The sequence below is a fragment of the Arthrobacter sp. CDRTa11 genome, assembly GCF_026427775.1.
Lineage (GTDB): Bacteria > Actinomycetota > Actinomycetes > Actinomycetales > Micrococcaceae > Arthrobacter.
This window is the reverse complement of record NZ_CP044532.1, coordinates 3,493,706-3,953,915: the sequence shown is the minus strand read 5'-3', so window position 1 is coordinate 3,953,915 and position 460,210 is coordinate 3,493,706. Positions and strand designations below refer to the sequence as shown.

Annotated in this window: 427 protein-coding genes, 7 tRNA genes, 1 pseudogene and 1 riboswitch (2 of these 436 cut by a window edge); of the genes and pseudogenes, 258 read left to right on the top strand and 177 right to left on the bottom strand. The window is 63.7% G+C overall.

The window, feature by feature from the left end; translation table 11 throughout:
• The 3 genes from F8G81_RS17925 to F8G81_RS17915 all read right to left on the bottom strand — a co-directional run.
• Positions 1–161, bottom strand: the beginning of a protein-coding gene (locus tag F8G81_RS17925; protein WP_267276000.1) for an AI-2E family transporter. 1,033 nt of this gene lie to the left of the window's left edge; the window shows 161 of its 1,194 coding nt (coding positions 1–161); its start codon is at positions 159–161; its stop codon lies off the left edge, out of view.
• A gap of 299 nt (positions 162–460) precedes the next feature.
• A complete protein-coding gene (locus F8G81_RS17920) occupies positions 461–1,156 on the bottom strand; it encodes a FadR/GntR family transcriptional regulator (RefSeq protein WP_267275999.1) in 696 nt (231 codons plus the stop codon).
• A 7-nt stretch (positions 1,157–1,163) separates the two neighbouring features.
• Positions 1,164–2,396: a CynX/NimT family MFS transporter gene (locus tag F8G81_RS17915; RefSeq protein WP_267275998.1), complete on the bottom strand. Its 1,233-nt coding sequence runs from the start codon at positions 2,394–2,396 to the stop codon at positions 1,164–1,166.
• A 151-nt stretch (positions 2,397–2,547) separates the two neighbouring features.
• On the opposite strand from F8G81_RS17915, the gene F8G81_RS17910 reads away from it, so the two are divergent.
• The gene (locus F8G81_RS17910) at positions 2,548–4,242 is read left to right on the top strand and encodes a CYTH and CHAD domain-containing protein (RefSeq protein ID WP_267275997.1); all 1,695 of its coding nucleotides are present in this window, start codon (positions 2,548–2,550) and stop codon (positions 4,240–4,242) included.
• 21 nt (positions 4,243–4,263) lie between these two features.
• Here the strand turns inward: F8G81_RS17910 and F8G81_RS17905 are convergent, their stop codons facing one another.
• Positions 4,264–5,700 (bottom strand): PucR family transcriptional regulator, encoded by a 1,437-nt coding sequence (locus F8G81_RS17905; protein WP_267275996.1) that lies wholly within the window; start codon positions 5,698–5,700, stop codon positions 4,264–4,266.
• A 156-nt stretch (positions 5,701–5,856) separates the two neighbouring features.
• Here F8G81_RS17905 and F8G81_RS17900 point away from each other — a divergent pair, with 156 nt between their 5' ends.
• The 8 genes from F8G81_RS17900 (at position 5,857) to F8G81_RS17865 (ending at position 15,521) form a co-directional block, all read left to right on the top strand.
• Positions 5,857–7,287, top strand: a complete 1,431-nt coding sequence (locus tag F8G81_RS17900; RefSeq protein ID WP_267275995.1) for a gamma-aminobutyraldehyde dehydrogenase — start codon at positions 5,857–5,859, stop codon at positions 7,285–7,287.
• A 78-nt stretch (positions 7,288–7,365) separates the two neighbouring features.
• On the top strand, positions 7,366–8,736 hold the full coding sequence (gene gabT / locus F8G81_RS17895; protein ID WP_267275994.1) for a 4-aminobutyrate--2-oxoglutarate transaminase: 1,371 nt from the start codon (positions 7,366–7,368) through the stop codon (positions 8,734–8,736).
• A 488-nt stretch (positions 8,737–9,224) separates the two neighbouring features.
• Positions 9,225–9,812 carry a hypothetical protein gene (locus tag F8G81_RS17890; protein ID WP_267275993.1) on the top strand — a complete coding sequence of 196 codons (588 nt, stop codon included), beginning with the start codon at positions 9,225–9,227 and terminating at the stop codon, positions 9,810–9,812.
• Positions 9,809–11,257: a GT4 family glycosyltransferase PelF gene (gene pelF / locus F8G81_RS17885; protein WP_267275992.1), complete on the top strand. Its 1,449-nt coding sequence runs from the start codon at positions 9,809–9,811 to the stop codon at positions 11,255–11,257. Before F8G81_RS17890 ends, pelF begins: the two co-directional genes overlap by 4 nt.
• Positions 11,241–12,899 carry a hypothetical protein gene (locus F8G81_RS17880; RefSeq protein WP_267275991.1) on the top strand — a complete coding sequence of 553 codons (1,659 nt, stop codon included), beginning with the start codon at positions 11,241–11,243 and terminating at the stop codon, positions 12,897–12,899. Before pelF ends, F8G81_RS17880 begins: the two co-directional genes overlap by 17 nt.
• Positions 12,899–13,912 (top strand): hypothetical protein, encoded by a 1,014-nt coding sequence (locus F8G81_RS17875; RefSeq protein WP_267275990.1) that lies wholly within the window; start codon positions 12,899–12,901, stop codon positions 13,910–13,912. Before F8G81_RS17880 ends, F8G81_RS17875 begins: the two co-directional genes overlap by 1 nt.
• On the top strand, positions 13,909–14,727 hold the full coding sequence (locus F8G81_RS17870; RefSeq protein ID WP_267275989.1) for a hypothetical protein: 819 nt from the start codon (positions 13,909–13,911) through the stop codon (positions 14,725–14,727). Before F8G81_RS17875 ends, F8G81_RS17870 begins: the two co-directional genes overlap by 4 nt.
• On the top strand, positions 14,724–15,521 hold the full coding sequence (locus tag F8G81_RS17865) for a spherulation-specific family 4 protein (RefSeq protein ID WP_267275988.1): 798 nt from the start codon (positions 14,724–14,726) through the stop codon (positions 15,519–15,521). The genes F8G81_RS17870 and F8G81_RS17865 overlap by 4 nt, the downstream gene beginning before the upstream one ends.
• Before the next feature lie 49 nt (positions 15,522–15,570).
• Here F8G81_RS17865 and rarD read toward each other — a convergent pair whose 3' ends face one another.
• Entirely contained in the window at positions 15,571–16,641 is a 1,071-nt protein-coding gene (rarD, locus tag F8G81_RS17860; RefSeq protein WP_267275987.1) for an EamA family transporter RarD, read from the bottom strand.
• 118 nt (positions 16,642–16,759) lie between these two features.
• Here rarD and F8G81_RS17855 point away from each other — a divergent pair, with 118 nt between their 5' ends.
• Positions 16,760–17,758: a DNA topoisomerase IB gene (locus F8G81_RS17855; RefSeq protein WP_267275986.1), complete on the top strand. Its 999-nt coding sequence runs from the start codon at positions 16,760–16,762 to the stop codon at positions 17,756–17,758.
• A 102-nt stretch (positions 17,759–17,860) separates the two neighbouring features.
• A complete protein-coding gene (locus tag F8G81_RS17850) occupies positions 17,861–19,312 on the top strand; it encodes an FAD-dependent oxidoreductase (RefSeq protein WP_267275985.1) in 1,452 nt (483 codons plus the stop codon).
• Between the two features lie 45 nt (positions 19,313–19,357).
• Here the strand turns inward: F8G81_RS17850 and F8G81_RS17845 are convergent, their stop codons facing one another.
• Positions 19,358–21,364, bottom strand: coding sequence for a S8 family serine peptidase (locus F8G81_RS17845; protein WP_267275984.1), 2,007 nt, complete (start codon positions 21,362–21,364; stop codon positions 19,358–19,360).
• Positions 21,365–21,587: 223 nt separating this feature from the next.
• On the opposite strand from F8G81_RS17845, the gene F8G81_RS17840 reads away from it, so the two are divergent.
• The 5 genes from F8G81_RS17840 (at position 21,588) to F8G81_RS17820 (ending at position 27,843) form a co-directional block, all read left to right on the top strand.
• Complete coding sequence (locus F8G81_RS17840) at positions 21,588–22,934, top strand: helix-turn-helix domain-containing protein (protein WP_267275983.1); 1,347 nt, start codon at positions 21,588–21,590, stop codon at positions 22,932–22,934.
• A 147-nt stretch (positions 22,935–23,081) separates the two neighbouring features.
• Entirely contained in the window at positions 23,082–24,605 is a 1,524-nt protein-coding gene (locus F8G81_RS17835; RefSeq protein WP_267275982.1) for an aldehyde dehydrogenase family protein, read from the top strand.
• Between the two features lie 60 nt (positions 24,606–24,665).
• The gene (adhP, locus tag F8G81_RS17830; protein ID WP_267275981.1) at positions 24,666–25,688 is read left to right on the top strand and encodes an alcohol dehydrogenase AdhP; all 1,023 of its coding nucleotides are present in this window, start codon (positions 24,666–24,668) and stop codon (positions 25,686–25,688) included.
• Positions 25,688–26,137 carry a DUF779 domain-containing protein gene (locus tag F8G81_RS17825; RefSeq protein ID WP_267275980.1) on the top strand — a complete coding sequence of 150 codons (450 nt, stop codon included), beginning with the start codon at positions 25,688–25,690 and terminating at the stop codon, positions 26,135–26,137. Before adhP ends, F8G81_RS17825 begins: the two co-directional genes overlap by 1 nt.
• Before the next feature lie 173 nt (positions 26,138–26,310).
• Positions 26,311–27,843: an amino acid permease gene (locus F8G81_RS17820; protein ID WP_267275979.1), complete on the top strand. Its 1,533-nt coding sequence runs from the start codon at positions 26,311–26,313 to the stop codon at positions 27,841–27,843.
• Between the two features lie 14 nt (positions 27,844–27,857).
• Here F8G81_RS17820 and F8G81_RS17815 read toward each other — a convergent pair whose 3' ends face one another.
• Both F8G81_RS17815 and F8G81_RS17810 read right to left on the bottom strand, forming a co-directional pair.
• Positions 27,858–28,481, bottom strand: coding sequence for an FMN-binding negative transcriptional regulator (locus tag F8G81_RS17815; RefSeq protein WP_267275978.1), 624 nt, complete (start codon positions 28,479–28,481; stop codon positions 27,858–27,860).
• Positions 28,447–29,463, bottom strand: a complete 1,017-nt coding sequence (locus F8G81_RS17810) for a DMT family transporter (protein WP_267275977.1) — start codon at positions 29,461–29,463, stop codon at positions 28,447–28,449. Before F8G81_RS17810 ends, F8G81_RS17815 begins: the two co-directional genes overlap by 35 nt.
• Between F8G81_RS17810 and F8G81_RS17805 the strand changes: the two genes are divergently transcribed.
• Complete coding sequence (locus tag F8G81_RS17805) at positions 29,462–30,874, top strand: PLP-dependent aminotransferase family protein (RefSeq protein WP_267275976.1); 1,413 nt, start codon at positions 29,462–29,464, stop codon at positions 30,872–30,874. The genes F8G81_RS17810 and F8G81_RS17805 overlap by 2 nt on opposite strands.
• A 704-nt stretch (positions 30,875–31,578) precedes the next feature.
• On the opposite strand, the gene F8G81_RS17800 is transcribed toward F8G81_RS17805, so the two are convergent.
• The 4 genes from F8G81_RS17800 to F8G81_RS17785 all read right to left on the bottom strand — a co-directional run bounded on the left by F8G81_RS17800 (position 31,579) and on the right by F8G81_RS17785 (position 35,180).
• Positions 31,579–32,214 carry a DUF2461 domain-containing protein gene (locus F8G81_RS17800; RefSeq protein ID WP_267275975.1) on the bottom strand — a complete coding sequence of 212 codons (636 nt, stop codon included), beginning with the start codon at positions 32,212–32,214 and terminating at the stop codon, positions 31,579–31,581.
• Between the two features lie 151 nt (positions 32,215–32,365).
• On the bottom strand, positions 32,366–33,853 hold the full coding sequence (locus F8G81_RS17795) for a catalase (protein ID WP_267275974.1): 1,488 nt from the start codon (positions 33,851–33,853) through the stop codon (positions 32,366–32,368).
• A 7-nt stretch (positions 33,854–33,860) separates the two neighbouring features.
• On the bottom strand, positions 33,861–34,346 hold the full coding sequence (locus F8G81_RS17790; RefSeq protein ID WP_267275973.1) for a Fur family transcriptional regulator: 486 nt from the start codon (positions 34,344–34,346) through the stop codon (positions 33,861–33,863).
• A gap of 30 nt (positions 34,347–34,376) precedes the next feature.
• Positions 34,377–35,180, bottom strand: coding sequence for a hypothetical protein (locus F8G81_RS17785; RefSeq protein WP_267275972.1), 804 nt, complete (start codon positions 35,178–35,180; stop codon positions 34,377–34,379).
• Positions 35,181–35,307: 127 nt separating this feature from the next.
• On the opposite strand from F8G81_RS17785, the gene htpX reads away from it, so the two are divergent.
• Positions 35,308–36,174, top strand: coding sequence for a zinc metalloprotease HtpX (gene htpX / locus F8G81_RS17780; RefSeq protein WP_267275971.1), 867 nt, complete (start codon positions 35,308–35,310; stop codon positions 36,172–36,174).
• Between the two features lie 135 nt (positions 36,175–36,309).
• Here the strand turns inward: htpX and F8G81_RS17775 are convergent, their stop codons facing one another.
• Complete coding sequence (locus F8G81_RS17775; protein WP_267275970.1) at positions 36,310–36,801, bottom strand: YajQ family cyclic di-GMP-binding protein; 492 nt, start codon at positions 36,799–36,801, stop codon at positions 36,310–36,312.
• A gap of 214 nt (positions 36,802–37,015) precedes the next feature.
• On the opposite strand from F8G81_RS17775, the gene F8G81_RS17770 reads away from it, so the two are divergent.
• The 3 genes from F8G81_RS17770 (at position 37,016) to F8G81_RS17760 (ending at position 38,215) form a co-directional block, all read left to right on the top strand.
• Positions 37,016–37,270: a hypothetical protein gene (locus F8G81_RS17770; RefSeq protein WP_267275969.1), complete on the top strand. Its 255-nt coding sequence runs from the start codon at positions 37,016–37,018 to the stop codon at positions 37,268–37,270.
• Positions 37,271–37,451: 181 nt separating this feature from the next.
• Positions 37,452–37,533: transfer RNA gene (locus F8G81_RS17765), tRNA-Tyr, on the top strand.
• 241 nt (positions 37,534–37,774) lie between these two features.
• Positions 37,775–38,215, top strand: a complete 441-nt coding sequence (locus F8G81_RS17760) for a CBS domain-containing protein (RefSeq protein ID WP_267275968.1) — start codon at positions 37,775–37,777, stop codon at positions 38,213–38,215.
• A 143-nt stretch (positions 38,216–38,358) separates the two neighbouring features.
• Here F8G81_RS17760 and F8G81_RS17755 read toward each other — a convergent pair whose 3' ends face one another.
• Together F8G81_RS17755 and F8G81_RS17750 are read right to left on the bottom strand one after the other, a co-directional pair.
• A complete protein-coding gene (locus F8G81_RS17755) occupies positions 38,359–39,327 on the bottom strand; it encodes a LysM peptidoglycan-binding domain-containing protein (protein ID WP_267275967.1) in 969 nt (322 codons plus the stop codon).
• A gap of 438 nt (positions 39,328–39,765) precedes the next feature.
• A complete protein-coding gene (locus F8G81_RS17750; protein ID WP_267275966.1) occupies positions 39,766–39,948 on the bottom strand; it encodes a hypothetical protein in 183 nt (60 codons plus the stop codon).
• Between the two features lie 34 nt (positions 39,949–39,982).
• Here F8G81_RS17750 and F8G81_RS17745 point away from each other — a divergent pair, with 34 nt between their 5' ends.
• Together F8G81_RS17745 and F8G81_RS17740 are read left to right on the top strand one after the other, a co-directional pair.
• The gene (locus tag F8G81_RS17745) at positions 39,983–41,836 is read left to right on the top strand and encodes a beta-N-acetylhexosaminidase family protein (RefSeq protein WP_267275965.1); all 1,854 of its coding nucleotides are present in this window, start codon (positions 39,983–39,985) and stop codon (positions 41,834–41,836) included.
• Between the two features lie 44 nt (positions 41,837–41,880).
• Positions 41,881–42,435: an acyl-CoA thioesterase gene (locus F8G81_RS17740; protein ID WP_267275964.1), complete on the top strand. Its 555-nt coding sequence runs from the start codon at positions 41,881–41,883 to the stop codon at positions 42,433–42,435.
• A 42-nt stretch (positions 42,436–42,477) separates the two neighbouring features.
• Here the strand turns inward: F8G81_RS17740 and F8G81_RS17735 are convergent, their stop codons facing one another.
• Both F8G81_RS17735 and F8G81_RS17730 read right to left on the bottom strand, forming a co-directional pair.
• Entirely contained in the window at positions 42,478–43,278 is an 801-nt protein-coding gene (locus F8G81_RS17735; protein WP_267275963.1) for an ABC transporter permease subunit, read from the bottom strand.
• Entirely contained in the window at positions 43,275–44,198 is a 924-nt protein-coding gene (locus F8G81_RS17730; protein ID WP_267275962.1) for an ABC transporter ATP-binding protein, read from the bottom strand. Before F8G81_RS17730 ends, F8G81_RS17735 begins: the two co-directional genes overlap by 4 nt.
• 159 nt (positions 44,199–44,357) lie before the next feature.
• On the opposite strand from F8G81_RS17730, the gene F8G81_RS17725 reads away from it, so the two are divergent.
• A complete protein-coding gene (locus F8G81_RS17725; RefSeq protein ID WP_267275961.1) occupies positions 44,358–44,807 on the top strand; it encodes a thioredoxin family protein in 450 nt (149 codons plus the stop codon).
• A gap of 65 nt (positions 44,808–44,872) precedes the next feature.
• Here F8G81_RS17725 and F8G81_RS17720 read toward each other — a convergent pair whose 3' ends face one another.
• Positions 44,873–45,151, bottom strand: a complete 279-nt coding sequence (locus F8G81_RS17720) for a putative quinol monooxygenase (RefSeq protein ID WP_267275960.1) — start codon at positions 45,149–45,151, stop codon at positions 44,873–44,875.
• A 114-nt stretch (positions 45,152–45,265) separates the two neighbouring features.
• Between F8G81_RS17720 and F8G81_RS17715 the strand changes: the two genes are divergently transcribed.
• Positions 45,266–46,942 carry an AMP-binding protein gene (locus F8G81_RS17715; protein ID WP_267275959.1) on the top strand — a complete coding sequence of 559 codons (1,677 nt, stop codon included), beginning with the start codon at positions 45,266–45,268 and terminating at the stop codon, positions 46,940–46,942.
• 88 nt (positions 46,943–47,030) lie between these two features.
• Here the strand turns inward: F8G81_RS17715 and F8G81_RS17710 are convergent, their stop codons facing one another.
• Together F8G81_RS17710 and F8G81_RS17705 are read right to left on the bottom strand one after the other, a co-directional pair.
• Positions 47,031–48,548: a multicopper oxidase family protein gene (locus tag F8G81_RS17710; RefSeq protein WP_267275958.1), complete on the bottom strand. Its 1,518-nt coding sequence runs from the start codon at positions 48,546–48,548 to the stop codon at positions 47,031–47,033.
• Positions 48,532–48,999: a hypothetical protein gene (locus F8G81_RS17705; RefSeq protein ID WP_267275957.1), complete on the bottom strand. Its 468-nt coding sequence runs from the start codon at positions 48,997–48,999 to the stop codon at positions 48,532–48,534. The genes F8G81_RS17710 and F8G81_RS17705 overlap by 17 nt, the downstream gene beginning before the upstream one ends.
• A gap of 172 nt (positions 49,000–49,171) precedes the next feature.
• On the opposite strand from F8G81_RS17705, the gene F8G81_RS17700 reads away from it, so the two are divergent.
• Both F8G81_RS17700 and F8G81_RS17695 read left to right on the top strand, forming a co-directional pair.
• Entirely contained in the window at positions 49,172–51,217 is a 2,046-nt protein-coding gene (locus tag F8G81_RS17700) for a sensor histidine kinase (RefSeq protein WP_267275956.1), read from the top strand.
• Complete coding sequence (locus F8G81_RS17695) at positions 51,210–51,902, top strand: response regulator transcription factor (RefSeq protein WP_267275955.1); 693 nt, start codon at positions 51,210–51,212, stop codon at positions 51,900–51,902. The genes F8G81_RS17700 and F8G81_RS17695 overlap by 8 nt, the downstream gene beginning before the upstream one ends.
• 29 nt (positions 51,903–51,931) lie before the next feature.
• On the opposite strand, the gene F8G81_RS17690 is transcribed toward F8G81_RS17695, so the two are convergent.
• The 3 genes from F8G81_RS17690 to F8G81_RS17680 all read right to left on the bottom strand — a co-directional run bounded on the left by F8G81_RS17690 (position 51,932) and on the right by F8G81_RS17680 (position 54,841).
• Positions 51,932–52,738, bottom strand: coding sequence for an ABC transporter permease (locus F8G81_RS17690; protein WP_267275954.1), 807 nt, complete (start codon positions 52,736–52,738; stop codon positions 51,932–51,934).
• Positions 52,738–53,706: an ATP-binding cassette domain-containing protein gene (locus F8G81_RS17685; RefSeq protein ID WP_267275953.1), complete on the bottom strand. Its 969-nt coding sequence runs from the start codon at positions 53,704–53,706 to the stop codon at positions 52,738–52,740. Before F8G81_RS17685 ends, F8G81_RS17690 begins: the two co-directional genes overlap by 1 nt.
• A 118-nt stretch (positions 53,707–53,824) precedes the next feature.
• Positions 53,825–54,841, bottom strand: a complete 1,017-nt coding sequence (locus F8G81_RS17680; protein ID WP_267275952.1) for a DNA-3-methyladenine glycosylase family protein — start codon at positions 54,839–54,841, stop codon at positions 53,825–53,827.
• A gap of 163 nt (positions 54,842–55,004) precedes the next feature.
• Between F8G81_RS17680 and F8G81_RS17675 the strand changes: the two genes are divergently transcribed.
• From F8G81_RS17675 to galE (F8G81_RS17645), 7 genes are all read left to right on the top strand, one after another.
• Entirely contained in the window at positions 55,005–55,439 is a 435-nt protein-coding gene (locus tag F8G81_RS17675; protein ID WP_267275951.1) for a VOC family protein, read from the top strand.
• 21 nt (positions 55,440–55,460) lie between these two features.
• Entirely contained in the window at positions 55,461–56,846 is a 1,386-nt protein-coding gene (locus tag F8G81_RS17670; RefSeq protein WP_267275950.1) for a cystathionine beta-synthase, read from the top strand.
• Positions 56,847–56,857: 11 nt separating this feature from the next.
• The gene (locus F8G81_RS17665) at positions 56,858–58,021 is read left to right on the top strand and encodes a cystathionine gamma-synthase (protein ID WP_267275949.1); all 1,164 of its coding nucleotides are present in this window, start codon (positions 56,858–56,860) and stop codon (positions 58,019–58,021) included.
• Positions 58,018–59,310 (top strand): glycosyltransferase 87 family protein, encoded by a 1,293-nt coding sequence (locus tag F8G81_RS17660; protein WP_267275948.1) that lies wholly within the window; start codon positions 58,018–58,020, stop codon positions 59,308–59,310. The genes F8G81_RS17665 and F8G81_RS17660 overlap by 4 nt, the downstream gene beginning before the upstream one ends.
• Positions 59,311–59,421: 111 nt before the next feature.
• The gene (locus F8G81_RS17655; protein WP_267275947.1) at positions 59,422–60,858 is read left to right on the top strand and encodes a glycosyltransferase 87 family protein; all 1,437 of its coding nucleotides are present in this window, start codon (positions 59,422–59,424) and stop codon (positions 60,856–60,858) included.
• Positions 60,859–60,862: 4 nt separating this feature from the next.
• Complete coding sequence (locus tag F8G81_RS17650; RefSeq protein ID WP_267275946.1) at positions 60,863–61,636, top strand: SDR family oxidoreductase; 774 nt, start codon at positions 60,863–60,865, stop codon at positions 61,634–61,636.
• Positions 61,637–61,676: 40 nt separating this feature from the next.
• Positions 61,677–62,714 carry a UDP-glucose 4-epimerase GalE gene (gene galE, locus F8G81_RS17645; protein WP_267275945.1) on the top strand — a complete coding sequence of 346 codons (1,038 nt, stop codon included), beginning with the start codon at positions 61,677–61,679 and terminating at the stop codon, positions 62,712–62,714.
• Between the two features lie 22 nt (positions 62,715–62,736).
• Here galE (F8G81_RS17645) and F8G81_RS17640 read toward each other — a convergent pair whose 3' ends face one another.
• The 4 genes from F8G81_RS17640 to F8G81_RS17625 are packed head-to-tail and all read right to left on the bottom strand — an operon-like array spanning position 62,737 to position 67,442.
• Positions 62,737–63,978 (bottom strand): acyl-CoA dehydrogenase family protein, encoded by a 1,242-nt coding sequence (locus tag F8G81_RS17640; protein WP_267275944.1) that lies wholly within the window; start codon positions 63,976–63,978, stop codon positions 62,737–62,739.
• Positions 63,975–65,510 carry an APC family permease gene (locus F8G81_RS17635; RefSeq protein ID WP_267275943.1) on the bottom strand — a complete coding sequence of 512 codons (1,536 nt, stop codon included), beginning with the start codon at positions 65,508–65,510 and terminating at the stop codon, positions 63,975–63,977. The genes F8G81_RS17640 and F8G81_RS17635 overlap by 4 nt, the downstream gene beginning before the upstream one ends.
• Positions 65,511–65,541: 31 nt before the next feature.
• Entirely contained in the window at positions 65,542–66,795 is a 1,254-nt protein-coding gene (locus F8G81_RS17630; protein ID WP_267275942.1) for a glutathionylspermidine synthase family protein, read from the bottom strand.
• 2 nt (positions 66,796–66,797) lie between these two features.
• Positions 66,798–67,442: a Tat pathway signal protein gene (locus F8G81_RS17625; protein WP_267275941.1), complete on the bottom strand. Its 645-nt coding sequence runs from the start codon at positions 67,440–67,442 to the stop codon at positions 66,798–66,800.
• A 227-nt stretch (positions 67,443–67,669) separates the two neighbouring features.
• Between F8G81_RS17625 and F8G81_RS17620 the strand changes: the two genes are divergently transcribed.
• The 5 genes from F8G81_RS17620 to F8G81_RS17600 all read left to right on the top strand — a co-directional run bounded on the left by F8G81_RS17620 (position 67,670) and on the right by F8G81_RS17600 (position 72,115).
• A complete protein-coding gene (locus F8G81_RS17620) occupies positions 67,670–68,326 on the top strand; it encodes an MOSC domain-containing protein (RefSeq protein ID WP_267275940.1) in 657 nt (218 codons plus the stop codon).
• A 416-nt stretch (positions 68,327–68,742) separates the two neighbouring features.
• Positions 68,743–70,902, top strand: coding sequence for a DEAD/DEAH box helicase (locus tag F8G81_RS17615; protein ID WP_267275939.1), 2,160 nt, complete (start codon positions 68,743–68,745; stop codon positions 70,900–70,902).
• A 295-nt stretch (positions 70,903–71,197) separates the two neighbouring features.
• Positions 71,198–71,788 (top strand): LysM peptidoglycan-binding domain-containing protein, encoded by a 591-nt coding sequence (locus F8G81_RS17610; RefSeq protein ID WP_267275938.1) that lies wholly within the window; start codon positions 71,198–71,200, stop codon positions 71,786–71,788.
• 119 nt (positions 71,789–71,907) lie between these two features.
• Positions 71,908–71,979: transfer RNA gene (locus tag F8G81_RS17605), tRNA-Thr, on the top strand.
• Between the two features lie 62 nt (positions 71,980–72,041).
• Positions 72,042–72,115 (top strand) — tRNA-Met (locus F8G81_RS17600).
• Positions 72,116–72,239: 124 nt separating this feature from the next.
• On the opposite strand, the gene F8G81_RS17595 is transcribed toward F8G81_RS17600, so the two are convergent.
• The 3 genes from F8G81_RS17595 to F8G81_RS17585 form a co-directional block, all read right to left on the bottom strand.
• Complete coding sequence (locus F8G81_RS17595; RefSeq protein ID WP_267275937.1) at positions 72,240–73,451, bottom strand: acyltransferase family protein; 1,212 nt, start codon at positions 73,449–73,451, stop codon at positions 72,240–72,242.
• Between the two features lie 159 nt (positions 73,452–73,610).
• On the bottom strand, positions 73,611–74,123 hold the full coding sequence (locus tag F8G81_RS17590; RefSeq protein WP_267275936.1) for a GNAT family N-acetyltransferase: 513 nt from the start codon (positions 74,121–74,123) through the stop codon (positions 73,611–73,613).
• 75 nt (positions 74,124–74,198) lie between these two features.
• Positions 74,199–74,537 carry a DUF1801 domain-containing protein gene (locus F8G81_RS17585; protein ID WP_267275935.1) on the bottom strand — a complete coding sequence of 113 codons (339 nt, stop codon included), beginning with the start codon at positions 74,535–74,537 and terminating at the stop codon, positions 74,199–74,201.
• A gap of 287 nt (positions 74,538–74,824) precedes the next feature.
• Between F8G81_RS17585 and F8G81_RS17580 the strand changes: the two genes are divergently transcribed.
• The 4 genes and pseudogenes from F8G81_RS17580 (at position 74,825) to F8G81_RS17565 (ending at position 77,879) form a co-directional block, all read left to right on the top strand.
• Entirely contained in the window at positions 74,825–75,256 is a 432-nt protein-coding gene (locus tag F8G81_RS17580) for a DUF309 domain-containing protein (RefSeq protein WP_267275934.1), read from the top strand.
• A 377-nt stretch (positions 75,257–75,633) separates the two neighbouring features.
• A pseudogene (gene yidC, locus F8G81_RS17575) lies at positions 75,634–76,437 on the top strand (membrane protein insertase YidC); the annotation flags it as partial.
• A gap of 151 nt (positions 76,438–76,588) precedes the next feature.
• Positions 76,589–77,149, top strand: a complete 561-nt coding sequence (locus F8G81_RS17570) for a dihydrofolate reductase family protein (protein WP_267275932.1) — start codon at positions 76,589–76,591, stop codon at positions 77,147–77,149.
• Between the two features lie 76 nt (positions 77,150–77,225).
• A complete protein-coding gene (locus F8G81_RS17565; protein WP_267275931.1) occupies positions 77,226–77,879 on the top strand; it encodes an SDR family oxidoreductase in 654 nt (217 codons plus the stop codon).
• Positions 77,880–77,962: 83 nt separating this feature from the next.
• On the opposite strand, the gene F8G81_RS17560 is transcribed toward F8G81_RS17565, so the two are convergent.
• On the bottom strand, positions 77,963–79,126 hold the full coding sequence (locus F8G81_RS17560; protein WP_267275930.1) for an ROK family protein: 1,164 nt from the start codon (positions 79,124–79,126) through the stop codon (positions 77,963–77,965).
• A 184-nt stretch (positions 79,127–79,310) separates the two neighbouring features.
• Here F8G81_RS17560 and F8G81_RS17555 point away from each other — a divergent pair, with 184 nt between their 5' ends.
• The 5 genes from F8G81_RS17555 to F8G81_RS17535 all read left to right on the top strand — a co-directional run bounded on the left by F8G81_RS17555 (position 79,311) and on the right by F8G81_RS17535 (position 84,364).
• The gene (locus F8G81_RS17555; protein ID WP_267275929.1) at positions 79,311–81,035 is read left to right on the top strand and encodes a glycoside hydrolase family 13 protein; all 1,725 of its coding nucleotides are present in this window, start codon (positions 79,311–79,313) and stop codon (positions 81,033–81,035) included.
• Between the two features lie 52 nt (positions 81,036–81,087).
• On the top strand, positions 81,088–82,029 hold the full coding sequence (locus tag F8G81_RS17550; protein ID WP_267275928.1) for an aldo/keto reductase: 942 nt from the start codon (positions 81,088–81,090) through the stop codon (positions 82,027–82,029).
• Between the two features lie 239 nt (positions 82,030–82,268).
• The gene (locus tag F8G81_RS17545) at positions 82,269–83,132 is read left to right on the top strand and encodes an HpcH/HpaI aldolase/citrate lyase family protein (RefSeq protein ID WP_267275927.1); all 864 of its coding nucleotides are present in this window, start codon (positions 82,269–82,271) and stop codon (positions 83,130–83,132) included.
• Positions 83,133–83,176: 44 nt separating this feature from the next.
• The gene (locus F8G81_RS17540) at positions 83,177–84,118 is read left to right on the top strand and encodes a DUF2797 domain-containing protein (protein ID WP_267275926.1); all 942 of its coding nucleotides are present in this window, start codon (positions 83,177–83,179) and stop codon (positions 84,116–84,118) included.
• Between the two features lie 21 nt (positions 84,119–84,139).
• On the top strand, positions 84,140–84,364 hold the full coding sequence (locus tag F8G81_RS17535) for a DUF3188 domain-containing protein (protein WP_267275925.1): 225 nt from the start codon (positions 84,140–84,142) through the stop codon (positions 84,362–84,364).
• On the opposite strand, the gene F8G81_RS17530 is transcribed toward F8G81_RS17535, so the two are convergent.
• Both F8G81_RS17530 and F8G81_RS17525 read right to left on the bottom strand, forming a co-directional pair.
• The gene (locus F8G81_RS17530; protein ID WP_267275924.1) at positions 84,352–86,025 is read right to left on the bottom strand and encodes a SulP family inorganic anion transporter; all 1,674 of its coding nucleotides are present in this window, start codon (positions 86,023–86,025) and stop codon (positions 84,352–84,354) included. The genes F8G81_RS17535 and F8G81_RS17530 overlap by 13 nt on opposite strands.
• Positions 86,022–86,402 carry an ArsR/SmtB family transcription factor gene (locus F8G81_RS17525; protein WP_267275923.1) on the bottom strand — a complete coding sequence of 127 codons (381 nt, stop codon included), beginning with the start codon at positions 86,400–86,402 and terminating at the stop codon, positions 86,022–86,024. The genes F8G81_RS17530 and F8G81_RS17525 overlap by 4 nt, the downstream gene beginning before the upstream one ends.
• A 146-nt stretch (positions 86,403–86,548) precedes the next feature.
• Here F8G81_RS17525 and F8G81_RS17520 point away from each other — a divergent pair, with 146 nt between their 5' ends.
• From F8G81_RS17520 to F8G81_RS17510, 3 genes are read left to right on the top strand one after another with little or no spacing between them, the layout of a single operon-like run.
• Positions 86,549–87,016 carry an FAS1-like dehydratase domain-containing protein gene (locus F8G81_RS17520; protein ID WP_267275922.1) on the top strand — a complete coding sequence of 156 codons (468 nt, stop codon included), beginning with the start codon at positions 86,549–86,551 and terminating at the stop codon, positions 87,014–87,016.
• A gap of 2 nt (positions 87,017–87,018) precedes the next feature.
• The gene (locus tag F8G81_RS17515) at positions 87,019–87,456 is read left to right on the top strand and encodes a MaoC family dehydratase (RefSeq protein ID WP_267275921.1); all 438 of its coding nucleotides are present in this window, start codon (positions 87,019–87,021) and stop codon (positions 87,454–87,456) included.
• Positions 87,457–87,500: 44 nt separating this feature from the next.
• The gene (locus tag F8G81_RS17510) at positions 87,501–88,568 is read left to right on the top strand and encodes a UDP-N-acetylmuramate dehydrogenase (RefSeq protein WP_267275920.1); all 1,068 of its coding nucleotides are present in this window, start codon (positions 87,501–87,503) and stop codon (positions 88,566–88,568) included.
• Here F8G81_RS17510 and F8G81_RS17505 read toward each other — a convergent pair.
• Positions 88,549–89,049 (bottom strand): hypothetical protein, encoded by a 501-nt coding sequence (locus F8G81_RS17505; protein WP_267275919.1) that lies wholly within the window; start codon positions 89,047–89,049, stop codon positions 88,549–88,551. The two genes, F8G81_RS17510 and F8G81_RS17505, sit on opposite strands and share 20 nt — an antisense overlap.
• A gap of 132 nt (positions 89,050–89,181) precedes the next feature.
• On the opposite strand from F8G81_RS17505, the gene F8G81_RS17500 reads away from it, so the two are divergent.
• The gene (locus F8G81_RS17500; protein WP_267279275.1) at positions 89,182–90,279 is read left to right on the top strand and encodes a winged helix DNA-binding domain-containing protein; all 1,098 of its coding nucleotides are present in this window, start codon (positions 89,182–89,184) and stop codon (positions 90,277–90,279) included.
• A gap of 274 nt (positions 90,280–90,553) precedes the next feature.
• Positions 90,554–91,315: a hypothetical protein gene (locus tag F8G81_RS17495; RefSeq protein WP_267275918.1), complete on the top strand. Its 762-nt coding sequence runs from the start codon at positions 90,554–90,556 to the stop codon at positions 91,313–91,315.
• 95 nt (positions 91,316–91,410) lie between these two features.
• On the opposite strand, the gene asd is transcribed toward F8G81_RS17495, so the two are convergent.
• The 15 genes from asd to F8G81_RS17420 all read right to left on the bottom strand — a co-directional run bounded on the left by asd (position 91,411) and on the right by F8G81_RS17420 (position 104,815).
• Positions 91,411–92,541, bottom strand: a complete 1,131-nt coding sequence (gene asd / locus F8G81_RS17490) for an aspartate-semialdehyde dehydrogenase (RefSeq protein ID WP_267275917.1) — start codon at positions 92,539–92,541, stop codon at positions 91,411–91,413.
• An 89-nt stretch (positions 92,542–92,630) separates the two neighbouring features.
• Entirely contained in the window at positions 92,631–93,035 is a 405-nt protein-coding gene (locus F8G81_RS17485) for a hypothetical protein (RefSeq protein ID WP_267275916.1), read from the bottom strand.
• Between the two features lie 12 nt (positions 93,036–93,047).
• Positions 93,048–93,413 carry a hypothetical protein gene (locus F8G81_RS17480; protein WP_267275915.1) on the bottom strand — a complete coding sequence of 122 codons (366 nt, stop codon included), beginning with the start codon at positions 93,411–93,413 and terminating at the stop codon, positions 93,048–93,050.
• 28 nt (positions 93,414–93,441) lie between these two features.
• Positions 93,442–93,933 (bottom strand): hypothetical protein, encoded by a 492-nt coding sequence (locus tag F8G81_RS17475; RefSeq protein ID WP_267275914.1) that lies wholly within the window; start codon positions 93,931–93,933, stop codon positions 93,442–93,444.
• Positions 93,923–94,573, bottom strand: coding sequence for a hypothetical protein (locus F8G81_RS17470; protein WP_267275913.1), 651 nt, complete (start codon positions 94,571–94,573; stop codon positions 93,923–93,925). The genes F8G81_RS17475 and F8G81_RS17470 overlap by 11 nt, the downstream gene beginning before the upstream one ends.
• Before the next feature lie 29 nt (positions 94,574–94,602).
• On the bottom strand, positions 94,603–95,619 hold the full coding sequence (locus F8G81_RS17465) for a WXG100 family type VII secretion target (RefSeq protein WP_267275912.1): 1,017 nt from the start codon (positions 95,617–95,619) through the stop codon (positions 94,603–94,605).
• Positions 95,620–95,774: 155 nt separating this feature from the next.
• The gene (locus tag F8G81_RS17460) at positions 95,775–95,993 is read right to left on the bottom strand and encodes an NF038396 family protein (RefSeq protein WP_267275911.1); all 219 of its coding nucleotides are present in this window, start codon (positions 95,991–95,993) and stop codon (positions 95,775–95,777) included.
• A gap of 1 nt (position 95,994) precedes the next feature.
• The gene (locus tag F8G81_RS17455; RefSeq protein WP_323809201.1) at positions 95,995–96,579 is read right to left on the bottom strand and encodes a dihydrofolate reductase; all 585 of its coding nucleotides are present in this window, start codon (positions 96,577–96,579) and stop codon (positions 95,995–95,997) included.
• The gene (locus F8G81_RS17450) at positions 96,576–97,379 is read right to left on the bottom strand and encodes a thymidylate synthase (protein WP_323809200.1); all 804 of its coding nucleotides are present in this window, start codon (positions 97,377–97,379) and stop codon (positions 96,576–96,578) included. The genes F8G81_RS17455 and F8G81_RS17450 overlap by 4 nt, the downstream gene beginning before the upstream one ends.
• A 2-nt stretch (positions 97,380–97,381) precedes the next feature.
• Positions 97,382–97,807, bottom strand: coding sequence for a GntR family transcriptional regulator (locus F8G81_RS17445; protein ID WP_267275910.1), 426 nt, complete (start codon positions 97,805–97,807; stop codon positions 97,382–97,384).
• Positions 97,804–99,465: a hypothetical protein gene (locus F8G81_RS17440; protein ID WP_267275909.1), complete on the bottom strand. Its 1,662-nt coding sequence runs from the start codon at positions 99,463–99,465 to the stop codon at positions 97,804–97,806. Before F8G81_RS17440 ends, F8G81_RS17445 begins: the two co-directional genes overlap by 4 nt.
• A 74-nt stretch (positions 99,466–99,539) precedes the next feature.
• Positions 99,540–100,508, bottom strand: coding sequence for an NUDIX hydrolase (locus F8G81_RS17435; RefSeq protein WP_267275908.1), 969 nt, complete (start codon positions 100,506–100,508; stop codon positions 99,540–99,542).
• 10 nt (positions 100,509–100,518) lie between these two features.
• Positions 100,519–102,768, bottom strand: coding sequence for an RNA degradosome polyphosphate kinase (locus F8G81_RS17430; RefSeq protein WP_267275907.1), 2,250 nt, complete (start codon positions 102,766–102,768; stop codon positions 100,519–100,521).
• A 141-nt stretch (positions 102,769–102,909) separates the two neighbouring features.
• Positions 102,910–103,881 carry a mycothiol synthase gene (gene mshD / locus F8G81_RS17425; protein ID WP_267275906.1) on the bottom strand — a complete coding sequence of 324 codons (972 nt, stop codon included), beginning with the start codon at positions 103,879–103,881 and terminating at the stop codon, positions 102,910–102,912.
• 235 nt (positions 103,882–104,116) lie between these two features.
• Positions 104,117–104,815, bottom strand: a complete 699-nt coding sequence (locus F8G81_RS17420; RefSeq protein ID WP_214960787.1) for a winged helix-turn-helix transcriptional regulator — start codon at positions 104,813–104,815, stop codon at positions 104,117–104,119.
• Between the two features lie 349 nt (positions 104,816–105,164).
• On the opposite strand from F8G81_RS17420, the gene F8G81_RS17415 reads away from it, so the two are divergent.
• The 4 genes from F8G81_RS17415 (at position 105,165) to F8G81_RS17400 (ending at position 108,417) form a co-directional block, all read left to right on the top strand.
• Positions 105,165–105,932, top strand: coding sequence for a permease (locus F8G81_RS17415; protein ID WP_267279272.1), 768 nt, complete (start codon positions 105,165–105,167; stop codon positions 105,930–105,932).
• 168 nt (positions 105,933–106,100) lie between these two features.
• Entirely contained in the window at positions 106,101–106,715 is a 615-nt protein-coding gene (locus F8G81_RS17410) for an FABP family protein (RefSeq protein ID WP_267275905.1), read from the top strand.
• 119 nt (positions 106,716–106,834) lie between these two features.
• Positions 106,835–107,917, top strand: a complete 1,083-nt coding sequence (locus F8G81_RS17405) for a YgfZ/GcvT domain-containing protein (RefSeq protein ID WP_267275904.1) — start codon at positions 106,835–106,837, stop codon at positions 107,915–107,917.
• Positions 107,918–108,054: 137 nt separating this feature from the next.
• Positions 108,055–108,417: an ankyrin repeat domain-containing protein gene (locus tag F8G81_RS17400; protein WP_267279271.1), complete on the top strand. Its 363-nt coding sequence runs from the start codon at positions 108,055–108,057 to the stop codon at positions 108,415–108,417.
• Between the two features lie 17 nt (positions 108,418–108,434).
• Here the strand turns inward: F8G81_RS17400 and F8G81_RS17395 are convergent, their stop codons facing one another.
• The 9 genes from F8G81_RS17395 to F8G81_RS17355 all read right to left on the bottom strand — a co-directional run bounded on the left by F8G81_RS17395 (position 108,435) and on the right by F8G81_RS17355 (position 116,561).
• A complete protein-coding gene (locus tag F8G81_RS17395) occupies positions 108,435–109,151 on the bottom strand; it encodes a GNAT family N-acetyltransferase (RefSeq protein ID WP_267275903.1) in 717 nt (238 codons plus the stop codon).
• Positions 109,152–109,206: 55 nt separating this feature from the next.
• The gene (locus F8G81_RS17390; RefSeq protein ID WP_267275902.1) at positions 109,207–110,232 is read right to left on the bottom strand and encodes an ATP-dependent 6-phosphofructokinase; all 1,026 of its coding nucleotides are present in this window, start codon (positions 110,230–110,232) and stop codon (positions 109,207–109,209) included.
• Between the two features lie 98 nt (positions 110,233–110,330).
• A complete protein-coding gene (locus tag F8G81_RS17385; protein ID WP_267275901.1) occupies positions 110,331–110,963 on the bottom strand; it encodes a response regulator in 633 nt (210 codons plus the stop codon).
• A complete protein-coding gene (locus F8G81_RS17380) occupies positions 110,960–112,243 on the bottom strand; it encodes a sensor histidine kinase (protein WP_267275900.1) in 1,284 nt (427 codons plus the stop codon). The genes F8G81_RS17385 and F8G81_RS17380 overlap by 4 nt, the downstream gene beginning before the upstream one ends.
• Positions 112,244–112,334: 91 nt before the next feature.
• Positions 112,335–113,198 (bottom strand): ABC transporter permease, encoded by an 864-nt coding sequence (locus tag F8G81_RS17375; protein WP_267275899.1) that lies wholly within the window; start codon positions 113,196–113,198, stop codon positions 112,335–112,337.
• Positions 113,195–114,160, bottom strand: a complete 966-nt coding sequence (locus F8G81_RS17370; protein ID WP_267275898.1) for an ABC transporter ATP-binding protein — start codon at positions 114,158–114,160, stop codon at positions 113,195–113,197. Before F8G81_RS17370 ends, F8G81_RS17375 begins: the two co-directional genes overlap by 4 nt.
• Positions 114,161–114,313: 153 nt before the next feature.
• On the bottom strand, positions 114,314–114,571 hold the full coding sequence (locus tag F8G81_RS17365; protein WP_267275897.1) for a PspC domain-containing protein: 258 nt from the start codon (positions 114,569–114,571) through the stop codon (positions 114,314–114,316).
• A 3-nt stretch (positions 114,572–114,574) separates the two neighbouring features.
• Positions 114,575–114,868 (bottom strand): hypothetical protein, encoded by a 294-nt coding sequence (locus F8G81_RS17360; RefSeq protein WP_267275896.1) that lies wholly within the window; start codon positions 114,866–114,868, stop codon positions 114,575–114,577.
• Position 114,869: 1 nt separating this feature from the next.
• Positions 114,870–116,561 (bottom strand): PspC domain-containing protein, encoded by a 1,692-nt coding sequence (locus F8G81_RS17355; RefSeq protein WP_267275895.1) that lies wholly within the window; start codon positions 116,559–116,561, stop codon positions 114,870–114,872.
• Between the two features lie 124 nt (positions 116,562–116,685).
• Here F8G81_RS17355 and F8G81_RS17350 point away from each other — a divergent pair, with 124 nt between their 5' ends.
• Positions 116,686–118,197 (top strand): PspC domain-containing protein, encoded by a 1,512-nt coding sequence (locus tag F8G81_RS17350; RefSeq protein ID WP_267275894.1) that lies wholly within the window; start codon positions 116,686–116,688, stop codon positions 118,195–118,197.
• Positions 118,194–118,877 (top strand): LuxR C-terminal-related transcriptional regulator, encoded by a 684-nt coding sequence (locus F8G81_RS17345; RefSeq protein ID WP_267275893.1) that lies wholly within the window; start codon positions 118,194–118,196, stop codon positions 118,875–118,877. Before F8G81_RS17350 ends, F8G81_RS17345 begins: the two co-directional genes overlap by 4 nt.
• Before the next feature lie 137 nt (positions 118,878–119,014).
• Here the strand turns inward: F8G81_RS17345 and F8G81_RS17340 are convergent, their stop codons facing one another.
• The 3 genes from F8G81_RS17340 to F8G81_RS17330 all read right to left on the bottom strand — a co-directional run bounded on the left by F8G81_RS17340 (position 119,015) and on the right by F8G81_RS17330 (position 121,680).
• Positions 119,015–119,818 (bottom strand): IS3 family transposase, encoded by an 804-nt coding sequence (locus tag F8G81_RS17340; protein ID WP_267279270.1) that lies wholly within the window; start codon positions 119,816–119,818, stop codon positions 119,015–119,017.
• Positions 119,819–119,865: 47 nt separating this feature from the next.
• Complete coding sequence (locus tag F8G81_RS17335) at positions 119,866–120,189, bottom strand: helix-turn-helix domain-containing protein (RefSeq protein WP_267275892.1); 324 nt, start codon at positions 120,187–120,189, stop codon at positions 119,866–119,868.
• A gap of 273 nt (positions 120,190–120,462) precedes the next feature.
• On the bottom strand, positions 120,463–121,680 hold the full coding sequence (locus F8G81_RS17330) for a pyridoxal phosphate-dependent aminotransferase (protein WP_267275891.1): 1,218 nt from the start codon (positions 121,678–121,680) through the stop codon (positions 120,463–120,465).
• Between the two features lie 273 nt (positions 121,681–121,953).
• Here F8G81_RS17330 and F8G81_RS17325 point away from each other — a divergent pair.
• The 9 genes from F8G81_RS17325 to rplL all read left to right on the top strand — a co-directional run bounded on the left by F8G81_RS17325 (position 121,954) and on the right by rplL (position 128,661).
• Positions 121,954–122,026, top strand: a tRNA-Trp gene (locus F8G81_RS17325).
• 96 nt (positions 122,027–122,122) lie between these two features.
• On the top strand, positions 122,123–122,392 hold the full coding sequence (gene secE, locus F8G81_RS17320) for a preprotein translocase subunit SecE (protein WP_267275890.1): 270 nt from the start codon (positions 122,123–122,125) through the stop codon (positions 122,390–122,392).
• Positions 122,393–122,508: 116 nt separating this feature from the next.
• Complete coding sequence (gene nusG, locus F8G81_RS17315) at positions 122,509–123,351, top strand: transcription termination/antitermination protein NusG (protein WP_267275889.1); 843 nt, start codon at positions 122,509–122,511, stop codon at positions 123,349–123,351.
• Between the two features lie 127 nt (positions 123,352–123,478).
• The gene (gene rplK, locus F8G81_RS17310; RefSeq protein WP_267275888.1) at positions 123,479–123,907 is read left to right on the top strand and encodes a 50S ribosomal protein L11; all 429 of its coding nucleotides are present in this window, start codon (positions 123,479–123,481) and stop codon (positions 123,905–123,907) included.
• 282 nt (positions 123,908–124,189) lie between these two features.
• The gene (gene rplA / locus F8G81_RS17305; RefSeq protein ID WP_267275887.1) at positions 124,190–124,897 is read left to right on the top strand and encodes a 50S ribosomal protein L1; all 708 of its coding nucleotides are present in this window, start codon (positions 124,190–124,192) and stop codon (positions 124,895–124,897) included.
• Positions 124,898–125,018: 121 nt separating this feature from the next.
• Complete coding sequence (locus tag F8G81_RS17300) at positions 125,019–126,155, top strand: GNAT family N-acetyltransferase (RefSeq protein WP_267275886.1); 1,137 nt, start codon at positions 125,019–125,021, stop codon at positions 126,153–126,155.
• A gap of 8 nt (positions 126,156–126,163) precedes the next feature.
• Entirely contained in the window at positions 126,164–127,282 is a 1,119-nt protein-coding gene (locus F8G81_RS17295; protein WP_267275885.1) for a GNAT family N-acetyltransferase, read from the top strand.
• A 305-nt stretch (positions 127,283–127,587) separates the two neighbouring features.
• A complete protein-coding gene (gene rplJ, locus F8G81_RS17290; RefSeq protein WP_267275884.1) occupies positions 127,588–128,208 on the top strand; it encodes a 50S ribosomal protein L10 in 621 nt (206 codons plus the stop codon).
• A gap of 75 nt (positions 128,209–128,283) precedes the next feature.
• Positions 128,284–128,661 carry a 50S ribosomal protein L7/L12 gene (rplL, locus tag F8G81_RS17285; RefSeq protein ID WP_267275883.1) on the top strand — a complete coding sequence of 126 codons (378 nt, stop codon included), beginning with the start codon at positions 128,284–128,286 and terminating at the stop codon, positions 128,659–128,661.
• A gap of 174 nt (positions 128,662–128,835) precedes the next feature.
• On the opposite strand, the gene F8G81_RS17280 is transcribed toward rplL, so the two are convergent.
• Positions 128,836–129,330 carry an aminoacyl-tRNA deacylase gene (locus F8G81_RS17280; protein ID WP_267275882.1) on the bottom strand — a complete coding sequence of 165 codons (495 nt, stop codon included), beginning with the start codon at positions 129,328–129,330 and terminating at the stop codon, positions 128,836–128,838.
• Between the two features lie 2 nt (positions 129,331–129,332).
• Positions 129,333–130,532, bottom strand: a complete 1,200-nt coding sequence (locus F8G81_RS17275) for an acetyl-CoA C-acetyltransferase (protein WP_267275881.1) — start codon at positions 130,530–130,532, stop codon at positions 129,333–129,335.
• 446 nt (positions 130,533–130,978) lie between these two features.
• Here F8G81_RS17275 and rpoB point away from each other — a divergent pair, with 446 nt between their 5' ends.
• The 8 genes from rpoB to F8G81_RS17235 all read left to right on the top strand — a co-directional run bounded on the left by rpoB (position 130,979) and on the right by F8G81_RS17235 (position 148,078).
• Complete coding sequence (gene rpoB / locus F8G81_RS17270; protein ID WP_267275880.1) at positions 130,979–134,488, top strand: DNA-directed RNA polymerase subunit beta; 3,510 nt, start codon at positions 130,979–130,981, stop codon at positions 134,486–134,488.
• Between the two features lie 109 nt (positions 134,489–134,597).
• Positions 134,598–138,497, top strand: coding sequence for a DNA-directed RNA polymerase subunit beta' (locus F8G81_RS17265; protein WP_267275879.1), 3,900 nt, complete (start codon positions 134,598–134,600; stop codon positions 138,495–138,497).
• A gap of 470 nt (positions 138,498–138,967) precedes the next feature.
• On the top strand, positions 138,968–139,342 hold the full coding sequence (rpsL, locus tag F8G81_RS17260; RefSeq protein ID WP_011692814.1) for a 30S ribosomal protein S12: 375 nt from the start codon (positions 138,968–138,970) through the stop codon (positions 139,340–139,342).
• A 1-nt stretch (position 139,343) separates the two neighbouring features.
• Positions 139,344–139,814 carry a 30S ribosomal protein S7 gene (gene rpsG, locus F8G81_RS17255; RefSeq protein WP_011692813.1) on the top strand — a complete coding sequence of 157 codons (471 nt, stop codon included), beginning with the start codon at positions 139,344–139,346 and terminating at the stop codon, positions 139,812–139,814.
• A 69-nt stretch (positions 139,815–139,883) separates the two neighbouring features.
• On the top strand, positions 139,884–141,998 hold the full coding sequence (fusA, locus tag F8G81_RS17250) for an elongation factor G (RefSeq protein ID WP_267275878.1): 2,115 nt from the start codon (positions 139,884–139,886) through the stop codon (positions 141,996–141,998).
• 264 nt (positions 141,999–142,262) lie between these two features.
• On the top strand, positions 142,263–143,453 hold the full coding sequence (gene tuf / locus F8G81_RS17245) for an elongation factor Tu (RefSeq protein ID WP_267275877.1): 1,191 nt from the start codon (positions 142,263–142,265) through the stop codon (positions 143,451–143,453).
• A 162-nt stretch (positions 143,454–143,615) separates the two neighbouring features.
• Positions 143,616–147,923, top strand: a complete 4,308-nt coding sequence (locus F8G81_RS17240) for a hypothetical protein (RefSeq protein WP_267275876.1) — start codon at positions 143,616–143,618, stop codon at positions 147,921–147,923.
• 29 nt (positions 147,924–147,952) lie between these two features.
• Positions 147,953–148,078 carry a hypothetical protein gene (locus F8G81_RS17235; protein WP_267275875.1) on the top strand — a complete coding sequence of 42 codons (126 nt, stop codon included), beginning with the start codon at positions 147,953–147,955 and terminating at the stop codon, positions 148,076–148,078.
• 15 nt (positions 148,079–148,093) lie between these two features.
• On the opposite strand, the gene F8G81_RS17230 is transcribed toward F8G81_RS17235, so the two are convergent.
• Positions 148,094–149,530 carry a GH1 family beta-glucosidase gene (locus F8G81_RS17230; RefSeq protein WP_267275874.1) on the bottom strand — a complete coding sequence of 479 codons (1,437 nt, stop codon included), beginning with the start codon at positions 149,528–149,530 and terminating at the stop codon, positions 148,094–148,096.
• A 443-nt stretch (positions 149,531–149,973) separates the two neighbouring features.
• Between F8G81_RS17230 and rpsJ the strand changes: the two genes are divergently transcribed.
• The 36 genes from rpsJ (at position 149,974) to F8G81_RS17050 (ending at position 174,292) form a co-directional block, all read left to right on the top strand.
• A complete protein-coding gene (gene rpsJ, locus F8G81_RS17225) occupies positions 149,974–150,282 on the top strand; it encodes a 30S ribosomal protein S10 (protein ID WP_003803825.1) in 309 nt (102 codons plus the stop codon).
• Between the two features lie 17 nt (positions 150,283–150,299).
• Positions 150,300–150,950, top strand: a complete 651-nt coding sequence (rplC, locus tag F8G81_RS17220; protein ID WP_104136690.1) for a 50S ribosomal protein L3 — start codon at positions 150,300–150,302, stop codon at positions 150,948–150,950.
• Between the two features lie 4 nt (positions 150,951–150,954).
• Positions 150,955–151,578, top strand: a complete 624-nt coding sequence (gene rplD, locus F8G81_RS17215; RefSeq protein WP_108599009.1) for a 50S ribosomal protein L4 — start codon at positions 150,955–150,957, stop codon at positions 151,576–151,578.
• Entirely contained in the window at positions 151,575–151,880 is a 306-nt protein-coding gene (gene rplW / locus F8G81_RS17210) for a 50S ribosomal protein L23 (protein WP_011692807.1), read from the top strand. The genes rplD and rplW overlap by 4 nt, the downstream gene beginning before the upstream one ends.
• A 29-nt stretch (positions 151,881–151,909) precedes the next feature.
• A complete protein-coding gene (rplB, locus tag F8G81_RS17205) occupies positions 151,910–152,749 on the top strand; it encodes a 50S ribosomal protein L2 (protein WP_011692806.1) in 840 nt (279 codons plus the stop codon).
• 12 nt (positions 152,750–152,761) lie between these two features.
• Positions 152,762–153,043 carry a 30S ribosomal protein S19 gene (gene rpsS, locus F8G81_RS17200; protein WP_003803803.1) on the top strand — a complete coding sequence of 94 codons (282 nt, stop codon included), beginning with the start codon at positions 152,762–152,764 and terminating at the stop codon, positions 153,041–153,043.
• Between the two features lie 37 nt (positions 153,044–153,080).
• Positions 153,081–153,446, top strand: a complete 366-nt coding sequence (gene rplV, locus F8G81_RS17195) for a 50S ribosomal protein L22 (RefSeq protein ID WP_003803798.1) — start codon at positions 153,081–153,083, stop codon at positions 153,444–153,446.
• Complete coding sequence (rpsC, locus tag F8G81_RS17190; protein ID WP_267275873.1) at positions 153,447–154,280, top strand: 30S ribosomal protein S3; 834 nt, start codon at positions 153,447–153,449, stop codon at positions 154,278–154,280.
• Entirely contained in the window at positions 154,281–154,697 is a 417-nt protein-coding gene (gene rplP, locus F8G81_RS17185; RefSeq protein ID WP_013601829.1) for a 50S ribosomal protein L16, read from the top strand. It begins immediately after the preceding gene.
• Between the two features lie 2 nt (positions 154,698–154,699).
• Positions 154,700–155,029, top strand: a complete 330-nt coding sequence (gene rpmC, locus F8G81_RS17180; protein ID WP_267275872.1) for a 50S ribosomal protein L29 — start codon at positions 154,700–154,702, stop codon at positions 155,027–155,029.
• Positions 155,026–155,331: a 30S ribosomal protein S17 gene (gene rpsQ / locus F8G81_RS17175; protein WP_104042537.1), complete on the top strand. Its 306-nt coding sequence runs from the start codon at positions 155,026–155,028 to the stop codon at positions 155,329–155,331. Before rpmC ends, rpsQ begins: the two co-directional genes overlap by 4 nt.
• Positions 155,332–155,877: 546 nt before the next feature.
• Positions 155,878–156,246 (top strand): 50S ribosomal protein L14, encoded by a 369-nt coding sequence (gene rplN / locus F8G81_RS17170; protein ID WP_024366126.1) that lies wholly within the window; start codon positions 155,878–155,880, stop codon positions 156,244–156,246.
• Positions 156,247–156,249: 3 nt separating this feature from the next.
• Positions 156,250–156,609: a 50S ribosomal protein L24 gene (gene rplX / locus F8G81_RS17165; protein WP_056626626.1), complete on the top strand. Its 360-nt coding sequence runs from the start codon at positions 156,250–156,252 to the stop codon at positions 156,607–156,609.
• Positions 156,609–157,190 (top strand): 50S ribosomal protein L5, encoded by a 582-nt coding sequence (gene rplE / locus F8G81_RS17160; protein ID WP_267275871.1) that lies wholly within the window; start codon positions 156,609–156,611, stop codon positions 157,188–157,190. Before rplX ends, rplE begins: the two co-directional genes overlap by 1 nt.
• Before the next feature lie 79 nt (positions 157,191–157,269).
• Positions 157,270–157,668: a 30S ribosomal protein S8 gene (gene rpsH / locus F8G81_RS17155; protein WP_018773673.1), complete on the top strand. Its 399-nt coding sequence runs from the start codon at positions 157,270–157,272 to the stop codon at positions 157,666–157,668.
• Between the two features lie 18 nt (positions 157,669–157,686).
• Positions 157,687–158,223: a 50S ribosomal protein L6 gene (gene rplF, locus F8G81_RS17150; RefSeq protein WP_267275870.1), complete on the top strand. Its 537-nt coding sequence runs from the start codon at positions 157,687–157,689 to the stop codon at positions 158,221–158,223.
• A 2-nt stretch (positions 158,224–158,225) separates the two neighbouring features.
• Positions 158,226–158,609, top strand: a complete 384-nt coding sequence (rplR, locus tag F8G81_RS17145; protein ID WP_066293270.1) for a 50S ribosomal protein L18 — start codon at positions 158,226–158,228, stop codon at positions 158,607–158,609.
• Positions 158,606–159,334 (top strand): 30S ribosomal protein S5, encoded by a 729-nt coding sequence (rpsE, locus tag F8G81_RS17140; RefSeq protein ID WP_267275869.1) that lies wholly within the window; start codon positions 158,606–158,608, stop codon positions 159,332–159,334. The genes rplR and rpsE overlap by 4 nt, the downstream gene beginning before the upstream one ends.
• 3 nt (positions 159,335–159,337) lie before the next feature.
• Positions 159,338–159,544, top strand: coding sequence for a 50S ribosomal protein L30 (gene rpmD, locus F8G81_RS17135; protein WP_267275868.1), 207 nt, complete (start codon positions 159,338–159,340; stop codon positions 159,542–159,544).
• Complete coding sequence (gene rplO / locus F8G81_RS17130; protein WP_190987315.1) at positions 159,545–160,039, top strand: 50S ribosomal protein L15; 495 nt, start codon at positions 159,545–159,547, stop codon at positions 160,037–160,039.
• Between the two features lie 185 nt (positions 160,040–160,224).
• Entirely contained in the window at positions 160,225–161,535 is a 1,311-nt protein-coding gene (secY, locus tag F8G81_RS17125; protein WP_267275867.1) for a preprotein translocase subunit SecY, read from the top strand.
• A 5-nt stretch (positions 161,536–161,540) separates the two neighbouring features.
• Positions 161,541–162,110, top strand: a complete 570-nt coding sequence (locus F8G81_RS17120; RefSeq protein ID WP_267279269.1) for an adenylate kinase — start codon at positions 161,541–161,543, stop codon at positions 162,108–162,110.
• 254 nt (positions 162,111–162,364) lie between these two features.
• Positions 162,365–163,399, top strand: a complete 1,035-nt coding sequence (locus tag F8G81_RS17115; RefSeq protein WP_267275866.1) for a 3-oxoacyl-ACP synthase III family protein — start codon at positions 162,365–162,367, stop codon at positions 163,397–163,399.
• Between the two features lie 50 nt (positions 163,400–163,449).
• Complete coding sequence (locus F8G81_RS17110; RefSeq protein ID WP_267275865.1) at positions 163,450–164,181, top strand: glycosyltransferase family A protein; 732 nt, start codon at positions 163,450–163,452, stop codon at positions 164,179–164,181.
• Positions 164,178–165,380, top strand: a complete 1,203-nt coding sequence (locus F8G81_RS17105) for a cytochrome P450 (protein ID WP_267275864.1) — start codon at positions 164,178–164,180, stop codon at positions 165,378–165,380. Before F8G81_RS17110 ends, F8G81_RS17105 begins: the two co-directional genes overlap by 4 nt.
• Positions 165,370–167,166: a class I adenylate-forming enzyme family protein gene (locus F8G81_RS17100; protein ID WP_267275863.1), complete on the top strand. Its 1,797-nt coding sequence runs from the start codon at positions 165,370–165,372 to the stop codon at positions 167,164–167,166. The genes F8G81_RS17105 and F8G81_RS17100 overlap by 11 nt, the downstream gene beginning before the upstream one ends.
• On the top strand, positions 167,163–168,104 hold the full coding sequence (locus tag F8G81_RS17095; protein WP_267275862.1) for an NAD-dependent epimerase/dehydratase family protein: 942 nt from the start codon (positions 167,163–167,165) through the stop codon (positions 168,102–168,104). Before F8G81_RS17100 ends, F8G81_RS17095 begins: the two co-directional genes overlap by 4 nt.
• A 7-nt stretch (positions 168,105–168,111) precedes the next feature.
• Positions 168,112–168,939, top strand: a complete 828-nt coding sequence (gene map / locus F8G81_RS17090) for a type I methionyl aminopeptidase (protein ID WP_267275861.1) — start codon at positions 168,112–168,114, stop codon at positions 168,937–168,939.
• A gap of 88 nt (positions 168,940–169,027) precedes the next feature.
• Positions 169,028–169,972, top strand: coding sequence for a P1 family peptidase (locus F8G81_RS17085; protein WP_267275860.1), 945 nt, complete (start codon positions 169,028–169,030; stop codon positions 169,970–169,972).
• A 167-nt stretch (positions 169,973–170,139) separates the two neighbouring features.
• Positions 170,140–170,361 (top strand): translation initiation factor IF-1, encoded by a 222-nt coding sequence (infA, locus tag F8G81_RS17080; protein WP_009358723.1) that lies wholly within the window; start codon positions 170,140–170,142, stop codon positions 170,359–170,361.
• Positions 170,362–170,429: 68 nt separating this feature from the next.
• Positions 170,430–170,543 (top strand): 50S ribosomal protein L36, encoded by a 114-nt coding sequence (rpmJ, locus tag F8G81_RS17075; RefSeq protein WP_009358722.1) that lies wholly within the window; start codon positions 170,430–170,432, stop codon positions 170,541–170,543.
• A 186-nt stretch (positions 170,544–170,729) separates the two neighbouring features.
• The gene (gene rpsM / locus F8G81_RS17070) at positions 170,730–171,104 is read left to right on the top strand and encodes a 30S ribosomal protein S13 (protein WP_267275859.1); all 375 of its coding nucleotides are present in this window, start codon (positions 170,730–170,732) and stop codon (positions 171,102–171,104) included.
• 54 nt (positions 171,105–171,158) lie between these two features.
• The gene (rpsK, locus tag F8G81_RS17065; protein WP_018769149.1) at positions 171,159–171,560 is read left to right on the top strand and encodes a 30S ribosomal protein S11; all 402 of its coding nucleotides are present in this window, start codon (positions 171,159–171,161) and stop codon (positions 171,558–171,560) included.
• A 133-nt stretch (positions 171,561–171,693) separates the two neighbouring features.
• Entirely contained in the window at positions 171,694–172,704 is a 1,011-nt protein-coding gene (locus F8G81_RS17060; protein WP_131131310.1) for a DNA-directed RNA polymerase subunit alpha, read from the top strand.
• A 66-nt stretch (positions 172,705–172,770) separates the two neighbouring features.
• Complete coding sequence (gene rplQ, locus F8G81_RS17055) at positions 172,771–173,367, top strand: 50S ribosomal protein L17 (RefSeq protein WP_267275858.1); 597 nt, start codon at positions 172,771–172,773, stop codon at positions 173,365–173,367.
• A gap of 31 nt (positions 173,368–173,398) precedes the next feature.
• On the top strand, positions 173,399–174,292 hold the full coding sequence (locus F8G81_RS17050; protein WP_267275857.1) for a tRNA pseudouridine synthase A: 894 nt from the start codon (positions 173,399–173,401) through the stop codon (positions 174,290–174,292).
• Between the two features lie 46 nt (positions 174,293–174,338).
• On the opposite strand, the gene F8G81_RS17045 is transcribed toward F8G81_RS17050, so the two are convergent.
• Positions 174,339–176,009 (bottom strand): sensor histidine kinase, encoded by a 1,671-nt coding sequence (locus F8G81_RS17045; protein ID WP_267275856.1) that lies wholly within the window; start codon positions 176,007–176,009, stop codon positions 174,339–174,341.
• A gap of 251 nt (positions 176,010–176,260) precedes the next feature.
• On the opposite strand from F8G81_RS17045, the gene F8G81_RS17040 reads away from it, so the two are divergent.
• Entirely contained in the window at positions 176,261–177,076 is an 816-nt protein-coding gene (locus tag F8G81_RS17040) for a response regulator transcription factor (protein ID WP_267275855.1), read from the top strand.
• Positions 177,077–177,101: 25 nt separating this feature from the next.
• On the opposite strand, the gene F8G81_RS17035 is transcribed toward F8G81_RS17040, so the two are convergent.
• The 19 genes from F8G81_RS17035 to F8G81_RS16945 form a co-directional block, all read right to left on the bottom strand.
• Positions 177,102–177,563, bottom strand: coding sequence for an Hpt domain-containing protein (locus F8G81_RS17035; RefSeq protein ID WP_267275854.1), 462 nt, complete (start codon positions 177,561–177,563; stop codon positions 177,102–177,104).
• Between the two features lie 91 nt (positions 177,564–177,654).
• A complete protein-coding gene (locus F8G81_RS17030; protein ID WP_267275853.1) occupies positions 177,655–178,539 on the bottom strand; it encodes a type II secretion system F family protein in 885 nt (294 codons plus the stop codon).
• A 6-nt stretch (positions 178,540–178,545) separates the two neighbouring features.
• Entirely contained in the window at positions 178,546–179,478 is a 933-nt protein-coding gene (locus F8G81_RS17025; RefSeq protein ID WP_267275852.1) for a type II secretion system F family protein, read from the bottom strand.
• A gap of 10 nt (positions 179,479–179,488) precedes the next feature.
• Positions 179,489–180,979 carry a CpaF family protein gene (locus tag F8G81_RS17020; protein WP_267275851.1) on the bottom strand — a complete coding sequence of 497 codons (1,491 nt, stop codon included), beginning with the start codon at positions 180,977–180,979 and terminating at the stop codon, positions 179,489–179,491.
• A complete protein-coding gene (locus tag F8G81_RS17015; protein WP_267275850.1) occupies positions 180,979–182,175 on the bottom strand; it encodes an AAA family ATPase in 1,197 nt (398 codons plus the stop codon). The genes F8G81_RS17020 and F8G81_RS17015 overlap by 1 nt, the downstream gene beginning before the upstream one ends.
• A complete protein-coding gene (gene cpaB, locus F8G81_RS17010; protein WP_267275849.1) occupies positions 182,172–182,930 on the bottom strand; it encodes a Flp pilus assembly protein CpaB in 759 nt (252 codons plus the stop codon). The genes F8G81_RS17015 and cpaB (F8G81_RS17010) overlap by 4 nt, the downstream gene beginning before the upstream one ends.
• Before the next feature lie 27 nt (positions 182,931–182,957).
• Positions 182,958–184,001, bottom strand: coding sequence for a pilus assembly protein TadG-related protein (locus tag F8G81_RS17005; RefSeq protein WP_267275848.1), 1,044 nt, complete (start codon positions 183,999–184,001; stop codon positions 182,958–182,960).
• Positions 183,989–184,363, bottom strand: coding sequence for a TadE/TadG family type IV pilus assembly protein (locus F8G81_RS17000; protein WP_267275847.1), 375 nt, complete (start codon positions 184,361–184,363; stop codon positions 183,989–183,991). Before F8G81_RS17000 ends, F8G81_RS17005 begins: the two co-directional genes overlap by 13 nt.
• A gap of 155 nt (positions 184,364–184,518) precedes the next feature.
• Positions 184,519–184,710, bottom strand: a complete 192-nt coding sequence (locus tag F8G81_RS16995) for a Flp family type IVb pilin (protein ID WP_267275846.1) — start codon at positions 184,708–184,710, stop codon at positions 184,519–184,521.
• 260 nt (positions 184,711–184,970) lie between these two features.
• Positions 184,971–185,663, bottom strand: a complete 693-nt coding sequence (locus tag F8G81_RS16990; RefSeq protein WP_323809199.1) for a type II secretion system F family protein — start codon at positions 185,661–185,663, stop codon at positions 184,971–184,973.
• A 198-nt stretch (positions 185,664–185,861) separates the two neighbouring features.
• Positions 185,862–186,650, bottom strand: a complete 789-nt coding sequence (locus F8G81_RS16985; RefSeq protein ID WP_267275844.1) for a type II secretion system F family protein — start codon at positions 186,648–186,650, stop codon at positions 185,862–185,864.
• A 155-nt stretch (positions 186,651–186,805) separates the two neighbouring features.
• Complete coding sequence (locus F8G81_RS16980; protein WP_267275843.1) at positions 186,806–188,134, bottom strand: CpaF family protein; 1,329 nt, start codon at positions 188,132–188,134, stop codon at positions 186,806–186,808.
• 137 nt (positions 188,135–188,271) lie between these two features.
• Positions 188,272–189,471, bottom strand: coding sequence for an AAA family ATPase (locus F8G81_RS16975; RefSeq protein WP_267275842.1), 1,200 nt, complete (start codon positions 189,469–189,471; stop codon positions 188,272–188,274).
• Positions 189,471–190,244, bottom strand: coding sequence for a Flp pilus assembly protein CpaB (gene cpaB / locus F8G81_RS16970; RefSeq protein ID WP_267275841.1), 774 nt, complete (start codon positions 190,242–190,244; stop codon positions 189,471–189,473). The genes F8G81_RS16975 and cpaB (F8G81_RS16970) overlap by 1 nt, the downstream gene beginning before the upstream one ends.
• 49 nt (positions 190,245–190,293) lie before the next feature.
• The gene (locus F8G81_RS16965; RefSeq protein WP_267279268.1) at positions 190,294–191,265 is read right to left on the bottom strand and encodes a pilus assembly protein TadG-related protein; all 972 of its coding nucleotides are present in this window, start codon (positions 191,263–191,265) and stop codon (positions 190,294–190,296) included.
• Between the two features lie 71 nt (positions 191,266–191,336).
• Positions 191,337–191,744 (bottom strand): TadE/TadG family type IV pilus assembly protein, encoded by a 408-nt coding sequence (locus F8G81_RS16960; protein WP_267275840.1) that lies wholly within the window; start codon positions 191,742–191,744, stop codon positions 191,337–191,339.
• Between the two features lie 92 nt (positions 191,745–191,836).
• On the bottom strand, positions 191,837–192,031 hold the full coding sequence (locus tag F8G81_RS16955) for a Flp family type IVb pilin (RefSeq protein WP_267275839.1): 195 nt from the start codon (positions 192,029–192,031) through the stop codon (positions 191,837–191,839).
• 119 nt (positions 192,032–192,150) lie between these two features.
• Entirely contained in the window at positions 192,151–192,333 is a 183-nt protein-coding gene (locus F8G81_RS16950) for a Flp family type IVb pilin (RefSeq protein ID WP_416377148.1), read from the bottom strand.
• A 288-nt stretch (positions 192,334–192,621) separates the two neighbouring features.
• Entirely contained in the window at positions 192,622–193,287 is a 666-nt protein-coding gene (locus F8G81_RS16945; RefSeq protein ID WP_267275837.1) for a prepilin peptidase, read from the bottom strand.
• 297 nt (positions 193,288–193,584) lie between these two features.
• Between F8G81_RS16945 and rplM the strand changes: the two genes are divergently transcribed.
• The gene (rplM, locus tag F8G81_RS16940; protein WP_015937805.1) at positions 193,585–194,028 is read left to right on the top strand and encodes a 50S ribosomal protein L13; all 444 of its coding nucleotides are present in this window, start codon (positions 193,585–193,587) and stop codon (positions 194,026–194,028) included.
• Between the two features lie 38 nt (positions 194,029–194,066).
• Positions 194,067–194,573: a 30S ribosomal protein S9 gene (gene rpsI, locus F8G81_RS16935; RefSeq protein ID WP_104136643.1), complete on the top strand. Its 507-nt coding sequence runs from the start codon at positions 194,067–194,069 to the stop codon at positions 194,571–194,573.
• Between the two features lie 63 nt (positions 194,574–194,636).
• Here the strand turns inward: rpsI and F8G81_RS16930 are convergent, their stop codons facing one another.
• Positions 194,637–196,265 carry an ArnT family glycosyltransferase gene (locus tag F8G81_RS16930; RefSeq protein ID WP_267279267.1) on the bottom strand — a complete coding sequence of 543 codons (1,629 nt, stop codon included), beginning with the start codon at positions 196,263–196,265 and terminating at the stop codon, positions 194,637–194,639.
• A gap of 370 nt (positions 196,266–196,635) precedes the next feature.
• On the opposite strand from F8G81_RS16930, the gene glmM reads away from it, so the two are divergent.
• Positions 196,636–197,997, top strand: a complete 1,362-nt coding sequence (gene glmM / locus F8G81_RS16925; RefSeq protein WP_267275836.1) for a phosphoglucosamine mutase — start codon at positions 196,636–196,638, stop codon at positions 197,995–197,997.
• Positions 197,998–198,069: 72 nt separating this feature from the next.
• On the opposite strand, the gene mscL is transcribed toward glmM, so the two are convergent.
• From mscL to coaA, 3 genes are all read right to left on the bottom strand, one after another.
• Complete coding sequence (gene mscL / locus F8G81_RS16920) at positions 198,070–198,462, bottom strand: large conductance mechanosensitive channel protein MscL (RefSeq protein ID WP_267275835.1); 393 nt, start codon at positions 198,460–198,462, stop codon at positions 198,070–198,072.
• Positions 198,463–198,547: 85 nt separating this feature from the next.
• Positions 198,548–199,468 (bottom strand): M15 family metallopeptidase, encoded by a 921-nt coding sequence (locus F8G81_RS16915; RefSeq protein ID WP_267275834.1) that lies wholly within the window; start codon positions 199,466–199,468, stop codon positions 198,548–198,550.
• A 6-nt stretch (positions 199,469–199,474) separates the two neighbouring features.
• Positions 199,475–200,440 carry a type I pantothenate kinase gene (gene coaA / locus F8G81_RS16910; protein WP_267275833.1) on the bottom strand — a complete coding sequence of 322 codons (966 nt, stop codon included), beginning with the start codon at positions 200,438–200,440 and terminating at the stop codon, positions 199,475–199,477.
• Between the two features lie 146 nt (positions 200,441–200,586).
• On the opposite strand from coaA, the gene glmS reads away from it, so the two are divergent.
• The 8 genes from glmS (at position 200,587) to F8G81_RS16870 (ending at position 213,260) form a co-directional block, all read left to right on the top strand.
• A complete protein-coding gene (gene glmS / locus F8G81_RS16905) occupies positions 200,587–202,479 on the top strand; it encodes a glutamine--fructose-6-phosphate transaminase (isomerizing) (protein WP_267275832.1) in 1,893 nt (630 codons plus the stop codon).
• A 4-nt stretch (positions 202,480–202,483) separates the two neighbouring features.
• Positions 202,484–202,831 carry a holo-ACP synthase gene (locus F8G81_RS16900; protein ID WP_267275831.1) on the top strand — a complete coding sequence of 116 codons (348 nt, stop codon included), beginning with the start codon at positions 202,484–202,486 and terminating at the stop codon, positions 202,829–202,831.
• Positions 202,832–202,865: 34 nt separating this feature from the next.
• Complete coding sequence (locus F8G81_RS16895; protein ID WP_267275830.1) at positions 202,866–204,449, top strand: NAD(P)H-hydrate epimerase; 1,584 nt, start codon at positions 202,866–202,868, stop codon at positions 204,447–204,449.
• A gap of 94 nt (positions 204,450–204,543) precedes the next feature.
• Positions 204,544–206,799, top strand: coding sequence for a glycogen debranching protein GlgX (gene glgX, locus F8G81_RS16890; RefSeq protein ID WP_267275829.1), 2,256 nt, complete (start codon positions 204,544–204,546; stop codon positions 206,797–206,799).
• The gene (treY, locus tag F8G81_RS16885) at positions 206,796–209,117 is read left to right on the top strand and encodes a malto-oligosyltrehalose synthase (protein WP_267275828.1); all 2,322 of its coding nucleotides are present in this window, start codon (positions 206,796–206,798) and stop codon (positions 209,115–209,117) included. Before glgX ends, treY begins: the two co-directional genes overlap by 4 nt.
• Positions 209,114–210,883, top strand: a complete 1,770-nt coding sequence (treZ, locus tag F8G81_RS16880; RefSeq protein WP_267275827.1) for a malto-oligosyltrehalose trehalohydrolase — start codon at positions 209,114–209,116, stop codon at positions 210,881–210,883. Before treY ends, treZ begins: the two co-directional genes overlap by 4 nt.
• A gap of 88 nt (positions 210,884–210,971) precedes the next feature.
• A complete protein-coding gene (mgrA, locus tag F8G81_RS16875; RefSeq protein WP_267275826.1) occupies positions 210,972–212,012 on the top strand; it encodes an L-glyceraldehyde 3-phosphate reductase in 1,041 nt (346 codons plus the stop codon).
• 162 nt (positions 212,013–212,174) lie between these two features.
• On the top strand, positions 212,175–213,260 hold the full coding sequence (locus F8G81_RS16870) for an inositol-3-phosphate synthase (protein ID WP_267275825.1): 1,086 nt from the start codon (positions 212,175–212,177) through the stop codon (positions 213,258–213,260).
• Positions 213,261–213,418: 158 nt separating this feature from the next.
• Here F8G81_RS16870 and F8G81_RS16865 read toward each other — a convergent pair whose 3' ends face one another.
• From F8G81_RS16865 to mshA, 3 genes are all read right to left on the bottom strand, one after another.
• Positions 213,419–214,378 carry a DUF559 domain-containing protein gene (locus tag F8G81_RS16865; protein WP_267275824.1) on the bottom strand — a complete coding sequence of 320 codons (960 nt, stop codon included), beginning with the start codon at positions 214,376–214,378 and terminating at the stop codon, positions 213,419–213,421.
• 181 nt (positions 214,379–214,559) lie between these two features.
• A complete protein-coding gene (locus F8G81_RS16860) occupies positions 214,560–216,242 on the bottom strand; it encodes a formate--tetrahydrofolate ligase (protein ID WP_267275823.1) in 1,683 nt (560 codons plus the stop codon).
• A gap of 48 nt (positions 216,243–216,290) precedes the next feature.
• Positions 216,291–217,556: a D-inositol-3-phosphate glycosyltransferase gene (gene mshA / locus F8G81_RS16855; protein WP_267275822.1), complete on the bottom strand. Its 1,266-nt coding sequence runs from the start codon at positions 217,554–217,556 to the stop codon at positions 216,291–216,293.
• Between the two features lie 241 nt (positions 217,557–217,797).
• On the opposite strand from mshA, the gene F8G81_RS16850 reads away from it, so the two are divergent.
• The gene (locus tag F8G81_RS16850) at positions 217,798–218,247 is read left to right on the top strand and encodes a GNAT family N-acetyltransferase (RefSeq protein ID WP_267279266.1); all 450 of its coding nucleotides are present in this window, start codon (positions 217,798–217,800) and stop codon (positions 218,245–218,247) included.
• On the opposite strand, the gene F8G81_RS16845 is transcribed toward F8G81_RS16850, so the two are convergent.
• Complete coding sequence (locus F8G81_RS16845) at positions 218,244–219,674, bottom strand: 6-phospho-beta-glucosidase (protein ID WP_267275821.1); 1,431 nt, start codon at positions 219,672–219,674, stop codon at positions 218,244–218,246. The two genes, F8G81_RS16850 and F8G81_RS16845, sit on opposite strands and share 4 nt — an antisense overlap.
• A gap of 71 nt (positions 219,675–219,745) precedes the next feature.
• On the opposite strand from F8G81_RS16845, the gene F8G81_RS16840 reads away from it, so the two are divergent.
• The 6 genes from F8G81_RS16840 to tsaD all read left to right on the top strand — a co-directional run bounded on the left by F8G81_RS16840 (position 219,746) and on the right by tsaD (position 225,081).
• Complete coding sequence (locus F8G81_RS16840; RefSeq protein WP_267275820.1) at positions 219,746–220,837, top strand: carbohydrate kinase family protein; 1,092 nt, start codon at positions 219,746–219,748, stop codon at positions 220,835–220,837.
• An 87-nt stretch (positions 220,838–220,924) separates the two neighbouring features.
• Positions 220,925–222,193, top strand: coding sequence for an alanine racemase (gene alr, locus F8G81_RS16835; RefSeq protein ID WP_267275819.1), 1,269 nt, complete (start codon positions 220,925–220,927; stop codon positions 222,191–222,193).
• Positions 222,190–222,801 carry a tRNA (adenosine(37)-N6)-threonylcarbamoyltransferase complex ATPase subunit type 1 TsaE gene (gene tsaE, locus F8G81_RS16830; protein ID WP_267275818.1) on the top strand — a complete coding sequence of 204 codons (612 nt, stop codon included), beginning with the start codon at positions 222,190–222,192 and terminating at the stop codon, positions 222,799–222,801. Before alr ends, tsaE begins: the two co-directional genes overlap by 4 nt.
• Positions 222,801–223,472 carry a tRNA (adenosine(37)-N6)-threonylcarbamoyltransferase complex dimerization subunit type 1 TsaB gene (tsaB, locus tag F8G81_RS16825; RefSeq protein ID WP_267275817.1) on the top strand — a complete coding sequence of 224 codons (672 nt, stop codon included), beginning with the start codon at positions 222,801–222,803 and terminating at the stop codon, positions 223,470–223,472. Before tsaE ends, tsaB begins: the two co-directional genes overlap by 1 nt.
• Before the next feature lie 44 nt (positions 223,473–223,516).
• Positions 223,517–223,981: a ribosomal protein S18-alanine N-acetyltransferase gene (rimI, locus tag F8G81_RS16820; protein ID WP_267275816.1), complete on the top strand. Its 465-nt coding sequence runs from the start codon at positions 223,517–223,519 to the stop codon at positions 223,979–223,981.
• The gene (tsaD, locus tag F8G81_RS16815) at positions 223,978–225,081 is read left to right on the top strand and encodes a tRNA (adenosine(37)-N6)-threonylcarbamoyltransferase complex transferase subunit TsaD (protein ID WP_267275815.1); all 1,104 of its coding nucleotides are present in this window, start codon (positions 223,978–223,980) and stop codon (positions 225,079–225,081) included. The genes rimI and tsaD overlap by 4 nt, the downstream gene beginning before the upstream one ends.
• A gap of 42 nt (positions 225,082–225,123) precedes the next feature.
• On the opposite strand, the gene F8G81_RS16810 is transcribed toward tsaD, so the two are convergent.
• Entirely contained in the window at positions 225,124–226,275 is a 1,152-nt protein-coding gene (locus F8G81_RS16810; RefSeq protein ID WP_267275814.1) for a glutamate--cysteine ligase, read from the bottom strand.
• A 402-nt stretch (positions 226,276–226,677) separates the two neighbouring features.
• On the opposite strand from F8G81_RS16810, the gene F8G81_RS16805 reads away from it, so the two are divergent.
• Together F8G81_RS16805 and F8G81_RS16800 are read left to right on the top strand one after the other, a co-directional pair.
• Positions 226,678–228,111 (top strand): glycoside hydrolase family 3 protein, encoded by a 1,434-nt coding sequence (locus F8G81_RS16805; protein ID WP_267279265.1) that lies wholly within the window; start codon positions 226,678–226,680, stop codon positions 228,109–228,111.
• Positions 228,112–228,239: 128 nt separating this feature from the next.
• Positions 228,240–229,037, top strand: coding sequence for a shikimate 5-dehydrogenase (locus F8G81_RS16800; RefSeq protein ID WP_267275813.1), 798 nt, complete (start codon positions 228,240–228,242; stop codon positions 229,035–229,037).
• A 57-nt stretch (positions 229,038–229,094) separates the two neighbouring features.
• Here F8G81_RS16800 and F8G81_RS16795 read toward each other — a convergent pair whose 3' ends face one another.
• Positions 229,095–230,336 carry a class I SAM-dependent methyltransferase gene (locus F8G81_RS16795; protein WP_267275812.1) on the bottom strand — a complete coding sequence of 414 codons (1,242 nt, stop codon included), beginning with the start codon at positions 230,334–230,336 and terminating at the stop codon, positions 229,095–229,097.
• Positions 230,337–230,390: 54 nt separating this feature from the next.
• Here F8G81_RS16795 and F8G81_RS16790 point away from each other — a divergent pair, with 54 nt between their 5' ends.
• The 3 genes from F8G81_RS16790 (at position 230,391) to groL (ending at position 232,987) form a co-directional block, all read left to right on the top strand.
• Positions 230,391–230,771, top strand: coding sequence for a hypothetical protein (locus F8G81_RS16790; RefSeq protein WP_267275811.1), 381 nt, complete (start codon positions 230,391–230,393; stop codon positions 230,769–230,771).
• A 231-nt stretch (positions 230,772–231,002) separates the two neighbouring features.
• Positions 231,003–231,299, top strand: a complete 297-nt coding sequence (gene groES / locus F8G81_RS16785) for a co-chaperone GroES (protein ID WP_211876593.1) — start codon at positions 231,003–231,005, stop codon at positions 231,297–231,299.
• Between the two features lie 77 nt (positions 231,300–231,376).
• Positions 231,377–232,987, top strand: a complete 1,611-nt coding sequence (groL, locus tag F8G81_RS16780; RefSeq protein WP_267275810.1) for a chaperonin GroEL — start codon at positions 231,377–231,379, stop codon at positions 232,985–232,987.
• Between the two features lie 74 nt (positions 232,988–233,061).
• On the opposite strand, the gene F8G81_RS16775 is transcribed toward groL, so the two are convergent.
• Complete coding sequence (locus F8G81_RS16775; RefSeq protein WP_267275809.1) at positions 233,062–233,664, bottom strand: dihydrofolate reductase family protein; 603 nt, start codon at positions 233,662–233,664, stop codon at positions 233,062–233,064.
• 63 nt (positions 233,665–233,727) lie between these two features.
• Here F8G81_RS16775 and F8G81_RS16770 point away from each other — a divergent pair, with 63 nt between their 5' ends.
• The 6 genes from F8G81_RS16770 to F8G81_RS16745 all read left to right on the top strand — a co-directional run bounded on the left by F8G81_RS16770 (position 233,728) and on the right by F8G81_RS16745 (position 244,278).
• Positions 233,728–235,251: an ATP-dependent DNA ligase gene (locus tag F8G81_RS16770; RefSeq protein ID WP_267275808.1), complete on the top strand. Its 1,524-nt coding sequence runs from the start codon at positions 233,728–233,730 to the stop codon at positions 235,249–235,251.
• Between the two features lie 135 nt (positions 235,252–235,386).
• Entirely contained in the window at positions 235,387–237,021 is a 1,635-nt protein-coding gene (locus tag F8G81_RS16765) for a helix-turn-helix transcriptional regulator (RefSeq protein ID WP_267275807.1), read from the top strand.
• Positions 237,022–237,261: 240 nt separating this feature from the next.
• A complete protein-coding gene (locus F8G81_RS16760) occupies positions 237,262–238,371 on the top strand; it encodes a flavin-containing monooxygenase (protein ID WP_267275806.1) in 1,110 nt (369 codons plus the stop codon).
• A 132-nt stretch (positions 238,372–238,503) separates the two neighbouring features.
• A complete protein-coding gene (locus F8G81_RS16755) occupies positions 238,504–240,585 on the top strand; it encodes an acyltransferase family protein (RefSeq protein ID WP_267275805.1) in 2,082 nt (693 codons plus the stop codon).
• Between the two features lie 213 nt (positions 240,586–240,798).
• Positions 240,799–242,310, top strand: coding sequence for an IMP dehydrogenase (gene guaB / locus F8G81_RS16750; RefSeq protein WP_267275804.1), 1,512 nt, complete (start codon positions 240,799–240,801; stop codon positions 242,308–242,310).
• Positions 242,311–242,418: 108 nt separating this feature from the next.
• Positions 242,419–244,278 carry an ABC transporter ATP-binding protein gene (locus F8G81_RS16745; protein WP_267275803.1) on the top strand — a complete coding sequence of 620 codons (1,860 nt, stop codon included), beginning with the start codon at positions 242,419–242,421 and terminating at the stop codon, positions 244,276–244,278.
• Here the strand turns inward: F8G81_RS16745 and F8G81_RS16740 are convergent.
• The 4 genes from F8G81_RS16740 to F8G81_RS16725 all read right to left on the bottom strand — a co-directional run bounded on the left by F8G81_RS16740 (position 244,263) and on the right by F8G81_RS16725 (position 247,131).
• Positions 244,263–244,910: a hypothetical protein gene (locus F8G81_RS16740; RefSeq protein ID WP_267275802.1), complete on the bottom strand. Its 648-nt coding sequence runs from the start codon at positions 244,908–244,910 to the stop codon at positions 244,263–244,265. The genes F8G81_RS16745 and F8G81_RS16740 overlap by 16 nt on opposite strands.
• A gap of 63 nt (positions 244,911–244,973) precedes the next feature.
• Complete coding sequence (locus F8G81_RS16735) at positions 244,974–245,486, bottom strand: hypothetical protein (protein ID WP_267275801.1); 513 nt, start codon at positions 245,484–245,486, stop codon at positions 244,974–244,976.
• Positions 245,483–246,169, bottom strand: coding sequence for a hypothetical protein (locus F8G81_RS16730; RefSeq protein WP_267275800.1), 687 nt, complete (start codon positions 246,167–246,169; stop codon positions 245,483–245,485). Before F8G81_RS16730 ends, F8G81_RS16735 begins: the two co-directional genes overlap by 4 nt.
• Before the next feature lie 50 nt (positions 246,170–246,219).
• Positions 246,220–247,131 carry a WXG100 family type VII secretion target gene (locus F8G81_RS16725; protein WP_267275799.1) on the bottom strand — a complete coding sequence of 304 codons (912 nt, stop codon included), beginning with the start codon at positions 247,129–247,131 and terminating at the stop codon, positions 246,220–246,222.
• 124 nt (positions 247,132–247,255) lie between these two features.
• Here F8G81_RS16725 and F8G81_RS16720 point away from each other — a divergent pair, with 124 nt between their 5' ends.
• The 7 genes from F8G81_RS16720 to F8G81_RS16690 all read left to right on the top strand — a co-directional run bounded on the left by F8G81_RS16720 (position 247,256) and on the right by F8G81_RS16690 (position 258,258).
• Entirely contained in the window at positions 247,256–248,392 is a 1,137-nt protein-coding gene (locus F8G81_RS16720; RefSeq protein ID WP_267275798.1) for a GuaB3 family IMP dehydrogenase-related protein, read from the top strand.
• Between the two features lie 120 nt (positions 248,393–248,512).
• Complete coding sequence (locus F8G81_RS16715; protein WP_267275797.1) at positions 248,513–250,249, top strand: glycerol-3-phosphate dehydrogenase/oxidase; 1,737 nt, start codon at positions 248,513–248,515, stop codon at positions 250,247–250,249.
• A gap of 48 nt (positions 250,250–250,297) precedes the next feature.
• On the top strand, positions 250,298–250,786 hold the full coding sequence (locus tag F8G81_RS16710) for a PTS sugar transporter subunit IIA (protein WP_267275796.1): 489 nt from the start codon (positions 250,298–250,300) through the stop codon (positions 250,784–250,786).
• An 83-nt stretch (positions 250,787–250,869) separates the two neighbouring features.
• Positions 250,870–251,709 (top strand): SURF1 family protein, encoded by an 840-nt coding sequence (locus tag F8G81_RS16705; RefSeq protein ID WP_267275795.1) that lies wholly within the window; start codon positions 250,870–250,872, stop codon positions 251,707–251,709.
• Complete coding sequence (locus F8G81_RS16700; protein WP_267275794.1) at positions 251,706–252,257, top strand: DUF3817 domain-containing protein; 552 nt, start codon at positions 251,706–251,708, stop codon at positions 252,255–252,257. Before F8G81_RS16705 ends, F8G81_RS16700 begins: the two co-directional genes overlap by 4 nt.
• A gap of 144 nt (positions 252,258–252,401) precedes the next feature.
• Positions 252,402–253,991 (top strand): glutamine-hydrolyzing GMP synthase, encoded by a 1,590-nt coding sequence (gene guaA, locus F8G81_RS16695; RefSeq protein WP_267275793.1) that lies wholly within the window; start codon positions 252,402–252,404, stop codon positions 253,989–253,991.
• Positions 253,992–254,118: 127 nt separating this feature from the next.
• The gene (locus tag F8G81_RS16690) at positions 254,119–258,258 is read left to right on the top strand and encodes a DUF4011 domain-containing protein (protein WP_267275792.1); all 4,140 of its coding nucleotides are present in this window, start codon (positions 254,119–254,121) and stop codon (positions 258,256–258,258) included.
• Positions 258,259–258,312: 54 nt separating this feature from the next.
• On the opposite strand, the gene F8G81_RS16685 is transcribed toward F8G81_RS16690, so the two are convergent.
• The 3 genes from F8G81_RS16685 to F8G81_RS16675 form a co-directional block, all read right to left on the bottom strand.
• Positions 258,313–259,038 carry an RcpC/CpaB family pilus assembly protein gene (locus tag F8G81_RS16685; RefSeq protein ID WP_416377064.1) on the bottom strand — a complete coding sequence of 242 codons (726 nt, stop codon included), beginning with the start codon at positions 259,036–259,038 and terminating at the stop codon, positions 258,313–258,315.
• 149 nt (positions 259,039–259,187) lie between these two features.
• Complete coding sequence (locus F8G81_RS16680; RefSeq protein ID WP_267275791.1) at positions 259,188–259,448, bottom strand: FmdB family zinc ribbon protein; 261 nt, start codon at positions 259,446–259,448, stop codon at positions 259,188–259,190.
• A 116-nt stretch (positions 259,449–259,564) separates the two neighbouring features.
• Positions 259,565–260,188 carry a 5-formyltetrahydrofolate cyclo-ligase gene (locus F8G81_RS16675; protein ID WP_323809198.1) on the bottom strand — a complete coding sequence of 208 codons (624 nt, stop codon included), beginning with the start codon at positions 260,186–260,188 and terminating at the stop codon, positions 259,565–259,567.
• Positions 260,189–260,311: 123 nt separating this feature from the next.
• Between F8G81_RS16675 and galU the strand changes: the two genes are divergently transcribed.
• The 4 genes from galU (at position 260,312) to F8G81_RS16655 (ending at position 263,045) form a co-directional block, all read left to right on the top strand.
• The gene (galU, locus tag F8G81_RS16670; RefSeq protein ID WP_267275790.1) at positions 260,312–261,217 is read left to right on the top strand and encodes a UTP--glucose-1-phosphate uridylyltransferase GalU; all 906 of its coding nucleotides are present in this window, start codon (positions 260,312–260,314) and stop codon (positions 261,215–261,217) included.
• A 5-nt stretch (positions 261,218–261,222) separates the two neighbouring features.
• The gene (locus F8G81_RS16665) at positions 261,223–261,843 is read left to right on the top strand and encodes a GNAT family N-acetyltransferase (protein WP_267275789.1); all 621 of its coding nucleotides are present in this window, start codon (positions 261,223–261,225) and stop codon (positions 261,841–261,843) included.
• An 81-nt stretch (positions 261,844–261,924) separates the two neighbouring features.
• Entirely contained in the window at positions 261,925–262,848 is a 924-nt protein-coding gene (locus F8G81_RS16660; protein WP_267275788.1) for a hypothetical protein, read from the top strand.
• Positions 262,849–262,972: 124 nt separating this feature from the next.
• Positions 262,973–263,045, top strand: a tRNA-Ala gene (locus F8G81_RS16655).
• A 73-nt stretch (positions 263,046–263,118) separates the two neighbouring features.
• On the opposite strand, the gene F8G81_RS16650 is transcribed toward F8G81_RS16655, so the two are convergent.
• From F8G81_RS16650 to F8G81_RS16625, 6 genes are all read right to left on the bottom strand, one after another.
• The gene (locus F8G81_RS16650) at positions 263,119–264,078 is read right to left on the bottom strand and encodes a 2-hydroxyacid dehydrogenase (RefSeq protein ID WP_267275787.1); all 960 of its coding nucleotides are present in this window, start codon (positions 264,076–264,078) and stop codon (positions 263,119–263,121) included.
• A complete protein-coding gene (locus tag F8G81_RS16645; RefSeq protein ID WP_267275786.1) occupies positions 264,075–265,274 on the bottom strand; it encodes a pyridoxal phosphate-dependent aminotransferase in 1,200 nt (399 codons plus the stop codon). The genes F8G81_RS16650 and F8G81_RS16645 overlap by 4 nt, the downstream gene beginning before the upstream one ends.
• 161 nt (positions 265,275–265,435) lie before the next feature.
• Positions 265,436–265,924 (bottom strand): AFG1/ZapE family ATPase, encoded by a 489-nt coding sequence (gene zapE / locus F8G81_RS16640; protein WP_267275785.1) that lies wholly within the window; start codon positions 265,922–265,924, stop codon positions 265,436–265,438.
• Positions 265,925–265,927: 3 nt separating this feature from the next.
• Positions 265,928–266,923: a magnesium/cobalt transporter CorA gene (corA, locus tag F8G81_RS16635; RefSeq protein ID WP_267275784.1), complete on the bottom strand. Its 996-nt coding sequence runs from the start codon at positions 266,921–266,923 to the stop codon at positions 265,928–265,930.
• Between the two features lie 40 nt (positions 266,924–266,963).
• Entirely contained in the window at positions 266,964–267,389 is a 426-nt protein-coding gene (locus tag F8G81_RS16630) for a DUF1761 domain-containing protein (protein WP_267275783.1), read from the bottom strand.
• A 47-nt stretch (positions 267,390–267,436) separates the two neighbouring features.
• Positions 267,437–267,934 carry an Lrp/AsnC family transcriptional regulator gene (locus F8G81_RS16625; protein ID WP_267275782.1) on the bottom strand — a complete coding sequence of 166 codons (498 nt, stop codon included), beginning with the start codon at positions 267,932–267,934 and terminating at the stop codon, positions 267,437–267,439.
• 167 nt (positions 267,935–268,101) lie between these two features.
• On the opposite strand from F8G81_RS16625, the gene F8G81_RS16620 reads away from it, so the two are divergent.
• Complete coding sequence (locus F8G81_RS16620) at positions 268,102–269,397, top strand: MFS transporter (RefSeq protein ID WP_267275781.1); 1,296 nt, start codon at positions 268,102–268,104, stop codon at positions 269,395–269,397.
• On the opposite strand, the gene F8G81_RS16615 is transcribed toward F8G81_RS16620, so the two are convergent.
• Positions 269,394–269,897: an Lrp/AsnC family transcriptional regulator gene (locus tag F8G81_RS16615; RefSeq protein WP_267275780.1), complete on the bottom strand. Its 504-nt coding sequence runs from the start codon at positions 269,895–269,897 to the stop codon at positions 269,394–269,396. The genes F8G81_RS16620 and F8G81_RS16615 overlap by 4 nt on opposite strands.
• 89 nt (positions 269,898–269,986) lie before the next feature.
• Entirely contained in the window at positions 269,987–271,303 is a 1,317-nt protein-coding gene (locus tag F8G81_RS16610) for an MFS transporter (protein ID WP_267275779.1), read from the bottom strand.
• 97 nt (positions 271,304–271,400) lie between these two features.
• On the opposite strand from F8G81_RS16610, the gene F8G81_RS16605 reads away from it, so the two are divergent.
• Positions 271,401–272,387, top strand: a complete 987-nt coding sequence (locus F8G81_RS16605) for a LysR family transcriptional regulator (protein ID WP_267275778.1) — start codon at positions 271,401–271,403, stop codon at positions 272,385–272,387.
• A 52-nt stretch (positions 272,388–272,439) separates the two neighbouring features.
• Entirely contained in the window at positions 272,440–273,408 is a 969-nt protein-coding gene (locus F8G81_RS16600; protein WP_416377063.1) for an N-acetylglucosamine kinase, read from the top strand.
• Between the two features lie 37 nt (positions 273,409–273,445).
• Here the strand turns inward: F8G81_RS16600 and F8G81_RS16595 are convergent, their stop codons facing one another.
• Positions 273,446–274,468 carry a pirin family protein gene (locus F8G81_RS16595; RefSeq protein ID WP_267275777.1) on the bottom strand — a complete coding sequence of 341 codons (1,023 nt, stop codon included), beginning with the start codon at positions 274,466–274,468 and terminating at the stop codon, positions 273,446–273,448.
• A 225-nt stretch (positions 274,469–274,693) separates the two neighbouring features.
• Between F8G81_RS16595 and F8G81_RS16590 the strand changes: the two genes are divergently transcribed.
• The 3 genes from F8G81_RS16590 (at position 274,694) to F8G81_RS16580 (ending at position 277,904) form a co-directional block, all read left to right on the top strand.
• Positions 274,694–275,626, top strand: a complete 933-nt coding sequence (locus F8G81_RS16590; protein ID WP_267275776.1) for an ABC transporter substrate-binding protein — start codon at positions 274,694–274,696, stop codon at positions 275,624–275,626.
• A gap of 152 nt (positions 275,627–275,778) precedes the next feature.
• On the top strand, positions 275,779–276,999 hold the full coding sequence (locus tag F8G81_RS16585) for a pyridoxal phosphate-dependent aminotransferase (RefSeq protein ID WP_267275775.1): 1,221 nt from the start codon (positions 275,779–275,781) through the stop codon (positions 276,997–276,999).
• A 50-nt stretch (positions 277,000–277,049) separates the two neighbouring features.
• Positions 277,050–277,904 (top strand): polyphosphate kinase 2 family protein, encoded by an 855-nt coding sequence (locus F8G81_RS16580; protein WP_267275774.1) that lies wholly within the window; start codon positions 277,050–277,052, stop codon positions 277,902–277,904.
• 27 nt (positions 277,905–277,931) lie between these two features.
• On the opposite strand, the gene F8G81_RS16575 is transcribed toward F8G81_RS16580, so the two are convergent.
• Entirely contained in the window at positions 277,932–278,150 is a 219-nt protein-coding gene (locus tag F8G81_RS16575) for an exodeoxyribonuclease VII small subunit (RefSeq protein WP_267275773.1), read from the bottom strand.
• The gene (gene xseA, locus F8G81_RS16570) at positions 278,143–279,468 is read right to left on the bottom strand and encodes an exodeoxyribonuclease VII large subunit (RefSeq protein ID WP_267275772.1); all 1,326 of its coding nucleotides are present in this window, start codon (positions 279,466–279,468) and stop codon (positions 278,143–278,145) included. Before xseA ends, F8G81_RS16575 begins: the two co-directional genes overlap by 8 nt.
• A 190-nt stretch (positions 279,469–279,658) precedes the next feature.
• Here xseA and F8G81_RS16565 point away from each other — a divergent pair, with 190 nt between their 5' ends.
• Positions 279,659–280,510 carry a hypothetical protein gene (locus tag F8G81_RS16565; protein WP_267275771.1) on the top strand — a complete coding sequence of 284 codons (852 nt, stop codon included), beginning with the start codon at positions 279,659–279,661 and terminating at the stop codon, positions 280,508–280,510.
• Between the two features lie 9 nt (positions 280,511–280,519).
• On the top strand, positions 280,520–281,605 hold the full coding sequence (locus F8G81_RS16560) for a 4-hydroxy-3-methylbut-2-enyl diphosphate reductase (protein ID WP_267275770.1): 1,086 nt from the start codon (positions 280,520–280,522) through the stop codon (positions 281,603–281,605).
• Between the two features lie 61 nt (positions 281,606–281,666).
• On the opposite strand, the gene F8G81_RS16555 is transcribed toward F8G81_RS16560, so the two are convergent.
• Entirely contained in the window at positions 281,667–282,881 is a 1,215-nt protein-coding gene (locus F8G81_RS16555) for a DNA recombination protein RmuC (RefSeq protein WP_267275769.1), read from the bottom strand.
• Positions 282,882–283,001: 120 nt separating this feature from the next.
• Here F8G81_RS16555 and ychF point away from each other — a divergent pair, with 120 nt between their 5' ends.
• Positions 283,002–284,087 carry a redox-regulated ATPase YchF gene (gene ychF / locus F8G81_RS16550; RefSeq protein WP_267275768.1) on the top strand — a complete coding sequence of 362 codons (1,086 nt, stop codon included), beginning with the start codon at positions 283,002–283,004 and terminating at the stop codon, positions 284,085–284,087.
• Positions 284,088–284,118: 31 nt separating this feature from the next.
• On the opposite strand, the gene F8G81_RS16545 is transcribed toward ychF, so the two are convergent.
• Positions 284,119–285,225 (bottom strand): tyrosine-type recombinase/integrase, encoded by a 1,107-nt coding sequence (locus F8G81_RS16545; protein WP_267275767.1) that lies wholly within the window; start codon positions 285,223–285,225, stop codon positions 284,119–284,121.
• The gene (locus F8G81_RS16540; protein ID WP_267275766.1) at positions 285,203–285,736 is read right to left on the bottom strand and encodes a helix-turn-helix domain-containing protein; all 534 of its coding nucleotides are present in this window, start codon (positions 285,734–285,736) and stop codon (positions 285,203–285,205) included. Before F8G81_RS16540 ends, F8G81_RS16545 begins: the two co-directional genes overlap by 23 nt.
• Positions 285,737–285,842: 106 nt before the next feature.
• Between F8G81_RS16540 and F8G81_RS16535 the strand changes: the two genes are divergently transcribed.
• The 11 genes from F8G81_RS16535 (at position 285,843) to F8G81_RS16485 (ending at position 290,224) form a co-directional block, all read left to right on the top strand.
• Positions 285,843–286,031 carry a helix-turn-helix transcriptional regulator gene (locus F8G81_RS16535; protein WP_267275765.1) on the top strand — a complete coding sequence of 63 codons (189 nt, stop codon included), beginning with the start codon at positions 285,843–285,845 and terminating at the stop codon, positions 286,029–286,031.
• Positions 286,031–286,192, top strand: coding sequence for a hypothetical protein (locus tag F8G81_RS16530; RefSeq protein WP_267275764.1), 162 nt, complete (start codon positions 286,031–286,033; stop codon positions 286,190–286,192). Before F8G81_RS16535 ends, F8G81_RS16530 begins: the two co-directional genes overlap by 1 nt.
• Before the next feature lie 105 nt (positions 286,193–286,297).
• The gene (locus F8G81_RS16525; RefSeq protein ID WP_267275763.1) at positions 286,298–286,570 is read left to right on the top strand and encodes a hypothetical protein; all 273 of its coding nucleotides are present in this window, start codon (positions 286,298–286,300) and stop codon (positions 286,568–286,570) included.
• Positions 286,571–286,658: 88 nt separating this feature from the next.
• Entirely contained in the window at positions 286,659–286,943 is a 285-nt protein-coding gene (locus F8G81_RS16520) for a hypothetical protein (RefSeq protein ID WP_267275762.1), read from the top strand.
• The gene (locus F8G81_RS16515; protein ID WP_267275761.1) at positions 286,940–288,043 is read left to right on the top strand and encodes an AAA family ATPase; all 1,104 of its coding nucleotides are present in this window, start codon (positions 286,940–286,942) and stop codon (positions 288,041–288,043) included. The genes F8G81_RS16520 and F8G81_RS16515 overlap by 4 nt, the downstream gene beginning before the upstream one ends.
• The gene (locus F8G81_RS16510) at positions 288,040–288,246 is read left to right on the top strand and encodes a hypothetical protein (protein ID WP_267275760.1); all 207 of its coding nucleotides are present in this window, start codon (positions 288,040–288,042) and stop codon (positions 288,244–288,246) included. The genes F8G81_RS16515 and F8G81_RS16510 overlap by 4 nt, the downstream gene beginning before the upstream one ends.
• Before the next feature lie 166 nt (positions 288,247–288,412).
• Positions 288,413–288,721, top strand: coding sequence for a hypothetical protein (locus F8G81_RS16505; RefSeq protein WP_267275759.1), 309 nt, complete (start codon positions 288,413–288,415; stop codon positions 288,719–288,721).
• Positions 288,718–288,948, top strand: coding sequence for a hypothetical protein (locus tag F8G81_RS16500; protein WP_267275758.1), 231 nt, complete (start codon positions 288,718–288,720; stop codon positions 288,946–288,948). The genes F8G81_RS16505 and F8G81_RS16500 overlap by 4 nt, the downstream gene beginning before the upstream one ends.
• A complete protein-coding gene (locus F8G81_RS16495) occupies positions 288,945–289,178 on the top strand; it encodes a hypothetical protein (RefSeq protein WP_267275757.1) in 234 nt (77 codons plus the stop codon). Before F8G81_RS16500 ends, F8G81_RS16495 begins: the two co-directional genes overlap by 4 nt.
• Positions 289,175–289,597, top strand: coding sequence for a helix-turn-helix domain-containing protein (locus F8G81_RS16490; RefSeq protein WP_267275756.1), 423 nt, complete (start codon positions 289,175–289,177; stop codon positions 289,595–289,597). The genes F8G81_RS16495 and F8G81_RS16490 overlap by 4 nt, the downstream gene beginning before the upstream one ends.
• A gap of 9 nt (positions 289,598–289,606) precedes the next feature.
• The gene (locus F8G81_RS16485) at positions 289,607–290,224 is read left to right on the top strand and encodes a hypothetical protein (protein WP_267275755.1); all 618 of its coding nucleotides are present in this window, start codon (positions 289,607–289,609) and stop codon (positions 290,222–290,224) included.
• A 63-nt stretch (positions 290,225–290,287) separates the two neighbouring features.
• On the opposite strand, the gene F8G81_RS16480 is transcribed toward F8G81_RS16485, so the two are convergent.
• Positions 290,288–291,130, bottom strand: coding sequence for a pentapeptide repeat-containing protein (locus tag F8G81_RS16480; protein ID WP_267275754.1), 843 nt, complete (start codon positions 291,128–291,130; stop codon positions 290,288–290,290).
• 24 nt (positions 291,131–291,154) lie between these two features.
• Between F8G81_RS16480 and F8G81_RS16475 the strand changes: the two genes are divergently transcribed.
• Complete coding sequence (locus F8G81_RS16475) at positions 291,155–292,786, top strand: hypothetical protein (RefSeq protein WP_267275753.1); 1,632 nt, start codon at positions 291,155–291,157, stop codon at positions 292,784–292,786.
• A gap of 105 nt (positions 292,787–292,891) precedes the next feature.
• On the opposite strand, the gene F8G81_RS16470 is transcribed toward F8G81_RS16475, so the two are convergent.
• Both F8G81_RS16470 and F8G81_RS16465 read right to left on the bottom strand, forming a co-directional pair.
• A complete protein-coding gene (locus F8G81_RS16470) occupies positions 292,892–293,551 on the bottom strand; it encodes a trypsin-like peptidase domain-containing protein (RefSeq protein WP_267275752.1) in 660 nt (219 codons plus the stop codon).
• Positions 293,552–293,697: 146 nt separating this feature from the next.
• Entirely contained in the window at positions 293,698–293,955 is a 258-nt protein-coding gene (locus F8G81_RS16465; protein WP_267275751.1) for a helix-turn-helix domain-containing protein, read from the bottom strand.
• Positions 293,956–294,709: 754 nt separating this feature from the next.
• Here F8G81_RS16465 and F8G81_RS16460 point away from each other — a divergent pair.
• A complete protein-coding gene (locus F8G81_RS16460; protein ID WP_267275750.1) occupies positions 294,710–296,977 on the top strand; it encodes a phage tail protein in 2,268 nt (755 codons plus the stop codon).
• A gap of 52 nt (positions 296,978–297,029) precedes the next feature.
• On the opposite strand, the gene F8G81_RS16455 is transcribed toward F8G81_RS16460, so the two are convergent.
• On the bottom strand, positions 297,030–297,494 hold the full coding sequence (locus F8G81_RS16455) for a hypothetical protein (RefSeq protein WP_267275749.1): 465 nt from the start codon (positions 297,492–297,494) through the stop codon (positions 297,030–297,032).
• An 877-nt stretch (positions 297,495–298,371) separates the two neighbouring features.
• Between F8G81_RS16455 and F8G81_RS16450 the strand changes: the two genes are divergently transcribed.
• Positions 298,372–298,509, top strand: a complete 138-nt coding sequence (locus F8G81_RS16450; protein ID WP_267275748.1) for a hypothetical protein — start codon at positions 298,372–298,374, stop codon at positions 298,507–298,509.
• Positions 298,510–298,527: 18 nt separating this feature from the next.
• Complete coding sequence (locus tag F8G81_RS23605; protein ID WP_416377062.1) at positions 298,528–298,794, top strand: helix-turn-helix domain-containing protein; 267 nt, start codon at positions 298,528–298,530, stop codon at positions 298,792–298,794.
• A gap of 275 nt (positions 298,795–299,069) precedes the next feature.
• Here the strand turns inward: F8G81_RS23605 and F8G81_RS16445 are convergent, their stop codons facing one another.
• Genes F8G81_RS16445 through F8G81_RS16420 form a run of 6 tightly spaced genes read right to left on the bottom strand, consistent with a single transcriptional unit; the run spans position 299,070 to position 305,629 of the window.
• Positions 299,070–300,101, bottom strand: a complete 1,032-nt coding sequence (locus F8G81_RS16445; RefSeq protein ID WP_267275747.1) for an aldo/keto reductase — start codon at positions 300,099–300,101, stop codon at positions 299,070–299,072.
• A complete protein-coding gene (locus F8G81_RS16440; protein ID WP_267275746.1) occupies positions 300,098–301,450 on the bottom strand; it encodes an LLM class flavin-dependent oxidoreductase in 1,353 nt (450 codons plus the stop codon). The genes F8G81_RS16445 and F8G81_RS16440 overlap by 4 nt, the downstream gene beginning before the upstream one ends.
• Entirely contained in the window at positions 301,450–302,832 is a 1,383-nt protein-coding gene (locus tag F8G81_RS16435) for an LLM class flavin-dependent oxidoreductase (RefSeq protein ID WP_267275745.1), read from the bottom strand. The genes F8G81_RS16440 and F8G81_RS16435 overlap by 1 nt, the downstream gene beginning before the upstream one ends.
• A gap of 42 nt (positions 302,833–302,874) precedes the next feature.
• Entirely contained in the window at positions 302,875–303,681 is an 807-nt protein-coding gene (locus tag F8G81_RS16430; RefSeq protein ID WP_267275744.1) for an ABC transporter ATP-binding protein, read from the bottom strand.
• The gene (locus F8G81_RS16425; RefSeq protein ID WP_267275743.1) at positions 303,657–304,520 is read right to left on the bottom strand and encodes an ABC transporter permease; all 864 of its coding nucleotides are present in this window, start codon (positions 304,518–304,520) and stop codon (positions 303,657–303,659) included. The genes F8G81_RS16430 and F8G81_RS16425 overlap by 25 nt, the downstream gene beginning before the upstream one ends.
• Positions 304,517–305,629 (bottom strand): ABC transporter substrate-binding protein, encoded by a 1,113-nt coding sequence (locus F8G81_RS16420; protein ID WP_267275742.1) that lies wholly within the window; start codon positions 305,627–305,629, stop codon positions 304,517–304,519. The genes F8G81_RS16425 and F8G81_RS16420 overlap by 4 nt, the downstream gene beginning before the upstream one ends.
• Positions 305,630–306,169: 540 nt before the next feature.
• Between F8G81_RS16420 and F8G81_RS16415 the strand changes: the two genes are divergently transcribed.
• From F8G81_RS16415 to F8G81_RS16395, 5 genes are all read left to right on the top strand, one after another.
• The gene (locus F8G81_RS16415) at positions 306,170–307,933 is read left to right on the top strand and encodes an ABC transporter family substrate-binding protein (protein WP_267275741.1); all 1,764 of its coding nucleotides are present in this window, start codon (positions 306,170–306,172) and stop codon (positions 307,931–307,933) included.
• 319 nt (positions 307,934–308,252) lie between these two features.
• Entirely contained in the window at positions 308,253–309,938 is a 1,686-nt protein-coding gene (locus tag F8G81_RS16410; protein ID WP_267275740.1) for a peptide ABC transporter substrate-binding protein, read from the top strand.
• Positions 309,939–310,064: 126 nt separating this feature from the next.
• Complete coding sequence (locus F8G81_RS16405; RefSeq protein ID WP_267275739.1) at positions 310,065–310,994, top strand: ABC transporter permease; 930 nt, start codon at positions 310,065–310,067, stop codon at positions 310,992–310,994.
• Positions 310,984–311,928: an ABC transporter permease gene (locus F8G81_RS16400; protein ID WP_267275738.1), complete on the top strand. Its 945-nt coding sequence runs from the start codon at positions 310,984–310,986 to the stop codon at positions 311,926–311,928. Before F8G81_RS16405 ends, F8G81_RS16400 begins: the two co-directional genes overlap by 11 nt.
• 11 nt (positions 311,929–311,939) lie before the next feature.
• Complete coding sequence (locus F8G81_RS16395) at positions 311,940–313,646, top strand: dipeptide ABC transporter ATP-binding protein (RefSeq protein WP_267275737.1); 1,707 nt, start codon at positions 311,940–311,942, stop codon at positions 313,644–313,646.
• A gap of 88 nt (positions 313,647–313,734) precedes the next feature.
• On the opposite strand, the gene F8G81_RS16390 is transcribed toward F8G81_RS16395, so the two are convergent.
• Positions 313,735–314,640 carry an SGNH/GDSL hydrolase family protein gene (locus F8G81_RS16390; RefSeq protein WP_267275736.1) on the bottom strand — a complete coding sequence of 302 codons (906 nt, stop codon included), beginning with the start codon at positions 314,638–314,640 and terminating at the stop codon, positions 313,735–313,737.
• A 269-nt stretch (positions 314,641–314,909) separates the two neighbouring features.
• Here F8G81_RS16390 and typA point away from each other — a divergent pair, with 269 nt between their 5' ends.
• Together typA and F8G81_RS16380 are read left to right on the top strand one after the other, a co-directional pair.
• Positions 314,910–316,838, top strand: coding sequence for a translational GTPase TypA (gene typA, locus F8G81_RS16385; protein ID WP_267275735.1), 1,929 nt, complete (start codon positions 314,910–314,912; stop codon positions 316,836–316,838).
• 457 nt (positions 316,839–317,295) lie between these two features.
• On the top strand, positions 317,296–317,625 hold the full coding sequence (locus F8G81_RS16380; protein WP_267275734.1) for a hypothetical protein: 330 nt from the start codon (positions 317,296–317,298) through the stop codon (positions 317,623–317,625).
• A 93-nt stretch (positions 317,626–317,718) separates the two neighbouring features.
• Here the strand turns inward: F8G81_RS16380 and F8G81_RS16375 are convergent, their stop codons facing one another.
• The gene (locus F8G81_RS16375) at positions 317,719–317,958 is read right to left on the bottom strand and encodes a hypothetical protein (RefSeq protein ID WP_267275733.1); all 240 of its coding nucleotides are present in this window, start codon (positions 317,956–317,958) and stop codon (positions 317,719–317,721) included.
• A gap of 135 nt (positions 317,959–318,093) precedes the next feature.
• Here F8G81_RS16375 and fdxA point away from each other — a divergent pair, with 135 nt between their 5' ends.
• From fdxA to F8G81_RS16360, 3 genes are all read left to right on the top strand, one after another.
• Positions 318,094–318,420, top strand: a complete 327-nt coding sequence (gene fdxA, locus F8G81_RS16370) for a ferredoxin (RefSeq protein WP_050685972.1) — start codon at positions 318,094–318,096, stop codon at positions 318,418–318,420.
• A 13-nt stretch (positions 318,421–318,433) separates the two neighbouring features.
• On the top strand, positions 318,434–319,582 hold the full coding sequence (gene dapC / locus F8G81_RS16365; protein ID WP_267279261.1) for a succinyldiaminopimelate transaminase: 1,149 nt from the start codon (positions 318,434–318,436) through the stop codon (positions 319,580–319,582).
• 229 nt (positions 319,583–319,811) lie between these two features.
• Positions 319,812–321,095, top strand: coding sequence for a citrate synthase (locus F8G81_RS16360; RefSeq protein ID WP_267275732.1), 1,284 nt, complete (start codon positions 319,812–319,814; stop codon positions 321,093–321,095).
• 98 nt (positions 321,096–321,193) lie between these two features.
• Here the strand turns inward: F8G81_RS16360 and galE (F8G81_RS16355) are convergent, their stop codons facing one another.
• Positions 321,194–322,207, bottom strand: a complete 1,014-nt coding sequence (gene galE, locus F8G81_RS16355) for a UDP-glucose 4-epimerase GalE (protein ID WP_267275731.1) — start codon at positions 322,205–322,207, stop codon at positions 321,194–321,196.
• A 145-nt stretch (positions 322,208–322,352) separates the two neighbouring features.
• Between galE (F8G81_RS16355) and F8G81_RS16350 the strand changes: the two genes are divergently transcribed.
• Together F8G81_RS16350 and F8G81_RS16345 are read left to right on the top strand one after the other, a co-directional pair.
• Complete coding sequence (locus tag F8G81_RS16350; RefSeq protein WP_267275730.1) at positions 322,353–322,997, top strand: TetR/AcrR family transcriptional regulator; 645 nt, start codon at positions 322,353–322,355, stop codon at positions 322,995–322,997.
• Between the two features lie 67 nt (positions 322,998–323,064).
• A complete protein-coding gene (locus F8G81_RS16345; protein ID WP_267275729.1) occupies positions 323,065–323,676 on the top strand; it encodes a hypothetical protein in 612 nt (203 codons plus the stop codon).
• A gap of 18 nt (positions 323,677–323,694) precedes the next feature.
• Here the strand turns inward: F8G81_RS16345 and F8G81_RS16340 are convergent, their stop codons facing one another.
• Together F8G81_RS16340 and dapD are read right to left on the bottom strand one after the other, a co-directional pair.
• The gene (locus tag F8G81_RS16340) at positions 323,695–324,552 is read right to left on the bottom strand and encodes a hypothetical protein (protein WP_267275728.1); all 858 of its coding nucleotides are present in this window, start codon (positions 324,550–324,552) and stop codon (positions 323,695–323,697) included.
• 7 nt (positions 324,553–324,559) lie between these two features.
• Positions 324,560–325,600 (bottom strand): 2,3,4,5-tetrahydropyridine-2,6-dicarboxylate N-succinyltransferase, encoded by a 1,041-nt coding sequence (gene dapD / locus F8G81_RS16335; protein WP_267275727.1) that lies wholly within the window; start codon positions 325,598–325,600, stop codon positions 324,560–324,562.
• A gap of 47 nt (positions 325,601–325,647) precedes the next feature.
• Here dapD and dapE point away from each other — a divergent pair, with 47 nt between their 5' ends.
• On the top strand, positions 325,648–326,787 hold the full coding sequence (gene dapE / locus F8G81_RS16330; RefSeq protein ID WP_267275726.1) for a succinyl-diaminopimelate desuccinylase: 1,140 nt from the start codon (positions 325,648–325,650) through the stop codon (positions 326,785–326,787).
• Positions 326,788–326,861: 74 nt separating this feature from the next.
• Here the strand turns inward: dapE and F8G81_RS16325 are convergent, their stop codons facing one another.
• The 4 genes from F8G81_RS16325 to F8G81_RS16310 all read right to left on the bottom strand — a co-directional run bounded on the left by F8G81_RS16325 (position 326,862) and on the right by F8G81_RS16310 (position 330,140).
• On the bottom strand, positions 326,862–327,701 hold the full coding sequence (locus F8G81_RS16325; RefSeq protein WP_267275725.1) for an amino acid ABC transporter permease: 840 nt from the start codon (positions 327,699–327,701) through the stop codon (positions 326,862–326,864).
• Positions 327,698–328,348 (bottom strand): amino acid ABC transporter permease, encoded by a 651-nt coding sequence (locus tag F8G81_RS16320; RefSeq protein WP_267275724.1) that lies wholly within the window; start codon positions 328,346–328,348, stop codon positions 327,698–327,700. The genes F8G81_RS16325 and F8G81_RS16320 overlap by 4 nt, the downstream gene beginning before the upstream one ends.
• Before the next feature lie 94 nt (positions 328,349–328,442).
• The gene (locus tag F8G81_RS16315) at positions 328,443–329,327 is read right to left on the bottom strand and encodes a glutamate ABC transporter substrate-binding protein (protein WP_267275723.1); all 885 of its coding nucleotides are present in this window, start codon (positions 329,325–329,327) and stop codon (positions 328,443–328,445) included.
• Between the two features lie 57 nt (positions 329,328–329,384).
• Complete coding sequence (locus F8G81_RS16310) at positions 329,385–330,140, bottom strand: amino acid ABC transporter ATP-binding protein (protein WP_267275722.1); 756 nt, start codon at positions 330,138–330,140, stop codon at positions 329,385–329,387.
• Between the two features lie 115 nt (positions 330,141–330,255).
• Between F8G81_RS16310 and F8G81_RS16305 the strand changes: the two genes are divergently transcribed.
• From F8G81_RS16305 to F8G81_RS16290, 4 genes are all read left to right on the top strand, one after another.
• Positions 330,256–331,041, top strand: coding sequence for a TIGR00730 family Rossman fold protein (locus tag F8G81_RS16305; RefSeq protein ID WP_267275721.1), 786 nt, complete (start codon positions 330,256–330,258; stop codon positions 331,039–331,041).
• Positions 331,042–331,085: 44 nt separating this feature from the next.
• Positions 331,086–331,580, top strand: a complete 495-nt coding sequence (locus tag F8G81_RS16300; RefSeq protein ID WP_323809197.1) for a DivIVA domain-containing protein — start codon at positions 331,086–331,088, stop codon at positions 331,578–331,580.
• Positions 331,577–332,839: a hypothetical protein gene (locus F8G81_RS16295; protein ID WP_416377061.1), complete on the top strand. Its 1,263-nt coding sequence runs from the start codon at positions 331,577–331,579 to the stop codon at positions 332,837–332,839. Before F8G81_RS16300 ends, F8G81_RS16295 begins: the two co-directional genes overlap by 4 nt.
• Before the next feature lie 233 nt (positions 332,840–333,072).
• Positions 333,073–333,240 carry a DUF3117 domain-containing protein gene (locus F8G81_RS16290; protein WP_009357720.1) on the top strand — a complete coding sequence of 56 codons (168 nt, stop codon included), beginning with the start codon at positions 333,073–333,075 and terminating at the stop codon, positions 333,238–333,240.
• A 63-nt stretch (positions 333,241–333,303) separates the two neighbouring features.
• On the opposite strand, the gene F8G81_RS16285 is transcribed toward F8G81_RS16290, so the two are convergent.
• Positions 333,304–333,936, bottom strand: coding sequence for an O-methyltransferase (locus tag F8G81_RS16285; protein ID WP_267275719.1), 633 nt, complete (start codon positions 333,934–333,936; stop codon positions 333,304–333,306).
• 229 nt (positions 333,937–334,165) lie between these two features.
• Here F8G81_RS16285 and sigE point away from each other — a divergent pair, with 229 nt between their 5' ends.
• The 3 genes from sigE (at position 334,166) to F8G81_RS16270 (ending at position 336,156) form a co-directional block, all read left to right on the top strand.
• The gene (gene sigE / locus F8G81_RS16280) at positions 334,166–334,783 is read left to right on the top strand and encodes an RNA polymerase sigma factor SigE (protein ID WP_267275718.1); all 618 of its coding nucleotides are present in this window, start codon (positions 334,166–334,168) and stop codon (positions 334,781–334,783) included.
• Positions 334,784–334,791: 8 nt separating this feature from the next.
• Entirely contained in the window at positions 334,792–335,673 is an 882-nt protein-coding gene (locus tag F8G81_RS16275; protein WP_267275717.1) for an anti-sigma factor, read from the top strand.
• A 69-nt stretch (positions 335,674–335,742) separates the two neighbouring features.
• Complete coding sequence (locus F8G81_RS16270) at positions 335,743–336,156, top strand: Sec-independent protein translocase TatB (RefSeq protein WP_267275716.1); 414 nt, start codon at positions 335,743–335,745, stop codon at positions 336,154–336,156.
• A 28-nt stretch (positions 336,157–336,184) separates the two neighbouring features.
• Here the strand turns inward: F8G81_RS16270 and F8G81_RS16265 are convergent, their stop codons facing one another.
• Genes F8G81_RS16265 through F8G81_RS16255 form a run of 3 tightly spaced genes read right to left on the bottom strand, consistent with a single transcriptional unit; the run spans position 336,185 to position 339,322 of the window.
• Entirely contained in the window at positions 336,185–337,312 is a 1,128-nt protein-coding gene (locus F8G81_RS16265) for an Mrp/NBP35 family ATP-binding protein (protein WP_267275715.1), read from the bottom strand.
• An 11-nt stretch (positions 337,313–337,323) separates the two neighbouring features.
• Complete coding sequence (locus F8G81_RS16260; RefSeq protein ID WP_267275714.1) at positions 337,324–338,046, bottom strand: DUF1003 domain-containing protein; 723 nt, start codon at positions 338,044–338,046, stop codon at positions 337,324–337,326.
• On the bottom strand, positions 338,039–339,322 hold the full coding sequence (locus tag F8G81_RS16255; protein ID WP_267275713.1) for a magnesium transporter MgtE N-terminal domain-containing protein: 1,284 nt from the start codon (positions 339,320–339,322) through the stop codon (positions 338,039–338,041). The genes F8G81_RS16260 and F8G81_RS16255 overlap by 8 nt, the downstream gene beginning before the upstream one ends.
• 77 nt (positions 339,323–339,399) lie before the next feature.
• Here F8G81_RS16255 and F8G81_RS16250 point away from each other — a divergent pair, with 77 nt between their 5' ends.
• Positions 339,400–340,335 (top strand): general stress protein, encoded by a 936-nt coding sequence (locus tag F8G81_RS16250; RefSeq protein WP_267275712.1) that lies wholly within the window; start codon positions 339,400–339,402, stop codon positions 340,333–340,335.
• 118 nt (positions 340,336–340,453) lie between these two features.
• Here F8G81_RS16250 and F8G81_RS16245 read toward each other — a convergent pair whose 3' ends face one another.
• Complete coding sequence (locus F8G81_RS16245; RefSeq protein WP_267275711.1) at positions 340,454–342,046, bottom strand: aminopeptidase P family protein; 1,593 nt, start codon at positions 342,044–342,046, stop codon at positions 340,454–340,456.
• A gap of 114 nt (positions 342,047–342,160) precedes the next feature.
• Here F8G81_RS16245 and F8G81_RS16240 point away from each other — a divergent pair, with 114 nt between their 5' ends.
• Positions 342,161–343,009, top strand: a complete 849-nt coding sequence (locus F8G81_RS16240; RefSeq protein WP_267275710.1) for a PHP domain-containing protein — start codon at positions 342,161–342,163, stop codon at positions 343,007–343,009.
• A 69-nt stretch (positions 343,010–343,078) separates the two neighbouring features.
• Here F8G81_RS16240 and F8G81_RS16235 read toward each other — a convergent pair whose 3' ends face one another.
• From F8G81_RS16235 to F8G81_RS16220, 4 genes are all read right to left on the bottom strand, one after another.
• Entirely contained in the window at positions 343,079–343,951 is an 873-nt protein-coding gene (locus F8G81_RS16235) for a DNA-methyltransferase (RefSeq protein WP_267275709.1), read from the bottom strand.
• Positions 343,952–343,959: 8 nt separating this feature from the next.
• Entirely contained in the window at positions 343,960–345,666 is a 1,707-nt protein-coding gene (locus tag F8G81_RS16230; RefSeq protein WP_267275708.1) for a DEAD/DEAH box helicase, read from the bottom strand.
• 331 nt (positions 345,667–345,997) lie between these two features.
• Positions 345,998–347,515 carry an RNB domain-containing ribonuclease gene (locus F8G81_RS16225; protein WP_267275707.1) on the bottom strand — a complete coding sequence of 506 codons (1,518 nt, stop codon included), beginning with the start codon at positions 347,513–347,515 and terminating at the stop codon, positions 345,998–346,000.
• A 111-nt stretch (positions 347,516–347,626) separates the two neighbouring features.
• Positions 347,627–348,442 (bottom strand): thiamine phosphate synthase, encoded by an 816-nt coding sequence (locus F8G81_RS16220; RefSeq protein ID WP_267275706.1) that lies wholly within the window; start codon positions 348,440–348,442, stop codon positions 347,627–347,629.
• A gap of 27 nt (positions 348,443–348,469) precedes the next feature.
• Positions 348,470–348,588: riboswitch (TPP riboswitch) on the top strand.
• On the opposite strand from F8G81_RS16220, the gene thiO reads away from it, so the two are divergent.
• The 4 genes from thiO (at position 348,580) to F8G81_RS16200 (ending at position 351,715) form a co-directional block, all read left to right on the top strand.
• Positions 348,580–349,914, top strand: a complete 1,335-nt coding sequence (gene thiO / locus F8G81_RS16215) for a glycine oxidase ThiO (RefSeq protein WP_267275705.1) — start codon at positions 348,580–348,582, stop codon at positions 349,912–349,914. (Overlaps the previous riboswitch by 9 nt.)
• On the top strand, positions 349,911–350,147 hold the full coding sequence (gene thiS / locus F8G81_RS16210) for a sulfur carrier protein ThiS (RefSeq protein ID WP_267275704.1): 237 nt from the start codon (positions 349,911–349,913) through the stop codon (positions 350,145–350,147). Before thiO ends, thiS begins: the two co-directional genes overlap by 4 nt.
• Before the next feature lie 4 nt (positions 350,148–350,151).
• A complete protein-coding gene (locus tag F8G81_RS16205) occupies positions 350,152–350,970 on the top strand; it encodes a thiazole synthase (RefSeq protein ID WP_267275703.1) in 819 nt (272 codons plus the stop codon).
• Between the two features lie 67 nt (positions 350,971–351,037).
• Positions 351,038–351,715 carry a 4a-hydroxytetrahydrobiopterin dehydratase gene (locus F8G81_RS16200; protein WP_267275702.1) on the top strand — a complete coding sequence of 226 codons (678 nt, stop codon included), beginning with the start codon at positions 351,038–351,040 and terminating at the stop codon, positions 351,713–351,715.
• A 77-nt stretch (positions 351,716–351,792) separates the two neighbouring features.
• Here F8G81_RS16200 and F8G81_RS16195 read toward each other — a convergent pair whose 3' ends face one another.
• The 3 genes from F8G81_RS16195 to F8G81_RS16185 are packed head-to-tail and all read right to left on the bottom strand — an operon-like array spanning position 351,793 to position 353,097.
• Positions 351,793–352,095, bottom strand: coding sequence for a hypothetical protein (locus F8G81_RS16195; RefSeq protein WP_267275701.1), 303 nt, complete (start codon positions 352,093–352,095; stop codon positions 351,793–351,795).
• Positions 352,096–352,155: 60 nt separating this feature from the next.
• On the bottom strand, positions 352,156–352,380 hold the full coding sequence (locus F8G81_RS16190) for a DUF3107 domain-containing protein (RefSeq protein ID WP_267275700.1): 225 nt from the start codon (positions 352,378–352,380) through the stop codon (positions 352,156–352,158).
• 51 nt (positions 352,381–352,431) lie between these two features.
• Positions 352,432–353,097, bottom strand: a complete 666-nt coding sequence (locus F8G81_RS16185) for a TetR/AcrR family transcriptional regulator (protein WP_267279259.1) — start codon at positions 353,095–353,097, stop codon at positions 352,432–352,434.
• Between the two features lie 83 nt (positions 353,098–353,180).
• Between F8G81_RS16185 and moeB the strand changes: the two genes are divergently transcribed.
• Positions 353,181–354,380: a molybdopterin-synthase adenylyltransferase MoeB gene (gene moeB, locus F8G81_RS16180; protein ID WP_267275699.1), complete on the top strand. Its 1,200-nt coding sequence runs from the start codon at positions 353,181–353,183 to the stop codon at positions 354,378–354,380.
• Positions 354,381–354,451: 71 nt separating this feature from the next.
• On the opposite strand, the gene F8G81_RS16175 is transcribed toward moeB, so the two are convergent.
• On the bottom strand, positions 354,452–355,765 hold the full coding sequence (locus tag F8G81_RS16175) for a glutamyl-tRNA reductase (protein ID WP_267275698.1): 1,314 nt from the start codon (positions 355,763–355,765) through the stop codon (positions 354,452–354,454).
• A 158-nt stretch (positions 355,766–355,923) separates the two neighbouring features.
• Between F8G81_RS16175 and hemE the strand changes: the two genes are divergently transcribed.
• The 10 genes from hemE to hemL all read left to right on the top strand — a co-directional run bounded on the left by hemE (position 355,924) and on the right by hemL (position 366,905).
• A complete protein-coding gene (gene hemE, locus F8G81_RS16170; RefSeq protein ID WP_267275697.1) occupies positions 355,924–357,030 on the top strand; it encodes a uroporphyrinogen decarboxylase in 1,107 nt (368 codons plus the stop codon).
• A 4-nt stretch (positions 357,031–357,034) separates the two neighbouring features.
• Positions 357,035–358,492, top strand: coding sequence for a protoporphyrinogen oxidase (gene hemG, locus F8G81_RS16165; protein ID WP_267275696.1), 1,458 nt, complete (start codon positions 357,035–357,037; stop codon positions 358,490–358,492).
• A gap of 95 nt (positions 358,493–358,587) precedes the next feature.
• Positions 358,588–359,328, top strand: a complete 741-nt coding sequence (locus F8G81_RS16160; protein ID WP_267275695.1) for a hypothetical protein — start codon at positions 358,588–358,590, stop codon at positions 359,326–359,328.
• Between the two features lie 122 nt (positions 359,329–359,450).
• Positions 359,451–360,152 carry a hydrogen peroxide-dependent heme synthase gene (gene hemQ / locus F8G81_RS16155; protein WP_267275694.1) on the top strand — a complete coding sequence of 234 codons (702 nt, stop codon included), beginning with the start codon at positions 359,451–359,453 and terminating at the stop codon, positions 360,150–360,152.
• A complete protein-coding gene (locus F8G81_RS16150) occupies positions 360,149–361,414 on the top strand; it encodes a ferrochelatase (protein WP_267275693.1) in 1,266 nt (421 codons plus the stop codon). The genes hemQ and F8G81_RS16150 overlap by 4 nt, the downstream gene beginning before the upstream one ends.
• Positions 361,411–362,409, top strand: a complete 999-nt coding sequence (gene hemC, locus F8G81_RS16145) for a hydroxymethylbilane synthase (protein WP_267275692.1) — start codon at positions 361,411–361,413, stop codon at positions 362,407–362,409. Before F8G81_RS16150 ends, hemC begins: the two co-directional genes overlap by 4 nt.
• Positions 362,410–362,475: 66 nt before the next feature.
• Complete coding sequence (locus F8G81_RS16140; RefSeq protein WP_267275691.1) at positions 362,476–363,357, top strand: uroporphyrinogen-III synthase; 882 nt, start codon at positions 362,476–362,478, stop codon at positions 363,355–363,357.
• A gap of 71 nt (positions 363,358–363,428) precedes the next feature.
• A complete protein-coding gene (hemB, locus tag F8G81_RS16135; protein WP_267275690.1) occupies positions 363,429–364,412 on the top strand; it encodes a porphobilinogen synthase in 984 nt (327 codons plus the stop codon).
• Positions 364,409–365,527 (top strand): LLM class flavin-dependent oxidoreductase, encoded by a 1,119-nt coding sequence (locus tag F8G81_RS16130; RefSeq protein ID WP_267275689.1) that lies wholly within the window; start codon positions 364,409–364,411, stop codon positions 365,525–365,527. The genes hemB and F8G81_RS16130 overlap by 4 nt, the downstream gene beginning before the upstream one ends.
• Positions 365,528–365,540: 13 nt before the next feature.
• On the top strand, positions 365,541–366,905 hold the full coding sequence (gene hemL, locus F8G81_RS16125; RefSeq protein WP_267275688.1) for a glutamate-1-semialdehyde 2,1-aminomutase: 1,365 nt from the start codon (positions 365,541–365,543) through the stop codon (positions 366,903–366,905).
• Positions 366,906–367,021: 116 nt separating this feature from the next.
• Here hemL and F8G81_RS16120 read toward each other — a convergent pair whose 3' ends face one another.
• The 4 genes from F8G81_RS16120 to F8G81_RS16105 form a co-directional block, all read right to left on the bottom strand.
• Positions 367,022–367,759: an amino acid ABC transporter ATP-binding protein gene (locus tag F8G81_RS16120; RefSeq protein ID WP_267275687.1), complete on the bottom strand. Its 738-nt coding sequence runs from the start codon at positions 367,757–367,759 to the stop codon at positions 367,022–367,024.
• On the bottom strand, positions 367,756–368,520 hold the full coding sequence (locus F8G81_RS16115; RefSeq protein ID WP_267275686.1) for an amino acid ABC transporter permease: 765 nt from the start codon (positions 368,518–368,520) through the stop codon (positions 367,756–367,758). Before F8G81_RS16115 ends, F8G81_RS16120 begins: the two co-directional genes overlap by 4 nt.
• A 16-nt stretch (positions 368,521–368,536) precedes the next feature.
• Complete coding sequence (locus F8G81_RS16110; protein WP_267275685.1) at positions 368,537–369,472, bottom strand: ABC transporter substrate-binding protein; 936 nt, start codon at positions 369,470–369,472, stop codon at positions 368,537–368,539.
• Positions 369,473–369,777: 305 nt separating this feature from the next.
• Complete coding sequence (locus tag F8G81_RS16105) at positions 369,778–370,488, bottom strand: 3'-5' exonuclease (protein ID WP_267275684.1); 711 nt, start codon at positions 370,486–370,488, stop codon at positions 369,778–369,780.
• Positions 370,489–370,551: 63 nt separating this feature from the next.
• Between F8G81_RS16105 and F8G81_RS16100 the strand changes: the two genes are divergently transcribed.
• The 3 genes from F8G81_RS16100 (at position 370,552) to F8G81_RS16090 (ending at position 377,977) form a co-directional block, all read left to right on the top strand.
• Entirely contained in the window at positions 370,552–370,968 is a 417-nt protein-coding gene (locus F8G81_RS16100; RefSeq protein WP_267275683.1) for an MGMT family protein, read from the top strand.
• A 185-nt stretch (positions 370,969–371,153) separates the two neighbouring features.
• Entirely contained in the window at positions 371,154–374,456 is a 3,303-nt protein-coding gene (locus tag F8G81_RS16095; RefSeq protein ID WP_267279258.1) for an ATP-dependent helicase, read from the top strand.
• Positions 374,453–377,977, top strand: coding sequence for an ATP-dependent helicase (locus F8G81_RS16090; protein WP_267275682.1), 3,525 nt, complete (start codon positions 374,453–374,455; stop codon positions 377,975–377,977). Before F8G81_RS16095 ends, F8G81_RS16090 begins: the two co-directional genes overlap by 4 nt.
• Here F8G81_RS16090 and F8G81_RS16085 read toward each other — a convergent pair.
• Positions 377,955–379,307, bottom strand: coding sequence for a macrolide 2'-phosphotransferase (locus tag F8G81_RS16085; RefSeq protein WP_267275681.1), 1,353 nt, complete (start codon positions 379,305–379,307; stop codon positions 377,955–377,957). The genes F8G81_RS16090 and F8G81_RS16085 overlap by 23 nt on opposite strands.
• Before the next feature lie 148 nt (positions 379,308–379,455).
• On the opposite strand from F8G81_RS16085, the gene nudC reads away from it, so the two are divergent.
• The 3 genes from nudC (at position 379,456) to F8G81_RS23515 (ending at position 383,293) form a co-directional block, all read left to right on the top strand.
• Positions 379,456–380,478, top strand: coding sequence for an NAD(+) diphosphatase (nudC, locus tag F8G81_RS16080; RefSeq protein ID WP_267275680.1), 1,023 nt, complete (start codon positions 379,456–379,458; stop codon positions 380,476–380,478).
• Between the two features lie 77 nt (positions 380,479–380,555).
• Positions 380,556–382,691: an ATP-dependent DNA helicase UvrD2 gene (locus F8G81_RS16075; RefSeq protein WP_267275679.1), complete on the top strand. Its 2,136-nt coding sequence runs from the start codon at positions 380,556–380,558 to the stop codon at positions 382,689–382,691.
• A complete protein-coding gene (locus F8G81_RS23515) occupies positions 382,688–383,293 on the top strand; it encodes a M48 family metallopeptidase (protein WP_323809196.1) in 606 nt (201 codons plus the stop codon). The genes F8G81_RS16075 and F8G81_RS23515 overlap by 4 nt, the downstream gene beginning before the upstream one ends.
• 69 nt (positions 383,294–383,362) lie before the next feature.
• On the opposite strand, the gene F8G81_RS16060 is transcribed toward F8G81_RS23515, so the two are convergent.
• Positions 383,363–384,826, bottom strand: coding sequence for a zinc-dependent metalloprotease (locus tag F8G81_RS16060; RefSeq protein ID WP_267275678.1), 1,464 nt, complete (start codon positions 384,824–384,826; stop codon positions 383,363–383,365).
• Between the two features lie 132 nt (positions 384,827–384,958).
• On the opposite strand from F8G81_RS16060, the gene F8G81_RS16055 reads away from it, so the two are divergent.
• From F8G81_RS16055 to F8G81_RS16035, 5 genes are all read left to right on the top strand, one after another.
• Positions 384,959–386,164 carry a PDZ domain-containing protein gene (locus F8G81_RS16055; RefSeq protein ID WP_416377060.1) on the top strand — a complete coding sequence of 402 codons (1,206 nt, stop codon included), beginning with the start codon at positions 384,959–384,961 and terminating at the stop codon, positions 386,162–386,164.
• Between the two features lie 136 nt (positions 386,165–386,300).
• On the top strand, positions 386,301–389,324 hold the full coding sequence (locus F8G81_RS16050) for a UPF0182 family protein (protein WP_267275677.1): 3,024 nt from the start codon (positions 386,301–386,303) through the stop codon (positions 389,322–389,324).
• Between the two features lie 190 nt (positions 389,325–389,514).
• Positions 389,515–389,588: transfer RNA gene (locus F8G81_RS16045), tRNA-Met, on the top strand.
• Positions 389,589–389,732: 144 nt separating this feature from the next.
• Positions 389,733–389,809 (top strand) — tRNA-Met (locus tag F8G81_RS16040).
• A 137-nt stretch (positions 389,810–389,946) separates the two neighbouring features.
• Positions 389,947–390,879, top strand: coding sequence for a cytochrome b/b6 domain-containing protein (locus tag F8G81_RS16035; RefSeq protein ID WP_267275676.1), 933 nt, complete (start codon positions 389,947–389,949; stop codon positions 390,877–390,879).
• Between the two features lie 142 nt (positions 390,880–391,021).
• Here the strand turns inward: F8G81_RS16035 and F8G81_RS16030 are convergent, their stop codons facing one another.
• Together F8G81_RS16030 and F8G81_RS16025 are read right to left on the bottom strand one after the other, a co-directional pair.
• The gene (locus F8G81_RS16030) at positions 391,022–391,816 is read right to left on the bottom strand and encodes a PspA/IM30 family protein (RefSeq protein ID WP_267275675.1); all 795 of its coding nucleotides are present in this window, start codon (positions 391,814–391,816) and stop codon (positions 391,022–391,024) included.
• Positions 391,817–391,925: 109 nt separating this feature from the next.
• The gene (locus F8G81_RS16025; RefSeq protein WP_267275674.1) at positions 391,926–393,977 is read right to left on the bottom strand and encodes a TPM domain-containing protein; all 2,052 of its coding nucleotides are present in this window, start codon (positions 393,975–393,977) and stop codon (positions 391,926–391,928) included.
• Between the two features lie 309 nt (positions 393,978–394,286).
• Here F8G81_RS16025 and F8G81_RS16020 point away from each other — a divergent pair, with 309 nt between their 5' ends.
• From F8G81_RS16020 to F8G81_RS16005, 4 genes are all read left to right on the top strand, one after another.
• Entirely contained in the window at positions 394,287–396,152 is a 1,866-nt protein-coding gene (locus F8G81_RS16020) for a S1C family serine protease (RefSeq protein WP_267275673.1), read from the top strand.
• A 259-nt stretch (positions 396,153–396,411) separates the two neighbouring features.
• Positions 396,412–397,212, top strand: coding sequence for an electron transfer flavoprotein subunit beta/FixA family protein (locus F8G81_RS16015; RefSeq protein ID WP_267279256.1), 801 nt, complete (start codon positions 396,412–396,414; stop codon positions 397,210–397,212).
• 14 nt (positions 397,213–397,226) lie between these two features.
• Complete coding sequence (locus F8G81_RS16010; protein WP_267275672.1) at positions 397,227–398,180, top strand: electron transfer flavoprotein subunit alpha/FixB family protein; 954 nt, start codon at positions 397,227–397,229, stop codon at positions 398,178–398,180.
• Positions 398,181–398,182: 2 nt separating this feature from the next.
• Positions 398,183–398,959, top strand: a complete 777-nt coding sequence (locus tag F8G81_RS16005) for a PIG-L deacetylase family protein (RefSeq protein WP_267275671.1) — start codon at positions 398,183–398,185, stop codon at positions 398,957–398,959.
• 66 nt (positions 398,960–399,025) lie between these two features.
• Here F8G81_RS16005 and F8G81_RS16000 read toward each other — a convergent pair whose 3' ends face one another.
• From F8G81_RS16000 to F8G81_RS15985, 4 genes are all read right to left on the bottom strand, one after another.
• Entirely contained in the window at positions 399,026–399,895 is an 870-nt protein-coding gene (locus F8G81_RS16000; RefSeq protein ID WP_267275670.1) for an anti-sigma factor, read from the bottom strand.
• Position 399,896: 1 nt separating this feature from the next.
• Positions 399,897–400,505 (bottom strand): ECF RNA polymerase sigma factor SigK, encoded by a 609-nt coding sequence (gene sigK / locus F8G81_RS15995; RefSeq protein WP_267275669.1) that lies wholly within the window; start codon positions 400,503–400,505, stop codon positions 399,897–399,899.
• A 236-nt stretch (positions 400,506–400,741) separates the two neighbouring features.
• Positions 400,742–401,209: a tRNA (cytidine(34)-2'-O)-methyltransferase gene (locus tag F8G81_RS15990; RefSeq protein ID WP_267275668.1), complete on the bottom strand. Its 468-nt coding sequence runs from the start codon at positions 401,207–401,209 to the stop codon at positions 400,742–400,744.
• 29 nt (positions 401,210–401,238) lie between these two features.
• Entirely contained in the window at positions 401,239–402,204 is a 966-nt protein-coding gene (locus F8G81_RS15985; RefSeq protein ID WP_267275667.1) for a J domain-containing protein, read from the bottom strand.
• Between the two features lie 229 nt (positions 402,205–402,433).
• Between F8G81_RS15985 and F8G81_RS15980 the strand changes: the two genes are divergently transcribed.
• The gene (locus F8G81_RS15980; protein ID WP_267275666.1) at positions 402,434–403,798 is read left to right on the top strand and encodes an MFS transporter; all 1,365 of its coding nucleotides are present in this window, start codon (positions 402,434–402,436) and stop codon (positions 403,796–403,798) included.
• 120 nt (positions 403,799–403,918) lie between these two features.
• Positions 403,919–404,593, top strand: coding sequence for a hypothetical protein (locus tag F8G81_RS15975; protein ID WP_267275665.1), 675 nt, complete (start codon positions 403,919–403,921; stop codon positions 404,591–404,593).
• Positions 404,594–404,646: 53 nt separating this feature from the next.
• Here F8G81_RS15975 and F8G81_RS15970 read toward each other — a convergent pair whose 3' ends face one another.
• Positions 404,647–405,087 (bottom strand): hypothetical protein, encoded by a 441-nt coding sequence (locus F8G81_RS15970; RefSeq protein WP_267275664.1) that lies wholly within the window; start codon positions 405,085–405,087, stop codon positions 404,647–404,649.
• 114 nt (positions 405,088–405,201) lie between these two features.
• Here F8G81_RS15970 and F8G81_RS15965 point away from each other — a divergent pair, with 114 nt between their 5' ends.
• Together F8G81_RS15965 and F8G81_RS15960 are read left to right on the top strand one after the other, a co-directional pair.
• Positions 405,202–405,837, top strand: a complete 636-nt coding sequence (locus F8G81_RS15965; RefSeq protein ID WP_267275663.1) for a helix-turn-helix transcriptional regulator — start codon at positions 405,202–405,204, stop codon at positions 405,835–405,837.
• 127 nt (positions 405,838–405,964) lie between these two features.
• Complete coding sequence (locus F8G81_RS15960; RefSeq protein ID WP_267275662.1) at positions 405,965–407,197, top strand: cysteine desulfurase family protein; 1,233 nt, start codon at positions 405,965–405,967, stop codon at positions 407,195–407,197.
• Here the strand turns inward: F8G81_RS15960 and F8G81_RS15955 are convergent.
• Positions 407,173–408,423: an NAD(P)/FAD-dependent oxidoreductase gene (locus F8G81_RS15955; RefSeq protein ID WP_267275661.1), complete on the bottom strand. Its 1,251-nt coding sequence runs from the start codon at positions 408,421–408,423 to the stop codon at positions 407,173–407,175. The two genes, F8G81_RS15960 and F8G81_RS15955, sit on opposite strands and share 25 nt — an antisense overlap.
• 228 nt (positions 408,424–408,651) lie before the next feature.
• Between F8G81_RS15955 and mnmA the strand changes: the two genes are divergently transcribed.
• The 3 genes from mnmA (at position 408,652) to F8G81_RS15940 (ending at position 411,438) form a co-directional block, all read left to right on the top strand.
• Positions 408,652–409,782, top strand: a complete 1,131-nt coding sequence (mnmA, locus tag F8G81_RS15950; protein WP_267279255.1) for a tRNA 2-thiouridine(34) synthase MnmA — start codon at positions 408,652–408,654, stop codon at positions 409,780–409,782.
• Between the two features lie 124 nt (positions 409,783–409,906).
• Positions 409,907–410,368: a chorismate mutase gene (locus F8G81_RS15945; protein WP_267275660.1), complete on the top strand. Its 462-nt coding sequence runs from the start codon at positions 409,907–409,909 to the stop codon at positions 410,366–410,368.
• A 44-nt stretch (positions 410,369–410,412) separates the two neighbouring features.
• Positions 410,413–411,438, top strand: a complete 1,026-nt coding sequence (locus F8G81_RS15940) for a hypothetical protein (protein ID WP_267279254.1) — start codon at positions 410,413–410,415, stop codon at positions 411,436–411,438.
• A gap of 36 nt (positions 411,439–411,474) precedes the next feature.
• On the opposite strand, the gene F8G81_RS15935 is transcribed toward F8G81_RS15940, so the two are convergent.
• Genes F8G81_RS15935 through F8G81_RS15910 form a run of 6 tightly spaced genes read right to left on the bottom strand, consistent with a single transcriptional unit; the run spans position 411,475 to position 417,722 of the window.
• Positions 411,475–412,188: a DUF4166 domain-containing protein gene (locus F8G81_RS15935; RefSeq protein WP_267275659.1), complete on the bottom strand. Its 714-nt coding sequence runs from the start codon at positions 412,186–412,188 to the stop codon at positions 411,475–411,477.
• A gap of 46 nt (positions 412,189–412,234) precedes the next feature.
• Positions 412,235–413,527, bottom strand: a complete 1,293-nt coding sequence (locus F8G81_RS15930; protein ID WP_267275658.1) for a DUF58 domain-containing protein — start codon at positions 413,525–413,527, stop codon at positions 412,235–412,237.
• Between the two features lie 5 nt (positions 413,528–413,532).
• Positions 413,533–414,528: an AAA family ATPase gene (locus F8G81_RS15925; RefSeq protein ID WP_267275657.1), complete on the bottom strand. Its 996-nt coding sequence runs from the start codon at positions 414,526–414,528 to the stop codon at positions 413,533–413,535.
• Entirely contained in the window at positions 414,525–415,736 is a 1,212-nt protein-coding gene (locus F8G81_RS15920; RefSeq protein WP_267275656.1) for a DUF4350 domain-containing protein, read from the bottom strand. Before F8G81_RS15920 ends, F8G81_RS15925 begins: the two co-directional genes overlap by 4 nt.
• A complete protein-coding gene (locus F8G81_RS15915) occupies positions 415,733–416,392 on the bottom strand; it encodes a DUF4129 domain-containing protein (protein ID WP_267275655.1) in 660 nt (219 codons plus the stop codon). Before F8G81_RS15915 ends, F8G81_RS15920 begins: the two co-directional genes overlap by 4 nt.
• On the bottom strand, positions 416,382–417,722 hold the full coding sequence (locus tag F8G81_RS15910) for a glycerophosphoryl diester phosphodiesterase membrane domain-containing protein (protein WP_267275654.1): 1,341 nt from the start codon (positions 417,720–417,722) through the stop codon (positions 416,382–416,384). The genes F8G81_RS15915 and F8G81_RS15910 overlap by 11 nt, the downstream gene beginning before the upstream one ends.
• 197 nt (positions 417,723–417,919) lie before the next feature.
• Here F8G81_RS15910 and mtrA point away from each other — a divergent pair, with 197 nt between their 5' ends.
• The 7 genes from mtrA (at position 417,920) to secA (ending at position 428,322) form a co-directional block, all read left to right on the top strand.
• Entirely contained in the window at positions 417,920–418,594 is a 675-nt protein-coding gene (gene mtrA, locus F8G81_RS15905; RefSeq protein ID WP_267275653.1) for an MtrAB system response regulator MtrA, read from the top strand.
• 124 nt (positions 418,595–418,718) lie between these two features.
• Entirely contained in the window at positions 418,719–420,608 is a 1,890-nt protein-coding gene (gene mtrB / locus F8G81_RS15900; RefSeq protein WP_416377147.1) for an MtrAB system histidine kinase MtrB, read from the top strand.
• Entirely contained in the window at positions 420,605–422,341 is a 1,737-nt protein-coding gene (locus tag F8G81_RS15895; RefSeq protein WP_267275652.1) for an LpqB family beta-propeller domain-containing protein, read from the top strand. Before mtrB ends, F8G81_RS15895 begins: the two co-directional genes overlap by 4 nt.
• An 88-nt stretch (positions 422,342–422,429) precedes the next feature.
• Complete coding sequence (locus F8G81_RS15890) at positions 422,430–423,329, top strand: ComF family protein (protein ID WP_267275651.1); 900 nt, start codon at positions 422,430–422,432, stop codon at positions 423,327–423,329.
• Between the two features lie 180 nt (positions 423,330–423,509).
• Entirely contained in the window at positions 423,510–424,235 is a 726-nt protein-coding gene (gene hpf / locus F8G81_RS15885) for a ribosome hibernation-promoting factor, HPF/YfiA family (protein WP_267275650.1), read from the top strand.
• 32 nt (positions 424,236–424,267) lie between these two features.
• Positions 424,268–425,536, top strand: a complete 1,269-nt coding sequence (locus tag F8G81_RS15880; RefSeq protein ID WP_267275649.1) for a winged helix-turn-helix domain-containing protein — start codon at positions 424,268–424,270, stop codon at positions 425,534–425,536.
• A 47-nt stretch (positions 425,537–425,583) separates the two neighbouring features.
• Positions 425,584–428,322 carry a preprotein translocase subunit SecA gene (gene secA / locus F8G81_RS15875; RefSeq protein WP_267275648.1) on the top strand — a complete coding sequence of 913 codons (2,739 nt, stop codon included), beginning with the start codon at positions 425,584–425,586 and terminating at the stop codon, positions 428,320–428,322.
• A 131-nt stretch (positions 428,323–428,453) separates the two neighbouring features.
• Here the strand turns inward: secA and F8G81_RS15870 are convergent, their stop codons facing one another.
• Both F8G81_RS15870 and F8G81_RS15865 read right to left on the bottom strand, forming a co-directional pair.
• Positions 428,454–428,918 carry an Rv3235 family protein gene (locus F8G81_RS15870; protein WP_267275647.1) on the bottom strand — a complete coding sequence of 155 codons (465 nt, stop codon included), beginning with the start codon at positions 428,916–428,918 and terminating at the stop codon, positions 428,454–428,456.
• Between the two features lie 44 nt (positions 428,919–428,962).
• Positions 428,963–429,694: a LysM peptidoglycan-binding domain-containing protein gene (locus F8G81_RS15865; RefSeq protein ID WP_267275646.1), complete on the bottom strand. Its 732-nt coding sequence runs from the start codon at positions 429,692–429,694 to the stop codon at positions 428,963–428,965.
• Between the two features lie 191 nt (positions 429,695–429,885).
• Between F8G81_RS15865 and F8G81_RS15860 the strand changes: the two genes are divergently transcribed.
• Positions 429,886–430,458, top strand: a complete 573-nt coding sequence (locus F8G81_RS15860) for a hypothetical protein (protein ID WP_267275645.1) — start codon at positions 429,886–429,888, stop codon at positions 430,456–430,458.
• 26 nt (positions 430,459–430,484) lie between these two features.
• On the opposite strand, the gene F8G81_RS15855 is transcribed toward F8G81_RS15860, so the two are convergent.
• Complete coding sequence (locus tag F8G81_RS15855; protein ID WP_267275644.1) at positions 430,485–430,700, bottom strand: helix-turn-helix domain-containing protein; 216 nt, start codon at positions 430,698–430,700, stop codon at positions 430,485–430,487.
• A 150-nt stretch (positions 430,701–430,850) separates the two neighbouring features.
• Between F8G81_RS15855 and F8G81_RS15850 the strand changes: the two genes are divergently transcribed.
• The 4 genes from F8G81_RS15850 to F8G81_RS15835 are packed head-to-tail and all read left to right on the top strand — an operon-like array spanning position 430,851 to position 439,207.
• Positions 430,851–431,495, top strand: coding sequence for a hypothetical protein (locus F8G81_RS15850; protein WP_267275643.1), 645 nt, complete (start codon positions 430,851–430,853; stop codon positions 431,493–431,495).
• On the top strand, positions 431,492–432,799 hold the full coding sequence (locus tag F8G81_RS15845; protein ID WP_267275642.1) for an AAA family ATPase: 1,308 nt from the start codon (positions 431,492–431,494) through the stop codon (positions 432,797–432,799). Before F8G81_RS15850 ends, F8G81_RS15845 begins: the two co-directional genes overlap by 4 nt.
• A 57-nt stretch (positions 432,800–432,856) precedes the next feature.
• Positions 432,857–437,710 (top strand): NAD-glutamate dehydrogenase, encoded by a 4,854-nt coding sequence (locus F8G81_RS15840; RefSeq protein WP_267275641.1) that lies wholly within the window; start codon positions 432,857–432,859, stop codon positions 437,708–437,710.
• Between the two features lie 27 nt (positions 437,711–437,737).
• Positions 437,738–439,207, top strand: coding sequence for a sensor histidine kinase (locus tag F8G81_RS15835; RefSeq protein WP_267275640.1), 1,470 nt, complete (start codon positions 437,738–437,740; stop codon positions 439,205–439,207).
• Between the two features lie 109 nt (positions 439,208–439,316).
• Here the strand turns inward: F8G81_RS15835 and F8G81_RS15830 are convergent, their stop codons facing one another.
• Complete coding sequence (locus F8G81_RS15830; RefSeq protein ID WP_003804966.1) at positions 439,317–439,565, bottom strand: WhiB family transcriptional regulator; 249 nt, start codon at positions 439,563–439,565, stop codon at positions 439,317–439,319.
• A gap of 322 nt (positions 439,566–439,887) precedes the next feature.
• Here F8G81_RS15830 and F8G81_RS15825 point away from each other — a divergent pair, with 322 nt between their 5' ends.
• Positions 439,888–440,292: a hypothetical protein gene (locus F8G81_RS15825; RefSeq protein WP_267275639.1), complete on the top strand. Its 405-nt coding sequence runs from the start codon at positions 439,888–439,890 to the stop codon at positions 440,290–440,292.
• Positions 440,293–440,337: 45 nt separating this feature from the next.
• Here the strand turns inward: F8G81_RS15825 and F8G81_RS15820 are convergent, their stop codons facing one another.
• The gene (locus F8G81_RS15820; RefSeq protein WP_267275638.1) at positions 440,338–444,417 is read right to left on the bottom strand and encodes an FtsK/SpoIIIE domain-containing protein; all 4,080 of its coding nucleotides are present in this window, start codon (positions 444,415–444,417) and stop codon (positions 440,338–440,340) included.
• Positions 444,418–444,577: 160 nt separating this feature from the next.
• Here F8G81_RS15820 and F8G81_RS15815 point away from each other — a divergent pair, with 160 nt between their 5' ends.
• The 8 genes from F8G81_RS15815 to F8G81_RS15780 all read left to right on the top strand — a co-directional run bounded on the left by F8G81_RS15815 (position 444,578) and on the right by F8G81_RS15780 (position 454,517).
• Positions 444,578–445,204, top strand: a complete 627-nt coding sequence (locus F8G81_RS15815; protein ID WP_267275637.1) for an acyltransferase — start codon at positions 444,578–444,580, stop codon at positions 445,202–445,204.
• Entirely contained in the window at positions 445,204–446,295 is a 1,092-nt protein-coding gene (locus F8G81_RS15810) for a DegT/DnrJ/EryC1/StrS family aminotransferase (protein ID WP_267275636.1), read from the top strand. Before F8G81_RS15815 ends, F8G81_RS15810 begins: the two co-directional genes overlap by 1 nt.
• A complete protein-coding gene (locus tag F8G81_RS15805; protein ID WP_267275635.1) occupies positions 446,295–447,281 on the top strand; it encodes a Gfo/Idh/MocA family protein in 987 nt (328 codons plus the stop codon). The genes F8G81_RS15810 and F8G81_RS15805 overlap by 1 nt, the downstream gene beginning before the upstream one ends.
• Positions 447,282–447,465: 184 nt before the next feature.
• A complete protein-coding gene (glf, locus tag F8G81_RS15800; RefSeq protein WP_267279252.1) occupies positions 447,466–448,653 on the top strand; it encodes a UDP-galactopyranose mutase in 1,188 nt (395 codons plus the stop codon).
• Positions 448,650–450,641 (top strand): glycosyltransferase, encoded by a 1,992-nt coding sequence (locus F8G81_RS15795; RefSeq protein WP_267275634.1) that lies wholly within the window; start codon positions 448,650–448,652, stop codon positions 450,639–450,641. The genes glf and F8G81_RS15795 overlap by 4 nt, the downstream gene beginning before the upstream one ends.
• A complete protein-coding gene (locus F8G81_RS15790) occupies positions 450,642–451,511 on the top strand; it encodes an ABC transporter permease (RefSeq protein ID WP_267275633.1) in 870 nt (289 codons plus the stop codon). It abuts the gene before it with no gap.
• 1 nt (position 451,512) lies between these two features.
• Positions 451,513–452,283, top strand: a complete 771-nt coding sequence (locus tag F8G81_RS15785) for an ABC transporter ATP-binding protein (protein ID WP_267275632.1) — start codon at positions 451,513–451,515, stop codon at positions 452,281–452,283.
• A complete protein-coding gene (locus F8G81_RS15780) occupies positions 452,280–454,517 on the top strand; it encodes a hypothetical protein (RefSeq protein ID WP_267275631.1) in 2,238 nt (745 codons plus the stop codon). The genes F8G81_RS15785 and F8G81_RS15780 overlap by 4 nt, the downstream gene beginning before the upstream one ends.
• 111 nt (positions 454,518–454,628) lie before the next feature.
• Here the strand turns inward: F8G81_RS15780 and F8G81_RS15775 are convergent, their stop codons facing one another.
• The 4 genes from F8G81_RS15775 to F8G81_RS15760 all read right to left on the bottom strand — a co-directional run bounded on the left by F8G81_RS15775 (position 454,629) and on the right by F8G81_RS15760 (position 458,111).
• Positions 454,629–455,489, bottom strand: coding sequence for a glycosyltransferase family 2 protein (locus F8G81_RS15775; protein WP_267275630.1), 861 nt, complete (start codon positions 455,487–455,489; stop codon positions 454,629–454,631).
• Positions 455,486–455,992: a GtrA family protein gene (locus F8G81_RS15770; RefSeq protein ID WP_267275629.1), complete on the bottom strand. Its 507-nt coding sequence runs from the start codon at positions 455,990–455,992 to the stop codon at positions 455,486–455,488. Before F8G81_RS15770 ends, F8G81_RS15775 begins: the two co-directional genes overlap by 4 nt.
• 117 nt (positions 455,993–456,109) lie before the next feature.
• A complete protein-coding gene (locus F8G81_RS15765) occupies positions 456,110–457,066 on the bottom strand; it encodes an NAD-dependent epimerase/dehydratase family protein (protein WP_267275628.1) in 957 nt (318 codons plus the stop codon).
• Positions 457,056–458,111, bottom strand: a complete 1,056-nt coding sequence (locus F8G81_RS15760; protein ID WP_267275627.1) for a glycosyltransferase — start codon at positions 458,109–458,111, stop codon at positions 457,056–457,058. Before F8G81_RS15760 ends, F8G81_RS15765 begins: the two co-directional genes overlap by 11 nt.
• Before the next feature lie 176 nt (positions 458,112–458,287).
• Between F8G81_RS15760 and F8G81_RS15755 the strand changes: the two genes are divergently transcribed.
• Positions 458,288–460,210, top strand: partial view of a hypothetical protein gene (locus F8G81_RS15755; protein WP_267275626.1) — the 5' portion only. The gene runs 384 nt beyond the window's last position; 1,923 of the gene's 2,307 nt are visible here — the first part of the coding sequence; it begins with the start codon at positions 458,288–458,290; its stop codon lies beyond the right edge, outside the window.

Here is a 460,210-nt window from a genome sequence, read left to right as displayed (position 1 = left end):
ATCTGGGCGGACCGGATAGCCACCCGCCCCAAGCCGTCGGACCACAGGGCTCGGGGCGGCTTTCGTTGGGCCCGCCGTTTTTCTGCTGCCGTGTTGGGGTTTCGGGCGGGTTCAGGTTCAGGGGCGCGTTCATGCTCGGACAGGTTTGTTGCTCGGGCCATGGGGGCTCCTCGTCATCAGCGGGCACCATATTCGGCCCCCGGGGAATAACTGCCTATGTCAGATAGTAAGCCTACTTACTGGCGAGAGCACTGCTGACCCTCATCGCCGGAGGATTTCTGCCGTGAAACCGAGCAAGGCGTGTACTGCCGTGCACACTGCGCCCGCGGATCCGGCCAGCACGGCGTCACCGACCGTACGTAAGCGGCGCAGCCTGCCTTACTCAGCTGAGCCGCTTGCCTTACTGACCCGACAAGACAGTGGCAAAAGGCATTGGCAAGAGACAGTCGCTAAAGCCCGGTCAGAGGGGCAGGAGCTCGGCCCGGATCCATTCCGCGCACGAGTTCAGGTTCCGGTTGACACTGGCCACGGCGGCGTCGGGATCGTGTGCCTCGATGGCGTCCACCAGTTCACCGTGGCCCTGGTGCGGAATCCCGTCGAACCCCTCCTTGGCCGGCTGCTTGAGCAGGTCCTGGTGGAAGACGCCGCCGAAACTGACATACAGCTCGTGGAGCAGGGGATTCCCCGATGCCTGGGCCACCCGCTCGTGGAAGGCCCAGTCGGCCCGGGCCCAGGCGGCATAGTCGGCCGCATGCCAGCCCTGGTCGCGTTCGGTGAGCAGCGCGCGCAAGGCGGTGACGTCGTCGGGCGTGGCGTTCTTCGCGGCGAGCTTCGCCGCCTGGGTATCCAGCCCCGCCCTGACTTCCAGGATGTGCTCACCGGTGTGGTCCTGGTACATCCGGCGGGCGGCGCCGGACATCTCACTGGTGGCACGGACATATGTGCCGTCGCCCCGGCGCACCTCCAGCATTCCGCTGTGGGCCAGGGCCTTGACGGCCTCCCGGAGCGTCCCGCGGGAGACGCCAAGCCGTGCCATCAGCTCGGGCTCCGGCGGGATCCGCTGCTGCAATGGCCACTCGCCTGTTTGGATCATGGTCCGCAGCTTGGCGGTGACCTCTTCCGCGAGGGGCTGCCGGTGCGAGGTGCTGAGGGTCATTCTGGGCCTACTTCTTCTTTGAGGTGTTGCCGGCGGAAGGGCTGCCCGTGAGCAGGTGGGCCACCACGATCTGGACCAGGGCGAGGACCAGCAGAAGGGAAAGCGGCAGCGTCCAGCTGCCGGTGGCACTGTGGAGCAGCCCTGCGCCAAAGGGCCCCACCGTGGCCAGCAGGTAGCCGGTGGACTGAGCCAGCGTGGAAAGCGCCGTGGTTTCAGCCGTGTTGGTGCCGCTGCGGCTGATCATGACCATCACCAGGGGGAAGATGCCCAGGCCGAACCCCAGCAGGACGGCGGGGATCACGGCCAGGCCCACCGGGAGGAACAGCAGCGCGGCAACCCCCAGTGCCATGGTTACGGAGACGAGGTAAAAAGCGGGCCGCAGCATCCGGCGGCGGGACCCAATGGCGATCAGCAGCATGCCGGCCGGCACGGAAACCAGCTGCATCAGCCCGTACATCAGGCCGCTGTCCGAGGCACTGAGCCCCATGGTGGTCAGCATGTACGGGAACCAGCTCAGCAGGGCGTACGCCAGCAGGGCCTGGACGGTAAAGATGGCGGTCAGCAGCAGGCCTTTGCGCGTCCTCAGTAATGGCCAGGGCGAGATCCTGCCGGTGCGGGTGCGGACACTGTTGCGGTGCGCGTGCAGGGCAACGGGCAGGAAACCCAGGAAGGCGGCGATGGCCATAATTCCGATGGCGCCCACTGCCGCCGAAGGCGAACCGAGGGCCTGCGCCAGCGGGACCACCACCACGGCTGTGGCTGTTGCGCCGGTGGTCATGGTGACCGTATACAGCCCGGTCATCAGGGACGTGCGTCCGGCGAAGTGCTCGCGGATGAATGACGGCATGGCCACGTTGCAGACGGCCAGCCCCGACATTCCCAGGACCGTGCCAATCACCAGCATGCCCGTGGCCGGGATGCCCCGCAGCAGCAGCCCCGCCGCCAGCATCCCCAGCGACAGCAGGATTGACTTTTCGACGCCGAGCCGCCCCGTGAGCCACGACGTCGCCGCGCCGGCCACCGCAAAACAGAGGGTAGGGATGGACGGAATGATCGCCGCCACCAGCGGCCCATAGCCCAGGACCAGCTGCAGATCGTGCAGCAGCGCCGATGCTCCCGTGATTCCGGCCCGCAGGTTAAGGCCGATCAGCACCAGCGCTATGACGGACAGCACGACGGCGGTACGCGGCTTGGGCAGGGCGGTATCCACTGCGGGGGGAGCTGGAGAGATGGGGGCCATCCTTCAAGGTTAGACGTTAGACGTTTGATGTCTAGGGTTTTGTGTCCAACCTCTCCCATCGCTCACCCAGCGGCATAGACTCGGGGTCAGACCATGTTGGGCCAACCGGGCTTCTCCGGCCCGACGTACGCTGACCGGAAGGATGTCCTTGATGGCCCTGCAGGGTGTGGAAATCGAGAAGAAGTACGAGGTGGGCGAGGAGGCCGTGGTGCCGCCGCTGGCTGGTCTCCCCGGCGTGGCCCGCGTGGGCGACCCGCACGTGGCCGCCCTGGAAGCTGTTTATTTCGACACGGAAAGCTACGTCCTGGCGTCCCGGCGCATCACCCTGCGGCGGCGGACAGGAGGGGCCGACGCCGGCTGGCACCTTAAGCTTCCACCGGAGTCTCCCGGCGGGGACAGGGGCGCCGCCGGTTCGGATTCTGGGGGTTCGGCGGCCGGGCCCGGGTCTGATGCCGGTTCGGAACCCCAGCAGCGCCGGGAGCTGCACGCCCCGCTGGGCCAGCCCGGCGTCGTTCCTGACGCGCTCCTCGCCCACCTTCAGGCTTACCTTCGTGGCGCTGAGCTGGTGCCGGTGGCCAGGCTGGAAACGCAGCGGACCACGCACGCCCTTTACGACGCGGACGGCGTGCACCTGGCCGACCTGGCCGACGACAAGGTGCATGCCCAGCCCCTGCTCAGGCCCAAACCCGCAGGAGTGGAGCCGGCACGAGAAGAGCCCGAAGCAGAGGATCCCGACGGAGAAGAGCCCAAGGGGGACGGGCAGGCAGGGGACCGGAGCCAGCACTGGCGCGAATGGGAACTGGAGCTTGTGCATGGCAGCTCGGACATCTTCGCCGCCGCCGAGGAAGTCCTGGCCGCGGCGGGAGCGCGGCCGGCAGGCCACGGGTCCAAGCTGGCCCGGGCACTTCAGGACACAATCCGTGAAACGCGCGGCCGGGAACCACAGGCTTCAGAGCCGGATAAGAAGAGCCCGGCGTCCGCCGTCGTAACTGCCTACCTGGGCGCGCAGATCCGCGAAATCCTGGCCCACGATTCCGGTGTCAGGCTGGAGGAGCCGGAGGCGGTACACAACCTGCGGGCGGCAACGCGCAGGGCACGCTCCGCGCTGGCTGCGTACCGCCGGCACTACAGCGCGGTGGCCGTGCGGCGGCTGCAGGAAGAGCTCAAGTGGCTCGGCCGGACTCTGGGCGTGCCGCGGGACGCCGAAGTGATGCTGGAGCGGCTGCGGGGTCATCTTGCGGAACTGCCGGAGGGCCCGGCTGCAACGGCGGTCAAGGACCGGGTGGAGCAGGAGCTCGGCGGGACGTTCGACGACGGATACCGGAAAGTGATGGACGTGCTGGCCTCGGAGCGCTATTTCCGGCTGCTCGATGACCTTGAAGCCTTCCGCGACAGTCCACCCCTGCGGCCGGAGGGAGCGGTTTCAGGGCGCAAGGTGGGCGGCAAGCTGGTGGCCAAGGCGGTCAAACGGCTCCGGCGCTCGCAGAAGGCGGCCAAGGGTGCCCGGCGGGGAGCGCAGCATGAAAGCGCCCTGCATCAGGTGCGCAAGGACGCCAAACGGCTTCGGCACGTGGCAGAGTCGTTGGGCCCGGTCAGCGGGAAGCGGGCGGCCAAGGTAGCCAAGGCCGCGCACCGGCAGCAGAAGATCCTGGGCGAGTTCCGCGACAGCATCCTGGCCCGGGACCTGCTGGGCAAGCTGGGCGGAGTCCCGGATCTTCCCGAACCCGTCGCTTCGCTCTTCGTCGAGCTCCGCACGCGGCAGGTGGAGCTCGCCGCCGACGCCGAATCAAAGTACCGGAAGGCCCGGAAGAAGTCGCAGAAGCGGCTCAAGGCCGGGGTGCACTAAGCGCGGCCCACGAACTGGGGGCTATTTCCCTTGGCGTGCGCCCAGTTTGGCGACCGCCAGGGCAAGCCACAACTGCACGCGGTCGGCGGTGACGGAAGGGTCGTAGCCGGTGAGCTCGGTGATCTGGGCAAGGCGGTAGCGGACGGTGTTGCGGTGCAGGGTCAGGGCTTCGGCGACGGCGGCAACCGAGCCGTTGTTGTTCAGGTAGCTTTCCAGCGTGGTCATCAGCTCCGCACCGTGGGCGGAATCGAACGTCCGGAGCGGGTTCAGGGATTCGTTGGCCATGTCGGCCAGCGGAACGTCCTCGCTCGCCAGCAGGAGCGACGTGAGGCTCAGCCGTTCCGGTTCGTTGACGGGCAGCCCATGGCTCGCCGCGTCCCTGGCCTCGAAGTAGCTCCAGCGCAGGCCGTTCGGCTTGGTGTATGCCCCGCCGATGCCCGTGGTTGCGTGGATTCCGGCCTCGGCCAGGTGGTCGCTGAGCTTCCGGGCGAGGGCAGGCGCTCCGCTGCCGTCGTCGTTGATAACAAGCACCAGGTCCTTCCCGACGACGGCCGTCACCACATTCTCCAGCTGCTGCGGCACTGAGGTGCTCACCAAGGCCTTGTGGTGGGCGGCGGAGACAGCCAGCAGCACCACGTTCTTACGCGTGCTGTTGACGCCGATGCCAGCCAGCCGGCGCTGGGCCTCGCTGGTTTCCAGGGCACCGTGGATAACGTCCTCCAGCACCTGCCCGCATAAGGCCCGCTGCGCCTGGCGCTGCTTGACCATGTTGTTCAGCTCAACGCTGATGAGGTTCTGCGCGTAGCCGATGATGCCCGAGTCCTCGAAGGGCTGCCTGACCCAGAGCGTGCAGGCGTCCCGCCGCCCGGTGGGGATGGGGAAGGACCCCCATGTATCGGCGGAGGGGTGGCTCTTGCTGCTGTTGTACAGCTGTGCCGTGAACTGGGTGAGGGCAATATCGGTCCGCAGCATTCCGCCCAGGTGCTTCAGCAGTTCGGTGAGGCCGCCGCCGGTGAGGAGCGCGCGGGCCAGGACCTGGTGCCCGGCAATCAGGCGCTCCAGCTTGGCATAGTGGTCCGCGGACTGGGCATCGGCCACCAGCTTGCCGATGGCTATGAACGGTGTCTCATAGGGAACCTCCACCATGGGCAGCCCCCACCGGTTGGCCTCGGCAACCATGGCCGGCGGGACGACGTCGTGCGAGAGGCCAATGCCGAATCCGATGCCCACAGCCCCGGCACGCTGGACCTGGCGGACAAACCGCCGCTGCTCCGGCGCTGACCGCAGCCGCAGCCCCGTGGTGAGCACCAGTTCGCCGCCATTGATGAAGCGCTGGGGGTCTTCCAGTTCGGTGACTGCCACCCAGTTGATGTCCTGGTGCCAGGTGGTTTCGGCGACGCCGGCTTTGGTCAGGTTCAGGGAGTTCACACCCAGGAGGGCAGCAAGGGAAATGGCCATCTCCCAAGGATAGTCCGGCGCTGGGCAACCGCACTAAACTATCGGACCAAAGGTGTGCAGGTGGCTATTCCATGGCAATAGGCGCTGGCATAGGCTCGAGGCAGTCGCATCCATTGGCTTCGCGGCCGATGGTCCCTAAGAAAGAGGTTGCACACCGTGGTTCAAACCTTGCAGAACTTCATTAACGGTGAGTTCGTCACCCCGGCCGGCAGCGGCCTGCTGGACATCGTCAATCCCACCAACGGTGAGGTAGTGGCGCAGTCGCCCATCTCCGGGCAGGCCGATGTTGATGCCGCCATGTCCGCCGCCAAGGATGCCTTCCTGACCTGGAAGCACGTCACTCCGGGCCAGCGCCAGCTGATGCTGCTCAAGCTCGCCGACGCCGTTGAGGCCAACAGCGACGAACTGGTGGAGGCGCAGCACCGCAACACCGGCCAGGTGCGCTCACTCATCGCGTCCGAGGAAGTGGCAGCCGGCGCCGACCAGCTCCGCTTCTTCGCCGGCGCCGCCCGCATTCTGGAAGGCAAGTCCGCCGGGGAATACTTCGAGGGCCACACCTCCTACGTCCGCCGCGAACCCATCGGTGTGGTAGCCCAGGTGGCCCCGTGGAACTACCCCTTCCTGATGGCTATCTGGAAGATCGGCCCCGCCCTGGCCGCGGGCAACACTGTTGTCCTCAAGCCGTCGGACACCACCCCCGAATCCACCCTGGTGCTGGCTCGCCTGGCAGGGGAAATCCTCCCGGCCGGCGTGCTGAACGTTGTGCTGGGCACAGGCGAAACCGGCGCCATGATGGTGGAGCACAAGGTTCCCGGCCTGGTATCCATCACCGGTTCTGTCCGCGCCGGCATCGCCGTCGCTTCCGGTGCTGCCAAGGGCCTCAAGCGCGCGCACCTGGAACTCGGCGGCAAGGCGCCCGCCATTGTGTTCAAGGACGCGGATATCAAGAAGAGCGCAGCGGCCATCGCCGAGTTCGCCTTCTTCAACGCCGGGCAGGACTGCACGGCCATCACGCGCGTGCTGGTGGAGGATTCAGTCCACGACGACGTTGTGGCGGCCATGGTGGAACACACCAAAACCCTCCACACCGGTTCGCAGAATGACGAGGACAACTACTTCGGCCCGCTGAACAATGTGAACCACTTCAACCAGGTGAGTTCCGTCGTCGAGCACCTGCCGGACAACTGCAGGATTGAAATTGGCGGCCACCGTGCGGGGGAGAAGGGCTTCTTCTTTGAGCCCACCATTGTCACCGGCGCGAAGCAGACGGATGACATCGTCCAGAAGGAAACGTTCGGCCCGGTCATCACGGTGCAGAGGTTCAGCACCGAGGAAGAGGCAGTGGAGCTGGCGAATGACGTCGACTACGCCCTGGCCTCCAGCGTCTGGACGTCCAACCACGGCACGGCCATGCGCCTCAGCCGCGACCTGGACTTCGGTGCCGTCTGGATCAACACGCACATTCTCCTCACCGCCGAAATGCCCCACGGCGGCTTCAAGCAGTCCGGCTACGGCAAGGACCTGTCCATGTACGGGGTTGAGGACTACACGCGCATCAAGCATGTGATGTCTGCGCTCGACGCATAGAACAGATGCATAACGCAGGCGCCTGACCAGCTTCCTTCCCCTTACGCCTCACCCCCAGCTTTAAAGAAAGGCTTCTCCATGACCACCACCGCAAGCGAAATCACCTTCCGCCTTGAGCAGAAGCGCCGCGTCCAGGCGGACTTCCCGGGGCCCAAGTCCGTGGCCCTGACCGAACGCCGCAAGGCAGTGGTTGCTGCCGGCGTCGCCTCCGCAGTCCCCGTTTATGTTTCGGACGCCGACGGCGGCATCATCCACGACGTCGACGGCAACTCCTTCATCGACCTCGGCTCGGGCATCGCGGTGACCAGCGTCGGGGCGTCCGATCCCGCCGTCGTGGGGGCCGTGAAGGAGGCCGTTGAGCACTTCACCCACACCTGTTTTATGGTCACGCCGTACGAAAGCTACGTAGCGCTCGCGGAGCAGCTCAACCGCCTGACGCCGGGTGACCACGAGAAGCGCACGGTACTGTTCAACTCCGGCGCGGAGGCAGTGGAGAACGCCGTTAAGGTGGCCCGCCTGGCCACCGGCAGGGACGCCGTCGTCGCCTTTGACCACGCCTACCACGGCCGCACCAACCTGACCATGGCACTGACCGCCAAGGCCATGCCGTACAAAACCAACTTCGGCCCGTTCGCGCCCGAGGTCTACCGCATGCCGATGAGCTACCCGTACCGCGAGGAGAACCCCTCCATCACGGGTGCCGAGGCCGCCAAGCGCGCCATCACCATGATCGAGAAGCAGATCGGCGGCGACCAGGTTGCTGCGATCATCATCGAGCCGATCCAGGGCGAGGGCGGCTTCATTGTTCCGGCCGAGGGCTTCCTGCCGGCGTTGGCCGCGTGGGCCAAGGAGAACGGTGTCGTCTTCATCGCCGACGAGGTCCAGTCCGGCTTCTGCCGCACCGGCGAATGGTTCGCCGTCAACCACGAAGGTGTTGTGCCTGACATCATCACCATGGCCAAGGGCATCGCCGGCGGCATGCCGCTGTCCGCCATCACCGGCCGCGCCGACCTGCTCGACGCCGTCCACCCGGGCGGCCTGGGCGGCACCTACGGCGGCAACCCGGTTGCCTGCGCGGCAGCACTCGCCGCGATCGGTTCCATGGAGGAGTACAACCTGGCCGGCCGGGCGCGCCACATCGAAGCCCTTGCCACGGCACGGCTGCGCGGACTGCAGGATGAGCTTGCCGGTTCCGGCGCTGCCGTCATCGGCGACATCCGCGGCCGCGGTGCCATGCTGGCCATTGAGCTGGTCCAGGCCGGATCGACGGAACCCAACCCCGAGCTGACCAAAGCCGTGGCCGCAGCCTGCCTCAAGGAGGGTGTCATCATCCTCACCTGCGGGACCTACGGCAACGTCATCCGCCTGCTGCCCCCGCTGGTCATCACGGACGAACTCCTGAACGACGGCCTGGACGTCCTGGCCGCCGCCATCAAGGCCAACGCGTAACCACCAGGTTCGGCATCCGCCGGACCTCGGCGTCAGCCGATCAGAGCACAAGCAGCACCTCCGCCCGGCGGAGGTGCTGCTTTGTTTTGGACGGCTTATGGAAGTTCTGCCCGTTGGCCGAGAGCCTCGCCGCGGCAAACTACCTAACCCCCTACTGCGGCGACAGTCCCAATGACCCAAGTAGCCCAAAAATGCTTTTAGAGTACCCCATACTCGTGCTTCTTCTGGGAGTCAACACGTACTTTGGAGATCTGGGAACCGTCAGAAACTGCATTCTTTTGGAAGCCCCGCTCGCAGGAGACCCTAAGTGAAACCCCTCGACGATGGACCGGCAAGGAAGCCAGCCGCAGCGCCAGTCGACATCCTCACAGTGTGCTCCTGGAGGTGGCAGATCGCAGCGGACAACGCCGGCGGCGGCTTGGCGACGCTGGAGCGGATGCGACGCCCCCATGCCCATGAAATATGTTGCTCCAGACAGGGGAAATCAAATGACTCAGCTGTCAACGGGAACCGATGGCCGGACGGCCCACGCTGCCGCTTTGAGGCCGACGACGGTGGAGAAACCCCGGCACCCCGGCAGGGGCCTGTTCGGCAAGGGCAATGGCTCCGCTGCTGCGCTTCCCGGTCTCATCGATGAGCAGAGCGGTCCTGCTGTCAGCCCCGAAATTCCCGGGATCAGCCCTGACGCGGATATGTGGGAAGAGGGCCGTGCCGCGGCCCGGTCGGGTACCCACGAGAGGGCCATGGCCTGCTTCGTCCGCGAGGCGGAGGCACGGACCCTGCAGGGCAGCCATGGACGGGCCGCCATCGCGTTCCGCACGGCCGCCGAACAGGCCCGGCTGCAGGGCCTGGCGGAGCAGTGCGAGGACTTGCTCTACCGGGCCGCGGCAGCCTACAACCATGCGGCGGAGCGCGACGAGCTCAGTCCGGGTGCGGCCCACCAGGCATTGATCTCGGCGGCCAAATGCTTCCTCCAGCTGCAGGAGCTGGACCAGGCTGCCCGGTGCATCGAGGCGGCCCGGCACGTCGCGGACCAGACCCACGTTAAAGTCGAGAGCGCCCAGACGGCATCATGAGGATCCTGCTGACGACGGAAGGCACGTATCCCTACTTCCAGGGCGGCGTGTCAACCTGGGCTCATGAGTTGGTCAATGGCCTGCCCGAGCACGAGTTCGTGGTGGGTGCGGTCATCGGCAGCCCTGATGTCGCTCCCGCCTTCAGCGTCCCGGCCAACACACGGGTGGTGCCCATTCCACTGTGGGGAACGGAGAAGGTGGACGAGTACGTCCGGCGGCCGACGCGAATCCGATGGGGGCCCAGGAAAGTAAGGTCACCGGAGCGGGCCTTTGTGGAGCTGCTGCTGCCGGCCTACGAGGAGGTTGTCCGGAACCTGCTGGAAACTCGCGAACCGCGGGAACTCGGTGCTGCCATCGCCGACATTGCGGAGTACTGCGAGACCAACGATCTGCATGAGGGCTTGCGTGACCCCAGATGCTGGCGGCTGGTGCGCACCAGGCTCAGTGAGCATGAACAACTCCGAGGGATCTCGATGGCCGACGCCATCGACTTCGCGCGCTCCCTGTACCGTTACCTGACGCCCCTGGCGGTTCCCCTCCCCGACGTTGATGTGGCGCATTCCAGCGGTGCAGCCCTCTGCGCGCTGCCTGCTCTCGCCGCCAAACTGCACAAGGGCGTCCCGCTGCTCCTCACCGAGCACGGGGTTTACGTCCGTGAACGTGTTCTCCATCTGGTCCGGAACGACACCCCCCTCCTGCGGAAGGTGCTGCTCGGCAATCTGTACCGGGCCATAGCGCGTTGCGCCTACGCGCACGCCGACATCGTCCTGCCGGTGTGCGAGTACAACACCAGTTGGGAGTACCAGCTGGGTGCTGAACCCGCCCGCATGCAGGTGGTTTATAACGGCGTCAACCCGGATGAATTTGCCCCGAGGGCAGTTCAGCTGGACAGGCCCACCATCGCCTACGTCGGACGCATCGAACCGCTCAAGGACGTGCTGGGGCTCATTACTGCGCTCAATATGGTCCGCCGGGAGGTTCCTGACATTCTCCTGCGCATCCACGGCCCTGACGATGACCGCCGCTATGCGGAGCGTTGCAGGTTGGCAGTGGCAACCATGCGGCTTGAGGACAATGTCGTGTTCGAGGGGTCGACGAAGGACCCGGTCCGGGCCTATCAGGAGTCCGACGTCGTGGTGCTCTGCTCGGTGTCCGAGGGCTTTCCCTACACCGTTGTTGAGGCCATGGCCACTGGCCGTCCGGTCGTCGCGACGGCGGTCGGCGGCGTTCCTGAGGCATTGAACCGGCCAGAATTGCTCGTTGAGCCGCAGAATCCGCAGGCGCTGGCGGACGCACTGGTGGCGCTCTTCCGGCAGACCCATGAAGAACGTGAGGCCATCGGCAGGGAGTTCCGCGAGCGCGCCGTCAGCCTGTTCTCCCAGGAGCGCTTCCTCGAGGCCTACCGCGCGCTCTATGAAGGAGTTGTCAGTGACTATGTTGCCTGAGGACTCCGTCCTCGCCGACTTCACCATGGACCTGGAGGAGCTGGGCCCGGACCTGCACACCGAGGCACGGTCCGTTGCGGGCCGCACCCGCCAGGCACAAGACGCCTTCGAAGTGGCCGTGATACTGGCGACCCTGGGCTATGGCGACCAGCGGGCGCGTGAGCTGGGCTGCCGAAATGTCTTTGAGCTCGCGGAGAAAGTGACGTCACTTCTGCCTCTCTTCGGCGGGCCGGCGGATGAGCCCCCGGTGGGAACAGTTGACCAGCCCCCCGAGCCGTCGCCCGGGCCCGACCGGATGAGCCTGGGACTGCTCGCCAAGTCGCTGCTCTACTCGGCGCCGTGGATTGTCGCTGTGCTTGCGCTGGTCATAGGCCGGGTGTCCTTTTGGTCCACGATCACGCCGCAGATGTTTTCCACCACCGTTAGCCTGGCCTTGTTCGCTGCGCTGATACTGACCGGCGGATTTATGCAGGCATTTGCGCGGAGGGGGCTGTTCTATTCCCTGCAGCACAGCGAACCCCTGCTGCGCTGGGCGTTGCGTTGGACGTTAGGCGGTGGGTTGGCGGTCCTGCTGCTGGTCATGGGTGGCAGCTACCTGATCCTGGAGTACGTGGTGCAGGCCTACACACCTGCCGCGAACCGGTCGTTCCTGCTCTTCGGAATCTCGATTGGCATCCTGCTGCTGGCGTTCTCGCCGTTGTATCTGGCCAAAGCCTTGCTTGAGGTGGTGATCGCAGCCTCTGCCGGCGGCCTGATTGCCGTGCTCGGTGGTTTGTGGATCACCTCAGGGGACTACATCAACCTCTACACGGCCCAATATGTTCAGTTCGCCGCCTTGTGGACCTCGGTGCTTGTGGCCGTGCTGTTTGACATCCGGGTTGTGCGACGGCTGGCCGCACCGCCGGCCGGTATCGAAGCCCCGTCAACGGACAACCGGCACGTCCTTCCACCGCGGTTTGGCCCCGTGGCGCGTTCCGTCCGTGCCTACTGGGCCTATGGGACAGGCTTCTTTGTGCTCCTCGTGGTCGACCAGCTGGTCGCAGGAGGTTTATGGATGGGGACGTTCCACTACAACGGGCTCTACCAGGTCGGTGTAGGAACGGGCCTTCTCGTCCTTATTCCGACCCTCACCTACGCGATTGCTGCCGGGTACCTTCTGCCCGCCACTGTTCGTCGCGAGATGAGGGGGCATCTGGTCTCCGGGAGCGCGGAAATCAATCGCGTGCTGCTGAAGTTTTACCGCCGGCACCTGGTGATTACCCTCCTTGTTGGGCTGGTGAGTGGTGCCCTGCTGTTTGCTGCTGCTGAATGGCTCTCCACGGCGAGCCTGCTCACCGTTCACCTTCAGCTTGCCAGCGGCGTGTACACCGGCTCCCTGGTTGGTTACCTGTTGTTGGGCATTGGGGCCTTCAACGCCGGTCAGCTGTTCAGTCTGGGCAGGGCCACGCTGCCGGCAGTTGTCGTGTGGCTTGCGGCGGCGGTATCGCTGGCCACCGGAATGGCACTCTCCTATCAGTACGAACCCTTGTTTGGCTCCATCACCGGGCTGGTGACCGGCGCCGCGGTGTTCGCCGTCGCCACTACGGTGGCCGCCTTCCGCATGTTCCGTCAATTCGACCTTAGCTATTTCAGGGCGTTCTGATGAAGTTCTCCAAGACCATTCTTGCCGTTGCCGCAGCCCTTGCGCTGACAGGCGGAGCTATCACTGTCGCGAGGACAATGCAGGAGGGCCCTGCACCCATCGCAGCGTCCGGCCAGTGGCAGTTGCTGCGGACAGCAGACGGCACCCTCATCCACGATCCCTTCACCAAGGCCATCCCCGCCCGGGAGGTGCAGGACAGGTACGAGTTCAATGGGGACACCGACCCTGCCCTCGCATTCGTACGCGCCACCGACAGCGGCCTTCAAGTAGGAGTGGACCCGCCCCCGGAGACCGAGGCCCACAGCGGCTACTTTGCGGTGACCCATGACGCCTATCCGGAGACCAGCATCTTCCACGTGCGGATGTCGAAACAGCCAGGACAGGTTCAGTCGCCCGCGGAGGTCGGCCAGGCCGTCTTCGCCGTCCAGACGGCCTCCACCAAGGTCACCGGGCTGATTAACTTCATCGTGGTGTCGGCTGACAGTACAGCCGGGATGACGTCCTGGAGGGTGGGGTACATGGAAGGGCACCTGAGGAACGCGGCATTCATCTACTACTGGGGCACCGAGCCGGCGCCGGAAGAGCCTGACACCCGGGACGTCACCCTCCGAACGGACGGCCGGCGCACGCTGACACTATGGTTCGGCAACGAACAGGTGTTCCATTCCGATCAGCTCCAGATGAACATCCAGGCCCCGTACCAGCCGTACCTCGAGGTACAGGCCGTACAGACACCCTTTTACTCCTCCTTCCAGGACTTCTGGGTGGTGGAGGATGACCACCTGCAACTGACCGGTGTACCCGCGGGTGCCGACGTGAAACTCGTCAACAACGACGGCGTTGTCCTGGGAGCGGCCGTCGCCAGCGATGGAGGCAGCGCCACCGTTGAACTGCCCCCGTACGCCGCCAAGGGCAGCGGCACGTTGGAGATCACGGAGGCGGGCCGCGAGCCCGTCCGGCTGGGGGCCTTCGACTACGCCGGCGGCGACGACTATAAGCTGGCATCAAAATGAGGGCCTGGAAGTTCGGTGTGCGGAATTCCGCAGTCCCGACGCCTGGACCAGGCACCACGGGCCATCCGGAGCAGGCAGCGGCCATCCGTCCGTTCGCGATCTATTACGGCTGGCCTAGCTATGTCAACGGTGCCCGCGGTGACGTGGCACGGGCTGTCGCCGCCTTCGATGGCTACGGTGTGGTGGTTTTTGGTGACGACACCGCCACCCAGGAAGGCGATCCCCTGGCAGCGCCCATCATGGCGGGAGTGGCTGCCCGCGGCGGAGCACCGTACGGCTACGTCACACTGGGCGTCAGCGACGGCGAACCCCACCACTCCCTGGCCGATCTGCGCGAGCGCATCGATGCCTGGCGCGGGCTTGGTGCCCGTGGAATGCTCCTGGACTGTGCCGGCGCGGACTACGGGGTGACCCGCGCCCGGTTCGACGCGGTGGTGCAGTACGTGCACTCCCTGGGGCTGCATGTGCTGGCGAACGCCTGGGATCCCGACGACGTCCTGGCCCGCTCCGCAACAATGGGCCCTGGCGACAGCTACCTCGGTGAGAATGACGTGCTCTCGGACGGCCGGTTCCTGGCACCGGCCATATACCGGCCGAAGCTGGCAAAGATGGCGGCGTACAAAGCGAGGCTGGGGATCACCCTCTGCGAGACGGCCACCAGCAGGGACCTGCAGTATGCCGGCACGCTTGCGGAACAGGTGTTGGCAGTGTTGCAGCGCTACAGTATCGATTCCTTCCACCTCACCGACCCCGTCTACAGCTCTGCGGACAACGTCCTGATCAGGCCGCCGGGAGTGTTGGCGAGCCGGCGGTGACAGCTGCGGGGCTTCGTCTCAGGCGCACGGCTGCTGCCGCCCTGGCGTCCGCCCTGCTTTGCCTGGCCGCCGGATGCGGGATCAACGACCCTTTTCCGGACCCCCCGCCAGTGGAGGCCGGGGAGCTCTACATTGCGGTCCCCGGCTACGTCGCTCCGCCCAACTCGGCTTACTGGCAAGCGGTGATCGACGCGGCTCCCCGGGTCCGGGAGGTCATCGTTAACCCGAGGAACGGACCCGGGTCCGAGAAGTCCGAAGCGTATGTCCGGCTGATCGGGTCATTACGCGACGTGGACATCAGGGTGCTTGGCTACGTGGAGACCGGCTACGGCGACAGGGATCCGGACGTGGTGACCGAGGACATCGAGCATTGGCGGGACTGGTACGACGTTGACAACGTTTTCCTTGACGAAGTGACGACGCGTGCGGCAGATATGGACACCTATGCCGACTACGCCGCGACCGTGCACGACGCCGGGGGCATCGTGGTGCTTAACCCAGGCTTGCCCCCTGACCCTGGCTACTTTGAGTTTGCCGATGCCATTGTCACGTTCGAGGATCCGGTGGACGCCTACTTCAACGGCCGCGACCCCCCGGACTGGCTCAGCACGGAGACGCGCGGCGAACTGTGGCACATCGTCATCGGTGCTCCCCAGGACAGGCTCGCTGACATAGTGGACCGCGCCCGGCAGCTCGGCGTGGACCAGATTTACGTGACCGACGACGCGGAACCGAATCCGTACGACACCCTCCCCGGGTTTTGGTCGGCCAAGCTGGATGCAATCCAGGAGTAGCTAAAGGCAGCCGCCAACCAAACGCCCACCAAACATCCGCAGAACCGCCCTATGCGTGTGCCAGTTTCCTGGCCACTGAGTTCTTCCGCGCTGCGCCCAGCATGTCCACCGTGAGGACCAGCAGCGCGAGCCACACCACGCCAAAACCGATCCACCGGTCCACCGTCATGGCTTCCTGGAACACCGCGACGGCGACGACGAACTGGAGGACCGGGGCGAAGTACTGAAGCAGCCCGATGGTGGTCATGGGCAGCCGGCGGGCCGACGCACCAAAGAACAGCAGCGGTACGGCGGTAATAACACCGGAGGCAACCAGGAGCCAGAAGTGCCCGGTGCCCTCGCTGGTCAGAGTGGCCGAGCCGCTGACGGCCAGGAAAACCATGGTGGCGGCCGCGAGCGGAGCGAGGACCATGGTCTCAATGCTGAGGCTCGTCACCGCATCCACGCGGGGACCTACCCGCTTCTTCACAAAGCCATAGAGGCCAAAGCTCACGGCCAGCGTGAGCGCGATCCAGGGGAGCTTGCCGTAGGACACGGTCAGCACCACAACCGCCACAAAACCGATCCCGACGGCGGCCCACTGGAGCGGGCGCAGCTTTTCCTTAAGGACGAACACACCGAGCAGGACGGACACCAAAGGGTTGATGAAGTATCCCAGGGAGGCTTCAACCGCCTGCCCCGTGGTCACCCCGTAGGTATAGGTCAGCCAGTTCACCGCAATGAGCGCGGCCGCGATGGCAAGCGTGCCGAAGACGGACCGGTCCCTGAAGGCTCCCCTGAGCGCCGCCCAGGAGCGCGTAGCGGTAATCAGGAGCACACAGAACAGCAACGACCACACGACGCGGTTGGCCACGATCTCGACGGCGTTGGCGGGCATCAGCGCAAGGAAGTACAGCGGGAGCAGCCCCCATGCTCCATAAGCGGCGATGCCGTACAGGACTCCCGCCGTCGTCTCCTTGTCCACCGCCTTGAGGCCGGGTGTTACGGATGTGGCAGGCTTTCCCGGGCCAGTTCCTGGATTTTGGACGGGTGCGCTGGCCGCGGGGGAAGAAGCTGATCCATGGGGAGTAGGCACGCTCCCATTAACACCAGTCGCAGGACATATATTCCACTCCGGCATCGGGTTGTGGCTGCGCTTGCGGTTCGGCAGCCATTTTTTGGGGGACGTGGTGCAAATCCCGGCAAAATAGTCAGTAGGCTTCCTTTATGACTGGGACCACCCCGCAGAACCACACGCTATGAGGCTCCGCCGCAGCAACGCCACCGGCCGCGGCTACCGCCGGGTGCGCGTCGGCAAGGGTTTCAGCTACCGCGACCTTGACGGCTCAACCTTGCCTCCGGGGCCCGTCCGGGAGCGGCTGGAAGGCCTCGGGATTCCGCCGGCCTGGACGGACGTCTGGATTGCGCCCTTCGAAAACGGGCACATCCAGGCGACGGGCGTTGACGCCGTGGGCCGGCGCCAGTACATCTACCACCCCGAATGGCGCGAGCGGAAGGACCGCCTGAAGTTCGACCGTGCCCTCCAGCTGGCCGAGTCGCTGCCCAGCGCCCGCCGGCTGGTCACCCTGGACCTGCGCAGCGAAGGCCTCTCCCGGGAGCGTGTGCTGGCCGCGGCTTTCAGGATGCTCGACAACGCGTCCCTGCGGGTTGGCTCCGAACGCTACACCAACGAGAACGGCAGCCGCGGGCTGGCCACCCTGCTGTGCGCGCACGTCCAGGTGCGGAAGGACTACCTGTTCCTGAGTTTTCCGGCCAAGAGCGGAAAGGACTGGGAATCAGTGATCCGCGACGCCGATCTCGCCCCGCTGGTGCGTGTGCTCAAACGCCGTGGAGGCAACGCCCGGCTCCTGGCCTACAAGGACGGCCGGCGATGGAAGCCGGTCACCAGCGCTGACATCAACGCCTACGTCAAGGAGCGGACAGGCTCGGACTTCACGGCGAAGGATTTTCGGACCCTGCGCGGCACAGTGGCGGCCGCCGTCAGCCTGGCCCGGACTGGCCCGCAGAAAACCGTGGCCGCGCGGAAAAGCGCCATCAGCCTGGCCATGCAGGAGGCCGCAGCTGTCCTGGGGAACACGCCGTCGATCGCCCGCAAGAGCTACGTGGATCCGAGGCTGCTGGATCATTTTGCCAACGGCGCCACCATTGATCCGAAACGCCTGGACTCGGCCGAGGCTGAGCTCCGGGCGCTGCTGTACCGCGAAGGGGACGTTGTTCCGCTGCGAAAAAGCGGCTAAGGCCTGCGTCACGCCTCACCCCGTCCGTCCCCTCAGACAATTAGAATGGAACACTGTGTGCTGGGTTTTCAGCACTCACTCCTCGTTCCAGAAGGGCTTCCGGTGTCCAACCCAGGCGAAACCACCACCAAACGTCCACTCCGCGTTGCCATCGTGGGCGCGGGACCGGCGGGTGTCTACGCCGCGGATATCCTCACCAAGTCCAACGAGGTCAAGGGCGGTGACGTGGAGGTCAGCATTGACCTTTTCGAGGCCTACCCCGCGCCGTACGGCCTGATCCGTTACGGCGTGGCCCCGGACCACCCCCGCATCAAGGGCATCGTGAACGCCCTGCACAAGGTCCTGGACCGCGGCGACATCCGGTTCCTGGGGAACGTGACCTATGGCCGCGACCTGACCCTGCACGACTTCCGCGCCTTCTATGACGCCGTGATCTTTTCCACCGGCGCCATCAAGGACGCGGACCTGAACATTCCCGGCGTGGACCTGGACGGCTCCTTTGGCGGGGCGGACTTCGTCTCGTGGTACGACGGGCACCCGGACGTCCCGCGGGACTGGCCGCTGGACGCCAAGGAAATTGCCGTCATCGGCAACGGCAACGTTGCCCTGGACGTGGCCCGGATGCTGGTCAAGCATGCGGACGAACTGCTCACCACGGAAATCCCCGACAACGTCTACCAGGGCCTGAAGAACTCCCCGGTGACGGACGTGCACGTGTTCGGCCGCCGTGGCCCGGCCCAGGTGAAGTTCACCCCACTGGAACTGCGCGAACTGAGCCACATGAGGGACGTGGACATTGTGCTGTACCCGGAGGACTTCGAATTCGACGAAGCCTCCGACGAAGCCATCCGCAGCAACAACCAGATCAAGACCATGGTGAACACGCTGACCAACTGGCTGGTGGAAGAACATGCGGAATCGGACCAGCCGTCGTCGCGGCGGCTGCACCTGCACTTCCTGCACAGCCCTGTCGAAATCTACGAAGACCACAACCCCGGCAACGGGTCCGGCTCCGGCAAGGTGGCCGGAATCAAGTTTGAGCGGATGCAGCTTGACGGCACCGGCAACGTCAAGGGCACCGGCGAGATTGTTGACTACCCCGTGCAGGCTGTCTACCGCGCCATCGGCTACCACGGCTCGCCCCTGGATGAGCTGGAATACGATGCCAAACGCGGAGTGGTCCCCAACGAGGGCGGCCGGGTCCTGGACGCCGACGGCAAGCCTGTCCCGGGCATCTACGCTACGGGCTGGATCAAGCGCGGTCCGGTAGGCCTGATTGGCCACACCAAGGGCGACGCACTCGAGACCATCGGGATGCTGCTGGAGGACCGTCCTGGCCTGCCTCCTGCCCAAAACCCGGACCCGCAGGCCATCATCCGGCTCTTGGAGGAGCGCGGCATTGAGTACACCACGTGGGAAGGCTGGATCAAACTGGACGCCCACGAGGCAGCACTCGGCGCGGAGTGGACCGGGCAGGAAGAGGCCGACGACGTGGTGCGTGAACGCATCAAGGTGGTACCGCGCGAGGAAATGATCAAAATTTCCCGGGCGTAGCGCGCGGCTCAGCCCCTGGCGTTCGCTTGGGGCCTGGCCGGGGGCCTAGCGGAAGATCGAGAAGCCGTTCCAGCCGGACCCAACGATGGTGGGCGGGCCCCAGCTCCCGTTGTTGATGGGGTAGTAGGCCAGTCGGCCGTCGGTCATCCGGGCGGTCAGCCCGTAGCTTCCCTGGCCCTGGTAGCCTTCCACCTCGGTGATGGTGTCGATGACGTTCCAGCCGGTGCCTATGAGGAGCGGATCTCCCAGCTGCAGGCTGCCCCGGTAGAGGATCAGGGACCCGTCGCTTCGTTTTGAGAGCAGGTCCTGCTTGGCGTCCCGGTCAAAGTCGGCCATGGTGATGTAGAGGCCGCCCCACCCGGAACCGATCATGCTGCGGCCGGTGAGGGTGCCGGAGGCGTTGTTGGGGTAGTGCCACAACGCGCCGGCGGGGTCGTAGGCGACGATGCCGGGGTAAGGGTTCGTGCTGCTCCAGTGGCCGATGGTGACCTCGTAGCCGCCCCAGCCGCTGCCGATGGTTTTGGGAGAACTGAAGCCGCCGGTTTGGAGCCCTGGGTAGTAGGTCAGGCGACCGTCCGCCCACTGGGCCACCAGGTCGAACACACCGTCCCGGTTCCAGTCAGTGACGAAGCCGGTGTCCAGGCCCTGCCAGCCGGCACCGATTGCCTCCCGTGGCCGAAACCCGCCGTTTCCATTGGCCGGGTAGTTCCAAAGGACACCGTCAGGACCGGCCGCTACGGTGTCCGCGGCGCTGTGGAGTGCCGCCCGTGTCAGGTCTGGGGTGGGGGCAGGGCTGGGTTCTGAGTCCGCGTTCCCCGTGGCAGGGTTCACGTACAGCAGGCGGTTGGGTGTGCCCGGGGTGGCGGACACCACCACCCCTGTGGTGGCGTTGTCGATGATTTTTGCATTGACCTCTGCCGGGCTAAGCCCAGGGTTGGCCGCGAGCAGCACGGCGGCCGCACCTGCAGCGTGCGGGACTGACATTGAGGTACCCGACAGGGATTTGATTGCGGTCGTGGAAGTATGTCCCGCGGAGATAATGCTGACGCCCGGGGCGTAGAGGTCCACGCAGTTGCCGTAGTTGGAGAACGATGCCTGCCGGTCTGACATGTCGGTCGCGGCAATGGTCAGCGCCGCCGGCACGCGGGCCGGGGAGCGCTCGCAGGCGTTAGTGGCGGTGTTGCCAGCGGCGGTGACAACGGTGATTCCGTCATTGATGACGCCCATGACGGCAGCGTCCATCGTGTAGTTGGAAAAGCCGCCGATGCTGAGGTTGACTACTGCGGGCCATCCGGGCTGGTGGTGTGCAGCAACCCAGTCAAGTCCCGCGATGATGTCCGACGAGAGGCCGGAACCGTCGCAGTAGAGGGCGCGCACCGGGATGATGGTGGCGGCCTTGGCCACACCGTAGGTGTTGCCTGCGGCAGTGCCGGCGACGTGCGTGCCGTGCCCGTTGCAGTCACCGGAGTTCAGTCCGTCGTTGAGGGCAGTCCAGCCCGCAGCGACCCGGCCGCCAAAGTCCGCATGGGCCGCCTGGACACCGGTATCCACCACGTACACAGCCACCCCGCTTCCCGCGGAGCTGTAGCTGTAGGAGTTGGACAGCGGGAGGGTGCGCTGGTCAATCCTGTCCAGGCCCCACGTTGCCGGCTGCTGGACCTCGTCGATGGAAACCGGGGTGTCTGCCTCTACTGACAAAACCCGGGGAGAGCGGGCCAGCGCCGCCGCTTGCGCCGGATTGGCCTTCACCACGGCGCCGCGCAAGGCATGGGAAAACGTCCGTTCGACGCCGATGCTCCGGGCCCGCAGGGATTTCGCCTCTGCCGCAACATCAGTTCCTGGAGCATACGTGACCAGGTACTGGCCGCTGGCAGCAGCTTCGGAACCAGCTTCAGGGTCATCGGCACCAGCTTGGGAACCAACTTCTGAGCTGGCTTCGGCCGATGGCGGCGCCGGGTCCGGGGCAGGTGAAACGGCCAGGGCTGGGAGCCCGGTGGCCATCATCACGGCCGAGGACATCAGCAGTGCGGCCAGGATAGCGGGGGGACGCATGGGGAAACGGATGGCTCTTCCTTAGTCTCATTGCGGCCGCAGCTAAAGCGGCTGGGACTAACGTTAGCTGCAGGTTTTCCCTCCGTACGGCCAATCCCGGGGTTTCAGCGCGAGTCCTTGGTGGAAACTGCGGTGCTGGTGCGCCAATTTTGAGCCTGGCAGCAAGCTTCCTTAGAAAATCAGTGCAGGCAAAGCCCCCGGGCGGGACTAGACTTGCCGCACTATGCGAGCGCTCGGCAAGGATGCACTGGAACTGCTGCACAAGCATGCCTCGGCAGCGCACGAACACATCGGCGCCCAGGGACTCGTTCTCCCCGAGACAGGTGAAGTCCCTGGCCTGCGTCAACTTATCCGGGAATCCTGGCAACGCTCCGCCGGCTTCAGGGCCAACCCCGATAACCCCGAGGCCCCGCTGGTCATGGACACGGACGAGCTGGAGGAATATCGCAGCCAGCACCCGCTGGCCAGCATCATGCCGGTGATCCACAAGCTCCTGGTTCAGCCCAGCCATGACGCCGGCCTGCTGGTAGCCGTGGGTGACGACGTCGGGCGCCTGTTGTGGGTGGAAGGCGATGCCGCCTTGCTGAGCCGTGCTGAAGGCATGATGTTCGTTCCCGGCGCCGACTGGTCCGAAGCCACGGTGGGTACCAGCGCCCCCGGTACGGCCCTGGCCCTGGGCCGGGGGATCCAGATTTCCGGGGCCGAGCACTACCAGCGTTCAGTCCATCCCTGGAGCTGTACGGCCGTACCGTTCCATGATCCTGATTCCGGTGCCCTGCTGGGCGTTGTGGATATCACCGGCGGTGCCACGGCGGTGGCGCCGCACACCCTGTCCCTCGTTGAAGCCACCGTGGCCGCCGCGCAGGCACAGTTGCGCATTGAGCGGCTTCAGTTGGCGGCATCCGTTGCGGACCGGCCCGTCCGACGGCGGAACACCGGCAGTGCCGCAGGGGCCGTGAAGGAGGGCAGCCTTTACCGGAACAGCCTGCAGCTCCTGGGCCGTGACCAGGCGCTGCTGAGCATCGAAGGGAAAACGGTGGCGCTCTCCGCCCGGCACAGTGAGATCCTGGCCCTGCTGAGCGCCCATCCCGACGGACTGAGCGCGGAGGAGCTCTGTGTCCTGCTCTACCCGGGTGATGCCTCCACCATGACTCTCCGCGCGGAAATGGTCCGGCTGCGAAAAATCCTCCAACAGCTCAACCCTGCCGCTGTTCCCGGGTCGCGCCCGTACAAGCTCACCATGGACCTGGTGCCCGACTCCGGCCAGGTGCTGAGCTGCCTGCAACGCGGAGCGCACCGCATCGCCCTGGAAATTTACCGGGGAGCGGTGCTGCCGAAGTCTGAGGCGCCGGGTGTCGCAGTCCTCCGGGACAGGGTTTCCTCGCTGATGCGCGAGGCTGTCCTGACGGACGGCAGTGCCGAGACCCTGCTCAAGTATGCGGAGCTTCCTGAAGCAAGAGACGACGTCGGCGTGCGGATTGCCGCCCTCAAACTGCTGGCGCCGCGCTCGCCGAAGCGGGCAGCCGTCGTCGCCGATCTCGAGCGGCTGGAAGCCGAACTCAGCGCCTAACCTCCAGCTTCAGCCGGTCGCGCAACCTTTGCTGTTAGCTGGCTCACAATAGTGCAACCTGGCTGCAACCCTCCCGCTCCTACGCTGAAGGCAACGGTGAACGCCGCCATCAGGCCGCCACCTTCATGCGGAGCAAAGGAGCTAGCAATGACTGTTTATGCACAGCCCGGTACCGAGGGCTCAAAGGTCACTTTCAAGGACCGGTACGAGAACTGGATCGGCGGCGAATGGGTTGCCCCGGTCAAGGGCCAGTACTTCGAGAACATCACCCCTGTCACGGGCAAGGCCTTTTGCGAGGTGGCCCGCGGTACGGCAGAGGACATCGAGCTGGCCCTGGATGCCGCCCACAAGATCGCGCCGTCCTGGGGAAAGACATCGGTGGCAGAGCGCGCCGCCATCCTGAACAAGATTGCCGATCGGATCGATGAGAACCTCGAGATGCTGGCTGTGGCCGAATCCTGGGACAACGGCAAGCCCATCCGCGAGACCCTGAACGCGGACATCCCGCTTGCGGCTGACCACTTCCGCTACTTCGCCTCGGCCGTCCGCGCCCAGGAAGGCCGGCTGTCCCAGCTGGACGAGGACACAACGGCCTACCACTACCACGAGCCCCTCGGCGTCGTTGGCCAAATTATCCCCTGGAACTTCCCCATCCTGATGGCCGTCTGGAAGCTCGCCCCGGCCCTCGCGGCGGGCAACGCCGTGGTCCTCAAGCCGGCCGAGCAGACGCCGTCGTCCATTCTGGTCCTGATGGAGCTCATCGGCGACCTTCTTCCGGCCGGTGTCCTGAACGTCGTGAACGGCTTTGGTGTGGAGGCCGGCAAACCGCTGGCGTCCAGCCCCCGGATCCGCAAGATCGCCTTCACCGGCGAGACCACCACCGGGCGGCTGATCAGCCAGTACGCCAGCCAGAACCTGATTCCGGTCACCCTGGAGCTTGGCGGCAAGAGCCCCAACATCTTCTTCAACGACGTGGCCGAGTCCAACGACGCGTTCTACGACAAGGCCCAGGAGGGCTTCGCGCTGTTTGCCTTCAACCAGGGCGAGGTCTGCACCTGCCCGTCCCGCGCCCTGGTCCAGGAGGACATTTACGAGTCCTTTATGGCGGACGCTGTTGCCCGGGTGGAGAAGATGATCCAGGGGAACCCGCTGGACACCGAAACCCAGGTGGGTGCCCAGGCCTCGAACGACCAGCTGGAAAAGATCCTCTCCTACATCGATATCGGCAAGCAGGAAGGCGCCAAGCTGCTGACCGGCGGCGGCCGCGCCGAACTGCCCGGGGACCTCGCCGGCGGCTTCTACGTCCAGCCCACTGTGTTCGAAGGCCACAACAAGATGCGGATCTTCCAGGAGGAAATCTTCGGGCCCGTTGTCTCCGTGGCGAAGTTCAGCGACTACAACGACGCCATGGGCATCGCCAACGACACCCTCTACGGCCTCGGCGCCGGGGTCTGGTCCCGCAACGGCAACGTGGCCTACCGCGCCGGGCGTGAAATCCAGGCCGGCCGCGTCTGGGTCAACAACTACCACGCCTACCCGGCCGGCGCCGCGTTTGGCGGCTACAAGTCCTCAGGCATCGGGCGTGAGAACCACTCCATGATGCTGGACCACTACCAGCAGACCAAGAACCTGCTGGTCAGCTACAACGAAAACAAGCTGGGTTTCTTCTAGGCCAGCTGACGTTCGACAGTTTTCAACGAGACCCATCCAAAAACAACGCAAGGATCGCCAATGACGACGACAATGCACGCAGCAGTAGTAACCGAATTCGGCAAGGACCTGCAGATTCTTGACCTCCCAATCCCCACCCCGGGGCCAGGGGAAGCACTGGTCAAGGTGCTCACCACAGGTGTCTGCCACACTGACCTGCACGCGGCCGAGGGAGACTGGCCCGTCAAGCCCTCCCCGCCGTTCGTTCCGGGCCATGAAGGAGTGGGCGAAGTAGTTGCCCTCGGAGCAGGCGTTACAGACCTGGCTGTGGGGGACCTTGTGGGTAACGCCTGGCTCTGGTCCGCCTGCGGGGACTGCCAGTACTGCCGTACGGGCTGGGAGACGCTCTGTGAGGCGCAGAAAAATGCGGGCTACAGCGTGGACGGCTCCTTCGGCGAGTACATGCTGGTCGATACCCGTTTTGCGGCCAGGATCCCTGCCGGCTCGGACCCCGTGGAAGTGGCACCCGTGCTCTGTGCCGGCGTCACGGTTTACAAGGGCCTGAAGATGACGGAAACCAGGCCGGGGCAGTGGGTCACCATCTCCGGCATCGGCGGATTGGGGCACATTGCGGTCCAGTATGCCGTGGCCATGGGCCTGCGCGTTGCGGCAGTGGACATCGCCGACGACAAGCTGGCCCTGGCGAAGGCCCACGGAGCGGAGCTTACCGTCAATGCCCTGCACGAGGATCCCGTCGAAGTCATCCAGCGCGAAACCGGAGGTTGCCATGGAGTCCTGGTCACTGCAGTGCACCCGTCAGCTTTCGGACAGGCGATCGGCATGGCCCGGCGCGGCGGGACGATTGTGTTCAATGGGCTGCCGCCGGGCGACTTTCCGGCGCCCATCTTCGAGATCGTGCTCAAGGGCCTGACGGTCCGCGGTTCCATCGTGGGGACACGGCAGGACCTGGAGGAGGCTTTGGAATTCTATGCCCAGGGCAAGATCCACCCCACGGTTTCCGTCCGGGAGCTCTCCGAAGTCAATGCGGTCCTGGACGAAATGAAGCACGCCAAGATCGACGGCCGCGTGGTTCTGAGGTTCTGATGCCCAGGGAGAGGCTTGACGCCGCAGTGACGCTGCCCGGGGAGGACTTCTCCCGGGTGGCGCTCACCGCCGTGGCCGTGGAGTTGCTGAGGAAACTGTGGATTCAGCACGGGCCTCTGATGTTCCACCAGTCAGGCGGATGCTGCGACGGCTCCTCGCCCATGTGTTACCCGGCCGGCGAGTTCATCACCGGCGACTCCGACGTCCTGCTGGGTCTGTTCGACTTGTCTGGAGCCGGGACCGGCGGTGGCGTCACGTCCGACCCGCCGGGCGGCCCCGGGCAAGGACAGCCGCTGGAGTTCTGGATGTCGCGGGAACAGTTCGGCTACTGGAGCCACACCCATCTGACAGTGGATGTGGTTCCGGGCCGGGGCAGCGGATTCTCGGTGGAATCACCGGAAGGCAAACGCTTCCTGATCCGGTCCACCCTGATGGACTGGCCTGCCTAGGCAGTTCGATGCTTTAGCCTTGAGGCCCTCCAAAAGGAGGGCCTCAAGGTGTTTTCCGCAATTAACTTCGGCGTTAGGGGCGTCTCACCATACGGGACAGTTGGAACCGTCCAGCAGGTGGACATTATCGTGGATAGGTCTGTTTCCTTCATAAACCAGGATTGTGATCCCCTATGAACCTTCTCCGGACCAAATCAATCGAGCAGTCAATGGCCGACGCCGATGAACCCGGACGCAAGCTCAAGCGCTCGCTCAGCACCTGGGACCTCATGATTATGGGCGTTGCCGTTGCTGTCGGCGCCGGCATCTTTTCCGTAGGTGCCAAGGCTGCCGCCAACTTCTCCGGCCCCGCGGTGACATTGTCCTTCGCCATCGCCGCCGTCACGTGCGCGCTGGCCATCATGTGCTACGCCGAATTCGCCACCGCCATCCCCGTTGCAGGTTCGGCATACGTCTTCACGTACGCCACCATGGGTGAGCTGCTGGCGTGGATCATCGGCTGGAACCTGATCCTGGAGCTTTTCACCGCCGCCGCCGTGATTGCCAAGTACTGGGGCATCTACCTCAGCAAGGTGTTCGCCCTGATGGGCGCAGATGTTCCGCCGGCCCTCTCCCTTGGCGGCGTTGACCTCTACTGGGGCGCGTTCCTGATCGTGGCCGTGTTCACCGTGCTCCTGGTCCTGGGCACCAAGCTTTCTGCCCGCGTTGGCAACATCTTCACACTCATCAAGATCGCCGTGGTCCTCTTTGTGATCGTGGTGGGCTTCACCTACGTGAAGTTCGAAAACTACACCCCCTTCATCCCCGCTGCAGAACCAACGGCCGGGAGCGGTGCCGCCGACGTGCTCAAGCAGTCGTTCTTCGGCTTCCTCACCGGCGCCGCACCTGCCCAGTACGGAACCCTGGGCATCTTCGCCGGTGCAGCCTTGGTATTCTTCGCCTTTATCGGTTTCGACGTGGTGGCCACCTCGGCCGAGGAAGTCAAGAACCCCCAGAAGACCCTGCCGCGCGGCATTTTCGGTGGCCTCGCCGTCGTGACCCTGCTTTATATCCTGGTGTCCCTGGCCCTGACCGGCATGGTGTCCTACACGGAGCTGGCCGAGGCCGAGAGCCCCACGCTCACCACCGCCTTTGAAGCGGTGGGTGATACCTCCGCCGCCAAGGTCATCGCCTTCGGATCCCTGGTGGGCCTGACCACCGTGATTATGGTCCTTCTGATGGGCCTGTCCCGAGTGGTCCTGGCCATGAGCCGCGACGGCCTGCTGCCGCGCTCACTGTCCAAGACCAGTGAAAAGCGTTCGACGCCGGTGCGCCTCCAGGTGATCTGCGGCGCCGCCGTCGCACTCGTCGCCGGCCTGACCAACGTGGACCTGCTGGAAGAAATGATCAACATCGGCACATTGTCGGCGTTTGTCATGGTGAGCCTGGGCATCCTGGTGCTGCGGAAGAAGCGCCCGGACCTCAAGCCCTCCTTCCGCGTGCCGTTCGGCAAGGTCCTGCCAGTGGTTTCGGCCCTGCTGTGCCTTTACCTGATGACAAACCTGGCCGTGGAAACCTGGATTTTCTTCGCCATCTGGCTGGTCATCGGCATCATCATCTACTTCTCCTACGGCCAGCGCCACTCACGCCTCAACGAGCGCTTCATCGAGGCGAAGGAAGCTGTCAACGGCCCGGCCGCCAGCGAGGACGAGTTCTCCCGCGCCTGACGTGTCGGTGGAGGCTAGCGCCCCTGGGCCCGCTCGACGTCGGCAGCGCTCTCTGCCTGCCCGCTCGCCTGAAGGCCGGAGACCACGCCGTTGATGTCCGCGTCGGGCCGGTTCTGGCTGAGTTTGGTTTTGGCTTCGATCCTGGTGATGAGCAGTTCGACGCCGACAATCGCCCGCAGTTGGCCGGCGATGTACCGCGCCGGTGCATCATCCACAGACCAGGGCCGCTCGGAAGCGGCTTCGTGACGGTCTGTGAGCCGCCTGACCAGGCTGTCCAGCCAGGCGGGGTCATCGTGGATGACGAGCTTTCCGTAGACATGCGCGGTGGAGTAGTTCCAGGTGGGCACCACGCGTCCATGCTCGGCCTTTGACGCATACCAAGAGGGCGAAATGTAGGCGTCGGCACCCTGGATGAGCACGAGGGACTCGCCGATTGCAGGTTCGGACCACTGGGTGTTGTTTCGGGCCACGTGCGCCTGCAGGGCACCGTGTTCGCCCACGGACGGATCGTAGACAAACGGCAGCAAGGTGGCGAGCATGCCGTGCGCGGTCATGGTGACCAGGTTGGCGGCGGCCGGGCGGTTGAGGAGCGCGTGGAGTGCCTCAGGGCCTGCTGTGAAGTGGGCTGGGATGTACATCGTGGATTTCCTTTGCTGTTTCTAGTGCTTCTGTGGTGGGCGGAGCGGTGCCGGCAGCGGGTGCCGGACGGAGCCTGACGCGGACGGCGGCGCCGGCGCAGAGGATAACGGCGATGCCGCCGATGAGGGTTGTCGGGGTGAGGGACTCGCCCAGCAGAAGAGCGGCCCAGCAAATGCTGAGCACGGGCTGGATGAGCTGGATCTGGCTGACGTGGGAGATGGGGCCAATGGCCAGGCCGCGGTACCACGCAAAGAAGCCGAGGAACATGCTGACCACGCCAAGGTAGGCAAAAGCGGCCCATTGCCAGAACGTGCCGGCCGGTGGCTGCTGCGAGATGGACAGCGCTGTCAGGGCGGCCATCAGCGGCGAGGCGAGGACCAGCGCCCAGGATATGGTCTGCCATGAACCCAGCTCGCGGGCTAGAAGCCCGCCTTCGGCATAGCCGACTGCCGCCGCCACCACCGCCCCGAGGATGAGCAGGTCCGCCCAGTGCAGCTGGCCGAAGCTGCCTGATTGGGTGAAGGCAAACACGATGGCAGCCAGCGCCCCGGCCAGGGTGATTGCCCAGAAGGCTGGCGGGGGCCGTTCACGTCCGCGGAGGACCGCTGCTGTCGCCGTGGCGGCGGGCAGCAGTCCGACGACGACGGCGCCGTGGCTGGCGGGCACGGCAGTCAGCGCGAAGGTGGTCAGCAGCGGGAAACCCACCACGACGCCGGCGGACACTACCATCAGGCGCAACCACTGCGTACCCTGGGGAAGGCGCTGCCGGGTGAGGGCAAGGGCGGCAGCCGCCAGGAACGCGGCCAGGACAGCACGGCCAGACCCGATAAAAAGCGGAGCCAGGCCTGCGACGGCAACCCGCGTCAACGGTATCGTCAGCGAGAAAGCCGCTACTCCCAGCAGACCCCACCACAGTCCGGTGGGGCGGCTGGCGGGTAGCACTGGTTCTTTTTGCGCAGTAGCGCTACTCTTATCTCTCATGAACAACGATAGCAGTTCGCGGATAGCCACGCGACTCAGGGACTGGATCGCCGGCGCCGGACCAGGGGCCAAGCTGCCGTCCACCCGTTCACTGGTTGCCGAGTACCAGGCCAGCCCGGTGACCGTGCAAAAGGCGCTCCAGACCCTGACGGGTCAAGGCCTGATAGAGAGCAGGCCCGGTGTCGGCACCTTTGTGCGGGCGGTGCGCACCGCCCGCCCGTCGGACTACAGCTGGCAGACTGCTGCCCTGCGGTCGCCCCAGGCGCCGCTTCCTCCGGCGTCGGCCACCATGCGCGGAGCGTCCAACGACGCCATCGCCTTCCACTCCGGCTACCCGGACCGGGAGCTCCTGCCCGAGCGCCTGGTCCGGGCGGCGCTCATCCGCGCGGCCCGGGGCGACGCGGCCCTCTCCCGTCCGCCCGCTGCCGGGCTCCCTGAACTGCAGTCCTGGTTCGCGCAGGAACTCAGGGCATCCACGCCGGTTGGCATCACCCCACCCAACCCCAGCGATGTCATTGTCCTGCCGGGAAGCCAGAGCGGACTGAGCTCCATTTTCAGCGCCCTCGCTGGCAGCGGGCAGCCGCTGGTGATGGAGTCGCCCACCTATTGGGGTGCCATCCTGGCAGCGGCCCAGGCAGGTGTCCGGGTGGTCCCGCTGCCCAGCGGACCGGACGGTCCCGATCCGGAGGACTTGGCCCGCGCGTTTGAGGAGACAGGCGCGCGCCTGTTTTATGCCCAACCCAACTACGCCAATCCCACCGGTGCGCAGTGGGCGGCGGGGCGGGGCGAACAGATCCTTGATGTGGTGCGGAAGTACGGCGCTTTCCTGGTGGAGGATGACTGGGCGCATGACTTTGGCATCAGCACCACTCCAGTGCCGGTTGCCGCCCAGGATGATTCAGGGCACGTCATCTACCTCCGCTCCCTGACCAAGAGCGTCTCCTCGGCCATCCGCATCGCCGGGGTCATCGCCCGGGGGCCGGCGAGGGAACGCATCCTTGCCGACAGGGCAGCCGAATCGATGTACGTCAGCGGCCTGCTCCAGGCGGCAGCGCTCGATGTGGTGACCCAACCGGGCTGGCAGACGCACCTGCGAAGCCTCCGCCATCAGCTCCAGTCCCGCCGGGACCTGCTGGTCACCAGCGTGCGCGGGCATATCCCGCAGGCCCACCTGGAGCACGTGCCCAAGGGAGGGCTGAACCTCTGGCTGCGCCTGCCTGACGGGACCGACCTTGAGCGGCTGACGCTCGACTGTGAAAGGGCCGGGGTGATGATCGCGGCGGGCACGGACTGGTTCCCGGCTGAACCTGCCGGCGCGTTCATTCGGCTCAACTACTCCGGACCGAACCCGGGTGCCTTTCCCGAGGGTGCACGGATCATCGGCCAATGCATGGAGCAAAACATGTCATAGGGCTGATCTCCGCGGACAGCCGGAAGTGCAACGGGCAGGCGCCGTGACCGGCGCTACGGACCGCGGCTCCCTAAGATGGACGCATGGCCCGCCCCGCAAGACCGGAACGCAAAGCAGAGCTGCTGTGCCAGATCCTTGACTACCTGATGGACAAAACCCTGGCTGAACTGACCTTCCGCAGCCTGGCCGAAGGCCTGGGCATCAGCGCCTACGTGTTGGTGTACCACTTCGGCAGCCGGGAACAGCTGGTTAGCGAGATCATCCGCTCCATTGAATCCAGGCTGGACAGCATGCGCAGCACCGACGTCCAGGACATCGACCGCGACGCCTGGCGGAGCTACCTGTTGGAGTCCTGGCAATGGACCATGGCGCAGCGCAACCGGCACCTGGCCAGGCTGGAGTTCGAGGCCACCGCACAGGACATCGTGGCGGCCGAGCCCCGTGGAACGTCCCAGGAGCATTTCCGGATGCTCCACCACAAGACCAGGGACTGGCTGGTGGTGCAGGGGATTCCCGAGGAGTTTGCCGACACCGACGCACGCCTGTTCACCTCCACTTTTTACGGCCTGCAGTTCGACTTTGTGGTGATGAACCAGCCTGAGGCGGCAACCAAGGCTTTTGAACTGATGCTCACCGTATTCTTCAACAACCTGGAGAGCCGGCTGGCCGCCGCAGCCCACGAGGCCGGAGAGGAAATCTGCTTCTCAGGGGGCGGCGTGGCGTCCCACCCAGTCCACCAAGGGCCGCAGGCGTTCCCACAGCCGGGCGACTTCCTGCACGGCGCCCGGCGTGGCGAACCAGTCCGGCTGGCCGAGGTTCACGGCGGCGGAGAGTGACTTGTGCTTGAGGAGCTCGCCCCGGGGATGATCGCGGGCGTAACCGCGGGGAACGGTTTTGAGTTTCTCGCCCTCCACCGCGAAGCCGTCTGCGGCTACGGCGTCAACGATCCGCCGGAGGGACTCGCCTGTCCCGGAAGCGTCAACAGAGTTCCGGAAGCGGACCAGCTGGGCCGGGGAGTGGGAATGGTAGCCGCCACCCACCAGCAGGCCGTCGGCACTGAGCTGCAGGTAGTAGCCCACACCTTCCTGGGCGGAGGCGAAGGCGCCCTGGGCGGTTTTGTAGGGCGACTTGTCCTGGGAGAACCTGATGTCCCTGTTGGGCCGGAAGATCTTGCCTGGGCCAAAGGTGGGTTCCAGTTCCGAGAGAAGCGCCGTGAGCGGTTCGCGGACCAGGCTGTTGTAGCTGTCCTTGTGCTCGAGCCACCACTCGCGGTTGTTGTTGTTTTCAAGCTCCGCGTAGAACGCGAAGGCCTCCGCCGGAATGCCCTGGAATGTGCTCATGAAGCGATCCTAGGGACACCACTGGGTCCCGGGCCATAGCCCCCTGCTCCTATGTGGAAAAGCAGTCCGCCCCGCCACGGAAACCGTGACGGGGCGGACTGTTGCGGCCAAGCCATCCAGCAATCAGCAGGACGGAACTGGCCAAGTGAGACTAGCCGATCTTGTTGGCGGCCTCAGCGTCGGAACTTGCGGCGGAAGCGGCGCCCAGGTTGGCCCGCAGCTTGGCGCCGAGCTCGGCGTCAACGTTGGTCCAGTACTGGATGGCGCGTTCCTTGATGTCGGAGCGCTTGACGCCGCCAACAGCACCGGTGATGGTGTCCAGGAAGCGGGCCTTGGCGGCATCATCGTATACCTCGCGGTACAGTGTGCCGGCCTGGCCGAAGTCGCCGTCCTCAGGGTGCAGGGTGTGCGCGGCGAGGGTGAGCTCGCCGTCGTTCTCCCAGCCACCGGCCGGGTTCTGCGGCTCAAGCGCGGCCGGACCGCCGAACGTGTTCGGCGCGTAAACCGGCACGGACGGGGCGTTGAACAGGTAACGCCCGGAACCGTCCTGGCTGTAGTTGTTCACCTGGTTCTTGGGCTGGTTGACCGGGATCTGGGCGTGGTTGGTGCCCACGCGGTAGCGGTGTGCGTCAGCGTAGGAGAAGATGCGTGCCTGCAGCATCTTGTCCGGGGAAGCGGCAATGCCTGGCACGAAGTTCGACGGCGCGAAGGTGGCCTGCTCGATCTGCGCGAAGTAGTTCTCCGGGTTCTTGTTCAGCTCCATGGTGCCCACCTTGATCAGCGGGTAATCAGCGTGCGGCCAGACCTTGGTCAGGTCGAACGGGTTGAAGCGGTAGGTCTTGGCGTCCTCGTACGGCATGACCTGCACGTGCAGGTCCCAGGACGGGAAGTTGCCGGCTTCGATGTTCTCGGACAGGTCGCGGATGTAGAAGTCCGCGTCCGAGCCGGCAAGCTCTTCGGCCTGGTCGCCGGTGATGGTCTTGACGCCCTGGTTGGACTTGAAGTGGTACTTGACCCAGAAACGCTCGCCCGCGGCGTTGATCCACTGGTAGGTGTGCGAGCCGTAGCCCTGCATTTCACGCCAGGAGGCCGGCAGGCCACGGTCGCCCATGAGCCAGGTGACCTGGTGCGCGGACTCGGGGGACAGGGTCCAGAAGTCCCACTGCATGTCGGCGTCGCGCAGGTGGGTGCCCGGGAGGCGCTTCTGCGAGTGGATGAAGTCCGGGAACTTGATGCCGTCGCGGATGAAGAAGACGGGGGTGTTGTTGCCGACGAGGTCGTAGTTGCCCTCGGAGGTGTAGAACTTCACGGCGAACCCGCGGGGGTCGCGCCAGGTGTCGGGGGAGCCGTTCTCGCCGGCGACGGAGGAGAAACGGATGAGCATTTCAGTCTCAACACCCGGCTGCAGGAACGCGGCCTTGGTGTAGGCCGAGATGTCCTCGGTGGCCTTGAACGTACCGAACGCTCCGCCGCCCTTGGCGTGCACTACGCGCTCCGGCACCCGCTCGCGGTTGAACTGGGCGAGCTTTTCCACCAGGTAGTGGTCAGTCAGGATGATGGCACCGTCGGCACCAACTGACTTCGAATGCGCGTCGGACGTGACCGGCGCACCTGACTGTGTGGTTGAAATGGCAGTCATTGTTCTCCTATTTCTCGATTACTTGTGAGGGACGTTCAGAAGGAAGTTTTTGGGACCGCTGGCAGTCTTCGCAGATGCCCTGGTAGAGGACGTCGGCGATCTGGATGGTCATTGGCCGGGAGTTTTCGTCCCAGTGCGGCGTGAGGCAGGGTGCGTGGCCTACGGCGCATTCCACATCCTCCACGCGGCCGCAGCTGACGCAGATGGCGTGGTGGTGGTTGTCGCCAACCCGGGTTTCATACAGTGCGGGGGAGTGCGGCGGCTCGAAGCGGCGCAGCATCTGCAGATCCGTCAGGTCTCCCAGGACCACGTAGACGGACTGGGCGGTGAGCTCCGGCAGCTCGGCGCGCGCGGCGGCCAGGATGCTTTCCGCGGGCGAATGGGGGTGGTGTTCGACGGCGGCCAACACGGCGAGCCGCTGCTTCGTCACCCGGCGGCCGTGGGCGCGCAGGGCGGCAGCCCAGGCTTCATGGCCTCCAAAGTCTTCCGTCATGCCTCTATTGAAGCACTTATTATGAATATCTCACAATAAGGCTTGGCTAACCTTGGGCAGCTCCAGCAGCCGCTCCATCGGGTTGACGGGTTCACCTGCTGCCCGGCCCAGGGCATGGACTTCCAGGGGGCCGCTGCCGCTGTCCGGAACCACACAGCTGAGCCCGCTGACACCGCGGCGGCCGGTGAGCACCTGGAGTTCTGCGGCCATGGCCAGCAGTGCAGGTGCCGAAACGCTGAAGGTTCCGGGGCTGTGGCCGGATGGCGGGCTCTCCGGCTCAAGGGCTTCGGGGGAGAGGACGGTGTGATGGATCCCGGCCTTCACCCGGGGGGACCACGACCGGATGGCGGGAAGAGGGGCGCCTTCCCGGCCCCAGTCTTCCGCGGCAGGGGCTGTCTTGCCGAGCTCCTTTGCCGAGCGCCGCAGGGCAGCCCGGAAGCCGTCGTCGTACCTGGCCAGTTCCTCAGCGGGGACCGGGATTCGGCGATGGGCAGGAAGCCTGAATTGCTCGCCGGGGCTGGCAGTCTCGCCGTCCCAGCGTCCGAACAAATGGAAAGTGGGCGTGGAAGATTCCACCTCAGGCTCTCCGATGGCTGCCCCGATGGGATGCCACTGATGGGCGAACACCACGGTGCAGGTCCGCGCGTCCAGCACCTCGCCGAGGGCCTCACGGGCAGCGCGATGGCATACGAGCCAGTCGGAAGCGGAGCGGAGATCGAATGCAACAGCGGGGTTGCTCAGCCGGATGAGGAGGTGGCCGGCCGTCAGCGCGGTCCGCGGGCGTGCCACTTCCCAGACTGCAGATGCAAAAAGAAGCCGCCTGGACAGACTCATGAGCCAACTCCTTCCCCCGCCCGAGGATACCAAGCCCACAGCACCCCTGCTGACCTGCGGCGGGATTAAAATTTTGTCGGGACTAGGATTTTGGGTAAGGCCCGTTCCTGATGATGGAGGAGCTGACGTGCACAAGCATTACAACGGCCTGAAGACTGCGGCGCTTTTCGGTGTGCTCTGGGCGGTGCTGCTGGGACTGGGCGCCCTGATCGGCTTGAACACCCGGAGTTCCGCACCCATCTGGATCATGGCCGTCATTGGTGTGGCCACCACGTTCTACGGCTACTGGAACAGCGACAAGATCGCCATCCGCTCCATGGCGGCCTACCCCGTCACCGAAGCGCAGGCACCTTACCTCTATCAGATAGTCCGTGAGCTGTCGGTGCGGGCCAACCAGCCCATGCCGCGCATCTATCTCTCGCCCACCATGAATCCGAATGCCTTTGCCACCGGCCGGAATCCCAAAAACGCGGCGGTCTGCTGCACGGAAGGGATCCTGCAATTGCTGGATGCGCGCGAACTCCGCGGTGTCCTGGGACACGAACTCATGCACGTCTATAACCGGGACATTCTCACGTCTTCAGTGGCGGCCGCCGTCGCGGGTGTAATCACCTCGGTGGGCCAGATGCTGCTGTTCTTCGGCGGCGACCGCCGGAACGCCAACCCCCTCGCCATGCTGGCCATGGCGCTGCTCGCGCCCTTTGCAGCGTCGCTGATCCAGCTGGCCATCTCCCGCACCCGGGAGTACGACGCCGACGAGGACGGTTCGGAGCTCACCGGCGATCCGCTGGCACTAGCCTCAGCCCTGCGCAAGATTGAGCAGGGGGTCAAGATGGTGCCGCTGCCGCAGGACCAGAAGCTGGTGAACACTTCGCACCTGATGATCGCCAACCCCTTCCGCGGAGGCGCCATGACCAAGCTCTTCGCCACCCATCCGCCCATGAGTGACCGGATTTCCCGGCTGGAGCGGATGGCCGGCCGGCCGCTGCGCTAGTCAGGACGCGCGAATTACCCGTCGACGCGCAAATTACCTGGCGACGCGCAAAGAGGCTGGCGCTGCCCATAAACGGGTAGCGCCAGCCTCTTTGCGTGGCGGCAACACTTTTGCGCGTCGAAAAGGACGGCTGCGCTAGCTGCGGAAGTTGACGAACTGGAGGTCGGCTTCGTCAAAGTCCTTCAGGAGTGCCATGACGGCCTGCAGGTCGTCGCGGGACTTGGACGAGACACGGAGTTCGTCGCCCTGGATCTGGGACTTGACCCCCTTGGGACCCTCGTCCCTGATCAGTTTGTTGATCTTCTTGGCCAGGTCCTGCTCGATGCCTTCCTTGATGGAAGCCTCAAGACGGAATTCCTTGCCCGAGGCGTAGGGCTCGCCCGTATCCAGCGACTTGAGCGAGATGCCGCGGCGGATGAGCTTGGACTGAAGGACGTCCAGTACCGCCATCACGCGTTCCTCGGAGTTTGCCTTCATCAGGATCTTTTCGCCGCTGAAGTCAACCTCGGCGCCGATGCCTTTGAAGTCGTAGCGCTGCGCGATTTCCTTCTGCGCCTGGTTCAGCGCGTTGGCCACTTCCTGCTTGTCTACTTTGCTTACGACGTCGAACGTTGACTCGCCTGCCATGATTCTCCTTGTACGGGTGGGTGCGGTGGGATTGCACGGTGGTTCATGCCGCGGAGGGCTTGGATATCTGCATTCAAGCGTAGTACGGATGCCCCTTGTGTGTTGTTGGTGCGGTTGGTGTTGCGGATTCACAGGCAGCTCTGGGCAGACTTCCGGCGGGAACGAAGCTCCGTCCCCAAGAGTTGAGGTGTTGGAAGCCTCGAAGGGAAAGACCATGCACCGCACAGCCGTCCGTTACGTCACCAAGACCACTTCCGCAGCCGGTGGGGCACTTGCCACCGCGGGCACGGCCGTCGCGGCCGCCGCCGTCGCAGCGTCCATTATTTTCAGTCCCGTCGCAGATGCTTCAGCCCGGATGGACGGAGTCAGCGAGGACTTGCTCCGGGCGGTGCAGCTCAACCAGATCACCGAGGAGCAGGCCGTGAAATTTGAGGCCCGGCTGGCAGGCAGGATCCTGGGCGGGGCCTGACAGTGCCATCCCACCCCCGTGTTTCCGGGCTTTTTGACCGCTTTTGGATGCCTTGAGGGCTCGATTCGATTCTTCGGCGGAAGTTCTGTAAAGTTGTCTTGCCCGCGGTTACTGGAAGCGGAACGGACCGGAAACGGACGTTCTGCAGACTGCAGCCGGGGGTGATCTTCTTTTGAAGTTCGGCAGATTACCCGAGCGGCCAAAGGGGGCTGACTGTAAATCAGCTGGCAACGCCTACGGGGGTTCGAATCCCTCATCTGCCACCCAAGGAAAGCCTCCGGAACCTGATGGTTCCGGAGGTTTTTTCGTGCCCGGGCTGATCCTGTCATGGGCTTGTCCGCAGATCCGCGCGTTCAAGCTTCGGATCTGTGAACAAGGTTCGGAAAGCCAAAAATTGGGGAGGGTCCGTCGTCGACATGGCCGCAGGCCCCGGCGTAGGCTGGCAGCATCGGCGCATGAGCCCGGTGCCCTCGCGTCGATACATCAATCGATGAAGGAGGATCAATGAGTGCTGTACGTGAATTCATGACGACGGATGCGCGCTGTATCCCGGAGAATCAGTCCCTTGCAGACGCCGCCCGGATGATGATGGATCTGGACTGCGGATCGCTGCCGATCTGTGGCGACGACGGCAAATTGAAGGGCATGATCACCGACCGCGACATCGTGATTAAGTGCATTGCCATGGGCCGTGATCCGCGCGAGATGATGGCCCGCGACCTCGCCACGGGAACGCCCCACTGGGTCGACGCCGACGCCAACGTTGACGAAGCCATCGAAATGATGGAGAGGTTCCAGATCAGGCGGCTCCCGGTCATCGCCGATCATAAGCTGGTTGGCATCATCAGCCAGGGTGACATTGCACGCAATTACGACGAGGAGCGTGTGGGCGAACTCGTGGAGCACATCTCCGAACGCAAGAGGATGCAGTCGAGCAGCTCATAGGTCAAGGAATTCATCGGCAAACCGGCGCCACGGAGTCTTCTCCGTGGCGCTACGTTTGGCCTTTTTTGGCCTTGTCCGCGGCTCCCGTCCATCAAGGTTCCGAACCGCGGACAAGCTTATGAAATGTTCACTCCACGCCCCGGTCAGTTCAGGGCGATCAGCAACATCTGGCTGGTGCCTGGAATGCATGTCTGCAGGATGGCCCGGGGGAATCCTCCGAAGACGTTGATGACGTCGTTGGTGGTGCCGGGATTGGGCACCTGCCCCCGTGCTGTGGCCGTATACGTACCGTAGCCGGGAATGCTGACTGTTTCGCCCACGCTGATGCCCGAGAAGCGCGCCCAGCCGCCGCAGAAATCGTGTTCGGTGATAAAGAGCGAATACCCGTCATTCGGGGTGTAGTGGATAGGGCCGATGCAGGCATCCAGCATCGATTGGCCGCCTGAGCCCGCAACGTAAATGGTCCGGACCGCCGGCGCCGCCGGAACAAGGGCCGTGACCTGGGCCGGCGGAGCGGGAGCAGAGGCGGGGGCCGGCGGAGCTGCGACGGCGGGACCGCTCAGTTTCAGTGTCTGCCCGGGAAGGATGATGCTGTAGGTGCCCAGACCATTGGCGGCCAGCATTCCGTTTAGGTCCACGCCGAACCGTGCGGCAATGGCGCCGACGGTGTCGCCAGGGACCACTGTGTAGAGATTCGAATCGCCCGATGGCGCGGCAGGCCCGGGGGGCGGCGGTGCTGGCGGAGCCGCTGCGGGCGGCGCCTCCGCGGGAGCGGCAGCAGCCGGGGCTGCGTGCGCCGGAACCGTGCCTGCCGGAAGTACGCCTGCTAAGCCGGTGTCCGAGGAGCCGCCCGCATCTGTAGCCGGGTCCACCGGCAAAGCTGTATCCGCCCGCACCACTGGTGCGGCCGCCGTCGAGGTTTCTGCTGCCGGCGGACGGACGGAAGCTGACAGCGCGCCCACGCTGACTGCAGCCACCACAGCGGCTGCCGCCATACCTGCCCACAGCCTGCCGCTGACAGGATGACGGCCGGGATCGAGATCGACCCGGGGTACGTCTGTGGCGAAGCTCCTGCGGAGGGGTGCTGGGGTCTTGAAGTGCAACTGGTACATGGGTGGCCCATCCAGATTCGGTCTATGCGTCCCCCAACGGGGCAGCTCAAGACGGGATCGAGGTGTGATGCGCGTGCGGTTCCGGCAATGGACCGGAACCGCACAGCGCATGATGGGAGGCGTCCGCATACCCAGAGATACGGAAACTCCGCTATGAAGCGGCATCATCCACCCCAGCTCGGAGGATGCGCCGACAAGTGTTTCAGCCCTACGAATTCCGAGTCTAGGAAGCGCGGGAGGGCGCGGCACGAGTAGGGATTACCCGAATATTTCCGCCCGATACTTGGGCTGGCGGGGAGTGGGTACCTGCACTTCGCGCTGCTGGTACCTGTCCATTGGCCAGGGAGACTGCAGAGAGCGGATGGCGGCTCCAGGAAGCCGGGGGACTGCATCGCCTGGCCGGTTATGCTTGCTCCCAGAAGCAATGTCGTGGACCGGTCAACCCAGGAAGATCAGGGAGACAGGATGGTCAGGCCCTGCATGCAACGGGGAGAGGGTGCCATTGATGGCGTCAGGGTGGAAGCCTCTGAAGGGGCGCATCAGGACGGATGGCCCCAGGCTCCTGACGTCATTGCTCGTTGGTGCCTTGGTCCTGCTGGGCTTCACCGCAGACCAAGCCACGGATCTCCCTTTCCCTCCGCCCAGCGCCGAAACCGTGCGTATATTTCCAACGCCCCAGAGCGCTGACACCGCCAGGACCTCCGTGCCGCTGCGGGGGCGTGTCGTGATCGACCAGGGGCCAGGGACCGACGCCGCCGCGCTGGAGATCGTGACGCAGACAGTTGCGGCTGCCGGCGGCACAGTTGAGGCGCCAGGTGCCGCCGTTTCCACCACGAGACAAACCGTGGTCTACATCGGCACCCCCGCTGACAACCCGAACATCGGCCCGGCTTTGGCCGCTTTGGATGTTGACGGTTCGGAAGCTTTGGATAAGGCGGAGGGTTACGTTCTGGCCGCCGGTTTGCTCGGCCGGCAACGGGCTCTCGTCCTGGCCGGGCACGACCAGGACGGCGTTTACAATGCGGCCCAGACCCTGCGGCAGGTCGCAGAGGGCTCAGGCGCGGTGGCCGTCGTCATCAGGGACTGGCCCCTGATGGCCATCCGCGGGGTGGTGGAGGGTTTTTACGGCTTTCCGTGGACGCACCAGGCCCGGCTGGATCAGCTGGAATTCTACGGCCGGCAGAAGCTGAACACCTACATGTACTCACCGAAGAACGATCCCCTGCTTCGCCATGAGTGGCGGCAGCAATACAGCGGGCCCGAATTGGCGGAGTTGAGGGAACTTATAGAACACGCCACCCGGAACCACGTCCGCTTTGTTTACGCCCTGTCACCCGGCCTGGACATCTGCTATTCGGACAGATCGGACCTGGAGTCGGCGGTGGCGAAGTTGCAGTCCCTGCACCAACTGGGGGTCAGGACGTTCAACATTGCCTTGGATGACATTGACATGACCCTGAAATGCCCGGAGGACGTGGCGGTAAACCCGGAGGGCGAACGTGGCCTCGCTGCAGCCCAAGCTGACTTCCTGAACAGCCTTAACCGTGAATTCGTCCAGGCAAATCCAGATGTCAACCCGCTGGAGATGGTTCCTACAAAATTCAATGGGGTGGAGGCTGATCCCTACAAACAGGAACTTGGCGCCAGGCTGGACTCCGGCATCCTGGTGCAATGGACCGGACTGAACATCGTGTCCCCCGCCATCACATCCGACTCTGCGGCAGTGGCCCAGACGACATATGGCACTCCGGAACAACCTCGGACAATTTTTCTGTGGGACAACTACCCGGTCAATGACTTTGCCCCTGACCGGCTGTTCCTGGGACCCATGGTGGGGCGAAGCCGGGATTTGCACACAGTGGTCCAGGGAATCACTGCCAATCCCATGGTCCAGCCCTACGCCTCCATGCCGGCGATTGCCAGTTTTGCCGACTACATGTGGAATGGCCCCAGATCCGACGCCGACTCTTCGCTTGTCGCGGCCCTCGAGGTGATTGCCGGGCCGGACAAGGACGTGCAGGCCGCGCTTAAGACGTTCGCAGATCTGAGCAGGCACTGGCCCATCGATGAGCAGACGGCGAAGTCCCCGCTGCTCGCGGCAGACATGGAGGAGTTCTGGCGGTCCTACGAGGAGGGCACGTTTGATGACTCGCCACTGGAACGGCGGGTGGCAATTCTCAGCAGCCTGCCCGAGGTCCTGCAGGGCCTGTCCGTGAAGGGTTTTCATGACGATGCAACTCACTGGATTGACTCTGCAGCCAGCTATGGTGACGCCGTACAGGGCGCCATCGCCATGCTGGCAGCCGCAGGCGAAGGCGATGAAGCGGCAGTGGAAGATGCCCGATCGGTGGTGAGCGCCGCCGTCGACCGGGCCAACCAGGCCACCCAATCCGCGATCGATCATCCAGACGTCAAGGCCAGGGTGGGTGACGGCTTATTCGAGGCGTTCCTTGACCGCGCAATGCAGGAATCCGACCGCCGTCTGGAGGAGAAAAAGTCCGAAGGTTGAAAACCAACGCAGCAAGCTAAGTTACCTGCGGGTAACATTGGTGCATGCACCTGCTTTTGCGAACCCTCCTGTTGCTGTTCACTTCCGCACGCCGTTCCAGGCTGAGCGTCTGGGATGCGTCTTCCCTGCCCCTGAAGGTCCTGCCAACGGACATCGACATTGCCATGCATGTCAACAACGGAATGTATTTTTCGCTGATGGACCTTGGCCGGTTCGATTTGATGGTGCGAAGCGGCGTGTGGAAGAAAATGCGGCAGCGTGGGTGGACACCGGTGGCGGCAGGGGAAACCATTGCATTCCGAAAGTCCCTCCAGCTGTGGCAGCGGTACACCATCGAGTCCAGGATCATCGGACTGGACGCCAAGGCGATCTACTTTGAGCAGCGCATGGTGGCCGACGGCGAGATTTACGCCCGCGCCCACATCGCCACCCGCCTCGTGAGCAGGGGAAAGCCTGTCAGCCAGCAGGAGATTTTTCGGGAGTTCGGTCAGCCGCCGGCGGACCTCGTACTCCCCGAGTGGATCCACGACTGGCGTGAAAACAACGCCCTGCCCGGCAGTCGCGCCGCAGCGCCGCACCTGTGGGAAACAACCGCCTGACCCCCGGCTGCGCGAACAGCAACAGCCGACGTCGGCGCCCGGCTACGCCCCGACGTCGCGCCTGTTCAGCGCGACTGCTGCGAGGGCCACCAGCGCTGCCGAGATGCCCCACAGCCAGGCAGCCGCTGTCCAGTCTGCCCCGTTGGCTACAGGGGAATTCCCGTACGCCCAGTGGTAGGGGCTCAGGTTGAGCAGCCACTCGACGTCCGGGCTCTGCCGGCCGACGGCGTTGAAAACGTAGCCCAGGACACCCACGGCGGCGCCGACGGCGAGCCCGTAGGTCCTGCGGCCGGACACGGCTCCTGCGCAGAGCGCCGCGGTTCCGCTCAGGAGCGCCAGGCCGGCGAAAAGCACCGCCGCACCAAACAGGTTCTCCGGCCGGATGTTCAGCTGGGCAGAATCGTTCAGCAGCCGGACCAGCACGAACACCAGCGCCGCGAGCAGCACTACCCTCAGCAGCAGGGCGAGCGCCCGTTCCAGCACCACCTGGGCGCGCGTCACGCCGTGGGCGAGGGTCAGCTCAAGCTGGCCCGATTCCTCGTCTCCGCCAACGGCGGCCGCACCCCATCCCACGGAGGCGATGGTCATCAGCAGGAACCCGAGCAGCCCGTAGAGCGTGGCCTGGGTGTAGCCGGGACCGGTGGCTATCTGGTCGTAGTTCAGGGCCTTGGTCATTTCGGCGGGCAGGGCATCGATCATCTCCTGCATTTGGGCGCTCCCGCCGATGGACGGATACAGCGGCAGGTACAGGAACGTCGCGCCGGCCAGACCGGCGGCCCAGCCCAGGGTGGAGCGCCAGGTGTCAAGAAAGGCCCGGCGGAACAGCGGCAGGGTGGCACTCACGTGGCGGCCTCCTGAGGGGCCGAATACATCTTCAGCACCGATTCCTCCAGATTGGGCTCCTCCAGCACGAGGTCCCTGAGCTGCAGCGACGCGAGCGCCTGGACCAGCGGCTGGATGTCGCCTTCCATCGTCGCGGACAACGTCACCGAGCCGTCGGACTCCAGCACCTCCACCTGTCCGACGCCGGGCACCGCACGCAGCAGCGCAACGGCGTCGTGCGCGGTAACGCCGCCCGCGGAAAGCCGAAGGTGCCGCACGGCACCTTCCCGAAGGCCGCTGACTGATTCCACCGCAATGATCCGGCCGTCGCGAAGAATGGCCACGGTGTCCGCGGTCTGCTGGACCTCGCTGAGAACGTGAGAGCTGAGGAAGATGGTCTGGCCCTTGTGCCGCGCTTCGCGAACCATGGCGTGGAACTCCTGCTGGACCAGCGGATCCAGTCCACTGGTGGGCTCGTCGAGGACCAGGAGCTCCGGATCGTGCATAAACGCCTGCACCAGGCCGAGTTTCTGCTTGTTGCCCCTGGACAGCTTGCGCGTATGCCGGTCCAGGTCAAGTCCCAGCCGTTCGGCCAGCCCATCGATCCTTCCCGGAGCCACGGGACCGCTGATGGCCTGGTAGTGGGCCAGAAGCTTCCGGCCCGTGACACGCCCCTCCAGGAACAGCTCACCGGGAAGGTAACCGATGCGGCGGCGGAGCTCCGGACCGCCCCGCCGGGGATCCAGGCCCAGGACCCGCACCTCTCCGGACGTGGGACGGATGATGTCCAGCAGGCAGCGCATGGTGGTGGTCTTGCCTGCACCATTTGGCCCGATGACGCCGAATACCGAGCCTGCCTCGACGGTGAAGTCCACACCGTGGAGCACCTCCCGCCGGCCGAATTTCTTGGTCAGGGACCTGGTGGAGATTGCGTGGGCCATGCGCCCTCCTCTGTTCGGCGTTCACCCGCTGCTGACCCCACAGTAGGCTTGGCGCCGGGCGCTGTATACGGCCGCGGCGCGGTTATTCCCGATGACGCGGGAAGCGAACAAGGCCCTCCCGGCCGCGACATCCCTGGCGGCCTCGCGTACCGTGGAACCATGGCTACCGTTAACATCACAGGTGAAGAGTTCGCATCAACCATTGAAGGCAACGACATTGTCCTGGTTGACTTCTGGGCCGAATGGTGTGGACCCTGCAAGCAGTTTGGGCCTACCTACAGTGCTGTTTCCGAGAAGCACTCGGACGTCCTGTTCACGAAGGTGGACACCGAAGCCGAGCAGCAGCTCGCCGCCGAGGCCGGCATTACCTCCATCCCCACCCTGATGGCTTTCCGTGAAAAGGTGCTGGTATTTTCCCAGCCCGGTGCCCTGAACGCCCAGCAGCTGGAACAGGTGGTTGACGCCGTGAAGGCACTGGACATGGAGGAAGTGCATGCCCACGTGGCGCGCTCCCGGGCGGAAGCCGAGGCCGCGGCAAAAACGGGCGCAGACGCAGGGAACGCCGGCACCCCCGGTCCGCAGGACGGCTCGCAAATCCCCGGCGCCTGACCTCTCCTTAAACTTCGAAGCAGGGTCCTCTCAGTGAGAGGGCCCTGCTTTCGACTTAAAGTGGACTACAGGCGTTCGAGCTTGACGGGTTCGGCAAGAAGGGCGCTCAAAGACTCGTTCAGGTCCTGGACGGCAGTGCCCTTGGAATGCTTTTCCAGATCCTCCTCGGACGCCCAGCGCTCCGTGATGACCAGCTTGTCCTCACTGGCCTCCGTCAGTTCGTACCGGATGCAGCCGGGCTCATTCACCACGTCGTCGATGGCGATTTCAAGCGCGAGCTTCACACGGAAAAACTCGCCTTCGTTAGGGATGAACGTTGCCTGCAGGTCAATGGGTGCACTCATGGTTTTCACAATACCGGCCGTGCCGCCCGCGGCCGGACCAGCCGACAAAAGGACACCGTCCGTTGCGCCTCCCGCTTGCTTTCATTGCCGGGGGCCACTTGGTAGCGTGCCATCATGCGCGCATACACAGCCGGGGACACTGACGTCCCGCTGCTCGGGGAGACCATCGGCCAGAACTTTGAAAGCGTGGTGGCCCGGTTTCCGTTCCACGATGCGCTGATTGAGGCTGCACCGGTGCCGGGAGCTGACGCCCGCCGCTGGAGTTATACAAAAATGAACGACGACGTCGACAGGCTCGCGCGCGCGCTCCTCGCCCTGGGCGTTGCCCGTGGGGACCGGGTGGGCATCTGGAGCCCGAACTGCGCCGAATGGACGCTCCTGCAGTACGCCACAGCCAAGGCAGGGGCAATCCTGGTCAACGTCAATCCGGCATACCGCAGCCACGAGCTGGAATTTGTGCTCAGGCAGAACGGCATGCGGATGCTGGTGACGGCGCCCTCTGACCGCAGCAGTGATTACGTGGGGATGGCTCGCGGGGCGCTCGCGGCCTGTCCCGAGCTGCGGGAGCTGGTATTCCTTCCGGATGTGGGTATGGAGGGGCTCGACGCCGGCGTCCCCGAAAGCGATGCGGAGCTGACGTACGCCGAGCTGCTCAAGCGGGCTGACGACGTCGGGCATTCCGGACTGAAGGCGCGCATGGCAGAACTGGATCCGCACGATCCCGTCAATCTGCAGTACACCTCCGGGACCACAGGTTTTCCCAAGGGTGCCACGCTGACGCACCACAACATCCTTAACAACGGCTACTCCATCGGGGAGCTGCTGGGCTACACCGAGCACAGCCGGGTGGTGATCCCGGTGCCGTTCTATCACTGCTTCGGGATGGTGATCGGCAACCTGAACGCGCTCAGCCATGGTGCCGCGACCATCATCCCGGGCAGGGGCTTCAACCCGGCCGCCGCCCTGGAAGCAGTCCAGGACTTCGGCGGGACATCCCTGTACGGCGTGCCCACGATGTTCATCGCCGAGCTGGCCCTGCCTGACTTCGCGTCCTATGACCTGTCCACGCTCCGCACCGGAGTGATGGCAGGCTCGCCTTGTCCCGTCGAGGTGATGAACCGGGTCATCACGGAGATGAACATGGTGGATGTGGCCATCTGCTACGGCATGACCGAAACCTCGCCGGTGTCCACCATGACCCGCAGGGGAGACACCCTGGAGCACCGGACCCAGACTGTCGGCCGGACCATGCCCGGGCTGGAAAGCAAGATTGTGGACCCGGCAACAGGGGAGGTGCTGGAGCGTGGACAGATCGGCGAATTGTGCACGCGTGGCTACGCCGTGATGAAGGGCTATTGGAACCAGCCGGACAAAACGGCCGAAGCCATCGACGCTGACGGCTGGATGCACACCGGCGATCTCGCCGCGATGGACGACGACGGCTATGTGGTGATCGAAGGCCGGATCAAGGACATGGTGATCCGCGGCGGAGAGAACATCTACCCGCGCGAAATCGAGGAGTTCCTGTACACGCACCCGTCCATCCAGGACGTGCAGGTCATCGGCGTCCCGGACCCCAAATACGGCGAGGAGCTGATGGCCTGCATTATCCTCAAACCCGGCAGTGATTCGCTGGACGCCCCGGCTGTTGCGGAGTTCTGCCGGGGACGCCTGGCCCATTACAAGATCCCGCGCTACGTGGACGTGCGCGAGAGCTTCCCCATGACGGTGTCCGGGAAGATCCGCAAGGTGGAGATGCGTGAGGAAGCGGTGGCCCGGCTGGGCCTCTAGGTTCTGGGCCCCAAGTGTCCGTTCGCGCTCCGTGGGGCCGGCCCTTGGCGCGAACGGACAGTTGTGGCCCTGTTTCACTGGCCGTGTTTCACTCGGGATGGTTGCCTGCGGCGCCGTTGATGGTGAACGGCGTCGAGACTCCGTTGTACATGATGTGGGCCACGAGGCCGTCCACGGCGTGCGGGAGCGTATGGCAATGGCCGCTCCAGATGCCAGGGTTGTCGGCGACGAAAGCGATCTCATAGGACTCTCCCGGGTGGACGTCAAGTGAGTCGACCCGCCATGGGCTGCCCGACGCCGCCTTCCCGTCGCGGGAAAGCACCACGACGTGGTGGCCGTGCAGGTGCATCGGATGCACTTCGCCTGTCTCGTTCACGATGCGCATCACGACGACGTCATCCTTGCCCACGTGGAACATCGGTACGTCCGGGAAGAGGCGGCCGTTGATGGTCCAGAAGTTGCCGGGGCGCCCGTCGATGAGGCCCGGCCGGCGTCCGATCACGTAGTCGAACGTTTGATCCGGCGACCGCGGGTTGAATTCGAGCGCGGCAGGTTCCCCGTATGCCAGCAGGTCCAGTGCGTCGGCGGGCTGCCGTGCTGAGGGTGCGGCCGCCGCGGGATCGCCGATGGTCAGACTGCGGGCTCCGCCCACGTGGAGGCGCACCGAGCCGTGCGTCGGCGCCTGCATGGTGAGATCCAGCCGGCCTCCCGCTGGAATCAATACCGATTTGCCGTCCACAGCACCGGGAGCATTCACCTCCTGCCCGTCCGTGGCAATCACCCGGAAAGGAGTGGCTGACCAGACGGCGGCAGTGCCCTGGTCTGTGTTGATGATGCGGATCCGTGTTGTGGCGCCGGGTGCTGCCGCCACATGTTCGTCCTGCACCCGCCCGTTCAGTGTGTGCTGGCCCGCGTAGACATGCAGCAGCGCGACGACGTCTGTTGTGACGCCGGCCAGTGCCGGCCCGGCCGCTGGCGGATCAGCCGCTGGTACAGCAGGGTCAATGACCACCGCACCCAGCAGCCCGCGCTCCACCTGCTCATGCGAGACCTGATGCGAGTGATACCAGTACGTGCCGGCGTCGGCCGCAATGAACCGGTAGACATAACGGCCGCCGGGCGGAACCGCATCCTGGGTGATGCCCGCAACCCCGTCAGCCTCGTTCGGCACGTCGATGCCATGCCAGTGCAGGGTGGCTCCAGCGGCGACTGACTCATTCAGGAACACCACCTCAACGAGGTCGCCCTGTCTCGCGCGAATGGTCGGCCCCGGAGACGTGCCGTTCACGGTGTACCCCTCGACGGCGCGGCCTCCTGGCAGGTCAACCGTTTGCCGGCGCGCGACAAGTTCGAACCGCACATCAGGGGTCCGAAGCGGGTCTGCGATCAGCTCGCTCACGCTGATATCGCCGTCGGCGGGCCCAGTGCCCGCGGCGGAGCCATGGACATGGCCGGCTTGCCCGCCCGCCATGTCCTTGCCTCCCATGTCCATGACCGAGTACTCGCCAAGCAGCGTCGAACTCCAGCCGAGCGCGCCGAGGCCAAGCGCGAGGGTCAAACCAAGGCCGACGGCCACCCGCCGGTAGCGGTCACGTCGCGACGGCATTGGACGCCGGTGCCTCGGCACCGATGACGTTGCTCCTCCTGATCCGCAATGCCGCGTAGGTGGCGGTGAGCAGCACGGCCAACGCGTTGGCACCGTGGATCAGGCCGAGGTAGGGCATATCGGTGATGGAGTACCCCAGGGTGATCTGCAGCGCCACCGCGGCGAGCACAATGGCTGCCCACATGCGGGCACCCCGCGCCTTGACGAAAAACGCGACGATCAGCAGCAGGAGCGCGGCAACCGGGATGACCATCCCGCCGACGATGCCATGGATCGGGAATCCAAGGTCACCCGTGAACGTCGCCTGACGGCTCTCAACCAGGGCCTTGTCGATGACGCCGCCTTCCTGGATGAAGTGGGCCATCCCTCCCATGGCAAAGGCGATCGAAGCGGCTTGCACAACGACTGCCCCGGCGATGATCCAGGCGATGATCGAATAGATCCTGCGCATGTTGTCCTCCAATGAGTCTGGTTACTGTTCCGCGGTCCCCACCTGACCCCACGTTAGGAGCCCGCGGACGTGAGCAGAACGCGGATGGCCACAGCGTGCATGGGGGCTAGCCTCCATCACGCGTAAGGAGGGCCCCCTCCCAAGAACCGCGGCGGAGGCGGATCATAGGACTGTGCTCCGGAGATGGGGATTGCTCGCAGCGCTGGCTCCGATCGGAGTGGCGTCGCTGCTCTACGTCGTCATAGTCCGCGGCTTCGTCGACTCCGCCGGGGATCATCACCTTGGCTGGCCTTTGCTCGGCGTGCTGCCGACGCTCGTGTTCGGCTTGTGGCTGCTCACCGTTTCGTCCGCCCGGTCCGCTGTTTTTATCGCGGTGGCAGCCACGTCCATGGCTGTCGGCTCGGCGTGCGAAACCATAGTCCTGACCAACGTCGGGTTAATCCAGGAGCCGTGGTTCCCGCTCTTCAGCATGATCGGCCTGACCGCGGATGCTGTATCCACCGCGGCCTTCCTGGCCATGTTTGCCACTTACCCCACCGGAACCCTGGAGCGGAGATGGCAACGGATCGCCGTCGCCCTGATCTGGGTGCCTGTGGCAGTGGGCCCGCTGACCCTGCTGACCACCCCCCACGTCGTTATGCAGCCATACATCGGCATCAGCGGCGACGCCCTTCCGAATCAGTTTGCGCTGCCCTGGCTCGAATGGGCTGCCCCGGCGGTGCACTACCTTATCCACCAGCCGTGGCCGAGCGTTGTGCTGGGGCTCGGCGTGCTCTACTCCCGAGCGATCTTCGGCGATCCGGAGGTACGTGCACGCATGCGGGTCATGACCTGGGTGGTCACCGTGTCACTGGTGGGCTTCGTCCTGTGGACCGTCACGCCGCCGGTGTGGATCACCTCCGTCGTCGTCTTCGCCTCGCTCATCGCGATGCCTCTGGCGGCTATCCACGGCATCTTCCGCTATGGCGCCTTCGACATTGCACCAGGTGACCGGGCGCGGTTTGTTGCCCGCTCATCCAGCCTGCTGATCACCGTTCTCTACGGGATCGGAGTGGCTACGCCAGCCGTGCTCCTTGCGGACAGGCTCCCGGTCGTTGGGGCAGTCCTCCTGACCACGTTGCTTGCCGTCTGCCTGCTGCCGGTGCGGGGGTGGCTGCAGCGGTGGATCCACCGCACTGTCTTCGGAGACCGGGACCGCCAGCTGTCGCTGCTCAGCGAGCTCGGCTCCCGATTGGAGCAGTCTGTCGAGCCGGGCGATCTGCTCACCCGGCTGGCAACAGCCGTTCGGGATGGCCTCGATGCCTCCTGGGTCCGGATCTTCCTGGCCGGACCCGACGGCAAGCTTGCCCCTGCACCCGTCGGTGTAGCAGGGGACGTCAAGGGAGAGGCCGCGGCGTCCTGCGACCTGGACCGGGCGGATGAGAAGCTCGGCCGTATTGAGGTGGGCCCGCGCCGGCGGGGGGACTACAGCGAAGCCGAAAATGCGCTGCTCCGGACTGTAGCCGCCCAGGCCGCGGCCGCCGTCGCGAACGTGCGACTCAGCGCCCAGCTGGCCCAGCAGCTGGAGGATCTCACCGAGTCCCGGGAGCGTCTTGTCGCCGCGCAGGATGATGAACGAAAACGCCTGGAGCGGGATCTGCACGATGGGATCCAACAGAACGTGGTGGCCCAAATCGCCGGCCTGCGGCTTGCACGCAACCGGCTGCACCGCGGTGAGCTCACCGCGGACGAACTCGCCGGGTTGCAGGAGCAGGCCCGCGAAACACTGACGGACCTTCGGGAGCTCGCACACGGCATCCACCCGCCCGTGCTGAGCGACAACGGCCTGGTAGCGGCCATCGAGTCGAGCGTGTCAAGGTTCCCGATCCCGCTGAGAATGGAAGCTGAAGGGGCAATCCGCGCCGAGCGGTTCCCTGAGGACGTGGAGACAACGGCGTATTACGTGGTGCGGGAGGCGCTGGCAAACACCGCGAAGCATGCCGGTGCAGCGCACGCCTCAGTCGAACTGGCACGCAACAACGGCAGCCTGCGCATCGTCATCAGCGACGATGGCTGCGGCATCGGCACGCTCGTTCCCCGCCCGCGTGGCGGCCTGGCGAACATCCGGGACCGTGTGGCGGCACTGCGGGGTACCGTGGACGTTTTCGGCAACGAGCCTTCCGGGACCACCGTGCTGGTCCAGCTCCCGGTTGAACGGAAGGGAACGGGCCATGAATGAGCCGGGCGTGCTCAGGGTTGTGATCGCGGAAGACAACTACCTTGTACGCGAGGGGCTTCGCCGTTTGCTGGAGGACTCAGGTGAAATTGACGTCGTCGCCTCCACCGGCAATGCCACCGAGTTGCTTGATGCCGTACGGCGTTTCTCTCCGGATGCGGTACTCACCGACATCCGGATGCCCCCCGGCCACCATATGGAGGGAATCGAGGCTGCCCGCGCCATCCGTGCTTCACATCCGGACACCGGGGTGGTGGTGCTGTCACAGCACGCCGATCAAAGCTATGCTCTCGCGCTCTTCGCGGACGGCTCGGCGGGCCTCGGCTACCTGCTGAAGGACCGCATCGGCGACCTTGAGGACCTCGTGCATGCGATCCGTGAAGTGCACGTGGGCGGTTCAGTCATCGACCCCGAGATCGTGGACACCTTGGTGCGCCGGCGCAGCACAGGCCCGGCCAGCCCGCTCTCCGACTTGTCGCCCCGTGAGCTGGACGTGCTGCGGGAGATGGCCCGGGGAAGGACGAACGCCGGCATCGAGCAGGCGCTCTACCTGTCGTCCTCCACCGTGGAGAAACACGTCAACGCGATCTTCACCAAGCTGCACATCCCCGCCACGGGGGTGCACCGGCGGGTTGCGGCTGTGCTCGCGTTCCTGCAGAACGACGGAACGGCGGCCCCGCACTCTTAGCTGACGTCCCGGCTCAGTAACGGTCCAGGTCAGTTGATGTTCCGGCCGATGGTCCGGACACCCACCACCAGCCCGACGGCGGCCGTCACCGATGCGGCAAGCAGGCCCAGGAGCGTGTCGGTCCCGACTCCGCCGGCGAAGAGTTCCCGCTCGGCGTTAACCAGGTAGGTCAGCGGGTTGAACAGGCTGGCCGTTTTCATCCACTCCGGGCCCGCTTCGATGGGCAGCATGATGCCGGACAGGATCATCAGCGGGAAAAGCAACGTCTGCTGCACAGCCCAGAAGATCCACTCCTTGCTCTGCGAGACGAGCGCCAGGGCATACGAGAGAGCCCCAAGGCCAATCCCGAAGATGCCGAGGATGACCAGGCCCAACAGCACGTGCACCGGGTAGAAAACAAAACCGAACGGGATGCAGACCAGGGCGATCAGTAAACCCTGCACCACCAGGGGAGCCCACTCCTTCAGGGCCCGCCCAATCATCAGCGACGAACGGGACAGCGGCGTGGCCAGGATCCGCTCGTAGGAACCGGTCATAAGCTCGTACTGCAGGTTGGAGCCCGTCATGGAGGTTCCGAACAGGGCGATCATCACCACCACGCCTGGCAGGAACCACTGAAGGGTGGACTGGCCGCCAAACGCCGGCGCACCCACGGCGGCGCCGAGCAGCGGGCCGAAGAGCCCCAGGAACACCAGCGGCTGGATCAGGGAAAAGATCAGCGAGAACGGGTCGCGCAGCGGCAGCAGCATCTCGCGCCAGAACACATACTTCGTGTCGCGCAGGACCTGGAGGAGGCCCGGCTTTTCCACGAAGTCCTGGTTTGCCTGGGCAGTCATTACCGGTTCGCTCCTTCCCGCAGGTTGCGGCCGGTCAACTCCAGGAATACGTCGTCCAGGGTGGGGGGCTTCAGCTCCAAGGACTGGGCGGGAGCGCCGGCGTCGTTCATCTCCTGAAGCAGCACCGGCGCCAGCCGGGCACCTTCGGTGAGCCGGAGACGGAAGCGGACCACGCCGTCGTACGTGTTTTCCTTAACCTCACCGCCCGCGGCGGCGCGCCCCAGCAGCCCGCGCACGCCGGGGGCCGCGTCCGCCGCCACCTCCACCGCCAGCAGGTCACCGGCCAGGTTGGCCTTGAGCCGGGCCGGGGTATCGTCGGCGATGATCTGGCCGTGGTCGATCACGATCACACGTTCTGACATCAGATCCGCCTCGTCCATGTAATGCGTGGTCAGGACGATGGTGGTCCCGTGCTCCGCGCGCATCCGCATGATGTGCTCCCACAGGTTGGCCCGGTTCTGCGGGTCCATGCCAGTGGAGGGTTCGTCCAGGAACAGCAGCCGCGGCGAATGCATCAGACCCAGCGCCACATCCATCCTCCGCCGCTGGCCGCCAGACAGCTTGATAACGGTGCGTTTCGCGAGGTCGGTGAGGTCCAGGGACTTCAGGAGTTCCTGTGCCCGGTTGGTGGCGTCCGTGGTGTTCATGCCGTAAAAGCGGCCCTGCATCACCAGTTCGTCAATGACCCGGAAGCTGTGGCCGCCACCGTTGCCCTGGCCGATATAGCCGATCCGGGCCCGGACGCCGGCCGGGTCGGCCAAAACGTCCACGCCCGCAACTGTTGCCGTGCCCGACGTGGGCCTCAGCAAGGTTGTCAGCATCCTGAGCGTGGTGGACTTGCCGGCGCCGTTCGGGCCGAGGAAAGCCACCAGTTCACCCGGGCGGACCTCAATGTCCACGCCTTTGACGGCTTCCACCGTTTCCTTCTTGGCGGTGAAGGTCTTGGTCAGTTTGTCAGTGTGGATCATGGCTGACTCCAGAGAATTCGGCATTCCGGGGCTCTGGTGCGGGCTCCATGGCGCCACGCTATACCCATCCGCCGCGGGCCGTCCACCGGTTTGCACCGTCTGCGACCGGCAGTCCAGGTCAGTGCCGGCGGTGATCCTGGATGGTCATGCGGGGGCCGAACGTGGGTTTGCGGAAGCCGCTCAGCCCCAGCATGCGCACCACGCGCTGCCGGTGCCCTTTCCACGGTTCCAGCAGCGCCAGCATGCCGGCGTCATCGGTGCGCCGCCCGGTCAGTGCCGCGCCCACGTACGCCGCCAGATGGTAGTCGCCCACGGCGATGGAATCGGGGCAGCCGTGCGTCCGCTGCACCACTTCCGCCGCGGTCCACACGCCAATGCCGGGGATGGTCTGCATTTTGGCCGCAGCCTCCGCCGCAGGCAGCGCCGCAAGACGTTCAAGCGCGACGGCGGAACGCAGCGCCCGCATGACAGTCGCCGAACGCTGCGGGCCAACGCCGGCCTGGTGCCACTCCCAGGACGGGATTCGCAGCCACTCGGCCGGGGTGGGCTGGACCAGGAGCCCGGCCGGAGAAGCCGCGCCCGCTACCGGCGCGGGTGAGCCGAAGCGGTACATGAGGTAGCGGTAGCCCCGCCGGGCCTCGATGACGGTGACCTTCTGCTCAAGGATGGTGGGTACCAGGGAGTCGATCATGCGGCCGGTGGAGGGCAGGCGGACCAGGGGGTTCCGGCGCCGGGCGTCCTGGACCATCCGGGGGAGCGTGGCATGGAAAACCGGCTCGTCGAACGCGGACCAGTCATCTGTCCCGCCCAGCAGGCGCGGCACTGCCTCCAGCGCCGCAGCGGAACCAGGGCCCCAGGCCTGGACATCAACATGGCATTCTGCAGCGGAAGCGGGAGACGAAGCGGGAGTCAGGCCGTCCTGGCCACCGGCAGCGGTGAGGCGCAGGGTGACCGGCCCGTCCGGCGTCGTAAATGCCGTCCACAGCCCGTCCGGCCGGGAAGAGTAGGACGGGTCCCCGTAGCCCCTGGGCAGGATGCCGAGCGTCTGGTCCAGGCTGTAGGGCCTGCCGGGATGCCACCGCAGCGAGGCGTCCGCCGCAGCGGCCAGCCGGGCAGGTGCGTCAGCGATGGTCATGCGAACATCGTCCCATGCCGGGCCGACAACAGCTCCGGGGCTTCCCACGATCAGCTGTCAGCAGGCCTTCAATTTCCCCTTAACGCCCACCCCGCAGAGGACTAGAATCCCCAGTGTGGCGCGGGTGGGCCGCGCCTTCCCTTCGAACAGTCAGGTGATCGCAATGGGTGGAGTAGTACATTTCGAAATCCCCGCGGACGACCAGGAGCGGGCCAGGAACTTCTACACACAGGCCTTCGGCTGGAAGATCGACCCCATGCCCGAACTGAACTACAACATCGTCTCCACCACGCCCACCGATGAAACCGGCCGGCCCAATGAGCCCGGAGCCATCAACGGCGGGCTGATGGCCAGGGAAGGCGACCTGAAAACCCCTGTCATCACCGTGGACGTGGAGGACATCAACGCCACACTGAAGACGGTCGAGCAGCTCGGCGGATCGGTGGTTACGCCCAAGGACACCGTTCCGGGCATGGGCTACTTTGCCTACTTCAAGGACAGCGAGGGCAACATCATGGGGCTCTGGGAGAACCTCCCCGCAGATCAGGGCGATGGCCAGGGCGCGGCCCAGGGGGACGTGGAGGGCGCCGCCGGCTGAGGAGACGGTAACTTTGTACCTATGAAGTACGCCCAGTCCATTCTGGACCTCATCGGCAATACCCCGCTCATCAAGCTCAACCATGTGACAGGCGGCATCAAAGCCACCGTCCTGGTCAAGCTGGAGTACCTGAACCCCGGCGGATCCATCAAGGACCGGATCGCCGCCAAGATGATCGAGGAAGCCGAACGGGACGGAAAGCTCCTGCCGGGCGGAACCATCGTGGAACCGACGTCGGGCAACACCGGCGTCGGGCTTGCCCTCGTTGCCCAGCAAAAGGGGTACAAGTGCATCTTTGTGGTGCCGGACAAAGTGGGTGAGGACAAGCGCGCCGTCCTCCAGGCGTATGGTGCGGAGGTGGTGGTCACGCCCACCGCCGTCGCGCCTGACAGCCCGCAGAGCTACTACAGCGTGTCGGACCGGATCGTCGAAGAGACCCCCGGCGCCTACAAGCCGGACCAGTTCTCCAACCCTGCCGCCCCCGGCAGCCATTACGAATCCACCGGGCCCGAGATCTGGCGCGATACTGACGGCCGGGTCACGCACTGCGTGATCGGCGCGGGCACCGGCGGAACCATCACCGGCACCGGCCGCTACCTCAAGGAAGTTTCCGCGAACCGTCCGGACGCCGACGGCGGCCGGGTCCGGATCATTGGGGCGGATCCCGCGGGCTCTGTCTACTCGGGCGGCACCGGGCGGCCGTACTTCGTCGAAGGCGTGGGGGAGGACATGTGGCCGGCGAACTACGACAAGTCCGTGCCGGACACCGTCATCGCCGTCAGTGACGGGGATTCCTTCGCCATGACCCGCCGGCTGGCCCGGGAGGAAGGACTGCTGGTGGGCGGTTCCTCCGGCATGGCCGTGGTGGCCGCGCTGCAGACCGCCCGCGACCTCCCCGAAAGCGCGGTGGTGGTGGTCATCCTGCCCGACTCCGGGCGCGGGTACCTGGCCAAGATCTTCAACGACCAGTGGATGCGCTCCTACGGATTCCTCTCCGGCGGCGAGGAATCCTCCGTGGGCGAGGTGATCAAGTTCAAGACCGGCGAACTCCCCGACCTGGTGCACATCCACCCGAACGAGACTGTCCGTGATGTCATCACCATCATGAACGAATTCGGCGTCAGCCACATCCCGGTTCTCTCCCAGGAGCCTCCCGTGGTGATGGGCGAGGTCCTGGGCGCGGTGGACGAACGGACACTGACGGCCAAGCTGTTCCGCGGCGAGGCGAAACTGACGGACAAGATCTCCGAGCACATGGGGCCGAAGCTGCCGGTGATCGGCTCGCTGGAAACCATTTCCGCAGCCCGGGAACTGCTTTCCGATGTGGACACCGTGATGGTGACGTTCGTCGGCGCCCCGGTAGGCATCCTCACCCGCCACGACCTCCTCGCGTACCTCAGCAACTGAAAAGGAGCACCATGTCCCTCCCCGAAAACCAAGGCTTCAACACCCGCGCCGTCCATGCCGGCCAGGCTTTCGAGCCCCGCACCGGCGCCGTTGTCCCGCCCTTGCACTTCAGCTCCACCTACGCCCAGGACGGCATCGGCGGGCTCCGCGATGGCTACGAGTACGGCCGCGGCACCAACCCCACGCGCGATTCCCTGCAGGAGCAGCTCGCCGCGCTGGAAGGCGGCAGCCATGCGTTCTCGTTCAGCTCCGGCCTGGCCGCGGAGGATTCCCTGATCCGGGCGCTCACCCGTCCCGGGGACCACATCGTGCTCGGCAACGATGCCTATGGGGGCACGTACCGGCTGATCAACGGGATCCTGGGCGAATGGGGCATCGGGAACACACCGGTGGACATGTCGGACCTGGACGCCGTGCGTCAAACAGTGGCAGATAACAAAACCCGTTTCGTGTGGGTGGAGACTCCTTCGAACCCGCTGATGAAAATCACCGACATGGCGGCCCTGGCCGCCATAGCGCACGACGCCGGTGCCCTCCTGGTGGTCGACAACACCTTCGCTTCCCCCTACCTCCAGACCCCCCTCGCCTTCGGTGCAGATGTTGTGGTCCACTCCACCACCAAGTACATCGGCGGCCACTCTGATGTTGTTGGCGGTGCGCTGGTGGTCAACGATGCCGGGCTCGCAGAAAAGATCGGGTTTGTGCAGTTCGCCGTGGGCGCGGTGTCCGGGCCGATGGATGCTTTCCTGACCACCCGTGGCCTGAAGACCCTGGGCGTGCGCATGGACAGGCACAGCGAGAACGCGCAGGCCGTGGCGGAGTGGCTGCTGGAGCGCCCCGAGGTGGAGGCTGTCCTCTATCCGGGCCTGCCGGACCACCCCGGCCACGAGCTGGCCAGGAAGCAGATGAAGAAATTCGGCGGCATGGTTTCCGTTCAGTTCAAGGGCGGCGAGGCGGCGGCCCGCAAGGTGGCCGAGTCCACCTCTGTGTTTACTCTCGCTGAATCCCTGGGCGGCATTGAATCACTGATGAACTACCCCTCGGAGATGACCCATGCCTCGGTCAAGGGCACGGAACTGGCGGTGCCCGTGAACCTGATCCGGCTTTCCTGCGGCATCGAGGACGTGGAGGATCTCATCGCCGATCTCGAGCAAGCCTTCACCTTCATCCCGTGACGGCATCTTCCACAGCCGTGGCGGCCAGAGCCACGCAGGGCTGGATCACGACGGCGGCCGGGGCGGCCGCCGTCGTCATTGCCCTTGTGGTGCTGTACTCCTCCTACATCCCGCTGATGAACGACTTCGAGGTGTACTACTACGGCGGCAGCCGGGTCCTCCAGACAGGGGAGTCAGGCGTCAACGAGCTCTACGCGCCGCGCGACGGCCTGCCGTTCACCTACCCGCCGTTCGCGGCACTGCTGTTCGCCGGGCTGGCGCTCCTGCCCATCGGCACCAGCAGCCTGATCTTTATCACGACGGCGCTGGTGGGCGCCGCCGTAGTGGCCGCCTGGCTGGCGCGGCACTACTTCGGTATCCGCAGTTGGCGGCAGTCCTTCGCCGACTGGCGGTTCCGGGCCATTGCGCTCGCCGGGACAGCGGCGATCCTGCTGCTGGGGCCGTGGCGGGACACCTTCGATTTCGGCCAGATCAACATCATCCTGATGGGCCTGATCCTTGCCGATTTCGCACTGTACGGGAAGGACCGGGCGGGGGAGACCCGCTGGCCGGCGGGTCTCTTGATCGGCATCGCGGCCGGCATCAAGCTCACGCCGCTGGCGTTTGGGCTGTATTTCCTGGTGCGGCGGGACTTCAAGGCGCTGGGCTGGATGGCGGCGGGGTTCTTTGGCTCCATCGCGCTGGCCTGGGCGGTGCTCCCGAACGCCTCGCTGACCTTCTGGACCAAGATTCTTCCCGATACCGGGCGGATCGGCGGTCCCGCGTACCTGGACAATCTGTCCGTCAAGGGGCTTCTCCTCCACGTCGGGCTGCCGGATTCGGCCCTCACCAGCGTGCTCTGGCTGGTCTTGTCCCTGGCACTGGCGGCGGTGGCGGCGCTGGTGATCAAGTGGACGGTGGCTGCCGAGGAAAATTTCGTAGCCGTCTCAGCCACCGCGGTGCTGATGCTCCTGATCAGCCCCGTCTCCTGGTCGCACCACTGGGTGTGGATGGCGGTGGCGCTGCCCTCCATGGCCTTCGCCATGCACAGGGTGCCCTCCCGCCGCGGGAAAATGAGGCTGGCAGGATGGATCATTGTTGCTGTCACGGCCGTGGCCTTCTACCTCACACCCAAGTATCTGGCCATGATGGCGGGCGCGCAGGAATGGGGCAAGGATCCCCAGACCCAGTGGCAGCTGATGGTCACCAGCCTCGGAGTCCTGTGCGGCGTGGCACTGCTGGTGTACTGGGCCGTGGCTTACCGGCCGTCCCGGACGGCGCTGCGGCAGGTGCCCGCTCCCTCGAAGTGACGCGTCACAGCCAGGTGCCTGCCAACACTCTTCCTGACGTGTCTTGGCCGGAACCCAGCTTCTTGCATATGTAGTATGTACTGAGTCGGCGCGAACTTGGGGGACAACTGGATGGCACAGCGTGACGCGGATTTATCAGCCACCAGCAGCAGGGCGGCGCCGGGCCCGGGCGCTCTGTCCGCCCTTCGCCTGTGGAAGAAACTTGCCCTGTGGCTCCCCGCCCTGGCCGTGGCAGTCCCGGTATGGTTCCTGCTGAACGGCTGGAACAAGGAAGGACTGGACTTCAGCGTCTACTGGCACGGCGGAAAAATCCTGAACGACGCCGGCTGGAACGTCTCGGACCTGTACAGTCCCACCGTGGAATGGGCGGGCGGGCCAGGCCTGCCGTTTACCTATCCGCCCTTCGCGGCACTGCTTTTCGGCCTCCTGGCGCTGCTGCCGGAAGCGTTCGCCCTCCAATTGTTTAACGCCGCAGGTGTGGCCGTGGCCGTCTGGCTGTCAGCCCTGGCCGTCCGCTACTGGAACTCCCAGTCCAGCTGGCGGACTGCGTTCGAAACGCCGCGGAGCCGCTGGATCGCTGCCGCTTCGCTCTTTGCCATGCTCACCCTGGGTCCCTGGCGGGAAACCCTCGCCTTCGGGCAGATCAACATTTTGCTGATGGGACTGATGGCGGCGGATCTGCTGTCCCGGAACCAGCGCTGGCGGCGGGGAATGCCGGGCACGGGTTTCCTGGTGGGCGTCGCCGCCGGTATCAAGCTCACGCCCCTGGTGTTTGGCCTGTACTTCCTGGTGCGGAAGGACTGGCGCGGGCTGATGAATATGTCTGCCGGGTTTGCCTCCACTGTGCTGCTCGGGTTTCTGCTGAGGCCAACTGAGTCCCTGCAGTTCTGGCTGGAAATCCTTCCGGACACCTCCCGCATAGGCGGCGCCGGCTATGTGGACAACCTCTCCATCAAGGGTGCGCTCCTGCACTTCGGCGTCCCTGCCTCCGTGGTGACCGTGCCGTGGATCCTGCTGAGCCTGCTGGCGGTGGCTTTGGCGTCAGCTGTGGTGAAGCTGGCCAGCGACCAGGGCGCCCGGGTTGTGGCGATGTCCGCCACGGCACTGGCCATGCTCCTGATCAGCCCCGTGTCCTGGTCCCACCATTGGGTCTGGGTGGCGGCTGTGCTGCCTGCTTTTGCCTGGACATTGCGCGACATCCCGGACCGGCACCGGCTGCTGCGTGGGGTGATGACTACCGTGTTTGCGCTTTCGGTCCTGGCCTTCTGCTTCTCGCCGAAGTCCATCGGGCTGGCGTTTGGCGCCGAAAACCTGGACATCCAAACGCCAGGGTTATGGATCATGGCCTCCAGCGCCGGGGTGTTCTGTGCGGCGGCCATCCTGCTGTGCTGGCTCGCGGCATTGCGCCGGGGAGCGCTGGCAAGGAACGAGCCTGTCATTGCCGGGCCCTACTCAGCCACACCAAGCGCAGCTCCCATTCCAACCGCCACACCAAGCGCCACGTCAACCTCCGCTGAGGGAGCCCGCCCCCAGCCGCTACTAGGCTGAGTCCATGGGATCCACACCTGCCGAAGTCCCCGCCCGCAAGACTGCCCTGATCACCGGCGTCGGCAGGCTCGCCGGCATCGGGGCCGGAATTGCCCGCCAGCTGGCCGCCGAAGGCTGGGACCTCGTCCTGAACTACTGGCAGGAATACGATGCCCGGATGCCGTGGGGAATCCAGCCCGACGACGTCGGGCGCCTGACGGCAGAACTGGAAGCCATCGGTGCCCGCGTACTGGCGCTGCCGGCTGACCTCGAGGATCCTGCGGCCGCTGACCGGCTCATCGCGGCCGCCAACGAGCAGGCGGGGCCGTTGCATGCCATGGTGCTCAGCCACGCCGAATCAGTCGATTCCGGCATCCTTGACACCACGCTGGAGGCCTTTGACCGCCATTTTGCCGTTAACACGAGGGCAAGCTGGCAGCTCATTGCCGCGTTCGCCCGGCAGGCAACGGCCGACGGCGGCGCGATCGTTGCGCTGACCAGTGACCACACAGCCTTCAACCTTCCGTACGGTGCATCAAAAGGCGCGCTGGACCGGATAGTCATCGCAGCTGCCCGGGAGCTGGGACCCTTGGGGATCTCTGCCAATGTCCTCAACCCGGGACCGATCGACACCGGCTGGATGGATCAGCAGACCCGGGAAATGGGGACGCGCCAGCAGCCGGGCGGACGCCTCGGAACGCCCGCCGATGTCGCCGGCACGGTGGCTTTCCTGCTGTCGCCGGCAGGCCGCTGGGTGTCTGGCCAGCTGATCAAGGCCGACGGCGGCTTCTCGGCCTAGGTCCTGTGCGGCGTTTCCCCGAGACCCTAGACTGATCCCCATGAAGGTTCTGGTTACCGGCGGCGCCGGGTACATCGGGTCGCACACCACCCTGTCCCTTGTGGAGAAGGGGCACGAGGTGGTTGTCCTGGACAATCTGAGCAACTCAAATCCGGAGGCCCTGCGGCGGGTCCAGGAGATTTCAGGCAAGCCGGTCCAGTTTCGAAGAGCCGACTTGCTGGACAGCGACGCACTGGACGCCGTGCTGGCAGAGTCCACCTTCGACGCCGTGATCCACTTTGCCGGTCTTAAGGCAGTGGGGGAGTCGGTAGAGAAACCGCTGATGTACTACCAGAACAACGTGGCCGGCACGTTGAATCTGTTGCACAGCATGGGCAGGGCGGGGGTATACACGCTCGTGTTCAGTTCCTCCGCCACGGTCTACGGAGAATCCGAAGATGTCCCGTTGCGGGAAACAGTGCCTTTGAATGCCGGGAATCCCTATGGCAGGACCAAGGAACAGATTGAGGACATCCTCTCTGACGTGGCTGCGGCCGACCCGCGCTGGCGGTTCGCCTTGCTGCGGTACTTCAACCCGGCCGGGGCGCACGAATCCGGGCTGATCGGTGAGGATCCCCAAGGGACGCCGAATAACCTGGTGCCCTTTGTTGCCCAGGTGGCGGTGGGTCGCCGCGAGAAGGTCTCGGTTTACGGGAACGATTATCCGACCCCTGACGGCACGGGTATCCGGGACTACATTCACGTGATGGATCTCGCCGAAGGCCACCTGGCTGCACTGGAATTCCTGCAGGAGAAGGCGGGGGTTTTCCGGTGGAACCTGGGAACAGGCAAGGGTTCGTCGGTGCTTGAGGTGATCAGGGCGTTTGGCGAGGCCGCAGGCTTTCCCATTCCCCACGAGTTTGTCTCACGGAGGCCAGGGGACGCGGCTGTCAGCTATGCCGATCCTTCGGCTGCGCGGGCAGACCTGGGTTGGTCCGCCACACGTGACCTGGCGAAAATGTGCGAGGACCACTGGCGGTGGCAGCGGAGCAATCCCCAGGGATATGCGAACGCCGGAAGTGCCGCAGGCCAGGGTTAGAGGGCAGGGTTAGCGGCCACGGTCAGCGGAACGCGCCGAGGCCCGTGATGTGCTGGCCCAGTACCAGCGTGTGAACCTCGTCGGTGCCCTCATATGTGCGCACCGACTCCAGGTTGGCGGCGTGCCGCAGCGGCGAATAGTCCAGGGTGATGCCGTTTCCGCCCAGGATGGTGCGGGCTTCCCGTGCGATGGCGATCGCCTCACGGACGTTGTTCAGCTTGCCCAGTGAGATCTGCTCCGGACGCAGCCTCCCGGCGTCCTTGAGGCGGCCCAGGTGGATGGCCAGCATGGTGCCTTTCTGGATCTCCAGCAGCATGTTCACCAGCTTTTCTTGCGTCAGTTGGTAGCCGGCCAGCGGCTTTCCGAACTGGAGCCGGTCCTGTGCGTACTTCAGGGCTGCCTCATATGAATCCCGGGCAGCGCCCATGGCGCCCCAGGCGATGCCGTACCGCGCTTCATTCAGGCAGGTAAAAGGTCCGCGCAGGCCGCGGGCCCCCGGAAGCAGGGCCTCCGGGCCCAGCCGGACGCCGTCGAACAGCACATCGGACTGGATGGAGGCACGCATCGACAACTTCCGCCCGATGGGCGTGGCCGTGACTCCCGCTGTTCCCGCCGGCACCAGGAAGCCGCGGATGCCGTCGTCGGTCATGGCCCAGACCACCATCACGCCGGCCACGGACGCGAGCCCGATCCAGCGCTTGGCGCCGTCCAGGACCCAGCCGGCACCGTCTCCGCTTCCGTCCCTGCGGGCCACCGTGGTCATGGAGGAGGGATCGGAACCGGCAGAGGGCTCGGTCAGGGCGAAGCACCCAATCAGTTCGCCGGCGGCCATCCGGGGTAGCCACTCCTGCCGCTGTTCCTCGGAACCCCATTTGTGGATGGCGGTCATGGCCAGCGAACCCTGTACCGAGACGAAGGTGCGGATGCCGGAATCGCCGGCCTCCAGTTCCATTGCGGCCAGGCCGTATTCGACGGCGGACCGGCCGGGGCAGCCGTACCCCTCAAGGTGCATTCCCAGAACCCCGAGCTCGCCAAGTTCCGGGGCCAGCTCCAGCGGAAAGACGGCGTCGTCATACCAGCGCGCGATGTCCGGTTTGATCCGCTGCTCCGTGAAATCCCTGATTCTTTCCCGCAGGGCCAGCTCGTCAGGGCTAAGGAGGGAGTCGAGGGCAAGGATGTCAGAGGGATCCGGAGCCGGCGGTGTACCGGGAACCTCGGATGGGCCGGGAATCTCTGTTGGGCCGGGAACGGCAGCGTTGCTCATCGGCGCGTTGTTGGGCTGGCGGCGCTGTTGGCCCGGCTGGGTCCGGGCGCCGTGAAGTATGCACGGGTTGAGGGCAGGAAGCGGCAGACCACGGCAAGCACCACCCCGAGGGACAGGAGGATTACGCCGCTGACAAAGGCCCCGCCGATGCCGAAGATCTGGGTGTCACCATAGGCCGGATCCCACATCTCCACGGCGGAAATGAAGAACGCGGCCGTCAGCATCAGGGCACCGAGCAGCGGGAGGATTCCGCGGAACCACAGATTGCGGGCCGATTCACGCAGCGTCCGGCGGAAGTACCAGACGCAGGCGTAGCCGGTCAGGGAGAAGTAGAACGCGATGAACAGGCTGATGGAGCTGATGGAGTCCGAGAGCAGGTTCTCGCTCAGGAAACTCATGGCCACGTAATAGCCGATCGCCGCGGCGCCCATTACCTGGGTGGAAAATCCCGGTGTCTGGTTGCGGGGGTGCACCTTGCCGAACCTGGCGGGAAGCGCGCCGTGGACGCCCATGGACAACGTGCCCCGGGCGGTGGGAAGGATGGTGGTTTGGGTGGAGGAGAGGACCGAGGCCAGCACCGCCACCACGATCAGCCAGCCCCAGGGGCCCAAAACAACGTCCTTCATGGCCACGAAGACGTCGGCTTGGTTCTCGCTGTTGCCCAGGCCGATCCCTTCGGTGCCCACGGTGGCGTACATCATGACCAGGAGTGCCACGGAGACATAGATGGCCAGCAGGACGAACGCGGAGATCACGGCGCCCCGGCCGGGAGTGTTGGCGGGATTTTCGGTTTCCTCGTTGACTGCCAGGCAGGTGTCCCAGCCCCAGTAGATGAACAGGGCCAGCAAGGCGCCGTGCACCACCGCGCTCGGGTCGGCAAAAGCGCCCACGGGGTTGAACCATTCAAGATCAAAGGCCTGGCCCTCAGGGGCCCCGCCGGCAATCCTCATAATCAGCGCCAGGGCAAAAATCCCCAGCGAGATGTACTGGATGTACGTCAGGACCCGCTGGACGTGCTCGCCCAGCCTGATGCCGCGGTAGTTCACCAGCGTCATCAGCGCGATGAACACCACGCCGGTGGCGGTGACCAGGAGGGGGTTCTCCGCCAAAGAGCCGTCGCCCACCAGGAGCCATAGGTACTGTCCTGCCACCTGGGCAAGGTTGGCAAGGACCACAATGCCGGCCAGTGCCACACCCCATCCGCCCAGCCAGCCGGCCCACGGACCAAACGCGCGCCGGGCCCAGATGAACGTGGTGCCGCAGTCCGGCATGGCACTGTTCAGCTCCCGGAATGCATACGCGATGAACAGCACGGGGATGAATCCCAGCACCAAAATCAGCGGCGTGTAATTGCCATTCACCGCCACGATCAGGCCAAGGGTCGCGGCCAGCGAATACACCGGTGCGGTGGAAGCCAGGCCCAGCATGACGGAATCGCCGAGGTCCAGGATCCCGGCGCGAAGGCCCTTGGCCGGAACAGCACCGCCGGACGGTCCTCCGGGACTTCCCGCCGTCGTTGTCTCTGTGCTCATGGGGATGTCACGCGGAGGATGGTCAGGGGGCTCATAGGGCAATACCTGCCTTGTTGAATGTGGATGTGCTGGCTGTGCTGTAGGTGCTGGATGTGCTGGACTGGGCCTGGGCTGAAAGCGGAGCGGGCGCGTCAATGGTGTTGGGTACGAAACGGCAGAAGTAGTCGGTGATGGGGCCGTCCGATTCCCGGATGCCGCAGCCCACGGACTCGCCGTCCACCACCCAGAGTCCCAGCACCGGATGGTTGCCGTCGAAATCGGGCAGCGGATGGAATTGCTGGTAGCACCAGCCTTCGCGGCCGTAGCCGCCGGGCTGTTCCAGGTTGATGCCCTGCGCATTGATCCTGATGTTGTCGCCTTCGCGGCCATGCAGCGGCTTGGCCACCCATTCCTTCAGCGGACCCGGCTCGTTCAGGTAGGCGGGCAGCAGGTTGGGATGGTTGGGGTACAGGTGCCACAGTGCGGCGAGGAGGGCCTTGTTGGAAAGCAGCATCTTCCAGGCCGGCTCCACCCAGCGGGGGTTGTGCGCGCGCTCCAGGAGCCGGGGCCCGAAAGGTTCCTTCATCATCAGCTCCCACGGGTACAGCTTGAAGATGGTGCTGATCATAAAATTGTCCAGGTCCACAAACCGGTTCAGGTTGGGGTCCCAGCCGATATCCGACATATTGATGCCGATGGTGGTCCAGCCGGCCTGGCTGGCAACGTCCCGCATGTACGCCGCGGTCATCCAGTCTTCGCCGGACTCCTCGGCCTCGGAGTGGGCGATGTGCAGCGTGCTCATCCCGGTGCGGTACTGGAACTTCTTCCACTGCCTGATCAGGGCCTCATGGATGCCGTTCCACTGGTCCTTGCCGGGAAAGACGTCCTGCAGCCAGAACCACTGTGCCACCGCGGCCTCGATCAGGCCGGTGGGGGTGTCCGCGTTGTACTCCAGCATCTTGGCAGGGCCGCCCTGCCCGTCGTAGATGAAGTCGAACCGGCCGTAGACGTCCAGGTCGGCGGCCTGCAGGGAGTCTGCAGCCAGTTCCAGGGCCTGCGCTCCGATGCCGATGGTTCCCATGGCCCCCGTGGCCAGGAATTTTGCCGCCTCCAGGCACATCTTGTGCATGTCCTCGGCGGTGACCTCAAGGGCCTCCACCTCATCCATGGTGAACTCGTAGTAGGCGGCCTCATGCCAGTATTCGATCTTCCGGCCATCGGGCATGGTGGTGGTGGAGAAAACCAGGCCCTGCTCTTCGATCTTCTGCTTCCACTCAGGCCTGGGCTCCGATAACAACCGCTTCACGTCTAGCCTCCGGAGACCTTGCCGCCGCCACCGCTGGTCCCGCTTTTTGCGCTGGTGCCGAAACCGCCGCGGCTGACGGTGCCGCCCTGGGTGCTGTAGCCGGTGGATGCTTTGGCATCGCTGGGTATGGTCCGGGTGAAGTTCGGGGCAGTGGACCGGTTCTGCCCCAGTGGCGGGACATAGGCGCCGCGGGAGAAGAAGTACCAGGCATAGAGCCCGCCGCCCCTCCCCGCCGAACTGTTGCAGTTGGCGTCTTCCACGCGCTCGCCGGTTTCGTCGTTGAAACAGACCTGCGCGTAGTCGGGCTCGTCCTGGTTGCTGGCCACCACAGCGGTGAGGGTGCCGGCGAGGAGTGCGGTGACGCCCAGGCCCACCACCACGGTGCGCCGCTGGGAACGCTTCCTGCGTGCGGCCGCCTCCTGGAGCTGGCGCTCGCGGTCCATCGCGAACGGGTCCACCACCGCCGGCGGTTCATTCAGGAGTTCAGGGCGCAGTTCCGGCTTGGGTACCTGCCAAGGCGGCGGCTTGGGCGAAGCCGGTGGGGGAGCAGAGGCATCTCCCTCTGCTGCAGCGGGGTGCCGGCCTTCTCCGGCGGCGTCCTGGCTGCTGCCGGTCCGGTCCTTTTTCGGATCGTGTTCCCGATCCATTTCGGAATCCTTGCCCGGGTCCACGGCGTCCCCCCTCGGTAGTCCATGTTTGGTGTTGAAAAGTCGATACTGCTGCGGGTTCGATCTGCCGGCGCGGCTCCGCACCGGAATCTCAGTCCTCAAATCAGCGTAGCCGTTGCCCGGGCCTGCTGCGAGCAGAAACGGGTGGAGAGGTACCCATCCCGGCATCCCGTTGTACATGCACCGGGGGAACTTACACTGGAGCCATGGAAACCGCCTCTGTGCTTGCCGTCTGCTGTGTCCACCAGCTGCTTCCGGATACGTCCAGTGTGGGGGTGACCGCCATCGACAAGCGTCCTGTTGAGGGGCCGGTCAGGGTGCACAAACTGGGCCTCCAGGGTGACATCCAGGCCAACCGGGTGCATCACGGCGGTGTGGATCAGGCAATCTACGCCTACTCCCAGACAGATGCGGACTACTGGGAGGGCGAGCTTCAACGCGACTTCCCGCCTGGATCCTTTGGCGAAAACCTCCGGGTCGCCGGCATTGATGCCACCGGCGCCGTGATCGGCGAACGCTGGAAAATAGGCCTTGACGTGGAGGTTGAGGTGACGTCCCCCCGCACACCCTGCGCAACCTTCCAACGGCGAATGGGGGAGCCCGCTTTTACCAAGCGTTTCACGGAGGAAGGGCGAGTGGGCGCCTACCTCCGGGTGATCCACACCGGCATTATCCAGGCCGGTGACCACATCCATCGCCTGTACGTGCCCAAGCACGGCATCACGGTTGGCAAATGGTTCAGCGAACCCGACCTCGAGTCCATGGAAGCCCTCCGGGATGCCGACGCCGACGGGGAGATCCGCCTCCAGCAGCCCGAGTTCAATCAGAAGTTTGAGGCGCTGCTGCGCCGAATCGGCAGTTAACTGCGCTGAATCGGAGTTAACTGCACCGAAAGCCGCCGCCTATGTGCGCAAGGTCACTGCCGGCGTCGGGCGCTCAATTACGCGCAGGACAATCCGTGCCTTACACTTGAAACATCCCCCACTCCGGAAATCCCTTATTCTTGCCCAATTTTTGAGGCAGGACTGGTAAGTGTTGGGGCCCGACAATGTGATTGCGGGCATTTTCATAGGGAGAGCCGGCTAAAGAAAACGCTGTACAGACTGCTGGGATAGCAGCCAAGAGATGCAGCGGGAAGCCCTGCCACGGGATTGCGAAAGCGCCGGGCTTCTAAGTGACCGGCCGGTCAACGTATGCCCGGCATCCACGGCACACGTACTGCGGCTCCGCTCACCTCGGGTAGTGCCGCCTGGCCCCCTATGGATGAGGAAATTTCCCTATGCCCGAAAATCAGAACGACCCTTTCAACACCGAGAACGTCGTAATCGACGCCGAGACGGCAGCTCCCGCCGCTGAAGAAGCACCCGCCGAAGAAGCCCCCGAGGCTCCCGCCGCTGAAGAAGCCCCCAAGGCTGAAGAGGCTCCCAAGGCTGATAACAGCCGCGGCGAGGCAGACACCGAAGCTGAAGGCATCCGCTTTGTGGATCTCGGCATCGACCCCCGCGTCCTCGCCGCCCTGCAGGACGTCGGCTATGAGAAGCCGTCCCCCATCCAGGCAGCAACCATCCCGCTGCTGCTCGAAGGCCGCGACGTCGTGGGCCTCGCCCAGACCGGCACCGGTAAGACTGCAGCATTCGCAGTACCGGCATTGTCCCGCCTGGCCGAGCTCCACGACCTCAACGGCCCGTCCCGCAAGACGCAGGCGCTGGTCCTCGCCCCCACCCGTGAGCTTGCCCTCCAGGTCGCCGAGGCCTTCACGTCCTACGCCAAGCACATCGATGACTTCACCGTCCTCCCGGTTTACGGCGGCTCCGCCTACGGCCCCCAGCTGGCCGGCCTGCGCCGCGGCGCCCAGGTTGTTGTGGGCACCCCCGGCCGTGTGATCGACCACATCGCCAAGGGTTCCCTGGACCTCTCCGAGCTCCAGTACCTGGTGCTGGATGAGGCCGACGAAATGTTGCGCATGGGCTTCGCGGAAGACGTTGAGCAGATCTTCCAGCAGACCCCCTCGGACCGCCAGGTTGCCCTGTTCTCGGCCACCATGCCGAGCCAGATCCGCCGTATGTCCAAGCAGTACCTGAACAACCCGGCCGAGATCTCCGTCAAGTCCAAGACCACCACCGGCGCCAACACCCGCCAGCGGTACCTGCAGGTTATGGGCCCGCACAAGCTCGACGCGCTGACCCGCATCCTTGAGGTTGAAGAGTTCGACGGCGTTATCGCCTTTGTGCGCACCAAAATGGCTACCGAGGACCTCGCCGACAAGCTGAAGTCACGCGGCTTCCAGGCTGCCGCCATCAACGGCGACATCCCGCAGCAGCAGCGCGAACGCACCGTCGAAGCCCTCAAGGAAGGCCGCATCGATATCCTGGTGGCCACCGACGTCGCGGCCCGTGGCCTTGACGTTGAGCGCATCAGCCACGTGATCAACTACGACATCCCGCATGACACCGAGTCCTACGTCCACCGCATCGGCCGCACCGGCCGTGCAGGCCGCAGCGGCGACGCCGTCCTGTTCATGACCCCGCGGGAAAAGTACCTGCTGCGTTCGATCGAAAAGGCCACCCGCCAGCCGGTGGAGCAGATGCACCTGCCCACAGCCGAGACGGTGAACACGCTGCGCCTGGGCAAGTTCGCAGAGAAGATCACGGAGACCCTGGCGTCTGAAGACGTCTCGGCCTTCCGCGACCTCATCGCCTCCTACGAGGAAGAGCACAACGTTCCGGCCGCCGAGATCGCCGCAGCACTTGCCGTGATGGCCCAGGGCGGACAGCCGCTCCTGGTCAAGGAACTGCCTGCTGCTCCCGAGTTCCAGAAGCGCGAACGCGCCAAGGACGGCTTCGGCTCACGCGGCCCCACCCGCACGCTCACCGAGGGCAACGCCACCTACCGGATCGCCGTCGGACGCCGTCAGCGCGTTATGCCGGGTTCCATCGTTGGCGCCATTGCCAACGAAGGCGGCATTTCCTCGGCCCAGATCGGCGGCATCGACATCCGCTCGGACCACTCCCTGGTGGAGCTTCCGGCAGACCTGAGCCCCGAGCAGCTGCGCGCCCTCTCCCGCACCCGGATCGGCGGCGAGCTGATCCACCTTGAGCTGGACAACGGCCGCAAGCCCTCCGGCGGCGGCGAGCGTGGCGGCTACCAGGGCAACCGTGGCGGCGACCGCGGCGGTTACTCAGGCGGCGGCGACCGCGGCGGCAACTTCAAGGGCAGCGGAGGATTCAAAAAGGAATTCCGCAAGTCCGAAGGCGGTGCTGCTGACCGCGGCGGCCGTTCCTACAGCGAGCGTTCGGAGCGCAGCGTTGGCGCCGACAGCGGAGCCACCCGCGGCCAGGCCAGCGATTCCCGCTTCGGCGGCCACGGTGACGGTTCACGCAAGCCCCGCCATGGCAATGAAGGCGGACAGCGCGACTTCAACCGCAAGGGCAAGTGGTAACCGTCAGCTAGTCTGATACCCGATGGGCCGGCTTTCGAGCCGGCCCATCGGCGTTTAAGCACAACGGCGTTAGGCGCGGGCATAAGCACGACGGCGGCCTGCCGCCTCCCCTGCCCGCTGCAGCGGCGGGTGCCTCGCCTCCAGCCGGCGGGTCCCGCCGTCGGGCCTTACAGCCTGCCGGGGGAGCGAGGTGCTAGGAGGAGCCGGATTTCCGCCTTACGATCGAAGGGCTACCAACGGCCAGTTGCGGCTTGTCGCTTCCGACGGGCTGCAGACCACACGGAAGGCGCCACCTATGGGATTTCTTGACGATCTGAAGAAGAACCTCGGCCTCGGGGAGAAGGAAGCGGAGAGCCAGCCTCAGGCCGTTCCAGCGGCTGAGGCCAATGTCACAAGCAGCGCCAACAGCGATGAAGGGACGGGGGCTGGTCCAGTTGACGCAGCTGCCGTCGCGCCAGCAGAGACGTCGGCGACTGAAACTATGCCGCAGCAGGACGCTGCCGCCCGTGCAGAGGCCCAGCGCCAGGCTGCCGACGACTCGGCTGCCGCCCAGCAGGCTGCCGCCGCCCAGGCCGCTGCTGACGCCGTGGTGAACCGGCAGCCCGACTCCCAGCCCTTGGATGTGCCTCCGGTTGCCGAAGCCGTCGTAGAGCCGGTGGCCGAACCTGTGTTGGCGGAGCCGGTTCTGGCCGAACCCGTGCTGACTGAGCCTGTTGGCCTGGACGGGGCAACAACCGTTTCCGAGGTGGTGGTTGAGCCGGGAGACACCCTGCACGGCATCGCCATTCAGTACGGCGTGGACCTGGACGAGCTGATCGCCGCCAACACGGACACGGTCCCGAATCCGGACCATATCTACCCCGGGCAGGTGCTCCGGCTGCCCTAGATTCCACCCGTAGGTTCAGGCCACAAATGAGGCGCCGACGCAAGTGTTTCGGCGCCCCCTGACCGGCCACAATGCCGATTTGTTGGTGGTGAAATCTTCCGGTAGAGTATTTACTCGTTGCCCCCCTAGCTCAGTGGTAGAGCGCGTTCTTGGTAAGAACGAGGTCACCGGATCGATTCCGGTGGGGGGCTCTGGATGAGGGCCTGTGTCAAGGCGGTTTTTGACCGGCTTGGTGCAGGTTTTTCTCATTCGTGGCGGTGTAGCTCAGTTGGTTAGAGCGCACGACTCATAATCGTGAGGTCGGGAGATCGAGCCTCCCCACCGCTACAGGCTAAGCCCCTGGGATCTTGAAGATTCCGGGGGCTTTTCTGTGTCGGAAGACACGGCGCTTGGATTCTCTCAAAAGGCACCTTCTTCCCGAAGGGTGGCTCTTGCATGTCTTCAGCGGGCGCTATTTGTCCGGCCAGAGCCGCGGAGCCCGCCTGGCGGCCACGTCCTCGACCCAGCCGATAGTGAGGAACACGACGGCAAGGAGCAGCCAGATGCCGGCGAACAGGGTCCACTCGCTTTCCAGCAGCCAAGGTATGGCGTCGCCAATCTGGTTGTTGGCCCAGAGCGTGTCGACGATGATGTACATGGCCGAAAGCAGCAGGGTATGCCAGAGATAGACGGTGACTGCCCTGTTGTTGATAAGCGTGACTGGCCTGTCGAGGAGCCTAATCGGCCGGGGCATCGACTTCCAGGATGGCGAGATCCGCAGGAGCATCGCGCAGAAGCCGAGGGCATACAGGCCATTTGCCCCCCAGATGTTGTTCATGTCCCAGGCCTCCTCCTCAAGGTGGGGTCCGGCCCAGAGGAGGCCGAGGGCCATCATCGCCGGCCCGGCTGAGAAAACCACCCATCGCGGGATCCTGCGCAGCATGCCGGAGTAGTGGGCGAAGCCGAGAACCCAGCAGGAGCCGTAGGTGGCGAAGTCGCTGACGCCAGTCTCGGCCCAGGCCGGAAGCGTCACCCAACCGAAGACGATGGGCACCAGGATTCCGAGGGGCGCCGCCAGCGTAACCCATGGCAGCCGGCGGAACGCCGCGAGCAGCAGGGGAGACAAAAGCATGAACCAGAAGTAGGCACGAATGTACCAGAGGATGACTCCAGCCTCGTGAGCCCAGAAGATGTCCTCCAGGCCTTCCTCGGAACCACTGCTGCCTGGGTACGGCGCGCCCCCGAGCGGGATGAACCAGAAAACGATCTCGGGCCAGGAGCGGCCCTCCTCCTGGTCCGGACTCCAGCCCTGCCCGAGCAGAAGCAGCAGAACTGTGCCGCTGTAAATCCACAGGGGCAGTAACAGCCGACGAGTCCGGTTCTTCAGAACACCGAAGGCTGGCCGCTCGAGGGAGCGCGCCATGAGGGAACCTGCGAGGGCGAACATAACGCCCATGGAAGGGAAGATCAGCGTCAGCCACGCTACACCGCTGAAGGTATGGTAGGCCATGATCCGGACCAGGGCGATCGCCCGCAGCAGGTCCAAGTACCGGTCTCGTCCGGAAGCCTCGGGCCGGGGATGGTCTGGGCTGACATGGTCTGAGGTGACATGGCTCGGTCCGGCAACGCGTCCAGGCACGGCAGCCCGCGGTGCGGGATTTGTGCTGACTCTGGGTTTCTCCATCACCTGGTCCCTTAGCTGTTGCCTGCAGCCCTTCACGGCGGAAGCTGCCGTCAACCCCTACCCGACGCTATCAGCGGCTGCGGCCGGAGGCACCGGTTCCGGGTACTCGAATTTTCAGAAGGGGACTACCTGATTTTGCTCTTGCCACGGCAGCTGACCTTAGCGGTCGATTGTGGCTTGAGCTCTTCGGACCATTCGAAAAGACCGCACATCGTCTTCGGTTTTCACCGCCCCGTCAGCGACAAAGCCGTTCTTTTGATAGAAGGCCTGGGCACGGGGGTTGGGATCGGCCACCCAGAGGGCAGCAGGCGCGGTGCTGTCGAGGACTGCATTGAGGAGCGCCGCGCCTACCCCGGAACCGTGGAACGCCGCGTAGGTGTAGAGGAGATACAACTGCCGCGGCTCTTCGGCGTCATCAAGGGAGGGGCCAGACATTGCAATGCCGATCAGCGTGCCTTCATGCGAAGCGACGGCCACGCTGTTCTGGCTGTACCTTGGATCGGTCAGCGCAGCGGTCCAGAATTTCTCGCGCCAGCTTAGGAGCGTGGGATCGTCCAGCACAGCATCGCTCATCAGTCCGCGGTAGGTCTCGCGCCACGTGTCCACGTGAACTCTCGCCATGCTTGGCGCGTCCATCGGCTCAGCGCGGCGCACGTCAAAGTTGATCGTCATTGTTCAACGGTACGTGCGGGTGGCTTTGGAGGGGACACACCGCCGTCGTATGGCGTACGCACGTGTCCGGGCGTGTCAGGCAGCCGCCTTCTCGACGAGCACGCGAATCTTGGCCTCCGTGGCAGCATCCAACGACGTGATAGTCCATGCGACCGGGTGCATGTGGGCGCCCTCCTCGCGGGCAGGGTTCACAACTTCGCCAAAGCCGAACGCGATGAAGTCCTTATCCGGTTTGATGTAGCAGATGTCCTTGCCGTCCTTGACGTAGAACGGGAGTCCCCATCGGACGATCGGCTCCAGCGAGGGCGCGCTCTCCCGGATGATTCGATGCAGGGCTTCCCCAATCTCCCGGTATTGTGCGGGCGCTTCGCTGAGCTTGGAGAGAACAGCCGCGTCACCCTTCTTCGTGAACATCGTGTTCAAGCCTCCTTCAAAGTGTCGTCAGGCAATTGTTGTAGCCGGTTTGTGCGCCTACGGACCACCCAAGGCGCATGCGACCGGTGACGGCGCCAAGCCTACGCCCGCCCGGTCGGAAGTAGTCGAGGCACACGACCCATCGAGGCAATCCACGACTGAACGCACTTAAAGGATTCAAAGCACGAGGCCCGGGCGAAGTGCATGGCTCGGTTCGAAGGGCCGGGCCGTAGCATTGGGCGGATGAAGGTTAGTAAGGTTCACGGACGCTCAGTGCGGAAACTGCAATGACCGGCGACAGGGACCGGGATGCTTCAAGGCGCCCGCGGCAGGCCCGGCCACGTGACGCTCTTGGACGGCCGCTGCCCTGCGGAAGCTCTGGCGTGGAGCCGGTCTCCGAGGAGCCGCTGCCACCGGCGGAGACGTTGGTCTCGGCCCGGAGCCTCGTGGAGGCGGGCCGGCCCTTCGCCGCGCATGAGGTACTGGAGGCCCGATGGAAAGCTGGGCCTGCCCAAGAACGCAACCTTTGGCAAGGTCTCGCCCAGATCTGTGTCGGGCTCACCCACGCCGCGCGGGGGAACAGTGTTGGTGCCCTCCGGCTCTTCGAGCGGGGTGCGGCCCGGCTCGAGGAGTACGGTTCAGGCGAAGGGCCGACCTATGGGCTCGATTTGTCCGCCGTTGTGAGTTGCGCGCGTGATCGGATGGGCATCGGCCGCTGAGCTCGCGACCGGCATGCTCGCGGCAGGCGGCGGAGCCACTCGCCATGTATCCCGTCAGGGTGTTTCCGGTGAATCGCAGCTATATGCGGCGGCATCTTCGCAGCGCAAATTACGCCCTAGTGCCCAATAGCCGGTCGTTTACCGGCACTCAGGACAGCGAACCGTCTCGTCGGAGTGCGCCGGGCTATCCAGACGCCGCATGAGCGACGGCGGCTCGAGAGTATTTGCGCGGTGTCGGCCTCACGACCAAGTCCCTCACGCGATTGTCAACCAGGGGAGAATTCCCGGTGGCCACCTTGCTTTCCGCTGGAATACAAAAGCGTGACAAGTTCCTGGTTTCGCCGTAGCTTTGCGGCATCTGACAAATGGGGATTTCGGTGGACTTATTTGAAGCAATCATGTTGCCGTTCAAGTGGCTTGTGTCTGTCATTATGGTCGGTTTCCATGAGGGCCTGAGCTCCATCGGCATGCCCCCGGCCTCTGGCTGGACCTGGACGTTCTCCATCATCGGGCTGGTGCTGGTGATACGGGCCGCACTGATCCCGGTTTTCGTGAAGCAGGTCAAAGCCCAGCGCCGGATGCAGTTGCTGCAACCGGACCTGCAGAAGCTCCAGGAAAAGTACAAAGGCAAAACCGATCAGCTCTCCCGCCAGGCCATGGTGCAGGAGCAGATGGCGCTCTATAAGAAACATGGCACCAACCCGTTCTCGGCCTGCCTTCCGGTCCTGATCCAGACGCCGTTCTTCTTTGCGCTGTTCCAGGTCCTGGCCGGCATCGGCACCAGTGCCGGCGAGGGGCAGGGCATCGGCGCAATGAGTCACGAACAGGTAGTGCAGTTCGATCAGTCCAGCATCTTCGGCGCCCCACTCACCGCGTCCTTCCTTCACCTCGGCGGCGATCCCATGGCGGTCGCGGTGCTGACCATCCTGATGATCCTTGCCATGTCGGTGGCGCAGTTCATCACCCAGAAGCAGATCATGGCCAGGAGCAAGTCTGCGGAGGCGCCGGAAAACCCGTTTGTGCGCCAGCAGAGGATCATGCTGTACGCGCTCCCGGTGGTGTTCGGCGTCGGCGGCATCATCTTCCCCATCGGTGTGCTGATCTACTGGACCACCACCAACCTCTGGACCATGGTGCAGCAGTTCTTCGTCATCAGGCGGCGGGAATCGGGCGGCGGCCCCATCGAGGCGTGAGATCTCGGCGCATAGGCCAGGCCTTAGCGCCGGGATCTCACCCCTCACCGCTGCCCACGACTACCATGGGGCGCCTACCCAACGGACAGCGGCGGGGGCAGAATGGCCTCACCCATTCGAACAGACGAGAGGCCCATCCATGGCACTGCTGACCTACACAGGCATCACCTCGCTGGACGGATACACCGCGGACCGGGAGGGCAACTTCAGTTGGAGCCAGCCGGACGAAGAGGTCCACACGTTCGTCAACGAATTGGAGCGGAAGGTGGGCACCTACCTTCTTGGACGCCGCATGTATGAAGTCATGTCCGTGTGGGACACCCTCGGCAGCAACGCGGACGAGCCGGATGTTATCCAGGACTATGCCAGCATCTGGCGGGCGGCGGACAAGATCGTCTATTCCACCACCCTCACCGCCCCCTCCACAGCCCGCACCAGGATCGAGCCCGCCTTCAACCCAGAGGAAATCCGCCGGCTCAAGGAGACCAGCAGCCGCGAGATCGGCGTGGGCGGCGCCAACCTTGCGGCCTCCGCATTGTCCGCCGGACTGGTTGACGAATGCCGCCTCCTTGTCAGTCCCGTGGTGGTGGGCGGCGGCAAGCAGTACCTGCCGGACGGCCTGGCCCTCAGGCTTGAGCTCCTCGAAGAGCGCAGGTTCGGCAACGGCGTGGTCTACCTCCGCTACCGCACCCTCGCCTGACGCCTGGGAACCCGCGTCCGTCCCGACCCGCCGCGGCGATGCCCGCACCGCTGGACACGAGGGGCAGAATGGGTCCATGACCCGGATCGCAATCATCGGCGGCCACGGAAAAGTGGCCCTCCTTCTGTCAACCCTCCTCACGGACGAAGGCCACAGCGTGACGTCCTTCATCCGCAACCCGGACCATGCCGGCGATGTGGCGGCAACGGGCGCAACGCCGTCGGTACTGGATGTTGAAAACGCCACGACGGCGGAAATCGCCGAGGCGCTCCGGAACCACGACGCCGTGGTCTGGTCCGCCGGTGCGGGAGGAGGGAATCCTGAACGCACCTATGCCGTGGACCGGGACGCCGCGATCCGCTCGATGGATGCGGCGGCGGAGGCCGGCGTCGGGCGGTACATCATGGTGTCCTATCTGGGGGCAGGCCCGAACCACGGCGTCCCGGCCGAAAACAGCTTCCACGCCTACGCCGAGGCCAAGGCGGCGGCCGATGAGTACCTGCGCGGCACGCAGCTGGCGTGGACCATCCTGGGCCCCGGCTCACTGACGGATAAGCCGGGGACCGGCCGGATCGACGTCGACCCATCAGGGCAGGGGAGCAGGGAGACCTCGCGCGGCAATACGGCAATTGTGGCGGCGGCAGTGCTGGACCTGCCGGACACCGCGGGCCGGACCATCGAGTTCCGGGACGGGACCCTGCCGGTGGCCGCCGCCCTGCAGCCGAGCTAGCCTGCGCGAGCGGACACTTGAGGCCCCGGGCGGAGGGGCCTCAAGTGTCCGTTCGCGCTGTTGGGTTGTTGGCTAAGCCATCCTCAGGCCGGCGCCGCAAGTTCCAGGTCCAGGGCGTTGGCCTCCACGTAGTCGAGGGCGCAACGCACGGCGCCCATGGTCACGATCGAGTCCCCCAGGGGTGACGCCGTGACCCGCGGAACCGTGGCCGTGAAGCGGGGCAGCAAGGCTTCGACCCGGGGCAGCAGCGCCCCGGCCGATTCTGCGACGGCGCCCCCAATCACCACCTGTTCCGGGTTGACCAGGATGGCAACCGTGGCGATGATCCGGGCCAGCCGTTCCGAAAGCCTGTCCAGGACCGCCACTGCGGCAGCTTCGCCCGCCGCGGCGGCGGCGAAGACCTCCCGCGCCTCCAGCGGGGGAGTGCCGTGCTCCGCGAACCATTCCCGCGCCAGCAGTGCAATACCTGCTGAGCTTCCCACGCCCTCAACCATGTCCAGGTAGCCCATCTCGCCGGCGGCTCCGCAATTCCCATGCAGCAGCCGGCCCGATTCGATGATTCCCGCGCCCATCCGTTCGCTGGCGAGCAGGACCACCAGGTCATCAACTCCCATGCCGGAGCCGCGCCAGCGCTCGCCGAGGGCCGCCAGGTTGGCGTCGTTCTCCAGGAGCACCGTCCACCCGTGCAGTTCCTTGAGCGCAGACCGGAGGCCGACGTCGAACAGCCGCCAGAAATGCTGGGTCACCAGGACATTGCCTTCCCGGTCCACCGGGGCGGCAAGTCCCGCTGTCACGGCCAGCACTGTTTCCGGCGTGGTGCCGGCAACTTGCAGCGCGGCACGGCAGGCCTGGTCAACAACGTTGATCCGCTCGTCGGCCGGAATAGCGGCGCTGCGGAAGCTCCGGCTCGCTTTCCCCACAATGGTTCCGCGAAGGTCGGCTACAGCAGCAGTGGTGGTGGCGGCGCCGATATCGATGCCCAGGACAAAGCCGGCCCGCGGGTTTAGCTCGAACCGCCGGGCAGGACGGCCCTTCTGGGAAGAGACCTCGCGGGAGAGGCCGGTCTCGCTGATCCAGCCGCGCCGGAGCAGGTCCTCACACACCGCTATGACAGTGGCCCGGGTCAGTCCGGTCGATGCCATCAGGTCAGTTCCGGTGGCAACCTCTGTGCTTCGGAGGAAGGCCAGGACGGCGTTGGCATTAACCCGCCGCAGCAGTTGCGGGGTGGCTGCGCCAGCTTCCTTCATGCGTCCTTGACCTCCAGATTGTCCGGTCCCATAATTATTTGGTGAGTATATTTAGATTCTATCTAAATTCTCTCAACTTAGGAGTGCCGGCCACCGGCATTCCCTTGGTCCCCGCGGTGCAGCATGCAACAGACCAGCCACTCGGACCGTCCAACTGACCAGCCCAAGACTTAAGGATCACCCCTTGTCCACCACTGCCACCCTGGCAACCGTGACCGATTCTGACCGCCTCGCCGACCCGAACTGGTGGCGCCAGGCCTCTGTCTACCAGATCTATCCGCGCAGCTTCGCCGATTCCAACGGCGACGGCCTGGGGGATATCAAGGGCATCACAGCTAAGGTCCCGTATCTGAAATCGCTGGGAATCGACGCCGTCTGGCTGAGTCCGTTCTACCCGTCCGCCCTGGCCGACGGCGGCTACGACGTGGACGATTACCGCGACGTTGACCCCAAGCTGGGCACCCTCGCCGACTTCGACGAGATGGCTGCTGCACTCCACGCCGCCGGCATCAAGCTGATTGCCGACATCGTCCCTAACCACTCCTCCAACCGGCACGAGTGGTTCAAGGAAGCCCTGGCTGCGCCGAAGGGTTCCGCAGCCCGTGACCGCTACATCTTCCGCGACGGCAAGGGCCCGGACGGCGAGTTCCCGCCGTCGGACTGGGACTCCGTCTTCGGCGGCCCTGCCTGGGAGCGCATCACCGAGCCGGACGGCACACCCGGCCAGTGGTACATGCACATCTTCGCCAAGGAGCAGCCTGACCTGAACTGGGCCAACCGGGAGATCCGGGACGACTTCCTGAAGACCCTGCGCTTTTGGTCGGACCGCGGTGTGGACGGCTTCCGCGTGGACGTTGCCCATGCTCTCACGAAGGACCTCACCGAGCCGCTGCTGTCCAAGGTGGAGCTGACCGCGGCAAACACCGGTACCGACGGGTTCGCCGACGGCTCACACCCGTTCTGGGACCGCGACGACGTCCACGAGATCTACACGGAGTGGCGCGAAGTCTTCAACGAGTACAACCCGCCGCGCACTGCCGTGGCGGAGGCCTGGGTGCACGCAACCCGTCGTCCCCGCTACGCCAGCCCCGCCGGCCTGGGCCAGGCCTTCAACTTCGACCTGCTGCAGGCCGACTTTGACGCAGAGGATTTCCGCGAAATCATCACCCGGAACCTGGCCGAGGCTGCCGCCACCGGAGCATCCTCCACGTGGGTTTTCTCCAACCACGACGTCGTCCGGCACGCCACCCGCTACGGCCTGCCCCGGTTCTCCGCAGACAAGGGAGCCAAGGGAAAGCACGCCAAGGGCCAGGACGGGAAGTCATGGCTCCTGGCCGGCGGTCCCCGGGAGGACCTGGACATGGAGCTTGGCGAGCGCCGTGCCCGGGCGGCCACGCTGCTGATGCTCGCCGTCCCAGGCTCTGCCTACCTGTACCAGGGCGAGGAATTGGGCCTGCACGAGGTTGCCGAAATTCCGGAGACCCAGCGTCAGGACCCCACCTTCTTCCGGAACAAGGGCGTGGACATAGGGCGCGACGGCTGCCGTGTGCCGCTGCCGTGGAAGGCTGACGGAAGCTCCTTCGGTTTCGGCGACGGCGTTGCCCACCTGCCGCAGCCCGCATGGTTCAGCCAGTACGCTGTCGAGGCGCAGGACGGCACCGCAGGCTCCACCCTTGAGCTGTACCGTTCCGCCCTGAAGCTGCGCCGCGAACTCCAGGGGGAGGAGCAGCTGGAATGGATCGAGACCGGCAACCCCGAGGTCCTGCACTTCCGCCGCCCCGGCGGCTGGCAGTCCGTTACCAACTTCGGGGACACCGCCGTCGAGCTTCCGGCCGGTACCGTGCTGGTGACCAGCGCGCCGCTGGAAGAGGGCAAGCTGGGGGCGAACAGCACCGCATGGCTTCGCTGATGACCGGCTCTGGGCTCGGACCAAAGCGCCGCCTATCAGGGGTTCCGGCCTGATGCAGGAGCTCATCTACGGCTGCATGGGCCTGGGCGGCAGCTGGTCCGACGAGCCGCACGCTACCGGCCATGTGGAGGAGGCGGCTGCCGCCGTCGACGCCGCGCTGGATGCAGGGATCACGCTGTTTGATCACGCCGACATCTACCGCAGCGGGAAGTCGGAGGCCGTGTTCGGCGAGGTGCTGGCGGCAACGCCGGGCCTGCGCGAACGCATCCGGCTACAGACCAAGTGCGGGATCCGGCTGAATGAACGGGGGCTTGACACCCACTATGACCTCAGCCGGGAGTCCATCATCGAGCGGGTGGACGGCAGCCTGAAGCGGTTGCGCACCGACTATGTTGACGTGCTCCTGCTGCACCGCCCGGACCCGCTGACCGACCCGGCGGAGGTGGCGTCCGCCGTCGGGCAATTGCTGGCCGACGGCAAGGTGCGTGCGCTGGGCGTGTCCAACATGTCCGGATCCCAGATCGAGGCGCTGCAGGACCGGCTGGAGGTACCAGTGGTGGCCAACCAGCTGGAAATGAGCCTGCTGAAGCGGGCCTGGCTGGAGAGCCAGGTGCTGGTGAACCATCCGGAGTCGCTGGATCACGGCTTTCCCGAGGGAACACTGGAGTACTGCAGCCGGAACGGTGTGACCCTGCAGGCGTACGGCGCGCTGGCCCGCGGGCTCTACACCGGCGGCGGACCGGAGAGCCCGACGGCGGCTGAGACTGCCGCCGCTGGGCTGGTGGCGGAGCTGGCCGGGCAGTACAGCACGTCGGGGGAGTCGGTCCTGCTGGGCTGGCTGATGAAGCATCCTGCCGGGATCGCGCCGGTCATCGGGTCGGTCAATCCCGCCAGGATCAGGGCCTGTGCCGATGCCGGCCGGGTGGCTTCGGCCATGACCCGCGCGGAGTGGTACGGGCTGTGGATCGCTGCGCGGGGCAGCAAGCTTCCCTGACCCAGCCCTCTCCCACCCGGCCTCTCCCAACTGGGTAGCAGCAAGTGTCGTATTCACATCTGAGAACGGCACTTGCTGCTACTTACTTCAGGGAGCCCGGCAGGGAGGCCCGAAGAACAAGGAATCCTACGGTGCTGGCCGGGCCGCCGGACACGCTTAAGCCGGTTTTGTTCGTATTGGTCTTTGTGCAAGCCCATATTGCTTCGCGCTGGTAGGCTCCGGCCAGATACGGTAGATACATGACGTCTACCACCGCCACCGAGATCTTACGGCCTGAGCGCCACATCCCCGCAGAGATAGCCCGCTCATGGCTTCTGGTTAACGCGATGAAAACCGAGCTTTTTGACCAGTCTGCCGTTTCCCGGGCAGACTCGATCATCCTCGACATCGAAGACGCCGTGGACCCGTCGCAGAAGGACCACGCGCGCGGCAATGTTGTTGATTGGCTTTCTGCCGGCGGCAAGGCCTGGGTCCGGATCAACGACGCCACCAGCCGGTTCTGGGCTGATGACCTCGCCGGACTGCGCGGAACTCCCGGTCTTCTCGGCGTGATGCTCGCCAAGACCGAGTCCGCTGACCAGGTGACCGAGAGCTACCACCGCATGGACGGCAAGACCCCCGTGATTGCGCTGGTGGAATCAGCCGTGGGCATCGAGGAAGCCAACAACATCGCCAAGGCCCAGGGTGCATTCCGCCTCGCCTTCGGCTCCGGGGACTTCCGCCGCGACACCGGCATGGCCGCCACGGCCGAAGCCATGGCTTACCCGCGCGCCAAACTGGTGGTGGCCAGCCGGGTCGGCAACCTGCCGGGACCCATCGACGGCCCCACCGTCGGCACCAACCACCCCATCCTGCGTGAGCAGACCGCCATCACAGTCATGATGGGCATGACCGGCAAGCTGTGCCTGGCGATTGACCAGACGGCAATCATCAACGAGGTCATCAGCCCCACGCCGTCCGACGTTGCCTGGGCCACGGACTTCATGGCCGACTTCGAAGCCAACGGCCGGGTCATCCGCGACGGCTCCGACCTTCCCCGCCTGGGCCGCGCGGAGAAGATCATGAAGCTCGCCGTGGCGTTCGGCGTGCAGCCCGCCCTGTAGCAGCCGCCCGGACGCACTTTTCGTTGAGACGTACAGAGGACCCCGTGACAGATCCCCGCTATCTGGTCCACGGGGTCTTTTGGGATGGTCCCCCCGCTGCTGCCCCCGGGCACGACGGCGGCGGCCCGGTTTTGCGCCTGCAGTCACCTTCCGGGACCATGCAGGCAGTCAGCCTCCAGCCTGGTACGCCCCTTGGGTTCCGGCTGGCGGCCGGCAGCAGGTTCTGCCTCGGCCACCATAAGGTTTATTCGGCGTCGGAACGGCAGCACGTCCTATGCCCGGCCCAGGCTCCGGCATCCAAAGGCAAGCAGTGTGAGCGCTGTTTTGTGCTGGATGATTCCCGGCTTATCCACGATTTCCACCGGGGCGGACGAGTCCCTGAGGGGCTGCGGACCTACCTGATGCAGCAACACTGGCTATATGTGGCCACGTTCGCCGGCGGCGCGAGCAAGGTGGGCACTGCGTCCAACCTCCGGAAATGGAACCGGCTGGCCGAACAGGGAGCCGTGGTGGCCCGGTATGTGGCCAGGGCCCAGGACGGCAGCCTGGTGCGGATCCTGGAGGACATGGTCACCAGGGAAACAGGGCTGGCCCAGCAGGTCCGGTCGGCCGCCAAGGCCGAAGCCCTGGCCGAGCCCCTCCCGGCAGCCAGGGTGGACTCCATCAACCAGGGCGCCGCCGCCAGCGTACGTGCGGTGCTGTCGCAGGCCGCCGTCGACGGTTTTGACGTGGTGGATGAGCTGTGGGTCCGGCCTGCCCAGGCCGCAGCGCTATGCGGCCCGGCAGCCCGGCACGCGTACCCCCACCCGTTGGACTCCGGGCAGCACGGGTTCCGCGTGGCAGCGCTCTGCGGTCCCCACGCGCTGGCCTCGCTGCAGGGTACAGACGCCCAGTTTGTGGTCAACCTTGCCCAGCTCACCGCGCGGGCCATTGTCCTGGGTGACTTTGCCTCTGAAGTGCCTGCAGTGCAGGAAGCCCTGTTCTAAGCAGGTCGGTAGACTGGCACGGTGCTGAAAGAATTCTGGGCCACGTCGCCCACATCCTACAAAGTCCTGGTGATGACGGCCATCGGCTTCCTCGCCGTCGGACTTATCCTCAATATCGCAGGCAACACCTCCGAGAACCCGGGCATGGTGACGGCATCGCTTCCGGTGATTGGCCTGGGTCTGGTCCTGCACCTGGTGGGCGTCGGTTACCGCTCGCGCGAAATCCGGAAAGGCTACAAGCGGTAGGCGGCATTCCTGCGGACGTGGCCGCGCGCATGCTCGACGGCCGCAGGCAGATCCACGAACAGATGCTTATGGTGACGTAACGAGCGGATCACTCCAACATTTGTCACCAGGGCAAGGTGGTCGGGCCGGACTCCCTTGATCAGGACAGTGACGCCGCGCAACTCCAAGGCGGAAATGACCTCCACCAAGGCATGGGCGCCGGTAGCATCGAGCATCCGCAACTGGGAGAGCCTGATGATGGCAACCTGGACGTCCTTCACTTGGCTGATTTCCTGGAGGATGCGCTCCGCGGCGCCAAAGAACATGGCCCCGTCCAGCCGAAATACGGCTATGTGCTCATCGCCGCTGGCGCGGGGCCCGGAAATCTCCTCGCGCTGCACACTGCTGAGCGAAGCGAATTTGCGCAGGGTGAAGAGCGCGGCCGCGGCCACTCCAATCTGGATTGCGACGATCAGGTCGAAGGCCACGGTAATGATTGCCGTCAGGACAAAGACCGCTGCGTCCGACCGGGTTGACCGGAGGATGGCGGCAACAGTCCGCCGTGACACCATCCGGAAGGCGGTGACCATCAGGACACCGCCCAGGGCGGCCAGCGGAATGCGGCTGACCATTCCCGACGCCAGATAGACGATGCCCAAAAGAACGACGGCGTGGACTGCGGCTGCCATCCGGGTTTTGGCACCTGAGCGAACATTAACGGCAGTACGTGCGATGGCGCCGGTGGCCGGCATGCCACCAAACAAGCCTGCAGCGATCGACGCCAGGCCCTGGCCGGTCAGTTCCCGGTCCGGGCTGTACGCCCCGCTGGGTGCACCGTCCGGACCGGTCATGCCGGCGGCCACCCGGGCCGAGAGCAGGGACTCGATTGCCGCGAGGAAAGCGATGGCCACGGCCGGCATGGCCAGGCTGCCCAGTGCGGTTGGATCGATGACGGGGACCAAAGGGGTGGGAAGGGAATCAGGCAGCGGGCCGATCCGCGGGATGTCCAGTTGCAGGAGTTCGGCGGACACCGTTGCCAGGAGCACCGCGAGCAGGCTCGCCGGAAGGGCGCGGAACAGCTTCTGCACCAGGACCATCACCGCGGCGACCCCCGCCACGAGAGCGAGCGTAAGCATGACCGTGGGTGCCACAGCGCCCGATGCAGCCTCGATGGCTGCGAGGAGAGTGTTATGGCCCGGGACTCCGGCGGTGCCGGTGGCGAGCGGAACCTGCTGGAGGAAAATGATTGCCGCGATGCCCAGCGTGAATCCTTCAACGACGGGCCATGGGATGAATGCCACCGCCCGGCCCAGTCCGCTGATTCCCAGAAGGCAGACCAACACGCCCGCCATTAGGGAAAGCAGGGCCACACTGCCCACGCCATGGACTGCCACCACGGGGGCAAGGACCACCACCATGGCGCCCGTCGGACCGGAAACCTGGACGGGCGAGCCGCCCATGACCGCCGCGACCAGTCCGGCCACGATCGCGGTGATGAGCCCGGCTTCGGCGCCCACGCCCGAACTGACGCCGAAGGCCAAGGCCAGGGGCAGCGCGACGATGCCCACGGTGATCCCCGCCAGCAGATCGGACCGCCAGGTTCGGCGGAGGTTCGTGTAGTCGGCCCGCGACGGCAGGAACCGGCTGAACCTTCCGGTACCTGTCCGTACGTCCTGGCTCACGAGGCGGACATCTCGGGCAAGTGCCCCGCCGGCAGCTCCTGCGCCAGCCGGAGCTGCTCGTTTGACTCAGCGAGACTGTCCAGCAGGAAGGTGCGCGCGATGGCCAGCAGTTTCGCAATTCCGGGGTGCGCCAGGCGGTACGTTACGGCGTTGGCCCTCCGCACCGACGTCACCACTTTGTGCTTGCGGAGGGTGGCGAGGTGCTGGGAGAGATGGGAGGCCTCCAAGCCCGTTTCAGCAAGAAGGTAGCTGACCGCCGCAGTGTTCCCAGGCGCGGCAGCCAGGAGCTCCAGGATCCGGATCCGGGCCGGGTGCGCCAAGGCCTTAAAGAGGTTGGCCTTGATCTCGTATAGCGGAGCCTGGGCTGCGGACAACATGGAGAAACTCCCTATGGGATAGGCCGGCGGCTGCAGCGCCACTTCCGAGTCGCTGTGCGTGAATTGATGAATTGATGATTCCATCATATCAGTGGCCGCAAGTAGCTTTGCCGGGGGCCGCCCAACGGAACGATAGGCTTGAAGCCATGACTATCAATCCGGACCTGCAGGGCCGCAGCTACCCTGCCGCAGAGGTATACGACGTCGGCCGCGAGAAAATCCGCGAGTTCGCCCGAGCGGTCAAGGCTACCCACCCCGCCCACTTTGATGTCGAGGCCGCCAAGGCCCTGGGGCACAGCGACCTGGTGGCTCCGCCGACGTTCGCGATCATCATCGCGCAGCGCGCCGACGCACAGCTGATCGAGGATCCGGAGTCCGGCATCGATTTTTCCCGCGTGGTCCATGCGGACCAGCGCTTCACCCATCACCGGCCCATCATCGCCGGCGACCGGCTGGTGGCCGAGCTGCACGTGGACGGCGTCCGCGCCATGGGAGGCGGGGCCATGATTACCACCCGCTCGGAGATTTTCGCCCTTACAGCCTCAAACGATGACGCCCGAGAGAGCGTCGCTACTGCCACATCATCCATCCTGGTCCGCGGAGAGGGACAGTAACCATGAGCCCCAGTTTCCACGAACTCAGTGCCGGCCAGGAGATCGGCAGCCGCACCATCGAAGTCACCCGGACGGACCTGGTCAAATACGCGGGCGCCTCCGGGGACTTCAATCCCATCCACTGGAACGAGGCCTTCGCCACCAGTGTGGGGCTGCCCGGCGTCATCGCCCACGGGATGTTCACCATGGGGGCGGCCGTGCAGTTGGTGACGGATTGGGCCGGGGACCCTGCCGCCGTCGTCGATTTCCAGACGCGTTTCACCAAACCCGTCCCGGTGGCGGACACTACCGGCACAGCGGAGCCGGGGGCCACCATCGAGGTCAGCGGCGCCATTGGAAAGCTCGACGCCGATGCCGGCACCGCCCGCGTGGACCTCACCGTGGTCTCTGCCGGCCAGAAAGTGCTGATGAAGGCCCAGGCTATCGTGAGGCTGAGCTGAGCCGGGCAAAGTTCGGCAGCGTTCCGCTGAGCTAGGGTGGACAGGTGACCCAGACATTGCTTTCAGACTTGACCACGGCTGCCGTCGGAGGCCCGGCGGGCAAGTTCATCGAGGCCCGGACCGAGGCTGAGATCATCGAGGCCGTCCGCTCGGCGGATGCCCAGGGGGAGCAACTGCTGCTCATTGGTGGCGGCTCCAACCTCCTGATTTCCGACGACGGATTCCCCGGGACCGTCCTCAAGATCGCTTCCGAGGGGTTCATCGTCACCGCAGAGGATTCCTGCGGCGGGGTTTCCGTGGTGGTGCAGGCCGGACACAACTGGGACGCACTGGTGGAGCATGCGGTGCTGCATGCCTGGTCTGGCATTGAGGCACTTGCCGGGATTCCTGGTGCCACCGGCGCCACGCCCGTCCAGAACGTGGGCGCCTATGGCTCTGACGTTTCCCAGACCATCGCCACGGTGCGGACCTGGGACCGGACGAAGAATGCCGTCCGGACGTTCACCAACTCGGAACTGAAATTCGGCTACCGGGATTCCATCCTGAAGCAGACCACCGTGAACGGTTCGCCCCGCTACGTGGTGCTGACCGTGGAGTTCCAACTGCCCCTCGGGCGGATGAGCGCTCCCATCCGGTATGCCGAGCTGGCCCGCTGCCTGGGTGTGGAGCCCGGAAAACGGGCCTACTCGAACGACGTCCGCCGCGAGGTGCTGCGGCTCCGGGCGTCCAAGGGAATGGTGCTGGACCCCGCGGACAGGGACACCTACTCCACGGGTTCGTTTTTCACCAACCCCATCGTTGCCGCGGACAGGACTGGCGTCCTCCCGGATTCCGCCCCTCAGTACCCTGCGGGCGGCGACGGCCTGGTGAAGCTCTCCGCCGCCTGGCTGATTGATCAGGCAGGCTTCGGCAAGGGCTATGGCCTGGAGGAAGGAAGCGTCTCCGGCGGCCGGGCGTCGCTCTCCACCAAGCACACACTGGCCATCACCAACCGTGGCTCAGCGCAAGCCAAAGATATGGTGGCCATCGCGCGCGAGGTGCGTGCCGGCGTCGTCGAACGTTTTGGCATTGAACTGCATCCGGAACCGCTGCTTATTGGGCTGGACCTCTAGCCGGAGTTGGATCCCTTGCGTCCACGATGCCTGTCATGAGCCGGACGTTCGCCGCCATTCCGAGCAAGGCCGAGGCCCAGCCGGAGAGTGCGAGGTACGGACCCATAAAGACCCACACCAGGAGCCCGGGCAGGGACGGACTGATCCCGCCTGCCAGGATGCAGGTCACCAGGCCGATGATGCCCACGGCGTAGGAAAGAATCCAGAGGGCTTTGGCGCTGCCTGGGTGCTGCCGCCAGCCTCGGTAGATGCTGACCTTGGTGCGGGCTACCCTGAGGCCGGGAAACACCACGGCGTAGCCTCCGCCGAGGCTCAGCACCAGGGAGGGGAGCTGCAGACCGAGCTCCGGTGTTCCCGCCGCCAGGAAGGCAGGAACGGCGAGGAGTCCCAGCACAACACCGGCCAGGACCGACACCGATCCGCCAGCCATCCACAGTTTTGTTTCGCGCGCGAACAAGTGCCACAAACTCCCCAAAGTCATGGTCTTAGCCTATAGGCAGCCGTGGGGGGTGCCTGACCAGCGCCGCCGCACCCAGCCCTATGCAGCCTCATCCAGCCTCATTCTTGGGTGCGGTGCCTGCTTTGGCAGCCCTAGGATGAGGGCATGGGGATGATGGCGGGAAACAGGGTTACGCCCAAGACCATGGGAAGGCTGCGGCTGGCCTCGCAGGGATTGCTGGGTGAAGGATTCGGATCGGTTGCCGACGCGGTTCGCTGGATGACGGCGAGCCAGGCACAGGACCTGCTGGCGGCCATGTGGGCGGCCGGTGCCAGGGTTCCCGGCGCCGGGCTGAGCGACGTGCGGGCGGCGATTGACGACGGCAGCGTGGTCCGGTCCTGGCCCATGCGCGGAACCCTGCATTTTGTAGCGCCCGAGGATCTGCGGTGGATGCTGGAAGTCACTGCCGACCGCCTGAACAAGAGCATCTCAGCGCGGCACCGGGAACTGGACATCACAAGGGCGGATATCGAGAAATGCCGCGACATAGCCTTGGAGCGTATTTCCGGCGGCGGACCCGTCAGCCGGAACGAGCTGTTCTCAGTGTTTGATGCGGCCGGGCAGCCCACTACGGGGCAGCGGGGAGTCCACATTTTGGGAACCCTCTGCCGCCACGCATGGCTGGTGCAGGGGCCTCTCGCCGGGAATCAGCAGTTGCTGGTGGCCTTCGATGATTGGATCCCGGTTTCGAGGAAGCTGGAGCGGCAGGAGGCCATCGCTGAATTCATGGTGAGATACTTCACCAGCCACGGCCCGGCCACATTGCGCGATTTTTCCTGGTGGACGCAGATTCCCCTGACGGAGGTCCGGGCGGTGTTTAAGGCCGTCCGTGGGAGCCTGCAGGAGCTGGAATACGGCGGCACCAGCTTTTGGCTCTCCCCGGAGACCGCATCATTGCTCGACGCCGGTGTTCCTGGCCCGCGCTCGATGCTGCTCCTTCCTGGCTTTGATGAGTTCCTGCTTGGCTACCAGGACAGGAGCCTTGTACTGGCTCCTGAGCATGCTGGCAAGATCGTCCCGGGAGGGAACGGCGTCTTCAAAAAGACCGTCGTCGCAGGAGGAGAGGTGATTGGCACGTGGGCGCTCCAAGGCAAAGGGGCAGCCGCCGCCGTCGTGCCCGAACTCTTCGACGAGACCAAACCACTCGGCCCCGGGGCGCAGGCGGCCTTGCGCAAGGCAGCGGAGCGGTACCTGGCGTTCCTGGCGAGCTGAGCCTCCCTGCTGCCCTGCCCGGCCCTTCCCCGCACGAGCGGCCCGGCCCCGCAAAAGCGCTGCGGGCCAACACCGTTTGAGCGGGGCCGGACCGCTCCTACCCGACACGAGCCGCCCGGAGAAGGGGAGTTGTTCACATAGGTCAGCGGTTTGTAGCCAGGGTTGCCGCCTCGCGCTCAGGCTTTGAGCATGAACTCCGACAAAATACGTGACCTCGTGGATGCCCGCTGGCCCGCTTTTCCCGTTGCCTCGACACAGGCCGTGGACACGGGACGTGCTGCGCATCCAGGCGCACTACGAATCCACAGGCGGCCTCTCGCGCTACAGCCATGTCAGCGCCGCCAGGCTGCACGGGTGCCAGGTATGGGACGTGGGTCCGCTTATCCACGTCACTACAGGGCACGCGAACTCGTCCAAAAGCGCCGGGACCGACGTCAGGACGCACAGGATGGGGTTCGACGTCGGGGATCTTGCGTCGTTGCGGACCGGGGACGGCCGCCTGTTCAAGGTGACCAGTCTTGAGCGGACTGTCCTGGACTGCGCCCGCATCCTCACGTTGGAACAGTCAGCCGTGATCGGAGACCACGCACTGAGAAAGGGCGCCGGCCTGGACAGGATGGAACAGCTCCTGGCCCAAAGCCCGGTGAAGCGCGGAGGACGGCGTGCGCTCAACCTGCTTGCTGCCTTGGATGGACGGTCCGAATCAGCGGGCGAAACCAGGACCCGGCTGCTGCTTCACTCCCTGGGGTTGCACAGCTTCGTCCCGCAGATGGAGATTGCGACAAAGAGCGGCCTCTTCCGGGCTGACTTTGCGGACGAAGTGACCAGAATTGTGATCGAGTTTGATGGCAGGTCCAAGTACTTCGACTACAAACCCACGGACGAGGTGATTCTGGCAGAACGCCAGCGCGAGATTGCTCTGGTGGAGGAGGGCTGGCTGGTCCTCCGGCTTAAATGGAAGGATCTGGACCGTCCGGCTGAGCTGAGGCGGAGGCTGCTTGCCATGGCTCAGCGCTCACGGAGGCTGTCCGCGTGACGCAAAAACGGTCCTGGCCCGCTTGAACGATGCTGGGGAGCACCGTTCCTGCGGGCCAGGACCGTTCTTGCCGGCCCGGTCGGCCGAAAGTGTGGCTAGAGCGTGCCCGTGGCGATGTTGAGCATGCGGCGCAGCGGCTCGGCGGCGCCCCACAGGAGCTGGTCGCCTACGGTGAAGGCGCTGATGTACTCCGGGCCCATTTCGAGCTTGCGGATACGGCCCACCGGGATGTCCAGCGTGCCGGAGGCGGCAACCGGAGTCAGGCCGGTCATCGAGGCTTCCTTGGAGTTCGGAATGACCTTGGCCCATTCGTTGTCCTCGGCCACGATCTTCTCGATCTCGGCCACGGAAAGGTCCTCGCGGAGCTTGAGGGTGAGAGCCTGGGAGTGGGAACGCATGGCGCCGATCCGAATGCAGAGCCCGTCCATGATCACGTGGTTTTCCTCGGAGGTGCCCAGGATCTTGTTGGTCTCCACCCCGGCCTTCCACTCTTCCTTGGACTGCCCGTTGCCCAGGTCTGCGTCGATCCAGGGGATGAGGGACCCGGCCAGGGGCACACCGAACTGGCTGGCGTCGATGCCCGTGCGCTGGTGGGCCAGGACCTTGCGGTCGATGTCCAGGATGGCCGACGCCGGATCGTCCAGCTCGCTGCTGACCTCTGCGTTCAGGGTCCCGAACTGGCTGAGCAGCTCGCGCATGTGCCGGGCGCCGCCGCCGGAGGCAGCCTGGTAGGTCATGGACGTGCCCCACTCGACGAGGTTGTTCTTGAACAGCCCGCCCAGGCCCATCAGCATGCAGGACACGGTGCAGTTGCCGCCGATGAAGTCCTTGGTGCCGTTGACCAGGCCCTTGTCGATGACGTCCCGGTTGATGGGGTCCAGCACAATGATGGAGTCATCGCTCATGCGCAGGGTGGAGGCGGCGTCGATCCAGAGGCCGTCCCAGCCCCGGCTCCGGAGTTCGGTGTGGACACGCTTGGTGTAGTCCCCGCCCTGGGCGGTCACAATAATGGGCAGCTTCGCCAGCGTCTCGACGTCGAACGCGTCCTCGAGCTTGCCTGCCCCGTCAGCAAAAACGGGGGCGGCACCTCCCGCGTTTGAGGTGGAGAAAAATACCGGGTTGATGTTGGCGAAGTCGCCTTCGTCCTGCATACGCTGCATCAGGACGGAACCGACCATGCCACGCCAACCGACCAGTCCAACGGACGGAGTAGCTGCTGTAGTCATTCGTCCAGTTTAGACTCCCGGACCGGCAGCCCGCAGTTGGTTACGTCACCTGCACGGCACGACGCCGGCCGGCACCGCCGCCGGGTCCGTCACCTGGAACCGGGCTCGGGAACGCCCCGGGCCCGCCGCAGCTGCCGTGCTCTGTACTCTGCCACCGCGTAGTGGAGAAAAAGCCAACATCCGCCCGCAGACAAAAGAACAAGGAACAGCCCGCCCCAATGGGGCTCTCCTCCGAGAACGGCGGGCAGGATCAGCACACCCCAGATGACGATCAGACCGATGCCCAGCATCATGGAGGCGCCTATCAGCATGCCCCACCACGTGGTGAACTGCACGCCGGATCCCCTTGCAAATCCGATTTCGTCGGCGGCGTAGCTGTAAAGCTCACCCTTCCTGGTGCGCATCAGGATGCGCTTGTCCCCGGCCGCAACGGAGGCCCGGTGCCACGCCGTCATCTCATCATCCCGCTGGAAGCGGGCAGCGTCGTAAACCAATTTTGTTCCTTACTACGGTGATCGGGAATCCAACGAAGCCTGCTTTTGCTCCTGCAACCAGCGCTGGCGGCGGGACGCCATGATGAAAGCCCAGACGGCCCCGGCCAGGGTCAGTGCCGCCATGATGGCAGCATAGATGGACAATCCGGGCTCGCCGACGGCTGCGAAGGCCCCATAGATCATCATGCCGGCCATGGCTGTCAGGAAGATGCCGATACCCGTGATCAGTCTGGGGCTCTGCACGGGTGTTATGGCGTCCATGGAGTACCCTTCCGGGACTCCGCCCGGACCGTACTGCTTCTCGTACTGGCGCACGTTGAAGGGGTTTGGGTCATAGGGGGTGCCGTCGGGTCGGCGGAAAACATGATCGCGTTTCACAAAAATTCCGGTCCAACGATGCCCTGGATCAGCCTGGGTATGCTTCGCCGGGGAACGGACGGGTGCTGTCCGGGAAGTTTTCGCGGGTGATGGGAATCCCGGACGGGTTGGCTTCGAACCAGCTGCGGGCCTTGTCGTCGTCGAGGGCGAATCGGGGCTTCGGCAGCCCTTTGAGGCGGCGCAGCTTGGACGCTTGCCGCTCCCTGCGGAGGTTATGGATGCCGAACAGCCAGCCACCAGTGAAGAGCGCGGTGCAAACCAGCGCGAGCAGGCCAACAATGAGGTTGAGGCTGGCTACGGCGACGATCAAAAGCAGGGGCGCAAATATGGCGGGAATGGTCATCAGGATCGTGACGATGAACAGGCCTGTTGCGCTGTGAACCGAGTAATTGCCGGACGGCTGCGATCCACCAATGCCCCATTCGTCCCGGGTATAGGCGTAGACGGTTCTTTCCATCCCGGTGGCGTAGTAGTAGGGGCGGCCGGCAATGAGGCTTTCCACCGATGGCTCAGATGCCATCAGCAGCTCCACCTTCGGACCTGAACGTACTCAGCGCCGCTGTCAGGGCGTCGTCGGAATCCGCCAACGTTTCGGCTCCCACCACGTCATTCACGGCTACGGCGTGGACCCACCCTTGTTTGTCTCTGCGGATGAGCAGCTGCCGGGAACCGGGGCGCAATCCGGACCTTATCCTGACGCCGCCTTCCGGGTTCTGGGCCAAATGCTCACGGACGATGAAGGCCTCGGCAGCTGCTGCTGAGATATTTGGATCCTGGGGAAGGGCGAACCAGCTCATCATGGTTCTCGGCTGGAAGATGAGTGTTGTCCGGTCCGACTCGGCGTGCAGTACCGAATCGCCTCCTTCGGCATCCAGAAGCAGATCCAATTGCGTCCATCTGAGGGCGTTGGCAAGTGTGTAGGCGACAACGTCCACACGCATATCGAAGCCCACCTCGGAACCATTGACGGTGGCGAGGCCCCGGGCGATGAGTGAAGAAAGGCCGGCGCCGATCAGTTCCTGATTTTCGGATTCTTCGGTAAGCCGTAGCCACGAGGCACTGGCCCGGGATCCCGGCGTCGGCTGCAGATGCACAAGGTAGGCCATTTCGGCCAGGCCAAATCCGACAGACGTGTCTTCAGGGGTCTTTGTCGCAATCATGTTCATCATCCTATGAGTGGGGAAGCAGGCTAGAAACCGAAGAAGTCCTTGACGCCTTCGCCGATATTTTCTGCGGCATCTTCGGTGAAGTCACCGACGGCGTCAAAGGCATTATCAATGGAATCCTTGGCTCCCGGGATCAGTTCGACGGCCGCCCATGCGCCGCCGATCACCATGCACGTGACACCAACGGGCGGCGGGAAGAAGGATCCGACACCCAGTGCAGTCTTGAGGCCCGACTTCAGGGCATCCCCGGTTTCGCCCTCACGGATGGCGTTGACGGTGTCCAGGCCATCCAAGCCAACACTTATTCCGCCAAGGGCATGCCCGGCAGAGTTCAGGCCAAATTTTGCCCACGGACCGAGGTCAGCTGCCCCGGCACCACGGGCCATCTCGGCGAAGTCACCGAATTTGCCGCTCAGCAGGTCCGCTGTCCCGGAAAATGCGCCGCGCAAACCGTCAGAACGTGCCGCAGCTTCCCACAGGTCCTTGTTGAAAATCCGCTTCCATGCGGCGAGGTCGTGTCCCGCTCCGAACAATGCGTTGACTTCGTCGCCGTGGCGGGCAGCGAACTGTGAGAAGTCCCTGAGTCCGAGGGGAACAGTCTTCAGGCCGAGGACGCCGTTATAGGCGTCCCAGCCACTGCGGAAAGGAGAGTCTCCATCCGAGATCCAGTCCGGACCCCAGGGATCGAACGGTGTGGAGGAACCCCCAGGGCCGTTGGGGGAACTGCTGCCGCCGCCGCCAGGGCCGCCGCCTGAGCCGGGCGCGGCATTGCTCTCCTTCTCCTGGTCATCGGCGTTGGCCAGCAGTCTCTTGGATTCCTGCTTCAGTGCATCGGCGGTCTGCTGGATCAGGGCCCGGTGGCTACCGTTCCACTCCGACCTGAAGCGTGCGCTGTCGGCGCCCTTCCAGGACCCGCTGCCGTTGTTAATGGCGCCGGTGAGTGAGGACGACTGCTGCATCAGGCTCTCGGAGGCCGTTCCGAACTGCTGTGCCAGCATGCGCAGCTGGGCGACGTCCGCGCCCCACAAATTACCTGCCACAAGGCATCATCCCCCACATGTCTGAGCAGCTGGTTCTCGGCAGCTGGTTCCCGGTCAGGCCGCTCCCTGAAGTTTATCCACGCCCCGCGGGCTACTGCGATGGGGTGTCCTACCCATCCCGGCCAAGGGCCGGCAGCAAGCGATCCCGCAGGCGATTAAGGCCTGTTGCTTTCCTCCAGCACGGCATTCTTGCGGGCCCGCAGCGCAAAGAAAGCGCCGAAGGCGAAGACCTGGGTGACCACCACCAGCACGATAATCCCGGGGATCTTGTTGCCGCCCAGGATCATGGTCAATCCCACGATCGCGGACAGCAGGGCCAGGAGCGGCAGCAGCATGTAGCCCAGTACAAACAGGGTTTCGGGTTTCTTCAGCACGTCAGCCCTCGGTCCGTACCCATTTGGTGAATCTGTAGCGCGTCCCGTTGGCCGCCGTCAGCCAGCCATCCGGCGGGACGGCCGCGGCCGCCTCCCAGGTTGCGCCGAGCTCGGGAGCGAAGGTGTCGCCGTCGGCTTCCACATCGATGGTGGTGACCACTGCAACGTTGGCGAGGTCGGTGGACTGCCGGAAGACCTCACCGCCGCCCAGGATCCACACCGTCTCGCCGCCGTCGACGAACTGGGATTCCAGCAGCGCGTCATCCAGGGACGGAACCACGGCGGCGCCCTCCGCCTCGGGCGTTTCCGCCCAGCTTTTCTGCCGGGTGATGACGATGTTGGTCCGGCCGGGCAGGGGACGGTACTTGTCCGGAAAGGACAGCCAGGTCTTGCGCCCCATGATCACCGGATGGCCCATGGTCAGCCGGTTGAAGTGTTTGAGGTCTTCGGGCAGGTGCCACGGCATGTCGCCGCCCTTGCCAATGACGCCGTCGGCAGTTTGCGCCCATACCAGGCCCACGCCGGTGACGGAGTCAGCGATTTCCTGGGTGAAGTCCTGGGGGTCTGCGGAGTTTTCGGTGCTCATACGGCGATCGGAGCCTTAATAGTGGGGTGGTGCTGGTAGCCCACCACGTCGAAGTCCTCGAGGGTGTAATCGAAGATGGAAGCCGGCTTGCGGGTGATCACCAGCTGCGGGTACTCGTACGGCTCCCGGTCCAGCTGCTTGAGGACCTGGTCCATGTGGTTCTCGTAGATGTGCACATCGCCGCCGGTCCAGACAAACTCACCCGGCTCCAGCCCCACCTGCTGGGCGATCATGCACGTGAGCAGGGCGTACGAGGCGATGTTGAACGGCACGCCCAGGAACATGTCCGCGGAGCGCTGGTAGAGCTGGCAGGAGAGCTTGCCGTTGGCGACGTAGAACTGGAAGAACGCGTGGCACGGCGGCAGGGCCATGTCCTTGAGCTCCGAGACATTCCAGGCCGACACAATATGCCGGCGCGAGTCCGGGTTGGACCTGAGGTTCTCCACCAGCTCGGCGATTTGGTCGATGTGGCCGCCGTCCGGGGTGGGCCAGCTCCGCCACTGCACCCCGTAAACCGGCCCCAGCTCGCCGTCGGCATCCGCCCATTCATTCCAAATGGTGACGCCCTGGTCCTGCATCCATTTCACGTTCGATTCGCCGCGCAGGAACCACAGAAGTTCCACCGCCACGGACTTGAAATGGACACGCTTGGTGGTGATCAGCGGGAAGCTTTTGGACAGGTCAAACCGGATCTGCCGGCCAAAAACGCTGGTGGTGCCGGTTCCGGTGCGGTCGGATTTATGCGTGCCATGGGCCATGACATCTCGCAGGAGGTCTTCATAAGGCGTTGGGATGCTCACGGCTAAAGTCTACTTTGCCCCGGCGCTGGTTCCGTGGAAGGTTGGCCGTTCCTGAGTTTCCCACGCACCAGGTCAAGCAGGAGTTCATCGCTCAACCCTGCATCGCGGGCTGTGCTGATCAGGAGTCCGACGGCGGCAGTCACCGTTTCGGGAACGGCTTCCGCGCCGCCGGCCCCGCCCCGGGTGCCGTGCGCAACCACGGTACCCAACCGTCGTCGGGATTCAATAAGGCCTGACGCCTCCAGCTCCTTATAGGCCCGCGCCACCGTGCCGGCGGCGATGCCCAGATCGGCCGCGAGGCTGCGGACGGTGGGCAGGCGGCTGCCGGGGCTGAGGGAGCCGATGGCGATCAAAGAGGCGATCTGCGAACGGATTTGCTCGTACGGCGGCGTCGCAGACCTTAAATCTATGGAGATTCCGGCGTTCATTTCAGCGCTTCAGCTTGGTTTGTCGGATCTGCTTGGGGCTGTCGCGGGGAGGCCGGAGTGCGCGCGAAGCCCCTGACCGGAATCACCGCGATGGCCACGCCGGCCGCCACCGCCAGCGCACCCACGGTAACCGGGGGCTGCCAGAAGGCCGGCCACGCAGCCTCCGGCAGTCCAAGGACAGGTGGCCACGCCCGGCTGGCCGTGATGAGCAGCACCCCGGCCTGGACCGCGAAGCAGGCTGCCAGGGTGCGGACCACCCGGTGCACCGTGATCGCGCGGAGCGCCGCGTCCAGGCCGGGAACAACCGCCGGGATGCCGCGCCGCTTCCGGGCGGCGGCAAGGGGCAGGGCCGAAAGGATCACGACGGCGGCCGTGCCCAGTGCCGTGGTGGTCCAGCTTGGCTGAACCGCCAGCATCGCCTCACCGGTGGCGGTGACTGCGGCCACTGCGGCGAAAACGAAGAGGGTCACGATGGCGGTGGTCAGAAGCGCCGGGCTCACCGGCTGCCGGGGCCACGTCCTAGGCGCGGAGGGGGATCCGTGGTTGCGGTGCATCAGAAGCTCCCCGGCGGCGATGACGGCCAGTACTGCCGCCGCCGCCAGGGCTGTGAACACAGTCGGTTGTCCCCAGAGAGGCGTTCCGGGAATGAAGAGGCCTGCAAGGGCAGGTATTACCGGGGCGAGCCCAAGGGCAGCGCCCAGCGAGACCGAGAGCCTGGTGGCGGGCTGTGTTCCGGCTGCCGGGATGGGGTGGCCGGGACCCTTGTGGCCAACGTGTGCACTGACGAGCTTGGGCGGGGCCCACCACCACATGGCCAGCAGCACTGCGAGCGAAACCAGGCCCATGGGATTGAACCAGCCGTTCGCGGGGACCGAAGGATCCGGCCGTGCAGCGAAATTCCCGGCGATGGCGGCCAGCCCTGCGGCAATGGTGGCCACCGTGCGGAGCAGCCTGTTCATCGCGATGGTCCGCAAAACGTCATTCTCGTCTGCGTCCAGGGCCTCCAGCTGCCGTCGCTTGGCAATGAGCATCAGGACAAGGCCCGTACCGATTGTCAGCACCACCAGACCGGCACCGAGATACCCAGCCAGTTCAGCACCCGGAATACGCCCGTCGCCGCCGGCCCGGATCCCGTCCTGTGGGTGCACGTCCAACGTGGCGTAGGGTACCGGAGCGTATCCCGGAAGGGTAGCCGTCCAGGCGATCTGGACAGCCGCTGCCACGAAGATGGCGGCAACAGTCCACGCAAGGGGGTGCGGGAGGAAATCCCGGACCCGCCGGACGCCAAGGGTGGCCCGCCTGCGGGGGCGCCGGGGCCCGGGATAGCTCAGCTGTCCGATTGCATGGATCCCGAGGCATCCCAGGATGGGCCAGGCGAGAGCGGTGAGGATGGCCCCGGGGGAGGCCAGTGCTGCCGTACCCGCGTTCACGGGCAGAATCCCGGCATTCGACGCTGGCTGCAGGGAGCTGCCCAGCCAGCCGATGACACCCACCCAGAGGGCATGTTGGGCCACCGTGACCCGGGATGTTCCGCCGTCCGGTGCCGAGATCACCCAGCGGAGGAGGACGTAAAGCCCCGCGGCCAGGAGGAAGGGCCACAGCAGGACCATGGGCGCCAGATTCTGGAACGCGAGTTCAAAACCGTTGGCGTCAGGCACGTCATCCCCCAAAACTTTGTATCAATGTACTAAGTATTTGATACAAAGTTCCGCGGGTCAACAGGGCTCAGGTGCTAGTCGTCAAACGGTTTGAACTGTTCCACCGCGACAATCCGGTTCTTGCTGCCGGGGGCCACATGGCAGACCACCACTTCCCCCGGCGAGAGGTACGGCTCGGAGGACGGCAGCAGGGCGCTCAATGCCGGGGGCATGTGCTTGGCCAACTGATCCATCACAGTGGGGAGGGCCGGGCGATGCGTGCAGACAACAACCGCGCGCTGTTTGTCGAACAGTGCCTCGATGACAGCGGCTGTCTTCTTGGGATTGCGGGCGTGCCTGTGTTCCGTCAGGGCCTCCGCCAGCTTGACCTTCGCTCCGGCGGCATTGGCATAAGGCATGACGGTGGCGACGCAGCGCAGCCATGGACTGGTGACCACCCGCAGGGGCTTCCATGTGTGCAGGAGCCGCCCCACGGCTTGGGCCTGCCTCAGCCCGGTAGCGGCCAGGGGGCGCTCACCCTCCGCTTTCGTCCAGGAGGAACGGGGCTTGGCCTTGGCATGGCGAAGCACCACCAAGGGCCACGTGTTCAGTTCCCCACGATCATGGGCGGCCTGGATGAATTCCAGGGGGACGACGTCGGAAGGGTTCGACAGCAGCGTGGCCGCCTTCGCAGGGGAACACCACATCACACTGTCCACCTCCTTGCCGTCCGGCAGGAGCCGGGCCCCGTTGACGCGGACTGCCCAGTAATGAACCACCTTCAGCCCCGAGGCTACGTGGTAGTGGATGGGGGGAAGGGGGATGCCCAGCTGTGCCGTCAGGCCGATTTCTTCCTGTATCTCGCGGACGGCACACTCGGGAATGGTTTCACCGGCGTCGATTTTGCCTTTGGGCCAGGACCAGTCGTCGTAGCGCGGCCGGTGGATCAGCAGTACCTCCAGCTGGTCCTTGTTGATGCGCCACGGCAGGGCTCCGGCGGCTGTGACCGCTACCGGTTCGCCTGGATGGTCTGTCTGATCAGCTACGAGTGCGTCGCTCGACAATGGACCAGCCCTAGCGCCGGCTCAGGCTGCGCTGGCGCGGCCTCGATGCGAGCAGCCACGACTGGACGTCGTCAAGGCGCGTGCCGTCGTCGGCGATATGGTATCGCGTCCAGTCACCCTGGTTGTCCAGGTGCCAGCTGGCCGTTTCCGGATCCATATAGCGGCGCAGCAGGTCAAGGACGTACGTGATGTCATCCGGGCTGGCCAGCTGGACCAGGGCCTCCACCCGGCGGTCCAGGTTGCGGTGCATCATGTCAGCCGAGCCGATGTACACCACGGGATCGCCGCCGTTGGCGAACGCGAACACCCGGGAGTGTTCAAGGAAGCGGCCCAGCACGGAGCGGACAGTGATGTTTTCGCTGAGGCCGGGGACGCCGGGGCGCAGTGAACAGATACCGCGGACGATGACGTCCACCTTGACGCCTGACTGCGATGCCCGGTAAAGCGAGTCGATGATGGCCTCGTCCACAATCGAGTTCACCTTGATCTGCACCCTGGCCGAAAGTCCTGCCCGGGCGTTGCGGATCTCGGTTTCGATCCTGTCGATCAGCCCGGACCGGACGGACCTGGGTGCCACAAGGAGGCGCTTGAACGTTGATTTGGGCGCATAGCCGGAGAGCTGGTTGAAGAGCTTGGAAAGGTCTTCGCCCACCTGCTCGTTGGCGGTGAGCAGGCCCAGGTCCTCGTAGTAGCGCGCCGTCCGTGGATGGTAGTTGCCGGTACCGATGTGGCAGTAGCGACGCAGCCCGTCCACTTCCTGCCGGACCACCAGGGACAGCTTGCAGTGCGTCTTCAGGCCCACGATGCCGTAGACCACGTGAACGCCGGCCTGTTCCAGTTTGCGGGCCCAGGAAATGTTGGCCTGCTCGTCAAAGCGGGCCTTGATCTCCACCAGGGCCAGGACCTGCTTGCCGGCCTCGGCTGCATCGATCAGGGCATCCACGATGGGGGAGTCACCCGAGGTGCGGTACAGGGTCTGCTTGATGGCCTGGACCTTGGGGTCAGCGGCGGCCTGTTCCAGGAATGCCTGCACCGACGTCGAGAAGGAGTCGTACGGGTGGTGGAGCAGGATGTCGCGGCGGCGCATGGCGGCGAAGACGTTGGCGGCCTTGGACGTCTCGGATTCGTTGAGATACCGGGAGGTGTGCGGAACATGCTTGGGATAGTGGAGATCCGCACGGTCGATCCCCGCGATAACGGACAATCCGCGGAGGTCCAGCGGTGCCGGGACTGAATAGACCTCGGACTCCTCAACGCCCAGTTCGCGGATCAGCAGCGCACGGATGTTGGGGTTGATGTCGTGGGTGACCTCCAGCCGGACGGGAGGGCCGAACCGCCGTCGCAGCAGTTCCTTTTCGAGGGCCTGCAGCAGGTTCTCGGCGTCGTCCTCTTCCACTTCCACGTCCTCGTTGCGGGTAACGCGGAAGATGTGGTGCTCAAGGACTTCCATCCCGGCGAAAAGCTTGTCCAGGTGGACGGCGATGACTTCTTCGAGCGCGATAAAGCGGGCAACCCGCCCTGCCACGGCACCGGCCCTGGGCCCATCAATGGAAATGAGGCGGGGCAGCTGGTCGGGCACCTTGAGGCGGGCGAAGAGTTCCTTGTCGCTTACCGGATTCCGGACCACCACGGCAAGGTTCAGGGACAGGCCGGAGATGTACGGGAACGGGTGTGCTGGGTCCACGGCCAGGGGCGTCAGGATGGGGAAGACCTTTTCGGCGAACATGGCGCTGAGCTGCTGCTTGGCAGCGTCGTCGAGTTCATCCCAATGCATCAGGTGGATGTGTTCGTACGCCAAAGCCGGGCGAATCTGTTCGGAGAAGACCTGGGCGTGGCGCTGCTGGAGCCGGTGCGCTTCGTCACCAATTTTTTCCAGGACTTCAACGGGGCTAAGGCCGGCGGGGGAGGGCACGGCCAGCCCGGTGGCAATGCGGCGCTTCAGGCCGGCAACGCGGACCATAAAGAATTCGTCCAGGTTGGACGCGAAGATGGACAGGAAGCTGACCCGCTCCAGCAGGTGGAGGGTGGGGTCCTCAGCGAGTTCCAGGACGCGGGAGTTGAATGCCAGCCAGCTCAGTTCGCGGTCCAGGAACCGGTCCGGACGGATGTCCCCTTCGGGCTCAAGATTGGGCGCGAACTCAGGAATGTCGATCCGGTCCTGTGTCGCACGGGAGGCTGGCACCTCCGACGAGCCGAACCGTGCGCGGACTGGCACTGCAGCACCTTCGGACGTGACTGTTCCGGCGGGTTCCGGTTTCATGGTCTCTCCTTATACGTGCGCTGTTGCTGGCGCTAATTGCTGGCGCACACGGCCGGCGCGGTTCTGTTTCAACCTTACAATCATTCAGCGCCCACGAGTCCTTGGGCTTTCGGCCCGCAACCCGTGCGTCCGCCGGTCGGATTAACCCGCTGCAACCGGCCCGTACATCACGTCCATGTCCCAGCGCGTGAACCCCAGGCCCCGGTACAGGGAAACGGCCGGGGCATTGTCGGCATCGGTGTACAGCATGACGGCGGAAAGCCCCAGCTGCTGCAGATACCTGATGCCGGCCACGGTGAGGGCCTTTCCCAGCCCCATACCGCGCGCGGCCGGTGTAACCCCGACGGCGTATACCTCACCGATCGCGGGGTGGCCACCGCGCCGCGGATGGACCTTTGTCCACAGGAATCCCAGCAGCCCGCCGTCGCTGTTAACAGCCAGCAGGAAGCCGGCGGGATCAAACCAGTCTTCGGCCATCCGGGCCTCAAGGTCCGCCCGGGTCATCGCGCCTTGCTCAGGGTGGTCGGCAAAGGCGGCGCGGTTGGCGGCCAGCCACAGCTCTTCGTCCCGGCCAGGGACAAAGGCGCGCAGCGTCACGCCGTCCGGAAGGCCGGCGTCGGGAAGCTCTGCCGTCCCGGTGGCCAGCCTCATCTTCCACAGTTCGCGGACGGGGCCGTATCCGTACTTGGCCGCAAGGTCCGCTGCTGCCTCATGGTTGCCGTGGGACCACGCCTTCAGTCCGTCGAACCCGCGGTTTGACTCCAGGGCGCCCACAAGGCGGTCAGCCACCCCCTGGTTGCGGTAAGTCGGATGGACGGCGATTTCCAGCACTCCGCTGCCGTCAGCTTCCTCCACCACCACTGCGACGCCGGCGAGGTCCTGGCCGGACGCGGGATCGTCATCCTCGTCCGGGGCGTAGAGGGCCAGCGTCAGGAGACCGTGTTCGGCCAGGTCCCCGGCCCTCAGCGTCACCACCGTCTGCTCGGACAGGGAGGGGTTCCCGTCCGATTCCTCCGCCGCAGCGAGAAGGGCCCTGCAATCCTTGAGCAGTTGGTCATCGAGCCCGCCCTTGACAACAAGGACAGGCCATTTCTCGGGGTGCGCAGGACTCATGAAGCTAGGCTATACGTCCCGGCACCCTGTGTGCCGATTTTGATGGCCGCGGACCGGCACGTATAGTCGTTATCTCATCCCGCGGCAGCACCATTGCCCGGATGCGAGGGGGATCCACCACTGGGGTGGCCTCGATACGTTCGACCCGTATGTCCTCCACCACACGAAATATGCCCCGGACCACTGGTCCGGGGCATTTTCGCGTTCAATGGGGAATTTGACGGCCGGGGCAGTGTCAGGCCTCGGTCAGTTCGTCTTCCTGCTGGCGGACCAGGGTCAGGCGGTAGCCCACGTTGCGGACAGTGCTGATCAGGTTTTCGTGGTCCGCGCCAAGCTTCGCCCGCAGGCGCCGCACGTGGACGTCCACGGTACGTGTGCCGCCGTAGTAGTCATAGCCCCAGACTTCGGTCAGCAGCTGCTGGCGGGTGAAGACACGCCCGGGATGCTGCGCCAGGTACTTGAGGAGTTCAAACTCCTTAAAGGTCAGGTTCAGCGCCGCACCGTTGACCCGCGCTGTATAGCTTGCTTCATCGATCACGACGCCGGCAGCCCGGATTTCGGTGGGGACGTCTTCTTTATCGGGTACTGCCCTGGCCACGGAGAGCCGGATTCGGGCTTCCACTTCGGCGGGCCCGGCGGAATCCAGCACGATGTCATCCACGGCCCAGGCTGACGAAACGGCAGCCATTCCGCCTTCGGTGAGGATGAGGACCAGCGGTGCGCTCAGGCCGGTTGCCTTCAGCAGCTGCGTCAGGGAGCGGGCGCCAACGAGGTCCTTGCGGGCGTCCAAAAGCACGATGTCGCAAGGGTCCGTTTCGAGCAGGGCAGTTGGCTCGGCGGCGAGGATGTGGACACGGTGGTTCAGCAATTCCAGGGCAGGCAGGATGTCCACCGATGAGCCGGTGCTGTTCGTCAGTAACAGGATGTGCGACATTATTCCTCCAAGGGCCGTCCGCGCATCTTTGAGCGACTGAACCGGGTTTTCACCGGCCGATACTGTCTCACTGCTGCGGTCTGGGCCGACGATGGAGCTATCCGGCTGGCCACCGTAGCAGGAAGCGTAGCTGAGCTTTGAGTATACCCAACGGCCACCCGGCAGGGATGGATGAGGCCCATTTGGAGGTTCGTTTTGCGACATATGCCGTTCATATAGGGCAGGATTGAGCACAGGGGCACACCGTCCTGCCACGGAGGCGCCAGCTGCCTCCCGGACCACGGCCAGAATGGGAACACAGCGAATTGAGTGCAGAATCGACGCCGGGCATGCCAGGGCCAGGTTCTTTATGACGGCGGAGCTGCAGGCCCCGGTACGTTCCCTGGGATCCTGGACTATCGGCGTTGTTGGCGTGGCCGGACTGGCTGCTGTCATCGCCGGTGTGTACAGCTCCCGTGAGGCATTGGTAGCAGTTGCAGCCCTTATTGCCCTTGCCGTAGGCATCGGCTGGCCACACTTCCTGCGCATCCCGGCGAAGAAAACCCTCGCGGCCGTTATTGGACTGCCTGGAGCGGGATCTGCCATTGCCGCCGGCTACGCCCCGGCTCCGGGGTTCCTGGACTGGACCCCCGCCTTCATCGCCCTGGGAATGATGGCCGTGTTCGTGGTGCAGCTGATCCGTGGAACGGGCCAGGCGCAGCGGCTGGAGTCCACCCTCGGCTGTTGTGTCGGCGTGCTCCTGTCCTGCCTCGGCGCGGGCTGGATCGCCGGTGCCCGTTTCAACGGGGTGCGGGAAATGCTCCTGGTGGCGGCCATCAGCGCGGCGGTTGCGTTGCTTGCCGGACTGATCCGCTGGCCCGACAGTATTGTGGCGCCCCTCGGGATCGTGCTGGCGGGCCTGGCCGGTCCGTTGGCGGGCCTTATTTTCTCCGACATCGCGGTGTTGCCGGCCGCCATCTTCGGTGTGGTGGTGGGGGCAGTGCTGGTCAGTTTCCGGCGGCTCGTCACACTTCGCGGGGCTCCGCTTAATTTTCCGGCGGCCCTTAGCATGGGTCTTGCACCGGTTTCGGCGGTTGGTTCCCTGGCCTACTTCATAGACAAACTACTCATCTACTAAGCGTTAGGATGGCATCATGTCCGTACTTGCATTCGAAATTTTCTTCCTTGTCCTGCTCGGTATCGCCAGCCTGGCCATGGCCTGGTTCGCAGGCTTTGTGGTTTACCGGCTCTTCAAAGGCCAGAAGTAGACCCTTTCCGAAGCTAGCCGTTTCCAGAGGTAATTGCTGTGCCGATTGAGATACCAACTGATCTGACCCCGGAACTTGTTCCGCTTTCCTGGCTCATTGGAGAGTGGGAAGGCCGCGGCCGGCTTGGCACGGGCGACGAGGACTCCGAGCACTTCCTCCAGCACGTATCCTTCACGCATAACGGGCTGCCGTACCTGCAGTACCGTGCCGAAAGCTGGCTGACCGACGACGACGGCACCCGCCTGCGGCCCCTCACCGTGGAAACCGGCTTTTGGGCGCTGGAGCGCAAACAGCTGGATGCCGATGGCGGCCCCGGCCTGGTCCCTGCCGATATTGTCCCAGCCCTGAAAAGCGCCGACGAAGTCGAGGCCCTGCGTAACAAGGACGGCGGGTTCGACATCTCGGTGTCCATCTCGCACCCGGGGGGAATCTCCGAGCTGTACTACGGCCAGATCAAGGGCCCGCAGATACAGCTCACCACCGACATGGTGATGCGGGGCAGCCACTCCAAGGACTACAGCGCGGCCACACGGATCTTTGGCCTGGTGGACGGCAACCTGCTCTGGCGGTGGGACGTCGCCACCGGCGGAACCACAGAGCCGGGCAAGGGGCTGGAGGCACATGCTTCCGCTTTCCTTAAAAGGGTTTCCTGAGCCGCAAAGGGCTTCCCGAGCGTGCAGGTGGCAGTGGCGCTTGCATCCGTCTGGCGGATGCCCCTGGATTCGACGTCGAAAACCGGAATACCGCTGACCATCAAGGACTTCTACTACATATGACTACTCAAAGCCCCCTGTTGTCGCGCCCTGGCGCGGTTGAAGCCGCCGGTCCGGACGCCGGCGTCGCCGCGCATTACGGTGAGCCGCTCCGGGAGCAGCGCGCCCTCGCGGCAGGTACGGCCGTCGTCGATCTTTCCCACCGCGGTGTAGTCACCGTCACCGGGCCGGACCGGCTGAGCTGGCTGAACACGTTGTCCTCACAACAGCTCACGGCCCTGCAGCCGGGCGAATCGAGCGAACTGCTCCTGCTGACGGTCCAAGGCCGGATTGAATTTGACGCGCGCGTTGTAGACGACGGCGGGACCACCTGGCTGATTGTGGAGGCTGCCGAAGCGGCGCCGCTGGCTGAGTGGCTGAACAGGATGAAGTTCATGCTGCGGGTTGAAATCCAGGATGTCTCGGAGGAGTGGGCCGCTCTTGGCTCCACCAAACCCGTGGAGGAATGGGCGGGCCTGCTGTCATGGCGGGATCCCTGGCCCCACGTTGGCGCCGGAGGGTATTCGTATTCTGTGGTGGCGGAGGCCGACCACCCTGGACTGGACCGGCCGTGGATCGAGTATCTGGTCCCTGCTGCCGAGCTTGCTGAAACCGTTGGCGACCGCCCGCTGGCCGGGATCCACGCTGCTGAGGCCCTCCGCATCGCTGCCTGGCGGCCGCGGCTGGGCGCTGAAACCGATGACAAGACCATTCCGCACGAGCTCGATCTCCTGCGGACGGCTGTGCACCTGAGCAAGGGCTGCTACAAGGGCCAGGAGACTGTTGCCCGCGTGCACAACCTGGGCCATCCGCCGCGGCGGCTGGTGTTCCTTCAACTGGACGGGTCCCAGCACACCATGCCGGCTCCGGGCAGCCAGGTGCTGCTGGGGGAGCGCAAAGTTGGCGTCGTGACGTCCGTTGCCCAGCATTACGAGATGGGACCGGTTGCCCTGGCCGTAATCAAGCGTTCCGTGGGCCCGGATGAAATACTGACAGTCATGGACGGCGAGGAACCATACGTCGCCGCCCAGGAAGTGATCGTTGCGCCAGACGCCGGCCAGGTGGTGGGGCGCCCAACCGGATTCCTCAGGGGGACCCACTGATGACTGAACCTGCCGCCTCCGGACCACCACGTTCCGGCGCGTCGCCGCAGCCAGGCAATGAGGGCGCCGGCCCTGCCGGCTACGGCGCCGGACCTGCCGCCCCAGGCGGGGCCGCGGCGGAGCCGGATGAGGCGGCAGTGGCTCTTGCCCATACGCTGTTCCAGGCGGCCAGGGACGGCGATTCCGCACTCCTGGGCAGTTACCTGGACGCCGGGGCGCCTGCCACCATGACCAACGCCGCAGGAGATTCCCTGCTGATGCTGGCTGCGTACCATGGCCACGCCGAAACGGTGCAGCTTCTGCTCCAGCATGGGGGAGAGGCCAACACTGCCAACGACCGCGGGCAGACGCCGTTGGCCGGGGCCGCCTTCAAGGGGTACGCGGAGGTGGCCAAGGTGCTGCTGCATGCCGGCGCTGATCCTGATGCGGGTTCCCCGTCAGCCCGCGCAGCCGCCCAGATGTTCGCGCGCACGGAGATCCTGGACCTGTTCGGTCAATAGGCCCGGAGGCTTGCCACTCAGCCCAGGTGCACGCTCGTCTGGATCCCGCCCGTGGACAGCCCGAGCTTCCGCGCCAGGGCCAGTGAACCGGTATTGCTGACTTCCGCCCGCCACTGCACCGTGAGGCCGGCAGCCAGCGCCTCATGGGCGGCGATGGACGCTGCCAGGGATCCCATTCCCTGCCGCCGCCATTCCGGATCCACCAGGACACCCATTTGGGCGAGCAGCCCTTCCCATTCCGTGTAGGCTCCGCAGGCTATGGGAACCCTTCGGCCTTCCACCTCACGGATAATGGTGTAGCGGTTTTCCAGGTCTGACAGGCCCACCTCATTGACGTCGTCGGGCGGGCAGAGCCCCTCCAGTTCGATCGCCTCCGGATTCCCATGGGAGACCGTCAGCTCCTCGGAGGGTTGCCGCAGCGGCAGATCGTCGGCAAAGAACAGCGCAGCGGACCCCAGTCCGTGTCCGCCGTGCGTGCGTGTCAGGGTCAAAAGCGTGACGTGATGGGCCATTTCCTCGTCCGGAATCCCGGCCGCGGCGTCGACGATCCACTCGGGACCCACCAGGGCGGAACTTCCGAACAGCCGCACGAACTCAACTGTCCGCGCCGCATCATCGACCCGGACGATGCGTTCACCTGACCTGAGCGATTCAGCAAAAGCGTCATCAGCCAGCCCCAGCCGCCTTGCCCATGCGAGCTGGATGATGGCGGCGGTTCCCGGGTCAAGAGTCATGTCCCCAGCCTATGACGAAGGAGCCCTGTGGTTCGGAGCGGCGCTGTGGTTCGGATCAGCCGAACAGGACGGCCGCTTCGTCGTAACGCCGCTGCGGCACGGTTTTCAGCTTGCCCAGGGCCTCCTGGAAGCCCACATGTTCGATGTCAGTGCCCTTGAGCGCAACCATGGTGCCCCAGTAACCCTCCACCACGGAGTCGATGGCGGCCATGCCAAGACGGGTCGCCAGGACCCGGTCGAAGGCCGACGGCACGCCGCCACGCTGAATGTGTCCCAGGATGGTGGCACGGGTTTCGATGCCGGTGCGGGCTTCAAGCTCGGGAGCAAGCTGGTCGGCGATGCCGCCAAGCCTGGGCCTGCCGAAGGTGTCCAGGCCGCGTTCGGAATGAGGGGATTCCATGTGGTCCGGGACAAAGCCTTCCGCAACCACCACCAGCGGCGCACGGCCACGGTCGTGGGCCTCCTGCACCCATTCGGTGATCTGCTCGATGCTGACCTTCTGCTCAGGAATGAGGATTGCGTGCGCTCCGGCGGCCATGCCGGCGTGCAGGGCGATCCAGCCCACGTGCCTGCCCATAACCTCCGCGATCATGCACCGGTGGTGGGATTCCCCGGTGGTGCGCAGCCGGTCGATCGCCTCGGTGGCGATCTGGACTGCGGTGTCAAAACCGAAGGTGTAGTCCGTGGCGTCCAGGTCGTTGTCAACGGTTTTCGGAACGCCCACGATCTTCAGGCCGGCGTCGGTGAGGCGCTTGGCTGCAGCGAGCGTGCCCTCGCCGCCGATGGCGATGATGGCGTCGATTCCCAGCCGCTCCATGTGGGCCTTGATGACCTCGGGGCCGCCGCCGTTCTCGAATGGGTTGGTCCGGGAGGTGCCCAGGATGGTGCCGCCCTGCTTGGCGATGCCCCGGACCATGGTTCGGGGGATGTCGATGATGTCGCCTTCGACGACGCCGCGCCAGCCGTCTAGGAACCCCACAAATTCGTGGCCGTGGATTGCGATGCCTTTGAGGACCGCTCCGCGGATGACTGCATTCAGTCCGGGGCAGTCGCCACCGCTGGTGAGAATTCCAATTTTCATGTCTCGGCTCAAATCCTGGTGTTGAGGTATACAGGCAGAGCGCCACGCTGAGCTCAACCTAGATTGTAGTGCTGAGTGTGGGTTACGACACAAACCGGTTACAAAAGGCCCCGTTCCATTGCGATGACCACAGCCCTGGTCCTGTCATCCACATCCAGCTTGTTGAATACCCGCAGAAGGTGGGTTTTGACGGTGGCTTCGGCGATGTGCAGCCGGGCCGCGACCTCCGGATTGCTTAAGCCGCGGGACACCCAGCGCAGCACTTCCACCTCACGGGCAGTGAGCTGGGGCCTTTCCGGAGCGCGCAGGCGTGAGACGAGCCGCGCCGCTACCGGTGGCGCAAGGACGGTCTCACCCCGGGCGGCGGCGAAAACAGCATCGATGATGGTGTCGCCGGGAGAATCCTTGAGCAAATATCCGACTGCACCGGACTCCACCGCCCTGACGATGTCCGCGTCGCCGTCGTAGGTGGTCAGCACCAGCACTTTGGTGGCCGGGAAGCGGTCACGGATCTGCGCTGTTGCCCCGGCACCGTCGAGCACGGGCATACGCAGGTCCATCAGCACCACGTCGGGCCTGTGCAGTTCAACGGCTGCCACCGCCTCCTGGCCGTTTCCAGCATCGGCCACCACGTCGATCCCCGCGGCGGTGCCCAGCAGCGCAGCGAGGCCGCCCCGGACTACAGGGTGGTCATCGGCAAGAATGACCCTGACCTGGGTTGGGCCGATCATGGGGCATTTCCCGTTTCTGTGGTTGTGGCGTGGGCAGTAGTTCTGACGGGTGCAACGGGAACGACGGCGGTCAGGGTGGTTCCGGCGCCGGTGGACGTGACCTTCAGCTCGCCGTGGATCTCCTGGAGCCGGGCCGCCATGGATTTCAGGCCAAAGCCGCTGTGCACGGCGGAGGGGTCGAAGCCGCATCCGTTGTCGGTGACTGTCAGCCGGAGCCGCTGTTGGGAAGCGCTGCTCCTGACATCCACCAGGACCCTGGCGGCCGTTGCGCCCGAGTGCTTCCGGACATTGTTCAGGGCTTCCTGGGCAGTCCGGAGCAGTGCCACCTGCTGGGTCGACGAAAGCGGCTGGACGGTGTCCGGCACCTCCACTGTCAGCCGGATTCCGTCCAGGTGCATGCTGTCGGGCAGCCGCCTGAGGGCCGCGATAAGGTCGCCGCCCTGAACATCGGACGGCACGCCGGAGGCAACCAGCGAACGGGCTTCAGCAAGATTGTCCCGGGCCGTCTGGGAGATCGCGGTGAGGCTGTGCATCAATCCCAGGTCCCTGTCATCCGGCGCTCCCATGGCTGGCAGGGTCCTCAGTTGTGCCTGCGCCGCTTCGGAGAGCATGGCAATGGACGTGAACCCCTGGGCCAGGGTGTCATGGATTTCCCTGGCCATCCGTTCACGCTCTGCGAGGGCTCCCCGTGCCTGCTCCGCTTCATTGAGTTCCTTGCGGGTCGCCTCCAGCTCTGCCAGCAGCTCTGCCCGCTGCTCACTTTGTTCGATGACCTTGGAGATCCACAGCCCGATCATGCAGCTGGCCACAAAGGAGGTCACGAGCTGCGCAGAAATGCCGTAAACCTCCGTGCCCTCCAATCCCCAGCGGCTGATCTGCCCTGCGGCCACGCCCACGCAGAGCAACGCTGTGGCCACCACGCCCTGGCGCTGGGAGGCGGTGAACATCCACACCTGCGGGAAGGCGACAAATAGCAGGACGCCGGCTCCGTCATAGACGAAGGACAGGAACACCACCACCGCCACCAACAGCACTACATACAGCGTCGGCTTTGCTGTCCTGAGGTCCTGGGTGCGTGTGAGGAAAGGGTAGGCGGCCGCCAGCAGCAGCAGCGCGGCGACCGCCAGGGGTGTATTGGGGTCCGGCTCCTGGCTGAAGAGGGCGAAGTAGGACACACTGGCCAGCGCCACGTAGAAACCTGTGTGCCACCAGACCATCGAGGTGGTCCAGACGGAACGGGCCGGAAGCAGCCGCTCCGTCCGCCCGCCGATATTGCTCATTCCTGCACCCTATCCACGTCCTGCGTGAGGTCCAAGAACCGGAGGGCTGCGGCAGGGGCGGCTACAACTGCCGCGGCTGTTTCCGGACGGGCTACTTCTGCGGCGGCCACGTGAAGACCAGCTTCGCCAGTATGGCGCCGGCGACGGCCCAGACGGCGAGCACCAGGAACGTCAGCGGCAGGTCATAACTCCCGCCCGGCTCCACGGCTTCAAATCCGGCCGGGAGGAAAACAGACCTCAGCGCGCTGGCCGTCCAGCGGAGGGGAAACAGGTTGGCCACGGACTGCAACCAGGCCGGGAGCTGGGAAAAGGGGAAGTAGACGCCGGACGTAAAGGACAGGAGGAGCACCGGCAGCACCGCCAGCGTGGAAGCGCTTTGCGCCGACTTGGGCAGGGCGGTAAAGGCAATGGCCACAGTTGCCCAGGCGGCAGTGGACAGGATCATCAGCACAGAGATGAGGAGCCATTGCCCCGCCTCCGTCGGAAGCGGCACATCAAAGAGGAACTTCGCGGCGAGGAGCAGCAGGACCGTCTGGGCCACGATCAGGTAAAGCGTCTGGCCCGTTTTGCCGATGAAGTATGACGCCGCGGGCAGGGGGGTCCCGGCCAGGCGTTTGACTGTGCCGTTGAACCGTTCCGTGGCCACATAGCTGCTGAGGTTCTGGAATCCACTGAGAATGGTGCTCAAAGCCAGCATGCCGGGGAGGTAGTAGTGAGCCGGGGTGATGCCGCCGTTGCCGTTGGGATCCGTCCCGAAGTTGGGCTCGTCGCCAAAGACGGTTCCGAACAGGGACATCATCAGGATGGGAAAGAACAGGACAAGGACCAACGAGAGCACATCCCGGTTAAAGAGTTTGACCTCAAGGAGCACCCTGCCCAGCCCGAGCCGGAGGGCGGATGGCTTCCAGGCGGATCCAGCGGCCGGTTGATTGGGTGCGGGGAGGGTGATGCTCATGAGAGGACTCCTGATGTTGATGATGCTGCCGCACCGGAACCGGCTACGGCCGGTTCGGCCTTCAAAGCAGCGGTGTTGGCGGAACCGATCAGCTGGAGGTAGATGTCCTCCAGGCTTGGACGGACGACGGCGAGCTCCGCCGGCTCGGTAGCGCCGCCGTCGGACAGTGAATGGACCAGGGCTGCCGGATGCTCCGTCACCACTTCGCGCGGACCGGTGGCGTCCCGCCATCTGACCCGGGGAACCCGGAGGCCCGGCCCTCCGATTTCCCGGGGCCTTCCTTCTGCAATCAGGCGCCCGTGGTTGATCACACCGATCCTGTCCGCGAGCTGTTCGGCCTCATCCAGGTAGTGCGTGGTGAGCACGATGGTGGTGCCACCGCTGCTCAGTTGCCGGATGAGCTCCCAGAACTGGCGCCTGGCTTCCGGGTCAAAGCCCGTGGTGGGTTCGTCCAGGAACAGGACTTCGGGGCGCCCGATGATCCCCAGCGCAACGTCAAGCCGCCGTCGCTGGCCTCCGGAGAGGGTGGAGATCCGGACGCCAGCCTTGCCGCCGAGTCCGACCGCCTCGATCACCTCGTCGACGCCGTGTGGCTTTGGAAAGCAGGAGGCAAGGGACTTCAGGGCCTCAGATACCCTGAGTTCGCCTGAATCGGTGGCCTCCTGCAGGACGATCCCGATCCTTGCGCGGAAGGACGGAGCTGCCTTCCATGGGGTGGTGCCAAGGACCCGGACATCACCGCTGTCCGGTTTCCGGTGCCCTTCGAGGATTTCGATGGTGGTGGATTTCCCGGCCCCGTTGGGTCCCAGCAGTGCGTAGGTTTCACCTGCCCTGATGCTCAGTTCGAGCTGGTCCACCGCCGTGAGCGTCTGGCCTTTGGGCAGTTGGTACGTCTTGCTGAGGCCGCGGACCGTGATGGCCGCGTCTGTGGGTCCGGGTCCGGGCCTGGCTGAAGGGTTCATGCTTCAAGCGTGTCACCGCCATGCCTGCAACCAACAGGTCCGGCCGGTTGAACCTGGAGTCCACCGGTTGGTGGACGGCAGGGGGTGTGGGCAGCCCCAGGGCCAAGCAAAAGGGCCCCTGCTCTATGAGCAGGGGCCCCAAGGCGCCGGGTGTCAGGATCCGTTAATGGACCGCTTATCCAAAAATGACTGCAGCGGGATGACGTTCCGCTGGTCCGGAAGGATCAGCCATGCCGCGATGTAGAACACCACTGCCGGCCCGGGCAGAAGGCAGAAGATCAGGAAAGCGATCCGGACGAACGCCACATCCACATTGAGCTTGGCAGCGATCCCTCCGCACACACCGCCCAGCCAGCGCTGCGGTCCCCGTTGCAGGCCGAAGCCCCTGACGATGCTGAAAAACTTGTCCATGGCTCAAGACTTCCCTGTTGAGGGCCCGTTGTCACGTTTCCGTGCCGACAGGAGCCCGCCTACCACCAGGGCTGCCCCGGCTCCGATCATCAGGCCGATCAGCACATAGGTGCCGTTCAGGGTCACGATGCCAAGCTGGGCGATGATGATCAGGGCGGCGAGGGCCAGGACCACGAGGCCCCAGACCACGGTTCCCACCCGGGTGGGTGCCGGGCCGGTGGATTCTGTCCACACGGAGGATCCCGCCGTCGGCGTTTCTTTGGTGTCTGAATCCGGTGCCGGATCAACGTTGCTCATGTCAGTTCCCTTCCTGGATGGTGACGTTGCTGAAGGTGCCGTCTATCTCGACCACCAGGCGGGCGCCCGGCAGTTCGGTGTTGTAGCTGCTTTCCCGGGTGGAGATGCCGCTGCGGTGGTTGGCGCCTTCGTGGATGTTGCCCATGGTCATGTCGGCCTTGATGTCCACGGGGACGTTGTCCGGGATGACCACCTTGACGTTGCTGGCCGTGATGTCCAGGGGAATGACGACGTCGGACGTCAGCGGGGCGGCCACCCCGAGTTCCGTGAGGTCTACGGTCCCGCGGCCGGCCGTAACGTCGAAGCCGTCCCGGGCCTGTTCAATGCCGGCCGGCGTCCAGTCCACTTGCGTGAAGCGGACCCTGTCGCCGTCGCCCACTACGTTGAAGATTCCGCCGATAATGAGGGCCACCACGGCGAAGAAGCCCAGGATTCCCGAGGTCCTGCCGCGCAGGCCGGAGAGGAGGATGCCGAGGCCCAGCACTGCTGCTGCGCTGGCCCAGACGATGGCGTTTGCTGAGTCGCCGAGGTTGATCACGTTTCCGGCGTCCAGGGCCTTGAGGCCGCCGCCCACAAGCAGGGCCGTTCCGGCCGTGATTGCCACTGCGGGTGCCCCGGGACCGGCGGGGCGGACCTTGGGCGGGCGCGGCGGGCCCTGTGGCGGCTGGTAGCCGCCGCCGTAGTTGGTTCCACCGTAGTTGCCGCCACCGTAGTTGCCGCCGCCCGGGAAGCCGCCGCCGCCGTAGGGCGGGGTGGGACCCGCGGGCGGGGTCGGCGTGTAGGGAGGGGTCCCTGCAGAGCCAGAACCGGAGCCGGTGTCGGTGTCGGTGCCGGTGTAGGTCGCTGAGTACGGCGAAGTGTAGGGGGATGCGGGGTAGGCGGCCGCGAAGGCGGCGTTGCCGCCGGCGCCGGCCGGCTGCGGGGTGGCGTTCATGGGAGCTCCATTCCGGGCCTTGCTGCGTTGGGCCAGGTAGTAGATGAGGTAGATGGCGGCGCCCACCCAGAAGACGGTCCAGAGGAATCCGCCGAAGCCGTTGCGGCTCCAGCCCCAGAAACCGCCGCCGAGCCCGGTGAGGCCCACCACGGTGGTGATCAGGGCACCCGTCATGCCCGTGGACCACCGGCCCGCGCCGGCTTCCTGGACGTGGATGCGGCCGTCCGGCTCGGGCAGGAACGCCCAGGCCAGGCCGTAGAGAAGCACGCCGATTCCGGCGAAGAGGGTGAGGACAATGAAGATGCCGCGGACAATCAGCGGATCGATGCCCATCCGCTGGGCGACTCCGCTGGAGACGCCGCCAATCCAGCGGTCGCGTCCGCGCTGGATGCCGTGGCTCCGGATCCAGGTGAAGAAGTCAGTGGACTGGCCGGGTGCTTTCGCGGCGCCGTACTGGCCGGACGGCGGACCTGTGTAGGGGCCCGCGTAGGGTCCCGGGTACGGTCCGGCGTTCTGCCCGAGGGGCGTCTGCCCGGACGGCTCGTTCTGTCCGGTGGGCTCGTCCTGTGAGGATGGCGTGTTCTGCAGGGATGGCTCGCCGGAAGCGGGCTGCTCCGCAGCATTCTGCGGCTGGGACGGGGGAGCGTCCTCCGATGATGCCGGGCGGGCAGTCAGCGGTTCGGTGGGCTGCTCGGTCCCACGGGGCGGGAGCGGTTCGGTGGGGTGTTCGTCATCTGGGGTGGGGGTGTGCGAGTTCATACTTCGATCCTGCCGCCCCGCGCGGTCCCGCTCTACTGGGGAACACCCTGAGCCGTCCCTGAGATACCCCCGGTTCACGCCGGAATCGGGTCCGGGGAACCCTGATCCGTGTTTGGATTGACACATGAGCACAGCCTTTGCCCGCCCACCGCTGGTCCGCAGCAGCGACCGCGTCATTGCGGGCGTGTGCTCCGGGCTCGCGGCGCATCTGGGCTGGCCGGTGAAGAATGTCCGGATTGGTATGGCGCTCGCAACGCTCGCCGGCGGTGCCGGCCTGGCCTTCTATGCGTGGCTGTGGATCATGGTTCCCACCGCCGACGAAGCCGCCCGGCGCAACGCCAGGCGCCCGGCGTCGCCCATTGCCCCTGCCGTCAGCCTTGATCCGGCATTCGGCCCTGCCCCGCCCGCGGGGGCATCGAACCCTGCGGGGACTGCCGGCACGCCGCCGTGGGGAACGCCCGACGCCGGAACGTCCGCCGCCGCTTACGGCAGCACCGCCTATGGCGCCGGTCCGGTGCCCCCTGCGGCACTTCCGACGATGCCCACCGGGGAAAACGGCCCAGGAGCCGAAGGTTACGCTGCTGCCGCAACCGGTTATGGTCAAGCGTCGGCCGGCTACGAGGCTGCTGTCCGGCCGCCATGGTTCCGGGTCCGCAGCATGCGGTACGGCAAGGAAATCCTGCTGGGCGCCGGCCTCCTCCTGGTGGCGGGAATCCTGATCGCCCAGCTCCTGGGCGTCGACGTGCCGCTGGGTACCCTGATCCCGGCGGCCGCCGTACTGGGCGGTGCCTCCATTGCCTGGATGCAGCTGGATGAAACCCGCCGCGCCGGACTGCTGGATAAGACCAAGGCAGACCAGGCGGGCGGCTGGGCTCGCCTCGCGGCAGGCTTGGCCCTGGTGGTGGCGGGTGTGCTGGTGATGGTGTCCGGCTCGGGTTCCTGGGAACAGACGTGGCTTGCCCTGCTGGCGTCGGTTGCGGTTCTCGGAGGAGTGATCCTGGTGCTGCTCCCGTGGGCCCTGAAGTTTTGGCGTGACCTTGAATCCGAGCGGGCCGGCAGGATCCGGGAGACCGAACGGGCGGAGATCGCGGCCCATCTTCACGATTCCGTGTTGCAGACCCTTGCCCTGATCCAGCGCCGCGCAGGCAACGAGCACGACGTCGTCCGGCTGGCACGGGCCCAGGAGCGTGAGCTCCGGAACTGGCTGTTCCAGGACCCGGGGAAGGACGCCGGCCAGCTCTCGGACCGGATCAAGGCGACGGCCGCGGAGGTGGAGGACCTGCTGGGCAACGCCGTGGAAGTGGTGAGCGTGGGCGACACCGCCATGACCGAAGCTCACGAGGCTCTGTTGCAGGCAAGCCGTGAGGCGATGCTGAACGCCTCCAGGCACGGCGGCGGGTCCGTCTCCGTGTATTTGGAAGTCTCCAACGGCCGTGCGGAGGTCTTCGTCAAGGACCGCGGGCCGGGCTTCGAACTCAATGATGTGCCCGAGGACAGGCTTGGCGTCCGGGAATCGATCATCGGACGCATGAAGCGCCATGGCGGGACAGCGTCCATTACCAGCACCGCCGATGGCACTGAAGTACGGCTGGGCCTGCCGGCCCTCCCAACGGACAATGCGGAAGGGAAAACATGAACAACCTGCAGGGGACAGGACCTGTCCGTCCAGCCCAGCCTGTTCGGGTGGTGATCGTGGATGACCACGCGATTTTCCGCTCCGGCCTTAAGGCAGACCTGGACGCGGGCATCCACGTGGTTGGCGAAGCAGCCACCGTGGAGCAGGCCATCGCCGTGATCGCCCGCGAACGTCCCGAGGTGGTCCTGCTGGACGTGCACCTGCCCGGCGGCCTCGGCGGCGGCGGGCGCGAAGTCATCGCCGGCTCTGCAGCACTCCTGGGCACCACCAAATTCCTGGCGCTGAGCGTCTCCGACGCCGCCGAGGACGTGGTTGCGGTCATCCGCGCCGGAGCACGGGGGTATGTCACCAAAACGATCTCCGGAGCCGAGATCACAGACGCCGTGTTCCGCGTAGCCGGCGGGGACGCAGTATTCTCGCCCCGGCTGGCAGGTTTTGTGCTGGATGCCTTCGGCACTGCCCCAGCGGACATAGCGGACGACGAACTGGACAGGCTCTCCGCACGCGAACTTGAGGTGATGCGCCTGATCGCCCGGGGCTACAGCTACAAGGAAGTAGCCAAGGAACTCTTTATCAGCATCAAGACCGTGGAAACACACGTGTCCGCAGTGCTGCGCAAACTCCAGCTCTCCAGCAGGCACGAGCTCACAAAATGGGCCGCCGAGCGGCGCCTCCTCTAACCCCAGAAACGCTCTCTCACTTAATGTCGCTTAAACCCGATCGCTCTCTCACTTAACGTCGCTTAGACGCCAACGCTCTCTCACTCTCCTGAAGAGGGTGAACTGGTCCCCGATTGTTGGACTGGCTAAATGGGATTCTAGGCCGCAAGGGCCTGGGCACGGTATTGCACCGGGCTCAGGCCCTTTAGCTTTGTTGAGATTCGGTTGGTGTTGTACCAGTGGATGTAGTCATTTAGTTGGGCAGCCAGGGCATCGGTACTGATGAACCGGACACGGTGGAAGAGTTCTTCCTTGAGGTGCCCGAAAAAGTTCTCCATCACGGCATTGTCGTAGCAGTTGCCCTTGCGTGACATTGACTGGACTGCGCCGGCGCCTTCGAGGAGAGTCCGCCAGGTTACGTGCTGATACTGGAAGCCCTGGTCTGAATGTACAAGCGGATGCTGGCCGGGCTGGAGGCAGGCGAGAGCCTGCTGCAGTGAACTGTTGGTGAGAGCCAGGTTCGGGGACGTGCTGATCGAATGGGAAATGATCTGCCGGTCAAAAAGGTCCATGATCGGTGAGAGGTAGAGCTTCCGGTCGCCGACGCTGAATTCGGTCACGTCGGTGACCCACTTCCGGTTCGGAGCATCGGCCTCGAACTGTCGGTTCAATAGGTTCGGGGCGATCCTGCCCTGTTCGCCCTGGTGGGAGTTGTAGCGCTTCTTCCTCCGGACTTTGCACGCCAGCCCGAGCGCACGCATCAGTTTCAGGACGGTCTTCTTGGCGGTCACCCAGCCTTGTTTGGATAATTCCGTATGGATGCGCCGGTGCCCGTATCGGCCGTGATTCGTTGTGAATATCTCCGTGACCGCGGCTTTGAGCTTCTCTTTCGGGTCCGGGGCCTGGAGCCGGAGCTGATGATAGAAGAACGTGGACCTGGCCAGGCCGGCAACGTCCAACAGGACAGCAAGCGGATAGTCAGCCTTGAGGGAAACGACGGCTTGAACCTTTAGCGTCGTCCTTGTTCCCTCAAGGCCCGCAGTTTTCCCAGGTACGCCACCTCCGCGCGCAGCCGCTCGTTCTCCCGCCGCAACCGTTCAAGCTCGGGCAGCCCCGCAGGCGGCGGGGAATCGGGTTTCCGCGGTCTGCCTTTGGGCTTTGGCCGCAACCCGTCCTCACCGTCCAGACGATACGCCCGGACCCACTTTTGCAGCAGCTCACGGGAGGCCAAACCGGCCTCCACTGCCAGATCCGGCCCGGACTCGCCCGCAAGGAACCGCTGCACCAAGGCCAGCTTGAACTCGAAAGAGTATGACTTCGCCGGCCTGCTCACCAGCACTCCTTGCCCATGAATCCTCCACCGCCCAAACAGTGCCCTGACCGGCACAAGAGGCGCATCCACCAACCGGGCCGCCGCCCGATACCCGATGCCCCTCTCAAACAACGCTACAGCCGCCTCGCGCTGAGCCTCAGACCATGAACTACGTGCACGCATAAAACTGCTCCCCGGAAGTCGGAACTGAATTTCTCAGTCCAACTTCCGGGGAGCAGTTCAAGGGAGTGAGAGAGCGTTTGGAAATTTTGTGCAGGAACTGAGAGAGCGTTGTTACTGCGCTTTGCCCAGGAAATCCTGGAGCCGGGCAACGCCGGTGGCGAGGTCGTCGTCGCCCAGGGCGTAGGAGAGCCGCAGGTAGCCGGACGGGCCAAAAGCCTCACCGGGGACCACTGCCACTTCAACCTCGTCCAGGATCAGCGCGGCCAGTTCGGCGGAAGTCGACGGCGTGGCGGTGCCGGTCGACGTCGGGAACTCCTTACCCAGCAGGGCGCGGACATCCGCGTACACGTAGAAGGCGCCCTTCGGCGTCGGGCATTCCACTCCCTCGATGGCGTTCAGGCCCGCAACGATCGCCTTCCGGCGGCGGTCAAAGCTGACTTTCATCTCATCGACGGCGGTCAGCGGGCCGGAGACGGCCGCGAGGGCAGCGATCTGCATGATGTTGGAGACGTTGGAGGTGGCGTGGGACTGCAGGTTGGTGGCGGCCTTGATGACGTCGGCCGGGCCGATCATCCAGCCCACGCGCCAGCCGGTCATCGCGTAGGTCTTGGCCACGCCGTTAAGGATGACCACTTTGTCGCCCAGTTCAGGGGCAGCGGTGGCGATCGAGGTGAAAGGCACGCCGTCGTAGGTCAGGTGCTCGTAGATTTCGTCAGTGACCACCCAGAGGCCTTTGGCCGCGGCCCACTTGCCGATCTCCGCCACCTGTTCCGGAGAGTACACGGAACCTGTGGGATTGGACGGCGAGACAAACAGCAGGATTTTGGTCTTGTCGGTGAAGGCTGCTTCAAGCTGCTCGACCGTCACCAGGTAGTCCTGGTCCGGCCCAGCGAAAACTTCTACCGGGACGCCGCCGGCGAGCCGGATTGCTTCGGGGTACGTAGTCCAGAACGGGGTGGGGACAATCACTTCGTCACCCGGGTCCACCAGCGTGGCGAACGTGTTGTAGACCGCCTGCTTGCCGCCATTGGTCACCAGGACCTGGGATGCGTCCACGGCATAGCCGGAATCGCGCAGGGTCTTCTCCGCGATGGCTTTCTTCAGCTCGGGAAGGCCGGCAGCAGGGGAGTAGCGGTGGTACTTGGGCTGGCCGGCGGCGTCGATGGCAGCCTGGACAATGTAGTCCGGCGTGGGGAAGTCCGGTTCGCCGGCACCGAAACCAATGACCGGCCGGCCTGCTGCCTTAAGCGCCTTGGCCTTGGCATCAACGGCCAGGGTTGCGGATTCGGCAATAGCGGAAATGCGCTGGGAAACGCGGGCGGCAGACATGGCGGGTCCGTTCTTCGCTTGCAGCCCGAAGGCTGAATGGTGGAATTCGACGTGACCTACTCTATGCTGTTCACCGGATCGTTCGGGTTGCCGGCATGGATATGACTGGATGTCAGTTCAGCATGCAGGCACCGCGAAGGGCCCGGAACGAGGCTGGTTCGACGAACGCGAAGTTGTTGCGTAGACTGGTTCTCCGGTGTTGAAAACACGGATGATGGCGTGCGCCCCAGTGGAAACTGGCAAGTTCGTACAGGATGCGGTTTTTCGATCCATAGGGTAGTGGCGCAATTGGTAGCGCAGCGGTCTCCAAAACCGCAGGTTGCAGGTTCGAGTCCTGTCTGCCCTGCGCAAGCGGTTCCGGCGAAAAGCCGGAACACGCGCAGCAACCATGGTTCTGATCAGGACCTGGTAATCCAACATTGCATAGACGAGTGAGGACCAGGTGACCGAAACAGCTGCCAGCAGCTCCAAAGGCCGCCCGGCTAAGAAGGCCGCCAAGGTGAACTTCTTCGCTCGCATTGCACTCTTTGTCCGCCAGGTCATCGGCGAACTGAAGAAAGTTGTTGCACCCACCCGCAAGGAACTGATCAACTACACGGCCGTTGTGCTGGTGTTCGTGGCCATCATGATGGTCATCGTCAGCCTGCTGGATCTCGGTTTTGGATCGGCGGTCGGCTGGGTCTTTGGCGGGATCGCTCCCTGGGACCGCTAAGGCGAATTGTCCGCAGGCTGCGTGGTGCGTCCGGTAACCCGGAGGGAATCCACGTCAGTGTGCGGAATTGAGCCATTTAAATAGGCATGTTAGGCAATGAGGAAGCAGGAGACCAAGTGTCTGAGCAGGAGCTCGAGGTAACCGAGACTGAGCTGGAAGAGTCCACGGACGTCACGGCAGAAGCCGGTGAAGAGTCTGAGGTTGAGTCCGCTGCGTCCGAATCCGACTTCGCCGATTCTGACGACGCTGACGATTCCGACGACGACTCTGACGCTTCAGAGACAGACGTAGAAGGCGAAGACTCCGACGACGAGTCTGACGAGGCAGATGCCCTCGCCGCCGCGGCCGCGAAGGCAGAGGTGGACCCCGCCGAGGAATTCAAGGCCAAGCTGCGCCGCCAGGAGGGTGACTGGTACGTCATCCACTCCTACGCCGGTTACGAGAACCGCGTGAAGGCGAACCTTGAGACCCGCATCCAGACCCTGGACATGGAAGATTACATCTTCGAAATCCAGGTGCCCATGGAAGAAGTCGTTGAGATCAAGAACGCCCAGCGCAAGGTCATCAACCGCGTCCGCATCCCCGGCTACGTCCTGGTCCGGATGGACCTGACGGATGCCTCCTGGGGCGCCGTCCGCCACACGCCCGGCGTCACCGGCTTCGTGGGCAACGCCCACAACCCGGTACCACTGCGCCTGGACGAGGTCTTCTCCATGCTCGCCCCGGTCTTCGAAGAAGAGCAGGCCGAGAAGGGCAAGCCCGTCAAGCACGCTGCAGCGCCTGTTGACGTTGACTTCGAAGTTGGCGAGTCCGTCATCGTCAAGGAAGGTCCGTTCGAGACCCTCCCGGCCACGATCTCCGAAATCAAGGTGGAATCCCAGACCCTCGTGGTGCTGGTCTCCATCTTTGAGCGCGAAACGCCGGTCACGCTGGCGTTCAACCAGGTCACCAAGATCTAGCACCCAAGAATTCGTTCCGGCACTGCCCGCTTAGCAGCACCGGAACGGCCGGCCGCCTCGCCATGGCGGCCAAAAACCTGAGGCACGCTCCTGTGTCCCAGGACGCATTTGAGAGAAGGACCCTACATTGGCTCCCAAGAAGAAGGTCACCGGCCTCATCAAGCTGCAGATCCAGGCAGGTGCCGCTAACCCGGCTCCGCCGATTGGTCCTGCGCTTGGCCAGCACGGTGTCAACATCATGGAATTCTGCAAGGCGTACAACGCTGCCACAGAAGCCCAGCGCGGAAACGTCATCCCCGTGGAGATCACGGTTTACGAAGACCGTTCATTCACGTTCATTACCAAGACCCCGCCGGCTGCAGAGCTCATCAAAAAGGCTGCAGGCGTCGCCAAGGGTTCACCCACGCCGCACACCGTCAAGGTTGCCAAGCTGACCCAGGCCCAGGTTAACGAGATCGCCACCACCAAGATGGAAGACCTCAACGCCACCAGCCTCGAAGGCGCAGCGAAGATCATCGCCGGCACCGCCCGCTCCATGGGCATCACCGTCGAATAGTCGAGGAATGAACGGACGGTGAGGGCTGAGGAACGAAGCACTCGCCGGAAGTGAGTACCGCAGGCTTTCGACAAAAAGATACCGCCGAAGGGTAATCCCTTCCGCTGCCAGGACGTTGGGTTCGGGAAACCGATCACGACGGCGGGCGGCACCCGCCGGGAATCCGGCACCACTGAAAATTGAAATGTCGGGCATCCGGGCCGGTAATCGAACCGGAACACCGACTGTGGCAGGGCCCAGCGCGGTCCGCAGACCACAACTGCACAAGGAGAAATAAGCAGCATGGCAAAGCGCAGCAAAGCATATGAGGCAGCAGCCGCCAAGATCGACGCGGAGAAGTTCTACGCGCCGTTCGAGGCAGTAACGCTCGCCAAGGACACCAACCCGTCCAAGTTCGATGCAACCGTTGAGGTGGCTTTCCGCCTGGGCGTTGACCCCCGTAAGGCCGACCAGATGGTCCGCGGCACGGTCAACCTGCCCCACGGCACCGGCAAGGTCTCCCGCGTTCTCGTTTTCGCAACCGGTGACAAGGCTGAAGCAGCAATTGCTGCAGGCGCCGACTTCGTTGGTTCCGATGACCTGATCGAAAAGATCGCCGGCGGCTGGACCGACTTCGACGCAGCCGTAGCCACCCCTGACCTCATGGGCAAGGTTGGCCGTCTGGGTAAGGTACTGGGTCCCCGTAACCTGATGCCGAACCCGAAGACCGGCACCGTTACGGCAGATGTCGCCAAGGCTGTCAACGACATCAAGGGTGGCAAGATCGACTTCCGCGTCGACAAGCACTCCAACCTGCACTTCATCATTGGCAAGGTTTCCTTCGACGCCGTCAAGCTGGCCGAGAACTACGCCGCAGCTCTGGAAGAGGTCCTTCGCCTGAAGCCGTCCGCTTCCAAGGGTCGCTACATCCAGAAGGCCACTGTGGCCACCACGTTCGGTCCCGGCATTTCCGTTGACCCCAACGTCACCAAGGTTCTGACCGAGGTCTAATCCTTCGGTTGAAACTTCGCAGCGGATTCGTCCGCCGCGTAAGAAACCGCCCGGCGCCTGCGCCGGGCGGTTTCCTGTTTTAAGCGCCTGCTCCTGGCGGTTTCCTGCTTAAGCTGGAGGAATGGCTGAACCGGACCCGGATGCATCTGCACGAGGACATGCTGAGCTGGAGATCTCCGCTGTTGACGTCCCTCCGCCGGACGGCAGTGGAGCCGCATCCGACGTAAAAGAACTACCGCAGGAGCTCCTGGTCTGCCATGCCCTGCGTCAGCAGCACGAACTCTCCCTCTGGGGCAACCTGGACCGGTGCCCCACCCTCCCGGAGGCGGTTGAGTATTGGCGCGGCAACCGTTACGAGGAGCGGCATGTCTACCTCGCCAGGCTGGACGGGGAGGTCATCGGGATGTGCACCATGGAGCTTTCATTGCATGAGAACACCCATACCGCCGGCATCGATGTCCTCATTGCTCCCGCCCAACGACGCCAGGGCCTGGGCAGGGCACTGCTGGAGCATGCCGAAGGGCTTGCCAGGGAACGGGGCAGAACGTCCCTTTATGGTTACCACGAGGTTCCACCCATGGCCGTGGGCGGAGCCGCGGTCCCGGCCAAGTCCGGGGCGGGCGCCCTGCCGCTTGATGAACCTGCCGTAGCGTTTGCCGTTGCTGCCGGATATGAGCTGGAGCAGGTGGAGCGGTCCAGCCGCCTTACACTTCCCGTGCCGCCGCATCTGCTCGCCCGGCTGGAGACCGAAGCCGGTGCCCTGGCGGGGCAATACGACATTATCGGGTGGGATGACAGTTGCCCTGAGGAACTGGTGAACGGCCATGCCCTCCTCAAAGCCACGATGAGTACAGATGTTCCCATCGCCGGGCTCGACTGGGAGGGCGAGAATTGGGACTCGGCGCGGGTCAGGGAGGATGAGCGGGCCCTGATCGGCACCGGTGTGCAGTCAGCAGTCACCGCGGCCCTGCACCGCCCCACCGGAGAATTGGTTGCCTACACGGTACTGAACTGGCGTCCCGGTGTCCCTGCCACCATTTCCCAGCAGGACACGCTGGTATCCGGGGCACACCGGGGGCACCGCCTGGGAATGATGATCAAGATCGCCAATCTCCGCAGGGCCCAGCGCCGGTGGCCTGCGGCGAAGTCGGTTCTTACATGGAACGCCAGCGAAAACCAGCATATGCTGGCGATAAATATTTCGCTTGGATTCAAGCCTGACGGCTATGAAGGTGAGTGGCAGAAACGGCTGGGATGATGCCCCTTATGGCAAAAAACGTACAGATCGAGCAGCTTTGGATCCCGGAATCACTGGACGCACCGGACGCCGCGGACTTCCTCGCCGCCGTCGAAGTGGGGCGCAAGGTACGGATGCAGACCTGGGGGAGTGATGACCTGGCCTATGCGCCGCTTGAGAAGCTTCTCGAACTGGCTGACCCGTACGAACGGCAGATCATCCTGGTGGCAAAGGTGGGCAGTGACATCGTGGGGACGGTGGATATTGCCCTTCCGATGACAGACAACCTGGAACTCGCGGAATTCACACTGGACATCCTGCCCGAATTCCAGCGTCAGGGCGTGGGCCGGAAATTGCTTCTGGCGGCGGAACAGATGGCACGCGGCGAGGGCCGCACCATGATTTTGGTTGACACCAACCACCCCGGGGCATCACTTCATGAGTTCGAGGAAGCGCAGCTGGTTCCTGGCTCCGGCCAAGGCTTTGTGCCGCTGGACAGCCGGGAGGTCGAATTTGCCCGCAAGACGGGATATACGCTCCAGCACATCGAGCAGTTCAGTTCATGCGCCCTTCCGCTGGATACAAAACTTGTCGCGGATCTACAGGCGGAAGCCGATGAAGCGAACCACGGCCGCTACCGGCTGCACCATTGGACTGACCGCTGCCCGGACCAGTGGCTGGAAGCGGTGGCCACCCTGGAGAACCAGGCGGGCGCCGACGTCGACCCGTCGTTGGAGACGCCTGTAGAGCAGGACATGGTGTTCGACGGCGATATCCTCCGTGAAGCGGAGGAGGCCACCATCGCGCAGGGGCGCCGGACGGTGGTGACGGCCGTTGAGCATCTGGCCAGCGGAGCGCTGGTAGGCCTTACCACCATCAGCGTCCTCGCACACCGGGCCGACGTGGTGTTCCAGGACGACACCCTGGTGCTGCAGGAGCACCGCGGGAACAAGCTGGGGTTGCTGATCAAGGTGGCCAATATGGAACGGCTTACCGAGCAGTTCCCTGACGCACGCGTCATCTACACCTGGAACGCGCCGGAGAACAGGTACCTCCTGACCGTGAATAAGCAGTTGGGCTTCACCACCGCGGGCGTGACGGGGATCTGGCAGAAGGAGTTGCCCCACGTCGGGGCCAGTAACAGCTGAGGCCCGGGTTGGCCGATTTGGTAGAGGGACGGCCGGTCCCGTAAGCTTGAACTACCAAAGACCGTCGGTTGTTGGAAATCCACTCTCCTGAACGCAGCTCAACTCTGCAGTTGTGCGCGGGAGGTCAAGTGGCTTTCTGGACGAAGGACCCTGAACATAGGGCGGCCAACGCAGGTGAACGAAGCAAAGCTCCGCAGTAATACTGTGTTGAGCCAAGCCCCGTGCATCTGCGCGGGGCGCTTTTAGTTTTAGCTCACCTTGAGCGGGGACCGTCGAATACCGGCACTATCCCCGGAAGGAGGGTTATGGCAACGCCTACCAAGGTTTCAGCAGTAGCTGAGATCACTAACGATTTCAAGGAATCGAACGCCGCTGTCCTGACCGAATACCGCGGGCTCACTGTTGCACAGCTCAAGCAGCTGCGTGTTTCTCTCGGCCAGGAGACCAAGTTCTCGGTCGTCAAGAACACCCTGACCGCCATTGCAGCCAAGGAAGCCGGCGTTGAAGCATTCAACGACCAGCTCTCCGGCCCCACTGCAATCGCGTTCATCAAGGGTGACGCGGTTGCGGCTGCCAAGAGCCTGACGGATTTTGCCAAGGCCAACAAGCAGCTGGTCATCAAGACCGGTTACTTCGAAGGCAAGGCATTGAACGCCAGCGAAGTCATCGCACTGGCAGCGCTCGAGTCCCGTGAGCTGCAGCTCGCACGGGTTGCAGGTGTCCTCAAGGCTCCTGCTGCCGCCGCTGCACGCACCATTGACGCACTGCGCCTCAAGCTTGAAGAAGAGGGTGGCGCTCCGGCAGTTGCTGAAGCTCCCGCCGCTGACGAAGCCCCCGCCGCTGAAGCAGAAGCTCCGGCTGAAGCTCCCGCAGCAGATGCAGCAGCAGAGGCAGAAGCCCCCGCCGCAGCAGCCGAAGAGAACTAACTCTCTTTACCCACCAGACTCGGTGTGAGGCACGGCCATGTGCCGCTGAACACCACTATAGGAAGGACGCCAACCATGGCGAAGCTCACCAACGAAGAGCTCATTGAAGCTTTCAAGGAACTGACCATCATCGAGCTCTCCGAGTTCGTCAAGCTCTTCGAAGAGACCTTCGAAGTTACCGCAGCTGCTGTTGCTGTTGCTGGCCCCGCCGGTGGCGGCGCCGCTGAGGAAGCTGAAGAGAAGACCGAATTCGACGTCATCCTCGAAGCTGCCGGCGACAAGAAGATCGCAGTGATCAAGGAAGTTCGTGCCATCACTTCCCTGGGCCTGAAGGAAGCAAAGGACCTGGTCGACAGCGCTCCCAAGGCTGTCCTCGAGGGTGTCACCAAGGAAGCTGCCGAGAAGGCTATCGCACAGCTCGAAGAAGCCGGCGCACGCGTTACCCTCAAGTAACACACGCCTTCTTCACGAAAGCCCCGTCCACTCCGGTGGGCGGGGCTTTCTGCGTTCCCGGCCCAACTGGGTCCCCGGCCCAACTCGGTCGCATTTAACGTCGCGAAATGGCGTTTTCACGACTGGCGTTTCCACGACGTCAAATATGAGCTACTTCGGGGTTCGCAGGGTTGATCAGGAGGGCTCGCTGATGTCGGCGACGGTTGCGCCCAAGGCCGCGGTCAGTTCGTCGGCATCAACAAAGGCACTGTAGCCGTGTTCACCGGCGCCCATTGAGATCCGCCGGCCTGTGATCGCGGCGTCCGCATAGACCGGCCAGGCGGTGGTGCTGCCCAGCGGGGTGATGGTGCCGCGTTCATACCCGGTAGCATCAAGTGCCACGTCCGCGGGCGGCAATGACAGGTTGTTAACGCCCACCAGGTTCCTCAGCTTGGGCCAGGAGATCTGCCGGTCGCCGGGAATGAGGGCGAACAGGAAGCTGCCGTCCTTGTGCTTGACCACCAGGGACTTCACGATGTCCGCAGGCGTGATGCCCAGAATCCGCGCCGCTTCCTCAAGGCTGTTGGCCGCCAGGCGCTCCACCAGCCGGACCTCCAGCCCGCGGGCGCGGGCGTCTGCGAGGAAACGCCCGCGTCCGACGCCGTCAGCCGGGATTGCTGCTTCGCCCACCATTAATCCCGGTACAGCAGGAGCGCTTCGCCCTGCCCGCCGCCGCCGCAGAGCGACACCGCGGCTTTGCCGCTGCCGCGCCGTTTCAGTTCATGGGCCGCATGCAGGGCCAGCCGCGCACCGGACGCCCCGATCGGGTGGCCGAGGGCGATTGCTCCGCCATGGATGTTGCACTGCTCCAGCGGGTAGTCCAGGTCTTTGAGGGACTGTACAGCTACAGAACCGAACGCTTCGTTGATTTCGATGAAGTCAAGGTCTGCCATACTCCAGCCGGCCCGTGCCAGCGCGTTTTTGATGGCGTTCGATGGCTGGGAATGAAGCGAGTTGTCCGGGCCCGCGACCTGCCCGGGCTTGCCGACCACCGCGAGGTATTCGAGGCCATTGTCCTCCGCGAAGGCGCGGCTGGTCAGCACCAGGGCGGAGGCGCCGTCGGACAGGGGAGAGGAGTTCCCCGCGGTGATGGTTCCGTCACTGACAAAGGCCGCACGCAGTCCGGCGAGGGATTCCACAGTGGTATCAGGCCGCACGCCCTCGTCGGTGGAAACCAGCATGGGGTCGCCTTTGCGCTGCTTGACACTGATGGGCGAGATCTCGTCGTCGAAAACGCCGTTCTTTGACGCGATGGCAGCGCGCTGGTGGGAGTGGGCTGCCACGTTGTCCTGGGCTGTGCGGTCAATGCCGAGCGTCAGGTTCTTCGTCTCGGTGGACAGGCCCATGGACTGTCCGTCGAAGGCGTCGGTGAGGCCGTCATGGGCGGCCACATCGAGGGCCTGAATCGCACCATACGTCCAGCCCTGCCGGGATCCGGGGAGCAGGTGCGGTGCCCTGGTCATGGATTCCTGGCCACCCGCCACCACCACCGTGGCGTCGCCGCTGCGAATCATCCTGGCGGCGTCGATCACGGCTGTCAGGCCGGAGAGACAGACCTTGTTGATGGTGACTGTGGGGACATTCCAGCCGATGCCGGCACCGATGGCGCTCTGCCGGGCCGGATTCTGGCCAGCCCCAGCCTGGAGCACCTGGCCCATGATGACGGCATCAACGCGGCCGGCGTCCACACCGCTTGCTGCCAGGGCCGCCTTGATGGCGTGCGCACCGAGTTCGACGGCGGTGAAACTCGCCAGTTGCCCGTTGAGGCGGCCCTGCGGGGTCCGCGCCGCTGCGAGGATGACAACGTCAGTGTTGTCTGCGAAGTTGCCCATTGGTATCTCTTCCGGTCCGAAAAACGATGTATTGCCTAGGCTACCGTGAGCCGTATCACCTCTTTATCAGAACGCCGCAGCTCCACCCTGAATTCCCGCATCGGTCCCCAGGCGGACATAGTTTGAGGCGGACACTGAAGTTTGTGGCGACACTGAAATCACGCGCGGGAAATAGGTGCTTGCAATCACGGCGGATGTGGGGTAGACACGTACACGGTTTTGCCGTATCGTAGATATTTGCGTCTTCCCTGTTTACCTTCAGCCTTCATATAGCGGTGGGCTTTGCCTGGCAGCTGACCATCAACGTGCCGTCAACAACGTCACACTATGGCAGCGCGGGCCCCGGGTCATATAGCGGAACCGGATGGTAGCACTGCGGAGTCATTCTGCAGGGTGCACAGCGGGGGAGATCTGAAAACGCCTGAAGGTCTGTGGAAGGATCCCTCTTGGTCGCCTCGAGCACCTCTAATAACCAAACCGCTAACACCGCCGACAGCACTGATGGTGCCACTCGCCGGCTCTCATTCGCAAAGATTCACGAACCTCTTGACGTTCCGAATCTTCTTGCCCTGCAGACGGACAGCTTCGACTGGCTCGTCGGAAACGAACGCTGGCAGGCACGCGTAGCGAAGGCCGTCGAAGAAAACGATCTCAGCGTCGCCACCACGTCCGGACTGTCGGACATCTTCGAAGAGATCTCCCCGATCGAGGACTTCCAGGGCACCATGTCCCTGAGCTTCTCCGATCCGGAGTTCGCTGACCCGAAGTACACCATGGCCGAGTGCAAGGACCGGGACGCAACGTACTCGGCTCCGCTGTACGTCAAGGCCGAGTTCATGAACAACAACACGGGCGAAATCAAGCAGCAGACCGTGTTCATGGGCGACTTCCCGCTGATGACCGAGAAGGGCACCTTCGTCGTCAACGGCACCGAGCGTGTTGTCGTCTCCCAGCTGGTCCGTTCACCGGGCGCCTATTTCGAGCGCACCGCTGACAAGACCAGCGACAAGGACATCTTCACCGCCAAGATCATCCCGTCCCGCGGTGCATGGTTTGAACTTGAAATCGACAAGCGCGACCAGGTCGGCGTTCGCCTCGACCGCAAGCGCAAGCAGTCCGTCACGGTACTGCTGAAGGCCCTCGGCTGGACCGAAGGCCAGATCCTGGAAGAGTTCGGCCAGTACGACTCCATGCGCGCAACGCTGGAGAAGGACGCTACCGAGACCCGCGAAGACGCCTTGCTGGACATCTACCGGAAGCTGCGACCGGGCGAGCCGCCCACAGTCGAGGCTGCCCAGTCCCTGCTGGACAACCTGTACTTCAACTCCAAGCGCTACGATCTGGCCAAGGTTGGCCGTTACAAGATCAACCGCAAGCTTGGCATCGACCGCTCCCTTGGTGACAAGGAAGCCTCGGTCCTGCACGTTGAAGACATCGTCGCCATGATCAAGTTCCTGGTTGCCCTGCACGCCGGCGAGAAGACCCTCACGGGTAAGCGCGACGGCCAGGACCACGAGCTGCGTGTCGAGATCGATGACATCGACCACTTCGGCAACCGCCGCATCCGCGCCGTCGGCGAGCTCATCGAGAACCAGGTCCGCACCGGCCTGTCCCGTATGGAGCGCGTTGTCCGCGAGCGTATGACCACCCAGGACGTCGAGGCCATCACGCCGCAGACCCTGATCAACATCCGCCCCGTGGTTGCAGCGATCAAGGAGTTCTTCGGAACGTCCCAGCTGTCACAGTTCATGGACCAGAACAACCCGCTGTCGGGTCTGACCCACAAGCGCCGTCTGTCCGCGCTTGGCCCGGGTGGTCTGTCCCGTGACCGCGCAGGCATGGAAGTTCGAGACGTTCACCCGTCCCACTACGGACGTATGTGCCCCATCGAAACCCCTGAAGGCCCCAACATTGGTCTGATTGGTTCGCTGGCATCCTACGGACGCATCAACCCCTTCGGCTTCATCGAGACGCCGTACCGCCTCGTCTCCGAGGGTGTTGTCTCTGACGAGGTCCAGTACCTCACGGCCGACGACGAAGCAGAGGTCCTGATCGCACAGGCCAACGCTCCGCTGGACGAGAACAAGAAGTTCGCCGAAGAGACCGTCCTGGTTCGTGCCCGTGGTGGTGGAGGCGAGCCCGTTCTGGTTCCCGCCGCCGACGTCGAGTTCATGGACGTTTCCCCGCGCCAGATGGTGTCCGTGGCTACCGCCCTGATCCCGTTCCTTGAGCATGACGATGCAAACCGCGCACTCATGGGTGCCAACATGCAGCGCCAGGCCGTGCCGCTGGTCCGTTCCGAGGCTCCGTTCGTGGGCACCGGCATGGAGCGCGCAGCCGCCGTCGACGCCGGTGACGTTGTCATCGCGAAGAAGCCGGGTGTGGTTACCGAGGTCTCCGCTGAGCTGGTCATCATGCTCAACGATGACGGCACGGAAACCAACTACCGCATCAACAAGTTCGCCCGTTCCAACCAGGGCAACTGCTACAACCACCGCGTACTGGTGAGCGAAGGCCAGCGCCTTGAGGTCGGCGGCATCATCGCTGACGGCCCGGCAACGGACCAGGGTGAACTCGCCCTCGGTAAGAACCTGCTCGTGGCATTCATGTCATGGGAAGGCCACAACTTCGAGGACGCCATCATCCTCTCGCAGCGCATCGTTGCCGAGGACGTCCTTTCCTCCATCCACATCGAGGAGCACGAGATCGATGCCCGCGACACCAAGCTTGGTGCCGAGGAAATCACCCGTGACATCCCCAACGTGTCCGAGGAAGTCCTTGCAGGCCTGGACGAGCGCGGCATCATCCACATCGGTGCTGAGGTTGAAGCCGGCGACATCCTGGTCGGAAAGGTCACCCCTAAGGGTGAAACCGAGCTGACCCCGGAAGAGCGCCTGCTGCGCGCCATCTTCGGTGAGAAGTCCCGCGAAGTGCGTGACACCTCGCTGAAGGTTCCGCACGGCGAGTCCGGCACTGTCATCGGCGTCCGGGTCTTTGACCGCGACAACGACGACGAACTGCCCCCGGGCGTCAACCAGCTGGTCCGCGTGTACGTGGCCGCCAAGCGCAAGATCACCGACGGCGACAAGCTCGCCGGCCGCCACGGCAACAAGGGTGTTATCTCCAAGATCCTGCCGATCGAGGACATGCCCTTCCTTGCCGACGGTACCCCCGTTGACATTGTCCTGAACCCGCTGGGTGTTCCGGGCCGTATGAACGTCGGCCAGGTGCTGGAAACGCACCTCGGCTGGGTTGCCAAGACCGGTTGGAAGATCGAAGGCGAGCCCGAGTGGGTCAAGCAGCTGCCGAACCTGCCGCGCGAGAGTGGCCAGACCACTGTTGCAACGCCGGTGTTCGACGGCGCCCGTGAAGAAGAAATCACTGGCCTGCTGGACTCCACCAACGTGACCCGCGACGGTGACCGCCTGATCAACTCCTCAGGCAAGACCCGCCTGTTCGACGGCCGCTCCGGCGAGCCGTTCCCGGATCCGATCTCGGTCGGCTACATGTACATCCTGAAGCTCCACCACCTGGTGGACGACAAGATCCACGCCCGCTCCACCGGCCCGTACTCCATGATTACCCAGCAGCCGCTGGGTGGTAAGGCACAGTTCGGTGGCCAGCGCTTCGGTGAAATGGAAGTGTGGGCGCTCGAAGCTTACGGCGCCGCCTACACGCTCCAGGAGCTCCTCACGATCAAGTCCGATGACATCCATGGTCGTGTGAAGGTCTACGAAGCAATCGTCAAGGGCGAGAACATCCCCGAGCCGGGCGTTCCTGAGTCCTTCAAGGTCTTGATCAAGGAAATGCAGTCGCTGTGCCTGAACGTGGAAGTACTTTCCACGGACGGAACCACAATTGAAATGCGTGACTCTGATGACGCAGTCTTCACGGCTGCGGAAGAACTGGGCATCGATCTGTCTCGTGCAGAGCCCAGTTCCGTAGAAGAGGTTTAGAGTCCTCCGGAGCAAGGCAGCCGGCCCGCCGCGCTGCCTTGCTCCGGGGCTCCCTCCTCCCCGCACCCAAGACTTCAGAATTTAGAGAACAAGAGAGAACAGGGACCATATGTCCAGCGAATCCTCCTTCGGCCTCATGCAGATCGGCCTCGCCACCGCGGAAGACATCCGTGGCTGGTCTTACGGCGAGGTTAAGAAGCCGGAAACCATCAACTACCGCACGCTCAAGCCCGAGAAGGACGGCCTCTTCTGCGAGAAGATCTTCGGCCCGTCCCGTGACTGGGAATGCTACTGCGGCAAGTACAAGCGCGTGCGCTTCAAGGGCATCATTTGCGAGCGGTGTGGCGTTGAGGTCACCCGTGCAAAGGTCCGCCGTGAGCGCATGGGCCACATCGAGCTGGCCGCCCCGGTCACTCACATCTGGTACTTCAAGGGTGTTCCTTCCCGTTTGGGCTACCTCCTTGACCTGGCGCCGAAGGACCTCGAAAAGGTCATCTACTTCGCTGCCTACATGATCACCAGCGTCGACGCCGACAGCCGCCACGAGGAACTGCCCAACCTGCAGGTTGAGCACGACATCGAGAAGAAGCAGCTGATCGACAACCGCGACTCCGACATCGCCACGATCGCCCGTGACCTCGAAAACGAGATCGCGCGCCTCGAAGGTGAAGGTGCCAAGGCTGCGGACAAGAAGAAGGCCCGCGACTCCGCTGACCGCCAGATGGCCAACGTGCGCAAGCGTGCCGACGCCGAGATCGAGCGCCTGGAGCAGGTCTGGGACCGCTTCAAGAACCTCAAGGTCGCTGACCTTGAAGGCGACGAAGGCCTGTACCGCGAGCTGCGTGACCGTTACGGCATGTACTTCGAAGGCTCCATGGGTGCCGAGGCCATCAAGAAGCGTCTTGAGAGCTTCGACATGCAGGCCGAGTCTGACCTGCTGCGCGACATCATCGCCAACGGCAAGGGCCAGCGCAAGACCCGCGCCCTGAAGCGCCTGAAGGTGGTCAACGCGTTCCTGACCACCAACAACAGCCCGCTGGGCATGGTACTTGACGCTGTCCCGGTGATCCCGCCGGAACTGCGTCCGATGGTCCAGCTGGACGGTGGCCGCTTCGCGACCTCCGACCTCAACGACCTCTACCGCCGTGTGATCAACCGCAACAACCGCCTCAAGCGCCTGCTTGACCTCGGTGCTCCGGAGATCATCGTCAACAACGAGAAGCGCATGCTTCAGGAAGCTGTTGACAGCCTCTTCGACAACGGCCGCCGCGGCCGTCCGGTCACCGGGCCGGGCAACCGTCCGCTGAAGTCCCTGAGCGACATGCTCAAGGGCAAGCAGGGCCGTTTCCGCCAGAACCTCCTTGGCAAGCGTGTTGACTACTCCGGCCGTTCGGTCATCGTCGTCGGCCCGCAGCTGAAGCTGCACCAGTGCGGCCTGCCCAAGCAGATGGCGCTGGAGCTCTTCAAGCCGTTCGTGATGAAGCGCCTGGTTGACCTCAACCACGCGCAGAACATCAAGTCGGCCAAGCGTATGGTGGAGCGTTACCGTCCGCAGGTTTGGGACGTGCTCGAGGAAATCATCACCGAACACCCGGTGCTGCTGAACCGTGCACCTACCCTGCACCGCCTCGGCATCCAGGCGTTCGAACCCCAGCTTGTTGAAGGTAAGGCAATCCAGCTTCACCCGCTGGTTTGTGGCGCGTTCAACGCTGACTTCGACGGTGACCAGATGGCAGTGCACCTGCCCCTGAGCCCCGAAGCCCAGGCTGAGGCACGCATCCTGATGCTGTCCTCGAACAACATCCTGAAGCCGTCCGATGGCCGCCCGGTCACCCTGCCTTCGCAGGATATGATCATCGGCCTCTACCACCTGACCACCAAGCGTGTCGGTTCAGCTGGCGAAGGCCGTATCTTCGGTTCTGTTGCGGAAGCCATCATGGCCTACGACCTGCACGAACTGCACCTGAACTCCAAGGTCAAGATCCGGCTTGAGGGCTTTGTCCCTTACCCGGGTTGGGAAGCTCCGGAGGACTGGGAGCAGGGTCAGCCTGCCCTCGTAGAAACCTCCCTGGGCCAGGTCCTCTTCAACGAGACCCTGCCTGAGGACTACCCCTGGGTTGAGGACGTTGCCGACAAGGGCGAACTGTCCCGGATCGTCAACGACCTGGCCGAGCGCTACCCGAAGGTTGTGACGGCGGCAACGCTGGACAACCTGAAGGATGCCGGTTTCTACTGGGCCACCCGCTCGGGTGTGACCGTTGCCATCTCGGACATCGAGGTACCCAAGGACAAGCCGGCCATCCTCGCCGGTTACGAAACCATGGCTGCCAAGATCCAGGGCCAGTACGACAAGGGCCTGATCGACGACGACGAGCGTCGCCAGGAATTGATCGAGATCTGGAACAAGGCAACCAACGAGATCGCCCAGGCAATGCGCGACAGCCTGTCGCCGATGAACACCATCAACCGCATGGTGTCCTCCGGTGCACGTGGTAACTGGATGCAGGTCCGTCAGATCGCGGGTATCCGTGGCCTGGTGGCCAACCCTAAGGGTGAAATCATCCCGCGTCCCATCAAGTCCTCCTACCGTGAGGGCCTGTCGGTGCTGGAATACTTCATCGCCACGCACGGTGCCCGTAAGGGTCTGGCTGACACCGCACTGCGTACCGCCAACTCGGGTTACCTGACCCGTCGTCTGGTGGACGTGTCCCAGGACGTTATCGTCCGTGAAGAGGACTGCGGTACTGAGCGCGGGCTGGTGACGGCCATCGCCGTCGCTGACTCCAACGGGGAACTCGTCCTGGACGAGAACGTCGAGAACAGCGCTTATGCCCGCACGCTCGCCGTTGATGTTGTTGACTCCAAGGGCAATGTCCTTGCAGCCGGCGGCACCGACTGCGGCGACGTCGTGATCGCTGAACTGTTCGCAGCCGGCGTCACCGAGGTCAAGGTCCGCTCCGTACTCACCTGTGAGTCCAGCGTCGGCACCTGCGCCCTCTGCTACGGCCGGTCGCTGGCAACAGGCAAGACCGTGGACATCGGTGAGGCCGTGGGCATTATTGCCGCACAGTCCATCGGTGAGCCGGGTACCCAGCTGACCATGCGTACGTTCCACACCGGTGGTGCTGTTTCCGCCAGCGGTGGCGACGACATCACCCAGGGTCTGCCCCGTATCCAGGAGCTCTTCGAAGCCCGTACTCCGAAGGGTGTTGCACCGATTGCTGAAGCAGCCGGCCGCATCGCCATCGAAGAGTCCGAGCGCCAGATGCGCCTGGTCATCACCCCTGACGACGGATCCGAAGAGATCGCCTACCCGGTGCTGCGGCGTTCACGCCTCCTCATCGAGGATGGCGACCACGTCACGGTGGGCCAGAAGCTCATCAACGGTCCGGTGGATCCCAAGCAGGTTCTGCGCATCATGGGCCCCCGTGCCGCGCAGAAGTTCCTGGTGGACGAGGTCCAGGGCGTGTACCGCAGCCAGGGCATCGGTATCCACGACAAGCACGTCGAGGTTATCGTCCGCCAGATGCTGCGCCGCGTCACGGTCATCGAGTCCGGCGAATCGGATCTGCTGCCCGGCGAGCTCGCCGAGCGCAGCCGCTTCGAGGATGCCAACCGCCGCGTTGTGTCTGAGGGCAAGACTCCGGCTTCCGGACGTCCTGAGCTCATGGGCATCACCAAGGCCTCCCTGGCCACCGAGTCCTGGCTGTCGGCAGCTTCCTTCCAGGAGACCACCCGCGTCCTGACGCAGGCGGCCATGGAAGGCAAGAGCGATCCGCTGCTCGGCCTCAAGGAGAACGTCATCATCGGTAAGCTGATCCCGGCCGGCACGGGTCTCCCGCGCTACACCGAGGTCACCGTGGAGCCCACTGAAGAAGCAAAGGCCAACCTGTTCACCGGCCCCAGCGCATTCAGTGACTTCTCGTACGACACCCTCGGAGGTGACGGAGCTCCTGAGTTCCACGCCATCCCGCTGGATGACTACGACCTGGGCAGCGACTTCCGCTAAGGAAGCCCTGCTGAATTGCTGAAAGGCCCCGCCTCCCCACGCTCGAGTAAGAGCCGGGAGGCGGGGCCTTCCGCTTACCCCAAGTGACTCGCAGTTGATGTCCTCATTCGCCCGTTTCACGACGTCAACTGCCAGTTACTTGGGGAGTGGGACGCCGATTAAGGCATGGAGAGGGTCCATGCTAGACTTGTTACCAATTGTTATTGTGGCAGTGGATGAGTGCGCCGGTTGCAGCTGAAAGGCTGAACCAGAGCGACGTTTCCGGTTTGCAGGGTTCTTGTGCAACGTATGCCACATTTTTGCATGCCTAGGGAACTTTGAGACGCGAGTCCGGTCGCCCTGGGGATGGATCCGACTATTAAGGCTTCGCCTCAGCTGCTCTGGAGAATTCTTCAAAGCCAGGGCGGCGGGGCAACGCAACAGGAGAGTGGCCGGAAGCGGTCACTCCGGATAAAACGGAGAACACGAGAGTGCCTACGATTAACCAGCTGGTCCGCAAGGGCCGCACGCCTAAGGTCAAGAAGACCAAGGCTCCCGCGCTTAACGGCAGCCCGATGCGCCGCGGTGTCTGCACCCGCGTTTACACCACCACCCCGAAGAAGCCGAACTCGGCTCTCCGTAAGGTGGCCCGTGTGCGCCTCAACGGTGGCGTTGAAGTCACCGCTTACATCCCCGGTGTAGGCCACAACCTGCAGGAGCACTCCATTGTGCTCGTTCGCGGTGGCCGCGTGAAGGACCTTCCGGGTGTCCGCTACAAGATCGTCCGTGGCGCCCTTGATACCCAGGGTGTAAAGAACCGTAAGCAGGCCCGCAGCCGCTACGGCGCAAAGATGGAGAAGAAGTAATATGCCTCGCAAGGGTCCGGCCCCCAAGCGGCCGCTCGTACTAGATCCCGTTTACGGCTCCCCGCTGGTCACCCAGCTCATCAACAAGGTGCTGGTTGACGGCAAGAAGTCCACCGCCGAGCGTATCGTTTACGGTGCACTCGAAGGCGCCCGCGCCAAGTCCGGCGGCGATCCCGTTGCAGCCCTCAAGAAGGCCATGGAGAACGTCAAGCCTTCCCTCGAGGTCCGCTCCCGCCGTGTCGGTGGCGCAACCTACCAGGTTCCGGTTGAGGTCAAGCCGGGCCGCTCCACCGCCCTCGCACTGCGCTGGCTCGTTGGCTACTCCAAGGCCCGCCGCGAGAAGACCATGACCGAGCGCCTCCAGAACGAAATCCTGGATGCCTCCAACGGTCTCGGAGCCGCTGTGAAGCGTCGCGAAGATACCCACAAGATGGCCGAGTCCAACAAGGCCTTCGCACACTACCGCTGGTAATACTTCCCGGACGCCGCCGGCTCAGACGAGCCGGCGGCGAACGTGCAGTCCATCCGAAAGGGAGACACCGTGGCACAGGACGTGCTTACCGACCTTAGTAAGGTCCGCAACATCGGCATCATGGCCCACATTGATGCCGGCAAGACCACCACCACCGAGCGCATTCTGTTCTACACAGGTGTGAACCACAAGATTGGCGAAACGCACGACGGCGCTTCGACCACCGACTGGATGGAACAGGAAAAGGAACGCGGCATCACCATCACGTCTGCCGCCGTGACCTGCTTCTGGGAAAACAACCAGATCAACATCATCGACACCCCCGGCCACGTTGACTTCACCGTTGAGGTTGAGCGCTCCCTGCGCGTCCTCGACGGCGCTGTCGCTGTTTTCGATGGCAAGGAAGGCGTTGAGCCGCAGTCCGAGACCGTTTGGCGTCAGGCTGACAAGTACAACGTCCCCCGCATCTGCTTCGTCAACAAGATGGACAAGCTGGGTGCTGATTTCTACTTCACCGTAGACACCATCATCAGCCGCCTGGGCGCCAAGCCGCTCGTTATGCAGCTGCCCATCGGTGCGGAGAACGACTTTATCGGCGTCGTCGACCTGCTCTACATGCGTGCGCTCGTATGGCCTGGCGACTCCAAGGGTGACGTCACCATGGGTGCCAAGTACGAAATCCAGGAGATCCCGGCGGACCTTCGCGAGAAGGCCGAGGAGTACCGCGCAACACTCGTTGAGACTGTTGCCGAGGCTACCGAGGACCTCATGGAGAAGTACCTTGAGGGCGAAGAGCTGAGCATCGATGAGCTCAAGGCTGGCATCCGCAAGATGACCATCAACTCCGAGCTCTACCCGGTCTTCTGTGGCTCTGCCTTCAAGAACCGCGGCGTTCAGCCGATGCTGGATGCGGTTATTGACTACCTGCCGAACCCGCTCGACGTCCCGCCGATGATCGGTCACGATCCCCGCGACGAAGAGAAGGAACTGACGCGCAAGCCGTCTTCCGACGAGCCGTTCTCGGCTCTCGCGTTCAAGATCGCTGCACACCCGTTCTTCGGCCAGCTCACCTTCATCCGCGTGTACTCCGGTCACATTGAAGCGGGCGCCCAGGTGGTCAACTCCACCAAGGGCAAGAAGGAGCGCATCGGCAAGCTGTTCCAGATGCACGCCAACAAGGAAATGCCCGTTGAGGGCGCTACCGCCGGCCACATCTACGCAGCGATCGGGCTCAAGGACACCACCACGGGTGACACCCTGTGCGATTCCTCCAACCAGATCGTCCTCGAGTCCATGAGCTTCCCGGAGCCCGTGATCTTCGTTGCCATCGAACCGAACACCAAGGGTGACCAGGAGAAGCTCTCCACGGCCATCCAGAAGCTCTCCGCCGAGGACCCGACCTTCCAGGTCTCCCTCGACGAAGACACCGGACAGACCATCATCGCCGGCATGGGCGAGCTCCACCTGGACATCCTGGTGGACCGCATGCGCCGCGAATTCAAGGTCGAGGCAAACGTCGGCAAGCCGCAGGTGGCTTACCGCGAAACCATCAAGCGCACTGTAGAGCGTCACGACTACACGCACAAGAAGCAGACCGGTGGTTCCGGCCAGTTCGCAAAGATCCAGATCGCTATTGCTCCCCTGGACACCGCGGACGGCGAGCTCTACGAGTTCGAAAACAAGGTCACCGGTGGCCGTATTCCGCGCGAATACATCCCGTCCGTTGACGCTGGTATCCAGGATGCATTGAACGACGGCGTCCTGGCCGGCTACCCGGTTGTTGGCATCAAGGCCACGCTGATTGACGGCGCGTACCACGATGTTGACTCCTCGGAAATGGCATTCAAGATCGCCGGGCGTATGGCTTTCAAGGAAGCCGCACGCAAGGCGAACCCTGTCCTGCTCGAACCGCTGATGGATGTCGAGGTCCGCACCCCTGAGGAATACATGGGTGAAGTTATCGGTGACCTCAACTCCCGCCGTGGCCAGATGCAGTCCATGGAAGATGCACAGGGTGTCAAGGTCATCCGTGCGCACGTCCCGCTGTCCGGCATGTTCGGCTACATCGGTGACCTGCGCTCCAAGACCCAGGGCCGTGCTGTTTTCTCCATGACCTTCAGCAGCTACGCCGAGGTCCCGAAGGCAGTTGCCGACGAGATCATCCAGAAGAACCGTGGCGAATAGTCCTTAGGACTTTTGCTGCGAACAAACTCGGGTGCGCTTCCGACTGATGGAAGCACGCCTGGTGCAGATGGCCGGATCCCGGTTGGATGCAGTCCGGTCAAGCCGGGCTCCGGCCGTCTGCACGAACAGGCTCTAGGGGCTAGTATTAGTTCCTGAATCTGCAATTTCACCAATCCAAAGCCCCCCAAGTAGACTTGCCAGAGTTTCTGCCGCGACAAGCGCGGCCGAAGGGTAAGTCTTTTGAAAACGTTCTAGGAGGAACCTGTGGCAAAGGCAAAGTTCGAGCGGACTAAGCCGCACGTTAACATCGGCACCATTGGTCACGTTGACCACGGTAAGACGACGTTGACGGCCGCCATTTCCAAGGTGCTGTACGACAAGTACCCGACTCTCAACGAGCAGCGCGACTTCGCGTCTATTGACTCTGCTCCCGAAGAGCGTCAGCGCGGCATTACCATCAACATCTCCCACGTTGAGTACCAGACCGAAAAGCGCCACTACGCACACGTAGACGCTCCGGGTCACGCTGACTACATCAAGAACATGATCACCGGTGCTGCACAGATGGACGGTGCAATCCTCGTGGTTGCCGCCACTGACGGCCCGATGGCTCAGACCCGCGAGCACGTTCTGCTCGCCCGCCAGGTTGGTGTTCCCTACCTGCTGGTTGCTCTGAACAAGTCGGACATGGTTGACGACGAAGAGCTCCTGGACCTCGTTGAAATGGAAGTTCGTGAGCTGCTCAGCGCACAGGGCTTCGATGGCGACGACGCTCCGGTTGTTCGCGTTTCCGGCCTGAAGGCACTCGAAGGCGACCCCGTTTGGGTCAAGTCCGTTGAGGACCTGATGGAAGCTGTCGACAACTCGGTTCCGGACCCCGTTCGTGACCGCGACAAGCCCTTCCTGATGCCGATCGAAGATGTCTTCACCATCACCGGCCGTGGCACCGTTGTAACGGGCCGCGCCGAGCGTGGAACCCTCGCCATCAACTCCGAGGTCGAGATCGTCGGCATCCGCCCGGTCCAGAAGACTACGGTTACCGGTATCGAGATGTTCCACAAGCAGCTCGACGAAGCATGGGCCGGCGAGAACTGTGGCCTCCTGCTCCGCGGTCTCAAGCGTGATGACGTAGAGCGTGGCCAGGTTGTCGTCAAGCCGGGTTCCATTACCCCGCACACCGACTTCGAGGCTAACGTCTACATCCTCTCCAAGGACGAAGGCGGACGTCACAACCCGTTCTACTCCAACTACCGCCCGCAGTTCTACTTCCGCACCACGGACGTAACCGGCGTTATCACCCTGCCGGAAGGCACGGAAATGGTTATGCCTGGCGACAACACTGAGATGACCGTTGCGCTCATCCAGCCCATCGCCATGGAAGAGGGCCTCGGCTTCGCTATCCGCGAAGGCGGCCGCACGGTTGGTTCAGGACGCGTTACCAAGATCATCAAGTAGTCACTTGCTGATCTGCGTTTAGATCTCCGTCAGGTTTGCCGTGTAACGGCTGACCTGAGGTAAGGAACAGCCCCGCTGCTGGTGCAGCGGGGCTGTTCTTTGCTACAATTAATCCACTCATTGGATTAATTGCGCTTAGCGCCTGCACCGGGAAAGAGACCCATGAGGGACGAATCGTACGAGGCAGGCTACCGCGCCGGGCACCTCCAAGGCTGGGTGGATGCCATGGCCTCCAAGGTCCCCGCCCGCCCGCCGGTATTCCACCCGCCCACTGCTGCCCAAGCCACTGCCCAACCAATTGCCCAACCAACTGCCCAACCCGTTGCGTCGCCCGCGGCAGTCCCATGGCCATCCCCAGGACAGCGTGCAGTGAGGCAGGAGACCATTCGTCCCGCCGTCGCGGCACAGCCTTTGCCCTTCCAACCTCAGGCAGGTACGGCTGGCACATTGCCAGGACCGGCTTTCGCGCCGCCTCCGGTAGAGACGCCCGCCGAGCGTCAGGCGCGGCGGGAAAGGCGGGACCGCCAGAACATCAATATCACCCTGTATGTGGCCAGCCTCCTCCTGGTGGCTGCCGCTGCGCTTTTCATCGGAACCAACCTTCCGCCCATGTTCCGTTTCCTGGGCGTTTGCACGGTCACGGCCATGTTCTACGTGGCAGGCTTCGTTTTGCATGCGCGGGTGGCGCGGCTCAAACCTGCATCCGTAGCCTTTGCAGGTACGGGCTTGGCTCTGATTCCTGTGACAGGGCTGGCGCTGTATAACTTCGTCCTGCAACAGGGGCCCACCGCCTGGCTTATCACCTCCCTGATCGGGACCGCGGCGTACGTGGTGGCGGCAGTCAGACTTGAGAGCCGGGTACTGGTCTACCTTTCCCTCACCTTTGTCGGCTCCTTGGCCTGGTCCGGCGTCAGTGTCCTCGGCGGTGCACTGGCCTGGTACTTCGGGGCCATGGTTGCAGTGGCAGTGCTGCTGACCGTTCTGGCGCTGGCACGCCCAGGCTGGCTTCCACCGGTATACGTCAGGCCCTTGGCGGTTCTCCATCCGCTTGTGGTACCCGCGGTGGCCCTGGCTGTGAACTGCGTTCCCCTGCTCTTGGGGACTGCGGGGTATGCCAACCTCATGGCCCTCTGCGGCGTGTACTTCGCCCTTATGGCTGCGGTGCCCGGCCGGCTGCGGTTGCCAAATGTCTATGCCGCGAGAATCTCCCTGACCCTCGCCGCTGCCGTTGGAGTCTGGCATCTGACCGGGCGTGGCTCTGATGCCTTGCTGACTGCCGCCGGTCTGCTTGCCGTCCAGGCAATGGCTGTAGCGCTCGCCCAGGCGCAGCTCGGGGCCTGGTTTCCGGCACGGTCTCACGCGGCGGACCAGGCAACGAATCAGGCAGCGGTTCAGGCAGGGGAGAACGAAGTAGCCGGCGAGGCAACGCGGAAAGACGGCCGCTGGTCCCTGGACGCTTTGCTGACTTTCGGAGGTCAGCTGCTGGTGACCATGGCACTTACCGTCCATGGCATAACTTCGGGACTTCTTGGTTATGGCGGTACAGCAGCGGGCGGCTCCATTCCCCTGTGGGTACCGATGCTGCTGGCGCTTGGCACCAGCATGGTGCTGGCATGGCGGCTGGCCGGGCGGGCTGAGGCGGCTCCGGTTGCCGCCCTGGTCACCGCCGGCTTGGCCGGCTTCGTTCTCGGCGCGTGGCCCCTGGCCGCAATGCTTGTCCTCGCTTCGGCCTTCTGGGCGGTTCGGGCTATCCCTGCTGTAGGCAGGCTGCGCGGGACAATGGTGCTCGCCGCCCGTGCTGCGTTAACCCTGGCCGTACCCTTAGCCGTTGCGGGCTTGACGCCAGATGGGCCTGCACGGTCCGCGGCGGTGCTTTTCGGGCTGCTGGTTGCGCTGGTGTGCCAGCAGTTGCTCACGGCCATCCTGCAGAGCGCGGGAATGCGGACTCTGGCACCGGAAGCGAGCTTTGGTGCCCTCGCTGCCGCGGGGGCGCTGGCCTTGGGCTGCCTTGCCTTGGCTGATTCAGTACCGGACACCGGCCTGGCAGGATCCGGGATCATCCTCCAGTTGCTTGCTGCCCTGGCCATCGGCTGGCTGCTGATACCCCGGCCTGTCTCCGAGCCTGACTGGAAACCCACGGTTTGGGAGGCCGTGCCGTTGGCGGTATCCGCCGTGGCCGTGAGTCTCGGATTCCTGGCCGTCTCCCAAGGGTCCGGAAATGCTGCGCTGGTGCTGGTGAGCGGCTACTTGTTTGCCACGGCCCTCCGGCTGCGGCTGCGTCAGCACCGCTGGGCCTACCTGTGGCTGGGGCGAGGGGCAGCAACGGTCCTTGCTCTCACCGCCTTTGATCAGCTGCAGCAAGCGGGAATAGTAGTGACCGTTGCCGGGGAAGTGATTCGCCCTGGGTCCGTGGTGATTGCGGTGCTGGCCCTGCAGCTGGCGATGCCCCTTATTGCGGTTGCCCGGCGGCGTGCCCCGCGATGGATCCTTGCAGATGCCGGTGCCGTCCTGTTCGTGCAGGTGCTGGCCTGTGGAATCTTGGCGCTGCAGGATCCCGCTGGCGTGCAGGCTGTTTCGGGGGCAATCCTGGTGGCACTCTGCGCCGCTGGCTCGGCGTACGTTCTGAGGGCCGAAGCCGGGGCCGTCTGGATCGCCCCCGTTGCCTTCGGCTCGCTGCTGGCCGTTACCGGAGGGGAGCTGCAGCAGGTGGAACTCCTGCTGTTCATTTTCGCTGTCTTTAGCACAGTGATGGTGGTGGCAGAACCCCGGCGGGCATACAGAGGGTGGTACTTCGTGGCGGCCAGAGTGCTGACGGCAGGCCTGGCGGTGCTGCTGAGTTACGACCTCACGGCTTCCCTCACCGCCGTTTCCCTGACCTTCGCGCTGGTCCTTGCCGCCCAGCACGTGGTCCGCTGGTTCATGAGGAAGCGGCTGGCCGAGGTTCCGTTCCAGCAGGCTGCAGTGTGGATTACGTTGGCAGGACAGGCCCTGCTGCCGCTGGCTTACGTCATCCAGGCTGGTCCTGCCCGGGCATTGACCCAGGACGACGGCGGCCGCTGGCTCGTTCTCCTGGAGCTGTCGCTGCTTCTTGTCTCAGCACTTGGTGCACGAGTCCTTTTCGTTGCCCGCGGTTCGCTGTACTTCGGCGTTTATGCTGCGCTGTTCGGCGTTCTCTCGCTGGGCCCGCTGTTCAGCTTTGGTGGAAGGCTGCCTGCGTCACCGGTACTGGACCACACAGGGACTGCGGTGGTCCTGCTTGTGGTGGCGCTGCTGGCAACTGGTGCCGGCGTGGCAAGCCGCCGGCAAAACGTTAAGCTTCGCGGTGCGGAACACTGGTTGTGGCTTTGCACCGCTGGATCGTTCACACTTTCCGGGCTTGCCGTGTCTACTGTGGCAGCAGACTGGCTGCCTGGCATCGCCCTGCTGGTTCTTGCGGCCGTGTGCTTTACTGCGTCGCACCTGGAAGGGTATCCGGTCTTCTATCCACCCGCCGCGGCAGCTGGACTCGGCGGTGCCGTCCTTCTGGCCACGGCAGCCTTCCAGGGAACCTCCGGAGTATGGGGCGCGTTCGTCCCCTGGCTGGCGGGGGCCGGAACAGCTGCTGCAGCCTCGTACCTGGTAAGGCTCTACCGGAATGAGCAATTACGGGAAGACCCCGTGCGCCGTTGGTCCTTGACAGGGACAGCCTTACTGGGTCTGTGCCTCATCGCCGCGGCCGGCTTACCCGTGGACGCCACATCCTGGGCCAGCGCAGCGGTGCTGGCTGCCGCCGTCGGCATCTGCTATTACGAAGCGCCATCAAGGGCGCGGAGGCTAACTGCGGAGGTGGGTGCGCTGGTGGTGACGGCGGCCCTGCAGCGCGCGGCGATTTTTGGGTTGGACGTGCAATCCGGTGACAACTACCGGGTCTCCGCGGGCATGCCCAACGCGTTCTGGGCGACCCAGTGGTACGTGCTGTTGGCGTCAGGCCTGGGCGCCCTCCGCTACGGCACGGGCCAACGGACCGCCGGGCGAATGCTGGTGGCCGCGGGTGCAGGACTTCTCTCGCTGAGCGGGCTTGGCGTGATTTTCGGCGGCACCAGCGGTCAACAGCTGTGGGCCCTGGTCCTTCTGGCCGTGCTCCTGATGGTGGGACTTGGGCTGGGGGAGCGGCTGTTCGTCTGGTGGGGTGCTGCAGGAGTGGCTGTGTGTATCCTGTGGGCCATGCGCCACTACACCTTCGCGCTCCTGGCGCTTATCGCCGTCGGGCTGATCGCCTTTGCGGTGTGGCGGCTGAACCGGGGGACCGTCGCCGGTCCTGCCGAAGCCGTACCGAGTAGCTCCGATATAGCTGGAGTCAGGCCTGAGCAGATGGCGCCGGACCAGACCGGGCCGCGGCCATCAGCGCCCATGCAGCCTGAACCTCAACAGCCTGAACCTCAACAGTCCCCGCCCCGACTGCCGGACGGCGGACCGTTCAGCCGGCCCTGATAGTGTTGGCTGACCGAGAGGAGCTCATCATGGGATGGCTTATTTTTCTGATTGTGGCAGTGGCAGTGGTGGCCGGTGTGTTCTGGGCCAAGAAGCATTTCCGCAACGAGATTGACCGCGCCAAGCGTATTAACCGGGCGAACAAAAACCAATAGCGGGAGCCGCCGGGCTCAGTCAGCCACGGACCTCCGGGCCAGGCAGAGCGCCTGGTACCAGTAGAACGATTCCTTGGGGGTGCGCTCCAGGCTGTCGAAATCCATGTGTACCAGGCCGAAGCGCTGCGAATATCCTGCGGCCCACTCAAAATTGTCCATCAGCGTCCAGACGTAATAGCCGCGCAGGTCCACATCCGCGGCAATTCCACCGGGAGCCGTCGCTTCCAAGGCGTTGCGTATGTGGTGGGCAAGATAATCGATCCTCTGCTGATCCTGGACAGGCCCTGTGACATGCTCGGGTTCGGGGAAGCTGGCGCCACTTTCCGTGATGTAGATGGGCGGCAGGGCATCCCGGTAGCGGTCCTTGAGCTCACGCAGCAGGATCCCCAGATGTTCCGGAGCCACGGGCCAACCGAACCCCGTTGTTTCGTACTCGTCGAACGGCACCTGGTGGGCGGGTATCCGGACCATCGCTTCCGCCGGCACGGTGAGGTCCTCGCCGGTGCCCTGCCCTGCCGCTACTTTCACGGGCTGGTAGTAGTTCACGCCGTAGAAGTCCACGGGCTGATGGATGGTGCGCAGATCGTCGTCGGAAATCTTGCCGAACGAACGCATCCATGGCTTGGCAAACAACAGGGAGCGGGGGTATCGGCCCAGCAGGATGGGGTCAGCATAGATCCTGTTCAGCATAAGGTCGAACACCTTTGCTGCCACCCTGTCGGCGATGTTCGGGGAGGCCGGGCGGACGGGGGAGTGCAGGTTGGTCACGCCGATGCCGCCGCGGACCCCTTCCGACCGGAGCGCCTGCACAGCAAGACCGTGTGCCAAGAGCTGGTGGTGGACGGCGGGGAAGGCGTCGAACAGCAGGTAGCGTCCCGGGGCGTGCACGCCCAGGGCGTAGCCGTTGAGCACCACGGAGGCAGGCTCATTCAGGGTGACCCATTGGTCTATGCGGTCGCCAAAACGCCGGCCGGCTGCAGCCGCATATTCCGCAAACCTCTCCGCTGTGGCACGGTTCATCCACCCGCCACGGTGCTCCAGGAGCAGGGGGGTGTCCCAGTGGTACAGCGTGGCCATGGGGGAGATGCCGGCTTCGAGGAGCTGATCGATGAGGCGGTCGTAAAAGTCCAGGCCCTGTTCATTGAAAGCACCATGGCCGTCAGGCTGGATCCGTGGCCACGAGATGGAGAAGCGGTAGGAATCAATGCCCAGCTGGCGCATCAGGGCCACGTCTTCGTGCGAGCGGTTGTAATGGTCGCAGGCCACGGCAGGTGAATGTCCGTCGACAATGACGCCTGGTTTCTGGACGAAGGCGTCCCAGCCTGAAGGGCCGCGTCCGTCCGCGGCCAGCGCCCCCTCAATCTGGAAGGCCGCAGCGGCAACGCCAAGGGTGAAGGAGGGCGGGATCCGCCCTGCCAGTTCGCGGATGGAAACAGCATCTTCCACTGTCATGCCCCTATCATCCATTCGGACGTTGCTGAAGGCAATGATTCGGCTGGGCGACGGCGGCGCAGGCAGTCTTCCGGCCCTGCCGCGGTTGCAGCCCCTGCCAAACCCGTTGATTGGCTTCTCTGGATAATATCCGGCATACTAGATGAGTTGTTCAAGCGCTTCTTCGCGTCCCGATCCGGATAATGCCGGGTGTCAGGGTCCAAGTGGAAGACCAAACATAACCCACTCCCCATGGAACTGCGGATTTGTAAGCGTGCCAAACGCGACACGCCCGACCGCGGGGGTCGGTTACGCCGGCAAGGTGAGGAACCCGGATTCTTCCGGATTCAGTTTGTGCGGCGGATGGTGGTTACAACCTCAATTGCTTCGGCAGCCATACAACGGGTAAGTGAACAGGGCAGCCCCAACCAGGGGAAGCACAGACTGAAAGAGAGTCAGGCGACATGGCGGGACAAAAAATCCGCATCCGGCTGAAGTCATACGACCACGAGGTCATTGACGTTTCAGCACGGAAGATCGTTGAGACGGTCACGCGCGCAGGCGCAACGGTAGTCGGCCCCGTGCCGCTGCCGACGGAGAAGAACGTTTACTGCGTAATCCGCTCTCCGCACAAGTACAAGGACAGCCGCGAGCACTTCGAAATGCGCACGCACAAGCGTCTTATCGACATCATCGATCCCACGCCCAAGGCTGTTGACTCGCTTATGCGTCTCGACCTGCCGGCCGACGTGAACATCGAAATCAAGCTGTAGGGAGGTGCTGAGAGACTATGACCGCAACCCGTAATGTAAAGGGCCTGCTGGGCACGAAGCTCGGCATGACCCAGGTCTGGGACGAGAACAACAAGCTCATCCCCGTCACTGTGGTCCAGGCAGATTCGAACGTCATCACCCAGCTGCGCAACGCAGACACTGATGGCTACGTCGCCGTTCAGATCGGCTACGGCCAGATCGATCCCCGCAAGGTCACCAAGCCGCTGGCTGGTCACTTTGAAAAGGCAGGCGTCACTCCTCGCCGCCACGTCGTCGAACTGCGCACTGCAGATGCTGACTCTTACGAGCTGGGCCAGGAGCTTTCTGTTGAGCTCTTCGAAGCCGGCCAGAAGATCGACGTTATTGGCACCACCAAGGGTAAGGGCTTCGCCGGCGTTATGAAGCGTCACGGCTTCCACGGAGTTGGAGCTTCCCACGGTGCCCACAAGAACCACCGTAAGCCCGGTTCAATCGGTGGCGCATCCACCCCGAGCCGCGTCTTCAAGGGCATGAAAATGGCCGGCCGCATGGGCGCCGTTCGTCACACCACGCTGAACCTCACGGTCCACGCGGTTGACGTTGAGAAGTCGCTGCTCCTGATCAAGGGTGCCGTTCCCGGCGCCCGCGGCCAGGTCGTACTCGTACGCACCGCCGTGAAGGGAGCCTAGTTAAATGACTAGCACTGTCAAGGTTGACCTGCCTGCAGAGATCTTCGACGTTCAGACCAACGTGCCGCTGCTGCACCAGGTCGTCGTTGCCCAGCTCGCTGCTGCCCGCCAGGGAACCCACAAAACCAAGACCCGCGCCGAAGTTTCCGGTGCAGGCCGCAAGCCGTTCAAGCAGAAGGGCACCGGCCGCGCCCGTCAGGGTTCAATCCGTGCTCCTCACATGACCGGTGGTGGCGTTGTTCACGGACCCACACCGCGTGACTACAGCCAGCGCACCCCCAAGAAGATGATTGCTGCTGCACTGCGCGGCGCACTGTCTGACCGGGCACGCAACGGCCGGATCCACGTTGTTGCCGAACTGGTGGAGGGCACCAAGCCGTCCGTCAAGAACGCACTGGCAACGCTGCGCGGAGTTTCCGAGCGCAAGAACCTGCTGGTTGTCATCGAGCGCGCCAACGACGTTGCTGCACTGTCCGTGCGCAACCTCGCCGGTGTTCACGTTCTGTACGCAGACCAGCTGAACACCTACGACGTTCTCGTCTCTGACGACGTTGTCTTCACCAAGGCTGCCTACGAAGCATTCGTTGCTGACAAGGCAGTGGCAAAGAACGAGGAGGATGCCAAGTGAGTGCAGCCACCATCAAAGACCCGCGCGACGTCGTGCTTGCACCCGTCGTATCGGAAAAGAGCTACGGCCTGATCGATGAGGGAAAGTACACCTTCCTGGTGGACCCCCGCTCGAACAAGACCGAGATCAAGCTGGCCGTGGAGAAGATTTTCTCCGTCAAGGTCGAATCGATCAACACCATCAACCGTGCCGGTAAGCGCAAGCGCACCAAATTCGGATGGGGTACCCGCAAGAACACCAAGCGTGCAATTGTGACCCTCAAAGAAGGCACTATCGACATCTTCGGCGGTCCGCTCGCGTAGCGGAGACCACTTTAACGAGGAAATAAATTATGGGAATCCGTAAATACAAGCCGACTACCCCGGGCCGTCGTGGCTCGAGCGTAGCGGACTTCACCGAAATCACGCGGTCGACGCCGGAAAAGTCGTTGGTACGTCCGCTGCCCAAAAAGGGTGGCCGTAACAACACCGGTAAGATCACAACCCGTCACAAGGGTGGTGGACACAAGCGCCAGTACCGTCTGATCGACTTCCGTCGCCACGACAAGGACGGCGTTGACGCCCGCGTTGCCGAAATCGAGTACGATCCGAACCGCACGGCTCGCATCGCCCTCCTGCACTACGTTGATGGCACCAAGCGTTACATCATCGCCCCGAACAAGCTGTCCCAGGGTGACTTCGTAGAGGCAGGTGCCAACGCTGACATCAAGCCTGGCAACAACCTGCCCCTGCGCAACATCCCGGTAGGTACCGTTATCCACGCAGTTGAACTGCGTCCGGGTGGCGGCGCCAAGATGGGCCGCTCCGCCGGCGCATCGATCCAGCTCGTAGCCAAGGAAGGCCGCTTCGCCCAGCTGCGTCTGCCTTCCGGCGAAATCCGCAACGTTGACGTGCGCTGCCGCGCTACTGTCGGCGAGGTCGGCAACGCCGAGCAGTCGAACATCAACTGGGGTAAGGCCGGCCGCATGCGCTGGAAGGGCGTTCGCCCGACCGTCCGTGGTGTCGCGATGAACCCGGTTGACCACCCGCACGGTGGTGGCGAGGGTAAGACGTCCGGTGGACGTCACCCCGTCAACCCGAACGGTAAGCGGGAAGGCCGCACCCGGCGTCCCAACAAAGAGAGCGACAAGCTTATTGTTCGTCGCCGTCGTACTGGCAAGAACAAGCGATAGGAGCCTGGACACATGCCACGCAGCCTGAAAAAAGGTCCTTTCGTTGACCAGCACCTCTTTGTGAAGGTAGCCAGGGAAAACGAAAAGGGCACCAAGAACGTCATCAAGACCTGGTCCCGCCGTTCGATGATCATCCCCGACATGCTCGGGCACACGATCGCCGTACACGACGGACGCAAGCACATCCCGGTGTTTGTCACCGAGTCGATGGTCGGGCACAAGCTCGGCGAATTCGCTCCCACGCGGACATTCCGCGGCCATGTCAAGGACGACCGTAAGGGCAAGCGCCGCTAGGCGCCTGCACTTACGTCAAGACGAGAGAAGGAAAGCAATGGAAGCCAAGGCAATTGCGCGTCACATCCGCGTAACGCCTATGAAGGCCCGGCGCGTCGTCAACCTTGTTCGTGGTAAGCAAGCGAATGAGGCTCTGGCAATTCTGAAGTTTGCCCCACAGGCAGCTTCGGAGCCGGTATTCAAGGTAGTTCAGTCGGCAATCTCCAACGCCCGGGTCCTCGCGGACCGCGACGGCGTGGCGTTTGACGAAGGTGACCTCATCATCAGCGAAGCGTTTGTTGATGAAGGCCCGACCATGAAGCGGTTCCAGCCGCGTGCCCAGGGTCGTGCATTTCAGATCAAGAAGCGCACCAGCCACATCACCGTGGTAGTCGCTACCCCGGAGAAAGAGGAGGCTCGCTAAGTGGGACAGAAAGTAAACCCGCACGGGTTCCGACTCGGCATCACCACCGATCACGTATCGCACTGGTTCGCTGACAGCACCAAGGCCGGACAGCGGTACAAGGACTTCGTTCGCGAAGACATCCGTATCCGCCAGCTCATGTCTGTTGGCATGGAGCGCGCCGGTATCGCCAAGGTTGAGATCGAGCGCACCCGTGACCGTGTCCGCGTGGATATCCACACGGCACGTCCCGGTATCGTTATCGGCCGCCGTGGCGCAGAAGCAGACCGCATCCGCGGCGAGCTCGAAAAGCTCACTGGCAAGCAGGTCCAGCTGAACATCCTCGAGGTCAAGAACCCCGAGATGGAAGCACAGCTTGTTGCCCAGGGTGTTGCCGAGCAGCTGACTTCCCGCGTGGCTTTCCGCCGTGCGATGAAGAAGGCCATGCAGTCCGCGCAGCGTGCAGGTGCCAAGGGCATCCGTATCGCCTGCTCCGGTCGACTGGGCGGCGCCGAAATGTCCCGCTCGGAGTTCTACCGCGAAGGCCGTGTGCCCCTGCACACCCTCCGCGCGAACATCGACTACGGCTTCTACGAAGCCAAGACCACCTTCGGCCGCATTGGCGTGAAGGTCTGGATCTACAAGGGTGACATCACCGCCAAGGAACTGGCTCAGCAGGCAGCTGCTGCTCCGTCCCGTGGCCGCGGTGCCAGCGACCGTCCGGGACGTCCCGGTGGCGCTGACCGTGGTGACCGCCGCCGTCGTACCGACCGTCCGGCCGCCGAAGCAGCTCCTGCTGCAGAGGCTCCGGCAGTTGAGGCTGCACCCGTTGCAGTAGAAGGAGGACAGGCTTAAATGCTTATCCCACGTCGAGTCAAGCACCGTAAGCAGCACCACCCGGGTCGTTCCGGCGCTGCTACGGGCGGCACCAAGGTCTCCTTCGGTGAGTACGGCATCCAGGCCCTGAGCCCGGCATACGTCACCAACCGTCAGATCGAGTCTGCACGTATCGCGATGACCCGCCACATCAAGCGTGGCGGTAAGGTCTGGATCAACATCTACCCGGACCGTCCCCTGACGAAGAAGCCTGCCGAAACCCGCATGGGTTCCGGTAAGGGTTCGCCGGAATGGTGGGTCGCCAACGTCAAGCCGGGCCGGGTTCTCTTTGAGATCTCCGGCGTCGAAGAATCGGTAGCTCGCGAGGCACTGCGCCTGGCAATTCACAAGCTCCCGTTGAAGGCACGCATTTTGCGTCGCGAAGGTGGTGAATAGAAATGGCAGTAGGATCCAAGGAACTTGCATCCGCACAGCTGGACACGTTCGACAACGAGCGCCTCGTTGAAGAACTCCGTAAGGCTAAGGAAGAGCTGTTCAACCTGCGTTTCCAGTCCGCCACCGGTCAGCTGGAGAACCACGGTCGTCTGCGCGCGGTAAAGAAGGACATCGCACGCATCTACACCGTTCTCCGTGAGCGCGAGCTGGGCATTCGTGCCGAGGTTGCCGCACCGGTTGTGGAAGCCAAGGAAGAAAAGAAGTCCAAGAAGTCAGCAACCAAGAAGGCCGAGACGGCTGAAACGGTTGAGACCGAGGAGGACGCCAAGTGAGTGAAAAGGACGAGAACGTGACGGAAACTGCTACCGCAGCCACGGCTGAGCAGCGCGGTTACCGCAAGACGCGTCGCGGCTACGTTGTCTCTGACAAGATGGAAAAGACCATCGTTGTTCAGGTTGAAGACCGCGTGAAGCACGCTCTTTACGGCAAGGTCATCCGCCGTACCTCCAAGGTCAAGGCACACGACGAAGAGAACACCGCCGGCATCGGCGACCTCGTTGTCATCGCCGAGACCCGCCCGCTGTCCGCCACGAAGAACTGGCGGCTCGTGGAGATCCTCGAGAAGGCCAAGTAACAGCCCTGCTGTTATGACTGCTTAGAAACCCCCGTTCCCTTATGGGAGCGGGGGTTTCCTCATTCCTGGACGGCGCGCGTCACGGGCGGCACCCGTGGTGCGACACCCCGCGGTCCCGACGTGCCGCCGTCGTCCTTTGCGACGCTCTCTCACTTAACGCATTGTTTGGAAGGACGCTCTCTCACTTTCCCCAAGAAAGTAAGAGAGCGTCGGTGAAAAACGCGCATTAGGTGAGAGAGCGTCGCAGGGGGAGTGGCTGCTCTGTGATATGGGGGCTGGCCCGAACTGTGCTAGGATATTGAGTTTGTATGGCGCCTTTCGCGCGCCGTCATCAACCTCGTAAACAATCGTGCCACGGCATAGTGCCCCCTCGTGCTCCAGGTCAGCCTGGATCCGCTTGGGAAGCAAATGTTTTTGGCATGGGCGTTTAGGCCTGGTCTGGCAAAATCCAGGCAGGTCAAGAGACACCCCGATCAACCGTTCCGCAAGGCTCATTCCGTAGGAAGATTTTCGGTCTGAGAACCCGCGCGACGCAAGGAGTAAATAGTGATTCAGCAGGAGTCGCGACTCAAGGTCGCCGACAACACGGGTGCTAAGGAAATCCTTACCATTCGCGTTCTCGGTGGATCTGGCCGTCGCTACGCAGGCATTGGCGACGTTATCGTCGCTACCGTCAAGGACGCAATTCCGGGCGGCAACGTAAAGAAGGGCGATGTTGTCAAGGCAGTCATCGTCCGTACCAAGAAGGAACGCCGCCGTGCGGATGGTTCCTACATCAAGTTTGACGAGAACGCAGCTGTGATCCTGAAGGCTGACGGTGACCCCCGCGGTACCCGCATCTTCGGACCGGTTGGTCGTGAACTCCGTGACAAGAAGTTCATGAAGATCGTTTCTCTGGCTCCGGAGGTGCTCTAGTCCATGGCTAAGATCAAAAAGGGTGACCTGGTTCAGGTCATCACTGGCGCCAAGGCTGAGCGCGGCGGCGACCGTGGCAAGCAGGGCAAGGTTCTGCGCGTATTCCCGGAAACCAACCGCGTGTTGGTTGAAGGCATTAACCGCGTAACCAAGCACACCAAGGTCGGTCAGTCGCAGCGCGGCACCAAGACCGGTGGCATCGAGGTCGTCGAAGCTTCGATCCACATCTCCAACGTGGCTCTGGTTGACCCGTCCACCAAGAAGCCCACCCGCGTTGGTTTCCGCACCGAGACCGTGGAGCGCAATGGCGTGAAGCGTGAAGTGCGTGTACGCGTGGCCAAGAGCTCCGGGAAGGACATCTAATGACTGAGACTCTCGAGACTCCGGCAACGAAGATCATTCCTCGTCTGAAGACCAAGTACGCCGATTCCATCAAGAGCACGCTCATTGAGGAATTCAAGTACGAGAACGTCAACCAGGTTCCCCGCCTGGTGAAGGTCGTTGTGAACATGGGTGTTGGAGATGCCGCCAAGGACTCCAAGCTGATCGACGGCGCTGTCCGCGATCTGACCCTGATCACCGGCCAGAAGCCGCAGGTAACCAAGGCCCGCAAGTCGATCGCACAGTTCAAGCTGCGCGAAGGCATGCCCATCGGTGCGCACGCAACTCTGCGTGGCGACCGCATGTGGGAATTCCTGGACCGTCTGGTCACGCTGGCCCTGCCCCGTATCCGCGACTTCCGCGGCCTCAGTGGCAAGCAGTTCGATGGCAACGGCAACTACACCTTCGGTCTGACCGAGCAGGTTATGTTCCACGAAATCGACCAGGATTCCATCGACCGCACCCGCGGCATGGACATCACTGTGGTTACCACTGCCAAGACCGATGACGAAGGCCGCGCGCTGCTGAAGGCGCTTGGTTTCCCGTTCAAGGCCGAAGACTAATCTAACTACGTAAAAGGTCCTTCGCTGAGGCTTTGTGCCGCAGCGAGGAAACCGTTATGAGGAAGGGCAAGAGCCCACAATGACAATGACAGATCCTGTCGCAGACATGCTTACGCGTCTGCGCAATGCAAACTCGGCATACCACGATTCCGTGACTATGCCGTACAGCAAGCTCAAGGCACGCGTTGCCGACATCCTGAAGGCTGAAGGTTACATCGCCTCCTGGAAAGAAGAAGACGCTGAGGTTGGCAAGAAGCTGACCCTCGAGCTCAAGTTCGGCCCGAACCGTGAGCGTTCCATCGCTGGCGTTCGTCGTATTTCCAAGCCGGGACTGCGCGTTTACGCAAAGTCCACCAACCTGCCGCACGTGCTCGGTGGCCTGGGTGTCGCAATCCTGTCCACCTCTTCCGGCCTCTTGACTGACAAGCAGGCCGGCAAGAAGGGCGTGGGCGGCGAAGTCCTCGCTTACGTCTGGTAACGGGAAAGGAAGAGAATAATGTCACGTATTGGACGTCTCCCCATCACCGTTCCTGCCGGCGTTGAGGTCAAGGTTGACGGCTCTGTCGTCAGCGTCAAGGGTGCCAAAGGCGAGCTGAACCACACTGTGGCCAGCCCGATCGAGGTTTCCCTGGAAGCAGAGACCCTGACTGTCGCCCGCCCGAACGACGAGCGCGCCTCCCGTTCACTCCACGGCCTGACCCGCACCCTGATCTCCAACATGATCGAGGGCGTCACCAAGGGCTACGAGAAGAAGCTTGAAATCGTTGGTACTGGTTACCGCGTTCAGGCCAAGGGATCTGACCTTGAGTTCGCTCTCGGCTACAGCCACCCGGTGAATGTTTCGGCACCGGACGGCATCACCTTTGCAGTTGAGACCCCGACCAAGCTCTCTGTTTCAGGTATCAACAAGCAGCAGGTCGGCGAGGTTGCTGCCAACATTCGCAAGCTTCGGAAGCCGGACCCCTATAAGGGCAAGGGCATCCGCTATGCAGGCGAAGTCATCCGCCGCAAGGTCGGAAAGGCTGGTAAGTAACCATGGCCATCTCAATCAATAAGAAGCGTACGAACAAGAGCAAGTCTGCTTCACGCAGCCGCCGCCAGCTTCGTATCCGCAAGCGCATCTCCGGAACGGCTGTACGTCCTCGTCTGGTCGTCAACCGCTCCGCACGCCACGTATTCGTCCAGGTTGTCGATGACACCAAGGGCCTGACCGTAGCGAGCGCGTCCACACTGGAAGCCGACCTTCGTGCATTCGACGGTGACAAGACTGCCAAGGCCAAGCGCGTTGGCGAGCTCGTTGCCGAGCGTGCGAAGGCTGCCGGCGTCGAAGCTGTTGTCTTCGACCGCGGTGGTAACAAGTACCACGGCCGGATCGCCGCCGTCGCTGACGGTGCACGTGAAGGTGGGCTGTCACTGTGACGGAAGCAAACAAGGAAAAGGACACTGTGTCTGCAGATCAGAAGGCGACTGAAGCCGTAGCTGCTCCGGCCACTGAGACCACTGCCCCCGCTGCTGCCGATGACCGCCGTGGTGGCGCTCGTCGTGGCGAGCGTGGCGACCGTGGCCAGGGCCGCGGCGACCGTGGTGGCCGTGGTGGCCGCGATGGCGGCCGCGAGGCCGAGAAGAGCCAGTTCATCGAGCGCGTTGTCACCATTAACCGCGTTTCCAAGGTGGTCAAGGGTGGTCGTCGCTTCAGCTTCACCGCCCTGGTCGTCGTTGGTGACGGCAACGGTATGGTCGGCGTGGGCTATGGCAAGGCCAAGGAAGTTCCCGCCGCAATCGCGAAGGGCGTTGAAGAGGCTAAGAAGTCCTTCTTCCGCGTTCCCCGCATTGGCAACACCATCCCGCACCGCGTTCAGGGTGAGGCTGCTGCCGGCGTCGTAATGCTGCGTCCGGCTTCCGCCGGTACCGGTGTTATCGCCGGTGGTCCGGTCCGTGCAGTACTGGAGTGCGTGGGCATCCACGACATCCTCTCCAAGTCGCTCGGTTCCTCCAACGCCATCAACATCGTGCACGCGACCGTTGATGCGCTGAAGCGCCTCGAAGAGCCGGCAGCTGTGGCAGCACGCCGCGGCCTGCCGCTGGACGAAGTTGCTCCGCCGGCTATGGTCAAGGCCCTCCTGAACCAGAAGGTGGGTGTCTAAGTTATGGCTAAGAACCTGATTCCCTCCGACGCTCAGTTGGAGATCACTCAGATCAAGTCCGTCATTGGCGGCAAGCAGAACCAGCGCGACACCCTTCGGTCCCTCGGCCTGAAGCGGATCGGACACACCGTTGTCCGCACCGCCGACGCCGTGACCGTTGGAATGCTCAACACGGTTCCGCACCTGGTAAAGGTAGAGGAGGCGAAGTAAATGGCAGAGAAAAACACTGCTGAGAAGGCACAGAGCGCTACTGCTGAGAAGCAGAACGCTCTGAAGGTCCACCACCTGCGTCCCGCCCCGGGTGCCAAGACCGCCAAGACCCGTGTTGGTCGTGGTGAAGGTTCCAAGGGTAAGACCGCTGGTCGCGGTACCAAGGGTACGAAGGCCCGCTACCAGATCAAGGCTGGCTTTGCCGGCGGCCAGCTGCCGCTGCACATGCGCCTGCCGAAGCTGCGCGGCTTCAAGAACCCGTTCCGGGTTGAGTTCCAGGTTGTTAACCTGGACAAGCTCAACGAGCTGTTCCCGGAAGGTGGCGCTGTCACCGTGGAGAACCTGGTCGAAAAGGGTGCCGTTCGCAAGAACCAGCCCGTCAAGGTGCTGGGCACCGGCGACATCACCGTGAAGGTTGACGTCACCGCCCACGCATTCTCGGCCAGCGCTGCTGAAAAGATTGCTGCAGCAGGCGGAAGCACCACCGCGCTCTAGGGCCGGTGGGGCGAACGCCCGTTGTTGGACTCCCGGGATTCGGGGCCGCATGGCCTCGGATACCGGGAGTCTTTCGCTTTACCGGCTTTCCGGATTATCCGTGAACAGCCTCCACCCGTTAGACTCGGTTGTTGGGTTTATTCACCCTGCTCCCATGACTTCATTTAAACCACTCAGGAGGACGCGTGCTTAGCGCATTTGGCCGGGCCTTTCGCACGCCTGATCTGCGACGCAAGTTGCTGTTCACGCTGGGAATCATCACAATCTTCCGCTTGGGTGCCTTCATCCCCTCGCCTGGGGTGAACTACCAGAATGTCCAGCAATGCCTTGACGCCGGTCAGACCGCAGGCGGGCTCTACCAGCTCGTCAACCTGTTCAGCGGCGGTGCATTGCTCCAGGTGTCTATTTTCGCCCTGGGCATCATGCCGTACATCACCGCCAGCATCATTGTGCAGCTGCTCCGGGTGGTCATTCCCCGTTTCCAGCAGCTCTATGAAGAAGGTGCTTCCGGGCAGTCAAAGCTGACCCAGTACACCCGCTACCTGACCATTGCGCTGGGCCTCCTGAACGCGACTACCCTTGTTTCCCTGGCGCGCTCAGGCCAGCTGCTGCCGGGCTGCAATTTCCCGATCATCCCTGATGACAGCGTGATCACCACCATCCTCATCATCATCACCCTGACGGCCGGCACCGGCCTCATCATGTGGATGGGCGAGCTGGTCACCGAAAAGGGTGTGGGCAACGGCATGTCGCTGCTGATCTTCACCTCCATCGCAGCAACATTCCCCACCTCCCTCGGCGCCATCTGGTCCTCCCAGGGCCCGGGCACCTTCTTTATGGTCCTGGCCATCGGCCTGGTGACCGTTGGCCTGGTGGTCTTTGTGGAGCAGTCCCAGCGCCGCGTCCCGGTCCAGTACGCCAAGCGGATGATCGGGCGACGCACCGTGGGCGGCACCAGCACCTACATCCCCATCAAGGTGAACATGGCCGGCGTGATCCCCGTGATCTTTGCTTCGTCCATGCTCTACCTGCCAGGTCTGATCTCACAGTTCAACCAGCCCAAACCCGGCGAGCAGCTGCAGCCCTGGGTTGAGTGGATCAACAACAACCTGACCCGTGGCGACCACCCGATCTACATGGCGCTCTACTTCGCCATGATTGTATTTTTCACCTACTTCTATGTCGCGATCACCTTCAACCCTGAAGAGGTCTCGGACAACATGAAGAAGTACGGCGGCTTCATTCCCGGTATCCGTGCGGGCAAGCCGACGGCGGACTACCTCCAGTACGTGCTCTCCCGGATCACTTTGCCCGGCGCCCTGTACCTGGGCTTCGTGGCACTGATTCCGCTGGTGGCACTCGTACTGATCAACGCCAACCAGAACTTCCCGTTCGGTGGTACCTCCATCCTGATCATGGTGGGCGTTGGCCTTGAAACCGTCAAACAGATAGACGCGCAACTACAGCAACGTCACTACGAAGGGCTTTTGCGATGACGAGAATGTTAATTATTGGACCACCCGGCTCCGGAAAAGGGACACAGGCGGAACGCATATCGGAGCGCCTCGGCGTTGTGGCGATCTCCACCGGTGACATCTTCCGCGCCAACGTCAAGGGTGAGACCCCGCTTGGCATCGAAGCCAAGAAGTACATGGACAACGGGGACTTCGTTCCGGACAGCGTGACCAACAAGATGGTCCGGGACCGCCTCAGCGAGGCAGACGTCGAAACCGGATTCCTGCTCGACGGTTACCCGCGCACCACGGCACAGGTGGACTACCTCGACGAGATTCTCGCCAAAGGCGAAGAGAAGCTCGACGTCGTTCTGCAGCTGACCGCCGACGATGAGGAACTGGTCACCCGTCTCCTGGGCCGTGCCAAGGAAACCGGCCGGAGCGACGACAATGAAGCCGTCATCCGCCACCGCCTTGACCTGTACCACGAGCAGACTGAGGCAGTTGTTGCCAAATACGCGGAGCGCGGCATCCTGACCCAGGTTGACGGCATCGGTGCCATCGACGAAGTGACGGACCGTGTAATGCAGGCCATCAAGGCCGCACAGGCAGCCTGATACCTTCTGGTTTGTGTCAGCGGCGGAGTCCCCGACGGGGTCTGACGCCACCGGCCCTGCCTTACGGATCTAAGGAAGGCGCGTCCCGTACCATCGAGTACGGGACGCGCCTTTCCTTGTTCCTGGGGGCTAGCGTCCTGGAGGCCAGCGCCTGCGGGTCACGAACCTGGGTGTCCGCGTCCTGGACGCGGCTGCTGCCGTAGCGATATGGCCGGCGCCGGTTCACCGTCAGCATTGTCTGTGGGGAGATATGCATGCACCAACCTATTCCGGGCGCGGCGAGGATAGCCGGCCTCGAAGTTTATGTGCCGCCGGGCCGCCTGAGCACCGAGGATCTGGAACAACAGCTTGCTGCGGCCAGCCCCGGCTTCCGTGTTCCCAAAGGCCTCATCGGCCGTCTGACCGGCATCCGGACCAGGTCCGTGATGGCCGCGACAGAGCAGGCGTCAGACCTTGCGGCTGTTGCCGCCGGAAAATTGCTGGCAGACCTCGGACTCCAGCCCGCCGACGTCGGACTCCTCATCTTTGCCTCCGCCAGCCAGGACATGGTGGAGCCCGCCACCGGGCACATGGTGGCGGCCAAACTGGGAATCACGTGTCCCGTTATGGACGTCAAGAATGCCTGTAACAGCCTGCTGAACGGGCTGGAAGTGGCGGACGCCCTGATCGGCGCCGGCCGGTACCGCCGGGTGCTCCTGGTCAGCGGTGAGTCCCCGTCCAGGGCAGTGCGGTGGGCCGTTCCGGACCAGGAAACTTTTGCTGCAGCGTTCCCCGGCTACACCATGAGCGACGCCGGCTGTGCGCTGTTATTGGAACCTGCGGATCCGCAGGACGAATCAGGACCGCGCGTGCTGGGGACGGGATTCACGGCGAAAAGCAGCCACTGGGCAGTGGGAACACTGGGCACCGGCGGATCCGTGGCCCCCAGGGATCCCGAGGCGACCTATTTCACCATGGACGGCGAGAAACTCAAGGATGCGTTCCTGGACCTTGGCCGCGGCATCCTGGATGAAACACTGGCCCGGCTTGAACTGGCCTGGTCCGATTTCGCCGTGGTCTGTGTGCACCAGGTAAGCGCACCGTACCGGGATGTCTTCGCCCGTGGCGCCGGGGTGCCACAGGAGAAACTCGTCAAGACCGTTGAGGAGTTCGGCAACATGGCCTCCGTCAGCCTGGCCCTTCAGCTAAAGGTTGCGCAGGACCTGGGCCGTTGCGGGCCCGGTGACCTGGTGGCACTGGTGGGACTGGCCGGCGGGGTCAGCCTGGGGATCGCCGTGGTCAGGCTGTGACCGGGCCTTCGGCGGCCGGCGTTCCTCCAGTGAGGGCTCTGTGCGTTGCCATGCCTGTGCTGAATGAAGAGAAGCTGATCTTGGAAACGCTGCAGGCACTCGCTGCCCAACTCCGCCCCGATTTCACCCTTGTAGTCGTAGACAACGGCTCCACAGACGCCAGCCAGGCCATCGTTGCGGAATTCGCCGCGCTGAACCCTGGCATGGACATCCGGTTGATTAGTGAGCCGGAGAAGGGGACCGGCGCCGCAGCGGACACCGGGATGCGCTTTGGTGCATTGAACGGTGCCCGCTGGCTGGCACGAACCGATGCCGACTGCCTCCCGGCGCCGGACTGGACGCTGCGGATCATGGATGCCTTCGACGACGGCCTGGAGATGATCGCCGGGCAGCTGAACCCCCGCCTGGACGAGGGCCTGAGCCGCGGCCAGCGGTGGCTGATGCTGGGGGCAGTGGAGGTGGCGTCCTTCTTTGGCCGTATCCGCCCGGGCAACAAAGGGGAAGGGTATCTGGGCCCGTACCAGATGCTGCCCGGCTGCAATATGGCCATCACGGCAGATCTCTACCTCCGGTCGGGCGGGTTTCCCCGCACCAGCATCGAGGAGCTCCACGAGGACCGGGCGCTTTCCAACCGCGTCCGCAAACTAACGCGGGCGTATGCGCTCCGGCGGAATGTGGTGGTGTTCGGTTCTTCCCGCCGGGTGAAGGCGTGGGGCCTGCCGAACACGCTTGCCTGGTACGCGGACCACCGCTACCGGCCAGAACACGTGGACATCCGGTGACTTCTTCGGAAGGTTTGGGCCTGAGCACCGGCCGCCTGGCAGGTTGGGAACGGCGCCTCCACACCGCAGCACACCCCTTCGCCTACCCGCTGATCCGTGGACTGGGGAAACTCCGCCCCGTGGTCAGGCTGCCCGGCCTGGGTGTTTTGGTGAGCGATGCCTCGCTGCTCCGGGAAGTACTCATGGACGCCAGCTACTCAAAAACCGGAACCAGGGCCTCCGGCGCGCTCTGGACTCCGGTGGTTGGTCCCCGCGCCCTGCTGAACATGGACGGCGAAGCGCACCTTGAGCTGCGGCGCCGGCTCAACGGGCTCTTCACGCCCCGGGCCGTGGAGTCCATTGTTGCCCCGGCCGTGGAGCGGATGCGCGGACGCCTGTCGGCCGGACTTGAGAACGGCCACAGCGTGGAGTTTGTGGGACTGGTCAAGGAACTGTCCGGGGGAGTGATCAGCCGCCTGCTCGGGGTTCCTGACCAGGCTCCCGGACGCCTGCCGGATACCGACCTCTTCAGCCTCGGTACGTCCATCACCGGCTTGGTTCGCCTCGGCCGGCCACAACTGACGCCGCCCCAGGTGGCGAAGGCGAAGGCCGCCGTCGAAATTCTTGCCGGGCCCGTGCGGGAGGCGTACCGCCGAGATGACCCTGCCACCTTCCCCGGCCGCCTGCGTGAGCTTGGCCTGAGTGAGGATGAGGCCGTGGGGATTGTCAGTGCGTTTGTCATCGCGGGGACTGAGACGCTGGTGTCCTACGTTCCACGGCTCGCCGCCCTGCTGTTCGACGACGGCAGGCTGCCCATGCTGGCGGCTGACCGGGCCGGCCTGCCGGACGCCGTCAATGAAGGGCTGCGCTTCACCGCACCCTCGCCCATGATGCTCCGGGAAGCGACGGCGGAAAAACAGCTTGGAGGCGTCAGGATCAGGCCTGGTGACCGCATCCTGCTCTCCACTGTCCATGCGGTGAAGAGCCTGGGCGGCTTTGATCCGGCAGTGCCCGTTCCGGCTCCGGCCCGGCAGCTCTGGTTCGGGGCGGGGGCGCATTTCTGCATCGGCATGCCGCTGGCCATGGCCGAAATCAACGGGGCTTTGAATGTGCTGCTGGATGAATACGCCCGGAAGCCCTGGCGCATCCGTCAACGGACCGTCAGCCGGAACGTGCTGATACCCCACTACAAGTCAATGGAGCTGGCCCGTGGACACTAAGAGCCAGCCGGACCTCATCACAGCGGTCTACGATGCAGCTTCCCGGTACCCGGACCACCCGGCCATCACCGGGCCGGGAAAGCGGAACGGCCGGCCCGGCAGGATCATCAGCTACCGGGACCTTGCCGCCGGAATCGAATCCACTGCCGCCGGACTGAGGCGCGATGGCTTCGGCCCGGGCGAACGCCTGCTGTTCTCGGTCAGGCCCGGCCCCGCGGCCTTTACGCTGGCACTGGCCGCGGTGCGGGCCGGCGGTGCCATTGTTTTTATCGATCCCGGGGTGGGCCCCGAACTGTTCCGCAACAGGGCCGCACTGGCCTCGCCGCAGTGGGCGGCCGCTGAATCCCTGCTCTACGCGCTCAGTGCAAGGGGTCCGCTCCGTCCCCTCGCCCGGCGCCGCGGCCTCCTGCTGCCGGACTATGCAGCCATGAAGGTCCGCCATTACCACTCCGGCCCCTGGCTGCCGGGCGTTCCCTTGAGGTCCACGAACATCCGGCAGCTCTCCCGCCTACCTTCCCGTTGGGGAGCGGCCGATTCTTCCGGACAGGCAAAGGGTGCGGTGCCGCCGGTGGACGCAGCTCCGGGGCAGGAAGCGGTCATCATCTTCACCTCGGGCACCACGGGCAGTCCCAAGGGCGTGGTGCACACCCGCGGCACCCTGGCAGCGGGATTCACCCAACTCAGCACCCGGTGCACCTTCGCTGCAGGCGACCGTATCCACTCGGAACAGTTCATGATGGGGCTGCCCGCCCTGATCGCCGGAGCCCATTGGACTATGCCGTCCTACGGGCTCTCCGCCACAATCGATCCGCTCCAGTTCGCCGCGGCGTTGGGCTCCTCCCCGGGGCAGGCAGCGGCAACCCACGTTTTCCTGGTGCCCTCGCAGCTGGCACCCATCCTGGACGCCGTCGAAACCGGCAGGATCGCCTGGCCGGAAACGCTGAAAACCGTCATGCTGGGAGCCGCGCCCGTCCTTGCCTCCTTCCTGGAGCGGGCCGCCCGGCTGCTGCCGGCAGTCCGCTTTCATTGCATCTACGGCATGACCGAGGTACTTCCCATCGCGATAGCGTCAGGACAGGAGAAGCTGGACTTCGCCTCCGGGCGCACGGCCCAATACCGGGCGGCCGACGGCTCCGGGGAAGGAGACTTCCTCGGGGAACCGCTGCCGGGTATGACCGTGCGGGTGGCGGAGGACCACGAACTGATGGTCGCGGGGCCGAACATGTGCCTTGGCTACCTCGGCGAAGGATCCATGGACGAACATGCCACCGGTGACCTCGTCCGGCTGGATCACGGCCGGACGGATCAAGGCCCGGGGGAAACCGGCGGACCGGGTAGCGGGCCGGGACCGGCCAGGCTGGTCCTGCTGGGGCGGAAGAAGGACATGATCATCCGCGGGAAAACCAACATTTATCCGGGCCTGTACGAGCCTGTCATCGCTGGAATTGCGTGCGTGGCCCAGGCCGTCATGGTGGGTGTTCCCAACGGCATCGGCGACGAAGCAGTTTGGCTCGCCGTCGAGCCGCGGCCCGGCCAGGCACACGATGCTCTGCTTCGCACGCTCCAACGGGAGCTGCCCAAACTCATCGACGAATCGGCCCTGCCGGACAGCATAGAGATCATGCCCCACCTGCCCACTTCCGGCAGGCACCGCAAACCGGACCGCATCGCCCTGAGGACACTCTTCTCGGAGCGGGTCACGACGGCGGACGGCTCCACAAGTTCGAACCCGGCCTTGGCTCCAGCCGGCTCCCTCCCTTCGGACGGCGAGGGCGGCCACGTATGAGGATCGCTGTCACCGGTGCCACGGGGTTTGTCGGTGCCGCCGTGGCGGCGGCCGCCGAACACCGCGGCTGGGAGGTGTACCGCTACGGCAGGCGCCAGCTCCCAGGATTTACCGTGTGGGATCTGGCCGAGGGGAATCTTTGGAGCCCGCCCGAGGTGGACGCCGTGGTGCATGCCGGTGCGCAGGTGGGTGACTGGGGACCGCCGCAATTGTTCCACCGTGTGAACGTCCTCGGCACCGAAGCCGTGGCCGCCTCCTTCCCCCGTGCCCGGTTGGTCCATATCTCCAGCTCGAGCGTCTATCCCTGGTGGCAGCCCTGTATTGACCGGCCCGAGCAAGCCCCGGCCGGGCGCTACCTGAATGCCTACTCCCGCTCCAAGGCCCTGGCGGAGGCGGTGGCGTCAAAGCACCCGAATGCACTGATCCTCAGGCCGCACGGCGTGTACGGGCCCGGTGACAGGACCCTGCTGCCGCGGCTCATCCGGAATGTAAAGCGCGGCCGGCTGCTGTGCGTCGGAAGCCCGAACGTGCGCCACCAGCTGACGTCAATCGGGAACCTGACCGAAGCAGCGCTCGCCGCGTGCGCCTCAGACGCAACAGGGCCCGTCAACGTGGCCGACCACCAGCCGGTGAAACTGGGCGAAGTCCTGCGGGAAGTCCTGGACGAAACTGGACGGTCCGGCGTCGAACTCCAGTTCATCCCGCTGCGGACGGCAATGACGCTGGCCGCTTCGCTGGAGGCGTTGGGCAGCGTAACGCGGAAGCCGCCGGCTCTCACACGCTATGCCGTCTCCCAGCTTGGCTTCGAGCGGACCTACAGCACCCGCCGGCTGCGCGAAGAGGTGGGGGTGGAGCCTGTCCCCAGCAGCTTCTCAGGTGCGGGAGAATGGATCAGAGCCCTGGGATCAACCCATCCCGCCCAAGAGACCAACCACTGAGGTACACATGGCATTCGGACAGCCCCGCATCGAATACAAGACCAACGCCCAGATGCGCACCATGCATGAGGCAGGCCTCGTCCTGACCCGCGCCTTGGATGCCGCCGTAGCCGCGGCGGTTCCGGGTGTCACCACCAAGCATCTGGACGACGTTTTCGCCGCGGTCCTGAATGAGGCGGGCGCGAAATCCAACTTCCTCGGCTACCACGGCTTCCCGGCCTCCATCTGCACCTCCGTCAATGAGGAGGTGGTACACGGCATCCCGGGCAGCCGCACGCTCAATGATGGCGATATCATCTCGATCGACGGCGGCGCGATCGTGGATGGCTGGCACTCCGACTCGGCACGGACCGTCATCGTGGGTACCGCCGATCCCGAAGACCAGCGGCTCTCCGACGTGACGCAGGCGGCCATGTGGCGGGGGATAGCGGCACTCGCCAAGGGCAGCCATGTGGGGGATATCGGCGCGGCCATCGACGACTACGTGTCCTCTGTTCCCGGTAAGCCGCTCGGCATTTTGGAAGACTACGTAGGCCACGGCATCGGCTCCGAGATGCATATGGCTCCGGACGTGCTCAACTACCGCACCAGCCACCGCGGGCCCAAGATTCGGCCGGGGCTGTGCCTTGCGATCGAACCCATGCTGGTCCGTGGCGGCATCGAGACGGCAGTCCTGGAAGACGACTGGACCGTTGTGACTACGGACGGCAAGCGCTCCTGCCAGTGGGAGCACTCCGTGGCGGTCCACGAAAAGGGCATCTGGGTGCTCTCGGCCCCCGACGGCGGCGCCGAGCAGCTGGTGCCCCTCGGCGTCGTCCCCGTTCCCATCCCCTAACCCAACTACGTAGCGCTAACTGTCGTTTTGAGGGCTCAAAACGACAGTTAGCGCTACTCAGTTGGGGTGGCACGGCACAATGGAGCCTATGGGAGCCATTACTGACGTGCCCGGGATCCGCGTGGGCCACCATCAGAAGTCCGACGACGGCTGGTTGAGTGGCGTGACAGTGATCCTGCCGCCGCCGGGAACCACGGGTTCAGTGGACGTGGGCGGGGGAGGCCCCGCAACCCACGAGACGGACGCACTGGACCCCACCACGCTGACGTCTGCCGTAGATGCGGTGGTCCTGACCGGCGGCAGCGCCTACGGACTGGTGACGGCCCACGGAGTCCAGCAGTGGTGCGAAGAGAACGGCCGGGGCTTCCCGGTCCCCGGCGGCGTCGTACCGATTGTTCCCGCTGCCGCCATCTTTGACCTCGGCCGCGGTGGTGACTTCTCAGCGCGTCCGACGGCGGAAATGGGCTACGCCGCCGCCGTTGCCGCCGCGGCGGAAAAGGACGGGCACGACGTCGAACGCGGCAATGTGGGAGCCGGCCTCGGAGCCTTGATGGCCCGGACCTATAAAGGGGGAGTAGGCACGGCCTCGGTCACCCTCGAGAACGGGGTTGTCCTGGGTGCGCTGGCTGTGGTGAACGCACTGGGCCTGCCGGTTGGATTGTCTCCGGCAGCTCCAGCAGCCGCCGCAACGCCGGAACCGCCGGGGCTCAACACAACCCTGGTTGTTGTGGCCACAAACGCCGTCCTGGACAAGACCGAGTGCAAACGGACGGCTTCGGCTGCCCAGGCCGGGATCGCAAGGGCCCTGGACCCAAGCCACACCCTGGCGGACGGAGATACCGTTTTCTGCCTTGCCACCGGGGACCTGCCGCTGGACCGCGGCACGGAAGCTGCCCGGCAGATAAGTCTGATTACCCTGCAGAGCGCGGCAGCCGACGTCGTACGCCTGGCCATCCTGGATGGGGTCTCCAGCGCGGCAGCGGTGAGCACTCCTGCCGGTGAATATGATGCGTACGGGAGCACATTGCGCTAACATGGCTGGATTTAACATTTACCCGGATAAGGGGTAGTGTTGTCTGTTGGTTGTCTGCCCTGCTGTGCCCTGTTTGGGGCCTGAGGTGATAACCGATCCAACAAAAACGTCCGTGGTCCTCTCCGGTGCAATCCGGTGGGCTGCGGCAACAACAGTTAGCGGAGGGTATGGCCAAGAAGGACGGGGTCATTGAGATCGAGGGCGTTGTGACTGAGGCGCTGCCTAACGCGATGTTTCGCGTTGAGCTCACCAACAAGCACATCGTTCTGGCACACATCTCAGGCAAGATGCGCCAGCACTACATCAGGATTCTCCCTGAGGACCGGGTAGTGGTGGAACTGAGCCCATATGACCTCACTCGGGGTCGTATCGTCTACCGCTACAAGTAAATTCTGGGCAGCCGCGGCATGAGCTGAGGCTGCTCCAGTTGACCAACTGCCACACGCAAAGGAATGCCATGAAGGTCAAGCCGAGCGTCAAGCAGATCTGCGAAAAGTGCAAAGTGATCCGCCGTAATGGCCGGGTCATGGTGATCTGCGAGAACCCGCGCCACAAGCAGCGCCAGGGCTAAATTTCCTTCCCTGAAGGAAATCCTGGGTTGCTAACCCACGCAAGTAAATAAAGGCAGCACAAGCTGATCTGGAACATTGAGCTCGAAAGAGTCCGGACAGCTAACCCCCGGTCGGAGGCTGGGGCCGCACAGAACGTGCGGGTGTACTGCCTACGACCTCCGGTTTATTCAAGGAGTACTGCCACTATGGCTCGTCTCGCTGGCGTAGACATTCCCCGCGAAAAGCGGCTGGAAATTGCGCTTACTTACATCTACGGCGTGGGCAAGACCCGTGCACACGAAACCCTGGCTGCCACTGGCATCAGCGCTGACGTCCGCGTCAAGGACCTGACTGATTCCCAGCTGGTTGAGCTGCGTGACTACATTGAAGGCAACTACAAGGTTGAGGGTGACCTTCGCCGCGAAGTAGCAGCAGATATCCGCCGCAAGGTTGAAATCGGCAGCTACGAAGGCCTGCGCCACCGCAAGGGCCTGCCCGTACGCGGACAGCGTACGAAGACCAACGCACGTACCCGCAAGGGCCCGAAGCGTACCGTCGCCGGCAAGAAGAAGGCCCGTTAAAATCCCCGCCGGGATTAACGGAGCTTCCCCCGATAACTTTCTGTAGGAGAAAAAATGCCCCCGAAGACTCGTGGCGCGGTTCGCAAGCCGCGTAAGAAGGACAAGAAGAATATCGCGCTTGGCCAGGCGCACATCAAGAGCACTTTTAACAACACCATCGTGTCCATTACGGACCCGAACGGCGCTGTTATCTCTTGGGCTTCCTCAGGTGAGGTTGGCTTCAAGGGCTCACGCAAGTCCACCCCGTTCGCTGCCCAGATGGCTGCCGAAGCCGCTGCAAAGCGTGCGCAGGAGCACGGCATGCGCAAGGTTGACGTTTTCGTCAAGGGACCGGGATCCGGACGCGAAACCGCAATCCGCTCGCTGCAGGCCGCTGGCCTGGAGGTTGGCTCCATCCAGGACGTCACCCCCGCAGCGCACAACGGCTGCCGTCCGCCGAAGCGCCGCCGCGTCTAAGGCCTTTCCCGCAGCAGGAGCTTGCCCGGACCGTTGATGGTCCGGGCAAGCCCAGCCGCGTTAAGTCTTCAGACCGAATTTCCACCACCTGTGTTGCGTCATATAGCGGATGCTCGCCGAAAGGAAAACCTAAGTGCTCATTGCACAGCGCCCCACCCTCTCCGAAGAGGTAGTCTCCGAAAACCGTTCGCGTTTCATCATTGAGCCGCTCGAACCGGGCTTCGGCTACACCCTCGGAAACTCCCTCCGCCGTACCCTGCTCTCCTCCATCCCCGGTGCCGCTGTAACCAGCATCCGGATCGATGGCGTGCTGCACGAGTTCACCACGGTTCCGGGTGTCAAGGAAGATGTCACCGAGATCATCCTGAACATCAAGAGCCTGTCGGTCTCCTCCGAGCACGACGAGCCGGTTGTTGCCTACCTGCGCAAGCAGGGCCCGGGAGTCGTCACGGCCGCGGACATCGCTCCGCCGGCCGGCGTCGAATTCCACAACCCGGATCTGCACATTGCCACGCTGAACTCGAAGGGCAAGTTCGAACTCGAACTGACCATCGAGCGCGGCCGCGGCTACGTTTCGGCAGCTCAGAACAAGTCCGGCGATTCCGAGATCGGCCGCATCCCGGTCGACTCGATCTACTCGCCGGTGCTGAAGGTTACTTTCCGCGTGGAAGCAACCCGTGTTGAGCAGCGCACCGACTTCGACAAGCTGATTGTCGACGTCGAGACCAAGCAGGCCATCGCCCCGCGCGATGCTGTCGCTTCCGCAGGTACCACCCTGGTGGAACTCTTCGGTCTGGCCCGCGAGCTGAACACCGCAGCTGAAGGTATCGAGATTGGCCCGTCGCCGACGGATGCTGCCCTGGCAGCAGACATGGCCTTGCCGATCGAGGATCTGGACCTTACCGTCCGTTCCTACAACTGCCTCAAGCGTGAGGGCATCCACACCGTGGGTGAACTCGTAGCCCGCTCCGAGGCTGACCTGATGGACATCCGTAACTTCGGTGCGAAGTCCATTGACGAGGTCAAGGCAAAGCTGGTTGAACTGGGCCTGTCCCTCAAGGACTCGCCTCCCGGTTTTGACCTCGCAGCACGCGCCGCAGCAATTGAAGAGGACGACGCCGCTTTCGGCGACGACGAACTCTAAAACAGATCTTGGCCGGCGGGCACCATGGTGTGCCCACCACCGGCTTCCATATGAGGAGAAACAATTATGCCTACCCCCACTAAGGGTCCGCGCCTCGGAGGCGGCCCGGCTCACGAGCGTCTTATGCTCGCGAACCTGGCAGCAGCACTGTTCGAGCACAAGCGGATCACCACCACGGTGACCAAGGCCAAGCGGCTCAAGCCGTACGCCGAGCGTCTTGTCACGTTCGCCAAGCGCGGCGACCTGGCTTCCCGCCGTCGCGTGCTCGGCCTGATCAGCAACAAGGGCGTCGTCCACGAGCTGTTCACCGACATTGCCTCGGCAGTGGAGAACCGCGATGGCGGCTACACCCGTATCACCAAGATCGGCAACCGCAAGGGCGACAACGCTCCCATGGCTGTCATCGAACTGGTTCTTGAGCCGGTTTCCGCGAAGCAGGCCGTTGTAGCCGAGGCTACCTCTGCTGCCAAGCGCGATGCAGACAAGAAGGAAGCCGCTGCTGCTGCCCCTGCTGTAGCAGATGAAACAGAAGAAGCTCCCGAGGCTGAGGTTGTTGAGACCGAAGCTCCCGAGGCTGCTGCCGAAGAAGCTGCAACCGAAGAGGCTCCGGCCGCTGAGGAAGCTCCTGAAGAGCCTGGTGCTGAGGAAAAGGACGCGAAGTAATTCGCTGATTCCTTCGCATAGACTTGTGTCTATGAACGACCAAAAACCCGCGGCCCCCGTTACAGGGGGCGGCGGGTTTTTGCGTATCCGCCTTGATCTGTCGTACGACGGCGGCCCTTTCAGCGGGTGGGCAGTCCAGCCCGGCATGCGCACCGTCCAGGGGGTCCTGGAGGAGGCACTGGCGTTGCTGGTGCGCCGGCCGGTCCGTGTCACTGTGGCCGGCCGTACCGACGCCGGCGTGCATGCCCGCGGCCAGGTGGTCCACCTCGACCTTACAGAAGCCGAGTGGCTGGGACTCAACAGGGGAGTGGAACTGGATCCCGCCGTCGCGCTCTTGCGGCGCCTGCGCGGCGCCCTCAGCCGGGGCCTGGGCGATCTGACCGGGGCCATCGAGGTCCACCGGGTGTCAGTGGCGCCGGACGGCTTTGACGCGAGGTTTTCCGCGCTGTGGCGGCGCTACAGTTACCGCATCGCAGACGGACCGGCGCTGTGGGATCCGCTGGAGCGTTATTTCACTCTGTGGCACAAGAACCCGCTGGACGTGTCGCTGCTGAACCAGGGCGCATCCAGGCTGCTGGGACTGCAGAACTTCCTGTCGTACTGCAAGCCACGGGAGGGAGCCACTACCATCCGTGAACTGCAGCGCTTCGAGTTCCACCGTGGCGAGGACGGCGTCATTGTGGCTACCGTCCAGGCGGACGCCTTCTGCCACAACATGGTCCGTGCCCTTGTCGGTTCTGCCCTCTACGTCGGTGAGGGCTTGGAGGAACCGGGATGGCTCTACGAGAGGCTGCTGGCCCGGAAGCGTGACGCGAAGTCCATCCTGGCCGCGCCCCATCCGCTGGTACTTGAGGAAGTGGCCTACCCCTCGGACGATGAGATGCTCGCCAGGGCCGAGCTCACCCGCGCTGTGCGCAGTACTTGAGCATGGTGCCGCTGCATGCGGCTGCCTGCCGTGAGGCTGCTGTTCGCTAGAACGACGGCGGGGGCCCGTCCGCCGGCAGCGTGAGCGTGAAGGTGGTGCCTTCGCCGGGACGGCTTTCACAGGAAATGTCGCCGCCGTGGCGTTCAATGATTGTTTTGGTGATGGACAGTCCGAGCCCGGCTCCGGCAATGGAGGCCTGCCGGGCGGAGTCCGTGCGGAAGAACCGCTTGAATACCCGCTCGGAGTCCTCAGGCGTCATACCCATGCCGGTGTCCTTAACTGAGAGTCGTACCCACCCGCCGGCGCCCTTGGCGCTGATGCTCACCACGCCGCCGCCGGGAGAGTACTTGATCGCATTCGACACCAGGTTGTCCAGGGCCTGTCCGATCCTCAGGGGATCCGCGTAGGCCCAGAGCGGTGAGGGAACGTCTGCAACGAACGCGACGTTTGACTGATCAGCCTGCGCCATGGCGGAGCCGATGCTCGTGGCCACCAGGCTCGCGAGGTCTGTCCGTTTCGGATGAACCCTAAGCGCAGACGAAGCTGACAGCGTCAGGTCCGATACCAGGGCCAGCAGCCTCTCTGAGTTGCGCTGGACAACTTCAAGGCGCTGGGCGGACAGCTTGGACGTTCCCTCCTCATCCTCGAGAACCAGATCGATATTCCCGAGGATGGAATTCAGGGGTGTCCTGAATTCGTGGGAGACATTAGAGACAAGTTCCTCATTTGCGGCCAAAGCCTCGACGAGTCCGGTGACATCGTTGTAGACAACCACCGCACCGGTGAATTCACCGCCGTCACTCACCATTGACCTTGCCGCTGTCGAAACAGCGCGCTGTTTTGACCCCTTGCCAATCCAAACAAGGTAATCAGCAAAAGACTCACCTTGGATGGCTCGGTGAATAGGCCGCTTTTCGGCCGGCAAGGGAGTCAGCTTGTCCTGCGCAAAGATCAGCTGATCTTTTTCGTCCGAGGAGTGGACGTCGGAAATGCTGGCATTCTGCTCGAACACCCGCTGCTGGTTGTTCGTCAGCAGGTGCTCACCGTCTGAATTAACCGCAACAATTCCGACGTCGGTAGCGTCCAGAATTGTTTTGAGCAGCCTTTCGCGCTCCCTGCTCTCGGCAAGTAAGTCCCGGAGCTCCTTGTCCTTCTCCTGGAGCTGGCGCTGCTGCATCCTCATATTGACGCTGGCAAAGCGTATGGCCAGCGACACGGCCAGCATCATCAGGGGAAAGAGGACAAGGGACGTGAGATCCGAAGCTGTCAGGTTTGGAATTTTTCCGGCCACGTTGGGCAGCAGGATAAAAAATGGTCCCAAAATACTCAGAACGATGCTGGTGCGTGCCAGCATTCCGGAGGCGGAGAGCCAGATGATGGGAAAAATTATGAGGATCACGAGCCCAGGCACCATCGACCCGGCACCATTGCGTGAGAGTCCTATGGCAAGGAGGTCCAGGACGGGTATCACCAGGTACGCGTTCCTGTTAAACCGTTCCCAGGGGATGAGGAAGCAAGCAGCAAACAGGATGCCATGCAGCACCATACCCAAAATGTAAACTGGGCTGTTCAGAAGGCTTGGCCAGGCAAAGGGAGTCGCGATCCCTATTGCCAGGACGATCAGGGTTAGTGGAAGCTGGCACAAAGCGACCTGGGTCCGTGGCCCCAAACCCTTGAAATAGCGGCTTATTCCACGCTGAACAAGCTTCTCAGTCATGAGTTGGCCGTAGCCTTTCCCCCATCAAACATCGTGTGGAAGGCGAATTTACAAGCACAAACGCGAAGCGCACAGTGCTCCACCCTCCCTTGGATCGAATGTACGTCTGATGTCATGATAATTGACTTCGACAGATGAAAACAGAAAACACGTGTCATCCGTCACCCTTGCTTGTAGCGTAGAGATAGTTGAAGCGGAAATGGCATTGGCGCTGGGCCGATGGGGGGCATTCCGCTTGGCATGGGGTAGCAATGGATGATCTCGGAGTAGCAGTAGTAATCGAAGATGATGTGGATATCCGAAACCTCCTTGAGGGAGTGCTGACTCAGGCAGGGTTTGAGGTCCACACGGCCGCTGACGGACGCGAAGGTGTTGAAGTGGTGCGGCACAAGCAGGCCAGCGTGGTGACGTTGGACATCGGCCTCCCCGACATTGACGGGTTCGAGGTGCTCCGGCGGATCCGCTATTTCAGCGATGCCTACGTGGTGATGCTGACCGGCAGAACCGAAGAACCGGATCTGCTCTCAGCCCTCAACGCCGGAGCAGATGACTACATCGCCAAGCCATTCAGGCCGCGGGAACTCCGCGCACGGCTGGCCGCCATGATGCGAAGGCCGCGGCACGAGGTCAACGGGAACAGCCCCCTTCAGGCCCACGCGGGAGCCTCCTTGAGTGTGGCTTCACTGGGGGTGCCGGGAACGGCGGGAGTGCAGGACGCCGCCGAAGCCAAGGGAGTGCTGCACCACAACGGCCTCGCGCTCGACTACAGAACCCGTTCGGTGGTACTCCGCGGCGAACAGTTGGCACTCACCCGGAGCGAGTTTGACCTCCTGCATGAATTGCTGCGCACTGGCGGGGCCGTCTGCACCCGGTCCGACCTTGTCCGTGCTGTCAGGGGTGAGTTCTATTCAGACGACACCTACATCAGTGAGGCGGATGAGCGGGCCGTGGAGGTTCACATCGGTAACCTCCGGCGGAAGCTCCAGGAGGATCCGCAATCGCCCCGTTGGCTGCAGACGGTACGGGGTGTGGGGTACCGGCTGGCTCCGAAGCGCCCCGTTAACTGAACAGGAGCCGGCGGGGGGGCCCTTATCAGTTCTTCAGAATGTAGTTGGCCTGGAGCTCTGAGACTGTCTGGCCGCCGTCCTCGGCGACTTGTTCCATGAGCGCTTGGCCCTGGCCAAAGTCGCCCTGGCGGATCACTTTTTCCAGGAGTTCGGCCAGCCGTGCGAGCCGAAGGCCGCCCACCATGGCCGACGTTATCTTCAGGCTGATGGCCGCGTCGAGGGCAGAAGCGCGGTCCTCGCTGAGCACTGCGGCTGCCAGGCGGCTGTACCGCTGGTCCCACATAGCGGTGTAGTCCCGTGCGAAGCGGACTGCCAATTCTGAGCCGTTGAGCTGTTCTTCCAGGTCTTCGAGGACAGCGGAATCAACCAGGGGCAAGAGCTCTTCTCCTTCATATGGCTGCCGTGAACCCACGCCAGCTCCAGACCCTGCCGGCAGGGCGTCGGCTGAGACGCCTCTGTCGCCGGAAGTGGGATCTGGAATGTGCATGGTTCAAGGCTACTTCCTGATTGTTTCAAAACGTGTGACTTCGGCTGATCCTGTGGAAAGCTTGAGGGACTATTGTGGGGTACTTCTGTTTTCACTGGCCACTGAACGTGACAACAGTGTTAACAACGGCGGGACCAAGAATTGCTATAAAGAGCACGGGAAATATGAAGAACAAAAGAGGAAACAAAATCATCACGGGAAGCTTCATTGCTTTTTCTTCGGCCCGCTGGCGTCGCTTTACCCGCATCACTTTCGCCTGCACCCGGAGCACCCGGCTGATAGCGATGCCGTACGTATCGGCTTGGACCACCGCCTGGACAAAACTCTTCAGTTCGGCAAGGTTGGTCCGTTCCGCCAGCGCCAGATAGGACTCGCGCCGGCTGCGCCCTACCTGCATGTCCTGCAGGGTGCGGACCAGTTCCTCAGCGAGCGGGCCTTTCCCGTTTGCGCCGGCACGTGCCATGGCCCCCTCGAACCCCAGGCCTGCCTCCACGGAGATAAGCATTTGGTCCAACGTGTTAGCCAATTCCAACTGGATGATCTTTTGGCGTTCCTTGCCCTTGCTGTAAAGCAACAAATCCGGGATGAAATAGCCAAGAAAGACAAGGAAAAGCCCGGCCAATTTCATCACAGGAGTGGTTCCAACGGAGGTGAGATAAACTCCGAGACTTATTCCGGCCAGGCCCAGGGCCAGCTTTGATCCCAGTGTCCGTCCGAGCGGCATGGTGGCCGGCCGGCCTGCCAAGGCAAGCAGGCGGTCGAGGAAAGCCACGTATCCCGCCGGTGTCAGGCGGCGGCCGAGGGTTTCCAGGGCGCTGCGCCGTACTGGCGCCACATTGTCTGCCATGACTACGCCCCGGCCAAGGATTTCGACGGCGGCGGTCCGGCCCTGCTTGTCAGTCGTCAGGACGGACCAGGTAAGCCCAGCCAGGGGGACACAAACCAACAGGACGGCAAGGAGAATTAGGGGGCTCATGGGTCCTCAGAACTTCAGGTCGATGATCTTGCGCATCCACAATGCGCCGATGGTCATCAGGACGAATGATGCCCCGATCATGGCCCAGCCCAGGGGATGGGTGAACATCGAGTTCATGTATCCGGGATTGACCGTCAGCAACATGCCCACGATGCCAAATGGCATGGCGATGAGGATATAGGCGGAGAACTTGCCTTCAGCCGCCAGGCCCTTGATGTGGCCTTTGATCTCGCTGCGTTCCCTGATGGTTTCATTGACCTGGTCAAGGACGTCGGCAAGGTTTCCGCCCACCTCGCGGTTGATCTGGATGGCCTGGGATATCCAGACGAAGTCCTCGTTTTTCATCCGGAGCGCTGTGTCGTTAAGGGCTGCCAGTAGGTCCCGACCCAGGCTTGTTTCAGTGATCACCCGCCGCATTTCCTCTGAGGTGGGTTTTTGGGACTCGGTGGCAGCGGCGTCGATGGCCCGAAGGATACTGTGGCCGGCCCGCAAGCCGCCGGACAGGAGCTGCAGCGTGTCGCCCAGCTGGCTATCGAACTTCGAACGGCGCTTCCCGGCCAGATAGCCCACCACTATCCGTCCAACAAACGGCGCCAGAAGGGCGAGGAGCAGGCCAACGAGGGGGCCGAGGGCTACCAGCCCAATCAGGATCCCCACGCAGGATCCTACTGCGACCAGGATGAAGAACTCTGCCTGGCTCAGGCGCAGGCCTGCATTTTCCAGTTCACTGCGGGAGAACCAACTGATGTTCTGGCCGGCAAGGAGGCGCTCAAAGGCGCGCACTGCCGAGGCCGCCAGGCGGGTCAGGGAGGTGGGCGGATTGGCTTCAAAAGGCCGCCGGCGGTCCAACGGAACTTCGGGAGCGCTGGGCACGGCGATCGCGATGCCCAGGAGACTGACTGCAACCAGGAGGATGGCTGCCCCAACGGTAAGCATCATTGCCGATCCGTCATTTCGTTATCGGAGTCAGTGTACCGGCGAAGACCGCCGGCGAAACGTGTATGCCGAGGTCCTCGAACCTGTCAATAAACCTCGGCCGGATCCCGGTGGCCACAGGCTTGCCGAGGAAACGGCCATGCGCATCCACTCCGGCTGAGTAATCAAAGACGAAGGCATCCTGGAGGGTGACAATGTCACCTTCCATGCCCTGCACCTCAGTGACATGGGTGATCCGGCGGGAGCCATCACGCAGGCGGGAGATTTGGACGATGAGATTTACGGCGGAGGCAATCTGCTCGCGGATTGCCCGCAGGGGCAGGTCCATGCCGGCCATCAGGACCAAGGTTTCCAGACGCGCCACCGCGTCGCGCGGTGAGTTGGAGTGCACCGTTGACAGCGAACCATCATGGCCGGTGTTCATTGCCTGCAGCATGTCCAGGGATTCGCCGCCACGGACCTCACCCACAACGATCCGGTCCGGCCGCATGCGCAGCGAGTTCCGGAGCAGTTCACGGATAGTCACTTCGCCCTTGCCCTCGGTATTGGGTGGCCGGCTTTCCAGGCGGACAACGTGCTGCTGCTGAATCTGCAGTTCCACGGCATCTTCAATGGTTACGATCCTTTCGTCTCCCGGAAGGAAGGAGGAAAGGACGTTGAGGAGCGTGGTTTTGCCGGTGCCTGTGCCGCCGGACACGATGATGTTGAGCTTGGCTTTCACACACGCATCAAGCAGTTCGGCCATCTCGGGTGTCAGGGTTCCATAGTCGATCAGGTTGCGGACAGTGAGCGGGACCTTGCTGAATTTCCTGATTGTCAGGGATGAACCCCCCACGGCAAGGGGAGGGATGACCGCATTGACGCGGGAACCGTCTTCCAGGCGGGCGTCCACCAGGGGCGAAGACTCGTCGATCCGGCGTCCCACCTTGGAGACGATCCGTTCAATGACCTTCCGCAGGTGTTCTTCAGAACTGAAGCGTGATTCGGTGAGTGTCAGCTTTCCTTTGCGTTCGACGTAGATCTGGTCCATCCGGTTGACCATGATTTCGGTGACGGCTGGATCGTCCAGCAGCCGCTGGAGGGGGCCGTAGCCCAGCACATCATCAGCGACGTCGCGGACCAGGCGGGTCCGTTCCTCGGACGAAAGCGGAACCTGTTCGGCGTCGATGATCCGGGTGAGCTCTTCTTTGGCGGTGGCGCGGAGTTCCTGCTCAGTTACCGATGCGTCGTTGAAGCGGGTGCCCATCCTTTCAAAGAGTGCTGTGGCTGCGCGCAGTTTCATCGCCGCAAAGACGTCCACCGGCTGCGCTTTCGCGGGTGCCGGGGCGGGAACGTCAGGCGACGGTAGTTTGGGTGCCCGTGCGGTGGGCTGTTGCGGCCCGGTGGTTTCCTCCCGGACGGGAGCATGATGAGCCACCGGTCGCGGCTGATCCAAAACCGCCACTGAATGCCCTGCGGCTTGGTGCCTGTCCTGGACGGCTGTAATCCGCTCGGAGAGTTTCATCAGATGACCACCCTTCGGTGAACTTTGCGCTGCGCTTGTGTGCGCCAGACGGGGTTGAAGCGTTCAACAAGCTGTTTGAGGCTTTTCACAGCCGGATCCCTTTTCGACTCCTGGAGGACCGGTATTCCGCGGTTGGTGGAAAGGGCCACCGCCTTGGAACGTGGAATGCTGACGTCTACAGGTGCTCCTATGGTGGACTCCACGTCCTGGACGTTGAGGCCGGCCTTGGCGTCCGCCATATTCAGCACCACGTGCCGTGATTCGGGCATGATCTCAAGCTGGCGGAGTACTTCCAGGCCTGACCGCAGGCCCCGCAGGCTTGGTATGTCCATGGCGCTGACCCACACGACGTCGGTGCACTGCTCCATGGCAGCGAGGCCTATTTCGGGCAGACCGGGTGCGGTATCCACCACGACGTACTGGAATTCCTTGGACAGCTGTTCAAGCAGGCGGGTGACCTGATCGGGAGTGATGTGGTCCGCTTCCACCGGAGTTGGCGGTGCGCACAGGGCATAGATTCCGGCCGGGTGCACCGTGAGGAACGCCTTAAGGACAAGGGAATCCTGGTTGGCGGCTGAGGAAACGGCGTCGGTGACAGTGTGCTCGGGATTGAGGTAGAGTCCGGATGCGACGTCGCCAAACTGCAGGTCGAGATCCACGATGACCACGCTCATGGGCGCGATCTGGCCCAGGCCGATGGCGATGTTGGTAGCCAGGGTGGTCTTGCCGACACCTCCTTTGGGGGAAAAGACGCCGATCACCAGGCCCTTGCCGCCGTTTTCGGCCGGGGCTGATTCGTGGCTGCGGTGACGAGTGGCAAAGGACTGGCAGGCGTGTTCCAGCAGCACCCGGATTTCTGCGGCATCGGCGCTGGGGCTGAGGATGTCCCTGATCCCGGCCCGCATGGCCAGCAGCAGGGCGGAGGGGTCGGCGTCGCTGACCAGTACCAAGCTGAGTCCGGGGAGCTGGACATCAAAGACTTTGGCAAAGCGCAGCGCCTCTTCAATAGGAACATCCGGTCCGATGATGAGTACCTCCGGCTGCTCCTGGTTAAGGAGCGCGAACAGCTGCTGCGGTCCGGCGGGAAGGATGTCCGAAGCGATGGTCTGGACTGTGCCCCTGAGCCCGTTTGCCACGGCTGCGCGCAGTCGATGATCGAACTCTACGTTGGGGGACAGAAGGACGAAGCGGCTCATTTGTAGACCACTTCCTTCCGCTCAACCCGGGGGCCGTTGTCCTGCGCGTCGAGGGGTTCCTTGGTGAGCCAGAGCCGTCCAAATTCTGAGGCGAAAACGATCTTGCCGGCGTCGACGTCGTTGACTGCGACAGTGAGCATCAGCGAACCCTCCGGAAGGGTGGTGTCCTCCGGGGCAGGCTGCCCCTCGGCCGGCTGTTCCGCTGTGGCTGCACGCGGCGCCCGTTGTACGGCGGTGACGAGGACCTTATGCAGGGTGAGTTGGGTTGTTGCATCTTCCGGTTTCCCTTTGAATCCTCCGGCCTCCAGGGAAATGAAGATTCCGACATGCTCCCCGACAGCTATGCGTCCGCCGACTACGCGCTTGGGCTCCAGCTCGAAGGAGACTTCCTGCAGGCCCGCCGGCACTTTCACAGCGCCCGTGGCCTTGACGGCGTCCGGTGCCACCAGGCGTTCAGCCAGGAGCTGTTCGCCGGGGACAAGATCAACAGCGCTGACGGTGCCGCCCGAGTTGGCCAGGGTGCTGAGTGCGGTGTCGGCCACGCCCGACGCCGGGACCTTCTCGGTGACCAGGGCTGCTGCCATGGCGTCAACGGTGGTTCCTGCGGGGATCGCGGTCTTGACCACCAGGACATCCACGGGCTCCATGTTCGCCATGGCACGCTGGTCTGCTCCTTGGGCGTAAAAGATGATGAGGAGAGCTCCAACAATCGCCAACGCAATCGCAGCCGTTCCTGCCAGCAGGCGAGACTTCACTTTCAACTCCTAGTTGAGGGCGATGGGTTAGGGGGTCATACGGACGATGGTGGTACCGGACGTGTCCACCGGTCCCAGCGTGTAGCCGTCCGCGAGGGACACGTATTTGACGAAGCTGCCGATGACTCCCCGGCAGTTGCCAGTGCATTCTGTAGCAGCAGTAACTCCTGTGGCGGCCGACGCCTCGCTGCGGTACTCGTAGGGGAGGCCACTGCTTCCGCTGAACTTCCAGCCCGTGACCTTGAACGCGGCAAAATACACCATGCTGTACACGGCTCCAGAGCCTGTGCCCGTGACCTTGTTGAAGACGGGCAGCAGTACAACGGCTTCCCGGCCGGCAGCGATTTCGCTGGCCCAGCGGTTAAGTTCCGTAGAGCAGTTGCCGGGGGCGTCGTTGCCTGGGTCGCTTCCGCCTTCGCCGACGCTGAGGTCAATGGTGCCCCCGCAGACGCCGGGGTCCTGGGTGAGCCAGCCAAAGCCGCCCTGAACTGCGGCGCCTGATGGGCCGTAGTTGCAGTCCAAGTTGGCATTCTTGCCGTGTTCCTGGAGGAGCTGGAGAGCGCCGCCAATGTTGTCTTTCACCTGGCAGATGGAGAAGGCGAGGGGGAATGCCGTGCGTCCGGCGAGCGGACTGCCCCACGTTGCGGAGGCCAGGGCACCCACTTCTTTGGTGGGGATACCCAGGATGTCTGCAAAGAAGAGGGAAACAGAATTGTCGGGGCTGCCGGCCTCCTTGGCCGACGTCGTGACCGCTACCGTTCGAGCTGTCTTATCCAGTTGAACGGAAAAGACGTTACTGGAGCCATCGAGGGCATTTTGGTTGGCGAGGCTGGCCGCGAGGGTGGACGTCGTTGAACATAATGCATCGCTGGCATCGCGGGCGCACTTTTGGGCTGTGGCAACAGCTGCTGCGTCCGCCCCGTTTTGCAGCTCGGAACGTTCGGAATAGATCTTGCCGACGTCGATGGCGATGGCAACAAAACCGAGCAGGGCCACCATCAGCAGCGCCACGATAACGGTGACGCTGCCGCTTTCTTTGGGTGCATCTCGCGTCGCTGTCAGCCGCCGCACAGCATGACTCCTTTTCCTGTCATTGCAAAGGGGCCAGCGATACCGGTGATGGTTGAGAGGTTGTATTTTATGGTGAGGGTCACCTGGTCGCCCGTGCTGCAGATGGTGGTGCTGAGGGTGATGTCAGAATCGGGGATGCCGGAGCTGACGGCAGCTGCCGCATTCTTGGCAGCGGTCCTGGCGCCGGCCTGGTCCTTGGCAATAGCCATGACCCGCACCCCCTCCCGGGCGGCATTGGTCAGTGTGATCTGGGCGTTGTAGGCCCGGCCGAATTCGATGGTTCCCAGAACCAGCATGAGAAGCAGGGGGAGCAAGATCGCGAACTCAACGGCGACTGCGCCGTGTTCTGATCGTTCGCGCATCAGGTGGTTCCCTTTCGTATCTTGCATTGGCCTGGAAGAGCTTTAAGGGCCTGAAACTGGTGTGCGGTGCAGGTATGGGCCTGCACCGCACGACTTTTGAACGTGGCTATCTACGCAGGTTCTAGGTCCCGGCGTCCGATGTAGGTATCGGCAGGCTAGAGCGCTGTGTTAATCGAGCCGAAGAAGCCGTTCAGCTTGCCGCCCAAGGTGCTGACAGCGACGATGATGACAACCGCGATAAGGCCGACCATGATGCCGTATTCAACAGCGGTGGCGCCTTTTTCTCCCTGGAGACGGTCCTTGAGAGCGAAGCCGAGGGTCTGAAGAGTAGCGATGAGTGAAAGCATTTGAAACTCCTGAGCGAGTTGGGGTGGCTGGTCCTGCACCAGCTCTAAAACGAAGTTAGCAAGTGAAAAAGGGGTTAAGGCTGGAACTTGCAGCATCCTGCGCAAAGGCTTCCTCCCCTGCGCCTTTCCTGTGCTTTTACTCTCCGGATACTGTGCCGAACCTCGGAAACAAGGGCTGCGGGCACACAAACGGACCCCCTCGGTTCTGGGTGCCGAGGGGGTCCGGTCTTTGGGGCGCCAGGTGGCGCGTCTTTGGTGCTTTACGTGAAGGCTTCGATGATCTTGATGGCTGCCGGTCCCAAGAGCACGATAAACAGGACCGGGAAAATGCAGAGGAGGAGCGGGAAAAGTACCTTGACCGGTAACTTCATGGCCTTCTCTTCAGCCCGCTGCCGGCGTTTGACTCTCGCCTGCTTGGCCTGTGTCCGAAGAACTCTGGCTATTCCAATTCCGTATTTGTCAGCCTGGACAACTGCCCTTACAAAGCTCCGGAGGTCCTGTACGGAAGAACGGTCCGCCATCGCTTGGTAGGCCTCCTGGCGCGGCCGTCCCACCTGGATGTCCTGCAAGGTCCGCATGAGTTCCTGGGCCAGCGCTCCACCGCCGTAGCCGCCCGCCCTCGCCATAGCGGATTCGAAACCAAGGCCGGCCTCGACGGAGATGAGCATTTGGTCCAACGTATTCGGCAGCTCCTGCTCGATATCCTTTTGTCGCTTTACGCCTTTGTTATAGACCAGCAGGTCAGGAAGGAAGTACAAAAGGGCTGTGAGGAAGAGCCCCAGCGCAACGATTTGTGGGGTGGGAGAGTTGGAGTAAAGGAGCAGGCCCAGAACGGCACCAGCGAGAGCCAGGGAAGGCTTTGCAATGACTAGCCTGTCCAGTGACATCGAAGCGGGTCGCCCGGCCAAGGACAGCCAGCGGTCGAGTTTGGCCTCATAGCCAGCGGGGGTCATTCTTTTGGAGAGATCTAACAGAACTGTAGGACGCTGTGCGCCCATGCTCCCTTCCTGGGCGAAACCCTGTGACAGGTTACTTTGAATGGCCAACATACCTTTCCTGTCGGCTGTCACGAACGCCCAGGCAAGATAGGACAAAGGCACTACGACGAGTGATATGAACAACCAAGCTATCGGTGACATTTGCTGTTCCCCCTAGAACTTAATCTTGATGACGCGGCTCATCCAGAAGCCGCCGACGGCGAACATCAGAAGCGCGCCCACGAGCATCACGAGGCCTATTGGATGCTGCACGAATACGTTGAGGTAACCAGGATTGATAATGGCGAGGATGAAAGCCACACCGACAGGCATTGCCATCAGCACGTAGGCTGACATCTTTCCTTCTGCACTAAGGGATCGAATTTGGCCTTTAATCTCGCTGCGTTCACGAATGGTTCCGGCCACCTGGTCGAGCACCTCGGCGAGATCGCCGCCTACTTCACGGTTGATCTGGATCGCCTGCCCGATCCAGCGGAAATCTTCGCTGTCCATTCGATCGGCGACATCTTCGAAGGCCTGACGTGCGTCCTTACCGATCCTGGTCTCGTTCACAATGCGCAGGAATTCCTCGGAAGTTGGGGCATCAGCTTCCTGAGCTGCCGCCTCAACGGAGCGTAGGACGCTATGCCCCACACGCAGCCCACCAACGAGCATCTGAATTGTATCGGTCAACTGTTCTTCAAACTTGCCTCGACGTCTGTCCCTGAGGATATTCAGGGCCACTTTTGCCAGGAAAGGAGTCGCGGCGCCGACGAGGACGCCGATGATGGGATGCGTCAGGAGGGCTGCAAAGGCAGCCACGAGGATCGAAGCAACGGCAACCCCTACGGTAAAGTCGGCTGGCGCCATCTTTACACCTGCGTTGAAAAGAACTTCCCGGTTGTAAGGACCTCCGGAATCACCAATCACACTGTCCACCGCTGTGACCGCCGACTGCGACATCCTAGACATAGTTGATTTGTCTGGTTCTGTGCTCGGGCGCCTCCGCTCGGCGGGAATGGAACCATAGCGGGGCTTGAAAACGACGAAAATCACCAGAACGATTGCTATGAGGCATAGTGCAATCGCCAGTATGAACACTACGGGGCCGTCCATCGCTATCGCCGCCCCATCGGTGTAACTGCAGCCCCGAACACAGAAGGCGAGACTCCGATCCCGAGTTCCGCGAAGCGATCCAGGAATCGTGGGCGTATGCCAGTAGGAATGGGTTTCCCAAGGAACCGCCCTTGTGCGTCCATCCCCGCGGAATAGTCGAAGAGGAAAGCGTCTTGCAGCGTGACGATGTCGCCTTCCATTCCCTGGACCTCCGTCACGTGAGTGACGCGCCTGGATCCGTCCCGTAAACGGGTGACTTGAACTATCAAGTCGACAGCGGATGAAACCTGCTCGCGAATGGCCCGAAGAGGCAGGTCCATGCCAGCCATCAGCACCAGTGTTTCCAGACGTGCTATTGCATCACGGGGAGAATTGGCATGGACGGTTGACAATGAGCCGTCGTGACCGGTGTTCATGGCCTGGAGCATGTCCAGCGACTCTCCACCACGTACTTCACCAACGATGATTCGGTCTGGGCGCATACGAAGCGAGTTGCGGACCAGATCGCGGATACCGACTGCGCCCTTGCCCTCAATATTCGGTGGCCGGCTTTCCAGGCGGACAACGTGCTCCTGTTGAAGTTGGAGCTCTACGGCATCTTCAATGGTCACGATGCGGTCATCTTCAGGGATGAAGGAAGACAACACATTGAGCAACGTCGTCTTGCCTGTGCCTGTTCCGCCCGAGACGATGATGTTGAGCCTGGCACGCACACAGGCGCTGAGCAACTCAGCCATCTCCGGGGTGATGGAACCCCATTCGATCAGGTTCTGCACCGTCAAGGGCACATGGCTGAACTTTCGAATGGTGAGGGAGGGCCCATTGACGGCAAGAGGAGGGATAATCGCATTCACGCGGGATCCGTCTTCAAGCCTTGCGTCAACCAAGGGCGAGCTTTCATCGATTCGGCGCCCAACCCGGGACACTATTCGCTCGATGACGGTCCTCAGGTGATCGTCGGAGCTAAATCGCCCGGTGGTCAACGTGAGGTGCCCATGGCGTTCGATGTAAATCTGATCGAACCGATTGACCATAATTTCAGTCACTGAAGGATCCTCCAGCAGACGTTGCAGCGGGCCGTACCCCATCACTTCGTCGGCTATCTCGCGGATCAGCCGGCGCCGCTCTTCAGGAGACAGCGGAACCTGTTCCTGGTCGATGACTGCTGAGAGTTCCTCCACGGCCTTGCTGCGGAGCCCATCCTCCGATGACGTCGCGTCACCAAAGCGGGTGCCCATACGTTCGAACAGCGCTTGGGCGGCCCGTTGTTTGAGCCCGGCCAAGGCGTCCACCACGGGAGCTGTGGGGCCGGCAGGTGAGGCTGAAAGCATTCCCTGAACAGAAGGTGGGGAGGGCGGCGCTGGGGGCGAAAACTGATCCTGACCCGTTACCGCTGGCTCCGCCTGGGGTCCTGGTTGCGTGGACACCTCATCCTTGCCATTTGACTTTGACAGGCGATCTGAAAGCCTCATGAGACAACCACCCGTCGGTGCTGTTTGTTGTGTGTGGAAGAAACCCAGGCCGGATCGAAACGATCTACCAGCTTCTTCAGCCCTTTAGAAGCTGAATCCCTGGTGTTGCTCTGAAGTACAGGTACGCCGCGGTTGGTTGAGAACGGTAGTGTCCGGGAGCGAGGAATCACTGCATCAACTGGTACGCCAATTGTTGCTTCGACGTCCTGTACGGAGATACCGCTTTTACGGTCGGCAAAATTCAGTACGGTGTGCCTGCCTTGGGGAAGAAGCTGCAGTTCCCTGAGGACTCCGAAGCACTTGTGCATCCCGCGAATGCTGGGCACATCCATCCCGCAAACCCACACGCCATCCGTTGCCTGCTCAAGTGTGGCCAGGCAGTGCTCGCCCAGTCCCGGAGCCGTATCCACCACCACGTACTTGAACTCGCTGGCCAGTTGGTTGATCAGCCGGCTTACGTGGTCCGCGGTGATGTAGTCCGATTCAGCTGGGTTCTTGGGGCCGCACAGTGCGTAGATGCCGGCGGGGTGAACGGTGAGGAACGCTTTCAAGACCATGGAGTCCTGGGAGGCTGCCCCGTGAACCGCATCAGTGATGGAATGCTCAGGCTCCAGAAGCAGACCCGAGGCTACATCCCCAAACTGCAGATCCAGATCTACGATCACCACGCTCATCGGAGCTACTTTTCCCAGTCCGATGGCCAGGTTCGTCGCAACGGTGGTCTTGCCGACGCCCCCCTTGGGCGACATCACGGCTATGACTCTTCCCCGGTCTTGGCCTCCTTCAGCGGCGGGCCCCATTCCACGGCGCCGGCTTGCGGATGCAAGGCATGCCCGTTCGAGAAGCACGCGAAGCTCGTTGACACCGATCTCGGATGTGACCACGTCCCGTATGCCTGAGTGCATGGCGCGCAATACGAGTTCCGGGCTCGGTTCGGCAATCAGAAGTAGGCTGATTTCGGGATACTGAAGATCGAATACCGTGGCCAGCTTTAGGGCTTCGTCAGGATGGACTCCTGGACCGAGGATCAGTACCTCGGGCGGTGCCCCATTGAGTTGCTTGAACACATCGTCGGGTCCGCCTGTCAGCACTTCGGGAGAAAGGGTCTCCAGCTCTCCGTGGAGCGCCCCGGTGATTGCCTGACGAACACGCCCCTCAAAATCACGTACTGCGGTGATGGCTACAAACCGGCTCATTAGTACAGCCCCCCGAAGGTTGTGACAGGTGGATCCGTCTTGGCCGTGGTGTCGGTTTGCTTAGCCAGCCAGAGGGTGCCGAATTCTGCGCCGAAGACCATCTTTGCGGCGTCAGCGTCACTCCTGGCCACGGTGATGAAGGCGGAGCCGTTGGGCATTTCCACGGCTTTGCCTGAGGAATTCGGGTCGGAACTGCTCTTTGTTTCCGGTGCTGCTTTCTGAACAGCGGTGACCAGGACATCGTGGAACAGCAGGCCGGTGGACTGTTTCCAACCACGGATCTCAGGGGGTACAGAGGAATCCGCTCCGACAGCATCCTCGGTCTCGAAAGACGAGTAGACAGTTACCGTGTCGCCGGCCTCAAGCCTGCCCCCGAGGATTCGTTCAGGCGTCAGCAGGAACGTCACTTCCTCCATACCGTCAGGGACCGGCACCGTTCCTGGCACCAGATCGCGCGGGTCCACCAGGCGGGCAGCCAACAGTTGCTCACCAGGCTCAAGGCCAACCGCGGTGACCTTTCCGTCCTGTCCGTCCAGGGATTCCAGAGCACCCTCAGGAACAGCGGACTTCGGAATGGCCTCAGACTTTACTTTTCCGGTGAGTTCCGAGATCTTCGTTCCGACCGGAACGCGTTCAGTGATGACGAGGACATTGACGGGTTCAAGTCCTGCCTGGGCGCGGGCTGCCGCACCTTGTACGTAAACAAAGAGGAGAATTGCTCCAACGACTGCCAATACTAATGCAGCTAAGCCTCCCAGTAGGCGTGATTTCACTTCAGTAACTCCTTCATAGACGTGAGTGGTGGGATAAAGTACTGCTCCGTTATTCCGTCAGGAACACCCCGGTGGCCCCGAAATTGGGCACGCTGCCCGTCGAACTGATGCCTTCTGCAACTGAAACAAAACGGGTGAAGTAGCCCTGAATACCTCGGCAGTTTCCTCCGTCGCAATTGGGCGCCAACGGATCGAGTTGCGTTAGCGAAGGTCCGCCGCCGAACTTGAAGCCTGTGACCTGGAAAGCCAGGAACCCTTCAAGCTCATAGCGGGTTTTTTGGCCATTCTGCGTAGCCTCGGAGAAGAGCGGGATTAGCACCGGTTCGTCACGCAACGTGGATATTATGCTGTTGCAAACATTGGGAAGGTCGTTGCCTGGATTGCTGCCGACTTCCAAGTTAGCGATGTCAATATCCGCCGAGCATCCGTTATCCATGTCCAGCCAGCCGAAACCACCGGGCGCGTAGCCGTTGTCTGCTGCGCAACCTGGAAAGGTAGGTACGTTCTGGTCATAGCGGAGGAGGATGCGCGTCGGAATGGGGTCGCCGGTGAAGGTTCCCGTGGAATGCAACTCAGAGAGCTGACTTGCTGACAAGTAGGTTTCGAAGACGCATTGGCTGATGGTCCAGGGCAGGGTCGTTGCTGCCGAGGGCGCCCCCCAGGAAGCCACAGCAACAGCCGTAATGTTGGCCGTGTCCATACCCATAACCCGGGCAAAGAAAAGGGAGAAGTGGTCGTCTCCGGACCCTGCCTCGCGGGCGTTCGTTTCAACCCGGACCGTGGTAGTACTGGGGAAGGTTATGGCGGCGATTCCGCTGGAAGTGTCGTTTGCGTTCCCGTTGGCCAACCCGTTGCCTGTTGCCATGTAGTCGCCGCAGCTTCCATTGGCGCAGTCCCCGGCGATCGCCAGCGCAGAAAAATCGGCGCCGTTTTGCAGCTGGGCCTTTTCGGAGTACATGGCCCCTACGTCCACGGCCAGGGCAGCACAGCCTAACAACGCCACAAGCAGTACGGCGACCATCACGCTGGCGGCTCCCCGCTCACGGCTTTCAGCCGCCGCGGGAGAATTTCTGGTCCATCGAGAAGCCGGCGTCAGCCACCGCATCTCATCACCCCTACTCCAGTTAGTGTCAATGGGAAGATGCCAGGGGCACCGAAGAAACCGGCATCAAGAAAGCCGGTAAGTGACGGCAAGGTCACGTTGGTGGTTACCTTGACATCGGAGCTTGAGGGGCAGCTGCTGGCGTTGTCCGAGACCGTAACGCTCAACCCTGCGAGGGACGGCGCTGCTCCGAGTGCAGTCCCTTCGACGTCGAGGGTTGCTTTGTGATGATGAATTGCTGCGTGGCGGGCGCCTTCGCGGGCCGCTTGGGTCAGGGAGACCTGGACGTTGTAGACGCGCCCGAACTCGATGATTCCCAAGAGGATCAGCAGCAGTAGTGGGAGGACAATCGCCATCTCAACCGCTACGGCGCCTCGTTCCTTCCTGCGTGACTTCATGACGGTCTCCCCAGCATGTCCGATTACTTGTATGGATAGTGAAAGGGCTCCGGTGGTGGGATTAGCATCCACAACCGGAGCCCGCTGCCGACCTAGAGAGCGTTGGAAACGGAAGTGAAGAGGTCGGCGATCTTCGGGCCCAGGACAATGACTGCAGCCATGACGATTACTGCGATAAAGGCGACCATGATGCCGTACTCAACCATGGTTGCGCCCTTTTCGTCGGACTTTAGCCGCGCCTTGGCGGTGTATAGAACGGAACTAATAGTGGCAATCAAAGCGATCATTTTGTGTTCCTTTGGATAAAGCAAAGCCAAGGTGGGTGCTGAATGTTTCTGGAAGCTCCCTGTGCCAGCGGTGGCCAAGTTTCACGAGTACTTGGCCGCCGCCGGCTGGCCAGCAAGTTCTAGATGGCGTTGGAGACGGAAGTGAAGAGGGCGGCGATCTTCGGGCCGAGGACAAGCACTGCAGCCATGACGAGTACTGCGATGAAGGCGACCATAATGCCGTACTCCACCATCGTTGCGCCCTTTTCTTCGCGGGTGAAACGATCCTTGACGCCGGCGATGAAAGCAGTCATTGAGACCATAAGAGAAGTCATTTCTATTTCCTTAATTCGATGAATTGATTGAATGTTTCTTTTCAACGAATTTCCAGCTGCCCCCATAATTCCTTAGCGGCTGGACTTCGCTAAGAAGAGATTGTCATTCGGGGTTCTTCGCAACAATGCGTAGTAGTACTCGAGTTTCTGGGGCAGGTTTTGGGCGCCTACTCGGAACCGTCGGGCGGGTACTCAGAAAGAAGGAGCCCGTCGCGGAGAGTACTACTTGGATGTGGCTGGGGTTGGCGGCCTAGTAGGGGGTTTGAGGCCGTGTTCTTACTGCATAAAAAGTGCGATGCCGGCCGCCGCAGCGAGCATGGAGGGGCCATGGGCCACCTCTGACGCCCGTTCAATGCGGTTCCTCCGCACAACAACCAAGGTGACAACACCGTTCAGGACAAAGCCCAGAAGGCCCCCGTATAGCAGTTGGCTCCAGCCTAGGTACCCCAAGTAGAGCCCAATCGGTCCTGCGAGCTTGACGTCACCCATTCCGATGCCGCCGGGGGAAATAATCGCGAGAATCAGGTAGATCGCGAACAAAATTGCGGCGCCGGCGGCTGCCCTGAGGATGCCGGCCACCTGTATTTCGGCAAAAAGGGATGCCAGGAATAACGAAAGTCCGCCCACAAGCAGGAATAGAACCAGCGGATTCGGCAGCAGATGAAGCGAAATATCAATTCTCGCCAGCTGGACGCCCAGGACGGCAAGAAGGATAAAGGCCGGCAGTATGGGTTCTGCCCTAAACCTCAACGCAAAGGCGGCGCAGGCAACGGCGGTGACAGCCGCCGTCGCGATTCTGGAGCGGGTGCCGGGCAAGCCGCCGAGGCGGGGGAGCGCTTTGGCGATCAACAGCTCGGTCAGGGGTGAAAGAATGAGTCCCAGGAACGCGAACCCTGCCACAAGCAGGGGATCTATGTGACCGGCATTGGCCAAAGAAATCATTGAGTCCCCTTGCTTTTGTCAGGCCGGCGGGTTGCGGTGGAGCATCCGGCTACCCCATTTTGACCCTGACGCCCGGTTCACGCTAATATTGGTAGTCGTTGTGCGTGTCCTTTCTCGATGATGCGTGCCCGCTTGAGAATCCGGTTGCAGGATGACTACTCAACGAGCACATTCGGGACTTCAGGATGACTGGTTACATGGAGCCCTCACCTCTGTTCCGGTAGCGCATAGATAGTAGGTGCACACGCTTGAGTGACACCTAAACAAGAACGCCAGAATAAGAACGAGGCAAAAACCGTGCGTACGTACACCCCGAAGCCCGGCGATATCAACCGCCAGTGGCACGTCATTGACGCCACAGACGTTGTCCTTGGTCGTCTTGCGAGCCAGACCGCAATCCTGCTGCGCGGCAAGCACAAGGCCACCTTTGCATCCCACATGGACATGGGCGACTTCGTCATCATCATCAACGCTGAAAAGGTTGCCCTGACCGGCGCCAAGCTGGAGCAGAAGCGGGCTTACCGCCACTCCGGTTACCCGGGCGGCCTGACCTCCGTCAACTACGCGGAACTGCTGGAATCAAACCCGGTCCGCGCTGTTGAGAAGGCCATCAAGGGCATGCTCCCCAAGAACTCCCTCGCTGCACAGCAGCTGGGTAAGCTGAAGGTGTACCGCGGTGCTGAGCACCCGCACGCCGCCCAGCAGCCCAAGACTTTCGAAATCACCCAGGTCGCCCAGTAGTCCTGGCCACCAAACAACTTATCTATACAAGGAGAACCGTGGCTCAGAACGAAGAGACCACCGAGGCCGTTGAGGCCGAGGAAACCCTGACCAGCTACACCTCGGAAAGCGGAGCTGCCGAGGCAGCTGCGCCCAAGAAGGAGCGTCCGGCCCTGACCGTTGCCGGCGCAGCTGTCGGCCGCCGCAAGGAAGCCGTTGCCCGTGTCCGCGTTGTGCCGGGCTCCGGCAAGTGGACCATCAACGGCCGTGCGCTGGATAACTACTTCCCGAACAAGCTTCACCAGCAGGACGTCAACGAGCCCTTCAAGATCCTCGATCTTGACGGCGCCTACGATGTCATCGCCCGTATTCACGGTGGCGGCATCTCCGGCCAGGCCGGTGCCCTGCGCCTCGGCATTGCCCGTTCATTGAACGAGATCGACGTCGAGAACAACCGCGCCATCCTGAAGAAGGCCGGATACCTCTCCCGCGACGCCCGCGTCATCGAGCGTAAGAAGGCCGGTCTCAAGAAGGCCCGCAAGGCTCAGCAGTACTCCAAGCGCTAAATCCGCTTGCACGGAAGCCCGTCCCGCCATTGGCGAGGCGGGCTTCCGCCGTTTGACGGGATTTCAGGATGTTGGCAGCCGCTGGCTCAGATCGAAGACGTCCATCTCACCGATTTGCTTGACGACAAAGTTTCCCCGAACCCACTCGGTCAGTTCCTTGGCAAACTCGGCCTCGGCCTCAATGTCCTGAGAATCATGCCGCACAACGTAGTACTTGATTTGGCCCGATTCCACATACTCACGGAACTGGGAGATCGTGGGGTAGGGTGTGCCGCCGTTGAATCCTCCAACTGGTATTACGGGCAACTGCAGGTTGAGCTGGTACTGGGCAGCGTTCAAGGCGCCCGGAGATGCCGCAACCCAGCGTGATGGTGGATTATCTCCATCTCGGAGAAAGGCTAGTACCTCAGCGTCGGCGGGGTGGCCCAAAGCTGATCCCCTGATACTTTGGCTGTTGCCTTCCGGCCAGAGGGCTGGATCCGGTGAATCCAGGATTGCATGGCTTCCCAATATTGATGCAGCCGGCGAAACACCAGTATGCGGGCTGACTACGGCCGAGGCTGAAAACAACAGAGGTCCTAAGCCGCAGGTTGCCGCAAGGGAGAAAGCCGTAATGCGCCTGGCCGTTCGATTCCGGATCCGAAATACAACCAGTTCGCACGCCACGAGACAGAATGCCACGACTGTCATTGCAAGAACAGGACCTGAGCCGGATGAATTGGTTAAATAACCGAAAGCAAGAATGCCGGATATGAGGACTGCCAACGCCACAACGAGCCGATATGGGACCCACCTCTGGGCTGGTCGGAGCAGCTGCCAGGCAGCACCGATAAGCATCGCCGTCGGAGGTGCGAGAGCTATCAGGTAGTAGGGATGGGTGACGCCTCCCATGAAACTAAAAATGGCCCAGTAGCTTAACAACCATCCCCCGGACAAAAGCAGAGTTGCGCGCCTGGGGTCTGTTCGCGGCTGACGTCTCAACAGAATCAGTGTGGCGATAAGGAGGATCGCAGCCGCGGGCAACAGCCACGCCCCTTGGCTGCCGTATGAGGAGTACATAATCAGCCTGAAAGGTCCTGGAGGCGCGGCTTCCTGCCCGGGAGTTCCGCCCCCTGCGGCTCCGAGGATCCGCCCGAGGCCATTCTGCCGTAGGAGCACTTCGACAAAGCTGTTGCTGAAGGAACCTCCTGCGTATGGTCTCGCTTCCGGAGGTGTCGTTTCTGCAATGACCACCCACCATCCAGCTGTAACAATCATGGTGCCGACACCAGCCATCAGCTGAAGAAATCGCCGCTGGATCCTGCCAGGGCCGGCGTACAGATACACTCCGCCCAGAGCTGGAAGAAGCAACAGGGCCTGCGCGGACTTGGTGAGGAACGCCGCCCCGATAACCGCTCCAGTTGACAGCACCCAACGCCAGCGCCCATCCTCGGTGGCCCGGGTCATGAGATACATCGCCAGCGTCAGCAGGAACGTCAGGAGCGCATCCGGATTGTTGTAACGAAACATCACAGCGGCCGCCGGAGTAAGGAGTAAAACGATGCCCGCTATCATGGCAGAACTGTGCCGGAAGTGGCGACGGACGGTGAAATAAGTCAGGCTCACTGTGGCGACACCCAGAAGCGCCTGCGGTACGAGCAGGCTCCAGGAGCTCAGGCCAAACAGCCGGACCGACAGTGCAGTGAGCCACATGCTGGCGGGCAGTTTGTCCACAGTAATGCTGTTGCTGCTGTCTAAGGAGCCGAAGAAGAATGCCTTCCAGTCTTCAGCTCCGGCTTGCGCGGCTGCCGCATAGTAGCCATTGCCCCAGCCGTTGGCATTGAGACCCCACAAATACATAACAGCAGCGGCACCGCTCAGTGCCGCAAGCCCGATTGCATCTCCTCGTTTCAAGGACCTGCCCCCTCCAGCCGGAACTTAATCAGCCGTTCGGGCAACACCGAAGGCTACTTAGGCGAAGATACAGGAGGGTGCAGCCGGGGACCACAGGCACCACACGAAAACCCACAATCAAAGGAACCGGGTAAGTGGGGCCCGATGCCGATCCTCTACACTTGACCCGATGTCTAGATTATTTGGAACAGATGGTGTCCGGGGCCTTGCTAACGGCCTGTTGACAGCGGAGCTGGCAATGCGGCTGGCCCAGGCGGCCGCCGTCGTGCTCGGCCATGACCGTAACACCAACGGCGCCCGGCCCCGTGCTGTTGTTGCGCGGGACCCCCGTGCCAGCGGTGAGTTCATTGCTGCCGCCGTTGAGGCGGGGCTCTCAAGCTCAGGAATTGACGTCTATGACGCCGGCGTCCTCCCCACTCCGGCAGCAGCGTACCTCGTGGCAGATCTTGACGCCGATTTCGGTGTGATGATCTCCGCGTCACACAACCCTGCTCCCGACAACGGCATAAAGTTCTTCGCGCGGGGCGGCCAGAAGCTCCCTGACGACGTGGAAGACGCCATTGAGGAGCAGATGGGCAGGGAGCCTGTCCGGCCGGTGGGCGGCGACGTGGGCCGCATCCAGCGCTTCTCAGACGCAGAGGACCGCTATGTCCTCCATCTGCTCAGCACCCTCCCACACCGTCTGGAGGGGCTGAAGGTGGTCCTGGACTGCGCCCACGGTGCAGCCAGCGGATGTTCGCCCCAGGTCTTCACCGATGCCGGCGCCCAGGTGGTAGTCATCGGGGCGGACCCGGATGGACACAACATCAACGACGGCGTGGGGTCCACCCACCTCGGACCCCTTAAGGCTGCTGTGGTGGAGCACGGCGCGGACCTTGGGATCGCCCACGACGGCGACGCGGACCGCTGCCTCGCAGTGGACCACGAAGGCAACGAGGTGGACGGCGACCAGATCATGGCCATCCTCGCCGTCGCCTTGAAAGCGTCAGGGAAGCTCAAGGACGACGTCCTCGTGGCCACCGTGATGAGCAACCTTGGCCTGAAGATCGCCCTCCGGACAGCAGGCATCAGCATCCGTGAAACGGCCGTGGGGGACCGCTACGTCTTGGAGGAGATGCGCAGCGGCGGCTTTAACCTTGGCGGTGAACAGTCCGGCCATGTAATTTTTGCCGACCATGCCACTACCGGCGACGGGGTCCTTACCGGCCTGCAACTGGCGGCGCAGATCGCCATGACAGGCCGGCCGCTCAAGCAGCTGGCCACCGTTATGACCAAGCTCCCGCAGGTGCTCATCAATGTCCGGGGAGTGGACCGAAGCCGCGTGCACAGCACCGAAGCGCTGGCCCAGGCTGTGGCTGCCGCTGAAGCCGAGCTGGGGGAGACGGGGCGGGTGCTTCTTCGTCCATCCGGCACTGAGCCGGTTGTACGCGTCATGGTGGAGGCGGGCGACGAATCCACGGCCGAAGCCATCGCCGAACGCCTTGCCGAGATCGTCCGGACGGAGCTCGCCCTGGAGCTCGTTACCGACTGACAGGAACCAAGAAAAGATGGCCCGCATCCGGGGAGCAATTCACCGGAGGCGGGCCATTCCTTTGTGCTCGTTTTAGGAAGTGGGAGTGCGCTGAAGGGCATCCCGGATTTCGGTGAGCAGGGCGATCTGGGGATCTTCCGCCGCTTCTTCCTTGACGTCCTTATTGATTCCGAGCTTGCGGTTACGCAGCTCGATCATGTGGTTCATGGGCAGCACCACCACAAAGTAAATGGAGGCCGCCACCAGCAGGAACGAAATGATGGAGGAGATGACGGACCCGTACATGAATCCCTCCCACTGCATTTCCTCCATGCCCTTGGCGCTAAAGAGGCGGCCAATCAGCGGCGTGAGCAGCCCTTCGACAATTGATGTGACAACGGCGCTGAACGCGGCGCCCATCACAACGGCTACGGCAAGGTCAACGACGTTGCCTTTCATAATGAAATTCTTGAATCCAGTCAGCATGCCCACCACGTTAGCCCACCCGTGTAAGGGCAGATGACGGGGCTGTGAATTCCTGGATAGCCAAGGGCAGTCAGCCCCTACAGCCCTAGGGATACCCCGGAGCGGCTTCCACGCCGAAATACTCTTCCACCGTGCTGATGCCGCGGTTCGCCATGTCCGTGGCGGCCTCCACGCCGATGAACCTCAGATGCCAGGGCTCGTAGTAGTACCCGGTGATCGGGTGGAACATCCAGGGGTACCTGACCACGAAACCGAAGCGGTGGCCGTGCGCCTTGGCCCACACCGCGGCCGGCTGATCGGCAAAGCAGGGCTGGAAGCTGCATGCGCCGCCGCCGTCGCCGATGTCAAAGGACCACCCGGTCTGGTGCTCCGAGTAGCCCGGCCGGGCGCTCGCGGTGTCCGCGTCAGCCTGCCCCCGCGCCGCCACGTAGCCGTTATAGGTGGCCACCTGCGTCCCGTACGAGCGGTAGCCGCTCGCCAGGGTCAGAACAACCCCTTCCCTCGCGGCGGCGGCGAACATCGCCTCCGCGGCGGCCGCCGTCGTGCTGTTCAGCAAGGCTGCTTCACCTGTTACCGCCAGGGGGACGTTGGGCTGCACCAGATCCGCCGGAACGTAGTCGGCGGGAGCTAGTGGGCGGTGCTTGTTCACCACCAGCCAGGGACTGGCCGGATCTGTCAGCGAAAACTGGCGGGGCAGGGCGGCAGCTGCCGACGGCGGTGCGGGAGCATGCGCGGGGACGGGCTCAGCCGGCGTCGGGCTTTCCACCGTTGCAAGAGCTACGGGGGAGGGGGACGAGGGGGAGGGGGACGAGGTTGACGCGGCGGACGAGGAGGCAGCGGAAGTGGACGACGACGGCGTGACCGGACCTGCGGGATCCGGCGTGCACGCTGCCAGGACAGTCAGCCCTGCACCGGTAGCGAGAAATCGCGTAAAACTGCGCCGGCTGCTGACAGCCGATGTGTTGGGCCCGGTGTTTGCCTGGCCGGAGGCGCAGTCGTGGCACATGCCGTTCTAGACCTTCCGCAGCAGCATGCGGCGGATGGAGTGGTCGGCGTCCTTGGACAGCACCAGCTGGGCGCGTCCACGGGTAGGCAGCACGTTCTCCTCCAGGTTGGGCTCGTTGATGCGCTTCCAAATGTCGCGGGCGGTGGTCTCCGCCTCCTCATCCGACAGGGTGGCATAGCGGTGGAAATAGGACTCGGGCTGCGCGAACGCGGTGCTGCGGAGTTTGCGGAAGCGGTCCACGTACCACTCCTCGATGTAGGACGTCGGGGCATCGACATAGATGGAGAAGTCGAAGAAGTCGCTCAACGCCAAACCCTGTTTACCGTCATGGCGGGGGCGCGCAGGAGCCAGCACGTTCAGGCCTTCCACGATCAGGACATCAGGCCTGCGGACCACCACCTCCTTGCCCGGAACGATGTCGTAGGTGACGTGGGAGTACCACGGGGCCCGCACTTCTTCGGCTCCGCTCTTAATCTCGCTCACGAACCGAAGCAGCGCCCGGCGGTCATAGGACTCCGGAAACCCTTTGCGTTCCAGCAACTGGCGCCGCTTGAGCTCTGCCAGGGGATACAGGAAACCGTCTGTCGTGATCAGTTCCACGTTGGGCGTGCCGGGCCAGCGGCGCAGCATCTCCCGCAGAACGCGGGCAATGGTGGACTTGCCCACGGCAACTGATCCGGCCACACCGATCACAAAAGGTGTGCGCTGCGTCTTTTCGCCCAGGAAGGTGGTGGTGGCGGAATGAAGCTGGTGGGAGGCCTCGACATAAAGGTGGAGGAGCCTGGAGAGCGGGAGATAGACCTCACGGATCTCGGTCATGTCCAGGGGATCGCCGAGGCCGCGCAGACGGACAATGTCCTCTTCGTTAAGAGGCTGTTCCATCTGGGCTGCGAGCCGGGACCACGTTTGCCGGTCCAGCTCGACGAACGGGGAGACACCCTCGCCGTTCGCTTCATTGCGTTGCAAAGTCACTTTAGAGATTCTGCCCCTCACGCGGCTGAGAGCGAAATGCGGGACGCCACCGGTCGCTGCGCTGGCGGCGTTTTTGGGTGCGGTGGGCGTCCTGAAGCTGTGAGTTCAGTTTAGAACTGAACGCGGCTCCGGATAGGCTTGACCCTATGTGTGGAATCGTGGGATATGTAGGCCATTCGAACGGCCGCGGGAACGTCGGTCACAATGCGCTGGATGTGGTCCTTGAAGGATTGCGCCGCCTGGAGTACAGGGGCTATGACTCTGCTGGAGTTGCCGTGATCTCGGACGGGATGATTTCCTCCCGGAAGAAGTCGGGCAAACTCAGCAACCTGCTCACCGAACTGGAAGAGCGCCCGCTGCCCGAGACCTCCACCGGCATCGGCCACACCCGCTGGGCAACGCACGGCGGACCCACGGACCAGAACGCGCACCCGCACCTGTCCGACGGCGGCAAGCTGGCCCTGATTCACAACGGCATCATTGAGAACTTCGCCGAGCTCAAGAGCGAACTGCTGGCCAGTGGCGTCACATTCGCATCCGAAACAGACACCGAGGTCGCCGCGGCGCTGCTGGGCGATATTTTCCGCACCAAGCTCAACGGTGACGTGAGCGACGGCGGCCTGACGAAAGCCATGCAGCTGGCCTGCCAGCGCCTTGAGGGCGCTTTCACCCTGCTGGCCGTGCACGCCGACCAGCCCGATGTGGTGGTTGCCGCCCGCCGCAACTCGCCCCTGGTGGTTGGCCTGGGCGACGGCGAGAACTTCCTGGGTTCGGACGTTTCCGGCTTCATTGACTACACCCGCCGGGCCGTGGAGCTGGGCCAGGACCAGATTGTCACCATCACCGCGGACGAGGTGGAGATCACTGACTTCTACGGTGCTCCGGCCAAGGGCAAGGAATACTTCGTTGACTGGGATCCGGAATCCGCTGAAAAGGGCGGCTATGGCTCCTTTATGGAGAAGGAAATCCATGACCAGCCCGACGCCGTGGGGCAGACCCTGCTGGGGCGTTCGGACATCAACGGCAAGCTGACCCTGGACGAGCTCCGGATCGACCCCGCCGAGCTCAAGAACGTCAACAAGATCATTGTGCTGGCCTGCGGCACGTCGGCCTATGCCGGCCAGGTGGCCAAGTACGCCATCGAACGCTGGTGCCGGATTGCCACCGAAGTGGAGCTCTCCCACGAGTTCCGTTACCGGGACCCGATCGTGGACGCGCACACGCTGGTGGTCTCCATCTCCCAGTCGGGGGAGACCATGGACACGCTGATGGCTGTCCGCTACGCGAAGGAACAGGGCGCCAAGACCCTGTCCATCTGCAACACCAACGGCTCCACCATCCCCCGTGAATCCGACGCCGTGCTGTACACCCACGCCGGCCCCGAGATCGCGGTGGCGTCCACCAAGGCATTCCTGGCGCAGATTACCGCCGCTTACCTGCTGGGGCTCTACCTCGCCCAACTGCGGGGCAACGTGTTCCAGGGGGAAATCAAGGACATCCTGGCGGACCTGGGCAAGATCCCCGCCAAGATCCAAACCATCCTGGACAACGCGGGCCCGATCAAGGAACTGGGCAGGTCCATGGCCGATGCCAAGTCTGTGCTCTTCCTGGGCCGCCACGTTGGCTTCCCGGTTGCCATGGAAGGGGCCTTGAAGCTCAAGGAGCTCGCCTACATCCATGCCGAAGGGTTTGCCGCCGGGGAGCTGAAGCACGGACCCATCGCGCTGATCGAGGAAGGCCAGCCCGTATTCGTGGTGGTCCCGTCCCCGCGCGGCCGCGATTCCCTGCACGCCAAGGTGGTCTCCAACATCCAGGAAGTCCGGGCCCGCGGTGCCAAGACCATCGTCATCGCCGAAGAGGGGGACGAAGCGGTCAAGGCCTACGCCGAGCACGTCTTCTACATTCCGGAGACGCCCACGCTGCTCGCACCGCTGCTGGCCACCGTGCCGCTGCAGATCTTCGCCCTGGAACTCGCCTCGGCCAAGGGCTACGACGTGGACCAGCCTCGCAACCTGGCCAAGAGCGTGACCGTAGAATAGCCCAATGATTGTTGGCATTGGCGTAGACGTTGTAGACATCGAGCGGTTCGGCCGCCAGTTGGAGCGGACCCCGGGGCTCCGGGACCGGCTGTTTGTACCCGCCGAGCGGGAGTTGAACACCCGGTCCCTGGCCGCGCGGTTTGCTGCCAAGGAGGCGGTAGCCAAGGTTTTGGGCGCACCCGCCGGCATGAACTGGCAGGACTGCTGGATCGGCCTTGACCACAATGGGCCCACTGTCCAGGTCAAGGGCACCGTCCTGGCCGTAGCCGAGGCCAAAGGTGTTAAGCGCTGGCACCTGTCCATGAGCCATGACGGCGGAGTTGCTACTGCCACGGTTCTGGCCGAGGGCTGAGTCCGCGCACTGATCCTGCCGCGGACCTGACATCATGATCAGCGCCTACACCGGAACCCAGATCAGGGCGGCCGAAGAGCCCTTCCTTGCTGCCGGCATGGGCGCTGTCCTGATGCAACGGGCTTCCCACGGGCTCGCCAACGCAGTGGTCCGTGAATTGCGGGCCAGGGGGCGGCGGTTGTACGGCTGCCACGTCGCCGTACTGGCCGGCAAGGGCAACAACGGCGGAGACGGCCTCTTTGCGGCCGCCTTCCTCGCTGCCCGCGGAATGCGGACGACGGCGGTGCTCACCTCGGCGACTGCGCACCCGGAAGCCCTTGCTGCCTTTCAGCGTGCGGGCGGCAGGGTGCACCTACTCACTGACGCCAGCGTCAGTGAGTTGGCCGCGGAGGTGGCGCGCGCCGACGTCGTGATTGATGCTGTGCTGGGTACCGGCGCCAAAGGCGGCCTGCGTGGACCCGCCGCGGCCCTGGTGGAGGCGCTTCTGGCGGCCGGACTGCCGAGTGGGTCCGGACAGCTGGTGGCTGCCTGTGACGTACCCAGCGGAGTCGATGCGGACACCGGGGAAGCCCAACCTCCCGTCCTGCCGGCTGACGTCACGGTGACCTTCGGCGGCGCCAAGGCCGGACTGCTGGCCGACCCCGGAGCGGGCCACTCAGGCCGCGTCCAGGTGGTGCCCATTGGCATAGAGGAGAACCTGCCATGGCCTGCCCTGCGCAGGTTCGATGCCGCGGACCTCTCCCGTTTGCTGCCTCAGCCGGGAAGACGCTCACACAAGTATTCCCGAGGTGTGCTGGGTGTGGTGGCGGGATCCGCGGACTATCCTGGGGCCGCGGTGCTGGCATGCCGCGGAGCCCTGGCAGCAGGCGTGGGCATGGTCCGCTACCTGGGCCCGCCCGAGGTGGCTGACCTCATCCGGCAGTCCTGCCCCGAGGTGGTGTGCGGCACGGGCTCTGTGGCAGAGACGCACGTCCAGGCCTGGCTGGTGGGTTCAGGAATGGGTCCCGGCGACGACGAACAGCTTCAGCGCGCGCGGGACGCCGTGGACTCCGGATTGCCCACGATTGCCGACGCCGGCGCGCTTCCGGTCCTGCCCGACGTAATGGCACCCCAGGTAGTGCTGACCCCGCATGCGGGCGAACTCGCGGCACTGCTGCAAAGGCTCCGTGGCCATTCTGACGGCTCCGGCGCTCCTTTTCCTGACCGCGCCGCCGTCGAAGCCCGCACGCTGGAAGCTGTCCGCCACGCCGCGGTGCTGACCGAGGCCACCGTCCTCCTCAAGGGTGCGGCGACACTCGTTGCGTCCCCCTTCCAGGACGCCTACAGCCAGGCAGACGGTACGCCCTGGCTCGCCACCGCCGGCAGCGGCGACGTCCTGGCCGGAATCATCGGTGCGCTGCTCGCACAGGCGGGTTCCGACGTCGGGCGCTTCAGTGATGCGGGCATCGATCCGGAGGAACGCTGGGCGGCCATTGCCGCGCTCGCAGCGAGCCTGCACGGCTTGGCTGGAGCGGCTGCAGCCGCCGGCGGACCGCTGACGGCAGGCCGGATTGCGGACGCCCTGCCGGAGGTTTGGGGTAAAGTAAGCAGGCTTAGCAATTCGGTGGTGAAATCGTAAGAGTCACACCCACCCGCTACGGTAGCAATAGGTTCTTTACCGGCAGGGGGTGGCTTTGGACGCCCTGCCGGCCGAACGACGACGAGGAGAACGCATGGAAATCTGGCCCGGATCGGCTTATCCGCTTGGCGCCACTTTTGACGGGACAGGCACCAACTTCGCCCTGTTCAGCGAACGCGCAGAGAAAGTGGAACTGTGCCTCTTTGACGATGACGGAGTGGAGACGCGCTACGAGCTGGACGAAGTGGACGGCTACGTGTGGCACTGCTACATTCCCCAGGTCCAGCCCGGCCAGAAGTACGGCTACCGCGTCCATGGGCCCTACGACCCCGCCTCCGGCAACAGGTTCAACCCCAACAAACTCCTTCTGGATCCCTATGCCAAGGCCGTGCATGGACAGGTGGACTGGGACCCGTCTCTTTTCTCCTACAACCTTGGCGAACCTGACTCCATCAACAATGAGGACTCCGCCCCGCACATGATGCTGGGCGTGGTCATCAACCCGTTCTTTGACTGGGACGGCGACCACAACCTGCGGGTGCCGTACCACAAGTCCGTTATCTACGAGGCTCATGTCAAAGGCCTGACGCAGCTTCACCCCGAAATCCCGGAGGAGCAGCGCGGTACCTATGCCGGCGTGGCACACCCCTCGGTCATCTCGCACCTGCAGAAGCTGGGCATTACCGCCATCGAACTGATGCCGGTGCACCAGTTCGTCAATGACGGGACACTTCAGGACAAGGGCCTGAACAACTACTGGGGCTATAACACCATCGGATTCTTCGCCCCGCAGAACACCTACAGCTCCACAGGTGACACCGGCCAGCAGGTCCAGGACTTCAAAGCCATGGTGCGCTCGCTGCACCGCGCCGGGATCGAGGTCATCCTGGACGTGGTGTACAACCACACGGCGGAAGGAAACCACCTCGGCCCCACCCTCTCCTTCAAGGGCATCGACAACGCCGCCTACTACCGGCTGATGGAGGGCGACCAGAAGCACTACATGGACTACACCGGCACCGGCAATTCGCTCAACGTCCGCCAGCCGCACTCCCTCCAGCTCCTGATGGACTCGCTGCGCTACTGGGTCACCGAAATGCATGTGGACGGGTTCCGCTTTGACCTCGCCTCCACGCTGGCCCGCGAATTCTACGACGTCGACAAGCTGTCCACGTTCTTCGAACTTATCCAGCAGGATCCGGTGGTATCCCAGGTCAAGCTCATTGCCGAGCCGTGGGATGTCGGGCCCGGCGGCTACCAGGTGGGCAACTTCCCGCCGCAGTGGACGGAATGGAACGGCAAGTACCGGGACACGGTCCGGGACTTCTGGCGCGGTGAACCCGCCACCCTGGGCGAGTTCGCGTCGCGGATCACCGGATCGGCAGATCTCTACGAGCACTCCGGCCGCCGTCCCGTGGCATCCATCAACTTTGTCACCGCCCATGACGGCTTCACCCTGGCGGACCTGGTGTCCTACAACGAGAAGCACAACGAGGCGAACGGCGAGGGCAACAACGACGGCGAATCCCACAACCGGTCCTGGAACTGCGGGGTGGAAGGACCCACTGATGATCCCGCAGTCCTGGGCCTGCGGGCCCGCCAGCAGCGGAACTTCATCGCGTCGCTGCTGCTCTCCCAGGGCGTGCCCATGCTGCTGCACGGCGACGAGCTTGGCCGCACCCAGCAGGGCAACAACAACGGCTACTGCCAGGACTCGGAACTGACCTGGGTCAACTGGGACAACATCGACCAGCCGCTTGTTGAGTTCACGGCCGCCGTCAACGCCCTTCGCGCCAAGCACCCCACCTTCCGCCGGAGCCGGTTCTTCGACGGACGACCTGTCCTGAGAGGCGAAGGCGAGCGGCTGCCGGACATCGTCTGGCTGGACCTCGACGGCGAAACCATGAAACCGGAGGACTGGCATAGCGGTTTTGGACGCTCGGTGGGCGTCTTCCTGAATGGCAACGGCATCCAGGGCAAGGACACCCGCGGCCGCAGGATTACGGACGTCAACTTCCTGCTCTACTTCAACGCCCACGTCGACATGGTTAAGTTCACGCTTCCGGCCGACGAGTACGCGCCGGCCTGGGACATCATCATTGACACCGCCGGGCACCACGCTGACACCGATCCTGTGAACGCGGGCCAGTCACTGCGCGTTGACGCGAAATCCCTCGTTGTCCTCCGCGCCCATAGCGTGCCGGAAACCGAGCCGGACCACTCGGTGGCGGCATCGCTTGCAGCGTTGACGCAGACATCCACCAGTGAGACCGAGGCTTTCAGCACACCCATGGTGGCTGAGCCGGGGAAGACCACGAAAGTGGGTCCACGAAGGGAATCGGCAAAATGAGGGTACCGGCTTCGACGTACCGGCTGCAGATCCGCCGCAGCTTCACGCTCTTTGACGCCGCGGACAGGGTGCCGTACCTGAAATCACTCGGGGTTGACTGGCTTTACCTGTCTCCCATCCTGACGGCCGAGCAGGGGTCCGACCACGGCTACGATGTCACCGATCCATCCTCGGTGGATCCGGAGCGCGGAGGGCCGGAGGGCCTCCTTGCCCTCTCAAAGGCCGCACGTGAGCACGGCATGGGCGTCCTCGTGGATATCGTCCCCAACCACGTGGGGGTGGCGTCCCCGCCGCAGAACCCCTGGTGGTGGTCGCTGCTGAAGGAAGGCCGCGGCTCCCGTTACGCCGAGGCGTTCGACGTCGACTGGGACTTCGGCGGCGGGAAGATCCGCCTTCCCGTGCTGGGCTCGGATGACGACCTGGACAAGCTTGAGGTCAAGGACGGCGAACTGCGCTACTACGACCACCGCTTTCCGCTCGCCGAAGGAACCTGTGCCGAAGGTGATTCGGCGGCCGCGGTTCACGACCGGCAGCACTACCAGCTGATGGACTGGCGGCGAGCGAATGCCGAGCTCAACTACCGCCGCTTCTTCGCTGTCACCACTCTTGCCGGGATACGCGTGGAAGTCCCGCAGGTCTTCGATGAAGCGCACGCCGAGGTTGCCCGCTGGTTCCGCGAGGGGCTGGTGGACGGACTACGCGTGGACCACCCGGACGGCCTGGCGGATCCTGCCGGTTACCTGCGTTGGCTCAAGGACCTCACGGGCGGCGCCTACGTACTCGTGGAAAAGATCCTCGAGCCGGGTGAGGTCCTTCCTGGAGACTTCGCGTGTGAGGGAACAACGGGCTACGACGCCCTGGCTGACGTTGACCGAATCCTGGTTGATCCGGCCGGCCAGCCGGCCCTGGACGCCCTGGATGCCAGCCTTCGCGGCAGTGACCGCCCGGCCGACTACGCCACCATGATCCACGGCACCAAACGGATGATTGCCGACGGCATCCTGCGCGCCGAGGTGCTGCGGCTGGCCCGGTTGGTTCCGCCGTCGTACGGGCTGCCGGAAGACCAGGCAGCCGACGCCATCGCGGAAATCATCGCCGCGTTCCCCGTTTACCGGAGTTACCTGCCTACCGGCGCCGAAGTCCTCAAAGAAGCCTGCGAGTCGGCGGCGGCACGCCGTCCGGATCTGGAGGTCGCCGTTGGAACACTGCTGCCCCTCCTCCTGGACCCCAGCCTGCCCATAGCCGTGCGCTTTCAGCAGACCTCCGGCATGGTGATGGCGAAGGGCGTGGAGGACACGGCGTTCTACCGCTACACGCGGCTGGGCACACTGACTGAAGTAGGGGCAGAACCAACTGAGTTTGCTGTGGCACCCGAGGAATTCCACCAGCGGATGCTCCGGCGCGCCGAAGAGCTGCCGGAATCCATGACCACACTGTCCACCCATGACACCAAGCGCAGTGAGGACGCCCGGGCCCGGATCTCGGTGATCGCCGAGGTACCTGACAAGTGGACGGCAGCCGTCAAAACGCTTCAGGAACTCGCGCCGGTTCCCGACGGCCCCTTTGCTAACCTCCTGTGGCAGGCAGTGATCGGTGCCTGGCCCGGCAGCAGGGAACGGTTGCAGGGCTACGCACAAAAAGCTGCCCGGGAGGCCGGCAACTCCACCACGTGGACGGACCCGGACGAGCACTTCGAAGCAACCGTCAGGGCGGCCGTTGACGCCGCCTTCGACGATCCGCGCGTAGCCGCGGTGATTGAGGGTTTTGTGGCAAGCACGGATTCCTTTGCCGCCTCGAACTCCCTGTCCGCCAAACTGATCCAGCTGACCATGCCCGGCGTTCCTGACGTTTACCAAGGCACAGAGTTCTGGGACCGGTCGCTGACCGACCCCGATAACCGGCGCCCGGTCGACTTTCAGCGCCGGGAGGACGAACTGGCCCGGATCGACGGCGGATCACTGCCGGCTCCCGGCGCGGAGGCCAGTAAGCTGCTGGTCACCTCACGGGCGCTCCGCCTGCGCCGTGACCGGCCAGAGCTGTTCCAGGGCTACCGTCCCGTGCAGGCTTCCGGAGCAGCGGCAGAACATCTGCTGGCGTTCGAGCGCGGTTCCGGGGCCGGCGCCGTTACCGTAGCCACAAGGCTTCCCTTTGGACTGGAGCAGGGCGGCGGGTGGCGGGACACCGCCGTCGAACTTTCCATCCACCTGCGCGACGAACTTACGGGCAACATCCTTGGGCCCGGGTCCGTTCCCGTGGCGGACATCCTCCGGACCTACCCTGTGGCGCTGCTTGTACCCGTGAAGGGAGCCGAATCATGAGTCTGGTCCACAATGGCCCCGGCCGCTTTGACGTCTGGGCGCCCAGAGCGGAGTCAGTCACCCTGTTGGCCGGCGGGCAACACTATCCGATGGCGAGGGTGGAGCGTGGTCCCGGAGCTGAGGGCTGGTGGGCCGCTGAGTCCGCTCCCGTGGACGGGGATGTTGACTACGGCTACCTGCTGGATGACGACCCTCAGCCGTTGCCGGACCCGCGCTCACGCCGCCTCCCGGACGGTGTCCACGCGTTGTCCCGGACCTACGGGCCCGCTGCCCATGCCTGGCAAGACGCCGGCTGGCAGGGCAAGGAGTTGCGCGGAGCAGTCATTTACGAGCTTCATGTGGGTACATTCACTCCGGAAGGCACACTGGACGCCGCTGCCGAAAAGCTTGGCTACCTGGCGGACCTGGGCATCGAGTTCGTGGAACTTCTGCCCGTCAACGGGTTCAACGGAACGCACAACTGGGGCTACGACGGCGTTCAGTGGTTTGCGGTCCATGAAGGCTACGGCGGTCCGGCTGCCTACCAGAGGTTTGTGGACGCCACCCACGCTGCCGGTATGGGCGTTATCCAGGACGTTGTTTACAACCACCTCGGGCCCAGCGGCAACTACTTGGCCCGTTATGGCCCGTACCTGAAACAGGGTGACGCCAACACCTGGGGCGACTCCGTCAACCTGGACGGCCCCGGCTCCGACGTGGTCCGTGAATACATCCTGGACAACGCGGCGCTGTGGCTGAGGGACTACCACGTGGACGGACTGCGCCTGGATGCTGTCCATGCCCTGCGGGACGAGCGCGCCGTGCACCTCCTTGAGGAACTGGGGGCCCTCGGGGATGCCATTTCCGCGGAAACCGGCCTGCCCAAGACACTGATCGCTGAATCGGACCTGAACAATCCGCGCCTGATCTACCCGCGCAACGTCAATGGCTACGGCTTGGCAGGGCAGTGGAGCGATGACTTCCACCATGCCGTCCACGTTAATGTCAGCGGCGAAACCACCGGCTACTACGGCGATTTCGCGTCCTTGGGGGTCCTCGCCAAAGTCCTCAAGGACGGGTTCCTGCACGACGGCAGCTACTCCAGTTTCCGCGGCCGCCACCACGGACGGCCCATCAACACCGCACTGGTTCGCCCCGAAGCGCTGGTGGTCTGCAACCAGAACCACGACCAAATTGGCAACAGGGCCACGGGGGACAGGCTTTCCCAGTCGCTGCACTACGGCCAACTGGCTGTCGCCGCGGTGCTGACCCTGACCTCTCCCTTTACTCCCATGCTGTTTATGGGTGAGGAATTCGGCGCCTCCACACCATGGCAGTTCTTTACCTCCCACCCGGAACCGGAGCTGGGCAAGGCGACGGCGGAAGGCAGGATCCGTGAGTTCGAACGGATGGGCTGGGATCCCGCCGTCGTGCCCGATCCACAGGATCCGGAAACGTTCCGGCGCTCAAAGCTGAACTGGGCGGAGGCTTCCGGGGGCCGGCACGCACGGCTTTTGGAGCTTTACCGATCCCTTACGGCCTTACGCCGCGGGAACCCGGATCTGGCAGGGCTGGGGTTCACCGACACCGAGGTGGCGTTCAGTAACGACGACGGCTGGCTGCGTTTTCGGCGCGGGGCCGTGGAAGTGCTGCTGAACTTCTCCGAGGAGGAGATCCGCCTTGAGGATGCATCCGGATTGATGCTCCTCGCCACGGATGACGCCACGAAACAGGAAGGCGGGGCGGTCACCTTGCCTGCCTGGAGTGCTGCCATCCTGAAGGGCTAGTTCCATGCCGCGGGCTGTCTTATCAGCCCGCGGCGTAACACTTCGCCATGGACGTGTAGCGCGGATCACAACTGGCAGGATAGAACGTATGACTTATTCTGCTGCGGAGAACCGCTATGAATCCATGCCCTACCGCCGCGTCGGCCGCAGCGGACTGAAGCTCCCGGCCATCTCGCTGGGCCTGTGGCACAACTTCGGAGATGACAAGCGCTTTGACGAACAGCGCGCCATTCTCCGGCGTGCCTTCGACCTGGGCGTCAACCACTTCGACCTCGCCAACAACTACGGTCCGCCGGACGGCTCCGCGGAGACCAACTTCGGCCGCCACCTCGCGGACGACTTCAAACCCTACCGCGACGAACTGGTCATCTCCACGAAGGCCGGCTACTACATGTGGCCGGGACCGTACGGTGAATGGGGCTCCCGAAAATACCTGATTTCAAGCCTGGACCAGTCCCTGCAGCGGATGGGCCTGGACTACGTGGACATCTTCTACAGCCACCGGCCGGACCCGGAAACGCCCATGGAGGAGACCATGGGAGCGTTGGACTATGCCGTGCGCTCCGGCAAGGCACTGTACGCAGGCATCTCGTCCTACACACCTGAGCAGACGCTCGAGGCCGCCCGGATCCTGAAGGAACTTGGCACCCCGCTGCTGATCCACCAGCCCAGCTACTCCATGCTGAACCGATGGACGGAAAATGGGACCCCTAACCTCTATGAAGCACTGGAGCAGGTGGGCGCCGGTTCCATCGCGTTCTCACCGCTTGCCCAAGGGATGCTCACGGACCGTTACCTGAACGGCATTCCGGCTGACTCCAGGGCAGCGAAGGCCCGCTTCCTGTCCGAAGACGCCATCACGGAGGAGAAGCTGGACCGGATCCGTGGACTGAACAAGATCGCGGCTGACCGCGGGCAGACGCTGGCCCAGATGGCCATCGCCTGGATCCTGCGCGACCAGCCGAAGGGTACCCCGGTTACGTCGGCACTGGTGGGCGCTTCCAGCGTCCGGCAGCTGGAAGACAGCCTGGCCGCCATCAACAATTTGGAGTTCACAGCTGAGGAACTCACAGCAATTGACGAGTTCGCGGTGGAGTCGGACATCAACCTCTGGGCGCAGCAGCCGTAACGTCTGTTCGCAGGGCCGCTGCGTGGGGGCGGGAACAATGCCCGCCCCCACGCAGTTGGGTACTATGAAAAGGCGCCGAGTGGCGCCGTGCCTGCTGTCCGCCGTCGTACTTTTCCCGTACAGGCTGTCCCGGCGGCTGAAGTTTGTCCTCAAAGGAGTTCCGTGTCTTCAAATCCGATTCGTGTTGCAATCGTCGGTGTGGGTAACTGCGCCGCCTCGCTCGTCCAGGGTGTGCACTACTACCGTGACGCCGATCCGAAGGCCACAATCCCCGGTCTGATGCACGTGGAGTTCGGCAAGTACCACGTTAACGACGTCCAGTTCGTTGCAGCGTTTGACGTTGACGGCAAGAAGGTCGGCGTTGACCTGGCGGACGCCATCCTGGCCAGCGAAAACAACACCATCAAGATCGCCGACGTTCCGCCCACCGGTGTCACCGTCCAGCGCGGCCACACCCTTGACGGGCTTGGCAAGTACTACCTTGAGACCATCGAGCAGTCCCCGGTAGAGCCGGTGGACGTCGTCCAGGCCCTCAAGGACGCCAAGGCTGACGTCATGGTCTGCTACCTCCCCGTCGGATCCCAGGAAGCCGCGGAGTTCTACGCGCAGGCAGCCATCGACGCCGGAGTTGCCTTCGTCAACGCCCTCCCGGTCTTCATCGCCGGCACCAAGGCGTGGGCTGACAAGTTCACCGCTGCCGGCGTGCCGATCGTGGGCGACGACATCAAGAGCCAGATCGGTGCCACCATCACACACCGGGTCATGGCCAAACTGTTCGAGGATCGCGGCGTCACCCTGGACCGCACGTACCAGCTGAACGTCGGCGGCAACATGGACTTCAAGAACATGCTGGAGCGGGACCGCCTGGAGTCCAAGAAGATTTCCAAGACGCAGGCCGTGACCTCCAACGTTGAGGCCGAGCTCGCAGCCAAGGACGTCCACATCGGCCCGTCCGATTACGTCCAGTGGCTCGATGACCGCAAGTGGGCGTTTGTGCGCCTCGAGGGCCGCAACTTCGGCGATGCCCCGGTGTCGCTGGAATACAAGCTGGAAGTCTGGGACTCACCCAACTCCGCCGGTGTGATCATCGACGCCATCCGTGCCGCCAAGATCGGCCTGGACCGCGGCGTCGGCGGCCCGCTGCTCTCCGCTTCGAGCTACTTCATGAAGTCCCCGCCGGAGCAGTTCAACGACGACCTCGCCCGTGAAAAGGTCGAGGCCTTCATCCGCGGCGACCTGGAGCGCTAACCCCGGACGCTCTCTCACTTGCTGCAGCTTTTGGCGTGACGCTCTCTCACTCTGGTGGGGGAGCGTCATGGCTTTAAGCGCCAACGATCCTCTCTCACTTAATGTCGCTTCAGGGCCGATCCTCTCTCACTTAATGTGGCTTTTTGACGAACCCTCTATCAGTCGATGCTGGCAAATCCGGAGGCCTGAGGATGGTCAATCCAGCCCGTGCGCAGGGCCCGCTTGATCTTCACAACTGCACCCGCGAAATCGTCCGCAAGATCGCTCTTGTCGAAGACCAGAACCGTCCAGCCGGCTGACTCGAAAGCCCTATTCCGTCTCCGGTCGCTGAGGATCTGCGCCTCGCCAAGGTGGTGCCCGCCGTCGTACTGGATTGCGAGCCTGCGATGACGGTAGGCGAGATCGGCCGACGGCGACCGCGGGTCTCCAGTGCGCAACGGCACCTGAAGTTCGGGCTCGGACAGCCCGGCGCTGCCAATAGCCAGCCGAAGCAGCGACTCGGGCGCGGAATCCGCACCTACGCGCATCAGATCCAGTGCTTCACGCGCCCGGACGATGCCCTGAAGATTCGGGTGTCGGCCCACCAGCGCACGTAGTCCCGCGATCGTGTCGTGAGGCTGTGAGCGTCCTTCGAAGTCCAGCCGGGGGATGCGGATCAGCTCGTCGCCCATGCTCACCAGGTCATGGAGCGGCAGGATCCGGGCCAAATCGAGCCACGTCCGAGACCGTGTGCTCATCCTGATGCCGTCCACCAGTTCGCTCTCGTCGTCCATTGTCAGGACGGTGTGGCCTACCACGCCCTTTCGACGGACCGATGGAAGCGAGCGGGGCTTGCTTAGATGAAGTTCCGTGGAATCGGCAAGCCAGGGAGGCAGTAGCTGGCACCGAAGCCGGGCAGCGGTGACGTGCGAGATCCAGGCTCCGGGCGATGCAGCCGACAGAGCCCTGGCGGCATCTTCCAGTTCAAAGTCCCAGTTGGTAGGCCGGTAGAGGCCGCGACCGACGTTGACCACATCCTTCCGGCGAAGCCTGGTCAGGCTAACGCCAGCGGCTAATGCGGAGCCAAAGGTGAAGGGAGCCGTCGCTAAGGGCTGGGGCAGATAATTTTGCTTTCGCATGACGGCATTGTTACCCGAAACGGCAAAAGGCTGCAGAAGTTATCCACAGGCGGTATGTGGCTTCGGTAGGTGCGAGAGGGTCGCTCGAAAACCGACATTGACTGAGAGAGGGTCGCTCAAAACCGACATTAGGTGAGAGAGGGTCGCTCGAAAACCGACATTAAGTGAGAGAGCGTCCCGGTCAGGAGAGGCCGACGGGGTTGCCGGCGTCGTCCACGTCCATCCGCATCGCCGCCGGGACAGGCGGCAGGCCTGGCATGGTCATCACGGCTCCGGTCAGGGCCACGATGAACCCGGCGCCGGTCTTGGGGATGAGGTCGCGCACATGGATGGTGAAGCCGCTGGGCGCACCAAGCCGGGAAGCGTCGTCGCTGAAGGAATACTGGGTCTTGGCCATGCAGACCGGCAGTCCGCCCCAGCCGTTTTTTCGGATGTCCGCCAGCCGTTTCTGAGCCGGGACCGAGAACTCCACCCCGTCCGCGCCGTATATCTCACGGGCAATTCGAGCAATCTTGTCCTCCACCGGCAGGTCCAGCGGGTACAGGTGTTTGAAGCCGTTGGGTTCGGCAACCACCTTGGCGACTATGGCTGCCAGTTCATCGCCGCCGTCCCCGCCGCCGCCGCGTCCCCACACATCCGCAACCGCCGCCAGGACACCCTCGGCGGCGCACCACTCGAGAAGCCAGTCGAGCTCCTCCTGTGTGTCCGTGGCGAACCTGTTGATGGCCACCACGGGTGTCACCCCGAACTTCGCCACGTTGTGGACATGGCGGCGAAGATTATCAATGCCGGCGAGAAGCGCCTCGAGGTCCGGTTCCTTGAGCCTGTCCGCAGCCACGCCGCCCTGCATCTTCAGAGCCCTCACGGTGGCCACCACCACGACGGCGGACGGCGCCACATCCGCTACGCGCGCCTTAATGTCCATGTACTTCTCCGCACCCAGGTCTGCGCCAAACCCGGCCTCGGTCACCACAATGTCGGCAAGCCGCCGTGCTGTCTGCGTGGCAATGAGGGAATTGCAGCCGTGCGCGATGTTGGCGAACGGCCCGCCGTGGACCAGCGCCGGGGTACCGGCGATGGTCTGCACCAGGTTGGGCTTGATGGCTTCCTTGAGGAGCAGCGCCAGCGCACCCTCGACGCCCAGGTCAGCTACCGTGACAGGCGAACGGTCATACGTGTAGCCGAACGTAATCAGGCCCAGGCGCCTGCGGAGGTCCGCCAGGTCGGTGGCCAGGCAGAACACCGCCATGATCTCCGAGGCTACGGTGATGTCGAACCCGTCCTGCCGGGGGACTCCCTGGGTTGGCCCGCCCAGCCCGATGATGATTTCCCGCAGCGACCTGTCGTTCATGTCCAGGACCCGCTTAAAAGTCATCCGCCGCGGATCTATGTTCAGCTCGTTGCCCTGGTAGATGTGGTTGTCCACGAGCGCCATCAGCGCATTGTTCGCGGAGGTCACGGCATGGAAGTCGCCCGTGAAGTGCAGGTTGATCTCATCCATGGGAAGAACCTGGGAATAGCCGCCGCCGGTGGCACCGCCCTTCATGCCCAGGATCGGCCCCAGTGACGGTTCCCGCAGCGCAATCATCACCTTGTGGCCGGCCCGCGCCAGCGAATCAGCCAAGCCAACCGTTGTGGTGGATTTCCCTTCGCCGGCGGGGGTAGGGGACATGGCCGAAACCAGCACCACCTTTCCTGCGGGGGCCGGGGCGTCCAGCCGTGCCGGGTCAATCTTTGCCTTGAACCTGCCATACAGCTCAAGCGCCCCGGAGTTGATGCCGGCAGCCGCCGCGATGTCTTCGATGGGCCTGATGCTGGCCTGCCTGGCAATGTCGAGGTCGCTGAGGGTCATCCGTTCAGACATCTTCGTCCTTTGTTCGGTATCTCTTCGGCCAGGCGGGCGCGCTGGCTTTCAGGGGGCCTGGACCGCCGGGATCAGCCGGCGGCCCAAATGGTTGTCGACGGCGGCATGGTAGCTTTCGAGCGTAATGGCGGCGGTGCGCTGCCAGCCTGAGTTCTCCGCCCTGATGGCGGCGGCCCGCCCCATGTCCTCACGGGTGGCCGGATCGTCGTACAGGGCTTCGAGTGCATCGGCCCAGTCCGCGGCGTGGTGGCCTTTCACCAGCAGGCCGGTCCGGCCGTGGCAGATAGCCCGCGAAAGTCCGCCCACCCGGGTGGCCACCACGGGCGTCCCGCAGGCCTGTGCCTCCAGCGCGACCAGCCCGAATGACTCGCTGTAGGACGGCATGACCACTACGTCTGCTGACCTGAACCAGGCCGCCAGCTCCGCTGCCCCCACAGGCGGAAGATGCGTCACAACGTCTTCCATTCCGGCGTCCGCGATCAGGTGCCGGAGGTTGAAATCCTTGTTGCCGCTCAGCGCGCCAAGGATGGTAAGCCGAAGATCGATCCCGGGGCGCCGGGACCGCAGCAGGGCAGCTGCCTTGAGCAGTATCTGCGGGCCCTTCAGCCTCTGGATGCGGCCGGCGAACACCAGGTGGAATGTTTCCGCCGGTACGCCGCGCTCTGCCCGCGACCGCGAACGGAACGCAGGCGTGAAGGTGCTCAGGTCCACTCCTGGCGGCGCGATGTCGATCTGCTCGAAATCCGCGTTGTAGTGCGACACCAGTTCGGCTGCCTCGGCACTGGTGTTGGCGATCAGCCGTTCGGAACCGTCCACGATACGCTGCTCGCCTACCTCACGGCGCCGCGGCTCCGGCTGTTCCCCCGACTCGAGCAACAGATTCTTGACCTTGGCCATGGTGTGCATGGTGTGGACCAGCGGCACGCCCCAGAGCTCGGACAGCTCCAGGCCCGCGATTCCGGACACCCAATAATGCGAGTGGATGACGTCGTACCGGCCGTGCAGCTGGCGCTGGCGGATCTGCTCGATCTCGGCAACGAAATGGTGCAGCAGCGCTGGGAGCTCCTCTTTCGGGATTTTCTGCCGCGGCCCGGCGAGAACGTTGTGGACGCATACGCCGGGGGCGGGATGTTCGACGGCGGGCTGCCGGGCTGACGTGGAGCGGGTGAAGATTTCCACCTCCACACCGAGCTCGGCAAGCGCTGATGCCAGCTCCCGGACATAGACGTTCATTCCACCGGCGTCCCCTGAGCCCGGCTGCTCCATGGGGGACGTGTGGAGGGAGAGCATCGCGACCCTGCGGATCAGTGTCATGAAATCTCCTTCCAACCGCCCGCATTGCCACCGGCACTGCACGGGCGGCGCCTGTGGTGGTGCATTCGATAAAACACTACTCCTCTGTTAACGGCCAGCTTCACGTCAGTTAAATTCCTCCTTCAGAGAGCCGTTCCGGCTGCTAGCGTGGGCGCTTGTGAGAGCAGCCCCAGATCCCAGTTCCAGTTCCACTTCTCCGGATTTTTCCGTGCGCCCGGCCACCGCCGGGGACTGGCCCGGTATGTGGGCCGTGCTGGAGCCGGTGATCAGGGCAGGCGAGACCTTCACCTGGGACCGGGACACGCCTGAGGATGATGCCAGGGAGCGCTGGTTCAAGGAGCCGCCGGGCCAGGCCTTTGTGGCGGTAACTCCCGACGGCGTGGTGATCGGTACCGGCGAGCTGCACCCCAACCAGGGCGGCCCCGGAAGCCATGTTGCCAATGCCGGGTACATGGTTCACGGCGATCACGGCGGCAAGGGGGTTGCGCGGGCTCTGTGCACCTACTCCCTGGAAGCAGCGCGGAGCGCCGGGTTCCGGGCCATGCAGTTCAACGCCGTGGTGGAAAGCAACGTCAGGGCCGTAGCCGCGTGGCAGGGGATGGGCTTCGAAATCCTGGCTACCATCCCCGAAGCCTTCCACCACCCCGCTTTGGGGTACGTCGGGCTGCATGTGATGTACCGCAGGCTTTAGGACTGCTGCCCATCAGGCCCACGGCGCCACAGCCGCTGCAGGGCCGGGAACTCGCTTTCATAGCCAGCCAGCAAGGCAGCCCCCAGCTCGGCTGAATCCACCAGCGGGTGCCGTGAGAATGCTTCGACGGCGGCAGTCCGGTCTCCACTCGCCGCCGCCTGGACGGTGAGCTGTTCCACCTCCTTGACCCGGCGAAGCAGCGCGAGTTGCTCCTCCGGCGGGGCAGACTGCGGAAGCGGCACCGCGCCGTCGGGCGTTATGGTGCAGGGGACCTCGACGACGGCGTCGGCAGGCAGTCCCGGAATGGCCGGTTCCGGAGCGGCCGGGCCAGTTCCTTCCGGACCGGGCGGCAGCGAGTTGCGTGTGTTGAGGATCAGCTGGGCCTGGCCCGCCTCGGGCGGGCCGCCGGCCAAGGCCCGCATGACCGCCAGCGCCACCCGTTCATACCCGCCGCCGGCGAGGTCGTCCTCGTCGCGCTGTTCGCCGTGCGTGCGGGCCTCGGCCAGGTACCCTTCCTCGCGGGACCGGCGGGCTTCGTCCCACAGACGGTAGGCGTCGGTGCCTGCTGCCGCGAGCCGTGGGTAAAGCCCGGACTGCTGGTCATGGATGGACTGGCCACGGGTCTGAGCCATGGCGCGCATGGCGGCGGTGGCACTTTCACGCTGGTAGTAGTAAAAGAGGTATTCGTTGGGGAGGGCGCCCAGCCCGGCCAGGAAAGGCTGCGGGAACAGGCGGCCTTCCTCGAACGAAGCGAGGGCGTTGGCGTCGGACAACAGCTCCGGAAGCACATCGCGCCCGCCCGACTCCAGCCGGTAAAGCCAGCCCAGGTGGTTCAGCCCGTAGTAGCCCACGCCGTCGAGATTTCCCTCCTGCAGGGTGATGCCGGCTGCACGGGCTGCGCGGTGGACCAGCCCGCCTGCCGAGTCGCAGATCCCGATGACTCTTGGGCCGAGGACAGGCAGCAGGGCCTCGGTGACCATACCGGCCGGGTTGGTGAAGTTGATGAGCCAGGCGTCCGGGCAATGTTCCTGCATCTGCCGGGCAAGGCTGAGCATCTCCGGAATGGTGCGCAGGGCGTAGGAGATGCCGCCCGCGCCGGTGGTCTCCTGCCCCAGCAGGCCAAGGTCCTGGGCCACGCGCTCATCGGCCACCCGGCCGGCCGTACCGCCGGGACGGATCGCGGCGAAGACCATCTGTGCTCCGGAGAGCGCCTCGGGGAGGGATGACGTTGTACGGACGGTAGGCCTCAAAGCCCCGTTGTCGGCGTCGGGCATGGACTTCAGAACGGCTGTGATGGCACTCAGTCGGGCAGGATCGACGTCGAACAGCACCAGTTCGCTGACCGTGCCCGCAAAGGCGGGGGAGGCCAGCGCCCGGTAGACCAGCGGGACGCGGAATCCACCGCCGCCGGCAATCATAAGCCGCATGGTCAGCAGTCTAGGCCCGGTGGCGGTGCGCCCCCTACCGCAGGGCCGCGGCAGGGCGTAGTGTGCCGGACATGGACGCGATCCCCGCCCGCAGATTCGATCCGCTCTCAGCCGTCCGCACGCCGTCGGACGGGCAGTTCGACCTGATCCTGGCCGGTACCGTCTTTCAGGACATCATCTTCACCGGGTTGCCGCACGCCCCGGAACCTGGCACCGAAATCTGGAGCGAGGGAATGGGCAGCTGCCCCGGCGGGGTAGCGAACCAGGCCATTGCCGCCGCCCGGCTGGGCCTCCGGACCGGTTTGGCGGCAGCTTTCGGGGACGACGGCTACGGCGACTACAACTGGAAAATCCTGGCCAGCCAGGAACACGTGGATCTCAGCCTGTCCCGCCGCATCCCGGGCTGGCACTCGCCTGTCACCGTGTCGCTCAGCGTCGAAAAGGACCGCTCGCTGGTGACCCATGGTCACCCCGCCCCCATCACCGCCTCGGACCTGATCGGCGTGCCGCCACCGGCGCTCGCGGGCATCGCCGAGCTGGGGCTTGAGATTGAGCCCTGGGCCAAGGAGGCCTACCAGGCCGGCGTTAAGCTTTTCGGCGACGTGGGATGGGACCCCAGCGGCGAATGGTCACCGGTCCGGCTGGAGAACCTGCAGTACTTCCACGCGTTCCTGCCCAACCAGCGCGAGGCCATGGCGTTCACGGGAAAGGACGACCCCTGGGCCGCGCTGTACTCCCTCGCTGACCGGGTGCCGGTGGCAGTGGTGACGCTCGGCGCCCAGGGGGCAATGGCCGTGGACTCCGAGACTGGGGAGGAGGAGTGGGTACCGTCTCTGCCTGTGGCCGCCTATGATCCCACCGGCGCCGGTGACTGCTTTGACGCCGCGTTCATCGTGGGCAGCCTCGCCGGCTGGCCATTGGGCAACAGGCTCCGTTTTGCGAACCTCTGCGCCTCGCTGGCCGTGCAGGAAGTGGGCGGTTCCTTGGCGGCCCCGGGATGGGGTGACATTGCTGACTGGTGGCAACGGGCCAACGCCAGGCGGGAACGCCAGAGCAGCCAGTGGCTGCGCCGTTTCAGCTTCCTCGCCGAGATCATCCAGGACGTCCCGCTCGCTGCGCAGCGCCGGGCCACGGCCACCATCGCGCATCTCTCCGACGCCTGATCTGCAAACATGGCCTGATCTGCATGCGGGCGCCGCGATTATCCGCCTGTGATTTGCCGCGGGGCCGCCCGCACTAGAATCACTAGGGTGACTTACCCCGTAACAACCGGTGACTTCAGCGCGGCCCCAGGATCGGATCCCCTGTCTGAGCGGTCCGCCGTCGTAGATCTGGAAGCCATCCGGCACAACGTCCGCCGGCTGGCCGCTGCCGCCTTGCCCGCCAAGGTCATGGCCGTGGTGAAGGCGGACGCCTACGGGCACGGCGCAGTCCCTGTGGCCAGGGCAGCCATGGAAGCCGGCGCGTCGTGGCTGGGGGTAGCCCACATCTCCGAGGCGCTTGCGCTCCGGGCCGCAGGAATCGACGCCCCCCTGCTGGCCTGGCTGCACACCACGGAAAGCAACTTTGGCGCCGCGGTGGCGGCCGGCGTCGACATCGGGTGTTCCGGCTGGGAGCTGGAGAGGATCGTGGCCGCCGCGCGTGAACAGGAGCGTCCTGCGCGGGTCCATTTGAAGGTGGACACGGGACTGGGACGGAACGGCGCCACCCTCGATTCCTGGGACCACCTCGTCGGAGAAGCCATGGAGTACCAGGACCAGGGGCTGCTGCGTGTCGTGGGAATCTTCTCCCACCTGTCCGTCGCCGATGAACCTGAGCGTCCCGAAACGGACCAGCAGCTCGCCGCGTTCCGTGACGTGCTTGCCGTGGCGGAGGACGCGGGCGTGGACCCTGAAGTGCGCCATCTCGCCAACACCCCGGCCACCTTGTCCCGGCCCGACACACACTTTGACCTGGTCCGCGTCGGACTGGGCATTTACGGCCTCTCGCCCTTCGAAGGCCAGACGTCCGCCGAACTGGGCCTCCGTCCGGCCATGACGCTGCGGACCCGGGTGTCCCAATGCAAGGACGTGCCGAAGGGGCAGGGCGTTTCCTACGGGCTCCGGTACCACACCAGCGGCCCCAGCACCCTGGCGCTCATCCCCATGGGCTACGCGGACGGCGTGCCCCGGGTGGCAACCGGCGGTCCGGTGCGGGTAGCCGGCAGGACCTATCCCGTTGTGGGCCGCATCGCCATGGACCAGATGGTTATCGACCTCGGCAACATCGGCCCGGCAGGGGCGGCGCTCCTGGGTGCCGAAGTGGAACTGTTCGGAAACGGTGCCGACGGCGGTCCGACGGCCGACGACTGGGCGCGGGCAGCAGGCACCAACAACTACGAAATCGTGACCAGGATCGGCCCCCGGGTGCCGCGGCGCTTCATCAACGAACGCGCGGCCGTGGAGCCTGCCAACGGCCAGACTAACGGGCAGGCGGCTCTGAACGGGCAGGCAACCGTGAACGGGCAGGCCAAGCCATGAGCGTGCCGGCGCCCGCTGACCAGCCCAACTGGGAACTGACATTGACCGTGACGACGGCGGACCAGACACATGCGCTCGGTGCTGGCTTGGCCACCGAGTTGGAAGCCGGGGACCTGCTGGTGCTCTCCGGCGAACTGGGTGCGGGGAAGACAACCTTTACGCAGGGGTTGGGGGAAGGGCTGGGGGTGCGTGCCGGGGTCATTTCGCCCACCTTTGTCCTGGTGCGCATCCATCCGAACCTGCCGGACGGTCCACGGCCCGGCGGCCCGGACCTGGTCCACGTGGACGCCTACCGGCTGGGGTCCGCCTCGGAGATTGATGACATTGACCTGGAGAACACCATGGATTCGGCCGTGACGGTGGTGGAGTGGGGACGCGGCCGGGTGGAGCACCTCAGTGATAACCGGCTGGAGATCGATCTCCAGCGCGCCATCGGCCTGCCGTCCCAGCCCAGCCAGGCCCAGGCCAGGGGTGCCGGCGCCGGTAGCGGCACTTTGGACTTTGATACCGAGGACAACGACGAGCCACGCACCATTGTGCTGCGCGGGTTCGGCGACCGCTGGAGTGCCGCGCCGGCCCTCGGCGGAGCCCTGGAAGGGACAGCCTGATGCTTCTTCTCGCCATCGACACCTCGGCCGTGGCAAGCGCGGCCCTTGTCTCGGACGACGCCCTCGAAGGCGTGGTGGCCAGCTTCTCCACCGAGGACACCCGCAGCCACGCAGAAGTGCTGGCCCCGGGAATTGAGGAGCTCCTCAGCTCGGCCGGAGTCTCCGGCCGTGACATCGACGCGATCGTGACGGGGGTGGGCCCAGGGCCGTTCACAGGCCTGAGGTCAGGCATTGCCACTGCCCGCACCCTCGCCTTCGTGTGGGACAAACCGCTGTACGGCCTGATGAGCCTGGACGCTGTTGCCTTGGAAGTGGCGGAATCCACTGACGCTGCTCCTGAATTCCTTGTGGTGACGGATGCCCGGCGGAAAGAGGTCTACTGGGCCCGCTACAGCCTGGCGGCAGGAAAGCTGCCGCAGCTGGAAGACGGCCCGCACGTGGGGTTCGCTGCCGACTTGCCGGACCTGCCTGCCTACGGGGCAGGGGCCGGCCTGTACGCCGACGTCCTGCGCGCGGACCCCGACTTCATCGCAGAGCAGCCTGATGCCCTCTACCTTGGCCAGTTTGCCCTGGCACGGCTGGCAGCGGGCGGGCAACTGCTCGATTCAACACCCCTGTACCTGAGGGAGTCCGACGCCCAGGTGCCCGGACCACGGAAGCGGGCGCTGTGAATTCCGGCGCGGGGCATCGCGCAGAAGATGTCATCCTCCGCGACATGACCCTCGACGACGTGCCCACCGTCAACGCCTTGGAACAGCGGCTGTTCCCGAACGACGCCTGGCCGCTGCAAATGTTCTTCGACGAGCTGTCCCAGACAACAACCCGGCGGTACCTCGTGGCGGAAACCACCACCGGAATCGTGGGCTATGCGGGCCTGATGTGCATTGAGCCCATCGCGGACGTGCAAACGATCGCCGTCGTCCCTGAGTTTGAGGGCCGGGGGATCGGCTCGGCGCTGCTGACCCGGCTCATCGACGAAGCGCGGCGCCGCGGTGCAGCCGACGTCCTGCTGGAGGTCAGGTCGGACAACCCACGCGCCCAGCAGCTTTACCTGCGGTTCGGTTTTGAGCAGATCCATCTCCGCCGGAAGTATTACCGGGACGGCGTCGACGCCCTGATCATGCGGCTCCAGCTCACGGAACCCGAGAACCACCGGTCAACGGAAGCAGGCCAGCCATGAACCGCTCAGAGCCCCTCGTGCTGGGCATCGAATCCTCCTGCGACGAGACCGGCGTCGGGATCGTACGGGGCACCAAACTCCTCACCAACACGGTGTCATCCTCAATGGACGAGCACGTCCGTTTTGGCGGGGTGATCCCGGAGATCGCTTCGCGGGCCCACCTTGATGCCTTTGTTCCCACCCTCCGCCAGGCGTTGTCCGACGCCCATGTGGAACTGGACGAGATTGACGCCATTGCCGTTACGTCCGGTCCCGGCCTGGCCGGCGCCCTGATGGTGGGGGTCTGCGCCGCGAAGGCGTTGGCTGTTGCCACCGGAAAGCCGCTTTACGCCATCAACCATCTGGTGGCTCACGTGGGCGTGGGGCTTTTGGACGGCGGAGTATCGGGGAACGGTGCCGAAGCCGCACCCCGGCTCCCGGAAAACGTCGGTGCCCTGCTGGTATCCGGCGGACACACCGAGATCCTGAAGATCAACAGCATTACCGATGACGTGCAGCTCCTTGGCTCCACCATCGACGACGCCGCCGGGGAAGCCTACGACAAAGTGGCGCGCATCCTGGGCCTTGGCTATCCGGGCGGCCCCGCCATCGACAAGCTGGCACGGACGGGCAATGCCAAAGCCATCCGCTTCCCGCGCGGGCTATCCCAGCCGAAGTACATGGGGACGGCCGAGGAGCCAGGACCGCACCGCTACGACTGGTCCTTCAGCGGACTGAAGACGGCAGTGGCGCGCTGCGTGGAGCAGTTCGAGGCCCGCGGGGAAGCCGTCCCGGTAGCCGACATTGCCGCCGCTTTCCAGGAAGCGGTGGTGGACGTCATCACCTCCAAGGCCGTGCTGGCCTGCCGCGAGAACGGAATCACGGACGTCCTGCTGGGCGGGGGAGTGGCCGCAAACTCCAGGCTGCGCGAGCTCACCGGACAGCGCTGCGCGTCGGCCGGGATCAGGCTGCACGTGCCCCCTCTGGACCTCTGCACGGATAACGGAGCCATGGTGGCCGCACTCGGCGCCCAGCTGGTCATGGCCGGGATCGCACCGAGCGGCATCCGCTTCGCGCCGGACTCCTCGATGCCTGTCACCGAGGTTTCACTTCCAGTCTGACTCCCGCCTGACTTCCGGCAGGTGGCCCTGTTGCCGCGATGCTTAGGCCGTGGGGCCGTTGCGCATCTGCTTGACCAGGTCCAGCACGACTGCCTGCAGGTCTCCGCCGTGTTCGGCCGCGACGCGGCGCTGTCGCTGGTAACCCGCACCGCGGCTGATGATCTTCTCGACGTCGGCCAGTTCGTCTGCGCAGCCCAGCTTTGCCGCCACAGGTTCAAGCCTGTTGAGGGTTTCGAGCAGGTGTTCGGTCACCAGCTGCTCTTTGCCCGCCGCATCCAGGATGATGATGGCATCCATGCCGTAGCGCGCGGCACGCCACTTGTTTTCCTGGATGTGCCACGGCGGCATGGTGGGAATGGTGCCGCCGTTGTCCAGTGTGGTGGAAAACTCATCCACGAGGCACTGGGTGAGGGCAGCGATGGCGCCTACTTCCTCCAGCGTGGCCAGGCCGTCGCAAATGCGCATTTCTATGGTGCCCAGATTTGGCACAGGCCGGATGTCCCACCGTATTTCAGACAGGGTGTCAATGACCCCGGTAGTGAACATGTCCTGGACGTAGGACTCATACTCCTCCCAGGACCGGAACTGGAAGGGCAGGCCTGCCGTGGGGAGCTGCTGGAACATCAGGGCCCGGTGCGAGGCATAGCCGGTGTCCTCGCCGCCCCAGAACGGGCTGGAGGCGGAAAGGGACTGGAAATGGGGGAAGTAATTGACCAGCCCATCCAGCACCGGCAGCGCCTTCTCACGGCGGTCCAGGCCCACGTGGACGTGGACACCGTAGATCACCATCTGCCGGCCCCACCACTGTGTCCGGTCGATCAGCTTGGCATAGCGGGCCTTGTCAGTCACCGGCTGGAGCTGCGGCGGGCTGAAGGGGTGGCTGCCGGCGCAGAACACCTCCACGCCCATGGGATCGGTGATTTCGCGGACTGCGGCGAGGGAGCGGCTCAGGTCTTCCTTGGCTTCGGCTGCCGTTTCGCAGATGCCGGTGACAAGTTCCACGGTGTTCAGCAGCAGTTCCTGCTTGATGTGCGGGTGCTCGTCGTCCTCGTTGAGCTCAGGGTGCTTGGAAGCCACTCCGCGCAACACCTCATTCGCTACCGAGGCGAGTTCACCTGTTTGGCCATTCACGAGCGCCAGTTCCCATTCCACACCAAGAGTTGATTGCCTCGATGAAGCGAAATCAATCTTCACGCGTTTCCCTAACTGTCCTGTTTGTCGCTGGCTCACGCCGCTACTGACAGGCAGCTGTGAAGGCTGCTGCCGGCAGGCGAACGGGTTTCTCAAGTCTAGTGCAGGGGTAGCATCGTATTGATGGCCTCGTTCCCCCGGACCCGTAACAGTACTCACCAATCCACCCTTGCCGTGGCCGCCGTGGCGGCAGTCGCTGCGCTCGCGTCCTGCAGCGTGGTGCCCGCACCGGCACCCACGTCCACCAGCCCTGCCGCCAGTGCTGCCCCGTCATCAGAGAGCCCGACGCCGGTGCCTCCCTCCGCTTCCGCCTCGCCTGACGCCTCCGCGGATGAGCGCAGTCAGCCACTGGGCTGGGGACCTGAGCAAAGGGACCAGGACGCGGCTGCTGCCGCCGTGGCGGCCATGACAGTGGAAGAAAAGGCAGGGCAGGTCCTGATGCCCTCTTACACCGGAACGGACGCCGAGTCCCAGGCCGCCACGATTGAACGCCTGCATCTTGCCGGCTCCATCATCATGGGCGACAACGTACCCCTGGACGCCCAGAATCAAGTGGATACTGCGGCCATGACAGCCGTGAACGCACGGCTCGCGCAGGCTGCCCGGGCGGATGGCAGGACCTGGCCCGGACTCATCGGCGTGGACCAGGAGGGTGGAATCGTGTCACGGCTTGGCGCGCCCCTGACCGAATGGCCCACGCCCATGAGCTACGGCGCCACAGCGAGTGCGCCACTCACGCAGGACTCAGGCCGTGCCCTGGCCTCCGAACTTGCCCCGCTGGGCTTCAACATTGACTTCGCCCCGGACATCGACGTCACCATCGGCCCTTCGGACCCCACCATCGGCGCACGTTCGCTGTCCGGGGATCCGGAGCTTTCGGCCCGATTGGGAGTGGCCTTTTCCCACGGTATCCAGGAAGCCGGACTCCTGCCTGCCGTGAAGCACTTTCCCGGACACGGCTCGGTCACCGTGGACTCGCACCAGGGTCTCCCGGTGCAGCCGGCCAGTGTCGCTGAACTCAACGCGCGCGACTGGAAGCCCTTCAAAGCGGCCATCGATGCCGGCACGCCGATGGTGATGACCGGGCACATCGCCGTACCGGCGCTGGAACCTGGCGTTCCGGCGTCGTTGTCGAAGCCGACGTACGCGGCGCTCCGCGCGATGGGATTCAATGGAGTGGCCGTGACGGACGCCCTCAACATGGGTGCCATCCAGCAGCAGTTCCCCGACGGCGGCGCGGCCCCCGCGGCGCTTGCCGCCGGAGCTGACCTCCTCCTCATGCCCACTGACGTAGGGCAGGCGCACGCGGCTATCGTCAGTGCCGTGGCCGCGGGAAGCCTGCCCGGCGCCCGGCTGGATGAAGCCGCCCGCCGCGTGGCCACCATGATGATTTGGCGGGGCCGGAGTACCCCGCCGCCCGCGCAGGCGCCGGGAAGCGGCAACGGGTTGTCCGCGCAGGTATCAGCCGCTGCCGTCACCGTGCTGTCCGGGCAGTGTGACGGGCCGCTGGTTCAGGGAAGCGTGCAGGTGGCCGGCGGGTCGCCGCAGGACAGGGCCCGGTTCGAGGCCGCCGCGACCCGCGCAGGGCTGTCGGTAGGGGCAGGCCCAGTGGTGAGCCTCATTGGTTACGGCGGCCTGCCTGCCGCGGGCGATATCGCCGTTGCGCTGGATGCTCCCTGGCCTTTGCAGGGTTCGCCCGCGCCGGTCAAGGTGGCTTTGTACGGGCGCAGCCCGGGAGCATTTGATGCCTTGGCGGCCGTCCTGGCCGGCAAGGCGAAGGCGCCGGGAAAGCTGCCTGCCGCCGTCGGGAGCTTTCCTGCCGGCACCGGCTGCCCCTGACCCAACTAATGTCGCACATAACGTCGTCATTCGTGCATTTCAGCGCGTTGTCTGTCAGTCAGACTGGTTGAAGCGTTTTTATGGGGGGAAGCGCGTTTAATGGACGGGTGCCAATTCTCAATAAAGACATGACCCTCTGCATTTCACTCTCGGCGCGGCCCAGCAACAACGGGACCCGCTTCCACAACCACCTGTACGGGCAACTGGGACTGAACTGGATCTACAAGGCCTTCGCGCCCACCGACCTGGCCCAGGCGGTTGCGGGCGTCCGCGGATTGGGAATCCGTGGCTGCGCCGTCTCCATGCCCTACAAGGAGGACGTGATTGCCCTCGTGGATGAGCTGGATCCTTCGGCCAAGGCAATCGACTCGGTGAATACGGTGGTGAACACCGACGGGCGCCTCGTGGCGTACAACACCGACTACACCGCGATCGAACAGTTGCTGGAGCGCAACGCCGTGCCCACCGGCCACTCCGTGTTGGTGCAGGGGTCAGGCGGCATGGCCAAGGCCACCATCGCGGCCTTGCGGGACGCCGGTTTTGCCAACGTCACCGTCATCGCCAGGAACGAAAAAACCGGCCGTGCCCTGGCGGAGCAGTATGGGTTCCGCTGGCAGGCGGAGCTCGACGGCGGGACTGCGGACATGATTGTTAACGTGACCCCCCTTGGTATGGAGGGAGGCAACGGCGCAGACGCGCTGTCCTTCCCCCAGGATGCCATCGACGCAGCCAAGGTGGTGTTCGACGTGGTGGCACTGCCCGCGGAGACGCCCCTGATCCGAGCCGCACGTGCGGCGGGGAAACACGTCATCACCGGAGCGGAGGTGGCCACTATCCAGGCCCTGGAACAGTTCGTGCTCTACACGGGCATCCGTCCCACGGACGAACAGGTGCGCGCCGCCGAAGAATTCATGCGCGACCAGTAGCATCACCGTGCCCTTCTTTCAGGGCACCAGATCTATTGAGGCATCAGGTCCAGGGCGTTACGCGGGCTCAACCGAGATGGCCACCCGTTCCTCCCCGATCCGGGTCAGGATGAGGGTGGCCGTCTTGCTCCCGGCCTTCTTCCCCAAGCCCTTGCCCCCTGTTTTCCCTGCAGGAAGCAGCTGCTTGCGCAGTTCCTCGGGGGTCACGGAGGTCCCGCGCTTTTTGATGTCCAGCACGCCGATGCCGTTCTCCTTCACCCAGGCCTTGAGCGCCTTGACGTTGTACGGCATCACTTCCAGGACCTTGTAGGCCCGCGCGAAAGGTGTGTCCACCAGCTCGGGCGCACAGATATACGCGATGTGCTCATCAAGCAGGTGCCCGCCCAGTTCAAGCGCGACGTCGGCCACCAGTCCTGCGCGGATGACGGCGCCGTCGGGCTCATAAAGGTAGCCCTCCGGTGCACCGACCGGGGCGGTGGGACCGCCGCCGAAGTCCTCAGCACTCGTCATTTCGGCGGCACCCTGGGGCCCCAGCAGCAAGGCGGCACGGCGGATTCCCGGCCTGCTCACCGAGTTGAACCACAGCGTCACTTCCGTGACATCGCCGCCGACCGAAACCCATTGGGCCTCGCACCCGGCGGGGACGGCCTCGTGCGGCATGCCCGGGCCCATCTTTACACCCACTGCCCGGCCGGTTGCCGCCACCGCTTCCACAAAGGAAAGCGGCGGGGAAAAGGCCTCCGGATCCCAGATCCGCTTGGTGCCGGAGCTGGAGGTCACGCGGCGCGTGGGATCCAGCCACACGCCGTCGATCCCGTCCAGGGATACTGAGGTGGCGTCCGAATGGACCACGGTGGCGTTGGAAAAAGGAATGAGGTTGACCGTGGCGCAGGCTGCGGTGGTCTCGTCCATCTCCACTGCCGTGACCGTGATGTCCATGGATGCCAACGCCAGTGAGTCCGCGGCGAGTCCGCAGCCGAGGTCGGCCACGTGGCGGATGCCGGCTTGGGCAAACCGCTCGGCATGCCGGGCGGCCACGTTGAGCCGGGTGGCCTGTTCAAGGCCCGCCTGGGTGAAAAGCATGCTTCGGGCGAACTCGCCGAACTTCGACTCCGCCTTGGTGCGCAGCCGGGACTGGGTCAGGACAGCGGAGACCAGTTCGGGGGAGTGGCCGGCCTTGCGCAGAGCGGAATTCAGCTCAAAGGCCTTATCCTCCTGGTACGGTCCCAGGGACGCCAGCAGCTCCCAACCTTCGCTCGTAAGCAGTGGGGCAATCTGGTCCTGCGGTGCTTGGGGCATGGGTTCAAGCGTAGTGGAGGAGCCCCCTGGTGAGTTCCGGATAGGGTTGAAGTCATGGAAGACAGTGCAGGCACCCAGCCGTCCGAACAGCCCCGATCCAGCAACCCGGGCATGGTGAAGTACGCGCGGCCAGCACTCATAGCCGGGGCAGCAGTGGCCACTGTGTGTATCGCGCTGCTGGTGATCATCTTCTTCCTGGACACCTTCAACGCCACCATTTATTCGGTGGGCGGCAAGGACATCCAGGACGCTACGGACGAGGCACAGGACATCAGGGGCCTCTATAACGGTGCCAGGGTTGGCGGCTTTATTGTCCTGCTGATTTCCTTGCTCGCCTTCGTGGGCGGTGCCCTGGTGCTCTACCTCAAGCGCGGCACCGGCCCCGACAACAGCGGTGACGAGGACGTGGATTTCGACGACCTCGCCGGCCGGTAAACCATCCGGACGCTGCCCGGATAATGGTTCGCCAAGGACGAAATGCTGGCACTCGCCTTGACCGAGTGCTAACCACTTACATAGAGTCATCATTAGCACTCTCCCTAGGAGGGTGCTAATACATGAAGAGCTGCCAGCCAGGCTGCTGCCGGCACCGCGACGACGGTTTGCCAGCCACGGCGAAACAGCTTTCCAGTCCATGAATTTGCTGACGTAGAAGGAGAGGTCCGAGTGTCGGTCTCTATTAAGCCTCTTGAGGATCGTATTGTTGTCCGCCCGCTCGAAGCCGAGCAGACCACGGCTTCCGGCCTGGTTATCCCGGACTCCGCACAGGAGAAGCCGCAGGAAGGCGAAGTTGTCGCAGTAGGCCCCGGCCGCTTTGACGACAACGGCAACCGCGTTCCGCTCGACGTTGCCGAGGGCGACGTCGTTATCTACTCGAAGTACGGCGGAACCGAAGTAAAGCACAACGGCACCGAGTACCTCGTGCTCTCCGCCCGCGACGTTCTGGCGATCGTCGTAAAGTAACTCTTTGGATCCCCGTGCCGCTGGTCATGCTCTTCGCTGGCCCGCGGCACGGGGTTCTGTCTTGAAAGGACACAACCATGGCAAAGCAGCTTGCGTTTAACGACGCTGCCCGCCGGTCGCTCGAAGCCGGCATCGATAAGCTCGCCAACACTGTCAAGGTGACGCTCGGCCCCCGCGGCCGCAACGTTGTCCTCGACAAAAAGTGGGGAGCACCCACCATCACCAACGACGGCGTCACCATTGCACGCGAAGTCGAACTGGACGACCCCTACGAGAACCTTGGCGCCCAGCTGGCCAAGGAAGTGGCCACCAAGACCAACGATGTTGCCGGTGACGGCACCACCACCGCCACCGTGCTGGCACAGGCACTGGTCAAGGAAGGCCTGCGCAACGTTGCAGCCGGCGCAGCTCCCGGCCAGATCAAGCGCGGCATCGAGGTTTCCGTTGAAGCCGTTGCTGCCCGCCTGCTCGAGAACGCACGTCCGGTTGAAGGCACCCAGGTTGCCAATGTGGCCGCCATCTCCGCCCAGAGCGACGAAATCGGCGAGCTCCTTGCCGAGGCATTCGGCAAGGTCGGCAAGGATGGTGTGATCACCATCGAGGAATCCTCCACCACGCAGACTGAACTGGTGCTCACCGAAGGCATGCAGTTCGACAAGGGCTACCTGTCCCCGTACTTCGTGACCGATTCCGAGCGTCAGGAAGCCGTCCTCGAAGACGCGCTCATCCTGATCAACCAGGGCAAGATCTCCACGGTTCAGGACTTCCTGCCCTTGCTGGAAAAGGCGCTGCAGAGCTCCAAGCCGCTCTTCATCATTGCCGAAGACATCGAAGGCGAAGCTCTCTCCACGCTGATCGTCAACCGCATCCGCGGCACCCTGAACGTGGTTGCCGTCAAGGCTCCGGGCTTCGGCGACCGCCGCAAGGCCATGCTGCAGGACATCGCCACCCTCACCGGTGCGCAGGTTGTCTCCGCGGAACTGGGCCTGAGCCTGGACACCGTTGGCCTTGAGGTGCTGGGCACAGCCCGCCGCATCACGGTCACCAAGGACAACACCACCATCGTTGACGGCGCCGGTTCCGCAGAAGACGTCGCAGCCCGGGTTTCCCAGCTGCGCGCCGAGCTGACCCGCACCGACTCCGACTGGGACAAGGAAAAGCTGCAGGAGCGACTGGCCAAGCTGGCCGGCGGCATCGGCGTCATCAAGGTTGGCGCAGCCACCGAGGTTGAGCTGAAGGAAAAGAAGCACCGCATCGAAGATGCTGTTTCCTCCACCCGTGCAGCCCTCGAAGAAGGCATCGTGGCCGGTGGCGGTTCCGCGCTGATCCACGCACTGAAGGCCCTCGACGAGGATCCCGCGGTCCAGGCGCTGGAAGGCGACGCAGCTGCCGCAGTGGGCATTGTCCGCCGCGCACTTGTTCAGCCGCTCCGCTGGATCGCCCAGAACGCCGGCTTCGACGGCTACGTTGTCACTGCCAAGGTTGCCGAACTCGAGACCAACAACGGCTTCAACGCCAAGTCGGGCGAGTACGAAGACCTGATCGGCGCCGGCGTCATCGACCCCGTCAAGGTCACCCGTGCTGCCCTGCGCAATGCGGCTTCCATCGCGGCGCTGGTCCTCACCACGGAAACCCTCGTGGTGGAGAAGCCTGCCGAAGAAGACGAGCACGCAGGCCACAGCCACTAAGCTGCAGTCCACGTAAAAGCACAAAAAGCCGGTCCAGCATCAGCTGGGCCGGTTTTTTGTGCTTTCGTTCCAGGCTACGCGGCCGCTATATCCCGGGTCTCGACGTCGCCCGCGCGCTCGTAGACCAGCGACACCGACCCCTTGGGGAATGTCCGCGCCGGCTCGGCAAGGCGGAAAGTGGCGGGAATGGTCCCGGCGTCGAAGAGCCGCTTTCCCTGCCCGAGGGTGACCGGATAGAGCCAGAAATGGAGTCGGTCGATCACGTCCGCAGCCAGCAGTGCTCGGATGAGGACCCCGCTGCCGAACATGTGCACCTGGTCGTACTCCTCACGGAGCCGGCCCGCGGCCGCGGCATCCGGCAGCACAGTGGTGCCCGCCCAGTCTGCAGCGGGCAGCGTGCTGGAGACCACAAACTTGGGCACCTGGTTGAATTTGGTGCCGACGTCGTCGGACTGGTGCGGCCAGAAGGAGGCGAAGATGTCGTAGGTCTTCCGGCCCAGGAGCAGGGCGTCGATGCGGTCGATCTCGGCACCGATGGCTTCGCCGGCCTCGTCATCGGACACCGGGGCCTGCCAGCCGCCGTAGGCGAAGCCGCCTTCAGTGTCCTCTTCGCGGCCGCCGGGCGCCTGGTAGACGCCGTCGAGGGTAATGAACAGGTTCGCGACGATGATTCCCATGCGTACAGTGTGGAACTGCGGTCCGGCGCTGTCCAGAGTGGGCCGGCGTGGCAGACTGGTGCCATGCTGCTCGAAGAGCTCGTGAGGACCACGGATGCTGTCGCGTCCACGCGCTCACGGCTCGCGAAAGTGGAAGCGCTGGCCGACCTGCTGGGCCGGCTCGAGCCATCGGAAATTCCTGCAGCCGTCGGCTTGCTCATCGCCAGGCCGCGTCAGGGGCGCGTGGGGATCGGCTGGCGCGGGATGACAGCAGCCATGGGGGACCCGGCTTCTGAACCGAGCCTTACTGTCGCCGACCTCGATGCCGCACTGGACCGCCTGCTCGTCACAGCAGGTGCCGGATCGGCCGCTGAACGGGCCGCAACCCTCCGGACGCTCACGGCGGCAGCCACCGAGCGTGAGCAGTCCTTCATCGCTGGAGTGCTGCTGGGTGAATTGCGCACCGGTGCGCTCGAGGGGGTGCTGACGGACGCCATTGGCCGAGCCGCGCACCGGCCCGTGGACGCAGTACGCCGCGCGGCGATGCTTTCAGGTGATCTCGGCGGGACCGCGCTCCTGGCGATCACCGGCACGCCCGCCGAGCTTGACGCCGTCGGCCTCGTCGTCGGCCGTCCCGTGCAGCCCATGCTTGCCGCCACTGCGCCCAGCGCCGCAGCGGCGCTTGAGGCCACGGGGGAGGCCTCCGTGGAGTACAAGCTCGACGGCGCCCGCATCCAGGTGCACCGAAAAGGCAATGAGGTGCGCATCTACACACGCACCCTGGCCGACGTGACCCACCGCCTGCCCGAGGTGGTGGACGTGGTGCGCGGACTGCCGGTGAGCGATGTGATCCTGGATGGCGAGACCCTCATGCTCGACGAGGATGGCGGCCCGCGGCCCTTCCAGGAGACCATGTCCCGGTTCGGGGCGGACGCCGTGCGCACCACATTGCTGCATCCGTGGTTCTTCGACGTGCTGCACATCGACGGACGCGATCTGCTTGAGGAGCCGCTGGCAACGCGCATAGCGGTGCTCGAGAACATCGCTCCCGGCTACCGGATCCCGGGGGAAATCACGGCGGATGCCGCGGTTGCCGAGAGAGTTTCCCGCGATGCCCTGGCCGCGGGCCACGAGGGCGTGGTGGTGAAGGCTGTCGGATCCGCCTATGCGGCCGGCAGGCGCGGTTCCAACTGGATCAAGGTGAAGCCCGTCCTCACTTACGACCTGGTGGTACTCGCCTGCGAATGGGGCTCGGGGCGGCGCACCGGGCTGTTGTCCAACCTGCACCTCGGAGCACTGGACCCCGCCGGTGAGTTCGGCGAACCCGGCGGCTACGTGATGGTGGGTAAGACATTCAAGGGCCTCACGGACGAGCTGCTGCGCTGGCAGACCGAGAAGTTCCAGGAGCTCGAGGTGCGGCGCACAGCTGGCACTGTCTGGGTGGAGCCGGTCACCGTCGTCGAAATCGCCATCGACGGCGTGCAAAGTTCCTCGCGCTATCCGGGTGGAATCGCCCTTCGGTTCGCCCGCGTCAAGCGTTACCGCGACGACAAGACCGCCGCAGAGGCCGACACCATCCAGGCCCTGCGAGCACTCCTGCGTTCCTAGCCGCATCAGGTCAGACGAGCCTGGCGACTGCTTGTGCCCCCTCACCAGCGGGCGTACCGTGGCGCTTAACTGCCCTGGCGTCCAGGGTGAGGCTGACGGCACGTGCTGGTTGGGCGGAATCCGAGGAGAGGCCAGATGACGGCTGAAACAGGCATCGACCAAGGCCGGTCCGCGTTCCGCGAGAACCGCTGGACCGAAGCCTTTGAGAACCTCCGCGATGCCGACCAGCACGGCGGGCTGCCGGCGCCGGATCTTGAGCGGCTTGCCACGGCGGAAATCCTGACCGGCAGCATCACCGCAGGGGTGGACACGCTCACCCGCGCCCACGAGGAGTTCCTGGTGGTTGGCGACGTCGAGGGTGCTGTGCGCTGCGCCGGCTGGCTGGCAGTGCACCTGATGAACATCCGGCAAGCGGCGCGCAGCGCCGGCTGGTTGGCGCGGGGCCAACGGCTTGTGAAGGAACTGGCTGAACCGTCCGCCGTCGAAGGTCTCTTGCTGCTCCCGGTGGCGCTGGGCAAGTTGTATGGAGGGGATCCCGCGGGGGCGTTCCAGGTTTTCGCCGAGATCGGGGCGTACGGACAGAGATTCCAGGACAACGACCTTGCCGCGTTGTCGCTGCTTGGCCAGGGCCAGTCAACCATCATGCTCGGCAATGTTGATGAGGGCCTGCGGATGCTGGACGAAGTGATGGTGGCAGTGACGGCCGGGGAAGTCTCGCCCGTTCCCTCCGGCATCAGCTACTGCGCCGTGGTGGGGTACTGCCACCTGACTTTTGACCTCCCACGCGCGCTCGAATGGACCGGCGCGCTGGATCACTGGTGCCGCGGACGTCCTGACATGGTGGCCTTCAGCGGACAGTGCCAGTCCTACCGGGCCGAACTGTTTCAATTGCATGGAGCCTGGGCTGAAGCCCTGAAGGCAGCGTCGGCAGCGCAGGCTTATGCGGTGAAAGGTGATGCCGAAGCGCTCTATGGCGGCTATTACCAGCAGGGCGAAATGGAGCGGCTCACCGGCAAGCTGGACGCCGCTGACGCCTCCTACCGGTTGGCTGCCAAAAGCGGTCACTCTGTCCAGCCTGGCCTTGCCCTCCTCTGCCTGGCCAAGGGAGACCCTGAACAGGCCCAGACCCTGATCCGAAGTGCGGTTGCGGCCTCGCGTCCGGCAATGCGCCGGCGCCTCCTGCCGGCGCTGGTTGAGATCGAGCTTGCAGTTCCGGACCTGGTGGCTGCGCGGAGCGCCTCCGACGAGCTGGAAGCCTTTTCCCTGGAGTGCCCCAAGCCGATGGTCCTTGCCCTCTCCTGGCAGGCCGACGGTGCCGTGTGCCTGGCTGAGGGCAACCCTGAGGGGGCGCTGGTTTCGCTCAGGAACGCCTGGATGGTGTGGCAGGAGCTGGGTGTTCCGTACGAAGCCGCGCGCTGCCGGGTTCTTGCCGCCTCTGCTTGCCGTGCCGTCGGGGACGAGGCATCCGCCCTGATGGATCTGGAGGCGGCGCATGCGGAATTCCTTGAAGTCGGGGCGGCTCCTGCGGCGGCCCGGGCAGCATCGCTCATCCGCGGGATCAACCAGGCAGAGCCGAGCCCGCTGACCCAGCGCGAGGTTGAAGTCCTGCGCCTGGTGGCATCGGGAAAAGCGAATCGTGCCATCGCCGCTGACCTGTTTCTTAGCGAGAAGACAGTGGCCAGGCACCTGAGCAACATCTTCCTGAAGCTGGGACTGTCCTCCCGGACGGCGGCCACCAGGTACGCGTACGAGCACCGGCTGGTCAGCTGAGCGCCATCTGCACATAAATACCCATTCCTGCGTCCGGCAATATTGCATAATTCGCCCGACGCGGCCTGCCTTGGCGCGGCCATAGCCTCAAAGCATGAACCTCCCACGCCGTGCAAAACACCTTGCAAAACCCTCACACCTTGCAAAACCGTCGGCGCTGGTCGCCGCTGGAGGAGGGCAAGGGCAGGGCCTGCGACGTTCAGCTCAAGGAATCATGATCAGCCAAGGAGGAGAGCAGCCATGAGCAAGGACGACATGACGGGAACGGTGCTGGACACACTGATTATTGGCGGTGGCCAGGCAGGCCTTGCCATGGGTTATTACCTGAAAAGGCAAAACCGGAAGTTCCTGATCCTGGATGAGAACCCTCGAACGGGCGACGCCTGGAGACAGCGGTGGGATTCACTCCGCGTCTTTACGCCTGCCAAATATGACGGACTGCCCGGCGCACCGTTCCCGGCGGATCCGCTGTCGTTTCCCCCCAAGGATCAGCTGGCAGACTACCTTGAACGCTACGCTGAGCAGTTCGAACTGCCGGTGCACCACGGCACCCGCGTCGAGCGGCTCTGGCGGGAAGGGGACCGCTACTACGCGGCGTCCAACGGCCGGCGCTGGGAAGCACGGAACGTCGTGGTGGCAACGGGCGCCGAACGCTCACCCAAGGTCCCGGATTTCGCTTTCCGGCTTGACCCCTCCATCGTTCAACTCCATTCCAGCGACTACCGGAATCCGGGTCAGCTCAAGGACGGGCCGGTCCTTGTTGTGGGAGTCGGAAACTCGGGCGCGGAGATCGGCATTGAGGTGTGCAGGACCCACCCCACCCTGGTAGCCGGGAAGGCGGGCGGTGAACTCCCTGTGAAGCATGGCAGGGCAGCGGCCCGTTTTGTCCTGCCCCTGGTCCGGTTTGCGGGGCTGCACGTGCTGAACGTCGCCACGCCCATCGGCCGCAAGGCCATTCCGGGCCTCAAGGCCCACGGGGCGCCGCTGATCAGGACCAAGACCAAGGATCTCGAAGCTGCCGGTGTGCGGTTCGTTCCCCGGGTCACCGGCGTGGACAACGGCCTGCCGGCGCTCGCGGACGGCAACCGGCTGGAGGTTCAGAATGTCATCTGGTGCACTGGTTTCCACGTGGAGTTCAGCTGGATGGATCCGGCCTTGCTCGATAACGGTGGAATGCCCCGGCAGTACCGTGGCGTTGCTTTGGACTCGCCCGGACTGTTCTTCCTGGGGCAGGACTTCATGTTTGCGGCCGCTTCGGCAACATTGCCCGGTGAGTGCCGCGATGCACGTTACCTGGCCGGAAAGATCCCCGTTCCGGTCAGCCGGGAATCCGCCAACGCCTCCATTTGAGCCGCCGTGCCCTGCCCGGCAACCGGGCGGACAGCAGCCGGGTAGGCCCGCCGATAGGTCTGCCCGGATTAGTAACAGGTATGACACATCGGTAAAATGGATGTTTTGGTTACCCGCTGCGAGAGGTTTTTTGTGCCGACTGCGAGAACCGCGCCCACTCCCGGCCGTGGAAATGACGCCACCCCCGACGGGCGGAAACCAACGTTCCGCCCGGAGGTCCAGGGGCTCCGGGCGCTCGCTGTCCTGATGGTGGTGACCTACCACGTGTGGCTGGGGCGGGTCTCCGGCGGCGTGGATATCTTCCTGCTGATCTCCGCGTTCCTCCTGACGCTTTCGTTCGTGCGGAAGGTCGAAGCAGGCAAACCCATGAACCTCATCCGGCACTGGCTGCACCTCTTCAAGAGGCTGCTGCCGGCCGCCGTCGTGGTCCTGCTTGGCATCCTGGCCGGCACCTGGCTGATTTTGCCGCAAAGCCGCTGGCCGGATGTCCTGGACCAGGCCTGGGCCTCCCTGCTCTACCGGCAGAACTGGCTCCTGGCCGACACCGCCGTCGACTACTACGCACAGGACCATTCAGGCGCCAGCCCGCTGCAGCACTTCTGGTCCCTGTCCATCCAGGGCCAGGTCTTCATCCTCTGGCCGCTCATCTTCGCCGGCGCGGCAGTGGCGTGGAAGCTGCTGACACGGTTCCCGGTCCAAGGGATAAGACTCAGCTATAGGCATGTCCTGCTGGTGGCCTTTGGTGGCATCTTTGCAGCCTCCCTCATCTTTTCGATCGACCAGACTTCCAGCAACCAGGCCTACGCCTACTTCGACACGCGCACGCGGCTGTGGGAGTTCGCCCTCGGCTCGCTCCTGGCACTGGGACTTCCGTACCTCAGGCCCGGCAAGGCACTCCGCGTTGTCCTCGGATGGGCCGGCCTTGCCGCCATGGTGTCCGTTGGCCTCGTCCTGACCGTGGACCGTTCCTTCCCAGGGTCCATCGCGCTCTGGCCCACGCTGGCGGCAGCCGCCATCATTGTGGCCGGGAAAAGCGGAAGCCGGTTCGGCGCGGACCGGCTCCTCGCCTGGAAGCCGCTGGTTGCCCTGGGTGACAACTCCTATGCCCTGTACCTGTGGCACTGGCCGGTGCTGGTCCTGGCGCTGGCCGCCGCCGGCATTGAGGCCCCAAGCCTCGGCCAGGGCCTGGGCGTTGTTGCCGCCTCCATTGCGTTGGCGGTGCTGACCACCCGCTTTGTGGAAAAGCCGCTGCGCGAATGGCACTGGCCGCAGAAGCGCTCCTGGCGGACCGCCGTCGTGATTGCCGCCTGCTGTACCCTACTGGCCGGTCCGGTAGCTGTCTGGCAGACCAGCCTGACGGCCGAAGAGGCCGCGGTTGCTGCACAGCCGCGGGAGCTGACTCCCGGTGCCGCGTCCCTGGCGCCCGAAAATGCGGGCAAGCCGACGCCGGAGGCCAGGATCATCCCGGCGCCGGCCGCCATGAAGAACGAATGGGCCGACATCGACGGCCTGTGCACGGACGCCAACGTGCCCTCCGATCCTTTGCTGGCCGGCTGCCTGCAGAACAACTCACCCGAGACCGTAACCAAACGGATCGTTGTGCTGGGGGATTCCCATGCCCAGCAGTACATGGCGGCCCTGGGTCCTATTGCCAGGGATCACGGCTGGGAGGTGGTGACGCTGCTTAAGGGTGACTGCCGCTTCGGCGCCGATTCACCGGAACGGGACGAGGACTGCAACGCCTTCAACAGGGCCAGTGCCGCGTACGTCATGGAGCACAGGCCCGACGCCGTCTTTACCGTCGCATCGCTGACGCACGTTCAAGCTCCCTTCGAAACGGAGGTTCCGGGCTACCTCGACGGCATCCGGCAGTTCACTGACGCAGGCATTGAGGTTGTGGGCGTGCGGGACAACCCCAGGTTCACCATCAACATGCCCGAGTGCGTCCAGAAGAACGGGGCGGCGGCCCCTGAATGCAACGTCCCGGTGAACGAATCCCTGGCCGAGTCCTCGCCGCTGGACGGCTACCGCGGCAAGGTGGACGGGCTCCACCTGATGGACCTGAGCGACTTCGTCTGTGCCGGTGGCAGCTGCCCGGCCGTGGTGGGCAATGTGTATGTGTACAAGGACGATAACCACCTCACCAAGACGTACGTCCAAAGCATGATTCCCATGTTCGAACAGCGCCTCCTGGCCGCTACCGGCTGGACCTGACTTGTTCTTGCCCTTCGTGCCGTTGCTCACATTGCCGCTGTGGAATAGGGGGATCGGCCGCAAGGTTCTAATATTTATTCAACACTTTCTGCACTGAACCCGTGCACCAAGCGCGAGCATCACAACCCTGCACGGACCAGTCCCGTAATGACGGGCTGGTCATCAGCTGCAACCCCTGCCAGCGAAACAATAACCAAGGTAAGAGGCGCACTCATGACCCAGCCTGAACACGATCCTTTCGGCTTTGTCGGCCTGACCTACGATGACGTCCTGCTCCTTCCGGGCCACACCGAGGTCATCCCCTCCGATGCCGACACATCCTCCCGGATTTCCAAGCGCATCACGGTCCAGACCCCGCTGCTGTCCGCTGCGATGGACACTGTCACGGAGTCCCGCATGGCCATCGCCATGGCCCGCCAGGGCGGCCTGGGCGTGGTCCACCGCAACCTCTCCATCCAGGACCAGGCGGACCAGGTGGACCGCGTGAAGCGCAGCGAATCGGGGATGATCACCAACCCGCTGACCATTGGCCCTGAAGCAACACTGGCGGAACTCGACGAGATCTGCTCCCAGTACCGCGTTTCCGGTCTCCCCGTCGTGGACGATGGCATGCGGCTCCTGGGAATCGTCACCAACCGCGATACCCGCTTTGTACCGGAGGCGGATTTCCCGCTGCGGCTCGTCAGCGACGTCATGACCAAGATGCCCTTGGTGACAGGGCACGTGGGCATCAGCAGGGAAGAAGCCTCCCACAAGCTGGCCACCAACAAGATCGAAAAGCTCCCGCTCGTTGACGAGCAGGGCCGGCTCAAGGGCCTCATCACCACGAAGGACTTCACCAAAGCTGAGCAGTACCCGCTGGCCACCAAGGACGAAGAGGGCCGCCTCCGCGTGGGCGCGGCCATCGGCTTCTTCGGTGACGGCTGGGAGCGCGCCATGGCCCTGGTGGACGCCGGGGTGGACGCGTTGTTCGTGGACACCGCCAATGGGCATTCCCAGGGTGTGCTGGACATGATCCGCCGGCTGAAGTCAGATCCGGTAGCGGCGCACGTTGACATCATCGGCGGCCAGGCCGCTACCCGTGAAGGCGCCCAGGCGCTGATCGACGCCGGCGCCGACGGCATCAAGGTGGGCGTGGGCCCCGGCTCCATCTGTACCACCCGCGTGGTGGCCGGCGTTGGCGTCCCGCAGATCACCGCCATCTACGAATCCGCCAAGGCAGCTATCCCGGCCGGCGTTCCGCTGATCGCCGACGGCGGGCTGCAGTACTCGGGCGACATCGGCAAGGCGCTGGTCGCCGGCGCCGACACCGTGATGCTGGGCTCCCTCCTGGCCGGCTGCGACGAATCGCCGGGCGAGCTGATTTTCGTGAACGGCAAGCAGTTCAAGAGCTACCGCGGCATGGGCTCACTGGGCGCGATGCAGTCACGCGGAAAGAACACGTCCTACTCGAAGGACCGCTACTTCCAGGCCGACGTCTCCGGGGACGACAAGCTGATCCCCGAGGGCATCGAAGGCCGGGTGGCCTACCGCGGGCCGCTGGCTTCCGTGGCCTACCAGTTGGTGGGCGGCCTGCGCCAGACCATGTTCTACGTCGGTTCCCCCACCATCCCGGAGCTGAAGGCGCGCGGCAAGTTTGTCCGCATCACCCCGGCTGGACTCAAGGAATCGCACCCGCACGACATCCAGATGACGGTGGAAGCACCCAACTACGGTTCGCGCTGATTTGCCGGCAGGGAATGACCTGACCTGATCTGGCCGGAAAAGGAGGTGGGGAGTTATCCCTGCCTCCTTTTTGCCGCCCGGCGCCTGGTCCGGAACTAGGCTGGGGACATGTCTGAACCACGCCATCCGGCAGAATTGGGGACCAAAAAGGAACCCGCAAGGAAGCTTGCACTTCGGCCCTACGCCCGTGCGGTGGCGCAGGTCCTTCGGGTCAGCTTCCGCGCCTCTCCTGCGGCGGTGGTGATGAAGGTACTGGGGTCGCTGATCTCGGCGCTCCTGCCGCTTGTCACCACGTACTTTGCCGCGCTGACCACCACGGCGCTGGCTGCTGCGTATGCCGGTGACACCGCTGCAGGCCAGCAGGCCATTGTCTACGTCATCATCACGGCGGCCCTGGGGCTGTTCTGGGGTGCGTTCAGCAGCGTGGACCGCTACATCCAGCAGCTCATGAGCTTCAAGGTGGGCGCCATTGTCGGGGACCAGATGTACGAGCGGTTCCTGGCATTGGAGTTCTGGCGTTACGACGACAAGGAAACCGTTGACCTGTACGACCGCGCCAAGCGGTTCTCGGATTCCTATGCCCGCGTGCTGGACCGTATCGCGGCCATCTTCACCCAGCTAGTGTCGGTGATACTCGCGGTGGGTGCCCTCCTGTTGGTCAGCTGGTGGATCGCCGTGATAGTTCTCGTGGCGATTGTGCCCAGCGTCTACCTTCAGTTCAAGCTGTCCAGGGAACAGATCGCCCACTGGAACACCCAGGTGGATTCGCGCCGCCAGCGGCGCATGATCGAGACTAACCTCCTGCGGCCGCAGCACATCGCCGAGATGCGCCTCTACGGCATTGTGGGGTACCTCATGGAGTTCCGGTCACGGCTGCGGGACGCGGACGAGCGCCGGCGCCTGGACTTCCAGAAGCGCTACATTCCCAAGCAGCTGATGGCCGACACCCTGCAGTACGGGGCAGAAGTTGTCTCACTGATCTGGGTGGTGGGCCAGATCATCGCCCGCGCCCAGCCGGTCGGACAGTTCCTGTACGTGCAACAGATCGTCAGCCGGGCGTTGTCCACCGCCAATAACCTGGTCTCCTCGCTCAGCTCGATCGACGAAGACCTTGCAAACCTGAAGGACTATGAGCTGTTCATGGCCCTGCCTGTCCATTCGGACCACTCCCCGCCGCTGCTCCAGGCGCCCAGAGCGGTGGAGTTGCGCGATATCCGCTTCACGTACACCGGAAGTGACATCGAGGTGATACGCGGCATCAGCCTGACCATCCGCGAGGGCCAGCACATCGCCATCGTGGGGGAGAACGGCGCCGGAAAGTCGACGCTGATCCGCATCCTCGCCGGGCTCTACCGGCCGGACACCGGGCAGGTAATGCTCGACGGCGTCGACCTCGCCGCCGTCGACGTCAAGTCCTGGCACCGCCACCTGGCGGTGCTGAGCCAGGAATTCCTGAAGTATGAATTCGCCACGGCTGCGGAGAACATCTACTTTGGCGACGTCGACTCACCCCGGGACGACGGGCGGATCCGCCGGGCAGCGGGCGACGCCGAAGCCCTGGACTTCATCAACAAGCTGCCGAACGGACTGGATAACCACGTCAGCAACTGGATGGAGGATCCACGCGGGCGCAAGGGCAGCGGGCTGTCAGGCGGCCAGTGGCAGCGGCTCGCCATGGCCCGCAACTTCTACCGGAAGGCTTCGTTTATGGTGATGGACGAACCCACCTCCGCCATCGACGCCCTGGCGGAGCACCGGATCTTCACCCGGCTCTTCGCTGACCGCAGCACCACGATCATTGCCATCAGCCACCGGCTCGCCACCATTGAGAAGGCTGACATTGTGTACATGCTGGAGGACGGCGAGATCGTGGAGCAGGGTACGCACAAGGAGTTGGTGGCACTGCGCGGCCGCTACTTCAGGATGTTTGAATCCCAGCTCAGCCTCGACGCTCAGAGCGGGCCATAAGCCGCGTCGCCGTAAGGGGCCCGCCACGTGGCCAGATCCTCTACCACCGCCGCCCGGAGAACAGGGTCGGACCGTACCCTTCGTCTGAAGGACGGGCGGGCACGGCCCATGACCACCGAAGGAACGAGGATGACGGCCACCAGGAACATCACGATTAGCAGATAGGTGCCGATCAGCGCGACGAGCGTGGCCGTTCCCCGGGAAGCAATCCCGGGCAATGCCGAGGCCAGGATCGCACCGATGACGATGGCCAGTCCGGCCACCATCGTGATGCCACCGCGGGCCGAGCCCGGGCCACGGCTGATCAGGAGCCTGTCTGTGTTCGGCAATGTGGCGCGGACCCGCGTCCAGGAAAACAGGCCCAGCAGGGATAAGGTAAGGCCCAGCAGACCCATAACCAGGACCCCGGCAAGGTTGATCGACATGACGGAGACGAAGCCGCCAGCCAGGACCAGGACAGGGCCGCCGCCGATCGCGCTGCTCCAGGCAGCTGCCAGGGCGCCTTGGGTGTCGGCCAGTTGCCGCAACCGGGAAGGGGCATTCGGCGGACTGATCCGGGCCAGTTCCGGGGAGAGCCAGTAATCGAGAGGATGCGCGGGCTGGACTGCGGGGAAAGGAATTGGAACCGTCATGCGGCGTCCTGCGTGGTCATGGCAGCCTTCGTATTCAATCGATGTCCGATACAGGCGGCGGCGCTAGCGGCGTGCAAGCCAGTCAGCGTACAGGCTGTCCCGGTTCAGGTGAAGGTGCCTGGAGTACAGAAGCGCAACAGCGATGGGCACCGGGAACACGGCCAGGAGGGCCAGCACAGGCAAGGCTTCAGGGGATGTTCCCTTCGGGGTGGCAACCATGAGCGCAACCACGATCAGCAACATGCCAATCACCGAGCTGATGGCAACTCCTGGCCCTATCCGGATGTACTGTTCCGTGCGGGCGAGATCCTCTGCAGGGCGGGGAGCTTTACGGGTATAGCGTGGACCCAGTGCTGCGAGCCAGCCGACGCCAGATAATCCCAGTCCCAGGCCTGCCAGGACCAGGCCATCCTCAGGGTTTTGGTCCGTAGCCGCCAGGATGGCTGCCTGCACGGCACCGGGAATGGCGAACACCATGCCCATCCACCAGAACATAAAGACCCGGGCACGCCGGTGGGCATACCCCAAAGCGTGGAGGGGCGACACGGCCGTAACGGAAGGGGCCGGACCGGTCATGCGGCGGCCGAGAGCAACGTCCGGACCGTCGCTCCGGGCTTCTCATCGGCTGCAAGATCGCGGACGCCCAGCTGGCCGTCTTCATCCAGCGGTGCGGATGCCAGCTGCAGGGCACCGGCATCGAGGACCTTGATGTTGGCGATCAGCGGCTTGTCCGAGCCGGCGCGGTACCGCCGGGAAGTGACGATTCCGCCGCCTTCGGCGCTCAGGGCGGCCACCGACTCATCCACCGTCATCTGCACGAAATCCAGCAGGTTCACGTCGTCCCGGAGCGGAAGGCACAAGTACTCGCTCAGGGGCCGCAGGAAGATCGCGGCGCGGCCGGCCGGGGAGTCCACCAGGTAGCTGGGGGAGACGGCTTCGGCCCCGATCCGGGTAACGTCGAACCACTCGGAAGAAGTGCTGAAGATCCGGGCCAGGATCCTTGCCTCGGCGAGCAGTGTGACCTCTTCACCGTTGATCTTCGCCGTGTCCCTGATGTTCAGGGTGCCAACGCCGGCCCGGACGAGATCGTGATCGTCCGGGAGCTCGGCAAGTCCCAGCACGCGGCGTGTCAGGGACGTCCCGGCACCGGGGTCGAAAGCGAGCAGCGCCAGAATCTCATGGCTGGTCATCCGGTAGGCTGCGTCAGGAATTGCGGAGCCGGTATCGGGCGTAGCCTCGTGTCCAGTGGGGTCGGTCATCATTTCCTCATGTCAATTGTTTGCGGGCTAAGGGTTGATCGGGCCATCTCTTAGCCGAATCCGAGCTTACCGCCGACCCATCCGACGGCGTCGCTCACGCCGCTGGCCACATCCTTGACGCCGCCCACAACACCTGCTCCGAAGTCCCAGATTCTCTTCGTGACCGGGACGTCGCCGGAGATCATTCCGAGGAGTCCCCAGCCCAAGGCCGCTCCGCCCAGCACCAGTCCGGCGGGGGCGCCAACAATCGTTCCAGTGGCAACCAGGGCAGCTACGGAAAGACCCCCGCCGATGACGCCGTCCGCGATCCTGAAGGGGTCCTTGCCCTCAATACCGGAAATGACGTCGAGGACTCCGATCGCGCCTCCGAGTACGCCAAGGACCTTGCCGGCGCCCTTCATGAAGTCAAAGAACTTGCTGACTCCGGACTGGACCTGGGCAAGCTCGAGGTTCCAATTGAATTTGTCGGCCACAAACATCAGGGCTGCGGTGATGTCTGAAGCCTTGCCGCCGTCACTGAGTCCGAGTTTCTCCAGAAGCCATTCAATGCCGCCGGGCGCGTGCTCGTAGTTGGGATCGGTGAAGGCATCTCCCCAGTTCCGCCCGGGCCCGGAGCCGTTGCCGGAATCGCCGGAGCCGTTTCCGGGATCGCCGGCGCCGGACGGCGTGGGGGAGGATGCGGCACCGCTGCCCGAGTTGCTGGCCTGGTCCTGCTCGTCCGCGTGCTTCAGCAGCAATTGGGACTGGCTTTCCAGTGACTCCGAGGTCTTGCTGAGCATCGGGCGCAGGGACGAGGTCCATTCGCTGCGGAATCTGTCCCCGTCCGCGCCTTTCCAGGCAGCGGACTGCACCAGTGAATTCACCGTGGATTCCACCGTCTTAAGACGCGACCCGGACTGACCCATGGTTTTCGAAAGTGCCCGGAGCTGCTCGATGTCCGCACCGTAGAGGCCTGGCGCCATATTTTCCCCCAGAGAAATTGTTCGTCAACGGTCCCGCGTTGATCCTGCGATTCAAGCTACGTCATTTCCGCGCCGGCTGCGATGGGGAGCCGTCCCCATCCTGCGCCTGGGATAACCTAGAGCAGTGACTTACGAGATTGAGATCGGCCGTGGCAAGCGTGGGCGTCGAGCCTACTCCCTGGATGACATTGCGATTGTCCCTAACCGTCGTACCCGCGATCCCAAGGACGTTTCCGTCTCGTGGCAGATCGATGCCTACAAGTTCGACATGCCGGTCATCGCCGCCCCCATGGACTCGGCCATGTCCCCGCAGACAGCCATCGCCCTTGGCCGGCTGGGTGGATTGGGCGTGCTGGACCTTGAGGGGCTGTGGACCCGCTACGAGGACCCGCAGCCAGTCCTGGATGAGATCGGCGCCCTGGAGGACGAGACCAACAGCCCCGCCGTGACAGGCCGGATGCAGGAGCTGTACCGCGCCCCCATCCAGCCTGAGCTCATCACCTCGCGCCTCGCCGAGATGAGGGCTGCAGGGGTGACGGTGGCGGGATCACTGACCCCGCAGCGCACCCAGGAGCACTACAAGACGGTAGTGGCTGCCGGCGTCGACATCTTTGTGATCCGCGGAACCACCGTGTCCGCGGAGCACGTTTCAAAGGACCACGAACCGCTGAACCTGAAGCAGTTCATCTATGAACTGGACGTTCCGGTGATTGTGGGCGGCGCGGCCGGCTACACACCGGCACTGCACCTTATGCGCACCGGCGCTGCCGGCGTACTGGTGGGCTTCGGCGGGGGAGCCACCAGCACCACGCGGAGGGCCCTGGGCATCCATTCGCCCATGGCGTCCGCCATCTCCGACGTCGCGGCCGCCCGCCGCGACTACATGGATGAGTCCGGCGGGCGGTACGTCCACGTGATTGCCGACGGCGGAATGGGCAGCTCCGGCGCCATCGTCAAGGCCATCGCCATGGGTGCGGACGCCGTGATGCTGGGCAGCGCACTGGCACGGGCAGAAGAAGCTCCGGGCAAGGGCTGGCACTGGGGCCAGGAAGCCCACCACCTCGAACTCCCGCGCGGGGACCGGGCGAACGTGGGTACCGTAGGGCCCCTCGAAGAAGTTCTCTTTGGGCCCGGCCACCACACCAACGGAACGTCCAACCTGATTGGTGCCTTGCGCCGGTCCATGGCCACCACCGGCTATTCGGACCTGAAGGAATTCCAACGGGTCGACGTCGTGGTGTCACCGTACGCCGGCAACTGAGACCCTGATCCTGCCGCCAAGAGCCAGCAGGCCCGACGCACCCCGTGCCCAGCCTGCGCAAGACTCCTGCAACGAAGTAGTCTGGGTTACTACCTGCACAAGCGGCTATGGAGGCGTTCGATGAAGAGTGGTGCCAACAACGGAGCCCTGGGACCCGCGGCCAGGGAAGCATCGATCGAGCAGCTCAGGGCAACCTCCCAACCGGGCCGTGAGCTGGACATCCTGATCGTGGGTGGCGGGATCGTTGGCACGGGCGCCGCCCTGGACGCAGTGACCCGAGGCCTCACAGTAGGCATCGTGGAGGCCAACGACTGGGCAGCAGGTACGTCCTCCCGGTCTTCCAAGCTGATCCACGGTGGCCTGCGCTACCTCGAAATGCTGGACTTCGCCCTGGTCAAGGAAGCCCTTCACGAACGTGGCCTGCTGTTGACCGAGCTCGCACCGCACCTCGCCCGTCCGGTCCCGTTCCTGTACCCGCTGACCAGGCCCTTCCTGGAACGGCCCTACGTGGGCGCGGGCATCGCCCTGTACGACGCCATGTCCATTTCCGGCGGCCACAGCAGGGGCGTTCCGTTCCATAAGCACCTCACCCGGCGCGGCACCCTCAGGGCTGCCCCCAGCCTCAAAGATGATGCCTTCGTCGGTTCCATCCGCTACTACGACGGCCAGGTCGATGACGCCAAGTACGTGGCCAACCTGATCCGGACGGCCGCCCACTACGGAGCCCATGCTGTGAATCAGATGGCTGTGGTGGATTTCCTGCGTGAAGGCGAACGCGTCGTTGGGGCCAAGGTGGTCAACCACGAAGACAACTCACAGTTCAATATCCGCGCCAAGCAGGTCATCAATGCCACGGGCGTATGGACCGATGAGACCCAGGCGATGGTCACAGAACGCGGACAGCTTAAGGTCCGGGCCTCCAAGGGCATCCACCTGGTGGTACCCCGCGACCGCTTCCAATCCACCGTGGGGCTGATCCTGCGCACGGAGAAGTCCGTGCTTTTTGTCATCCCCTGGGGGCGGCACTGGATCATCGGCACCACGGACACGGACTGGAACCTGGACAAGGCCCATCCGGCTGCCTCCAGCAAGGACATCGACTACATCCTGGAACACGTCAACCGGGTGCTGAAACGGCCGCTGACCCGGGAGGACGTCGAAGGCGTTTATGCCGGGCTCCGCCCCCTGCTGGCAGGGGAAAACGACACTACGGCCAAGCTCTCCCGCGAACACATCGTGGCCCACCCCGTGCCCGGGCTTGTTGTGGTGGCCGGGGGCAAATGGACCACCTACCGGGTGATGGCCAAAGACGCGGTTGACGAGGCCACCCGCACCATGGATGAGCGCGTCCCGCCCAGCTGCACCGAAACTATTCCGCTCCTGGGAGCCAACGGTTTCAAGGCTGCCTGGAACCGCAGGAACCGTACGGCCGAGGAATCCGGGGTGCATGTTGCCCGCGTGGAGCACCTGCTTAACCGGTATGGATCCATGACCCCCGAGGTGCTTTCCATCATCGAGGCAAACCCTGCCCTGGCTGAGCCGCTTCCCGGCGCTGACGACTACCTGCAGGCGGAAGCTGTGTACGCCGCCACCCATGAGGGAGCCCGCCACGTCCATGATGTCCTGACACGCAGGACCAGGATTTCCATTGAATCCTGGGACCGCGGTGTTTCAGCCGTTCCGGTAGTCGCTAAACTGATGGGCGAAGTCCTTGGCTGGAGCGATGCGCAGCGTGAAAGCGAAATCAAGAACTACATTGCACGGGTTGAAGCCGAACGCCTGAGCCAGCAGCAGCCGGATGATATTTCCGCCGACGCCGCCCGCCTGGGTGTGGAGGATATCGTTCCGTTGCGCTGAGGGGCTCCACGCAACACTTTTCTCTCGCCACATTTGAAGGGACACGCCTTGGCGGAACCACTTGACCGGTACGATGCCGAACTCACGACGCCGGACATGGTGATCCTGGAGCTGGAGGCAACGGACAAGGAAGACGCTGCCGCGCAGCTTGCGGAACGGCTTTTTTCGGCCGGGCGGGTCACCGACCTGCCGGGATTCCTCAAGCACGTCAACGCCCGGGAACACCAGCTGGCCACGGGCCTGCCGGGCGGGATCGGGCTCCCGCACGCCCGCAGTGAATTCGTGTCCCGTACGTCAATCGCCATAGGCATCACCAAATACGGGCACGCCTTGGATTTCGGCGCAACCGACGGTCCGGCCACTGTCATCCTCCTGATCGCCACGCCGGCCAGCTCATTCTCCGACCACCTTGAAGTCCTGGCCACACTGGCGCGCTCGCTCTCAAAGGAGTCTTTCCGGGAGTCATTGCGGCGTGCCTACGATCCCGAGGTTATTGCTGAACTCATCAACTCCAGCCTGGTGTTCTTCGACCACTGAGAAGGCAGCCGCGCATTCGGCCAGCAGGACGGGACCACCGCTTCATTTAGTTGTTCTACAGAGGAACGAAGTACGGTTAAGACGTGTGGAAAACTGCCCTTAAGCCCCGATGGATCGCCGGCCTGATCTTTGCGATCGCCGTTTCCGGGGTGTTCGTGCTGCTGAGCCAATGGCAGTTCGGACGGTCCACGCAGCCGGAAACCCCCGTGAATCCTGCCACGGAGAACGTGAAGGCCCTCACGGAGACGCTTCAGCCCGGTACTTTCTTCCATGGCTCGGTGGCGGACCAGATGGTCACGGCAGCAGGCACCTACGATCCTGCCAAACAGGTCCTTGTTCCCGGGCGGCTGTACAACGGTGAATCCGGCTACTGGGTGGTATCGGCCTTCGCCGTCAGCGGCGCCCCCGCACTGACTGGGGTAGCCGCCTCCCCGCAGACCTGGATCCCTGTTGCCCGGGGGTGGGTGGCGGATCCCGCGGATGCTGCAGCGCCGCCGTCGGGAACCCTGGAACTGACCGGACGGCTGCTGCCCTCCGAAGCGCCCCTGCCGGAAACAGCACCCGGTCCCGGGCGGGCCACCGCCGTATCCGTGGCCGAACTCATTAACTACTGGGACGTCAGCAGCTACCCCGGTTTTGTAGCCGCGACGGCGGAAATCTCCAACGGCTCCGACGTCAGTCCGGCTGCGGTAGCCGGACCGCTCAAACCCCTGCGCATCGGGCCGCAGCCGCCGGCCCAGCAGATCAACTGGCTCAACCTCTTCTACTCCCTGGAATGGGTTGTCTTTGCCGGCTTCGCCATCTTCATCTGGTGGCGTTTGGTCAAAGACGACCACCGCCGGGATCTCGAAGACGAATTCGACGACGGCCACCACCATTCGCCAGCATCTTCTGATCAGCTCCAACAAAAGGTACAACCATGATTGAACCCAAACCGGCCAGGCAGGCACAGCCGTCCGAAGGAACCAGCAGTGGCCAGAACAGCAGTGGCCAGAACGGCAGCGCCGCGGGGAAAACCGGCAGGAAGCGCCGCTTCGGCGGTACCGAACCTCAGATCCGCTCCGCACTGAAGTTCTACAAGGTGCTGGCGTACCTCACCGGCGCCATGCTCCTGCTGCTCTGCGCCGAGCTCATTGCACGCTACGCGTTCGGCCAATACCTGTTCGCCGGCGGAACGAATGCTGTGACGGGCGAGCCGTTTGGCCTCGGTTTTGCTGACGCCGAGCCCAAGGGTGTGGTGGGCGGCGTCAACATTTCCGTCACCGTGCTGATCGTCCACGGCTGGATGTACGTGGTGTACCTGATGTCCAACTTCCGCCTGTGGTCCCTGATGCGCTGGCCGTTCGCCAAGCTCATCCTGCTGGCCCTGGGCGGAGTGGTTCCGTTCCTGTCCTTCATCGTGGAGAAGAAGTTCCACGCCGAGGTCGAGGCGGAACTCGCGGACAATCCGCAGGCGCCACAGCGGTACTAGCCCGGAGCTGGCACGCCCAAGGCCGGTAGCCCGGCGCCACTGGCGCGGTGTAGCGGAGCGGACATGCCGCCGTCGGACGTTCACTCCGTCACACCCGGAGCCGTGAATGTGCGGCGAGGCAACGGCGCAAAGTAGGCTAGTACGGTGACTACTCCCACTGCATCCCAAACTTCCCAGAAGCCGGTGCTGGTTGTTGACTACGGTGCCCAGTACGCGCAGCTGATTGCCCGCCGCGTCCGGGAAGCGAACGTGTATTCGGAAGTGGTTCCGCATACCTACAGCACCGAGCAGCTCCTGGCCAAGAACCCCGCCGCCATCATCCTTTCCGGCGGCCCGTCCAGTGTCTACGCTGACGGTGCACCGTCCGTCGGGGCAGACCTTTTTGAAGCAGGGATCCCGGTCTTCGGGATCTGCTACGGGTTCCAGGCCATGGCCAATGCCCTGGGCGGGAAAGTGGACAAGACCGGCCTGCGCGAGTACGGCTCCACCCAGACCACCATCCTCGGCGAGGGCCGCTCCGTGCTCGAGGGGATGCCGCAGCACCAGAACACGTGGATGAGCCATGGCGACTCCGTCCACGAGGCCCCCGAAGGCTTCGAGGTGCTGGCCACCACCGCCGGCGCCGAAGTGGCCGCCTTCGCCAACGAAGAGAAGTGCCTGTACGGCGTGCAGTGGCATCCCGAGGTGAAGCACTCCGCCTATGGCCAGCAGGTCCTGGAAAACTTCCTGTTCAAGGGCGCCAAGCTGGAACCGAACTGGACCACCGGCAACATCCTTGAGGAGCAGGTGGAACGCATCCGCCGGCAGGTCGGCGATGCGAAGGTCATCTGTGGACTGTCCGGCGGCGTTGATTCCGCCGTCGCGGCAGCACTTGTCCAGCGCGCCGTCGGCGATCAGCTGACCTGTGTGTTCGTGGACCACGGGCTGCTGCGTGAAGGCGAGGCCGAGCAGGTTGAGCGCGACTTCGTCGCCGCCACCGGCGTCAAGCTTTACGTCGCCAACGAGCAGGAGCGGTTCCAGGCCGCCCTGGCCGGGGTCAGCGATCCGGAGACGAAGCGCAAGATCATCGGCCGCGAGTTCATCCGTGCGTTCGAGGAGGCCGAGCTGGCCATCATCGCCGAGGCGGCCGCCCACGGCGAAAAGATCAAGTTCCTGGTCCAGGGCACGCTGTACCCGGACGTCGTCGAGTCCGGGGGCGGCGAAGGCGCTGCCAACATCAAGAGCCATCACAACGTGGGCGGGCTTCCCGAGGACCTGCAGTTTGAACTTGTGGAGCCGCTGCGCGCGCTCTTCAAGGACGAAGTCCGTGCCGTCGGCGCCCAGTTGGGACTGCCCCAGGAAATCGTGGGCCGCCAGCCGTTCCCGGGCCCCGGCCTCGGTATCCGCATCGTCGGTGAGGTCACCAAGGAACGCCTGGACCTGCTGCGCAAAGCGGATGCCATTGCGCGTGCCGAACTCACCGCCGCCGGCCTGGACAACGACGTATGGCAGATGCCGGTGGTGCTGCTGGCCGACGTCCGCAGCGTTGGCGTTATGGGCGATGGCCGCACGTACGGCCACCCGATCGTCCTCCGTCCGGTTTCCTCGGAAGACGCCATGACCGCGGACTGGTCGCGGCTGCCCTACGATCTCCTGGCCCGGATCTCCAACCGGATCACCAACGAGGTGGAGGGTGTCAACCGGGTGGTCCTGGACGTCACGAGCAAACCGCCTGGAACCATTGAATGGGAATAGCGGAATGAGTGGCCGGTCTTCGTCAGGGAGACCGGCCATTCCCTTATCCGGGCGAAATCCTCCGCAATTTGGCATCATCCAGTGTTGCGTCTCTTACTAAGCCTTCTTACCGGCTACGCTCGAAAGCATGCCGGTATGGTCCAAGGCGTCACGTGCAAACGCAGAAAAGAAGGCAGTAGTGTCAGTTGGTCAAGGCCACCCCGAGGGCTCGGAGGAGCTCAGGAAATGGCTGTCCGGGCTCAAACCCGTTACCGGGGCAGACACCATGCTGCGTTTCACCAAGACCCCGGAAGGCTCCATTGACCTGACCCACGCTCACCCTTCCGGCCTGGCCCAGCTCATGGCCGGCCGCAGGACACGCCTCTCCACCCTGATCCGTGACCACCAGCAATACCTGATTGCAGCCCGGGCATCGCGGAACATCCGCTCCAAGATCTTCGAGCTTGCCAATGACCGCGGCATTGACGCCGGATACCTGTCCGCAGGAACCGTGGTGTGGACGTCCGCCGTCGGAGGCAAGCCACAGCGGATTTCGGCCCCCGTGATGCTGACCGCCATTTCGTTGACTGTCCGTCCGGGCGAAGACGACTATGAGCTCCAGCTCACGGAACAGGCGCACATCAACCCGGCGCTGGTCCGGCATCTGAAGAACATCCACGGCATTATCTTTGACGTCAACGCCGTGACCCGGCTGGCCTACAGCACGGCCAGGTTTGATCCCCAGCCCGTCCTGGACCGGCTGGCCGCGCTGATCAGGCCCATCCACGGCGCAGAGGCCCAGCACAACCTGCTGGTGTCCACCTTTGCCGATCTCTCCGGCAACCTCGATGACCCCTGGATCAATGACGGCAACCCGCTGGTGGCTGCCCTGGCGCGCGCCGGCGGCGGCGAAGTGGTGGACGTTGAGGAGCCGGACCCCTCACGTTTTCCCAGCGTGGACAAACGGCATCCTGCCGATGAACTGCTCCTGCTGGACGCCGACTCAGACCAGCAGTACGTCATTGATGCCGCACGCGCCGGTGAATCACTCGTGGTGAGCAGCCCCCCTGGTACGGGGCAAACGCAAACGGCCATCAACACCATCGGTGCGCTGGTGGATGCGGGCAAAACGGTGCTGGTGGTCGGGGACCGCCGGGCCAGCCTGAATGAAGTGTCGGGCCAGCTTGAATCGCTGGGCCTGGAGTCCATTCTGTTCCAGCTCTCCGGCGCGGCCAGTCCGCAGCAGCTGAAGGCGCAGTTGGTCCGGGCCATTATCCGGAACGAAAAATCCCTCGAACCGCAGTTGGGCAACCTCCATAAGACGCTGACTGAACATCGTCACGCTCTGACGGATCATGTTGCTTCGCTGCATAACGTGCGCAAGCGCTGGGGGTGCTCGCCATACCAGGCCATGCAGTCACTCGCTTCGCTGACTTCCATCCAGCCTGCCCCGGCCACTACTGTCCGCCTCAAACGGAGTGTGCTGGACAACATCCGTGACCGCAACGAGCTCGCCGGAAGGCTTCGCCGCGCCGCCGAACTTGGCAGCTTCAGCCGGGCGTCCACCACCAGCCCCTGGCACGGGGCAAGGCTGCTGACGCGCAAGGAGACCGAAGAGGCCCAGGAGCTGGCCCGTTCCGTGGCGAAGAACCTGCCGCTCTTGCGGGAGCGGATGAGCGGCGTTGCCGAACACGCCGAGATCCGCCTGGGTTCGTCGTTCGAAGAGTGGGGGGCGCAGCTTGAACTGCTGATGGCGGTCCGGGGCAGCCTGGACAAGTTCACACCCGACATCTTTGACCGTCCCGTGCACGATCTCATCTCCGCCACAGCATCCTCCGCCTGGCGCCGCGAGCGGAACATCGACATGGCCTCCATGCAACGGTCGCGCCTCCGCCGTGTGGCCAAGGAGTATGTACGCCCCGGTGTGCATATTGCCGATCTGCACAGTTCGCTGGTGCTTGTCCAGGAGCAGCGGGCCCTGTGGTCCGGCTACGCAACCACCCAGCGCCACCCCGCCGTACCCTCCGGCCTCGCGGAGATGAACGTGATGTACCGGTCTCTGGACCGGGAGCTCACACAGCTGGGGGAGGCCCTGCGGTACACCGAAGCCGGCGGGTCCCTGGCCACTTCGCCCTATCCGGAACTGATGGAACGCCTCGAGCGGCTGGTCGCGGACACCCACACACTCAAAACCCTGCCTGAACGCACCTTGCTCGTGGAAAACATGCGCGAGCACGGGTTGGGGGAACTCCTCGCTGACCTCGCGGAGCGGGAAGTCCCTGCGGATTCGGTGGCCGCCGAACTCGAGCTGGCCTGGTGGCAGTCCGCGCTTGAAGCGATGATCAGCGGGGACGACTACCTCGCGATGTCCGACGGCGACGCCCTGCGGCAGCTGGAGGCAGAGTACCGGCTCGCCGACAACGCCCACATCGCCAGCGGCGCCGCAAGGCTGCGGTGGGACCTTTCCGAGAGGTGGCGCGCAGCCATCGGCCAGCACCCGCGCCAGGCTGATCTCCTCCGGAGCCTGTTGAAGGACGGCAGGGTTTCCCTTGCGGCGCTGACCGCCCAGGCCCCGGAACTTGTCCCCATGCTCGTGCCGGTCTGGTCAGTGAGCCCCTACCTGATGACGGGTCTCCTTCCGGCCGAAAAGCGCTTTGATGCGGTGGTCATCCTGGACGCCGACGCGACGTCGCTGCAGGCAGTCCTGCCCTCCATCGCCCGTGCCCAACAGGTCATAGCGTTTGGTGATGCCAAAATAGCCAGCCCCCGTAGTTTCACTGTTGGCGTCGAGCGACTGGCTGTCGGCGAATCAGCACACCAGCGTGTGGACAGCGCCTTTTCCGCGCTGTCCTCCGTCCTGCCTGTTTGGCGGTTGAACTTTGTCTACCGGGCGGTGGATGAGGACCTGGTGCTGCAGCTCAGCAAGAGCTTTTACGACGGCGGCCTGCGCCGCCTGCCGGAGGGCCAGTCAGCAACGGGGCTGGACAGGGCGCTGCTGGTTGAATACCTGCCGGACGGAACAGGCCTGCCCAGCGCCGACCACGAGGGTGTGGAATCCGTGGTGGCGGAAGTCAACCGTGTGGTCCAGCTGGTCTTTGAACATGCCAGGCAACGTCCGCGGACCTCACTGGCTGTTGTAACCGCCAGCCTTCGCCATGCTGCCAGGATCGGTGAATCCATCCGGCTCCAGCTGCCCAACCATCCAGGGCTGGCCGGATTCTTTAGCGCGGGGCCGGAGTCGTTCCGCGTGGTGGACCTTGAGCGGGCCCAGGGCCTGGTCAGGGACCACGTGATTTTTTCACCCGGCTTCGGACGCACTCCGCATGGCCGTGCCCTCCATAACTTTGGTCCACTCTCCGCTGAGGGCGGCAGGGAAAAATTCGCGTTGGCGATGTCCCGTGCGCGCAGGTCCCTGCACGTATTAACCTGCTTCCGCCCCGAGGACCTGGACCATACGCGCCTGGCCCACGGCGCCGTGGACCTCTATGAACTGCTGGACCGGGAGATTTCGGGCAACACCAACCTGGGTACTCCGGCATCCCGCGCCGCTGCCAGCGAGCAGGCGCTCGGGGCTGACCCCCTGGTGGCTGACCTGGGGGACCGGCTGCGCGCCCGAGGAGCGCGCGTTTGGCACCAGTACGACGGCGTTATCGACGTTGTTGCTGCGGCGGACCCGCTCAGCACCATGGGCCAGGACGACGCCGAGATTCCCCGCCCTGTGGCCATCGAGTCGGATGGTACGGAGCAGTACCGGACCATGAGCGTCCGCGAGCGGAGCAGGCTCCGTCCGCAGCTGCTTGAACGCCTGGGCTGGCGGTACATGCCCTTGTGGACCATTGAAGTATTCACCGACCCCTCAGCCTGCGCGGACCGCATTGCCGGCTACCTGGGCCTTGAGAACGTTGTGTTGCCCGGACGGGCCACGGCGTCTGCGGGTTTCTTCGACGCTGATATGGACCCGCTGACCCTGGCAAGCCTGGAAAACCAGGCCCAGGAACCCCAACAGGACGAAGCCGAGGACCAGAAACGCGGTTACGTAGACCACCACAACCACAGCCGGACCACAGCCCAGGAGGGCCAGGAGGCACAAGACATGACCACAGAGAACCCAGCCAAGGGCCAGGCCAGGAGCGACAACCCTGCCGAAGGGCAGCCGGAGGAGAAAAGCGGAACGGACGCAGTTCTTCCCAATAAGGCTTCCGAAGATGACCCGCGGCGCTGGGGCGATGAGCCCGATGATGACCACGATGCCTGGCTGAAGGAACAGAAGCCCCCTCACTGGGGCTAACCGCCTGCAGCCCTCTGGGGCAGCTGGTGGCTGGCCGCGCATGTCGGTTGCAGGCTAGGCCCCCACGAGGACAAAGAACAGTTTTCCCTGGGTGGAGGCCCCGGCCAGCCGCGCTGCCTGATCCGGATCTGCTGCCACCACGATCAGCCCGTCCGTCTCCCCTGTACCCAGCCACTCTCCGGTCTTGCCCTCTTGGCCGGACGTCCAAAGTACCGGAACGGCTGACGCAAGCACTTCAGGAGGAGATCGCTGGTCGTAGCCGTTGGCGCCCGTCAGCACCACATTGACCAGCTGCCCCGGAGATACCAGCTGGATGGACGACGGATCCGCCATCCTCAGCGGCACGGCCGCTGAACCCGGCGGAGTTCCGGCCAACAGGCCGGGACCCAAAAGCTGGGAGTCAGCCACCAGTTGCCCCTTCCGCAGGGGCGCTGCCAACTGTTTGCCTTCAAGATCGCTGCTTTTTTGCGGGGCACCGGAAATCGCCAGGCGTGGCGGTATCCGGACTTCCTCCAGATCAGGCAGTGTCAATGCCGCGCCTGCAGGGAGATCACGTGCGGCGGCGAGGGCTGTGACGGAATCGGCCGGCGCCGGCGTGAGCTGATGAACGGCGATTCCGGCGGAAAGACAGAGCAGGAGAGCTACGGCCAAGCGGCGGTTACGGCTGAGCCAGGAACCCATCCGGGGGCGCGACCGACGCCTGGGTGCAGGCGAATGAGGGCCTCGACTGGTGCGTCTGGGCTGGACGGTGCGCCGGGAGCGGAGGAGGGTAACGGGCATGCAGCCACGCTACGTTTGGCAGGCCCAGCCACGACAGGGGGAGCGCCGCTTATGTGGACAACCGGGGTGACGGCGTCGAAGGCTATCGCCTGACGATGCACGCGCCGGCAGTCCTGAGGAGATCAACAGGCGCTAGAAAGCCTGGTGGTTTAGCTGGCTGCGGCTGCGGGAGCAGGCGCCGGGGCGGCAGGAGCCGGGGTGGCAGGAGCCGCCGCAACCGAGTTGCCCTTGGCATCCCGGGAATCCGTCCGGTAGAAACCGGAGCCCTTGAAAACCACGCCCACGCTGTTGAATTTCTTGCGCAGGGTCCCCTGGCATTCAGGGCAGGACGTCAGAGTGCTGTCCGTGAATGACTGGACAATGTCAAAGGCGTGGCCGCAATCCTTGCAGGCGTAGGCATACGTTGGCACTGGTGCTCCTCCTCTTGGGCAAAACGAGAGGTCCCGTGCTGCATGTCCGGAACGAGCCGTTCATTAGCAGTCGCAGGGCCTGAGTGCTAATTCTATCATCCCCGCCGCTGGGCCGCTCAGGATGCTGCGTCGGCCAGTCTGACCAGCCCGGATGGCATTAAAGCTGCCGGCACTTTCCTGTCGAACTCCTCACTGGGAATGGAGCCGGCCGGGAGCAGTTCCTCGTCGTAAATCATGGCCGCCAGTGGCATTTGCGGAACTCTGGTGGCAAGGGAGGCCAGGAAGACATCGTAGTAACCGCCGCCTTGGCCAATCCTGTTTCCGCTCATGTCCAGGGCTGTGGCTGGAATGACGAGGGCCGTCACGCCGGCCACGACGTCAAGGCCATGCCGGACGCCGTCGGGTTCCAGGATGGGGGCATACCGGCTCCGCACGAATTCCACCGCCGGAGTCCAGTACACCCAGCTCAGGTGTCGGTCAGGTTCACAGACGGGGAGCAGGACCTTGTGGCCCTGCCCGTGGAGGGCGGTAATGAGGGGCACGGTGGGCGGTTCGGAGCCAACCCCCAGGTACACGCAAAACGTCGATGCCTTCCCCGCCGCCATTCTTTGAGCCCATTCGAGGCCGTTGACGGCCAGGCGGGCGCCTGCCTCTTCACGCTCATCGGACGCCATGCGGGCCCGCCTCTGGCGGTGACGTGCACGGATCATTTCCTTTGCTTCTTTGCTGTCTCCAGGCACTGCTGCTCCTCTGTCCGGCCCGCTCCGAATACCCTTACCAGGCCCCTGCCTACGTGGGGCCGGCACCCCTCGCCGGAGCTCTGACAATTACTGAATGATTGGCCCCTCCGTTAGATTAGTCCAGTGACTACCACTCATCAGACAGTACGCAAGGCCGTTATTCCCGCTGCGGGACTCGGCACCAGGTTCCTGCCTGCCACGAAGGCCATGCCGAAGGAAATGCTTCCAGTGGTGGATAAGCCCGCCATCCAGTACGTGGTTGAGGAAGCCGTCAAGGTTGGCCTTAACGACGTGCTGATGATCACCGGCCGCAACAAGCGGGCGCTGGAAGACCACTTTGACCGCGTCCCGGCCCTGGAAGCCACGTTGGCGGCCAAAGGCGACACCGCCAAGCTTGAGTCCATCCAGGCCGCCAGCAACCTGGGCGACATCCACTATGTGAGGCAGGGCGATCCTAACGGCCTGGGCCACGCGGTCCTGCGTGCAAGGCAGCACGTAGGCAACGAGCCATTTGCCGTGCTCCTCGGGGACGATCTGATCGATGCCCGGGACGAACTGCTCAGCACCATGATCGAGGTTCAGGCTAAGACTGGAGGCTCGGTAGTAGCCCTGATCGAGGTAGAACCAGATCAGATCAGCGCCTACGGCTGCGCCGACGTCGAGGAGATCGAGGGCGAGAGCTACGTCCGGATCAAAAAACTGGTGGAGAAGCCTGATATCGATGAGGCACCCTCCAATCTTGCAGTGATCGGGCGGTACGTGCTTCACCCGTCGGTCTTTGACGTGCTGGAGCGCACCGGCCCGGGCCGCGGCGGCGAAATCCAGCTCACGGATGCGCTGCAGGATCTGGCGGCCGGAGACGGCGCCGGCGACGGCGTTTATGGAGTTGTCTTCCGCGGGCGGCGCTACGACACCGGTGACAAGCTCAGCTACCTCAAGGCCTGCGTCCAGCTGGCCATCGACAGCGATGACCTGGGTCCCGGCTTGCGGGAATGGCTGCCGGGCTTCACCGCCGGTCTTTCCAAGTAAAGCCCATGCGCGCCGGTCCAATCTGGCCCGTCACCCTTGAGTGCGGAGACCTGGTCCTGCGCCCGATCCGCTATCGGGATAAAAAGGAGTGGACAGCGGTCCGTGCCCGCAACAGCGAATGGCTGGCGCCGTGGGAAGCCTCCAATCCTGTCCCGGGCGGAGGCCTGCCGGATTACCGGCACATGGTGAGGTCCCTCAACATCCAGGCCGCGCAGGCAACCGCCTTGCCCTTCCTGATTACCGAACGCACGCCTGGCGCACGGTCCCCGGTTATCGTGGGCCAGCTCACGGTCTCCTCCATTGTGTGGGGCTCGGCCCTCATGGCAACGCTCGGCTACTGGGTCGACCAGGCCAGGGCGGGCCAAGGGATTGCCCCCACGGCAGTGGCGATGGCCACCGACCACTGTTTCCAAACGCTGGGGCTCCACCGGATGGAAATCAACATCCGGCCGGAGAATGGCCCCAGCCTGCGTGTGGTTGAAAAGCTGGGCTTCAGGGATGAGGGGTTCCGGCCGCGTTACCTGCACATCAACGGTGAGTGGGCAGACCACCGGACGTTCGCTTTGACGTCGGAAGAAGTTCCGGACGGACTGCTGCGCCGCTGGCTGGCGTCCCGCCCGTCATAAATCCATTGATTCGCCGTTCCACCTGCGACACACCGGGGCTAATGCGGCAGCCATCGCGCTAATGCTCATACGGTTTTGAGTGTGGACTTCCCTCTTAGCAGCTCAGTGATCCTGGTGGTCGCCGTTGTGCTCTGGATTGTGTGGGTTGCCCCTTACGTTCTCCGGAACCGCCGGCCCCAGTTCCAGGTTGCCGCCGAGATTCCGGCGGAAACACCAGCCACTGAATCATTGGACCCGAGAGCCGGGATGCTCATGAATGTCAGCGCCCCTCAGGAGAAAGCCATGGACACCAGGAAGAGCCCCGTATCCGAACGGGACGCAACCCGAACCGCGACGCCGGGTGCTTTCCGGATCCGCTACGGCAGGACGGGCCTTGCACTCCTCGGCCTCGCGGCGCTACTGACTGGTTTTGTTTCCGGGGCGCTGCTGCTGTTCGGACTGGGTACGCCCCTGCTGCCGGTGTGGTGCCTGGCGGCGTTTGTAACCTCAGTTGTGGTACTGCGGTGGCTGGCTGTCCGGGATCGGAAGGCGAAAGTCAACGCTGCCTTCTCCGCGGCCATGGCAGCACCTTCGCGCCGGCCGGAACCTGCCTCAGCTACGCCTGCCCGGCCGGCGATCCCAAGCCGCAAGCCCGAAAGTCCCTTGTTTGACGCGGAAGCAGACCGGCCCAAAGTCAAGCCTTTAACTGCTGTGGAGCTGCGGGAGGCTGCCCTCGCTGTGGCAGTAGCGGCAGGAGACACCAGTGTCAGGTCCGCTGCCGCATCTCCGGCAGGCGAGACCTGGCAGCCCGTGGATGTGCCAAAGCCGGTCTACGTTGAAGCCGCAAAAGCTGAGCGGCCGGCACCGGAGCCCCTCGACCTGCCCGAGGCCCCCAAAGCCGTGGGGAAACCGTCCCTTAAGCAGGGTGTTCCGGCTGCTCCGGCGGCCGCCCCCGCAAAGCCGCTCACGAAGGCCCAGAGTGCGCTGAGCAACCTCGATGATGTCCTGCAGCGTCGTCGGGCCTGAGCTGTGGCAGGCGAATGCTCTGTACGGCGGGCGTGAGGCCACTACTGCGTGCCGGTTGGTAATACGGCCGGAATATTTGTAGCCTAGGGTCACCGGCGCTGCCGCTCTTTGGCGGGGCTGTTCCGGGGCTATAGCTCAGTTGGTAGAGCGCTTCGTTCGCATCGAAGAGGTCAGGGGTTCGAATCCCCTTAGCTCCACAACAAACGAGTACGGGCCCCGTCCAATGGACGGGGCCCGTACTCGTTTTACACTTTCCGGAGCTCTGCGCTCCTAACCGATCGGTGCCGGCGGCCGTTCCCCGCAGAGCACGGCGAGCGCGTTGTCGGCGGCCAGCATTGCCATCGCGGTGCGCGTCTCCACCGTGGCGGAGCCCAGATGCGGCACGAGCACCACGTTCTCGAGTTCGAGCAAACCTGGGTGCACGCTGGGCTCGTTCTCAAAAACGTCAAGCCCGGCGCCAGCGATCTGCCCGTCGCGAAGAGCAGACGCGAGAGCCGCTTCGTCGACAATCGGTCCGCGCGCAGTGTTGACGAGGTACGCCGAGCTCTTCATCGCCGCGAGTTGCTCGGCACCGATCAGGTGATGGGTGGCAGGCCCGTAGGGGCAGTGCAACGAGACGATGTCGGAGATGGCCAGCAACTCATCGAGCTCGACCCGGCGGGCGCCCAGTTCCGCTGCGATCCCGGGATCGATCTCACTGCGCGACTGGTAGACGATCTCCATGCCGAAGGCCTTGGCGCGGCGCGCGGTTGCCTGGCCGATGCCGCCCATGCCAACGACACCGAGGGTCTTGCCCTGCAGACTGCTGCCGAGCAGGAAGAACATGCCCCACTTCCAGGCCTGGCCGGAGCGGATGAGCCGTTCCCCCTCACCGAGCCGTCGCGTGGCCGCGAGGATGAGCCCGAGCGCGATGTCGGCTGTGGCCTCCGTAAGCACGCCGGGTGTGTTGGTGGCCACGATGCCCCGTTCGGTGCAGGCCGGCACGTCGATGTTGTCATAGCCGACGGCGACGTTCGCGACCACTTTGAGCTGCGGGCCCGCAGCGTCGAGCAGCTCGGCGTCGATGCGTTCGGTGAGCAGGCTCACCACGGCATCGGCGCCGGCTACCCGGCGCAGGAGCTCCTCGCGGCCAATTGACTCCGGACCGGACCAGGCATCGACCTCGTGCTCGGCGCGCAGCTTCTCCAGTGCGGTTTCGGGTACACGTCCCGTGACGACAACCCGGCTCATGCGGTCTCGATCCACTTGCGCAGGCGGCCGAGGCCGTCGTTGATATCGGCGACGTCGATGCCCGAGTAAGCGAGGCGGATGTACTGCCGCTCTTCGCCGGGCTGACGGCGGCCGAAGTGCTCACGTGTGCAGAAGGAGACGCCGGTTTCGTGCAGGGCTGCGGAAGCGAAATCGCCAACCGCTGTGTAACCCATGCGTTCCATGACCTCGGTGACGTCCGGGAACAGGTAGAACGTCGACTGCGGCACGGCGACGTGCATGCCGGCGATGTCGTTAATGAGTTCGCACGCGGCATCCCGTCGGACGCGAAGGATGTCGAGCATTTGCTGTACGGGTTCCTGGGTGCCGCGGAGCGCTTCGATACCGGCCCATTGCACATAGTGCGTGGTGCACGACTCATCGTTCGTGTTGAGTGTGCTGAGAATTTTAGCGATCTCAATAGGGGCCACGGCGCAGCCCAGGCGGGATCCGGTCATGGCGAACTTCTTGCTGAAGGTGTAGAGGATCACGGTGCGCTCCGCCATGCCGGGAAGCGACGCGATGGAGCTCGAGGCACCCTCATAGCGTGTTTCGAAGTACGCCTCATCGGAGAGCACCCAGAGGTCGTGCTCCTGAGCGAGCTGCGCGATGGCCTCCCGCTCTGCGGCCGTTGACTCGGCCGAGATGGGGTTCTGCAGGTCGTTGTAGATGATGGCGACAGTGTTCGGGGTGATCGAGGCACGGACCCGGTCGAGGTCGATGGCGAAGCCCGTGCTGGTGGGGACGTAGTTGTACGGCATGGCCGTGCCGCCGAGGTACTCGATCTGCGATTCGTAGATCGGGAAGCCGGGATTGGGATAAAGCACTTCCTGGCCGGGGTTCATGACGGCCTGCAGGAACTTGGTGATGACGGGCTTGCCGCCCGTCATCACCACGACGTTGTCCGGGGAAAACTGGAGACCCCGGCGGGCCCCGAGATCGTCGGCCAGGGCCTCACGCAGCTGCGGGATGCCGGGTCCGGGGCAGTAGCCGGTGTAGCCGTTGGCGATGGCCCTGGTCATCGCCTCGACGATATGAGGGGCCGTCGGGATGTTGATGTCGCCGAGGTGGAAGGGGTATACCCGGTTCCCCTTCGCCTTCCAGGCGGCCGCGGCCTGGGCCACGCTGAAGGCGGTTTCGGTGCCCAGCCGTTCGAGCCGGTGCGCGAGTTGCTGCATGCTGTTCCACTCCTCATCGAGTTGCGATCCATCCTCTGCGGATTCACCTCTAGTATAGGACTAATATATTAGACTTGGAAGTGTGATCGTCATAACAAATATCAGGAGAGCAGAAGCGGGAGTTGGACCCGTCGCTGGAGTATTGGCAGACAGCGGGTGGGCTAGCTTCCGGAAATTTCCTCAACAATGATGTCTCCGGCGGACTCCACATACTCGAGGAAGGAAAGGGGCGGGGCAATCCTGGCCATATCCGGCGGCAGCCTGGTGCCGATCAAAAACAGGGTGATGTCCCGTTCGTAGAGAATTCCCACCAGAGTGCCGAAGCGCTCCCAAGCGGCGGATTTTTGCGGTGATTGATCCGTGTCCGGGGCGGGAACGCCGTCGATGACCCAGGCAGCGTGTTGGCCGGCCAGGGCGTGGTAATCGGCCTCGGGCACCGTCCCTGCGCATAGCTCGGCAAAGCTGGTCCACAGAAGATCGGGTTCGGCGTTCTTGGCGGCGAGCGGCCCTCCGGCGGTCATCAGCGTGCGATGCTGCATCGACGACGGCGGGAACAAGCCATAGGTGCCCAGCTGGTGCTCTGTTCCCGGCGTGATGATGCGTCCCCGGGCAAAGTCCGCCCCGGCCGCCGGATGATTGGTATTGTCCATTTCTTAGAGCCAGCCCTTCTTTTTGAAAATGCCGTACATGAGGGCTGCCGTGCCGCCCATCAGGGCAATCGCCAACGGATAGCCAAAGGTCCAGTGAAGCTCGGGCATGTGGTCAAAGTTCATTCCGTAGACGCCGGCCACAATAGAAGGCGCAAAGAAGATCGCCGCCCAGGAGGATATTTTCTTGACCTGTTCGTTCTGCTCGGCACTGGCCTCATTCTGGCGGTTTGCGGTCAGCGTCCCGTCCAGGGTGAGGGCGTTCTGCAGCAGGTCCCGAAATGAGTCGGCGCGGGAAATGACCCGCTCCACGTGGTCCTCCACGTCGCGCAGGCTGTGCTGCAGTTCCGTTTCCACTCCGTACTTCTCGAACCCGCGCTTGAGCTGCTGCATCATGCCTGGCAGCGGGTGGATGGCGCGCTGGAACTGGATCACTTCGCGGGCGAGCTCATAGATTCGGCGTGAGACCGTGGTGTCCCCGCCGAAGAGCTGGTCCTCGATCTCGTCAATGTCGTTTTCAAGTCCTGCCACCACCGGCGCATAATCGTCCACTACGCGGTCCAGGAGGGCGTACAGGACTGCCTCCGGGCCGTGCCGGAGGAGGTCAGGGCGGGCTTCCAGCCGGCGGCGGACCCTTGCAACACCGGCCATCTCCGCATGGCGGACGGTGACAACAAAGTTGCTGCCGGTAAAGATGTGGAGCTCACCGAATTCAACGGTTTCGGTGGCGTCGAGGTACCTGGCGGGCCGAAGCACGGTAAAGAGGTTGTCGTCGTAGCGTTCCAGCTTGGGCCGCTGGTGGGCCGAGATGGCGTCCTCCACGGCCAGTTCATGGAGCCCGAATTCGCTGGCCACTGCCGACATCTCTGCTTTCGTTGGCCGGTACAGTCCGATCCAGGCCATGCCACCGTGCTCGGCAAGGGTCTCAAAGGTCTGCTCCAGGCTTTCCGGCTCAGCACTGCGGACACCGTCAACGTACACGGCGTTGTCGATGATCGTCACAAGGACGGCCCTCCAGCCGGCGCATACTGGCTCAGCCGCGTCAGGACATGGCCCCGATGATTGCGCCGGCGACCGTCATGGCAACCAGATCGTGGCCGGAATCGATGAGCGTTACAGCTGCCGGACGTCCTGCAAAGCCGTTGTGGATCACGTGGCCGCCGGCGCGGAATACGAGTGCCAGGACCAGTGCGAACCAGGCACCGGCCAAGGCGTTATCCAGGCCGAGTTTGCTGATCAGGACAGCCAGCAGGATGGCAGTCAGGGCGGCGGCCACCATCATGGGAACCCAGATCCCGGCGCCGCCGCTGATGTTCTTTAGGTCCTCTTCAGTTTTTCCGATCGCCGCCATCCACCTGTTGCCCAGCACGGCGGGCATGTACCAAACAAAGCCGATGGCCATGCTGGCGATGAAGGCCAGCAGCACGGCCAGCCAGTTGATCTGCGAAATATATGAGAGCCAGTCCATGCTCGAATCCTAGTCGCTTCCCCCGCGTCCGGGCTGGGTGGACAACGTCATTGTCCCCGTGTTGGCTGGCTGGCACCAGCTTGCGCAAGACGGCTGATGAGCGGCTCGGTCCGGTAGGGAATATGAGTGTGCAGGGCCAGGACTGTTTCTGTCCTAATGACGCCCTTGATGCGAAGAATCTGCCGCAGGGCAGCCTGAAGGTTGTGGGTATCCATGGCCACCACGCGGCACCAGACGTCGCCCCGGCCCGAGATCTCATGCACCTCCAGTACCTGGGGCAGGAGCCTGAGTGCGCCCACCACGCCGTCCAGTTCACGGTGCGTCACTTCGATCGTCACAAAGGCCACCACGTCGTAGCCGACTGCCTCGAGATCGATCTCCCTGCCGCCGTCGTGCAGAATGCCGGTGCGGAGCATCCGCCGAACCCGCGACTGTGCGGTATTCCGGGCGATCCCCAATGCCTCGCTGAGCTCGCCGATCTGGATACGTGGATCGCGGATGAGTTCCAGCAGGATCTTCAGATCGGTGGGGTCCAGATTGTTCAAAATGTCACTTTCGGTTAGCTAAGGGATGAGAACTTGATGATCTTGATCAACTATTCCACTGTTGTCCGCTCAATGGGGCAGTCTTGCTGCATTCTTTAGATATCAGTTGCCACCCGGGGCGGCGTCCCACAAGGGCATCCCGTTTCGGTCGAGACAAAGGCCCACTCATGACAGTCTTCAGTGAGCTCCGCATGCGACCGGCTACAGCCGCGCAATGGGGCTGGAATGCCTCCACCACGTCACGCCTGGTGATGGCGGGATCCGTCATCTTCACTTTGCTCGTGGGAGCAAACCTCGCCACACCCCTGTATCCGTTGCTGCAGGCAAACCTTGGACTCTCGCCACTGGCCATTACCACGGTTTTTGCCAGCTACGTCCTGGCTCTCGTGACAACATTGATGGTCGCCGGACACTGGTCGGACCACATCGGCCGGAGGGCCGCCCTCATTCTGGCAGTCCTCGCCGGGCTGGCGGGAGGCTGGGTCTTTGCCCAGGCTGACAGCGTGGCCGCGCTGGCTGCTGGGCGTGCCCTGCAGGGCGTGGCAGTGGCACTTGCCACGGGTGCAAGTGCTGCGGCGCTGCGTGAGCTGCTCCCGTCCCGCCCCGAGTGGGCGTCCCGGTTCACGCTGCTCGCCTCGGCGGGTGGGGTGGCTTTAGGGCCCGTTATCGGTGGCGCCCTGTCCATGCTGCCGGACCCCACCACCGCACCGTACGTTGTGCATTCAGCAGTCCTTGCCGGGATGCTCGTTCCGCTGTACCTCCTCCGTGCCCGCCCTGCCATCCACCCACCCGCCGCTCGGAGGCCGATCACGGCACTGGCGCCACGCAGGCCGACGGTATCCGTTGAAGCGAGGGGCGCCTTCTGGCTTGCGTCCGCCGTCGGGTTCCTAAGTTTTGCCGTTTTTGGCTTTAGCCTGTCCCTGGCGCCTGGCTATTTTGCCCAGATCGTGCAGGTTGACTCCCGCCCGCTGCTCGGTGCAATTGCAGGTCTTACCTTGGGCGCCTCGGCCCTCAGCCAGTTGTTTGCTGTACGGGGGCGCTATGTGGCCCCCGCCGGCCTCGCCGTACTGGGTGTGTCCCTGCTGTTCCTGGCGGCCGCAGCGGCATGGACCAGCCCCCCGTTGCTTGTTGCGGCCAGCATCTTTGCAGGCTTCGGCCAGGGAGTGGCCTTCAACAAGGTCTTCAACGACGTTGCCGGCAAAGTGGAATCTTCCCGGCATGCGCAGATCATCAGCACCGTGTACATGATCACGTACCTCGGGAGCGCCGTGCCGGTACTTGGCTTGGGGTGGGCCACAGCCGCCTTCGGTTTCCAGACCCCGGCCACCGCTTTTGTGGTGCTGTGCAGCGCTGCAGCCCTGGTGCTCTCCGCCGTGACGTTTCGGACCGCCATTCGGGGTCGGACCGTCATTGGACGGGGTGGTGCCGGGAACGGACGGCTGCCGGTTCAGGGACGCCCTTAGTCCGGCAAGGGGCCGTGGTTTCCCTGGATGTGGTCGAAGACCAGGGTGGTTTCCGTGTGACCCACTACGGGGTCCGTGGCCAGGTTGTCCAGGACCCAGTCCCGGAGGTCCTCGGTGCTGGCCACCGCGATGTGCAGCAGGTAATCAACCGAGCCTGACGTGTGGAAAGTGGACAGCACAGCCGGCAGGTGAGGTACGCGTGCGGTAAAGCGGTCGATCTGGTCCCGGTCATGGGCCCTGAGCCGGACAGCCACCAGCGCCTGGACCGACCTGCCAATCGCCGAGAGGCTGAGTTTGGCTTCGAACCCCTGGACAATTCCGCGTTCGGACAGCGCCCGGGTCCGCATCAGCGCCGTGGACGGGGCGATGCCAACGAGTTCGGCAAGCTGCTTGTTGGAGATCCTGGCGTCGTCCACGAGAGCTGCCAGGAGCCGCTCGTCAATGGCATCCAGGGGCTCAAGGTGCGTGCCCGGCCGGACGTTCTTCGCGTTGGTGCTCATGGAATCTCCTCAAAGTGTTCTGAGTTCATCCTAGACGGCCGTTTCCGGCCATTCACCCCTGATCAACCCTGTTCCTCCGAATTATCACGTCAGATGCAGCCCTTTGCAGGCAGATCGTTCAGCTCTCCATACCGCCGCTTCCTGGTGCGCCATCGGCCAAATCCACGCTGTCCCTCCTGCCGGGGATGGACGACGGCGACGGTCACCCCAGCCAGGCAGGCCAGCACCATGACGGCCAGGGCCATCGGCGTCCACCCCAGCGACTGGAACACCAGGCCTCCTGCCCAGCCGATAACGCTTGAACCGACGTAGTAGGCCAGGTTGTACAGCGACGCCGCCTGGGCCCTGCCCGTGGCGGGAATGTTGCCCGTCCAGCCGGCGCCGATGCTGTGGGCGGCAAAGAAGCCGGCAGTGAAAACCAGCAGGCCAGCCAGGATGACTGCCAGCAGTTGGGTCAGCGTCAGCGCGAGCCCCAAGACCATGAGCAGGATTCCTGCCAGTAGGACGTTCCTCCGGCCAAAACGCTGTGTCAGTCCCGCCGCCCAGCGCGAGGAGACGGTTCCGGAGAGGTAGGCCAGGAAGATCAGGCTGATAAACGTGGCAGGCAAACTGAAGGGCTCAGCAGAGAGGTGGAAGCCCAGGTAGTTGTAGACGGCCACAAATCCGCCCATCATCAGGAAGGCCTGGACATAGAGTGCCAGCAGCTTTGGCGTCCGCACATGGCTGGTAATAATTGCAACGGCGCCGCGCAGTCCCGTGGCTGTTGCAGGGGTGAAGCCTCTGGCCTTGGGCACCAATATGAGGAACAGCAGCGCTGCTGTGGTAGCCAGCAAAGATACGGCCAGGGCGGCGGCCCGCCATCCCCACAGCTCGCCTGCCGGCCCGGCCACCAGCCGGCCTGCGAGACCGCCCAGGGTGGTCCCGGCAATGTAGCTGCCGGCTGCCAGGGCGGTGTGCGCCTTATTAACCTCCTCGTTAAGGTAGGCAATGGCGACGGCCGGGATGCCGCCCAGTGCCATGCCTTCCAGAAGCCGGAGGCCCAGCAGCATTCCGAAGCTGCCCGCCAGTGGCACGATGAGGCCAAGGACGGTGGCTGCTGAAATCGCCAGGGCCATGGCCCGCACCCTGCCGATCCGGTCAGCCAGGAAAGACCACGGGAGGACGGTAACGGCCAGCCCCACGGTTGCCAGCGAAATTGTCAGCGCCGCTTCGGCCGCAGTGATCTCCAGATCGGCTGCCATGAGGGGCAGGATTGCCTGGGTTGAGTACAGCTGGGCAAATGTTGCCACACCGGCAAAGCCCAGCCCGGCGATGATCTTTCCGTACGCCCGTGAGCCCTTCGAGTGGCCCGTCCAGGGCGGATGGGCCGTGGCGGGCAACCCCGGGAGTGGCGGATTCTTTGGCATGGCTCCAGAGTAGGCATTGCCGGATGTATGCTTCCAATGCATGGTTTGCCTCAAACTTATGGCAAATATGGAACAGTCATGCGGAGGGGCCGGAATCATGGATGCCGATCACAAGCAACTGGTGCAACTGCTCCCGCTGTTGCCGTTGCTCGCCGAACTGGGCCGCACACAGCACGTCACTGAAACTGCTGAACTTCTGGGAGTACCACAGTCCACGGTCAGCAGGGCACTCACCCGGGCCAGCGCCGTGGTTGGAACCGAACTGCTGATCCGGGATGGAAGGGGTGTCCGCCTCACCACCGCGGCAAAGACATTGCTGCCGTACATCGAGTCGGCCCTCGCCGAGTTCCAGGCGGGACTGGACCTGGTCCGGCACGAGTCTGACGTGGTGCGCGGGAAGGTTGCCATCTCCTTCCAGCACACCTTCGGCGAGGCCACCCTGCCCTTGCTGATCAGTGCTTTCCGAAGCCGCCACCCGGAGGCAGGTTTTACCTTGAGCCAGGGATCACGCGACGGTTGCCTGGCAGAGCTGGCAACAGGCCAGGCGGATCTGGCGCTTACGGCTCCGGTGGCCATGGCAACAGGCACCGTTTTATCAGCTGCCCTGTACCGTGAACCCCTCCGCCTGGTGGTGCACCATCAGCATCCGCTGGCGGGCAGGCGCAGCGCAGGGCTGCAGGATATCCGCAGGGACCCCTTCGTTGCACTTGGCCCCGGCTATGGCTTGCGGTCACTGACCGATGCAATATTCCGCGACGCCGGTTTCCGGCCACGGATCGCCTTCGAAAGCCAGGATTCCCACACTGTCCGCGGGCTGGTGTCTGCAGGGCTGGGCGTCAGTATCCTGCCGCCGGGAGGGAACGCACCCGGTCGGCACGTGAGCCCGGAAACCGGCGATCTGGGATGGGTTGAACTTGCCCTCGAATCCGCACTCGCGTACCGGGAGATCGGGCTGGCATGGCGGCGCCGCAAGCCGGGTCCCGGCGCTGAATCTGATCCTGTCCGGCTTTTCCGGGAGATGGTGCTTGAAGAGGGTCCGCGGCTGCTCGCCGGGCTGGTCCGGGAACGTTCACAAAGCGACTGAAACATACCGACGGCGCCACGTCCTTCCGGAAAGGCTTCAGTAGGCTGGTGACGTGACTAACACCCAACTTCCCCCCTCCTCTGCCGCAGCTAATTCCCCTGAAGGCGGGATGCGGCCAGCGGCTGCGCCCGGCCCCTTGGCGGGAACAATCATCGGCCTTGATATCGGCGGGACCAAAACCCACGGTGTCCGGTTCGAGGATGGCGCCACGGTTGCCGATGCGTCTGCCGGAAGTTCGAATGTCCAGAACGTCAGCCGCGAAGCCGCGGCCGTCAATCTCGCCGAGCTGTTTGCGAAAATAGGTGGCGGCCAGGTGTCACAGGTGTATGCAGGTGCCGGCGGGATAGACACAGACGACGACGCCGCCGCGCTCGCCGCGCTGATCGAACCGCACGTGCCGGGTGCGAGGATCCGCGTGGTCCACGACTCGCGGCTGCTGCTGGCCGCAGGCCGTGTCAGCACCGGAGTGGCCGTGATAGCCGGAACGGGATCGGCGGCCTGGGGTAAGAACGCAGCCGGGGACGAGGCCCGGGCCGGCGGCTGGGGGTATCTGCTGGGCGACGAGGGCAGCGGTTACTGGCTGGGACGGGAAGCCGTCCGTCACAGCCTGCGCAGGATGAACCAGGGGCTGCCTGCCGATCAGCTCACCGAAGCCTTGCTGGAGTCATGCGGTGTTGATGATCCGAACTGGCTGATCGCCATGTTCCATTCCCCTGATACCGGCCGCCGCTTCTGGGCCCAGCAGGCGCGCCTGGTGGTGGAAGGTGCTGCGGCGGGGCATGCTGTTAGCCAGCAGTTGCTCGACCAGGCGGGCAACGACCTTGCTGCGCTGGCTGCCCAGGCACTCCGGAAGCTCGGCATAGATGGCCCTGTCATTCTTGGAGGAGGCCTCGGTATGAACGTAGCCGCACTCCAGGACGCCTTCCGTAAGTATCTTGCCGCAGCCGGAATTACCGATGTCCGTGTGCTGGACCAGGAGCCCGTGTTCGGCGTCCTGCAGCTTGTAGCTGAGGACGACTAAGCCGGCGCCCCGCGATTGCGTCCGGCCTCGGTGACCCTCAGGGCCGGGCGGCGCGCTTTCGAGGGGTCAGCCTGACCGCCGGAAGCGGGGGAGCAGGAATACGGCCTGCCTCTGCCCCCGCCTCCGGCCCATGTCCTTCCACCAATCCAAACCGGGCGCCGCGGGCCTGGCCGTCAGGGAGCTGCCCTTGGGCCTCCCAGTCTTCACGTGCCCGTTCCACTTCGTCGTGGGTACGGCCCACAAAGTTCCACCACATCAGGAGTTCTTCCTGGAAGGGTTCCCCGCCGATGAGCAGGAACCGCGTGCCGGGCAGCGCCTGCACCTCAAGCGCCGGACGGCCGGTGCCAAGGTAGCCCAAGGGCCCGGGCAGGATCTCCTGGCCGTCCAGCGTCAGACCGCCGTCGAGCACCAGGAGGGCATGTTCGTAGTCCGCATTGAGCGGCAAGATCGCGCGCCCGGCACACGATACGTCAGCGCCAACGATGGGCGAGTACATCGTGGCGGGGGAAACCGCGCCGGCGAATTCGCCCACCATCACGGTGGCGGTGAAGCCCTCTCCCGTGACGGAAGGCAGCTCCCGGTATTGCTCAAAGGCAGGTTCCCTGTGCCGTTGCCCGTCCGGAAGCGCTACCCAAAGCTGCAGTCCGCGCTGGATGGGCAGCGGGCCGTCGGGATCAGCCAGGACGGCGAACTCCGAGTGGGAGACTCCATGGCCTGCCGTCATGATGTTCAGCTCACCCGGGCGGACTACGACGTCACTGCCCACGCTGTCCCGGTGCCGTATGTTCCCGGCGAGGGGCCAGGTGACGGTCTGCAGCCCGATGTGCGGGTGCGGAAGTACGGACATGGCTGTCCGGTCCGGACCGAAGTTGTCCAGGAAGCACCAGGCACCCACGGTGGGCAGGCCGCGCTGCGGAAGCGTACGCTGCACGTTCATTGCACGCACGCCACCCAGTGGTACTTCCCGCTCGGGCCACAGCTGCAGGCATGGGCCGGAAGTACCTTCGGGACCAGCGGGCGGACAAAGTTCCTGTTGGGGAGACACTTCCAAGTTCGTCACAGTCCAACTTTAGGCCGGGAGGGGCGTTCAAGGGGGATCTCGTGGGAAGTCAGGCCGGACGGGCCAGACCGGGCCCTGTGCATCCATTCGGTTCAAGCATGTTGTTGCCGCCGAAACATACCCATTCATTGGAGTAACGTGGCGATAGTATGACTGCGGCCAGGACACCGCCGACGAGGCCCATATCGACTTGGTCCATCAAGAGCTGTTGGAGTTAGTGACTTAATGCGAAAACCCCTCTGGGCCGGACTGGCCGCCGCCACGCTGCTGGTCTCGGCCGCTTGCACAGGAGCGCCCGAAGAAACTCCCACCGGCAGCAGCAGTTCGCCTGCTGCTGCCCTGACGGTTGGCAGCCCCACCCTGGACTCGGCCACCTCGGCGGAAAGCCAGATCGTTGCCGAAATATATGCCGGCGCCCTGGTGGCTGCCGGCGTTCCTGCCACAACCACGCCGAACGTCGGACCCCGCGAAACGTATCTTAAGGCACTCAAAGACGGCACCGCTGATGTGGTGCCAGACTACTCAGGAAGCCTCCTTGCGCATGTCGATCCGCAGGCGTCAGAAGATTCGGCTGATGACATCTACAAGGCACTGACTGGCAGGCTGCCCGAGGGGCTGGCCGTGCTGGAAGCGTCCAAGGCGGAGTCGAAAGACGCCATGGTGGTCACCAAGCTCACGGCCGAGAAATACCAGCTGAAGTCCATCGAGGATCTGGCAAAGGTGTGCAAGGACCTGGCCATGGCGGCACCGAACACCTTCGAAGCACGCCCCGATGGCCTTCGCGGGCTCAAGGCGGACTACGGCTGCGAATTCAAGGCCTTCAAGCCCTCTGCTGACGGTGGCGGCAATCAAACCCTGCTCGCGCTGCTCACCGACGACGTCCAGGTTGCCGATATCTACACCACCATGCCCTCCATCGCGGACAATGACCTGGTGGTGCTGGAGGATCCCAAAAACAACTTCAAGGCGCAACAGGTCCTGCCGGTTTACAACAAGGAAAAGCTGACAGACAAGGCGAAAGATGCGCTCAATGCCGTCTCCCGGCTCCTGACCACAGAGGACCTCGTGGACCTCAACAGGGCAGTCAGCGGCAGCCAGAAACAGAACCCGAAGGACGCTGCCGCCGCGTGGCTGAAGGACGAAGGAATCGTCACGTAGCGCCCTGGGGGCCTCAGCAGCTCCCGACGGCGGTGCCCGGCTTCCGGAAGCCGGGCACCGCCATCGGGATCATCACCAGAGTGATCGTCACTGCGATTGCATGTGTCCGACGTCTCAACGGAAGTACATCCTCCCTGTGGCATATTTGATGAATGGCAGAATTCAAGCAGTCCACCAAGCTTCATAACGTCCTTTACGACATTCGTGGACCGATTCTTCAGGCAGCCCAGCAAATGGAGGCGGAGGGTCACCGGATCCTCAAACTGAACATCGGAAACCCCGCGCCGTTTGGGTTTGAAGCGCCGGACGCCATCCTGGTGGACATGATCCGCCACCTGCCCCACGCCCAGGGATACAGCGACTCCCGGGGCATCTTCTCCGCACGCACCGCCGTCTCGCAGTACTACCAGACCCGCGGCATCCAGAACATCCATGTGGACGACATCTACCTGGGCAACGGCGTCAGTGAACTGATCACCATGTCACTCATGGCTTTGCTGGACGACGGCGACGAGGTCCTGATTCCCACGCCCGACTACCCGCTGTGGACGGCGTCAGTTGCTCTCGCCACCGGCAAGCCGGTGCACTACCTCTGTGACGAAGAGTCAGGCTGGCAGCCGGACCTTGAAGACCTGGAAGCCAAGATCACGCCGCGCACCAAGGGAATCGTGGTCATTAACCCGAACAACCCCACGGGGGCGGTGTACCCCGAGCAGACCTTGAAAAAGATCGTGGCGCTGGCGGAGAAGCACGGGCTGGTGCTTTTCGCCGACGAAATTTACGAAAAGATCCTCTACGAGGACGCCGAGCACATCAACCTCGCGTCGCTGACGGGTGACCACGTGCTCTGCCTGACGTTCAGCGGACTGTCGAAGGCCTACCGGGTGTGCGGGTACCGCGCCGGCTGGATGGCCATCTCGGGCCCGAAGAAGGACGCGGCCGATTATCTGGAGGGCATCAGCCTGCTCGCCAACATGCGGCTCTGCGCCAACGTTCCCGCCCAGCATGCCATCCAGACGGCGCTGGGCGGCTACCAGAGCATCAACGACCTTATCCTGCCCGGGGGACGGCTGCTTGAACAGCGCAACAAGGCGTACGACATGCTCAACGCCATCCCTGGTGTGAGCACCCAGCAGGCCAGGGGCGCGCTGTATCTGTTCCCCCGCCTTGATCCTGAGGTTTTCCATATCCGGGATGACGAGAAGTTCGTCCTGGACCTGCTCAGGGAACAGAAAATCCTGGTCTCGCACGGCCGGGCCTTCAACTGGGTTCGTCCGGACCACTTCCGGATGGTCACCCTGCCCAACGTCAAGGACATTGAAGAAGCCGTAGGGCGCATGGGGGACTTCCTTAGCAGGTATCAGGGGAACTAGCCTGTGGGGACGGGTCCTTCCGCCCGTGGAACCTCGGACAAAGGATGCCCATGGCCCGCCTGGTTGACTTCACCAAACACCCTTCCAAGACCCTGAAGGTTGGCAACGGATTTGCCCTGGCGGACACAGACCCCGATGCCACACCCGGGTTCAGCGGGATGAAGGCGGACGGGAAAGCTCTCCTGGCCGATCTGGACGGGAAATTGGCTGAATACCAGGAAAAGCTGTTTGCGGAATCAAGATTTGGCGGGACTAAACGGCTCCTGCTGATCCTGCAGGGAATGGATACCGCGGGCAAGGGCGGAATCGTCAATCATGTGATGGCCCCAATGGATCCGCAGGGCGTCCAGTTCAAGGCGTTCAAGGCCCCCACTCCGGAAGAAAAGTCCTATGACTTCCTCTGGCGGATCGAGAAGGAGGTGCCGGCAGCCGGAATGGTGGGCATCTTCGACCGTTCCCAGTATGAGGACGTCCTGATTCACCGGGTCCATGGCTGGACACCTCCTGAAGAGCTGAAGCGCCGGTATGTAGCCATCAACGAATTCGAGGCCCGGCTCACGGACTCGGGAACGAAGATTGTTAAGGTCATGCTTTACATCAGCCGGGATGAGCAGAAGGAGCGGCTCCTGGCCCGGTTGGACAACCCGGCCAAGCACTGGAAGTACAGCCGCGGTGACTTGGACGAGCGGGCCTTTTGGGCCGACTACATGGCGGCGTACCAGGTTGCCATCGACGAGACAAACACCGAGGTGGCACCGTGGCACGTGGTGCCGGCCAACAAAAAATGGTTTGCCAGGATCGCCGTCCAGCAACTGGTGCTCGGCGCGTTCGCAGACCTGCACCTGGAGTGGCCCAAGGCCGATTTCGACGTCGCCGTCGAGCGGGAGATCGTGGAACGGTCCTGAGCTTAACCTGCTGACTGGTGTTGCGCGCTACAGAGGCTGGTCCCGGGCAGCTGCCAGTCGTTTCCGGGCTCCCTCGAGCCACTCTTCGCAGCGCTTGGCAAGTGCTTCGCCCCGTTCCCACAGAGCCAGCGATTCTTCCAGGCTCGCGCCCCCGGCCTCAAGTTTCGCGACTACGTCAATAAGCCTTTCCCTGGCCTCCTCATAGCTCAGCTCATCAATATCGGAAGCGGGGGTTGCTTCAGTCATGTGCTTCTCCTTCTTTCATTCCTTGCTGAACGGTGCCTGTGGATGCGGCTCCGAATTGTCCGAGGGCAACCCGCACCTTGAGCGGCGTTCCGGCCGGTGCCTCGGAGGGGTCCCGGACCACGGAGTGGCCGGAAGGGTTGTCTTTCGTTGCCGCGCGCGGGCCGGCGAGCTCCACCACCGCATAACCCCGGTCCAGGGTATTTTGCGGTGACAGCGACCGCACCTGGGTCTGCAGGTGGACCAGCTGGTCCGCCGCCCTGACCACCGTGGAACTCACTGCGGCGGATGCCCGGCGCAGGAGCCGCTCCACCTCTTCGGCACGGAGCGTAATCATCCCCTCGGGTGCAGCCATGACCGGCCGCGAATGAAGCGAGGACAAACGGTCCGTCTCCCTGTCAACGAGCCGGCCGATTGATCGCCGCAAATGATCCCGGGCCTGGCGCACTCCGGCCAGTTCCTCCGCCACATCCGGTACGATCCGCTTGGCAGCATCGGTGGGGGTGGAAGCCCTCAGGTCCGCCACGTCGTCGAGCAGCGGGCGGTCGGCTTCGTGCCCGATGGCGCTGACAATTGGAGTGGCCGCAGCGGCAACCGCCCGGACCAGTTCTTCGCTGTTGAATGGCAGAAGGTCCTCCAGGGCGCCCCCGCCGCGCGCTATGACGATGACATCAACGTCGGGGTGGCCGTCAAGGTCCCGAAGAGCCCTGATGATCTGCGATACCGCCGCATTGCCCTGGACGGCCACTTCCCGGAGCTCAAATTCAACGGCGGGCCAGCGCAGCGCAGCGTTGCGCAGGATGTCCTTCTTAGCGTCCGAATCACGTCCGGTAATCAGCCCGATGCGGTGGGGGAGCAGCGGCAGCGGCTTCTTGCGGGAATCGGCAAAGAGACCTTCGGCGGAGAGGGCCTGGCGCAGCCGCTCGATCCGTGCCAGGAGGTCACCCAATCCAACGGGCCTGATGTCCCGGACCAGCATGTTCAGGCGGCCTGTTTTCAGCCAAAACTCCGGCTTGAGCAGGGCGACTACGCGGGATCCGCGCTCCAAGGGCATGTTCTGCCGGTCCAGGATCTTGGACCATACCGATGCGGGCAGCGAAACTTCCGCATCAACATCCCGCAGCGTCAGGTAGGCGTTGGTGCCGCGCCGGCTCAGTTCGATGACCTGGCCCTCCACCCAGGCCGAAGGGGTCCGGTCGATGTGCGCTTTCAGCTTCTGGGACAGCAGCTGCAACGGCCAGGGATTGTCCGGGCTTGTTTCGGCGGCTGTGGCGGGCAGCGTGGTGGCCGCCATGCCCGGCAAGGCTGCGGGGTCAGACATACACACGCCGCCCCGGGAAAGCTGTGGCTGGTGGCATGGGCGTTCCTCTATCTGGTATTTGCGGTGGTGTCGGCTGGGGCGGGGCTCTACTTCAACCTTATCCATAAGCTGTACCACCGCAGGCTGACATTCTTTGCCCAGCAAGCACCCCTAGGATGGCAGGACCGCCGTCGACCACAAGGGGTTTGCCTTGCGAACTTTTGTTTCCGCCATTGCCCTTATCCTGGGCGCGCTGCTGGCTGCCGTGGCAGTGCCGTCGATATGGCTTGACCGCAACATCGTCCAGGAGGATGGGTTTGTGGCGCTGGCCGCTCCGCTCGGCAGGGACGAAGCGTTCCAGCAACGGCTTGCTGCCGCCGCCGTTGGGGCCGTGGACACCAGCAGCATTCCGGACGCGCTGGCCGACGCCGTCCAGCCGGTGCTCGAATCGGCCGCCACGTCTATGGCCGGGCTGCCCGGTTACCTTGCCGCGTGGGAGGAGACGCTGCGCAGGAGCCATCGCCTGAGCTTCTCGACCAGCGGTTCGCGGACGCCCGAGGCGGGCGCAGCAGCATCCCTCACGCTGGACGTGGCACCGCTGGTGGCGTTGGGAATTGAAGAAATCTCAAGCACCTCCGGATTGCCGTTGGAAGCGCCCGCGGAGACACTGATCGACGTCGGACAGCCCAGCCAGCGCCAGCTGGTGGACGCCCTGCGGGGCTACGCTCCCATGGGGTACGGGCTGGCGGCAGGCGCCGGCATCGCCTTTTTGCTGGCGTTGGTGGCCGCCCGACGCCGCTGGGCCGTGATCGTCTCGATTGGCGTTGCCGGCCTGCTGCTGGCCGGCCTGTGGACGGCAGGACTGCAGGTGGGCATCGACGCTGTGCTTAGCACAGGTAGCGGCAATGAACTTGCCGACATGTTCCGGAACGAGCTTGTCGCCGCGTCCGCCGGTGACTTCCGGTCCTGGATTCTGGGGACCGCCATCGCCGGCAGCGCCCTGTTGGTCGCGGGACTTGTGATCCGGATCGCCTCGCCGGGGCGCCGGCCCGCAACCCGGTAGCATGGACAGATGACCTCCACAGCAGTTTCCCTCTCGATGCCGACCGTCCCACGAAGGCGGCGCACCCCCGAGGAAGTATTCGCCGCGGCACCGGTAACCGGTCCCAAGAAGGTCCTGCTGGCCGCGCCCCGCGGGTATTGCGCGGGTGTGGACAGGGCCGTGATCGCCGTGGAAAAGGCGCTTGAGCACTACGGGCCCCCGGTATACGTCCGGAAACAGATCGTGCACAACGTTCACGTGGTCAGCTCGCTCGAGGCCCAGGGGGCCATCTTCGTTGACGAAACCGACGAAGTTCCTGAGGGCGCACTGGTGATCTTCTCCGCACACGGTGTATCGCCTGCCGTTGTTCAGTCCGCAGAAGACCGCGGGCTGCGGACCATCGACGCCACCTGCCCCCTGGTCACCAAAGTGCACAAGGAAGCCGTGCGGTTCGCCAAGGACGACTTCGACATCCTGCTGATCGGCCACGACGGCCATGAGGAAGTTGAAGGAACCGCCGGCGAAGCCCCGGAACACATCCAGATCATTAATGGTCCCCACGAAGTGGACAAAGTCACCGTCAGGGACCCGGAAAAGGTCATTTGGCTCTCGCAGACCACCCTCAGCGTGGACGAAACCATGGAAACAGTCCGGTTGCTCAAGGAACGCTTTCCCACCCTGCAGGATCCGCCCAGCGACGACATCTGCTACGCCACCACCAATCGGCAGGTGGCCATCAAGAAGATCTCGCCGCAGGCTGACCTGGTCATTGTGGTGGGTTCAGCCAATTCCTCGAACTCCGTCCGGCTTGTAGAAGTTGCACTGGAGTACGGCGCCAAGGCCTCGTACCGCGTGGACTTCGCCAACGAGGTGGATGAGGCCTGGTTCGAAGGCGTTGGCACCGTGGGCGTGACATCCGGGGCGTCCGTCCCCGAGGTACTGGTCAAGGACGTGCTGCGGCTGCTGGCCGATTACGGCTACGGTTCCGTGGAAGAAGTTGTCACCGCCGAAGAAGATCTTCTCTTCTCGTTGCCCAAGGAACTTCGGGCAACCCTGAAAGAGGCTGGCGACGTCAGCCGCGCCCTCGGCGGCCGCCGGTCCCGCGACCAGTCCTAAGGATGGCCCGGTAACCAAGCTGCGCACCAACCAACCGGCGCGCCGCCCAGCCGGCTGCCGCCTAGGCGGCAGTATCGCGCAGCTGGAGCTCTGGAGCAGCGACGGACCGGGGCGTCACCTCCAGCGCCGGGGGTGTCAGCAGGCCCGTTTCATCAAGCGCGTTGAGTTTCCGTGCCGTCGGCAGCACCCGGGCCTCAAGGGTGCCGATCATTGAGTTGTAGCGATCCACCGAGGACTTCAGTGACGACCCCAGCTTGCTGACGTTCTCGCCGAGGGTTCCCATGCGCTCATACAGCTGCCTGGCCAGGTCAAAGAGCTCCCGGGCGCTGTCCGTCAGAACATCCTGGCGCCACGTAAACGCCACGGATTTGAGCACGGCGAGCAAGGTGCTGGGCGATGCCAGCACTACGTTCCGGGACAACGCATGGTCCAGCAGGGTGGCATCCGCCATCAGGGCCGCCGCCAAAATTGATTCGGCGGGGATAAAGCAGATCACCAGTTCGGGGGAGTTGCCGGGAATGTCCCAGTACTTCTTGGTGCTGAGCGCGTCCACGTGGGAACGCAGCGCTTTGGCGTGGGCGGCCAGCAGTGTCTGCTGGGACCGGTGGTTCGGCCCCTGATCCGTGGGCGAACCGGTCACTGCCCCGAGTTCCTGGGCTTCAAGGTATGAAGACAATGGCACCTTGGCATCCACCACCAGCTGCTTTTCCCCAGGAAGCTGCACCACCAGGTCGGGGCGGACCGCTGAATCTCCTCCGGCGCTGTGGACCTGCTCGAGGAAGTCAACGTGCCGCAGCATGCCCGAGGCCTCAACCACGCGGCGGAGCTGGACCTCGCCCCACTGCCCGCGGGCGCTGTTGGAGCGCAAGGCCGATTCGAGGGCATGGGTGGAGCGGATCAGTTGCTCATCGGACAACCTGGCTTCCTGCAATTGCTGGGCAAGCTGCCCGTACTGTTCCAGCCTGTCCCGTTCCAGCAAAGCGACCTGCTGCTGTACCGCTGTCAGCTTTTCCGCGACGGGCGCCAATGCCCTGAGCACGCTGCCGTCCTGGCTGCGGGCTTCACCGAGCTCCCGGTTCTGCAGGGACAGGAGCCGCCGCTCCGCGTCAGCTGCGGCGAACTGGGCGCTCACGTCCGAAAGGCGGGCCGAGACGGCGTCGAAATCTTCTTCCAGGGCGGAACTGCGCCGGCGCAAGGAAAGAAAGGTAACGGCGGCGCCGGCAAGCGCGCCAAGCAGCAGCATGAACAGGGCAAGAATCAGGGCGAATGCATCCATATCCAAACTGTTGCATGCCCCTGCGACATTTTAGGGAAGCGACATTTTGCGGCACCCATCCAGCTGGGCAAGCGGAGTGACTGAGAGGTTCAGGCTCTGCTGCGGGTAGAATCTATGCTCGTGGCTCTTACTATTGGCATCGTCGGCCTGCCCAACGTCGGCAAATCAACGCTCTTCAACGCACTGACCCGGAACCAGGTCCTGGCGGCGAACTATCCGTTCGCCACCATCGAACCAAATATCGGCGTCGTGAACCTTCCGGATCCCCGGCTGAAGCAGCTCGCGGAGATCTTCGGCTCCCAGCGGCTGCTGCCCGCCCCGGTGTCCTTCGTGGACATCGCCGGCATCGTCAAGGGCGCCAGCGAAGGTGAGGGCCTGGGCAACAAGTTCCTCGCCAACATCCGCGAGGCCGAGGCCATCGCCCAGGTTGTCCGCGTGTTCGATGACCCCGATGTCATCCACGTCGACGGCAAGGTTGATCCGCGCTCGGACATGGAAACCATCAACACCGAGCTGATCCTGGCTGACCTTCAGACCATCGAAAACGCCATTCCGCGGATCGAAAAAGAAGTGAAGATCAAAAAGCGTGAGGCCGCCGAATTGGCAGCCATCAAGGCGGCCCAAGCGGTGCTGGAACGTGGCGACACCATCTTTGCCTCGATCAAGAGCGACAAACTGGAGATGGAGCACCTCAAGGAGCTCAGCCTCCTGACGGCCAAGCCGTTCATCTACGTCTTCAACGCGGACGAAGGCATCCTGGGTAGCCCGGACAAGCAGGATGAGCTGCGGGCCATGGTCGCCCCGGCGGATGCCATCTTCCTCGACGCAAAACTCGAGTCCGACCTCGTGGAGCTGGACGAGGAGGAGGCCCGGGAAATGCTTGAGATGAACGGCCAGGACGAATCCGGCCTCGACCAGCTGGCACGCGTCGGGTTCCATACCCTCGGCCTGCAGACCTACCTCACTGCCGGACCCAAGGAAACACGCGCGTGGACCATCCACCGCGGTGACACCGCACCGCAGGCCGCCGGCGTTATCCATACCGACTTCCAGCGCGGCTTTATCAAGGCCGAGGTGGTGTCCTTCACCGACCTCATCGAGGCGGGATCCATGGCGGAGGCAAAGTCCCGCGGCAAGGTCCGCATCGAAGGCAAGGAATACGTCATGGCCGACGGCGACGTGGTGGAGTTCCGCTTCAACGTCTAGAAGTGCCTCCTTTCCCTTGCAAACACAGGAATTAGGCGCCGGCAGTCCGCACAGGGTCCGCAGAAATGCTTAGAGCTTCGTTCATCATGGCTCCAGCAGCAGACCTTGTGCGGTCTTCCGCAGTCGGCCAGAGGTGCGAATACGTGTTGAGGGTCGTTGTAGCCTTGGAGTGTCCCAACGCTCTTTGTACTGTCACAACGTCACAGCCGGCCGCAATCAGACCAGAAGCGTAGAAATGCCTTAGGTCATGCAATCGGACGTTAGAGAGCCCGGCAGCGGCCACTGTCTTACGCCACCAGTAGCCACTCGTGTTCTGATGGGGCGGCAGTCCGCCATCTCCAACGAATAACCACTGATGAACGCTGTGCACACCGACATGCTGAACATGGTGGGCGAGCATTTGAACCAGCGCATCCGGAATGTGCACAAGCCGCTCTGAACCATATTTGGGCAGAGTTATTGCAACCTCGCCCTTACCGGCCCTCTGCACCTGCCGCTGAACCTTCAGGGTACGGCGAAGGAAATCAATATCCGTGAGCTGGATCGCCGCTGCCTCTCCCAGCCGCAGGCCGGCAAAGGCACACATTGCAACGAACGGCCGAAACTGGACCTCGGCAGCCTCCAGAAGCTTTCCCACGTCGCAGGGGGAGGGGATGGCCATCGCGTGCTCAGCTTTCCTTGCACGCGGCAGCGAGACGCCGTCAGCGGGGTCCACGGCGAGGAGCCGGTCATTCCGAGCCCCACGCAGCACTGAGCGCACGTTGTTGAAGCGCGTTTTCACCGTTCCTGGCGCCAGTCCTCTCACGGTCATCTGCTTCACCCAAGACTCAACGTGCGAGCGTCTGAGGTTGCGGAATTCCACGTCTCCAAACGTGCACGAGCGCACGGCCAAGCTCATAGCCTTGGCCGTGCCTGCCGCCCATATCTGCCGCTGCGACCACTCCGCAAAGAAGGAATTGAGGGTAACCCGGCCCAGTTTAGGATCCACGTAGGAACCAGTGACCACGGATGACGTTACTTCATCAAGCCACTTCTGGGCATCGATCTTGCGTGGGAAATGTCGGGCGTGTTCCTTGCCAGAGTCATCTCGGTACCGGGCACGCCACGAACCATTGTCACGCTTCTGGATCGATGCCATCTGATACGTCCATCCCTTCGGTCAAAATGGATTGAGCGGACCATTTCTGCATGTGGCTGGCCTGAACAACTAGTTCTGCAATCGTCTCCCACAGGCCCAAGCGCTCCCATTCCGCCTTAGGAATCGTTTCGACCTGAGCAATTTCTGTCATCAAGCTCGTTTTGAGCCTGTCGATGACATCAACCTCGGCCCAGATCCGGGACCGTGAGCGCCGCATAAGACCAATGCTCGTGGCGAGGTTTTCCAGAATGGAAGACTCCAGTGGGGGAGCCATCATGACGCCGACCTGGCTTCCCAGAACCTTGGCCAGTGCCCGCGCCTCAGCCAACCTGACGGGCCGCTGGCCTTTTTCGATTCGGCTGATAGTCGTCTGATGGAAGCCGTCCCACCCGTCTGCTGCCATGCGCCGGGCAAGCTCTCCTTGTGACCAACCCTTGGCCTCACGAAGGCGTTGCACGTTTTCTACGAACTGAGCCTCTTCGGCCTGATGTACCTGCTGCTGTGCCGTCATTTCTCAACCATAAACCAAACTGTTGCACTTTGACCAACAAACCTGCATACTGAGATTAGGCCAGGATGATGGTCGAACGGCAACAATTTGTATTAGAGGGGGAAAGATGAGCAAAGCAACCATCCTGCTCACACTGACAGAAACGGCGGATCATTTGCGCAAGTCGCCGGCTCAACTTCGCTGGATGATCCACAGTGGCACGGCGCCGAAATCGGCCCTAATAGGGGGACGCCGGATGTTTCGGGAGTCTGACGTACTCGACTACATCAACCGGGCGTTCGGGGACGCGGCCTGATGAGTCACAAAACGCTGGCCTTCGAGCGGGGTACTTACGGGCCACAGGGCGACCAGACGGGCTACGCGGCGCGCTGCGAAACGTGCGGCGCCGTGACGTTCGGTGGGTTTCGCACCAAAACGGACGCGAAAGCCGCACTGCTCCACATCGAGCAACAGTAGGTTGACCGCTAAGAGCAAAGAAAAAGGGCCAAATCCTGCAATTTGCACTTGCAGAACCTGACCCTCGAAACAAAACCAACCAAAAAGATAGGTCTCGTTTACATTATGTCTACTTCAACTCTAACCCGCGGAACAGCAAATGTCACGGCAGCCGAACTTGAACGCTTCCGTGCTGGGGTCACGACTGCGGAATACGCCACCACCGTCCTTCACCTGGCCCGCGCCCAGAGGCTGCGACCCAAAGTCCTGGCTGACGCGGCCTACACCGCATGGCTAAAGAGTGAAAACCCCAAAAAGATCATGCCCGGTTCCTCGTGGACCGAGCTGTTCCGTCTCAGCTACACCGCAGACCACGAACTGTTCGAGGAAATGGGATAACCAATCAACCGCCGGCCTGGAGATGAGCGCCCAGGCCGGCACTCCCGGAACAGCCAACGTCCACCACAAAACTTGAGGAAAATCCTTCATGCTCACGAACCCCGTGTTCCGCATCGACCTCGCCGACTACTCCACCAACGATCGTCCACACACACGCAGCTATGACTGCTTCGAGTTGGAACGGCAAATGCTCCATCTACTACCACTGGTCCCGCCAGGCACAAATGTCCGGCTGATGGTCCACAACTACAAGCCGGTAAGCGACCGGGCCGAATGGTGCAGGCCAGACCTCATTGTTCAGGTCGAAGCGACTGACCCGTCCGTAATTGCCGCGTGGATGGTTGTTCTCAGTCCGGAAGGAGCCGCGGCATGAACCAAATTCCTGACTACTTTCGGGCTGATGCTTTCGACGACGAGAACAACTCAAAACTCAAGGGCTCCTTCACTGGTTCCTGGCTGCTGGAGCAGGTGTTTCCGCTACTCGTGTACGTGGTGGAAGGGATCATCCCCGAGGGCCTCACCCTGTTGGTTGCTGCGCCTAAGATCGGTAAATCCTGGCTGGTTCTCGGCATCGCTATCGCCATCAGTACAGGGCAACGAGTTCTCGGGTGCGTGCCAACCAAGGCGGCGCCGGTACTGTACCTCGCCCTTGAAGACGGCCCCCGCCGACTACAAGCGCGGCTGCGCACGCTCGGGGTTACTTCCCTCAGCGGAAAGCTCACGTTCATGACTGATGTGCCCCGTGGAGACATGGTCGCGACTATCCGGGAGTTCATGGAACTCCATCCAGGGAAAAACCCTGTAGTCATCCTGGACACCCTTGGAAAAGCAATGCCATCGGCTGGCGGCGGCGAGACACAGTACGACAGGGATTACCGAGTTATGGGGGCCCTGAAAAAGCTCGCAGACGACAACCCTGGATCCAGTGTCATCATCGTTCACCACACCCGCAAAATGGATGGCGCAGACTTCCTAGACGCTGTCAGCGGCACCCAAGGCATAGCTGGAGCCGCGGACACCATCCTTCTCCTCAAGCGGTCACGACACGAGACTCAGGCTCAGTTGCAGGTGACGAGCCGCGACGCGGCAGAAGGGGAATACATTCTCGAACAGGCTGGCACGGGCAAGTGGATCCTGGCTGGCGGATCCCGCGCTGAGGCAGCGAAAGCGGCCGTTGATGCACGAACTACGGATGGCGTAAATGACCGGATGGCTGAGGTTATAGCTCAGGTCAACAAGTACCCCGAAGGGTCGAAGGCTAAGGACATTGCAACTCTCCTTCATCTAGACGATTCCCAGACACGCGTGTATCTGCGGCGGGCAGTAGAAGCGGGTCGTATCTCGAATCCATCTAGAGGCGTCTATGCCCCTGTTACGAGTGTTACAAGTGTTACTTCTCTATTGGACGAGGACGAAAGTAACACAAATAACACTTGTAACACTCCCTCTGAATGGGACGGGGAAGCGGCTTGACTGACGCCGAACTCGCTGAGTACTGGAAGCACCAAACCATCCACTACCGCAATCTCGCAGACGCTTACCTTCAGCAGCTTTTGGCGCTGAAGAACAACCCTGAACGGCATTACGGCAAGACCACACTGCACCGTGACCCAACGGGAACGGCCGCTGTAAATGCTGTTGAAAAAGAACGCAAGAATCAGAAAGGCCGAGCATGAGTTACGACTACTCCCCGAAAGTCCTACAGCAGTGGGACTGGCCCGCGCAGGCCGAAACTTACCGGCTCAAATTTGAGCACGCCCAGCAAGAGGCCACGCATTGGATGCGGAGAGCAACGACCGCGGAAGCTCAGCTGGTCATGTACCAGGAACGAGAGAAGGCGGCATGAGCGTCCACAGGCCCCTATATGAGCACCTGTTGGACTTGAAGCCGCGGGACACCATCCTTGCCGCCCGACTGATGCAGGCCTCACTGAACGTGGACACCCCGGCCTACAAAAAAGTCATGTGGGAAATCGAGCAGCAGGTACCGAAGGACCCACACGTTCTGGCACGGGTTCTCATGGCTACGGCGAATGCTGCCGGCGACTACATCCGGGAACTACGCGGCGCCAAAGTCGGATCCGACATGCTCACCCTCACTATCTCCGAGTACGAACTTAAAGAGTTCCTCACCCCGAAAGACACCAAATGATCAACAACATCTTTATTAGCCGGCCGCACACCTACAACATGAACGTGGAGGACGGCAGGCTGGCCTCTGCCGGCCCCGCGAAGCTCACGTCACCAACAGGGGTAGAACCAGGCGTCATCATTCGCCGCGGCTCTCAGATCAACCTCGTAATCCCCGAGCATGATGCGATCAGGCTTGCAAATGAGATAGCCGACGCCCTGGACGAACTGCATCACTCAGCGCCATGAGCGCGAGTGATAAGGCGGGGGGATTAGCCGTCGAGCTACTTAGAGGTGTTGAAGCCTACGACCCGCAGACAGTGGTTCGGTCGCTGAAGCGGATCTTCCCGAACCACGCCAGGCGGGTGATGGTTGCCCTCGCCGTTATCGCCCTCGTGAACGTCAAGAAGCAGCACGGCGAAGGCTGGCCCGAGCAGCTCATCCCCTCACTGGAAGCTTACGAAAAGGAGGCCCCGTGACAGCCCCGGAACGCCCACCAGCGGCTTATGTTCACGGCATCGGCGCCCCGGTCGTCATTGTGCCGGCGCGGGTCTGTGCATGGCTGGAACGGCACGCCAGCCTCAACGAGGTGCGTGTGGAGAACCGCGGCGTGGATCCCGAAGTTGACGCCGTCCTCGTCGCCCTCCGCGTAGCCGCACTCACCTGGCGGACTTCCGCCACCGGAACACCCGTAGCGGCAAAACCGGAAGCAGCCACAGACTTAAATCAATGGCTCAGCACCACACAAGCCGCTGACATCCTCTACATCACAGACAGGGCAGTCCGCCTCGCAATCAGCGACAAACGGCTCCCCGCCACCTCCGTCAACGGGCGGTGGCGCATCACCCGAGAAGACGTTCAACACTTCGCCGCGGCCAAAGCCGCCCAAGCAGCATAAGGGAATGACATGACCTACAACCTCCGCGACACCGAACAAGGCCGCAAAGCCGAAACAGTCCAGGCAGGACTACGCCAACAGATTGACTACATCCGGGCAGATCGGACGCTCACCCGGGAAGGGAAGCGCCAGCAGATCGCAGCCGTCTACCTCCAGTCGAAAAGGGAAATCGACGCGCTCAAGGCTGACGAAGCCAACAAACGAGCAAACGAAATTGGCTCCCTACGCCGCACCCTGTTCGGGTCTGCCGGCACTTCTGACGCTCAGACGGCCATCAGCTACCGCGACGCCCAGGAACGTGTTGGAGCCCTCGGTATCGAAGACGAGGGCAAAGCCGCGAAGCTCCTTGATCAGGCCATGCTCTCTGGCGATGACGTGCTCGTGAAGGCTGTTATCCAGCGGGCACTTGATGTGCAGTGGGTGAACGTCGCGAACAAGTACATCGACAACCACCCGTACTATGGCGAAAAGCTGGAGCAGCTCTGGTACCTCGACAGCGCATCATCCGAAGAAGTAAACGCTGCCACCTTCACGAACTCCCTGACGTTCCACATCGAAAAGCCCAGCGAACTCGGCAACACCCACATGGAAGCGCAAATCGAAGCCGTAGCCAACGGCGCGGCCTAGAGAACACTCGAACTCCTCGATAGGGCAGCGACACTCAGGATGGCATCACATGTCGTGTCCGGGTCACTTATAGTAGCCCCATCGTTCGGCACACTTGACCCGGTTCATAGCCGGCGGCTGGTATCCTTCTGGCCACTTAGTGTTCTCGTCATAGCAAACGCTTTCACCATCACTGTTTATGAGTTCAGCAGATTCGATTCCACTGACCCGAAAATCCGTTCCATTCATAGCCGCCAAAACAAAATTAGCCCCGCTGACATCGGCTCCCCACATCACCGCATCAGTAAGGTCCGACCCTCTGGCTTGGGCACTTCGTAGGTCCGTTGTGACCAGACTTGCCCTTTCCAAACCGGCTGCCTCCAGCTTTGTCCTGGACATATCTGCGCCTGACAGGATGCTTCCCTGCAAGCTGGTGGCTTGAAGATCAGCCCCACTCAGGTCGCTGTTGATCAGATCAGAGTTTTGCAACTCCAAGCCAGACAGGTTCTGACCAGCAAGGTCCATCCCGTTAAAGGGTCTATCTAGCGGCTGAGTGGATGATCTGTCACGAAGAAACTGAAGGTTGTTTTGACGACCTTCCCTGGCTGAACGCAGGTCTTCCTGCCCTGCTTCCCTGTCAGATCGAAGGTCGTCAAAATAAAGCTGCACAAGCAATGTCCCAAAGGCGACCACGATTCCGGAGACAAGTCCGACCACAAGATCGTGCCGCCAGCTTGATGTCCTCGCTGCAGGAAGCTGCCCTTGAGGGGTTGCTTCTTGTCGTGGCGTGGCAGATTCATCCGTCACAGCAGTGCCTGACTTAGGAAATGGCATGGGTTTGGTCGTCTTCACAGGTCCGACATTACGACACCCCTGACAACTCAATATCAGCAACACACTCAGCCCGCTTATGGCGGGTTTTTTCATACCCAAATCCAGGAGAAAACACTTATGGGATTCCTCGACGTTAAAGTCAACCCCGCCACCATCGACCCGCTCGTAGCAGGGAAAATCACCACACCCGGCACCGCAGTAGCAACAGCCCTTAACGCTGGTTATGGCCCTGCTGCTCAGGCGGAATCGGTGGAGCTAAAGTCTGCCTTTCAGCCGTCCATTACCCTCAGCTCCTACTACGGGAACTACGGCAATGGCGATGACCAGGCCGCGGTAACGAACGCTCTCGATGACGCAAAGCAACGAGGTGGGGCAAAGGTTGTAATCCCGTCCGGGTACAACCCTGTAGTACAGCAGCTAGTTCTTGCACGTGGAATCGAGTTCTGCTCAAACGGGAACTTCCAGACATTCGGGCGTGACGGCAACGTCTCACGCATCATCCAGGCATCTGGCGTGAACGATGCAACCATCGTGTTCGATAACGACGTGCTAACCCAGTACGGTGCCGCCCGTCCGTTCATCGGGCCGTTGGCAATCCACGACCTTGTGTTCTCCAAGCCTGCCGGTGCCGGCGGCCACCACATCGCCGTCCGCACCCAGGACGGCAGGGAAGCCAAAATTCAGGATTACTCGACTTTTGAGAGGCTTGGATTCCGTGGCGGTTCCGGGTCGGGTATCTATATCAACGGTGGTTCCCCGGTTGTCCTGAAAAATATGGCTGGAATCGGCCTCGGTGGATATGTGGTGGAAATGGTTGACCTTGGACGGGACACCATTCACGGCGATATCCATCAAGTCAGCATTTCCAACATCTCAGGGGATGCTTGCATGGGTTACGCGCTAGATAACTACGGCGCCGTGATCCTGCTAAAGGGCACCATGGCGCACACTGTCCAGACCTTCAGGGACATCAAATCAGAGTTCCGCGTTCGCTACCCATCTGACGGCGGGGATCCTGCCGAGACTCCGCAGGCTGAGAAGAAGATGGGTAACTACCACGCGCTCATCCTGGACAACTGCCAAAGCTCCGTTATCGCTTCTGGCGTCGGACATATCGCTACCGGCGACACAGTAACAACACCACAAACGCGGCGCCCTGGTGCAGCCATCCTGATCAAGGGTGCGAACCGTCCAAAGCTCTCCTTTGAGGGTGTAAAAATCAGGGTTACGGCCGCGCAGACGGTTGGTGCTATGCCGGGGTCTGTCCGGGATGAAGTCAGTGCATCACCAATCGACATTCCTATTGACTCGTCCGCAGGCTCCTACGCTACGACACTGGACCGTCGTGACATTGCTGCCAGCAGCTCCGGGACCCGATGGGTCAAAGGCACCCCTGGGCAGGCGTTCCCCTCAGTGGCATCTCCATTGGAATCACTCGGTGGCACAACACCATCCCGCTCATGGTGGGAATCAGACGCAGACGCGGACGAAAAGCTTTGGAGCGCCACTGCATCCAGCGGCAACTATTCGATTCGCACCCACACGGATACTGGATCAGCCGGCGTACTTGCTATGGAAATGCTGCGAACCGGAACCGACGTAACCGAAACGAGGTTCGCCAAAAAGGTTTCCGGGCAAGAGTTCGAAGCACTGTCGGCGGTTGGTGGGCTGGTCCTCAAATCAGCAAACGGGACGCGTTATCGCGTCCAGGTATCCGACGCTGGCGCCCTCACAATAACGGCTGCATAAGACAGGAACCGTTCTCCATCCGCACCCTGCTTGGTATAGGCATGCAGGGCGTGACGTTGTGCCCGTAGCTACGTAACCACGGCTACGGGCACAAACGTGGCTGCACTATTTCGATCCGGACAGAACCTCTCGAATTATCTCGATCTTCCAGACGATACCTAAGTCTGATTCCTTGTTGATGCGGCCGGAGTACACGCCTAGGAGCTGAATGATGGGCTCACTAAAGTACGCTGTCGTCCCACTCTTGAGCAGGACGGCACCTCCTGGTGAATAGAACATCACTGGGGAACCAGATTGCCCAGGCCTGGTTCGGCTGTCGATCAAGAACCGAGGCCAGTCGCGATAGTCCAAATCCATTTCTGACGCAATCGTTCCCCTAGCCCAAATGCCGATTCCTGCGTGCGAGCTCTCAGCAAAAGGGAAACCAATGATGTTGACCGAGCTAGACGGTCCCAACATCACTTGGTCTTCCATGTTGTTTTCAAGCGCGTAGGGATAAAAAGTGACGCCGTCCGTATCCGTCAACGAGAGAGCAACCACGTCCACCTCTTTGCCCCAGTCGTGTTCGACCCACAACGGATTCTCAGCTGCATCGAGGAGGGGCTCCGACTTGAAAATCCAGCTCCCTACCTTGCGGGCATCGTTGTGCAGAATCCGAACCTCGTCAGGCGTAACCCCGCGACTGCTCTTTATCTCATTGGTTTCCGGATCGCGACCCGCCAAGTTATGCCAGTTAGTGATCAAGAACGGACGCTGTTCATGCATGACAACGAACCCGGTGCCCGTAGCTAGGTGATTCCCACTCCAGTACATCTCAATCCGCAAGGACATCAGAGAAGGGAGCGCGATCTTTACTATTTGCATGGGGTCCATTCAACCGTAGGCGCGAGGCTCCATATGTTCATCAGTTGTTACTCGACCGAATCTTCATCAGGTACTTCGCCGGCTGCTATCCGTTCAGCAGTAACCCGGTAAGCCTGCTCGATGTAGTCCTCAAGATCCTTGGTAGCTACACGCCACATCCCGCGGCCGCCGATCTGCAACCCACGCAACTCACCCGACTTCAACAACTGACGGACAGTAGGCAAACCAACAGCTAGCTCCTCGGCAACCTGCTCAACAGTCAAGAACCTCGGACGCTTCGGCACTACATCATCAGGAACAGTCACCGCACCACACTAACCCGCAAGCAACACCCCCAAGGGGAGCAACATCAGAAAGAAGAAGAGGTGGGGGGACCCACCCCCTCCCCACCCTGCCTGTGCCTCCTCCGGCATAGGCACAAAATATCCCCCCGCGACTTTTTTTCCACGCGGGATAGTCGAAATTCCGCTTGTTCTAGCGGTTTTTGCCCCTTTTGAGGCCCTTTTACGGGGTCTTTTTTCGTATCTGAGAGTTGGTGCTTTTTTGGTGTGAAGACGTACAGAAATGACCGGCGCTATGTGGCCCAACGAGAAGCGCTGAAACGTCACTACCGCGCCCGTGATCTGCCGTGCGCTGACTGTGGAGAGCCGTTCCTGTGGGAGTTCGAGGACCGCAAGCTGTACCCGGACTTCTGGAAAGACGCCCGCAGCTTTACCGCTGACCACAAGCACGCCGTGAACCTCGGCGGGAGGATGGCACCCGGTTTGGAGGGGCTAGAGGGCATGCACCGGGCTTGTAACAGCAGCAAGGGGGACGGCAGCAAGGGCAGGCGTTCCAAGCCCTCAGATGAGCCGCCAGCACCCCCGTTACGCACTAGCCGGCAGTGGTGAGGCCGTGTGGAAAAAAGCCCATGAGTGAGAACAGCCCTATGCCGGAGGCGGGCTAAATGGGGCAGTGGGAGGGGTAGCACCCCCAGGTTTCATGTGGGCGCAGTGGCGCCATTCGTAATGAGTCAGCACCGTAACCGGTTGCTGGCTCTTTGACTTTAAGGAGTCAAACATGGCCACAGAATTAGGCGCGGCCTTCGTGTCCGTCTCATTGGAGACATCAAAATTGGCGGGCCAGATCAAGTCCGCCTTCGGGAGCGCGGAATCGTCGGGCGCTGACGCTGGCAAGTCTGCCGGCAGGGGCTTCGGTGGGGCATTTGGTATTGCCGCCGCTGCCCTCGGTGCTCTGGGTATTGGTTCGTTCTTCAAGTCCGCCATTAGTGGGGCTGGCGAGTTGGAGCAGAGCGTCGGCGCTATCAACGCGATCTTCAAGGGCTCCGCGGGGCAGATGAATGAGTGGTCGAAGTCCGCGGCGATGGATGTCGGCCTGACCTCGAATGAGTTCAACGAGCTGGGTACGTTGATTGGTTCGCAGTTGAAAAACGGCGGAACGGCGATGGATCAGCTCGCGCCGAAGACGAAGGAACTGATCGGGACCGGCGCGGATCTTGCGTCGATGTTCGGCGGGACCACCTCTGAGGCTGTTGAGGCCCTGTCCTCGGCCCTCAAGGGCGAGCGTGACCCCATTGAGAAGTACGGCGTTAGCCTGTCGCAGGCGAAGATTGATGCTGAGGCTGCTGCGCTGGGGTTCGCGAAAGTCGGCGGGTCCCTGTCCGCTGAGGCTACCCAGGCCGCTACCCTATCGCTGATCATGAAGCAGACCGCGGACGCTCACGGTAACTTCGCTTCTGAGGCTGACACCCTGGCTGGTAAGCAGCAGCGGTTGAATGCTGTGTGGGAGAACGGTAAGACGCAGATCGGCGCGGCTCTCCTCCCGGCTGTTAGTTCGTTGACGGGTGCGTTGCTGACTGGTTTGGGCCCTGCGTTGGTGGGAGCTCAGGTGGTTATACGTGAGGTCATTGGCGGGTTTACCGCTATGGGGGCGGCGTTCAAGGCTGGTGATGGTGACATAACTTCAAGCGGTTTCGCTGGGGTTATGGAGCGCATCGGTGCCGTTGCCCGTCCGGTGTTTGACACCATGAAGGAAGTCGGCGCGTCGCTTGGCGCGTCGTTCGGACCACTGATCCCCCAGATTGTTGCGTTGGCGTCTTCCTTCTCTCCGCTGGGACTGATCTTCAAGGTCATTCAGCCGATCCTTCCGCAACTGGTGGGGACGTTCACGCAGCTTGGGTCCGTGGTTGCCGGGGTTCTCGGTGTGGCGATGGCTGCATTGATGCCGATTGTGCAGATCCTTGTGCAGCATCTGTCTGGGCTGGCCATCTCGTTGATGCCGGCGCTGTCACAGATCGTTGGGACGCTGGGCACGGCTATGGCTACCCTAGCGCCGGTCATTGGCGGTGTGATTTCCTCGCTTGCGCCGCTGATCACTTCGTTGATGACGCAGCTTTCGCCGATCATCACCAGCCTGGTAACAGCAATCTTGCCGCCTCTAATCTCGATTCTTAGTGACGTGATCGCCGCGATTGCCCCGCTGATCACCATTCTTATGGCGGCGCTGATTCCGGCTATTGAGGCTCTGATGCCGGTCGTGGTGACGGTGTTCAGCTTCATCGCTGAACTCATCAAGAACGTGATGCAGGCTGTGCAGGGTGTGATTCAGGTTGTCACTGGCATCATCACTGGTGACTGGGACAAGGTCTGGACCGGGATACAGAACATCTTTGGCGCCGTGTGGGCCAACATCCAGACGATTGTCACAGGCGCGATTGCCATTGTGGGATCCCTGATCACTATGGGCATGAGTAATGTGTCCAGGATCGTGGGCGGTGTCCTTGAGAACATTGGCCGGTTCTTCGCGGATACGTGGAACAACGTGGTCAATGGTGTTTCGGGGATGATCGGTAGCGTTGTCGGCTTCTTCACTGGCCTTGGCGGGAAGATCCTGGGCGCGATGGGGAACATCGGTTCGACCCTGTTCAACACGGGTAAGAACATCATCCAGGGGCTCATTGACGGTATCGGGTCGATGATGGGTTCCATCGGTCGGGCTGTCCTGTCGATTGTTCCTGAGGCGATCCGTGGACCGTTCGAACAGTTACTCGGCATTCACTCCCCGTCGCGGGTGTTCCGTGGCTATGGCGTCAATATTGGTCAGGGTCTAATCCTTGGCCTCGATGATATGCACGGCGACATTTCGCGGGCCGTGACGGGGATGGTTTCCGTCCCCGCGGTCCCGTCAATGTCAGCCGGCGCTTACACGTCAGCGCTCGCGAATGGCGCGGCGGGCGGGAACACGTACAACACCACTATCAATCAGGTGGATGACCCGATTGGGACTTCCCACGCGGTACAGCGGCGCCTCGGCGCTCTGGCGGTCTAGGAAAGAAGAAACCCCCGTCAGCCAGTACGGTGACGGGGGTTTCGTGGGAGTTTTAGAGGGCGCCCTTGAAGATAGCTGCTTTGTCCGTGAACGCGCTCGGTCCGGTTACTTCAACGCGAACCGTTCCGGCCTCCGCTGCGGGGATAGCCGCGGCTACCTTAGCCTGCTGAGTCTCGCCTGGAAGGATGGTGCTCAGCATGTTCATCCCAAGGCCAGCGCCGCTGTCAATTACAGATTCAGCCTTCGCGTTGGATGCACCATAGGTCACCTTCGGCAAGGACATGAGTGCTGCGTTGAGTTCCTCTTTGCCGCCGTTTTCAACCGTCAGTTCAAACACGGCAGCTTGGCCTTCAACGGCCCCTACCGCATATTGCCCGACTGGCTGGAAGCCCAGCGACTTTACCGTTACTTTAACCCCGCTGTCATAGGTAACAGTTTCTCCAATTGCTGCTGAGCGATCGCTCGCTGCTGCTGTGTTTGCTGCGGCGGCAGCCTGGGTTTCGCCTGCCGGCGCCACCGTTGGCGCGGGTGACGAACATCCTGCGAGTAGCAGCGCTGCGACAGGCAGGATGAGTAGTGTCTTTTTCAATTGTTGCCCCCAGTATGTGAGATTTAGAACGAGTTCGCTCAGCCTATTTCAGGGGTGCGACAAATTGAGTTGTTTTGGCGTCACGGCTAAGTAACGTTGCTTTAGTAAACGATAGGAGTGTCAGACTTAGATGCCGAAAACTCACCGCAGGGCTCCGGATCCCGAATGGGTGGAAATGTATCGCCGCGGGATCAGTGCGGCGAGGATTGCGGAATTGTCTGGCTCGCCAGGGAGCACAGTCCGATATCACCTGCGGCTTGCTGTCCTGGCGGAACCGGATCTACGGCCATCGCATCAGGCCTCGCTATCCCCAGCGCCTAAGGGGAGCAAGTCGGGATTGGCGAACCTGTTTGACGTTGTGGCTCTCTACCAGCGTGAGCGTCGGCTACCCTCGACCAAATCCAAGCATCCGCGTGAGCGGGCCTTGGCCGTGTGGGTGTCGAGACGCCGTCAGGACGTAGACAGGGGAACTCTGGATCCTGTTTATGCGAGAGGTTTGAAGATCATCCCTGGCTGGGAGCAACGGACGCGCAGGAGTGAGGACGAAGCCCAGTGGAATGACCGCCTGAGTGGGTTAATGGCATACCTGGCTACAGCCGAGGACTGGCCTCGGCACAAGAACACTGATTCCGACGAGGAGAAAGTCCTCGGCGTCTGGCTTCAGTACCAGCGAACCAAACTAGCCGCTGGACAGTTGGATGCAGGCAAGACATCTCAGCTCGATGACTCACTCCCTGGCTGGCGTGAAGGGCGGTCCAAGGGCCGCAAGAAAGCAATGTCCTAGCCTCCCGTTAGCCTCGCCTGCATGGTGAAGTTCGACCCGGAGGGTTTCAAGGCGATGATGGGCCGGATAGACGAGGAAAGCATCCGCAGCCCTTACGAGGATCTGGAGCCCGACTACGAATACATGCCGGCGCCGTGGTGCAACTGTGCCTGCCACTAGGCGATTAAACTCGTCGCCATGACGAACCCACCAAGCACCAATATCCCCCCGAGGTATTTCAAGATCCAAGAGGTAGCTGACATGCTCCAAGTCAGCCGCTCCACCGTTTTTCGCCTCAAGAAATCTCAGCAGTGGCCGCATCTCAAAGTGGGCAGCGAGATACGGTTCTCACCGGCTCACATTGCAGCTATTGAGGCCCTTTTGGAGCAAGCACCGCCTGCACCGAAAGTGGTCCCGAACGTAGGGATCCGCGCGAATCGACGCAACGCTAGAAGCAGCAGGTAGTAATAGCTGGACCGCCGTAAACCTGACGCAGTCCGCAGAAAGTCCGCAAGAGGTCCGTAAAACAGCGGACTTCGACAGTAACCGCCAACGCGCAAAACCCCTAGAATCCAACGGAAACTGTTACAGCCCACTCGTTACGGATACATAAGGTACGTTCCGCTTCAACGTTTAGTCATAACTGCTGACAGCACCTGCAATAGCCTCGTTTTAAGCTAGCAGGCCGGACGACGGCGGGAGCTTCCCGCGCCGTCGTCCGGCCAGCTGCCGGCCCCGGTTCAGCGGCTGCGGCGGCGCAGGGACGGGTCAGTCAACGACGGCGGCCGGTAGCCGGCGTCGGCCTGGTTCAGGGTGGTGCCGGGCGGGACGATCTCGTCGATCCGGTCCAGCACGTCCTTTGACAGGCCCACCTTGTCCGCGCCGAGTGCCCCCTCCAGGTGATCCAGCGTCCGCGGCCCGATGATCGCGGAGGTGACCGCCGGGTGCTCCAGCACGAAGCCGAGGGCCAGATGGACGAGTGACAGTCCGGCCTGGTCCGCGAGCTCCGTGAGCTCCAGCACCGCCTGCGTCTTGCGGGCATTTTCTGCCGACGACGGATCGTGCCGCTCCGGCTGCCGGGCAGCCCTGCTGGAGGTGGTGTGCTCGCCGTCGGCCTTGATCCGGCCGCTGAGCCAGCCGCCGGCCAACGGACTCCACGGAAGCACGCCGAGCCTGTGGCGCTGGGCAAGCGGCAGCACTTCGCGTTCCACCCCGCGCGCCAGGATCGAGTACGGCGGCTGTTCCGTCACGGGCCGCTCACGGTGCCGTTCGCGGGCCACATATTGGGCCTCGACGATCTGGCCCGGATCGAACGTGGACGTTCCGATGTACCGGATCTTGCCCTGCCGCACCAGGTCCGTGAGCGCCCCCAGCGTCTCGTCGATGTCCGTGTCCGGTTCCGGCCGGTGCACCTGGTAGAGGTCGATCCAGTCCGTCTGGAGCCGGCGCAGGCTGTCCTCTACCTCGCGGATGATCCAGCGGCGCGAATTGCCGGCCTGGTTCACATCCTCACCGAGGCGTCCGTGGACTTTGGTGGCCAGCACGACGTCGTCCCGGCGGCCCTTCAGCGCCTTCCCCACGATGACCTCGGACTCACCCTTGGAATAGACGTCGGCGGTGTCCACGAGGTTGATTCCGGATTCGAGGGCCCGGTGGATGATCCGGATGGAATCCTCGTGGTCCGGGTTGCCAATGGCCCCGAACATCATGGTGCCCAACGTCAGGGGGCTGACCCTGAGGCCGGTGGACCCCAGGTTGCGGTATTCGGTCATGCGGATGCTCCTAGTAGTTCCTCGTTATGCTGGTTTTCAGGCCGGTATTGGCTCTCAGGACGGTCGAGCCCGAAGTGCTCGCGCAGGGTCCGTCCGGTGTACTCGGTGCGGAACAGGCCGCGGGACTGCAGGATGGGGACCACCTCATCGGCGAAGGCCTCGAAGCCGCCCGGCAGCCACGGCGGCATGATGTTGAACCCGTCGGCGGCACCATCCTCGAACCAGCGCTGGATCTCGTCCGCCACCTGCACCGGGGTTCCGGCCACGGCGTAATGGCCGCGCGCGCCGGCGAAGCGGTGCAGTGTCTGGCGCACGCTGAGGCGTTCCCGGCGGATGACATCCAGGAGCAACTGGGTCCGGCTGCCCTGACGGCCGGCGGAGGCCAGCAGTTCATCCGGGAAAGTGTCATCCAGCCGGAGTCCGTCGAGGTCCACGCCCAGCAGCTTGCGCAGGATGCCGAGCCCGTATTCGGGCTGCGTGAGTTCGTCGAGCTCCTGCCGCAGCGTACGTGCCTCAGTTTCCGTGGAGCCCAGGTAGGGGCTGATGCCGGGGAGCACCAGGAACTTGTCCGGATCCCGGCCTGCCGCGGAGGCCCGTGCCTTGATGTCGGCATAGAAGCCCTGGGCGCTCTGCAGCGTCTGGTGTGCCGTGAAGACGGCTTCGGCATGTAGTGCCGCGAACGCCCTGCCGTCGGCGGAGGAACCCGCCTGCACGTAGACCGGCCGGCCCTGCGGGGACCGCGGCGTGTTCAGTGGCCCTTCCACCCGGAAGTGTTCGCCCTCGTGCCCGATCGGGTGGATCCGTGAGGTGTCGGCGAAAACCCCCGTGCCGGCGTCGGACACCACCGCACCGTCCTCCCAGCTGTCCCAGAGCTTGCCCACGACGCGGACGAACTCGTCCGCCCGGGAGTAGCGCTCGGCGTGGGGTGGGTGCTCGTCCAGCCCGAAGTTCCGGGCGGCCCGTTCAGCGCCGGTGGTCACGATGTTCCAGCCTGCGCGGCCACCGCTGAGGTGGTCCAGCGACGCGAACAGGCGGGCCGCGTTGTATGGCTCCAGGTACGTGGTGCTGGCGGTGCCGATGAGGCCGACCCGTTCCGTGGCCACGGCAATCGCGGACAGCCAGGTGAAGGGCTCCAGCCGGAACCTGCTGGCGTACTGCACGTTGCTTTCCAGGGCCGGCCCGTCCGCGAAGAACACCGCATCGAACTTGGACTGTTCTGCCCGTTGGGCCAGTTCCTGGTAGAAGCGGATGTCCAGGAGCCGTTCCGGCTGGGACTGCGGGTGCCGCCACGCGGCCTCGTGGTGGCCGCCGGGGTAGATGAACAGGTTGAGTTTCAGTTGCCGGCCCACTAGAACGCCGATCCGATGGAAGCCAGTTCCGCCGTGCCGGATCCGGCGTAACGGTTCCCGGGGCGCTCCAGGCCGTAGTGCTCACGCAGCGTGCGCCCGGTGTATTCGGTGCGGAACAGGCCACGGTCCTGCAGGATGGGCACCACCTGGTCCACGAAGGCCTCCAGGCCCGAGGGCAGCACCGGCGGCATGATGTTGAAGCCGTCCGCCGCCCCGCCATCGAACCATTCCTGGATGGCATCGGCCACCTGCACGGGCGTGCCGGTAAACGTGCGGTGCCCGCGGCCGCCGCCCAGCCGTCCGATCAGTTCGCGGACCGTGAGCTTCTCGCGGCGGGCCAGCTGCACGATCAGCGTGTAGCGGCTTTTGGCGCCCTCGATCTCGTCCTCGCTGGGCAGGTTGTCCGGCAGCTGGCGGTCCAGCGGCAGGTCCTCCGGCGCAACGCGCAGCGTCTTGGCGAGCTGGATCCGGGCGTACTCCGGCTTGATCAGCCGGTCCAGTTCACGTTCCAGCGCCTGGGCCTCCTCCTCCGTGGCGCCGATGACGGGAACGATGCCCGGCAGGATCTTGATGGTCTCCGGATCACGGCCGACGGCGGCGGTCCGGGCTTTGAGGTCCCGGTAGAAGTCCTGCGCGTCGGCGAGGGTCTGGTGGGCGGTGAAGACGGCGTCCGCGTACCGGGCCGCGAGGTCCTTGCCGTCCTCGGAGGAGCCGGCCTGCACGATCAGCGGGTGGCCCTGAGGTGAACGGGGGACGTTAAGCGGCCCGCGGACCTTGAAGTGCTTGCCTTCATGGTCTACGGTGCGGATCCGCGCGGAATCTGCCCAGACGCCGTCGGCCTTGTCGGCAAGCACGGCGTCGTCGTCCCAGCTGTCCCACAGCTTCTGGGCCACCTCGATGAACTCGGCAGCGCGCTCATACCGGACCGCGTGGGCCGGCTGGTCGTCCACACCGAAGTTGCGGGCGGCGTCGGGACCGGCGGTGGTGACCACGTTCCAGCCCGCGCGTCCGCCGCTGACCCAGTCCACCGATGAGAAGCGGCGGGCAAGGTTGAACGGTTCGTTGTAGGTGGTGGAGGCTGTGGCGATCAGTCCGATGCGTTCCGTGGCGCCGGCAATGGCGGTGAGGAGAACGGTGGGTTCCAGCTTGCCTGCGGGGCGGCGGCCCACCTCACCGAACAGCACGGGGGAGTCGGCGAAAAAGATGGAGTCCAGCTTGCCGCGTTCGGCCGTACGGGCCAGCTGCTGGTAGTGCTCCACGTTGGTGCTTGACTGCGGATCGCTTTCAGGCAGGCGCCAGGAGGCCTCGTGGTGGCCCGTGCTCATCAGGAAGGCGTTGAGGTGGAGCTCGCGCTGGCTGGAATTGGACGAGTCGGAAGTCATGGTGTGCTCCTATGGATGTCAGGTGGGGGATGTCAGTTTTGGTTAGTTAGCATCGACGACGACGCCGAGGGCCGTCAGCAGGTCGCGGCGCAGTGCTTCGTGCCCGGCGGTGTCCGTGGCGGTTCCGGCGGCGGAAATTCCGATCTCCGGCGGCACCGTGCGCACTGTGGACACACGGCCGTTGTCCAGGACCACGATCCGGTCAGCAAGCGCGATGGCTTCGTCCACGTCGTGGGTGACCAGCAGGACGGCGGGCCGGTGCGCGGACACGAGGTCGCGGAGCAGGCCGTGCATCTTGATCCGGGTCAGGGCGTCGAGGGCGCCAAACGGTTCGTCGGCCAGCAGCAGCTGGGGTTCGCGGACCAGGGAGCGGGCCAGCGCAACACGCTGCTGCTCACCGCCGGACAGCTCGTGCGGCCAGGACTTTTCGCGGCCCGCCAGCCCCACTTCGGCGAGGGCACCGCGTGCCCTGGCATCGGCGTCGCGATCCGTGAGTCCCAGGGTCACGTTCCCCAGAACGGTGTCCCAGGGCAGGAGCCTGGAGTCCTGGAACACCACCGATACCCGGTCCGGGACGTTGATGACGCCGCTGCCTTTGACGTCGTGGTCGAGCCCGGCGAGGGCACGCAACAGGGTGCTCTTGCCGCAGCCGCTGGGTCCCAACAGGGCCACGAACTCGCCCGGGGCGATGTCCAGGTCCACTCCATTGAGCACGCCTTTTGGCCCGAAGCCGCGGATCAGTCCGTGCACGGAAACAGCGGAAACAGCGGATAACGCGCGCGCTCCAGCAGGCCCTTTGGCATGCGTGGAAGGTGCGACGGCGGTCAGCCCGCCAGGGTTCGCTGCCATAACAGTGCCTTTCGTTCGATGAAGCGGACGATGCCGTCGGAGAGGAGGCCGAGGATGCCGTAGACGGCGAGTCCGAGGACGATGATGTTGGTCTGGCCGTAGGTGCGGGCGAGCTCCATCATGTAGCCGATGCCGCTGGTGGAGTTGATCTGTTCCACCACCACGAGGGACACCCAGGCCCCGGTAACCGCGAAGCGCAGGCCGAGGAAGAAGCCCGGCAGCGCGCCGGGGAGCACCACCTTGCGGATGAAACCGGTCCGGCTCAGCCCCACGGTCTGCGCCAGTTCGACGTAGCGCAGGTCAATGCCGCGCAGGCCCGCGTGCGTCTGCAGGTAGATCGGGACGAAGACGCCGAGGGTGATGGTGATGACCTTCATGGTTTCGTCGATCCCGAACCAGAGGATGAGGAGTGGGATCAGGGCCAGCCCGGGAATGGCGCGCTTGATCTGGACCGGCCCGTCAATGAACGCTTCGCCCGCCCGGCTGAGGCCGGAAACGAGTGCCAGGACCACACCGACGACGATGCCGAAGAACAGCCCCAGCCCGGCGCGCTGCGCGGAAACGGCGAGGTTCTCTTGCAGCCGGCCGTCGGCGATCAGCTCCCCTGCCGTGGCCACCACGGTCCAAGGTTCGGAAAGGATCCGGGGGTCCAGGAGACCGGTTGCCGAACTGACCGTCCAGAGCAGCAGCAGAGCCGAGGGGCCCAGCAGCCAGGCGAGCCGCCGTCGTGCTCCGGGTCCGAGGCGGCGGCCGGTGGGCCGCACGTCGTCACGGCCGGCGAGTGCCGGGTCCTGGTGGGGAGCGACGGCGGTGCGCTCCACTACCGCTGCGGCGCTCATGCGGCACCTGGCTTTGCAGCGCCGGCGAAGGCCGTGCCGGCGATGGCTTCGTAGCGGGTGTCGTAGAGGTCACCGGCCACCAGGACAGGCTTTTTCTGTTCCCTGGCCAGCAGGTCGATGGTCTGCTGGTGCCGTTCGATGGCTTCCGCCCAGGACAGTGGGAGGTCCGCCTTGCCCGCGGCGTCGATCAGGTACTGGCCGTCCTCGCGGGAGAGGCCCTGGTTCTTGACGTAGTAGCCTTCGAGCCATTCCTTCGGATGGTCCTCGATCCAGCGCTTGGCTTTGCCCCACACTTCGACGTACTTGGCCAGGGCCGCAGCCTTGGCGGGGTCGTCCAGGACCTTGGCGGGGGAGTACAGGTGGCTGGGATCGTCGCGCAGTCCGTGGCGGATGGTGGTGCCGCCGTCGGAGCCGTACTTGGAGAGGTAGCGCTTGATCTGCACCCCGCCCAGCGGCGCGGCGTCCACCTGGTTGCTGGCCAGAGCCGTGGAGTAGGTGTCGCCGGTGCTGGGCAGTTCCACCAGCTTGACGTCCTCCTGCTTGAGTCCGGCCTTCTCCAGGATCCGCAGCACCAGGGCGCCCTGGGCCTGGCCCGGGCTGTAGGCGATCTTCTTGCCGCGGAGGTCCTCCAGGGACGCGATTCCGGCGCCGGGCGCGATGCCGAGTTCGTAGAGCGGGTGGTTCACGGCGTCCTGCCGGTAGGCGCTGGCGATGATCCGCACGTCCAGGCCGGTCCAGGTGGCGTGGATCGGCGGGATGTCCGCCACCGAGCCGACGTCCAGGGCGTTGGCGCGGAACGCCTCAGTAGTCTGCGGGCCGCCGGAGATGTTGGCGAACTCCACGGTGAAGTCCAGTTCCTTGTCCAGCCCGGACAGCTCCAGCGCTACTTTCACGGTGGGGTCGCCCACGGTGATGGTGGTCCCGGCGGGGACCGTGGTGGCGAGCGGGGCTGTTGCCTGGGTTGGCTGGGCGTTGCCGGCCGTGGCGCTTCCGGCGCAGGCAGTCAGGAACCCGAGCGCGGGCAGCGCCAGCAGTGCGCCCAGGGCACGGCGCCGGGTGAACGCCTGGCTGGAGGGCTGCCGGGGTGGGGAGGATCCAGCGAAGGACATGCTGTGCCTTTCAAATGGAAGGTTCAGGCGGAATCTGGGCGCGACGAAGCGCCGAGGAACCAGGGAAGCTGGGAAAGAGATAAAAGATGCGTGCCGCCGACGGCTGTAATGGCGTTGGGTGCTGTGGCCGTCGGATCAGGATGGCGGGTGCAGGACGTTACTGCTCCGGGCTGCACATTCGGCGGTGGCAACAGGGCGGGCCGAAAGTGTGGGTGCCTTGCGGGCGGCGTGACGTGTTCGGCATCGGTCCTCCTGTTCACTGCGGATGCTTTGCGCTTGGCTGGCGTGTGCCGTGGAAACACCTAAGCACGGGCTGCAAGCCGATGGCCAGCACCACGCAACGGAAGCGCAACGGGAAGAAACGGCGCTACTTATGGCGCATTCGGGAGACAAATGGGGCAACCTGGCGCCATGGTCCGCAACGTCAGTTAACGTAGCGTCGGTTCTGGGGCGGGTACCATACGCCGTATCCTTACTGAAGGACCAGGAGGTGATCCTGGCGACTCCAGGGGTACCCCTCAAAGGGAAAAAGGAGACGGTATGCCTCTCAGGCGCCTGATTCAGATCATCACCGGGGCTCTGGCTGCAGCCTTGGTTGTTTCCGGTTGCTCGGGCACCGGGGGAACGGCTCCAGTCACCCTGGGCCAGGCCAAACGCGGCGGCAGCGCCGTCGTCGCTGAGGTCAACGCCCTTTCGTCCTTTAACCCGTTCAGCACCAACGGAAATACGGACATCAACTCCAAAGTCGGTTACATCACCCATTCAGGGTTCTATTACGTGGACGACTCAGCCCGGGTGGTCCGCAACGAGAAGTTCGGCAGGTACGAGAAGGTTTCGGACGAGCCCCTGAAGGTAAAGTACACCGTCAATGAAGGCGTCAAGTGGTCAGACGGCGAGGCCATCGACGCGGGCGACCTCCTGCTTGCCTGGGCGGCAGGCTCCGGATATTTTGACGACGCAGATCCAATGACCGGCTTAGGCACCAAGTATTTCTCTGTGGCGTCGGATACAAGTGGCCTCGCTACGACTGTTTTTCCAGAGATGGGCGCGGATGGACGTTCCATCACACTGGAGTACGCAGCGCCGTATGCCGACTGGGAAGTTGCGTTCGACGTCGGTCTTCCGGCCCATGTGGTGGCAGCAAAAAGCGGGCTCAACGACGAGGAAGACCTTACTGAGTTGCTCACGGACGCACCCCGCGGCGACAGGGAAAAGCCGGTCCTGAACACCGCGCTTAAGGCGGTCAGCGACTTCTGGAACTCGGGCTTCGATACCACCGCGCTGCCTGATGACCCGGCGATCTACCTCTCCAGCGGGCCCTACATCGTCAACGACATCGTTCCCGGCACCTCCGTCAGGCTTGTCAGGAACCGCGACTACGTCTGGGGACCTGAGCCTCATCTTGACGAAATCACCATCCGCTTTACGGGGGCCGTGCAGGCAGCTGTTGAGGCCCTGCGCAACGGCCAGGCCGATGTCATCTCGCCCCAGCCCTCGGCCGGCACGGAGGCCCTTTTCAGTGGGCTGGAGAGCCAGGGCGCCACTGTGCAGCGGTACAGCCAGTCCGGATACGACCACCTTGACCTGAACTTTTCCGGCCCGTTTGCTGAGGAGAACGTCCGGCGGGCCTTCCTCAAGACGGTGCCGCGGCAGGCCATTGTCGACGCGATCGTCGGTTCACTCATCCCCGACGCAAAGCCCCTGGATTCCCATGTATTCCTGCCGTCGCAGCCCAAATACCAGGACACGGTGAAGGACAACGGCTCATCCGAATACTCCAAGGTCGACATTGAGGGCGCCAAGTCCCTGTTGGCCGGAAGCACCCCGACCGTCCGGATTCTGTACAACCGCGACAACCCCAACCGTGCACGGGCCTTCACCCTCATCCGTGATTCAGCCGGTCTTGCAGGCTTCCAGGTTGTCGACGGAGGGCTCGGCAACGCCGAGTGGGCCAGGGCGCTGGGTGGCGGGGGCCACGATGCAGCAATCCTCGGCTGGATCAGTACCGGAGTGGGGGTCAGCCGCGTTCCGCAGATTTTCCGGACCGCTGCCGGCAGCAACTTCAACGGATTCTCCGACGGCGATGCGGACAAGGCGATGGACCAGTTGGCCATCACTACTGACCTGGCCAAGCAGGATGACCTGATGGCGGAGATTGACAAGCAGGTGTGGGAGAGCGCGTATGGGCTTCCCCTTTACCAGACCACGGGAACCACGGCGTTCAACAGCCGGATCGCTGGTGTGAAGTCCAGCCCTGGCCCCTTGGGCGTCTGGTGGAGTGTTTGGGACTGGCACGCTCTTTAGCCCGTCCGGGAGAGTTCGACGGTGTTTACCCGGCCCAGATGGAGTCCCTGAACTCCTGCAATAAACCGTGTTCCGGGCCTCCGCCTGCCGATTCGCCGGAAAACGTACCAGCGAGTAACATGTGACTTGCACTACGGTCTGGCGCTGGCTGCCTTCCGCGAGTACGACCGGTCACGGTTTGGCAACGGAGTACCAGTATTTGGACATTGTGCGGTTAGGCTACTCGTATATGTAGGCTGCGTCACAGTGAAAATGCTGGGCTGGCCTGCGGGGAAGCAAAAAATCCCCTGACTATCTCCCACAACTCATAGGAGGCGGAATGCGTTTCACGCGCACTTCCAAAGCACTGGGCATAGTGGCTATCGCCGCGCTTGCCCTCACCGGGTGCGGCGCTGGAGGCGGCACCGATGACGGTGGCACCCAGGCCGGCGGCGACCCGAACAAGGTCATCACCGCGTACAGCAACGAACCACAGAATCCGTTGCTCCCGGCAAACACTAACGAAGTGTATGGCGGCCGTGTTGTCGAGTTGCTGTTCGAAGGTCTTCGGGCCTACGACGCCGACGGCAAGCCGGTCAATGCCCTCGCCGAGTCGATCGAAACGACGGATTCCCAGAACTGGACCATTAAGGTCAAGCAGGGCCAGAAGTTCACGAACGGCGAAGAGATCACGGCCAAGACTTTCGTTGACTCCTGGAACTTCGCTGCGAACTCCAAGAACCTGCAGAACAACGGCTTCTTCTTCGAGTCCATCGCGGGCTACCAGGATGTCTCTGCCGTCACCACCGAGAAGTCTGCCGATGGCAAGACGACTTCAACTCCTGCCCCTACCGCGGAAACCATGTCCGGTCTTGTGGCCAAGGACGACTCCACGATCACCGTTGAGCTGGCCCAGCCGGAGGCTGACTGGTCCCTGCGCCTCGGCTATTCCGCGTTCTTCCCGATCCCCTCTGCAGCGATTGCAGATCCGAAGGCCTTCGGTGAGAACCCGGTCGGCAACGGCCCGTACAAGATGGAAAAAGAGGGCGCCTGGGTTCATGACCAGTCGATCTCGCTGGTCAAGAACCCTGATTACAGCGGACCCCGCGAAGCCCAAAACGGCGGCGTGACCTTCAAGTTCTACACCGACCCGGGCCCCGCCTACACGGACCTGCAGTCCGACAACCTTGACGTCACCGATGTCCTGCCGTCGAACGCACTGAAGACCTATGTCACGGATTTCCCGGACCGGAACGCCACCAAGCCCGTTGCCACCAACTCCACCCTGAACATCCCGGGTTACAACCCGAACTTCCAGGGTGAAGCAGGCAAGCTCCGCCGCCAGGCGCTGTCGTACGCGATCAACCGCGAGGAAATCTGCAAGGTCATCTTCAGCGGAACCCGCACTCCGGCCAAGGCGTACGCCCCACCGGTGATTGATGGCTTCAAGGAAGGCCTCAAGGGTAGCGAAACCTTGAAGTTTGATGCCGCTAAGGCCAAGGACCTCTGGGCACAGGCTGAAAAGATCCAGCCGTACGATTCGTCCAAGCCGCTCCTCATTGCCTCCAATACAGATGGCGGCAACAAGGAATGGATTGACGCTGTTGCCAACGGCTTCAAGAACAACCTGGGGATCCAGGCGGAAATCCAGCCCTTCGCCAAGTTCGCGGAAGTCCTGGACCTGCGCAAGTCCCAGTCCCTCCCGGGCCTGACCCGCGCCGGCTGGCAGGGCGACTACCCGTCCCTGTACAACTTCCTCGGGCCTGTCTGGGCAACGAATGCATCCTCCAACTACGAGAAGTACTCGAACCCTGAGTTCGACAAGCTCCTTAAGGAGGGCCTGGCAGCCAAGACCACCGAAGATGCAAACGCGAAGTTCAACGCGGCACAGGAGATCCTTTTCGAGGACCTCCCCGGCTTGGCCCTCTGGGATCAGGCAAAGCCGATTGTGTGGAGCAACAACGTTGTGAAGGCCGAAACCGGCTGGAATGGCGGCATCCGCTACTTCGACATCACGGCCAAGTAGTCCACAGGATCTAACTTGCCGCCAGGCACATGGGGGTCCGGTTTCACGGCCGGGCCCCCATTTGCCTGCGCAGCAGGAAGGCAAACATGAATCCGATATCTTCCATTCCGGAAGGCCGGTGATCCTGTGGTCCGCTTTATTCTGCGCCGACTCCTTCAAGTGATCCCCGTCTTCCTTGGCACCACGCTCTTGGTCTATTACATGGTGTTCGCCCTTCCCGGCGATCCCATTGCGGCGCTCTTTGGCGACCGCCAGCCCCCGCAGGCAGTCATCGACACCCTGCGCAGCCAGTACCACCTCGATGAACCCTTCTGGGTCCAGTACGGACTCTTTCTGAAGAACCTTTTCACCTTTAACCTGGGCAACGACTTCACGGGCCAACCCATCGCCGCCTCTTTGGCCCGGATCTTTCCCGTGACGGCAATGCTCGCTGTTGAAGCGCTCGTTATTGAGGCAGTTTTTGGAATAGCTTTCGGCGTCTTCGCCGGCCTTCGCCGTGGCAAGTGGTTTGACTCCACCGTTCTGGTGGCGTCCCTGGTGGTCATCGCGGTGCCTACCTTTGTCCTTGGCTTCGTTTTCCAACTGGTTTTCGGCGTCCAGCTAGGGTGGGCAAAACCCACGGTTGGGGCCAATGCTGACTGGGGCAACCTGCTGCTGCCAGCCACGGTGCTGGGTCTGGTCTCCTTTGCGTATGTGCTCCGGCTGACCCGTGCCTCCGTTAGCGAGAGCATGAATGCTGACTATGTGCGCACCGCCACCGCCAAGGGCCTTTCCCGGCCACGGGTTGTCATGACGCACATCCTGCGAAACTCGCTCATCCCGGTGGTGACGTTCCTGGGTGCAGACCTGGGTGGCCTGATGGGCGGCGCCATTGTCACGGAAGGCATCTTTAACGTTCCTGGCGTTGGGAACAAGCTTTACCAGGCAACCTTGCGAAGCGAGGGCCCAACCGTTGTTGCCATCGTCAGCGTGCTGGTGTTGGTCTTTGTGGTGGCCAACCTGCTCGTTGATCTCCTGTACGCCTGGCTGGACCCGAGGATTCGCTATGACCAGTAAAACCAATCACTTCGTAGCACCAGTCGACGAGACGCCGCTGCTGGCAACAGATACCCTGAAAACGGATCAGGCGCCGCTGAGTCTCTGGGCGGATGCCTGGCGCAAGCTTCGCCGCCGTCCTTTGTTTATCATTTCGTCGCTGCTGATCCTGGCACTGATTGTCGTTGCCTTGTTCCCTGGGTTGATTTCAACGGTGCCGCCAAATGATGACTGCCAGCTGGCAAATTCGGAAGGTGGCCCCACCGCCGGGCATCCCTTCGGCTTCACCTTCCAAGGCTGCGACATCTATTCGCGCGTGGTCCACGGAACGCAGGCCTCGCTCTCCGTCGGTGTGTTGTCTGTGCTTTGCGTCCTGATCATTGGGGTAACCCTCGGCGCGCTCGCGGGCTACTACGGCGGATGGGTGGACTCGGTCCTGGCACGGCTTGGAGACATTTTCTTTGCCTTGCCACTGGTCCTTGGCGCGCTGGTCATCACCCAGCTGCCGGCATTACGCGAAAACAAGAGCGTGTGGACCGCAGTCCTGGTGATTTCCTTGCTGGCGTGGCCACAAATGGCACGCATTACCCGCGGCGCCGTAATAGAAGTTCGGAACGCGGATTTCGTCACCGCTGCCCGTGCCTTGGGCGTTTCAAAGTTCGGTGCGCTGGTTAAGCATGTCCTCCCCAATGCTTTGGCTCCCATCATTGTGCTCGCCACCTTGAACCTGGGCATTTTTATTGTGGCTGAGGCCACACTGTCATTCCTTGGCATCGGGTTGCCGCCCAGCATCATGTCCTGGGGTAATGACATCGCTGGAGCACAGGCGTCGATTCGAACCAAGCCGGAGATTTTGCTCTATCCCGCCGCGGCGTTGTCCATCACCGTCCTGAGTTTCATCATGCTCGGCGATGCAGTGCGTGATGCCCTTGATCCGAAGAGCCGTCAGCGATGAGAGAAACAGCCATGACAACTCCAGATATTCGCATCGATGAGGCAGACCGCACGGAACCCACGCCGCTCCTGGAAATCCGTGACCTGGCCATCACCTTCAAAACCGACAGTGGGGAGGTTCAGGCTGTCCGCAACGCGCACCTCACCATCATGCCCGGCGAGACGGTTGCCATCGTCGGCGAGTCGGGCTCTGGTAAGTCCACCACCGCCCTTGCCGCTATTGGCCTCCTGCCGCCCAACGGCCGAGTATCAGCGGGGCAAATCCTGCTCGACGGCGAGGACATTGCCCATGCGGCCGAGCCGCGGATGATCGAACTTCGCGGGAACACCATTGGCATGGTTCCGCAGGATCCGATGTCCAACCTGAACCCCGTGTGGAAGATCGGCTACCAGGTTCGCGAGACACTGAAGGCCAATGGGAGGCCAGACAAACCCGACGACGTCGCCAAAGTGCTCTCCCAGGCGGGGTTGCCGGACGCGCACCGGCGGGCGAAGCAGTATCCGCACGAGTTTTCCGGCGGTATGCGTCAGCGCGCCCTGATCGCTATCGGGCTGTCCTGCCAGCCGCGGTTGCTGATTGCGGATGAGCCGACGTCGGCCCTTGACGTGACAGTGCAGCGGCAGATTCTGGACCACCTGGACACGATGACGTCTGACCTCGGCACGGCCGTGCTGCTTATTACCCATGATCTGGGACTGGCAGCCGAGCGCGCTGACAAGGTGGTGGTTATGTACCAGGGGCAGGTGGTGGAGTCCGGCCCGTCGCTGGAGTTGCTGCAAAATCCGCAACATCCATACACCAAGCGCCTGGTCGAATCCGCGCCGTCACTGGCCAGCAGGCGTATCCAGGCAGCGAAGGAACTCGGGGTGGAGGCCACTGACCTCCTTGCGCCGGCAGCAGAAGCGGCCGCAAAGGACAACGTCCTGCAGATCAAGGACCTTCGCAAGGTCTACAAGCTGCGTCAGGGGCTGGGAAAGTCTTCAGACTTTGCCGCCGTCGACGGCGTGAGCTTTGACGTCACGAGGGGCACCACAACGGCGATCGTGGGGGAGTCCGGTTCAGGCAAATCGACGGTTGCCAAAATGGTGTTGCAGCTTGAAAAGCCGACTGATGGCACCATCCTTTTTGACGGCGTCGACACCTCGCTGTTGAAGGGCACGGAACTTTTCAAGTTCCGTCGGCGTGTGCAGCCCATCTTCCAGGATCCGTACGGTTCGCTCGATCCGATGTACAACATCTTCCGCACCATCGAAGAACCCTTACGGATCCATAAGATCGGGGACAAGGCCAGCCGGGAGAAAAAGGTCCGCGAGCTCCTGGACCAGGTGGCGCTGCCGCAGTCCAGCATGCAGCGTTTTCCGAATGAGCTCTCCGGTGGCCAGCGGCAGCGTGTGGCCATTGCGCGCGCGCTGGCTTTGGACCCGGAAGTGATCATTTGTGACGAAGCGGTGTCAGCGCTGGATGTTTTGGTCCAGGCGCAGGTGCTTAATCTCCTGGCCGACCTGCAGTCCAACCTGGGTCTCACGTACCTGTTCATCACCCACGACCTGGCAGTCGTCCGGCAGATTGCCGATCACGTGTGCGTGATGGAGAAGGGGCTTTTGGTGGAGACCGGTTCCACGGATGAAGTCTTCGATTCGCCGCAGCAGGAATACACCAGGGCCCTGCTCAATGCCATCCCCGGAGCCCGTCTGATGCTTCCGCCGGAAGTCGCCTGACAGCAGGATCCGGGAGCGTTTGGGACAGGAAGCCGGTTCCGGCATGGCACCGGCTTCCTGTCTGCTTAACGCAATTCAGCGCAGGACGCTATTCCGTCCAGGAGGACTCAGGGGCCCCCGCAAGCAGCGAACCTGTTTTGCCATTCAGCTGGGCATCCAGCCGCAGCTCCCGCAGCCGGGCTTCCAACAAAGCGCCGAGGGATTTCCGGCCGGCAGCATTCATGTGGACGGCGTCCGCAAGGTCCTTGGCGAGGCCGTACTTGGTGAGCCAATCGCCCACCCCCACAAACGGCATCCCATGCCTGGCCGCCACCGTTCCCAGAAGTGCGTCCACCTCGTGGCGGCGGCCGCCGCCGTCGTGGGCATCCCGTGCCAGGGTCCCGATCATCGCCATCCGGGCATCGGGGTACCGCTCGCGCAGGACTGCAATCAGGCGGTCGGTATGTGCCACGATCTGGGCATCAGTGGCTCCACGTGCCGCGTCATTTCCGCCACCTTGCAGAATGATCAGCGGGGGAGACCCATAGGGAAGCTTCCAGTCGCCCCTTAGTAGAGCCTCGACGTAGTTCCCTGTCTTGCCGTTGGAGGTTGCAAAGCCTGTTCCGCCCAGTCCGCAAAAATGCACCTTATAGCCAACCGCGGCCAGCCCCAGTCGCGGCCAGCCATCAGCCGGCTCCGACTGGGAGTCACCAATAAGGAGGGCGGTGTTCCCGATGTCCGGAACCACCACCTCGTCACGGCCGCTTTCCGGATTTCTGTAAACAGAGCCAGCCTGGAGCTTGGCAGTGCCGGCGCCCGGCGCAGCATACTTCCCCTGTCCAGGCCCGTGCATTTCTGTAGAGCTGCCGGAGACGGCGATTCCGGAGGCTGGAGGTCCGGATGCAAGGGGTCCGCCGGCGGCGAGTGGTTCCAGGGGCTGCCCGCAGCCGCTGAGGAGGGCGCAGGCGGCGATTCCAGATGCAACAAAGCGGGCAATAGCCGAGGCTTTTCGCATCTATATACTCCGGAGCTTGCACTAGTAGTCACAGCAATGATGGGGCATCAGGTTCAGAAAAACCAGTGACTTTGCTCACGCTTTGAGCCGGCCGGTCCGGAATGGGCCTCCGGAGCCGCACAGCTGATCTGGGATTTTTAGGCCAATAAATGGCTCAGCGGCTAGAATGGGGGAAGGTGCCCTGTGCTAAGGGACTAATCCGTCGTGCGTTCCAGTTGGAAATGTCGCGATACAACAGCTGACTTCACCACTGAATCGAGCCATTACGCATGTCTGAAACCACCACCAACACCGCGGTAGCCACTGCATCGCGCAGTGACCTGCGCAACGTCGCGATTGTGGCCCACGTTGACCACGGCAAGACCACGCTGGTCGATGCCATGCTCAAGCAGACCAACTCCTTTGCCGAGCACAACCACCTCGAGGACCGCGTGATGGACTCCGGTGACCTGGAGCGCGAAAAGGGCATCACCATCCTGGCCAAGAACACCACCGTGGCCTACAACGGACCGTCCTCCAAGGGCGAAACCATCACCATCAACGTGATCGACACCCCCGGCCACGCCGACTTCGGCGGCGAGGTGGAGCGCGGCCTGTCCATGGTCGACGGTGTCGTCCTCCTGGTTGACGCTTCCGAGGGCCCGCTGCCCCAGACCCGGTTTGTGCTGCGCAAGGCCCTGGCCGCGCACCTGCCCGTCATCCTGCTGGTCAACAAGACTGACCGTCCTGACGCGCGCATCGAGGAAGTCGTCCACGAGTCCATGGACCTGCTCCTGGGCCTCGCCTCTGACCTTGCCGACGAAGTTCCGGACCTTGACCTGGACAAGATCCTCGAAGTTCCGGTCGTCTACGCAGCCGCCAAGGTAGGCCGCGCCTCCCTCGAGCAGCCAGCCGATGGCACCGCGCCCGAGAATGAGGACCTGGAACCGCTGTTCCAGACCATCATCGAGCACATCCCGGCGCCCACTTACAACCCGAACGGCGTCCTCCAGGCGCACGTCACCAACCTGGACGCGTCACCGTTCCTGGGCCGCCTCGCCCTGCTGCGCATCTACAACGGCACCCTGCGCAAGGGCCAGACCGTTGCCTGGGCGCGCGCCAACGGTGAACTCAAGAACGTCAAGATCACCGAACTCCTTGCCACCAAGGCACTGGACCGTGTGCCCACTGAGTCTGCCGGTCCTGGTGAGATCGTGGCTGTTGCCGGTATCGAGGAAATCACCATTGGTGAGACCCTGACCGACGCCGACAACCCGCAGCCGCTGCCGCTCATTACCGTTGACGATCCCGCGATCTCGATGACCATCGGTATCAACACCTCGCCGCTGGCCGGCAAGGTCAAGGGAGCCAAGGTCACCGCACGCCAGGTGAAGGACCGTCTGGACAAGGAACTGATCGGTAACGTCTCCATCAAGGTTCTGCCCACCGAGCGTCCGGACGCCTGGGAAGTCCAGGGCCGTGGCGAACTCGCCCTGGCCATCCTGGTTGAGCAGATGCGCCGCGAAGGCTTCGAGCTGACCGTGGGCAAGCCGCAGGTTGTCACCAAGACCATCGACGGCAAGGTCCACGAGCCGATGGAGCACATGACCATCGACGTGCCGGAAGAGTACCTCGGCGCCGTGACCCAGCTGATGGCTGCCCGCAAGGGCCGTATGACCAACATGGCCAACCACGGCACCGGCTGGTGCCGGATGGAATTCATCGTTCCGGCCCGCGGCCTGATTGGTTTCCGCACCAAGTTCCTCACCGACACCCGTGGCGCTGGCATCGCGGCTTCCATCTCCGAGGGCTACGAGCCCTGGGCCGGTCCGATCGAGTACCGCACCAACGGATCCATGATTGCTGACCGTGCGGGTGTAGTAACGCCGTTCGCCATGATCAACCTGCAGGAGCGGGGGTCCTTCTTCGTGAAGCCCACATCCGAGGTCTACGAAGGCATGATCGTCGGCGAGAACTCCCGCGCCGACGACATGGACGTGAACATCACTAAGGAAAAGAAGCTCACCAACATGCGTGCCGCTTCCTCCGACACCTTCGAGAACCTGACGCCGCCGCGCGACCTCACGCTCGAAGAGTCCCTCGAATTCGCCCGCGAAGACGAGTGTGTAGAAGTGACCCCTGAGTCGATCCGTATCCGCAAGCTCATCCTGGACACGAACGAGCGCGCCAAGGCCAACCGGGCACGCGCCAAGGTCTAGTTCCACACCATGTACTGAGACTGCCGGCACGGCAGGCGGGATTCCCGCCGTCGTGCCGGCAGTTTTGTTTTCCCGGAGACGGGACGGGGCTACGTTGTCACTCGCGCCCTGGATGCGCAGAGACGGTCCGGGCGCACTCAGCCCCGCCGTCGGTGCGCCCGGACGTTGTCCACATGGCCGCTCTTTGCCGGTGCGCCGGTATCCCGGGAGAGGCACCATCTACCCATGCGAACAGTTACTGACGTGCTGACCGGCCTCGGTGGAGCCGCCAGCATCAACTCCCTCAGGCAGGCGGGCGTATCCCGACGGTTGGTTGAAGCCGGTCTGTTGGACACCTCCATTCAGAGGGTGGCCAGGGGTGTTTATGCGCTGCCCGGGGCCCTGGGTGGTTCATGCCGGCCGCCACCATGCAGTTCCCGGATGTGTCACGGCTGCCTTCGAGGCGGGGCTTTGGGTGGTGAAAAGGCCGGACAAGCCGCATCTTGCCGCCACGCATGGCAGGCAAATTGAGGGTTGTGTGGTGCATCGAAGCAACCTACCGCTGACCCATCTGGACATCGTGTGCCAATCGCTGCGCTGCCTGCCGCCGCTCGAGGGCTTGACCATTGCAGAATCTGCGGTCAAACAGGGCCTGGTGCAACTTTCGGATCTGCGTGGCCGCTTTCCTGCTGCACGGGAAAAGGCCCTGCAGGTCCTGGTGGCAAGGATCCGGCCACAGTCCGGCTCCATCATTGAGATCATGTCCAGAGATTTGCGGGAAGAGGCCGGGCACCGGGAGAGTTTGTGAGGATGGTGCACCAGGCCCTTGGCACGTACCGGACTGCACAGTGAAGTCCGGCCTCGGTCCGCACGGACAGCCTCTGCGAAGTGACGGGAGCCCTCAGTGCGCGGGCCGGCGGCGCTCGGGCGCTGGCGGCACTTCCTTCGCGGCGGTCACCAGATCGAGCGGAATAACGACGTCGGACTGCCGGGTGCGGACGGTGCAGTCGCCGTCGGAGGTGCCCAGCAGGTAACCCAGCGCGTCGGTCAGTCCGCCATCGATCCGGTAGCGAACCACCACCCTGGTACCGGGTGCGGCCGCTGCCAGGAACTCCCGGGGCGAAGGCGTGCTCAGACTCACCAGTTCATACTAGGCGGCCCGCTAGGTTCGCAGGAATGGGCTGGGAGATAATAGGCTCAGAAATCAACAGTCCGGGCATAGTGCCGGAAGCAAGAGCCGGCGGGTCGCCGGAAACGAAGTGGAGAGGCAAGGGACGTGACGTACGTAATCGCGCAGCCGTGTGTAGATGTCAAGGACAAGGCATGTATTGAAGAGTGCCCGGTCGACTGCATCTACGAGGGTGAGCGTTCGCTGTACATCCATCCGGATGAGTGCGTCGACTGCGGTGCCTGTGAACCGGTGTGCCCGGTGGAGGCCATCTACTACGAGGACGACACCCCCGACGAGTGGGCGGACTACTACAAAGCCAACGTGGAATTCTTCGACGATCTGGGATCCCCGGGCGGTGCCGCCAAGGTGGGCAACACGGGCAAGGACCACCCGATGATTGCCGCCCTGCCGCCGCAGAACCAAGACCACTGAGCCGGACGTCCTGGTGACCGCCGCGTTGAGTAGTTTTGGCCTCAGCCTGCCCGATTACCCTTGGGAGGCATTGGCGCCCTATCTGGCCAAGGCTTCGGAACACCCGGGCGGGGCAGTGAACCTCTCCATTGGTACGCCCGTGGATCCCACGCCCACCGTGATCCAGGAAGCGCTCCAGGCCGCAGCCAACGCTGCCGGCTACCCCACAGTCCACGGCACCGCACCACTGCGGGAAGCCATCGCGGCCTGGTTTGGGCGCCGGCGTGGCGTTCCTGGCCTGGATCCAAAAAACGTCATGCCCACGGTGGGTTCAAAGGAACTGGTTGCCTGGCTGCCGCTCCTGCTGGGGCTCAAGCCCGGCGACGTCGTGGTACGCCCGCAAGTCGCCTACCCCACCTATGACATCGGTGCCACCCTTGCCGGCGTAACCTCCGTGGCCACGGACAACCTCGACGAACTCGACGCCGCCACCCTTTCCAGCGTGCGCCTGATCTGGGTGAATTCGCCCGGAAACCCCACCGGAAGCGTCAGGGACGTGGAGTCCTTGAGGTTGTTGGTGGCGCAGGCGCGGGAGCTGGGCGCCGTGGTGGCCTCTGACGAGTGCTACGCCGAACTGGGCTGGGGCGCCTGGGATGTCCAGCGCGGCGGCGAGCCGGTACCCAGCATTCTGGATCCGCGGATCGCAGGCGGCTCCCATGAGGGACTTCTGGCGGTGTATTCGCTGAGCAAGCAGTCCAATTTGGCGGGGTACCGTGCGGCCTTCGTCGCCGGGGATCCGGTCATCATGGCCAATCTGGTCAACAGCCGAAAGCACGCCGGCATGATTGTGCCCTACCCCGTCCAGGAAGCGATGCGGGTGGCATTGGGTGACGACCTTCATGTCCAGGTCCAGAAGGACCTCTACCGCGGCCGCCGGGAGCGGCTCCTGCCGGCATTGCGGAATTTTGGACTGGAGATCAAAGACTCCGACGCCGGCCTTTACCTCTGGTCCACCGCCGGCGAGGACACGTGGGATACCGTGGGCCGCCTTGCCGAGCGTGGCATCGTGGTGGGGCCTGGCGTCTTTTACGGCGAGGCAGGCAACGGATTCATCCGGGTGGCGTTGACCGGTTCGGATGAACGGATTGATGCTGCGGTGGCGCGGCTGGCTACGGCACCGTAACAATCATGTGACTCGCGCCACAACCAGCCTATTTTAGGGCATGTTTGAAGGACACCGATTAGTGACACCCGCCAAGGAGCGGGTACTTTTTAAGTGACTATCGATGGTGGCTTTCTACAAGAAGGCAGCCCGGGTGTTGGAATCCTGTGCTTACAGGGTCAGTGCGCGGCTCACCGGATGTTGGATCAAGCTTTCGACAGAGGCCCAGACGCCTCATGAAGGGGACTCCATGACTGAGACCAACAGCGCAACCCTGCTCCATGCAGGAGGCGAGCTCAAGCTCCCGCGCATCCAGGTTATTGAAGGAAACGAAGGTTACGACGTTTCCAAGCTGCTGAAGCAGACGGGTGCAGTCGCCTTTGACCCCGGCTTTATGAACACAGCGGCAACAACCTCTGCTATCACCTACATCGACGGCGATGCGGGCATCCTGCGTTACCGGGGATACCCCATCGAGCAGTTGGCGCAGCACTCCAGCTTTCTCGAAGTTTCCTACCTGCTGATCTACGGCAACCTTCCCACCACCGTGGAACTGGAAGCGTTCGACCAGAAGATCCGCCGTCACACGCTGCTGCACGAAGAACTCAAGGGCTTCTTCGGCGGGTTCCCGCGCGATGCGCACCCCATGCCTGTCCTTTCGTCGGCTGTATCGGCGCTGTCCACGTTCTACCAGGACTCGCTTGACCCGTTCAACGCCGATCAGGTGGAGGTTTCCACCATCCGCCTGATGGCCAAGATGCCGGTCATCGCTGCCTACGCGCTCAAGAAGAGCATCGGCCAGCCCATGCTCTACCCGGACAACTCGCACAACCTGGTGGAAAACTTCCTGCGCCTCAGCTTCGGCCTTCCCGCAGAGCATTACGAGGTTGATCCGGTCATCGCCAAGGCGTTGGATCTCCTGCTGATCCTGCATGCTGACCACGAACAGAACTGTTCCACCTCCACGGTGCGCCTGGTGGGCTCCTCCAACGCCAACCTGTTTGCTTCGGTGTCAGCCGGCATCAACGCGCTCTTCGGTCCCGCACACGGCGGCGCGAACGAAGCCGTGCTCAAGATGCTCCGCCAGATCCAGGCCGACGGCACCAAGCCCGAGGACTACATGGAGAAGGTCAAGAACAAAGAAGACGGTGTCCGCCTGATGGGCTTCGGACACCGCGTGTACAAGAACTACGATCCGCGGGCCAAGATCGTCAAGGCCACGGCCCACGAAATCCTCACGAAGCTCGGCGGCAACGACGAACTCCTGGACATCGCCATGCGGCTTGAGGAGAAGGCGCTCAATGACGACTACTTCATCCAGCGCAAGCTTTACCCCAACGTCGACTTCTACACGGGACTGATCTACAAGGCCATGGGCTTCCCGGAGAAGATGTTCACCGTGCTGTTCGCCATCGGCCGCCTGCCGGGCTGGATTGCCCAGTGGCGTGAAATGATCAGCGATCCCAACACCAAGATCGGCCGCCCGCGCCAGCTGTACATCGGTGAGCCGGAGCGCGACTACCCCGTCCGCTAATCCCCACCGGCTCCCGTAAGCCAGCCAGTACGACGGCGTCCGCCCACCTTCCACAGGTGGGCGGACGCCGTCGTTATGTCCTCCTGAGTTGTTGTCAGTCAGGAGCCATAGCCGAGGGGGTTGTTCTTCTGCCAGCGCCAGTGGTCCTCGCACATCTGGTCCACCGTTTTGGTGGTGGACCAGCTCAGGTCGGCGAGTGCGGAGGCGGCGTCGGCCCAGAATGCCGGCAGGTCGCCGGCGCGGCGGCCGGTTACTTCATAGGGGATGGGCTTTCCGACAGCCTTCTCAAAGGAGCGCAGCACCTCCAGCACGGAGGAGCCCTTGCCGGAGCCGAGGTTCCAGCGGAACACACCGCTCCGGTCAGCTACATGATTCAGGGCTGCCACGTGGCCGTCGGCGAGGTCCACGACGTGGATGTAGTCGCGCAGGCAGGTGCCGTCGGGGGTATCGTAGTCGCCGCCGAACACCATCAGCTTTTCGCGCCGGCCCACGGCCACCTGTGCAATGAACGGGACCAGGTTGTTCGGGATGCCCTGCGGATCCTCGCCGATCCTGCCGGAGGGGTGGGCGCCCACCGGGTTGAAGTACCTGAGCAGGGCGATGTGCCAACGGGTGTCCGCGGCGCCAAGGTCCGCGAGGATGTCTTCGATCTGTTCCTTGGTCCGGCCGTAAGGATTGTTGGCCCCGATTTCCATCTTCTCGACGTAGGGGACCGGGTTGTGTTCGCCGTAAACCGTGGCCGAGGAGCTGAAGACGATCGACCGGACGTCGTGGCGGTCCATGACCCGGATCAGGTTCAGGGTGCCCACCAGGTTGTTGTAGTAGTACTTCAGCGGCTCACGCACGGACTCGCCCACCGCCTTCAGGCCGGCAAAGTGGATGACCGCGTCAATGGCATTGGCCGAAAAAACTCCGTCCACCGCGGCCTCGTCCACGAGGTCCACGTTATGGAATTCGGCCGTTTTCCCGGTGAGTTCGGCAACACGCCGCAGCGACTCCTCGCTGGAGTTCACCAGGTTATCGATGACCACCACGTCATGGCCGGCTTCCTGCAGGGACAAAACTGTGTGCGAGCCGATATACCCGGTGCCACCAGTGACCAAAATTTTCATGATCTCAACGCTATCCCACTTAGGGGCCGGGGTGTCCGGTGTTCCGAATGCCGGATAGGGGAGGGCATCTGCCTGAAGCGTCGAAAAGCGGGAACACGCCGCCGCCACACCGGCGGGATAGAGCACAGCTGTGCTAAAAAAAGGAGTGCCAAAAATCGTGGATGCCGAAGCCCGGCGCAGTGAAGTCGTAGAGGCTGTCTTCAGGATCATCGCAGTGGACGGTTTGGAGCGTGTTTCACTCCGTGAGGTGGCGGACGAGGCAGGCCTGGCGGTGGGATCGGTCAGGCACTACTTTGCCGGCAGCGAAGAGCTCCTCACCTACTCGTTTGCGACAGTGGTGGACCGCATCCTTTTCCGTTTGGGGGAGGCCCTGCCAGCCGTCCTCGCGAGTGCTCACGGAGCGGTGCAGCAAAACGAAGCTGTTTTAACCCTGCTGGGTGAATTACTGCCGGTCGATGAAAGTCGGGCGGTGGAGGCGTGCGCCTGGATGGCGTTCAAGAACGCAGCCAGAATCCGGCCCTTCCTCGCGGCGGAAGCGGACCGAAGCCACCGGGAGGTGGCCGTCATCATCGGCCAGGTGATTATTGCCGTGATGGCGGACGACGGCGGCGGGCGGGAGAGCCTCGTCATTGAGGCCGAGCGGCTCCTGGCAACCCTCGACGGCCTGTGCATGCATGCCCTGCTCCAACCCGAGTGGATGACCGCCGGGATGTGCCGGGACGTCCTGGAGCGGCACGTTGAAGCACTCGCTGCCGCCCCGGCCATTACCGTCCGGGGGCTTCGGGAATAGACTGGGAGCCGGGGGACGGGATCCGGACAAGCAAGCCCGGTGCAGGCACGCCACGGGAGGAATTGGAATGCATCAAGCAGGCGGTTCAGGCTGGAAGATCACCATGGACACATCCGGCCCGATGATGATCGCGCTGTACGTGCGTGACGCCGCCGGTCTCGACGGCGCCGGCCGTCCGGCGCTGTCACATGCGGCCCCGAAAGTACACCACGCTGACCATAGCCATCTCACCGCCGAAGTGGGCGGACTCGCCGCCTTGAAGACCGAGTGGGAAGCCTGGTGGGATCAACTGCTCAAGGCCCATCCAAAGATGTCCCCCGAGTTATCTCCGCCGGAATTTGCCGCGTTCGGTAATTCCCCTGCCCTGCAGCGGGTCCTGCAGGCGCATTTCGGCTCTGCCCTGACCTGGGTACGGGAGCGCCGCAGTGAATATGCGGAACTGGAAGCGGAACGTGTTGCCAGTGGATCGGACTTGCTGCTGGATGACCTGGTGGATGACCGGCTGATGGAGGTGGGGCGGAGTTCCCGGGACTTCAGCCTGACCATCATCGAACTGCCGCTCAACGAACAGCGGGCCTGGTACCTGGAACCGGACAAGATCATTATGAGCCATGACCTGATCTCACAGCCTGACCTTTTCCGTAGCTACGTCCAGCCTGTCGTGGAAATGTTGGTCTAGCCGGCACTGACCACGGCGTTAGTTTTCGGAGGCCACCGGCGACACGGTGATCCTGACTTGGCCTGGCGCCGCGTCCGAATCCTGCCAGCCGTCCTTGGCATTACGGTTCCAGCTGTGCCCCTCGACATCCACCTGGGTTACTTCAAAGTCCTTGGCATTGGCCACAGCCCATTGTGCCAGGGACCAGGCCTGGCTGCCGCTGGCTTCCACCAGCAGGCTCTGCCCATCCGTGGCCGTCCCCAGCGTCCCATAGGCCAGTTCCAGCTCCGAAGCTACTGCGGCCGGATCGCCTGCATCGATGGGCGCCCGCAGCGTGCAGTGCACAGCACCCGGCGTTTGGCCGGTGAAGCCGGAGGCGAACGAGCGGCCCATGCCCTCATGTTCGGCATAAGCGCGCGGGTAGGCGGAACGCTGTACCCGCTGGGCAGCGTCGGTAATTTCCAGGGACTGATAGTCCGGGATCTTCTCCAGCGCGTCGTAGAAAGCGTTGGCTGCATAGTAGGGATCCATGACCTGGGCTTCCGTTCCCCACCCTTGGGATGGCCGCTGCTGGAAGAGCCCCCGGGAATCGGGCCCGGCCTGGTCGCCGTGGTTGATGTTACGCAGCTTTGACTCCTGCATGGCCGTAGCCAGGGCGATGCTGGCGGCGCGTGGCGGAAGGCCCCGTTGTACGGCAACGGCAGTGATCAGCGAGGCGTTGACGGCCTGGTCCGTGGCCAGTTCCGCGGACTGTGAACCCACCACGGCCGTGCAGCGCTCCGAAACCAAGGTCTCGGAGCGCTGCAGGAAAGTGACAGCTGTGTACACCCCGCCGCCCACCAGGGTCAGCGTGAGGAGCAGCACCACAGGCCGCCGGAGGCCCCGTCCCTGAGTCACCGAGCTGTCAGTTGGCGTGCAGGGCGGTGTTGAGTTCCACCGTCTGGCCCTTGCGCGGCAGGGCCTCCACAGCGCCGGTGGTGGAGTTGCGGCGGAACAGCAGGTTGGGGACCCCTGAGAGCTCGATGGCTTTGACGATCTTGGTGGTATCCTCGCCCACCTCGTCCTTGGGGCCCGGCACACGAACGCGTGTTCCTGCCGTGACGTAGAGTCCGGCCTCGACCACCGAGTCATCGCCGATGCTGATGCCGACGCCGGAGTTGGCACCCAGGAGGACGCGCTCACCGATGGCGATTTTCTCCTTGCCGCCGCCGGAAAGAGTGCCCATGATCGAGGCGCCGCCGCCAACGTCGCTGCCGTCACCGGCCACCACACCTGCAGAGATGCGGCCTTCCACCATGGAGGTTCCCAGGGTTCCCGCGTTGAAGTTCACAAACCCTTCGTGCATAACGGTGGTCCCCTCGGCCAGGTGGGCACCCAGACGGACACGGTCGGCGTCGGCGATCCGTACACCTGAGGGGACAACGTAGTCCACCATGCGCGGGAATTTGTCGATCCCATAGACGGTGACGGCGCCACGGCGGCGCAAGCGTGCCCGGGTGAGTTCAAAGCCCTCCACAGCGGCGGGGCCAAAGTTGGTCCATACAACATTCGGGAGCTTGCCGAACACGCCGTCGAGGTTGATGCTGTTGGGCCGGACCAGGCGGTGGGAGAGAAGGTGCAGCCTGAGGTAGGCGTCCGCGGTGTCGGCCGGGGCTTCGTCGAGGTTGATCTGGACGAAGACGACTTTCTGCTCGGTGCCGCGGTCGGCGTCGGCGCCGCTCTCTGCAAGCTGGGCCAGGTTTTCATCAGCGTTTTCCACGGCGCGCAGCTTTTCTGCGGCAACCCCGAGGGCAGGTGCCGGGAACCAGACATCAAGGACAGTGGCCTGGCTATTTTCTTTGCCTGTGGCGGTCGCGATGGTGGCCAGCCCGAAGCCGTAGGCGGAACGGGCCTCAAGGGTTGGGTTCTGGTTTTCGGGCACAGCGGAGGTAGCGGTCTCAGTCATTGCCCCAGTCTATCGAGAGCCCGGGCCCGGGTTCGAACTAGACTGTCATGGTGACTGCCGAAACCGCCTCCGAGCCCGCCACCAAGCCCCTGAACCTCCGTCAGGATGTAGCCCTGCTGACCGCAGCCGTGATGGACATGAACAGTGTGTCCGGAAACGAAACTGAGCTGGCTGACGCCGTCGAAACCGCACTGCGGGGCATCCCGCAGCTCCACGTGGTGCGTGATGGTGATTCGTTGATCGCGCGGACAGAGCTGGGCCGGAGCGAACGGGTCATCCTTGCCGGCCACCTGGACACGGTGCCCTTGCCGGTCACATTCGGTGCGCGGGGCACGGTTCCCTCCACCTGGGACTCCGGCATTCCCGGCGAGGGCGTCCTGTACGGACGTGGGGCCACAGACATGAAGGGCGGCGTTGCAGTGCAGTTAGCCCTGGCTGCCACCCTGTTCGACGGCGGGGCGGAACCGAAACGGGATGTCACGTTTGTTTTCTATGACCACGAGGAAGTGGAGGCGGTGAAGAGCGGTCTGGGCCGCCTTGTCCGTAACCACGGCGGGCTGCTGAACGGCGACTTCGCCATACTGTTGGAGCCCACCGACGGCACGGTGGAGGGCGGGTGTAACGGCACCATGCGGCTGGAAGCAACCACCATCGGCGAAGCCGCGCATTCTGCCCGGGCCTGGATGGGAAGCAATGCCATCCACGCCGCGGCGCCCATCCTTGACCGGTTGGCTGAATACCAGCCGGCCACCATCAATGTTGACGGGCTCGATTACCGTGAGAGCCTCAATGCCGTGAAAATCCACGGCGGCACTGCAGGCAACGTGATTCCGGACCGGTGTGTGGTGGTGATCAACTACCGCTTCGCCCCGGACAAATCCCCGGACCAGGCTGAGGCCCATGTGCGGAACCTCCTGGAAGGTTTTGACGTAGTACGGACGGACAGCGCTGCAGGCGCACGTCCCGGACTGAACCACCCGGCAGCCGCATCCTTCGTGGCAGCCGTCGGAGCCGAGCCGAAACCGAAATACGGCTGGACCGACGTCGCGCGGTTCAGTGCACTGGGCATTCCAGCGGTGAACTTTGGTCCGGGCGACCCGCTGCTGGCCCACAAGGACAACGAGCACGTGGACGCCGACGCAATCCGGAAATGCCTGCGGGCGTTGCGGACCTGGCTGACAGCCTGAACGACTGATCCCTTTTATACGTGGGAGGGGCCGGATCCTGGATGGATCCGGCCCCTCCCATATTGAATGACTGCTTACGGAACTGCGGCTTCGATGGGCTCAGGCTCAGCCTTTGCCACGCCGCCGGCTGCCTTCTTGGTGCCACGGTGTTCGATCCACACGGCGATCCGTGAAACGCAGATGTTGATCGCGATGTAGATGGCTGCTGCCACGAAGAAGATCGGGAACAGGAATGCCGTTCCCAGGAAGTCCGCCATGACCTGCACGGCCCGGAGCAGTTCGCCATAGGCCACGATGTACCCAAGGGACGTGTCCTTCAGGAGCACCACCAGCTGGGCCACCAGCGATGGCATCATCCGGCGGACAGCCTGCGGCAGTTCGATGAGCATGCGTGACTGGAAGCTGGTCAGTCCGATGGTCAGGCCTGCCTCACGCTGGCCCTTGGGCAGTGACTGAATGCCGGCACGGATGATCTCCGAGAAGACGGCGGCGTTGTAGAGGACCAGGCCGGACACCACGGCGATGAACGGGTTGGTGCCAAAGACCAGCAAAACGAAGAACATCATCAGCACAACGGGCATACCACGCAGGAACTCCAGCACAACACGTGTGGGAATGCGGACAGCTGCGGCGTCCGAGATCCTCAGGAGGCAGAGCATCAGACCCAGGGGAAATGCGATGATCGCTGCGATGGCGGCGGCGCTGAGGGTTGCTCCGATACCGTTCCCGAGCAACATCCAGACATCTGCACGGGTGAAAATGGCCCAACGCCGGCCTTCGAAAATTCCTTGCTGGGCGAGGGTGGTGATGATCAAGGCGAGCAGGCCAAGGATCAGCAGCGAGCCCACGATTGACCCGATGAGGGAAACCCTGCGTGCCTTGGGGCCCGGGACGTCATAAAGAACTGAGCTCATCGGGAAATCGCCACCTTTTTTTCGACGGTGCTGGCCAGGATACCGAGCGGAACGGTAAGCAGGAGGTAGAAGAACGCAACGCCGAGCAGTACGGCCAGCACCTGGTCACCATAGGTGTTGGCAAGCTGCCTGCCGTAGCCGAACAGCTCCAGCACAAAGAAGGCACCGGCAACGGACGAGTTCTTTACGAGGGCGATCAGGATGTTGATCAATGGTGGAATGACGGTGCGAAGTGCCTGCGGCAGGATGATGAGGGACAGCACCTGGCTGAACTTCATTCCGATGCTGCGGGCAGCCTCGGCCTGCCCAACAGGAACGCTGTTAACACCGGAGCGGACAGCTTCAGCGATGAAGGCTGCGGTGTAGGCACTGAGGGCGATGATTGCTGCCACTTCAAACTGCTCGAACGTCACTCCAAGACGGGGGAGCACAATAGCGGCAAAGAAAAAGGCAATGGTCAGGGGGGTGTTTCGGAGGACTTCAACATAGGTCATGCTGAAGCCACGCAGGGCGGCGACAGGAGAAACCCTGGCTGCGGCCAGCAACGTCCCCAACACGAGGGCGATCACTCCGGACACAGTAGACAGGAACAGGGTCCGGAGAAGGCCCTCCCAGTAAAGCGGCAGGTTTTCGAGAATAGCGTCCATGGGGTCCTTCGGCTGGTGTCGTGGACGGAGCGAAGATGGCAGCGGCGGTTGCCGGAGCCGCGGGGAGCGGACTCCGGCAACCGCCTGCTGTTAGTTAGTAGCGGTTGATCTCAGGAAGCTCCGGGGCAGTCTTGATGACCTCGCCGGCAGTTGCTTCCCAGGCCTTCTTGTACGACCCGTCCTTTGCGAACTCCTCCAGCTGGTCGTTGATCCAGTTGCGGAATTCGGTGTCTTCCTTCTTCAGGCCAATGCCGTAGGGCTCCTTGGTGAACGTCTCATCCGAGGCAAGCTTGAACGCCTCGGGCTCCTTGTCTACAAACCCGGCCAGGATCACGTTGTCAGTAGTGATGGCCTCGACCTGCTTGTTGCGGAGGGGTTCCAGGCAAGCTGAATAGGTGGCGGCCGGAACAAGCTCTGCTCCGTACTTCTCAACGATGGTGGCAGCGGGGGTGGAGCCGGTCACAGAACAAACCTTCTTGCCCTTGACGTCCTCCGGCTTCTTGATGGCGTCGTTGTCCTTGTTGACCATCAGGGCCTGGCCGGCTTCGTAATACGGGCCGGCGAAGCTGACGACTTCCTTGCGCCTGTCATTGATGGTGTACGTGGCGATGACCAGGTCAACGCGGCCCTGCTGGATGAACGGTTCGCGGTTGGCCGATACGGTTTCGGACCATTCAATCTTGTCTGCGGCAATTCCGAGCTTCGCAGCGATCAGCTTTCCGATCTCGACGTCAAAGCCAATGGGCTTTCCGTCCAGGCCCACCTGGCCGAACAGCGGCTGGTCGTACTTGGTGCCGATCTTGATGGTTCCGGCCTTGGAGAGCTTTTCCATGGTGCTCCCTGCCGCGAACGTCGGAGTCGCGGCGACGGTGGGGTCGCTGGTGGTGCCGGTTCCGCCGCCGCATGCGCTCAGTGACAGCGCCAGGGCTGCGGATGCTGCTACCAGGAGGGATTTCCTCCGGGTCAAAAATGCCTTCATGACATTCCTTTCATTGGGCGGCCGCCTGGGACGGCCTGGGTGCGAACTCTGACTGCGTCAGTGCGTAAGAAGCTTGGACAGGAAGTCCTTGGCCCGGCTGCTCTGGGGATTGGTGAAGAACTCTTCGGGCGTTGCGTCCTCGACGATCTGGCCGTCTGCCATAAACACCACGCGGTCCGCTGCCTTGCGGGCGAAGCCCATCTCGTGGGTGACCACGATCATGGTCATGCCCTCCTTGGCCAGCTGGATCATGACGTCGAGCACTTCATTGATCATTTCCGGGTCAAGGGCGGAGGTGGGCTCGTCAAAAAGCATGACCTTGGGCTTCATGGCCAATGCACGGGCAATGGCAACACGCTGCTGCTGGCCGCCGGACAGCTGGGCGGGCAGCTTAGGGGCCTGGTGGCCTACGCCGACCCGCTCAAGGAGAGCCATGGCTTCCTTGTCAGCCTGGGCCTTGGGAACACCCTTGACCTTGATCGGGCCCAGGGTCACGTTCTCCAGGATGGTTTTATGGGCAAACAGGTTGAACGACTGGAACACCATGCCGACGTCGGCCCGGAGGCGGGCGAGTTCCTTTCCTTCCTCCGGAAGGACTTTTCCATCAATACTGATGGTTCCGCCTTCAATCGTTTCGAGGCGGTTGATGGCGCGGCACAGAGTCGACTTGCCCGAACCGGAAGGGCCAATAACAACAACCACTTCGCCCTTGCGGACGTGGAGATCGATGTCCTTCAACACGTGAAGCTGACCGTAATGTTTGTTGACACCATTCAGGGAGACGAGCGCATCGCCGGGCACATGAGTAGTCATAAGAAGAATCTAGCGAACAAACCCCGCCTATGACGGGAATCACGCCAAGTTGCCGCGGATCGTGATTCAAGAGATACCTGCCGCCAGCGTGCCGCCTTGGCGTTAGCCTTGGGTGATGAGCATCAACGCAGACCCGGCCAAAACTGCCCAGCCACGCCGCAAGGGGCCCCTTGAACTTCGCCGCAAACAGGCAGCGGTGGAAATGTCGGACCAGCATTTGCTGGACAGCAAGGGTCCCGGGCAGTTCGTCCATACGGATCCATGGCGCGTGATGCGGATCCAGAGCGAATTCGTTGAAGGATTCGGGGCGCTCGCGGACCTGGGGCCGGCGGTCAGCGTCTTCGGTTCAGCAAGGACCAAACCCGGCAGCCCGTACTACGAAATGGGTGTCGAGGTGGGCCGGAAACTGGCGGCTGCCGGTGTAGCGGTGATCACGGGCGGCGGTCCGGGGTCCATGGAGGCAGCCAACAGGGGCACCGTGGAAGGTAACGGTGTATCTGTGGGCCTGGGCATCGAATTGCCCTTCGAGCAGGGACTCAACCAATGGGTGGACCTGGGCATCAACTTCCGGTACTTTTTCGCCCGGAAGACCATGTTCGTCAAATACGCCCAAGGGTTCATCGTCCTCCCCGGAGGCCTGGGGACGCTGGATGAACTCTTTGAAGCCATGGTGCTCGTCCAGACGCGGAAAGTGACCTCGTTCCCGATTGTCCTCCTCGGCGTCGCATTTTGGGGGCCGATGATCGAGTGGATCAGGGGCACCCTGGTGGCGGAAGGAATGGTTTCCGAGAAGGACCTGGACCTGATCCAACTCGTTGATGATCCGGCCGAAGCGGTGGACCTGGTGTTGCACGGCACGGTCCTCGCGCCGTCAACCAATGGGGAACAGCGGCCCGAATAGCCAAGTGAGCTCTGGCGTCAAAGCAATCTGGCACGATGGATCATGTGAGCTATTTTCTGGTTTTTCTTGCCATCGTGCTGATCGGTGTGGCCGCCTGGGCCGGTGCCGGCGGCAAGGCCGGCACATTGTTCAGCCGTACCCGGACCGGGACCGGTGGAAGCACCGGGCTGCCTGACGAAGGACATTCTGACCGTGGACTTCTTGACGGCGGGTTCGAACAGCCGGTGGCGAACCTTCCGCCGGTCCTGTTGCCGGCAGAAGCGAACCCGGCCGACGTCGACAGGGTCCGGTTTTCCCTTGGCCTGCGGGGCTACCGCATGGACCAGGTGGACCAGGTACTGGATGAGTTGAGGGACCAGCTGGCAGCCAAGGAAGCGGAACTGGAACGGCTCCGGACTCGGCTGCTTGAGGCCGAGCAGTCCCAGCGGGCCTCCGCGGGGGCCGCTGATGAGGCCGAAGCCGTGGCACTGGAGGCTCACGGCGATCGGCCTCCAACCATGTCCCGGCCTGAGCGGGAAAAGGCCGAGGGCACACTTTGAGTGCAGCCACGGGTACCCGGGCGGGCCTGACAACAAGGATCAGCCAGGCGGCGGGGCGCGCGGGCGATGTGTTCCGTGGGTGGCCGTGGTGGTTGCAGGTTGTTGCGCTCTATTGCGGCTCACGGCTGGCCGGCGCGTTTATCTTTATGGCGGCCGCCCTGCACCAGGGGCCAAACCCCTGGTTCCCTGCAAAGCCCGACTACTGGAACTTCGTCAACATCTGGGACGCCCGCTGGTATGGCGAAATCGTTATCAACGGCTACCCGTCCGAACTCCCCACCGATGACTCCGGCAACGTCCAGGAGAACGCCTGGGCGTTCTATCCCTTGTTTCCAGCCCTGGCCCGTGGACTCGGGGCAATAACAGGCCTCAGCCCCGCAGCTTCGCTCACCCTGGTAGCCATGTTGTCGGGTGTGGGGGCAGCCCTGGTTGCCTACGCCCTCTTTAGGCGCAAAGCTGCGCATGCCGCTGCCTTGTGGGGTGTGGTTTTCTTCGCGACTTTCCCGGTGTCCGCGATTCTCCAGGTTCCGTACGCGGAGCCTCTGACCCTCCTGCTCCTGGCGGCAGCTTTGCTGCTGGTGGTCCGCCGCCGGTACCTCTGGGCGATGCCTGTGGTCCTGCTGATGTGCCTTTCCCGGCCCGTTGGTGTTCCGTTTGCCGCCATGGTGGGACTGCTTCTCATTTATCGGCTGATCCAACGCCTCCGCAGGGCCGCCAGCATGGCAAGCGCTCCTGGCGGCCACACGTCACGAGAGCTTGCCGGCCTGGCAGCCCTCACAGCCGTCAGCGGCGCCTCCGCCCTCATCTGGCCGGCTGCTGCATGGGCGGCCACCGGAGACATTCAGGCGTACACCAAAACGGAGACTGTCTGGAGGGGGCATGACCTGGTGCCCTTCAAGCCATGGTTCGACACCGGCGTCCAGCTCTTTGGTCCAGTACTCGGAGTGATGGCCCCATTCATCTTTGCGGGCCTTTTTGCGCTGCTGCTGTTCTCGCCGCCGGTGGTACAGCTTGGCGTCGAACTTCGCCTCTGGTGCGCCTGCTACATGGGCTACCTCCTGATGTTCCTGCACCCGCAGACCAGCACGTTCCGCATGCTGCTCCCGCTCTTTCCGCTGGCGCTCAGCGCTGCACTTCTGTCCCGGTCACGGGCCTACCGCGGGACGGTTCTCGTGATGTTTGTCCTGCTCCAGATCGTTTGGATCGTTTGGCTCTGGGCCTGGGCCCAGCTGCCGGGCGGAGGGGATTACCCACCCTAAGCCGTGACGGTCGTGGGCATCGCCGTCGGGGAATACGACCCGGCCGGAAATGTCCATCGATTAGCTACGTACGGGTAATTACGGGATAATAGTAAGTAAGCAAGGACAAAAGCATTCAGAATACGTTCAGCCATGGCGGTGTCCACACGGGCCGCCATAGCGGCTTGATGACCATGCGGACACAGCCCGTCCGGGCTGATAAGTCCTGGGACTAAATGGAGGGGAAATTCCTCATGGCGGCTATGAAACCACGCACCGGCGACGGCCCTATGGAAGTCACCAAAGAGGGCCGCAGCCTGATCATGCGTGTGCCGCTCGAAGGCGGCGGACGGCTTGTGGTCGAACTCAATGCAGCGGAAGCGGCCAACCTCAAGGAATGCCTCGTCGGCGTTACCGAATAAACCCGCTGGCTCAGGCCCGCAGCCCTCGGGCTGCGGGCCTGTCCCGTTTATGGGGGTTACGCATTATTTCTTGACGGCTACCAGGAGGCCGTCGCCGGTGGGGAGCATGGCTGAGGCCAGCCGGTCGTCGTCGCGGATGGTCTTGCCCACCTGGCGGAGCACCACCGTACTGGCCTCCCGGTCCGCAGGGTTGGCTACCCGGTCTTTGTCCAGGGCGTCATTGATGATGAGCAGGCCGCCGGCCTTGAGGAGCCGGATGGCCTGTTCCACATAGCCAGGCAAGCCAGGCTTGTCGGCGTCGATGAACACCAGGTCATAGGCCGCGTCCGTGAGGCGGGGCAGGACATCGCCGGCCCGGCCGGAAATGGTCCGGGTGCGGTTGGCTGGACTTCCTGCCTCTGAGAACGCTTCGCGGGCGGCCTTCAGGTGCTCAACGTCCACGTCGATGGTGGTCAGTACAGCCTGCGTTCCCAGGCCGCGGAGGATGCAGACGCCGGAGACCCCCGCTCCTGTGCCGATTTCGACGGCGGTCTGGGCCTTTGATGCTGCCGCCAGGACCGTCAGGACCGCACCGACGCCGGGACCGACAGGCGTCACGCCGAGCTCGAAGGAGCGCTCGCGCGCCCGCAGCATAACTTCATCCTCTGCGGGCAGATCTTCTGCATAGGACCAGCTCGTGGACTTGTCGGCGCTCATGGGGATTCGCTTTCTGGGCGGCAGGGGAGTGTTTCATACAGCGTACTGTGTCAGGAGGCGCCCTCCGCGGAAGGTGCGGTGTTGCGCCTTTGGCTGAAGAGGGTCCCCGGTCAGGTAATTCCCAGACAAATTTGAAATGATGGATATCCGGTCATCCATAGGGGGATCGGCGCCGAACCAGAGATGTCAAAAGTATCCGGGCGTTAGCAATCCACGAGGGGAGTGGACGATGTCATCATCAGTTGTGGCACCTGTCCCTGCAGTAGAAGATTCCACGGTTGAATGGGTCAGGCCCACGTGGGAAGAGGTCGTGTCCAACCACTCGGCCAAGGTCTACCGGCTTGCCTACCGTCTCACGGGTAACAAGTTCGACGCTGAGGATCTCACCCAGGAAGTCTTTGTTCGCGTTTTCCGGTCACTTGATAACTTCAAGCCGGGAACCCTCGACGGATGGCTGCACCGGATCACCACCAACCTGTTCCTTGACCAGGCCCGGCGCAAGAGCAGGATCCGTTTTGACGCGCTGGCAGAAGATGCGGAATCCAGGATCCCGGGACGGGAACCCGGACCCGAGCAAAGCTTCGAGTTCAACAACCTTGACCTAGACGTCCAGGCTGCCCTTGAGGAGCTGCCGCCGGACTTCCGGGCAGCCGTGGTCCTGTGTGACCTTGAGGGGCTGTCCTACGATGAGGTTGCGGCCGCCTTGGGTGTCAAGCTGGGCACGGTCCGGTCACGCATCCATCGCGGGCGGACCATGCTGCGTGAAAAGCTGGCCCACCGGGATCCCCGGCCCCAGCAGTCGCGCAAACCAAAGCTCTCGATGCCGCGCATCGCCGGCATCCTCTGATCGGCCCCATGTCGCCCCAGAGCCTCTTTGGCCGCAGGCATCACCGCGGCGGCAACCACGTGAGTTCCTGCGCCCAGTGTGCCGCCGCTATGCACCGGGAACGTCAGTACATTGAACGGTTGCGTCAGTCAGCGGTGCCTCCGGCAAGTCAAGACCTCACGGCCCGGCTGCTGGCGCAAACCCAGCTCTTGGCCGCAGCCACTCCAGAACCCGCACCGGCGCAGCACCTGGCAGTTAAAGTCCTTGCGTTTACGGCAGGCGGAACAGCCGCCGCTGCAGGTGTGCTGGCTGTCGGCGCCTTTGCCATGGCGGGAGACAGCTTCCCGGTGGCCGGAAACGGACTCGAGGGCAGCTTGGCGCAGCAGACCGCCCAAGTTCCTGCCGACGGCCGCCAGCTGAGTGAGGCGCAATTGGCAGGGCTTCGTTCTCAAGGCTGGGTCTGTCCGGAGCTGGAGTCCCTCGGGTTCCACCTTCAGTCAGCAAGGGCAACCACGCTGGACGGGCATCCGGCCGTGGAGATGCAGCTGTGGGACGGCAAGCATTACGCCCGGATACTGGAACAGCATGATGCGGCTGAACAACCGGGAATGGGCAGCGGATACGGTGTGGCAGACCAGGATCCGTCTCAGCTGCGGGCCGGCAGCACCTCGCCGTGGACTTTCACCTACCAGACCCCGGCAGGCAGATTCACCTATGAGTCCGACCTCCCGGCGGACCAGGCGGACGATGCCCTCCCCGTGCTGCAGAAGCTCAGCGCCACCGCCGCCGCAGGCATCAATGTCCGGGTTGCGCCGGAGCCGGCAACCGCGGTTGCCGGTGGCCGGGAGGAATCCATCAGCGACAGGCTGCAGCGGGGATTCCGCAAAATAACGGAAATGCTTACCCGTTGATCACGTCGGATTCCGTGGCCGCGGAGAGCGAATCGTCACCGGGACCCAGGAGAGGGTAATCTTCCTAAAGTGTTTGGAATCAACGGCCCGGAATTCTTCCTTCTGCTGATCATCGGCATCATGGTGATCGGTCCCAAACGCCTGCCTGAATACACCCAGAAACTTGCGAATCTGGTGAAGGAAGTCCGGCGTATGGCCTCGGGTGCCCGCGAGCAGATCAAGGAGGAAGTGGGGATCGATATCGACGACGTCGATTGGAAGAAATACGATCCCCGCCAGTACGATCCCCGCCGCATCATCAAGGAAGCGCTGCTCGACGACGACTCCAAGCCTGTCAGCGCTGGTGCTCCTGCCGCCGTCGCCGCCGCTTCAGGTGCCGCCGCGGTTGCCGCCGGCGCGTCAGCCGGTTCGTCCCGGCCCGTGCGTACCGTCGAACGCCTTCCTGCCGGTGAAGTGGCACCGTTCGATACCGAATCGACGTAACCCTACCTTTTTGCAGGGGCCAGCGTGGTCAGCGCGGCTGTAGCCCCAGCTTCATTTCTGTCAGGCCCCGCGGTTTGGCTGCCAACTTGCCGGCAATCGCCGTGAGCGCAACCGCTGCCGGCGTTTCTGGCCGGCCAAGGACAATTGGGGAACCGGCGTCGCCACCCTCACGCAGCAGGATGTCCAATGGAATCTGCCCCAGCAGCGGCACGTCAGTGCCTACGGTCGTTGTGAGGCGGTCTGCCAGGACAGCCCCGCCGCCGCTTCCGAACAGCTCCATCCGTCCGCCGTCGGGCATTTCGAGGTAGGACATATTTTCGATAACGCCCGCCACTGACTGACCCGTCTGGGTGGCAATCGCACCGGCCCGTTCGGCGACGTCTGTTGCCGCTGCCTGTGGCGTGGTCACCACCAGGATCTCCGCCTTTGGCAGCAGTTGGGCCACCGAGATGGCGATATCCCCTGTTCCTGGCGGCAGGTCCAGGAACAGGGCATCGAGGTCGCCAAAGTAAACGTCCGTCAGGAACTGTTCCAATGCCCGGTGCAGCATGGGTCCCCGCCAGGCCACGGGCTGGTTGGCGGACACGAACATGCCAATGGAGATAACTTTTACGCCGTAGGCAACGGGAGGCAGAATCATGTCGTCCACGCGGGTTGGCGCCTGGGTGATGCCCATCAGCGCGGGGACGGAGAAGCCATAGACGTCGGCATCAACGATGCCCACCCGCAGCCCCTGGGCGGCCAGCGAGCAGGCAAGATTAACGGTGACCGAGGACTTTCCCACGCCGCCCTTGCCGCTGGCGACTGCAAAGACCTTGGTCAGCGAGCCCGGCTGATTGAAGGGGATGCCGCGTTGCCCGCCGGCGCCACGGAGCTGCTCTTTCAGGGCGTCCCGCTGGGATTGGTTCATCACCTTCAGTTCAACCTCCACCGCGGTGACCCCTTGGACTGCGGATAGGGCCGCTTCGGAGTCGGCGGTGATGGTTTCACGCAGGGGACACCCTGCGATGGTAAGGAGCACTGCCAGCCGGACGCGGCCGTCGTCGGAAATTTCCACGGAGTCCACCATGCCCAGCTCGGTGATGGGACGGCGGAGCTCCGGATCGATAACGGTGGCCAGTGCAGCACGGACTGCCTGGTCCAGGGAGTCATTCATACAGGCCGGGCTCAGCTTTCGGGGGTTGGGGGCTTCGGGGGGACGGCGGGGTCCTTGAGGGAGTGCCCGGGTTTGACCCGGGGGATCTGCTGCGTTCGGGGGCTGCGTTGCCGGTCGCGCTTTTCCTTCAGCCTTTCCTTCACCTTGTCACGGGGGGATTCGTGGCTCCCGGTTCCCGAGGGGTCGTGGGTACGCAGTTCCTCCTGCGCTTCAAGCATGTCCTCCAGGAGGGAGCGCAGCTCTGCCCTGACGTAGTCGCGGGTGGCAACTTCGCGGAGGGCAATCCGTAGCGAGGCCAGTTCCCGGGTCAGGTATTCGGTGTCGGAGAGGTTCCGTTCTGCCCGCTGGCGGTCCTGCTGGAGTGACACGCGGTCACGGTCGTCCTGCCGGTTTTGGGCAAGGAGCAGCAGCGGCGCGGCATAGGACGCCTGCAGGGACAGCATCAGGGTCAGCAGTGTGTAGCCAAGGGCCCGGGAATCGAACTGCCATTCCACCGGCGCCCACGTGTTCCACGCCAGCCAGATGACAACGAACACCGTCATATAGACGAGGAACTGCGGCGTGCCCATAAAGCGGGCGAAGCCTTCGGTGGCGTGCCCGAAGGCATCCGGATCCGGGGAGAACTTGGGCAGGATGCGTTGGCGGCCGCTCAAAGGCGTGTCAAGGCTGCCTGTGGCTGCGGCCTTGGACGAGGTCCGGTGGGTGGGGTTTTTAGGGGCGCTGTTGTCAGCCAATGCGGCCTCCGAGCCTTCTTATCGGGGCTTCGCCATCGTGGGCGCGCCAATCATCCGGCAACAGATGATCCAAAACGTCATCAACAGTCACCGCCCCCACAAGCCGGCCGGCCTCATTGACTACCGGAAGGGAGTTCAGGTTGTAGGTCGCCAGGGTCCGGGCCACTTCGCTGATGTGGGCTTGGTCGGACAGCGGCTCAAGATTCTTGTCCACCAGGTTCCCGAGCGGCTCAAACGGAGGGAACCGCAGCAACTGCTGGATGTGGACCACACCGAGGAAACGGCCGGTGGGGGTCTCCAGCGGTGGCCTGGTGATAAAGATCGAGGAGGCGAGGGCGGGAGAAAGTTCCTCCCGCCGGACATGCGCCAAAGCCTCGGCGACGGTGGCTTCCGGGGGCAGGATCACGGGAACCGGCGTCATGAGGCCGCCGGCAGTGTCGGCGTCGTATTCCAGGAGCCGGCGGACGTCCTCGGCGCCTTCGGGCTCCATCAGTTGCAGGAGTTCCTCAGCCTGCGCGGAGGGAAGCTCCCCCAGGAGGTCTGCGGCGTCGTCGGGATCCATCTCTTCCAGGACGTCCGCGGCCCGTTGAACGTCCAGGGCGGAGAGGATTTCCACCTGGTCATCCTCCGGGAGTTCCTGCAGGACGTCGGCGAGCCGCTCATCCTGAAGTTCACTGGCCACCTCAAAGCGGCGTTTGTCGCTCATCTCCTGGAGGGCTTCAGCGAAGTCGGCGGGCTTGAGGTCCTCGTGGTTGGCCACGAACTGGGTGGCTGCCTGCGGTTCTGTCCGGGCGCCCTGGAGCGCGTCTGCCCAGTCGATGATCAGGGTTTCGTTGCGGCGGAGCCGGCTCAGGGGCGACAGCGAATGGCCACGGCGGACAAACAGTTTGCTCACGAACCAGTCGCCGGAGCGGTGCTGGTCCATGGCGATGTCTTCGATCGTGGCGTCGCCGCTTCCGTCACGGAGGGTAACGCGGCGGTCGAACATCTCGGCGACCACCAAGGTCTCGGCCCCGCGCTGTTCAAAGCGGCGGAGGTTGACCAGGCCGGTGCAGATGATCTGCGTCTGGTCTATCGAGGTGATGCGCGTCATGGGCACAAAGACACGCTTTTTCCCGGGAACCTCGACGACGATACCCACCACGTGCGGGGCGCCACGGCTTCCGCGGGAGAGCACAACAACATCACGCAACCGGCCCAGCCGGTCGCCCAGCGGGTCGAAGACGTCGAGACCCAGGAGGCGCGCCACGAAGACGCGCGTAACGTTTGTGCTCACGTCTACAGGCTACCCAGTCTGCTCTCTTTTAGCTGAATTTACAGGCGCTACACATGCTGATGGGCAAGAATGGAGGTATGTCAAACATTTTTGGTGCTCCCAGGGCCGGCGGCCCGAACGCGGCGGACGAGGCCCGCACCGTTCCCACCGGTGACACCGTCGGTTCATATACCTCCTATCTGGATGCCCAGAAGGCGGTGGACTATCTCGCTGACCAGCAGTTTCCGGTTCAGATGGTTTCCATCGTTGGCAACGAACTGAAAATGGTGGAGCGGGTGACCGGCCGCCTCAGCTACCCGCGGGTGGCACTGTCAGGGGCACTCAGTGGCATGTGGTTCGGCCTGTTTGTCGGCGTGCTGCTGTCCTTTTTCGCGCCCTCGCCGGGCTACTTCTCGATCCTGACCTCCGTACTGATGGGTGCGGCGTTCTTTATGCTCTTTGGCATTGTCACGTACGCGATGCAGCGGGGAAAGCGCGACTTCACGTCCACCAGCCAGGTGGTTGCCACCACCTATGACGTGGTGGTCTCCGTGGAAGCGGCCCATGAGGCACGGCGGCTGCTCCAGCAACTGCCGATGACCCGTACTGACGCTGCCGCGGGCCCCCAGGCCTATACCCAGCGCGACTACCAGAACCAGCCCTACAACCAGCCGGGGCAGCAGCAGGGGCAGGGTCCTGTTCGTCCTTCCGGCTGGACTGACCCCTATGGCCAGCAGGGTTCAGGGACAACCGGGCAGGGCGAACCCGCTGCGGCCCAGCCCGGCCAGCAGCCGGAGGGAGCGGCACAGGAGCCTGCAGCACCAGTCACAGGGGTGCGGTATCCGGACCTGCCCGACGGCCGGCCGCAGTATGGGGTACGCGTTTCAACCAGCCCGGCTCCTGGTGCACCTGCCACCGGCCAGTCGAACCAGGTCCAGGGCGCTCCGCGCCAAGACAGCGCTGCCGCGGACGGCGGAAACCCGGACAAGACGCAAACGCCGCCATCACATAACCGGGACGAACGCCAGCCCTAGCCTCTTCGGCAGGATCGTTTGGCGCGAACGGACACTTAAGCACCAAGCGCGAACGGACACTTAGTCACCCAAGGGGGCTTAAGTGTCCGTTCGCGCTTTAACGCGTGGCCAAGGGAACCTAGGAGGCCTCGCCGTCGGCTTCGCGGTAAATGCCCGCCATCCAGGACTCGACGTCGTCCGCCTTGCGGGGCAGCGCTGCGCTCAGGTTGACGGGGCCGTCGGTCGTCATCAGGATGTCGTCCTCGATCCGGACGCCGATGCCGCGGTATTCCTCCGGGATGGCGAGATCTTCGTTCTTGAAGTAGAGGCCAGGTTCGATGGTGAACACCATGCCCGCCGTCAGCACACCGTCCAGGTACAGTTCGCGCCTTGCCTGCGCGCAGTCGTGGACATCCAGGCCAAGGTGGTGGCTGGTGCCGTGGGGCATCCAGCGCCGGTGCTGCTGGCCCTCCGGGCTGATGGCTTCCCCTACGCTGACCGGGAGGATGCCCCAGTCGGCAAGGCGTTCGGCGAGCACAGTGGTTGCGGCGGTGTGGATGTCCCGGAACTTGGCGCCCGGCTGGGCGGCAGCGAATCCGGCGTCGGCAGCGTCCAGGACCGCTTCGTAAACTTTGCGCTGGACCTCGGAGAACAGGCCGTTGGCAGGGAGAGTCCGGGTGATGTCGGCGGTGTACAGGGAATCAACTTCCACACCGGCGTCCAGCAGGAGCAGTTCGCCGGCGTTGATTTTTCCGGTGTTGCGTGTCCAGTGCAGCACGGTGGCGTTGTTGCCGGAGGCCGCGATGGTGTCGTAGCCAAGTTCGTTGCCCACTTCACGGGCGCGGGCAAAAAAGGCGCCCTCCACAACCCGCTCGCCGCGCGCGTGGGTCAGGGCGCGGGGGAGCGCCTTGACCACTTCCGTGAAGCCCTCAACGGTGGCAGCCACCGCGATCTTCATCTGTTCGATCTCCCACTCATCCTTGAGGAGCCGGAGTTCGGAGAGCGCTTCGGTGAGTTTCTCATCGAGGGCATCCAGTACGGCAAGGTCCAGGTTCTCCGGGTCCTTGGCCGTGTTGTAGCGGGCGGTGTCCACCAAAGCGTCGATGTTTTCATCCACTTTTCGGACCAGGCGAATGGAGATGCCGCCAATCTCGGGGGCGCCCACATTCTTGGTGATGGCCGCCTCGAGCTGATCGATGTGCGCGGTGGCCAGGCCCAGGCTGGCTTCGAACTCGGCAAGGGTGGGGCGGGCGCCGATCCAAAACTCGCCCGACCGCGAATCGGCGTAAAAGCGTTCAGTGTCCCGTCCGGCCAAGGGGCGGAAGTAGAGTGTGGCGCGGTGGTGGCCGCCGTCGTCGCCCGTTCCCTCAGCTACCGGTTCGAGGATCAGGACGGCATCGGGCTCATGGTCCAGGCCCAGGCCTGTGAGGTGGGCGAAGCCGGAGTGCGGCCGGAAGCGGTAGTCACAGTCGTTGGAGCGGACTTTCAGCGGCCCGGCAGGAATGACCAGGCGTTCGCCTTTGAACTGGTCCGAAATGGCCTTGCGCCGGTGAGCTGCGTGTCCGGCAACGTCGTCGCGTGCGGGAAGCTCGTTGCTGGAGGGCGCCCAGTTGCTGGCCATAAAAGCCTTGAAGGCGTCGGAACTTGGCCGCTGCGAGCGGTTGTTGACGCGCTCGTCGAGGGGCTGGGAAGGTGTGTTGTCGGCGTTTGGGGTGTTTTCGGCATCGTTCACGGCACCATCGTCTCACCAGCAGCGGGCTGGGACCAACGCCAGGACCCAGCGCAGCGGTGAACCTACAAGTATGAACACAGCGGGGAACGCACCACGTTGAACTAGGCTGGGCGGGTGAGGATTGACCTGCATACCCACTCCAATATCTCTGACGGCACGGAAAAGCCCGCCGATGTCGTCGGCTCTGCCGTCCGTGCGGGCCTGGACGTGGTGGCGCTGACAGACCACGATTCCACCGATGGCTGGGCTGAGGCTGCACGCGCCGCTCTGGACACCGGGGTGGCGCTGGTCCCCGGCATGGAGGTTTCCTGCCGGACAGAGCAGGGAATCAGCGTGCACCTACTGAGCTACCTTCATGATCCCGCCCACCCGGGCCTGCTGGAAGAGATCACCAAGGCCAAGGACGCCCGGCTCACCCGTGCCGAACGCATGGTTACCCTGCTGGCGGAGGACTACCCGCTGACGTGGGACGATGTGATCCACCATGTCGCGCCCGGCGCTACGCTGGGGCGCCCGCATATCGCCGACGCCCTGGTGGCTGCCGGTGTGGTGTCGGACCGGTCCGAGGCCTTCACCTCCATCCTGACCTCACACTCGCGCTACTTCGTCCAGCACTACGCACCGGACCCGGCAACCGCCGTCGAACTTGTGCGGGCCGCCGGCGGCGTCCCGGTCTTTGCGCACCCGGTGGCTTCGGCACGTGGCCGGATCGTGGGGGAGCGGACCTACCGGGAGATGATCGACGCCGGACTGGCTGGCCTGGAGATCGACCACCGGGACAACCCGGAGGAGGGCCGGGAATTCCTTCGCGGGCTGGCGGCCAAGCATGGGCTGCTGGTCACCGGCTCCTCGGATTACCACGGGACCGGCAAGCCGAACCTGCTGGGTGAGAACCTCACTGCTCCTGAGGTGCTGGCGCGCATCGAGGAGTTGGCCACCGGCACCGCCGTCGTCCGCCCCTAGGCCCCGCCGCCATCCCATCTGACTGGCAGCAGACGCTCCGAAACACGTTTTGAGGACGTTAAGTGCGGGTTAGTTGGGCGGGAAGGACGTGAGGGTCGCGTGTGCGCCCAGCCGCTTGGCCATGACGTCGATGGCTGGCTGGTTCTGGTCCACGCAGACGAACTTCCGGTCCAGCTTTGCCGCGACGGCGCCCAGGGTTCCGGAGCCGGCAAAAAAATCCAGGCACCAGTCACCCGGCCGGCTTGATGCGGCTACCACCCGTCGGACCAGGCCCTCGGGCTTCTGCGTGGGGTAGCCGGTTTTTTCCTTGCCCGTGGGGGAGACGATGGTGTGCCACCAGACGTCGGTGGGCAGCTTCCCGAGTTCCCGCTTGGCAGGCGTGACAAGCCCCGGCGCCATGTACGGTTCGCGGTCCACCTCGGCGCTGTCGAAATGGTATTTCGCCGGATTTTTGACGTACACAAGGATGTTGTCGTGCTTGGTGGGCCAGCGGAATTTGGCCCGGGCGCCGTAGTCGTAGGCCCAGATGATCTCGTTCAGGAAGCACTCACGGCCGAAGATGGCATCGAGCATCACCTTGGCGTAGTGGACTTCCCGGTAATCAAGGTGCAGGTACAGCGTTCCGTCGTCGGCAAGCAGGCGCCACGCCTCTACGAGCCGGGGTTCCAGGAAGGACCAGTAATCGCTGAAGGCGTCGTCGTACCGGTGCAGGGCGCCCTTGATGGTGTCGTACGAGCGCCCCTTGAAGCCCACCCGGTCTCCGGCGCCGTCGGCGTTGGCCACCATCCTGGTTTCCTGGCGCCGCTGGACCCGGCCGGTGTTGAACGGCGGGTCCACATAAATGAGTGTGAAGGCGCCGTCCGGCAGCGAGGGGAGGAAGTCCGCGTTATCCGCGTGAACCACCAGGTTGCTGCCGTCCGGCGCCCAGACAAAGTCAGTCATTGAGGCGGTTAGGCCTCGGTGCTGCCCGCGGCGGTGTCGCCACCGGCAACCACTTCGCCGTTGCGGCGGCGCGTGCGGGTCCGGCTGCGGCGCGTCCGGGACTGGTCGCCGTCGGCCGGAGCGGAAGCCGCCGGTTCCGCGGCGGGACCCGTGCCGGCTGTCGCTGCATCTGACGTACGACGGCGGCGCTCACCTGAGCGGCCGGCTGTTTCAGTTCCGCTGCGGCGGCTGGATGACCGCGTGCGGTCGCGACTGCTGTCTTTCGCGCTGTCCCGGGCACCGTCCCGAGCAGTGTCACGTCCACTGTCCCGTCCGCTGCTGCGGGAGTTCTTTTTGCCGGTTTCGCCGAGGTCCTCAAGGACTTCGGCGTCAACGCCGGCCAGCGTGCGCTTGTTGCGGGGAAGCCGGCCCTTGGTGCCTTCGGGGATGTCCAGATCCTCAAACAGGTGCGGCGAGGAGGAGTAGGTTTCCACCGGCTCCGGCACGCTCAGGCCCAGGGCCTTGTTGATCAGGCCCCAGCGGGGCATGTCGTCCCAGTCCACAAAGGTGACGGCGGTGCCCTTGTTTCCGGCACGTCCGGTCCGGCCGACGCGGTGCAGGTAGATCTTCTCGTCTTCGACGCACTGGTAGTTGATGACGTGGGTGACGTCGTCCACGTCGATGCCGCGGGCGGCAACGTCAGTGGCCACCAGGACATCCACCTTGTTGTTACGGAAGGCGCGGAGGGCCTGCTCGCGGGCGCCCTGGCCCAGATCCCCGTGGATGGCGGCGGCGGCGAAGCCACGGTCCACGAGTTCCTCAGCAACCTTGGCGGCCGTGCGTTTGGTCTTGGTGAAGATGATGGTCCGGCCGCGGCCGCGTGCCTGCAGGATGCGGGCAACCACTTCGATCTTGTCCATGCTGTGGGCACGGTAGATGAGCTGGCGGATGTCGCGCTTGGTGAGGCCCTCGTCGTCAGGATCGGCGGCGCGGATGTGCGTGGGCTGCGTCATGTAGCGGCGTGCCATGGCGATGACCGGGCCTGGCATGGTGGCCGAGAAGAGGAGCGTCTGGCGGACCGGCGGGGTGCCCGCGATGAGGGTTTCCACGTCCGGGAGGAAGCCAAGGTCAAGCATCTCGTCGGCCTCGTCAAGAATGACTATTTTCACGTTCTTCAGGCTGAGGTGCTTTTGCTTGTAGAGGTCGATGAGCCGGCCGGGAGTTCCCACCACGATCTCAACGCCCTTCTGGAGGGCTTCCACCTGGGGCTCGTAGGCGCGGCCGCCGTAGATGGTGGTGATGCGGGCGTTGCGCTTGCGCGAGGCATTCTGCAGGTCATTGGCTACCTGGACGGCCAGCTCACGGGTGGGCACGATGACCAGGGCCTGCGGCGCGCCGGGTACGGCGAGCTTGTCGAATCCGGCGTCGTCCGGTCCCACCACGCGCTGCAGCGCGGGGATGCCGAAGCCCAGCGTTTTGCCGGTGCCTGTCTTGGCCTGGCCGATGATGTCGTGGCCTGAGAGGGCAACCGGAAGTGTCATGGCCTGGATGGGGAACGGATGGGTGATCCCGGCATCGGCCAGGGACTCGACGATATCCGCCCGGACGTTGTAGTCCGCGAAGGATTTCTCCTCGATTTCGTGCGGCTTCTCATCGGAGATGATGGTTTCTTCAGGCTCAAGAATCTCAAGGCCGGAATCGTCGATCAGAAGCTGGTGGGTATGCAATTCACTCACGGGGGAGTTTCCTTATTCATTTGGGCGTTGGCGCCGACTGCTCAACGGGCCGGCCAACAAGGCCGATCCGGAGCACGCTCAGCGCGCAAGCAAATCCAGTGGAAGCCGATCGCGGGCTATCTAAATGCTGGCACTGGTGACCAACGGGTGTGTCTCAAGATCGCGTAGGGGCGGGCTTGTTGAATTCAAAATCAAACGAAATCAACGACCGGGCATCCATATCTACTTCTTCAGTCTAGCCGTACGGAACCCGAATGCTGGCCTTGGCCCCCATCGTGGCGTTCACACCACGCGCAAAGCGGGGATGCTGGGAGGCTTGGCGGTAAAGGTTTTAGCCCACCAGTTCGAAGTGGACTTCCCTGCTGGCTATGTCTGAGGAGATCAGCCGGACCCTGACTTTTGTGCCCGATTCGAGGTCGCCGCCGCACCGCGCCGTCACTGCGGGTTCGGCGATCTGGATGATTCCGGAGGCGCCGTTCCCATTCTTTCCGTTGCCGTTGCGGCCGTTACCGTTACCGTTTCCGGCGGAGTCGTTGCCGTTGCGGTCGTTGCCGTTGCGGGGCTTGGACCCGGAGATCACAATGGCATCGAATTCCTGGCCCACGTGGTTGACCAGCAGGGCGGCCTCCACCGTGTCCAACGCCATGCGCTCCATCCGCGACGCCAGCTGGTCGGACCCGGCCATGATGACCGGCAGTGACGGCAGTGCCTCCCGGGCCCAGTCCGGCACAGGCCTGCCGTTGCTCAGGGCTTCGCAGATCACCAGGACAAAGCGGTCGATCAGCCGGCGCAGGGGAGCAGTAGTGTGGGCATACGCCGCTCCGATGGCGGCCTGCCTGGCGTCTTCGGGGACGCTGCCGTCGAACGCCGTGTAACTCGCGCCGCGGAAGAGCATGCCCGCAGAGTGCAGGATTGCGAGCTGCCGCGGATCGGTGGGGTCCAGGGTACGGAGGAATTCGCCGTACGTGATTTCTCCGTCCCAGGGCCTTCCCAGCGCTTCCGTCTGGAGTTTGAAATGGTTCAGGGAGCGCTCATCCGGGGCCGCCATGGTGCGCAGGATGCCCACTTTCCCTTCCAGCATCAGAGCGGCGGCGGCCATTCCTGTCATGAGTGAAATCTGGGCGTTCCAATCCTCCACGGGAAGCTGCGGCGCCGCGGCAATCCGGTAGCCGCCGTCGGGCAACTGCACGATTTCCTGCTCGGGCATGTTCAGGCTGGCTCCGCCGCGCATGCGCTCCAACTCAACCCGCTTGAGCCCCACCTCCTTGAGGAGCTGCAGGACGGGGGAGGCCGTTCCGGCGTCGATCTCCGCCTGGGCGCCCTTGTAACTGAGTTTGGCGCGGCTGCGCATCCGGGCCCGGCGCAAACCCACCGAAACGACATTGGCTGCGTGATCAAGCTCGAAGTCCCATACGAAGGCGGCACACAGCTGGCCCGCGAGGAGGCTGCCGGCCTGTTCGCTGATGATCTCCGGGTGCAGCGGAATCCGCCCGTCCGGGGCATAGAACGTCTGCCCCCGGCGGCGGGTCTCGGCATCCAGGGGGCCGCCCGGGATCACAAAGGCAGGAACGTCAGCGATCGCGTACAGGACCCGGTAGCCATCACCGGCGCGCTCGATGAACAGTGCCTGGTCAAGGTCCGTGGACGACTCCGGATCAACGGTCAGGAACTCCACGTCGGTCAGGTCAACTGCCGGCAGCTCCAGTGCAGCCACGGCCGCCTCCGCGTCCCGCACTGCTTCCTCGGGGTAGGGACCAGGCAGTTCCAGCTCGGTCCGCAGCGCGCTCAGGGCCTCCGCGAGGGCGTTTGTCAGCTCGTGGACGTTGGGAGCCAGGCGATGATGTGACACGAAATTCAGGTTAGCCCGATTTTGGCCTTGAGTGCACGCAACAGGCCCTCAACGGGTGGTGACGGCGCGGACGATGCGCCGATAAAGGCCCAGGCAGGGCTCAAACGGGGCTCAGGACACCCCTGCATCCAAGGCGCGAACCAGGGCACCCGCAGCCTCAGCCGGGTCCGGGGCATCGGTGATGGCGCGGACCACCACCACCCTGCTGGCGCCGGCCTGGACAACCTGTTCAACATTGCCAAGGTCAATGCCGCCAATGGCGAACCAGGGCACCGGCCGGGCACCAGGGACGGAGCCGGCGTCGCTGACGGCACGCGCTGCGTAAGACACAAGGTCAAGGCCGACGGCGGCCCTGCCGGGTTTGGTGGGAGTGGCCCAGACGGGTCCTACGCAGAAATAATCCAGCCCCGCCGCAAAGGGGGCTTCGGTGCCTGCCTGCTGGACTGCCGTCTCTTTGCCTGTGCCCGCGGCGGCGGCGCCAGCGCTGATGGCGGCGTCAATCTGCCCGGTGCTGTGGGTGGACAGTCCGATGACCCGGTCCCCGAGGAGCAGGCGCGCTGATGCCAGCGGGAGGTCCTTCTGCCCGATGTGGAAAACGGGGGCTTCGGACAGCAGGGCGACGTCCGCACGGTCGTTGACTGCCCAGAGCCGGCCGTGGCGGCGGGCCGCCGCCTTCAGCACCTCCAGGAGTTCCAGTTCCTCCGCCGCCTCGATGGACTTGTCTCGAAGCTGGATGATGTCAACGCCGCCGGAAAACGCCGCATCCACAAAATCGGCGAAATCGCCCTTGTCCCGGCGTGCGTCCGTGCACAGGTACAGCCGCGCGCTGCTGAAGCCGCCGGCGGTGTCTGCGGCGGGTGCGGTGCCTGGTGCGCTGGAAATTGCCGTGCTGTTGGAGGCAGTGCTGTTGGAAAGGGCGGTATTCATGGAAACCAGCGTAGTTCCTCTAAACTGGCCTGGTACTGCGGGAGCCCGCGGCAGCTGTCATAAAGCGCCGGGCTGAGAGGGCGTCAGAGCCGACCGCTTGACCTGATCCGGCTAGTACCGGCGTAGGGAAGGAAACCATGATCCCCCCATCCCGAACTGCCCGGGGTCCTGCACCCGCTGCACCGCCTGCTGTGCTGCGTGCAGATGTTGCAGTGATCGGTGGCGGAGTCATAGGCCACGGCATCGCGTGGGAAGCGAGGCGCTCCGGCCGGTCCGTGGTGGTCATCGACGACGCCCCCGGATCGGGGGCCAGCTGGGCGGCTGCCGGCATGCTGGCGCCGGTGAGCGAACTGCATTACCAGGAGGAGGACCTCCTGGAGCTGATGCTTGAATCGTCAGCCCTGTGGCCCGCCTTTGCGGCGGATCTCGCCCGGTTGGCGGCCCTGGACCCGGGCTATATGCCGACGCCGACCATCGCCGTCGGCGCGGATGCGGCGGACCGCCGGGCACTGATGGACCTCCGAACGGTCCAGCAGGCCAGCGGACTGCACGTGGAACCCCTCACCGTCCGGGAGGCGAGGACCCGGGAGGCCTTCCTCAGCCCGGCCATTTCCTGCGCACTGGACATCCCCGCCGACCACCAGGTTGATCCACGGAAGCTCCTGGCGTGCCTGCGGCTAGTCCTGGCTGCACACCGGCCAGGTTCCGGAACCGCCGTCGAAGGGGCGGGCGAAGGGTTCGCGGTTGCCCAAAAGGCCACATCGCTCCTCTGGAAGGACGGGAACGTCAGCGGAGTGCTGCTGGCGGATGGCGGCACGGTGCTGGCCGGCGAAACCGTAGTGGCGAACGGGCTGCAGGCTGGATCCCTGTCAAACCTGCCCCAGGGCCTGCGCCTGCCCCTCCGGCCGGTGTATGGCGACATCCTCAGGCTTGCCGTCCCCCCACATGTCCGGCCGCTGGTGACGTCCACCATCCGCGGGCTGGTCCGGGGCGTGCCCGTGTACATCGTCCCGCGGCAGGATGGCACAGTGGTGATCGGGGCAACCCAGCGCGAGGATTCCCTGTCCGATGCCGGCGATGGCGCTGTCTCCGCCGGCGGCGTCTACCAGTTGCTGCGTGACGCCCAGGTCCTGGTGCCGGCGGTGGCCGAGCTGGAACTTGTGGAAATGACAGCCAGGGCCCGCCCCGCGACACCGGACAATGCTCCGCTGCTGGGCCGGGTCAACGTACCGGGACGCCCAGAACACATCGGTGGGCTGATCATCGCCACCGGTTTCTTCCGGCATGGAGTACTCCTAGCCCCCGCCGCTGCCGTGATCTGCCGGGACCTGATGGACGGCACATCGGATCCGCGCTGGCTGCCCTTCAGCCCGGCCAGGTTTTCCGCGCCCGTTTCCGTTGCCGCGCAGGTTCACGCGAATGACGCGATCGGCCCAGAAGCTGCCATCGACCAAGAAAAGGAATCAGTATGAACATCACCCTCAACGGCTTGCAGCACGCCGTGTCCGACGGCGCATCCATCACCACCCTTGTCAGCCAAATCACCGGCCGGCCGCTGGCGGCCGACGGCCAGGCGACGGACGGTAAGAAGCTCGGCGTGGCCGTGGCGCACAATTCAGAAGTAGTACCCCGAAGCCAGTGGTACGTCACGGCGCTCGCCGACGGTGATGACGTGGAACTGGTCACAGCAGTCCAGGGAGGCTGACACCATGACAGAAACCAGCAGCATCAGCACGCTGAACCACCAACCAGGGCGCGCGGACAGACTGATCATTGACGGCGTCGCGCTGGGATCCCGCCTCATCATGGGAACCGGCGGCGCGCCCAGCCTGGACGGGCTGGGCGCTGCCCTGCTTGCGTCCGGGACCGAGCTGACCACCGTGGCGATGCGCCGCTATTCACCTGCCGAGTCGGGATCGCTGTTCCAGCTGCTGGTGGACCACGGCATCCGTGTCCTGCCCAACACGGCGGGCTGCTTCACCGCACGCGATGCCGTCATGACCGCCGAACTGGCCCGCGAAGCCCTGGAGACCGACTGGGTCAAGCTCGAAGTCATCGCCGACGAACAGACGCTCCTCCCTGATGCTGTTGAACTGGTGGACGCCACGGAGCAGCTCGTCAACCGCGGGTTTAAAGTGTTCGCGTACACCAACGACGACCCCGTCTTGGCCCTGCGCCTCGAGAACCTGGGAGCCACAGCCGTCATGCCGCTGGGAGCGCCGATCGGTACCGGCCTGGGGATCCTCAATCCGCACAACATTGAGCTGATCGTTTCCCGCGCTTCGGTTCCTGTGGTTCTCGACGCCGGCATCGGCACCGCTTCTGACGCGGCGCTCGCGATGGAGCTGGGCTGTGACGCCGTGCTTCTGGCCACCGCCGTGACCCGGGCGCAGAACCCGGCGCTGATGGGGGAGGCCTTCAAACACGCCGTTATCGCAGGTAGGCTGGCCAAAGCGGCCGGCAGGATTCCGCGCCGTGAGCACGCCCTGGCGTCGTCGGCCATGGAAGGCCGGGCGGAGTTCCTCTAGGTCGTTCCCTAGGCAGGGGGCGGCCAGCGCCGGGGCCGGGCTGACAGGACGAGCCTAGGAGTCAGCAGTGGCCGGCAAGGAAGACTTACTCACCAGGGCGCAGGTTGATGAGGCCCTTACCGGGCTCCCGGATTGGCGTTACTGCCAGGGGGCACTGGTCACCGTCTACAAAGCGCCGACGGCGGCCGCCGCACTGGAGCTGATTGCCGCCGTCGGACGCATTGCCGAAGAGCAGAACCACCACCCGGACCTTGACTGGCGGTACAACCGGGTGTTCATCCGCTTCACGTCCCACGACGCCGGCGGAGACGTGACAGAGCGTGACGCCAGGGCTGCCGCGGCAGTGAGTTCCGCGGCTGAGGACGTGGGGGCAGAGGCGGAGCCGGCCCTCTACAGGACTGTAGAACTGGCGATCGACACCGTGGATGCAACAGAAATCTCAGAGGTGTGGCGGGTGGCCCTGGGCTATAAAAAGACCCCAGGAAACGATTTGGTGGATCCCTACGGGCGCGGGCCCAGTGTGTGGTTCCAGGAGACTCCCACGCCGAACAGCAGCCGGATCCATGTTGATGTCTACCGGAGCAAGGCCGAATCGGGACCCGTCCTGGAGAAAACCGCGGCCACCGGAGCCTTAATGAACCGTGACTACGCACCCGAATGGGTGGTAGTCACGGACAGGCAGGGAAACAGGCTGTGCCTGTGTACCGAGGAAGGCTACCAGCCCGACATCCCAGGCCAGGCCTGAAATCGGCATCCCCGGCCAAGCCTGATCTCAGGCCAGGCCGGGAAATGCCGGCGAGATTGTCAGCGGGAACCGCACCGTTACAGCTTGAGCGCCGCCGTCAGCCTCATGGTGTCGTGCCGGGCGCGGGTCCTGCCGAGGTATACGGCCACCGCTACTGCTGCCGCGGTGCCAAGCGCGACGGGCATGACCCACGGGATCCAGGTCAGGCCCGGCTGGTAGCCAAAGCCCGCTGTCATGAAGATGATCCAACTCAGTGCACCAACGGTAACGGCAACCCCGGCGGGCAGCCCCATCCCATACTTGGCATGGCGCTTGTCATTGGCCCAGACAATAAAGCCTGCGGCCGTAGTGGCCAGGACAACGATGGTGAGCGAAAGCATGGATCTCCTCGTCAAAAATGCAACTGGCGCCTTGAAAGGCTTTTCTGGCCGGACAGGCTGCTAGAACTGGCCGAATCCCACCCGGCGGGACTCTTCAGCGCCGATCTCCACATACCCGAGGGCATTGCCGGGGACGATGATGACGCGGCCCTTGTCATCCTTGAGGCGAAGCTCGCTGCCCTTGCTGATGGCTTCTTCGACGACCTTGGCCACAGCATCAGCATCCTGGGCTGACTCAAGCACAATTTCGCGGCCAATGTTCTGTACGCCGATCTTAATTTCCAAAGCGGGGCCTCCCAGCCAATCAAAGTTTCAGGGTGTTCTCTTATTTGTAGTCTAGGTTTCCTTGGGGAAGCGAGAGATTCCGCGCCAAGCTAAACGGTAGATCAGGTCACTGGCGACGTCGAGGTCAAGGTTTCCGTTCGTTTCCAGCCAGTAACGGGCACTCACCTGCGCCATGCCGGCCAGGCCGCGGCCCAGCAGCTGCGCTTCCAGATGAGGCAGTTTGGTGTCTTCGGCGATGACCCGGGCCACGGCATCCGCGAACGTCTTGTTGAAAGTCTCCAGCCTGGAGCTGACATCGGGGTCGTTGATGAGGTCCGATTCAAAGACCAGGCGGTGGGCCTGGTCATCGCTGGCGATGAAGCGGTAGTAGGCCCGCATCACGGCCTGCACGCGTTCATCGTTGTCCGTGGTGGAGTTGAGGGCTCCCAGCATGAGGTCGGTCAGGGCCGATAAGTGACTGTCCAGGAGCGCCAGGTACAGTTCCCGTTTCGACGGAAAATGCTGATAAAGCACCGGTTTGCTGACGTGCGCCGTCTCGGCTATCTCGTCCATCGCCGCGCCGTGGTAGCCATTGGCCACAAAGACTTCCTGGGCGGCTGTCAGGAGCTGCGCGCGGCGCTCATCACGGGGAAGCCTGGCGGACCGCTGACCGGCGCTGCGCACCGGGGCGGACGGTTCGACGCCGGGCGATCGGTCAGCCCGTGCTTCAGGGACCACAGTTGTCCTACTTTCCATTGCAGTTACCTCCACTTTACTGCGCGGTAATATGACCCGGCGGTATCTAGGGCATACATTGAAGTATGGCTTCGACATTCACGGCAAATGCTCCGTCTGTTTCGCTGGAACCCTTGGTGGAGCCAGCTGGCGATTTGACTCCGGCGGAGGTTGAGCGCTATTCACGGCACCTCATCATTCCCGAGATTGGCGCCCTGGGTCAGCGCCGGCTCAAGAACGCCAAGGTATTGGTGATAGGCGCCGGAGGGCTGGGATCACCGGCCCTGTTGTACCTTGCGGCTGCGGGAGTTGGCACCCTGGGCATCATTGACGATGACGCAGTGGACCTCAGCAACCTGCAGCGGCAGGTGATCCATGGCGTCGCGGATGTGGGACGGCCAAAGATTGAGTCCGCCCGTGATGCGATCGCCGCGCTCAATCCACTAGTGGACGTCAGGCTGCACCATGTCAGGCTGGATGAGACAAACGCCCTTGAAATTTTCGCAGAGTACGATCTCATCCTTGATGGCGCGGACAACTTCTCTACGCGCTACCTTGTCAACGACGCCGCCGCGATCCTGGGCAAGCCGTATGTCTGGGGCTCCATTTTCCGCTTCGACGGCCAGGTCAGCGTCTTCTGGGAGAAGCATGGACCCACCTACCGCGATCTTTACCCGGAGGCTCCGCCGGCCGGGTCGGTGCCTTCCTGCGGCGAAGGCGGGGTGTTTGGGATGCTCTGCGCAGCGGTTGGTTCCCTGATGGTGACCGAAGCAGTGAAGCTGATCACCGGCGTCGGGCGTTCGCTCCTGGGCCGTGTGGCCCTGTTTGATGCCCTGGGCGGCAGCTGGCGCGAGATCAGGGTGTCGAAGGATCCGGCGGCGCCGCCCATCACCGAGCTCACCGACTATGACGCTTTCTGCGGCATCGAGCCCGCGCATCAGGCTGACATCGAACACACGGTGACCGCAACCCAGTTGGCCACCATGCTGGCGTCCCGGAAGGCCGGGCTGAAGGATTTCGACCTCGTGGACGTCCGGGAATCAGGTGAGCATGACATTGTCAGGATTGAGGGATCGGTGCTGATTCCGCAGGGTCGGATCCTGGCGGGGGAGGCGTGGTCCGAGCTTCCCCAGGACAAGGACATCGTGTTCCACTGCAAAGCCGGAACCCGGTCAGCCACTGTCCTTGAAGCGGCCCGGAAGGCCGGCTACCAGCGGGTCAGCCACCTCGACGGCGGGATCCTCGCCTGGGTCCGGGACGTGGAGCCGCAGAAACCCGTCTACTGACCGCTTGCGCTATCACTTATGGTCCCTAACCGGGCCGTTTGGCGACCCTAAGTGATAGGGCAACGCGGGGGTCAGGCGCTTTCGAGGCCCTTGTGGTCCACGGGGCATTCGGCCTGCGCAGCAGCGGCAGGCTGCTCCACGGTAATGCCGTAGAGGGTCTCGAGGGCCGCAACGTAATCGTCCTGCTGGCCGTTGGCGGCAAGTTCACGGGCACGGACCGTGGGCACGTGCAGCAGCTGCTTCACCATCCGGCGGAGGGCAAACTCCACTTCCTCGGCCGCTGCGGTGCAGCCGTGGCGGGCGCGCACTTTTTCCATTTCGGCGTCGAGGACGTTCATGGTGTGCCGGCGCAGGGCAACAATGGCGGAGTCCATGGAACGGGCCTCACGCTCCTGCTCGAAAGCCTGGGCGGCGCCGGAAACGATGCCGCTGGCCTGGATCAGGGACTCAGCCTGTTCCTGCGGCGCTGCCAGGCGTACGGATTCCAGCGTGAGCAGCTCAACGCCGTCGAGCTGTCCCACTTCCGGGTCAAAGTCGTGGGTGAGCGCCAGGTCGATGGCAATCAGCGGCTGAGGCGACTCCGCCCTGACCTCTGCGAGTTCATCGGCCTCAACCCTGATATCCGAACCGCTGCAGCCGATCATGACATCGGCCGCGGCGACGGCGGGATGGAGTGATTCGCTGTCCAGTGCGGTGCCGCCACGGGTGGCAACAAAGGCCTCGGCGCGGCCGGAGGAGGAGAAAACGGAAATGTCCGTGCAGCCGCGTTCGCGCAGCAGCGCCATGGTGGCGCCGGCGTAGGCGCCCGTGCCGAACACCACGACTTTCTTGGTGGACCAGTCCGGGTTCTCGGACAGGTCCGTGGCAAGGTCCAGCGCTACCGACACGATGGACAGGCCGCGGGAACCGAGGGCGGTCTGGGCGCCAACGTCCTTGGCGGTCTTGGAAGCGGCCTGGAACAGCCGGACCAGGCCGGAGCTTGCAGTGCCTTCATGTTGGGCAGTGATGAGGGCCCGCCGCACCTGGCCGGCGATCTCACGTTCGCCCACCACCGCGGAATCGAGTCCTGCGCTTACGGCGAAAAGGTGCTGGCTGACTTCCGGTCCCGTCCTGGTGCTAAAGGACCGGGATACGAGCTGCTCGTTCAGGCCACTGAGGCCGCTGATCTGGGACACCAGCGCGGCGCGTGCCGCCTCGACGTCATCAGCATGGGGCGCTTCACCGTAGATTTCGTAGCGGTTGCAGGTGGCAAGCACCACCGCACCCGTCACTGCCGGCGATCCGGAGAGTGCGGATGTGGCAACCCCGGAAGAACCGTTGCTCAATTGAGCAACGGTCTCAAGGTCGATGTCGGCGTGTGTAGCCACCAATGAAAAAAGAACCACAGCACCACAATCATAGCTTTTTCGTGAGTCGGTAGAACAACCCGTCCCGCCAGGACCGGATGAGGCGGGCTGTGATTTGTGCCACGGGGTCCTGCCGGCCGCATGGGATGACAGGCTGTCGTTATCTTTTGCGCCGGATTTTGGGCACAATCAAAAGCATGACTCCTAGCCCCGCCGTGTCCAAAGCCATGTCCAGTGACGGCGCCCTTGCTGCAGACCATCCGCTGGTGGATGGCCGCACCGCAGACTCCCCGCTGATCACTGCCTACCGCGGCGGCAAGCCCTCCCGCCGTCCGGTGTGGTTCATGCGGCAGGCCGGACGTTCGTTGCCGGAGTACCTGAAAGTCCGTGAAGGCGTCGCCATGCTGGACTCCTGCCTGCGCCCTGACCTTGCCTCCGAGATCACCCTTCAGCCGGTGCGCCGCCACGACGTGGACGCCGCCATTTTCTTCTCCGACATTGTGATTCCGCTTAAGCTCGCAGGCGTGGGCGTGGATATTGTCCCGGGGGTTGGCCCGGTGCTGGACAATCCCGTGCGTACCGCCGCCGACGTTGCCGCATTGCCCGAGCTCACGTGGGAGGCCCTGGAGCCGATCAGGGAAGCGGTGCGGCTGACGGTGGCCGAGTTGGGCAGGACCCCGCTGATCGGCTTCGCCGGCGCGCCGTTTACGCTCGCCGCCTACATGGTGGAAGGCAAGCCCTCCCGGGACCACCTCGGTCCGCGGACGATGATGCACGCCGACCCGGAAACCTGGACGGCGCTGGCCAACTGGGCAGCCGATGCCTCCGGCCTCTTCCTCCGGGCCCAGCTCGAAGCGGGAGCCTCCGCCGGGCAGCTCTTTGATTCCTGGGCGGGCTCGCTGGGACTGGCCGACTACACCAAGTACGTCGCGCCGGCGTCGGCCCGGGCCCTGGACCACGTGCGGCATCTTGGCGCACCGCTCATCCACTTCGGCACAGGAACGTCGGAGCTGCTGGTAGCCATGCGCGACGTCGGCGTCGATGTGGTGGGCGTGGACTACCGCCTGCCGCTCGATGAGGCGAACCGGCGACTTGGCGGGACGGTGCCGCTGCAGGGAAATATCGATCCCGCGCTGCTGTCAGCGCCCTGGGACGTCCTCGAGGCCCACGTTCGGGAGGTAATCGCCGCCGGTTCGGCCGCCCCCGGTCACGTGCTCAACCTCGGCCACGGCGTCCCCCCGGAGACTGATCCTGCCGTTCTCACCCGGGTTGTTCAGCTCATCCACTCCATCTCCCCGGAGTAGGCCCGTGAAGGAGGGCAGGGCCGCCGTGGTGGTGGGCGGCGGGATCTCGGGCCTGCTGGCTGCGAGGGAGCTGTCCGCGGCCGGATACACGGTTACTGTCCTGGAGGCCGGCGGCACCTGGGGCGGCTGCGTTGGCAGCCACGTGGTGGCCGGGCTCACGCTGGACAGCGGCGCGGAATCCTTTGCCACGCGTTCCACCGCGGTGGCTGACCTTGCCGCGGAGCTGGGCCTGGCGGACAAAATTGTTGCGCCGCGGCCGGGCGGTGCCTGGGTCCAGCTGCCGGACGGTCCCCGTGAACTGCCGAAAACCGGCGTCCTGGGCATTCCCGCCAACCCGTGGGATCCGGAGGTGCGGCGCTCCCTTGGCTTCCTCGGTTCGCTGCGGGCGTCGCTGGATAAGCTCCTCCCCGCTTCGCTGGGGTCATCTGCTGCTGTCACCAGCGTGTCATCCCTGGTGCGGATGCGGATGGGGCGCCGCGTGCTTGAAAGACTGGTGGCCCCGGTGGTGGGGGGAGTGCACTCCGCCGATCCGGGCCTCCTGGATGTGGACATGGTGGCGCCGGGCCTGCGCGCGGGCCTGCGCACGCACGGTTCACTCGCCGCTGCCGTCGCCGCGCAGCGTGGAGGCGCACGTTCGCAGGACGCTGTATCGCCCGCCGGTGCGGACTCGCCCGTGTCCGCGCCGCCTGCCAAGGCGGGGTCCGCGGTTGCCGGGCTCGTGGGCGGCATGCACACACTGATCACCGCCCTGGTCAGCGACCTTACGGACCGCGGCGTGAACCTGCTGACGGCTGTCCCAGCCAGGAGTGTCGCACGTACGGACGGCGGCTGGCGTGTTGCGGCAGCGGACAAAGAGTACGACGCCGGCCTGCTGGTGGTGGCGCTGGACGGTCCGGCCGCCGTCGGACTGCTGGAGCAGTCCGTTCCGGAACTGGCGGGTAAAAGCCCGGAAAGCGGACCTGACGTCAAACTGGTCACCTTGGTGGTGGACCTTCCGGAACTGGACACCAGGCCACGCGGCACCGGCGTTCTGGTAGCCCCGCAGACCCTGGGCATCGAGGCAAAAGCGCTCACCCACGCAACAGCCAAATGGGACTGGCTCGCAGCCGCCGCCGGTCCGGGCACCCACGTCCTCCGGCTCTCCTACGGGCGGATCGATGGTTCACCCTCGGGCGGCGCCGGGCCAACGAGTGACAGCGAGCTTCTGGCTTCCTCGCTCCGGGACGCGTCGGCATTGCTGGACGTACCTGTCGAACGGGAAGACGTCATCGGCTGGAATGTGGTCAGGTGGCAGGGGGCCTTGCCGTTCGCCGCCGTCGGCCACAAAGCCAGGGTGGCCGAGATCAGGAACCTTTGTGCCCGGGAGGGTGGCCTGGTGGTGGTGGGCGGCTGGGTGGCGGGCAACGGATTGGCTGCCGTGGTGGCGGACACGCGCCTGCAGATCCGCGGCATCCCGGGCTGAGCATCGTTCCTGCTCAGACTCCTGGTGGGCAGTCAAATGGACGCCCGCGGAGATGTCACCGACTTTCCATCCGCCTGCGGATGTGGCTAGGGTCGATGACTATGGTTAAGTACAGGTCCGAACTTTCACGTTCCCGGGCCGGTATCCATGGGGGACTTCGACGGGGCGCTGCGGGAGCGGCAGTCGGGGCGGTACTGGTCCTGTCAGCGGGGGTGACATCGTCCCAGGCGGACGAAGTCAGCCCTGATTCCGGCGAGTCCGGTGTCCAAATAACAGGGACGGTGCAGCTGTCTGCGCTGACCAGCCTGGCGGGCGGGCTCCTCGATTCCGGCGGAACCGCGGGCAGTCAGCCTTCGCGCCCGGCAACCACTACGGCTCCCGCGCCGACAGGGACCGTGTCCCCCTCCCAGGTTCCATCCACGCCCATTGCTCCGGCGACCTCTCCAGCCCCGTCAACAAGCAGTGTCCCGCCCTTGACGTCAGGGGCACAGCAGGGCACTGCTGCAGGGACGGGGGCAGTCCTGCAACCGCCGCTTCCACAGTCCGGAGCTGTGGTTTCCGCGCCCGAGCAGGCGCCTGCGCAGCCCGAAGCAGCCCAACCGGAAGTTCCAGCGGAAGCCGGGGCGGGACAGGCCTCGACCGCGCCGTCACCCACTGCCGGACAGGCGGCCCGCAGCGGCACCCTGCAGGCCGCAGGCTCACCCGCTGTCAGCCGGCAGGCAATGACCCAGGCGCCGGAGAACCTGCCCGAGACCGCCAAGGTGTGGCTCGGCCTGGGCCTGGTAGGTTCCGCGGGTGCCGCGGGACTCGTCTTCGCTAAAATCCGCCGGCTCTGAGACCCCTGGTTCCACCCGCCCGCGGGCGGGGGATAGACCGACTTTGTGATTTACAACACTTCTACGTCTTGTAGAAGTCATCGGTTTCGACTTGACGGTGAGGAAGGGGCAAACTGGTAAGCATGAGCCACACTTCTGCCGAATCTGTCACTAAAACCGAAGAATCAGCCGAGCAGTTTTTTACTCTCTGGACTGTTTTCAAGCGGTCTGCAGAGATCCTGCGCAGCCCTGACGCCGCCGAGGACTTCGACGCGCTGCTGTTCCGCCTTGCCGCGGCAGGTGTCACCCACCGCGGAAGCTATGACGTCTCCGCCATGCGCGCGGATGCTGACGTGATGGTGTGGCTCCACGGACCCAAGCCCGAAGCGTTGCAGCAGGCCATCCGCGATATCCGCCGCAGCAAGCTCTTCGCCGGAACGGAGATCGTCTGGTCGGCCATGGGTGTGCACCGGGAGGCAGAGTTTGCCAAGAACCACACGCCGGCATATTCCCGCGGCGTGGAGCCGGCCGACTGGCTGTGCGTCTACCCGTTCGTGCGCTCCTACGAGTGGTACATCCTGCCCGAGGTCGAACGCGGGAAGATGCTGCGCGACCACGGCATGCTGGGCCGCGACTTTCCCCAGGTCATTTCCAACACGGTGTCCTCCTTCGCGTTGGGGGACTGGGAATGGATCCTAGGCCTTGAGGCTCCCGAGCTGGTTGACCTGGTGGACCTGATGCGGCACCTGCGCGCCACGGAAGCCCGCAACCACGTCCGGGAGGAGATCCCGTTCTTTACAGGCCGCCGCATCTCGGCTGCGGAGATCGCGGAGGTCCTCGCATGAGCCCACTGGACCGCCAGGAAGCCCTGGCAGCAGGAACCGTGAATCCCGTAACCGAAGCCGGGCGGATGGCACCCAAGGACTACGACGCCGTCCTGCTCGCCTCCTTCGGCGGCCCTGAGGGCCAGGAGGACGTCATTCCGTTCCTCCGCAACGTCACGCGCGGCCGCGGGATCCCGGACGAGCGGCTGGAAGAGGTCTCCCACCACTACCGCGCCAACGGCGGCATCAGCCCCATCAACCGGCAGAACCGCGAGCTCAAGGCCGCCCTGGAATCGGAACTCGCGGCGCGGGGCATTGAGCTGCCGGTGCTGTGGGGAAACCGCAACTGGGCCCCGTACATTCCGCAGACCCTGCAGGACGCGTACGACGCCGGCCACCGCCGCCTGCTGATGATCACCACCAGTGCCTACTCCTGTTACTCCAGCTGCCGCCAGTACCGCGAGGACATCGGCATGGCGCTGACCGAGACCGGCCTGGACGGGCGGCTTGAGGTGGACAAGGTGCGTCAGTACTTCGACCACCCGGGTTTTGTGGAGCCGTTTATCGAAGGCACGGCGGCAGGCCTGGCCGACGTCCGTGCCCGGCTGGCAGCTGCCGGAAGCCCGGATGCGCCGGTGCACATCCTGTTCGCAACGCACTCCATCCCTACCCGTGATGCCGAGGCAGCCGGACGCTCCGAGGCAGAGCCCCGCGAGTTTGAGGAAGGCTCGGCGTACGTGGCCCAGCACCTCGCCACCGGTGCAGCGGTCATGGACCGCGTCGAGGCAGAATCAGGGCAAACTGCTCCCTGGTCACTGGTTTACCAGTCCCGCTCGGGCGCCCCGCACGTGCCGTGGCTTGAACCGGACATCAACGATGCCATCGAGGAACTGGCCGGCCAGGGTGTCAAGGGAATCGTGATTGTGCCGCTGGGATTTGTCAGCGACCACATGGAGGTTGTCTGGGACCTGGACACCGAGGCTCTGGAGACCTGCCGCAACCTTGGCCTGACCGCCACCCGCGTGCCCACCCCGGGAACCCACCGCACCTTTGTGAAGGGGCTGGTGGACCTGATCCTGGAGCGGACACTGACCGGCAACATCGCTGACCGTCCGGCAGTGACCGGCCTGGGGCCTTGGTACGACGTCTGCCGGCCGGGATGCTGCGCAAACTTCCGCGGCGAGAAGCCAACCATCGCGGGGGCTGACACCACCGTCGGTAAGGGTTATGACCCTTACCCAGACGCGTCCGGTGTACGGGCCGGGGGAGAAGGCGTCCAGTGACCGTCCGGATCGGAACCAGGGCCAGCAAGCTTGCCCTCACGCAGACACAACAGACCGCGGACCAGCTGGCCGCCGTCGGAGGCTTTCCAGTTGAGCTGGTGCGTATCCGCACGGACGGCGACGTCCTGACCGGTTCCTTGTCCCAAATGGGCGGCACTGGAGTTTTTGTGACCGCCCTGCGCGATGCGCTGCTGCGGAACGAGTGCGACGTCGCCGTCCATTCGCTCAAGGACCTCCCCACCGGCGCGCCGGTTGGCTTGGCCCTGGCCGCCACTCCGCGGCGCGTCGACGTGCGCGACGTCCTCTGCGCACGGGACGGCCTGAAGCTGGCTGACCTGCCCTCCGGGGCAACGGTCGGAACGGGATCGCCCCGGCGCGCGGCACAGCTGCGCGCAGCCCGGCCGGACCTCCAGATCGTCGACATCCGCGGCAACGTGGATACCCGCCTTGGCAGGGTTCCCGGGCTGTCGGGTAACACCACGGACCAGATTGTTCCGGGCAAATCCTGCGACCTTGACGCCGTAGTTCTTGCGGCAGCGGGGCTGGAGCGGATCAGCAGGCTGGATGCTGTCAGCGAATTCCTGGAAACTGACGTGATGCTTCCTGCCGCCGGGCAGGGGTCATTGGCGATTGAATGCCGGGCCGCCGACGCGCCGCGCAAGGCGGGTTCCACCGAAGGCTCCCAGGGTGTTCTTGCCCAGGCCCTCGCCGCACTGGACGATCCGGACACCAGGCTCGCCGTCACCGCGGAGCGTGCGCTCCTGGCGCGGCTCGAAGCCGGCTGCGCGGCCCCGGTGGGCGCCTACGCCTACCGCAAGGGCAGCCTCCTTCACCTCGAAGCAGTGGTTTGTGCCGTGGACGGGACGGCCTCTGTCCGAGACAGGCGGGCCACCGACGGATTGACCGAGGTAGGCGCCACCCTGCTGGGCATTGAACTGGCCGAGGTACTCCTTGCCGGCGGCGCCGCCGACATCGCAGACCTCCAGGCGTCCTGAGCCGCCCCGTGCGCATCCGGCGCCGGGCGGTGTGAGATGGGGCGGTTTGAGACGGGACGGTTTGAAATGGGCAGCGGAGCCGGCACACCACCATCCGGCAGGCAGCCGCTGGCCCATGCGCGCGTCCTGATTACGCGCAGTCCTGAGCGCTCGGTTTCCCTGCTCTCAGCGCTGGAGAGGGCAGGCGCAGAAGCCCTGCTGCTTCCGCTCATCGACTTTGAACGGGCCTCCGACCAGCACGCCCTGGATGTGGCCTGCGACGCCCTGGGCGCGGGTGCCTTCGACTGGCTGGTGGTCAGCAGCGCCACCACCGTCCATGTCCTCAGGGACAAGGCAGCCGAACGTGGCCTGACCCTCGGCGGCTGGGTGCCTGCGTCTACCCGGGTGGCCGCCATAGGGCCTGCCTGCAGGGACCTGCTCGAAGCAGAAGGCCTCACCGTGGCGCTGACTCCCCGGGACTCCCAGTCCGCTGCAGGCCTGCTGGCCGTGTGGCCGGAAGGATCCGCAAGGGTGTTCCTGCCGCAGGCTGACATTGCCGCTCCCCGCCTCGCTGACGGGCTGTCGGCTTTCGGGGCATCGGTGACTGCCGTTCCGGCTTACCGGACAGTGGATTATCCGGCGGATGAGGAACGCAGGCTGTCCCTTGAAACGGCGGCCACCGCGCCGCCGTCGTACAGAATGGTGAGTCCTGAAGCCGCCCGGGCAGAGCTGGCGGCCGGCCGGCTGGATGCGGTGGTGGCCGCTTCGCCCAGCGCCGTACGGCGCATCCACGGCAAACTCTCGCCCCTGGGCAGCTGCCGCCTGGTAGCGATCGGACGTTCGACGGCGGACCAGGCCACAGCGCTCGGCCTCGAGGTGGCGGCCGTCGCGGCAGAACCCACGCCGGAAGGGCTGGTCGCGGCCGTATCCGAAGCCCTCAAACCCCAGGACGGGAAGGCTCCGCCGTGAATCACGGCAACGGAAGACCCGCCGGCAGCGCGCCCGGCCACGCATCCCTGAGACAAAGTGAAGGACAAGACATGAGTTTTCCGAACCAACGCCCGCGCCGCCTGCGCACCACGGCGGCCATGCGCCGGCTCACTGCCGAAACCAGGTTGGCGCCGCCGGAACTGATCCTGCCGGCATTCATCAGGGAAGGCCTTTCGGAGCCACATCCAATCACCTCCATGCCCGGTGTGGTACAGCACACCACGGACACGCTCAAAAAGGCGGCAGCGGAGGCAGTCGGACTGGGCCTCGGCGGCATCATGCTCTTCGGCATTCCGGCCGTCCGGGACGCCGAAGGCACTGCATCGCTGGATCCGGACGGTGTGCTTAACAGGGCAATCCGTGATGTCCGGTCCGAGGTGGGCGATGAACTGGTCATCATGAGTGACGTCTGCCTGGACGAATTCACCGATCACGGACACTGCGGGGTCCTTGACGCTAACGGCTATGTGGACAACGACCGCACGGTGGAAATTTACGCCAGGATGGCCGTGGCGCAGGCCGACGCCGGCGCCCACATGCTGGGCCCCTCCGGCATGATGGACGGCCAGGTGCGCGCCATCCGGCAGGCCCTCGACGAGGCCGGACACACCGAAACCTCGGTGGTGGCCTATGCGGCCAAGTACGCGTCCGCGTTCTACGGCCCGTTCCGGGAGGCAGTGGATTCGCAGCTGACGGGCGATCGCCGGACGTATCAGATGGACGCCGGAAACCGGACGGAGGCCATCCGCGAGGTGGAGCTGGACCTGGCGGAAGGCGCCGACGTTGTGATGGTCAAGCCGGCCATGAGCTACATGGACATTCTGGCTGACGTTGCCGCGATGAGCCCGGTCCCGGTTGCCGCCTACCAGATCTCGGGTGAGTACGCGATGATCGAAGCCGCGGCGGCCAACGGGTGGATCGACCGCCGCGCAGCAATTACCGAGTCTGTGCTTGGCATCAGGAGGGCCGGGGCGGACATGGTGCTGACGTATTGGGCGGCTGAGCTGGCAGGCTGGCTGAGGGAATCGCGATGAACCCCACGTCCTTGCCCGATCCGGCGTCAGCGGCGAACCCGACAACGCCCGTTGGCCCGGACCGGATCCTGCTGGGACTGAACTCCTTCGGCGACGTCGGAGTCTTCCCTGACGGGCACCCCGTCCCGCACGCCCAGGTGCTGCGCCAGCTCCTCGAGCAGGCTGAACTCGCCGACGAGGCAGGACTCCATGCCTTCGCCGTGGGAGAGCACCACCGCCGTGACTTCGCGGTATCGGCCCCGGAGGTTTTCCTGGCCGCCGCTGCGGCACGGACCAAAAACATCCGGCTGGGCTCGGCCGTGACGGTGCTCAGCTCCGATGACCCCATCCGGGTGTTCCAGCGCTTCGCCACAGTGGATGCCATCGCCAACGGACGGGCGGAGGTCATGCTGGGGCGCGGATCCTTCATCGAGTCCTTTCCGCTCTTCGGCCTCGACCTGGCCTACTACGACGTCCTGTTTGAGGAGAAGCTCGAGCTCTTCGACAAGGTCCGCCGGCAAAAACCGGTGCACTGGGAGGGCCGGACCCGGCCCGCGATCAACGGGCTGAGCGTCTATCCGCCGCTGGAACACCACCTGCTTCCGGCCTGGATAGGCGTCGGCGGGACCCCGGAATCCGTGCTGCGCTGTGCCCAGTACGGATACCCCATCATTTTCGCCATCATTGGCGGACAGCCCCGGTCGTTCGCGCCCCTTGCCAATCTCTACCGCGAAGCGATGGCGAAATACGGCCATCCGATGCAGCAGATCGCCACGCATTCCCCCGGCCATGTTGCCGCAACCGATGAGGAGGCGCGGGACGAGTTCTTCCCGCACTGGCTCGAGCAGCGGAACCGCATCGGCTCCGAGCGCGGCTGGGGACCGGCCAGCCGGGGCGAATTCGAGGCAATGTGCACCCCGGAGGGCGCCCTCTACGTCGGTTCACCGGAAACCGTCGCCGCCAAGATCGCCCTGCTCAAGAAGAACCTGGGCGTGGACAGGTTTGACCTCAAATACAGCAACGGCACCCTGCCGCACGCCGCCATGATGCGCTCGATCGAGCTGTTCGGCACCGAGGTGGCGCCGCGCGTCGCCGCCCTGCTGGCGGAGGCTGCCTGGCCCGTTGAAAGCAACTGAAAGAATAGGAACCATGACTTCCAGCAACCCTCGTAACGAGGCACTCTTTGACCGTGCCCGCCAGCTGATGCCGGGCGGCGTGAACTCGCCTGTCCGTGCCTTCGGATCAGTTGGCGGAACCCCGCGCTTTATGGTCTCAGCGAAGGGACCATACCTGACCGATGCCGACGGCCAGGAATACGTCGACCTCGTTTGCTCCTGGGGCCCGGCGCTCCTGGGGCACGCCCACCCCGCCGTCCTCGATGCTGTCCACGCCGCGGTGGACCGGGGACTGTCCTTTGGCGCCTCAACCCCGGATGAGGCCAACCTCGCCGCCATCGTCCAGGAGCGGGTTCCCGCAGCGGAGCGCGTCCGTATGGTGTCCACCGGCACCGAAGCCACCATGACGGCCGTCCGGCTGGCCCGCGGCTTCACCGGCCGCAACCTCATCATCAAGTTCGCCGGCTGCTACCACGGCCATCTGGACGGCCTGCTCGCCGCCGCCGGATCCGGCGTGGCCACCCTGGCCCTGCCGGGATCGGCCGGTGTCACCGAAGCCACGGCAGCCGAAACCCTGGTGCTGCCGTACAACGACCTCGCCGCCGTCGAGGCCGCTTTTGCCACGCACGGTCCCAACATTGCTGCCGTCATCACCGAGGCAGCCCCGGCCAACATGGGCGTGGTAACGCCCGGCGAGGGCTTCAACCTGGGGCTGTCCCGGATCACGCGGGAACACGGCGCCCTGCTGATCGTGGATGAAGTCCTCACCGGCTTCCGCACGGGCTACTCCGGCTACTGGGGACTGACCGGCGGGGCGCCGGACGCCGCTGAACCGTGGACCCCGGACCTGCTCACCTTTGGAAAAGTCATCGGCGGCGGAATGCCGACGGCGGCCCTGGCCGGACGTGCCGACGTGATGGATTACCTCGCCCCGCTGGGCCCGGTCTACCAGGCGGGGACGCTGTCCGGAAACCCGGTGGCGATGGCAGCGGGCGTGGCGACCCTGACGCACGCCACCCGCGACGTGTACTCGTTCATTGATGCCAGGTCGCTGGAGCTGTCCTCCGCGTTGTCCTCGGCGCTGGACGCCGCGGGCGTGGACCACTCCATCCAGTTCGCCGGAAACCTGTTCTCCGTTGCCTTTGGAACCTCTGCCACCGGGGTCCACAACTACGCGGACGCGCAGGGCCAGGAAACGTTCCGCTATGCGCCGTTCTTCCATTCCATGCTCGACGCCGGTGTGTACCTGCCGCCGTCGGTCTTCGAAGCCTGGTTCCTCTCAGCGGCCCATGACGACGCGGCCATGAACCGGATCTTTGATGCCCTGCCCGCCGCAGCGCAGGCCGCGGCGGCGGCGACGGTGAGTCCCGGCGTCGGGCGTTCCGCTGCGGTCAGCTGAACCGCCTGTTGAACTGCGCTTAAACGAGGAATCCCCGGTTGCGGTGCAACCGGGGATTCCTTTTTAAGTCCTGCTGGACGCGATTTAGAAGTTCAGCAGGTATTGCTCAGCTGGGATTACAGGACGTCGGAGAGGAAGCCCTTGAGGCGGTCTGTCTGCGGCGCGGTGAAGATCTGGTCGGGGTGGCCCGATTCGACCACCACACCGGCGTCCATAAACGTTACGGTATCCGAGACATTGCGGGAGAAGCCCATTTCGTGGGTCACCACCACCATGGTCATGCCGCCCTTGGCGAGGTCAGCCATCAGCGCCAGGACACCTTTGACAAGCTCCGGGTCCAGGGCCGACGTGGCCTCATCGAAGAACATCACCTCGGGCTTCATGGCAAGCGCCCGGGCGATGGCTACACGCTGCTGCTGGCCGCCGGAGAGGTTGGCGGGGCGTACGTCGGCCTTGTGCTTCAGGCCCACCAGGTCCAACTGCTCGAGGGCTTCAGCACGGGCCCGCTCAGCAGGAAGCTTCCGGAGCTTCCGCAGTGCCAGCGAAACGTTCTCCACCACTGTCTTGTGCGGGAACAGGTTGAACTGCTGGAACACCATGCCGATCCGCTGGCGGAGCTCATCAGGGTTGTCCTTGAGGACAGAGCGGCCGTCCAGCAGGATGTCTCCCTGATCGGGCTCAATCAGCCGGTTCATGACCCGCAGCAGCGTGGACTTCCCGGAGCCCGACGGACCGATCACCGAAGCCGTGGTGCCTTTCTCCACATGGAGATCGATGCCGCGGAGCACATGGTTGTGGCCGAACGAGAGGTGCAGGTTCTTGCCGGTCAGGGTGCCGGAAGTAAAATCCGTCATGCCTGTGCCCCCTTGCCGATAGGTGCAGCCAATTCGTCGGGTTCCTTTTTCTCCGGCTTGCCGGTGCGGAGCCGGTTATCGATGAAGTTCACGAAGTGTGTCAGCGGCACGGTGAGGATGAGGTACAGGATGCCGGCCGCCACCAACGGAGAAAGGTTTCCCGTGTTGGCCATGGCGTCGTTTCCGATCCGGAATATTTCCCGGTCGGAGGCTGCCAGCCCCAGCATGAACACCAGCGAGGAATCCTTGAGCAGGGAAATGAACTGGTTCACCAGCGCGGGAAGGACCCGGCGGATGCCTTGTGGGACCACGACCAGGCGCATGGAACTGCCGTAACTGAATCCGAGCGCCCTGGAGGCCTCCAGCTGGCCCTTCTCAACGCTCTGGATGCCCGACCGGAAGATCTCGCCGATGTAGGCGGCCGCGATCAGCGTCAAGGCCAGGATCCCCAAGGGGTAGGGGTTCCTGTTGCCTGTGATTTCCCGGGCTATCGGGCTCAAACCGATGCCGATGACCAGGATCACCAGGATAGCGGGGAGGCCCCGGAAAATGTCGGTGTAGATGCGGGCTGCCCAGCGGGCTCCCGCGTTGCGGGAGATTGCCATCATGGCCAGCAGCAACCCCAACAGGGAACCGAGAATGCCGGAAGTTACTGCCAGAATCAGTGTGTTGGGCAGACCCACCATGAGCAGGGCAGGAATGACTTTTGCCATTTCCTCCCAGTTGAAGAACGTGTCAGCGAGCTGGTCCAGGAGATCCATAAAGGTCCCGGCTCAATCAGCTTTGGGGAACCGTGGCGGCCTTGCTGCCCGGCTTCCAGTCACTCGGCATTTCCCGTGTCGGGTACCACTCCTTGGTCAGCTTGGACCAGGTCCCGTCCTCGATAACGGCGTCAAGGCCGGCGTTGAGGGCGTCAATCAGAGGCTGGTTGTCTTTGGCCACGGCGTAGGCGGTGAAGTTCTCCGTGTTGACCTTGGATTCAACGATGGCAGTACCGTCGCCGTCCTTGACCTGGCCCTCAGCCTGCTGGGACGGGGCTACCCAGGCATCCACCTGGCCGTTGCGTACGTTGGCGTAAACGGTGGCGTAGTCCGGGAAACGGATCGGTTCCATTTTCAGCGTGTTGGTGACGTAGTCGTCCTGGACGGTGCCCTGGACAACGCCGATACGCAGGTCGGCGGTCAGGTTATCGAAGCCCTTGACGTCGCCGTCAGTCTTGGCCACGACGGCCATGAAGCCGAAGTCGTAGCCGTTGGTGAAGCCTACATTCTGGCGGCGGGCCTCCGTGGTGGAAATGGAGGAGGAACCGACGTCGAACTGCTTGGTCTGGACCTGCGAGAGCAGGGCCGAGAAATCGGTGGCGACGAACTCGACCTCAAGGCCGAGCTTGCCGGCGACGGCACGCAGCAGCTCGTTGTCGTAGCCGGTGAATTTGCCCGCGGGATCGATGAAGATATTGGGCGGGGCATCCGAGAGCGTGCCCACCTCGAGCTTGCCTTCAGTGTTCAGGCCAAGCTTCGTCTTGTCGATCTGGTCGATCGGGGTGACGTCGGCGGTGGTGTATTTGTCCAGCGTCTGCTGGTCGCTGCCGGCCAGGGCATCAGTTGGGCTGCCGGTCGGAGCTGCTGTCCCGCCGCCGCAGGCAGCCAGTGAGGCGGCCACGGCGATTGCCACAGGAACGCTGGTCAGCCACTTCAGGGCTTTGCTTTTCATCAGGTAGTCACTTTCGTCTGAGTCATAAGTCGAACGGGGCCGCAGGCTGCGCAGTGCGCCTGGCGCCTGCCCGGGGTTGATCGGAACGACCGGGGCAGGGGTGACCGCAAAACTTAATCATCTCACTTCCCTTAAATTCGGAAGTTAGAAGAACAAAAGACTACTGTTTCAGTGAACTCGGAATTTTGTTCGATGGAGCGGCTATATTGACCTTGCGCTGCTCCGCCGACCGCGCATAGAGCCGAATCCTCGGGAGTCTCGCCGGCCCGGCCCGGGCGTATAGCGGAGTGTGAGTTACCTCGCAGCTAGAAGTCGCCCCGGCTGGCGTCCTCGGGGGGAAGGACGGGCCAGTCACCTTCAATAACAGCTGCCGGCTTGGTTTTGCGGAGGTACCCCTGGAAATCCGCCGCCTGACTCACAGCCCAGTCCACCTGGAGCTGGTGAAGCTGGCTCGCCGGCATCCTGAGCTTGGGGAACTTTATGGCCATGGCGTCCAGCATCTTCAGAGTGGCGAGGGCGTCAGCCGCGGATGTGTGGGCATTGTCCAGGCTCACCCCGTACTCCTCGCAGAGCGCGGTGAGGGTGCGCTTGCCTTTGCGGTACCTGTCCACCTGCTTGTTCATGATGTAGGGGTCAAGGACAGGAAACCGGCTCAGTTGCCGCACCCCATGGCGGGCAGATTCCGCCGCGAGGACGGTGAAGTCGTAGCTGGCGTTGAAGGCAATCACGGGGACGCCCGCATCAAAAAGTTCCTGGAGCACCGTGGCAAGCTCCCGCGTGACCTCGTGGGCAGGCCTGCCGTCCCGCCGTGCCTGTTCCGTGGTGACGCCGTGGACGTCGCTGGCTTCGGTGGGAATTTCAACCCCCGGATCTGCCAGCCATTCATGTTCCTTGATGACATCACCTTTGTGGTCAACAACAGTCACGGACGCCGTGACGATCCGTGCCGCCCGGGAGTTCCGGCCCGTGGTTTCGAGGTCAAAGGCGGCGCGGGGGAGGGTGTTCCAAGTACTCATGCTGCAACGCTACCGGCCGGCACCGACAGTATCCGGGAGCGCCACTGCGGCTAATCTGGATCCATGCGGATTGAGTATGTCGAGGCGGTGCTGGCCATTGTTGAGCTGGTGCCACCCGGTACCGCGGTTGCCTATGGCGATGTTGCGGAGATTCTCGGATCCGGGGGTCCACGGCAGGTTGGCTCCGTGATGAGCCACTACGGGAGCGGTGTGCCCTGGTGGCGCGTCCTCAAAGCCAGCGGTTACGCCCCTGAAGGCCACGAGGCCCAGGCTCTCCGCCACTATCTGGACGAAGGGACGCCCCTGGCCGGCCACTGGCTTGATTTCCTTCGCACCGGTGAGGGCAGATGGCGCGTGGACCTGATGGCAGCACGATGGGCTCCCGGGGACGAACAGCTCGACAGGATGGACGCCATCGCAGAGCAGCTGGAACGGCGGCTGCCAAGATTGTCGGTGGCTGATGATGGAATGTCTGTGTGACGGTAACAATCCCCCAGACGGACCCCTCCTTTGTTTCAGACACTGAATCAGAGACTGATTCAGACACCGATTCAGGCACCGATTCAGATACTGATTCAGGCACTGCTTCTGCCAGCGTCGCCGCCCAGGGCTTCCGCACTGCCCCTGGGGCCGGTGGTTCCGCAGCAAGGCACCCCGGAACAGGGCTGCGGCTCCTCCCGCCACGCCAGATCCACACGGACGTTCCAGTGCTGTCAGCGGACCAGCGGGACGCCGTCGAGGTTCCGCATGGCTCCGGGCCCATCCTGGTGCCCGGAGCCCCCGGAACAGGAAAATCGACTGTCCTGATCGAAGCCGCGGTGCGCAGGGCCCGCCACGATGGCGTGGATCCGGAACGGATCCTGATCCTCGCTCCAGGCCGGCTGGCTGCCGATTCGCTCCGGGACCGGTTCACCGCACGGCTGGACCGAAGCTTGAGTACAACCCCCGCGCGGACGTGGGCATCGTACGCCTTTGATCTGATCCGCCGTGCGAAGGCCGAAGGAGTCCTGCCGCTTCCGCGCCCGCCGCGTCTCCTCTCAGGCCCCGAACAGGATCTCATCATCAAGGAATTGCTGGAAGGCCACGCCATGCCGGGACTGGAGCTGCCCTGGCCAGCGGACCTGGAAGCGGCCCTCGAAACCCGCGGATTCCGCCACGAGGTGCGCCAGCTCTTTGACCGCATTATCGAATCAGGCAGGACAGCGGAGGATCTTGAGGACCTCGGAAGGCAATGCGGCCGGCCGGACTGGGTGGCTGCAGCGTCGTTGTACGCCGAGTACAGGGACGTCCTTGACCTCCGTATGCCTGAAGCCTTCGACCCTGCCGGAATCATCACCGCCGCGCGGCAGATCTTCCAGGATTCGCCCGGATTCCTGGCCGCTGAGCGGGAGCGCCTGCAGCTGATCCTGGTGGACGACATCCAGGAAGCTAACCCCGCAGTATTTGAACTCCTCGCTGACATTGCCGCGGGGAAGGACTGCTACGTGGCGTCCTCGCCGGACACTGTGGTGCAGGGATTCCGAGGGGCCCGTCCTGATCTTGTCGCGGAGCTCCCGCGGCTCCTGTCTGCCGGCGAGGATGTGCTGGAGCGGCCGTTGTGGCAGAGCCACCGGCATACGCCCGCCGTAGCCGAGGCCTGGCTCGGGGTGGCCGGCCGGATCTCGCAACGGGCCGGAGGCCGGCTTGCCCGGCGGCTCGAGCAGCCTGAGGCCGGCCGCAGCCAGGCCACTGCGGCAGGGCACCAGACGGTGACCGACGGCGCGGTGGAGGCGCACCTTGTCCCTTCGGCTGTCCATGAGCTGAGATACGTAGCCCAGCGCATCCTTGACCAGCACATCCGCCATCACCGGGACCTCAGCCACATCGCCGTTATCGTTCGCAACGGCGGGCAGCTCAGTGAGCTCCAGCGTTATTTGTCGGGCCAGGGAATCCCCGTGCGGGTGCCGGTGGCTGAATCCGCCGTACGCGATGAAGTGGCTGTACGGCCGCTGCTGGATGCTTATGCGATCGCCCTGGATCCGATGCTGCTAACGCCCGAGGCCGCCGTCTCACTGCTCACCTCCCGGATCGGCGGAGCCACGTCGCTGGAACTGCGCAGGCTAAGGCAGGCCCTCCGGCGGGAAGAACTGCTGGGCGGCGGCGGGCGGACCAGTGACGCCCTCCTCGTCGAAGCACTTTTGGAGCCGGGTGCCCTGTCCACGCTCGGCATGGAGGGCCGTGCTGCCCGTCGGACAGCACGCATGATCCACGCTGGCCGGGCCGCCATGTCAGAACCGGGAGCCAATGCTGAAACAGTCCTGTGGGCGCTCTGGCACTCCACTGGCCTGGCAAACGCCTGGACCGAATCTGCTTTGGCAGGCGGCAACCACGGAGCCAGGGCTGACCGGGACCTTGATGCCATGATGGCACTGTTCCACACCGCGGAACGCTACGTGGACCAGATGCCAGGTGCGGGGCCGGAACAGTTCCTTGAATACCTGCTGAATCAGGAACTCCCCATGGATACGCTGGCCGCCAGGGCACAGCTGGAGGACGCCGTCGAACTGATGACGCCGGCAAGCGCTGCCGGACGGGAGTGGCCGGTAGTCATTGTGGCAGGGCTGCAGGAAGGCGTCTGGCCCAATACACGGCTCCGGGGTGAACTGCTGGGCAGCACCCTGTTCGCCGATGCGGTGGAGCACGGCGTCGGTTATGCCCTGCAATTGGACCCCCTGAGCCGGCTGCGGGAGATCCGCTACGACGAACTGCGCAGTTTCTCCACGGCCATATCCCGTGCACGCGAACTCCTGATCTGCACCGCGGTCTCCTCCGAGGATGATCAGCCCTCATCTTTCCTCGACTATGTGGCGCCGCTGGGGCCAGGCGAGGAAGGACGGGTGTTTACGCCGGTGGAGCGGCCGCTGACACTCCGCGCCCTGGTGGCCGAGCTCCGCCAGTACACCCAATTGGGCGGAAAATACGCCCCGGAGGCAGCTGAAGCCACCAGGGTACTGGCCGAACTGGCCGCGGCGGAACCTCCGGTTCCGGGTGCCCACCCGGACAGCTGGTGGGGCTTGGCGCCCCTGACCACCACGGAGGCGGTGGTGCCTCCCGGAGGGACCGTCTACGTATCGCCGTCCAAGGTGGAGTCCGTGCAGAAGTCCCCCCTGGACTGGTTCGTCCAGGCGGCAGGAGGCGAAGCCGCCACTGACTTCGCCCGCAGCCTCGGGACCTTGGTCCATGCCATCGCCCAGGATCTGCCGGATGCCTCCGGCTCCGAGTACGTTGCCGAATTGGTCCGCCGGTGGCCGGCCCTGGGCATGAAGGACACCTGGGAAAGTAAACTCGATTTCCGGCGCGCCGAGACCATGGTCCGTAAGCTGGCCCAGTACATCCTGGTGATGAGGAGTGAGGGCCGGAGCCTGCTTGGAGTGGAACAGGACTTTGACGTTGAACTCCCTGACGTGGTGGTGGATGTTGGCGCTTCAGAACCAGAAGCTGGAGGCCCTGGCCTGCTGGCGGACGCGGACGAGAGCGCCAACCCGTCCCGTTCCGCTGTCCTCCGTGGCCAGGTGGACCGGCTGGAGATCGATTCTGAAGGCAGGCTGGTCATCGTGGACCTCAAAACAGGCAAGCGCCAGCCGGGCAAGACTGATTTGGCACGTCATCCGCAGCTTGGCGCTTATCAGGCGGCTGTGCTGGCCGGAGGATTCAGGGATGAAGCTGGCAGGCCCCTCGCTGCCCAGCCCGGCGGTGCCGTTTTGGCACAGCTGGGCACTGGTACAAAAAATCCGGGGGTCCAGCAGCAGGAACCCCTGGACCCCCAGGAAAACTGGGCGCTGGAGATGGTCACGGACGCTGCCGCCATTATGGCAGGCAGCAACTTCGAGGCCCGGCACGATCCCTCCAAGGGAAGCCACGGTGGCCACGGCTGCCGGCTGCCGGAAGTTTGTCCATTGTGTGTCCGGGGAAAACAGGTGACCGAATGAGCAACCAGCCCCAGGGTGGCCGTCCTCGTTTTAGCCCGGAGGAATTGGCGGGGATGCTGGGGGAAAAGAACACGCCCACGCCGGAACAGTCCGCCATTATTTCCTCACCGCTGGCCCCCAGGCTCGTGATAGCCGGGGCCGGTTCCGGCAAGACCGCCACCATGGCCGACCGTGTGGTGTGGCTGGTAGCAAACGGGTGGGTCAGGCCCGAGGAAGTCCTTGGCGTCACGTTCACCAGGAAGGCTGCCGGTGAGCTCGCCACCAGGATCAGGGCCAAGCTCGCGGCACTGCAGCGCATCGCCGCGCAGGACAGTGGGAACCAGGTGTTCCCGCCAGGACTGCTCAGCACCGACGCGTTGGAGCCGAAAGTCTCCACGTATCATTCGTTCGCCAGCGGAATTGTGTCTGACTACGGGCTGCGGCTCGGAGTGGAACGCGATGTGGTGCTGCTGGGCGGAGCACAGACGTGGCAGCTGGCCACCGAGGTTGTTGAGGCCTTCGACGGCGAATACGGCCATTTCAATGCCGCAAAATCCACGCTGGTGAAGGCGGTCATCCAGCTGGCTGGCGAATGCGCCGAACACCTGCAGGAGCCGGCAGATGTCGAGGCGTGGCTGATGGCCAGGCTCGCGGAATTCGAGGGCCTGCCATATGTGGCGGGGGCGAAGAAGAACCGTCCGCAGGCTGCCGCGGATCTTGCGGCCATGCTGCGGACCAGGGCAAGTGTCGCTGAAATGGTCAGCCGTTATTCCGCAGCGAAGCGTTCCCGGGGATCCCTTGATTTCGGTGACCTCGTCGCCTTGGCTGCCAGGGTGGCAAGGCAGGTTCCGCTGGCTGCCGAGATGGAACGGCAGCGGTACAAGGTTGTTCTCCTGGATGAGTTCCAGGACACCTCCTATGCCCAGCTGGTGCTGTTTTCGAGGCTCTTTGGCGGCGGCCACGCTGTCACGGCGGTGGGCGATCCAAACCAGTCGATCTATGGCTTTCGTGGTGCTTCCGCAGGGCAGCTGTTCCATTTTGTCCGCGAGTTCCCTGTCCTCATGCCCGGCTCGGACGGGCGAGAAAAGTTTGTACCCGCTCCAACGTCGTATCTGACCACCGCGTGGCGCAACGGCCGTTCCATCCTGGCCGCAGCCAACGTCATGTCCGAGGCCCTGGGCAGGGAAGCGGGGGCAAAAGCGCCGGCCGGGGCCGGCGCCGGCACCCATGCCGCAGCCAACGTCCCGCCCCTGCAGCCCAGCCCGTTCGCGGTGGAAGGACGTGTGGTGCTCGGGCGTTTCGGGACGGACGTGGAGGAAGCGTCCGCCCTGGCACATGATGTCCTGCAATATCGCGTCACCGACTTCGAGCACCAGGCCGACGGCACTCCCGTGCCTCCTGCCCTGGCCGTCCTGTGCCGGCGCCGTGCACAGATGGAGCCCATTCGGAAGGAGTTTGAGGCCCGCGGGATTGCCTACGAGATCATCGGCCTGGGCGGCTTGCTGGACACTCCCGAAATCGTTGACCTGGTGGCCACGCTGAGGGTCCTGGCAGATCCCGGGCGTTCGGATGCGCTGATGCGCCTCCTCGCAGGCGCACGCTGGCGGATTGGTCCTGCAGACCTCATGGCCTTCCGTGACTGGTCCAGCCAGCTGGCACGCAGGCGGGCGCAGGGCGTCGGGGGAGATGCCCCGGCCGAAGGCGAGACGGCAGTGTCCGAAGAAGCAGTGATCGAATCCGACCTGACCGATGGTGCCAGCCTCGTGGAGGCCTTGGACTGGCTGCCCCGGGAGGACTGGACTTCCTCCCATGGCAGGTCCCTGACAGGGGAGGCACGGCAGCGGCTGGGCCGCCTCTCCCTCGAGCTGAGGCAACTGCGGGGTTACCTCGGGGACGACCTGACCACCCTGCTGGGGGAAGTTGAACGTGCCATGCTGCTGGATATCGAGGTTGCGGCCCGTCCGGGGATCAGCATCCACCAGGCCCGCAGAAACCTGGATGCGTTCCAGGATGCGGCGGCGGGGTTCCTCCGGACGTCCCAACGGGTGGACATCCTGGCGTTCCTCGCCTGGCTTGAGGCAGCGGCCGCAGAGGAGAATGGCCTGGACGTGCCGGCCTCGGAAGTAAACCGCGAAGCTGTGCAGCTCCTGACGGTCCACGCCTCTAAAGGGCTGGAGTGGGATGTGGTCTTTGTGCCCGGTTTGAACGCCGGCGCCTTTCCCAGCAACCGGGATTCCCGGTGGAGCAGTGGATCAGCGGCGCTGCCTTGGCCCTTGCGCGGGGACCAGGAAGACTTGCCGCAGTGGGATACCGACCAGCCGGACCAGAAGGGCTGGCTGGACGCAGAGAAGGACTTCAAGTCAGAGGTACTGTGCCATGGGGAGGGTGAGGAACGCCGCCTCGCCTATGTCGCTTATACGCGGGCCAAACATGTGCTGTGGGTTTCAAGTGCGGCGTGGGTCGGCTCCAGGGCGGGACGGGCGGAGATGTCACCGTTCCTCGCCGAGCTGGAACCGCTCCTCAGCCGGCGGCAAGAAGGGACAGACGTCAGCCCCGCCATGGTTCATCCCGCTTCCGTTGCTGAGGATTCCCTGCCGGAAAAGAGCCCGCTGACCCTGGAAACAGAAGCCGCACGGTGGCCGTACGATCCGCTCGAAGGCCCGGTGGACGCCAGGACGGGGGAACGGCTGCGGCTTCTTCCCGGCCGCAGGGCAGCCATGGAAGCTGCGGCGTCCCGGATCATTGCTTCTTTGGCAGATGTTTCTGGCGATGCCACGCAGCGATTGAGTGCGCCTTCCGGCAGTTCGGGTGCCGACGCAGAGCGGCCCGATGCCGACGCGCAGCGGCTCCGGGGGAACGCAGCCAACTGGGCTTCGGAGGCGGCGCTGTTGCTGGAACGGCGCTCCAGGCGCTCCGCCGGCCAGGACGTGCACCTGCCCGGCCATATTTCGGCGTCTACGCTTGTCGACCTGGGGGAGGACCCCCGGGCTGTCCTGGGCAGGCTCCGGAGGCCGGTCCCCCGCGAGCCCGGCATGTCAGCCCGCAAGGGAACTGCCTTCCACTCCTGGGTGGAGGAGTACTTCGGCGCCGCCGGCATGCTGGATTTCGGCGACACGTCCGGCCCGGATGACCACATCGACGCCGCCTACGACCTCGATGCCATGGTGGCTACTTTCAAGGCATCCGAGTGGGCCAACCGCTCGCCCGCTTTCGTTGAAGTTCCCGTCGAGACCCGGGTTGGTGAGGTGGTGGTTCGCGGCCGCATAGACGCCGTGTTCCGTGACGCGGACGGCCGCTGGGACCTGGTGGATTGGAAAACGGGACGCCGGCCGGCGGCTTCCCACCTCAAGGCCAAATCGGTGCAGCTGGCCGTCTACCGGTTGGCGTGGGCACGGCTGAAAGGAGTCCCGGTCGAGGACGTCCGGGCCGCGTTTTTCTATGTGGCTGACAACCAGGTGGTGCGTCCCCATGACCTCGGTTCCGCAGTGGAACTGGAGCAGATAGTGGCTGGCGCCCTGGTCAGTCCTTCTGCCCGGCAATGATGGTGATGGCCGCGGTGGAGGTGTCGTCCGCGGAGGGAGACTTGCCGCTGGATGTGTCAGCCGCGTCATCTTCCTGACCGCGCGCTTCCGCTGGTGAAGAATGCTCGTCCGCTGGAATAGGCGCCACCTGGACCGCGGGCAGGGCAGGCGCGGGCACCACCAGTGGCGGAGGCAGCGTTTCGGGCCCCACCGGCAGCGGCACAACCGTCACCGCCGGAGTGCGCACAGACCCAGTGGGAGTGTTGTCCCCTTGCCGCGTTGCCGGACTTGACTGCCCGGTGCCGGCTGTTCCGGCACTGGCATGCGGGCCGGCATTTACCTGCTCGCCAACGTTGGCTTCAGCTCCAGCCTTGGCTGGCTCGCCGGCGCCCGTTTCGGGCGGCGAGGGGAGTGGTTCCACGCTGATGGCCTGCCCGCCGTGCTCTGCGATGTCGCCTGCCAGGGTTTCCAGCATGCCTTCCGCCTCGGACACCATGGCCGGATCCCCGGCGGCGATGCCCTTGACCAGGTACTGCGCCAGCGCGAACTCGGCAGAAAGCGCCGCCCTCCGGAGCATGTGTTTATCCGGCACGTCCCGACGGCTGCCGGTGTAGCTGGAGAGCACGCTGTCCACAAAGGCCTGCTCGTTGGAGGCCACCAGCCAGGCGAAATCATCGGCGGGATCGCCAATTCTCAGGTCCGTCCAGCCGGTGACTGCTGTGACGCGGTCGCCTTCCACCAGCAGGTTGTCCTCATGAAGGTCGCCGTGGACCACGCAGGGGTTAAACCGCCAGAGGGAAACATCTTCCAGGGCGTGTTCCCACCGCAGGAGGAGTGAAGGGGGAATTTTCCCTGTCGTGGCAGCCTGATCCAGCTCGTTCAGCCTCCGTTGGCGGAATTCATTGGGGGTGTAGCTCGGGAGGTCGGCATTGCTGACCAGGGCGTGAGGGAGGTCATGGATCGCTGCAAGGGCCACACCGATTTCCCTCGCAAGGGAGTCCGTCCCGGCGGTGAGTTCTTCCACACTCCGGTTGCTGCCGGCGAGATGTGAATAGACGAAAGTACTGAGGCTGCCAAGCCGGACGCTGCCGGCCACGGTGGGCATCAGGAAGGGCAGTTCGGCGCGGATCCCGGGCGCAAAGGCACGGAGAACCAGGAATTCCGTTTCCAGCCTCGCGCTGGCCTCGGCATGCTGCGGCGACCGTACCCTCCATCGCTTGCCTTCCGAGTCCAGGAGCAGCGCGGAGTCGAAATCCGCAGGATCGTCCGGAGCAGCACTAACGGCGGTCGGGGTCAGCCCGGGGACTGCCGCGGTTGCCACGGCTGCCAGTTCGATCGGTTTTCTTCTCACACTTCCACGGTAGATTGACTGGCGTCCAAGACAACGATGTGCAGCGGCGAGTCTCTAGATAGCTTCGAACTTCGCCGCGGCCGCAGGCTTCCTTCCTGGCCGCCTCACTCAAATGTCAATTGTCCGTCCCAGTCAGTACGGTGGATGCATGAGTCATGCGGAGTCCGTTACGCCGGCCTACCAGACGCAGGCAACCCGGCTGCCGGCAAACCATCTTTTCGATACCGTACTTCCCATCCGGCCGGCAATGGTTGACCGGGGCTCCGCAGACCGCGTCAGGCCCGGAATGGTGGAAGAACTGCTGGAACGCGAAGGCACCCTGGCGGCAGTGCTGACAGGCAGGCAAGCGCTGGTGCAGGGCAACAGGCTGGTCCTGGCGGAAGCTGCCAGGCTGCTGGCCGGACTCCGTGAGCTGGGGTCAATGCCCGGGCAGATCATTTACCTCGGAGCGGCCCTTCCGAGCTCTGAGCTGCCGGCCGGCACCGAACTTCTCCTCTTCGTCCTGCCGGCGCAAGTTGACGTGGGTACGGGCGGTATTCCGGCGGACGCTTTCTGGGCAGGTTTCCGCGATGTTGCCGCGCAGTTGGGCCCCACTGACACGGCGCTGTTTGTTGAAGCCAGCGCCATAGCCAACTGGCATTCCACCCATACCCACTGCCCCCGGTGCGGTGCGGCCACCGTCGTCGAGGCCGCAGGCTGGGTCCGCCGCTGCCCCGAGGACGGCTCTGAGCATTACCCCCGCACCGATCCTGCAATTATCGTCACCGTCGTGGGGCCGGACGGCCGGCTGCTGCTCGGCGGCGGGGGACCCGCCGACGCAAGGAACTATTCAACGCTCGCCGGATTCGTAGAACCCGGCGAGTCCCTGGAGCAGGCTGTGGTCCGCGAAATATACGAGGAAGTGGGTGTCCGGATTACCGGGTGCCAGTATCTGGGTTCTCAGTCGTGGCCGTTCCCGGCCTCCCTTATGCTTGGATTTACCGCCATCACCCCGGACACCGAGGCAAGGCCCGACGGCGTCGAGGTCACCCGTGCGCGCTGGTTCAGCAGGGAGGAACTCCAGCAGGCGGTGCTTAACGGGGAAATCACCATCTCCAGCAGGCTTTCCATCGCCCGCTCACTGATCGAGCACTGGTACGGCGGGCGGATCGCGGACCGCACGGACCCGTAAGCAGCAGAACCCAAACGCCAGGCCCACCCATTGACCAGACTCCACTAGTGGCAAGTCGAGACAACAAAGCAGCAGAAGTGACAACAGAGAACGTAGACAGCCCGGAGTCCCTTGAAGATCGGATCCTCGGTGGCCTGGACACCGAACAGCGGGAAGTCGCCAGTACGCTGAACGGACCGCTGTGTGTCCTGGCCGGGGCAGGAACGGGAAAAACCCGGGCCATCACGCACCGCATTGCCTATGGCGTCCACTCCGGCGTATACAGTGCCCAGCGGCTCCTCGCCGTCACCTTTACGGCCCGGGCGGCCGCGGAAATGCGCAGCAGGCTGCGGGACCTCGGCGTCGGAAACGTCCAGGCCAGGACTTTTCACGCAGCCGCCCTCAGGCAGCTCCAGTTTTTCTGGCCTCAAGCGGTGGGAGGCACCTTGCCCAACCTCCTGGACCACAAAGCGCAGATGATCGCCGAGGCAGCGCGGCGTTTGAGGCTCAGCACGGACCGTGCGTCCATCAGGGACCTGGCGTCCGAGATCGAGTGGGCCAAGGTTTCCATGCTGACGCCTGCCAACTACCTTGAAAATGCCCAGGGGAGGGGAACGCCGGGAGGATTTGACCTCACCGCCGTCGCAAGGGTTTTCCAGTCATACGAGGATGTCAAGACGGACCGCAATGTCATCGACTTCGAGGACGTGCTGCTGATCACCGTCGGAATCCTCCAGGAGGACCAGAAAGTCGCGGCCACGGTCCGTGAACAGTACAGGCATTTTGTAGTGGACGAGTACCAGGACGTCTCGCCGCTGCAGCAACGCCTCCTGGAACTGTGGCTGGGGGGCCGGGACGAGCTGTGCGTCGTGGGGGATGCGAGCCAGACCATCTACTCATTCACCGGTGCCTCACCCCAGCACCTGCTGGGCTTCAAGGCCCGGTATCCCGAGGCCAATGTGGTCAAGCTGATCCGCGATTACCGCTCCACTCCCCAGGTGGTGAAACTGGCGAATGATCTTCTGGCGGGACGGCGCAGTGGCGGAACCGTGGCTGATGCGGCATGGGCAACACCCCTGCAGCTGGTGGCCCAGCGCCCGGCCGGGCCCGTTCCGGAGTTCACCGAGTGCACTGACGATGAGGCGGAAGCAGCCACGGTGGCGCTCAAAATCAAGAAACTGCTCGACGCCGGCACGCCTGCAAGCCAGGTGGCTATCCTCTTCCGCACGAACGGACAGTCCGAAGCCTACGAGCAGGCGCTCGCGGCGGCGGGCATCGGATACCAGCTTCGGGGCGGCGAAAGATTTTTCGCCCGCAAGGAGGTCAGGGACGCGATCCTGCAGCTGCGTGCCGCAACCAGGGCGGTTTCGGAATCAGCGACGCCGGGACCCCTCGGTCAGCTGGTCCGCGATATCGTCGCATCCCTGGGCTACACCGACTCTGCGCCGCATAACGGCGGAGCACTCCGGGAGCGGTGGGAATCCCTGGCCGCACTCGTGGCCCTCGCCGACGAACTTGTCCAGGTCCGCGGAGAGCAGTTCGGTCTCGCAGACTTTGTCAACGAGCTCCAGGAACGCTCACTGGCCCAGCATGCCCCCACCGTCCAGGGCGTCACGCTGGCTTCGCTGCACGCCGCCAAGGGACTTGAGTGGGACGCAGTTTTCCTGGTGGGCCTCAGCGAAGGCCTGATGCCCATATCGTTTGCGGATACCCCTGAAGCTGTGGACGAGGAACGCAGGCTCCTCTACGTGGGAATCACCCGCGCCCGGGAGCATCTTTCGCTGTCATGGTCCACCGCCCGCACCCCGGGTGGCCGTGCCAACAGGAAACCCTCAAGGTTCCTCGATGGACTCAGGCCCGATTCGGTGGCCAGTTCCACTACCCGCGGAAAAGGTCCGGCGGCCCGCCGGAAAGCCGCCGTCCCAGCCGTATGCCGCGTCTGTGGAAGCATGCTCTCAAGCGGTGCCGAGCGAAAAGTAGGACGCTGCAACGATTGCCCTCCCAGCTATGAGGAACAGACGTTCGAGGCCCTGCGGCAATGGCGCAAGGAAGTTGCGCTTTCCGCAGAAGTGCCCGCCTTTGTGGTCTTTACTGACGCCACACTCACCGCAATAGCAGAGGCCAAGCCGGCCTCGCTTGAGGAACTGGCCGCCCTCGCCGGGGTGGGGCCCTCCAAACTCGAACGCTACGGCGAGGACGTCCTCCGGGTGCTCGTAGAGAGCTCCGTCCTGTGACGTCTCGGAGTGAGCCCGCTACCCGGGCGCCCCGGCTGACCGCGGACGGGGCTCCCGTTGAGGTGCGGCGTTCTGCACGCCGGACAAGGACAGTGGCGGCTTTTTGGGAGAACGGAACGGCCGTGGTGGCCATCCCTGCCCGGTTCACCGCGGCCCAGGAATCCGAATGGGTGCACCGCATGCTGGAGAAGCTGCACCGGCAAGGAGAGCGGCGTTCCCGCAAGGGAAAGAGGCAACCCGCTACGGACGCGGCCTTGGCGGCGCATGCCGCGGACCTTTCCGCACAGTATTTCGGCGGCCGTGCCGTTCCGACGTCGGTCCGCTGGGTCAGCAACCAGAACTCGCGGTGGGGCTCCGCCACGCCTTCAGAGGGCAGCATCCGGCTCTCGGACAAGCTCAAAGCCATGCCCCAGTGGGTCATTGACTACGTGCTTCTGCACGAGCTTGCCCACCTGCTGGTGGCGGGCCACAACGCCGCCTTTTGGAAACTGTTGGAAGGCTACCCGGAGACGGATCGCGCCAAGGCCTTCCTCGAGGGGGTCTCGTTTGCCACCTCCCGCGGCCTGGATCCGGACGCCGTTCCCGCCGCGGACGCAGACTAGGATTAATGTGCCGCCAGCTCTCCGCTGGCCCCTAGTTCCCGTGCTGGCCCCTAGTTCCCGGGGCGGCCCCTAGTTCCCGGGGCGGCCGCCCTCACCTGAATCCTCGTCCGAATCTTCGGGTTTGTTGGGACTTTCGCCGGACTCATCCTCCGGGCCGGATGTTCCTGCCGCTTCGGGATCCGGGGCGGCATCAAAACCGCCGTTCAGAAGCTTCTGCAGTGCATCATCAACCTCGCTGTCGCTGGCCTCGGCAAGCTTGCGGCGGCCGCCGAACCCCTTGGGATCGTCCAGATCTTCGGCGGTGGGAAGCAGATCGGGGTGGTGCCAGATGGCGTCCCGGCCTTCGATGCCCCGCTCGTCCTTGAGGTTCGCCCAGAGGGTGGCGGCCTCCCGCAGCCTCCGGGGACGCAGCTCCAGCCCCACCAGTGATGAGAAGGCGTGCTCAGCCGGGCCTCCGGTGGCCCGGCGCCTGCGGACCGTCTCGCGGAGGGCACCCGCCGACGGAAGCACGTTCTCGGTGGCCGCTGCGGTCAGTTCGTCCACCCACCCCTCAACCAGGGCGAGGGCTGTCTCGAGTTTTTCGAGGGCCTGGTCCTGGGCCGGCGTGCGCTGGGGCATAAAGACTCCCTGGGACAGCGCCTCCTGGATGCCTTCCGGGTTGCTGGGGTCAAGATCCCGGGCCAGCTCTTCGATCCTGGAGGTATCGATGTGGATCCCGCGCGCGTAGGCCTCGATGGCACTCAGCAGGTGGCCGCGAAGCCACGGAACCTGCACAAACAGGCGTGCATGGGCTGCCTCACGGACGGCGAGGAACAGGCGGATGTCATTCTCCGGGACGCTCAGGCCTTCACCGAATTTTGCGACGTTCGCGGGCAACAGGGCCATTTCCAGGTCGGCCAGCGGAACCCCGATGTCCGTGGAGCTGACCACCTCAGCCGACAGTGCGCCGATCGCCTGCCCAAGCTGCATCCCAAAGATCGCCCCGCCCATGTTCTGCAGCATCGAAGAGGCGCCGCCCATCATGGATTTCATTTCCTCGGGCATCTGCTCAGTCATGGCGTTGGAGAGCGCGTTGGCGATGCTGTTTGCCACCGGTTCGGTGAGCCGCTTCCAGGTGCCCAGTGTTGCCTCCACCCACTCCGCGCGGGACCAGGCGCGGCCAATCAGGCCCGTGGCCGGAAGGTCTGTAACGGGATCAAGCCACAGCTCGGCCAGGCGCAACGCCTCGTCAACTTCACGGGACTGCTGGGACGTCACGGACGGATCGGCGCTGCTGGCCGCAACCCTGCGCGCATTCTCGTGCGCGAGCTGCCAGTTCACCGGACCTTCGGAAGGGGCGCTCATCATGGCCTGCACCTGGGAAAACATCTGGGCCAGGAGATTGGGGTCGTCCGGCAGTCCGGCTGCCTTCGCGAGTTCGGCGGGGTCGATGTTTTCCATGCCTTTGCCGCCCATCAGGTTCTGCAGCATTTCTGTCAACGGATCCTTTGGCGCATCGTCGCCATTGGATGGATTGAGTGGGTTGGAGGTCATGATCCCGCCGATCGTCGGTGTGACTGTTCAACTTCACGCTACCCCGGGCAGGGGCGGCTGTCTGCCGGACAGGGGCCCCGTTCGCTGTAGGCAAAGAGCCCGGGCAGCGTGGCACCGCGTAGTGTTGGTTCAGTGACTACGACCCGTGGCGAACACCCATCAGAGGACCACGCTGCCAGCCTCGACCCTGGCACCGCAGCGGTATCCGGAGTGCCTGCCGCAGCACAACCACCCAGCTCATCACCTGACCTTGACCAAGAGTGGTGGGAGACGCCCAATCCACCGCGGCGGGACAACAAAGTCTCTGTGATGACGCTCTCTGGATTGCTGGCTCTGGGACTTGGAATCGCTGCGGGGACTGTCCCGGTGCCATATGTGGTTGAGTCACCCGGCCCCACCTTCAACACACTGGGCCAGGCGCAGGGCGCGCCGGTGATAAGCGTTTCGGGCCGCGAAAGCTATCCCGCCAGTGGGAACCTGGACCTGACCACTGTCTATGTCGACGGCGGGCCTAACGGCCCGGTAAGCATTCTGGGCGCCTTTGCCGGCTGGCTTGACCGGTCAAAGGCCGTATATCCCGAGGAACTGATCTATCCCAGCGGAACAAGCAAGGAAGAGGCTGACGAGCAAAGCACGGTGGCCATGGCAACCTCCCAGGAGAACGCCATCGCTGCCGCACTGAAGGAGCTGGAGATCCCCTTCGGCCAGCAGCTCCAGTCCGCCGGCCTCTCAGACGGGTCACCGTCTGAGGGCAAAATCGAAGAGGGCGACATTTTCAAGTCCATCAACGGCAAGCCGGTCACGTCCCTTGCCGTCATCCAGGAAGAACTGGCGGCAGGCAAGGGGGCGCCCGCCGCTGTTGTTGTGGAGCGCGCAGGCGGTGACGTGGCTCAGACCATCACGCCCGTGGACAACGGTGCGGGCCGGTACATTCTGGGAGTCATGCTCCAGTACCGGTTTACGTTCCCGTTTGACGTAAAGATCTCCCTCGACAAGGTGGGCGGTCCCAGCGCCGGGCTGATGTTCTCGCTGGGCATTATCGACACCGTGACGCCGGGAGACCTGACCGGAGGCAAACACATCGCCGGGACCGGCACCATCAACCCGGACGGTGTGGTGGGACCCATCGGTGGCATCCGCCAAAAAATGGACGGCGCACGGGCCGGGGGAGCCACCCTGTTCCTTGCCCCCGCCGCCAATTGTGAGGCGGTAGTAGGGAATATTCCCGACGGGCTCCAGGTGGTCAGGGTGGAGAATCTGGCAGAGGCGCGCCGTGCCGTCGAAACCGCCGCTTCGGGCCAGGACACGTCAGCCCTGCCCGCCTGCTCCAGCAACTAGACTAAGGCCAGGAACTAAGCTTTACCGCCACTCGTGGCAGATATGACGGACGTTGCCACAGGCTTGACTGGTGCCGGACGTCGCTCGCACGCATGCTTCGAATGTACAACTGACGACCAGCTATGAGGTACCGAGTTTGTCCCGTCCCACCAGCCCCATCCCTCCCGGCAGACCTTCCACCAGACGCGGCGCCCTGACGCCCACACTGATAGTCGTTGCGCTTGTCGTGGTGGGGTTTATCTTCTTCGCCAATGTGTGGACTGACGTCCTCTGGTACAGGCAACTCGGATTCTTCGAAGTGTTCCTGACCGAAAACCTGGCACGCATTGGGATCTTCGTGGCCGGCTTCACCATCATGTTCCTTGCCGTCTTTTTTGCCGTGCGGATCGCGTACCATGCCCGGCCCGTCTACGCGCCGGATTCGGAAATCCGGGACAACCTGAACCGGTATCAGGCGCAGCTTGAACCTGTCCGTCGGGTTGTCATGATTGGCCTGCCCTTGGTGTTCGGGTTGTTCGCAGGCAGTGCCGCTGCGAGCCAGTGGCAGCGCGTCTTGCTGTTCTTTAACCAGGAACAGTTTGGCCAGAATGATCCGGTCTTCAACATGGACATCAGTTTTTATCTCATGACGCTTCCGTTCCTTGGATTCATCACAGGTTTCCTGATCAGTGTGGTGGTGATCGCCGGCATCGCCGGGATCCTGACCCACTACCTGTACGGCAGCATCCGGCTGATGGAACGGGGTATCTTCACCAGCCGCGCCGCCCAGATCCACCTGGCCGTCACGGGCGCCGCTTTCCTTATCCTCCTGGGTGTCAACTTTTGGCTGGACCGGTTTTCGTCCGTGCAGAACAACGGAGGCCGCTGGGCGGGTGCCCTCTACACGGATGTGAACGCGGTCATCCCCACCAAGGCCATTCTGGCTGTCGCCGCCGTACTGGTGGCAATCCTCTTCATCGTTGCAGCAGTTATTGGCCGCTGGCGCCTGCCGGTCATCGGAACGGCAATGCTGATCATCACCTCCATCCTTGCCGGAGGTGTATATCCGTGGGTCATCCAGCAGTTCCAGGTCCGGCCTTCCGAGCAGACCCTGGAGAACCCGTACATTAAGCGCAACATCGAGATGACCCGTGCCGCGTACGGCCTCGACAAGATCCAGGTGGACCGGTACAACGCCACCAACACAGCCAGCACCGGCGCCCTGGCCCCCGACGCCCAAACCACTGCCAACATCCGCCTCCTGGATCCGAACCTGATCTCGGATGCGTTTTCGCAGCTGGAGCAGTACCGCCCTTATTACCAGTTCCCCGAGGCACTGAACGTTGACCGCTATGAGGTGGACGGCAAAATCCAAGACACCGTTATTGCGGTTCGCGAGCTGAATCCCGAAAACGTCGCGGCCAACCAGCAGGGGTGGCTGAACCAGCACGTGGTCTACACGCACGGTTACGGCGTTGTGGCGGCGAAGGGCAACAAGTTCACGGTTGACGGAAAGCCTGAGTTCCTTCAGTCCGGCATCCCATCCACGGGTGTGCTTGGGGACGATTCCACCTATGAACCCAGGATCTACTTCGGCGAAACCTCCCCGGAATACTCCATAGTTGGGGCTCCGGATGGTGCTCCGAGCAGGGAGCAGGACAGGCCTTCGGGAAGGGAAGGCGAGGGGGAGACGCAGTACACCTTCGAAGGCAACGGCGGCCCCAACGTGGGCAGCTTCTTCAATAAGGTCCTCTACTCCATCAAGTTCCAGTCCTCGGATCTGCTGCTTTCGGACGGCGTCAATGAAGAGTCCCAGATTCTCTACGAACGCAATCCCCGCGAGCGGGTCCAGAAAGTGGCCCCCTACCTGACGGTGGACGGAAACGCTTACCCGGCTGTTGTGGATGGCCGCGTGAAGTGGATCGTTGACGGCTACACCACCAGCCAGTACTACCCGTACTCGCAGCAGGAACAGCTGTCCGAGGCCACCACCGATTCCCAGACCACTTCCGGACGCGCTGTGGCCCTGCCAAACAGCTCCGTCAACTACATCAGGAACTCGGTCAAGGCAACGGTTGACGCTTACGATGGCTCGGTAACCCTCTATGCCTGGGACGATCAGGATCCGCTCCTAAAGGCGTGGCAGAACGTCTTCCCGACGTCGCTGAAGCCCTTCTCGGAAATGTCGGCTGACGTTATGAGCCACGTCCGCTACCCGGAGGACCTGTTCAAGGTTCAGCGCGAGCTGCTGGGCCGCTACCACGTGACCGATCCGACGAGTTTCTACAAGAGTGATGAAGTATGGAGCGTGCCGGCAGATCCCACTGCGGACTCGGCAACGGATGTCAAGCAGCCGCCGTTCTATATGTCACTGCAGATGCCGGACCAGGAGACGCCGGCATTCCAGCTGACGTCGTCCTTCATTCCGCAGATCGTGAACGGGAATGCGCGGAACGTCCTGTACGGCTTCCTTGCAGCCGACTCCGATGCCGGAAATGAAAAGGGCGTGAAGGCGGAGTCCTACGGAAAGCTGAGGCTTCTGCAGATCCCGCCGGAGACGCAGGTCCCAGGTCCCGGTCAGGCGCAGAATAAGTTCAATTCCGACCCCACTGTCTCGCAGGCGCTGAACCTGCTGCGTCAGGGCGCCTCCGACGTCCTGAACGGCAACCTCCTCACCCTCCCTGTGGGCGGCGGCATCCTCTACGTCCAGCCGGTTTACCTCAAGTCCACCGGTGAGACGTCGTATCCCACCCTCCAGCGTGTGCTGGTGGCTTTCGGTGACAAGGTTGGCTTCGCGCCCACCCTGGACGAAGCCCTCAAGCAGCTGTTCGGTGGGGATTCAGGGGCGGCAGCCGGTGATTCCGATAACAACGGCCAGGCTCCCCCCGCTCCAGGTGGCACTCCACCTGTTGTCGGCGCGGACGCCAAGGCTGACCTGAAGGCCGCGTTGGAAGAAGCGAACGCCGCAATCCAGGCCGGCCAGGCCGCACTCGCCGCGGGTGACTTCGCTGCCTATGGAGAAGAGCAGAAGAAGCTCGCTGCGGCGCTCCAGAGGGCCCTGGAGGCCGAAGGAAGGATTGTGGTGACCGCCCCGGAGGCTGCCCCCTCGCCGGCTGCCACTCCCACCGAAAGCCCCGCTCCAACGGGCACGGCAACGCCGTCACCTTCACCAGGTACCTGACAGGCGCCGCCAACATTAGAGACAGATCCAGCAGCCCGGCCACGCTCACAGGGAGCGTAGCCGGGCTGCTGCATTCGTACGGTGTAGGGACTTTCGGCACGTCAAAGGCTTGGGGCACATCAACCGAGACATAGATCACGCCGCCTCGATTTTGCCTCCTGTTCACCGGGCGGTAGAGTTGATCTTGCGACGCGGGGTGGAGCAGTTCGGTAGCTCGCTGGGCTCATAACCCAGAGGTCACAGGTTCAAATCCTGTCCCCGCAACTGACGGAAAGTCCGGATTCTGGAAACAGAATCCGGACTTTTCTGTTTAATCGCACAGCCCCTTTTGGCAGCTGGTCTCCTTTGGCTGACCTCCCTGGAGCTGGACAAAGTGTCCGCAAAAGTAGGGTAGTGTTGATCAAGCGACGCGGGGTGGAGCAGTTCGGTAGCTCGCTGGGCTCATAACCCAGAGGTCACAGGTTCAAATCCTGTCCCCGCAACCATGTGAAAGGCCCCGTCCGGCAGTTACGCCGGACGGGGCCTTCTTTTTGCTCGATTGCTGGCAGTTCCTAGTATTCTCTTTCGCAGAGCCTCACGTTTTTGAGCGCTGGTTAATCATTCTCGAAAGGAATGTTGTTCGATGTCCACACCCACGAAGAAGTCCGGTCCCGCGATGGGCAAGCGGTCAAGGCTCTATTGGGGTGTGCCTGCTGCTCTCGTGGCATTGGTGCTGGTGGTCCTGCTTGCCAGGTGGATAACCGGGCTGGCTCCTGTCGCTTCCTTCATCGCTGACTATCCCGGGCATTCGGATCTTCCTGACGGTGCACCTGTGGGCTTTCCCGCCTGGCTGGCCTGGCAACACTTCCTCAACGCCTTCTTCCTGCTGCTGATCATCCGCACTGGCTGGCAGGTGCGGACCACCACGCGCCCCAGCGGCCACTGGACGCGCAATAACAAGGGCCTGATCAAGACCAAGACTCCGCCCACCAAGATCACGCTTGAGCTCTGGTTCCACCTGACGCTGGATGCGCTGTGGATCCTTAACGGAATTGTTTTCGCCATCCTGCTCTTCGCGACCGGACAGTGGATGCGCATCGTGCCCACCAGCTGGGATGTCTTCCCCAATGCCCTGTCGGCAGCCCTTCAGTACGCCTCCCTGAACTGGCCCACCGAGAACGGCTGGGTGAACTACAACGCACTCCAGCTGCTCACCTATTTCGCCACCGTCTTCATCGCCGCGCCGCTTGCCTTTATCTCCGGCATTCGGACGTCTTCTGCATGGCCCAAAAAGGCCACTGCGCTGAACAAGGCCTATCCGATCGAGCTGGCGCGTGCCATCCATTTCCCAGTCATGATCTACTTCGTGGCGTTCATCGTCGTGCATGTGTTTCTGGTGCTGGCAACGGGAGCCCTGCGCAACCTGAACCACATGTACGGTGGAAGCGACGACGCCGGCTGGGTTGGGTTCTGGGTGTTTGCCGCCTCGGTGGCAGTCATGGTCGCCGCCTGGTTCCTGGCCCGGCCCATCTTCCTTCGCCCCATCGCTTCGCTGATGGGCAAAGTCAGCCGCTGACCGGCCTCCGCGCCTGTCCGGCGCCGTCCTGCCGGTCTGCACAGCAAAGCCCGGGGTTCTCTTTGAACCCCGGGCTTTCGCATTCTTCCTGTGGCCGCTCAGGCGCCTTTGCCGGCGGTTCCTTTGCGGGCCGTTCTTGCGGCTAGAGCTTGTCGAAGTCCGCTTCGTCCACTGTTGATTCCGAACCTGCGGCAGCACCCGATGCGCCAATGGCGGGCTTGGCGTTACCGCCGGACTTCAGCGCGGCCAGCCGGGCTTCGATCTCAACCTGTTCGCCAAGATCCTCGAGCTGGTTGAACTGGGCGTCAAGGCTTGACGCAGCAAGTTCCTGCTGACCGCGCACCTTGGCCTCTTCGCGGCGGATCTTCTCTTCGAAGCGGCCTACCTCGCTGGTGGGATCCATAAAGTCGATGCTCTTGATGGCGTCGTGGACCTGCGACTGGGCTGCTGCGGTCTTGGAACGGGCCACAAGTTCATTGCGCTTGCTGGTGAGCTCGTTGAGCTTGCCCTTCATCTGGTCCAGGCCGGTCTTCAGCTTGTCCACGACCTCCCGCTGCGAGGAGATGCTCGGCTCGGCACCCTTGGCTTCGTTCTCGGCAGACATCTGGCGCTGGAGGGCCACCTTGGCAAGGTTGTCGAACTTCTCGGCGTCGCCGGCGTGCCCGGTGCTGCGGTACTCGTCAGCCTTGCGGGAGGCTGCGAGGGCCTTGTTGCCCCAGTCGCGCGCGTTCTTGATGTCCTCGTTGTAGTCATCCTCAAGCATGCGCAGGTTGCCAATGGTCTGCGCGACGGCGGATTCAGCCTCCGCGATGTTGTTGGTGTAGTCCCGGACCATCTGATCCAGCATCTTCTGAGGATCCTCCGCGTTGTCCAGCACAGAGTTGATGTTTGCCTTTGCAAGCTGCGCGATGCGGCCGAAAATGGACTGCTTAACCATGGTGTTACCTTTCGTCCTGCTCAGTGGTGGCCACTGATTTCAGTGAACAGTTGTTGTACCGCTTCTATCCGCCTGCCCACGTGCTGGCAGGCGCTTAGTCCTTACGAGATTAGAAACTTCCCGAGTCTCCGCCGCCGAAGTCGCCCCCGCCGAAGTCACCTCCACCGAAGCCGCCGCCGGAGTCTCCGCCCCAGCCACCGCCGTCGCTGTGGCCACCGCCCCATCCGCCACCGCCGCCGCCGTTGAGGATGGAGTTAATCAGGATGCCGCCAAGGATGGCACCGCCCAGGCCGCCGCCTCCGCCGCCGCCGAACATGCCCCCGCCGCCGTAACCCTGGTTGGCGTAGCCACCGAAGTTATCAACGTCGGCCTGGGCAAGCTGCGCGGCCTGCGCTGCTAGTGCGTGGGCCTGCTGTGCATAAGTGAGTGCGGTCACGGGGTCGTTGCGGGAGATGGACAAGGCGTAGTCGAGGTTGCGCTGCGATTCGGCAAGGCGGGTTCGGGCTTCCGTTCCTACGCCGCCACGGCGTGCCGTGATGTAGTCCGAGGTGGCGCTGATCTGGGCCTGCGCCGCCATGATGGTCTGCTGCAGCGAGGCCTGCGCGCGCCTGGCCTGTTCCTGCTGGTCACGGACTCCGGTCAGCGCCTGGTCCAGGGCCTGGTGGGCTGTTTCCACACGGTCCAAGGTGGCGAGTGGATCGATCTTGCCGCCCTGGATTTCCGCCTTGACCTGGCTTAGGGCAGTTTCAACCCGTGCCACAGGTCCGGCCAGTTCTGGGTGGGCGCCCGACTGGATCATCGCCTTCGCCTGCGCAAGGTCCTGGGATGTTTCGACGACGGCAGCCTCAAGGCCGTTGCGGGCCTCATCCAGGCTTGCCGAGACTTTGGCGATGGCGTCCAGCAGGACGTTAGTCTGGTGCAGGCTCTCCTCGGACGCGCGGACGGCGACAGCCGCAAGGCTGGCCTCGCCCTCCGCGAGCTTCTCCTGGGCCGTGGCCGTGGCATTCTGCACAAAGGCCAGACGTTCTTTGGCCTGCGTGATGTTGTCAGACACCTGGGCAAGGGCGCTGTCTGCATACTTGGAGCGGAGCATCGTTAGCGACTGCTCGGCGCTGGCGATCTTGGCATCGGCCTCACGTGCGCCGGCGTTGACGGCGGCCAGTGCCTGCGGGGCGTTTTTCTCCAGCTCCCGCAGGGAGTCGAAGTCGGCCTTCTGCTCCTGGAGCGATGCCAGGGCGGCCTCCGACCGGCGGATGATTTCACCCAGCCAGCTGCGCTGCTGCTCCTCGGTGTCCGGGATATGGTCGTCCAGCTGCTGCTGCAGTTTGAAGGACTCGGACATGTGTCCCTTGGCTTCCGCCAGCGCCTTGGTGAAGTTCCCGACGGCGGAATCGCCGTACTGGGCCTGGGCGAACATCAGCTCCTGCTCGCTGGACTTGATCGCATCGTCCGCTTCGATGAGCAGGGAGCCGCTCTTGCGGCGGAGCTCCTCCACGGTGAGCGAAGCAAGCGGGTCGAGCTCCTGGCCCTGTGGGCCATAGCTGGCGCTGGACGCCTGGCCGGCTTTCTTCCGCTTGTTGCGGAAGTACAGGTAGGCTCCAGCGCCTCCCGCCGCTACTACTCCGGCCCCAACGAGGACTGCGGTGCCCGCACCGCTGTTAGAGGGAACAGATCCGCTCCCGCCGCCGGCAGCATCCCCAACTGCCAGCGCGGTGTCAATGGCTGCTTGGGCAAAGTCCCTCTTGCCGCCCCCCAGGTTAGCGACAACGGCATTTTGGCTGATGGCGGCGGTCTTGGAAGAAATCGGGCTGGCTGAGTTAGGGGAAAAATAGTACTTGCCGTCGTCGGACATCGCGAGGATTACGTCTGCCCGACCCATGCCCTTGGTCGTGGCAACGGTTTGCGACCATTCTTTGGGGTCAGCAGGATCTGTAAAGGAGTCCACAGTCACGACGTACAAGTTGTACTTGTGATCCTTGAGAAGCTTCTGCACTGCCTCCTGAACCTCACCCTTGCGGGAGCCCAGAACGTTGGCGTTATCCACAACGTTCGTTCCAGAGGGGATGGTCACCGGCGGCTCAGCCCAGGCCGCGGCCGCGGGGGCCGCCAACAGCCCTGTCAGGCCGATCACGGCGAGAGTACGTTTGAACTTTGACAGCATGTGCAACCCTTCAGCACGCCTGACACCAATTCGGGACGAATCAGTCGTCTCAGAATGCACAGCGCCCCCACGCGTGGTGTAAAGCCGCAGGTCGCTGTGGCATTTCCTTTTGATTCTATGGTGCACCTATTGGACCGTCCACAGCGCCGAATATGCCAGCAGCGAAAAGCCTCCCGGCGGCCTCTAAAGCTCCCGGTCCGCCTCCCGTGCCGCTCGAAAATCGTCGTTCAGGAAGCTCCCAGCAAACGTCCGACCTAGTTCCAGCCGGGGGGTACATAGTTAATACAGACGAGGATGAAAGGAAGTCCAATGACTGAGAACCCAACACCGGGTGCAGCGCCTGAGAACCGGAATCCGGGCAGGCACGACGCACCGGAGCAGCCGGAGGCCCGGGACGGGAACAACGCTGGGCCGTTGACTGAACCAACCTTGACTGAACCAAACTTGAAAGATCCCACCCTGACTGATCCCACTCCGGGCAGCGCGGCAGACAACGGGCCCAAGCTGCAGGACCCGGCGGTGCACTCCGGCGGGAACCAGCCTCTTGAGGAAACTCCTACGGCTCTGGACAGGCACAGCAATTCGACGCACACTGACTCGACGGAGAGGCTTGACCGCCCGCAGGACGGCTGGAACTCCACTCAGCCGCTGGCCTCTGCCCCCCAGCCTCAGTACCCTCCCCGTCAGCCGTTCTATGGGCAACAGAACCCTGGCCAACCGAACCCCAGCCAGCCCAACCCGGGTGAGCAGCCCGCCGGGCAGCCGAATTACGGCCAGCACAGCCAGGGCGAACAGAACACGGGTCAACAGCCTTACGTCCAGCAGCACGTCCAGCAGCATGCGGGTCAGTACCATGCGGGCCAGCAGTACGCCCAGCATGCCGCGCACTCGGCCGCACCCGGCGGGTTTGCCGGCGGCCCGGGCGGCATCGCTGCCGCGCATAATCCTGCCAACGCGCCGCGCAGGAAGGCCAGCTTCGGCGTTGGCACCCTGGTTGCCAGCATCCTGGCGGCAGGGCTGGTGGGTGGTGGTGTAGCCACTGTCGGGACAAGCAGTTTCTTCAATCCGGGCTCCTCGTCGGGAGCGAGCAACAGCAGCCAGGCCGCACCGGTCATCGTGAACAACAGGGACGACGTCAACGCCATCACTGCGGCCGCCCTGAAGGCTACTCCCAGCGTGGTGACCATCAGCGCCACCAGCGGCAGTGCAGGCGGTACCGGATCGGGCATCATCCTTGATGATGAGGGCCACATTCTGACGAACACCCATGTGGTCACACTGGACGGACAGACCGCTGATGCGGCCCTGGAGGTCCGCACCAGCGACGGCAGGGTCCTCAGCGCCAAGCTGGTCGGGACAGACCCGCTGTCCGACCTCGCGGTCATCAAGGTTGACGACCCCTCGGGCCTCACCGCTGCCACCCTGGGAGATTCCTCCAAGCTCAATGTTGGAGACACGGCGATCGCCATCGGTTCGCCGCTGGGTCTCACCGGGACTGTGACTGACGGCATTGTGTCCACGCTTAACCGGACCATCAGCGTCGCATCTTCCGCAGCGCCGAAAAACGGTGACGATTCCCAGAGCGACGACGAGGGCGGATTCCAGTTCGCGCCCCCGGACGGAGGCCAGGGCCAGGCTACGCCAGGCCAGGGATCCATCTCCATCAACGTCATCCAGACTGACGCGGCAATCAATCCCGGCAACTCCGGCGGCGCCCTGGTCAACAGCAAGGGCGAGATCATCGGCGTGAACGTGGCCATCGCATCAGCGGGTTCGGACTCTTCAGCGTCGTCCACAAGCGGCAACATCGGAGTAGGCTTCAGCATCCCGATCAACCACGCCAAGCGGGTTGCCCAGGAGATCATCGATACAGGCAAGGCCTCGCATGGCCAGCTGGGCGTCAGCGTTAAGGACAAGTCCTCGTCCGGCTCCGCTTCGGGTTTCTCGGTGGGGGCAGATGTGGCGACCGTGGAAGCCGGTTCTCCGGCAGCCAACGCGGGGATCAAAGTGGGGGACGTGGTCACCAAGTTCAATGATCTGGCCATCAGCGACCCCAACCAGTTGACCGCAGCCGTGCGCGAGCAGGCAGCCGGCGCCAAGGTGAAAATCACCATCCTCCGGAACGGCCAGGAACAGACGCTGGACGTCACGCTGGGTACAGCAGCCGAGCAGTAACAGCGGAACGGAACCCCACAAGAAGGAAGTTCCGACGACGGCGGAGGCCACCCGAAACGGTGCCTCCGCCGTCGTCGTGTGTGCGTGGTGGCCTGCCGGGCGGCTGGCGCCTGACACAGGCGTTAACGCAGGCGGCGCCGGGGCGCGCCTATATGGTTAGCTAGGAGCTACCCGTACCCCGGGCGTTCCGCGGCCATGACCTCACCCGGCTGGCTATCCACAAGCATGGAAGGCTGCTGTAAATACAGTGGAGAAGACATTGAAGATCATCGTCCTGGTCAAGCATGTACCGGACGCCCAGTTTGACCGTCACCTCAACGGGGAGGGCTACACCACGGACCGCAGCGAAAGTATCCTGTCGGAGCTGGACGAGTACGCCCTGGAGGCCGCACTGCAGCTGGCCGAAGCCCGCGGCGGAAGCAAAGCCGGCAACCAGGTCATCGCCCTCAGCATGGGACCGTCGGGGGCAGTGAACGCGGTGAAGAAGTCGCTGCAGATGGGCGCCACCGAAGGCGTGCACCTCACAGACGACGCGCTCGCCGGCTCGGACGCGGCCGCCACATCGCTGGCGATCGCCGCCGCGATCCGCCACCTGGGCGCTGATGCACCCGTTGACCTTGTCCTCACGGGGATGGCTTCCACCGACGGCGAAACATCGCTGGTGCCCGCACAGCTGGCAGAACGCCTGGGCCTTCCGCAGGTGACCTTCGCATCTTCCCTCGAGGTCGACGGCGGCCGGCTCACCGCCCGCCGCGACGCCGATACTTACTCCGAGACCGTGGAGGCGCCGCTGCCTGCCGTGGTGTCCGTAACCGACCAGATCAACGAGCCCCGCTACCCCAACTTCAAGGGCATCATCGCCGCCAAGCGCAAGACCATCACCACCCTCTCCCTGTCTGACATCGGGGTCGATCCCGCGCAGGTGGGCCACGCCGGGTCATGGACCAGAGTGACGTCAGCGGAGGAACGCCCGCCGCGCACCGCAGGAACCATCATCACGGACGAGGGCGACGCCGGCATCAAGCTCGTCGACTTCCTGGCCGCCCAGAAGCTGCTCTAAGAGGGATCACAGACATGGCAAACGTACTTGTATTCATTGACAACCCGGGCGATGCCCTGAAGAAGAGCAACCTGGAACTCCTGACGCTCGGCCGGTCCCTCGGCGAGACAGCCGTCGCGTTGAACGGCGAACTGCACGATGGCGTCGCCGCCACGCTCGCCGAGTATGGGGCCGGCAAAATTCTCCGGCCGTCCGCCCAGGACCTGGACGATTACCTCGTGGCTCCGAAGGCTGCCTACCTCGCGGCCGCAGCCGCTGAAACGGGTGCCGGCACCGTCCTCCTGGACAACTCGCCGGAGGGCAAGGAAATTGCCGCACGCCTGGGAGTCCGGCTGAACGCAGGCGTCATCACCGATGTCGTGGCAGTTGACGCCGATGGGACAGCCCACAAATCCGTGCTGGCAGGCTCCTACAACACAGCAGCGAAGGCCACCACCGCCGTGTCAGTGCTGACGGTGAAAGCCAACAATGTGACGCCGGAACCCTCTGCTGTTCCCAGTGCCCCGGAAACCGTCATCGTTGAGGTCCCGGCTGACAGCACCGCCGCCGCGGCCCGCGTTACGGAACGCCGGCAGAAGGTTGCCAGCGGCCGCCCGGACCTGACCGATGCACGGATCGTCGTGGCCGGCGGACGTGGCCTGGACGGCGATTTTGGCCCTGTGGAACAGCTGGCCGACGCCTTGGGCGCTGCCGTGGGAGCTTCCCGTGCCGCCACCGATGCCGGCTGGATCAGCCATGACGCCCAGGTGGGACAGACGGGCAAGACCGTTTCCCCCCAGCTCTACATTTCCGCCGGCATTTCGGGGGCGATCCAGCAGAAGGCCGGCATGCAGACGGCCAAGGTTATCGTGGCTGTGAACAAGGATGCAGAATCACCGGTCTTCGAGATCGCCGATTTTGGCATCATCGGGGATTTGTTTGACGTCCTTCCCCAGGCCACGGAAGAGATCAAGCGGCGAAAAGGCTGACCTTGCCTGATCTCACTGTTTCGCAGAGCCCGTTCAATCCGGCAATTCACCGGATTGAGCGGGTGCTCTGTTTCGCGGCCCATCCTGACGACATCGACTTCGGCGCCGCCGGCACCATCGCTGCCTGGACGTCGGCCGGTGTACAGGTCAGCTACTGCATCATGACCGACGGCGATGCCGGTGGCTTCGACCCTGCCCACCGGGCCAGGATCATCGCCATGAGGGCTGCCGAACAGGAGCGCGCCGCAGCACTGGTGGGTGTAACGGACATCCACTATTTGCACGAACGCGACGGGTACCTGGAGCCGAACCACCAGGTGATGCGTGGAGTTGTGAAGCTGATCCGCGAAATCCGGCCGGACGTTGTGCTGTCCATGCACCCCGAGCGGAACTGGAAACGGATCCAAAAGAGCCACCCGGACCACCTGGCGGTGGGGGAGGCCGTGACCCGTGCCGTCTACCCCGCCGTGGAGAACCCTTTCGCCTATCCAGAGCTTGCCGAAAGCGGGCTGGCGGCCTACAAGTTGCCCTGGCTGTGGCTGTATGCAGGGCCGGAGGAGCGTGAAAACCACTTTGTTGACGTCACGGACCACGTGGGCAGCAAGCTTGAGGCCATCCACGTGCACGTCAGCCAGCACCCGGACGTTGCTGCCATGGAAGCGGCAGTCAAAGACGGAATGATCGCCGGTGCAAAGCGCGCGGGCCTGCCCGAGGGCCGAAGCGCTGAGGCCTTCCACGTCGTTGCGGTCAACGGTCCGGGGACCATCGCCGGCTTCTAATTAGGGAGCCAGCGATGAGCCGTGAGCCTGTTCATGGCTTTGAGGTGGCTACGCACCGCACAGGTGTCAGGCGCCCAGCTCAGCAGTGGCCACTGTGGGGGAGGTGGGGACGCCGGAGCCGCCGGCGGGTTCCACCGTGATGCCCAGTGCCGTGGCGGACGCGATTCCCTTCACGACTGCCGGCTTGGACAGTGCCTCTTCGTCCATCAGGCCTTGAGAGACGGGTGCGGAGCCGTCTTTGGGAATCAGCCACATCTGGTACACCTTGCCTGCCGGAGGCGCCGGTACACCGTTCATCTTGACTACAGCTGCATCCTTCGAGGACGAGATCAACAGTGTGGCCGTCCCGCCGCCGGAGACGTCAACGGAGGCTTCGCGGACATCTTCAGCCCGGACCACCTGGTTCAGCGGATCATTTTGGTCGGCAATGTACGCACCGACGCCCACCCCGCCCAGCGCCAGGAACGCCGCGGCGGCAATGCCCGCAAGCCAGCGGCGTGGCCCGGCCATCCGGCGTCGTTCTTCCCGGCGTTGCCTGGCCGCGGACAGTTCGTCGCTGGCCATGGAGCCGTCGGCCACTGCGGGCAGCGGCGCAGCACTAAGGTCAACAGGAGCCGGAGCTTGCGGCGGCTGTTGCTGGGCCGGCAACTGCGAAACGATGCGTGAGAAGAGGTCAGCGGGAGGCTCTTCCTCGGCCGTAAAGGTGACCGCCAGGGCTTCCCTGGTTTGGCGGACCCGTTCCTGGAAGGCGTTGCGCTCCTGCTCGGGTGCGGCGTCGATGTACTGCTCAATGGCTGAGCGTTCGTCCTGGGTCAAGGCATCCAGCGCATACAACTCGGCCAAATCCACCGCCCGGCCCGAGGCCAGGTCAGTGGCAACGGTGTCCCCGAAAGAGCCGGGGCGCCGGGCGCCGTCGTGATTGTTCATTTCTGTCATCTCAACTCACCCCCAGACATGTCTTCAAGCGGATCAGTCCATCGCGGATGCGGGACTTGATGGTAGGCACTGCGGCGTTCAGCCGTTCCGCGACCTCCCGGTAGGTGAGGCCGCCGTAGTAGGCAAGCCGAACGGACTCCTGCTGGGTATCGGTAAGCGTTTCCAGGCACCGGACCACAGCCTCAGCTTCGAGTTTGCTGCCCACTTCATCAGAGACTGAGTCGTGATCGATGTCCTGCGTACTGGCACCATACCGGGCCTCCCGGTCTGTAGCCGACTGCGACGAGCGTACTTTATCCACAGCCCGCCTGTGCGCAATGGTCATCAGCCACGAGAGCGGACTGCCTGCCTCCGCATTGAACTTTGCGGCGTTTTGCCAGACCTGGATGAAGACCTCCTGGGTGGTGTCCTCGCTGAGTTCGGCGTCGATCAGGACCCGCCGGGCCATACCGAAGACCCGGCGTGACGTGAGCCGGTAGAACTCAGCGAACGCCTGCTGGTCTCCCTCGGCGATGCGCCCGATCAGCCCGGCGAGGCGCTGGCTGACGTCAGCCGCTGATTCGGTGACGGCGGCCGGAGCCTCGTAGTTTGGCGCGTTGGGAGTTTCCATCACTAACAAGCATAGGTCTCCAGGCGGCGACGCTTTGGCGCGTTCACCGGTATCGCCGCCTGCACCTGTAAATCCCCGGGGGCCTGTGCCCCGTCCCGCCTCCAGTGGGGTCACCTGCCGCTCCTCGCCGACCGTGGAATGTTCTCAAGAGGGATTCGGCACTGAGGCAGGACCGGATGGGTGACGCCAGGAAATTCCCGGCCGGCCTGCGGTGGGCACGGCCGGCCGGCCTGACCTCAGGTCTGCGCGCCGGCGAACCCCTGCTGGCGCCAGGCTTCGTAGACCGCAATGGAAGCGGCATTGGCAAGATTCAGCGACCGCAGTGACGGAAGCATCGGGAGCCGGACTGTAGCGGTGACATGAGGATCGCGCTTGAGGTGCTCCGGGAGCCCCACGGACTCCTGGCCGAACATGAGGACGTCGCCGGGACGGTATTCGATGTCCGTGTAGCTCGCCTGCCCGTCAGACGTAAACGCGTACACCCGCTCCGGGTCGAGGTGCCGCCAGGCATCCTCGATGGTTTTGTGGACGGTGACCACGGCAAGGTCGTGGTAGTCCAGACCCGCCCGGCGGAGTTTGGCATCTGAAAAATCAAAGCCAAGGGGTTCCACCAGATGGAGTTCGGCGCCGGTGATGGCTGCCAGCCGGATGGCGTTGCCGGTGTTGCCGGGGATTTCGGGCGCATGGAAGAGGATACGGAACACCGTCCAATCCTAATCAACAGCTCAGGCAGTCAGTGCATGCCCCGCAAAAGCCGTGCCAATACGGGCACGTTCACAGTGTTCGGTGCGGGGCCAGAGGACAGGAACTGCTTGAGGCCGCGGACCAGTCCGGCTGCGTTGACCACCTGGACGATCTCATGGCTGCTGCCGGATCGCCGATGGCGATCGATGACGGGCTCATGCAGGTTCCCGTCGGGGCTGTGGATGACTGTCCAGCCGGTGACGTTCAACTCCGGAAAGATCTCCTGCATGGCGCGCACTACATGGGCCATCTGCGGCGGGGCGATGGAGCGTCCGCCGTGGTGCAGGGCCTGCCCGTCCCAGGCGTAGGCGCCCTTTGGCAGGAGCATGGAACCGATGATGGCGAGCCGGTAGCCGGAAAGGAGGGCGTGGTCGATGTGGCTGTTGTCCGCCGGTGACTGCAGCCCGTTGATCAGGCGGGCCGCTGGAATTGCGGGCAGAACCTGCCGGCTGATGAGCTGCACGGTACGCATCTCACGCTGGATCCGTGCCTCCGCCCCAAAAATTCCCCGCTTTCGCGGAATCCCATGCACCTGCTGGCTTGCCTGGCTGAGGGGTATCAGCGGGACGGTTCCGGCTGCATCAAACGCCGCAGGGTCAAAGGGCGGGACGTAAACAGGTGCGTCACCAGCGGTGTTGCGCGGAGTATTGGGACGGTGGACGGTGGCCGAGGCATGACTGCCCGCGGCCGGCGCGTCAAAGTGCGCTCCAGTACCCTCGCCGCCGGAACCGTTGCCGGCTGTTCCCGCGGCATAGGAGCGGTCGTAAGCGCTTCTGCGTTTGGGGTCGATAAGTGTTTCATATGCTGCAGTCACCCGACGGAAGGCAGCGGCGTCGCCACCATGATCGGGATGGGCCTTGCGGGCGGCCCGGCGGTAGGCCACCTTGATCTCCTTGTCGGTGGCTGTCACGGCGACGCGGAGCACCTGGTAGTGGGAGCTGCTGCTCTCGGTCAAGCACTCATCCTTTTGTTGATCTGGCCAGTCCACTTCAGGCAGCCCGGTGAGCCAAGTTTAACGGCCTGCCCAGACAACGACTGTGCAGGCACTGGTGGTTCCCATGGGCACACGGAGCGCCACGTGCTGAGGTTTTTGCGTCCTGCTCCTTGGAATGAGAGGGCATGGCCGCCGTGATGGGCTAGCAGACCTGCCTGTCCGTTGGGACCTGCCTCGATAGATTAAAGCCATGCGCCGCGGGTTGGCAGTGTTCATCCTCTGCCTTGTTCAGTTCGTTGACGTGCTCGGCGTAACGAGCACGACGACAGCGATCCCTTCCATCCTGGACGGGCTCAATGCCCCTGAGTCTGCTGCTGGGCTTATCGTGACTGTTTACGCAATGTTCTTCGGCGGACTTCTGGTTTTGGGATCTCGCCTTGGGGACCGGCACGGGCACCGCAGGATGCTCCTGATCGGGGTAGTTATGTTCTCCCTGGTTTCCGTGCTCGGTGCGACGTCCGTGGACATTGTTCAACTCCTCGCGGCCCGGTCACTTCAAGGCGCCGCTGCTGCCTTTTCGGTTCCCTCTGCGTTGCGGTTGCTTCTCAACGTCTCAGGCGATGAACGCTCCCGCCGGTCGGCGCTGGCCCTTTGGAGTGCATCCGGGGCCGCGGCCGGGGCAGCTGGTTTCCTAGTCGGCGGCGTACTGGCCCAAGTCTGGGGATGGCCTGCGCTGTTCTGGGTGAATATGCCGATCGGAATCATCCTGGCCGTTGGCATCTTGGCAGTTGTGCCCGTATTGGCTCCGGACAAGCGCGGCCAGCGTCTCGACGTCGTTGGAGCGGCACTGCTTACCATCTGCACTATGAGTGTGGTCGCCGGTGGCTCATTGGCTGAGACCCCCAACCTTCGTCTTGCCGGTGCCGGCCTTGTTCTGCTCGGCTCCCTGCTGGGGGCCGGGTTTTACTTCCAACAGCGTCGAGGAGCTGATCCCTTGATTCCAAGGGAAGCCGCTACCTCATCGAACCTTCGCGCGGGAACAGTCATTTCCTTTGTTAACACGGCCACAACCAGCTCCATAACGGTCCTGGCAACGCTGGTCCTTCAAAAGCAGCTGGGAGCCACCCCCGTTCAAGCCGGTCTGGCGCTTATTTCCTTCAGCCTCGCTGTCATCGTCGGATCCAGCATTTCCAAACCTTTGGCGGACCGGTTACCTGCCCGTCGCCTGGCAGGAGTGGGTCTCCTCATCATCGCCATGGGAAGCGCGTTTCTCGTCCTTAGTTATGGAACCTGGTGGGGAATCGTGACAGGAGCCGCCATTTCCGGGGTTGGCCTGGGGATATCGTCCGTTGCCGGCACCGGCATAGGAACCTCCGTCCCCGCCTATCTTGAGGGAAGCGCTTCAGGGATACTCAACACCAGTGCCCAACTTGGCACTGCAGTTGGTGTTGCCGCGCTCGTCCTCGTAGCCTCCACGCTTACCTTCGGCCCCATCCAGGGCACCGCCGTGGCATGGACCTTTGTTGTGGTTCTGGCACTGGCGACCTCGATCTGGATCAGCCGCATGCGCTCGTCGAATGCGGCGTTCCCGGGAACGACGTCGAACAGCGGCTGAAGTGACCGTTGCCACAGCGTACAAGGTTCTTAAGGTGTTGACTTAGGCAGGTCCTGCTGGCGCCTAGACTCTTTGATGATGACGGCCGTCGTACGGCCACGGGGGAGCAGGAGTATTGGGGTGGAAGTGAAGGCACGGTCTGCAGCTTTGGTGGTGGTTGGTTCGCTGTTTTCGGCAGCAGCATTGGCGGGGTGCAGCATTGACGTCCCCGATCCTGCCGCCCCGAAAATAGGGCAGACGACGCCGGTCCTGGCCACTCCCACCATCACTCCTGGCCATGACGCGGCAGCGGTGGCGGCCAAGGACATGACGTTTGCTGCGGGCAGCTCCCTGGCGAAGGGGGTCCCGGTGGGGATCTCGGACGGACTCAAGGAGGCGCCGGGCTGGACGCTGGTTAAGGAAAACGTGGGCGGTGAGAGCCAGTACCTTAAGGCCGACGGCTGCCTGGTGGCGGCCAAGGTCCGTATGGACCAGTCGCCGCTGGTCCTGGCGGATGACCGGGCGTCCACCGCTGGCCTTTTCGAATACCTGGATCCGACCATCCTGCCCGAATACCTCAAGACGGAAACCCTCCGCTGGGGTGGTGCGCCGGACAAACCTGGACCCAAGGTGGAGGTGCTGGCCTTTGAGCAGCCAGCACCTCCCGGGGGGAAAGCCACAGCCATCATGGCAAGGCTCTTCGGCACTGCCGGTTCCTCAATCTACCTTTCGGTCTCGTGCCCCAACGCCGCTGCGCTCGCAGCTGCGCGTGCGGAGGTCGCCCAGCGTTTACTGATCGTCCCGCCGTCCAATTAATGCCGCCGTCGTAATAGCCCTGCGGTTACCGGCGCCAGGGTCACCGCGCTGGGTCAGCGGCGCCAGAGCTTGCGGCCCCGGCCGCGGGCACCGGCGGGGGACAGCCGGTTCAGGGCCAATGCTCCAACGAGCAGACCGAAGTCCCGAAGCGCCACATCGTAGAAGCTGCCCAGGATCAGCAGGTTAACGATGATGCCGAACAGCCAGGCGGCCACCAGCAGGGAACCGAACCGCGGGCGGACCGCCACCGCGATGCCGGCGATGATTTCCACAACCCCGACGGCGTACATGAAAGTCTGCGCCGGCACCGGCACCACGGACGTTGCCACGGGGGCGAGGTACATGGTCCAGTCGGCCAGGAGGTTGGTGAACTTGTCCAGCCCAAAAAGTATGGGCGCGACGGTGAAAACTGTGCGCAGCAGCAGGAAGGCCTGCCGTGCCGGTTCCATCGCCGGCGTTTGGCTGACTGTCCGTGCTGCGGGATTGGTTTTCATGATGAACTCCTTCTAAAAGTAGGTTTTTCTATTTTAGAAACGAGTCCATAATTAAGCAAGGGAATTGTTTTTAGAGGAAGGGTTCCGATGCGAAGACTTTCGTGGATGCGCCGCATGGCGGCAGTTGCATCGCTGGGCGACGACAAACGCCGGCAGTTATTTGAGCTGGTGGCCTCCTCCGCCCGTGCCGTTGGACGCGATGAAGCCGCACTTGCCCTCGGCCTGCCCCGAAGTACGGCGTCCTTCCATCTGGACCGGCTGGTCCAGGACGGGCTGTTGTCTGTCGAGTTCCAGAAGCCGGCGGGAAAAGCAGGCCCGGGCTCCGGCCGCCCGGCAAAAATGTACCGGACGGCTGCGAGGGAGGTAGGGGCCTTCGTCCCGGACCGCAACTACGACCTCGCCGGTGAGTTAATGGCCACCGCCATCGAGGAGTCTGTCGCGGCCGGGAGCTCCGTCCACGATTCGCTGGTGGCCACTTCCTACCGCAAGGGCAAGTCAATGGCAGAGGGCAGCGCAAGCCTGGAAGAGTTCCTCTCGGGGGAGGGCTATCAGCCTGCACCTGACGGAGAAGGCGGCTTCGTTCTGGTCAACTGCCCGTTCCATCGGCTCTCCGAGGGCCATGCCGCGGTGGTCTGTGCCATGAATGGAGCCTTCCTGACCGGCGCAGCTGCAGGCTGCGGAGATTCAGAGGAACGCGTAACCGCGAACAGCGTGCCCGGCCAATGCTGCGCCAGGATTACCCCGCCGTGATCTGCGCCGGCGCCTGGGCCCGAAGCGCTGGCGCCTGAACCTGCTGGCGCTCTCCTCCGCTGGCGAAGGCCGGCTCCGCCACGTGATCCCCGGGACCCGCACCCGGGAACGCGGCTAGAATTGATGGGTGCCCGTCTACCTGGATCATGCAGCAACCACACCTCTCTCCGCCGAGGCGCTGGCAGCTCTGACGCGGGAACTTGCCCGCACGGGCAACCCATCCTCACTCCACGGCTCAGGCCGCCGGGCGCGCCGTTCCGTTGAGGACGCCCGGGAAACCATAGCCGCGGCCGCCGGCGCCCACCCCTCAGAAGTCATCTTCACTTCCGGAGGAACCGAAGCGGACAACCTTGCCGTTAAGGGCCTCTTCTGGTCCCGGTCAGGTGAAGATTCCTCCCGGCGCCGCATCCTATGCTCCGCCATCGAACACCCCGCGGTGCTGGACACGGTGGAATGGCTGGAGCGCCATGAGGGCGCCGTGGTCACCTGGCTGCCTGTGGACGCCGACGGCGTGGTGGACCTGGAGGTTCTCAGGTCCGAGCTGGCAAGGGATCCAGGAACTGTTGCTCTCGTAACGGTCATGTGGGCCAACAACGAAGTGGGCACCATCCAGCCTGTGCACAGGATCGTGGATTTGGCCCACGCGGCAGGAGTGCCTGTTCACTCGGACGCGGTGCAGGCTTTCGGTTCCTTGCCCATTGACTTCAAGGCCTCGGGCCTTGATGCCATGTCCATTTCCGGACACAAGATTGGCGGCCCCGTGGGCGTCGGTGCCCTGCTGCTGGGACGTGCGGTGAAACTCACACCAGTGCAACACGGTGGGGGTCAGGAACGGGATGTGCGTTCCGGCACACTGGACGCTGCATCCATTGCCCCCTTTGCTGCGGCGGCGCAGACAGTCACCGCGAACCTGCCAGCAGAGACGGCCCGGATCTCCGAACTGCGGGACAGCCTGATTGAGGGAGTCCGCGCCAACATTCCGGAGGCGGTCCTGCGCGGGGCTCCCGGCGAGGGGCGGCTTCCCGGCAACGCGCACTTTACGTTCCCTGGCTGCGAGGGGGATTCTTTGCTGTTCCTGCTGGACCTGGCAGGAGTCGAGTCGTCCACCGGATCGGCCTGCACAGCTGGAGTTCCACGGCCCTCCCATGTCCTGCTGGCTATGGGTTTGGATGAAGAAACGGCCCGCGGCGCCCAGAGGTTCACCCTTGGCCATGCATCAACCCCGGCGGATGTCGACGCCCTGCTGGCGGCCCTTCCCAACGCTTATGAGCGGGCGCAGCAGGCGGGCATGGCCGGGCGCGAATCGTCGATCCAGACGGCAGGTACGGTGGCGCGTCACGCCTCCGGCAGCAGCATCTGATCCAAGCCCACTGAGGCGTCCGCCAGCCGTTCCGGAGCCACCTGGAGGCGGCCCGTGATGAGGGCCTTGATGACCTTCTGCGCCGGGCCTGACGTGCGGGGCCAGTTAACGCTCATTCCGGCCACCACCCGGGAGTCGCGCTGCCAGAACGCGATGAATTCCTTGGCCTCCAGCGAACCCCGGATCACCGGTTCCGTGCCGGCGGCCAGATCGGGGAATCCCGAGTACTCCATGCTGACGTCGAACTGGTCAGTATAGAAATAGGGGATAGCGCTGTGGACCGCATCCAGGCCCAGCATCGCCCGGGCTGCCACCTTGCCGCCGTTCAGGGCATTGGACCAATGCTCACTCCGGTAGTGCTCGCCAGTGAAGGGATGCAGGGCGTTGGCAACATCGCCCGCCGCGAAAATGCCGGTCACGCTGGTCCGCAGGGACTCATCGGTGAGTATGCCGTTCTCCACTTTCAGCCCCGCGGTGTGCGCGAGTCCGACGTCGGGTACAACCCCCACTGCAATCACCACAACATCGGCGGGGAGGACTTCACCGCTGTCGGTGACCACTGCCGAGACGGCGCCGTCAGTGCCCGTGAGTTCATGGGCTGATGCCGGAAGCCTGAAGTTCACGCCGTGGGCTTGGTGGAGGGAGCGGAAGAAGCCCCCCAACTCGAGGCCAATGGCGGCGGTCAGCGGAACGTCTTCCAGGCCGAGCAGCGTGACGTTGTTGCCATATGTCGCCGCGGCCGCTGCCAGTTCCATGCCTATCCAGCCGGAGCCGATCATCACCACGTTTTGTCCGCCCTGGTCCAGGAGCTTCCGCAGCCGGCGGCTGTCATCGAGGGTGCGGAACGTGGTGACCCCTGACAACTCGCTCCCCGGCAGCGGAATGGTGCGGGGGACTGCTCCGGTGGCCAGCAGCAGAGACTGGTACGGCAGTGACGTTCCGTCGTTAAGCTGCACCGTGCCTGCGTCCGGACGTATGCCGGTGACTGACACGCCGAGGCGCAGGTCGACGTCGTTCTCCGCGTACCAGTCCGGAGGCACCACCGCAGCTTTGTCTTCGCCTTCCTTACCCAGCAGGTAGTCCTTCGACAGTGGCGGGCGGATGTAGGGGTTGTGGCGCTCGCTGCCAACCAGGATGACGGGCCCGGTGTGCCCCTCGGACCGGAGCGTCCGTGCGGCCGTGGCGCCGGCCAGGCCAGCCCCGACGATGACGATGTTCTCCTTCATGTCCGCTCAATTCCCGCTTGTGGCGTGCCGGAGTTCTAAAAGTAATATTCTCGACTTTAGAAGCATTGGTTAGGGCAGTCAATGCCTTTTGGGCAGCATTCGGCGTGGCGATAGAATGGAGCCGCTGGCATTGTGCTATTCCTGCCTGCCGCCGAACCGAACGGCAGCAGCCTGCCGGCGAACACCCCCAAATTCCTAGAGAAAGCCAGCATGCGAGTTCTAGCAGCCATGAGCGGTGGCGTCGACTCCGCCGTTGCCGCAGCACGTGCCGTCGAAGCCGGGCACGACGTCGTCGGCGTTCACCTTGCGTTGTCACGGATGCCCGGCACCCTGCGGACAGGCAGCCGCGGCTGCTGCACCATCGAGGATTCACGGGATGCCTGGCGCGCCTGCGACGTGTTGGGAATTCCCTATTATGTCTGGGATTTCTCCGAGCGGTTCAAGGAAGACGTGGTCCAGGACTTCATTGACGAGTACGCAGCCGGCCGTACTCCCAACCCCTGCATGCGCTGCAACGAGCGGATCAAGTTCGCCGCGCTGCTGGAAAAGGCCATTGCACTCGGATTTGATGCAGTCTGCACGGGCCACTATGCCAAGGTAATCACCGACGTCGAAGGAAACCCCGAGCTGCACCGCGCCGCGGACTGGGCAAAGGACCAGAGCTACGTCCTGGGAGTGCTCACCCACGAACAGCTCAGGCATTCAATGTTCCCGTTGGCAGATACCCCCTCGAAGGCAGAGGTTCGTGCTGAAGCCGAGCGCCGTGGCCTCTCTGTAGCCAATAAGCCCGACAGCCACGACATCTGCTTCATCCCGGACGGAGACACCGCCGGCTGGCTTGCCGAGAAGATCGACATGACCACCGGTGACATCGTGGATGAAACCGGGGCGAAAGTGGGAGAGCATCCGGGGGCAAACGCGTTTACTGTTGGCCAGCGCCGCGGCCTGAAGCTCGGGACGCCTGCCTCTGACGGCAAGCCCCGTTTTGTGCTGGAAATCCGGCCGAAGGAAAACAAGGTTGTGGTGGGGCCCGAAGCCCTGCTGGCCATTGACGAGATCCGCGGGATCAAGGTGTCCTGGGCCGGGCTGCCCATCGCCGAGGTGGAAACGGGCGGAGAGTTCGACTGCCATGCGCAAGTGCGTGCTCACGGGGACCCCGTTCCAGCCACGGCCCGGATGGTGTCCGGCGCAGACTCGGGAGCCCCAACAGGGGATGTGGCGGACCAGCTGCTGGTGACGCTGACCAACCCGCTCCGGGGCGTGGCTCCGGGGCAGACGGTGGTCCTCTACCAGGGCACCCGTGTGCTGGGACAGGCAACCATCGACGCCGCCCGCTCCTTGCAGCGCGCTGAGCTCTGACGGCTGGCTGACACCGCCGGCTTAACCTTGCGGCCCGTAACATCGTCCAAAAACCATGATGCGTATGGAGCAACGCCCCGCCACTGAACCGGCGGGGCGTCCCTCCTGCCCATAGACTTGGATCATGACGCAGCACAACCATGACGTTCCTGACACCGAACCATACGACGCCGGGGCCAGTTCGCTGGCAGGCCAGGTGGATAATTCGGTAATGGCGGAACTGCTGTCCATCCGCTCCAGCATCGACAACATCGATGCCACCTTGGTGTTCCTCCTGGCCGAACGGTTCAAGGCCACCCAGAAAGTGGGCTTCCTGAAGGCAGCCCACCGCCTTCCTGCGGGAGACCCCGGCCGTGAAACCGCGCAAATAGCCAGGCTCCGCCGGCTTGCTGAGGAAGCACACCTGGACCCGGCGTTCGCCGAGAAATTCCTGAACTTCATCATCGGCGAGGTCATTCGCCACCACGAAGCCATCGCCGAGGACCATGAGGCCGCCGCGGGGAGGCAGGACGCAGAACAGGACGCGTCCCAGGCATCCCAGGGCTCGGCAGTGTCTCCCGGCCCCCAAGCCTCCGCCGTAGCGTGAGGGTGAACAGCCGCCAGGAGCCGGAACGGGCCCTGCCGCAGGATCTGAATGCGCCGCCGTCGGAGGTAACTGCCACCGGCTTGGGCTCCTGGCCGGGGGAAGACCCCGTAGAAGCAACCCGCATCATCCGTGGTGAACTGGGCAGCCCCCATATGCCTTACCTCGCCGAACTGCCGGACCGAGGCGTGGGTTCCGATGCTGTGGGGCGGACGGCTTCACTCCTGGTGGAGATGGCGGTTGACGTCCAACCTTATGGGTGGCGCCTTGTTGACCGCCCCGGCAAGGACTACCGGCGTGCTGCGTCCGCGCTGTCGACGGACATCAATGTCCTGGCGGATGTTGCCGGTGCCGAGGAAAGGCCGTCAGCGGAAATCAAGGTGCAGCTCATGGGGCCCCTCAGCCTTGCTGCCGGGCTGCACCTCCATAACGGAGAACGGGCCCTCATCGATTATGGGGCCCGCCGGGACGTGGCCGCCTCACTGGCCGCGGGGGTCGGATCATACCTGGCACGTGTTTCGTCGGCAGTTCCCGGTGCCCGCCTGGTGGTCCAGGTGGACGAGCCGGATATTGCCGCCGTACTCGCCGGCACCATTCCGACCTCAAGCGGTTACCGCACCCTGCGCGCGGTGGGTGCACAGGAAGCCATTGAGTCCTGGCGCGTGGTGATTGAGGCACTTCGTGCAGCAGGGGCCGCTGAAGTCGCGGTGGCTGTTCCCGAAATTGAGGCACCCTTCGAACGGATTGTTACTGCCGGCGCTGACGCCATAGCCGTCCCCCTCAAAGCACTGACCTCACGCCAGTGGGAGCAGCTCGCCGAAGCCCTGGAAGGTGGTACCCGGCTGTGGGCGGGCGTCGTGGACGTCAGCATGGGCACACTACCCAGGGTGGCAGACGCCGTGGACTCGGTCTGGCGCCCGTGGCACGAACTGGGCCTGCCGGCGTCGACACTCAGCTCGTTGCGGGTGACACCCTCGGCGGGGCTGGCAGGTCTGACACCGTCAACGGCCACCGCGCTACTGACGCGTTTGACCCAGGTGGCTGACGGGCTGAACCAGGTGGCGCAGGGCTAAATCCGCCAGGCACGCCTTCGATTAAGGAGACACGCTCTAGGTACGGCGCTCCCAGCGGTCCGGCTGGGCATAGCGGGGCAGGAAGCTCAGGGCCGAGCTGCCACCGGAGTACGGGCGCAACCGGTAGTCGAAACTTCCCGCGTAAACCAGAACCAGCCCGATCTGTGGCTGGATGACTTTAACCTGGATCCGGTGCTTTCCGTGGGCCCCCTCCGAGGCGTCCCACCACTGCTCCGCGTACGCCCTGGCATCCAACGACGGCGGCAGCGGCAGGCGCAGGGGTCCGAGGAATAGCCGGGAGGCATCCGAGATGCCACGCAGCCGGCCTTCCGCCGTGACGCTGAGGTTAAGGTCGGTGACCACGCGCCGGTAGCGGCCCACATAATCCACCAGCCGCGGAACGCCTTCACCCTGCTCCACACTGGTGGTGTCCTGGAAAATGCGGGTCCGGGAGGGGAACCTGATCTCCCGCCTGGCAGTCAGGCTGGAGCGTCCGAACGGATCCAGATGCGCGTGGTTTTCGATCCTGAATGGAATGCCCTCGCCGTATTCCGGGAAGAACGCCTCCTCCGAGGACGTGAGCCGAAACAGGGGTCTCAGCCAGCGCTGCCGGCAGCCCACCACGTCAAAAACACCCTCGCCCACGCCGTACTGGCCCGAGCCCGGCACGAGGGAAAAGTAGTCCTGGAGCTGGGGCTGCAGCCTGTCGAAGTCCTGGCCCAGGGCCTGTTGGTAGATGGGAACGTTCACTCGGGTCCTCCTGGGGGCGGTACGGGAAGCGGCAGGGACCGCGGGTTCACAATCTACCGGCAGCCTTGAGCCGGATGTACATGTCAGCCAATTGCGGCGGCAACTGATGCGGTTCGGCATCCACCACCTCCACCCCTTGGTGCCGCAGCTGGCTGGTGACGGCCTCACGCTCCAGCAGCGTGCGTTCCGCCGCCGCCGCACGAAAAACGCTGGACGCGTTGTGCCGTTCCCGCAACATCTGGCCGAGCAGCGGATCCCGGACGGACGCCACCACCACCACGTGCTGCTGTGCCAGCTGTGCAGCCACGGGAATGAGCCCTTCTTCGGGCGCTCCGCCATCCAGCGAGGTCAGCAAAACCACCAATGAACGGTGCGCCGAGATCCCGCGGACCTGGCCCGGGATGCCTGACCAGTCCAGCTCGATCAGTTCTGCATCCAGCGGCGCCATGGCCTGCACCAGCTGGCCCAGGAGATTGCCGGTGGTGGCCGATCCTGCCCTGGCCCGCGCGCGGCGGTCAAAAGCGAGGAAATCCACCCTGTCACCGCCCCGTTCGGCAAGGACTGCCAGCAAGAGGGCCGCTTCCATCCCGGTATCCAGCCGTGGCTCGTCCTCGATCCGGGCAGCTGAGGTCCGGGAGGTGTCCAGGATGATTACCACCCGCCGGTCACGCTCCGGCCGCCACGTGCGGACGACGACGGCCGAGCGGCGTGCGGTGGCCCTCCAGTCAATGGAACGCACGTCGTCTCCGCGGACGTAGTCCCGCAGGGAATCGAATTCCGTGCCTGCGCCCCGGATCTGCACGGCCGCCTTGCCGTCCAGCTCACGCAGCTTCCGGAGCTTGGACGGGAGATGCCGGCGGGAGTTGAACGGCGGAAGGACCCTGAGGGAGCCCGGACATTCAACCGTGCGCTGCCGGGCCGCCAGCCGGAGGGGACCCAGAGAGCGCAACGTTACGTGCGGGGCACGCAGGTCCCCGCGGCGGACCGGCTGCAGCCGCACCGTCAACTTGCGGCTTTCGCCGGCCGGAACGTCGATCTCCTGCACGGGATTCTGTGCGCCGGCGGAAGGCTGCCAGGCATCGCGGACCTTGGCGCGGAGGAGGCGCCGGCCGTTATTGCGGACAGTAAGGCTGGATACCGCCGTGCCATGCAGGGCCACGTTTCCCGGTTCGGAGCGCTGCATTTCGATGCTGCGGAGAGAAGCGGCCAGGCCAATCTCCAGAGCCAGCAGCGCGGCGAGGACCAGGACCACCGCCAGGACAGTTCCCCAACCGGGCATCAGAAGCACCGGCGCCAGGCCAAGCAGCGCCAGGAGTACAAAACGTCCGGAGATCGCCATTCCGGTCAGCGGGGGACCGGAACGGAGGCCAGGATGCTCCCCAGTACGTCGTCCACCCGGACCCCGTCCATCTGCGCTTCCGGATGCAGTGCCACCCGGTGCCGCAGGCAGGGCAGAGCGAGGGCTTTGACGTCGTCGGGAGTGACAAAGCTCCGGCCGGAGAGCCAGGCCCATGCCCGGGATGTATTAAGCAGTGCAGTTGCTCCGCGGGGCGAGACGCCCAGCTGGAACGACGGCGCGGCGCGCGTTGCCCGGACCAGGTCCACGATGTAGCCGATAATTTCCGGCTCGACGGCCACTCGCGCCACGGCCTGCCGCGCACGGTCCAGGTCGTCGGCTCCTGCCACGGCCCGGACCCCGGCTGCCGCGAGGTCGTGGGGATTAAACCCGGAAGCATGCCGCCGGATCACTTCCATCTCGTCGTTGCGGTTGGGCAGTGGCATGGTGAGTTTGAGCAGGAAGCGGTCCAGTTGCGCTTCGGGCAGGGGATAGGTCCCTTCGTACTCCACCGGGTTCTGGGTTGCCGCGACCAGGAAAGGCGCCGGCAGCGGGCGCGACACGCCGTCCACGGAGACCTGCCGCTCCTCCATCGCCTCAAGCAGGGATGCCTGGGTTTTAGGGGGAGTGCGGTTGATCTCGTCAGCCAGCAGGATATTGGTAAAAACAGGACCCTCCCGGAAGCTGAACTCGGAGGTATGCGCGTCATAGACCAGGGAGCCGGTCACGTCGCCCGGCATCAGGTCAGGGGTGAACTGGACGCGTTTGGTGTCCAGGCTCAGGGCGGCGGAGAGGGCGCGCACAAGCAGTGTCTTGGCCACGCCGGGCACACCCTCCAGGAGCACATGGCCCTGCGAGAGCAGCGCAATGAGCAGTCCCGTGACCGTAGGGTCCTGACCCACCACTGCCTTGGCCACTTCATTGCGGACGTCAAGGAGTGCCTGGCGGGCGGGATCATGCTGCAGGGAATCCAGGATCTGCTGGCCGCTGCTGTGTTCGTTCATCGGGTCCTCACCTCGTTCTCTAATTTCTCCAGCTCCTGGGACCATTGCACCAGTCTGGCTTCATTCCTTGGATGTTCCTGCAACAGGTCCCTGATGCCGGTTTCGGGACGGCCCAGGTGCCGGGCCGCGGCGCCGGCGACGTCGTCGGCGGTTGCGTCCGAGCCGAGCCGAAGGTCCTTGGCCAGCCTCACAAGAGTCCCCGCCCGCAGGTTATCCCGTGCCCGGTCAATGGCGTGGGAGTCGTGGTACAGCCGGGCGCGGCCCTCCGCCGTTTCCACCGCCTTGACCACAACGGGCAACGGCTCAAAAACGAGCGGGCCAAGGCGCCGTCCGCGCCAGATGATGGCCAGGATGGCGATAAAGGCCAGCCACGGCCCCAGGAACCGAACCCACTCCGGAGCGAGGTCATCGAGCGTGGCCGGCGAATCTGCGCCGTTGACGTCGGCCAACCCAGGAAGGTACCAGACCAGGTCCTTGGAGCTTCCCAGTGTCCTGAGAGCCAGGGCCGCGTGGCCGTACTCATCCAGCCCTTGATTATTGATCAGGGCGGTGTTGCCCAGGACTGTCAGGGCCCCGTCCCGGGTGGAGGCCAGCATCCCCGCGGCCGATCCTGGCGGGCGATAGCAGACTTCATCGCCGTCGTACAGGAACCCGTTTTCACCGGATACGGCGCCTGCCGTTTCCGCGTCGGCCTGCGAGCAGCCGGGCTCCAGCGTGGGGGCGGCCTCCGGGACAACGCCGGCCTGGTTGATTCCGCTGTCCAGGGCGGAGAGTGTGTTGAGCCGCGGCGTAACTACCACCACACGCCGGGCTTCCGCGGTGAGCCTGGTGAGCTGTTCCTCGTCCAGGAGGCCGTTCCGGTCATACAGCAGGAGCGTTGCCCCAGGGTTCGCGGTCAAGGAGTCCATGGCAGAGGTATAGGACCGGGCGTCCCGGACCGTCACGCCGTGCCTGCCCAGGATTTCGCTCACCGCCCGGGCGCCGCCCGGCCCCACGTTGTGGACAGATAAGGGGACTGTGTCACCTTTGGGCGCAAGCTGTGCGGAGATGACCACCGTCAGCCCGACGGCGAACACGGCACCGATCGCTGCCCAGCCGCGGTGCCGGCGGATCCATGAACCGGCCTTTCCCCGGAGCGTCGGGTTTACTGCCGGACTGGCCGTTTGTCCATCGGCAGCCAAGGGCTGGGTTTTCAGGTCTTCAGTCACAGGATGACCGCCGGATCCATCTGATCGGCCGAAACGTCAGTTCGGACGGGCTTGAGGGATTGCAGGGCAGAGTCCAGCGCCATCATTCCGGCGTAGGCGCCGTGTTCGCCGGCTTCCTTGCCATAGCGGATCCCGTCGAAGGTGCGGGCAGCCCAGGCGAGGCGCTGCGCCTCGGCGCCGAAGGCAACAGCCAGTTCGCCCGCCACTTCGTCGGCTGTTCGGCCGGGTCGCCCGTCCACGATGTTCCTCTCCTCCGCGGTGCGTACCAGCGCACGGAAAGACTCAACGACGGCGGCGCTCCATTCGCCGGCGGCCGCTGCCGCCGCTGCGCGCGAGCGGTACTCCGACGCGCTCACGGTGGTGTCGGCGTCGAACATGTCCTTTTCGGTCTTTGACCTGGCGTTGAGCCGGGGACGGACGAGGATGATGGCGACTGCTATCACCACGGCAATCCCCACTCCGATCAGCGGAGCTACCGGAGAATTGTCTGTGCCGGAGGAGGAGCCGTCCAAGGACTGCAACCAGTCCAGAAGGGCCTCCCAAACACTGTCCAGCCACCCCGGTTCTGCGCCGCGATACTCCGGCTTGGCAAGTTCCTCGGCTGCCCAGCGCCGGGCTTCATCACGGCCTGGCAGGACCGGAGGTTCAGCGGACATCCGGCGGGGTCCCATAGGCAGATGGTGCTCCGTAGCCGGGTGCATTCCTGTACACAGGCACACCGCGGCCGGGAACACCATCAGCGTCAGCGCCCGACTCCAGCAGTCGGAGCAGCGAAATGTCCAGGCCGTCCTTGCGCATCCTGAGATCCAAATAGAGCAGCGCCATCACGGAGGTCTGGAAGGCGTAACTGACAGCACTGACCAGCCCGCCGATGATTGCCGTCGCCACCCCCACTGCCACTGCCGTTGAGATCGCCTGCTCGGGGCCGCCGTGAGGTGAAACCACGCCCGTGAAAAAGGCTGAAAGCAAGCTGACCGGGATCATCACCACCTGGGAGATGATTCCGACCATAATCAACACAACCAGTGTGATTCCCAGGATCCGCCACCAGTTTCCCCGCGTCAGTTCCCATGACCGGCGCAAACCTTCCCTGGCCCCTAGTTCTTCGATCACAATTGCCGCCGGCGCGACCATCACCTTGATGTACACCCACATCACGAGTGCAAAGAGCGCAAGGCCGAGCGGGAAAAGGATCAGGCCGCCGGCGGGCCCGACAGAGCTGATCAGCCCCACGGCGAAGGCGGCGAAAATCAGTACTGCGGTCAACCCGCCCAGGAGGAGCAGGAAGGCCAGCCGGATCAGTGCACCGGCGCGGGACTTGGCGAGTGTCCACATCTGGCGGAACCCTGTGCGTCTGTTCAGGACGGACCGGGCCACGGGTACCACCATGGCACCCTGGAGTACCGCGGAAATGAGTACCGTCAGGACAGTGAAGAGGAGTATCCCGGCTGCCGAGCCGATCCCGATGGAAAGCATTTGTTCCCGGCTAAGGCCCTCAGCCCACGTATTCAGGAACCCGCTGGAGGTGGCCGAGAGTGCGGTAAGAACCGCTGTCAGCACGGCCGCCAGGGACTGCGCCAGCAGGGAAGCTCCCAGCATTGCCTTGGCGTTGCGCCTGATCGTCTGGAAAGAGCCGTCCAGAATTTCGCCGAACATCAGGGGACGCAAGGGAATGATGCCGGGCTTGGGAGGGGCGACATAGTGCTGCCGGTATGGGGATGGGGCGCCGTAGGGGCCGGGCTGCGGGGCCCCCCACGGGGCATGTTGGGAACCGGGCGGGGGACCCCAGACCGGTTGCCCGCTCCAGGGCTGCTGCGAACCGGACGCTGCCGGGCCGGCCGCCCCACCGGGTGCGGTCGGACCAGGCCCCGGAGCCCATGGCTGCTGGGCGTTGCCGGGCTGGCCGGAACCGCCTTGCTGCCCCCATGGCTGTTGAGCGGCATTGGGCTGGCGCGGCGCCTGCATGTTCGGATCCTGTTGTGACAACCTGTTCCTTCCCCCGGGTGAGACTGTCGCCTTGCTGCGTGCCTGCCTCCGCGGAGCCTGCACGCTCACACGCGGGGCTCCGGGCAGCAGCCGGCACGCTCCCAGACTATAGTTCAGGCGTCGGACGGCATAGCGTGACGCCATGCCGGTGAGGCGCTCAGCAGGACAAAGACTGATCAATAAGGGAATATATAACTATGAAGGCACGCATCCTGGTAGTTGACGACGACGAAGCGCTGGCCGAAATGATTGGAATTGTCCTCCGTAACGATGGCTTCGAGCCGGTGTTCTGCGCCGACGGCGGCCAGGCGCTTGACATCTTCCGTTCATCCAAGCCGGACCTCGTACTGCTTGACCTCATGCTTCCCGGTGTGGATGGCATTGAGGTCTGCCGGCAGATCCGGTCCGAATCAGACGTGCCCATCGTCATGCTCACTGCCAAGGCGGACACGTCCGACGTCGTCCGCGGGCTGGAATCCGGGGCTGACGACTACGTACCCAAACCGTTCAAGCCGGCCGAGCTCGTTGCCCGCGTCCGTGCACGGTTGCGGCCAGGAGACCAGAAGGCACCCGAGACACTTCGGATCGCGGATATCACCATTGACGTGGCCGGCCACACCGTAAGCCGCGGCAATGAGCGCATCTCCCTGACTCCGCTTGAATTCGACCTCCTCGTTGCCCTTGCCCGCAAGCCCTGGCAGGTGTTCACCAGGGAACTTCTGCTTGAGCAGGTGTGGGGATACCGCCATGCCGCGGATACGCGGCTGGTCAACGTCCATGTCCAGCGCCTCCGGTCAAAGATTGAGCGGGATCCGGAAGCCCCGGAAGTAGTATTGACGGTTCGTGGTGTCGGCTATAAAGCAGGTTCCTGACCCCTCGGGGGCAGAGAACGGGCGTGCGCCGGACGCGTCCGCCGCCCAGCAGGCCGGGCATGTTCCGGAGCACCACAACGCTCCGGAACACACTGATGCGCTTGCGGCCGCAGGGCTGTCCGGATTGCCTTTCCGTGCCCGCATTTGGAAGCGCCGGACGCTCATCGTCAGCCTTCGGGTAGCGCGCCTTGTCCGGTTTGGCCTCAGCCGCCTGTTCCCCGCTGTCCGCTACCTGGCGAGATCACTTCACCGCCGCTGGCGCCGGTCACTGCAGTTCCGCACCGTCCTGACCACGCTGTTGCTGGCCGTCACGTCATTTGCCGTAGTGGGTGCTTACCTGTCCAACCAGATTGCCAACAACCTCTTCCAGGAGCGCCTGACCCAGGCCGAGTCCGAAACCCGTTATAACGTCAAGCAGGTCCAGGACACTTTCGACGGCGCCCAAGTCACTGACCAGTCCAGTGTGATCACCCTGGTCTACGACACCCTGACCGCAGTCGAGGGACGCGGCGACGTCATCCAGCGGCGGTATGTCTTCGAGGCCATGCCGCAGCAGACCAAGCCGCGGAACCGCTGGGTTGAATCCCGGGCCTCCGATCAGCTCACGGTCAGCGTCATCCCGCCGGAACTGCGGAAAGCGGTCCAGGAGTCAGGGAAAGACCAGTACTGGGCATCCACCGTCATCCCGGTAGGCGCCGAGGACCGGCCCGGAATCGCTGTGGGAAACAAAGTGACCTTCAACGGCACGGTCTACGAGCTCTACCTGATTTACGATCTCAACACCGCCCAGCAGACCCTCGACGAAATCCAGAGTGTGCTGTGGGCCGGCGGCGCCGTGCTGGTGCTCATGATCGGGGCCATCGCCTGGTACGTCACACGGAACGTTGTCAGCCCGGTCAGCCACGCCGCCCTGGTGTCAGAAAAACTGGCCGCCGGGCAGTTGCAGGAGCGAATGGTGGTCAAGGGCGAAGATGAAGTGGCCCGCCTGGGAGCGTCGTTCAACCATATGGCCGCCAGCCTCCAGGAGCAGATCACCCAGCTGGCCACGCTGTCCCAGATGCAACAGCGCTTTGTGTCGGACGTATCCCATGAGCTTCGTACTCCGCTGACCACTGTGAGGATGGCGGCCGAGGTGCTGTATGACGCCCGCCACGATTTCGACCCCATCAACAAGCGCTCCGCTGAACTCCTCTATAACCAGGTGGAACGGTTCCAGTCCCTCTTGTCAGACCTGCTCGAGATCTCGCGCTTTGATGCCGGCGTGGCCATGCTCGACGCTGAACCGGAGGATATCCTGCAGGTCGTTGCCCACGTTATCGAAGGAGCGGCACCGGTGGCGGCTCAATACGGATCCGAAATCACCCTCAGTGCACCGGCCGGGGGCATCGTCGTGGAAATGGACGCCCGCCGGATCGACAGGATCCTGCGGAACCTGATCCTCAATGCCGTGGAACACGGAGAAGGCAGGCCAGTCAACGTCACAGTGGCAGCCAACCAGACCGCCGTCGGGATTGCCGTCCGGGACCACGGCATCGGGATGGCCCCAGCCGAGGCGGCCCGCGTTTTCGACAGGTTCTGGCGGGCGGACCCGGCCCGGGCCCGAACCACGGGCGGAAGCGGCCTGGGTTTGTCCATCGCCATGGAGGACACCAAACTCCATAACGGCTGGCTGCAGGCCTGGGGCAACAAAGGCAAGGGAGCCAACTTCCGGCTCACAGTTCCCCTCCGGCAGGGCGAGGAAATTGACAAGTCCCCTGTGCAGCTGGAACCGGAAGACATAGTCCTGCCGGGTGTGGCGCAAGAGAGGGACGTGCTGGTCCTGGATCCAGGTTCCACTGCTGCCGCGCCAGCCCTGGCTGCCCCACCAGCCCCTGGTGCCGTCCCGGGATCCGCAGAACCCGGCGGATCCATACCAACCGCCGATGAGTCCCGCACCGGGACACCGCAGGCAGATGGCCATGAGCCGGCAGCACAGCGGCCAGCACTCACCGCCGGTCCCAAGGACATGCCATGACAGGAAACCCCACCGTCGACGGCAAACGCGGGGCCAAGCGGCACCAGGCCCTGGTGGCCCTGCTGGTTCTGGTGCTCCTGCTGGGCTCATGCGCCCGAATACCCACGTCCGGTCCGGTGGGAAAAAGCAGCGAGGGAAGCGCGGGGAACCTGAATGCCCCGGTATTCCTTCCGGCCGCACCGCAGCCCGGGGCCGCTCCCGAGACCATCATTGAGGACTTTTACCGGGCCGGCAGCGGCTATGAGGACGACTATGCGGTAGCCCGTGAGTACCTCACGCAGGCATCCTCCGTGGCATGGAAACCTGACCAGCGTGCCCTTGTTTACCGGGCAGCCCGGGTAGTTCCCACCGGCGTCGAAAATGTCTACAACTATGAGCTCGACGTGGCCTACACCGTGGACGCGGACGGCATCGCAACCCAGAGTCCGGAAGGCACCACGGAAAACATACCGGCGACGGTCACCCAGGTTGACGGGGAGTGGCGGATTTCAGCCATTCCGGACGGCACCGCCATTCCAGAAGAAACGTTCAAGGTCATTTACGGCGCCTACCCCATTTACTTCTACGATCCCAGCTTCACCTACGCAGTTCCCGACGTCCGCTGGTTCATCAAGAACAAAACCGTCAAGGCAATGACCAGCGCCCTCCTCGCCGGCCCGGCTCCCTACCTCCGGGGCGCCGTCGTGAGCGCCTTCCCGTCCGGCATCAAACTTGCCCGGGAGTCGGTACCGGTGGTTTCCGGGGCCGCCCAGGTGGACCTCAGCCCCAAGGAGCTCACGGAGGCGTCCACAGAGGACAGGCTCCGGATGCAGACTCAGCTCGCCCTGACATTCAGGACGCAGCCGGATGTAGTCAACGTTGAACTGCGTGCCAACCAGGACCTTGTCCGGGTGGAGGACAACGGTTCCGTGCTGCCGCCTGTGCAGAACAAGAATGTGCCCGCCCGCCAGATAGCCATCAGCGGGAACGAACTGGTCCGCTATGAGAACAACCGTGTCTCCCCGCTGCCGGACATGCAAACGGTATCGGCGCTCGGACCCCGTTTCCCGGCGGAGTCCCCGGTTTCGCAGACGGTGGCGTTTTTGAACGAAAGCCGGACCACGCTCTACAGCATGGTTCCTGGACAGCCTGCCAGGGCCCTGACCACCCGCAGCACGCTGACACACCCGTCGTTCAGCCTCCACGACTGGGTGTGGTCAGCCGGGCCTGGGGCCGTGGGCGGGACTGAAGTTGTGGCATACCGGCCCACAGGCGTGGCCGAAGGGGCTGATGTCCCCACTGTCACGCTGGCCCCTTCCTGGCTCGCCGGACGGACAGTGAAAGACTTCAGGGTATCCCGCGAAGGCGTACGGGCACTGGTGATCTCCGAGCAGAACGGTAAGACCCGGGTGCAGGTTGCAGGGATCATTCGCAATGCCGACGGAACACCACGGGAACTGACCTCACCGATCACCCTCGCCACTGGGAGCGAGCCGGACCAGGGGGTCTGGGTCAGTGACACCATGGTGGCCGTGATGAAGGGGTCGGCCGCCGCCAACGTCTCGCCGGAGCTGCTGTCCCTCTTGTCGGGGCAGCCGCAGCAGCTGGCGCCGTGGCCCGGGCTTGTAGGACTCAGCGCGGGCAACGGGCCTGAGGAGATCTATGGTCAGTCCGCTGAAGGAATATTCCAGCGGCTGGGCAACGGTTGGTCGCCCCAGCTGAAGGGCCCTGTGGACCCCTCCTTCCCGGGTTAGGGCTTTTGTCTTCCCAGGTAGGCGCTGCTGTCCACATAGCCTTGCCGCATGCTTTGCCTATACCTGCAGCGCGGCAAGTATTGGGCGTGTGACCTCCGAACAAACAAACAGCCGGCCCCGCCCCCGCCCGGTTTCGGCCGATCCGGACCTCCTCCCTGCTCCGCGCTGGTCAGCCAGGCACCGGGGCGGGTACCAACGCCTGCTGCCGAGGATTGCTGACCAATTCGGCGCTGCCGCGGCCGAGCTGCTGGCTCTTGCAGTTCCCGTGGACTGCGTGTGTTGCGGAGCCGAAGATCTGGCCCTCTGCGTTGCCTGCGAACGGCAGGTCAGGATACTGACAGCAAGCCCGTTCCGGGCCGAGAGCCAGGCGCCGGCGCTGATGGACGTCGACGGCGGGATCCGCCTCCCGGTGGTCGCCGCAGGCGTATACCGGGACGAGCTTGCCCAGGCGGTCCTTTCCTTCAAAAGACATGGACAGCGGCAGCTCAAGCATGTGCTGGCAAAGGCGCTGGATGGCGCCGTGGTATCAGCAGCGGGAGATCTCGATGGCGTCTTCCTGGTCCCCGTTCCAAGCAGTACGCGGGCGTTCGTTAAGCGCGGGTTCAGTCCCGTGCATCTGCTCCTTGGCACCCTGATCCAGGGAAGGGCCACCGTTGGACCTCCCGTTCTTGACGTACTGAGGAAGTCAAGGCAACCGGTCGCTCTGGGGCAGCTTTCAGGTGGCCAAAAAGGACTGGGCCGAGGCGCCAGGGCGAGGCGTGTGCGGGGCTCCATGAAGGTGAGCGGACGGCAACGGGGACGGGTAGCCGGCCGCCGATGCATCATCGTGGACGACGTCCTCACCACGGGTGCGACACTTGCTGAAGCAGCCCGCGCATTGCACCTGGCAGGGGCACTCGTGGCAGGGGCAGTGGTCCTCGCGGCGACACGCCCGCCAGATTCCGGCAGCACCACCGAAGCTTCCGGCGAGTACAGGCCTGGAGGCTGACGACTTAGAAAAAAATAAACCAAGAAAGGATGAATAACGTGTGGCTATGAACTAACGTCGGTTGTGGGTACCAAGAACAGTTGTACCTTTCGATGGCGGCTCGGAAAGGGGCTCGACTGTCAAGCAGATCGGCCCTAGGAAGTGCCGTCGTCGTGTCACCGAAGTCATTTGGAGGGCACCATGGAGTTTATGATCAGCGGACGAAATCTGACGGTCTCAGACCGCTTCCGCGAATACGCCGGCGAGAAGATCTCCAAGATCGAATCGCTGGGCGACAAGGTCCAGCGGGTGGACGCGAAAGTTTCCAAGGAAACGAATGCACGCCAGACCGGGGACCAGCTCACCGTTGAAGTGACTGTCCTGGGCCGGGGACCGGTAATCCGTGCCGAAGCCAGCGCAGCAGACAAGTTTGCTGCATTTGATCTTGCCTACAATAAGCTGCTTGAGCGGCTTCGCCGCGCGAAGGACCGCAAGAAGGTCCACCACGGACGGCACACTCCCAAGGCAGTGCGCGAAGCCACTGCATCCCTGGAACCCGCGAGCGCCCATGAACCCATTTATGCCGAGGCCAGCCACCGGAACGAACCCGTGGCCGCGCCGGCCGAACGCTCGCCCTACGACGTTGATAATGACATTCCGGCTGGGGACTCTCCGGTACTGATCAGGCGCAAGGTCTTTCCCGCCGCTTCCCTGACACTGGATGACGCCGTGGACAATATGGAATTGGTTGGCCACGACTTCTACCTGTTTGTGGACAAGGACACCAACACACCCTCCGTCGTTTACCGGCGCCGTGGCTGGACGTACGGGGTTATCACCCTGGACCACGAATGCGAACCGGGCGAAACCCCGATTGAAGAGAAGATCATTGCCTACCGCTCCAAGGATGAGGCAGCAAACGTTTAGGGTGGTGAAGACCATCCAACGAGAGGACTGATGTGGGAGCGACGCTGAGCCTTGACCAGGCCCGGCGGATCGCTCTGGCAGCCCAGGGACTCGACAAAGGACGGCCCGCCGGACCCGTGACTTCACGGACGGTGGGCCGTACCTTTGCCAAGCTCCAGCTGGTTCAGATCGATTCCGTCAATGTGTTGTCCCGAAGCCACTTCCTTCCCTTCTTTTCGCGATTAGGCAACTACGACCGGCATATTCTGCAGCGGATGTCAGGAACCCATCCCCGGCGGATGATGGAGTACTGGGCCCACGAAGCCAGCTATATCCGTCCGGACCATTTCCAGGATCTGGTCCTCTGGCAGAAACGCAAATGGGTCGGCGCCTCGGGTATGGAGCAGGAACTGCGCGAGGGCGTGGCGGGGAAGATCCTCCAGGCCCTGTCCAGTGGGCGGCCCATGACGGCCAGTGAACTGACCGCCAGGATCGGACACGTGGAGGACAGGAAGAACGATAACTGGGGCTGGAATTGGAACGCCGTCAAACGGGTCCTTGAGCATCTCTTTGAGGAGGGCCTGGTATCCGCGGCTTCCAGAACCGAACAGTTTGAGCGCCGATACGCGCTGACCGAGCGCGTGTTGCCGGCATTGGTGGACCGCGACAATGAGTTTGCTGACCCGGTGGCCGCCATGCACCGGCTCATCGATGCGGCGGCCCAGGCGCATGGTATTGGGACCGTGCGCTGCTTTGCCGACTACTTCCGTGTCCCGGTCAAGGCTGCTGCCGGTTCGGTGGAGCATCTCGTTGAAACCGGGCGCCTTGAGCCGGTCACAGTGGCCGGCTGGAACAGGGAAGTGTTCCTGCATGCGGAGGCAAGGCGTCCACGCAGGGCCTCCGGGCGGGCATTGTTGAGTCCCTTCGATTCACTGGTCTTTGAGCGGCGCAGGCTTGAGGAGTTGTTCGGTTTCCACTACCGCATCGAGATTTACACCCCGGAACACAAAAGGCGCTTCGGCTACTATGTCCTTCCTTTCCTTCTGCGCGATAAATTGGTTGCCCGGGTTGACTTGAAAGCGGACCGGGCTTCGGGACACCTGCTTGCCAAGTCCGCTTACGCCGAGCCCGACGCCCCTCCGGATACGGCCGTCGAACTTGCCGCCGAACTGCACCTGATGGCCGAATGGCTGGGTCTCCGGAAGGTGGTGGTATACCCCAGAGGGGACCTTGCGGCGGGCCTCGCGCAGGCAGCCGGAAGGGATGAAGAGGGTATCCGCTATGAGGGAACACAGGCGCCGTGGCCTGCGTCTCTCCCGTAGACTAAAAACGCCAGAATTCGGCAGCATAGGACTGGGAGCATCTTCACGTGGCATCACTTATCGAAAAACTTCTCCGCACGGGAGACAAAAAAACCCTGCGGCAACTGCGGAACTATGCCGACTCCATCAATGCTCTCGAAGACTCCCTCAAGACATTCAGCGACGCTGAACTCCGTGAAGAAACGGACCGCCTCCGTGAACGACACCGGGATGGCGAGAAGCTCGACGACCTCCTGCCGGAAGCCTTTGCGGCCGTACGTGAAGCTTCATCCCGAACCCTTGGCATGCGCCACTTCGATGTCCAGCTGATGGGTGGCGCGGCCCTTCACCTGGGCAACATTGCCGAGATGAAGACCGGTGAAGGCAAGACGCTTGTCGCAACTGCTCCCGCTTACCTCAATGCATTGACTGGAAACGGCGTTCACGTGGTGACGGTGAACGACTACCTGGCCGAATACCAGTCCGACCTCATGGGCCGCGTCTATCGCTTCCTGGGGCTTACCAGTGGCTGCATCCTGTCCAATCAGGACCCTTCAGTCCGCCGGGAACAGTATGCCGCCGACATCACCTACGGCACCAACAACGAGTTCGGCTTTGACTACCTCCGCGACAACATGGCGTGGGACCAGTCCGAGCTTGTCCAGCGCGGACACCACTTTGCCATCGTGGATGAGGTGGACTCCATCCTGATTGACGAGGCCCGCACGCCGCTCATCATCTCCGGGCCGGCCCAAGGGGACACCAACCGCTGGTATAGCGAATTCGCAAAGGTAGTGCTGCGGCTCCAGACCGGCCAGGACTACGAGGTCGACGAAAAGAAGCGCACCGTGGGCGTTCTTGAAACCGGCATTGAAAAAGTCGAGGACTACCTGGGCATCCAGAATCTGTACGAGTCAGCGAACACTCCGCTCATCGGATTCCTGAACAACGCCATCAAGGCGAAGGAACTCTTCAAGCGGGACAAGGACTACGTCATCCTGGACGGCGAAGTCCTGATTGTGGACGAACACACAGGCCGCATCCTTGCCGGCCGGCGCTATAACGAGGGCATGCACCAGGCAATCGAGGCCAAGGAAGGCGTCGAGATCAAGGCCGAAAACCAGACCTTGGCCACAGTGACGCTGCAGAACTACTTCCGCATGTACGACAAACTGGCAGGCATGACCGGTACAGCCGAAACCGAGGCCGCCGAGTTCATGGGTACGTACAAGCTCGGGGTTGTGGCGATCCCCACCAACCGTGACATGCAGCGGATTGACAAGTCCGACCTCGTGTTCAAGAACGAAACGGTAAAGTTCGACGCCGTCGTGAAGGACATCGCCGAACGGCACGAAAAGGGACAGCCGGTCCTGGTGGGCACCACAAGCGTGGAGAAGAGTGAATACCTCTCCAAGCTGCTCTCCAAGGAAGGCATCCGGCACGAGGTGCTGAACGCCAAGAACCATGCGCGTGAAGCTGCCATCGTGGCGCAGGCGGGGCGCAAGGGCGCAGTCACCGTCGCCACCAACATGGCCGGGCGAGGCACGGACATCATGCTCGGCGGCAACGCGGAATTTACAGCAGTTGCCGAACTCGCCAAGCGCGGGCTGGATCCCGAGGAAAACTCGGAGGAGTATGAGGCCGCGTGGCCTGCCGCCCTGGAAGCTGCCAAGCAGTCAGTCAAGGACGAGCATGAGGAAGTTCTGGACCTGGGCGGACTCTACGTCCTGGGTACGGAGCGGCACGAGTCCCGCCGTATCGACAACCAGCTCCGGGGCCGCTCCGGACGCCAGGGTGACCCGGGTGAATCCCGTTTCTACCTCTCTCTGACCGACGATTTGATGCGGCTCTTCAACTCCGGCGCCGCGGAACGCCTGATGAACAGCTCAGTGCCTGATGATGTTGCACTCGAATCCAAGCTTGTCTCCCGGGCCATCGCGTCTGCGCAAGGGCAGGTGGAAGGCCGCAATGCTGAGCAGCGCAAGAATGTCCTGAAGTACGACGACGTCCTGAACCGCCAGCGCGAAGCCATTTACGGCGACCGCCGCCGGATTCTTGAAGGCGATGACCTGCACGAGAAGGTGCAGTTCTTTGTGGAAGACACCATCACTGCCCTGATTGATGCCGCCACCGCCGAGGGCAACGGCGATGACTGGGACTACAACCAGCTGTGGACGAATCTCAAGACGCTCTACCCGGTGAGCGTTACTCCCGAGGAGATCATTGAGGAGGCCGGCGGAAAGTCGCGTCTCACAGTGGAGTTGCTCAAGGAGGAACTGCTCTCCGACGCGCGTCTGGTCTACCAGGCGCGTGAGGAGGCCATCGGCTCGGAAAGCATGCGGGAGCTTGAGCGTCGTGTTGTGCTGTCCGTCATTGGCCGCAAGTGGCAGGAACATCTCTACGAGATGGACTACCTGAAGGAAGGCATTGGCCTGCGTGCCATGGCACAGCGTGACCCGCTGGTTGAGTACCAGCGTGAAGGTTTCACCATGTTCCAGAGCATGATGGAGGCGATCCGCGAGGAAAGTGTTGGGTTCCTGTTCAACCTTGAAGTGGAGGTCACTCCCGCCCAGGATGTTGTGGTGGCCGATGCCGCCGGCGGACACACCGAGCACGTTGAGCCACAGATCAGGGCAGCGGGCCTGGAAGCTCCGGAAAAGCCGGCGCAGCTGCAGTACACCGCACCGGGCGAGGACGGCGCAACCCAGACCAGGGTGGAGAGCCGCTCATCATCGCGTTCCGGAAACCCGGCAAAGGCTGCCACCCAGGATGCCCCCAAACGCCCTGGCAAGAAAAAGCGCCGCTGACAGTTTGCACGGGCATGGTGATGCGTTGCCAAAAATGAGCAGCAGTACACGTTGAATCAGAGGCAGGGCCGGGACTTCCAGTTCCGGCCCTGCCTCTCTCGGTTTTGAGAGGGAGGTTGGCCGCTGGAAAGTCAGCCAACGACGAGTTCCGTCACGCGCCAAACCTGCTTGCTCCGTTCCAGCCGGACGGCTACCGCCCGGGCCCGCACATCGTCAACCACCACGGCGCTGGCCTCATAAATGCCGGGTGCCACCTCGCAGACACGGACGGACCGAACCAGCGAGTTCTGATGGAGCCGTGCCAGCGCGGGGGACGGGGAGCGCGCGAGTTCCCGGCGGATGAGCGAGGCGCGGTGCTGCAGGGCAGCCAGACAGCGGGGATCCAGCCTTCGCGCCAGTTGCTGGACAGGCCTGATTCCTGCCAGAACCTCCATCGCCGCCTGGACTGTGCTTCGCGCGATGGCCCTCACCTCGGCATTCTCGTCCGCTGGGCCGAGCGGGCGAAGGGGAGCTCCAGGCCGGCCAGGAAGCTGCCGGTGGGGTTCGGTGTGGGTTTCTGTAACCAGTGCGGCGCGGATCGGTGTTACTGCAGTCATGATTTCCCCTTAGTTGATTTGCGGGTGCTCCGCGGGCGCTTCGGTTAGGCAGCGGAAGGTGATTTTAGAATTTGGCCTGGCAGCAGGACATCCGGATTTTCGCCGATGACGCCCCTGTTCGCCGCGTACCAGCGTGGCCACTGCAGGGCCACCTCGACGTCGGTTGCCGCAGGCCCGAGCTCGCGGGCAGCAATATCCCAGAGGGTGTCGCCCGACAGTACCGCCACCTCGTTTCCTGCTCCTGTTGCCACCTGTACGGCGCGGACCGGAGGCGCTGCCAGGAGGCCAGGCTCGGTGACCGGGGTATGGGGCCGCCAGCCGGGCTGAAGGTCCGCGGCCGGCACCGGTTGGTCCGTTTCTCTGGCGGTGGAACCCCAAGCCACTGAAGCTGCTGGATCCGCTGGCAGCGATAGTTCCTGTGCGGGGATCCATGCTGGTCCCGGGGGAGAATCCGCCGCATGGGCCATCGGAACTGCAACTAGTTGGACGGAAAACACGGCCATAGTGAGCCGCCGCATAAAGGCAGGACAAAACCTGTCCGCGGCTGCCGCTGCACTCCTTCGTCCATGCCTCTCCAGGATGGCACCTGCTGTCGCCACAAGTATCGACAGCATCCACCAGGCAACGATGCCCAGTCCCGTAGCGGTCGCCAACAGTCCAATGAAGTCGTCAACGTCCGCTGCCTGCCGGTGGGCGGCAGAGGCGCGCCACTGCTCCAAAAGTCCGGCGCCGGTCAGGGCCAGAAAGACGCCGAGCAGCAAAATTGATGCCGCCATGACAGCGTCGGCACAAAGTCCGCGTGGTTTCCCCGGTATCACACCAAGCTCCTTTTGACGCTGTTTGATGTTGTTTGATGCAGTATGCGTCGATTCAGCCAAGTTTGCCCTAGCTTGTCGAGATTTGTCTAGACGTTGGAATGAAGGAGCGTGGAATTGACCGCGGCCAAGACTGGCCGTACGCTGTCGCGATGCGTTGGGATGCACTTTTCAGTGACATTGAGTCTCAGTTTGCCGAGGACAGCAGGTTGTCGCTGGAGGCGGAGATCACAGAGCGCTCACGGGTTGAGACTGCTTCTGTTGAGCTGGTGGACCGCCTGCGTGGTTCGCTGGGAGCCCAGGTAACGGTACACGCTGCGTCCGGAACCGTTTTCGAGGGGACACTGGCCCATGCCGGGGCAGACGCCCTGGTGCTTAACGAGGCCCGGCATCAGGTGCTCATTCCATACCAGGCCGCCACACGGTACGTCGGACTTGGAAGGCTGTCACGGGGCGAGCCCTCGCAGGTCAGGAGCAGGATCGGACTAGCGAGTGCGCTGCGGGGTATGTCGCGGGACCGGTCCGAACTGGCGGTGATCCTCACGCAGGCTTATGGTCAGGAGAATAGATTGGCGGGGGTCATTGACAGGGTTGGCAGGGACTTCTTTGACCTTGCCATCATGAGTCCTGGTGAAGTCCGCCGCGCGTCGCATGTTAACCAGGTTTCGACCATTCCCTTTGCGTCGCTGACCGCGATCCGGTCTCCCCGGCCCGGGGACTTATAAGGCTGGTCCACCAAGCCGCGACAGCATCAGACCGATTTTGACTTTGCTTCCTGGATCATCCTGCTGGCCTGGGCATACCGCTCCTCGATGTATTGCTCAAGCATCTTCTCTTCAACGCGCCACTGGCCGCGGCCGCCCACCTGGATGGCCTTTAGCTCGCCGCTTCTCACCAGGGCGTAGGCCGCAGGTGAATTGATTTGAAGCTGTTCGGCAACATCTGCGAGCGTGAGAAATCGAGGCATGTATCCATTTTGCCACTGTCGGGCCTGTTTGCTGCTGTTATCCACAGTTTGATGCTGTTGAGCCTTTTGACTTCTGGTTAGGGCGTTAAAGCCGTCAGAATAGGGTGTCCGGCGCAACCAGCCATCCGGTGCGGAGCAGGGGGAACACGCATGAGTCCTGAAAATGCAGTCACGGGCCAAAGGCTAAAGCGGCCTTCGTGGAAGGACCCCAGGCTGCTGGTGGGCGTCCTTCTGGTCCTGTCGTCTGTGGTGGGCGTCATTTCCCTTGTGGGAAGTGCAGATCGCACCACCGAGGTCTATGCGGCCAGGGACTCCATCTCCGTGGGCGAAAAGCTGACTCCCGAGAACGTCGTCCGGGCCAAAGTCCGGCTGGGGGACAGTGAGCGGCACTACATCACCGCCGAATCGGGGTTGCCCGAAGGCGTGGTCGCGGTCCAGAGGATCGGCAAGGACCAGTTGGTTCCCAAGGAAAGCCTCGGTGAGGTGGACGCTTTGGACCGGAAACCGGTAGCGCTGACCATTGAGGAAACCCTTCCCGCCCAGGCGGTGGCAGGTACCAGGGTAGACGTGTGGGTTGCCTTGCCGGACGCACGCAACGGCTTCAGCGAGCCGAAGCTCCTCCTCCCCGGTGCCGAGATCGCCCAAGTTACCGCCGGATCCACAGCTCTCGGTTCATCCAGGAATACAGTCCTGATGGTTCTTGTGACGGACAGTCAAATGCCCGCGATACTGGGGGCACAGGCAAACGAGGCCAAGATCGCCGTTGTCTGGAACCCTGGCGGAGGAGCTTCATGAGCATCCCGGTAGTGACGGTCGGGCAGACACCGGAGGATCTCGTAGGCGGGTTGGAGAGGCTGCACGGTCCCGTGACAGTTGTCCGCCGGTGTTCTGAGCTGACTGAATTGTTGGCCGCCTGCCAGAGCGGTCTCGCGCGGGCGGCGGTCGTGGCCGACGGCTGTGAGGGGCTGACAGCTTCATTGGTGGACCGGCTCGGTGCAGTCGGTGTGGCGATCGTTGCCCTGACAGACAATCCTGAGGAAGCAGCCAGGCTCCGGGGGATAGGAGTGGCATCAGCCCTGTCCGGCGTCGAATCCGCAGCCCTCGCCAGCCGAATCGCCGACGCTGTATCCCTCCTGACAGGGTCAGGACAGGAGGCTGCCCCGCGAAGCGGAATGGCCGATCCCGCTGCTGCACTCAGGCCAACTCCAGCATCGCAGGCTGACGTTCCGCCAGCTGCCGGAGCCGGCAAGATCATTGCCGTCTGGGGTCCGTCCGGGTCCCCAGGCCGGACCTTCGTCGCGGCGAACATGGCGGGGGAGCTGGCGGCGGAAGGGAAATCCGTGCTGCTGATTGATGCAGACAGCTACGGGGCCAGTATCGCGGCCGTCCTTGGCCTGTTGGATGAGTCGGCCGGCTTGGCACAGGCCTGCAGGCTGGCAGATCAGGGGCTGCTGGATACGGAGGCGCTGCTCCGGGTGGCCACTCCTGTGGCAACAAAACTGGGCACGTTCCGGGTCCTCACAGGGATAACCCGTGCGGACCGCTGGACTGAACTGCGCCCTGCAGCCCTGTCCCTGGTCATGGAGCGGGCCAGGGATGTCGCTGACGTTGTGGTCGTTGACACCGGATTCTGCCTTGAGTCAGACGAGGAACTCAGTTTCGACACCATGGCCCCGAGGAGGAACGCCGCTACCCTGCGCAGTTTGGAAGTCGCGGACTCCGTTTTTGCCATCGGCGCGGCGGATCCTGTGGGTGTGCCGCGGCTGGTTCGCGGGCTGGGCGACCTTCAGGCAGCAGTTCCCCATGTGTCCCCGATTGTCGTGATGAACAAGGTCCGCGCCACCGCGGTGGGCAGGGCTCCGGAGCGGCAATTGCGTGATGCGTGGGAACGCTATGGTCCGGAATCGTCGGTGACGGCGTTCCTGCCGGCAGATCCCGTTTCCGCCGATGCCGCACTGCTCGGTGGGTCGTTGCTCCTTGAAACGTCCCCTGAATCGAAGCTGCGCAGGGCAATCGCTGATTTGGTTTGTGCACCTGCCCAGCAGTTTTCCAAATCCTCTGTGTTTTCTTCCACAGCAAGGCGTCGGCTAAAGGGTTAGGCTCACCATAAGAGCTGCAAAGGTGCAGCAATAATCTTGTGATGGAGGCGTTTGTCGATGTCGTCTGGATCCAGCGTGGAGGATCAGCCCCTTTCCATTGGAGACCGTGAAGGTTTTCTCGGGGACTACTACCAGCACCTAGCCGAAGAGGACGCCCGGAGCTATTCGGCGGAAGTATTGGCCAACCGCGCCGAAACCCACCGCGAGGTCGCCGCCGTTCGATCGCCGGGGCAGGCCAGAATATCGGTCATCAACGATGAAGACAGCAGTGTTGTCTACGTTGTAACGGACGACATGCCTTTTCTGGTCGACTCCGTCAATGCTGAACTGGTGCGCCAAAATGCTGCCATCCGCCTGGTGGTCCATCCGCTGTTCATCGTGACCCGAAACCGGGACACGGCCGAGCTTGTTAAGGTGGACAGGGTACCTTCCAGCGTCGGCATTTCCAGTGGTGACACCGCCACCATGCCGAGTCTGTCGCACCTGATCGCCCACGGCGAAAACGCTTCGCACATGGAGTCGTGGATTGCCGTCGAAATCGACCGCGTCTCCGACGACGTCCGTGCATCGTTGATCGCGGGCCTGGAACGCGTGCTCGGGGACGTGCGGGCCGCCGTCGAAGACTGGCCAAAGATGCGAAACAAGGCCCTGCAGATCGCTGAAAGCCTGGACAAGGTTGCCAACCAGGCCCAAATTGCGGAACTGCGGCAGGCAAAGGATCTCCTCCGCTGGCTGGACGACGGAAACTTTACCTTTCTGGGGTACCGCGAGTATGACCTGGTGAATATCGATGGCGAAGACGTCCTGGAACTGCGCGAGGGAAGCGGGCTCGGCCTGCTCCGGGCCGGCGAGGACTCCCATCATGTGCAGCATCTGACGGAAGCCGGCCGGAAGAAGGCAAGGGAAAAGCGGGCCCTGGTGATCACCAAGGCCAACTCGCGGTCCACTGTCCACCGCCCTGCCTACCTTGACTACATTGGTGTAAAGAGCTTCGATGCCGCCGGAAACGTCAACGGCGAGCGTCGCTTTATCGGGCTTTTTGCCACCAGTGCCTACGCCGGCTCCGTCAGGAACATTCCAATCGTCCGCGAGAAGGTGGACGCTGTGCTGCGAAGCGCAGGGTTCCCGCCCGATTCGCATTCGGGCAAGGACCTTCTGGGAATCCTGGAAACGTACCCCAGGGACGAACTGTTCCAGATCGAATCAGAGGACCTGGCCGCGATTGCCACCGGCATCCAAAAGCTGCAGGAGCGCCGGCGTACCCGGCTGTTCCTCAGGCCGGACATCTACGGCAGGTTTATGTCCGCCGTCGTCTATCTTCCCCGGGACCGTTACACCACCAACGTGCGTCTCCGTATCGAGGAGGAGCTGAGGGAGACCTTCCAGGCGGAGTCCATTGACTACGAGGCGCGGATGACAGAATCCGCGCTTGCCCGCCTCTTCTTCCGGATCCGGCTGGCTAAAGGCGCGGTTGTCAACCACGTCAACGCCGAAGAACTCGAACGGCGGCTGGTGCGTGCGACGCGCTCATGGAGCGAAGGGATCGCCGAAATCCTGCGGGAAAAGGGCCCCGAGGAAAACACCTCGGAGCTGGCCGCAATCTGGGCCGAGGCGTTTCCTGCCGGTTACCGTGTGGACTACGAAGTTGAGGATGCGCTGGAGGACATTCTGCGCTTCGAGAAATACGGTGCGGAAGCGGAGCGGAAAGCCGGAGCCAAGCAGGAGCGGCCAGGGGTCCATGTCTACCTTCCCGAGGGTGCAGGTGCCACGCTGGAGGAAGACGCACGTGTCAAGCTCTACATGCTCGAGCCGAAGAGCCTCAGCCAGATATTGCCCTACTTCCACAATCTCGGGCTTGAAGTGCTCGATGAACGGCCCTTCGAAATCGAGACCGCGGACGGACGCGATTTCTTCCTCTATGACCTTGGTCTGAAGTACCCTTCTGCGGTCAATCCGGTGTCCACCGGTGAACTGCTCGCCGACTCGTTCGGCGCTGCAGTGTCTGGAGCCATTGAGTCAGACAGCTTTGACCGGCTTGTTCTCCGTGAAGGAATGCAATGGCGCCAAATCACGGTCCTGAGGGCATATGCCAGGTACATGCGGCAAATGGGAAACACCAACTCCTTTGAATTTATGGCTGACACCCTGCTGGGGAATCCGAAGGTTACAAAGGGCCTGAGTGCGCTTTTCGAGGCCCGCTTCGATCCCTCACTGAACGACGAGGAACGGACTGCCGCCCAGAAAACAGTGCGGGCCGAACTCGCGGACTCGATCGAGCAGGTTGCAACGCTCGACGCCGACAGGGTCCTGCGCACGTTTGTGAACCTGATCGAATCCACCCTGCGCACGAATTACTTCCAATACAAGCCGCACCTGAGCTTCAAACTGGATCCCACGGCACTCGAAGGGCTTCCGTTCCCACGGCCAATGTACGAGATCTGGGTGTATTCGCCCCGGGTGGAGGGCGTCCACCTCCGCTTCGGCAAGGTGGCACGTGGCGGGCTGCGGTGGTCCGACCGCCGGGAGGACTTCCGGACAGAGATCCTGGGCCTCGTGAAGGCGCAGACCGTGAAAAACGCGGTCATCGTTCCCACCGGGGCCAAGGGAGGCTTCTTTGCGAAGCAGCTGCCGAACCCGGCTGCCGACCGGGCTGCCTGGATGGCTGAAGGCGTTGAAAGTTACAAGACCTTCATTCGCGGGCTCCTGGACCTGACTGACAACCTCGTTACCCGGCCTGACGGCGAAATCCTCGTCCCGCCGTCGGACGTTGTCCGCCACGACGACGACGATTCCTACCTGGTGGTGGCGGCGGATAAGGGGACGGCGACCTTCTCTGACATTGCCAATGGGCTGGCGGCCGAGTACGGCTTCTGGCTCGGCGACGCCTTCGCATCCGGCGGTTCCGTGGGCTACGACCACAAAGCCATGGGCATCACCGCCCGCGGTGCCTGGGAATCGGTCAAACGCCACTTCAGCGAACTTGACCTGGATACCCAGACTCAGCCGTTCACCGTGGTGGGCGTGGGAGACATGTCCGGTGACGTCTTCGGCAACGGAATGCTGCTGTCCCGGCACATCAGGTTGCTGGCCGCTTTCGACCACCGGCATATTTTCCTTGACCCCACCCCTAACGAGGAATCGTCGTTCGCAGAGCGCCAGCGGCTCTTTGAACTGCCGCGGTCCTCATGGGATGACTACGACAAATCCCTTATCAGCGAAGGCGGCGGCGTTTTTGCCCGGCAGGCCAAGGCCATTCCGGTGTCGCCGCAGGTCCGGGCAGCGCTGGGACTGCCTGACGCAACTTCGGAACTGAGTCCTCCCGAGCTCCTTCGCGCCATCCTCCTCGCCCCGGCAGATCTGCTGTACAACGGCGGGATCGGGACCTACGTCAAGGCGAGCACCGAAACCAACGCATCTGTGGGGGACAAGGCCAATGATGCGATCCGCGTCGACGGCAAGGATCTGCGGGTCAAGGTGGTGGGTGAAGGCGGAAACCTGGGCATGACACAGCGCGGCCGTATTGAAGCTGCGCTGCAGGGTGTCATCCTCAACACGGATGCCATAGACAACTCCGCCGGTGTGGACTGCTCCGACCACGAGGTGAACATCAAGATCTTTGTGGACAGGATGGTGGCTGCAGGCAAACTCTCACCGGAGGAACGCGCGGGCTTCCTGGCCTCCATGACAGAGGAAGTGGGCAGGCTGGTCCTGGAAGACAACGTGGACCAGAACATCCTGCTTCTCAACGACCGGATGAAGGTCGCTGAATGGAGCCCCAGCTATGAGCGCCTGATGGACTGGCTGGAAAAGTCGGCGGACCTCAAGCGCGAGCTCGAAGCCCTGCCCACTACTGACACCCTGCGCGAACGACTGGCGCAGGGCCAGGGCCTGACTTCTCCGGAGCTCTCGGTACTGTCCGCCTACGCGAAGATCGAACTGACGTCGGCACTGCGCGAGAGCGACCTGGCCGATGATCCCTGGTTCCGCAGGACACTGCGCGAGTACTTCCCGCAGCAGCTGAGGGAGCGCTTCGACGCGGAGTTGGATACCCATCCGCTGCGTCGCGAGATCATCGCCACGGTCGTCGCCAACGACATGATCAACATGGGCGGGGTCACCTTCGCCTTCCGCACCATGGAGGAGACATCAGCCAGCGAAGTGGCGGTGGCCAAAGCGTTCGTGGCACTTCGGGAAATCTATGAGCTTGACGCCATGGTGGGCGAACTGAACAGCCTCCCGGCGTCATTCCCCACGGAAAACTGGAGCACGATCCACCTGGACATCAGGCGCTTGCTGGACCGCGCCGTCCGCTGGCTTCTTAGCCAAGGCGGGGCTTCACGGCCTATTGCCGATATCGTGGCCGAATTCAAGCCGCTGATGGATCCCATGCGTGCTCGTCTCCTGGAATACCTGCGCGGGGAGGACCGTGAGAGGGTTGCCGGCTGGCTTGAGACAGGCCGTGAGTGGGGGCTTCCGGAAAATCTCGCCCTGCGTTGGGCGGAGCTTTTTGAAAGTTTCGTGCTGCTCGACATCGCCAAGATCGCACATGTCCGCAAGGACCCGGTCGAGGAGATCGCGGCCGTCTACTACACGGTATTCAACCGCTTCCACGCAGACTCCCTGCTCGAACGGATCAGCAGCCTTCCACGGAATGACCGGTGGCAGGCCCTTGCCCGGGCGGCGCTTCGGGACGATCTGTACTCCACCATCTCGGACATGACGACGGCGGTGCTTGAGTCCACCGTTGCCGTGACTTCTGCTGAGGACAGGCTGAAGGCTTGGGAAGCGCATAACGCTGAACAGTTGGGCCGGGCCAAGAGCATGTTTGACGAGGTCAACTCCCTCGAAGCCGACGATATGGCTTCACTGTCGGTAGCATTGAGGCTCTTGAGGTCAATCGTCCGGCGCTAGTACTCACGCGTCGCAACTGGAGGTGCAGTGGCAATCTTTACGGACCCTATCAGGGAGCATGCTGATTTTGGGCCGGGCGATGCCGAATGGCTGCACCTCCTGGTGGGCGACTGGCAGATGGTTGCTGACCTTGCCTTTGCCGACCTGGCGCTGTGGTTTCCGCACCCGGAATACGGCTACGTTGCCCTTGCCCACGTCCGGCCCTCCACCACGCACACCGTTTTCCACGGGGACTTTGTGGGTGAGGGCATCCGGTCCGATCTGCAGCCCCTGGTTGACAAAGCCTGGGAAAGCCGAGCCATAGAACGGTCCAGTGAAACTAACTGGAACAGTGACATGGCTCTGAGGGTGGAAGCCGTCCCCATGGTTCGGAATGGCCGCACCCTTGCTGTTGTCACCACGCACATGGACCTGTCCAGCTCCCGGATGCCGTCCCGCCTGGAGCTAACCTACAGGCAGTGCGCCTATGACCTGCTCCGGATGGGCACCCTGGGTTTGTGGCCCGACTTTGCATCCCCGACCGGCTCCCGGCGCGGTGCTCCGCGTGTGGGGGATGGCCTGATCAGGCTGGATGCAGAGGGCATCGTGCAATATGCGAGCCCCAACGGGGTATCGGCGTTTCGGCGGCTGGGTGATGGGGAATCGCTCGAAGGCCGCTCCCTGGCCGAAGTCACAGCCAGCCTGCTCAAGGACCGCCGGATGGTGGATGAGACCCTGCCCTTGGTGGTGACGGGCCGGATGCCATGGCGGAGTGAAATTGAATCCCGCGGCGTGAGCCTTTCGTTGCGGGCCATCCCGCTCCGGGACGAGCAGCAGCGCTTTGGTGCGTTGGTGCTCTGCCGTGATGTTTCTGAGTTGCGGCGCCGGGAGATGGAGCTGGTCACTAAGGACGCCACCATCCGCGAGATTCATCACCGGGTGAAGAACAACCTGCAGACCGTGGCAGCCCTGCTGCGCATGCAGTCCCGCCGTATGGTCAGCGATGAGGCGAAACAGGGCCTCGAGCAGGCAATGCGCCGGGTTGCCACCATCGCCCTTGTCCATGAGACCCTGTCCCAGGGGTTGGCGCAGAGTGTTGATTTTGATGAGCTGATTGGCCGGCAGTTCAGGCTTTCTGCCGAGGTTGCCTCACCATCCCAGCAGGTGAAGACCGAACGGGCAGGGCTTTTTGGCGAACTGCCCAGCGACTTCGCCACCCCGCTTGCCCTCGTGATCAACGAACTGGTGACCAACGCCGTCGAGCATGGCCTTGAGGGACGCACGGGAACGGTCTGGCTCCTCGCCGACCGTTCCGAAGAGGAGGACGGCGAGGAACTTCTAACCGTCACTGTGGCCGATGACGGCGTGGGGCTGCCTGATACACCCCATGTGGAAGGCTTGGGTCTGCAGATCGTCCGGACCCTTGTCACCAGTGAACTGGGGGGCTCGATCCAATGGCAACCGCGGGAAGGCGGCGGGACCGCCGTCCAGATCCGGCTGAGCCTGGCCTCAAAGTAACGGCAGGCGCCCAACGTTATACGGAGAACGTCCGCGGGCCGAAACGGCAATGGCCGCGACCAGAAGGTCGCGGCCATTGCCGTACTGCCAAAGGGTTAGCGCCCGCTTGTCAGGAGGCGCGCCGGGCCCGTGCTGCCCGGCGCTTCAGGGCGCGGCGCTCGTCTTCGCTCATGCCGCCCCACACGCCTGCATCCTGTCCCGATTCGAGAGCCCACTGGAGGCAGGTGTCAACCACAGGGCACCGGCGGCAGACGCTCTTGGCTTCCTCGATTTGAAGGAGGGCAGGGCCCGTATTTCCGACGGGGAAAAACAGTTCCGGGTCCTTGTCAAGGCACGCTGCGCGGTTACGCCAATCCATGCTGATCAGTTGCTCCATTTCTGGGAAGAGCCTTTGTGAAATTATTCACTAGGGGCTACATAGGAAAGGGGCCCTGCGGGCCCCCTCGGTCATCTGAATTAAGCCTGTCATGTTAACGCTGTGTAAACAAGGGGTACGAAGGCTGGAAATCCCCGGAACGCTGAGCGATACATCACATCGGTGCTGGTGGCCCTCACCAGTGTCCGACTATGTCCGGTAGGGTGCCAGTGTGTCAAGACCCCCGGTGAACCCTGAAAATCCTACGCCCGACCCCTCCCCGTATGGTCCTGGTTCCCACGGAAGGGATGAATCGAATGCTCCGGTGGTACCGGTTCGGCCGCGGCCCATACTGGTTATAGCGCTCATTGTTGCAGCCGAAGCCACCGCCCTGCTGGTTGCTGCCGGATGGTACGGGTTCGAGCTAGTAACGGCCGCACCTGTCCGGTCCTTTTGGGGCGCAGTGTTCACGCTCGGGCTGCTGCTCGCATTCTCCGCGTGGCTGTTTTCCGTTGCCGCTTTTCTGTTCCGTGGTTACCGCTGGACCAGGGCAGCGGCCCTGGTTGCACAGCTGTTTGTCCTGACTATAGGCGTTCCGACTCTTAGCGGCGGACTTTTGTGGGCCGGGATTGCCATGGTGGCGCCGTCGTTGGTGGCCATTGTGCTTCTTTTCGACCGGCGGGTCATCACCTATGCGTCGCGGGCAGGCGGAGCACCTCCAGCTCTGTGACAGTTGGCTGTTGGCTCACCATCGGCTGAAGGAACCGGGCTGTCCTCATGCTGAGTCAGAGCCTTCCGCGGGGACCCAGCCCAGTTGGACAGCCATTGACCGGCCGTCCGAGATCAGGACGGCCCTGCCCGGTGGGGCGTGTGGTTCCACATCGAACCGCGTGCCAAAGAGATCCCCGTCAAGCAAACTGCGGGGCGCGATCAGCAACCCGCTTCCAACGCCGCGGGCCGCAAACATTAAGGGAACCTTCTGAAGAAGTGTTGCACTGAAGCGTGCAGTCACCACCACTGTCAGACCCAGGGCATTGAGATCCGCCAACTCCTTGTGGGTGCCCGCGGGCAGCAGATCCGCATCATCGACCAGTGCTGTGGATCCCCGGTCCACTTCGCCCGCTGAAGCCTTGCGGAGGATATCCGACCAGTATTCGACGGGGTTTGTCCCTTCACCAGGCGCGAGCCAGTGGCCAGCCTCGGTGTTAAGGGCGGGTAGCAACCGCAGGAAGTTCGTTTTACCCGAAACGGGTCCACCGAGCACGGCAAATACGCTGCCGGCCGGGACCGTCACGGAGACCGGCGCCAAGTCGTCACCGCCCACTCCAATCACGAGGCTTCGGTAGCGTTTAGACGCCGGCGGTGGCGGGTGGTGCGTCGCAGGTGTCGGATCGGAGGGCGCGTCCATCACCGGTTTTCTTGGAATCTGATGGGCGGGGAGCATCACCGGCAATGCTTCCACCCGGAAGGGGGTTTCATGCAGGGGATGGTGCACGGGCCGGCCTTCTTCGGAGACCAACTCTGAGCCACTCTGGGAGTGCGTGTAGAACTGGCACACTGCAGGCTCCCCTGCCGACAGGGCGCCAAACGACACGGCTCTTCCCCGGAGCATTTCAATTGCTGGCATTCGCGGCCAGGCAAGACGGCTCTCCTCGCTGGAACCTGCCGGAAAATACACCCGGTTGGGAACAGACGCAAAGAATCTCGCAGTAACCAGTTCCCGTTCGCCTGAGAGGATTACGGTCAAACCGGCACGGCTGCCATCCCGAACAAGATCGTTCAGCAGATCTTCGCCCCATGCCAAGGGGCCGGATCGGAGTGCCGAGGCCCACGAACCCCAGCCGGCGATCACCAGGATCAAGGGCGTCTCGGCGTCTTTGGAGGCTCGGCTAAGGCGCTGGGACTGCTCGCTGGCCAAACGTTCCAGGATGCGGACAGCCCGCCGCAGTTCGTGCAAACCAGCCAGTGCACCCACCCGGCTGTGGGACGCGATGGCGCTGAGCGTAGTGCCGGCGTCCAGCACATACAGATGGGACTCGGCGGAGTCGGCCATAAGCTGCTGCACTGCAAAAACCAGGGCCTCGGCCGCACCTGACTCCGGTCCGCCGACAAGGGCCAGGTGCCCTTGCCAGGCTGGTTGCCAGATGACCGGGGCAATCCTTTGTTCGTTGGGCAGATCCATCAAACCCAGATTGATCGACCATCCGCGCCGCGTTCGTTCCTGGAGCCATGACGGGAGGGGAGCCTCGGCAAGGACCTGTTCCCGGGTGCCGTATTCGGGCAGAACGCGGGGAAGTGCAGCAGCGACGGGACGCCGAACGGGGTGTCCACCCAGGGCCCTCCAGAGATCCGTTGTGGCCTTCACGTGCCGGGCCACTGCCTGCGCCGGTGTCAGGACCGTTGGGTCCGGTGCTGCAAAGCCGGGATCTGCGGTTGCCTGAAGCGCCTCGCTGGCCAGCTGGATGGTGATGCCTGGGGCTTCAGCCGCGCAAGCCCCGCTCCCAATGGAAGCAGCCTGGAATTCCTGAGGCGCTTCCGTGCCGCGGGCAAGGAAAGCCCTCCCCGGCGTATCCACGCTGATTGCTGCCGCCGCCTTGGAGTTGATGATGTCCACCGACTCCATCTCCGACTGGACCCGCAGGGCGATGCTGGTGGTCACGTTGGCCCGGATGTCGGCCGTGAGTGCACCCTGGGGACGTTGAGTCGCCATGATCAGGTGGACTCCTAAGGAGCGTCCTATCGCGGCGATCCGCATCAGCTCCTGGAGGGCATTCGGGGCATCGTCCACGAGCATGCGGAATTCATCGATGACCACTATGAGATGGGGAAGTGGCGAATCCTTGCCCGCCTGGCTGGTCGCATATGACACCAGGTCGGGTGCCTGGACCGATGCCAGCATCTGTTCCCGGACCCGGATCTCCGCGCGAAGTGACGTCAGCCAGCGCTCAAGTTCGTGGGTGCTCAGATCGGTAAGAATTCCCACACAGTGGGGAAGCCCAGTCAGGGGTCCAAGTCCTGAACCACCCTTGAAATCGACGAACAGGAAATTGATTCGGTCCGGGGGGTAAGTGAGCGATAAGGCAAGGGTCAGGCTGCGCAGGAGTTCAGATTTGCCCGAACCGGTGGTTCCTGCGACGAGAAGATGCGGCCCATCGGCCTGCAGATCCAGCAGGCGGCTTCCCTCGGCGCTGCGGCCCAGGGGCACAACGAGGCCGCGAGTCCGGCGGCCAGTGGCCCAGCGTGAAGATGTTTCAGGCGGTGAAGAGGGAATCAGTTCAGCCAACAAGCACGTCGGTGGGACCGTCTTTGCATCCTTGCCCGGCCTTGCAACGGTGACCGCCAATTCCCTGCAGAAATGGTCAAAGACCCGCATGGGCGCCAGATCCGGCAGAAACGCTATGTGCCCTGCTTCCGTTCGATGCGGCGTCCCTTCTTCATGGAGATCGACATCGGCCACGACGGGAGGGCTGTCCCCGAACGAGAAATGAATCACCTGCCAGTTGAATTGCGCTGCTTTCGCAACAATCCCCGTGAGGGTCTCAGCGGCGTCAGCGGCACCTGTAAGAATCAGAACCCCATGGCTGTAGGCTGGCCCCCAGCCATTTTCCAGGAGTGTTGTTACAGCGGACGTGCTGCTGCAAAGGGTGACAGCAGGCAGGTAGCGTGCGCTGAGTGGGAGGCAACCGGCAGCGCCATGTACCAGGATGCGTGAGGAGCGGGCCCGGGAGTAGCCGGCCAGCTGCATCAGGGCTGACCGGAGCAGGCCGTCGACTGCCAGACGCGAGCCGCGGACTGTCGATAACAACCGGGCAGGATCGAGAGTTAAGGGGACAAGACCCGCAGTCGGAATGGCCTTGTCCGGATCCGCGGGCTCGAACCGTAGATTGGCTGGCTGGACAGCAAGGCCCAGCCGCAGCCAGACCGGGTCCGCAGGGACTGCAGGCGGAACCGACCCCTGGTCGGAATGATGGGTGGCGATGACCAGGACGGAAAGCGGCGGGGCGGACCGGCGTCGTCGATCCTTATCTTCGCGGACCGCTGCCGTGACTGCCGCTGCCAGCGCACGCCGCTGCCTCCGACCGGAAAATACAGGCACGACGATGGATACTGCCGAGAGGGCGGTGAAGGCCAGGAATATCCACATTCCTGTGACAACGGCAAGTCCTACGCCGATGGCCAGTGGGAGCACAGCAGTCACCAGAAGGGCTGCACGGTTGGTAGCTTCAACCCGGTGGCTGACAACGAGAGGCTCCTCCACGGAGGCTCCTGCCTCACCCAGGCCGGGGCCAGGCTGCGCCAGAACGATCAGGGACATAGTCGAATTTCCGCAATGAATCATGGAGTCGGTGGTGATGGCGGCGTTCCTGATGCGCTCGCCATCCACCTCGGTACCGTTGACACTGTCGAGATCCACGATCGTTATGACAGTCTCGGTGACCACCAGGCGGGCGTGTTCCCTGGAAAGCTCTGGGTCCGGAATGGGTATGTCTGCGTTGCCACGTCCAATGGTGTAGGTGCCCCGCTGCAGCGGCACCACCGTCCCTGCACCGGCGCCACTGTGAACAGCAAGTGCCAGGGAAGGAGGGGGCTCGAACCTGGGCCGCCGCGGCCTCAACGCTGGCGAACCAGCGGGCTTATCGACGAGGACGGCGCCATGGACAAGAGGCGGTTTCCCAAGCATCATCGGGCGTATGCTTTCGCCCTCAACGAGGAGCCGGCCAGTTCCAAACCTGTCGGCGATCCGGGCCTCAAGCTCGGCTCCATTGGTTCCTGCGGGTGCCTCAATAGTCAGTTCATGAGGCGGGCCATGCAGCACCGAGCCCGGACTGCCCGCCAGAGTGCAGTGGAACCTCATGCAATGACCTCCTGCCTTTCTGCTCAAAACCACGCTATTGGGCCTTCATGACGCTGTCCCCGGTGCGCGGGCCCTATGTGGACAACGACGGCAGAGCCGTGCTTGAACTTCAGGGGACGCCATGCTTGGCCGGTCAATGTCGAACGGTCGTCTAGTATGAATGACGTTGCCATGTGTCTATAAGGAAGGACGTTCACGGGTGATAGAGGTTGCGGACAACGCCGATGTGTCAGCTGAGGCGGTCATTGGTGAGGGTTCCAAAATTTGGCATCTGGCCCAGATACGCGATGGTGCACAGCTGGGCGTAAATTGCGTCGTTGGCCGAGGCGCCTACATCGGGACCGGCGTCACGATGGGGGACAATTGCAAAGTCCAAAACTACGCGCTCGTGTATGAACCCGCAGAACTGGAAGACGGAGTCTTCATCGGGCCTGCTGTAGTCCTGACAAACGACACCTATCCCCGGGCTATCACTCCGGACGGAGTGCTTAAGAGCGCCCACGACTGGGTGCCGGTAGGCGTCAGCATCAAACGGGGAGCGTCCATCGGTGCCAGGGCTGTTTGCGTGGCTCCCGTGACGATCGGCCGCTGGGCAACAGTTGCCGCCGGCGCCGTAGTCACCAAGGACGTGCCTGACTTTGCCCTCATGGCCGGAGTACCAGCCAAACGCCTCGGTTGGGTTGGAAAGGCAGGATTCCCGCTGAAGCAACGCGGCGAGCAGTGGGAATGCCCGGAAACCGGCGCCATGTATGTCGAAAACGACGAAATTCTTCGAGAGGTTGATTAATGAGCCACGAATTTATCCCGCCCGCCAAGCCGATCATTGGCGATGACGAGCGCGCGGCCGTTGATGCCGTACTGGCATCAGGGCAGTTGGCGCAAGGGGCGGAGGTGGCGTCGTTCGAGCAGGAGTTCTCCGACGTCCTGCTCGACGGACGCGCTGCAGTGGCCGTCAACTCGGGAACTTCAGGCCTCCATCTCGGGCTTCTCGCAGCCGGGATTGGGCCGGGGGACGAAGTGATAGTTCCTTCCTTCACGTTTGCCGCGACAGCCAACTCAGTCGCTCTGACCGGGGCGACTCCTGTATTCGCGGACATTGAGCCGAAGTACTTTACCCTTGACCCGTCTTCTGTCGAATCCAGGATTACGGATAAGACGGCGGCCATCATGCCCGTGCACCTGTACGGCCACCCCTTCGACGTCGACGCTATAGGCTCGCTTGCGTCCAAGCATGGACTCAAGGTCTTTGAGGATGCAGCCCAGGCGCACGGCGCAGCCGTGAACGGCCGGAAGGTGGGAACCTTCGGCGACTTTGCCATGTTCAGTCTGTATCCGACGAAGAACATGACCTCCGGTGAGGGTGGCATGGTCAGCACCGGCCTGGCGGACGTCGAACGCCGACTCCGCCTCCTCCGGAACCAGGGGATGGAACGCCAGTACGAAAACGAACTGGTCGGCTTTAATGCGCGGATGACCAACATCCATGCTGCCATCGGCCGTGTGCAGCTCACAAAGGTGCTCGGCTGGACCAGGACCCGGCAGGAGAATGCGGCTTTCCTGGACGAAAATATCGAGGGTGTCATGACACCCACAGTTGCTGCAGGTTGCGAACACGTGTACCACCAGTACACGATCAGGGTCGACGACGACCGGGACGGCTTCGCCAAGGCGCTGCGGGAGGAGTACAACGTGGGTTGCGGGGTGTACTACCCGATACCAAACAACCAGCTGGCTCCGTTCCGGACACAGGACGACCTTCCGGTCACCGAGGAGGCCGCCAGGACGGTTCTTTCCCTCCCGGTTCACCCGTCCCTTAGCCAGAATGACCTGGAGCGTATTGTCGCTGCAGTGAACGCACTCGCAAAGGCTGGCAGCTAGTGGCGAACCTGCGTGCCGGACTTATCGGCCTCGGAATGATGGGCAGGCACCATGCCCGCGTGCTGCGGGAGCTCGACGGCGTGGAACTCGTCGCCATGGCTGACTCCTTCGGTGACTCGCACGGCGTGGCCAATGGCTTGACCGTCCACGACAAAGTCGAAGACATGATCGCCCAGGGCATCGATTGTGCCGTAGTGGCAGTACCCACGGTCCTGCACGAGGAAGTGGCCATGCAATTGGCCGAAGCGGGCATCCACTGCCTCGTCGAAAAACCGATTGCCAATGATTCCGAATCGGGCCGTCGGATCGCAGCCGCCTTCGAAAGGATGGGGCTGATCGGGGCCGTTGGCCACATTGAACGCTTCAACCCATCGCTGCAGAGCCTGCGGGCGCGGCTTGAAGCCGGAGATCTTGGCGACGTTTACCAGATCTCCACGCGCCGGCAGGGTCCATTTCCTGCTCGGATCGCAGATGTGGGAGTGGTTAAGGACCTCGCGACGCATGACATCGACCTGACCGCGTGGCTTGCCCAGAGCAACTACGTCGATGTGGTGGCCCACACCACATCACGCAGTGGGCGGGAGCACGAGGACATGGTCACAGCCATAGGTCACCTGGGTGATGGCATTGTCACCAACCACATCGTGAACTGGCTTTCACCCATGAAGGAGCGCACCGCCATCGTCCTGGGCGAGCGGGGTGCCTTCATAGCAGACACCATCTCTGCCGACCTGACGTTTGTGGAGAACGGAACCCTGCAGACTGAATGGGAATCGATGGCGGCATTCCGTGGTGTATCGGAGGGATCCAGCACCCGGTTCGCCCTTGCCAAGCGGGAACCGCTGAAAATGGAGCACGAAGCGTTCCGGGATGCCATCCTCGGAAAATCCATGAACGTGGTCACGATGGCCGAGGGACTGGAAACACTCCGCGTCGCAGAAGCCGTGTTGGAATCCGCGAGGACGGGCGGCGTCGTCGCCCTCTGACTCCCCAGGCGCAGGCCGGAACGCCTGCTGGGCTGCATATGGGGGGTCGGCCGTCTGATGCGGTAACCGGCCCTCCACAGCGGAGCCAAGGACAGTCCCCAGCCAATGAGCGAAGTACATCGGGGTAACCTTGACACTAGACCCGGGCATGGCTGTGCCTGAAATCCACCACACAGGAGAGTTCGTGAACGCTGACCTCGTCATTGTAGGGTCAGGCTTTTTCGGCCTGACAATAGCAGAACAGGCCGCCACTGAGCTCGGCTTGAAGGTAGTCGTCCTCGACCGCCGCCACCACATTGGTGGCAACGCCTACAGCGAGAATGAGGAGCAGACAGGAATCGAAGTGCACCGCTATGGGGCGCATCTCTTCCACACATCCAACGAGCGCGTTTGGGAGTATGTCAACCGATTCACCACGTTCACCAACTATGTGCACAAGGTTTACGGCGTCCACAAGGGCGAGGTGTATTCGCTGCCCATTAACCTGGCAACGATCAATCAGTTCTTTCGTGCGAACCTGACGCCGGGCCAGGCCCAGGCACTGATTCAGGAGCAGGCCGGGGAGCTTGCGGGTACAGACCCGCAGAACCTCAATGACAAGGGCATCCAGCTGATTGGCCGCCCGCTGTACGAGGCCTTCATCAAGCACTACACGGGCAAGCAATGGCAGACCGACCCCAAAGACCTGCCCGCGGGCATCATCTCCCGGCTCCCGGTGCGCTACAACTACGACAACCGATACTTCAACGACAAGTACGAGGGCCTGCCCACGAACGGATACACCGCCTGGATCGAAAAGATGGCAGACCACCCGAACATCGAAGTCCGGCTCAATACCGACTTTTTTGACGAGTCGCACGAGTACAGCAAGGACAAGGTAGTGGGAAACATACCGGTGATCTACACCGGGCCCGTGGATCGTTACTTCGACTTTGCCGAGGGCAAGCTTTCCTGGCGCACCATAGATTTCGAGGAGGAAGTCCTCGATGTCGGCGATTTCCAAGGCACCTCGGTGGTCAACTACAACGACGCCGATGTGGCCTACACCCGCATCATCGAACCTCGCCACTTCCATCCGGAGCGCAATTACCAAACGGAGAAGACCGTCATCATGCGCGAGTTCTCCCGTGCCGCAGAGAATGGCGATGAACCGTATTACCCAATCAACACAGCTGCGGACCGGGAGCGTTTGCTCAAGTACCGCGACCTGGCTGCTGCCGAGTCCGATGTTCTCTTCGGCGGGCGCCTGGGCACCTACAAGTACCTGGACATGCACATGGCCATCGGCTCAGCCCTGACCATGTTCGAAAACCAGATTCGCCCGCATTTTGCAGACGGGGCGAAGTTTGAAAGTGGAGGAGTAGAGGCATGAGTGCCCAAGAAGGAACCATCGACTGGGCAGCAATCCAGCGCATCATCCTCCCCTCGCCGGACCAGCCGGACACAGTGTCGTTGTATGTGGACGCCGGAACAGCGAGTGGAGTCCGGCTCCGTGAGAACGACGAATTCGCCCGGACGCCGAAGCTCCTGGAAGACAAGCTTCACCTGTCCAGTTCGGAGAGCCGGGAGGCGCATTTCGAAGACCTGCTGTCGCGGCACTCCATGCGTGTCCGTTCGGGTGAGCAGATCTCGTTCGGTACGTATTTCAACGCCTTTCCGGCGAGTTACTGGCGCCGCTGGACTTCGGTCCGGGAGATCAGGCTGGTGGTCCGGACCAGGGGCACCGGAACCGTCACGGTATACAAGTCCAATGCGCGCGGATCTGTACAGCGTGTTGACGGCAGGCATGTCGACGGCGATTCCACGTCCGCTTTCGAGCTGACGCTTAAGCCCTTTGGTGACGGAGGCTGGTACTGGTTCGATTTGGCAGCGAGTTCCGGCGATCTGGTCCTTGAGGAAGGCCAGTGGGAGGCGGAAGGCATTTCGCGCCCGAGCGGCCAGGTGACCCTCCAGATCACCACCATGAACAAACCCGACTTTTGCCTCAACAATGCCAGGATCCTGGCTGACAATCCGGAGGTGCTCCGGAACGTCAAGGAGATCCTGATCGTAGACCAGGGCACCCAGAAAGTTCAGGACCAGGGCGACTTTGCTGCCGTCAGCGCATCACTCGACGGAAAACTCCGGATCATCAACCAGGCAAACCTGGGCGGATCGGGTGGCTTTGCGCGCGGAATGTACGAATCCATAGAGAACGGCAGCGACTACGTTCTGCTGCTGGATGACGACATCGTGGTTGAACCCGAGAGCATCATCCGCCTTCTGACGTTTGCAGACTATTGCCGTAAGCCGACGATCGTCGGAGGTCATATGTTCGACCTCTACAACCGAAGCGTCCTGCACACCTTCGGTGAGGTTGTTGACCCGTTCCGGATTGTTCCAGCCTCGCCGCATGCTGACATGGAGACCCGGCACGACTTCAGTGTCTCCAACCTGCGCCAGACTCCCTGGCTTCACCGCCGGGTGGACGTGGACTACAACGGCTGGTGGATGTGCCTCATTCCAACAGCGGTGATCAAGGAAATCGGGCTTTCCCTTCCGCTCTTCATTAAATGGGACGACGCCGAGTATGGGCTTCGTGCGAGGGAAGCGGGCTACGCGACTGTATCCCTCCCAGGTGCGGCGGTTTGGCATGTTTCCTGGATTGACAAGGATGATCTGGTGGGCTGGCAAGCCTACTTCCACGCCAGAAACAGGCTCATTACAACCCTGATTCACAGCCCGTACCCAAAGGGTGGCCGTGTCTTGCGCGAGTCTGTCCAGGCAGATGTCAAGCACCTGGTGTCCATGCAGTACTTCACCGAACACGGTCGGATTGAAGCTCTTAAGGACCTTTTCAAGGGGCCGGACGTCCTCCATCAGGTCCTGGGCACGAAGCTTCCGGAGATCAACGCGCTCAAGTCCTCATACCCCGACGCCCAGCTGAAGGACGACGTGGACGACTTCCCTGCGCCGAAGATCGGCCGCGGCCCCATGGGCGGTATCGTCGTCGGGATGCCCAGCAAGAAGGAATTGATCCCTTGGGGGATCAAGACCGTTGCCCGGCAACTGATCAAGACTCCGGGGCCGGAGAGCTCCGAGCGGCCCCAGGGCTACCTCGCGCACCGTGATAACCGTTGGTACCGCGTGGCCCACTATGACAGTGTTGTGGTGTCCAATGCCGAGGGCACAGGCGCATCCTGGTACCAGCGGGACCCGAAGAAGCTCAAGTCGATGCTTGCGGAAGCGACTGTGCTGCACGCGAAGTTATTCCGCGAGTGGGACAAACTTGCGCACCAGTACAGGTCCGCAGTAGCAGAGATCAGCTCGTTCGACGCGTGGAAAAAGACGTTCGAGGCGAACAGCAAGGACGGGAACTAGATGGCGGGTCAGTCCGACCAGCTGGTCAGGCCCGGAAGCGGACGGGGCCTGCTGGATGTCTACGGCGACCGGTTCCTCCTGAAGCTGCTGGTGCGCAAGGAAATCAAGGTACGCTACAGGGGTTCGGTGCTGGGCCTGATGTGGTCTTACGTCAAGCCCCTGGTCCAGTTCCTCATTTACTTTGTGGCGCTGGGCATTTTCCTGAACCTCCAACGCGGCACGCCCAATTATGCGATTTACCTCTTTGCGGGAATTGTTTTGGTCAACTTCTTTACGGAGTCGCTGTCCAATGCCACCCGCTCCATCGTTGACAACCGCGATCTCATCAGGAAGATCTACCTGCCGCGGGAGCTCTTTCCTGTGTCTACGGTATGGGTTTCGGCGGCGCATTTTCTCCCGCAGCTTCTGGTTCTGATTGGCGCGTGCCTTGTGGTGGGATGGACGCCGTCGATCCTTCAACTGGCGGCTGTCGGCCTGATATTCCTGATGGTCGCGGTTCTCGCCACGGGACTTGGCCTGATTTTTGGTGCCATCAATGTCTACTTTCGCGATTCCGAGAACATCGTCGACATGATCGTTATGGTGGTCACGTGGGCTTCGCCGGTGCTCTACGTGTGGTCGATGGTTGAGCGTGTCATGGGGCCATGGTTCTGGGTGTACCAGCTAAACCCCATGACGGTCGCCGTCGAGGTCTTCCATTGGGCCTTCTGGGAACCGACGCTCAAGGCGGATCAGCTGGTGGGCGACGTTATGCCGCCGGATCTTTTCACGCTGTGGCTTCCCGTTGCCATGGTGATCACGCTGCTCGTTTTGTTCCTCGGCCAGTTCACGTTCCGGCGCCTCGCCGTTCACTTCGCCCAGGAGCTCTGACATGACGAAGCATGGCCATGTAGCCATCAGCTGCATCGACCTGCGGAAGCAGTTCGTGCTGCGACACACCCGCTCCCTCAAGGAAGCCCTGGTCTGGCTGGTCAAGGGCCGCAAAGGTGATTTGTCGAAGAAGTTCCTTGCCCTCAACCACGTCTCCCTCGAAGTGAGGCAGGGCGAGACAGTTGCGCTTATGGGCCTCAACGGTTCGGGGAAATCGACGCTGCTGAAGCTGATTTCCGGAGTTTTGCAGCCCGACGGCGGAACGGTCCGCACGCGCGGCCGTGTAGCCGGCCTCATCGAAGTGGGCGCAGGGTTCCATCACGACCTCAGTGGCCGGGACAACGTGTACCTCAATGGAGCCATCCTGGGGATGACTGAGAAACAGATCGACGAGATGTTTGACTCCATTGTCGAATTTTCCGAAATTGGAGAGTTCATCGACACGGAAGTGAAGTTCTATTCGTCGGGCATGTACCTCCGGCTCGCGTTCTCCATCGCCGTGCACACGGACCCGGAAGTGTTCCTGATCGATGAAATCCTTGCGGTGGGAGACGAACCTTTCCAGCGCAAGTGCATTGCCAAGATCAAGGAGCTCTCAGAACTGGGCAAGACCCTGTTTGTTGTGAGCCATGACCTGGATTTGGTCGCCACAGTCTGTGAGCGCGGCGTGCTTCTGGAACACGGCAACGTGGTCATGGATGGCGAGGTGCATTCCGTTGTGGCAGAACTGAGGCGGCGTTCCGCGCAAACGGAATCCGAGGACAGTTTGTGAGTGCTTTGCGTCCCCGCAGCGATGTCACGTGGCTGATTGGGACAGTGGTTGCAGCCTTCATTGGTTCCCTGGTTCCGCTCATCACCAACAACAGGTTTTACTACTACGACGATACGCAGGCCGGGGCCTTCGGCATCTGGTTCGAAATTGGCACCAAACTCAGCGCAGGGGAGTGGCCAGTCTTCAGTGACAGTGCCTGGGGGGCAGGGAACTACGCTGCTGAAGGCCAGTGGGGGATCTGGAATCCCCTTATTCTCCTGATCGGTTGGCTGGCAAGCCGCTCGGCCAATATTGTTGTTTTTTCGACAGTTCTCAAGATTGCCTTTCTCTGCATCCTTGCTGCCGGCACCTTCCTGTTGGCGAGGAGCTACAAGGCCCGGCCGGAGTGGGCAGCCATCGCTGGGGTTGCGGTGACGCTGACCGGATTCACCGTGTACATCGACGCGGCCTCCTGGGTCACCGGGCTTATGGTTTTCAGCCTTTTGCCCATTACCTGGTACGGACTGCGCCGGATGGCCTTCAAAGAGGGCAATCCCCTCCTTGCACTGGCATCGGCCTACGTGCTGATAACCATTGGCTACGTTCACGGTACCCTCATGCTCGCCATCGTCTTTGTGGGACTGCTGGTGGAGGCATCACTGCGAGGAAGGCGCCGGGCTTCCTCCCGCTTACTCCTCGCCGGCCTGGTCTGTGGATTCATCGCGTTGGCGGTGTACCTCCCGGGCGTCCTCACCGCGCCGGTGACAGCCCGCACTGGGGGGATCGCGAACAGTGGGTTCCTGACCCCTGACCTCAGTGGACTGTTTACTTCCTGGGTCCCCGGCACCCTGCCCCAAGTCACTGGATGGTGGGGCGGGTTTGCGACGGTACCCCTGCTGTACGTGGCGTGGTTTCTCCCAGTCCTCTCGATAGTGGACTACCACAGGGTGAAGCAGGCAGGCAGGGAACTTTCAGGACTATGGTTTGTCGGTTTAATGTCGCTGGCTCTGACGTTGGCCCCCAGCGATCTGGGACCTCTTCGTTTTCCGATCAGGATCATGCCCTATGTTTCCCTGGCTGTCCTGCTGACGCTGTCGGTGCTGGTCTCACGCTTCAGGGTGCCCGTGCTCAGCCGTGGACGCGTGATCGTCACTGCGGCGACGGTGCTCGCCGGACTTTACCTCGGCTGGAGCCAGTTCCCGTCCTTCCGCATGGCGGCGGTCTTCGGGCTGCTGGCCGTTGCGGGTATCGCCGGGCTCCTCTTTTTCCTCTACTCTCCACAGCGGTGGCCCCGCCTCAAAGAGCCAGTGGTCTTGGCCGGGGGAGTGGTACTACTGAGCATGGCCATTGCCGGGGGACAGCATGTGGCCTTCAAATCGTCGCCGCTGCCTGACTACCGGATGCCGGATACCCCGGGAAGCTACTCCTCTCAGCTCCCAGAAGCACAAGGTGGCACCTTCATCGTGGGCGATCCCACTAAATTGGGACCACGGATCTGGGAGGAGACATTGGCCTCTAACGCGTGGTATTTGAATTCCGCCGAAGTCCAGAACCTCTATACGCCGATCATGTTCGCCAAATACGCTGAGGATCTGTGCATCTCAAGCCATGGCTGGACCTGCCCAGCAGCCGCCGGGAAGCTCTTTGAGACGGACACTGCCACGGGTAAGGTCCTGGCGGATCTGCTGTCCATCGACACCATCCAGTTACTTCGGGATCCGGAGGCCCCTTCCGGAGATCGCTTTGGCGGCGCACCTCCAAACGGCTGGCATGAGGCCGACAGGAGCACGGACTCGGTGGTATGGGTCCGGGACAAACCGCTGCTGAATACCGGCCAGCCAGTCTGGACTTCCGAGGGGACCGCCATTTCATTGGTGTCGGAAACCAGCCGCGACGTTCGGATCCGCGTGGACCGGATGGAAGATTCTCCGGGCAAGGCCGTACTCAGCCGCCTGGCGTGGCCAGGATACAAAGCCGATGGGGCAACTGTCTCAGCACCCCTGCGCGGGTACCTTCTCGCCGTCGACATTCCCGCGGGCTCTGTTGGGAAAACCCTCACCATCAGCTTCGAACCGCCGGGCTGGCCTGTGGTTGTGGCCAGTATTGTCCTGTCCGTCGGCGTGGCCGGGGCGTGGACCGTCGCGGAGCTTATCCTGAGCCGCCGCCGAAGGCGGAGCAGCGAGCCCGTCGGCGGCGGAGGAACGGCCGGCTCAACTGAGGTGAGTCAGGACGTTGGTTTGAGCGTTAAACAGTGAAGGCTGTTCCCTAGCCCGGACTCGGCCGGAAACCCGGACTTGGCTGAAAACCCGGACCTCGCTAAAAAACCGCGGCCGGGCCCACCGATGCCAGCACGCCTGGCTGTCTTCTCAAACCGTACTTTGCACTGCGTGCTGATGACCCATACGCCTGTTCAGCCGCAGGTAAGCGAGGCGCCGGGCATACGACATGGCAATTGCCTTGGCATTTCCCACCAGCAAGTCCACCCGGCTCAGCAGCGATGGATCGTCTTTCCGAAGCTGGTTATGGAACGCAATGGCCTGGTCAGACTGCTGACGGGCAAGGCGGACGCTCCATTGGCTGGCGCTGATCCGGAAGGACGCCAGGGTTTCCCGAAGGGCTACAAAGTCGCCGTGGCGGCAGATGCGCACGAGGGTGGCTTCGTCGATGAGGTACGGATGGGTGTTATCCCACCAGCCTTCCGCCTCCAGAAGCTCCCGCTTGAAGAGCGAACAGGCCGGCTCGCCAAAGATGTTCGAACCTGCCCGGACCGTAGCCCGGATGGCCTCGCGACCGCTGACGCGGCCCTGAACGCCTTGCAGTCCCCGGCCCTTGAGGAAGATCCCGCCGTTGGCGTCCACCAGGTCCCGGCGGGAGGAGACGATAACAACACCCGGGTTGTCTTCCAGGGCCTTTACCTGCAGTTCGAGCGCCTCGGGGACGATCAGGTCGTCGCCGCAAACAAGCTTAAGGTATTCGCCCTTAGCCTCCTGGCTGACGCGGTTCCAGTTGGCCTGAGCCCCGCCGCCTGTTGGTGTCGGGCTCAAAAACCGGACCTTGGGATGATCTGCATACCTGGCGATGACTTCAGCCGTGCCATCGATCGAGGAGTGGTCAGCGATCACTACCTCGTAGTCGTCGAAGGTCTGGTTGAGTACGGACTGCAGAGTCTCTTCGATGTACTGGACGTTGTTGTAGGCAGGAATGACGATAGAGACTTTTGGACTCATGGGGCACTTTCCTCGGTGGCAGTGGTGGGCGATGCGGCTTCAGGCCGCCGGCGGAAGGAGAAATATTTGTGGCCGAAGTAATTGATGACAACCGTCACGCAGGTGATCGTGATCTGTGCTGGTATTTTCGGATAGCCAAGAACTTCATGTGCTGCAAAGAGCAGCACCATGTTGACGAAGAACATCGTCAGGTTGACTAAGGTGAAGCGGCCGAGATCCAGCCAGAAGTGGCCCTTCACGCGGAAGACAAGCTTCCTGTAGACGAAGAACACCGCCACGAGCGAAATGACGAACGCGATGCTCAGGACAATCGGCGACGGAAGGTCCGGGTAGATCCATGCGATCGCTACAAACAGTGCAGTGCTGAATGCAGTGTTGATGCCGCCCACCAACAGGAACGCGACGCGTTGGTCCTTGATGATTCTCAGGAGCGGGCCGGGCGGACCGTTATGGATACCCTTAACAGCTTCCGCTGGGGAATCGGGTTGTTGGGTGGAAGCCACATATTCTCCGAACTTAGGGCCGTTAACCGGCAAACACACACCCTAGACTACCGAAGAGGGGCAGGCGGATAACAACGAGGGGCAACTGGCGGGCCAATCTGGCCGGGTTCAACTGGCTCAGAGCTGACCCGACAAGGCCAGCCTTTGGACTTCCTGCACAGTGTTGTTGATGCCGACAGCCAGGGGAGTCACGGGGTGCTCGTCAAGCTCAGGCCACACCACCGAGCGCAGCCGGAGATCGTGCGCCTGGGCCTTCGCGAACGGGGAGGCGCCGAGGATGATCAACGGCCGGCGCTTGAAGATGGCTCGGCAAGCCCCAATAAGGTTGCCAATGGTGTCCGCCCTTTGGGAGGCGAGGATCTTCACTACAGTCTGGCCTGGCCGGACATCCGGCTGGACGAGCCGACCGAGTGCATCGGTGACAAGCCGGCTGGCGTCATCCACGAACAGGTAATCCCGCAAGGTATCCAGGGAGACGTAGACGGAAACAGGCGCGCCCGTGAGGTGCGCCTTGGCGAACACGGAAATGAGGCCTTGGGGTTTTTGGAGGTTTTGCCCCGGTCCATACAGGTTGCTCACCCTGCCAATGAGGCTTCGAACCCCTGTCCTGCTGGCGAACTCGGTAACAGCTGCCTCAGCCCGGAGCTTGGCAAAACCATACGGTGCCAAGGGCTGCACCGGACTTTCCTCGGTAAACGGAGGCGTGCTGGAGCCGGCATATACGCCGCCGGCTGAAGACGCGAGGAAGAGTGCTCCCATCTGCCCGTCGTCGTTGCACAGTATCTCTTCGAAGGCTTCCAGCGCCTGGGTGAGCAGGGAGAGTTCATCGTCCAGAGCATCCTGCGATGTCCCGGTAACGCCGGCGCCCGCACACCAGGCAATGGTCCACGGACCTGAACCGGCCGCGTCACGCAGCCGCTCAGCACTGCGCCTGAATTCCTTGATCGCGACTTCCGGATCGCTCCATTGAATCTTGCTCGTCAAAACAGGGATCTGGCGGGATTCGAGTTCTCTCACGACCGCTCGCCCGAGGAGGCCACCGGCGCCGATGACCCAGGTAGGCCTAGCCTGCATCAGCCACCGGGCCGGCAGGCGACTGGACAGGCGCCTTATGTGGACTCTTACCCAAGGGCCCCAGTGCGGGGTCGCTCACAATGAGATAGGCAGGCTTCCCCATAGCCATGTTGACGTTGACGCCCACATACTCCGCTATCACCCCCAGGGCGAAAAGTATGGCACCCGTACTGACGAGAAGTACCACCATCGTCGAGGTCCAGCCTTGTTGCCCGGCTCCATGACCAGTCAAGTATGCAATAACGAAGTAGATGGCCAACCCGATTCCGGCTAAAGCAAAAACAGCGCCGATAAGACTGACCATTCGAAGGGCCCGGGTGCCGCTGGAGATCACCATCCGCCAGAAATGTGAGAGCAGTGAACGGAGGCCGTACCCGGACCGGCGGTCACCTTCTTCGCGGAGCACAACGGGGCAGGTGGCGGTTCTGTCAGCGATCCAGCCCATTGCGACGTCGAGGTACACGCCATGGCCAGCGTAGGCGGCTACTGAACGGGCTACTTCGCCCGTCACCAGCCTGAAGCTCTGGTAGCTGGTGGCGTCGTCGCTTGACAGGACAAATCTCACGGCACGTTTTGCGCCCTTGGACGCCATATTCCGCAGGAAGCCGTGCGGTGCCGGGTTGCTGGGCATTGCATAGGTTACGGACGCATTCTGCGCCATTGCCGTGTCCAACATATCTCCGATGGCCGCGGGGTCATGTTGCCCGTCTTCGTCCATGGTGACAATCCAGTCGCCACCCGCCGAGGCCATCCCAGCGAGCGTGGCGGCGTGCTGTCCGAAGTTCCGGCTCAACCAGACACCCCGGACGATATCGATGGATTGCGTCAACGACCGGATCACCGCGGCGGAGTCATCCGGGCCATGATCGAAGACCAGGAGCACTTCCGAGACGACAAAATTGTGGCCACCCGCGCTCATGGACGTTTGCCGATAAGGGAGGAGCTCGTTGACCACGCCAACAAGCGTCTTCTCACCCTGGTAGACGGGTATGACGACAGAAATGCGGTGGGGCGTCGAGTTTGTCTCGGGTTGAGCCAGTGTCATGTCAGAAGATTCTACCGGCTCCGGCCAGTATTGTTGGCCCAGCAACCGTGTGGTGCGGACGGGAGCGGTCACCCACTGGTGCAGCTTAAGGTCGCCAGAAAGTGGCTCAGGTAGTATGAATCTGTCCCTCGCGCACTGTCCTGCGCTGGAGGAATGCCAACTGAACGGAACGTGAATTGCAGCCTGTCCCATCGTCCTCGTCACTCAACAGGAACTGGCTACTGCTGACCGCCGGATCGGTTTTGGTGCTGAGCCTGATCCCGCTGATCTTCTACGGCCGATACTACTTCCAGGATGATACCGAGAACGGTGCATACGGAGTGTGGTACCACCTTGGAGAGAGTCTGTTCCAAGGGAAGGTTCCTGTTCTCAATCCTTCAGTGTGGTCCAGCGGCAACTATATTGCAGAGGGTCAATGGGGTACCTGGAACCCCTTGGTCATGCTGTTTGGTGTTCTCGCATACGTGAGCCCCAATGCCGTAATCCTCACCACAGTTTTGAAGGTCGCCATGCTGGTTGTTGCCGGCGTGGGCACCTTCGTCCTTGCCCGCAGCTATGCGGTGTCGCCGGAATGGGCGTTCGTTGCAGGGATCGCCGTTCCGCTGAACGGCTTTACGATGTACTTCGATGCACCTTCCTGGGTCACGGGGGCGCTTGTCTGGGCAATATTCCCGTTCTTCTGGGCCGAACTGCGCAAACTCATGGCCGGCAAACGAAACCCCTTCTGGGCCTTTATCACGGGGTATCTGATCGTCACCGTGGGGTACGTGGCAGGAACCGTGGCCATCGGTTTCATCCTCCTGGCAGTTGGTATTGAGACCCTGATCCGCCGGGCCTGGCGGCCTGCGGCCCGGATTGCGATCACAGGCCTTTCCATCGGGCTCGTCGCCGTCGTCGTCTTCCTTCCAGGTGTGCTGACGGCGGCCGTCACTACGCGCGGAACCACCGGCGTCTGGAACGACGACTACATGAGCATCGATTTCACGAGTTTGCTGATGGCTCCGATCGCCACCGCCTATCCGCAGCTTTTGTCCTGGTGGTGGTCGGGAACGGCGTCTACGAGTCCAGCTGCCTACATCGCGTGGTTCCTGCCTGCCATTGCCTTTGTCAGCTGGAGTGTCTTCACGAAATTGTCAGCTGAGCTGCGGGACCTGTTTTTCTTCCTGGCCGCGTCTGCTGCCTTTGTCCTGCTTCCGACGACGATCGGTCCGTTGCGGTATCCGGCCCGCTTTATGCCCTATGTTGCGATGGCGGCAGTTCTGTTTGTCGTTATCGCCCTGGCCCGGGCGAGGCGCCCGTCGATTAGCCGTCCTTCCCTCTACGTAGCGCTGGGCCTGGTTGGAGTTGCGGCTTATCTTGCATGGGCCCAGGTTCCTGCCCGCTTCCTCACCATTACGGTTTGTGCCGCTCTTGTCGCGGCAGCGCTGGTGGCCATGTGGTGGCTCCTGAACCATCCGGAGGTGAAAGGCCATCGCTGGAACAGGTTTGGACTGAGGGCCCTGTCGCTGCTCGCCATCGGTGTGCTGCTTGCGACGACGGCAACCACCCTTCTCCAGCACCGGACGTCGGCTCGAAGCGGCCTGTCGATCGCAAACCAGCCCGAAGATGTCTCTACTTATAAGGGCGTCCTTCAAGGCGTGAAGAACGACGTGATCGTTGTTGGTGACCCTTTGGACTACCCGCAAGAGAAGAAGACCTGGGAGCAGACGCTTATGGCGAACGCCTGGTACCTGAGCGACGCCAGCGTGGTGAACCGCTACCAGTTGGTGGGATTCTCCAGGCTCAACCAGCTTCTTTGCCTCCGATACCTCGGAGGAACCTGCCCGGAACTCGCAGACAAGCTCTTTGATCGCCGCGCCCAGACCGGATTGTTGCTGGTTGACGAACTCCAGATCGATAACATTCAGATCCTGAAGGAGTCCTTCAACAAGCCGCAGGTGCCCATGGCTTCGAACAATTACGTGTCCCGCGACGAGGAAGTGGAGATTCCGCCGGTTCCGGAAGGCTGGCACGTGGCAGCCGAGACTGAAGAGACAGTATTGTGGAGCCGCGATGTGCCACTGGGTCCGGCTGGAGGCGTGACATGGACCGACTCGGGA

Excerpts from the sequence above, each read along its gene's own strand:
- F8G81_RS17920 (WP_267275999.1), bottom strand. The coding sequence starts at position 1,156 with ATGACCCTCAGCACCTCGCACCGGCAGCCCCTCGCGGAAGAGGTCACC.
- F8G81_RS17915 (WP_267275998.1), bottom strand. The coding sequence starts at position 2,396 with ATGGCCCCCATCTCTCCAGCTCCCCCCGCAGTGGATACCGCCCTGCCC.
- F8G81_RS17910 (WP_267275997.1), top strand. The coding sequence starts at position 2,548 with ATGGCCCTGCAGGGTGTGGAAATCGAGAAGAAGTACGAGGTGGGCGAG.
- F8G81_RS17905 (WP_267275996.1), bottom strand. The coding sequence starts at position 5,700 with ATGGCCATTTCCCTTGCTGCCCTCCTGGGTGTGAACTCCCTGAACCTG.
- gabT (WP_267275994.1), top strand. The coding sequence starts at position 7,366 with ATGACCACCACCGCAAGCGAAATCACCTTCCGCCTTGAGCAGAAGCGC.
- F8G81_RS17890 (WP_267275993.1), top strand. The coding sequence starts at position 9,225 with ATGACTCAGCTGTCAACGGGAACCGATGGCCGGACGGCCCACGCTGCC.
- pelF (WP_267275992.1), top strand. The coding sequence starts at position 9,809 with ATGAGGATCCTGCTGACGACGGAAGGCACGTATCCCTACTTCCAGGGC.
- F8G81_RS17875 (WP_267275990.1), top strand. The coding sequence starts at position 12,899 with ATGAAGTTCTCCAAGACCATTCTTGCCGTTGCCGCAGCCCTTGCGCTG.
- F8G81_RS17870 (WP_267275989.1), top strand. The coding sequence starts at position 13,909 with ATGAGGGCCTGGAAGTTCGGTGTGCGGAATTCCGCAGTCCCGACGCCT.
- rarD (WP_267275987.1), bottom strand. The coding sequence starts at position 16,641 with ATGCCGGAGTGGAATATATGTCCTGCGACTGGTGTTAATGGGAGCGTG.
- F8G81_RS17855 (WP_267275986.1), top strand. The coding sequence starts at position 16,760 with ATGAGGCTCCGCCGCAGCAACGCCACCGGCCGCGGCTACCGCCGGGTG.
- F8G81_RS17845 (WP_267275984.1), bottom strand. The coding sequence starts at position 21,364 with ATGCGTCCCCCCGCTATCCTGGCCGCACTGCTGATGTCCTCGGCCGTG.
- F8G81_RS17840 (WP_267275983.1), top strand. The coding sequence starts at position 21,588 with ATGCGAGCGCTCGGCAAGGATGCACTGGAACTGCTGCACAAGCATGCC.
- F8G81_RS17835 (WP_267275982.1), top strand. The coding sequence starts at position 23,082 with ATGACTGTTTATGCACAGCCCGGTACCGAGGGCTCAAAGGTCACTTTC.
- adhP (WP_267275981.1), top strand. The coding sequence starts at position 24,666 with ATGACGACGACAATGCACGCAGCAGTAGTAACCGAATTCGGCAAGGAC.
- F8G81_RS17825 (WP_267275980.1), top strand. The coding sequence starts at position 25,688 with ATGCCCAGGGAGAGGCTTGACGCCGCAGTGACGCTGCCCGGGGAGGAC.
- F8G81_RS17820 (WP_267275979.1), top strand. The coding sequence starts at position 26,311 with ATGAACCTTCTCCGGACCAAATCAATCGAGCAGTCAATGGCCGACGCC.
- F8G81_RS17815 (WP_267275978.1), bottom strand. The coding sequence starts at position 28,481 with ATGTACATCCCAGCCCACTTCACAGCAGGCCCTGAGGCACTCCACGCG.
- F8G81_RS17805 (WP_267275976.1), top strand. The coding sequence starts at position 29,462 with ATGAACAACGATAGCAGTTCGCGGATAGCCACGCGACTCAGGGACTGG.
- F8G81_RS17810 (WP_267275977.1), bottom strand. The coding sequence starts at position 29,463 with ATGAGAGATAAGAGTAGCGCTACTGCGCAAAAAGAACCAGTGCTACCC.
- F8G81_RS17800 (WP_267275975.1), bottom strand. The coding sequence starts at position 32,214 with ATGAGCACATTCCAGGGCATTCCGGCGGAGGCCTTCGCGTTCTACGCG.
- F8G81_RS17795 (WP_267275974.1), bottom strand. The coding sequence starts at position 33,853 with ATGACTGCCATTTCAACCACACAGTCAGGTGCGCCGGTCACGTCCGAC.
- F8G81_RS17790 (WP_267275973.1), bottom strand. The coding sequence starts at position 34,346 with ATGACGGAAGACTTTGGAGGCCATGAAGCCTGGGCTGCCGCCCTGCGC.
- F8G81_RS17785 (WP_267275972.1), bottom strand. The coding sequence starts at position 35,180 with ATGAGTCTGTCCAGGCGGCTTCTTTTTGCATCTGCAGTCTGGGAAGTG.
- F8G81_RS17775 (WP_267275970.1), bottom strand. The coding sequence starts at position 36,801 with ATGGCAGGCGAGTCAACGTTCGACGTCGTAAGCAAAGTAGACAAGCAG.
- F8G81_RS17770 (WP_267275969.1), top strand. The coding sequence starts at position 37,016 with ATGCACCGCACAGCCGTCCGTTACGTCACCAAGACCACTTCCGCAGCC.
- F8G81_RS17760 (WP_267275968.1), top strand. The coding sequence starts at position 37,775 with ATGAGTGCTGTACGTGAATTCATGACGACGGATGCGCGCTGTATCCCG.
- F8G81_RS17755 (WP_267275967.1), bottom strand. The coding sequence starts at position 39,327 with ATGTACCAGTTGCACTTCAAGACCCCAGCACCCCTCCGCAGGAGCTTC.
- F8G81_RS17740 (WP_267275964.1), top strand. The coding sequence starts at position 41,881 with ATGCACCTGCTTTTGCGAACCCTCCTGTTGCTGTTCACTTCCGCACGC.
- F8G81_RS17730 (WP_267275962.1), bottom strand. The coding sequence starts at position 44,198 with ATGGCCCACGCAATCTCCACCAGGTCCCTGACCAAGAAATTCGGCCGG.
- F8G81_RS17725 (WP_267275961.1), top strand. The coding sequence starts at position 44,358 with ATGGCTACCGTTAACATCACAGGTGAAGAGTTCGCATCAACCATTGAA.
- F8G81_RS17720 (WP_267275960.1), bottom strand. The coding sequence starts at position 45,151 with ATGAGTGCACCCATTGACCTGCAGGCAACGTTCATCCCTAACGAAGGC.
- F8G81_RS17715 (WP_267275959.1), top strand. The coding sequence starts at position 45,266 with ATGCGCGCATACACAGCCGGGGACACTGACGTCCCGCTGCTCGGGGAG.
- F8G81_RS17710 (WP_267275958.1), bottom strand. The coding sequence starts at position 48,548 with ATGCCGTCGCGACGTGACCGCTACCGGCGGGTGGCCGTCGGCCTTGGT.
- F8G81_RS17705 (WP_267275957.1), bottom strand. The coding sequence starts at position 48,999 with ATGCGCAGGATCTATTCGATCATCGCCTGGATCATCGCCGGGGCAGTC.
- F8G81_RS17695 (WP_267275955.1), top strand. The coding sequence starts at position 51,210 with ATGAATGAGCCGGGCGTGCTCAGGGTTGTGATCGCGGAAGACAACTAC.
- F8G81_RS17690 (WP_267275954.1), bottom strand. The coding sequence starts at position 52,738 with ATGACTGCCCAGGCAAACCAGGACTTCGTGGAAAAGCCGGGCCTCCTC.
- F8G81_RS17685 (WP_267275953.1), bottom strand. The coding sequence starts at position 53,706 with ATGATCCACACTGACAAACTGACCAAGACCTTCACCGCCAAGAAGGAA.
- F8G81_RS17680 (WP_267275952.1), bottom strand. The coding sequence starts at position 54,841 with ATGACCATCGCTGACGCACCTGCCCGGCTGGCCGCTGCGGCGGACGCC.
- F8G81_RS17675 (WP_267275951.1), top strand. The coding sequence starts at position 55,005 with ATGGGTGGAGTAGTACATTTCGAAATCCCCGCGGACGACCAGGAGCGG.
- F8G81_RS17670 (WP_267275950.1), top strand. The coding sequence starts at position 55,461 with ATGAAGTACGCCCAGTCCATTCTGGACCTCATCGGCAATACCCCGCTC.
- F8G81_RS17665 (WP_267275949.1), top strand. The coding sequence starts at position 56,858 with ATGTCCCTCCCCGAAAACCAAGGCTTCAACACCCGCGCCGTCCATGCC.
- F8G81_RS17655 (WP_267275947.1), top strand. The coding sequence starts at position 59,422 with ATGGCACAGCGTGACGCGGATTTATCAGCCACCAGCAGCAGGGCGGCG.
- F8G81_RS17650 (WP_267275946.1), top strand. The coding sequence starts at position 60,863 with ATGGGATCCACACCTGCCGAAGTCCCCGCCCGCAAGACTGCCCTGATC.
- galE (WP_267275945.1), top strand. The coding sequence starts at position 61,677 with ATGAAGGTTCTGGTTACCGGCGGCGCCGGGTACATCGGGTCGCACACC.
- F8G81_RS17640 (WP_267275944.1), bottom strand. The coding sequence starts at position 63,978 with ATGAGCAACGCTGCCGTTCCCGGCCCAACAGAGATTCCCGGCCCATCC.
- F8G81_RS17635 (WP_267275943.1), bottom strand. The coding sequence starts at position 65,510 with ATGAGCACAGAGACAACGACGGCGGGAAGTCCCGGAGGACCGTCCGGC.
- F8G81_RS17625 (WP_267275941.1), bottom strand. The coding sequence starts at position 67,442 with ATGGATCGGGAACACGATCCGAAAAAGGACCGGACCGGCAGCAGCCAG.
- F8G81_RS17620 (WP_267275940.1), top strand. The coding sequence starts at position 67,670 with ATGGAAACCGCCTCTGTGCTTGCCGTCTGCTGTGTCCACCAGCTGCTT.
- F8G81_RS17615 (WP_267275939.1), top strand. The coding sequence starts at position 68,743 with ATGCCCGAAAATCAGAACGACCCTTTCAACACCGAGAACGTCGTAATC.
- F8G81_RS17610 (WP_267275938.1), top strand. The coding sequence starts at position 71,198 with ATGGGATTTCTTGACGATCTGAAGAAGAACCTCGGCCTCGGGGAGAAG.
- F8G81_RS17595 (WP_267275937.1), bottom strand. The coding sequence starts at position 73,451 with ATGGAGAAACCCAGAGTCAGCACAAATCCCGCACCGCGGGCTGCCGTG.
- F8G81_RS17590 (WP_267275936.1), bottom strand. The coding sequence starts at position 74,123 with ATGACGATCAACTTTGACGTGCGCCGCGCTGAGCCGATGGACGCGCCA.
- F8G81_RS17585 (WP_267275935.1), bottom strand. The coding sequence starts at position 74,537 with ATGTTCACGAAGAAGGGTGACGCGGCTGTTCTCTCCAAGCTCAGCGAA.
- F8G81_RS17580 (WP_267275934.1), top strand. The coding sequence starts at position 74,825 with ATGACCGGCGACAGGGACCGGGATGCTTCAAGGCGCCCGCGGCAGGCC.
- F8G81_RS17570 (WP_267275932.1), top strand. The coding sequence starts at position 76,589 with ATGGCACTGCTGACCTACACAGGCATCACCTCGCTGGACGGATACACC.
- F8G81_RS17565 (WP_267275931.1), top strand. The coding sequence starts at position 77,226 with ATGACCCGGATCGCAATCATCGGCGGCCACGGAAAAGTGGCCCTCCTT.
- F8G81_RS17560 (WP_267275930.1), bottom strand. The coding sequence starts at position 79,126 with ATGAAGGAAGCTGGCGCAGCCACCCCGCAACTGCTGCGGCGGGTTAAT.
- F8G81_RS17550 (WP_267275928.1), top strand. The coding sequence starts at position 81,088 with ATGCAGGAGCTCATCTACGGCTGCATGGGCCTGGGCGGCAGCTGGTCC.
- F8G81_RS17545 (WP_267275927.1), top strand. The coding sequence starts at position 82,269 with ATGACGTCTACCACCGCCACCGAGATCTTACGGCCTGAGCGCCACATC.
- F8G81_RS17525 (WP_267275923.1), bottom strand. The coding sequence starts at position 86,402 with ATGTTGTCCGCAGCCCAGGCTCCGCTATACGAGATCAAGGCCAACCTC.
- F8G81_RS17520 (WP_267275922.1), top strand. The coding sequence starts at position 86,549 with ATGACTATCAATCCGGACCTGCAGGGCCGCAGCTACCCTGCCGCAGAG.
- F8G81_RS17515 (WP_267275921.1), top strand. The coding sequence starts at position 87,019 with ATGAGCCCCAGTTTCCACGAACTCAGTGCCGGCCAGGAGATCGGCAGC.
- F8G81_RS17505 (WP_267275919.1), bottom strand. The coding sequence starts at position 89,049 with ATGACTTTGGGGAGTTTGTGGCACTTGTTCGCGCGCGAAACAAAACTG.
- F8G81_RS17500 (WP_267279275.1), top strand. The coding sequence starts at position 89,182 with ATGGCGGGAAACAGGGTTACGCCCAAGACCATGGGAAGGCTGCGGCTG.
- asd (WP_267275917.1), bottom strand. The coding sequence starts at position 92,541 with ATGACTACAGCAGCTACTCCGTCCGTTGGACTGGTCGGTTGGCGTGGC.
- F8G81_RS17475 (WP_267275914.1), bottom strand. The coding sequence starts at position 93,933 with ATGGCATCTGAGCCATCGGTGGAAAGCCTCATTGCCGGCCGCCCCTAC.
- F8G81_RS17470 (WP_267275913.1), bottom strand. The coding sequence starts at position 94,573 with ATGATTGCGACAAAGACCCCTGAAGACACGTCTGTCGGATTTGGCCTG.
- F8G81_RS17455 (WP_323809201.1), bottom strand. The coding sequence starts at position 96,579 with ATGAGCACCGAAAACTCCGCAGACCCCCAGGACTTCACCCAGGAAATC.
- F8G81_RS17445 (WP_267275910.1), bottom strand. The coding sequence starts at position 97,807 with ATGAACGCCGGAATCTCCATAGATTTAAGGTCTGCGACGCCGCCGTAC.
- F8G81_RS17430 (WP_267275907.1), bottom strand. The coding sequence starts at position 102,768 with ATGAAACCGGAACCCGCCGGAACAGTCACGTCCGAAGGTGCTGCAGTG.
- mshD (WP_267275906.1), bottom strand. The coding sequence starts at position 103,881 with ATGAGTCCTGCGCACCCCGAGAAATGGCCTGTCCTTGTTGTCAAGGGC.
- F8G81_RS17420 (WP_214960787.1), bottom strand. The coding sequence starts at position 104,815 with ATGTCGCACATCCTGTTACTGACGAACAGCACCGGCTCATCGGTGGAC.
- F8G81_RS17415 (WP_267279272.1), top strand. The coding sequence starts at position 105,165 with ATGACGGCGGAGCTGCAGGCCCCGGTACGTTCCCTGGGATCCTGGACT.
- F8G81_RS17405 (WP_267275904.1), top strand. The coding sequence starts at position 106,835 with ATGACTACTCAAAGCCCCCTGTTGTCGCGCCCTGGCGCGGTTGAAGCC.
- F8G81_RS17395 (WP_267275903.1), bottom strand. The coding sequence starts at position 109,151 with ATGACTCTTGACCCGGGAACCGCCGCCATCATCCAGCTCGCATGGGCA.
- F8G81_RS17390 (WP_267275902.1), bottom strand. The coding sequence starts at position 110,232 with ATGAAAATTGGAATTCTCACCAGCGGTGGCGACTGCCCCGGACTGAAT.
- F8G81_RS17385 (WP_267275901.1), bottom strand. The coding sequence starts at position 110,963 with ATGATCGGCCCAACCCAGGTCAGGGTCATTCTTGCCGATGACCACCCT.
- F8G81_RS17380 (WP_267275900.1), bottom strand. The coding sequence starts at position 112,243 with ATGAGCAATATCGGCGGGCGGACGGAGCGGCTGCTTCCGGCCCGTTCC.
- F8G81_RS17375 (WP_267275899.1), bottom strand. The coding sequence starts at position 113,198 with ATGAGCATCACCCTCCCCGCACCCAATCAACCGGCCGCTGGATCCGCC.
- F8G81_RS17370 (WP_267275898.1), bottom strand. The coding sequence starts at position 114,160 with ATGAACCCTTCAGCCAGGCCCGGACCCGGACCCACAGACGCGGCCATC.
- F8G81_RS17365 (WP_267275897.1), bottom strand. The coding sequence starts at position 114,571 with ATGGACAAGTTTTTCAGCATCGTCAGGGGCTTCGGCCTGCAACGGGGA.
- F8G81_RS17360 (WP_267275896.1), bottom strand. The coding sequence starts at position 114,868 with ATGAGCAACGTTGATCCGGCACCGGATTCAGACACCAAAGAAACGCCG.
- F8G81_RS17355 (WP_267275895.1), bottom strand. The coding sequence starts at position 116,561 with ATGAACTCGCACACCCCCACCCCAGATGACGAACACCCCACCGAACCG.
- F8G81_RS17350 (WP_267275894.1), top strand. The coding sequence starts at position 116,686 with ATGAGCACAGCCTTTGCCCGCCCACCGCTGGTCCGCAGCAGCGACCGC.
- F8G81_RS17345 (WP_267275893.1), top strand. The coding sequence starts at position 118,194 with ATGAACAACCTGCAGGGGACAGGACCTGTCCGTCCAGCCCAGCCTGTT.
- F8G81_RS17330 (WP_267275891.1), bottom strand. The coding sequence starts at position 121,680 with ATGTCTGCCGCCCGCGTTTCCCAGCGCATTTCCGCTATTGCCGAATCC.
- rplA (WP_267275887.1), top strand. The coding sequence starts at position 124,190 with ATGGCAAAGCGCAGCAAAGCATATGAGGCAGCAGCCGCCAAGATCGAC.
- F8G81_RS17300 (WP_267275886.1), top strand. The coding sequence starts at position 125,019 with ATGGCTGAACCGGACCCGGATGCATCTGCACGAGGACATGCTGAGCTG.
- F8G81_RS17295 (WP_267275885.1), top strand. The coding sequence starts at position 126,164 with ATGGCAAAAAACGTACAGATCGAGCAGCTTTGGATCCCGGAATCACTG.
- rplJ (WP_267275884.1), top strand. The coding sequence starts at position 127,588 with ATGGCAACGCCTACCAAGGTTTCAGCAGTAGCTGAGATCACTAACGAT.
- rplL (WP_267275883.1), top strand. The coding sequence starts at position 128,284 with ATGGCGAAGCTCACCAACGAAGAGCTCATTGAAGCTTTCAAGGAACTG.
- F8G81_RS17275 (WP_267275881.1), bottom strand. The coding sequence starts at position 130,532 with ATGGGCAACTTCGCAGACAACACTGACGTTGTCATCCTCGCAGCGGCG.
- F8G81_RS17265 (WP_267275879.1), top strand. The coding sequence starts at position 134,598 with ATGTCCAGCGAATCCTCCTTCGGCCTCATGCAGATCGGCCTCGCCACC.
- rpsG (WP_011692813.1), top strand. The coding sequence starts at position 139,344 with ATGCCTCGCAAGGGTCCGGCCCCCAAGCGGCCGCTCGTACTAGATCCC.
- F8G81_RS17240 (WP_267275876.1), top strand. The coding sequence starts at position 143,616 with ATGAGGGACGAATCGTACGAGGCAGGCTACCGCGCCGGGCACCTCCAA.
- F8G81_RS17235 (WP_267275875.1), top strand. The coding sequence starts at position 147,953 with ATGGGATGGCTTATTTTTCTGATTGTGGCAGTGGCAGTGGTGGCCGGT.
- F8G81_RS17230 (WP_267275874.1), bottom strand. The coding sequence starts at position 149,530 with ATGACAGTGGAAGATGCTGTTTCCATCCGCGAACTGGCAGGGCGGATC.
- rpsJ (WP_003803825.1), top strand. The coding sequence starts at position 149,974 with ATGGCGGGACAAAAAATCCGCATCCGGCTGAAGTCATACGACCACGAG.
- rplC (WP_104136690.1), top strand. The coding sequence starts at position 150,300 with ATGACCGCAACCCGTAATGTAAAGGGCCTGCTGGGCACGAAGCTCGGC.
- rplD (WP_108599009.1), top strand. The coding sequence starts at position 150,955 with ATGACTAGCACTGTCAAGGTTGACCTGCCTGCAGAGATCTTCGACGTT.
- rplB (WP_011692806.1), top strand. The coding sequence starts at position 151,910 with ATGGGAATCCGTAAATACAAGCCGACTACCCCGGGCCGTCGTGGCTCG.
- rpsS (WP_003803803.1), top strand. The coding sequence starts at position 152,762 with ATGCCACGCAGCCTGAAAAAAGGTCCTTTCGTTGACCAGCACCTCTTT.
- rplV (WP_003803798.1), top strand. The coding sequence starts at position 153,081 with ATGGAAGCCAAGGCAATTGCGCGTCACATCCGCGTAACGCCTATGAAG.
- rplP (WP_013601829.1), top strand. The coding sequence starts at position 154,281 with ATGCTTATCCCACGTCGAGTCAAGCACCGTAAGCAGCACCACCCGGGT.
- rpmC (WP_267275872.1), top strand. The coding sequence starts at position 154,700 with ATGGCAGTAGGATCCAAGGAACTTGCATCCGCACAGCTGGACACGTTC.
- rplX (WP_056626626.1), top strand. The coding sequence starts at position 156,250 with ATGGCTAAGATCAAAAAGGGTGACCTGGTTCAGGTCATCACTGGCGCC.
- rplE (WP_267275871.1), top strand. The coding sequence starts at position 156,609 with ATGACTGAGACTCTCGAGACTCCGGCAACGAAGATCATTCCTCGTCTG.
- rpsH (WP_018773673.1), top strand. The coding sequence starts at position 157,270 with ATGACAATGACAGATCCTGTCGCAGACATGCTTACGCGTCTGCGCAAT.
- rplF (WP_267275870.1), top strand. The coding sequence starts at position 157,687 with ATGTCACGTATTGGACGTCTCCCCATCACCGTTCCTGCCGGCGTTGAG.
- rplR (WP_066293270.1), top strand. The coding sequence starts at position 158,226 with ATGGCCATCTCAATCAATAAGAAGCGTACGAACAAGAGCAAGTCTGCT.
- rpmD (WP_267275868.1), top strand. The coding sequence starts at position 159,338 with ATGGCTAAGAACCTGATTCCCTCCGACGCTCAGTTGGAGATCACTCAG.
- rplO (WP_190987315.1), top strand. The coding sequence starts at position 159,545 with ATGGCAGAGAAAAACACTGCTGAGAAGGCACAGAGCGCTACTGCTGAG.
- F8G81_RS17120 (WP_267279269.1), top strand. The coding sequence starts at position 161,541 with ATGTTAATTATTGGACCACCCGGCTCCGGAAAAGGGACACAGGCGGAA.
- F8G81_RS17115 (WP_267275866.1), top strand. The coding sequence starts at position 162,365 with ATGCACCAACCTATTCCGGGCGCGGCGAGGATAGCCGGCCTCGAAGTT.
- F8G81_RS17110 (WP_267275865.1), top strand. The coding sequence starts at position 163,450 with ATGCCTGTGCTGAATGAAGAGAAGCTGATCTTGGAAACGCTGCAGGCA.
- F8G81_RS17095 (WP_267275862.1), top strand. The coding sequence starts at position 167,163 with ATGAGGATCGCTGTCACCGGTGCCACGGGGTTTGTCGGTGCCGCCGTG.
- map (WP_267275861.1), top strand. The coding sequence starts at position 168,112 with ATGGCATTCGGACAGCCCCGCATCGAATACAAGACCAACGCCCAGATG.
- F8G81_RS17085 (WP_267275860.1), top strand. The coding sequence starts at position 169,028 with ATGGGAGCCATTACTGACGTGCCCGGGATCCGCGTGGGCCACCATCAG.
- infA (WP_009358723.1), top strand. The coding sequence starts at position 170,140 with ATGGCCAAGAAGGACGGGGTCATTGAGATCGAGGGCGTTGTGACTGAG.
- rpmJ (WP_009358722.1), top strand. The coding sequence starts at position 170,430 with ATGAAGGTCAAGCCGAGCGTCAAGCAGATCTGCGAAAAGTGCAAAGTG.
- rpsM (WP_267275859.1), top strand. The coding sequence starts at position 170,730 with ATGGCTCGTCTCGCTGGCGTAGACATTCCCCGCGAAAAGCGGCTGGAA.
- rpsK (WP_018769149.1), top strand. The coding sequence starts at position 171,159 with ATGCCCCCGAAGACTCGTGGCGCGGTTCGCAAGCCGCGTAAGAAGGAC.
- rplQ (WP_267275858.1), top strand. The coding sequence starts at position 172,771 with ATGCCTACCCCCACTAAGGGTCCGCGCCTCGGAGGCGGCCCGGCTCAC.
- F8G81_RS17050 (WP_267275857.1), top strand. The coding sequence starts at position 173,399 with ATGAACGACCAAAAACCCGCGGCCCCCGTTACAGGGGGCGGCGGGTTT.
- F8G81_RS17045 (WP_267275856.1), bottom strand. The coding sequence starts at position 176,009 with ATGACTGAGAAGCTTGTTCAGCGTGGAATAAGCCGCTATTTCAAGGGT.
- F8G81_RS17040 (WP_267275855.1), top strand. The coding sequence starts at position 176,261 with ATGGATGATCTCGGAGTAGCAGTAGTAATCGAAGATGATGTGGATATC.
- F8G81_RS17035 (WP_267275854.1), bottom strand. The coding sequence starts at position 177,563 with ATGCACATTCCAGATCCCACTTCCGGCGACAGAGGCGTCTCAGCCGAC.
- F8G81_RS17030 (WP_267275853.1), bottom strand. The coding sequence starts at position 178,539 with ATGAGCCCCCTAATTCTCCTTGCCGTCCTGTTGGTTTGTGTCCCCCTG.
- F8G81_RS17025 (WP_267275852.1), bottom strand. The coding sequence starts at position 179,478 with ATGATGCTTACCGTTGGGGCAGCCATCCTCCTGGTTGCAGTCAGTCTC.
- F8G81_RS17020 (WP_267275851.1), bottom strand. The coding sequence starts at position 180,979 with ATGAAACTCTCCGAGCGGATTACAGCCGTCCAGGACAGGCACCAAGCC.
- F8G81_RS17015 (WP_267275850.1), bottom strand. The coding sequence starts at position 182,175 with ATGAGCCGCTTCGTCCTTCTGTCCCCCAACGTAGAGTTCGATCATCGA.
- F8G81_RS17000 (WP_267275847.1), bottom strand. The coding sequence starts at position 184,363 with ATGCGCGAACGATCAGAACACGGCGCAGTCGCCGTTGAGTTCGCGATC.
- F8G81_RS16995 (WP_267275846.1), bottom strand. The coding sequence starts at position 184,710 with ATGCTTTCACTCATCGCTACTCTTCAGACCCTCGGCTTCGCTCTCAAG.
- F8G81_RS16990 (WP_323809199.1), bottom strand. The coding sequence starts at position 185,663 with ATGACCCCCGCTGGCTATGAGGCCAAACTCGACCGCTGGCTGTCCTTG.
- F8G81_RS16985 (WP_267275844.1), bottom strand. The coding sequence starts at position 186,650 with ATGTCGCAGTCGGCGGTCACAGCGGTGGACAGTGTGATTGGTGATTCC.
- F8G81_RS16980 (WP_267275843.1), bottom strand. The coding sequence starts at position 188,134 with ATGCTTTCAGCCTCACCTGCCGGCCCCACAGCTCCCGTGGTGGACGCC.
- F8G81_RS16975 (WP_267275842.1), bottom strand. The coding sequence starts at position 189,471 with ATGAGCCGGTTTGTAGCCATCACCGCAGTACGTGATTTTGAGGGGCGT.
- F8G81_RS16965 (WP_267279268.1), bottom strand. The coding sequence starts at position 191,265 with ATGGTCGCCGTACTGCTTGTGGCGTTGTTAGGCTGTGCTGCCCTGGCC.
- F8G81_RS16960 (WP_267275840.1), bottom strand. The coding sequence starts at position 191,744 with ATGAAGTCACGCAGGAAGGAACGAGGCGCCGTAGCGGTTGAGATGGCG.
- F8G81_RS16955 (WP_267275839.1), bottom strand. The coding sequence starts at position 192,031 with ATGATCGCTTTGATTGCCACTATTAGTTCCGTTCTATACACCGCCAAG.
- F8G81_RS16950 (WP_416377148.1), bottom strand. The coding sequence starts at position 192,333 with ATGGTCTCAATGACTGCTTTCATCGCCGGCGTCAAGGATCGTTTCACC.
- F8G81_RS16945 (WP_267275837.1), bottom strand. The coding sequence starts at position 193,287 with ATGATTTCTTTGGCCAATGCCGGTCACATAGATCCCCTGCTTGTGGCA.
- F8G81_RS16930 (WP_267279267.1), bottom strand. The coding sequence starts at position 196,265 with ATGTGGCTCACTGCACTGTCGGTCCGGCTGTTTGGCCTGAGCTCCTGG.
- glmM (WP_267275836.1), top strand. The coding sequence starts at position 196,636 with ATGTCTAGATTATTTGGAACAGATGGTGTCCGGGGCCTTGCTAACGGC.
- mscL (WP_267275835.1), bottom strand. The coding sequence starts at position 198,462 with ATGCTGACTGGATTCAAGAATTTCATTATGAAAGGCAACGTCGTTGAC.
- F8G81_RS16915 (WP_267275834.1), bottom strand. The coding sequence starts at position 199,468 with ATGTGCCACGACTGCGCCTCCGGCCAGGCAAACACCGGGCCCAACACA.
- glmS (WP_267275832.1), top strand. The coding sequence starts at position 200,587 with ATGTGTGGAATCGTGGGATATGTAGGCCATTCGAACGGCCGCGGGAAC.
- F8G81_RS16900 (WP_267275831.1), top strand. The coding sequence starts at position 202,484 with ATGATTGTTGGCATTGGCGTAGACGTTGTAGACATCGAGCGGTTCGGC.
- F8G81_RS16895 (WP_267275830.1), top strand. The coding sequence starts at position 202,866 with ATGATCAGCGCCTACACCGGAACCCAGATCAGGGCGGCCGAAGAGCCC.
- glgX (WP_267275829.1), top strand. The coding sequence starts at position 204,544 with ATGGAAATCTGGCCCGGATCGGCTTATCCGCTTGGCGCCACTTTTGAC.
- treY (WP_267275828.1), top strand. The coding sequence starts at position 206,796 with ATGAGGGTACCGGCTTCGACGTACCGGCTGCAGATCCGCCGCAGCTTC.
- treZ (WP_267275827.1), top strand. The coding sequence starts at position 209,114 with ATGAGTCTGGTCCACAATGGCCCCGGCCGCTTTGACGTCTGGGCGCCC.
- mgrA (WP_267275826.1), top strand. The coding sequence starts at position 210,972 with ATGACTTATTCTGCTGCGGAGAACCGCTATGAATCCATGCCCTACCGC.
- F8G81_RS16865 (WP_267275824.1), bottom strand. The coding sequence starts at position 214,378 with ATGCGAAAGCAAAATTATCTGCCCCAGCCCTTAGCGACGGCTCCCTTC.
- F8G81_RS16860 (WP_267275823.1), bottom strand. The coding sequence starts at position 216,242 with ATGTCTGAACGGATGACCCTCAGCGACCTCGACATTGCCAGGCAGGCC.
- mshA (WP_267275822.1), bottom strand. The coding sequence starts at position 217,556 with ATGACACTGATCCGCAGGGTCGCGATGCTCTCCCTCCACACGTCCCCC.
- F8G81_RS16850 (WP_267279266.1), top strand. The coding sequence starts at position 217,798 with ATGTGGGCCGTGCTGGAGCCGGTGATCAGGGCAGGCGAGACCTTCACC.
- F8G81_RS16845 (WP_267275821.1), bottom strand. The coding sequence starts at position 219,674 with ATGCGGCTTATGATTGCCGGCGGCGGTGGATTCCGCGTCCCGCTGGTC.
- F8G81_RS16840 (WP_267275820.1), top strand. The coding sequence starts at position 219,746 with ATGGACGCGATCCCCGCCCGCAGATTCGATCCGCTCTCAGCCGTCCGC.
- tsaE (WP_267275818.1), top strand. The coding sequence starts at position 222,190 with ATGAGCGTGCCGGCGCCCGCTGACCAGCCCAACTGGGAACTGACATTG.
- tsaB (WP_267275817.1), top strand. The coding sequence starts at position 222,801 with ATGCTTCTTCTCGCCATCGACACCTCGGCCGTGGCAAGCGCGGCCCTT.
- rimI (WP_267275816.1), top strand. The coding sequence starts at position 223,517 with ATGACCCTCGACGACGTGCCCACCGTCAACGCCTTGGAACAGCGGCTG.
- tsaD (WP_267275815.1), top strand. The coding sequence starts at position 223,978 with ATGAACCGCTCAGAGCCCCTCGTGCTGGGCATCGAATCCTCCTGCGAC.
- F8G81_RS16805 (WP_267279265.1), top strand. The coding sequence starts at position 226,678 with ATGACAGTGGAAGAAAAGGCAGGGCAGGTCCTGATGCCCTCTTACACC.
- F8G81_RS16800 (WP_267275813.1), top strand. The coding sequence starts at position 228,240 with ATGACCCTCTGCATTTCACTCTCGGCGCGGCCCAGCAACAACGGGACC.
- F8G81_RS16795 (WP_267275812.1), bottom strand. The coding sequence starts at position 230,336 with ATGCCCCAAGCACCGCAGGACCAGATTGCCCCACTGCTTACGAGCGAA.
- F8G81_RS16790 (WP_267275811.1), top strand. The coding sequence starts at position 230,391 with ATGGAAGACAGTGCAGGCACCCAGCCGTCCGAACAGCCCCGATCCAGC.
- groL (WP_267275810.1), top strand. The coding sequence starts at position 231,377 with ATGGCAAAGCAGCTTGCGTTTAACGACGCTGCCCGCCGGTCGCTCGAA.
- F8G81_RS16775 (WP_267275809.1), bottom strand. The coding sequence starts at position 233,664 with ATGGGAATCATCGTCGCGAACCTGTTCATTACCCTCGACGGCGTCTAC.
- F8G81_RS16770 (WP_267275808.1), top strand. The coding sequence starts at position 233,728 with ATGCTGCTCGAAGAGCTCGTGAGGACCACGGATGCTGTCGCGTCCACG.
- F8G81_RS16765 (WP_267275807.1), top strand. The coding sequence starts at position 235,387 with ATGACGGCTGAAACAGGCATCGACCAAGGCCGGTCCGCGTTCCGCGAG.
- F8G81_RS16760 (WP_267275806.1), top strand. The coding sequence starts at position 237,262 with ATGAGCAAGGACGACATGACGGGAACGGTGCTGGACACACTGATTATT.
- guaB (WP_267275804.1), top strand. The coding sequence starts at position 240,799 with ATGACCCAGCCTGAACACGATCCTTTCGGCTTTGTCGGCCTGACCTAC.
- F8G81_RS16745 (WP_267275803.1), top strand. The coding sequence starts at position 242,419 with ATGTCTGAACCACGCCATCCGGCAGAATTGGGGACCAAAAAGGAACCC.
- F8G81_RS16740 (WP_267275802.1), bottom strand. The coding sequence starts at position 244,910 with ATGACGGTTCCAATTCCTTTCCCCGCAGTCCAGCCCGCGCATCCTCTC.
- F8G81_RS16735 (WP_267275801.1), bottom strand. The coding sequence starts at position 245,486 with ATGACCGGTCCGGCCCCTTCCGTTACGGCCGTGTCGCCCCTCCACGCT.
- F8G81_RS16730 (WP_267275800.1), bottom strand. The coding sequence starts at position 246,169 with ATGACCGACCCCACTGGACACGAGGCTACGCCCGATACCGGCTCCGCA.
- F8G81_RS16725 (WP_267275799.1), bottom strand. The coding sequence starts at position 247,131 with ATGGCGCCAGGCCTCTACGGTGCGGACATCGAGCAGCTCCGGGCACTT.
- F8G81_RS16715 (WP_267275797.1), top strand. The coding sequence starts at position 248,513 with ATGAAGAGTGGTGCCAACAACGGAGCCCTGGGACCCGCGGCCAGGGAA.
- F8G81_RS16700 (WP_267275794.1), top strand. The coding sequence starts at position 251,706 with ATGATTGAACCCAAACCGGCCAGGCAGGCACAGCCGTCCGAAGGAACC.
- F8G81_RS16690 (WP_267275792.1), top strand. The coding sequence starts at position 254,119 with ATGCCGGTATGGTCCAAGGCGTCACGTGCAAACGCAGAAAAGAAGGCA.
- F8G81_RS16685 (WP_416377064.1), bottom strand. The coding sequence starts at position 259,038 with ATGCCCGTTACCCTCCTCCGCTCCCGGCGCACCGTCCAGCCCAGACGC.
- F8G81_RS16665 (WP_267275789.1), top strand. The coding sequence starts at position 261,223 with ATGCGCGCCGGTCCAATCTGGCCCGTCACCCTTGAGTGCGGAGACCTG.
- F8G81_RS16650 (WP_267275787.1), bottom strand. The coding sequence starts at position 264,078 with ATGAGCCGGGTTGTCGTCACGGGACGTGTACCCGAAACCGCACTGGAG.
- F8G81_RS16645 (WP_267275786.1), bottom strand. The coding sequence starts at position 265,274 with ATGCAGCAACTCGCGCACCGGCTCGAACGGCTGGGCACCGAAACCGCC.
- zapE (WP_267275785.1), bottom strand. The coding sequence starts at position 265,924 with ATGGACAATACCAATCATCCGGCGGCCGGGGCGGACTTTGCCCGGGGA.
- F8G81_RS16630 (WP_267275783.1), bottom strand. The coding sequence starts at position 267,389 with ATGGACTGGCTCTCATATATTTCGCAGATCAACTGGCTGGCCGTGCTG.
- F8G81_RS16620 (WP_267275781.1), top strand. The coding sequence starts at position 268,102 with ATGACAGTCTTCAGTGAGCTCCGCATGCGACCGGCTACAGCCGCGCAA.
- F8G81_RS16615 (WP_267275780.1), bottom strand. The coding sequence starts at position 269,897 with ATGAGCACCAACGCGAAGAACGTCCGGCCGGGCACGCACCTTGAGCCC.
- F8G81_RS16610 (WP_267275779.1), bottom strand. The coding sequence starts at position 271,303 with ATGCCAAAGAATCCGCCACTCCCGGGGTTGCCCGCCACGGCCCATCCG.
- F8G81_RS16605 (WP_267275778.1), top strand. The coding sequence starts at position 271,401 with ATGGATGCCGATCACAAGCAACTGGTGCAACTGCTCCCGCTGTTGCCG.
- F8G81_RS16590 (WP_267275776.1), top strand. The coding sequence starts at position 274,694 with ATGCGAAAACCCCTCTGGGCCGGACTGGCCGCCGCCACGCTGCTGGTC.
- F8G81_RS16585 (WP_267275775.1), top strand. The coding sequence starts at position 275,779 with ATGGCAGAATTCAAGCAGTCCACCAAGCTTCATAACGTCCTTTACGAC.
- F8G81_RS16580 (WP_267275774.1), top strand. The coding sequence starts at position 277,050 with ATGGCCCGCCTGGTTGACTTCACCAAACACCCTTCCAAGACCCTGAAG.
- F8G81_RS16575 (WP_267275773.1), bottom strand. The coding sequence starts at position 278,150 with ATGACTGAAGCAACCCCCGCTTCCGATATTGATGAGCTGAGCTATGAG.
- xseA (WP_267275772.1), bottom strand. The coding sequence starts at position 279,468 with ATGTCTGACCCCGCAGCCTTGCCGGGCATGGCGGCCACCACGCTGCCC.
- F8G81_RS16560 (WP_267275770.1), top strand. The coding sequence starts at position 280,520 with ATGACCTCCACAGCAGTTTCCCTCTCGATGCCGACCGTCCCACGAAGG.
- F8G81_RS16555 (WP_267275769.1), bottom strand. The coding sequence starts at position 282,881 with ATGGATGCATTCGCCCTGATTCTTGCCCTGTTCATGCTGCTGCTTGGC.
- F8G81_RS16545 (WP_267275767.1), bottom strand. The coding sequence starts at position 285,225 with ATGGCATCGATCCAGAAGCGTGACAATGGTTCGTGGCGTGCCCGGTAC.
- F8G81_RS16540 (WP_267275766.1), bottom strand. The coding sequence starts at position 285,736 with ATGACGGCACAGCAGCAGGTACATCAGGCCGAAGAGGCTCAGTTCGTA.
- F8G81_RS16535 (WP_267275765.1), top strand. The coding sequence starts at position 285,843 with ATGAGCAAAGCAACCATCCTGCTCACACTGACAGAAACGGCGGATCAT.
- F8G81_RS16530 (WP_267275764.1), top strand. The coding sequence starts at position 286,031 with ATGAGTCACAAAACGCTGGCCTTCGAGCGGGGTACTTACGGGCCACAG.
- F8G81_RS16525 (WP_267275763.1), top strand. The coding sequence starts at position 286,298 with ATGTCTACTTCAACTCTAACCCGCGGAACAGCAAATGTCACGGCAGCC.
- F8G81_RS16520 (WP_267275762.1), top strand. The coding sequence starts at position 286,659 with ATGCTCACGAACCCCGTGTTCCGCATCGACCTCGCCGACTACTCCACC.
- F8G81_RS16515 (WP_267275761.1), top strand. The coding sequence starts at position 286,940 with ATGAACCAAATTCCTGACTACTTTCGGGCTGATGCTTTCGACGACGAG.
- F8G81_RS16505 (WP_267275759.1), top strand. The coding sequence starts at position 288,413 with ATGAGCGTCCACAGGCCCCTATATGAGCACCTGTTGGACTTGAAGCCG.
- F8G81_RS16500 (WP_267275758.1), top strand. The coding sequence starts at position 288,718 with ATGATCAACAACATCTTTATTAGCCGGCCGCACACCTACAACATGAAC.
- F8G81_RS16495 (WP_267275757.1), top strand. The coding sequence starts at position 288,945 with ATGAGCGCGAGTGATAAGGCGGGGGGATTAGCCGTCGAGCTACTTAGA.
- F8G81_RS16485 (WP_267275755.1), top strand. The coding sequence starts at position 289,607 with ATGACCTACAACCTCCGCGACACCGAACAAGGCCGCAAAGCCGAAACA.
- F8G81_RS16480 (WP_267275754.1), bottom strand. The coding sequence starts at position 291,130 with ATGAAAAAACCCGCCATAAGCGGGCTGAGTGTGTTGCTGATATTGAGT.
- F8G81_RS16475 (WP_267275753.1), top strand. The coding sequence starts at position 291,155 with ATGGGATTCCTCGACGTTAAAGTCAACCCCGCCACCATCGACCCGCTC.
- F8G81_RS16470 (WP_267275752.1), bottom strand. The coding sequence starts at position 293,551 with ATGCATGAACAGCGTCCGTTCTTGATCACTAACTGGCATAACTTGGCG.
- F8G81_RS16460 (WP_267275750.1), top strand. The coding sequence starts at position 294,710 with ATGGCCACAGAATTAGGCGCGGCCTTCGTGTCCGTCTCATTGGAGACA.
- F8G81_RS16450 (WP_267275748.1), top strand. The coding sequence starts at position 298,372 with ATGGTGAAGTTCGACCCGGAGGGTTTCAAGGCGATGATGGGCCGGATA.
- F8G81_RS23605 (WP_416377062.1), top strand. The coding sequence starts at position 298,528 with ATGACGAACCCACCAAGCACCAATATCCCCCCGAGGTATTTCAAGATC.
- F8G81_RS16445 (WP_267275747.1), bottom strand. The coding sequence starts at position 300,101 with ATGACCGAATACCGCAACCTGGGGTCCACCGGCCTCAGGGTCAGCCCC.
- F8G81_RS16435 (WP_267275745.1), bottom strand. The coding sequence starts at position 302,832 with ATGACTTCCGACTCGTCCAATTCCAGCCAGCGCGAGCTCCACCTCAAC.
- F8G81_RS16430 (WP_267275744.1), bottom strand. The coding sequence starts at position 303,681 with ATGGCAGCGAACCCTGGCGGGCTGACCGCCGTCGCACCTTCCACGCAT.
- F8G81_RS16425 (WP_267275743.1), bottom strand. The coding sequence starts at position 304,520 with ATGAGCGCCGCAGCGGTAGTGGAGCGCACCGCCGTCGCTCCCCACCAG.
- F8G81_RS16420 (WP_267275742.1), bottom strand. The coding sequence starts at position 305,629 with ATGTCCTTCGCTGGATCCTCCCCACCCCGGCAGCCCTCCAGCCAGGCG.
- F8G81_RS16415 (WP_267275741.1), top strand. The coding sequence starts at position 306,170 with ATGCCTCTCAGGCGCCTGATTCAGATCATCACCGGGGCTCTGGCTGCA.
- F8G81_RS16410 (WP_267275740.1), top strand. The coding sequence starts at position 308,253 with ATGCGTTTCACGCGCACTTCCAAAGCACTGGGCATAGTGGCTATCGCC.
- F8G81_RS16400 (WP_267275738.1), top strand. The coding sequence starts at position 310,984 with ATGACCAGTAAAACCAATCACTTCGTAGCACCAGTCGACGAGACGCCG.
- F8G81_RS16395 (WP_267275737.1), top strand. The coding sequence starts at position 311,940 with ATGACAACTCCAGATATTCGCATCGATGAGGCAGACCGCACGGAACCC.
- F8G81_RS16390 (WP_267275736.1), bottom strand. The coding sequence starts at position 314,640 with ATGCGAAAAGCCTCGGCTATTGCCCGCTTTGTTGCATCTGGAATCGCC.
- typA (WP_267275735.1), top strand. The coding sequence starts at position 314,910 with ATGTCTGAAACCACCACCAACACCGCGGTAGCCACTGCATCGCGCAGT.
- F8G81_RS16360 (WP_267275732.1), top strand. The coding sequence starts at position 319,812 with ATGACTGAGACCAACAGCGCAACCCTGCTCCATGCAGGAGGCGAGCTC.
- galE (WP_267275731.1), bottom strand. The coding sequence starts at position 322,207 with ATGAAAATTTTGGTCACTGGTGGCACCGGGTATATCGGCTCGCACACA.
- F8G81_RS16345 (WP_267275729.1), top strand. The coding sequence starts at position 323,065 with ATGCATCAAGCAGGCGGTTCAGGCTGGAAGATCACCATGGACACATCC.
- dapD (WP_267275727.1), bottom strand. The coding sequence starts at position 325,600 with ATGACTGAGACCGCTACCTCCGCTGTGCCCGAAAACCAGAACCCAACC.
- dapE (WP_267275726.1), top strand. The coding sequence starts at position 325,648 with ATGGTGACTGCCGAAACCGCCTCCGAGCCCGCCACCAAGCCCCTGAAC.
- F8G81_RS16325 (WP_267275725.1), bottom strand. The coding sequence starts at position 327,701 with ATGAGCTCAGTTCTTTATGACGTCCCGGGCCCCAAGGCACGCAGGGTT.
- F8G81_RS16320 (WP_267275724.1), bottom strand. The coding sequence starts at position 328,348 with ATGGACGCTATTCTCGAAAACCTGCCGCTTTACTGGGAGGGCCTTCTC.
- F8G81_RS16315 (WP_267275723.1), bottom strand. The coding sequence starts at position 329,327 with ATGAAGGCATTTTTGACCCGGAGGAAATCCCTCCTGGTAGCAGCATCC.
- F8G81_RS16310 (WP_267275722.1), bottom strand. The coding sequence starts at position 330,140 with ATGACTACTCATGTGCCCGGCGATGCGCTCGTCTCCCTGAATGGTGTC.
- F8G81_RS16305 (WP_267275721.1), top strand. The coding sequence starts at position 330,256 with ATGAGCATCAACGCAGACCCGGCCAAAACTGCCCAGCCACGCCGCAAG.
- F8G81_RS16290 (WP_009357720.1), top strand. The coding sequence starts at position 333,073 with ATGGCGGCTATGAAACCACGCACCGGCGACGGCCCTATGGAAGTCACC.
- F8G81_RS16285 (WP_267275719.1), bottom strand. The coding sequence starts at position 333,936 with ATGAGCGCCGACAAGTCCACGAGCTGGTCCTATGCAGAAGATCTGCCC.
- sigE (WP_267275718.1), top strand. The coding sequence starts at position 334,166 with ATGTCATCATCAGTTGTGGCACCTGTCCCTGCAGTAGAAGATTCCACG.
- F8G81_RS16275 (WP_267275717.1), top strand. The coding sequence starts at position 334,792 with ATGTCGCCCCAGAGCCTCTTTGGCCGCAGGCATCACCGCGGCGGCAAC.
- F8G81_RS16265 (WP_267275715.1), bottom strand. The coding sequence starts at position 337,312 with ATGAATGACTCCCTGGACCAGGCAGTCCGTGCTGCACTGGCCACCGTT.
- F8G81_RS16250 (WP_267275712.1), top strand. The coding sequence starts at position 339,400 with ATGTCAAACATTTTTGGTGCTCCCAGGGCCGGCGGCCCGAACGCGGCG.
- F8G81_RS16235 (WP_267275709.1), bottom strand. The coding sequence starts at position 343,951 with ATGACTGACTTTGTCTGGGCGCCGGACGGCAGCAACCTGGTGGTTCAC.
- F8G81_RS16220 (WP_267275706.1), bottom strand. The coding sequence starts at position 348,442 with ATGAATACCGCCCTTTCCAACAGCACTGCCTCCAACAGCACGGCAATT.
- thiO (WP_267275705.1), top strand. The coding sequence starts at position 348,580 with ATGATCCCCCCATCCCGAACTGCCCGGGGTCCTGCACCCGCTGCACCG.
- thiS (WP_267275704.1), top strand. The coding sequence starts at position 349,911 with ATGAACATCACCCTCAACGGCTTGCAGCACGCCGTGTCCGACGGCGCA.
- F8G81_RS16205 (WP_267275703.1), top strand. The coding sequence starts at position 350,152 with ATGACAGAAACCAGCAGCATCAGCACGCTGAACCACCAACCAGGGCGC.
- F8G81_RS16195 (WP_267275701.1), bottom strand. The coding sequence starts at position 352,095 with ATGCTTTCGCTCACCATCGTTGTCCTGGCCACTACGGCCGCAGGCTTT.
- moeB (WP_267275699.1), top strand. The coding sequence starts at position 353,181 with ATGGCTTCGACATTCACGGCAAATGCTCCGTCTGTTTCGCTGGAACCC.
- hemE (WP_267275697.1), top strand. The coding sequence starts at position 355,924 with ATGACTCCTAGCCCCGCCGTGTCCAAAGCCATGTCCAGTGACGGCGCC.
- F8G81_RS16160 (WP_267275695.1), top strand. The coding sequence starts at position 358,588 with ATGACTATGGTTAAGTACAGGTCCGAACTTTCACGTTCCCGGGCCGGT.
- hemQ (WP_267275694.1), top strand. The coding sequence starts at position 359,451 with ATGAGCCACACTTCTGCCGAATCTGTCACTAAAACCGAAGAATCAGCC.
- F8G81_RS16150 (WP_267275693.1), top strand. The coding sequence starts at position 360,149 with ATGAGCCCACTGGACCGCCAGGAAGCCCTGGCAGCAGGAACCGTGAAT.
- F8G81_RS16140 (WP_267275691.1), top strand. The coding sequence starts at position 362,476 with ATGGGCAGCGGAGCCGGCACACCACCATCCGGCAGGCAGCCGCTGGCC.
- hemB (WP_267275690.1), top strand. The coding sequence starts at position 363,429 with ATGAGTTTTCCGAACCAACGCCCGCGCCGCCTGCGCACCACGGCGGCC.
- F8G81_RS16130 (WP_267275689.1), top strand. The coding sequence starts at position 364,409 with ATGAACCCCACGTCCTTGCCCGATCCGGCGTCAGCGGCGAACCCGACA.
- hemL (WP_267275688.1), top strand. The coding sequence starts at position 365,541 with ATGACTTCCAGCAACCCTCGTAACGAGGCACTCTTTGACCGTGCCCGC.
- F8G81_RS16120 (WP_267275687.1), bottom strand. The coding sequence starts at position 367,759 with ATGACGGATTTTACTTCCGGCACCCTGACCGGCAAGAACCTGCACCTC.
- F8G81_RS16115 (WP_267275686.1), bottom strand. The coding sequence starts at position 368,520 with ATGGATCTCCTGGACCAGCTCGCTGACACGTTCTTCAACTGGGAGGAA.
- F8G81_RS16110 (WP_267275685.1), bottom strand. The coding sequence starts at position 369,472 with ATGAAAAGCAAAGCCCTGAAGTGGCTGACCAGCGTTCCTGTGGCAATC.
- F8G81_RS16105 (WP_267275684.1), bottom strand. The coding sequence starts at position 370,488 with ATGAGTACTTGGAACACCCTCCCCCGCGCCGCCTTTGACCTCGAAACC.
- F8G81_RS16100 (WP_267275683.1), top strand. The coding sequence starts at position 370,552 with ATGCGGATTGAGTATGTCGAGGCGGTGCTGGCCATTGTTGAGCTGGTG.
- F8G81_RS16090 (WP_267275682.1), top strand. The coding sequence starts at position 374,453 with ATGAGCAACCAGCCCCAGGGTGGCCGTCCTCGTTTTAGCCCGGAGGAA.
- nudC (WP_267275680.1), top strand. The coding sequence starts at position 379,456 with ATGAGTCATGCGGAGTCCGTTACGCCGGCCTACCAGACGCAGGCAACC.
- F8G81_RS16060 (WP_267275678.1), bottom strand. The coding sequence starts at position 384,826 with ATGACCTCCAACCCACTCAATCCATCCAATGGCGACGATGCGCCAAAG.
- F8G81_RS16035 (WP_267275676.1), top strand. The coding sequence starts at position 389,947 with ATGTCCACACCCACGAAGAAGTCCGGTCCCGCGATGGGCAAGCGGTCA.
- F8G81_RS16030 (WP_267275675.1), bottom strand. The coding sequence starts at position 391,816 with ATGGTTAAGCAGTCCATTTTCGGCCGCATCGCGCAGCTTGCAAAGGCA.
- F8G81_RS16025 (WP_267275674.1), bottom strand. The coding sequence starts at position 393,977 with ATGCTGTCAAAGTTCAAACGTACTCTCGCCGTGATCGGCCTGACAGGG.
- F8G81_RS16020 (WP_267275673.1), top strand. The coding sequence starts at position 394,287 with ATGACTGAGAACCCAACACCGGGTGCAGCGCCTGAGAACCGGAATCCG.
- F8G81_RS16010 (WP_267275672.1), top strand. The coding sequence starts at position 397,227 with ATGGCAAACGTACTTGTATTCATTGACAACCCGGGCGATGCCCTGAAG.
- F8G81_RS16000 (WP_267275670.1), bottom strand. The coding sequence starts at position 399,895 with ATGACAGAAATGAACAATCACGACGGCGCCCGGCGCCCCGGCTCTTTC.
- sigK (WP_267275669.1), bottom strand. The coding sequence starts at position 400,505 with ATGGAAACTCCCAACGCGCCAAACTACGAGGCTCCGGCCGCCGTCACC.
- F8G81_RS15980 (WP_267275666.1), top strand. The coding sequence starts at position 402,434 with ATGCGCCGCGGGTTGGCAGTGTTCATCCTCTGCCTTGTTCAGTTCGTT.
- F8G81_RS15970 (WP_267275664.1), bottom strand. The coding sequence starts at position 405,087 with ATGAAAACCAATCCCGCAGCACGGACAGTCAGCCAAACGCCGGCGATG.
- F8G81_RS15965 (WP_267275663.1), top strand. The coding sequence starts at position 405,202 with ATGGCGGCAGTTGCATCGCTGGGCGACGACAAACGCCGGCAGTTATTT.
- F8G81_RS15955 (WP_267275661.1), bottom strand. The coding sequence starts at position 408,423 with ATGAAGGAGAACATCGTCATCGTCGGGGCTGGCCTGGCCGGCGCCACG.
- mnmA (WP_267279255.1), top strand. The coding sequence starts at position 408,652 with ATGAGCGGTGGCGTCGACTCCGCCGTTGCCGCAGCACGTGCCGTCGAA.
- F8G81_RS15945 (WP_267275660.1), top strand. The coding sequence starts at position 409,907 with ATGACGCAGCACAACCATGACGTTCCTGACACCGAACCATACGACGCC.
- F8G81_RS15930 (WP_267275658.1), bottom strand. The coding sequence starts at position 413,527 with ATGGCGATCTCCGGACGTTTTGTACTCCTGGCGCTGCTTGGCCTGGCG.
- F8G81_RS15925 (WP_267275657.1), bottom strand. The coding sequence starts at position 414,528 with ATGAACGAACACAGCAGCGGCCAGCAGATCCTGGATTCCCTGCAGCAT.
- F8G81_RS15915 (WP_267275655.1), bottom strand. The coding sequence starts at position 416,392 with ATGTCCGCTGAACCTCCGGTCCTGCCAGGCCGTGATGAAGCCCGGCGC.
- mtrA (WP_267275653.1), top strand. The coding sequence starts at position 417,920 with ATGAAGGCACGCATCCTGGTAGTTGACGACGACGAAGCGCTGGCCGAA.
- F8G81_RS15895 (WP_267275652.1), top strand. The coding sequence starts at position 420,605 with ATGACAGGAAACCCCACCGTCGACGGCAAACGCGGGGCCAAGCGGCAC.
- hpf (WP_267275650.1), top strand. The coding sequence starts at position 423,510 with ATGGAGTTTATGATCAGCGGACGAAATCTGACGGTCTCAGACCGCTTC.
- F8G81_RS15870 (WP_267275647.1), bottom strand. The coding sequence starts at position 428,918 with ATGACTGCAGTAACACCGATCCGCGCCGCACTGGTTACAGAAACCCAC.
- F8G81_RS15865 (WP_267275646.1), bottom strand. The coding sequence starts at position 429,694 with ATGGCGGCATCAATTTTGCTGCTCGGCGTCTTTCTGGCCCTGACCGGC.
- F8G81_RS15860 (WP_267275645.1), top strand. The coding sequence starts at position 429,886 with ATGCGTTGGGATGCACTTTTCAGTGACATTGAGTCTCAGTTTGCCGAG.
- F8G81_RS15855 (WP_267275644.1), bottom strand. The coding sequence starts at position 430,700 with ATGCCTCGATTTCTCACGCTCGCAGATGTTGCCGAACAGCTTCAAATC.
- F8G81_RS15850 (WP_267275643.1), top strand. The coding sequence starts at position 430,851 with ATGAGTCCTGAAAATGCAGTCACGGGCCAAAGGCTAAAGCGGCCTTCG.
- F8G81_RS15845 (WP_267275642.1), top strand. The coding sequence starts at position 431,492 with ATGAGCATCCCGGTAGTGACGGTCGGGCAGACACCGGAGGATCTCGTA.
- F8G81_RS15840 (WP_267275641.1), top strand. The coding sequence starts at position 432,857 with ATGTCGTCTGGATCCAGCGTGGAGGATCAGCCCCTTTCCATTGGAGAC.
- F8G81_RS15830 (WP_003804966.1), bottom strand. The coding sequence starts at position 439,565 with ATGGATTGGCGTAACCGCGCAGCGTGCCTTGACAAGGACCCGGAACTG.
- F8G81_RS15820 (WP_267275638.1), bottom strand. The coding sequence starts at position 444,417 with ATGAGGTTCCACTGCACTCTGGCGGGCAGTCCGGGCTCGGTGCTGCAT.
- F8G81_RS15815 (WP_267275637.1), top strand. The coding sequence starts at position 444,578 with ATGACGTTGCCATGTGTCTATAAGGAAGGACGTTCACGGGTGATAGAG.
- F8G81_RS15810 (WP_267275636.1), top strand. The coding sequence starts at position 445,204 with ATGAGCCACGAATTTATCCCGCCCGCCAAGCCGATCATTGGCGATGAC.
- F8G81_RS15795 (WP_267275634.1), top strand. The coding sequence starts at position 448,650 with ATGAGTGCCCAAGAAGGAACCATCGACTGGGCAGCAATCCAGCGCATC.
- F8G81_RS15790 (WP_267275633.1), top strand. The coding sequence starts at position 450,642 with ATGGCGGGTCAGTCCGACCAGCTGGTCAGGCCCGGAAGCGGACGGGGC.
- F8G81_RS15785 (WP_267275632.1), top strand. The coding sequence starts at position 451,513 with ATGACGAAGCATGGCCATGTAGCCATCAGCTGCATCGACCTGCGGAAG.
- F8G81_RS15775 (WP_267275630.1), bottom strand. The coding sequence starts at position 455,489 with ATGAGTCCAAAAGTCTCTATCGTCATTCCTGCCTACAACAACGTCCAG.
- F8G81_RS15765 (WP_267275628.1), bottom strand. The coding sequence starts at position 457,066 with ATGCAGGCTAGGCCTACCTGGGTCATCGGCGCCGGTGGCCTCCTCGGG.
- F8G81_RS15760 (WP_267275627.1), bottom strand. The coding sequence starts at position 458,111 with ATGACACTGGCTCAACCCGAGACAAACTCGACGCCCCACCGCATTTCT.